Here is a 449,736-nt window from a genome sequence, read left to right on the forward strand (position 1 = left end):
ACGTCGCAATCATGCATCGCCATGTTAGCTTCGTAGGAGCCATGCATGCCGAGCATCTTCAGCCAATTCTTACCCGATGCCGGGTAAGCGCCGAGACCCATCAGCGTCGAGGTGATCGGGAAATCGGTGAGCTCGACCAATTCGCGCAGCAGCTTGGAGGCTTCCGGACCGGAATTGATGACGCCACCACCACTATAGATGATCGGACGGCGCGCCGTCGCCATCAGCTCGATCGCGGCGTGGATCTGGTTCAGGTCGCCTTCGAGCTTCGGCTGATAGCTCTTCTGAATGATATGCGCGGATGGCGGCGTGTAGGTGCCGGTCGCAAACTGGATGTCCTTCGGAATATCGACCAGAACCGGACCCGGGCGGCCGGACTGCGCGATGCGGAAGGCTTCATGAATGATCGCCGCCAGCTGGTTGACGTCCTTGACCAGCCAGTTGTGCTTGGTGCACGGCCGGGTGATGCCGACGGTATCAGCTTCCTGGAAGGCGTCGGAGCCGATCAGCGAGGTCGGAACCTGACCGCTGAGGCAAACGAGCGGAACCGAATCCATCAGCGCGTCCTGCAGCGGCGTAACGGCGTTCGTCGCACCCGGACCCGAAGTGACCAGCATGACGCCGACCTTGCCGGTGGAGCGCGCATAGCCTTCGGCCGCATGGCCGGCGCCCTGCTCGTGGCGCACCAGGATGTGCTTGATCTCGTCCTGCTGGAAGATCTCGTCATAGATCGGAAGCACGGCGCCACCCGGATATCCGAAGATATGCTCGACGCCGTTGTCCTTCAGCGCCCGGAGTACGATCTCCGCTCCCGTCATCCGATTGCTGTCTGCCGTCTGGTTGTCCGTGCCCGTCATTTTTCTGTTCCGTTTTGACTGCTGGGATTGAAGTTTGTGGTCGGCAAGCCTGAATTTCAGGCATAAAAAAAGGCCCCTTAGGGAGCCTGTCATCTAGCGCATGGGTGGCTACCGCCGGATGGTTACACCATCCTGCCCATGCGCTTTCCCACCACAATAAGAATTGCTGCTATTTTCATGGGGGCAATTGATAGACAGAAAATTTCGTAGCGTCAACGCCAGCCGAAATAAAAAACCGTCCTGCTGGAAAGCCTTTCCTACAGGTTCTCACCCTCCAGAATTAAGGGCCGGAACCATTTGTTAAAAGATAAATCATATCTTTGTCCGCTAACGCAGGGAGTAGGCCGTTGCGCAACAACGACTTGCAGACGTCAGGTAAAGCCGGCGAGCATGACCGCCGCGATATGGGGAAACGGGGAAACCGTTTTCTCGGCCGTGTCGTCGCGTGCAGCGGATCCCGCACAACAATCGCCGCCGTCGCCGAAGCCGGCGGCACTGATCTTACCGAACTCTGGTCTGTTGGACGATTGATTTCGATCAGCGTCGGACGCAATCGCGTCGTCGCCCTCGTCTATCAGATGAATACCGGCTCCCACATGTGGGGTGAAGGCGAGGATAACGGCTTCAGCATCGAGGCCGAACTGCTGGGCGAAGTGCGCGTCGAAGAAGACGGACGCGAGGAGTTTTCCACCGGCATCTCGCGCTACCCCTATCTTGGCGCCGTCGCCCACCGCATCCGCTCGGCCGACCTGATGCGGATCTACGATGCAGGCGTAGGTACCACCGCTGTGATCGGCAATCTGACCCAGGACGAAAGCATCGACGCGGCGATCCACGTGCCCTCGATGCTGTCGAAGCATTTCGCCGTCGTCGGCTCGACAGGCGTCGGCAAGTCGACCGCCGTTTCGCTGCTGCTCAACAAGGCGATCGAAGCCGATCCGAAGCTGCGCGTGCTGATCCTCGACCCGCACAACGAGTTCGCAGCCGCCTTCCCCAAACATTCCGTCGTCATCGACACCGATACGCTCGACCTGCCCTTCTGGCTGATGCGGCTGGAGGAATTCGCCGAAGTGGTCTTCCGCGGCCGTCCGCCGGTTCCCGAAGAGCTGGACATGTTGCGCGACATCATGCCGGACGCCAAGCGCGCCTTCCGCGGCAGCGACAGCTCGCTGGTGCGCCGCACGACGGAAAAGAGCTCGATCACCGCCGATACGCCGGTTCCCTATCGCATGGCCGATCTGCTGGCGCTGATCGACGAACGCATCGGCCGCCTGGAAGGCCGCGCCGAAAAGCCGTTCCTGCGATCCCTGAAGATGCGCATCATCGCGGCGATCAACGACCCGCGCTATCACTTCATGTTCTCCAACAACACGATCTCCGACACGATCACCGAGACCGTGGCACAGATCTTTCGCATTCCGGGCGAAGGCCGCCCGATCTGTACCTTCCAGCTTTCCGGCATTCCCTCCGAAGTCGTAAATTCGGTCGCCTCGGTACTCTGCCGCATGGCCTTCGAAGTCGGCCTCTGGAGCGAAGGCGCGATCCACATGCTCGTCGTCTGCGAAGAGGCGCACCGCTACATTCCGGCAGACCCGACGCTAGGCTTCGTTCCGACAAGACAGGCCATTGCCCGTATCGCCAAGGAAGGCCGCAAATACGGCGTGTCGCTCGGCATCATCACCCAGCGCCCCGGCGAACTCGACCAGACGATCCTGTCGCAGTGCTCGACGCTGTTTGCCATGCGTCTTGCCAACGACCGCGACCAGGAAATCATCCGCTCGGCGATCCCGAATTCGTCGATCTCGACGACAAGCTTCATCTCCTCGATCGGCAATGGCGAGGCCATCGCCTTCGGCGAGGCGATCAGCGTTCCGATGCGCATGCGCTTCTCGCGGGTGCCGGAACACCTGCTGCCGAAAGCCAATGGCGCCACGGCCAAACATTCGGACGACGATCCGGATACCGTCGATCTGCGCAAGATCGTCAGCCGCATGCGTGCCGTCAGCGGCGCTGCAGGACCTGACATCTCGTCGTTCCAGAATAGCTTCAGCGCCGCGATGCAGAGCGACATGTTATTCGACGACGAGGAGCCGCCGGAAGGGCAACCCTATCCGCAGCCGGTCACAGCACCTCCGATGTCGCCGTCCGATCCTTACCGGCCGGATATGCTGCCGCGAGCCTACGCATCTCAGGATCAGCAACCGGCAGCCGCCGGATCGATCGACAGCCGCCTTGAAGCGCTGCGGCGCGAGATACGCCGGGAAGAGGCCAGCCAGCCCCGCGTATTCGGCAACCAGGAACCGGCCCCGTCGATCCGCCGGGAGCCAGGAACATCGCCACTGCGCGAAAGCATTCTCAAGAAGCCGCTGAGCAGCCTCTACAAGAAGGACTGATTGCTTAGGTGGTCCGCGAAAGCCGCGTCCAGCTCTCGTCCATCTGATTGCGAAACCAGGTCATCTGGCGCTTCGCATATTGGCGCGTCGCAGCCGAGCCCTTTTCGATCACCTCGGCGCGGGTCATCTGGCCTTCGAACATCGCGGCGATCTGAGAAACGCCGATCGCCTTCGTGACGGGCATGTCGGCCGTAAGCGCTAATGCCAGCAGCGCCCTCACCTCGTCCTCTGCACCCTGCTCCAGCATCTTCTCGAAACGGCCGTTGATGCGCTCATGCAGGACCGCACGATCCGGCAGCACGACGATTTTCTCTGCGGCATCAGGATCGACGATGACTGGTCCGGCCTTTCCCTGGAACTCCGCGATCGACCGTCCCGTCGCCTCGAAGACTTCGAGCGCCCGGACAATCCTCTGGCCATCGACCGGATTGAGGCTCTCGGCCATCGGCGGATCCCTGGATTGCAAGGCCGCGTAGAGTGCTGCTGGCCCCTCCTCGGTCAATTGCTGCCTGAGCCGCGCCCGGATCGCATCCGGAATTTCGGGCATGTCGGACAGACCCCCGGTCAGCGCCTTGAAATACAGCCCCGTGCCTCCGACGAAGACTGGCAATTGCCCCCTGCTCTGCAGCTCCGGAAGCAGCGCCGTGACGTCGCGCAGCCAGGCACCGGTCGAATATGCCGCGCCCGCCGGCACATGCCCGTAGAGATGATGCGGTACGCCCTCCATATCCTCGCCGGACGGACGGGCGGTCAGCACCCTAAGCGTGTCATAGACCTGCATGCTGTCGGCATTGATCACGACGCCGCCATGCTGCTTTGCCAGCTTCACGGCAAGCGCGGACTTGCCGCTGGCGGTCGGCCCGGTTATCAGGATCGCACTCTTTGTGCTCAGAAGGTTTTCCATATGGCTCTCGTTGCCACGCTTGTTGCCAATCCGTCAAACCCCGTTCTGTCACCGGCGCTTGCCGAGAAGGCGCATGACAGCGTCAGTGCCGCCGGTCTCTACTGGCTGGCAGACGGAATTGCCTGCGACATCGCCCTTCGCGACGGCTCGAATGCAGCAGAGGCGGAGGCCGCGATCCGCACCGTCATCGGCAATGAGCCTGTGGATGTCGTGGTGCAGGAGGCCGAGACGCGCCGCAAGAAGCTGCTGATCGCCGATATGGATTCGACGATGATCGGCCAGGAATGCATCGACGAGCTCGCCGCCGAAGTCGGCCTCAAGGACAAGGTGGCGTCCATCACCGCCCGCGCCATGAACGGCGAGATCGCCTTCGAACCGGCACTACGCGAACGCGTGGCGCTGCTGAAGGGCCTGCCGATCTCCGTCGTCGATGATGTCATCGCCAAGCGCATCACGCTGACACCGGGCGGCCCGGAACTGATCGCTACGATGAAGGCCAAGGGCTTCTACACCGCCCTGGTCTCCGGCGGCTTTACCGTCTTCACCAGCCGCATCGCCGCGACCCTCGGCTTCGACGAGAACCGCGCCAACCTGCTGCTCGAAGAGAGCGGCACCCTGTCAGGCTTCGTCGCCGAACCGATTCTCGGCAAGCAGGCCAAGGTCGATGCGCTGAACGACATCGCGCAAAAGCTCGGCATTTCGCCCGAAGAAGCGATGGCGGTCGGTGACGGCGCCAACGATCTCGGCATGATCCATCTCGCAGGCTCCGGCGTTGCGCTCCACGCCAAGCCGGCCGTCGCCGCCGAAGCGAAGATGCGCATCAACCACAGCGATCTCACCGCCCTGCTCTACATCCAGGGCTATCGCAAGACGGATTTCGTCACGCCATGACCGAGACCATCCTCACGACAGAGCGCCTGATCATCCGCAACTGGCGTGAGCAGGATCGCGACCTCTTCCACGAGATCAATTCCGATCCTGATGTCATGGAATTTTTTCCGAAGCGGCGCAACCGCGCGGAATCGGACGAATTTTTCGACTATGCTCAAAGAACGATCGCCGAAACTGGCCTCGGCTTTTACGCTCTGGAACTGACGGCCACAGGCGAAACGCTCGGTTTCTGCGGCATCGTGCGGACCTCGCATGAGCCAGCGATCCCTAACGGTACCGTCGAAATCGGCTGGCGGCTGGCAAAGCGCCATTGGGGTTTCGGCTATGTAAGCGAAGCCGCAACGGCGCTGCTCAAACACGGCTTCGAGGACCACGGCCTCACCGAGATCGTCGCCTTCACCGTCCCGCAAAACCGCCGCTCCCGCGCTGTCATGCAGCGCATCGGCATGACTCACCGCCCCGAGCGCGACTTCGATCACCCGAAGGTGCCGGACACGGCGCCGCAATTCGTGCGCCATGTCCTCTACGCCATCAGCGCGCCCGAGCGCGGCTGAGCCTACTCCATCGGCACAGCGATGAAGCGCAGGTCGCCGTTGGCGGCGGCGATCATCATCTGGGCGTTGCGGCGGCCTTCCTGCTTCAGGGACTGAACCTTGGCGGCCACCGCATCCGGTGACTTCATGAATTCCTGGGCGACCTCGACGATCACGTCGCCGGGCTTCAAGCCCTTTTCTGCAGCAGCCGATCCGGGCGTCACTTCGGTCACAACGACGCCATCGACGCTCTCGGCGATGTTGAAGGTCTTGCGGATATCGGGGTTGAGCTGCGACAGCGACAGGCCGAGCACGTTCTTCGGCAATGCCGCATCCGGCGCCACCTGACCCTGCTGGTCCGCCTGGCCCTGATTTCCCTTGGCATCCGGTGCCTTGTTCTCCGTGCCCTTGTTGTCGGGCGACGGTTGAGCCTGACCGCTATCCGGCTCGTCCATATCGTCGTTTTCGCCAGGATCGGGGTTGATCACACCGCCATCCGAAGAGCCGCCGCTATCGCCGCTCGCCGCGGCAGCCTGATCGCTATCCTCCAGACGCCCGAGCGTCACCTTGACGGTCTGCTCCTTGCCGTCGCGGAGCACGAGGACATCGACCTCCTTGCCGACGGGGCTTTCGGCAACGACACGCGGCAGATCGCGCATCTCGTTGACCGCCTTGCCGTCGAATTTCAGAATTACATCGCCGGCCTTGATCGAGCCGTTATCGACTGGTCCACCCTTGATAACGCCTGCGACAAGCGCGCCCTTGGCGGCATCGAGGCCGAGGCTGTCGGCGACGTCGTCGGTCACAGGCTGTATGCGAACGCCGAGCCAGCCGCGCCGCGTCTCGCCATATTCGCGCAGCTGCGCCACAACACCCGAAGCGAGCTCCGACGGCACCGAGAAGCCGATGCCGATCGAGCCGCCGCTCGGCGAAATGATCGCCGTGTTGATGCCGATGACTTCGCCCTTCATATTGAACAGCGGACCGCCGGAATTGCCCTTGTTGATCGCCGCATCCGTCTGGATGAAGTTGTCATAAGGGCCGGCATTGATGTTGCGGCCGCGGCCGGAAATGATACCGACCGTCACCGAGCCGCCGAAGCCGAACGGATTGCCGATCGCCATCACCCAGTCGCCGATGCGCATGCCGCTGGAATCGCCGAACTTGACGAATTTCAGCGGCGCCTTCGGCTCGACCTTCAAGACGGAAAGGTCGGTCTTGGTATCCGTACCGATGAGCTTGGCCTTCAGCTTCGTGCCGTTGGCGAAGTTGATTTCGATGTCGTCCGCGCCTTCGATGACGTGATTGTTGGTGACGATATAGCCGGCCGGATCGATGACGAAGCCGGAGCCGAGCGAGCTGACATTGTGGTTGCCGCCGCCCTTGCCGCCCTGCTGCTTGTTGAAGAAGTCGTTGAAGAATTCCTGAAACGGCGAGCCATCGGGCGCACGCGGCGCCGGGCCCGCCCCTTCGTCGTCCTTCACGTTCTGCGATGTCGAAATGTTCACGACGGCGTCGAGAAGGCCTTCAGCAAGATCGGCGACGGAAGCCGGGCCATTTACCGGCGGCGTTCCCTGGGCTGTAGCGGAGCCGGCAAGACCGATATTGGCAAGAAGGGCAGCGCCGGCCAGGAGAGCGAGCGATCGTCTGAAGGTCGGGCGTGTCGTGGGGGCCATCAAGCTTCCTCATGTCAGGTCAAAGCGGCAGTCTGACCACCAACATAGGGCGGAATGATGGAGCGTGAAATCACCTTTTCGCGAAATCCCGCGCAATCTCAACTTAGCGTCTCAGAAGCCAGACCAAGGCCACGCCAAGGCCAACAGCGGCCAGTCCGAAGGCACGAATCTGCTGCTCGGGGATCGATGGCAGAAGCTTCGACATGCGCACAAGAAAACGAGGGGCCAGTGCATAGACCAGCCCCTCGATGATGAGAAAGAATGCAAGTCCCGTCAGGAAATCCTGCATTCTTCTATTGTCAGTTTGCCGGTGCGGCAGGTGTTGCCGGAGCCGGAGCAGCCGGCGGTACGGACGGCACGCCGGTCGAGCTGTCGAAGTAACGGAAGAACTCCGAGTTCGGCGACAGAACCAGCGTCGTGTCCTGCGACGACAGCGCCGAGGAATAGGCCGACATCGAGCGGTAGAACTCGAAGAACGACGGATCCTTGCCGAAGGAGTCGGCGAAGATCCGGTTGCGTTCCGCATCGCCCTGACCGCGCAGGATTTCGGAATCACGCTGCGCTTCCGCGGTGATCTCGACAACCTGACGGTCGGCGACGGCACGGCGGCGCTGGCCTTCTTCGTTACCCGATGCGCGGATACGCTCGGCTTCCGCCAGACGCTCGGAGCGCATGGCGTTGTAGGTGTTCGGCGCAACCTCCGGCGAAAGATCGGTACGGCGGATGCGGACGTCGTCGATGTTGAGTCCGAGGTTTTCGGCATCGATCCGGAGATCGTCACGGATCTCCAGCATCATCGCAACGCGCTCTTCGGAAAGAGCGGCATTGTAGTCACGCAGACCGTAGACGCGGCGTAGCGACGAATCGAGCTGGGCGCGAAGGCGTGCTTCGGCAGCTTCGCGGTCACCCGAAACCGTTTCGCGGAAGCGGCGGACATCGGCGATGTTGTAGATGACGAAGGCGTCGACATCGAAGGTCTGGCCGTCCTGCACCTGTACGCGGATGTTATCGAGGTCGAGGCGAAGGGCCTGCTTCTCGACATACTGGACGCGGTCCGCATCCATGAAGGCGAACGGCAGCTTGAAATAGAGGCCCGGCTCGGTCTTGACCGACTGGATCTGACCGAAGCGGACGACGATCGCCTGCTCCCGTGCATTGACCACGAAGACCGACGAATAGACGATGAAGAGGATGACCGCGAGCGCGATCAGCACCGCGGGAAGTTTATTGGATGTCATGGCTCAACCTCCCTGCTGTGCCGGTTTGCCGATTTCGTTGAGCGGCAGGTAGGGTACGACCCCCTGCTTCTCGTCGATGATGACCTTCTTCGAATTCTTCAGCACCTGTTCCATGGTTTCCAGGAACAGACGCTTGCGCGTCACGTCAGGGGCCTTCGCATATTCGTCGTTGATCGAAGTAAAGCGCTGCGCTTCACCTTCGGCTTCCTTGACGACGCGGTCCTTGTAGGCGGCGGCATCTTCGCGGATCTGAGCCGCCTCGCCTCGCGCCTGACCGAGCCGCTGGTTGGTGTAGCGGTTTGCCTCTTCGATCGTGCTGTCGCGGTCGCGGCCTGCACGCTGCACTTCTTCGAAGGCATCGGAGACTTCACGCGGCGGAGCAACGTTCTGGATGGTCACGCCGGTGACGGTGATACCCGCCTTGTAGCGGTCCATCGTTCCCTGCACGATATTGAGAACATCGGTCTCGATCGGCTGACGGTTGCTGCGGAATGCGTCCTGCGCCGGACGGCGTCCGACGATTTCGCGCATCGCACTGTCGGAAACCTGCTGCAGCGTCTCTGCCGGGTTCTCGACGTTGAAGAGATAGGCCTTCGGATCGCTGACCGTGAAGAACACGGCGAACTGCACGTTAATGACACTGCGGTCACCCGAGAGCATCAGGCCGCTCGAGGATGCAGAGGACGTGGCACCGATATTCTGCTGCTGCACGGTGACCTTGACCGTTTCGACCGTTTCAAGCGGCCAGAAATGGAAGTGCAGGCCCGGCATCGAAACTTCCTGCTTCGGCTGGCCGAAACGCAGTTCCACGCCACGCTCGTCCGGCTGGACGATGTAGATGCACTGGAAAATCCAGAACGCCACAAGGATCGCAACAACGATCAGTGCCACGCCGCCGTTAAAGCCGCCAGGTACGATCTTGCCGAGCTGATCCTGCCCGCGGCGAATGATGTCTTCGAGATCGGGCGGACCGCCCTTGCCCCCACCGCCGCCTTTCGGACGGTTCGGGCCCTGCCCCCATGGTCCCTGATTATTGTTGTTACCGCCGCCGCCGCCCCATGGGCCGCCGCCGCCATTCTGATTGCTCCAGGGCATCAAAACCTCTTTGTTCGTTGAACTCCCGATCGCATAATGCCCGCGGGGGCGGCAGACGGTAAGCGATTGTGACCGTTATAGGTATCGCCGCCCCTGCTTTCAACGCGACATGCAGGACTTGGTGTTCTTTCTTGGAAAATAATTCGTTATCAGCCGTTACGGCGCTCATAGACGACGTAACGCGTCGGATAGTTGTCCTTTTCGCCGGCGGGCACGTCGAGTGTCTGGACCGGCTTCCACAATGACGCGTCGATCGCAGGAAAGGACGTGTCGCCCTCGACCTCGGTCTCGACATGCGTGATGCACAGGCGATCGGCAATCGCCATCGACTGCGCATAGATCTCGCCGCCCCCGGCGATGATGATCTCGCTGCCACCAGTGGTATGTGCAAGGTCCTCGGCGACCCGCACTGCCTCAGCAAGTGAGTGTGCCATGGTGACATCAGGGTGGTCGATCTGCGCGCGCCTGGAAATCACCACATGCGGACGACCCGGCAGCGGCTTGCCGCCAATAGACTCATAGGTCTTGCGGCCCATGACCAACGGCTTTCCCGAGGTCAGCGCCTTGAAGCGTTTCAGATCGGTTGACAGCCGCCATGGCATATCGCCGTCCCGGCCGATGATACCGTTTTCGGAGACCGCAACAACGATTGTCTTCACGATGCCAGACATAGCCGCCCCTCTGCACTGATTGCCGAGCGCGACACCTAACCGCTTCTCAAAAGGAAAGCTAGCCGACCGCCCGCCCGGCTATCGCCTGCTGCGGATGCGGATTGCCGAGCCAGATGACGGCGACGCGATCGCCCGTCTGCTTGGCGAGATACATGTAGTTGTCGGCCCGCTTGACGAAGGAAGCCGGCGTATCCGACGGCTCGAGCAGCGCGACGCCGACGGCCGCGCCGACTTCGGTAATGGCGCCGTCGATGGCGATCGGCTTGAAGATACGCTCCGCGGCGTCGTTGACCGTATGGCGCACATCATGAATGAGCACCGGATCGACCTCGATCAGCACCACGAACTCGTCGCCGCCGATTCGGGCGATGAAGTCGTTGGCCCTGAAACTGTCGCGGAAGCGGCTGGCAAGCGTGCGGATCACCTCGTCTCCGGCGCCATGTCCGAGCCGGTCGTTGACCGCCTTGAAACCGTTGAGATCGATGAAGGCGAGCGCCATCGCCTTGTCGGCGGCACGCGCTGCTGCGATCTGCTCGGCAAGCGTCTCGTCGAAACAGGCCCGGTTCGGTAATCCGGAGAGCGCATCGGTGCGCGCCGACGCCCGGAGCGCCAGTTCGATCTCGCGCTGATGGCGCACGCGGGCCGAGACGTCCATGATCACTTCGACATCGAAGGAGACGCCGTCGACGATCGTTCTCTGCGCGGAAATCAACGTCGGGATGATCGTTCCGTCGGCATGGCGGATATCGACTTCCTCGAGGACATAGGCGCCCTCTTCGGCCAGCATACGGTGGCGGCGGTCGCGCGCCGGATTGTCGATGGCAGCGCCATCGGAGGTCAGCTTCTTGCCGCTGATCTCTTCCCACTTCAGCCCGGTCAACTTCAGATAGGCATCATTGACCTTCGCGTAGCTCGACGTCCTCGTGTCGCTGGTGGTGATTGCCATGGCAATCGGCGCAAACTCGAACATGCGCATCAGCATCGACGAAAGAACGTCTGGAGGAAGGAGGTCAGTATCGTCCATAAAAGCCCCGGGAGCTTCACCTAAGCGGGCGAAAATAACCGAGATCTATTAAGATCTTACTGATGGAATGCCGCCGATTTTCAGACATTGCTGCAAAGTGACGTTTTCCGTCGCAGATGCGGCCTGCTCTTGCCTGAAGTTGCGAAGCCTCAAACGGCGATCGGCGCCTTGATGTTGGCATCGGCGTCATAGCCGACGAGTTCAAAGTCCTCGAACCTGAAGTCGAAGATATCCTTCACATCGCGCTTGATCAGCATCCGCGGCAGCGGCTTTGGATCCCGCGTCAGCTGCAGCTTCGCCTGCTCGAAATGGTTGTGATAAATGTGTGTGTCGCCGAGCGTGTGAACGAACTCGCCGTATTTCAGCCCGGTCACCTGCGCCACCATCATCGTCAGCAGCGCGTAGGAGGCGATGTTGAAGGGTTTTCCACGATTCATGATTTTACCCTTAAACGCTATTATCACGTTTTGTTACCTCTCCGAGTACAAGCTTATTTCGACTATGTCCAATCACTACACGGCGAAATAAGCTTGTACGTACTCGGCCTTTCCTCGACGAATGTCGCTTTTCCCCGGCCGTAGGTCCGGGGCTTATGGAGCGTTCTTCAACTTGGAGGCCATGTTGGGTGGCACTTCGGCAACGCCGCTTTTCCCGGCCGTAGGTCCGGGCCTTTACCCCCCGCCGCAGGGTTGACGCCGTCGCTCAATGTTTTCATCCTGCCAATCGTGTCGAAGCGCAAGATGCCTCGTTCGCGTGCAAGGGAGAGAATTGTTGACGACTGCCTTCCAAGATGTCGGAGACAAAGACGATCAGGTCCACCGGATAGATTCCGGAAGATGGCAGGACAGGACGTTCCCCCGCGATGGATGGCGCTTTTCAACCTTCAAGGACCTGGGCAGTGAAGATGCGATTTGCGAGATGTGCCAGCACGCGAGGGTTCGGTATGCTCACGTGCTGGTCCACCAGATTTTTCCTGACGGCATCCTCGTAGGGTTGAAGTGCGCTGAAGCTCTACAGAAAGATGACCATTACGGCCCCGAGAAACGCGAACGGGAATACCGAACCGACCTGCGGATAAGAAATGACTGGCCCAAAAGAGAGTGGAAAACCTCCCGAATTGGCAATCCATTCATCAATTCTCGAGGGTTCAATATCTCGATCTGGAGGAAAGGTTCAGGCTTCGGGGTAACGGTTCGGCTGGAAAACCGGTTTGACGACGAGTTTGTCAGGAACGACCCCAGAATGTACACCACCATTGAGGAAGCTAAACTCGGCGCATTGGAGCGTCTCTTAGAGGCGCGCGCAGAGCTTCGCAAACAAGGTTAGGCCACCCAACAGGCATCAACCCGTCTACGCTACCGGCATCACTCAGTCGCCGGCCCTAGAACGGCCCAACGGACACCGACACCATAGTAGCGTCCCGTCCGAACGTCGCCCGTACCCATGAATTCAATGCCGTTCTCATTGTAGTAGGCGCGCAAACGTTGATGCGCTTCGCCGGAGTATTCGGTTCCTGCTTCAAGCGCAGCCAAATCCTTGAAGGAAATGTCCGACTTGCTGGCAACCTCGGCTCTGCTCGCACCAAGGAGGCTCCTTGCCGCTACGAACGCCGTGCCGTTCGGCTCTGCATGATATTTTGACGCCTCGCTTTGAGAAGGCGGGAAAGTCTCGGGACGTCTCCAACATACACCTGCGGCGTTGATGGTCCCCGTATCGATATCAATTATGCCGACAAACTGCAGCCCCTGTTCCTCGTAGAAGCTGCGCATCTTCGAAACCGTAGGAAATGGGGCCGACGCGTCATTTTCGGCAGCAGAAATGCTCTGCCGGGTAACTTGAATGTTTTTCGATAGCTCCTGCTGCGACAACCGCGACAAGGCGCGGGCCGCCCGTAGTGCATCGGGAGGAGCGTAAGACTTCATGAATTCGAAGAACCGGTGGAAAATGGGAATGTCAAATGGCGTCTTTCATTTGACAATGACGCGCACATTTGGGATTAAATGTAAAAATATCTCCGACATTTGATTCCGAGGGTAGTTCACATGACCGAGTCAGTTCCAGAATGGTTGGGAAGGCCGCATCCTTCGTTGGTTCAGAAGCTGCGTTTGCTCGCCGACGATCTTGCGGATATCGAGAACTGCATCGGAGCGAATTCGCCAAGCGCGGCGTTCAACACCTGGACTTTAGGAAAGAGGGTCGTCCCATGCCTCGTCGGCCGTGCACTGGGGCACCCGGCGATCACTGATGGCAAAGCTGCATTTTCCAGTGAACTATTCTACTTCGACCCGGACCGCGGAATTGCCCGGACAATGAGCCGTTGGTACCGCCTTGGGACGCGCGTCGAACCCGAATACTGGGGCGAGCGCCTCAGAGCAAATTCGATCCTCTTGGAGGATACGCTGTGATGGAGGATTGGCTTCGTCCCGACGACGACAAATTACTTAGCGACCGCGTTGGAAAGCCGCTAGTTCCTTGGAAGGCGAATGAACCTGCTGTCGGCGCGCTCATGACGATCCCAGTGTTTATGGCGTTTTGCGGTCTGGCGGCAGCACTCCGGCCCTGGAACCGGATTGGCTCCAAGTTTATTGTGACCGTCTGTCTGCCAGATGAATTCTCACCGGAATCGTATGTCCGCGCCGCTCGTATCTTTCTCGACCGTGTGGCGAACAAGCTCGGTGCCCGGCTCATCGTGAACGTGTGGGGCAGAACTCAGTCGTACCGTGACCAGCAAGAAGCATTGGACAACGATCGATCTATTTTCATCAAGGAGCCGTTCAAGGACCTTGATGACGATGCCAAGCTGTTTGCGGATGCGGTCGTAGATGTTGCTCCTCGTTGCAGGCGTCATGCGGAAGCCGCTCTCCGCCGAAGCGGACTGCCGATAATCGAAGAACACGTCGAGCTTCTACTATCTGAACCGTGGTCTCGTCTCGACAAGGCTTTCCAAGACCGCCGCTCGCCGTTGGTCTCTTTTCAACGACTGAAGCAATTCCGCCGATCCGACATTCCGCCCACTGGCTCGGAAATTGAAGACGCCGGGCCAACGCTTGCCCAGCTGCATGGTCTCGGTGCGGCGGCCGATTGGGGTCTCGATCTTGCTGTTGATCTTGCCCATTACAAAGCTGGCAAGATCGAATGGGACGAAGTCGACCCTGGCGTTCTGCTGTCGGGCCCGCCTGGCACCGGCAAAACAATGTTTGCCAACGCGCTTGCTCGCACTTGTAACGTCCCTCTTATCTATGGCTCCCCCGCCGCTTGGCAGGAGGCGGGTTCATTGGACTCTCACCTCAAGGCGATGCGCCAATCGTTCAACGAGGCTAAGGCGGTCGCGCCCGCGGTCTTGTTTGTCGATGAAGTTGATACCCTGGGCAACAGAGGGACAAAGGATGGTAATCAGCTCTACGCAAGAGCTGTGATCACAGCATTTCTGGAGCTCCTAGATGGCTTCGACCGCCGATCCGGTGTGGTGGTGGTTGCCGCGTGCAACCATCCCCAACACCTTGATCCAGCTATCAGGCGCGCCGGACGGTTGGATCGCCATTTAGTAATCCCGCCTCTCGACGGCGCATCCAGACTGTCTATTCTGAAGCATTACGGCCAAGTCGATCTCGATCACGCTCATGCAGAAGTGTTCGATCTCGCAAGTTCCGGTCTGTCGGGAGCCGATATCAGACGGATCACGCGTGACGCGAAACGAACTGCTCGTCGTCGCGATGAATCGCTGACGTCAGCCCACATTCTTGAGCACTTGCCGCCAGTAGTCGCTCTCCCGGACGATTACATCCAAGCCATCGCAGTCCACGAGGCGGGTCACGCAGTTGTGGCGGCCACAATGGGTTTTCCCGTAGGCGACATCCGACTGTCCAGTCACAAGATCGAAGGTGAACAAGTTAGCACCTTGGGTGAAGTCTCATATAGACATTCTGCATTCACCCGAAGGACGCGCGCCTTCTACCTTGACCAGATGTGCGTCTGCCTTGGTGGCGTGGCCGCGGAAACCGAGGTGTTCGGGTGCTTCTCGGATTTCTCGGCAGGCTCGGACGCTTCCGACCTGAACATCGTCACCCACCTTGCGACGATCGTCGAAGGGGCCATGGGCATGGGAAAAACCTTGATTGTTGAAGACCCGTCTCCCGGTCGTCTCGAAAGGCTTCGCGACTACAATCCGGCGCTCAGGCAGGATACCGATGCAGCGATCTCCGGCTCGTTCGACAGGGCAAAATCGATTATTTCAGAGAACCGTGCGGCTTTGGACGAGATCGTCGGAAAGCTAGTGGAAAAACGATCGTTACCGGGTCGTAACGTCTCTGAAATCCTTGAATGGCACCGAAGACCGAAAGTCAGTCTCACTAAGCCGCCTCGCCAAATAGCCATTTGAACGATACCGCCGTTGATACCCCTTGGTCACTCGCCGCGGAGAGACCCAGTGACTGACGGCATCAATTCCGGAAACATCGGAAAGTGAAGCGAAACAATGAAATTATGGATTGCCTCCGACCTCCATCTCGAATTCGGCAAACCCTTTGAGCACACCTTTCTACCCGGCGATGCCGATGTGTTCGTCTGCGCGGGCGACGTAATGACAAAGGGTGTGCTGCCGACCATCCAATGGTTTGCTGAAACCATCGCACGCCACATACCCGTCGTCTTCGTTGCCGGAAATCATGAGTTTTACTCAGCTTCCCTCGAAGATGGCATTCACGACGGACGGGAGTTCGCCGCTAAATATCCGAATATCCATTTTCTGGAAAACCAATCGGTTGATATCGGCGACGTGCGTTTTATTGGCTGCACCTTATGGACCGACTTCCGGCTCGGAGGGCGCGATCCGATTTTTGCAATGGAAGACGTCGCGAAGGGAATGAATGATTACAAGCGGATCAAATACCAGAAGCGGCCATTCAAGAAGCTCAAACCGATCCACACGTTGCGCAAACATCAGGAGAGCAAGGCGTTCATCGCTGCCGAACTTGCAGCCTGCACCGATAAGACCTCGGTCGTGTTAACGCATCACGCACCAGCCATTCGTTCCGTTTCCAGCTGGTACCGGAACGACCCTGTGGTTTCGGCATATGCCTCCCACCTTGAGCAACTGATCCTGGACGCGCAGCCGAAAATCTGGGTTCACGGCCATGTTCACCATCACAACGAGTACCGGATCGGTGAGACTCTCGTCCTGTCGAACCCGCGGGGATATCCGGGAGAGAGAACGGGCTTCAACCCTGAGCTCGTCGTAGAGGTCTAGTTCAGCTCGGGCAGCGATGGCGTCGAAAATGCCTACGAATGGAGGGACAGCCATTCGATGTGAGACACCTCAGAGGGAAAGCGTTTCAAATGGTGAGCAAGGGTCCCAACGGGTCAAATGACGACACGGTCGAGAGCAACGCAAGTCTGTCATTCGGCTCCGCGTTCGACGACATAGGCGTTCAGCCAATTAAACGAAGGAGCGTTAGGCGAGCTGGAAATGCCGACAACATCGCCGACGCGCCTCACCCTCAACCGCGCACCGTCAACTACGACAGCCTCGCGGAAACCATTGTCGTCGAATTCGTGAACGACGCTGTGTTCAAGGTGCCCGCGCGGGTCGTGCGAGACTTCATTGACGTCACTGACAGTGAAATCGCCGATGTAGAGTTGCAAGGTGAAAAACACCTACACTTGCGAGGTCGCGGCATAAGCCTTGAAATTGCAGTGCTTATCAGCGGAAGCTTCGTCCACTCACGCTTCATGGGCTCCGCAGAAACCGCCATCGAGCCTGGCGGGGAGCGAGAGCCATCAGTGCCGCTGTGGGTTGCTCCGGTCATTGAATTCCTCTCTGACAACTTGCCGGGCAGCAGCAAGACCCGTTGGTATCATGATTTTCTGACGCCCTATCAAGTCGCTTGCGAGACGCTCGTAGCACTGGGCCATGCCGATGAAACGGTGGACGGAGCGATACCGCGCCTCAATCCATCGCTGCCGGCAATACTGCCGCGGCTGGACGACGTTGCAGTGGCGATCCTATATCTAGCCGGACAATCCGGGTTGATCGTGTTCCTACCACCGACCGAGGACGAGCATCCTCGTCCCCCGGAAGACACTTTTGAGGCTCTACATCATTCTGAAGGCGCAAAACGAGCCGCGCGAGCTCATCCAAAGGTCATGAACATTCTTCGATTGCTCGGGATGCTTCACAACTACAATTGGACCGAGGCTGCGGAGACAGTGCTATGGCGAGAGAATCCTACGGAATGGGGCATTGACTTCACGAATGAGCCCCGCTTCCTGCGCGCGGTTGACGATGCATGCGATCACATGCCGGATGGCATCCGATACGCCATAGACCAGTTCTCCCAGATCACGGAAGCTGACATTGAGGTCTATACGTCAGTGAACGCCACCCAGGATGACCAGACGAAGTCCGTGTTTCGCTTGCCGCCTCAAACGCGTGAACAGGCGATCGATACCATACTCTGGATCAGAAGGTTCGACTTCGATGAATTGTTCTACAAGTTCTGGCGCATCGACGTTGGCTGGTTACCTCCGGAAGAGGCACGACGGGCACTGGAAATTTTCAACGACCCTCTTGCCATGGCAGTCAGGAAGCTTGTTGCCGCCCGGCTCTACCCGCATTTACCGCATCTGGCAAATTGATGAATTCTGGGCACAATCTACCGTCGCCCCCACAAGGTCATCAAACAGAGCGCGTGCTTGGCGGGTTCGATCGAGATGGATGACGCCGGTCGCCTCAACTCACGAAAAACCAGAGCGTCGAGGTTCCCATCAGTATCGTCAATAGCTCAATTGAAATAGGGTCACGCGCGCCCACCGAAACGCGCGCCGGCACTTGCCGTCAACGCGAGCTTGCTTGATCATCATGTAATGCGGCAATTCACAAAAATGGCAGAACACGGATGACCGAGACCAACCATATGGAAAATAGATCAATTTCCGTGAAACAACGGAAGCTGGCTGCCAGCAGGCTGATGAAAATTTTGGATAGCTCCGGCGGTACCTTCACGAGGAGCGCCGAGGAGCTTTGCGAAGAGGCCGTCAACTTGATCATTGAGGGCGGCCTGCTGGACCTGCCACGGACATAGCCCGTCCTAAACTGTAAGCATATCTTCGCTATCGTCGTGTGGCGGCCTCGCCGAGCTCCAAGTCTCTTGAGCTTTAGTGTTCATTTGCTAAAATACCCCAATTCTGCCGCCCTCGCCGCCAACGGCCTGAGGTTTGGCGGTATCGTTCGATAAGGCTGCTTGGCCGCCATTGAAAAATTCGGACATTCGCACTGTGGAGACATGCTACACACCGATCGGTGAACCCCTCCGGTGATATGCCCTGGTCGCTAGCATTTTTGCGATTGCTTGTTCAGCTGGAAGAGGTGGATCGCCTTGCCGTGCCTCCCCCTCAACGATCCCATCAAATACACTGAGATGACCGGTGGCATCACACGCTCCGACAACGAAGTCCGCACACTCGCCGGCTTTCACCCTTATCAGTTCCAACATCCATCTTGCCCGACCGATGCCCGGAACCGGAAGCGGTTCACTTGGAAGCACGCTCACACGCCACCGTGTCGTTGCAGCCGTTGGCTGACCGTAGTCCGTCGCTTCCGTCTGGCGACGCCATCGTCGGACTACCAACCCCATGGTTCCGGTCCTTTCCGCGGCAAGCTGGAGACGGCGCGACGCCGTCATCGGCAAGCGAACCAATTCACCTATCACCGCACCGAGGCCACCGTAGGCAAGGGCTTCTTCCATCGAGGCCAAGACGTCTTCTTCCTTATCGCCTTCCACAAAAATGACGCGGTTCGGGTGAAGACCTACCTGGGCCAAGGCCGGGAAGAAGAGATCAGGTCGCGTGAGGCACCAGACGACCTGGCCCTTTGTCTGGGCGGCAATGCCTGCAACCATCAGCGCCGCGGCCGCGCCGTCGACGGTGCCCGCTCCTCCACCCGCAAACTCGTGCAGAGCGCCATAGGCCAATCCACCAGCCGGCAGGCGGTCGTCGATCTCCGGAATGCCTAACGGCAGGACATGCTTCTTGCGTGGGGAGGTGCCTTCGAGATGCTGGATGCGCTCCCGCAGCTCCGAGATCACAAGATTGGAGGCACCCTGCGCCATCGCGACCTCTGTCTATAACCGGGTTTCCATTTCGCCTCAAAGCGAGTATGTTCCCTTTTTGTTCCTGATCGATATGTGAGTCAATCGTGATGTTCGGGTCGAAATCGGCCATCCAATGACAGTCCTCAGCGGCTCTTCGAGCGATCAGGAAACGAATTCAAAGAGCTAACGAGCGTCCATCCACTGATGAGCACAATCGAAAAAATAAGAAAAAATTCCTCCGACGAGGACATTATTCTCCGACAGGTGCGCGGTCGCGTTCTGCGCGTCGACTGCCGGGCCTGCGACCGCAGTGACGACCTCGATCGGAAAGCTGTCGTGAAACGCCATGGCGCATCCATCTCGATGCAAGAGCTGCGTCGTCGGATCGGCCTCGGATGCGACCGCATGAATGCCGCCGACGGCATCGACAGATGCCAACTCACCATTTCTGCGAAACCCCAGAAGGAGGATTGAGCATGATCGACAACATCGTTTCATTCGAACACCGTCGTCTCGCCAGGTTGGATGGCACGCTATTCAGCCGCAGTGATGAAGAAGTCATGATCGCGAGCACCATCGCAAGCCTGGAGGCGCGGATCAGGGAGCGCGATACGGTCCGCGACTACATCGAACGGATGGAAACAGGAGAGATCATGCTGCATCCCGACGACGGCTGCGCCCCCTCGCCTTTGCCGCTTGCCCAACTTCTCGATCTTCTGTCCGGGTACGACCACATGCTGTCCGCCGAGATCGGCAGGCTTGAAGTCGAGAAGGAAAGCCTTCACGGTCCCTATCAGGATTGAGGAGGCTCCCGCATGTGCAATGCCTACAACGTCACCACCAATCAGCAGGCGATCCGGTCGTTCGTGTCTATCACCCACGACCATATCGGCAACATGGAGGACTCCATCGACGTCTATCCGGACCGCTTCGCGCCGATCGTCCGCAACAACGAAGACCGCCGTGAACTGACGATGGTCCGCTGGGGCATGCCCTCGTCCAACAAGGCACTGCTCGACGCCGCCAGCAAGCGGGCCGACAAGCTTCGCGCCAAAGGCAAGGACTTCGATTTCAACGAACTCCTCAAGATGGAGCCGGATGGCGGCACCACCAACATCCGCAACACATCCAGCACACACTGGAAACGGTGGCTTGGCGTGCAGAACCGTTGTGTGGTCCCCTTCACCCGCTTCGCCGAACCCGATCCGGCTAGCAAGGTTGAAGGCGGTCGCACCCCGAACGCCTGGTTCGCAGGCACCGGCGATGACCCGCTCATGTTCTTTGCCGGACTGTGGGTGAAGGATTGGACCAGCGTGCGCAAGGTCAAGGATGGTCTCGTTACCATTGACCTGTTTGCCTTCCTGACGACCGAGCCGAATGGCGTTGTCGCCCCGATTCATCAGAAAGCGATGCCCGTGATCCTCACGACGCAAGACAAGGTCGAGACCTGGCTCACCGCACCCTGGGAGGAAGCCAAGGCACTGCAGCGCCCGCTGCCGGACGACATGCTGAAAATCGAACCGGTGATGGACACTGTCATCTGAATTGGACCATTGCCGTGTCGCACGCGAACATAACCGAGAAAGAGTTTTTCCAGTTTATCCAAAGCCATGAAGGCAGGTGGGAGCTTGCCGATGGCCGGCCGGTCGAAGTGGCCAGCACAACCCAGCGTCATCGGGACATCACCTCGAACACACTCTCCTTGCTTCACACACTGTTGCGCCGCTCCTCATGCCGTCCAACAGCGATCCAGACTGGGGTGTCGACTAGGCAAGGGACGGTCCGATACCCAGATATCGTGGTTGACTGTGGGGCGCTCGATGACGACGCCTTAGTGGCGACCGAGCCAACTATAATCATTGAGCTCGTCCCACGTGCGGACCTCGAAAAACGGATGTTAGAATATGCGTCGACACCCGGAGCCACATGCGTTCTTCTCATTGACAGCGGATGCAAGCGGGTCGTGCTCTGCGATCGCGACAGCGAGGGCTGGGTCGAGAAGGCGTATCACAATGTCGACGACGTCATCAAACTGCCCATCGTCGACGTTGAACTTGCGCTGAGGGACGTTTATTTCGGAATCCAGTTTTGAGAAGCTGGTTCCGTGATGTCGAACATCCACCGAGCAATGGACGCGAAAACCGCTCTGAAACCTTTATGAGAGTATTTTGCCTCATCAAACTGAGGATCACCTATGGCTGACACATCGATCGAATGGACTGATGCTACCTGGAACCCGGTAGCTGGGTGCTCGATCATGAGCGCGGGCTGCACCAACTGTTATGCAATGCGCATGGCGGCCCGGCTCGACGCCATGGGGCTGGACAAGTACCGCGGACTGACGAGAAAAAGTGGCGGCCGCGCGAAGTGGACGGGAGAAATTCGCGTCGACGAAGCAGCATTAGCCATTCCCGGAACGTGGTCGAAACCCCGGAATGTCTTCGTGAACTCGATGTCCGATCTGTTCCATCCCGACGTCCCTGTCGACTTCATAAGGCGCGTCTGGGACACCATGGCCGGGACCGATCACCACACGTATCAAATCCTCACGAAACGTCCGGATCGAATGCGTGAGGTACTAAAGCGCGGCTTTCGAACATTGCCCAACGTGTGGCTCGGAACAAGTGTCGAAGACAGTCGGGTCATCGACCGCCTGGATGACCTACGAATGATCCCCGCAGCAGTCAGGTTTGTGTCTTTTGAACCGTTGATCGGTTCTGTCTCGGGCGGGTCGCTGGAGGGAATTCACTGGGCGATCGTCGGCGGCGAGTCCGGGCCGAATGCCCGACCATTGTCGCCAGCTTGGGTAGACGAAATCTTCGACATGTGCGCGGAGACTGACACGGCCTTCTTTTTCAAGCAGTGGGGCGGCAAGAACAAGAAGGCCACAGGAAGAACATACCGCCATCAGACATGGGATGAGATGCCGCGTTTGAGTATGTGACCAGCAATTTCGGTCGCCAAACGAACCGCAGCCTTGTTTGGGTTCGAGATCGCGAAGAACAAGGAGGCCATGGGCGCACCTCCTGGATGATAGAGCCTCATTGGCTTGAGAACCCCGCCCTTGAATACACTTCGCAGTCGGTTCCCTACCCAATCCTCGATGCGGTTCACGTCGACCGATCGTCGCTCCTCAACGATGGTACCGCTAAACATATCGAACTGATGAGTAGTTGTCTCGTACCATTCGTCGCGCCAACTCGTTGTCCCGAAAACCCTGTTCAGAATGGCGACTTTGCTCGCGTCCAGCCGATCGGGGTCTTTTGGAGCGTTGCGGTACAATCCGGACAGGGGGAAGAAATACCAGCAATCAAGCGCTTCGGTTCCGGCGATTGCGACGACGGTCTCCCATGTCACTTCCATTCCATAAGGATCGAGAAAAACCACGCCGCGTTTTCGTTCGCGTTGCCAGTCGTACCGCTTGCAGACCCTTTGAACGGCTGCATTGGCATCGTCCTCGCGTACCATCGCCCTGACATTGGGGTACTCCAAGAGCACCTTTCTCAGAGCAGCGGCACGTTCGGCGTCCTTCTCGACCAACATAACATGGTGAAACGAAGGGTCCGTTTCCAAAGCGATCCTGGCACTGCCCTGTGTCGTCACCTCGACGGTTGTCTCGTCGCCCTGCCCCATGAAAGGTAGGACAGCCCTGGTTTCTGTCCGACTACCGGTTCCCGCAAATGCATCGATATACATCCGCGCGAAGCCCTTGTTCTTCAACGCGATAGAGTATGCGTTGAGATACTGCCGGAGACAGTTCAACTTTCTCTCGGTTTCAGAGCTTCCAAAGTAATGCCGCTCGTCCAAGCTTCCCCGCCCACAAAATCGCGCATACCAATAGAAAGCAGTTTCTTTACCAGCGGGAGACAGTCAAGAGGATCGCGAAGCCAATGCCCGGCTACGTGGAAGAAACGAGCGATGCTAACAAAAATAATTCAAGACTTCACAAAACGATGGCACGGCGTCTTGAGGAACGATGACAACCACCGACGCGTTACTGAGTCGGTCGGGTGTAAGCGATATTGGAGCGGTGCTTTCCTCAACCCTCGACAATCCGAGGTCTCGCCAAGCCTCTGAGCTGTGACGCAGGATTAGAATCCCTTCATCGAACGCCAATCCCTCCCCACATTGCCTCGCGATAGACCACCGACGGGCTGTCGCTTATGTAGTTGTCTTACGCGCCGTCCGATGATGCGCTGTCCCATGTCTTGACAGAGCCGTGTCAAATGCCGGCGATATGGACGTCGGAGGCCCCTTCTTCGGTTGCAGTTCGCAGACCGGAACAGATTTTCCGTGCCCTCACTTTCTCGGGCCAGCTCTGAGCGCAAATCACCATCGTCCGATCGAATTGCAGGTCCGACCATAAATCCGGTCTTGGACAACGAGCTGAAGATTTGGACTGGACTGACTCCACCTTCCCGAATTCCGCAAAACTGTTTCCCTTTCCGGCATCTTTTTCCCACAAACTACCACTGCCATAAATATTGCGCGGAAAACGGAGGAGGAAAACCGTGATTAAATCCCTTAAAATGACTCTTGCGACCACCATTTGCCTGTCGGCTCTCGCCGCCAGCAATCCGTCCTATGCAGAGGAAATGAAGCTCGGCCTCTCGATGCCGACGCTTAACACGCCATTCTTTACGGTTCTGGTGAATGCCGCAACGGAACAGGCGAAGTCGGGCGGCGGCTCGGTCGTACAGACGACGAATGCCAATCGTGACGCCAGCCAGCAGGTCACCGACTTCCGCAACCTCATCAACGCCGGAGCGAACACCATCCTCGCAGGCGTCGTAGACCGCGCGGCAATCAAGCCGGCCCTCGACTATGCAAAGAGCAAGAATGTTCCTGTCGTCATCGTCGACGACAAGCCCGCAGCCGGCGACGTATACGCCGTAGTGCGCGCAGACAATCTGGCCATGGGTGCGCGCGCCGCTGAAGCGCTTGCTGCTGCAATGCCTGAGAAGAACGCCACCGTTCTTCACATTACGGGTGGATTGACCACGACCAACGGCCGTGACCGGAAGAACGGCTTCGATGAAGCATTCAAGAAGGCATCGACCGGCAAGGTTATCGAGCAGACCGCCAACTGGGAAGGCCCTCAGGCCGCAAACGTGGCCTCGACGGTCATGAGCGGTAACTCCGACATCGCAGGTATCTACCTGGCTACTGACACCCTATACTACGACCCGGTCTCGGCTGCACTCAAGTCGCGCGGCCGTCTCGTACCAGTTGGCGAGAAAGGTCACATTGCCATCGTCGCGATTGACGGCGGTTCGAGCGCACTCAAGGCCATTCGCGACGGCTTCCTGGATGCAACCGTTTCGCAGCCGGTCACTGATTATGCGAAGTACGGCGTAACCTACCTTCAGGCCGCCCTCGACGGCAAGGAAATGAAGGAAGGCGCAACGGATCACGGCAGCACTGTCGTTAAGGACGGCAAGTACTTCGTCGACAATCTGCAGTCCCCGGTCGTGACGAAAACGAACGTGGACGACACGAGCCTCTGGGGCAACGCGAAGTAACCATGAGTATTCGCCCCGAGATACCGCAGGGCCTAGACAGCCCGTCCGACCAGCTCGTTTCCATCGATAGCGCTGTAAAGCGTTTCGGCGGCACCGTCGCTTTGAACGGGTTGTCGATCACGATCAAGCGAGGCGAGTCTCACGCCTTGATTGGACGCAACGGCGCAGGAAAGTCCACACTCGTTTCGGTCCTCACCGGTTTGAGGACCATCGATTCAGGAACCTTTCTGCTGAACGGCCAGGCCCCTCCAGCCTTGAGCGACCGTGTCGCTTGGGGCAAAGCGGTGGCCTGCGTTTACCAGCACCGAACCCTCGTCCCCGACCTCACGGTCGCGGAGAACCTGTATCTCGGGCGATACCAGGGTAAACAGATGATCTCGTGGCGCGGTCTTAACCGCGAGGCTGCGGCCGCGCTCGAGAGCTGGAACATCCCGATCCTGCCGACGACCCCGGTCAGAGACCTTGGCGTTGGCGAAGCCCAGATGGTCGAGATCGCGCGCGCGCTTAGCCAGGGATCGCGTTTCGTTATTCTGGACGAACCGACGGCTCAGCTTATCGCGAGCGAGATCGATCAGTTGATCTCCCGCGTGAACGAGTTGAGAGAAAAAGGTGTCACCTTCCTTTTCATCTCACACCATCTCGACGAGGTGCCTCGCGTCTGCGACGCAGTGACGGTGCTGCGCAACGGCCGGGACGTGATGCATGGGGACGCCCACAAACTGACAACGTCGCAGATCGTGTCGGCAATGGTCGGCGACGAAGCTACCGGCAAGGCGCTGACCGCGACCGAAAAGGTATCACGGCCTGCCCTCGCCCCCGACACTAAGGTTGTTCTGAAAGCTAATCTCAAACTCGACGCTTGCGAAGACGCCTTTGACCTATCGCTCAAGGAAGGGGAAGTTGTCGGGTTTGCCGGTCACAACGGTTCCGGCACTCGACAAATCGCGCTCGCGCTTGCTGGCCACTATTCGAAGTGGTCGGGCGAATTCGTGCTGAACGGGCAGAAGGTCCAGAAGCCTTGGACGCCGCCCAAGGCGGTAAAGAGTGGTGTCGCCCTTCTGCCGGAGGATCGCATCAAGACAGGATTGGTAGGCGGGATGTCCATTGAGGACAACATGACCATGCCGAGCCTGAAGGCATTCACGAAGGGCCTGCTCATTGACCGAAAGGCGCGCAGGCAGTTCGCCGAGGAAAACAAAAAAGACCTCGGCGTTGTTTGCCATACGGTCAAACAAGCCGTCGGCGAACTCAGCGGTGGCAACCAACAAAAGGTTCTTTTGGGCTCTGCTCTGAGCACGAACCCAAGTGTGTTGATCCTGTTGCATCCGACGGCCGGTGTCGACATCGCATCGAAGGCCACCATTCTCGATATTGTCGAGCAGAGACGCCGCCAGGGATTGGCGGTCATCCTTGTCAGCGACGAACCAGAAGAGCTCGCTTTCTGCGACCGTGTACAGGTTTGGGTTCGCGGCAAGAAAGTAGTCGAACGTGGCGGAATGAACGAGCAAGAGCTCGTGTCGGCCATGGAAGGCTTTGATACATCTGCGGAGGAAAAATGACCCACACCCCAACAACGAGCGCCGCCGGAACGAATGTCCGTTCCCGCCGCCTGCTCAGTGATCTCTTTCAACCTGAATGGGCAATCCTGCCCGTTCTTGTCGTGGTTATGATCGTCGGCACGCTGCTCAACAGTGCGTTCCTATCCTACGACAATTTCTACGGCGTCGTTCAGCAGGCGAGCGAGCTCGGCATCCTGACGATGGGGCTGACCTTGGTTCTAATCGCCGGCAAGTTCGACCTTTCCCTTGAATCCACATTCGGCCTAGCGCCGATGGTTGGCGTATACTGCCTTCTTGACGCTGGCGGTTCCGGCTTGAATATCGCCAACTCCCCCATTCTCGCATTGCTCGTCATTTTCGCCGTAGGCGGAGTGATCGGTGCGTTCAACGGCGTGCTGGTAATTTACCTGAGGTTCAACGCGTTCATCGCGACGCTTGCGACATTGATCCTGCTGCGTGGCATTAGCTTGGGCTTGACGAGGGGCGAGACGCTTTCGGACCTTCCGGTTCTTCTGACCTTCGCAGGTGACTCCACCGTGGCCGGCGTCCCTGTTTCATTCCTGGTCGCCCTCACCTTGCTTGCCATCCTGACCGTCTTCATGTCACGCCACCGCATTGGCCGCATGCTCTATGCCGTTGGCGGCAACCAGCAAGCGGCCCGGGTCGCAGGTATCCCTGTCGAGCGTGTCTTGATGGGCGTGTTCGTTGCTGCGGGTGTGCTTGCGGCCCTCGCAGGCCTGCTGCAGGCTGGTCGCATTGCTTCGATCCCGTCGTCCCTTGGCCAGAACCTCATTTTCAATGCTTTCGCAGCGGCGGTTCTTGGTGGCGTCAGCCTCAATGGCGGTCGTGGTACGATCGCTGGCGCGTGCGGAGGCGTTCTCCTGCTGGTTCTCATCCAGGATGTGCTGGTCCTGTCGCAGGTGCCTGCCTACTGGATCAACGCGACGACAGGCGGCATTATTCTCATTGCGCTGTACATCAGCAAACTGAGCGGAGCCGACAGGGGGAATTGATCTCTCTGCTCGACGAGCCAAGCTCAAAATGGCGGCCCAGACGGCCGCCATTTCCATTTCTGAGCCTACATTGGCCGCGCGACGATCCCGGCGTTATTCCACCGGGGCAACGCTGCCAACAAGGTCAATTCGGTCATATTTGAAATGGCGATGACGGTCGGTCAGATGTTGAAATTATCCTGGCGGGATCAACAACTCGTACCGCGCTTGCGCTCGGAGCCCGCAACCTATTTTACAACGCCAGGAGGATACCGTGAATCAGCAAACGACCGCGTCTGCCGTCGAGATCGATATCTCGCAAATCGAGAAAGACGTCTTCGACGTCAAGCAGACAATGCTCAATTACGTCTGGTCGCTGGATACCAGCGATTGGGAGCGTCTGAGAAAGGTCTTTTCCGATGACATCGTATTCCGGGCAAGCAACATGGGTCACTACGTCGGCGGTGATGCGCTGGTTCGCGAATTTCAAAACCGAACTGTTCGGACGCCGATCCGCAGGCATATGCTGGTATCTCCGTACGTGAAGGTCGACGGCGACACTGCGGTCTACACGTCCTACGTCATCAATGTGCGTGTCCGTCCCCAGGCTCCTGGCGGAGAATATCACTGGGGCAGCGGCTACTACAAGAACTCGTTCCGACGCAGGCAGGACGGCACGTGGGAAATGTATGACTTCAAATGGGAGCAGACCCTGCTGGAGGGAAACTTGATGCTTATCCCTGCCATGGGCCAGATGATTTACCTGCCCGTAATGGACGCCTACTCCCAAGCTCCCTGGGGCGGGCCTACCGCTGACGCAACCGAACGCGACGCTTTGTCGAACAGTCGACAAGTCGCGGACATGATGGTCGGCTTGACACGCGCGGCGGACGCCAGGAATACGCAGAATGTAGGCGCGGCGTTGGTGGACGGCGTCGAACTAGTCATCAATGGCGGAACCTTAAATGGGCGCGCCAAAGCCGCCGCAACTCTGTCCCAGCGCGATGCAAAAAGTTGGCAGAATACGCTCCTCACAAACTCCCGCGTTTCCGTCGTAGGCAACTCGGCACGATATGGAGCCTACTATTACATCAACCCGGCCGCGGACCCGGAGAAGCCAGCAAGACATTTCGGTGGTCTTCTGACGGCGGAACTCAGCCACTCTTCCGGCGGGTGGAAGGTGGCAAAGCTGACGTTCACCCAGATGTGGGACCGTGATGAGAAGGTTCTGGACGATCGCGCTGCTTCCGTCAAAGCGAGCGAGCTGGCACGCTGGGTGTTCGGTCTGGAGGACAGCCGAGAGCAGCAACGGGACGAAGAAGAGGTCATGGCTCTAATGTCCCGTTACACTTGGGCTTACGACACAAACGACATCGAGTTGATGCGAGACATCTTTCACGAGGACGTCGACAGTTCGTTCCATATGGGCGCGAGCAGGTGGAACATCGGCCGCGAGGCTATCCTCGAAATGAACAAGGCTGGGCGGCCGACTGTTCGCCACGCTCAGCACTACGTCTACAATCTCGACGTCAAAATCGGGTTCGACGGCGAGTCGGCATTCCTCCGTTGCTACTCGAATACGCGCCGCACCCACGACGATAGCGGCCTTATAGAAATGGCTGGAGGACACTACGTCATGCATGCCCGGCGGTATGACGGTAAATGGAAGTTCGACATGTTCCGGTACACCCGAGCTCACGACCCGCATCTTTGAAACTAATGAGGGTGCTCCGACTAAGTTGAAGCACCCTCTTTGCAATGCAACCAGCCGCGATGGTGATTCACCCGTCCTTGAGTCCTCCAGCGGAAAGACCGGCCACGATTTGCTTCTGGGCGACAATAGTCAGGATCAGGATCGGTAGCGTCACAAGCAGCGCCGACGCGGCGAGCGGCCCCCAGGACACCTGTTCGAAAGCGATCGAATTGTAGACGGCTGACGGAAGCGTCTTCGCATCCTTTCCGCCCAATACAACCGAGAAGATGAAATTGTTCCAGGAAAAGATCGAGGCCAAAATGCCCGCGATGACAATGCCTGGCCGCGCCAACGGGACGGCAACATAGAGAAAGCTCTGCCATGGCGAGCAACCATCGACCAATGCCGCATCCTCGAGATCACCGGAGAGCCCCTCGAAATAGCCGATCATGATCCAAACGATGATCGGGATCGTGATCACAAGATGAGCAACGATAAGCCCCGCCAAACTGCCTACCAAGCCGATCGACGAGAAAACTATGTAGAGCGGGATCAGATACGACAGCGCCGGCGTCATTCGAGCGACGAGTATGAGGACAGCCAACTTCGCCAACTTGGAGCGGGCAATCCCATAGCCGGCCGGCACACCGACGGCCAAACCGATTAAAACGGCTCCTCCAGTGACTATCAGCGAGTTGAGAAGGGAGCTGCCGAAATTGTTGTTCTCGAAGACGTACTGGAAATTGGCGAGTGTCGGCGGATTCGGGATGAACACAGGCGGGAACGCCATGTTGTTCACTTCGGTTTTGAGGGCCAACGACAACATCCAGAAGAAGAAGAACGCGGCGGGCGAAATGAAAACGGCGACAGCTCCCACGAACAAGGCTTTTCGCCCAACGAATGACATCGTCTTCTTTTTCATTTTGCGTTCCACCTTGTAGTCTTGCGGATGTAGAGAAGGCCAAGGGATATCGCGACAATAATGGCGAAGAAGACCACCACGATGGCCGATGCGTAGCCGATGTTGTAGAAGGCGAATGCCTGCATGTAGAGGAAAAGGTTGATGGTCTCGGAAGCGGTTCCCGGGCCTCCAGAACTGATCACGAAAATCGTATCGAACGCTTTAAGGGCATCGACGATCCTGATAACGGCTGCCACAAGAATGTAGGGCCATAGAAGCGGAAAGGTAATGTGTCGAAACGTATGGAAGGCGTTCGCCCCGTCGATGCGAGCGGCCTCGTAAGGCTCCTGCGGTAGGCTGGCGAGACCGCCCAATACAATGAGCATGACGAGCGGCGTCCATTGCCAAACTTCAACGAGCACCAAGGTCGGGATGACAGTGTTTGGGTTAAATACCCATGCCTGGGCTGGGATACCCATCTGGACAAGGAGATAGTTCAATACGCCGAGCTGGGGATGGAACATCATCGTCCATACCAAGGCGATCGCGACCGGCGTTGCCATCATCGGCATGATGAATATGGTCCGAAAAAGTCCCCTGAGAGGAAACTCCCTTTCGAAAATCAACGCGGCCGCGGTCCCCAGCACAATGGGGATAACTGTGGCAAGCGCTGTGAAGTAGAGGGTGTGCCACAGCGCCTGCTGGAAGCGCGGGTCCTTCGCGAGTAAACGGTAGTTCTCTACACCCGCGAACGCCCAGCTTTCTCCCACCTTCCAAGAGCTGACCGACATAGCCAGCGTGAAAAGCCACGGGAACACAATGATCGCCGAGATCAGGACCACGGCCGGCAGCGCAAAGACCCAATAGCGCTGTCGACGGTCGATCTCCTTGCGTTTTCGGACCGCTGTCGTTGCTGACAGGCCCGGATTTGTCACGGTAGCCATTTACTTCTCGCTCGCTTCGAGGATCGGCTGGAAGGCTTCGGTCGCCGTCTTGAGTTCAGCCTCGACGTCAGCTCCGTTGATCATGTTGCTCAGAGCAATGCCGAAGGTGTCTCGAAACTCCGTGACAGGAATGACGTCGGGAAGGCTGGGACGGCCGATCTCCACGCACTTCGCCATCGTGTCGAAATATTCTCTCGGGAGATCGGACCCCGATATCGTATTGGGGTCCTTGAACGCGGAAATGCGGGCGGCGGAGCCTGAGCCGTTTTGAAGAAGGCGCACCTGGTTTGCCTTGTTCGCGTACCACTGCAGGAAGAGCCAAGCGGCTTCGCGCTTTTTGGATTCGCGTGCGATGCCGATGGCGGCGGAAAACAGGCCGGAAGCCGCACCTTTCGGACCAGGTGGGATTGTCATGTACCCCACTTTCCCCGCGATCTTGGACGTCGTCTTCGATTCCAATGGTCGAGCCCAAGCTGTGGAATCCAGCCACATGGCAGCGAAGCCCTGCGAAAAAGTGGTTTGACACTCGTTGAAATTGAAGCCTGAAACCCCGACCGGACCGTAGTCTTTGAGCAGGGTCTGATAGAGCTTTGCCGCCGCAATAGCCTCGGGCGAAGTGGTGTTGAGCTTGCCGTCTGCGTCGACCGCCTGCTCGCCCCAGCCGAACATGAAGTTGGTCCAAACGGGAACATTTGCGTTCTTGAGACCTCGGGCGACGAACCCAGCCACGCCGTTCGAAGGATCATGCAGCGCCGCCGCTGCAGTGGCGATCTCCTCCATCGACTTGGGCAGTGGGACGTTCTTTTTCTCAAAGAGCTCTTTGTTGTAGTAGAGAAGGAAGTAGTCGAGCGTAAATGGCAGCGAATCCATCTGGCCGTCGCGCTGCGTCGAAGTCTGGATCGCGCCCGGAGCGAAGTCCGCAAAATCAAACTCTGGGGACGTCAACGCCGGATCGTTGATCATGGGCTTGAGGTCGGCAAACCATTTGCCTTTGGCTGCAAGCCGCTTCTGGACCATCAATGTTAGTTCGGAGACGTCGAACGTCGGATTCCCCGATCCGAACTCGATCACGAGCTTCTGACGATGCTGCTGCTCAGGGATAATTTCCGGAGACACTGTTATACCGGTCAGGTCCGTAAACTCGTTGAGGTTCGCGAGCAACAGATCGTTGGCCGGCTTCTTGATGAAAAGGCCGTCGATCTTCGTGCCGGAGTATTTCTTCCAGTCGAACGCTCCTTGCGCGCCCGCTGATCCGGCGTGTCCGATCCCTCCCGCCAACAGCGGAAGGCCAGCGATGCCTTTCAAGACGGTACGGCGACTGGTTGAATGAATGACCATTTCCATCCTCCTCGATGATTTTGATTTTGATCTGCGGATGCGATCCACCCGACAGAAGCTGCAACGCGTCTGCTAGAGCCTGCGCCCGGTGGACGGTTCAAACAGGTAGATTTGCGCCGGGTCGACACGCAGCTGCAAACGGGTGCCCGGCTTGTGAGCCCACTTCTGTCGGAACACGCCGGTGATATCCTGGCCCCCAACTCGAAAAAGCACGTGTGTTTCCGATCCGGTCGGTTCAACGACCACGACATCTGCCGGGAAGCCGTTGTCGGAGACTTCGAGATGTTCGGGGCGAATGCCGACCTTCACGACGCCTGCATCAGTTGCGGCACTTACTGGAAGCGGTAGGACTGCGTTGCCGGCTGCCAGCTGTACGGCCGGCCTGTCTCCCAATATGACCTCGCCATCGAGAACACTCATGGATGGCGATCCGATGAATGTCGCCACAAAGAGGTTCACTGGGTTCTCGTAGAGGTCGATTGGCGATCCAACCTGCTCGACACGACCGTCCCTCATAACCACAATTCGATCGGCCATTGTCATCGCTTCGATCTGATCGTGGGTCACGTAGACGGTGGTGACCCCCAGTTTTTGATGGAGTTCCTTGATCTCCGCACGCATCGCAACACGTAGTTTGGCATCGAGATTGCTCAAGGGCTCGTCGAACAGGAACACCTTGGGGTTACGAACGATCGCGCGGCCCATGGCCACGCGCTGGCGTTGGCCGCCGGACAGTTGACGTGGATAACGGTCGAGCATTTTCTCAAGGCCGAGAATTGCAGCCGCTCGCCGGACCTTTTCCTCCCGAGCCGGCTTGGGAAGGCCGCGGAGTTTGAGCGCGAACGACATGTTGTCGCCGACGGTCATATGCGGGTAGAGCGCGTAGCTCTGGAACACCATGGCGATATCGCGTTCCTTTGGCTCGAGATCGTTGACGACAGTGTTTCCGATGAAGATGTCGCCATCGCTGATGGCCTCCAGGCCGGCAATCATCCTCAAAAGCGTCGACTTGCCACAGCCGGAAGGCCCAACGAGAACGACAAATTCGCCGTCCTTAATGTCCAGTGAGACTTGGTGGAGCACCTTGAGCGCACCATAGCTTTTCTGAACATTCTGCAGCTCCAACTTGGCCATATTTTCCCCTCTCGAAAGCACGCTCTTGTCTCCATTCGACAGATCGTCGCAACACTGAAAGACCGAGCGCTCCCGAAACCAGAGACGATCGGTCTCTCTGTTTCGTTTTCTAATTTACGTTGGAAAAATCCTGCCGACGGCCTCGAACCAAGTCGACCCGAACAATGTCCAAACTGAACAACTGCTATTTTGCCGGTACAAGTGGGCAACGTTAGACAGTTTGGCAGCAATCAAGACTGGGCACGACGAACGCCGCATCCGGAGATAGGACCTTCAATGCTCTACCTTGCGATCTGCAGAGACAGACCCGACGCCCTGCCACTTAGACTGGAGACGCGACCCAAACATCTTGAGTTCCTGGAGAATCTGAAAGCGAAGGGTATCGTGAAGATGGCGGGTCCCTATCTCGACGACGACGGGAAGCCCTGCGGCACAGTCGCCGTCTATGATCTCCGGTCGAAACAGGAGGCCGAGAAGCTTTCTTCTGCCGACCCCTACTCTATCGCGGGCCTTTTCGAGACCGTCGAAATACGGCCGTACAACTGGGTTATCAACAGACCGGACTGACCGTCACGCTCACGGGATGCTCCGTGTCGATCGACAAGACTCGCATGGAGGCATCGATGATCACCGACATTCCCTTTGTTCCGGACATTGGTTTTCAGCCGGAAGTAACCCCATTCTTTGACGCTCATAGCCACACTTTCAGCTACGTCGTGCAAGACCCAGGATCAACGCGCTGCGCCGTCTTCGATTGCGTTCTCGATATCGACTACGCGGCCGGCAGACTTGGCTATGCAGGTGCAGACGCGATCATCCGGCATATCGAGCGTGAGAAATTGACAGTCGATTGGCTGGTCGAAACCCATGTTCACGCGGATCACCTTTCAGCCGCGCCGTACCTAAGAGACCGCGTCGGAGGCATGCTCGGGATCGGGGCCAAGATTCTCGTTGTACAAGATTACTTCGGGAAGGTGTTCAACGAGGGCACGGACTTCCAACGAGACGGTTCCCAGTTCGACAGGCTCTTCGTGGACGGTGATCGGTACGAGATAGGCGGGATGACGGCGCGAGTATTGGAAACACCCGGACATACGCCTGCATGCACGAGCCATGTCGTCGGCGACTCGGTTTTTGTCGGCGATACGCTCTTCATGCCGGACGCCGGTACCGCACGGGCAGATTTTCCAGGAGGCGACGCCAGAACACTCTATCGGTCCATCCGCCGCCTGCTTACTCTCCCCGAAGAAATGCGTATCTTCGTATGTCACGATTATGGGCCAAACGGCCGGGAAGTGACGCACCAGACGACCGTGGGCGCGGAGTTGCGCGACAACATTCATGTGGGTACTGCATCCAGCGAGGACGAATTTGTGGCATGGCGAAACCAACGGGATTCGACGCTGCCGATGCCTCAGCTGATTATTCCATCACTCCAGGTTAACATGAAGGGTGGGAACCTACCCGAGCCACAGGGCAATGGTCGGCGTTTTTTCAAGGTTCCGATCGACGGTCTATAGGTTTGGATGCCAACGGGCTGTGCTGTTTTGGTTCTACAAGCCCTCACTCAAAGGAGATCGCCTGTGTCTCAGCCCATATTGTTTACCCCGTTTCACGTCGGTGGCCTGGAGCTGGAAAACCGGATCGTAATCGCTCCGATGTGCCAGTACTCCGCCGTCGACGGCTGCATGACTGACTGGCATCTGATTCACTTGGGACAACTCGCCCTGTCCGGGGCTGCGCTACTCACGATTGAGGCGACAGCCGTCACACCGGAAGGTCGGATTTCGTACGCGGACGTCGGCCTCTACGACGACGCCACAGAAAAGGCGATGGATTCGACAGTCTCTTCAATTCGGAAATGGTCGAAGATACCGATAGCCATTCAGCTCGCCCATGCAGGACGGAAGGCGTCAACCGAGAAGCCGTGGCTTGGCGAGGCCCAAATTACGCCGGATCGCCCGAACGGTTGGCAGACAGTCGCTCCGTCAGCCCTACCCATGTATTCAAGCTATCTGCCACCGTTGGCTCTCGATCGCCAGGATATGGCGAGCGTACGTGAGGCCTTTGCCTCCGCGGCCCGTCGAGCGGACCGTATCGGCATAGACGCGTTCCAGATTCATGCTGCGCATGGATACCTACTGCACGAATTCCTGTCGCCACATTCGAACCACCGAACAGACGAATACGGCGGCCCGATCGAGAATCGCATGCGTTTTCCACTCGAGGTATTCGAGACTGTTCGCGAAGCTGTTTCGCCTAGCAAACCGGTGACGGTCCGCTTATCGGCATCTGACTGGGTCGCCGGCGGTTGGAACCTCGAGCAAACCATCCAATTCAGCCGACGGCTCGAGGAGATTGGTTGTGCCGCAATTCACGTTTCCAGTGGTGGCCTTCATCCTGATCAAAAAATCCCGGTTGGACCCAACTATCAGGTTCCCCTCGCCCGGGCGATCAAGCAATCGGTCGCAATGCCAGTTGTTGCAGTCGGCATGATCACCGAGCCCACGCAGGCTGAAGCAATCGTCGCAACCGGGGATGCTGACTTTGTCGCGATCGCCAGAGCGGCGTTATACGATCCGCGATGGCCGTGGCACGCCGCGGCAGCGCTCGGCGCACAAGTGACCGCGCCTCCTCAGTACTTCCGTTGCCAGCCTCCACAGCACAAGGCGCTCTTCAAGAGCTAAGCGACCACTTCGCTGGCAGCTCCGGATCGGAGAAACGCCTCGAACTCCTTTGCAGCGGCCGTCAGGTGACGCTCCTTGTGTCGGAGAAGCGTAAATTCACGCGGAGGGAGATCAAAATCCAACCTGCGCAATTGTCCATTCTCGAGGAACGGCGCAACGATCGATTCCGAGAGCGCGGTGATGCAGTTTCCGCCTCGCACCGCCGCGAGCAGCGCCTCGTTAGATGGCAACGTCAATGAGACCTTGAGGCTTTCCGGGTCGATGTCCATATCACGGAGACCTCGTTCAAGCATATCCCGCGTACCTGAGCCACGCTCTCGCATGACCCAGCAAATTTCTCTGAGTTCGGACGCCTTGCACTTTCCGGGACTGCCACCCGCCGCGACAATGACAAGCTTGTCGGTTGCGACGGTAACGGTGAATAAAGCGGGTCGATCAATGGTTCCTTCTATGAAGCCGAGATCAGCATCGCCATCAGTCACGCCGTCGGCAACCGTGGTGGTGTTGCCTATTTGAAGATTCACCTGAATACCCGGGTAGGTCCGAGCAAAGGCCAGCAAACGGGATGGAAGCCAATGGTTTGAAATCGTCTGGCTGGCCTGGATGTCCAAGACTCCGGTGCTGAGATTCCCTAGTTCGTTCAGAACGGCTTCGGTGGCTTTAACCTTCGCTAATGTTTCCTTGGCCTCTCGTAGAAGGACCCTCCCTTCGCGGGTGAGCTTGATGCCACGACCGACGCGATCAAACAGCGTGACGCGGTAGAAATTCTCTAGGGCCTTTATGGATGCACTGACTGCAGAAGGCGTCAGACCGATAGCCGCCGCGCCTTGCGTGAGGTGCTCACGCTCCGCAACGGCGACGAAAATGTACAACTGTTCAAACGTCATAGGGAATGTTCGGTCCAGCCGAATAGAATGTCAACTATTATCCGATGGAGAATAATGAAAGAGAACAATAGCCTGAGATAGTCAAACTATTTGGAGGCTTCATGTTGTCCGGGTGCAAATTCTTAGCATATGTTCCCGGCATCTCTGCATCAGCAGCAGTCACGGTGCTTGCATATGGAGCAGTCTGGCTGGAGACCGTCGTTTTCCATGACGTTCTCCTGGATGGCCTGGTCTTCGCCATTGTTTTTGGCACCCTGTTTCATACGTTTGCGGGCCTCCCAGATACGTTTCGGGCGGGTGTTGCGTTTTCGAGCAAGTATCTCCTGGAGCTTGCCATTGTCCTTTTGGGAGCGTCGGTCAGTGTTCGCACGGTAGCGGAAGCAGGTTTGCCGATGCTGGCCGTCGTCGCCGTAACGGTCCTAGTGTCACTGATCATCAGTTACAGCATCTGTCGGCTGCTCGGTCTTCGCGATCAGTTGGCCACGCTGGTCGCATGTGGAAACTCTATATGTGGAAATTCCGCCATCGTCGCGGCGGCTCCTGTGATCGGAGCGAAGTCCGACGATGTCGCGGCCTCGATCGCCTTCACCGCTGCGCTGGGCATTGTCGTCGTTCTCCTCCTTCCCCCCGTGTTCGCGCTCACGCACCTAAGTGAGTGGCAGTACGGCATACTGGCCGGAATGACCGTCTACGCGGTTCCGCAGGTTCTTGCAGCAACGGCACCTGTCGGCGTGGTGAGCGTGCAGATAGGCACTCTCGTCAAGCTGATCAGGGTGCTTATGCTGGGACCCGTTGTGCTTCTGCTGCGGCTGAAGCAAGGAGCCGGCGAGCACCGTCGCCCCTCGGCGCTGACCCTTATTCCGTGGTTCATCGTTGGCTTCTTCGCAATGATGCTCGTGCGGACGGCAGGACTGCTACCACCCTCCGCTGTCGAAGCAGCGAAAGAAGGATCGACTATCCTCACCATCGTATCGATGGCCGCCTTGGGACTTTCCGTGAACATGCGCACGGTTTTCGCCTCCGGCGGGAGGGTTCTTCTGGCCGGCGTGCTTTCAATCATCGCACTTGCGTGCCTGAGTCTCGTCGGACTCGCGATCCTTCATGTCAGCTAAGGTTTGCCGTCGGGCGGTCATCGATCGATACCCATTGCCCGCGCAGCTATCTCGAAGCTTCGACAACGCGCGTCCACGTCGTAGATACGGGCGTCTATCATAAGCTCATCCGCGCCTGTGATGTCGGCAAACTGGCGCAACCAATTACCCACCTGCTCCTCCGTCCCGGCAACCGAGCAGGCTAGCTCTTGGTCGAGGCCATAACGGCGCTCCTGGGACAGAGTTTCGAGGTATCCTTCGACCGGTCTCGGTAGCAAACCCGGTCGTCCGGCATGTAAGTTCGCAACCCATTGCTGGTGCGAACTGGCAAGATATAAAGCTTCGTCCTCGCTTTCAGCTGCGAAAACGCAGACGCCGGCGATCAGATAGGGTTCAGCCAACCTCTCTGACGGGCTAAAATTCTCACGGTAAAGCTCGATCGCCTTCATCAAATGGCGAGGGGCAAAATGCGACGCGAAGGCGAACGGCAGGCCGAGTTGTCCTGCGAGCTGAGCTCCATAGAAGCTGGAGCCTAGAATCCAGACGGGCACGTCATGCCGCCCGGGCAAGGCGCGCGCCGGCTGTCTCGAATTATCTTCCAGATAGTCGAGGACGGCGATCACGTCATCCGCGAACTCTCTTCCATGAGCGTGACCTCGAAGGGCTTGGATCGTAGCGGCATTCGCACCCGGCGCTCTGCCTACACCGAGATCAATGCGGCCGGGATAGATTTCTTGAAGGGTCCCGAACTGCTCCGCGACGACGAGCGCAGTATGGTTGGGAAGCATCATTCCACCAGAGCCAACCTTGATGGTCGACGTGCCGGCCGCGACATGTGAGATGATTAGGGTCGTCGCTGCGGACCCGATACCTGGCATGTTATGGTGCTCGGCGATCCAGTATCGGCTATATCCGGCACGCTCCGCACACTGAGCGTACTTCACGGTATCATTCAGCGAGTCCGCGAGACTTCGTCCCTCGCCTATCATAATCAAATCCAAAACAGACAGCGCAACCACTCTCGAGCAAGCCTCCAGTTGGTAATTGGCCCGATCCGAACCGGCAACGGCTTCATCGGATCGACATCCAGGACGCGGGCCATTATCTCGCGCCGGCAACCCCAGGCGACACTCGATGTCTAACTAATATCCGGCATGACAGACGAAAAGCCCAAGCAGCGCGTCTGTGTGTAGCGCGCAGGTCTACCTCGCCGCCATCGCGGCAGCCCTATCCAAGCCGTCCAGCTGCGGCGACCTCGATCAGGCGATCAACAACATGCCTAATCTTAGGACTGAGATGCGACGTCTCCGGCCAAAGCGCGTGGACGTCGACGCGACAATTGGACTGCTCCGCGAGGAGCTGCACTAGCTCGCCTCTTTCGATATGGGGTCCGACAATCGAACTTGGGAGTTGGCAAATGCCAAAGCCTGCCACCGCGCTTTGGAGGATGGCGTCTCCGTCCCCAAGTTCATAGGTGGGCGGAGGTTGAAACCGATACTTTTCGCCGTTCACCATCAGCTGCCAGTTAAGAGGGCGTCCGCGGCGATAGCCTACAATGCAGCTGTGGTTCATGAGGTCTTCGGCTGTTTCTGGCTCGCCTCGGACCTTGAGGTAAGACGGTGCCGCGCATGTCATGAGCGTCTGCGTCGAGAGCTTTCGCGCGATCATCCCGTCCGAATTCGTCAAATCGCCAAAGCGGATGACAAGGTCAATCCCTTCAGCAATGGGATCGATGACGTGGTCGGTAAAGGTAAGCTTCAATTGAAGGTGGGGATAAGGACGAGCGATCTCTAGGAGGATCGGCAACATTATCTGGCGACCGAAAGACACCGGCATGTCGATGTGGAGCCGTCCAGTAAGATTGCGGCGGCTTGTGGTCAGGGCGGCTTCCACGCCTAGAATTTCGTCCAGAGCATGCGCACAGGTCGCAAAGTAGCTCTCCCCGTCCGGCGTGAGAGCCATGCGTCGAGTTGTCCGATTGATCAATTGCATGCCAAGACGGTCTTCCAGCCGGGCAATGCTTTTTCCCACCGCCGACTTGCTCACGCCCAGTTTCACCGCAGCCGCGGAAAATGTCCCGGCTTTCGCGGCGGCAACGAAAGCGACGACGGAGCTTAGGTGATCAAATTCAGACATGAGAGACCTTCTGGTAGAGCCAAAGGAAACAATACCGGGGTTCTAGCCCTTATATCCGAACTCTAGCAAGACAAGCGCGGTCTCGCGTCAACAACGCGCGAAGGCGTGAGGCATTTGACCTCACGCCTTCGAACATTGCCTGCGGCAGTGAAATCCGAAATTACAGGACGAGGAATCCGCCGTCGATCACGAGTTCCGTGCCGGTGATGTAGCTTGCCTCGTCGGAGGCGAGGAACACGACGCCGTAAGCGACTTCTTCGACTGTTCCAATGCGGCCCAGCGGAATCTGCTCCATCTTGTCCTTGAAGGCGACTTCCGAAGGAACCACAGGCTTGTTATCCTTCTGAAGCATTCGCGGCATGAACCCAGGATGCACCGAATTCACGCGGATATTGTCCTTGCCGTACATTGCCGCGCACTGCTTCGTGTAATTCCAGACCGCGCCCTTCGACACGCCGTATACCGGATTGTTGACCGCGTCGCCCGACAAGGATGCGATCGACGCGATATTGACGATCGAACCCTTCCCCACCTTCCTCATTTCCTTCACGGCCAGCTTGGTGCCGATGAAGACGCTTGTCATGTTGATTTTCATGACATGGTTCCAGTCGTCGACGCTTTCGAAGTCGTAATCGCGCGCACCGATCCCTGCGTTGTTGACGAGAATGTCCAGCCTCCCGAATTTCTGGGTCGTCTTGGAGATAGCCCGCACCCAATCATCTTCGTTCGAGACGTCGACGCGTTCGAAGATCGCCGTGCCGCCCTCACGCTCAACGCGATCCAGGACCGGCTGGGCCAAGTCCTCTCGTACGTCGAGGACGCACACTTTCGCGCCCTCCTTGGCAAACATGGCCACCTCGGCAGCGCCCATACCGTTGGCTCCGCCCGAAATGATCGCGACCTTGCCGTTCAGCCTTCCAGTCATTCACCGTCTCCAATTCTTCCAGAACCAAGTAGAGGTCGTATCCATCAAGCTGCAAAGTTCGACGAAGCACCAGATTCCAAATGATCATTTTGGCCATGCCGATGTCGGACCCGGAAAAAGGCCATTTTGAACATTTGCAAACTTCAGTCACCGGCCTGATCGACCAAGATGGTGGCAATCGCAACGCGCTTCATCAGGCGCATCGAACACTTGGAATGGTTATGCCGATGTCTCTTCAGGATTTTCCCTCACTCGTTTCGGTGGACTGGCTGTCAGCAAATCTTGGCCGCAGCGATTTGGTTGTGGTCGACGGCTCGTTCAAGCTACCCGGCGCGACGCCGATAGCTGAAGAAGACTTCGAGAGCCGGCATATTCAAGGGGCCGTCTTCTTCGACGTGGACCGTGTCGCAGACCACGACAGTTCCCTTCCTCACATGCTGCCCGACGAAAATCGCTTCGCAGCCTCTATGGAAGACCTGGGAATTTCCAACGAGACTTTCGTGGTCGTCTACGACACCGTCGGGCTTATGTCGGCAGGACGGGTTTGGTGGATGCTTCGCGCCTTCGGCCATCAACGAGTGGCTGTTCTGAACGGCGGGCTGCGGAGTTGGCTTGCGGACGGGCATCCAGTTACCGGCCAATACGAGCAGCCGCACCGGGGCACCTACACCGCCCGCCTGCGAAAGGAACTCGTGGCTAACCGCGGCCAGCTGATGAAAAACCTCACCTCGAGAAAACGGCAGGTGTTCGACGCCCGATCCGCGCCGCGCTTCAACGGACGCGAGCCCGAGCCGAGGCAGGGACTTCGCTCGGGTCATATTCCGGGAAGCTACAACGTGCCCTTCAACGAACTGACCGACTCTGCCACCGGCAAGGTCAAGTCGGTGCAGGCGCTCAGAGATATATTTGACATTCGGCAGATTGACTGGCAGCAGCCGACCGTGGCGACTTGCGGCTCTGGAGTGACCGCCTGCGCGATCGCTTTCGCCCTTCATCTCTGTGGCAAGGACGATGTAGCAGTTTACGATGGTGCTTGGGCCGAGTGGGGTATGCCCGGCTTGACGCCCGTTGAAGCACGCGGGTGACGCGATGTCCGTAAAAACGTTCGTCGAGCGCCTCGCTGCAATCCTACCGAAAGACAGAGTCCTTACTGATCGATTTTCTCGTACCATCTTCGGCGCGGACGCTAGCCCCTATCAGCTTCTGCCTGAGGCAGTCGTAATCGTGGATAACGAGGCTGAGGTTGCCGATCTGTGCAAAGTGGCGAGCAACACCGGGACGGCCATCACATTCCGTGCCGCCGGTACGAGCCTCTCAGGCCAGGCTGTAACGGATTCCGTTCTGGTCAAACTCAGCGCGACCGGCTGGCGCAAGTTCGAACAGCGAGACGGCGGGCATGCCGTATGCGTCGGCCCCGGCCTCGTGGGCGGGCATGTCAACGCTCGCCTGGCCGCTTCGAACCGAAAGATTGGCCCCGACCCGGCGTCTCTCGCCACAGCCATGATGGGCGGGATTGCGGCCAACAATTCGAGCGGCATGTGTTGCGGGACAGCCTTCAACACCTATCAGACGCTTCGTTCCCTCCGGGTGGTGCTCGCCGACGGTAGTACACTCGACACGGGGAGCGATGAGAGCCGAGCGGCGTTCACCCAAAGCCATTCATCGCTCCTGACAGAGCTTTCCAAACTAGCGGCAGAAGTCCGGTCCGATCCGGGCTTGGTCTCGATGATCAAGCATAAGTACGCGATCAAGAACACGATCGGGTACCAGCTCAATGCCTTCGTCGACTTCGATGATCCCTATGACATACTCGCGCATCTGATGGTGGGATCGGAGGGAACTCTCGGCTTCATCAGCGAACTTACGTTGGATACCGTCGAAGACCCTCCGAACAAGTCCGCCGCGCTGGTGTTCTACGCTGACATGGACGCAGCCTGCTCCGCGGCGACGGCCCTCAAAACCAGTCCGGTTTCAGCCGTCGAATTCATGGATTATCCATCCCTGCTCTCGGTAAAGGGCAGACCCGGCGTCCCGGCTGAAATCGACCAGCTCCCGGTCGGCACTTCCGCCCTTCTCGTTGACGTCCGCGGGGCGACCGTCGCGGCGCTTGAAGCTAATGTGAGTTCGGTGATGTCCGTACTCGGTGAGTACCGGCCGACGTACCCGGTCCGGTTCGCCAGTGACCGAACGACATATGAGAAGCACTGGAACGTGCGCAAGGGACTGCTCCCCGCCGTTGGCGGAGAACGACCGGCAGGAACCACCGTGATCGTCGAGGACGTCGCGGTGCCTCTGGACAAGCTTGCGCTTGCGGCGACTGACCTTCGCCGACTCTTCGACAGGCTCGGATACTCGACTGCCGTCATTTTCGGCCATGCCCTTGATGGTAACCTCCATATCGTTTTTCCGCAGGGTTTCGATTCAGAGGCCGAGGTCGCCCGTTATGCGGAACTGGTCGACACCATGGCCGCTTTGGTCATTGAACGCTATCAGGGATCGCTGAAGGCCGAGCATGGCACCGGCCGTGCAATGGCTCCTTTCGTGGAATTGGAATGGGGTGCGACTGCATACGCTCTGATGAAGCGTATCAAATCGACGTTCGATCCCCACGGAGTTTTGAACCCCAACGTCATAATCTCCCAGGATGCCGAGATACACCTCAAGCACATGAAGCAACTGCCGCCGACCGACCCCCTGATCGACAAATGCATCGAATGCGGCTTTTGCGAACCGGTTTGCCCATCGCGGGCGCTTACTACGACGCCGCGGCAGCGGATCGTCGCAACCCGTGCCTTGAGTGCGGAACAGCACACCGACCCAGCTTTTTCTAAAAGCTATCGATATAGCGCGATCGACACCTGCGCGGGCGACGGTCTATGCGCCGGAAGATGTCCAGTTGGCATCGACACCGGAGCAATGATGAGGCAGAAGCGAGAAGAGCGTCACGGTCGCCTTGGACGCCGAAGCGCTGCGGTGATCGAGAACCATATCGGGGCGGCATCGTCCGTCGCGCGATTGGCCCTCGGCACAGCTTGTGGCACCCGCGACATTATTGGCGACACCGCGATGCGCGGCATTTCGGAGGGGCTGAGGTCCGTAACCGGAGGCCGCACTCCTCGTTGGACCAAGTTCATGCCTCGCGCCGGGGCAAAGCCGCACAATTCCCAGGCTGGCGACGAGAGGCCTCGGGTCGTGCTCTTTACAAGCTGCGTTAGTTCCGTGATGGGTCCGGCTCGTGCGGCTCCCGACGAACGACCGCTCTGGAGCTGCATGGAATCCCTGCTCTCCAAGGCTGGCTACGACCCGGTTATTCTAACCGCAGCGGACAGCGCGTGCTGTGGCATGCCTTTCAAGAGCAAGGGCTTTCCTGCTCAGGCCCAATCAAGCATGGAGACGCTTGAGGCCACTCTACTGAAAGCGAGCCGCGGCGGCATCGATCCGGTTATTTGCGATACCAGTCCCTGTACCCAGCAGATGTTGAGCAGCCTCAAAGGTAGCATCACGGTGATCGACGTCGTCGAGGCCCTGGCAACGCTTGTCGTGCCACGGGTCGAGATCGCACGAAAGGCTTCGTCTGTGGCGCTCCACATCACCTGTAGCTCACGAAAGATGGGGCACGCGTCGATGTTGCAGCACCTTGCGGCAGCCTGCGCAGACCGCGTTACGGTGCCCCAGGAAATTGAGTGCTGCGGTTTCGCGGGTGACAAAGGCTTCAATGTACCGGAACTGAACGCGAGCGCGCTCCGAACCCTGCGATCCCAGCTTCCGGCAGATTGTAGCGTTGGGTACTCGTCCAGCCGCACGTGCGAAATCGGTCTGTCGACGCATTCCGACCGCCACTACCAGTCGATCGCCTATCTGCTCGACTGGTGCACTGAGGCAATCGCTCCTCAGGACTACGCCTCCCAAGCACCTGCGATCGCTTCCATAAGCTAGTTCGAGAAACGACCATGATCGAGACGATTTCGGCGGTGCTGTCAGGCACCGCGGTGGGGTTCATTCTTGGAATGTTGGGTGGTGGCGGTTCGATACTTGCCACGCCTCTCCTGCTGTATGTCGTCGGAATGCCTCCGCACACGGCGATTGGCACGGGAGCCTTTGCCGTCTCGGCGAGTGCCTACATAAATCTAGTAAATCACGCGAAGAAAGGGCATGTGATATGGAGGTGTGCGCTACCCTTCTCCGTGGTCGGCGTCCTCGGCGCATTCGTCGGTTCGACAATTGGAAAGAACGTCGACAGCACTGCCCTGCTCTTCTTGTTTGGGCTCATGATGTTTGCCATCGGCCTATTGATGCTTCGGCCCACGAGACTGAGGAAGCCCCCACTCGCCGCGGGCAGTGACAACCTCCCCGCCATCGTCGGCCTCGCCTTCCTAGCGGGCCTCGCGTCGGGTTTCTTCGGGATTGGCGGCGGTTTTCTTGTTGTGCCGGGAATGATTTATGCGACCGGAATGCCGATGATAAACGCCGTGGGATCATCGCTATTGGCTGTTGGCTCGTTCGGCGTCGCGACCGCTATCAACTACTCGCTCTCGGGGCTGGTTGACTGGTCGGTTGGCTTGAAGTTCGTTGCGGGAGGCATTGTCGGTGGCACTCTTGGTATGGCTCTTGGGACTCACCTCGCGTCGAACAAGGACACGCTCAAGCGATGCTTTGCGTATCTGATCTTCGCGGTCGCGCTGTACGTTCTCTATCGCAGCGGACTTGATCTCTTGTGAACACAAGAGAGCATTTGAGCCCGAGATGCCAAGACCTCGGGCTCCTTTGGACTTAGCCCTTATTGTAGAAGCCGTTGGACGTCAGAAGCTGTTCAGCTTCATTCGTCGCGGTTGCCATCGCTTCCTTGGCCTTCATTTCGTCCGTCATGACTTGCGCCAACCGTCGCGTCACGATTTCCGCCACCGGATAGAAATAAGGCATTGCCGGGAAGAATTTGCCGATCGGGGCGGCCTTCGCCGCAGCTTGGAGATAGGGATACTTGTTATTCAATTCCTCATCCTTGAGCAGGTCGGGCCGCGGCGGCACGACGTTCGCGGTGTTCGCCCTCTGGACGTCGAGCTTTGCGGACTCGAGAATTACGCGGAACAGCATATCCGGGTCTTTCTTCGTGAACTTCGAGATCGCGTACCCCGAAATGCTCATACGCTGGCCGCCTTGGGCCGGGGCTGCGAATCCGAATTGACCCACGAACCGGGATTTCTTTGGATCGTCGACTGCGGCAGCTCGGGTCGCCCACATGTTCCCCATAGCCGCAAACCCCTGATAGAGGGCAAGCGAACCTTCGTCCCCGCCGGCGGACAGGAAGCCTCGCTGCGCCAACTTTCCCATCTCGCGCATGAATTCCACCGACTTGACGCCCTTGTCACTGGCAACCGACGGCTTCCAGTCCTTGTCGAACCACCCGTCACCGAGAACGTTCAGATAGTAGTTCATCTCGCTCGCGCACTGATCGCCAACGCGGCACATCATGGTTGTACCCGCGGCCAAACCCGAGGCCTTGAGAGCCTGAGCGTTCTTCATGAACTCCTCAATCGTTTCCGCCGGCTTCAGGCCGGCCTTCTCGTAGAGGTCCTTCCGATAGAACAGGAGATGCGTGTTGAACTCGTTCGGCACCTGATAAAGTTTGCCGTCGACCATGCATCCTTTGAGAAAACTTTGGTCGATACCGTCGAGGGCGTACTCGTCTTTATATTTGGCCCAGAGTTCGTCCATCGGCATCAGCCAGTCGTTCCGGACATAATTGACCAGGTTTGTGTCGTTGCTCGCGATGATGTCGAAGTTCGACGACTTCGAAGAGAAGTTGATGTTGATCAGCTCCTGCAGCTTGTCGGAGGGCATCATCTGCGTGCTGAGTTCGACGCCCGGTACCTTGCTCATCGCGTTCGCGTAGAACTCCGTCGCTGGATAGCGGATCAAAAGAGCCTGAATCGGGTCGGCCGCGTTCACCGTCCGCGACGAAAGCGAGATGAAGGGGGCCGCGAGCATGGTGGTTCCCGTGAAGCGAAGAAGGTCTCGGCGGCTAAGTGTGTTGCTCATCAATGAATCCTCCCTGGATTGGCAACGACTTCTCGGTCGGCCAGCGGCGAAAGGCCCACGCGCTTGCATGTCTTTCCACGGCGAGCTCGACCGATCCCGCCATGCTGACCTGTGTTGGGGAACACCGCGATTACAATGAAGTTCAAAACGAACATGAGCGCGCTTGAGAAATTCCGGCCTTGAAAGACAATTGCGGACGATCGGACGGCAGCCGCTTGAAACGCAATGAAATGTCATATGTTTTCAGTTGCTTGCATTGGTTTCTTCCGCGGCATCCGTCTGATCAGACTGCCGAAAGAAGGATTTTTCCGCGTGGCGGGAAGGTCTTTCCCCGGGTAGGCACTAAACATTTGGAACCCGAAGCGGTTTTGTGGACGCGTATAACTCGACAACACAGGGGTGCTGCCGCCAGCCGCCAAAGGCAAAGACTTCAGAAATTGACAGGTTTCGGGGAGTGAAGCCTGCTTCACGATCATCGGAGGAAAGAATGCAGCTCAAACTAAAAGCTTTGGCGTTTGCGGTCAGCCTTATGACCTTGGGCGGCACGCAGGTGGCGCTTGCCGGCACGCTCGACGATATCAAAGCCCGCGGGTCACTGATTTGCGGAACGGAGGGTACGAACCCTCGGTTCACGCTCCAGAACCCTATGACCCGCAAGATCGAGGGTTACGAACCGGCGCTCTGCGCCAAGGTGGCCGACGCCCTCGGGGTCAAGATCGACTACAAGCTTGTATCGTCCGAGGCGCGTATTCCGGAACTCAAGGATGGCCGTGTAGATATTCTGGCTTCCCTCATCACATACACCGCCCAGCGGGCGGAGCAGATTGCTTACAGCAACACTTACTTCGCACAACCTTTCCAGATCGCAGTGCGCACCGACGCCGGCATCAAGGATTTCTCAGGCTTGGAAACCGCGCGTATCGCGAACGTGAAGGGGTCCCTCCTCGAGCCGATCATGGCGAAGCGTTTCCCCAAAGCTCAGCAGATGTCGTTCGATGACGCCAATCAGCAGTTCCTCGCCCTCCAGCAGGGTAACGTGGTCGCAATGGCGTCCAATGTGTACATCCTCCGGACCTTTCAGATGAAAGTCGGCGAGAGCACAATGACGATCCTGCCGGAGGCCCTGTTTACGGCAAAGGTTGGTTTCGCCGTGAGGAAGAACGATCCCCAATGGGTGGCCTTTCTCAACAAGGTGCTGGGGGACCTTGAGGCGTCAGGTGAAGCTGAGAAGCTCTATGAGCAATACTTCGGCGACATGGGCCTGAAGCGCAGCTTCAAGGTCGGAGACCCGATCACAAACTGACGGAGGCAGAGATGCTCGGAGATTTCGACCTCGGCGCGGTGCTGACCCAACACTATCTCCAGATGTTCTGGACCGGGGTCTACCTGACATTCTCGCTTTTCGTTGTGAGCTGGATATGCTCATTCGCGCTCGGTGCGCTGCTCGCCGTCCTGGCGAGCAGCGACAACAAGGCCATCGAAACAGTGGTCGCAGCCTATGTCGCCTATCATCGAAACGTGCCGATACTCGTCCAGTTGATGCTTTGGTATTTCGGCCTTCAGCAATTGATGCCATTCGCGGCGAAAGACATCGTCAATCGGCTCGGAGCGGAGTTCTGTTTTTCCGTAATCGCCCTGTCCCTGTGCTCTGCAGCCTACATTTCCGAGAACCTTCGCAGCGGACTCCGGGCAATCCCCAAGACGCAATATGAGGCTGCCCGGGCAATGGGCTTCACCAGATTGCAGGCCATGCGCTGGGCGATAGTCCCGCAAGCGTGGCGTCTTGCCCTTCCCTCGTTGATCAACGATACCCTCGGCTTGTTCAAGGGGACCAGTATCGCAGCGGTCATCGGCGTAGGCGAGCTGACATACCAGACCCGCCAGATCGAGAGCGAGACTTTCCGGGTTTTCGAAGTCTTCACGGTCGCGTCTATCGTTTACTTCGCCGTGACAATTCCGCTGATGCTCGCTGGCAACGTCGCGTCCAAACGAACCGCAATCTACGGGAAGTGACGGATGCTGACACTGATCCACGACTATTGGCAGTTCCTCCTTATCGGAGAATATCCGGACGGTCCGCTCGGAGGGCTGGCGCTCACGCTTGCCATTGCATGCGTGAGTCTCGTGATGACCTTTCCGGTCGGACTGGTGCTAGCCCTTGCTCGGACATCCGCGGTCTCCATCTTCCGTAGAATCGCGACGGTTTATGTCTATCTGGTACGCGGCATGCCCCTGCTGACGTTCCTGTTATGGATTTACTTTCTGGTACCCCTGGTACTCTCGCATCCTATCACGCCCTTCTGGACGCTCGTCCTCGCGATCGTCCTGTACCAATCGGCGTATCTCTCGGAAGTAATCCGAGGCGGCATCGAGGGATTGCCACCAGGACAAATGGAGGCGGCGAAGAGCTTGGGATTGTCTTACGGGACGACGATGCGGAAGGTCGTGCTACCTCAGGCGCTATTTAACGTCATACCCGGGATCGTCAACCAATTCACAATTATCATCAAGGAATCCTCCTTGGGCTCGATCATCGCCTTGGCGGAAGTCACCTTCGTCGCCGGCCGCATCAACTCGTTCCTTCTGACAGAAGCTTTAAACGTGTTTTTCCTCCTGGCGGTGATCTATTTCATAATCTGCTTCTCTCTTTCTCTGGCAGTCTCGGCCCTTGAGAAGCGCGTCGCCCAAGGGAGAACCAACGTCGAGCAACCTATTGGCGGGGAGCTCGTTCCCAATGTCTGATCGAAGGATGACCCTCGTGCAGGAATCCCTACCGGCAATCGCATTCGAAAATGTCTGCAAGCAGTTCGGATCGTATGTCGCCATCCCAGAGTTCAGCGCGACGGTGGCCAAGGGCGCGACCATCGTTCTATGCGGCCCATCCGGGTCGGGGAAGTCGACCCTATCGAGAACGGTCAACGGCCTCGAAGTCATAAGCAAGGGCCGCATCCTTGTGGATGGAGCGGACGTGGGAGCGAAGGATACCGATATCGATTTGCTTCGACGCAATGTCGGCTTCGTATTTCAGCAATATAATCTGTTCCCTCATCTGAGCGTGATCGAGAACGTGGCACTAGGTCTCCGCCGTCTCCTGGGATGGCCCAGAGACAAGGCCTATGACAGGTCAATGCAGTTGTTGAAGCGCGTCGGGCTCGACGGCAAAGCCGACAGACGACCGTCCGGGCTTTCAGGCGGCGAACAGCAGCGCGTCGCGATTGCTCGCGCGCTCTCTATGAGCCCTTCGATAATCATTTTCGACGAGCCTACCAGTGCTCTTGATCCGATCATGGCCGCAGAGGTCCAATCGCTGATCGGTAGTCTCGCCACCGAGAATATGACGATTCTTTGTGTGACCCACGATCTCGCGTTCGCCAAGAAGATCGCTGACCAGATTTGGTTCATGGAAAAGGGGCTTCTCGTTGAAGCGAGCGCCCCCTCCGACTTTTTCAATTCATCCAATGCCCGCGTGCGCCAGTTTCTTTCGAACGTGAGGCACTAAGGGTTGACCTAGCCGTTTGGTCGGAGAACCACCTTGGGAGAAGCAATTTCGCCACGTCCCAAGCGATCGAAAACCTCCGGACCGGCGTCGAGGGATTGCACATCCACCCACGAGAGATCGCCGAGCGCGCCAGAATGAAGTGCCTTCGCGCTGGCACGCAGATCGTCAGGGAGGAAACACCATGATCCGAGGAAACTCATTTCGGCGCGCGTGATCCGGGCGGCGTCGAAATTCCCCTCGCCATCCAGTAGGCCGATGTGGACGATCTGGGCACCGGGTCTACCGGCGGCGACCGCAAGGCGACGCGTGGCAGGACCGCCGACGGCGTCGAACACCAGATTGTAGTGGTTTGTCTGGCATTCCGACGGATCGATTGCATCGAACCCGGCCTCTCGGGCGGCGTCCACGCGGCCAGCGCTAGTATCTGCAATCTGGATTTCCTCGACGCCCATCGACTTGAGCCAAAGTGCCGTCAATACGCCGATCGCACCACCGCCGATGACGAGGCTGCGCTTTTCACGGATGGGACGATCGCTATGGCGTTGAGCGAGGGCGACGGCGTGAAGGCAGGTAGCGCAGGGTTCCGTAAGAGCGATATGCACGGGGTTCATGTCACCGCTGACTTCGATTAGCGCGCGGTGAGGCAAGACCATATACTGGGCGAAGCCGCCCGGTATGCTGAAACCGACGTTGATCCTCGTTTCACAATGATTGAAGTTACCGGACAAGCAGTCTTGGCACTCCTCGCAGTGTATCAGAGGATTCACCGCCACACGCTTTCCTGCGAGTGGGCCCTCCACCACCGTCCCGCCGATTTCATGGCCGAGGATCAACCCCGGCTGCCGCTTGGGTCCGCGTCCGTGAAACGCATGCATGTCTGAGCCGCAAATGCCCACGGCGTCGACCTTGATGAGGGATTCTCCTGCTTTGGCCATAGCATCCGGCACATTGGTGAACGAGACACGATGGGGTGCATCGAGTGTAAGAGCCTGCATTGACTTTCCTTTTGGATTTGATGGGCGGACAGAGGCCGCGAACGCATCAAAGACATCACCAAGGAAAGGCGCGAGCTACGTTCAAATTGTTCAATCAGACCATCTTGCGAATTGTAGACTGCGCACCGATCCCCATGATGCGGTTGGCCCACGGAAACGGGGTACGACGATGTAGCAATGATGGAGAAAATACATGACCTATTCCGCCGATGAACGCGTGATGTGGCTTTCGCAGGTAAGAAGCGTTCCCTACAAAAAGCGCATCGAGCTTGCAGCGCGCGCGGGGTGCGGTTGGATCAGCACGTCGCCGATGGACTACGATCAGATCAGGGCAACAGGCCTAAGCGACAAAGACATCCGCCAGATCGCAGCGGACAACGGCGTCAAGCTCAGCTATCTCGACCCGCTCTGCTATTGGGTTCCCGATGGTCTCACGCCCGGCGAAGACCCGGCAATTGTGCCGTACCTCAACCGAAAGCCAGACAACTATTTCAGGATCGCCGAGGCACTCGGTGTCGACCGCATCCATCTAATCGGCGCGTTCCCGGAAGGCCGATACACGATCGAGCAACTGACCGGGTACTACGCCGCGATGTGTGACAGAGCAGCGGAAAACGGTCTCAAATGCTTGATCGAAGCCATGCCTCTCTGGGGCTTGAAGACGGTCGACGAAGTGTGGCAGATCGTGAAGGGCGCGAACCGACCCAACACCGGCATCATCTTCGATACCTGGCACTATGTCCGTGCCGGCCGCAACGACGAACTATTGAAACAAATTCCGGTCGGCACCTTCGACACCGTCCAGATCGCCGACGGGCCGATGCGGCTCCCTGCGGGCAGGACGATGGTCAACGACTGCCTGTTTCACCGCGTTCCGATCGGTCAGGGCGAAATCCCGAACCTCGAAATCCTGACTATCCTCAAAAAGGCCGGGCACATCCAAAGTGTCGGACCCGAAATTTTCTCGGAGAAGCTCGACGCCATGGACGGCGACGACATCGTAAAGACTGTCATGCCCGGCTTCGAAGCGCTGATGGCGGAACTCGAAAAGGTCGTCGCCTAAGACCAAGATCAATCTAGCGAATGGGATGGAGACTGTTATGGACGGAAAGACGGGTGCGACCGGCGTGTACCAAACGCAGCTGGAAGCCGACATTGACGCGATCAAGAACCTCATGAAGCGGTACACCTGGTCACTTGACAGCAAGGACTGGGAAAAGCTGGAAAGCTGCTTCACGGACGATATCGTTTTCGAAGCGAGTGATATGGGACGGCACCCGGGTGCCAGGAACCTGATCGAGAAATTCCAGACCAGGGTCGTTCGTGTGCCTATCAGGCGGCACTCGGTCTACAATCCCTATGTGCGGGTCGATGGCGACACCGCGGAATTTACGGCCTACATTCTGAACAGCCGTATGCGGCCACGTGCGCCAGGCGGCGATTTCTCGCTTGCCGGTGGCTACTACCGGAACTCGTTTCGTCGCGAAAACGGTCAATGGAAGATGTCGGCGTTGAGGTGGCACGGTTTCTTCATCGAAGGGAATCCTCGACTCGATCCCAAGCTCCCGTCGGGCCCCGCGCCGGAGCCTGTAATGACCGGTCCCAAGGACTCGCCTTGGGGCGGCGCGAATGCGAAGGGCGGGGCTCCCGACGTCTCGGCGTCTCTCCAGGTGCGAGACCTTTATACTGGCATGATCAGGGCTCTGGATGCCGGCGTCGCTGGCGATGTCGCCGCTGCCTTCACGACTGATGCAAAGGCAAATCTGCAAGGTGATCGGGAGGTGGCGGGAGCGCAGGCCATCTCGGAAGCGTTCACGGCCGCCGGCGGCGATCGATGGACCATGCATGTGCTATCGAACGAAAAGCTGTCGGTGGTCGGCGAAGAAGCGCGCTTCGGAACATACGTTTATAAAGTTGCACCCGACGGCAACGGGAAATACGCCCACACAGGAGGCATAATGACCGGCGTAGCGCGCCGGACCCAGGCCGGCTGGAAGATCGCCGAATGCAGTATCCACTTCCTCTGGGACAGAGCTGTCCCGCTGTTCGAGGACCCCATCAAGAAGCGGCCCGAAGTAGCTGCACTTGTTTCCTGGCTTTGGGAACACGAAGCCGAGAGGGACAAGGGTACCGTCCAAGATGAGGTGACCGCCCTCTTGTGGAAATACACCTGGTCGTTCGATCTTTATAACCGCGAACAGAACGCCGATTGCTTTGCCGAAGACGTGGACGTCGCCATAACTCTTGATTCAACTGCCCGCCACTATGGCCGGGACGACTGGACCATCGCCAATCTGGCAGGTCGTCAGCGGCAGATGGTAACGCTGCACTATGTGAGCAATGTTGTCGTGACCGAGACCTACAATCCGGATATTGCCGAAATCAAAGCGTACGTGACGACGCGTCGGACGGCACCGGGAGAGCCTGGGCGGGTGATGATTGCAGGTGGGCACTATTTCGGTACTGCCGAGCGCGTGAATGGAAAATGGCAGTTCGCCACCTTCTCGTTCGTTCGCTCGCACGGCGCATTCGAATAATCTGCAAGGGCGGCGGCCAGACCGCCGCCCTGATCAAGCTTAGGCCGCAGCCATGCAGCCGATCTTCGAGAGCACCGTCTCCATGCGTAGCGATGCATCCCGCAGCGCATCGGCATCAGATTTCACTCCCGACAGCGCATTGTGAACCTCTTCGCCGAGAATGGCTTCGATCAGATGAAATTCCGGAATGTTCGGGCGTTGCCAGGTCTGAAGCTGCCCTTTCTGTGCCCATTTGTCGATGAACGTCGAAACCTTGCCTCCAGCACGCATTTCCGGGTCCGCACTGAAGCTGAAGTTGGGAGCCACCGGCAGACCACCGCATGCGACGACCTTATTCTGCTCTCTCGCAACCACCATGTTGATTGCCTTGAGTGCGGCCTCTCGTCGTTCGGGGGGAAGGTTGGACGGCACGCAGAGCAGGAAGCCGCCGAGCGGGACAGCTCCAGGCATCCCTGAGAGCGTGGGATGCGGAAGATATGCCACCCGCTGCTTGACGACAGATTTGATGTCGTATTCGAACCTGGCAGCTCGCATCGACCAGCAATAGGTCATCGCCGCCTTGCCGTTGAGGAATATCGACAAAGCGTCGTCCCAAGCGAGGTCAAGCATGTTCGGCGGCGAAAACTCGAGCAACGAATGCATGAACTCGAGGGTCGCCCTCCCCGCGTCGGAATCGACCAAAGGAATGAGGTTATCCAATCTGCCGGGATCAAGCTGATATCCACGGTTGGTTCGCCGCATAGAAAGGATCGGGCTCCCGCAATCTCCCATGAAGAACATGAAGCTGTGAGCTATTGGCAGACCACGGGCGGCATCCCAAACAATACCGTAACGCCCAAGTGAAGGATCGGAGAGCTGACGCCCAGCGGAAATCAGTTGGTCAAAAGTACGCGGGTGCGCGATCTCGGCGTCGTCAAAGAGGTCCTTTCGAACGGCCAGATGGTTTGCCGTGGCATAGATCGGAACCCCGTAGGTCCTTCCGTTCAGTTGACCGAACTCCCTAACGGCGGGATGGAGCTTCGAAATGTCGAAATCTTGGAGAAGGCCATCGATCGGAAGGATACTGCCGCTTTCCACAAATTCCGCCAACCATGGAAGGTTGACACCCACGACGTCATACCGAGAGGTCTGGAGCGAGCTGTTGTCTACAAGCTCGCGATGTACCTGCGAGCAGGTCATGAGCTTGAAGTCCTTCGTCGAGCCAAGATTGGTTCGATAGTCCGACCACATGTTTCTGACGGCCAAAGCGTAATTGTCGTCGTTCATGAGAAACTGCAGGTCTTCATGATCGCGGTTCCGCGGGACTGCACTCTGTGCAGGTTGGCGAACTTGTCCACCCCCGAAATAGTAGTCTTCTTCGCCTTCATCGCTGGAGCGCACTCCGACGGTCTGTGCGAACAACGACTTCATCTTGCGAGCGTAAGCTTCGAGGCTTTCGATCATCTGATCGCTGGGATGAAGCGTGTAGGACTTGCCTGTTTTGCTTCTCACCTCGCGTCGGATCAGGCCTTCGTCAATGAGCCGATTAATCATCCGGCGAGACGTCGCGTAGGGTACGTCGGTGACGTCACACAGTGTTGAAATGGTGATCGGTTTCCCGGTGATCTCGCCCTTTACAAGAAACGCTGCGATCCTCCAGAATGGCTCGCTATCGGCGGCCGGCATGACTTCGCTGAACCCGCGTCTGACTTTGTCGACGATGTCGATCAGGCGCAGCATCTCAAATTCGTTCATGGCTTCCTCCCTCGCCGCGTGAACGTTTCTGCAGGCAAGAACGCTAAACGCAAACCGCCACGGTTTCAAGATATGATATGGCGTTCCAAATACTGATAAGTTTTGTCCAAATTGGACATCTTCATATTTCTCTGCGCGCGCGCGCCTATTAGGCTCCGAAACAAAGCGGGATTGATCTGAACCGCCTTGTGCATTCATCACTTGGAGCCGACATGATAAACCTGAATTCTGGGCCCATCTCCGACGAGGTCTACTCCGCCACCGCCGGGCGCAAGTCGATCGTCGTTGGAAGCCACCTCGGACCAGCGGTCAACGAGCTGGTGGCAAACCACCCGTCGAAGCCGACCGTTATGCAGTTGCCCACAGATCGGCCGTTCTGGGAGTTGCCCGGCGATATCGACGTTCTCCTGACATCACCGGGCGGCTGGAAGGCCGCGCCCATGGAGAAGCCGGCAAGCTGGCCGTCGGCGCTCAAGTGGATTCAGGTCGAGTCGGTCGGGATCGACGCGTATCCGCGCTGGCTGTTCGACGGGGTCACGTTTACTTGTGCCCGGGGCTTCAACGCGCCCTCGATCGCTGAATACGTTGTCGCGCATATGATGCGGGTCGAGAAGCGCATCGATGATTGCGTCGCCCGTTCTCCTTCGGATTGGAAACACATCGATATGGGCGGGCTTGCGGGGAAAACGCTGGGAATAGTTGGATTTGGCTCTATCGGCAGTACGTTGGCGGCGCTTGCGGAAGCCTTCGATATGAGGGTGCTGGCATTCAAAAGGTCCGCGTGGGAGAAAAAGCCTGAAGGCGTAGAAATCGCCGAGTCGCTAGATGAGATTTTCTCGTCCGCCGACCATTTGGTCATGGCCCTCCCGGCAACTCCGGCCACCCGGAAAATGATCGATGCCAACGTGTTCGCCAAGGCCAAGGACGGAATGCATTTCATCAACATCTCGAGAGGCAGCGTAGTGGACCAAGATGCGCTTCTAGCGGCAATCGACGCCGGGAAACTGGGATGGGCAACACTGGATGTTACCGACCCAGAACCCCTCCCCGGCGGCCACGCTTTCTATTCTCATCCGCGCATTCGTCTCACGCCGCACATATCCTGGGATGGCCCAGGGAATGCGCGCCGCCTGCAAAGGATCATCGCGGAAAACTTCGACGCGTTCGCACGGAATCAGCCCCTTCAGAACCTCGTTGACGTCGTCCAAGGCTACTGAGACCCGGTCGGCGGCGTGAAACATCCAATTGGCCGGATTGAACATTTGCGTCGTTTCCGCCGCTAGCCTCCTTCGGCAAAGTATCCGTTATCCGCTCTGTGGCGGAGCGATCGATGGACATAGGTCCGCGTCGCATAGGATTCGGTCGAGAGGAACCAACTATGATGAATTGGAAGGAATACCGCGCGAACGTCAAAAATCGCGTTGGCGATCTGCGCAAGCTCGCGCCTGAAGTGATGAAAGGCTACGGAGCTCTCGCCATGTCCGGCGAAAAGGCCGTTCACCTCGATGCGAAAACCCGCGAGATGATCGCCTTGGCGGTAGCGGTAACGACTCGTTGCGACGGCTGCATCGCGAGCCACGTCGAGGCGGCCCTTGCAGCCGGCGTGAAGAAGGAAGAGCTCACCGAGGCCCTCGGTGTTGCTATGGCGCTGAACGCAGGCGCTGCACTCGTGTATTCCGCCCGCGTCATCGATTGCTACGAAGAGATGGACGCCTAACCATCATCCATGGTCTCTGGCGGCCTACTCCAGCGCTGGAGACCATGTCATCGGGAGGTGACAATGTCTGAACGTTCGCAAACATCCCGTCTCGGTCTCTTCATCCGAGACCTGTCAAACTTGCTTGATCGCACAGCCGACGAAAGGGTCATTCTTTCCGAAGGCAAAGGTCTCCTCGAAGACTTGATCACGAACGACGACTGGTTGCCGGACGAATTCGCCAAACCGCATCCCAAATTCTACTCCCAGTACCTTCTCTATTGTGACCCGGCCGACCGGTTCTCGATCGTGAGCCTCGTCTGGGGCCCTGGACAACTGACCCCAATACACGACCACACAGTATGGGGCCTCATCGGAATGCTCCGGGGAGCGGAAGTCTCTACGCGTTTTGAGCTAGGTGTTCCCATGAAATCGGTTGGCGTTGATCGACTGGAGCCTGGTGCGGTTGATATGGTTTCGCCATCAGTTGGCGATATTCACCAGGTTGCCAACGCGTTCGACGACAAAGCGTCGATCAGCATCCACGTCTATGGATCAAATATCGGCACGGTCGAGCGCCACGTTTTCGACAAGGCGAGCGGCGAGCAAAAGTCGTTCGTCTCGGGATACTCTAATTCGACGCTTCCCAACCCGTGGAGTGGCGTCAACATCGGTTGAGGTCGTCTCCGCCATAGCGCTCCGCCCGATGCGATCGTCCCGCAACTCCGTGCTTTACACCTGTCCACCACCATCTAAAATTGAAAGCGCTCTTCCTTAATTAAACGATTCCCACATAGGAAAGCGAATTTGATCGGCGTTGTCCGCAGTCCATAATCGTCATGGCCGCGGCGACGCTTTTACACATGGTGACAGGACGTATATGGCTGATCCTCACGATCTGAATTTCATTACCGTCGCCTACGACGAGACGATTCCGCGATCTCTAAAAAACACATTTGTTATCCGAAGTGACAACTGGAACGATTACGGGAGCAATGTTCGGTTCGACGTCTTCTGGTTCGATGAAGAGGGAAATCGGAAACGAATTGGCAAAACAAAAATCCTTCACGGTAGTGAAGGTAAATCCGACTGGACTATCGACAGTCGAACGATCCCGCCCTCGAAATTCAGCGGCGACATCGGGGAGGAATACATCTCTCTGGGCCAGTCCAAAACATACTACTCTTGGATTCATGATAATTTCGGAGAGGATGCTGGTCGAGTCCTTGTCGCGCTACGCGATATCGCGGTAATGCCAGGTCTTGCGGCACGCTTTGAAACGTCCTCGGTATTCCGAAACGGAATGATGAGAGAAAACTCCGCGTGGCGGTCACGCAGGTTCGGGAGTGCTTGGTCGCTGGGGATCGACCCAATTGAAAAACCATATTTTCAATACGCTTGTCAGCTCTCAGATACGGAAGAGCCGTTCAAGATCGATTTCGACTTCCGTCCCGGAGATTCTTTGCCGGGCAGAGTTGTCGGCGTCATTGGACGCAATGCCGTTGGTAAGACGAGGTTCCTAGCCCAATTGAGTGCCGACCTTGCGCAAGCAAGACAGGTATCGGCGGCGACCGTTGAAGAAAGGTCGCGGCGCTTTCTCGGCGACCAACCGCTCTTCACGCGCATCCTGGCTGTCTCATACAGCGCGTTTGACAGATTCCGTCGTCCGGCAGCTCATGCCGAAAGTAGCTACGTTTACTGTGGAATTCGAGACGACCGAGGAAATCTCTCTCAAACTGGCCTCCAGCGCAGCTTTCGTGCCAACAAGGCACGCGTCAGGGACTTAAACCGAGATAGCGATTGGATCGTCTACATCGCTCAGATTCTTGGTGACGACAGCGAGCGTTTCGAGGGCGATTTGCGACGCGAAATCGAAGGTAACCTCGACGAAAGCGAACTTCTGTCGCAGTTGAGTTCGGGGCAGGCAATACTTTGCCACTTCGTCACTGGGTTGCTGGCCTGGCTCCAGCCCGAAAGTCTTGTGTTGTTTGATGAGCCCGAAACGCATCTACACCCTAACGCAGTGGCCAACCTTTTTGTCGTGCTTACGGAAATCCTGAAACACCACCAGTCATACGCGGTGATTGCCACCCATTCTCCAGTGGTAATCCAGGAAATTCCTTCCCACAGGGTCGTTGTTTTCACGCGGTCCGACGGAGTGACACAGGCCGAACCACTTCAGATGGAGAGCTTTGGCGAAAGCATAGCGGAGCTGACCGAACACGTTTTCAAGACTCAAGAAGCTCAAAGTCTTTATCGGAGCGTGCTCGATCGGATCGCAGGTTCAATGAGCTTAGAGGCGGCTCTCGAACTTTTCGCTAACCGCCTGAGCATGAACGCTAAATCATACCTGATGGCGCGCTACGCAAGGAATGCGAAGACGTGAAAAGCCTTAACGCGATCTCGCCGCCGCCCGATTATATCGACATTTTCGAAGACATCCGTGACAAGAAGAAAAAAGCTGCCCGAGCAATGCTCGTCGCTGCGGAGGCTTCTATACGCTCGAGATTTATCCATTTTGAAATTTGCTTTGCGGCAAACACCTTACACGGCCTTCCTCCATCGGTGTTCGCCCATATCAAAAATGAGTTGAGGTCCTGTTACGGAAAAAACGTTGGCATGGTGGCGCTGCAAAAGGCCATCAAACAGGCGCAGCCAAAGGGACGATTGGTATGGTGTCCCTACTGCGGGGCAACAACGCCAGGCAGCCACGACCACTATTTGCCGGCCGAAAAATTTCCCGAGTTTTCAGCGCACGCTTTGAATCTCGTTCCGTCCTGCACTCGTTGTAACTCGATTAAAGACGATGATTGGCTAGATGCCGCAGGAGCTCGACAGTATCTCCACTTTTACAGGGACGCGATACCTGTAGCACCTTTCCTGACAGTCAACGTAAGCTCGAACACGGCCGCGCAGGCCGTGGGAGCAACATTTTCGATCCAGCGGGCGGGAATGCCCGCCTCGTCTTGGGCATTGATCGAGTCCCATTTCCGGAAGCTTCACCTAATCGAGCTATACGACTCATATTCCAATGACCTTATCAATCTGGCACTCCGTAGCGTTCGCTCACACCTGAGTGCTGGCGGAGCAGACGCCGCCGGCTTCCTAGCAGGAGAAGCGCTCGAGGCCGCCGAGCTCTATGGGGAATATGGATGGCGGGCGGTTTTGTTGGGAGAAATGAGCACCCACCCTCATCTCGACCAGTGGGTATCATGGCTTTGAGCCTCGAAGTCTCCCAAGCGTCAGTCTCAACCAATTTTCGGAGATGGTCCGGAATGCTCGGCACCAAGCTTCCTGCTCTCCAGTTAGGCGTCCGAAGCCAGACCGCCTTGCCAATGTCGCCGGACCCAACTTCTTCAACTCATTCTTCAATAAGATTGCAGTCAGAGACGATAAGGCGCTTAACAATGCCGCTCGACGATTCGACCTTCTTGGCCTCAATTTCGAGCTTCTTCCTGGTGTCGAGATTGCTCCCGTGAAGCGACCAACTCAGCAGACCGCGCTTGTCCTCCGGAAAATCAGCACTGCGCTTGAAAGGAATGATCCTGCCGTACTCGTCAATGAACGCACGTCCGTTCGGTGACACAGAATTGAAGCGCGTGATGTTCCCGGTGAAGGTTTGAGGAAAATCGTCGATTGACCTCGTATTGACCCAGAGACTGGTCTCATGGTCGAACTCGACTAACTGTTCGCCTCGAGGTCTCTGAACTGACACCGTCCTAACTCCGCCCTCCGATATTGTACGGTGAGCTCTTTGGAGACTGCCTTCCATGTGTTCGGCGAGATCATCAAAAAAGGGTTTCTCCGGCCCGATGAGACCATTTACGTATGCGGTCCTGGGCGCGGCCGGCGTCCGGCCGACTGCCTGGTTGAAGGCGAACGTAATAAAATCGTAGAAGGTTGGTCCGTTGACTGTTACGCCTTTCGGCTTGCGAGTGATGATGGTGGTGAAGTCTGTAATAAAGCTGCCCTGACGGGCCGGACGCATGAACACTTTCGCGTTTTTAAGCGCAGTGGAGTAGTTTGTGACGTCATGATTTATGTAGGCGTTTGTTGCGATTTGAAGCGCCTGCGCAAAACCGTATAGTGACGAGGTTCCATCATATGCATCAAGCATATGGTTGTCGGCGTCTCCCCCACTAAAGTGCAGACGCAAACCAAAACTTTCTTCGACCATTCTCATCCTCTTGCCTTCAGCAACCAGAAGATTATTAGGCGTTCCTATAGAACTCAACCAAGACGGCTGTCCGGATGCTCGAATTCCTCAGAAAAATCCAAGCTATTGTTTCCGAGATCACGAGACCTCAAGAGAAGTTCGAAAGCGAATGGATCAAGTTCATTTTCGATTGGCAGACGCTGGTCGCGGCTGTTCTGGCTGGAGTCCCTGCGATCATTGGCGCGTATCTCCTCTGGAGGCAGATCGAGATACAGCGGCTTGAGTTGGATCGAGTGCGACGGAAGGAAGAAATGACCGCGCGCATCCAGCTCATTCCGGTATTGGCCTCTTTGACCCAGTATTACAAAGTGTGCATTTCCTCGATCATGGATGGCTCGCACTCAGTTTCGGAAATACCGAGCCACTCACTGGCCGTCCTCATGTCATCAGCGCCGACCTTGGACGAGAATGTCTTTCGGCATATTCAGAGCTTGATCGTCGACTTTCAGGTTTTCACTTCCCGGTATCCGTCGTGCACAGGTGCCCTGACGGGCGGCCTGCAAGAGATAGTCCTAGTTGATCTGGGTCGACTCCATTCCGCTACCAATGTGCTTTACCCCTACGCACGCTTTGAGACCGACACTGTCGAACCGATAGAAAATACAAAAGACGCCAATCGCGACGCGATCAAGAATCTGATCTCGGTGGCAAATCGAATGTTTAGTGAACGCGACCGCATAACAATCGAGAGAGCTCTCAACGTCCGGTTTCCCCGCAAAACATCGGCGACTATACCTGCCGTCGAGCCGTGACCGCGACGCGCACGCAAATTCGTCGAAACGATCGCGAGTATTTGATCGGCAGCGAGCCAAATCCTGAGGAGACTGGTTGAGTCGCCCCTTTACAATAGGCGCGGCCGCACCTCGTTAACCTTCGGAGCAGACTACATCTGGTGGTTAAAGCGCCGTTAAAACAATCTAAAACAACAACAACACCGCCACATCCTCTTGAAAGCAATAAGGAAAAACAAGCTCAACCCTTCGGAGAGAAGGCTGTTAATACTATATTTCGTGTTTGCGACCATCATCGCCACACTCTAAATAGTTAACCGCTCTTCGTTAGGACGGGACTGCAAAATGGAATTCACCTACAGCCGGGTGCAGCAGGTTCTGCAAGATTTCAATTGCACCGCGGCTTTTTATTGCTGCCGGTTCGCTTTGCGCACTTATCATCGAGGGCCCCCAGTTCCTAATGCTCCTTCCATCGATCCTTCGTGCGGCTCTGGTGGGCTATTGATGGCACGCCTTTGGGACAGCGGCAATCTAAGAGGAACGGTCGGCTTGTCGAACAATGACACGGCAGCATCGTCCGCGCGGTCGCTAATCAACAGCTGAAGGAGGGCGACACTGGGACATACTCAACGCCGCACTCATCCAACCTTTCGTATCCGCCAAGATGCCTTAGCACGGCAGCTGGTTGACACCTTCAAACAAGCGTTCAGCAAACAAAAATTTCGGGACGTCACACTAGCGACGTCGGTGCCATGGGCGGTCGCTCAGAGCCTTCCTCCGGTCTCGCCGTCGAAGTAATGCATGACGTCAGAACGCGGGAGCACCTTGATCGTCTCCCCGGGCTTTGCATTGAACCGGTCCCGGAATATGCAGCTGAATTCCTCCGATTTGTCCGTCTCCACGACAACCTGCGTTTCGGACCCGGTCGGCTCGATCATTTTCACGCGGACTGGGATGCCCAGTTCAGTTTGTAGGAAATGCTCAGGTCGAACTCCGTAAGTGACCGCCTTGGAATGAATTGCCGCGGGCGCGCCGACAAGAGGCATTCGGGTACCGGCGCGCGTCACGAAAGCATTGTCGGCTACAGCGCCCTTGAACATGTTCATGGCCGGTGACCCGATAAAGCTGGCCACGAATTCATTCGCAGGGAAATCGTAGAGTTCCAGCGGTGACCCGACCTGCTCGATGTGCCCCTTGTGCATCACGACGATCTTGTCCGCCATCGTCATGGCCTCGATCTGGTCGTGCGTGACGTAGATGGTGGTCGTCTTGAGCCTCTGGTGAAGAGCCTTGATCTCAGAGCGCATGGCTACGCGAAGTTTTGCGTCGAGGTTGCTCAAAGGCTCATCGAATAGAAACACCTGCGGCTGACGTACGATCGCCCGTCCCATGGCCACGCGCTGCCTCTGTCCACCGGAAAGCTCCTTGGGATACCGAGCGAGGAGATCGTTCAAAGCCAGAATGTCAGCGGCAGCTTTGACGTTTCGGGATATCTCCTCCTTGGGAACTCCCTTCATTGTCAGCGCAAAACCCATATTTTCCGCGACGGTCATATGCGGATACAGGGCGTAGTTCTGGAATACCATCGCAATGTCTCGGCTCTTAGGTGCCACGCGATTTACCACGCGGCCGCCGATCTCGATCTCGCCGCCTGAGATGCTCTCCAACCCTGCGACCATCCTCAAAAGCGTGGACTTCCCGCAACCCGATGGACCAACCAGGATGACAAACTCGCCATCTTTGATGTCAACGGAGACGCCATGGATGACCTCGAGCGCGCCATATCTCTTTTTCACGTTTGCTATTTTTACGCTTCCCATTGGGGTCCTCCTTCAGTTCGATCCGTTGGCATTCGACGACGTGGAACGTCTTTCCGCGAGCTCCGTACGGCGAAGGTCTGAATATGCGGCGATCCTTGCCTTGAGCCCCGGACGACTGGCCGATCGAACGAGACTTGCCAAATCCTGGTCAAAATGCGCGTCTGATGTCGCGGCCTTAATTTGGCCTTTGGTCACGGGATCGAGGGTGTCGGCTAATGCCACGCGCGCTGAGATCGCGTCTGCAATGTGGCTCTCATCGAAGACCTCATGTACCAAGCCGAGGGCGACGCCCTCGGACACGTCGATCGTTTTCGATTGGAGCAAAATCTCGCGCGCTCGATCGCGTCCGGTGATCACGGCCAGCCGGCGGCTCCCAAGCACAAGGCCGAACCTCGGCCCCGGGAACGCAAACGAAGCCCCAGACACACCCAGCCTGATATCGCAAACCGCAAACAGGTCAGCGCCTGCTCCGACAGTCCGTCCACTCGCCACCCCGATCGAGGGAATATCCAGCGCTTGAATGGTCTGGAGGAGCGTTTCGATCTGCACAAAGCGAAGCAACAAGTCACCGTCGCTCGACGCCTCGAGATCGGACAAATCGAAGCCGGTGCAAAAATTGCGGCCCGATCCCTGGAAAACCACAAGTCTGACACCTTCCCTATCGGTCAGCGCCGCGAGGACTTCTTGGACCATCGAGCTGTTCAGAGCATTCCCGACCTTCGGACGGTTTAAGGTGATGGTCCGTACGCCCTGCACATCTTCGACAAGGATGCCGGGGCTAACGGTCTGTTCGTTGTTTTCCGACGCCGTCATCCCTTTACCGCCCCCATAGCCAGACCGCGTACAAGATGCCGCTGCAACAGGATGATGAAGATCACGATCGGGAGCGTGATGCCGATTGCCGCGGCCGCGGAGACCGACCAGTAGCTCACATCTTCCGTCCCATATTCTGAGATTGCCACCGGCAGTGTTCGTGTCGCTGGGCCAGAGAGGACGCGGGCAAACAGGAACTCGTTGTAGGCAAGAAGTAGCGAGAAGAGCGCTGTTACCCAGATGCCGGGGCGGACCATTGGCAAGGCGACCTTGTAGAAGGTGTGCCAGGCATTGCATCCATCGATCGCCGCCGCCTCATATATCTCTTTGGGGACTTCCGCGAAGAAGCTTCGCATCAACCAGATTGTGAAGGGCTGATTGATCGCCACAAAAGACAGGATCATCAGTGGGTAGGTGTCGATGAGCGACAGCGTCTGGGCGATGACGAAGAACGGCAGGGCAAGCAGGATGTGTGGAAACATTCTGAGGCCGAGGATGCTGATCAACAATGGCCGTGAAGTTGCCGGAGACATCCGCGTCAGCTGATAGGCTGCCATCGTCCCGAAGCTCAGCGAGATTATTACCGTGGATGCGGAAATGATCACGCTATTGGTGAAGTAGTGAAGGAAATTGCTCTCCGACCAAACCTGTTTGTGGAACTCAAGGGTCGGAGTGAAATCGAGCGATAGCGTAGGAATGAACGCGTCGATGGGCTGCTTGATGGAGATAATGGCTCCCCAGATGATCGGGGAAAGGTTTATCAGCGTGAAGATGGTCAGCGCTGCGATCAAGAGCGGTTGCTTGAGATACTGCTGCATTAGAACGCTCCCTTTTCCTTGCGATAGACGATCCGGATCATGGTCAGGACGCACACGAGTTCGATGAGAAGTGTCATGACGCCGAGCGCAGACGCCTTGCCGATGTCGAGCACTTTGAACCCGAGGGAATAGGTATAAAGTGACAAGGTCTCTGTTGCCGTCCCGGGTCCGCCTGCCGTCAAGACGAAGATTTGATCGAAGAAGCGGAATGAATCCATGAGGCGGATCGCGAGGACGAAGACGATGATCGGACGCATGTTCGGAACCATGATGCGCCAAAGCATCGACCACCCCCCTACACCGTCGATCTGAGCCGCCTCCACCTGGCTCCGATCGACCCCGTTCAGTCCTGCGAAGAGGACTAAGACAAGGAAAGGCGTATACTGCCACATGTCCGCGAGGATGATGGTGATCCGGGCCATGAGAGGATCACTCAGGAAATCGGGACCGGTTAAACCGAGCGTGTTCAACGAAATGTCCAACAGCCCCCACTCTGGCGCGAAAACCCAGCGCAAGAACATGCCGGATACTACGGGGGTGACAATATTCGGTAGCATGATCAGCACGTTGAAGACGCGCGATCCAGCGACAAGATTGTACAGTCCGTAGGCAATCAGGAGTCCCGATAGGAACTCGAGCGTTACCGAACAGATGACGATGAAGAACGTCCGCCCAAGCGAGCTCCAAAACCGTTCATCCCAGAGGAGGAACTGGTAGTTCGAGAGACCGATGAACGTCTTCGATTGCCCCATGAAGTAGTCGAAGCCACTGAGATAGACGGCATAGCCCAACGGAGCGAGCATGACCAATCCGAGGATCAACGCGCTCGGCAGCAGAAACAAATTGGAGTCGTTTTGCAACGACTCTTCCTTTTGGGTGGCATCTACTGCCCCTTTGGCTTCTCGGCTCAAACCCTGCATCTGGAGACTATTCATTCGCTCTCCCTTTCTCCACGCACCTGCTGGTGGCCACGGGGACCTACCGGCCGCGAACATGCGATGGCTTCATTTCCTCAGCTAAATTTGTACCGCTGGGGAGGACGAGATCGGAGACGAGATTTGTCCGAATTGACCAATTTGCGCGTTTCTTCTTCCGTCTGAGATGGTCAATTTGAACATAGCGTCGGCGGCGCGGTGATTTTCCACGTCGCGGATCGTTGCTCAAAATTGGAGGAAGAAATGCCAGCAGAGACGAATGTCCAAAAAGCTCCCATAAGACTTGGGATTATTGGATGCGGTGTGATTTCAGAGATTCATGGCGAGGCGGTCGCAAATAGTCAGGATGGCGTGACTTTCGCGGCATGCGCTGATCGCAACGTAGACGCAGCGAATGCATTCTCCAGCAAATATGGCGGCGCAACGGTCTACACCGACATGATTGAGATGGTGCGCAAGGAAAACCTCGACGGGGTGGTCCTGGCGACATGGCCGGCACATCACTATGATCACATCCGCGCCCTCGTCGATGTCGGCGTTCGACATATCCTCTGCGAAAAGTCGCTGACCGCAAGCGGTGAGCAGGCAAGCAAGCTGCTCGATATGCACCTGGACGAAGGCGTCCAGGTGATGGAAGGCTTCATGCTGCGTTACAGCCCTGTCTACATGCAGCTTGAAGAACTCGTGCGCCGCGGCGAGGTCGGGAAGATCGACACAATACGCTCGGGTTTCCAGGAGTGGGACCAAGAAACTGAGTCTGTGGAGGACCAATCGCGCAAATGGCGGTTGCAGAAGGCCTCGGGCGGAGGCGTCGCCTTGGACGGATCATGCTATCCGCTCCACGTCTGCACCAACCTCGCCCGCAGCCTGCCCCAATCCGTCTCGTTCGACGGAGACCGGACGGTCTACGATACCCTGGCGAGGTTGCACGGCCACATACGCTACGAAAACGGTATCATCGCCTTCATCCAGAGCAGCCTCAGGGCTGTAGTTTGCAAAGAAGCAGAGGTAAGCGGAACCGAGGGCTCACTTTATCTTCCCGTGGCCTTTGGCTACAACGTCCCGGAACACATCGCGATACGGAAGCGCACCGGACATAGCAACCTCACGATGAAGGATGTCCAGCTCGATCGTCCTGACGCGGGCTCTGCCTACGTCCCGCGGATATCGCCGCGACATCAGATCGAGCACTTTGCCGACATCATACGCGGCGGCGTCGCTCAGAGAATTCCGCTGGTCGAATCCGTGGTGAACATGTTCACCCTCGACGCTATGGTCGAAAGCGCCGAAACTAGGCGCGTTGTCGATGTGAAATTGCCTGAAAAGGTACGAGCTGCCTGGTCGGAGGCATTCGGGGGCGCGTCCACCGCCAGTGCCGCCTAGCCAGCCGGAACGGGGTGGCGCGAACTGTGCCGCCCCGAATGCCTGCGGTTGGAAGCGCGCTTTCAAGTCACTCTCCGGAGCCGAACCAAATGTCAAACATCCCGCGTACCTTGCGTTTCCCGTAGAAGAGTTCCCCCAGCCGACGAGCTCTATCCCGATTAGAGAACGGCTCTGAGAACGCGTTCATCGCACCGTGGAGCTTTTCCTGAGTGCTCTCTTGGGACGCAGCGATCATGTCTTTTACCTTCGAATGGCCAAGGGACTCGAAGTCAGTCAATACAGTGTCGATCGATCCTTCCAGCGCAGCGCATAGGAAGTAGCGAACAAGCCTGTCCTTCTCGTCTTTCTTCAGCTGCTCAACCGATCGCACTGTTTGGCTAATGGTCGTGGGAAGGTAGCGCACTGCGGTCGACAAGCTCGTGGGCGTGACGTCGCGCGCGCGTTCGCGAACCTGACGATACATGTCGCCATGAAAGCTCGGGTCGATCGCCTTGAGAAGTAAGTCGAGGTTTTTGCCACCGCCTGGGTTTGACTTGCCGGCGAGGATATCCACAACCATCTGTACTACGACATCACGAAAACTGGCGTCACCGATCTTGAAAGCTGCTCCTTCGATCATTTCCAAAAGAACATCGTTGAGGTGGTCGGCTTGAATAACGTGTTCCGGCCATTCAGCGGTCGGGACGGTCTGCAACTGGTCCCCTACGTATCGGCGCACCTTCGCCCAGCCATCCGTCTCGAAACCGCGAACGTCATGGAGAAGGGCTACGTTGACATCGGAGATGTCGAGCTTCGGCAAGTCGTTCGCATCGATCCGGTCGTCGAAACGAGCCAACACGTCGTTGAGCTGCTCTCCGAGCAGGGGTTTCAAAAAATCGTAACGCTTGTTGAGTGTCGAAAGACTGATGTAAGGAAGTTCGTTTTCTGTCAGTCCAGCTTTGATCACTTCATCGGCTAGCTTGTTGCCCGGTTGTTCCGCGCCTCTGGTCAGGAGCGTTGCGAAAACAGACCCGGCCTTGTGAAGTTCGGCAATGCGCTTGAACTGGTCAGTGTAGACTTCCTCCCCAGCCGTCAAAGCGTTCAAGAATGAAGCGAATGCCTCGGTTGTATCCGCAATAATCCCGTTACGAGTTGCTTTGGTCGGCGTGGCCAGGTTCATTTGACCTGGGGATTGCATTGCAAGGAAAAGGGCTGAGCCAAGAACCGGATCGTCTCGCGACTCCAGGGACTGAACCAGATAGGCGAAAAATGGCGATTCCGTGAAAATCTTTGAGGCGTCGATGTTCGCGCGGTATGCGCGTGGTATTTGGACATATACGTCGGCGGCCAATTCTAGCTGCTGCCGAAATTTCGGCATGTCTCCTATCTCTGGCTGACTCAATTGCTCGAAAAGCGCCGACAAGATCGCGATCTTCTCAACATCGTCGATCAGCTTCAGCGGTTCCATTGCTGCGAGTGCCGCGGCCATGTCTGTCGGACGATCCACCGCATATGTAGAGAAGAGCCCCTCGTTTCCTTCGAAGTCTATTTTTGTTTGCGGTAACCATTCGACGCTGATGCCTTCACTCTTAGCACGCGCTGCAAAGCCGAAAAGAAAATGTGGATTGCTGGTTATTGTTATGTCGGGCAAGACATTTGGAAGAATAGCGTTCGCGCCCTCATCGGTCAGCTTTTGGTAGAGACTTCCGAGGAAAGACGCCCACCGCACACCGTCCTCGACTACGATGTCGCTCTTGCCGCCTTGGCCACGATGGCTTGCCGCCGCCATCGCCTTCACAAGCGCAGGCAGATGTTCAGCTTCTGCGAGCTCCGTCGCTGCAAGCAGGCGCTGATTGCTCTTGGGCTCAAAACTAAAGCGCCGCATCTGCATCACTGCTGCCACCAAGCTCTTGCGGAAGTGCCGATTAGCGTCTCCTTTGTAGACTTTCGAGAGCGCAGCGAAATTGGCGACGGCTACGGGAAGCTCACCACTGTCGTCCCACTCATCGGAATTCTCCTGGACGACTTGGTCTACACGGACATCGAAACCTGCGGAATTTGATATTTCGATGAGCTTTTCCGCTCCCTGTACCGCGGCATCCTTGATGCGTTGGTCGAGCATAAGTTGAAGTGCAAGGTCGGGATCGACGTTGAAGATCATCGCCGAGAGGTTCTGTTCAAGGTCACTATCGGCGGCAATTTGCCGAACTCGACCCTCGATCGATTTGGGATCGTTCAATAAGCCTGGGTTGGCTTCGAGGGCGTCCTGATAGGCAATATAGACGGCCACGGTCGGTAGCTTGAAGCGTCCGCCATGAAGAACGTACATTCCGGCAAGTTCGTTGATGAAGCCGATGATCTGCCGAGGGGTGGCGCTGCCGCTTTGTTTTCGAATGATCCGATCGAAGATGAGATATACGCGAAACAACTCGTCCCGGTCCGATACCTCGGGAAGCGCCTGCCCCATCTTTTCGATAAAGAACTCACGGGAATTCGACATGACGGGAGGCGAAACCTGCAGGATTTCGTCAAACGTTTTGGTGAAAATCTCTCGCGCGTCCAATGGTGAAATTGGTGCGGTGGAATCGTCATCCGAATTGGGGGCCTTTTGCTCCTCCACCAGATGACGGTGATATGGCACGATCGCGGTAACGCATTGCTCAGGCGGAGGCCTCTTCACAGCGGGATTTCCTGAGAAGACTGCGCGGACTTGGGCCCAGTAGTCGTTGATTTCTTTCTTGGGCAGACGATCAATGTTGTCTAGTACGATAACGACCCTGATCTTGTCGGACTGCACGATCGACAGAATTTCCCGGAGCGTCGTTTGGAATTCGAAGTCATTGGGGTCGATTTCCCTTATATACTGGGTGACCTTCTGATCTTCAAATTGCTTGGACCCGATAAGCAGCGTTTGCGAGAGCGCGGTTCGATATTTGTCCCAAGTGCCTTTCCAGAAGCTCTCGCCCGATTTTCGTGCGTCAAAAACCGCTTTCAGAAGAGCCCAAAGAAAAGTTCCTCCGACGAAGAAAACAAGCAGCCCGAATGAATAGGACCAGACGTAGTCGATCTTGTCTTTCACTGCGTCGAATTCTGCCTTCGCCCAGAAATAGTAGAGCGGCAGAAACGGGAGAGCCAGTATGACGAGGACACCCCACAGGTCTAGGATGGACTGGTTGGTCGACTTAACCTGGCGGACTTTGCCTCGGACCTTCTTTTCGACTTCCTGGAGTTGCGCGCGATGCTTGGGGAATGTGGTAACCGTCCAGTCCAGGAGGTGCTCCAACAGAGACCGCCTAAACGACGAACCTTGGGATTGCCAAATGTCGAAAGTGAAGAACTTGTAGTCCCGATTGTCCTTGGTCTTCCTCTCGATCAGGATTTTCCTGGCGATCTCAACTACCGTCGATTTGCCGCTGCCCCATGGACCGTCGAGCCCAATCGCCCTGTCGTTTCCCGAAAAATTTGCGATCGCCTTCGACAGTGCTACCGCCGTCCGCTCGTGACCCTTGCCGTTGAAATGATCTTCATTGGAAGGCTCATCGATAAGTATTGTTCTCTTGAAATTCGCCATTAACCCCGGGAGTCCCCACCCCTAAACAACTGAAGAGTGCAATTCATAAGTTTACTTTAGCATTCGGACAATGCCGATCATTAAGAAACCGTACCAAATCAACAGCCTAGTTGGGGTGCTCTGAGGCAAGATCGCCATAGGTGACACGCAAATACCTTCGCTTTCTGCGCGAAAGTTGCCTGCCGTGCCGAAAATTGACAACTGAATGATGATCACTCGCAGGAGAGCGCTGTCGCCATGGAGGCTAATTCAGCTACCACGACAGTAAGGACGCCCGTAAATCCGTCAGCAATAAGCGGTCATTTCGCAGCTAGCGATTCAGAATGTGGCCTACCATCCCACTACCGCCGCCGATCCGCTCGATAGTTTGTCTGCGGTCCGCCGCAGTTCCCTGACGTAGTCCGAGCAGTTTACGTGAAGTGAGTAAGGACCGGAGGCTAGGCCCGCCGGACCGCCGGCAGATGACGCCTCCACGCACTCCAACGTTCGCTGCGCTGCCGCAGGCAATGGGATGCTACCGGTTACGATTCCTGCGATGAACTTGGATTGCTGTTCCGCGACTGGGATCACCGCGCAAAGGGGTTGGAGGAAGCCGACGAAGAAGAGATTGTCGATCTGCGGATGGGACACTCTCTTCCACAAAGAGAGATGCTTCTCGCCCGCCGGGACGATGCCTTCGTCGAAGAATGGGAAGACGATGTTGTAGCCGGTGGCGTAGATGATCGCGTCCACTTCTTCACGCGATCCATCGTCGAAACGGACATGAGTGCCGTCCAATTTCGAGACGCCAGGTTTTACGGTGATGTCGCCCGAGCCGACGCGGTTGTAGAGTTCTTGGCTCGTGGCAGCCTTGGTGAAATCGAACTCATTTTCTGGCTTGGGCAATCCAAACTGCTCCGGCCTGCCGATCGTGGCCTCGATTTCACGCACTCGCTTTCGGACGGACCACCACTTCGGGATAATCCTTCGCAGAAACGGAACGGCGCGCGATGGATGGACGATGTTGTGATCGGCAGGCTTTCCGTGGCCGAAAAAGCGCGGGACAACCCACGTCCCTCGTCTCACGGATAGAAAGAGCCGCTTGTTTTGCTCTTTTCGGCCAAGCTCGCAGGCAATGTCCAGGGCCGAATTGCCGAAGCCGATTACCAAGATCGATTTGTCGACAAGATCGTAAGGATCGTGGGGATCGATATATTGATGGGCATGAAGCTGAACGCCAGCGAATTCGCCAGGATAGCCTGGCGACGGAATACGCGGATGCCAGTGTCTTCCTGTCGCGACACAGAGGTGAGCATAGGTTCGCGTTTCACCGTCCTCGGCTAGCACCTCCCAAGTCCCTGCTGAGGTCCGTTTCGCGGAGACTACGCCACAGGAAAAGCGGATCGACTGGCGGAAGCCGAAATGGTCGACATAAGCATCGCAATAGTTGGCGATTTGCTCGTGGAAAGGATACTCCGGATAATCGTCAGGCATCGGGAAATCGGAGAACTGCATCTTGGTCTTCGAGGTGTTCATATGCAGCGAGCGATAAATCGAAGATATCCCGTTCTTGTTTTTGAACACCCAGTTGCCGCCGACGCGGTCGGATTTCTCGAAGCAATCGAACGCGAGGCCTGCCTCGTGAAGAGCCTTGCACGCTGCTATGCCGGCCGAGCCAGCACCGATAACGCATACCTTTGACATAATGTCCCTCCCTTGAAGATGAGCGTCTTCAGTTCGTACGCGCCTTTAGGCGCTCAGAGGAACGGTTCATGCGTACGGGTGTAGCGGAACGAGTCGAACTTCCATCGACCGTCATACTTTCGAGCGTGCATAGCGTAGTGGCCGCCGGCCATGGCGACGCGCCCGCTGTCGTCATGAGTACGACGGGTGTTGGCGTAGCACCGGACAAACGCAGAGTCCCCATCGAGGCCAAGCTCGACATCTACGTTATAGACGTAGTGCATCACTTGATTAACGCTTTGTCGGCTGGCTTTCATGTTGGCAAGCATTTGCGCCCGGCCGATGTTCCACTGCGTCCCGTTCATATTGAACGAGCTGTCCGTGTCGGGGTGAAAGACCTCCCCGATCTGGTCGAAATCGGCAAGATCGTAGCACCAAGTGTAACGCGACATCAGGGAAGCGACGTCACTCTCCGCGCGTCCCGAGTTTGGAAGTCCAGCTTTCGCGTAGGCCAACCGGGCACGTTCCAGATTGTCCGCATCCAGCATAGTTCGCTCGACGACGGGCTGCCTGCGATCCCAGAGGGGAACATATTGGTACGTTGCGACTCTCCAACCATCCTCCCCCTTCGTGATCCTGGCAAGGACGATACCGCCACCGTGAAACGCACCGTCCGGCTTGCCCGTCGGACGGTTCACATACGCGTAAGCGCCGAAGTGTGCCGTCTCACCGTCAATCGAGATGTTCACGTTCGTGAGGAAGGTCGTTTGCCAGCTGTCGCGTTGCGAAGCGCACAGGTAGCCTGCCCCGGCCTGCCGGCCCATTCTCGTTGCGGCGATCGAGATGATCGCATCCTCCCTGAACGACGAGGTGACATGATGAATGTCGTCGGCGTCCCCGGCCCGATGCAGTCCAACGATCAGGTCTTCGATCTGGGAGTAATCCGACATGTCCCGACGACTTGCAGCACTTGTCTCAAGGCCACCCCACGGAGCATCACGCAGACCGCTCATGACGCGTAGATAGATCATCGGACCCGAAGTCGGGACCAGCACGCTATTGCCTTCGAGCAGTGTAGCTTCCCACTGGAAATCGTACATTTTCCAGCCGTCCGCCGTCCGACGGAAGGAGTTGCGGTAGTAGCCGGCACCGAAGAAATAGTCGCCACCAGGGGCTTCCGGTCGCACGCGAGTATTGATGTTGTATGAGGTGAAGACTGCGTTATCGCCTTGAACGTCCACGAATGCGGAGGCTAGCATGTGCCGGCGTATCGGAGTTCGGACCGTCCGGTTCTGGAATTCGCGCACCAGATTGTCGGCACCCTCGTAGTGGCCCATGTTGCTTGAACGGAAGACGATGTCGTCCGCAAAGACGCGACGAAGACGCTCCCAGTCCGAGAAGTCCAAGGACCACACGTACTCGATCATCGCTTGTTTCACGTCGAAGACATCACGCGCGAGTGATGTGTTTCCGATCGCGCTAATCGCAGCATGGGTATTCATAATGGCTCCTCGATCGCAGGTTTCGGTCATACGTGCGTGCGCACTGGACCCTCGCGATCGATTGAGCCGAAATCGCCGACGAGCTGCCACTTCGGATTTGATCAATTTGAACTTTTCTACGCGGCCAATCTTTACAGAAGCCATGCAAAGCCTGTCACCGAACAGGAGACAACAATGACAAGATCAAGGTACTTTAGTTTTCCCTCGACGGGGACCTGGGAGTATTCAGTGGAACTAGAAGAGAGCGATGCCCTCAAGATCATAGCGGGCAAGACGGGCCAAAAAATTCAGCTCGCTGACCCAAGTGCCGTGATACACATCAGCACGGACACCATTACGCTCGTCGAAAAGACCCGGGATGGTGCAAGGCACGAGGAATTCCCACGTGAAGGAACGATCAGGCTTCTCCGGAACCTTGTCGTTTCAAATGCATGGGCCGGCGTTTAACGTGGCTCAACCACCGAAGCCCAAGCGCGCCGATATCTGACTTGCTGCAGCGACGACATGAGGAGCGAGCTGCTGCACCTGCTTTTCGCTAAATCGCATCGAGGGACCCGAGATGCCAATAGCCGCAATGATGTTGCCTTCCAGGGCGAAAATCGGAGCGGCTACGCCGCTAACGCCGTCGCGGTATTCCCCGTTATTGACTGCGTAGCCCTGGGAACGAACGCGACCAAGTTCAATGCTCAGGTCATCGACGGACTTCACGGTTTTGTCGGTGAAAGAAATGAGAGCGCTGGAGAGTTTCGGCAACAGGTCCAGCGGCTGGTACGCCAGGAGAACTTTTCCCGTCGCAACAGCGTACGCGGGCGCTCGACCACCGACTGCCGAATACGCGCGTACAGGTTCCGGACCTTCGATCTTATCGACATAGACTACTTCATCGCCCGCGAGGATCGACAGGTGCACAGTCTCCCGTGTCGCCTGCATCAATCGCTCCATCACCTCTGGTGCTTCGCGTTTGAAGTCGAGTCGCGATACCAAGCGTGAGCCAAGCTCCCAGACCTTGAGGGACAATCGATACCTGCCCGTTCCGGGATCGTGCTGCACGTAACCAGCAGACTCCAAGGTCTTGAGCACGCGATGAGCGTTGCTCTTCGTCAGCTCAAGCTCGGCCGCGAGGTCGGAAACGCCCCTTGCCGTGGCCCCTTGGCCTAGAGCCTCAATGACCTTGAGACCCTTGAGAAGCGTCTTGTCCATGAGCGGGCCGCGTTTCTAAATCGATTTGAGCTAGTTACATGAAGTTCCAAAATTGAGCAAGAAACCGAGGCAGTGGTTGGAGATCAGCCGTTAGCCGTGCGACGGCTGGCGAGGATGGCATCCTCGATTTCTTCGGTGTGCTCACCCAGCGCCGGCGGGCGACGACGAACGGGAAGGTTCGCGCCATTCAACAGAATCGGGCTTGCAAATGTTCGGATGGGATTGCCCGACGGTAAATCCATTTCCTGCACCCAACCCATTGCCTCGACTTGGGGGTCTGCTAGGGCGCTTTCGTAGTCGTTTATCGGGGCGCAGGGAACCCCGGCCTCCCTAAAGCGATCCAACCACCCGGCGGCGTTTCTGAGAGCGAATATCCGCTCAAGTTCGTCTTTGAGCTCGACCTGATTTCTCGCGCGCAGTGACGTGGATGCGTAACGTGGATCAGATTTCAGCTCCGGTCGTTCAACCACGTCGCAGACACTGCTCCAAAGCTTGTCGTTGCCCGCAGCCATGACAAAGTAATCGTCCGCGGCTCGGAATGCTTGATAGGGAGCGTTCCGCGGATGCGCCGACCCGAGCTTTTTGGGAGCTCGATTTGTGCCGAAATACTCTGACGTCTGAAGCGCCGCTACCGCCAAAGTCGCCCCCAGTAGAGAAATGTCGATATGTGCGCCCATCCCGCTTCCTTCGGCCTTCCGCAGAGCGGACACGATCGAAAACGCCGCGTACAGGCCGGTGGAAAAGTCGCTGATCGGAACACCGCACTTTACCGGCGCTCCGTCGGGCTCTCCTGTCACGCTCATGACGCCACCGACTGCCTGAATCGTGACGTCGAACCCCCCCTCCTGTGATCGCGGCCCAACCTGACCGAATCCGGAGATGGAGCAATAAACCACTCTGGGATTGATGGCCTTGATATCCTCGTAGCCCAACCCGTTCCTGCCCATCGCTCCGGGACGATTATTCTCGATCACGATATCTGCCTCGGCACAGAGGGCAATCGCCGTCGCTCGGTCTTTGGAAGATTTCAGATCGAGAGCGGCAGACCGCTTGTTCCGGTTGAGCGACGCAAAATTTTCGCTGAAGCCATCGGTGATGGGCGGCCATGCGCGTAAGCTGTCGCCTCCCGAAGGGTGTTCCACCTTCACCACCTCGGCTCCCATATCCGCAAGCAACATTCCGCAAAAAGGTCCCGCGGCGACCTGGCAGAATTCGACCACCCGAACCCCGGCGAGCGGCAGCTGATTTTCCGAAATCGTAGTCATAAAGTTCCCTTTCAGTCGTCTGCCTCGTCATTTCGCCCCGATTCGCACTTGCGCATCCGAACCGACGCGGCCGCGTGAAGGCTCCCGCCCCCTTTGAATGGAACGGTGTATCAGTCAGAGTTCGTGATTCTATCGCGCGAGCTAAGCCGGCGCGTAATCTACTTGGAACCGTGCGGTTCGCAGGTCTTTGAGCTCATCGCGAATTTTCAAATGCGCGGGGTGATCTGCGTAGGCCTTCAGGGAGTCGTGGTCCCGAAATTCAGAATAAAGGACTATGTCACAGGCATACGAGACCCGACTACAGTCTACGCCAATCTCCAGCGATAAAAGGCCAGGAACCGTTCCCACAAGACTTTCGAATTTCAACTTTATCCCCTCTGCGACGATCTGTTTCTCTTCAGGCGTCGCGCCTTTCACGTTCCACATCACAATATGCTTGATCATCGATCCCTCGTAGATGCGATATCTGCTTCGATGACCAAAATCATAAATTGCAGGAGCGAACGCTCAATCCTGAAAATGTTCAAGTTGGCTTTCACTGGATTTGGCACACTAGACTGCAAGTCACGCCCCATTGTCCCTAATGGCGAGAAAATGTTTCTCACGGAGGCTCCTTTTTAGCAGCGGAGAATGATGCGAAAAACGATCGCAATGCATCCAGAAGCGGCGTTCATTTGGTGGCGGAGCGGTACGAAAAGGCGTTGATCTGTTGGACCACCGTTGAAGGTCTGCCTTGGCCGTAAAACTAGAAGGAATGGAAAATGAAGTTCACCCGCGATCAACGAGTGCTTTGGCTGTCACAAGTACGCTCTGTGCCCTACCGCGAACGGGTGGAGCTAGCTGCGAAATACGGCTACGGGACCATAAGCACGTCGCCTGCAGACTACGACCGCACCCGCGAGAGCGGTCTTACCCTCGCTGAAATCAAAAGCATCGCCGCCGACAACGAGGTTAAGCTCAGCTACCTCGATCCAATGGTCTTCTGGGTGCCAGACGGGCTGCCTAGCGAAGGCGACGAAGACTTGATTACCTACCTTAACCGTACGCCCGACGAATTCTTCCGGATCGCTGGCGAGCTCGAAGTCGATCGCATCCACCTCATCGGGTCCTTCCCCGAAGGTCGGTACTCGATCTCGGAACTCACGGACTACTACGGCCAGACATGCCAACGCGCTGCGTCTTACGGCTTGAAGTGCCTGATCGAGGCAATGCCTTTGTGGGGGCTTAGAAAGGTCGAAGAAGTGGTCCAGATCGTCCGCGATGCAAATCAGCCGAACAGCGGCATCATTTTCGACACCTGGCATTACACTCGCGCCGGGCGCAACGACAAGATCATCGCAGATATCCCGGTCGGCATGATCGATACGGTTCAGATCGCCGATGGCTCGAAAGAGGCCCCTGTTGGACGACCCAACGTCGTAGACTGCCTCTACCACCGAGTACCAATTGAAAACGGTCAGATCGCAAACAAAGAAATCCTGGAAGTTCTGCGCGACCACGGTCACATGACCAGCGTCGGCCCGGAGATTTTCTCGTCGGAGCTCGACAAGCTCCCGGGGGACGAGATCATGAAGCAAATCCAGCCAGGCTTCGAAGCGATCCTGGAAGCGCTGTAACTAGAAGGGGCCGGCGTTTCGCCGGCCCTTTGTTATTATTCCCCTGCGAATTCGATAAGAAACTTGGGCTGGCGGCGGCCTGACATCGTCATCTTCCCGAACATCTCGGCTGCCTGTTCAACAGTGCCGACCTGGGCAACTATCTTCGTAGGGTCTACCTTTCCGCTCGCGAAAAGATCAACGGTTGCTCCGTAGTAGTCGATGCCATGCAAGATACCATGGACGGTGATATCCTTGAGAGCTACCTCGGTCTGGCTGAGATCGGTGGAGCTTCCCGACGGCAACCCGATCAAGGCTATCCTGCCACCCAGGTCCGACACTCGAACAGCGAGACTGAGCGCCGACTTGACGCCCGAGGCTTCGATGACCACGTCGTAGCCGTTGGCAACAGCATCATCCGGACGCAATACTCGATCCGCGCCAAGCTCTGAGGCGAATTCGAGCTCGGATTCCGCAACCCCGATCACATCCACCGACTTGGCCGTGAGTTTCGCTATCAGCACGCTGAGGAGACCAAGCGTTCCCGTACCAATCACGGCGACCCGGTCAGTCTTGTTGACCGCCGTTCTTTCGCAAGCGTTGTAGGCGGTCACGGTTGGTTCGGTCAGTGTAGCCGCCTTTAGAGAAAGGCTGTCCGGCACGACGGTTACTGCATATTCCGGAACCGCGACGTATTCAGCTGCCGCTCCCTGAATGTAGCGAAGTCCCACCTCCTTTAGATCACGGCAAAGGTTTCGTCGGCCGCGCTGGCAGTTGTCGCATTTCTGGCATGGCACCATGCAGTGGCCGACCACTCTCGTCCCGACCTGTGTCGTCACACCCTCCCCGACCGACACGACGGTCCCGGTGTATTCGTGACCAAAGACAAATGGGTAGGACAGGAAGCCCTGATCCAAGAAGAAGCTATTGCCGTGATAGAGATGGAGGTCGGTTCCGCAGATGCCGACGAATGCCGTCTTGACCACTACCTCGCCGGCCTTCGGCTCTGGCAGTCTGAGCTTGCTTAGAACCAAGTCGGCCTTTCCCCGCACCTGCAGGGCGTTCATAGTGGTATGTGCGTTCATCCCGGCAATCTCCCTGTTCACGAAACGTGGTCAACTGGACCAGACAACACAGTATCGATTTGGGGACGGGGAAAAAGCGGCGTATCGCAAAACACTTTGCCACCCAATGAGAATATTCTCCTAAGATTTCCTGGAGTGCCCCCCATTTCGCCGGACAGATCAGCTATTGAGACAATGCTTTGATGAACTTCCTTGAAGAGGCCGTTTCAGCGCTGAGCGCGGATGGACTTCATTATAGTCTTCGATCCATCCGTCGATCTTCCGGAGAGCTGTTGCGGCGTCCGGAATGGGTGAGATGCGTATATAGTCCCGCTTCAAGGTTTTGACAAAAGCTTCAGACACGCCGTTCAATTGCCGTCGAAGTCCTGAACTACAAATTCGCATTTGGCATTCATTTTTTTGCACAGGGCGTGGCCAAGGTCGATCTCGAACCCTTTCAGCGTGCCACTTGTATCGACAAAGTTAAATGGCGGATACGCGCCTTCGGTCGCGATCTGGTAGGTATCCTGTGCGAGTGCTTGGCTGCTGGCAGCGCAAGCGAGCAAGCCAACCGCGAGTATTCCTAAGCGATGCATCATGTTCCCTTTCATTTTCGTTATTGGTGCATTTCAGCGGATAAAGGGGCTTGAGCTAGCCAAGCCACAATGGCGTTTGCGCGTACCGATCGCATCGGCTCGCGTGACGTTGCGATCTCTTCCAATGTGTGTCGATTTAGAGCCGACCCGAACCGTTGTCCCTTATCCAAGGAAGGGATGCGAACTGTCGGGTTTTCGGCTGTAGCTCTCGCTCCGAAGAAATCGCAGCGCCCCAAAAACTGACCGGATACACGACTTCAATCCAAATACCGTGCGATGGAGGCGAGGTACACCGCGTCCTCGGAGGCACGCCCGACTCTGCTGCTTCATTCAAGGTCTCGATGGAAGTGATCCGGATGTCTCTCTTTCGCTCCGATACCACGCTGCTACACTTTGGATGTGGGGATGAGCGTATACCGTCCACATCAAATGCACCCGCTCCACTGGACATTAGCTCGCCCATTTAAGAAGCTGAATAGACGAAGAATTTCGAGCTGAAATCAAATGACCATTCCGCCGATCGCCACCAACGTCGCTGGCCAACTTCTCAAGCTAGTCAACTGGAGAAAGGTGGGCCGCTGGGTGGCGGCACGTGATTTGCCTCCCGCATCGGGCGACCAGTACAACGTCCTTGTTTTGGATTTCGAGCACGACGAACACGGGAGACAAACTCGCCACGTAGCCCGCAGCCTCGGCGATGCCGAGGGGGTGAACGTCTACCGGGTCACGACGACACTGCGGTTGAGGGAGAGCGGTTCCGCCAATGAGAACCTGAGCGAAGCCCATGCTAGCGCCTTAGACCTGTGTGATCGCTACAACTGCCAGATGGCTGTATGGGGCGAGGTAATAAAAGACGACAGTGTCCTCAGGATCAACCTGTCGTCACCGATGAAGGTGGGACTCCCGGGCCGAGACTACAGTTTAGACGCCACGCTGCGGCTTCCTGCTGACTTCAATGCGGACATCGGGAGCGTTCTATATTGCGAGTGCGTAAGCCGGCTCTTGTCGAACCTCGATCGTGAAGGCAGACACGTCGTCCCCCAGCTACAGGAAGAACTCAAGCGCGCTCGCAAATTGTTAGACAATCAGTCCGTCCTCAATGCCGACCTCAAGTCAGCAATCGCAAGCGCCTATCTGACTTCCTCTCTGGCTTTGTTCGAGCGGACCAATGAACTCGAATGGTTGTCCGAGGCCATGAACTTCGTCGAAAACGAGACCGCCAGACCGCTCGGATGGGCTCCGAAACCAGGCGACATAGGCTTTCATGCAAAACTTTGGCTGGTTGCTGCCGAGTACATGCCGGACATGCGGATGATCGCCACAGCGGAAATGTGGTTGGCCCGTGCGCGGGAAGCCCGCGGTCTCCCGGCTCACCTCGGGATGTTTTTCCATGCTCAATGTTTTCGACTGGCCAGTCGGCTGGCACGAACCCCAGAGCGCCAGCAAGAACTCGTCACGAGAGAGATCGCCATCTACGACGCTCTCGACCAGATGACAGATCATGACGGCATTAAGAACGACCTTCAACACCTCCGTCTTGGAGCCCGTCGAGAAGTTGCCGTCCGTGAACGCAACGACGATGAACTTCTTCAAATCGTCTCGGAGCACAGGCAACTTCAACCACCTTTGGGTGATTACGCTTGGTCTAATTACCTCGGTAGCTGCGTTGAACTCTTCGTCTTGCAATCCAATGAAGCCGAGCTCAGAGAGTTACTCTCCCGGATCAAGGAACTCTCCTTGAGGCCGTATTTTGCTCAGTCGGTAATGCAGCGCGATCTCATCAAGATCAATGAGTACAGGTGCCGGATAAAGATTTGCGAAATTTCGGAGTTGGCTGACATCGAGAAGTCCCTCGACATCTTCGAAAAATCCGCGATTTTACCGAGTGCATACGCTCAGCTCGCAGTCGCAGAACTTCACATCAAACGGGCGATATCGCTCACCGACGACTTGGCGAAGTTGAAGGAGCTGCTGCGCGGCCAGGTAAGTGCCGAAGCCGGATTGAGAGTGATGGGCTTCTTCGGCTACCACGTCCTCCAAGACCAGGCCCGACGCCTCCAGGAGCTGGCCGAGCGGTACAAGCCGCGAGTTGGATCGCAGGCACAGTAACCAGGAACTACCACGAACGTCCTCGTCATAGCCCCCCGCCAATTGAGATCGAGGGGACGGTCGCAGCAGTGCGACACTGCGACCGTAATGGACTGCACTAAACTCGTTCGAGGGCGACCGCGATCCCCTGCCCGACACCGATACACATCGTTGCCAGAGCATACTTCCCGCCGTTGAGGGACAATTCCAGAGCAGCCGTCCCGGCAATGCGCGCGCCAGACATGCCCAACGGATGTCCAAGGGCGATCGCGCCACCGTTCGGATTGATGTGCTCCGCGTCCTCGGCAAGGCCAAGCTCGCGGAGCACAGCGATGCCTTGGGAGGCGAAGGCTTCGTTGAGCTCGACGATATCGAAATCGGATGGGGACATCCCGATGCGCGCGCAGAGCTTCTGCGTGGCGGGCGCGGGGCCGATGCCCATAACCCGCGGTGGGACGCCAGCGGTTGCCCCGCCGATGATCCGAGCAATCGGCGTAAGTCCGTACTTCTTCGCCGCAGCTTCAGAGGCGATGATAAGCGCGGCCGCGCCGTCATTTACCCCGGAAGCATTTCCTGCCGTGACGGTCGCCCCGTCCATCTTGTTGATGACATTAAGCTTGGCCAGCGTCTCGATGGATGTCGCACGAGGATGCTCGTCCTTGGAGACGACAATTGGATCGGCCTTCCTTTGGGGAATGGTCACCGAGATGATTTCCCTGGCCAGACGGCCGTTTGCCTGCGCCGCCGCTGCCTTAGCCTGCGAGCGCACAGCGAACGCGTCCTGGTCTTCGCGAGAGACCTTGTAGTCGATAGCTACATTGTCGCCGGTCTCCGGCATGGAGTCGACGCCGTACTGCTTCTTCATCAACGGATTGACGAAACGCCAGCCGATGGTGGTGTCATGGATTTCGGCATTGCGCGAGAAAGCCGTCTCCGCTTTGGGCAGCACGAATGGAGCGCGAGACATGCTCTCGACGCCTCCGGCGATCATCAATTCGGCCTCACCTGATTTGATCGCACGAGCTGTCGTAATTACTGCGTCCATTCCTGACCCGCAAAGGCGGTTCATCGTAGTGCCCGGGACAGACACCGGCAGGCCAGCGAGCAGCGAAGACATGCGGGCAACGTTGCGGTTATCCTCGCCGGCCTGATTGGCGCAGCCGAAGATCACATCACCGATCGCTTCCCAATCAACGGAGGCGTTGCGCTCCATGAGGGCCTTGAGTGGGATAGCCCCGAGGTCATCGGCACGAACGGAGGCTAGTGCACCGCCGAAGCGGCCAATCGGCGTGCGGATGTAATCGCAGATGAATGCATCAGTCATGATCAATCCTCAAAGGGTAGGAACGACAAGATCGGCGACCTGCCCGTCGATATGAAGCTTCGCGCCCGTCATGGCCTGGAGCTCGTCGACAGTCATTGTCGGCAACATTTCACGCAGCACGAAGTGCTTGTCCTTGATGTCGATAACAGCGTGGCTCGTGTAGACGCGGGTAATGCACGCGACGCCCGTAAGCGGGAACGTGCATTTTTCGACCAGCTTCGGCTCACCGTTCTTTGTCACGTGTTCAGTGATTACCGACACCTGCTTCGCGCCGTGAACGAGGTCCATTGCGCCGCCAACGGCAGGAACGCCCTTCGAGCCAACGCGCCAGTTTGCAAGGTCACCGCTCTCCGCGACCTGGAGTGCTCCCAGGATTGCCACGTCAAGATGGCCACCCCGGACCATCGCGAAGCTGTCGGCGTGATGGAAGAAGGCAGCACCCGGCTTCAACGTCACGGCCTTCTTGCCCGCATTGATAAGGTCCCAGTCTTCCTCACCCTCAGCCGGCGATTCTCCGAAATTGAGGATGCCGTTCTCCGTGTGGAAGATCGCCTGCCGGCCGGGAGGCTGGTAACGAGCGACCATTTCCGGGAAGCCAATCCCGAGATTGACATAGGCTCCGTCGGCAATGTCCTGGGCAGCGCGCCAGGCGATCTGCGCGTTGGTTAGCTTGATATCTTCGCGGACGTTGATGGTCATGCGTAAACAACTCCGGCTCGGATGAGCTCTTCTTCCTGCTTGGGTTCAGCAACTCGGACGATGCCATCGACGAAGATTCCCGGGGTCACGACGTGTTCGGGATCGATCTCGCCGGCCTGAACAATTGTGGACACCTGCACGATGGTTTTAGTCGCGGCCATGCACATCAACGGGTTGAAGTTTCGAGCAGCCTTGTTGTAGGTCAGGTTCCCGTAGGTGTCGCCGACGTGCGCCTTGATGATCGCGAAGTCTGCCTTGAGCCAACGCTCCTGAACGTAGGGCCGGCCGTCGAACTCGGCGATCACTTTCCCCTCGGCAAGCTCCGTTCCGTATGCTGTCGGAGTGTAGAACGCCGGGATGCCGGCCCCACCCGCCCGGATGCGCTCAGCCAACGTTCCCTGAGGAACGAGTTCCAGCTCGATCTGGCCCGCGAGATAGCGATCCGTAAAGGCGCGCGGGTCGGACGACTTCGGGAATGAGCAGATCATCTTCCGGACCATGCCCGCGTCGATCATAGCCGCGATACCGATCCGGCCGTTACCCGCGTTGTTGTTGATGACGGTTAGGTTCTTGGGTCCCTTGTCAATGAGGGCGTGGATCAACTCGATCGGCGCACCAGAGCCGCCAAAGCCGCCGATCATCACCGTGGCACCGTCGCCGATTTCGGAGACGGCTTCAGCCAGGCTCCCGATAGTCTTGTCCATAGGGGATTTTCTCCTTGTCGGAATAGAGCCTCCTCAGCCCCTCGCCATCAGACATAATTCAGGTCGCCACTGGACCGCAATAAATTTGTGCGTTAATTAATATTTGTTCGTATGGCGCACAGGTGGAGTCTTCGATGCGAGAATCGGATTTTGTGAGTGGGTTTGCCCGAGGCCTAAGGGTGATTGAGGCTTTTAACGATATGCATCGTCGTCTCTCCATCACGGACGCTTCGAAACTTACGGGGATTGATAGGGCTACCGTGCGTCGCTCGCTGTTGACGCTGACGGAGTTGGGCTATGCCAGCTACGACGGAAAATTTTTCACTTTGACACCGAAAGTTCTGCGGCTGGGACATGCCTATCTCGAGGCAACACCGCTACCAGCGCTCCTCCAGCCATATCTGGACGTCCTGTCGGAAAAGGCCGGACAGAGCGCATCTGCCTCCGTGTTGGAGGGGACAGAAATCCTCTATATCGCGCGTGCTTCTCAGCGCAGGGTAATGTCCATCAATCTCACCCCCGGCAGTCGTCTGCCCGCCTACTGCGCATCGATGGGGCGAGTCTTGCTTGCAATGCTGCCGGAGGCGGATGCCCTCGCCGTACTCGACAACACTGAACTGAAGCGGAACACCCCGAAAACCAAGACGGACAAAGACGAATTGATCGCCGAGTTCGCGAAAGTTAAAGCCCAGGGATATGCGCTCATCGATGAAGAACTTGAGCTCGGGCTATGTTCGATCGCGGTCCCGATAGCGAACGATCGAGGTCAGGTCATAGCAGCTATCAATATCGGAGCACCTGCTGCGCACGTTCCTGCCGCAGAGATGGTCGAGCGCTATCTTCCCCTTTTGAGAGAGGCACAGGCAGGCCTCAAGATAGTCCTGCCGTGAATACGACAGCGAGCAGATGCCCGCTGTCGTCGCTACAAGACGACTACTTGAGGAATTGGGCTTTAGTGGCGTCAAACGCCTGCTTCGCCATCTCCTCGACGGGCAGCTTCCGCAAGGTCTCCGAAAGGATTTCAACGCCCCAAGGGCCCTGGTAGCCGATCTTACGGACAGCTTCGATGAAGGCCGGCGGGTTCAGAACGCCCTGACCCGGCAGCTTGCGGTGATAGATCGTGTCTTCCCAGAGGAGCCCGATGATGTCCTCATCGGCATCGTCAAGTTCAATCGAACTGACATGTTTCAACGGAATCTTCGCGACGTCATCGTACGAGATGCCGCCGCGGGCCATGTGCCAGATATCGATCAAGAGGCCGCAGTTCGGCTGATCCGCCTGCTCGACAATTGCCAAAGCTACTTCGAGCGTGCGGACGTTGCTGAACGGCATGATCTCCAGAGCGATGCCGGTTCCGTGCTCAGCAGCTTCGCGACTGACCTGGGCGAAAGCCTCTGCCATGCGCTCCACATCTGGCGTCATCTCTTCCTTTGTCGGATTGTACAGGTCTGCACCCAGTCCCGGTGCAATCTTGATGTCGCGAATCCTCAGTTCTTCCGCCATCTGAAAGAGTTCGCGACGCATCTTGTCCGACGCGACACGTGCTTCTCCGTCTTTGTACCAATCCCCGAGGAACTCGATCTCGAGATGCTTGATGCCGGCTCCCTCAACGATCTTGCGCATTTCGGAGTAGCCGATCTTTTCGGCCGTCGCCTTCACATCGGCATGGATGAGACCAACGCCCTTCCATCCTGCCTTTGCCGCAGCTTCAACGCGGTGACGGAACGGGATCGGGCTGATCTCCGTCGGTCCGAAAGGATAGATGTCACCTGCTAGAGTGAAATACGAAGCCAGCAGGTCCGGCACATCATTGCTCATCTGGATATCTCCAATTCAGTTTTCGTTTGAGCCGCGCTGATTTCGCGGATCGATACGCCCACTGGGCGATGCCCAAGAAAGTAATGTATTCTCATGGGCTATAAAGTGATCGATTTTACTATCTTTGTTTCCTGCAGCTCTACTATCGGCAATGCCGCGCCCCTTTTATGAGACGCGGCACCGACAGCCGATCAGATCGCTCGAATACTACCGCCGTCGACGCCCCAAACGGCGGAGGTAACGAACGAAGCCAAATCGGAAGCTAGGAAAACAATGACGTTGGCGACTTCTTCTGGAGTCCCTAGACGCGCGAGCGGAAGCTGACGAAGCTTCATTTCATGCTCGACGGCAGCCTGCGGTTCCATGTTGTAGTGCTTGCCCATGGTTTCAGCGAAACCACCTGGCTTCGTCCAAAACGGAGTCCAGATCGGACCCGGCGCGACCGCATTGACGCGCACGTTCGCGCCTTCGGCTCGGGCGAGACCCTTGGTCAGCGCCAGAACAGCCGCCTTCGAGGCCGAGTAGTCGATCGGAACAGGCTCAGGCTGGCGAGCGAGGTCCGAACCATTGTTGACGATGCAGCCCTTTCGCTCCCGGAGGATCGGGAGGAGATGGCGTGTGGCGCGGACATAGCTCATGAAGTTGAGCTGGAAGGTCTTGTCCCAGTCGTCATCGGAGAGCTGGTCGAACGTACGGATCGCTCCCGAACCGACGTTGTTGACGAGGACGTCCACCACACCGCCCGTCGAAGCCAGAAGCTTGTCCAACCCCGTTTTTACGCCCTCACCCGTCATCAGGTCCGCCTTGACGGTTACGGCTTTGCCACTCGTCTTCTCGATCTCAGCTGCAACATCCTTCAGCTGTTCCTCGTTGATGTCGAGTAGACCGACTGTCGCCCCTTCTTTCGCGAAGGCGACCGCCGTTGCGCGCCCGATGCCCTCGGCCGCACCGGTGATAAACACGACCTTACCCTTGAGACCGCTTTCCATATTTTCCTCCACCTCTTGTCTGTTGGAATTACACCGATGCGCCTTCTGCGCCGGTGCGATAGTCAAAACTCGTCGTCAAGCCACCATCCGCTACGATCTCGGCACCGCGAAGAGCGGTCGCGCCGCTCGACAGAAGGAACATTGCCGACTGAGCCACTTCCGAGGCTTCGAGGATTCGACCTTCCGGCTGACGCGCCGAGCGTGTCGCAAGGAATTGTTTGCTGTCGTTGGCCGACTCCAGGTGGCGCTTGAAAAGGCCGGCAAACATCGGACCCGGGCTGAGGACGTTGGTACGGACACCGTCGCGAGCATGGTCGACCGCAACAGTGCGCGCGAGCTGGCGTACTGCTGCTTTCGTAGCGTTGTAGATGGCGAGTTGCTGTTCGGCCAAGGTCGCGTTGACGCTGGCAACGGCGACGATCGCGCCATTCTTCTTTTCGACCATCAGCGGCAACAAAGCTTTCATCGCAAGCACAGTTCCGACGATGTTCACGTGCATCGCGCGCGTAAGCACCTCCGTCGTAACTTCCGTGACATCGCACACGTCGAGGATGGCTGCCGAGGTCACCAGACCCAGCGATGCTTTGTTCTCGTCGCGAAGATGGGTGACCACTTTGTTCCAAGTGGCTTGAGCACCGACATCACCGGAAACGTGCGTGTATGCGCCATTGGATGCCAGGTCCTCCTGGGCGGCCGCCACATCCACACCAACGGTTTCGACGCCGTTCTGAAGCAGAAGGCGGCAAAGTTCGTGGCCGAGGCCGGACGATGCTCCGGTCACGACGACGGCTTCGGGAAGGGAGAACTGAACAACGGGAGAATTCACGAGCATAGCTCCTTATTTGGTATCTTTTTTGTTGGCGAGAACGAAGTCCCACTTAACGGACCAATATGGTTGATCGAACCCGAGGGCACGGGCCTGCTCGGGATCGGTCACGCGATCGAACTCCGCGATCAACGAGTCTTTGACGCCGAACACGGCATCCTGATCGAGATACTCACAGTCAGGTGAGAAAATGTGAGTGATCACTGGATCGTATCCAGGCGCACTGACAATGAAGTGCGTGTGAGCCGCGCGGTTCGGATGCCGCCCGATCGAAGCCAGGAGCTTACCGACCGGACCATCGTCCGGGATCGGATAGAACCGGGGCTTCGACGATCGGTACCAGTATTCGCCTGCCTCATTCGTTGTGAAGACGCCGCGCAAATTCCAATCCGGCTGAACGCCCTTCTGCTGGACATCGTAGAAACCGTCGTCGTTGGTTTGCCAGACGTCCACGAGAGCCCCTGCGATCGGGTTGCCGTCCGTGTCGAGTACCGTGCCCCTGACGACTGCAGGCTCCCCTTTGCCATCGAGGCAGATGTTTGTGCCGGGATCGTATCTTGGTGCCTCAGGAACGTAGAAAGGGCCGAGAATTGTGTTCTCGGTCGCGCCGTTCGGACGCCGATGATTGATGGAGTCCACGAGCATCGATACGCCGAGGATGTCTGAAAGCAGAATAAACTCCTGACGCCAATCGGTGCACATGTGCCCGACGTCCGTAAGGAACTTGATCGCGGTCAGCCATTCCTCGTGGGTCGGCTCGATCTCTTTCACAGCGGCATGCAAGTGCTTCACGAGCGTCGCCATCACTTCTTTGAGGCGCGGATCGATATCCTGGCCCATTCGAGCGTTCACCACGTCGACAGACGCTTCTTCGGTGAAGTACGGATATTTGGGTGCCTTGGGTGTGATGTGGCGTTCTTCGGACATTTCTACCTCCTCATTACGTGTTTAGCCGCGTTCCGTGATCGGCGCGTCGCCCGAAAAGGCTCGGCTGATAAGTCCATGCAGGGCTGCTCTCTCCAGCGGCTGCGGATTCCAATAGGGATTGGTAAGCGTTCGCTCAGTGACCGTTTCGATGCCGGCTTCTGTCATGCCCAAGTCGGCAAGTGCGCGCTTTGCCCCAATCCGGCCGGCGAGATCGTAAAGTGCCCGCGCGGGATCATCGGTTTTCAATCGCTCAGCCAGGCTCTTCATCACGTCCGGAATTGCCGGTGCGTTGTAGGCCAGGGCGTGCGGGAGGACGATCGTGTGGGTCTCGGCGTGCGGGAGATCGAACGTTCCGCCGATAGTGTGGCAAAGCTTGTGATGTAGTGCCATACCAACGGAACCCAGGCAGATGCCGCACAACCAAGCGCCATAGAGTGCGTTCGCTCTGGCATCCGTATTGTTGGGATCGTCGGCGATGACAGGTAGCGCTTCGTAGAGCGCGCCGATGGCTTCGAGCGCCATCATCGTGATGATTGGATTCCGCTCACGCGCGTAGAGCGCCTCGACCGCATGCGCGATAGCGTTCATCCCGCTCGTGCCAGACAACCCAACGGGCAGCGTCAGGGTCAAGTCGACGTCGTAGATCACGACTTCGGGCAAAATCTTGGGACTACTCTGGGTGACCTTGTTGCCATCCTTGGTTTCGCCGAGGATCGGCGTCATTTCCGATCCGGCGTAGGTGGTCGGAGCGACAATCTGCGGCAGGTCTGTTCTCAGAGCCAGCGCCTTCGCCAATCCGGTGGTCGAACCGCCACCTACCGCGACCAAGCCATCGACACGGAGTTCCTTCAACTGCTGGAGCGCAGTCTCAGTAACGGACACCGGCGTGTGCATGACCGCGCCAGCGAATACGCCCGCGCAACGGTCTCCAATCATCTCAGCCAACCTTTTGGCGTCAGCTTCCTGAGGGGGTGTCGCGAGTACGAGCACCCGCTCCAATCCAAGCCGCTCGACCTCTGCCGGCAGTTGCGAAAGAGTTCCCGACCCGAAAATCACTCGAGCCGGTTGACCGTTGTACGTGAAAGAGAGCATTTCCGAATTCCGTTTGTTGCTGTTTGCTTGAGCGGAGGTCTGGACCTACGCGCGATTATCCACCCTCATCAGGAACGGGTGAATGCGGACTTCCTCCCAGACATTCGCTTTGTTGAACGGGTCGTTCGCGTTGAAATCGACGACATCCTGCTTCTTCTCGGCTTCGAAAACGAACATCGAACCGATCATCGTCTCTCCGTCGTCAGCCACGAGAGGTCCGGAAATGACGGTGCTGACCGCGCCGGGCGCTCCGAGATAGGCCTTGTGGGCGTCGTAATTCGCCAGTCTCTTGGGAAGGCCGTCTTTGTGGTCGATGCAATGAACTACAAAACGCATGAAACTCTCCTTTGATGCGGGTGGCGGCCAGCTCTTCGCTGACCGCCCTGGAGTAGATTACTTCTTGCCAGCAGCCGCGTAGCAGTCCTTCACATTGGCCTTCGTGACGACCTCGTGCGGAAGGTAGCGCGTCTTTTCGCCGGCCTTCCCATCCAGGACGTCGGCGACAGCCTTGGCTGCGTACTGACCGTCGTCAATCGGCGACTGCAGTACGCTTGCGTACTGGGTACCGGCTTCGATAGCGGTGATGCCTTCGATGCTGCAATTGGAGCCGACGAGGACGAGCTTCGACGGATCGATGTTGGCACGCTGCGCTGCCACGATGACACCCGCGAGCATATTGTCGGCCTGGGCATAGACGCCCTTGATCTTGTCACCGTACTGGGTGAACAGGGAAGAAGCCGCCTCGGTCGCCTTCGTCTGGTCCCAGTTGCCCGGCTGCGATCCGGCAATCTTGATGGCCGACTTGTCCGCCTCAAGCGTCTTCGAGAAACCATCGAGACGCTGAATCTGCGGCGGGGTACCGGGCTGGCCGACGATCACAAAGACGTCGCCGCTATCCATGCCGCGTTCCTTGAAGCCCTGCTCCATGGCCTTCGCGGCACTCTCGCCGTTGCCGGTGTCGTTCGGACCGGTGAAGACGTCCCAGTACTTCTCGTATTTCTGGTCCGGCATCGAATTCGTCAGAACGAGCGGAATGCCCGCGTTCTTGATTTTGCGGAGCGATGGAACGATGGCGCTTGCGTCGGCTGCCCACAGGACGATGGCGTCCGGCTTCTGGCCGATGGCCTGATCAACCTGCGATGCCTGCTCTGCGGGGTCGAAGTTGGTGATTTTGACCTCGACGTTGAGTCCGAGCTTCGCTGCCTCTTCCTTGAACGCCGTCTGGTGGATCGAGCAATAAGAGCATTCTTCCGACACGGTCAGCAGGATAACTTTCGAGCCTTTTGCAGCTGCGAAGCTGTCGACGACCGGAAGCATCGGGCTCGAAACCGTAGCCAAGAACGTCGCCGCGGCGAACATTTTCAAAACCTTGCGCATTTCCATTCCTCCCCTGGGGTTAAAGCGTGCGGCCCTTACCGGTCCGCGTACCGCTGTGGTCTGCCCAGCACAGATCACGAGCCTGAAACTTGAAGTTGGCGAGCTCGCCGTTCCTTTGCCGACACAAGAAGCTGCCTCACTAGATGACCATCCGCGAGAACGACCGCGAGAAGCACGACGCCGTTCGTGAGCAAGATCGCTGCGGCGTTTGCCCCGAGCAGGCTCATTCCATTGTTGAGGGTAGCGAGGATAAAGACTCCGACGAGAACTCCGCCTGCGCTCCCTACGCCACCAGCCAGAGCGACGCCGCCGATGATCGCGGCCGAAGCAGCTTGGATCATTATGTTGGCACCCATTTGGGCAGAGGCAGTTGCCAGGCTGAGAGAAAGGAGCGAGCCAGCCAATGCAGCGCATACGCCGGAAAGGCAGAATACGATCCCGAGCGAAAGACCGACGCGAGCCCCTGCCGCTACGGCAACCCGCCGCTTGCTTCCGGTGACGATGATGTCACGTCCACTGCGCGTATAGCGCATGAGAACGGCCACCATAGCGAATGCGACGAAGGTGATGATGCTGCGCACCGATAGGATTGAGATGATCGGATCGTCGAGGAACTCGCCCGCATCGAAATTGTCCGAGCTCACTACTCGTCCATCGGCGAGCCAGTAGGCAAGCCCCGACAAAGCCATCATCGTGCCCACCGTCACGACCAGAGAAGAGATATTCAGCCTGGAGAAAAGCGTCGCGTTGAAGATGCCGACGGCCGCGCCAAAACCCACGGCGAAAAGCACGCCCATGAGTGCGCTGGACTCACCGGTCTTCAAGGTGATCAGTCCGCCCACAGCTACCATCGCGCCCACGCTCAGGTCGAACTCACCCGAAATCATCGTGAGTGACAGCCCAAGGGTCACCAGACCCAGAAGCGCGAATGTCTGGAAGAGCGCGTACACATTGTTCGAACTGGTGAAATTCGGGACAAAAGCGACGAAGGCTACGAGGAGAAGAACCAGCAGGAGGGCCCTTCCCGCGCCGGACGCGCCGCCAAGAACACGAATGAATTTGTTGGAGCCGCTCATCGTTTTTTGCCTCCGACCAGAGCGCCGAACACGACGGCGAGAATGACAACCAGACCTTTCACAGCAAGCTGGACTTCGATCGGCAAACCTTCGACGAGAAGGATGTTGCCGACCACAGCCAGGAATGCCGCACCGAATGCGGCGTCGAGGATTCGACCGTGGCCGCCGCGGATCGAGACACCGCCGACCAGCACCGCCGCGATGGCGTCGAAATCGATACCTGCTCCAAGCTTCAGATTCCCCTGCGCCGCCTGGGACGCGAAGAGCGCGCCAGAGAGAGCGGCCAGCATACCGGCTACAACGAAGGCGATGACTAGCGAGCGCGCGATCCTCAAGCCTGCAAGCATTGCCGCGTCTCTATTCAGGCCGATGAACCGCAGCTCGCGGCCGAACCGAGACCGCTGGACGATAAAGTCGGCGGCGATCGCGATCAGGAAAAAGAGAACGACCTGGTTAGGAAGAACCGACAAGAACTTGCCCACAGCCAACCAGCTCGCGTCGCCCTGACCGACGATAGTCAGTCCGCCGGAGTACCAAGCCCCGAAGCCCATCACGATCGACGATATGGCGATTGTCGCGATGATCGGGTTTGCCCCCGCAATGCCCACGACGACGCCCTGAACCAGACCGATCGCCGCTCCGAGGAGCATGACGACGATTACGGTTCCGGGAAGCCCGATGTGCAGAATGGATGCGAACAGAACCGTCGAGATCGCGGCAGTCGCGCCCATAGACAGCATGAACAGGTTGCCGCTCAGTGTGACAAACGCCATCCCGACTGCGGCGATACCGACAGCTGCCATCGAGTACATGATCGCGTTGACGTTTGTCGCGGACAGGAAGTTGTCGATCGTCGCCCAGCCCCAGATCAGCAGGCCAACTGTCACAAGCTTGACGGCGGTCGCCTGTACGCGATCGGGTCGGAAGGCGTCTTTCAATTGGTCGATGAGGAATGTGCCTCGCACGGACGCATCCTTCTGAGATGCCGGTGATGTAACCATGGTCAAGCCGCATGCTCCTGTTTGTTGGACTCCGGACCGTGCAGGATGTCGCGCAGCACGTCATCCATCGACGCCTCCGCGGTGGGACGGTCGGAGACTACCGAGCCTCGGAAAATAGTGATGACGCGATCGGCAAGTTCGTGGACTTCCTCGATGTCGGTCGTGAAGAAGATTAAGGACATCCCCTTGCCGGCCAGCTCCCGCAACTGTTTGTAGATTTCGGTTCGAGCGCCGATATCGACGCCCCTCGTCGGTTCGTTGAGGATCAGAACGCTTGGCTCGAGTGCAACCGCTTTTGCCAGTGAAACCTTTTGCTGGTTCCCACCGCTGAGTGTGGAGACGTCGTGTGGAAGACGCCGCGGATCGATCTGGAATTGCGCTGCCAACTTGCGTGCGCGTTGCTGGGCTTCCGAGCGTCTCACCAGCCCGAACCGCGTAACCCGGTCGAGAATGGACGAATAGATGTTCGTCTCGATTGCAGCCTCGAGGAATACCCCTTTGCCTGCTCGGTCTTCGGACACGTACGCAATCGACGCTTTCATAGCGTCGGCGATGGAACGGACCTCCACCCGTTGCCCGTCGAGCTCAATGACACCGGCATAACCCGACCGCAGTCCAGCAATGGCCTCGACCACGGCGTCCGCTCCAGAACCGAGCTGCCCGACGATCGAAAGCACTTCGCCTTCCGCCACATCGAGAGAGAGCTTCTGAAATCGCCCGGCAACCGCGAAGTCTCTGAGCTTTAGTCGCGTCTTACCCGCACTTTGCGATCCTGCATCGGCCAAGGCGTGACGGCTTCCGACTTCGCGTCCGATCATGGCCTGTACCAGCTGTTCGGTCGTGAACTCCGACGTCGGCCGTGTCGTGACGCGCTCGCCGTTCCGGAAAACCGTGATGCGGTCTGTGAGCTCGAAGACTTCAGGCAAGCGGTGGCTGATGAAAACGATCGTGGAGCCCTGCTCCTTGAGCCAGCGCACAGCCTTGAACACCCGTCTGATTTCGCTATCTGACAGGGTCGCAGTCGGCTCGTCCAGCATCAAAATCTTGGCACCACGGACGACACCGCGAGCGATCTCAACGAGCTGCTGCTCTGCCAGGCTGAGCTTTCGGGCAGGCTCATTCAAATCCACGTGGCTGAGCCCGATCTCATCGAGCTGCCGGCGAACTGCCTTAGCATGGCTAGAGCGGCGAAGGAGTTCGCCCGATGCTGGATCACCAATCAAAACATTGTCCAAAACGGACAGGTCCGGAATGATGGACAATTCCTGATGAACGATCGAAATAAGGCCGGGATCGGTACGTTTTCCGGGTTTCAGATGAACGCCGTCGACAGTGATCTCACCTTCAGTCTGAGCTACGAGGCCACCAAGGATTTTGACCAGCGTGCTTTTGCCCGCTCCATTCTCCCCGCAGAGTCCGTGGATTTCCCCAGCCTGGAGTTCGAAGTCGATCCCTTTAATTGCGACAACGCCGCCGTATGTCTTTCGCAATCCCCGAACGTCGAGGATATTGAGACCGTTACTGGTTGATGTACCCGACATACGCTCCTCCCGAAATTTTGTCCTCAAATCGTGTAGTCCACTTGGTAGCGGTCAGTGCGCACGCCTTCGAGCTGCCGGCGGACTTCCAGATGGGCAGGATGCTCCGCGTAGGCCGCCAGAGCCGCCTCGTCCTCAAACTCGGTGTAGAGGACCACATCGCACGCATACGAAACGCGGCTGACGTCGATGCCGACTTCCAGGCTCCGAAGGCCCGGAATTTTGCCGACCAAACCCTCAAACCGGGCTTTGACATCGGTTGCTGATGCGAGCTTCTGCTCGGCGTCTTCGCCTCGCACGTTCCACATCACAATGTGTTTGATCATGGGTGATCCCTTTAGATAGGCCGCTTTGGGGTGATTTCGACGCCGTGGGATGACTGGCCAGATGCCCTTCGTAGCGTTGCAGGCCGCAAAACAGCCACGCCTCGGTAGGGTTTTCATCGTTCTTGCCAGACCTCCCATAACTTCGCGCCTCCACACGAGTTGGACCCAACAATACGTCGAATAGCCTCGGGAAAAAGAGCGATCATTGGGAAGGTCTTTCCCGACGATCGGGATAGTACGCCAGGGACTATGGCAAAATAAAAGGCGACTGTCGCAATGACAGCCGCCCAATGGGAGGATAAGATTTTCTAAGGCTCACATCGATCGGGTGGAGACCAGAATTTTCATCTTGCCACCTGCGGGATCAAGCAGCGGCTTGAATCCCCGTTCGACAACGTCTTCCATCGCAATCTCGTCGTCGACGATCCGCTCCGCAGGAAATAACCCGGAACGCATCATCTCGAAGATGCGGGGCCATATGGTCAATGGATAGTTCAGGGACCCGCGGAGGGTAATGTCGCGCATTGTAAGGTCGAACGGGTCGATCTCAGCTTTCACGCCCATCAAACCGATCTGAACTACGGTGCCCTGAGCACGAACCGCAGAGATGCAGCTCTGAAGAGCCCGCGGATTGCCCGCGCACTCGATCGCGGCGTCGACGCCTACCCGCTCTTCGGTATTCGCCTTGATCTCTTCCATGAAACCGGTCTCTGTCGGATCAAGGAGGATCACATCCGATGAAATTTTCGAAAGGCGCTTGCGGCGATTGGCATTAGGCTCGCTGACGAAAATCCGGCTGGCACCAGCTGCGCGAGCGGCGAGAACCATCAAGGCACCGATCGGGCCGGCACCGGTAATCAAGACACTTCCTCCCGGCTGAATGCCGGATCGGTCGATCGCGTGGACAGCAACTGCGGCCGGCTCGATTAGAGCGCCCTGTTGGTCCGTAACGTGATCCGGCATTCGAACCGTATTGTATTCGTTTACGATCGCGCGCTCCGCCATGCCGCCCCATGGCCAGTTCAGCCCCACTACCGATGCCTTTGGTCCGAGGTACGACAAGTTTCGCCGACCGTAGTAATCGTACCGGGGGCCGATCTGAGGCTGGATGGAAACGCGGTCGCCAGGCTTCACGGACTCGACGCCTTCTCCCACGGCGACGACCTTCGCAGCAAATTCGTGCCCCAGAATCTGCGGCAACACCGCTCCGCTGTAGGCGTTGGGCGTTTTAGGCGTGAAAATCGGGCCACTCTCGTACTCGTGGAGATCGGTACCGCAGATGCCGCAGAAAGTGGGACCGACCAAGACTTGGCCGTGGCCGATCTCGGTCGGCTCCGGGATTTTTTCCACACGAACATCGTGCTTGTCGTAAAGACGGACAGCTTTCATTGATTTCCTCCTATTCTTGTCGACGGCGGCGGGCAACGCATGCGCGAGCCTGCCGGCGGACGGCCGTCCAACAATAGACTTGAGGCGGATGGGAAAAAGACGGATAGTCGAGAAACACTTTCCCACTCGAAGCAAAAGTCAGCACATGGATAAATGGAACGAGATAGAGGTTTTCACCCACGTCGCGGAGCTAGGGAGCGTCAGCCGCGCCGCGGAAGCGCTTGGTATGTCTGTATCGGCAACCAGCCGACATCTCATTGCTCTCGAGGAGCGCCTCAAAGTCCGGCTCATTCAGCGCACTACCCGCCAACTGTATCTGACTGTCGAAGGCGAGAAGTTCTATACCAGAAGCAAGGATTTCATGCAGGGCATGAAGGAGGCCGAACTCAGCATATCCGAGGTGGCCCTGAACCCGACCGGATTGCTTAGGATAAGCGCCTCCCTGTCGTTCTGCCTGCTGCATCTCAATCCGATCATCGCCGAGTTCACCAAACAGTACCCCAAGGTGACGTTCGACGTCGTTTCATCAAACCGATACTACGATATCATCGAGAACGGCGTGGACATCGCGATACGAACCCGGCGCGTCGAGGCCGACTCGTCGATCACCATCCGCCGCCTCGCGGAAACTCGCCGCCTTCTGGCGGCGACTCCCGAATACATCAAGAGGCGCGGCATGCCCCAATCTCCCGAAGAGCTCAAAGGGCACGACCTGATCCTGTACACCTTGGCGGACAACTGGAACGAGCTCACGTTCAAGAAGGACACGGAGACTGTCACTGTTCCGGTCACGGGGATGATCAACTCGAATGATGGCCAGATCATCGTAAAAGCCGGCCTCGATGGCTTGGGCATCATGGCGCAACCTACTTACATCATCCAGGAACACTTGGAGTCCGGTCGTCTTGTACGCGTCCTCGATGACTGGGACTTGCCGCGCCTGACTATGAACATCGCCTTCCCGACGCGTGCGCATCTTCCGGCACGAACCAGATTGTTTATTGACTACCTGGTCAAGACCTTCCGGGACCACGACTACGAGACAGTCTGGACCCAATGACATTCCCGCGTACCGGGAATATGTTTCTCGATATTTGCCCTTTTTGCCATCTGGCAAGTCGGAAATATTCGCAGGTGGAACGGCCCTTACGTGGCCGAGCACAAGAGCACGATGGAGGAGATCATGCGTCTCAAGGATAAGGTCTGCGTTGTTACGGGCGGAGCGCGGGGCATCGGCCGGGCAACAGTGGAGCTGTTTGCGAAAGAAGGTGCTAAGGTCCACGCCTGTGACCTCAGCTTCGACGAAGACTTCCAGGGCAATGGCATCCAGAAGCATAAGCTCGACGTCACCGATTTCGCAAGTTGGGAACAGGTTGTGAAATCGGTGTTGGAGAAAGACGGTCGTATCGACGTTCTGTTCAACAACGCCGGCACGGTCCACTCGTATGACGGCATCGCGGAAATCTCGATCGATGATTGGAACAAGGTAATCGCCGTCAACCAGACCGGCCCGTTCTACGGTATGAAGGCGGTTATCCCCCACATGCGGGCATCCGGCGGCGGTTCGATCATCAACACGTCGTCGATCTGGGGGATCGCGGGTGCCGCGGGCGTGTCCGCCTATACGGCTTCGAAGGCAGCTGTTCGGCATATGAGCAAGAACGCAGCACTCACCTACGTCGGCGACAAGATCAGAGTGAACTCCATACATCCGGGGATCATCAGCACCCCGATGATCGACGCTCAGGATGCGGGCATCACCCAGACGATCGTCGACATCACCCCGATGAAGCGACTGGGTCGACCGGAAGAAATCGCATTCGGAGCGCTCTTCCTGGCGAGCGACGAGTCTAGCTACATGACTGGCGCGGAACTGGTAATCGACGGCGGTTACACCGCTCCATAAATCGATAGGAGGTCCGGACAGTTGGCTACTTCTCCGCATCAACGGGTGATCATCACATGTGCGGTGACGGGTAACTTAACGCGTCCGGACCAAACCCCGTTTTTGCCGATTACTCCAGAGCAGATCGCGAATAGCGCACTTGAGGCGGGAGAAGTCGGGGCTTCAATCGTTCATATTCATGTTCGCGACCCCGTGACGGGCGCTCCGTCGATGGAGATAGACCTTTACCGCGACGTGATGCAGCGGATCAGGAAACATCGACCCGATCTGATCATCAACCTCACGACCGGTCCAGGTGGGCGTTTTGTACCCTCGGACGAAGACCCGCGTGTCGCCGGAGCCGGCACGACGTTGCTCGCGCCCGAGAAACGCGTTGAACACATCGAGAAGCTGCGTCCGGAAATCTGCACCCTCGACCTGAATACGATGGTTTCAGGCGGCGAGGTCGTCATCAACACCCCGAGAAACATCCGTATTATGGCGGATCGGATTCGACGATCGAACGTGTTGCCCGAGATCGAGCTGTTCGACTCCGGGGACTGCCACCTTGCGCAGGACCTTATCAAGGAAGGAACGCTGGCAGGGCCCGGCCTCTATTCTATCGTCCTCGGCATCCGCTACGGTTTTGAAGCCTCGCCCGAAGCGCTGTCTTATTCGCGCAGCCTTCTTCCGGCCGGTGCCACTTGGACGGGGTTCGGTATCGGCCGAAACGAGTTTCCAATGCTGGCCCAGTCTTGGCTGCTCGGCGGCCATGCCCGCGTCGGAATGGAAGACAACATCTACCTTTCCAAGGGTGTTCTCGCAGAGCGGAACGACCAGCTCGTGTCACGCGCCGCGGAACTCATCCGCGTGCTCGGTGCGGAAGTCGCAAGCACTTCCGAAGCCCGGGCAATGCTTTCGCTGTAGGTCCCGACGCTTTTCAATCGGTCACAATTTGGGACCTCACCCTCGCCATTTCCGGATTTTCCCAACCTAAAGAAAGGGTACCTATGTCCGAAAACCAGGAGCTGAACCTCGTGGTCCTCCTTGGGAGTCTCCGCAAGCAGTCGTTCCATGCTGCTGTGGCGAAATCCCTCCAGAGCGTCGCACCCACCAACACCAACATAACTTTACTCGGATCAGTCGGTGACATCCCGCACTACAATGCGGATGTGCAGGCCGATGGGTTTCCAGCTCCCGTTCTTGAGATGGCCGGAGCTATCAAGTCCGCCGACGGCGTGATCGTGGTCACTCCGGAGTACAATTACTCTGTTCCAGGAGTGCTGAAGAACGCGTTGGATTGGCTGTCGCGTCTCCCCGACACTCCATTTGCGGGGAAGCCGGTCTCGTTGATCTCGGGATCGCCCGGACCCATTGCTGGCGCTCGTGCGCAATATCACCTCAGACAGATCATGGTCTTCCTCGACGCACTCGTGTTCACCAAGCCCGAAGTCATGATCGGCGGCATCAATACCAAGGTCGACACGGAGGCTGGGTCGATCACCGACGAACAGACGAAAGTGTTCATCAATGGCCATCTGACCGCGTTTGGTTCTTTTGTGCGCCGCGTTTCGCTGTAGTCTCCGGCAGTTCGTCGCGTTTGCACGCGACGAACTGTGATCCCAAGACGCTCTGTACCTCGGCGGGCCCACATCGCGATTCCCGGGCGCGCGCTGCGTCGTCTACAGTGGTGGCGTGCCGTGATCCGTTCAGTGAGGTGTACTTGGCCCGCGTCTCTATCTAACCGCCGACTAAGTCCGCCAGCCAATTCTCCGACGAGTTACTGATGCGGCTCATGTTTGGGTTCTTGCATTTCCGCCCACGGAGGAGCCGCTCCCGCGGGAACTCTCCATTCGTATCCGGTCTTTTCAGACAATCGAGCAAGGAGCTTTTGAAGTCGTTCATGCATGAGCCGGTCCAAGAAGGTCACCAACTCCTCCCACTCATTCGCTCCGCCGAAGTGAAACCCCATATTGAAGTTCAGGTTGACGTCAAACCTTCCGCCTTCAAAACGGATTTCCAGTCCGCCGGTCAAGGAGCTATGGCCGGCATTGTGCGCAAAGCGTTTGTTGCGCAGTTCGATTAGGTAGTCGTGCACCGGGCGCAAATGTACAGGAAGTTGATCTTTGGCTACGCCGCTTCCGACCCCGCCGTCAACCAATCGTGCGTAGGTCACAGCGAAGGCCGATGTGAGCATATCATGATCGAGGACGGTCTCGGCTGTCGGCTCAAACGGCGTATTCGCCAACCGATGATGTATGTGGCGCAGACTCACCATGGTCGGGAAGGCATTGGCTAGACGGATCAGGTTGCCGATGTCCTTGTCAACGACCTGGAGCACCGCCTGTCCCTCCTGCTTGCGCGCATGGAGGTCGGACTGCATTTCGGGAGGTAGATATTTGAACCACTCCTCCGGGATGTAGACGTATTGCTCGTCCTCCCAGATCGTCGTTGCTGGTTCGTTTACCTTGCCGGTCATGTTGGTCCTCGACCGCTAAAACGGGATGTCTGCATCGAAATTGTTTAGTGTCGGCGAAGGAAGAGCCCCACTCGGCAATGGAAGATTTGTGACAACGTAAAGGTTCAAGATGTCGTCTCGATCCATGAACATAACCTGCGAGCGCTTTGTTGCGTCAAGGCGTCCGCCGAGCCAGTTCCTTGCTGCCTTGGTGATCTCCCCACCTGCGACGATGAAGGCGTGATCCACAAGTACTCGACGGTTGAGCTCAGGATCGAATATCTCGTGGCCCAGCATCATCGTAACCTGGTTCAATATTTCCGCGACGTTCGCGGAGCCCGACTTACCCATGCCGGAAGCATCCAACTTTCCCTTCTTGGCCTGAATGCCAAAGTACAGGACGTGCAGCGTCGGAAGGGTGAACTTCATCCAGAGGTCTTTGCCAACTCCAGCGCCTTGTCCTTGTGGCCTGCGGCCGTGACGCGATGAAAGCCCAACTGCCGGAATAGAGGGATCAATACCTCTTCGATCAACTCGTCTTCCGAGCACCTTTCCAGGTACGAGGTAAGCTGTTCTTTCCGCTGCAGTTCGGCGGGCGTCATTGGACGATGAGGGTTGGCGGTTTCGGCGATCGTGTTCGTGGCGATGTGTCGAACCTGAGCAAGGCCGTGATCATCGTAGAAAGCCTCCCAGCCTTCGGCCGTGAGCACACGGTTGAGCGCAGCCAACGCCTTTGTCCGGTCCTCGTCTCCCTCCGCCGCCTCTGTCTTCGTCAGGAGATTGCGAACTATGTTGATGAATCCCACCGGAGGTACGTTGGGTCCGGGCTGCGGGTGCAGGAGCACCTCGTCCAGACGGTCGGCGACCCATGCCCAACGCGTCGACCCGTCATGAACATATTCAAGATCGCAGTCTTCGAAAAACTCGGTCAGATAGCTGCTGGAGCGGTAGCGGAATAGGTTCTGGTACTCGTCATTTCCGCAGATGATATCGGCTAGTGCCCGGACGTTCCGCTTCTTCCATTTCATCAGTCGAGCCTCAGGAATCGGATAATCCTACCGATCGTACTCGTGCTGTTCGCCTCATCCAAGCAGCGTCGTCACTCGTCGGTGGCAAGGTCAGTTAGAGGAAGGCGCGTGGAAATGAACGCATCGATTTCACAAACGGCAACTTCTCCTTTGCAAATCATCTTTATGCCGTCGCCGATACTCTCAACGGTCCGCAACCCCATCGAATGTTTGATTTTCTCGTCGGTCAACTGAGCCTCCGATCTCATCGCGTGGCGGAATGCTGTCTACGGCCGATCATCGCCTGCTGGGCACGTACCCAGCACCCAAGAAAGCGGGAGCATCAAGTTGGCGGGGCCCAACTGCAACCATCCCGCCATTTCGCGTTCGCACTGCTGGATCGCTGCGGAGGCGATCGCTTCAAGGGTGATCGGAACAGTCAGATTCAGTTTCCTGCTTAGGCGCGTGAACACCGCGTCGACCTTCTTCAAGTTGAACGGTCGCGCGTTGCGATCCAGGTAAACCTGCCGCGGCTCCTCATTAGGCAAGATGTTCTTTCGCTTTAGGAGCGCGGCTCGTCTCCCTCTTACGTAAACGGGCACCAAAAGCTCCAAATCCGGATGGATAAAAACCCTGGACGTTGATTGAATATCTAACCAGTCGCCCAGTCGACCAATCCGGCCGTTCACTGCCCCGACCTCAAGGTTGATGGCGGCCTCTGGCGGTGCGCCGGTAACGAAGACAAAGATCGCCAGATATTTATACTCGTGTGGCAGCCGGTCTATAAAGTCCTCTACTTCGCCCACCGAGACCTCACCGCGTTCGGCATCGTTCCGTTGCGTCCGTCCGTCGTCAATCATGCGCCTCTCCTTTGAGGACCGCGACTTCTCGCTCGGAACGGTCGAAAATATGTCCGCAATCTGGACACTCCCTTCGACGACGAACCTTGTTAGCGCGAGGAAGGCGCACGACGTTCCGGTAAACGTAGAGGCGACTTGAAGGCCCAAACACCTTGTCAACGAGTCCGGCTCGCACCTGACGATCTTGGAGCAACGTATCAAAGTGATCTTCAGCTTCAGAGCGTCTCATCGCCATCAATTCTGAAATTTCACGGACGTACCGCCGTTTGAGCTTCTCCTGTCTGGACATGAGTTCACGATCTTCGGCAATCCATTCGTCGATCGCCTGCAGTAGAGCTGAAATTCGCGCCTGAAAGGTGTCGCAACTATTCTGGTCCATTATACCTCCCCAGTTGTTAATCCCATTAAGTGGGTCGACTACCCGGCGCGTCGGTGTTTGCATGACCGACGTTGCTATCACCGGTTACTCCGCATGGTCTAAATCGTCGCTGTCGTGCCAAGGGAACGGACGCGCCCAGAACGGATCAAAGCTGAACTCAAATCGGGAACGCAGCCATTCGGGCTGCGATACGGCTTTCTCGCCTTCAGAGGGTCTTCTCTCGCAGTATGCTAGCATGACAGCGTGGGGCGGCAATTTCGCTCGGGCAGCCGCGCAACGCGCCTCGGCCCTCAAAATCATCAGAATCTCCGCGCTGCGGTCGTGCAACAGAGATCGATGCGTCGATCCTGCCGCAAGCCCCTTCGCCTTCGCCCTCCCAATGTCGACAACGTCTTTATACAGCCCCTCAGCACGGGATCGACTTACCCCTACCTCCTGCATGATCTCGCGGACGACGCGTTGCCTGACTTGGCCATGCGTCGACATTCGCTTGCGCTCGTCTGTTATCCAGCCGCGGATCGCAATGTTGAGCTTCCGGAGGTCCAACCCGCGCCCTCGCACTCTGTTGAATGAGCCGAAGTCTTCCATTTCTTTCGCTCCCGATTAGAACTTTCGGTGTCTTCCTTTCCAAAGAATGGAAGACCCGGGCAGTTGACGCTCACGAAATAAAAGCCCCCACAGAGCCTCCCTCCGTGGGCATTAAAAGACCCCACTCAAGGAGCCGTCTCAAGGTTTTTGCCAGCCACTCCTCCATCATGGTCGTTCTCCGAGAATTGATTGGCCCCGATGTAGGTCTCGATTTCTGATCGGATTTTGTCGAGCACCGCGAACCCTTCCCTCGTCGGTTTCCGAAGTTTCATCGTCTTCATAAACTCATGAACCGTCTCGAACTTGCGCAATTCCCGCTCCAAGGCAGCAACGTTGCGGCCCTTTTCCGTGAACGCCCTGTCCAGCTCGAGTTTCCTCAACGCGGTAGATTTGACGAGGCGGGCCGACAAGACGTCGTTGATGTAGTGCTTGAGGGATTTCAGAGATTTGTGATCTAGCAGGTCTGCGACCCGAATAAGAATTGTCTCCTTCCACAAAGACTCTGGGCCGAGCTCAACTCCATCCTCAACCAATGAATCCAGGCTTGCGGAGACCTCCTTAAAGGCAAACACCGCGCGGAGGCGGTGGAAACTTGCGCGACGGATGCCGGCCGCACGAAACGCAGCGCGACTTAGATCGCTGAGTGTGCTCAGGGAAAGAGGTTTGCCTGTGTCGGTTATAAATAGCGATGCACTGACCGCCTTTCCGGCTTCCGCGCACCGTGCCGCGATCTTTGCGCGCTGATTATCGACGAAATTGAGTGTCCTTCTCAGCAGGTCGACGGTCGGTATAAGCCTTCCCGTATTGCCGCCCTTCCTGATCACCTTGATCGACCATTCGAGAGTGCCGTCGATTATCCGGTCCAACTGTTCGCGTGTCGGCAACTGCCGCAAAGCTATCTGAAGGATTTCGAACCGGCGACCGCCTGTGTACTCTGCCCATGCGAACATAAGGGAATTTCGTTCGCCGTGCTCATTATCGAGCTGGGTGTCGTGGAGACTTTCAATCTCGGTGGAGGTTGGAGTATGGCGATGCTTGTACTTAGCGGGATGATCTGGCACGATCTGTGTACTAATCCGCGTGATCTCGCCAGACCTCTTTTGCGTCTTTTTTGACGTGATCGCGAACCGATGGTTACGAAGCTCCTTGTCATAAGCCGACCGATCGTAGAGCTGGACATGGTAGTCCAAGCGCAAGGTTTCTTCCGCCCATTGATAAAACTGGAAGATGATATTGACGATGATGTTACGGCGTCTGAGTTGAACGCCCTGACGCTGTTTCAAGTCACGATATTGTCGGATGTGGTCGTCGGTGACTTCATCCCATAGGATGTTTCGCTCCCTGCGAAAGCGGACGAAGCCACGAAGTATCTTCGCGTATTCCAGCAGCGTTGAAAGTGGCCGCCCTTTCAGCGCGAGTGTCCGCATCCAGCCCGAAACTTCACTATCGACGAGACCCGGCCACATGAGGGTAGGAATTTGATATTTGGTCCCCCCGTCTTCGAAGGCGACTTCGACGACGATAATGCGCCCCCGTGTATAGCGCGGTCGCTTCTTCGCGCCCTTGAAAGGATTGGGGAACTTCACCACATTCTGCGCTGCAGACCCTTCCACGCCGGACGCCGACGATGCTCCAATGCTCTGCAGGCGCTTAACTAGCTTACGGAGTACGGTGTTCTGTCGAAGCGCTGCCTTGGAGCACCCTATCCTGATAGCAAGGTACTCTCTGTCCACAGTGCCTTGCTCATCGACAAAACAGCGCAGCGCTTTTTCGTCCGCGACCAGCGCCTCCCCACGCAAACCATAGACGCGACCCTTGTCAGCGCCGGACAACCCCTCGGTCGACCCCCAAATGCCTGTGAGCTCCGCGAACCTCATTTCACGAGCCTCAGCTTTGTCTTGGGGTTACGGCTACCGTAGAGCCTCTCTTGAGCCAGCGCGTCTCGTGAAATCGACAACTGCAGCCTCAGGCCCGCCGTCGCAATCCGCTCTTGGTCGAGTTCATGCTCCGCGCGATGCATTTGCTTCAGGATGTCGTCGATCTGCGCCTCAGCTTCGAGCTCTTTGCTTCGACTTACGGCAAGTTTGTCACCGACCTTGGTCGCTTTTGGTGTGGGTGGCTTTTTCGGATATTTATCGTTGATTTTCCCTAGAGCTTCTTGAATCTGGGCAACCTTTACCCCGTGGTCGACACTTTCTGTGGAGAAATCATTCGGGCTCGCGACCCTATAAAGACGGAGCGACGGATTGTGGAGCCTGGCGTACGCTGTCAAGCTTCTAGGGAACTTGCTCCAGGTATCTGGAGGATCGGCGTCTCCATCCAGTAGCCGCTGGAGGTAGACCAGTTTGTGTTCAATGCGTTCGGCAACGCTAACGGCGGCCAATTCAGCTAGGACCTCGGGAGACGACTTGCGGCTCATCGCGCCGTCTCCTTCGCTGGAACAGGATACGTCGGCTTCTCTGGCCACGCTCCCGTCTCCTTGTGCCGGAATCGCTTATCACGTGCTTCAACGATCACGGCGACCACGGCGATCGCCAAGCGGGGGTCGCCTTGTCCGCACTGCAGTAGGGAATCGAGCACTGTCGTGCGGGCGAAATGCGCTCGCATGCGCATGAAATGGGCGTCGTTTACCTCGTGGAGGGCAAGGAAGCGCCGTTTTCCCATTGATGCTGCCAAAAATGTACGTCCTGCGTCGGCCATTTATCAAACCTTCCCAAGATTTGGGCGTGACTCATCGTCCGCGTGTGCGGCGACTCTGGAAATCAAAGCGTGGCAGTGCTAATCACAGCATCTGACAGTAATTTTAGAAGGCAACCTGGGTAACTGGATGTGAAGATCGTTCGAACCCCACATGGGGGACATTACGCGGACGTTTTCGCGTTGGCAACCCCGAGGTGTCGACATTTTTTGGAGGTCGTTCCAGATCGATGAAAAGCGTTCCTGCAGTTTCTAATCAAGATACGTTTTCCGGCATGCTTGACGAACTCATTCGTCAGCTTGACGAGCTACAGACAGAACGCGCTCGCCTCGACAAGGAAATTGCCGATAGGCTGGAGGCCGTCCGGGCTTTGAACGTTCTGGTAAAGGACAAGAAGGCGAGCGACATGCTGGAGACAGTAACGGAGAAGACGTGGAAAGCGCCGAAGTCGTTCAACTTCGAAGGCGACTCGGTATCCAATGCGGTGAGAAAACTTGCTCGCGAGATGATGAAAGACTTGAATCGACCAGTTACGCGCGCCGAGCTTGTGAAGGCGGTTCAAGACGCTGGTCTGCCACTCGGGGGAGAAAACCCCGACAAGACTATGTCAAAGATTTTGACGAGGGGAAAAGTGCCTCAGTTCCGAAGCGTCGGGCATGGTAAGGGTTATTGGCCAACCAACCTCCCTCTGCCGGAGAAATAATCCAACTAGCGGATGTTCACTCGGCAGGTTCCATTATGGCGAAGAGCTGGGCTTCCTGCAGGTCACCCAAGACGGTTCCTTGCATTGATCCCGCGCAAGCCAACTTCAATTGCTGCCGATCGTTGCTCGCGTAAGCCTTGGTGACTTCATTCTCAATCGCCCAAATGCAGCCTGGACATACTGTCGGGCCGGCCTTGGTGAAATCCGGCCCAAGTTCCCGCGGCGTACCGTCGCCAGGCTGCTTGCGGCACATAGCTCGCTTGGTCGCCCCTTCGGTCTCTGGGCAGCTGCAAATCACCCAAGCTTTTGGAATGAAAACTAGTAGCTTCCGCCTGAACACTTCGAGCATCCCGGACGTCAGGTCGTCGGGGTCAATTATCACCATGTCTCCCAGCTTCTTGCGGAGATTGTCTTTTAGCCGCTTGGCATCGCGTATCAGTCCCCTGCCCGCATGACCTCCGAGGGTTCCGTCGATCGCCTGTCGCGCGATGTTTCGCTTGAAAGCCTCCTCGACTTGCTTCCAACCTTTTCGAGTACTTGAATCCAACTTCGTGTACGCGGCACTTTGTCCGACACTGAAGTGGTGGAGGATGTGCGAGATGACCGCGATACTTCCATTGTATCCCCAAAAGAAGAGGTGGGCCGTGTAGCGTCGAAGTTGTTTGCCAGTCCAAGACCATTTGGACGGAACGTCATTCTCCGCAAGATAGTCCACAGCGCCTACGCTTGTCGCAAACGCGTCCAACTCCGGATATTTCTCGAGTCTGCGCAACTCTCCCGTACCCAAGCACCTCACAGCAAAAAGCGGTCCAGTACTAGGCTCCGAAGGCGATATCGCTATCAAGCGCTGAATGGCTTCGGCGAGGCTTGGAGGTATAGGTATCCAGACCCACTCCTTCCTGTTCTTTAATATGTAAATCTGTGCGTACCAGCCGCTCGTGTCGTCTCCGCGTAGGCAGTCCCTCTGCATCAACCACAATTCTTTGGGTCGTCGGGCGGTCATTAGCCCTGTTTGAATCCATGTCGCGAGGCAAGTGGTCATGGCCGTTGTCGTCCAGCGGGAACCAACGGATCGTTTGATGCCATCTAGGCCGAAGGTGCCGACAAGTTCGCGCCGCCTCTCAAGCAACGCCGGACCTTCGCGAAGGGCAAAGGCATACGCACCAGCGTGAAGACTGAAGCCTAAATCCGGCGGCGGCACCGGCGATTCATCAACGTCACGGCCCTCGACATGCAGGAAGTTGGCAGGGTCGAATGTGAAATTGCCGCAGTTCATTACCCCGCGGTTCTCGAACATGAACGTCCAAATGCTTTGGCGTTTGCCGTTCACGGATTTCGTCAACGGACCAGCGCGGTCCTCAATTTCCTTCGGATGGGCTTGAGCCTGGCCGTCAAAGGCGAGTCCAAGCCTCGCCGTCGCTGCATCAAATATCGCTTTTGTAGTGCGACCGTTACTCGCACTGAAACCGCAGCTACGGAGAATGGCTTTTCGCGCCAATACCCGTCCGTTACGCCTTACGACGGTGAAATGATCAGGAAGCTGAGCCACATCCTCGTATGCGTTCAGGCAAGCTTCAACCTCTGCCTGCGCGCCACTTAGTGCGCCGGCTCCAGTATTCCACAATCGTATGATCGCCTCGAAAGAATGAGGCTCGATATCAGGAAAGCTCTCGAGCCCTCGGCTTACTAGGTGCCCCACGAATGTGAAAACATCCAATGCTAACTGGTGATGACTGGCAGAAGCACCCATCCGCTTGAGCTGGCGGGACCAAAAGATTAATTCCTTCGCCGACTGATAGAGCGACGGGTAATCAAGAAGGGTCCCGACACCCATCGGTACTGCGAAGTCAATCTCGATCGCCTCTTCCCCTGGATATGGGTGATCACTTGATATCGGCCACAGAACCGCCGAATACTGGCAACCCAACCAAGGCGCGACGCGTTCGGAGTCCGGCGGCCAGTCCCATTCGAAATCTTCTGCAGCGTCGTGAGCTAAGACGATTGGCTTTAACATCAGTACGGCCTCGGCATAGCAAAATCCGGTGAAGCCTTGCGCTCAGCCGCCATAGCAACGGCGATCTTCCATTTCTTCTTGAGGGAATTAGACAGCGCCGAACTTCTGAAGCGTTCAGCTAGCTTTCGAGTAATCTCGAGATGAGGCAGCCAGACCGCATTCCACCGCTCCGGACGAACTTGCTCCCATTCCGGCTGTGCAAGATTTAATGCTTCTTCCCATATCAACAGTTGTGACAGGAGAAATGGATCAGCGATCAGGCCGAAATTCGGGCAGCTGTCCCAACACTTCAGTTCGGCGCATCCACCTACACTACAGACGCCTCCGGTCCCAGTGGGCTTCATAGACGGCGTGAGGACGCCTTCTATGATATTCTCGATAAGGCGCGAGACTTCTTTCTGAAAATTAGAGAACCTTCGATCGTAGATGTATCGCGTTACCGAGTTGATCTGATAAACACTGGCTTGGGCCGGGTCGTGATGAGCTCGCGCAATGCCCATCCTTAGATCGCCCTGCGAGGTCAGTGCGTCCATGAGTAATACGCTTGTCCTTATCATCCCGGGTGTAATACCGAGGTCGCGTAGCTCGTCGGTTCCCTCGATCAGCTTTCTGAAGGTTTCACCAAGCAGGTAGGGGCTAGGATGTGTGACCTTACCGCGCACGATAACGTGAAAGAGAAAGTCCCTTTGGGATGGCGAGGCGGCCCCGCTAGAAACGGCGCGATTTTCCTTCAACCACTCAATGGCCTTCAGGGCCTCCGATGTTCGGGGGAGATGTGTGTAGATAGGCCGCCCTTTGGCCCGAGCCTTCTCACCTGTGATTTTTCTGTAGCCCAGGTCGTCTGCATCCTCGATCTCGTTTTCGAAAACAGTTCGACAGACTGCGTTATTGGCACCTGTCTCAACCATCTTCATTATTATCGCCGCATCGACTGCGTCGTTGTGCGGAACGAGGAAAGCTTGGACGTCCGCGTGTGATAGACGAAGATCATCGATTCTGTTTCGAAAAAAAACGTCGCCATCAGGACGAAAAACGGGGACAATCCCAGAACAACGATCCTGGATTAAACGCAAAAAGTTAGCCAAGGCCTGTTCGAGGTTCTGTCGAACGGGAAAAAACTCCAGTAACGCCGAAGAGTATTGGATACCTCGTCGATTGTCGCCGAAGAGAACATCGACCAACTCTGGCGAGAAACGACCCGAAGCGCGGATCAATTGACCGCGTTGATAATGAGCCTGCCACCTTTTGAAAAGGCGTGACGCGGCCGCGTGAATTAAGCCTAGTCGACGGCTCAAGACGTTGATGATCGCGTCGACCGGATCACCTGGAAGCGAATCCCCTTGTGCGACGAATTCTTGCTCAAGGACCTCAAGAAACCTCTCCGGGGGCTCGTCCTGTTTGCCCTCGGTCTCCCGTTGCATGAGCACCCATCGCGCAAATCGGACATATTCGGCCGAAGCTGAACCAAGGCTTCCGTTATCGCGAGATGCTACGGAGGCGGCCGAATAGCCCGACGAATGAGATACCGGAGGTAGGAGTTCTGCTAAAGACTTGCGCCCATGTTTCTTTTCACTGCCGGTCAACGTTATTCTGGACTCTGCGCTAGGAAGTATTCCCTCATCCGCATAGATTTGGATAGCACGGTTAAAGACGCCAGCCTGGTTCTTCTTAGAAACATCTGGAACAGTGTTTTCAAGGAGCGCTTGAACTTCGAGGAGAGCCTGGGTCCACAATGCTGGTGAGAGATCATGTCTCGAAGAAATCGAGAAAAAAACGGCCCGTGCGGCGTCCGTGGTCTTGCCTGAAAAATATTTGAACAAAAAAGCAGAAGCGAGACGGAGAGCGGTCAGTTTGTTTGTCGTCAGTTCCGATGAATTCGCGGCAAACGCGTTACGGATTGCTATCGCAACATCGGACGGCCAGCCGTCGTCGACGAACTCGGAGAAGTCCCACACCCAGTCGTTGATAATCGCCTTCAGAGCATCGGAGGCGACGATCTCACGATGTTTAGCCTCGAACTCGTATATGGCTCGCAACGCACTGGTATCTCTCAAGTCATGGGCCTTCACGACCTTGGCTCTGATCAGGGCTTTGCGATTGACCGTTAGCCCATCTTTGTTAAGCGACGAAACCGGAAGCGCTGCAACAAGACGTTGGACGACATTGAGTTTGGCTTTCGGGAAATACTTCAGCCGGATGATTTCCTCATTCATCCAACTAATGGCTTCGACCATTGCAGCTGTTCTCTTGATTGTCGTGCGAGTGAGGTTAAAGCGGTCCATAATATGCCGCACAGATACCTGACGATCATCGTTAAGCACCAGCGTGCCGCGTCTCAGTTCGTCCGCGAACCAAGCTTTAACCTCGGGGACCAAGGCTGCATATCGGGAAGCAACCCCTCCCGATCTCCGCTCGACGGCTGAGAACAGGTGCCTGCAATTATTTAAGGCGCTGCGACTTACGTTAAAGCGATCAGAGTAGGACTTTCTGAGTATTCGACCATATTTGTTTAGCGGCAGTGCGCCGTTCTCGAAATCTTCCTCCAACGCGCGCGATAGCCGGTCGGTCAAAGGGTCCAAACCGTCTGGCCTTATTATCGTTCTACGCATAAAGGGAGAACGTGTCGGGGGCGGATTGATAATAATCTGATTTTCAAGGGCCGTAACTGCAGCCCCGTCATATCTATAATCGCCTTCGACGACAACATGGTCGAACTTCAAGAACAACTCTGCGGCTGGTGACTTGTCGAAGGCTAGTGGGGGAAAGCCGAACACGCGCTCAACAAATCTCCGGTTGATGCGGCCACCTTCGAGAGCCAAATTCCGGTTCTGGAGAGCTGTCTCGAGGAAATTGCCAATGCGCACTAGGTCGGCTTCCGACACCTCTAACCGTGACCGCGCAATGTCGTCGAACTCGTCGAAGACAGCAACGACATCTTTCGATTTTTGCAGTTTCAGCACTTTCAGGTAGTGCGAACGGTCTATCCGGCCTCTGCAATTGGGATAGAGCGAACCTTCTTGTAAATCACTGGTCAGCTTGAGCCGCAATCGTCGTGCGTCTTCGTTCGAGGGCTTGGTAGCCATCGGCCGCTTCTCCATAGATGGGGTATGGAACGATCTAAACCGCTACGGGTGCTTCGATCCGTTCGTGCGACTTGTAGTCGGAAACAACAAAGTCTTCGATAACATAGTCATCGATGGATGATCTCCGACGGAGCTGCAGCTTCGCAAATTGGAACGGTTCTCTGGAAAGCTGCTCTCTCGCCTGCTCTAGGTGGTTGAGATAGAGGTGGGTGTCGCCCCCAATCCAAACCAGCTCCCCACGATCCATGTCCACCTGCTGTGCGATCATGGCCAACAACGCTGCCTGTTGGCAAATGTTGAACGGTGCGCCCAAGAAGATGTCACAGGACCTTTGATGGACCATCATGGATAGCCGCGGCTTTTCAGCGGGTCCGTTCGGCCAAGCCACGTGAAACTGATAAGTCATATGACACGGATGCAGGGCCATAGATTCCAATTCGCCGACGTTCCAAGCATGAAACAGGATGCGGCGGCTCGTTGGATTGTTCTTTAGCGTCTGGATTACGGTCGCAATCTGATCATGCTCGCGACCTTTAGCATCCTTCCACCGTCGCCACTGCTTCCCATAAACCGGGCCAAGGTCGCCCCATCTTTCCGCGAATGCCACGTCGGACAAGATGCGATTCTCAAAATCGGCCTGAGATATCTGATCGCCTGTTTGATTACGGTACTTTGCCAATGGCCAATCAGTCCAAATTCGTACATTTTCTTTTAGAAGACCGACGATGTTCGTCTCGCCTTTAAGGAACCAAAGCATCTCCTTCACCGACGTCTTCCAAAACACTTTTTTGGTGGTGAAGATCGGAATACTACCATCAGATAAATCGAAGCGCATTTGCCGTCCGAACAGCGACACGGTGCCCTCGCCGGTCCGGTCCATCCGTCGATCGCCGTGATCGAGGAGGTCGGACATGATTCCAAGATACTGTTGTTCTGGGTGCACTCGCATATGGGTCTCCGATCTTCCGCGTAGATTGGGAGCGATCCGCGGCTCGGTGTCAAGGTGGGAAATTTCGACGAGTAAAGTCACTCACTCGTAATAGCGCTATTCCTAGTATGGGGCCTGCGCTTCAGTGATAACAGTGACTTACACTCACTCCAGGGGGCGCTATCGCGGAAAATCTCAGCACCCCGAGGAAGACGTCCGCGGAGCGTTGATAGAGCTGGCAGGAAAGCTTGCCGTCGGCGACGTAAAACTGGAACAGGCAGTGGCACGGCGGCAGCGCCATGTTGTCGACCTCGGCCGGGTTCCAGGCCGAAACGATATGCCGGCGCGAATTCGGGTTCTTGATGATGCCGTTCACCAGATTGACGATCTGATCGATATGACCGCCGTCGGGCGCCGGCCAGGAGCGCCACTGGGCGCCATAGACAGGCCCGAGGTCACCGTTCTCATCGGCCCATTCGTCCCAGATCGAGACGCCGTTTTCCTTGAGGTAGCGGATATTCGTTTCGCCCTTCAGGAACCACAGAAGTTCGTGGATGATCGAGCGCAGATGCAGTTTCTTGGTGGTCAGGACAGGAAAGCCGTCGTCGAGATCGAAGCGCATCTGATATCCGAAGACGGAGCGCGTGCCGGTACCGGTCCGGTCGCCCCTGTCGGTGCCCTTGTCCATCACATGGGTCAAAAGATCGAGATATTGCTTCATGGCCGCCGGCGACTCCGTTTCCGCCAATATTTAAGCTCTTCCGGGCGTGAAACCAACCGCCGCCGCTGAATTATCCAGCCATTTCCGCACCGTCTGCGATGGTTCTGTGACGAAGCCTCTTCCCATGCTGTCAGGAAAACACTATATCAACCCTTGCCGGTCTTCGGACCGGATATGGCGATAAATGAGCGGTGTAATAAACCTATTGGACCCGGGGGCGGTACCCGGCGCCTCCACCAAAAACAGCCGGTTGGCGACTGCTTTTGATGGGGGCGAAATAGGATCGACAAGGGTGTAAAGATCGTCTTTTTGCTCGGCATGATACCGCCGTTATCGGGTCACAAGTGTAGTTGCAAACGACAACAACGCTAAGGAATACGCTCTCGCTGCCTAACGGCGGTGCGGGAATTCCGCTCCAAGTCCTCTAGGTTAGCCCCTTGAGGCGGGGTCCGAAGGCACCTGGCAACAGAAGCCTTCACCTTCTCCCTGCTATTGAAATCATGTATGCTTCTCATCAAGCATGACTCGGAGCGAGACTTTCGCAGGGCGGCCAGACATGGCATATATCCCTGAGAAAAGACTCCCGAACCAACGAAAGACAGGAAAAGCATGGGGCAGGACCACATCCGCTACGACATTCTGGCACAGGACGCGCTTCGTGGCGTCATCCGTAAGGTTCTGTCTGAAGTCGGAACGACGGGCCGCCTCCCCGGCGACCATCACTTTTTCATCACCTTCCTGACCGGCGCTCCCGGCGTTCGCATTTCGCAGCACCTGAAGAGCAAATATCCGGAACAGATGACCATCGTCATCCAGCACCAGTTCTGGGACCTGAAGATCACCGAATCGCTGTTCGAGATCGGCCTGTCTTTCTCCGACGTTCCGGAAAAGCTGGTTATCCCGTTCAATGCCATCCGCGGCTTCTACGATCCTTCGGTGAATTTCGAGCTGGAATTCGACGTGCCGCTGGCCGATGGCGAGGAACTGCCGGAAGCCGAGATCACCGCCTATCCGGTTGCGGCCGAAAAGAGCGAGGAAACCCCGGCTGCAGCCCCTGCCGAAGGCGGCGAGGAAAAGAAGCCCGGTTCCGTCGTATCGCTCGACGCATTCCGCAAGAAGCAGTAATCCGAAGGGAAGCAATCGCTTCCCTTTTTCATTCCGGCCCATTTCCTTGCAGATGGAGGCACGCCGTGAGCGCCGAAATCGTCAATCTCCGCCAGTTCAAGAAGACGCAGGCCCGTTCCGAAAAAGACAGGCAGGCCGAGCAGAACCGCATCAGCTTCGGCCGAACCAAGGCTGAGAAGCAGCTGACGAAGGCGCTGAACGACAAAGCCGAAAAGACGCATAGTGACGGCCGGATCGAAAAGGACGGCGGCGAAGAGCGCTGAAAAGCCGTCTCACGCCAGCCATTTATCCTGGTCTCTTGAATCAATCTCTCAAGCAAGCACCGAAACCGGACGATGATCCGCAAGCATTCCGCAACGCTTCATGGCCACCGCACCAGCTTCTCGCTGGAAGACGAATTCTGGTCTGAATTGAGAATGATCGCCGCGGCCCGCTCAATACCGCTTGCCGCCCTGATCTCCGAAATTGACGACGGCCGCGATTCCGAGAGCAACCTCTCCTCGGCATTGCGCCTGCATGTCCTGGCCTGGCTAAAGGCGCGGTAGATTTGGCGAGGTCGTTGCCGCACCCGTGGGCGCCCGGCAACGACCCCTTGATGGCTAGGTTAGCGGTAACCATCCAAGTCCATCTTATGCAATCTGCAGGCACATAAAACTTGGCCGTTTGTGCGAAGGGCACATCCTTCCAGCCAGCAGCATCGCTGAAAAGGAGAAGCTACTCCCGCCAATGCTTCTTCACCCACGGCGTAGGGCGTATGAAGTGCCGGAGGTGGGAGAATACGCTCTCGCCGCCGCGAGACGTTCTGTTGACGATCCGTGAAAGGTGCTCGCGCGCATTGTCGGCAGCGCCGTCCCGGTACTGCCCGGCTATCGCGTGTTCAGGCCGCAGCCCACGCGGGAAGATCACCACTTTGGCTCCAGATGGCAGCCGGGGGCCGAAGAAATAATTGAGCGGTGTCGGCCACCGGCAGTCCTGCCGGAAATGCAGCACCCAGCTGCGCGGGAAGAACTTCGGGCCTCCCGGCACGTTCTTGGTAACGAACCGCTGCTCGAAACGATATTCGTCGGCGATCTTTTGCGGATTGGCAAAAAACTTGTCCTGCAGAGAAACCAGCTTGCCGACAGGAAACCGGAAAAGCGACGTTTGGCCAAGTCTCTCGAACGGGGTCGTCTGATTTCGGGTCATGACCACGTCATCTGGGCCTCCGACTTCGAAGAAGGCATCGAGCGAGCCGACAATCACCAGATCGAGATCCAGGAAGAGGACGCTGCCTTTCAAGTTCCCGAGCGTCGGTCCCCAGAGGCGCGACTTGTTCCATATCCCGGGCGTATTGACCGGCAGGCTCGGGATGTTGAGCGGCGGCAGATCCTCGCAGAGGATATCGGGATGCAGTCCCTCGCGGCTATCCGTGAAGCAGGTGAAGGTAAAGGGCGGCGTGATGTTGCGCGCAACCATCGCATAGAGACGGTTGATATAGGCCGGGCCGAACATCGTGCCCCAACTGATGCAGATGACCTGCTTCACGCCATTGCTGCCATCCAAGACGCCTGTCATTCCTGCTCCATAAGTCATCGCGCGAGTTTCCCCGGTGCGTATCAACCTATCAGCATCCTGTGAAGACCGGTGAGAGCGAATTTAGGCATCCGCGTGGAACGGTAATCCCGATCCGCTCTGATCATTGCTGCACCGGCACGCCCGGCAGCGTGTCGAAATTCAGCTTGTTGCCGCTGGCGGCCGGTGCTGGATCGACCAGTTGCCCTTCGGCACGGCGCTGCGCTTCCGCGGCAGCGGCCGCCTTGGCGTCTGCAGCGGCTTTCGCATCCGCTTCGGCCTTTGCCTTGGCGTCAGCTTCTGCCTTGGCTCTTGCATCGGCTTCCGCCTTCTGCCGGGCAGCCTCCTCCGCAAGCGCTCTCAGGCGGTCTTCCTCTGCCTTGCGCTCAGCCTCGATCGCCGCTGCCCTGGCACGCTCGGCGTCGTTGAACTTGTAGAGGGCCACTTCGCGGCGCAGCCGCTGCTTTTCAAGTACGTTGGCCTGCAGCCGTTCGACGCGGCGTCGTTCGCGCTCAAAAGCCCGCAGCGACAGGTAACCGGTGATGTCGGTGACATCCATCGTCCGGCCGGGCGATGCCAGAAGGCCGGAGAAATCAAGCCGCAATGCCGGGTCGGCACCGGACAGCGCCTCGTTGCCGGGGTTGAGGCCGATATCGAGCGAGGCGTTCACCCGCTCCTGCGGCAGATCGATCTGCGCATTGCCGGTGACCTTGGCAAGATCATTGGCGACGGTGACGTTCTGCACGCGCAACACGCCGTCGGTAATGTTGAAGGGAATGCCCAGCGGCGGCAGCTTTGCCTCGCCGTTGTTCAGCAGCGTTTCGACGATCGGATGCACCTTGCCGGCGTTCAGCTGGTCCTTCATCGGATCGGTGGCCGACAGCAGCGGCGCAAGGATCGCGAGGTTCAGGCCGCGCACGCTCGTGTCGCCCAGCCGAAGTTCGCCCGAGCCGGTCAGCGAACTCGCAAGCTCCGTCATCGTCTTGCCCGAGGCTTCCGAGCTCATCGACAGGCCGAACTTGCCGCTGGCAACAGGCGTTCCATCGCGAGCCCATATCACTCCGCCGAGATCGGCATCGGCAAGCGCCAGCTTGGTCTGGAAGAACCCGGTTCCGTCGGCATTGGTGAAGAGCATATTGCCGGAAAGCTTGCCGCCGTCCCAGTTGCCCTGCATGCCGTTCAGCTGCAGCTCGTCGCCCTTGTAGGCAATGGTGCTCGAAAAATCGTTGATCGCGCCGGACCAGCCCGGCCAGAACTGTTTCGCCGAGAACTTCAGATTGACGTCGGTGTCCTTGAACACCGGCTGTCCGAGCCCCTGCGTCGTCAGATTGCCGGTCGCAGCATCGGTCATCGGCCCGTAGACGGTCTCGCCAAGCCAGATCGCATCGGCTCGGTCGAGCGCCAGGTCACCCGTCGCCGTGGTCTTGTCAGCCTTGCGGTCAACGGTCAGCCCGCCGGAAAACTTGTTGTCGGCGGCGTGGCCCTTCAGATCGGCAAAGACGATCTTTCCGCCATCGATGGTCGCCGTCGTCTGCAGCCCGAACGGCAGGCCGGTTCCGAGCTGCGGCAACGCAATACCGTTCATAATCAGGTATGGGTCGAGATCGGCGCTCTCAAGCGATATGCCGATCTGGCCGTTCATGAAGTTTTCCGGGCGGACATCGACCTTGCCGCTGGCGGTGAACGACGTCCGGTCGGTCGCAAAGGCCAGCGATGCATCGGCGGGATCCGAGTCGGTAACTTGAACCTTCAGCGACAGCCTGCCATTGGCATCGGCCTCGACAGGCAGCGGGTCGAGCCCGGCCTGGCCGAAGAGCACGGCCGTGGTCGCATTCTCAAGCGTCCCTTCCAGGCTGGTCGTCCCCTTGCCCGTCAGCGCCAGAAGATCGGACATCCGGTAATCAAGATTGACCCGGCTGCCATTCGAAACGCCGGCGAGCGTCAGCGTCAGCCCGTCGCCCTGATCGCCGCCGAGCGTCAGCGCTCCGCGAAGCGCCGTGTTGGTGTACCAGGCGGCATTGCGCACCAGCCGGTCCATCACGGGATGACCAGGCAGATGCTCCTTCAGCATGGTGAAGAACGGGCCGGGGTCAGCCGATTTGAAGGTGATCTCGCCGGAGCCCTTGTAGTCGAGCAGTGAGCCTTCGGCGCGGCCGGTAGCAGTCAATTCCGCACCGGCAAAATTCTTCACCGCCAGCTTTTCGATCGCCAGTGCGCCGTCGGCAATCGTGAAATTGGTCTCGACATTGGCAGCCTCGACGCCAAAAGCGGTAAACTTGTCGGCCTTCAGCTGCGCGGTGATCTTGTGATCGAGCACGTTGTCACCGGCGTCCTGGCCGGTGAACAGCCCGGTCAGCGCCCGCAGCGCATCGAGATCGAGCGCATCGCCGCCGAGCGCCACGTTCAGCGACGGCGTCTGGTCCTTCGGTGCCAGCCGCTCCAGCCTGCCCTTCAGCGTTGCCGGACCAACGGCGATCTCCAGATTGTCAAAAGCCTGCCTATGGTGGGTCAGACTGACATCCGCCGAGAAGCCAGCCTGCCGCAGCTGACGGATCGACGGATCGACGGAACCGGCGAGCCATGATGCAAGCCCGCTCGGCTGGTTGGATGCCACTGTCACATGCCCGTTGAAGGACGGCTGACCGCGCAGTGCGAGGCGCCCCGTGCCTTCCACCTGCGTGCGGCCGGGCAGCGTTCCGACAGCATCGTCGATCGTCCAGCCGTCGCCGGCCGGTTGCAGATCGAGCTGCACGTCGCGGATCGTCGTATCGCCGGCAACGATCGCCGGTAGCCGGACGCTCGCCTTACCGGGCACCTGCGGGATCGGGACCTGGGCAACGATATTGATAAGCGAATTGAGACGCTGGCGGGCTGACAGGCCAGGATCGCGCGCCGTCTTGCCGCCGGCGCCCTGATTGCCGATCCTGTTGACATCGATCTGCTGGCCATTGGCGATCAGCAGGAATTCCGGCGCGCTGCCGGTATCGAGTGTCGCTTCGCCTGTTATCACATAGGGATCGTCGGGCGAGCCGATTTCCAGCCGGTAATCAGGCACGCGGATGCGCTCGTTGGTCAGTTCGAAGCGACCCTTGACGCGAGGGGGCGGTGCAGTCTTGTCGCTCTTCGCCTGCCCGCGGTTCTCGATCGCCGCCGACATCGTGCCTTGATAATTCGGCTTGCGATCGACGAGCTTCAACTCACCATCGAGATCGATGCTGACGGGATGCTGATCCGGAACCAGCCGGGTGCGGACCTTCAGCGCGCCGTTTTCATCCGGCTGACCACTGGCGATCGCGAAACTGCCATGCTCACCATCAAGCGTCGCATCACCGTCGATCCGCCAGGGACCGGCAAGCGATTTCGCCGACATCTCGGCATTGAGGCCGGTAATATGGCGAGAGCGGCCGGACTGATCGTCGATGAACTGCACGTCGCCGCCGCTGACATGCACATTTTCGAGTACGACGGTCTTGGCCGGGATCTCAGACTGGCTGCCGCGCGTCCAGTCCAGCGTCCCGTCTTTCTGTAGCCGCAGGCGAACCTTCGGATTGACCACCCGCATGTCGAAGATCAGCGCTTCGCCCGACAGGAAAGGCGCCAGCTCGGCATCCATCGAAAACTGCTCGACCTGCACGATCGGCTGCCCATCGGGCTCTTGGCCGACGCGCACGTCATGCAGCGTCACTGATGGAAACGGCAGAAGCCGCGCATCGACGGTGCCATGCACGGTGACTTTCTTGCCGATGATGCGGCTTGCCTGATCCTCGAAATTCTTGCGGAAATCGGTCCAGTCGATGAATAGCGGTGCGAATAGCGCCACAACGAGCACTACGACGATCACTCCCCCTAGAAAGACGAGGAACCGGCCTATCAAATCAAGGATTCTCCATTCGGAATTCTGTTGCCGACACTACTGTTATTCATGCCGGTAGCAAGACCGAAGATCATGAGATTGTTCCGTTTTCAGCCGAGATGGAAAATCTTGCCGGGGTTGAAGATATTGTCCGGATCGAGCGAGCGCTTGACCTGCCGCATCAGATCGACGGTGCCGCCGAGTTCCTGTTCCAGAAATGACATCTTCCCCTGCCCGATCCCGTGTTCACCGGTGCATGTTCCATCCATTTCGAGCGCCCGGGCGTTCAATCGCGCCACGAAATTCTCGACGGCCGAAATGCCCTCGCTGGTCTTGTCGTCGAAAAGCACAAGCACATGAAAATTCCCGTCGCCGGCATGCCCGACGATCATCGCCAGCAATCCGTTCGCTTCGATATCTGCCTGCGTCTCGGTGATGCAATCCGCCAGCCGTGAGATAGGAACACAAACATCCGTCGAAAGTGCGGCAAGCTCGGGCGCCAGCGCCCGCGAAGCCCAGTAGGCGTTATGGCGGGCCTTCCAGAGCTTGGCGCGCTCCTCGGCATTAACGGTCCAGAGAAACTCGCCGCCGCCGCATTCGGTAGCGATTTCGGCAAACTGCTGCGATTGCAGCGCGACGGTCTCGTCGGTACCGTGAAATTCGAGAAACAGCGTCGGCGTTTCCTCATAGTCGAGGTTCGAATAGGCGTTGCAGCACTTGATCTGCAGCGCATCGAGAAGCTCGATGCGGGCGACCGGAATGCCCATCTGGATGGTCATGATGACAGCGTCACAGGCCGCCTTGATCGTCGGGAAGGCGCAGACGCCGCCGCCGATCTTCTGCGGAATGCCCTGCAGCCTGAGCGTCACGGATGTCAGGATGCCGAGCGTACCCTCGGAACCGACAAAGAGCCGCGTCATGTCGTATCCCGCCGAAGACTTGCGCGCGCGGCGCGCGGTGCGGACTTCCTCGCCATTCGCGGTGACGGCGGTCACCGACAGCACGTTGTCCTTCATCGTTCCGTAGCGCACGGCGTTGGTGCCTGAGGCGCGCGTCGAGGCCATGCCGCCGATCGAGGCATTGGCACCCGGATCGATCGGAAAGAACAGGCCTGTATCGCGCAGATAGACGTTGAGTTCTTCGCGGGTGATACCAGGCTCGACGGTGCAGTCGAGATCCTCGGCATTGACTTCGAGAACACGGTTCATCCGGCTGAAATCGATCGAGATGCCGCCATTCGGCGCGTTCACCTGCCCCTCCAGCGACGAGCCGGTGCCGAAGCCGATCAGAGGTACTTTGTGCTCCGCGCAAACCCTGACGGCGGCTTTCACATCATCGGCGGTCTCGGCAAAGAGAACGCCATCAGGCAGCTGCGCCGGAATATAGGTGGTCGTGTGGGCGTGCTGGGCGCGAAAGGATTCGCCGGTCTGGAAGCGCTCGCCGAAGCTCTGTTTGAGGATGCCGAGAACGGCGGCGATCCCCGCCTCGTTGCGCAATCCGGATTTCGCGTCCTTGAGAGCCATCCCGTTGATCTCCAATACATTCCACCATCGACAGGCAGGCTGGTATGAGACAACTGGGAAGACATGTCCAGTCAAGATTGACCGTGATCAGGATGATGAAGGGGCGGCCTTTTGCATGAGGCCGCCCCTGCTATCAACGGTCAGACGATCGGCGGATTGAGCCGGGCAAAGCCTTCCTGCCTACGGTAAGGGAAGTAGGGATAAGGCGCCGTCTGCGCGCTGACGCTGTCCAGCCTGCCGATCTGCTCCTTGGTCAATGACCAACCGACGGCTTCGAGGTTCTGGCGAAGCTGGGCTTCGTTGCGGGCGCCGATGATGACGCTTGAGACGGTCGGACGGCTGGTCAGCCAGTTGATGGCGATCTGCGGCACCGTGCGGCCGGTTTCCGCTGCGATCGCTTCGAGCACATCGACAATGTTGTAGAGCTTCTCGTCGTCAACCGGCGGGCCGAATTCCGCCGTCTGATGCAGGCGGCTGCCTTCAGGCAGCGGCTGGCCGCGACGGATCTTGCCGGTCAGACGGCCCCAGGCAAGCGGGCTCCAGACCAGCGCGCCGACGCCCTGGTCGGCACCGAGCGGCATCAGTTCCCATTCATAGTCGCGGCCTGCCAGCGAGTAATAGACCTGGTGCGCGACATAGCGCGGATGGCCGTTGGCGTCAGCGGCGGCGAGCGATTTCATCAGCTCCCAGCCGGCAAAGTTCGAGACACCTGTGTAACGCAGCTTTCCGGCCGCGACGAGACCATCGAGCGCTGCCAGAACTTCCTCTACCGGCGTCGAAGCATCGAAGGCGTGCAGTTGCAGCAGATCGATATAGTCAGTGCCAAGACGGCGGAGCGCGTCGTCGACAGAGCGGATCAGACGCGACCGCGAAGTCCCCCAGTCTGCCGGTCCGTCGCCGGTGGGCAGCCCGGTCTTGGTTGAGATCAGCACCTGATCGCGCTTGCCGCGGATCGCCTGCCCCAGCACCTCTTCCGAAGCGCCAGCCGAATAGACATCGGCGGTGTCGAACAGATTGACGCCGGCCTCGAGGCAGATATCCACCAGCCGCCTTGCCTCGGTGGCATCGGTATTGCCCCAGGCGCCAAACAGCGGCCCGGATCCGCCGAAGGTGCCGGCACCGAAGCTGAGCACCGGAACGCGCAGGCCGGATCTGCCGAGATTTCTGTATTCCATGGTCTTTCTCCTGTTGCTCCAGCAGAGATAGACACTGCGAATACCGCGATATAGATTGCCGCAAAGAAACTCATCTATGACTTAAATTCATCATGAGCAGACAGGACATCAACCGCTCGGGCGAAATGGAAGTCTTCGTCCGGGCCGTCGAACTCGGTGGATTCTCTGCGGCCGCCGCGGCCTGCCGCATGACGCCGTCCGCCGTCAGCAAACTGATGACCCGCCTCGAAGCGCGGCTCGGCACACGCCTCATCAACCGCTCGACCCGCAAGCTGCAACTGACGCCCGAGGGAACCGCCTTCTACCAGCGCAGCGTCACCATCCTCGCCGATATCGCCGAGGCCGAGCGCTATGCCTCGGCTGGCGAGCAGGCGACTGGCCCAATCCGCATCAATACCAGCGGCTCGTTCGGCAATCATATCCTTGCGCCGCTGGTGCCGCAGTTCATGGCGCTGCATCCCGGCATCACCCTCGACATCACCCAGACCGACCGCGTCGTCGATCTGATGGAAGAACGCGCCGACGTCGCGATCCGCGCCGGTCCAATGAAGAGCTCCAGCCTCGTCGCCCGCAAGCTTGGCAGCACGCGCAATTTCATTGTCGCCTCGCCGGACTATCTTGCCCGGCATGGCGAGCCGAAATCCATCGCTGATCTCGAAAAGCACTGCCGCGTCGGCTTTTCCTATTCGCGCGCCATTCAGGGCTGGCCGCTCATCAGCGATGGCCAGACGGTCAACGTGCCGGTAACGCCCGGCGTGCAGGTCAGCGACGGCGAAGCAATGCGCCATATGGCGCTCGCCGGCGCAGGCATGGCCCGGCTCGCGGCCTTCACGCTACGGCAGGACATTGCCGCAGGGAGACTTACCGTCGTCATGGAAGCCTTCAATCCCGGCGATATCGAGGATTTCTATGCCGTCTATATCGGCCAGGGCGGCCCGCTTCCCGCCCGCGTTCGCGCCCTCCTCGATTTTCTGGCTACCCACGCCAAGCTATGAGCCCCCTCACAGCTAGCTCTAAAAGGCGAATTGGCAGAGGCCGCAAAGCATAGTTGTGTTCTTCCCGGCAACGGAGGGACATCGAGATGCAAGCCAAGGCCAACCCGAAAATGAGAGGAATGACCGTTCTGTCGTCGACAGGAGCGGTCCTTGCGATGCTGACATCGCCGGCAAGCGCCGAGACCAAGACGGTGACGACAAAGCCGACGGCGGCGACGATGACGCCGGGAGAGCCGGTGCTGTTCGACGACAAGACCTGCCCCGCCGGGATGATCGCAAAGTTCACCAAAGCGAAAAGAAACAACAACATCAGCAAGAAATGCGTTCATAAGTGAACGGACACGCCGCTCGTCTCACACGTATCGCGTGCCACCGGTGATGGTGGCGCGCAATGCCAGATTTTGCAGTTGACCCTGACGCGCGCTGACAAATATACCGGCACTGCGCCCCGGCATCCCCCGCCGGTCTGAGAAGTCATGCCGATCCCCGCCTTCGATCGCCCTGCGCGGTAAATCAGATCGGCCAACAAGATCGCGTCGATGCCTTTCAAAGCCCTTGCCAGCGTCCTGCCTTCGAGAGCGAGCCTGCCCCGCTGGGCGATCCTGCTGGCGTTTTCGACGCTTCTGGTTCTCGGGCTGGAAATGCTCGGCCTGCCGGCATCGCTGCTGATCGGACCGATGGTCGCCGCGATCGTTCTCGCGTTGACCGCCTCGAAATCGCAGCTCCGCGTGCCGCGCTGGCCGCTGCTCTTCGGCCAGGCACTCGTGGGCTTCCTGATGGCCCGCGCCATCACCGTCGATATCATCCAGACAATGGCCGACGACGCCCTGCTCTTCCTGTCGATGATCTTCTCGATCATCGCTGCCGCGGGTCTGCTCGGCTATGTCCTGACAAAATGGCAGGTCCTGCCAGGAACGACCGCCGTTTGGGGCTCGTCGCCCGGTGCCGCCTCGGCGATGACCATCATGTCCGAAGCCTATGGCGCCGATGCCCGCCTCGTCGCCTTCATGCAATATCTGCGCGTCGTCTTCGTTGCCGTCGCCGCCTCGGTGGTCTCGACACTCTGGGCAAGTGCGGAAGGCACTGAGCCGCCGCCGCTGATTTTCTTCCCGCCGATCGACTGGCCGGCTTTTGCCGCAACAATGGCGCTGACCTGCCTCTGCACCTATGCCGCCGCCCGCTTCCGCATTCAGGGCGGCACGATCATCCTGCCGCTGATCGCGGGGGCGACGCTGCAGGGCCTCGGCCTGCTGATCATCGAGCTGCCGCTCTGGCTGCTCGCCATCAGCTACGCCCTGATCGGCTGGAGCATCGGCCTGCGCTTCACGCCTTCGATCATCGCCCATGCCGCCCGCGCCCTGCCGCGCGTGGCCGCCTCGATCCTGACGCTGATGTCGATCTGCGGATTGATGGCCTTCGCGCTTCACAAGCTCGCCGGCGTCGATCCCCTCACCGCCTATCTGGCGACCAGTCCCGGAGGCGCGGATTCCGTCGCCATCATCGCTGCATCGAGCGATGTCGACGTGCCCTTCGTCATGGCGATGCAGGTCGGGCGTTTCCTGGTGATCCTGTTGACCGGCCCGATGCTCGCCCGCTTCATTGCGCGAAAGAGCGGACTGGCGATGAGCCGCGTCTGAGCGAGGCCCACTGCCCCGGCGTCATCCCATAGGCCTTCTTGAAATGCCGGTTGAGATGGCTCTGGTCGGCAAAGCCGGTCGCAAAGGCGACCTCCGGCAGCTTCTCGCCTGCAATGATCAATGCCTTTGCCTGCTGCAGCCGCCGCATCAGCAGATAGCGGTGCGGACTGGTGGCGAAGGCGGCACGGAAATGCCGGGACAGCGTGAACCGGTCGAGGCCGGTCACCGTCTCCAGTTCGCTGGAATGAACGGCGCGTGTCGCATGCGCCTCGAGATAGTCCCGTGCCCGCCGCGCCTGCCGCCAGGCGATCTTGCCGATCGGGCGGATCGATGCACCAGCGTGCCGCAGCAGGCCTCCCGCAACGTCGGTCAGAAAATCGTCGACGAACAATCCGTCCAGCTCACCATCGAGATCGGCAAGCGCGCCGAGCAGCACGCCAGCCATCGCCGCATCGCCGAAAACAGGCTCATCGACAAATGGCAGGCCCACCTTCTCCATTTCCAGACAGTCGGCGACCAGCGCCGGCTCGATATAGAGCATGCGGTATTGCAGCCCATCCTCGGTTCCCGCACCGCCGTCATGTTCCTCGTCCGGATGCAGCACGATCACCTGCCCCGGCATGCTGAAACGCCTCTCGCCACGATAGCTGAAGGTCTGCACACCCTTCAGCGTCACGCCGATCGCATAGGTATCGTGCCGGTGCGGCTCGAAGGCATTGCCTGAAAACTGCGCCTCGATGCGCTCGATCCCCGGAAATGCCGGCGCTGTCAGGATCCCGTCGCCCGCAAGAGGGGCGCACAAATGTTCAAGACCTGCAAAGACCGTTGAATTTACATCTTCGCTCAAGGCTACCTCGAAACGCATCTGAAAGACTGGAACATGTTTGATACCAAAATTGCGATCGTCCTGCGAAACAATCTTGCATCCTGGCAGACGCTGAATGTCACAGCCTTCCTGATGAGCGGCATCGCCGGCCGGCATCCGGAGATCCTCGGCGAAGCTTACAGGGACCGCGCCGGAAATCTCTACAACCCGCTTTCCATACAGCCGATCATCGTGCTCTCGGCCGACGACGCGACGATATCAGCCGTTCACCGGCGATCTCTTGAGCGCGGCGTTGCGACGTCGATTTTCATCGAGGAAATGTTTGCCACCGGCCACGATGCTGCCAACCGCGCCGTCTTTGCAGAATTCGCGCCCGATGACGCCAAGGTCGTCGGCATCGCGCTGCGCGCCGACAAGAAGATTGTCGACAAGATCACCAAGGGCGCATCCATGCATGCCTGAACGAAAACGGCCGGGCGATGACCCGGCCGTCTGCAATCGAGAAAGACGAAATCAGCCCTGGGTAACCGGAGCGATCTGGATTTCGACGCGGCGGTTCTGCGCACGGCCCGCTTCCGTCGCGTTCGATGCGACAGGCTGAGACGGACCTAAGCCCACGGCCGAAACGCGCCGCTGATCGATGCCCTGGCCGCCGAGATAATCAGCAACCGACAAGGCGCGGCGCTGCGACAGATCCTGGTTATGCTGCAGGCTGCCGGTCGAATCCGTGTGGCCGTTGACGTCGATGAGCGTGCGGTTGAACTTGCGCAGCACGATCGCGACCGAATTCAGCGTCTGATAGAAGCCCGGCTTCACCGCATCCTGATCGACGTCGAAAGTGATGTTCGACGGCATGTTGAGGATGATGCTGTCGCCGTTGCGGGTCACCGAGATTCCCGTGCCTTCAAGCTGCTGGCGAAGCTCGGCTTCCTGCTGGTCCATGTAGTTGCCGATCGCGCCACCGGCAAGCGCACCGACGCCGGCCCCGATCAGTGCCGCGTTGCGCGCACCATGGCCGCGTCCGCCGAGCGCTGCCCCTGCCAGCGCGCCGCCAACGGCGCCCAGCATCGCACCACCAGCGGTGTTCGACATCTTCTGCTCGCCCGTATAGGGGTCGGTCGTGGTGCAGGCGCTCAGATAGCTGGCGGCAAGCGCCAGAAGAAGGAATTTCTTGATCATGGGCAGAAGGCTCTCCGTTCGAAGCTGACCCGAGCAAATATTAAGGAATGCGGCAACAAGATGAATGCGATCATCCGATAGCCCAAAATTCTGGAAATGCACACGCAGGACTGCCAACTGTGCCCGGATATCACCAGTTTTACGAAGTGGCCTAACGCAAATCGCCCGGGATGGCCCGGGCGATTCGATTTCAGCTTATAGAACTCAGATGCCCTGGAAGAGCTGGGTGATCGTGTTGTAGCTCGCATTGGCGATCTGCAAAGCCTGCAGACCGAGCTGCTTCTGCGTCTGCAGGGCGGCCAGCCGGCCGCTCTCCTCTTCCATATTGGCGTCCACGAGGCGTCCGATGCCGGACGTGTAGGAATCGGTCAGCGACTTGGCGAAATCGTTCTGCAGGTCGATGCGCTTTTCGAGCGCCCCGAATGACGAGCCAACGGTCGTCATCTGCTTCAGCGCCGCATCGGTCACGCCGATCATATCCTTGATGTCGTCAGCCGAGCTATTGGCGTCGAGTCCGACCTCGACCTGACCGGCCGTATTTCCCTCTTTGCTGAACATCATCACGTAATTCTTCGCGGCACCAAGCTCGGTCGCAAAATGATCCGTGGTCAGCGCCCCATATTCACCGGTGCCGCCAGCGCGGTCGTCGACCATATAGCGGGCGTCCTGAGAGGTCGTCACACCAGTGGACGGCATATCGATGTGATAGGTGAGCGTCGAGACCTTGACCGAGCCATCATCGCCCCGAATGAACGCCGCCGGGATTTCCTTCGGCTTCGTCGGATCGTCTTCGTCGGTCAGCACCACCCAGTTGTCGCCGTTGAAGCTCGCAGCTTCAGACACCGAGCGCAGCTGCGCCTTCAGCTGGGTAATCTCATCGTTGATCTTGGTCTTGTCGACACCGTTCTCGGTGGCCGCAACCAGCTTCGATTTGATCGTGGAGACGATCTCGATGGCGCTGGAAACCGCGGTATACGCAACACCCATGGTGGCCGCCGCCATGCCCAGCGCGTCCTGGATCGCGCCGTTCGCCTTGTTGTCGGTGCGGACGGTCGTGGCGATCGCCCAATAGGCACCGTTGTCCTTCGCCTTTTCGACGCGAAGGCCCGAGGAAACATGATTTTGTGTCGTGGTCAAATTGCGGTTGGTATCGCGCAGGATATGAAGCGCCGCATCAACCGATGTGCGTTGAAAGATACTCACAGAACTAGAACTCCGAACACAACTATACGCAACTAACTGACATGACCGGGTCCGCGAAACGTCATGTTCGGGCGCTGAAAATCAGCGGAAAATGCACCTCCAAAAACGCTGGAGGCATTGATCGGTCACGAGGCGATCATTGCCGCTTATACTTAAAAAACGGCTAACATTCGCAATTGATTCACGCTGTTTTGCAATTGCTCGTTGACTATAAAAAGGTGCCGCGGACGAGCCGCGGCACCTTCTCGAAATAGAGCCGCAATGCGCTACTCGGCGGCCTGGAGCTGCTGCGGATCCGGCACCGGTTTCGGGCGCGCCGCATCCGACATTTCCTCGTGCAGCCGGGCCTCTTCATGCGCATGCGGCTTGGCGAAACGGGCGATCAGAAGGTAAGCGACGGGGGTGATGAACAGCGTCACCAGCGTTGCGAAACCCAGCCCGCCGACGATCACCCAGCCAAGCGCGACGCGGGCTTCGGCACCGGCACCATGCGCAAAGACCAGCGGAACGCCTCCAAGAATGGTCGCGATCATCGTCATCATCACGGGGCGTAGACGAAGCTCGCAGGCCCGCTCGATCGCCTCGCGCACCGCCACACCATGATCGCGCAGCTGGTTGGCGAACTCGACGATCAGGATACCGTTCTTAGCCATGACGCCGACGAGCAGCACCAGGCCAATCTGGCTGTAGATGTTCAGACTCGACCCGGTGATGATCAGCGCGAAGACGGCGCAGGCAAGACCGAGCGGCACCGTCGACATGATGATCAGCGACGACAGCACGCTTTCGAACTGCGCCGCCAGCACCAGGAAGATGATGACGATCGCGAAGCCGAAGGTCAGCGCCATGCCGCTGGAATTTTCCTCCAGCGTCGCCGCTTCCGCCAGCGGCAGCAGCCGGGCACCCGGCGGCAGCAGCGGCGTTGCAATCTCGGTGACCTGCTTGACGGCATCGCCGAGCGACATGCCATCCTTCAGACCCGCGGTGATCGCCACCGAGGCCAGCTGCGATTCGCGGTTCAGCTGCGGGGCGACCGAGCCTTCCTTCAGCGAGGCGATCACCGACATCGGCACGATCTTGCCGTCCCCGGTTTTCAGAAAGACGTTTTCCAGATCGGTAGGATCATCGATCGGCCGTGTCGTCGAGGTCAGAAGCACCGGATAGGACTCACCATCAACGAACACATCGACCACCGAACGCCCCTCCAGCAGTGACTGGATCGCCGTCGAAAGACCCGTGATATCGATGCCGAGATCGGAGGCCCGCTCGCGGTCGATCGCCACGGAAACCTGCGCCTGTGATGGCTCGTTGGTCAGGCGCGGCGTGTCATACTGGCCGGTGGCATCGAGTGCCTGAACGAGCTTCAGCGCTGAAGCGGTGAGATCGTCGTAATTGTTGCCGATCAGCGCCAGCTGTAACCCGTTGCCGGCCCCGCGGATGCGCAGGCTGTTCGACGAGATCGCGTTGCCGCGCAGCGCCGGAACGCGCGATGCCGCCTGGTTGATATCCTGAACGATCTCCGCCTGTGTCCGCGCGCGCTCGCCCCAGGGAGCCAAGGTCAGCACCATGAAGCCGCTATTGGCCTGGCCGCCCTGACCCGAAATCGAGAAGACGTTGCGGATGTCACCGCTATCGACCAGCGGCTGCAGATATTCCTCGACGCGCTGCATCTTGTCGCGCGTATATTCGAGGCTGGAGCCCTGCGGCGCCGTCAGCCGCATCATCACCATGGCGCGGTCTTCGTTCGGCGTCAGCTCGCTCTTGACCGTCGAAAAGGCGATCAGCGCCGCGCAGCCGAACAGCAGCGAAGCGACGATGACGACGAAAGGCGCATTCAGGCAGCGCTGCAGACCCCACTTATAGGTGTCGGCAAACAGCGTTCCGAAGCGGCCGAGCAGGCCATGATCTTCTTTCATCGGCTTGGTCAGCATCCGCGACGCCAGCATCGGGCACAGCGTCAGCGCCACCAGCGATGAAAGGCCGACCGAGAAGGCGAGCACGAAGCCGAACTCCCGGAACAGACCGCCCACCTGCCCCGGCAGGAACGACAGCGGAATGAAGACGGCCGCCAGCGTTGCGGTTGTCGCGATAACTGCGAAGAACACTTCGCGGGTGCCGAGAACGGCCGCAGCACGCGGCCCCATGCCCTCGGAGCGCCGCCGAACGATGTTTTCGAGTACGACGATCGCATCGTCCACGACGAGGCCGGTCGCCAGCACGATCGCCAGCAGCGTCAAGATGTTGATCGAGAAGCCGACCATATAGATTGCCGCCAGCGTGCCGATCAGCGCCACCGGCATGCTGACCGCCGGGATCAGCGTTGCCCGCCAGTCGCGCAGGAAGAGATAGATGACGGCGGTGACGATGACGGCAGCCAGAATCAGCGCCAGCTCGACCTCATGGATCGCGCCGTCGATGAACACGGCATCGTCGCTGGTGATCGCGATCTTGGTCCCCTCCGGCAGCGTCTTCGACAGCTGCTCGACGGCGGCATGGATGCCGGTCGAGATATTCAGCGTATTCGACTGCGCCTGGCGGATGATGCCGAGGCCGATGCCCGGATTGCCATTGGAGCGCAGCGCCGTTTCGCCGTCGCGCGGCCCGAGCGTGACGGTGGCGACATCGCCGAGGCGGACGCGATCCTGCAGGATGACGTTCTGGAAATCCTCCGGCGTCTGCAGATTGGCCGTGGCTCGCACGACGATATCCTGGGTTGTGCTTTTCAGCGAGCCGGCGGGCACGTCGAGAGCCGAGTTGGCGAGCGCCTGCGTGAGATCGCCGACCGTCAGGCCGCGGCTTGCCAGCGCACTCTGATCGACATCGACACGGAACACCTTTTCCTGGTCGCCATATTCCTCGACATCGGCAACGCCGTCGACGGAGGCGAGCCGGTCGACGATCTCGTTTTCGACGAGCAGCGTCAGGTCGTCCATGTTGAGCGTGCTGGATGTCACCGCGAGGCGCATGATCGCCTGCGAATCCGAATCCGCCTTGACGATCTGCGGCGCATCCGCGTCATCGGGCAGGTTCTGGGTGATGCGGCCGATCGCGTCACGCACGTCATTGGCGGCAACTGCCAGATCGATGGAATCGGAGAATTCCAGCGTCACCCGGCTCTGGCCGAACTGCGACTGCGAGGAGATCGACTTGAGGCCGCTGACGCGGGCGACCGCGCCCTCGATCACCTTCGTCAGCTCCTGATCGATGGTCTGCGGCGAGGCGCCGTCGAATGTCGTGCGCACGGTGACGACTGGACGATCGACGTCAGGCAGTTCGCGCACCTCGACGCCGACATAGGCGGCAAGGCCTGCGACGACCATCAGCGTATTGAAGACCAGCGCCAGGATCGGCCGGCGCACGAAGAGCGCAGTGAAACTCTGCTTGCCGGAGGCGCGCTCGGGAATCTCGGTTACGCTCATTGGGTTGCCACTCCGTTGCTGGAGGCAACCTCATTGCTGACGCGCACCGCCCCGCCCTCACGCACACGCTGCAGGCCCTGGGTGACGATCGCGTCGCCATCCTTGATATCGGCCTTGACAAGAACGAAGTCCGGATTGCGCTGGACGATGCTGACGCGCACCTTGTGCGACTTGCCATCGGCAACCTGCCAGACGAAGGAGCCTTGCGAATCCCACTGGACCGACAGCGGATCGACCGCCGGATATTTGTCGCCCGCAAACTTCATGCCGACATTGAAGGACATGCCGGCGCGAAGCTCGTCTGACGTGTTGTCGATACGCGCCCGGATCCGCAGTGTGCGGCTGGCGGCATCGATACGGTTGTCGACCGCTTCGACTGCGCCCGAGAAAACTTGCCCCGGACGCGCAACCGACGTCGCATCGACCGGCTGGCCGACGGACACCGTGTTGGCGAACCGCTCCGGCACCCAGAAATCGACGAGAATCTCGCTGCGGTCGTCGAGCGTCACGATCGGCGTGCTTGTCGTGACGTTGTCGCCGATATTGACCGGCACAATACCGACGATGCCGTCGATCGGTGCGACGATATTGCGGCGTGTCAGGTTGAGATCGGCGGCCTGCAGCTGTAGACGCGCGCCCTGCTCGGCGATCTCCGCATCGAACACATCCATGCGCGAAACGCTGGATTTGATATTGTGGTAGAGATTGGACTTCTCAAGCGCTGCCTTCAGCGCCACTTCGGCCTGGCCCTTGGCGATCACCTGCTCTTCGCTGTCGAGCGTCGCCAGAACCTGACCGGCCTTCACCTTGTCGCCGGACTTGATGTGGATTTCGCGTAACGTGCCCGTCGCCTGCGGTGTCACCGCAACGGAGCGGATCGCATCGCCGGTGCCGATGGCGCTCAGCCGGTCGTTGACGACACCCTGCACCACGGCCTGGGTCACCACCAGCACTGCGCCGTTTCGTCCGCCGCCATTGCGCCGGTTGCCGCCCTCACCGCGGCTTTGGCCCTCGCCGGCCGCTGGCGCTGCTGCCTCGGCGGTTTTCTCCGAAGAGGAAATCTTTGAAACCAGACTTTCGGGAACCCCAGCATTTCTCAAACTGTCAGCCGAACCCGGCACAAGAAATATCCATCCGGCAAAACCGGCCGCAATCACGATAATAGAAAGAATAAACTGCTTCCAGAAAGCCATTCACGTCTCCAGAGGGACTCGAGGTTGGACCAGGGTCGGTCGAAAGAGGCGTATGGGGCAAGATTCCCGCCTGTCTGCGGCAATATCACCCCTTTACAAACCGGCTTCAAGCGTATCCGTCCGTCATTACAGAATTGTAATCTGGACGAGGTCCGGAAAGAGGCGGCGCAAGTCACTTTTGCTTGAGAATGAGCGATTATTGAGGGAATTTTACCGTTCACTTCTTTAGCGGCACCAGAAAAGCGCAATAAAACCGGCGACACTCCTTCACAGAATAAGGCAGAACCATGCGCCGCGCCCTTCCCTTCCTGCTGAGTTTCACCGGCGGCTATGTCGATACCGCCGGCTTCCTGGCGCTCGGCGGATTGTTCACCGCCCACGTCACCGGCAACTTCGTGACACTTGGCGCGGCCCTCACCTTTGGCACTTCAGGCATCATCGCCAAGCTTCTGGCGCTGCCGGTCTTCTGCCTGACGATCTTTCTACTGCGCTATGTGACGCGTCTGACAGCCACGATGGACGACCGCAGCCTGCGGCTGATGCTGATCCTGAAGCTCCTGTTCCTGACCGCCGCCGCTGTTATGGCGATCCGTCTTGGTCCATTCGCCAATCCGGACGGCCTGCCGCTGGTGGCAACAGGCATGCTGCTGGTGGTCGCCATGGCCATTCAGAATGCCGTGCACCGCATCCATCTTGCCAGCGCGCCGCCGACAACCCTGATGACCGGCACGACGACGCAGATGATGATCGATCTCGCCGATCTGGCGCAGGGAACGCCCGTTGACGCTGCTGCACCGGTAAAAGCCCGGCTCTCGAAGATGGCGCTAGCCGTCGCCTCCTTCGCGCTCGGCTGTGGACTGGCAGCACTGGCTTATGTCCTCGTGGGCATCTGGTGTTTCGCCCTTCCGCCGCTCCTGGCGCTGGTTTCAGTGACGCTGGCCTTCCAGCCACAGCAAACCCCATAAAAGCCTGGGGGTACGGAAGCAGAACATCTTTTCTGGTCTTTCGATACCGAATCACTACATTACGCGGCATGAGCAATAGTTTCGACGATATTCCCTTCTTCGACGAAGAGCCGCAGGCACCGCGCAAGCCGGTCCCCGCCGCGCAAGGCGGCGGCCTCGCGGCTCGCGCCATGGCGGCGCGAAATGGCGCAAACCAGAAGCCGGACTATCTCTCGGGCCTCAACCCGGAACAGACAGAAGCCGTCGAAACGCTTCAAGGACCCGTCCTGGTGCTCGCTGGCGCCGGCACCGGCAAAACGCGGGTGCTGACCACCCGCATCGCTCACATCTTGAACACCAACAGCGCCTTCCCCTCGCAGATCCTCGCCGTCACCTTCACCAACAAGGCAGCCCGCGAGATGAAGGAGCGTATCGCTCATCTGGTCGGCGGCGCCGTCGAGGGCATGCCCTGGCTCGGCACCTTCCACTCGATCGGCGTCAAGCTGCTCCGCCGCCACGCCGAGCTGGTCGGCCTGCGCTCCGATTTCACCATTCTCGACACAGACGACGTCGTGCGCCTCATCAAGCAGCTGATCCAGGCCGAAGGCTTGGACGACAAGCGCTGGCCGGCCAAGCAGTTCGCCGGGATGATCGACACCTGGAAGAACAAGGGCCTCAGCCCCGCCGATATTCCGGAAGGTGATGCCCGCGCCTTTGCCAATGGCCGTGGCCGTGAACTCTATTTCGCCTACCAGAACCGCCTTTCGACGCTGAACGCCTGCGATTTCGGCGACCTGCTGATGCATCCGATCCATATCTTCCGCAAGAACCCGGATCTGCTTAAGGAATATCACGGCCGCTTCCGCTACATCCTCGTCGACGAGTATCAGGACACCAACACCGCCCAATATATGTGGCTGCGCCTGCTCGCCCAGCGCCCCAAGGGCGAGCCGCAGAATGTCTGCTGCGTCGGCGACGACGACCAGTCGATCTATGGCTGGCGCGGCGCCGAGGTGGACAATATCCTGCGTTTCGAGAAGGATTTCCCGGGCGCCAAGGTCATCAAGCTGGAGCGCAACTACCGCTCGACCGCCCATATTCTGGGCGCCGCCGCCCACCTGATCACCCATAACGAGGGCCGCCTCGGCAAGACGCTGTTCACCGATCGCTCCGACCCTGACGACGTCAAGGTGCAGGTGCACGCCTCCTGGGACTCGGAAGAAGAAGCCCGCGCCATTGGCGAGGAGATCGAGCAACTCCAGCGCGACAAGCACAATCTGAACGACATGGCGATCCTGGTGCGCGCCTCGTTCCAGATGCGCGAGTTCGAAGATCGCTTCGTGACGCTCGGTCTCAACTACCGCGTCATCGGCGGCCCGCGCTTCTACGAGCGTCTCGAAATCCGCGATGCGATGGCCTATTTCCGCCTCGTCGCGCAGCCTTCCGACGATCTGGCTTTCGAGCGGATCATCAACACGCCGAAGCGCGGCCTCGGCGACACCACGGTGCGCGCCCTTCACGACTATGCCCGCGCCCGCGATATCCCGATGCTGGCGGCAGCCGCCGATATCATCGAGACCGATGAGCTGAAACCCAAGGCCCGCAAGGCGCTGTTCGACGTGATTCAATCGTTCCGCCGATGGCAGGAAATGCTTGAAAGAACTCCGCATACCGATCTCGCCGAGCAGATCCTCGAGGAGTCGGGCTACACGGATATGTGGAAGAACGACAAGAGCGCCGAAGCGCCCGGACGCCTCGACAACCTGAAGGAACTGATCCGCTCGATGGACAGTTTCGAATCGATGCGCGGCTTCCTCGAGCACGTCTCGCTGGTCATGGATGTCGAGCAGAACGAGAACCTCGACGCCGTCTCAATCATGACGCTGCACTCCGCCAAGGGTCTGGAATTCGAGACCGTCTTCCTGCCCGGCTGGGAGGAAGGCCTCTTCCCGCATCAGCGCTCGCTCGACGAAAGCGGCCGCGCCGGCCTCGAGGAAGAACGCCGCCTCGCCTATGTCGGCATCACCCGCGCCAAGCGCCGTTGCCACATCTGGTTCGTCTCCAACCGCCGCATCCACGGCCTCTGGCAATCGACGATCCCGTCGCGTTTCCTCGACGAATTGCCGGAAAGCCATGTCGAAGTCGCCGAAGTCGAACAGAGCTACGGCGGTTACGGCCGCGGCGGCTATGGCCAGTCGCGCTTCGACAAGTCGGACCCCTTCTCCAATTCTTATTCGACACCCGGCTGGAAGCGCGCCCAGCAGAACAAGACCGAAGCCACCCGCGACAACTGGGGCAGCCGCTCCGGCCACGCCGTCGAGCGCATCGGCTACGGCGAAAGCGGCCCCAAGGGCCGCACCATCGAAGGCGAACTCGTCGCCAAATCGACCTCCGCCGAGCCCTCGAAATTCCAGACCGGCGACCGCGTCTTCCACATCAAGTTCGGCAACGGCAACATTACCGGCATCGAGGGCAACAAGCTGACGATCGATTTCGACCGGGCGGGGCAGAAGCGCGTGCTGGATGGGTTTGTGGAGCGGGTTTAGCTGGCGCCATTCTTTAGATAAGACTCGATCACCGAAACAATCTGGTTCTTCGCTTTGAAGATGTCCGTGACTTGCACGACGTCAAACCGGCTTCCTGCCTTGTCGGCATCGAAGATGGTAAGAAACTTCGTCTTGCCATTCAAATGCAGCCGAACGATCGGCTTCCGATTGTTGTCGTCGAAATTGATGCCGCAATATGACTTCTGATCACGCATGACGATCCTGTCGATATCGGCAACTTCAGCACCGATAGCACGCACGATGTTGAAGCCGTCAATTTCTTCCTGGGTTGTTTCGATGCCGTCGGCATCCTCAGTCAGTTGGGTGACGGAATCGATGTCCTTGATCGTTGGAATGTTGACGTTCTCATTAAAGGCGGCGGTCAGGCGTTTTTGGATTTTCTGCCGGACAAGGTCCTCGAACGCGCGCTTGATGATAGGCTTGAATTCAAGCACAACCGACGCTGTCAGCTTTCCATCATAGAAACCTCGCGAGATCATTCGAACGAATTCATCATCCGGTTCGTTGAACTGAGCCTCGATTGAGCTGATCGCAGCCTTCATTCGCTTCAACGTGCTGGCGGAACTCTTGATGTCCTCAATCGAGAATCTGTCGTGGTGAAATTTCTCAAGCTCTTTCAGGTCATTGTCATTGTAATCGAACAGATCGAATTTGAAGAACGGATTGGTGTCGAGCTTGTTTGCTGCGTCGAGATCGGTAAAAAACCAGATCTGAATTCCGTTCGTTAGGATGGCAATCGAGCAATCGGTGGTCGAGAAATACCGATAGAGCTGGCTGTATTGAGCCTCTGAGAGGTTGGCGCTGACGGCTTTTGCTTCCAGGATATATTCAATCTTCCCTTTAATCTTGACTGCGTAATCGACCTTTTCGCCCTTCTTCAATCCAACATCCGCGACAAACTCCGGAACAATCTGTGTTGGATCGAACACGTCGAATCCAAGAGTTCTTAGAAACGGCATAACCAAGGCATTTTTGGTTGCCTCTTCAGTCAGTGCTATGTTTTGGGCGGAAATAGCTCTCTTCGACAGTTCTGCGACATGCTCTTTAAACGACATGAAAGACCCCTCCGGCTTTGCACGGAGAAGTATTAATTCAGCCCATCAAAAGAGCAATCCAAGCGAGCGCGAATTTTTTCAACACCACCCACGTATAAGGTGCATCGAACTCCGCGCGCTCACCCCAACATCTGCATCGACCCCAGCCCCAGAATATCATTCAGCAGCGCAATCCCCATGCCCAGCGCCACGATCACCAGGCCGATCAGAAACAGCCGGCGTGAGCGGTCGTATTTGGCGGCGATCAGCGAGTCGCGGGCGAGAAGGTCGGCGAAGACCTTGACCTGGATGGCGATGCCGATGGTCAGGAAGACCATTGGCACGATGTCGATGCGGCTCCAGTCGTTGGGGTTCGAGACCCAGCGGCCGATGAAATTCAGTGAGAAGCCGAGGATGATCCCGGCCGCGGTCAGCGAACCGTTGCGGAACGTCGAATCGATCTTCTCCTCAGGGTCCGGCTCGGCCATCGCTCTCCCTCCCGATGACGGTCATCGAAAGAAAGGCAGAAATGGGCGGGATCGGCAAGAGCCCGTCTGCAGGTGCCGCGCGCGACGAAGCTTCGGTGGCCCGGGCATCGGCGATGTCACCCATTCGTGACTTCGTCCACGGCACCTCTTCCCTCATACTGCCCGCGGGCTGGCAAAGGAGGATGCAGATGAAACGCTACTCGCTGCCGATGATCGCCCTCGCGCTCCTGGCCGCCGTGCTCGGCAATCCGGGCATCGCCATGGCTTGCAACAAGATCATCGGAACTTGAGCCCTCGATGAGAACGAAGCGGAGGCGCGGGCCGGGGTTCGCGCCTTCATTGTTTTCGGCGAACGGAAACGAGCGCGCTGATTCTTCCTCCGCGCGGGAAGCGCAAAATCGCCCGACAATTTGCCGCAGCAGCACAAGCAGCGTCAAACAGCGCATTGCACCCGCTGGCTGCCGAGACGGCTGGCCATGCGCAACCGGCGGACGCCAACAGCACATGGATTCCGCCGCAGCAGACAAAAATTCAATAACAATTTCAATGAAATACATACGGTAAACGAAAGATTAAACTGCGTCGCCGCCATCCGTCAATCGCAGTTATCCCCTGTCAAAACGTCGCTTTGACCACCTCCGCAAATCGGCTTAGCCCGGCTCCTGTCCGGCCATGAAGACCGGGCTTCACGAAGAACTCGCAAAGGAGGTTCCAGTGACCAGCGTTTCATCCTTGGGCAGCGCCCTCACCCAGTATCAGTCCCCGATTTCGAGCCTCGACAAGAACGGCGACGGCATTATCTCCGCCGACGAGCTTGCAGCGGCAAACATTTCCACCGGTGCTTCGACGACCGCCAGCAGTACTGCGAAGGCGTCCTCCACCAGCAGTGACGACGACAGCGGTTCCACCACCGACGTCGTGCAGCGCATCACCGCCGATATCCTCAACATGATGCTGCAGATGCAGCAGCAGTCCGATAGCGGCGCCAGCGATGACGGCAGTGACACCGGCAGCGATGCAAGCGGCCCGCAGGGCATTCTCGCCTCGCTCGACGCCAATGGCGACGGCAAGCTGACGACAGACGAAATCCTCTCCGGCGATACGCAGGCCCTTTCAGGCGATGCCTCCGGCGGCGAAGACGATCAGTTCCTGACCAATATGCTGACCGACATCCAGTCGCAGCAGGCCTACCAGAGTACCTACGGTTCTTCGCCGGCCGCCGCTGATGCGGCAGACCATCAGGGCGAAATCCAGGCTATCTGACCCGTGCCGGGCTCCGCCGGGGGAGCCTTGCCGGGGAAGACCATTGTTTGAAGAAAGCCGCAGCATTTCGCGGCGCCGTCAGATTGGCGGAACTGCTTAAAGTACCGCACCATCAATCGAAATACCCGAAAAATAGGGCTTGCATGCTGAGCGCCAGCCCCCCACTAATCGGTATATACTCACGATCCCGATTGCGGACGGCACGCTTTGACGGAGTCCTTGCATGAGAGCTCTTCTGCTCGTCGATATCCAGAATGGCTTTTGTCCCGGCGGCAATCTTCCTGTTCCCGAAGGCGACAAGGTGGTGGCGGTCGCGAACCGCCTGATCGACAGCGGAAAATACCAGCTCATCGTTGCCTCGCAGGACTGGCATCCGCCAGGTCACGGCAGCTTCGCCTCCTCGCATCCGGGAAAGCAGCCCTTCGAAATGGGCGAGCTTGCAGGCAAGCCGCAGATGATGTGGCCCGATCACTGTGTCCAGTACACCGTCGATTCCGAGCTGCATCCGGAACTGAAGGCCGAAGAGATCGACCTCATCCAGCAGAAGGGCGAAGATCCGCGCGTCGACAGCTACTCCGCCTTCCGCGACAACGATCACGACGCCTCGACAGGCCTTTCCGATTTCCTTGAGGACCAGGGCGTCACCGATCTCGACGTCTGCGGCCTGGCGACCGACTACTGCGTCAAGTTCTCGGCCATCGATGCGCTGGACATGATCCCCGGCGTCCGGGTGCGCTTCATCGAGGATGCCAGCCGTGGCATCACGCCCGAGGGCGTCGCGACCGCAATCGCCGAGATGAAATTCCGCGGCATTGCCATCATCGACAGCCGCGACGTGCTCGAAGGCTGAGCCTCAGTCCGTCGCCGCCCGCTCCAGCCCGTAAATATCGTCGGCCAGATCCTCGGCGCGCTTGGCAAAGGCCGCATGCGCGTCCTGCAGCCCCTTCTTGTAATAGGCTGCCCCGACCTCCTTGGCGAAGAAATCCATCACCAGCTCCGCCTTGATGATACCGATGGATTGATCGAGTTCGGCATCGAAGAAATGCTGGATACTCGCCATCAGCTGCGCCTTCTCATCCTTTGAAAACTCGATCGCGACCATCTGCTGTCTCCGTGGTTTGCAGCCCACCGTTCAGCGAAATCGATCGTTCAATCAAGGAAATTCGATTGCGGCAGCGGCCTTTGCCTCCTAGAGGAAGCCTATTCGAGAAAAAGGAAGCATGCATGCCGATGAGTCGATCGGAATTCGTTGATGGCTTGCGGGGCGGCTCTGCCGTGGCCCTCGCCTCCGCCCCCTTCGGCGCACTGTTCGGGGCGCTTGCCGCCGATCACGGCATGTCGCTGGCCGAGCTCACCTTCATGAGCGCCACGGTCTACGCCGGCGCCAGTCAGATGGTCGGCATAGAGCTTTTCGGCGGCAACGTCCCTGCCTGGGTGATCATCGCCTCGATCCTCGCCGTCAACTTCCGCCACGTTCTCTATTCGGCGGCGATCGCCAAGCACATCCGCCATTTCACAGCGCTGCAGAAGTTCTTCACCTTCTTCCTGCTGGTCGATCCGCAGTTTGCCGAAACGGTCAAGCGCAGCGAATCCGGCAGGCAGGTCACCTTCGCCTGGTACTTCGGCTTCGGCATCATCATCTACGTTCCCTGGGTGCTGATCAGCCTGCTCGGCGGCGTTCTCGGCAGCTTCATCGGCGATCCCAAGACCCTTGGCCTCGATATCCTGCTGCCCGCCTATTTCCTCGGCATCGTTCTCGGCTTCCGCAGCCGCGATAACTTCCTGCCGGTCGCAGCGGTCAGTGCCGTCGCCTCTGTTATCGCCTATCATCTCGTCGGCTCGCCCTGGCATGTCAGCCTCGGTGCAGCAGCAGGCATCGTGCTCGCCGCCGTCCTGCCGCTTCCCGCCGTCCACCAGCCAGAACCGGCCAACGAACCGCACGAGGTCTGATCATGGAATTCGATCTTCACATGGTCCTGGTCATCATCGCGGCCGCCATCGCCACCTATGCGACACGTATCGGCGGCTACGTGCTCATCACCACGATGAAGCGCATCCCGCCGCGCATGGAAGCGGCGCTGAATGCCGTCCCGGCAGCGGTCCTGACCACGCTCGTCGCCCCCGCCTTCTTCGACGGCGGCTGGGATTCGAAGCTGGCGCTCGCCGCAGCGCTGGTCATCGGCCTGCGCTATTCGCATATGTGGATGCTGGGCGTTGCCTGGGTCATCGTCATGGCCTGGCGCCACACGATCGGCATGTAATGAAAAAGGGCGGCCACACCGCCCTTTCCTTTATCCGCTCGTTGAACCGCTCAATATTCCAGCGGCAGCGTCGCATTCTCCAGCCACGCCTGGATATCCTTGTCATGGATCAACGGCATCAGCGCCTCGCGAGTGCGGGCGTGATAGTCGTTGAACCAGTGCAGCTCGTCATGGGTCAGCAGCTCAGGAATGACGATCGAGCGGTCGATCGGGCAGAAGGTCAGCGTCTCGAAGCTGCGCATCGGCGTATCGCCGCCCTCGACCTCTTCGGCCTCGCGCACATAGATCAGGTTCTCGATGCGGATGCCGAAGCTTCCCGGCCGGTAGTAGCCGGGTTCGTTGGAGAGGATCATGCCGGGCAGCAGTTCCTGCGTCGAAAGCTTGGAGATGCGCTGCGGCCCCTCATGCACCGAAAGATAGGAACCGACGCCATGGCCGGTGCCATGGCCGAAATCGGCCCCTGCCCGCCAGAGCGCGATACGTGCCAGCGGATCGAGGTCGCAGCCGCGCGTCCCCTTCGGGAAGCGCGCCGTGCTGATCTGGATCATCCCCTTCAGCACCAGCGTGAAGAAGCGCTTGTGCTCCTCGGTGACGGCACCGATCCCGACAGTGCGGGTGATATCAGTCGTGCCGTTGATATATTGCGCCCCTGAATCGATCAGGAACAGCTCGCCCGCCTGGATCGGCCGGTCGGTATCGACGGTAACGCGGTAATGCATGATCGCCGCGTGCTCACCGGCGCCGGAGATCGTATCGAAGGACACATCCTTCAGAGGGTTCTGCATGCTCTGGCCAACGCTGGCGCGCACCGCCTCGAGCTTTTCGGCCGCCTGGATCTCGGTAATACCGCCGGGCTTCTGCGTCGAAAGCCAGTAGAGGAACTCGACCATGGCAGCGCCATCCTGCAGATGGGCGGCAGCCGAGCCATTGATCTCGACATCGTTCTTGATGGCGCGCGGCAGCTTTGCCGGATCGGCGCCCTCGACCACTTCGCCGCCCGCCTTACGGATGATTTCGGCCAGCGCATAGGAGGCGATCTCCGGATCGATCATCACCCGTCCGCCGTCCCTGGACACAGCGGCCAGCCGCTCGTCGAGCGAAGACGGCGGCAGCTGGGTGGAAATCTGCGCCAGATAGGCTTCCTGCTCGATACCGGTCTTGCGCTTGTCGAGGAAAAGCTCGGCTTTGCCGTCGGCATGGATGATGGCGCGCGCCAGCGGATGCGGCGTATGCGGCACGTCGGCGCCGCGGATATTGAAGATCCAGGCGATCGACGACGGATCGGCGATCAGCACCGCCGCCACCTTCTTCTTCGCAAGGTCGGCGGCAACAGTGGCGATCTTGTCGCGCGCCAACACGCCGGCCTGCGCAATGTTCTGGATCGCCACGGCGCCGAGCGGTTCGGCGGGGCGGTCGCTCCACAGCTTGTCGAGCGGATTGTGCGGCAGGAACACCAGGCTTCCACCGATCTCGGCGAGCGCCTGCTGCAGCTTGCGGACGTCCGAACCGGAATGCAGCCACGGATCGATGCCGAGGCGCATGCCTTCCTTACCTTTCCTCGGCAACCAAAGATGCGGCGGCTCGTTGACCAGATCGCCGCCGGTGAAGACCGAACCGTCCACCTGCTCGGCAAGCTGCGTCACGTAACGGCCATCGACAAAGACCACGGCCTGAGTGCGGGCGATCAGCGCGATACCGGCCGAACCGGTGAAGCCGGTCAGCCATGCCAGCCGCTCGGCGCATTTCGGCACATATTCGCCGTTGAACTCGTCGCCGCGTGGCACGAGGAAGCCATCGATCCCGAGCGCATCGAAACTTTCACGCAAGGCGCTGACGCGATCGCGGCCGAATTGCGGCGTGGAGGTCACTTCGAAAGACTGAAACATGCTGAAAACCCAATGCTGAAGGCCGAATCCGCTCAGAGCGGTTGGCGCTATGTTACCGGAATTCCTAGGGAAGTGGAGAAAAACAAGATCACCTCCCCTTAAGGCAAGCCGCCCATTATTTTGGCAGAAATGTGACACGAAAAACGAAACTGGCACGCTTTATGCATTCCATGCATGGCTCCCATGACGCAAACCCTCTGCCAGAGTTTTTTCGGATGGTTATATAGGGCGCATCAAACGGGTTCGAGATGAACCTCAAACGAAAAAGGAATTATGAAATGACTGCCTCTCTGTCGCGCTTCGCTTACAGCAGCCCGGTGCAGGCTGGCGAGCGCCAGACTGTCCGTCACGTCATCGGCGCGCGCCGCCCGCTCAACGAGGATAGCCTCAAGATGCTCGGCACCAGCCACAAGTCTACGCGCCACAAGGGCGCACCCAGCTACGCGTTCTGAGCTATTTGCCGCTTCGTCTCTCCTCCTCCCTCGACGGACCGGCAATCAGAACTGTAGAGCCCACTCGAGCGCTCCTCCTCCTTTAGCTCGTGGGCACGACCGTTTGACGGTCAAAAGGCGGTGCCACTGGCACCGCCTTTTCTTTTTCCCGGTATTGCTCTTCCCTGACCTTACGGACGATCGAGATGGATCGTCACCCAGCCGTTGCGCCAGATGGTGCGCACATGGCGAAGCTTCTGGCCGTTATAGGCCGACAGCACCTTCCAGCGCTGCGATGCCAGAATGCCAGACAGGATCACCGTACCACCGGCCGCCAGATTGTCGGTCAGTTTCGGCGCCATGCGGATCAGCGGCCGTGCCAGAATATTGGCGATGATCAGGTCGAAAGGCCCGTGTTCGGAAAAGGCCGTCGAATGAAAACCCGGCGCCGTCTTGGTGACGATGCCGTTGGCTATGCCGTTGGTGCGCACGTTCTCCGCGGCAACGCGCGTGGCGATCGGATCGATATCGGTCGCAAGAACCGGAATGTTCTTCAGCTTGCGCACGGCAATCGCCAGCACGCCGCTGCCGGTGCCGAGATCGAGCGCGTTTCGGATGGTGCGCGAACGCATCACGCTGTCGATGACTTCGAGGCAGCCCGCCGTCGTTCCGTGATGGCCGGTGCCGAAGGCCTGGCCGGCATCGATCTCGATGCCGATATCGCTGGAGCGTACCTTGTCGCGGTCATGCGAGCCGTGTACCAGGAAACGCCCTGCCCGGACAGGCTTCAGACCTTCCAGCGACTTCGCCACCCAATCGACATCCGGGATCACTTCGCGCTGGATGGAAAGTTCGGGATAGGCGGCCGCCAGCGCCTCGCTGACGCGCTGGCGCACCTCGTCCTCGTCTTCGCGCATCATGTAGACGGAAGCTTCCCAGATGTCCCTCTTCTCGTCGATCTCGGTCGTCGCAATGGCGAAATCCTCTTCGCCGAAAACTTCGCTCAGGAGGTCGAGAACCTGCTCGGCCTGCTTCTCGGTGGTCGAGACGTAGAGGCGGATTTCACTCACGAATTCGTCTTTCTTTATTTGGCGCCGTCGATCCAGGGCGGAGGCGGCGTATCGTAACCTGCAATGCCGCGCAGAAGGCGGTCTGCAACGAATGGGATGCGGACGGCGATCGGCATCAGCGCGTTTCGCAGTCCTGTCACCACCGGATTACGCATCGTCACCAGCGACGTCAAACCATAGGTTTGCTTCAGCACCGTTTTCACCGCGGGAAGACGCAGCCCGGAATACTCCTGTTCGCGCCCTTCGGAGATCAGATAGGCAAGCCAGCAGGCATCCTCGATGCCGAGATTCATGCCGCGCGCACCGGCCGGCGAATGAATATGCGCCGCATCACCCGCGAGAAAGATGTTGCCCGATGACATGCGCTCGACATGGCGGAAATGGATGCGGAAATTCGAAACCCAGACGGCCTGGCCTCCCGCAACGGGATGCCGGATCCGTTTTTCGAAATCCGAAAGCGTCGAGAGATAGCGCACTGTATCCGAAGACACCGGCAAACGGCCGATCATGCCCGGATTGAACAGATCGATCTCGACATAATGCGGGTCGATCGGCTCCGGATAGCGGAAGTCGGCAATGTAGAAGCTCTCTTCCAGCGCCTGCCCGGGAAAGCCGAGCCCAGCGCCCTTGCGCACAGCCGAATGCGCTCCGTCTGCACCGATCAATATATCGGGCGCCAGCTCTTCCGACGAACCATCAGGACGCCGAAGCACGACATGCGGCTTGCCGCCCGTATTTTCAACGCGCTCCAGCACCGTCTGCCATTCCGGCACCACTTCATAGTCGGAGAGCTTGCTGAGCAGCAGCCGCTCGGTCTGCCCCTGCGCCAGCATTTGGATGGCAGGGAATCGTCCGGTGACCCGGCCGGGATCGAGTTCGAAAAGCAGCTTTCCGCCGGAGCGGGCCCGAAACCGGTCGATGCGGTACGCATCCTGCAGTACGACATCGCTCACCCGGGAGGGCGAAAGCAGCGTCAGCGTCCGGGCATTGATACCGAGCGCCCGGCTTTCCACCATCGGCACCGGCCCCTCATCGCTGTCGATGATGCGCGGCCGGTGACCCCGCCGCACAAGTTCCAATGCTGCCGTGAGCCCGGTGGCGCCGGCCCCGGCAATCAGAATGTCACGGTGTCCCCCCGGCATGTGTCACCCCTTGGTAACCAGGTTCTCCAGCTTCTTTACAGCCGTATCGGGATTTTCGCCATAGGCGATGGTTCCGGCAAAGCGGCCCTGCCCGTCGAGCAGGAAGACTGACGCGGTATGGTCCATCGTGTAGTCACCATTCGGATTGTTCTCATCGACTGGGACCTTCTTGGCGTAAACGCGAAAACCCTTGACGACGTCGGCGATCTTGTCCGGCGGGCCGGAGATGCCGGTGATGCGCTTCGAGACGTTCGAGACATACTGGTTCATGATCTCCGGCGTATCACGCTCCGGATCGACGGTGACGAAATAGGCGTTCAGCTTGTTGCCCGCCGGATCAACCTTCTCCATCCAGCCATTGAGCTCGAACAGCGTCGTCGGGCAGACCTCCGGGCAATGGGTAAAGCCGAAGAACAATGCGCTCGGCCTGCCGCGCAGCGCCTGCTCGGTGATTGGCTTGCCGTCCTGGGCGACAAGCGTGAACGGAACGCCGTAGGGACCCTCGGCCGCCAGCGGCAGGTCCTTGGTCTTGGTAATATTGAGCGTCAACCAGCCCAGCACACCGGCAACGAGCAGCACGGCAATCCAGACGGCAATACGAAAATTCTTCATCATCCAACCCCTAGCGGCGCCAAAGCGCCCATCGACAGCGGGATATAACCTCCCGCCCGTCCACGCAATTCAACAACCCGTTTTCTTACCCGTGATTAATTGCCTCACCTTGCAAGATCCGAAATGTTGAAAACCGGCAAGGCAAGTTTCCGAAATTGCATATCCCGCAAGCATTTAGATGGTATTTCTGTATCACTTCCAAGAAATACATCGTTATCGAACGCTTAATTTCTGGAAGCTATATTTGGCACTGCGTCCGGCGCTATTGGTGCCGTACTGACATGATGTCTGCGCGGGCGGAAAGCTCCAGCGATCGCATAGTGAAAACCGTATTTTATCCGGCGTTTTCAGGCGGGGGACATCATTTCATGAGCAGCAATACCATACGTAAGACTTTTTCCGTCAGCCAAAGGCTGTGGACACTTGCCGGCGCGGCACTCATCGGCTTCGGATCGATGGTCGCCGTTGGCTGGTATGAAAATATCCGGATCGACCGCGCCCTCAATCGTGCGAACGACATTCAGCTGAGCGTCGATCGCATCAACGAGATGCGCATGGCCAACCTGACATTGGTCCTTGCCGCCATGGACACGATTGTTGATCGCGGCGACAAGAAGGTCGATCCGGCCCGCCTCACTTCAATGTCGAAATCGATCGAACAGCTGAAGAACGGATCGAAGGAAATGGCGCTCCTCGCCGACGAGCTCAAAGCCGGCAGCCTGGTCGCCAGCTATGACGCTGACGTCGCAGCACTGCAGAAGGCGATCCTCGTCGATCTGAAGGCCGCCGTTGAAGCGGGTGCAGCAGACGATGCCTTCGACAAGCTGGACGATGCGATTGATGGCGGCGGCGAGAAGCTGACGGCGACGCTCGACAAGCTTGCGCAGGATGGCAGCGCCGTCGCACAGCAGCGGATCGACCAGGCCAACGAGATATCGGCCGGCGCGCTCTGGATCCAGATCGGCCTCGGCGCCTTCGCCATTCTGTCCATGTCCCTTCTCCAATACGTTCACGGCGGTTCCATCCGCAACGGCATCGAAGCCGTTCGCTCAAGCATGGCGCGCATCATGCAGGGCGATCTCTCCAGCGAAGTTCCGGCGACGGAGCGCGGCGACGAGATCGGCGAAATGGCCCGTGCGGCCGAGAGCTTCCGTCAGTCGGCGATCGACAAGCGCAATCTCGAAAGCCAGACGGAGACCGAGCGCCGCAAGAGCGATACGGAACGCCGCGAACGCGAAGCCCTGAAGCTTGCCGACACCGAGGCGCTGAACAGCGCGGTCAACGCTCTCGGCCAGGGCCTGAACCGCCTTGCCGGCGGCGACGTCACGACGACGATCGATCAGCCGTTCAAGGCCGAGCTCGAACGCCTGCGCAGCGACTTCAACCAGACGACCATCAACCTGCGCCGGGCGATGTCAGACATCACCTCCAACAGCAGCTCCATCCAGGCAAACAGCCGCCAGATGAGCTCTGCCGCCGACGACCTTGCAAAGCGCACCGAGCAGCAGGCAGCCTCGCTGGAGCAGACATCCGCCGCACTCGACGAAATCACGGCAACCGTGCGCAGCGCCACCAGCCGCGCCGAAGAGGTCGGCCACATGGTCGCGCATACGCGCCAGAACACCGAAAAGTCGGATCTGGTCGTCACCCAGGCCATGGCCGCCATGGAACGCATCGAAGGCGCCTCGCGCGAAATCGGCCAGATCATCAACGTCATCGACGAGATCGCCTTCCAGACCAACCTTCTGGCGCTGAATGCCGGTGTCGAAGCGGCTCGTGCCGGTGAAGCCGGCAAGGGCTTTGCGGTCGTAGCCCAGGAAGTCCGCGAACTCGCCGGACGCGCGGCAGGTGCCGCCAAGGACATCAAGGCGCTGATCACCAAGTCAGGCGCCGAAGTGAAGACCGGCGGCGAGCTGGTGACGGCCGCAGGCGAGGCTTTGCGGCAGATCGGCGAAGATGTTTTGCGGATCGATGAACATGTTAAATCAATCGTAACCTCTGCACGCGAACAATCCACCGGACTGCACGAGATCAATACAGCCATCAGCCAGATGGACCAGATGACGCAGAAGAATGCGGCAATGGTCGAGGAAACGAACGCTGCGAGCCACACGCTCGCCTCGGACGCCGACAATCTGATCAGGCTGGTTGGACAGTTCCAGATCGGCGAAGGCATGAATGCCCGTTCCACGCCGCGAGAAGCATCCGCCGCCTCGCATCCTAAACCTTCACCCGCACGGAGCTTGATCGGCAAGGTCGCGGGCGCATTCAGTGGCGGCGCCGCCGCCAGAGCCATGGCCGCTCCGGCCGGAGACAATTGGGAAGAATTTTGATGACCAACGCCATTATCACACAGGCCGGTTCCCACCTGGAAATCGTCTCGTTCCATCTCGGTGAGCAGGAATTCTGCATCGACATCATGGCGATTCGCGAAATCCGCGGCTGGGCGCCAGTAACCCCGATGCCGCATACCCCGCCCTACGTTCTCGGCCTCATCAACCTTCGCGGTGCGGTGATCCCGGTCATCGACATGGCCTGCCGCCTCGGCATGAAGATGACCGAGCCGTCCGAGCGCTCCGCCATCATCGTCACCGACATCGCCGGCAAGCTGGTCGGCCTTCTGGTCGAGCAGGTTTCCGACATGATGACCATCAAGAGCGAAGACCTGCAGCCGGCGCCGGAGATCATCCCGGAACAGCAGCGCGCCTTCTGCCGCGGCATCGTCGCGCTGGAAAAGACCATGGTCTGCTTCCTCAACCTCGACACCGTCATCGCCGACGAACTGGCGCGCGAAGCAGCCTGATCGGCAACGTATCGCAGATACAGAAAGGCCCGGTCATCGCCGGGCCTTTCTGCTTATTGCGGCTTGCCGTTCTTCCAGACCGGGTTCTGCCCATAGAGCGGCACGGTCGAGATCGACATCTTCGCCGAGCCATCCGTCAGCTCGCGCGAATGAGCGAGATAGATCAGCGTGTCGTTGGTCTTGTCGTAGATCCGGTTGACGACCAGCTTCTTCCAGATCAGCGACATGCCCGCCTTGAACACCTCGTCGCCATCCTTCGACAGGTTGATGTCGCCGATCTCGATCGGCCCCGTCTGGCGGCAGGAAATCGAGTTGTTGGACGGATCCTCGAACCAGTTGCCGTTCTTCACCCGGTCGATCAGGCTGCGGTCGAAATAGGTGACATGGCAGGTGACGCCCTTCACCTCGGGATCGGGAATGGCATCGACGATGATATCGTTGCCGATCCAGTCGACCCCGACCTTGCCGACCACTTCGGCAGAAGCCGCACCCGCACAAAGCGTGGCAGCTGAGGCAGCGGCAAGAACGATCTTACGAAACATGGATGGAAGCTCCCTGGTTGACCCGCTTTGTAGATAAGCAGCACGAGGGACAATGCAAGAAACCGCTGATAAATCAGGCGCGCTTGCAGGTGCAGGGTTCGTAGCCGGTGGCGAGCAGCCGCCCGGGCTTCATGCCGATCGCAGCCGGGATCGCATGCACCGCCGCCGCCTTCACCGCCTTGGCCATCTCGATCGCCGCCTGGGCGCAGACCACCGCATCCTCGGCCGCATTGTGATGCACGAACCGCAGGCCGAGATGCTCGGCGATGATGTTCAGCCGGTGCGACAGGAACTGCGGCCAGATGCGCTGCGCCATCTTCAGGCTGCAGAGATAGGTGAGTTCCGGATAGGCCTGCCGGTAGAGATCGAGCGAGGCCCGCCAGACGCTGAAATCGAAAGCCGCATTATGAGCGATCATCGTCGCGCCCCTGAAGTCATCATGAAACTCGTCCATGACCTCAGGAAACTCCGGCGCATCCTCGACATGCTCAGGGCGAATACCGTGGATCGCGATGTTCATGCCCGAAAAGCGCATATCCTTCGGACGGATCAACCGCTCCTCGACGCGCGTCACCCTGCCGTCCTCGATCCAGGCAAGCCCGACCGAGCAGGCGCTGCCGCGCTGTTCGTTGGCCGTTTCGAAATCGATGGCAATGGTCTTCAAGGTCGGTCCGTGATTCGCTGATGATGACTCAGGCTTAGCGGCGCGCGCAGGCTCAGGCAAACGCGGCAGTTGACTTCGCACCTGTGATCAACGACTTTTCCCGTCATGATCGTATCGAACGCGCATCTTGCCACCATGCATCTCACCACGGCCCCTGCAGGGCTCGGGGAGACATTGGCGCGCTAAGCGTGCGATCTGTCCCGAAGACCCTGCCGAGGTGAGCAGGGTTTTCGAAGCCGGCTCTCCTCCGTCATTTCAAAGGAGAGCATTTTGAAAATCCCGGAAGACAATCCACCCAAGCGACCGGCCGCCGCAGGTCTCACCATCCGCGCCATGCGCGTCAGCGATGCCGAGGCCGTCACTACCCTCGTCAATCTCCCCGCCTTTCTCTACGGCACGCTTCGCATTCCCTTCCAGACGCTGGAGGAAACGCGAAAACGCATCGAGACCATGCCGCAGGGCAATATCAGCATCGTCGCCGAACTCGACGGCACGCTGGTCGGCGACGCCCACCTGATGCGCAATCAGGGCCGCCGCGCCCACGCCGCCAGCATCGGCATGGGTGTTCACGACGACTATGCCGGCAGAGGCATCGGCAGCGCGCTGATGGCGGCCCTTGTCGATACCGCCGACAACTGGCTCGATATCAAGCGGCTGGAATTAACCGTCTATACCGACAACCCGGCAGCCCTCGCCCTCTACCGGAAATTCGGCTTCGAACAGGAAGGCCTGCTGAAAGCCTTCGCCTATCGCGCCGGCGACTATGTCGATGCCTATACGATGGCGCGGGTCAGGGTTTAGGCGACCTCGAGCTTATACGGCTTGATAAGACATTCCGCAGGCAGGCCCCAGACCTCGCCAAGCTTGAAGATCATATCCACCGTAAGCCCGCGCTTGCGGTGGAGAATTTCAGAGGCACGCGACCGCGATGACAGGAGATCGCCGAGATCCGTCTGGGTGCGGCCCGTCATATCCATGAAAGCCTGGAGAAACTCGACGGGATCGAGTTCACCAGCCGGAAAGTGTCTGGCTTCATACGCCTCAATAAGGTCTGAAAGGACATCGAAGCGATCGGCTTCGGCCGTGCCCTTTTCTGGCGGGCTTTCGAAATACGGGGCCACTTCACCAATCGCCCAGGCGAGATCGCTGTCGTTCCTGATCGGTTTGATATCCATCACACGGTCTCCGGGTCGATCCGGTCATAATCCGAATGCGTGCCGACGAATTTGATCAGCACGCGGCGATATGCATAGGCAACATGGACGATCAGCCGATACTTGTTACCGCCGATGTCGAAAATAATACGGTTGTCTCCGACAAAATCGACATTCGCACCGAACATGCGTTTAACGTCCGAAGGACCCGCCCAATCAGCTTTGCTGACAGCGGCATACCAGACGTTCAGCGGCACCCTCGCCTGCGGATGCAACTCCCAAAACGCGCGCAACGTCGATCTGGCGATCACCTGCATTGATCAATTATATTCCCAATACGGGAACAACGCAAGATCACCCACCGATCAACGCCAGCCACTCGTCTTCATCCATCGTCTGGACGCCGAGTTCTTTGGCCTTGTCAAGCTTGGAGCCGGCGCCCGGGCCGGCGACGAGGATGTCGGTCTTTTTGGAGACCGATCCGGCAACCTTGGCGCCGAGGCTTTCGGCGCGGGCCTTGGCTTCGTCGCGGGTGAATTTTTCCAGCGAGCCGGTGAAGACCACGGTCTTCCCGGCGACCGGGCTTCCCGATGTTACCGGCTGCTCGGCCTTCTCAGGCACAACCTCTTCCAGCAGACGGCTGATGACCTCGACATTGCGCGGCTCCTTGTAGAACTCGACGATGGCGCGGGCGACGATCTCGCCGATGCCGTCGATGGCGTTCAACTCGTTCCAGCCATCACCGGACAAGGGCGCCGCATCCTGCATGGCGACCCCGAAGGCCTCATAGGTGCCGTAGGAGCGGGCAAGCAGCTTCGCGGTGGTCTCACCGACATGACGGATGCCGAGCGCATAGATGAAGCGGTGCAGTGCGATGCTGCGGCGTTCATTGATCGCAGCGTAGAGCTTGCCGACGCTGACCTTGCCGAAGCCGTCGATATTCTCGAGCTTCGTCAGCGTCGAGGCCTGCTGGCGCTTCTCCAGCGTGAAGATGTCGGGCGCCGTCCGGATCTGCAGCGAGGCGTCGTCGCTCTCAAAGAAGAAATCCACCTGCTTGGTCCCGAAGCCTTCGATATCGAAGGCATTGCGCGAGACGAAATGCTTCAGATGCTCGGTCGCCTGCGCGCGGCAGATGAAGCCGCCGGTGCAGCGCGTCACGGCATCGACCTTGCCGGTCTTCTCGTTGACTTCGCGAACGGCATGCGAACCGCAAACCGGACATGTCTTCGGGAATGTATAGGTCGCAGTCCCCTCCGGCCGCTTCTCCATCACCACATCAAGCACCTGTGGGATGACGTCGCCTGCCCGCTGGACGATCACGGTGTCGCCGATGCGAATATCGTGTTCTTCCTCGCGGATGCGCTCGCCGGAATTGCCGATGCCCTTGATATAGTCCTCGTTATGCAGCGTCGCATTGGTGACGACGACGCCGCCGACGGTGACGGGGGTCAGACGCGCCACCGGCGTCAGCGCGCCGGTGCGGCCGACCTGGATGTCGATATTCTCGACGACGGTAAACGCCTGCTCGGCCGGGAACTTGTGCGCCGTCGCCCAGCGCGGGCTGCGCGAGCGGAAGCCGAGGCGCTGCTGCAGTTCGAGGCTATCGACCTTGTAGACGACACCGTCGATGTCGTAGTCGAGATCAGGGCGCTTCAGGCCGATATCGTCGTAATGCGCCAAGATATCGGCCACCGAGTTCAGCCTCTTCATCAGCGGATTGACCGGGAAGCCCCAGGTCTTGAAGGTCTGCACCATGTCGAACTGCGTCTTCGGCAGATCGTTGGGCTCGGAGATCTCGCCCCAGGCGTAGGCGAAGAATTTCAGCTTGCGGCTCTCCGTCACCTTGGCATCGAGCTGGCGCAGCGATCCCGCCGCCGTGTTGCGCGGGTTGACGTAGCTCTGCTTGCCCTCGGCCTCCATCTGCTTGTTCAGCGCCAGGAAGTCGCTCTTGGCCATATAGACCTCGCCGCGCACCTCGACGACATCTGGAACGCCCTTCGGCAGGGTCTGCGGGATTTCCTTGATGGTGCGGATATTGGCCGTAACATTCTCGCCGGTCGTGCCGTCGCCGCGCGTTGCGGCGCTGACGAGCTTGCCGTTCTGGTAGCGGATCGACATCGACAGGCCGTCGATCTTCGGCTCGGCGGTAAACGCGATCGACTGATCCGGCAGGCGCCCCAGGAAGCGGTAGACGCTGCCGACGAAATCCTGCACGTCGTCCTGCGAGAAGGTGTTGTCAAGCGACAGCATCGGCCTTGCATGAGTGACCTGCGCAAAGGTGACGGACGGCTCCGCACCCACCCGCCGCGATGGGCTGTCTTCGCGAACGAGCTCGGGAAACCGCGCCTCGATCGCATCGTTCCGGCGCTTCAGCGCGTCGTAGTCGCCGTCCGAAATTTCCGGCTGGTCCTTGCCGTGGTAGAGCGCGTCGTGATGGGCGATCTCTTTCGCCAGACGCTCCAGCTCGGCTGCGGCCTCTTCGATCGTCAGGGTTTCAACTTCGCTCGACATGCATGATCACTCCGGAGAATCTGTGATCGTTTTTAGCGCAAATTGTCCGGATGGGAAGTGGCGGGGTGGTGGCCACCCTCGTCCTTCGAGGCTCCCTGCGGTCACACCTCAGGATGAGGGTGGAGGGAGCGTGCTCGGAGTGGTCGGCCGTGATGACTGCCAATCGCAGCCGTCTGTAGAGCCCTCATCCTGAGGTGCGAAGCCGAAGGCGCAGCCTCGAAGGACGAGGGCGGCGGCACCGCAGCGGAGCCGCAATATACCGGCAAGTGAAAATGCAATGGACCAAGTCTCATCACCGACGTCACGCTCTCCTCAGGAACCCCTATGGTTCGAAGCCGAACAAGGTGGCCACCCTCGTCCTTCGAGGCTCCCTGCGGTCGCGCCTCAGGATGAGGGTGGAGGGAGCCGTGCTCGGATTGGTCAGCCTTCAGGGTTGCTAATCGCAGCCATCCCCAGAGCCCTCATCCTGAGGTGCGAAGCCGAAGGCGTAGCCTCGAAGGACGAGGGCGGCGCCCTCAACAGTCTCCCTACCCGTTCCCCGACAGCAGCTTGGCAGCCGCAGCCCGCGCCTCGTCGGTGACCGAAGCACCGGCGAGCATGCGGGCGATCTCCTCAGTGCGGTCCTTCGGCTCCATGGTTGCCACCCGGGTGGCGATCTTTTCGGATCCGGCATCCACCGGTCCCTTGGATATCAGCAGATGCGTTGCCGCCCTCGCCGCCACTTGCGGCGCGTGGGTGACGGAGAGCACCTGCACCTTGTCCGACAGCCGCTTCAGCCGCTGGCCGATGGCATCAGCCACCGCCCCGCCGACACCGGTATCGATCTCGTCGAAGACAAGCGTCGGCGCCGAGCCGCGATCGGCAAGCGCCACTTTCAGCGCCAGAAGGAAGCGCGAGAGTTCGCCGCCCGAGGCAACCTTCATGATCGAGCCCGGACGCGTGCCCGGATTGGTCTGCACATGGAATTCGATTACGTCGATGCCTTCGGCGGCTGCCTGCTCCGCATCCGTGGTGATTTCCACCATGAAACGGGCGCGCTCCAGCTTCAGCGCCGGAAGCTCGGCCATGACCGCCTCCGCCAGCGCATTACCGGCATGATGACGCTTTTCGGACAGCGAACGGGCGGCTTCCCCATAGGCCGCCTTGGCGCGGCCAACCTCGGCGTCGAGCTTGACGAGTTTCTCCTCGCCGGCATCGAGATCGGCGAGATCGGCGATCATCCTGACGGCAAGGGCCGGAAGCTCGACGACGGGCACCGAATATTTGCGGGATGCGGCGCGCAACGCAAACAGCCGCTCCTCGACGCGCTCCAGCTCTTTCGGATCGTATTCGGTCTTGCGCAGCGCCGCCTCGACTTCCATCTGCGCGTTAGAAAGCTGGTCTAGTGCTGCGTCCAGAAGCGCCACAGTGTCTTCGAGCAATCCCGGCGCCTCATGGCTCTTGCGCTCCAGCCGGCGCACCAGCGAGGCGATATGGGGCACAGGAGAGGCATTGCCGTTCAAAAACTCGGACGCCTCGGCGATATCGCCGGCGATCCGCTCCGCCTTCATCATCTTCTGGCGGCGGTCGGCAAGCTCTTCCTCCTCGCCGTCACGCGGAGAAAGCTTTTCGAGTTCCTCGACGGAGGCGCGCAGATAATCGGCCTCGCGGGCGGCGTTCTCCACCTTCTCGCGGTGCTTCTTCAGCGTCCGCTCGGCATCGCGCCAGATTTTGTAGAGCTCGGACACGCCTGAGACATCCTCGGTGATACCGGCAAAGGCATCGAGCAGGATGCGATGGGCATTGGTATCGACAAGCGCACGGTCGTCGTGCTGGCCGTGGATTTCCACCAGCATCTGACCTGCCTGGCGCATCAACTGCACACTGACGGGCTGGTCGTTGACATAGGCCTTGGTGCGGCCGTCGGCGGATTGCTGACGGCGGAAAATCAGGTCGCCATCGTCGTCGATGCCGTTTTCACGCAGCAGTTTGCGGGCGCCGTGATCCATCGGCACGTCGAAGGCCGCAGTCACCTGCCCCTTGTCTTCGCCGTGGCGCACGAGCCCGCCATCGCCGCGCCCGCCGAGCGCCAGCGACAGACTGTCGAGAAGGATGGATTTGCCTGCACCCGTTTCCCCGGTCAGAACCGAGAGTCCGGCCTCGAACGAGAGATCCAGCCGCTCGATCAGAACGATATCGCGGATCGAAAGCTGGATCAGCATTGCGTTACTGGCCTCACGAGCCGAGGAGCAGCTTCTTGCCCGCTTCGGAGAGCCAGGAACCCTTGTTCTCCCGAGGCTCTGCGCCGCCGCTCTTCAGCAGCTTGTAGGAATCGGCGTACCACTGGCTATCCGGATAGTTGTGGCCGAGAACGGCAGCGGCGGTCTGTGCCTCTTCGACGATACCCATCGCGTAATAGGCTTCGACCAGACGCGAGAGCGCTTCCTCGACCTGATTCGTATTCGGGTACTTTTCAACCACGATACGGAAACGGGAGATAGCCGCAAGATACTCCTTGCGCTCCAGATAGTAGCGGCCGATCTGCATTTCCTTGCCGGCGAGCTGGTCGCGGGCGAAGCGGATCTTGGCCTGCGCGTCGTCGACATATTCAGAGTCCGGATACTTGTCGATGACGGCCTGCATTGCATCGATGGTCTTCGATGAGGCGCGCTGGTCCTGCGTCACGTCTGAAATCTGCTTCGAATAGCTGAGGCCGACCAGATACTGGACATAGGCCGCGTCCTTGGACTGCGGATACTGCGCCATGTAGCGGTTGCCCGATGCCAGCGCTTCGTCGATCTTGCCTTGGCGGTACTTGACGAAGGTGCTCATGACGAGCGCCTTGCGGGCCCATTCCGAGAACGGGTTCTCACGGTCGATGGCGTCGAACTTGCGCGCCGCCTCGGCCATGTTGCCTGCCTTCATGTTGGCAAGCGCCTGATTGTAGAGAACATCCGGCGGGTCATTGTCGAGGCCGAGTTTGGTGATGTCGATGTCCGGATCCGACTGGCAACCGGAAATCAAGGCGCCTGCGCTCAGCACCACGAGCGATGCGAGCAAAGCGCGCGCTGTCTTCATCATACCTTCAGACCTTGCATAACCCATAGATTAATCCCGACTCCCGCTACCCACTCTTAACGGCAGCCACACCTCGCTGGCGTTTCTAGCCACAAATGCGAGGCGAGAGCAACGCAATGATGACGCATTAACGCATTTTTGTGGCATAGGCCCAGAGAATATCCGGGTTTTCATCTTTGATTTCCCGTGTTGCAGCTAAGCATCTGCGCCGAAAACACTATCGGCCGGAAAATCCGCATAAAAAAACCGCCTCCCGAAAGAGGCGGTCCTGGTCTAGGAAATCGTTCTGGAGGTCACGCCGACCAGGGGGCGAATCCGGGAGCATTCACGGCAATGAAATCACGCGCAGCAACGCGCGGACGGGCGGCAGAGGTCTCGACGACCTCATAGGCGCTGGGATCGCTGAGCAGTGCCTTGAGCGCATTGGCATTCATCTTGTGACCGCCGCGATACGAACGGTAGCACCCGATGAACGGTGCGCCCGCCAGCGATAGGTCGCCGACGGCATCGAGCGTCTTGTGACGCACGAACTCGTCCTTGGCGTAACGCAGGCCTTCGACATTGATCACGGTGTTGTCGTCGGAGATGACGACAGAGTTCTCGAGCGAGGAACCGAGAGCGTGGCCGGACGCCCAGAGACGCTCGACGTCGCGCATGAAGCCGAAGGTGCGGGCCCGCGACAGTTCGGTCTTGAAGGTCTGTGCTGTCAGGTCGCCTTCCCACTTCTGGCGGCCGATCAGCGGGCAGTCGAAATCGATCTCGACTTCAAAGCGCGTGCCGTCATAGGGGCGGAATTCGCTCCACGAACCGCCATGCTCGATACGAACAGGCTTGGTGATGCGGATGTAGCGGCGCTTGACGCCAAGAGAAACCAGACCGACCTGCTCGATCGCATCGATGAACGGAGCAGAGCTGCCATCCATGATCGGCATTTCGGCGCCGTGAACTTCGATCAGCACGTTGTCGAGGCCAAGCGCGTAAACGGCGGCCATCACATGCTCGATCGTCGCGACCGAATGTGCAGGGGAGAAACCGAGAACGGTGCAGAGATCCGTATTGCCAACCTGCGAGGAAACCGCGCGCAGCTCGGTGACGGAACCGTTGTCATGCATGCGATGGAAAACAACGCCCGTATCGGTCTCGGCCGGATTGAAGGTGATCGAGACTTCCGCGCCAGAATGTACGCCGGTACCCGAAAGCGTTACCGGGCGAGAAACCGTCGTCTGGAAGCCAAGCATGCCAATAACCATAAAATCTGCCTTCATTGCCCTTCAAGGTTCGTAGCGCTCAAGGCACCGGAATCAAACCACGAAGTTCTTTTGTCCACACCGCTGAATTGTCGCCAAAATGCGTCAAAGTGCGGTCATTTGACCTCATACATACGTGTGCCCGCGCTGCATTCCAAATCACTGTTCGTTTCGGATTGTTACGAAACCATGCAATTGAAATGACTTGTTAATTTAGCCTTCATGCAAGGCTTTGAAACAGAAGCGCCCGGGACTGTGATCCCGGGCGCTGAGCGTGGCGATTCTGTGTCGCGTCAGTTCGACTGGCGGCGCAGGAATGCGGGGATTTCGAGCTGGTCGTCTTCCTGCATCATGCGAGCCTGCGGAACGGCGCGGCCCTGGTCGTCGAGGTTGCCGCGGCGCGGAGCGTAGAGGCTGGCTTCCGGCGAAAGCGGACGGCGCTGCTGCGAAGCGGCTGCCGGAGCAGACGTCATCTCAGGAGCAACTTCCTCTTCGCGGCGGTTCAGCGAGTTCGTGATCCGCTTGAGCAGGCCCATCGGGCCGCGCTCTTCGTGAGCCTGTGCTGCGACGGGCTGCGAGCGGTGATCGATCTCGGCCTGAACGACCGGCGGAAAGTCCTCGACCTTCGGCATGCGCGTCGGCTGCTGCATGGCAGGTTCCTGGCGGACCGGCTGTGGCGCCACCGGTGCAGGCTGCTGCATCATGACAGGCTGCGGAGCCGGCTGGCTCATGACCGGAGCCGGAGCGGGCTGCATCTGCATCGGTGCCGGACGGGCAACCGGAGCTTCCGGTGCAGCTGCGAAGATGCGGCTCTGCGGACGGAAGGTTTCCTGAGCGACAGGCTGCTGGACCGGAGCCGGAGCGCGCGGGGCAACGATGTCAAGTTCACGTTCCATCTGGGCTTCTGCCATGCGGATCGTCTGCGCAACGGTATCAACCGGCTTCGGTGCCTGCATGACCGGAGCAGGCTGAACTGCGGCCGGAGCCGGAGCAACGGCCGCCGAAGGACGGATGATCGGCTTTGCGGCCGGCTGGAAGGTCTTGGTGGAGGCTTCGGCGGCAGCGCGATCGATACCGGTCGCAACGACAGATACGCGGATGATGCCTTCGAGCGATTCGTCGAACGTGGCGCCGAGGATGATGTTGGCGTCCGGATCGACTTCTTCGCGGATGCGGGTTGCGGCTTCGTCGACTTCGAAGAGCGTCAGGTCACGGCCACCGGTGATCGAGATCAGCAGGCCCTGCGCACCGCGCATCGAGGTTTCGTCGAGCAGCGGGTTGGCGATTGCGGCTTCAGCAGCCTGCATTGCACGGCCCTGGCCCGAAGCTTCGCCGGTACCCATCATCGCGCGGCCCATTTCGCGCATGACCGAACGGACGTCGGCGAAGTCGAGGTTGATGAGACCTTCCTTCACCATCAGGTCGGTGATGCAGGCAACGCCCGAGTAGAGAACCTGGTCAGCCATCGCGAATGCGTCGGCAAAGGTCGTCTTGTCGTTGGCGATCCGGAAGAGGTTCTGGTTCGGAATGACGATCAGCGTATCGACCGACTTCTGCAGCTCTTCGATACCGGCTTCGGCCAGACGCATGCGGCGGCCGCCTTCGAACTGGAACGGCTTGGTGACGACGCCGACGGTCAGGATGCCCTTGTTGCGGGCGGCCTGCGCGACGACAGGAGCAGCACCGGTACCGGTACCGCCGCCCATGCCGGCGGTGACGAAGCACATATGCGTGCCGTTCAGGTGATCGATGATCTCATCGATGCACTCTTCGGCAGCCGCACGGCCGACTTCCGGCTGCGAACCTGCACCGAGGCCTTCGGTGACGTTGGCGCCGAGCTGGATGATCCGCTCTGCCTTGGTCATCGTCAGAGCCTGCGCATCCGTGTTGGCAACGACGAAGTCGACGCCCTGGAGGCCGGCGGAGATCATGTTGTTGACAGCATTGCCGCCGCCGCCGCCGACACCGAATACGGTGATACGCGGCTTCAGCTCTGTGATGTCAGGCTTTTGCAGCTTGATAGTCATGGTACCCGTTCCTTCTCTTTATGGCCGCATCGCCACGCCGGCCAATTCACTCAATGTTCAGAAGCTTTCCTTCAGCCACTGGCCCATCCGGGCTATGCGGCTGTTATTTCCCCCAAGCGACAAGAGCAGCCCGCTCTGTGACGCATGTGTTTCCATGTCTGCGACCTGCGGATAGATCATCAGGCCGACTGCCGTCGAAAAGGCCGGGCCTTTGGCTGCCGTCGGCAGACCCGAGACGCCCATCGGGCGGCCGATACGAACGTTGCGGGCCAGGATCTTGCGGGCAACGTCTGCAAGGCCAGTGAGCTGGCTTGCGCCGCCCGTCAGCACGACGCGCTTGCCGACGATCGGGCTGAAGCCCGAGCGCTGGATCCGGTCGCGGATCAGTTCCATCGTTTCCTCGATACGGGCGCCGACGATGCGCGACACCAGAGCGCGCGGCACCTGCGTCGGCAGATCGCGCTCGTCCTCGCCGATCGGCGGGATCGAGATCAGTTCGCGTTCGTCGGACGAGTTCGCCATCGCCGAAGCGTGAACCACCTTCAGACGCTCGGCATCCTCGATGCGGGTCGAAAGACCGCGGGCCAGATCGGTGGTCACGTGATGACCGCCAAGACCGACGGCGTCTGTATGGACAAGCTTGCCTTCGGCAAAGACCGAGATCGTCGTGGTGCCGCCGCCCATGTCGATCGCTGCGCAGCCAAGCTCGACTTCGTCATCGACGAGAGCCGCAAGGCCGGAAGCGTAAGGCGTCGCGACGATGCCTTCGACGGAGAGATGCGCACGGTTGACGCTGAGCTCGAGGTTCTTGAGCGCGGCGCGCTCGGCGGTGACGACATGCATGTCGACGCCGAGCATGTCACCGTACATGGACAAGGGATCGCGAATACCGCGTTCGCCATCCAGCGAGAAGCCGGTTGCCAGCGAATGGAGCACGGCGCGATCCTGCCGCAGCGACTGCTGGCAGGCTGCGGAAAGAACCTTCTTCAGGTCGTTGAGTTCGACTTCCTGGCCGCCGAGATCGATCGTAGCCGTATAGACGTCGCTACCAAGACGGCCGGCCGTCAGGTTGACGATCAGGCTTTCGACGGTGAGGCCAGCCATACGCTCGGCGGCATCGACCGCGAGACGAATGACGCTTTCCAGCGCATCGAGATCGGCGATGACGCCGGTCTTGATGCCGCGGGAACGCTGATGGCCGATGCCGATGATCTCGATGTCATGCGTGCGGCCCGGGAGAATTTCGCTCTCCTCGCGCGGCGTCAGCCGGCCGATCATGCAGACGACCTTGGTCGATCCGATGTCGAGCACCGAAACGATATGCGACCGCTTCGACGAAAGCGGCTTCAGGCGCGGCAATCCGAAATGGGATGAACCGAACAAGCTCATATATTTTGCCCCGCCTTTTTCAAATCCTTGGTCCGCTGGTCGAGCACCACTTGTCGCCGGGCCATCGCCTCTGGGGTGAGCTGGATTGCGGTCCGGTCTGCCAATCTGAGATCGACGGCTGCGATGTCGCGCGCCAGAAGATCCTGTTCCTTGTTGAGCTTCGACAGCGTCGCCAGCGCCTGATCGACATCGTCGGCCGGCAGCTTCACGACGACGCCGTTGTCGAGATGCAGGTCCCAACGGCGGCTCGAAACCCAGACATAGGCCTTCACCCGCGCCTTGATGTCGGGCCAGTTGGCGAATTCGCCTTCAAGCGCAACAGCAGCCGTCTCGGCATCACGGCCGACGACGAGCGGGAGGTTGGAAAACTTGTTGTCGCGCAGCGGCGCGATGACGCTGCCATTGCGCTCGATCAGCGAAAGCTCCTGGCCGTGCTGCCAGATCGCATAAGCCTGGCGCTCCTTGAGCTTCACTTCGATCGTCTTCGGATAGATCTTGCGAACTTCGGCGCTTTCGACCCAGGGAAGTTTGGCGATCTTCTGGCGCGCCGTATCGACATCCAGAGCGACCAGCGAGGTCGTGCCGTCGAGACCGAGGAGATCGAGGATCTCGATTTCCGAGGTCGCCAGATTGCCAGATACTTTCACGTCTTCGATGGCAAAGCCTGCAGCCGTGGTCGTCGCCTGAGCGACCGCTTCCGTGTGACCGCCGAGCGACATGCCGTAGAGGCCGGTCGCAGCCAGAAACGCCAGAGCCGAAACGGTACCGGTATGCGCAGGAATATAGATGCGGCCAGTGCCGAGGCTGACGAGAAAGCGAACGGCGCGGCGCAGCGGACGCGGCAGCACCATGCGGCTATCACCCTCCGGGAAGGCAATATCGTCGCGATGGCTCGGGCGCCCCATCCTTTTGACCGTCAACGAGAACAAGAAGCGTCCTCCACCATCCAGCGCAGAAACTCACCAAAGGAATAACCGGCATAACCGGCCATTTCGGGCACCAGAGAGGTTGGAGTCATTCCCGGCTGAGTGTTGACCTCGAGCCAGATGATTTCGCCATCTTCGGAGAAGCGATCGTCGTAGCGAAAGTCAGACCGGCTGACGCCACGGCAACCAATTGCTTGATGCGCCCTTAGTGCCAATGATTGTATTTTTTGGTAAATTTTCGGTGAAATTTTCGCCGGAATGACGTGTTTTGAACCGCCAGCCGCATACTTGGCGTCATAGTCATAAAAGTTGTGGCCCTGCGGCACCACTTCCGTGACACCCAGCGCCGTATCGCCCATCACGCCGCATGTCAGCTCTCGGCCATGGATATAGCGCTCGACGAGAACCTCTTCCCCATAGCGCCACTCCGAAGAACTGATGACCTGCGGCGGATGCGACTGATCCTCTTGCACGATCAACACACCGAAGCTCGACCCCTCGCGAACCGGCTTCACCACGTAAGGCGGCTTCATCGGATGCTCGGCAGGAAAGGCGAAGCGGTTGATGACTTCGGATTGCGCCACCGGAATACCGGCAGCAGCAGCAACGCCCTTGGCCTTGCTCTTGTCCATAGCGAGAGCCGAGGCAAGAACGCCGGAATGCGTGTAGGGAATTTCGAGATATTCGAGAATGCCCTGGATCGTACCATCCTCACCGAACGGGCCGTGCAGAGCATTGAACGCGACATCCGGGCGGGCAGCAACGAGCTTGGCGGAAACATCGCGATCGACATCGATACGGGTCACCTGAAAGCCTTCGGCTTCCAGCGCGTCGGCACATGCCTTCCCCGAAGACAGGCTGACAGGCCTCTCCGAGGAAAATCCGCCCATCAGGACAGCGACATGCTTGCGACTCATACGTACCCCCAAAATAACTTACGGCATGAATTCCGACGCTTGCGCGAGGCTTTCGCCCACCGAATCTTGCCCACTCAGGCTTGATGGCAGTTTGACAACAATATGGTTAACGAAGCGTTTACTTTTGTTAACCTGCCGCCTCCAGGCCGCCCAACAGCGCGGCAAACCTGTGCCGTTTCGACTCGAAATCAGTGGCTTGCACCGGCATCCGGAAGTTCGTTCGGAGGATGAAAAAACCCGCACAGACGAGCTGTGCGGGTTGGCATGCGCAGCGTGATTACGACGGCGCTTAGTCGTCTTTCTCAAGCAGTTTCCAGACCGTCCCGCCGAGCGCGCCGCCCACGATCGGCGCCAGCCAGAAGAGCCAAAGCTGCTGCAGAGCCCAGCCGCCGGCAAAGAGCGCCTGCCCTGTCGAACGTGCCGGATTGACCGATGTGTTGGTAACCGGGATCGAGATCAGATGTATGAGTGTCAGTGCCAGGCCGATCGCCAGCGGCGCGAACCCGGCAGGCACGCGCCCATGCGTGGAGCCCAGGATGACGATCAGGAAGAACATCGTCAGCAGGACCTCGATGATCAGCGCCGATGTCAGCGAATAACCACCGGGCGAATGCTCGCCATAGCCGTTCGAGGCAAAGCCGCCGAGTTCGAAGCCGGCTTTTCCGCTGGCAACCAGATAGAGAAGTGCCGCCGCCGCAACGGCACCGATGACCTGCACGATGATGTAGGGAATGACGCGGCCCACCGGAAACCGTCCGGCAACCGCGAGACCGACGGACACCGCCGGATTGAAATGCCCGCCGGAAATGCCGCCGACCGCATAGGCCATCGTCAGCACCGTCAGTCCGAATGCCAGGGCGACACCGGCAAAGCCAATTCCGAGCGCCGGAAATGCTGCCGCCAGCACAGCACTGCCGCAACCGCCGAAAACGAGCCAGAACGTACCCAAAAACTCTGCAATAAGATTTCTTTGCATGGATTTCCCCTCCGAGGCTCTCAACCAGAGCGAGAACAGCAAGCCGCCTCAAATCGAGTCCCGTCAATCTGGTAATTCTGCTAGAAACGCGGATTGGCCCGTCTGGAAACGCCCCCAACACCGGCCAGGGATTTCATCAGTTTATTGCTCATTTAGCGTTTGCTGAGACCGAAAATTGCGCTATGAGCCGGTTGCCTCCCAAGGCAAACAGCAATCCTGATTGGAATGACAATGTCTGACGCGATATCTCCGGTATCGCCGACGCCCTCCTCATCGAACAATGCGCAAGTCAATTCGCCGGCGCGTGTTCTGATCGCGAGCCTCGTCGGCACGACCATCGAATTCTTCGACTTCTACGTCTACGCGACGGCCGCCGTGCTGGTCTTCCCGCACCTCTTCTTCCCGACGAGCGATCCGGCGTCTGCACAGCTGCAGTCCTTCGCCACGTTCTCGATCGCCTTCTTCGCCCGCCCGCTTGGCGGCATCCTTTTCGGCCACTTCGGTGACCGTATCGGCCGCAAGGCGACACTCGTCGCAGCGCTGATGACCATGGGCCTGTCGACCGTGGCGATCGGCATGCTCCCGGGCTATGATTCGATCGGCATCGTCGCGCCTCTGCTTCTCGCACTGTGCCGTTTCGGCCAAGGCCTCGGCCTTGGCGGCGAATGGGGCGGCGCCGTGCTGCTCGCAACCGAAAACGCCCCTCCTGGCAAGCGCAGCTGGTACGCCATGTTCCCGCAGCTCGGCGCGCCGATCGGCTTCATCCTCTCGTCCGGCTTCTTCCTGATCCTGACCGAGACGATGACCAACGAGGACTTCCTGGCTTTCGGCTGGCGGATTCCCTTCGTTGCCAGCCTGGCACTCGTCGCCGTCGGCCTCTATGTCCGCCTTAAGATCGCCGAAACGCCGGAGTTCCAGAAGGCCGTCGAGAAGCACGAGCGTGTCGCCGTTCCGGTTGCCGTCGTCTTCCGCAAGCATTTCCGCAGCCTGGTTCTCGGCACCTTCATCGCCGTCGCCACCTTCGTGCTATTCTACCTGATGACGGTGTTCACGCTGTCTTGGGGCACCTCGAAGCTCGGCTATTCGCGTGAGCAGTTCCTGGTCATTCAGCTCGTCGGCGTCGTGTTCTTCGGCCTGACGATCCCGATTTCCGGCCTGCTTTCCGATCGCTACTCGCGCCGCCTGATTCTGATCCTGGTGACAATCGGCATCGCGATCTTTGGCTTCTTCTACGCCTCGCTGCTGACCGCAGGCCTGATGGGCGCCTTCCTGTGCTCGATCATCGGCCTGGCGCTGATGGGCTTCACCTACGGTCCGATCGGCGCAGCACTTGCCGCCCCCTTCCCGACCACGGTGCGCTATACCGGCGCCTCGATGACCTTCAACCTCGGCGGCATCTTCGGCGCCTCGCTGGCGCCCAATATCGCCAGCTGGCTGGCAACGACCTACGACCTCTCCTATGTCGGCTACTATCTTTCCGGCGCAGCAGTGATCTCGCTGGTCTGCATCCTGCTGTCGGGCCGCGAAGAAGTCTGAGGACACCAAACCCAATACATCGGGGCCGCGGCGGAAACGCCGCGGCCTTTTTGATTCTTGTCTGTTAACAGCTTGCTCCTACTCTTCCATTTCAGAAAGACGGGAGACCACGATGCTGACCAGACGATCGCTGCTGACACAGGGCCTCGGCGCCGGAATGGCCCTTTCACTGCCGTCGCTGTCGCGCGCCGCCGTGCCCGATGTCAACGTCACCTTCCTCGTCATCAACGACGTCCACGCCTGCCGCATCGGCGATGGGCTCAGCCCCAATTGCCAGCAGGAAGGCAAGACCGACGCCAATCTGCTGCGCCATATCCTGGCGCTCAACAACATCCACCACCAGACATGGCCCGAACAGATTGCTGGCAAGCCGAGCGGCCTCAGCGTTGCCGGCCAGACGATTGCCCGGCCTCAAGGCATCATCGTCTGCGGCGACGTCACCGACGATGGCGGTGGCCAGATGGCGGAGTTTGCCGAGGGATCACAGCTCCTGCAGTTCTCGCACCGCTACCAGGAGGGCCGCGGCCCTGACCATGTGCATTTCCCTGTCTATGTCGGCCTCGGCAATCACGATCTCGATCAGGACGGCCGTCCGCCGCAGGTCGACTGGTATCGCGACGAGCTGCGCGACTACGTGCAGATGAGCCACAAGCCAAGCGTCTTCTTCAAACCGGCCGTCCCCGTCGACAATTACGACGAGGCTTCCGACAATTATTCCTGGAACTGGGGCGGGTTGCATCTGATCCAGGCACAGCGCTATGGCGGCGATAACAGCAAGGGAACCGCCAGCAGCCTCGACTGGATGAAACAGGACCTGAAGACCTATGCGTCCGACGGGCGCCCCGTGGTGATCTTCCAGCACTATGGCTGGGACCATTTCTCCACCGAACGCTGGGATCCGGCCAAGAGCACCTTCGACGACACGGGCACCGGAACGCCGCATTGGTGGGATGAATCAGAACGTCAGGATCTGCTTGCAACCCTCAGCGGCTACAACGTAATCGGCATTTTCCACGGCCACGAACACGACACGGCGATGGCCTACAAGGTCAACGGTATCGACGTCTTCAAGGCCAAGGCCGCCTTCATGGGCGGCTTCACGCTGGTGCGCGTTGCCAACGGCCGCATGGACGTGGCGATCGGCGAGGCCGCAGACGACAAAGGCGGCGTCATCTTCGACACCGCCTTCAGCAAAGCTCTCAAATTGTAGGTTTAAACGTCAGTCGCTGGTCACGCCCTGGAACGGGCGGACTTCGCGGCCCGGCATGAACACGCCGAGACGCTTGATCTCCCATTCCAGCTTGACGCCGGAATTTTCGAACACTTCGCGGCGAACCTGTTCACCGAGATATTCCAGATCGTAGCCGGTCGCCTGCCCCATATTGATCATGAAGTTGCAATGCAGCGACGACATCTGCGCCCCGCCGATGACCAGACCGCGGCAGCCCGCTTCGTCGATCAGCTTCCAGGCTGAATGTCCCTCGGGATTCTTGAAGGTCGAGCCGCCGGTCTTCTCGCGGATCGGCTGCACCGTCTCGCGATGGTTGCGCACAGCATCCATATCGGCGCGGATCTTGGCGCGGTCTTCCGCATAGCCTTCGAACAGCACCGAGGTGAAGATCAGGTCCGATGCGGCCGAGGAATGACGGTAGGAATAACCCATCTCGGCATTCGAGAGCACGACCTTGTTGCCCTTGCGGTCGATCGCCGTCAGTTCAACGAGACGCTCGCGGGTCTCGCCGCCATTGGCACCGGCATTCATGCGTGCCGCACCACCGATGCTGCCGGGAATGCCGTAGTAGAAATGGAAGCCACCGATACCATTGTCCATCGCCATGGCCGCAACATGCTTGTCCGGGCAGATCGCACCGGCGCGGATGCGGTTTTCACCGGCAATCTCCAGCCCGCCAAAACCCTTGGCCGACAGGCGCAGAACCACGCCCGGAATGCCGCCGTCGCGCACTAGGAGGTTGGAACCGACGCCAACGACGGTGACAGGCACGTCCTCGGGCAGAAGCTTCATGAAAGCGATGAGATCGTCTTCGTCATGCGGCTGGAACATCAGCTCGGCGAGGCCGCCGGCACGGAACCAGGTCACGCGGTCCATGGGGGCATCCGGCGTGATACGGCCGCGGATGTCCTTGACGCCTTCTCCGAGAGTTTCGAGAAGCTTTTCCCCATTTACCTGTTTCATGCCGACTTTCCCGAAAGGCCTTCCAGTTGTTTTGGCAGGGCCGCTGCCCAGTAGGTGATACTTCCAGCCCCCAAGAGAACCACAAAGTCGCCCGGCTTTGCAATCTCTCCAACCATCTCCGGTAGTACGTCTTGCGACGGAAGATAGCGTGCGTCGCGATGGCCGCCAGCCTTGATACGCGAGACCAGAGTCTCGGAATCGGCACCCTCGATCGGGTCTTCACCAGCGGCATAGACAGGCGCCAGGAAGATGCTGTCGGCATCGTTGAAGCAGTTGGCGAATTCCTCGAAGAGGCTCGAAAGGCGCGAATAGCGGTGCGGCTGGTGAACCGCGATGACGCGGCCCTTGCAGGCCTCGCGCGCAGCCCTGAGCACGGCCTTGATCTCGACTGGATGGTGACCGTAGTCGTCGAACACCTGCACGCCGTTCCATTCGCCGGTCAGCGTGAAGCGCCGCTTGACGCCACCGAAGGAGGCCAGCCCCTTGGCGATGTCCTCGTTGGAAATGCCGAGACGATTGGCAACGGCGATCGCCGCGGTCGCATTGGAAATGTTGTGACGGCCAGGCATCGGCATGACGAGATTGTCGAGCTTGAAGACCTTGCCGGTGCGGCGGCGGCGGATCTCGACGTCGAAGATCGAGCGCGGCCCGTCGATGCGCACATTGGTGAAGCGCACGTCGGCCTGCGGATTTTCTCCGTAAGTGACGACCTTGCGGTCCTCGATACGGCCGACTAGCGCCTGCACTTCGGGATGATCGAGGCACATGACGCCGAAGCCGTAGAACGGCACGTTCTCGACGAACTGCCGGAACGCAGCGCGCACGGCATCGAAATTGCCATAATGGTCGAGATGTTCGGGGTCGATATTGGTGACGACGGCAACGTCGGCAGGCAGCTTCAGGAAGGTACCGTCGGACTCGTCGGCCTCGACCACCATCCACTCGCCCTCGCCCATGCGGGCGTTGGTGCCGTAGGCATTGATGATACCGCCATTGATGACGGTCGGATCGAGCCCGCCGGCCTCGAGCAGCGTCGCCACCAGCGAGGTGGTGGTCGTCTTGCCGTGCGTGCCGCCGATGGCGATCGCATTGCGGAAGCGCATCAGCTCGGCCAGCATCTCGGCGCGGCGAACGACGGGCAGCAGCTTCTCGCGCGCCGCGATCAGTTCCGGATTGCTCTTCTTGATCGCCGTCGAAACGACGACGACTTCGGCATCGCCGAGGTTCTCGGCCTTGTGACCGACGAAGACCTCAATGCCCTTTTCGCGCAGACGCTGAACGTTCGCACTGTCGGACTGATCGGATCCCTGGACCTTATGGCCGAGATTGTGCAGCACTTCGGCAATGCCGCTCATGCCGATGCCGCCGATGCCGATGAAATGGACGAGGCCTATAGCCTTCGGCAGTTTCATGACTGTGCCCCCTTGAACTCTGCAATTGTACGTCCGGCGGCAATAGCCTCTACCATGCCGGCAAGCAAGTTCGCAGCATCCGGTTTCCCGGTCTGCTTTGCCGCCGCCGCCATGCGCGCCAGCTTTTCCGGGTCGTTCATCGCATGCGTCAGGATCGCGGCGATCTTCTCGGAGGAAAGCTCCGCCTGGACGATGACCTTCGCGCCACCGGTCGCGGCAAGTGCTGCGGCATTCGCCGCCTGGTCATGATCCAGCGCGTGCGGATAGGGAACGAGAACGGCAGGACGGCCGATCACCGCGATTTCAGAAACCGTCGAGGCGCCCGAACGGCAGATGACCAGATGCGCTTTTGCGAGACGTTCGGCCATGTCGGTGAAGAACGGCGCGATATCCGCCCCCATCTTCAGCTGCGCCACGCAGCCGCCGACCATTTCCATATCCTCGGGCCGCACCTGCTGGGTGATCCGCAGCCGCGCCCGGAGATCGTCGTCAAGCAGGCTGATCGCCGTCGGCATGGCCTTGGAGAAATACTGCGCGCCCTGGCTGCCGCCGAAGACCACGAGATTGAAGGGCTCGCCGGGATGCGACGGCGCATAGGGAACCTTGGCGGCCTCGATGATCGCCGGGCGCACCGGATTGCCGGTTGTGACAGTCTTTTCGGGATAGACGCCGCCATTCTCCGGTAGGAATCCGCCGGCGATCGCCTGGACGCGGGCCGCCAGCGCCTTGTTGGCGCGGCCCATTACCGCGTTCTGCTCATGGATCATGGCGGGCACGCCGAGGCGCGTTGCGGCCAGCAGCGGCGGCACGGTCGGATAGCCGCCGAAACCGACAACGACCGCGGGCTTCAGCTTCTGGATCAGCTTCTTCGCCGCCCGCATGCCGCTCCACAGCGTCCACAGCGAACGGGCGACCGCGATCGGGTTCTTCGAACCGATCGTCGCAGACGGCACGACATGAATCTGCTCGGCGGGGAACTTGCCGGCATAGCGCTCGGCGCGGCTGTCGGTGACCAGATGAACGGAATAACCGCGGGCCTTCAGCTCATAGGCCAAGGCTTCCGCGGGAAAGACGTGGCCGCCGGTTCCCCCGGCGGCAAGAAGGACGATGCCTTGACTCATAGTTCTGTTACTCCGCCGGCATTCCGTGCGGCACGCGGAAGAGGCTCCGATCCTGTGCACGTTTTTCCGGGCGATGGCGCGTCAGCGCGAGAATGAAACCGGCGGTGACGCAGATCGCCACCATCGACGAACCGCCGTAGGAGATCAGCGGCAGCGTCATGCCCTTTGCCGGCAGCAGTTCGAGATTGACGCCGATATTGATGATCGACTGGATGCCCATCTGCAGCACGAGGCCGGCGACGGCAAACCGGTTGAAATCGTTCTTCTCCTTATATGCGTGCGACAGCCCCCTCAAGACAAGGGCCGTGAACAGCGCAACAAGGGCGATGCAGAAGATGATGCCGAACTCTTCGGCCGCGACCGAGAAGATGAAGTCGGTATGGGCGTCGGGAATGATCCGCTTGACGATGCCCTCGCCCGGCCCCTGACCGAACCAGTCTCCGCGGATGATCGCCTCGCGGGCGGTATCGATCTGGAACGTGTCGCCCTCGCCGGTCATGAACTTGTCTATTCGTCCCGCCACGTGCGGGAAGACATAGTAGGCCGAGACGAGGCCGCCTGCCCCGCCGACGCCGAGCACGATGATCCACAGCCACGGCATGCCGGCCATGAAGAACATGCCGCCCCAGACAGCAGTGGTCAGGATCGTCTGGCCAAGGTCGGGCTGGGCCACGAGCAGCGAGGCGACCATGCCGAACAGGATGATGGCGAAAAGATTGCCCGGGATTTCAGGTTGGCGCGCATGCTCGGCAAACAGCCAGGCGCAGACGACGACGAAAGCAGGCTTCATGAATTCCGACGGCTGGATCGAGATGCCAGCCAGCGTCACCCAGCGCCGGGAGCCCTTGACCTCGACGCCGAAGAACAGTGCCAGCAGCATCATCGCGATCGCGACGATCAAAAGCAGGATCGCCGTGCGCCTCACCTGGCGCGGCGTCAGGAACGAAAGCCCGATCATGACCATCAGCGACGGGATCATGAAGGCCGCGTGGCGCTTGACGAAATGGAAGGGCTCAAGCCCGATGCGCTCCGCCACCGCGGGCGATGCGGCAAAGGAGAGCATGAAGCCGATGCCCATCAGGAAGACGAACATCGCCAGGAAAAAGCGGTCGATGGTCCAAAACCAATCGGCCAGAGGCCCACGTTCCGCACGGCTTACCATGTCACTTATCTCCTGTTGCCGAACCGATCAGCATGGTGATTCCGTCGAGCGCTGCCACATGGCTGACAAATGCATCGCCCCTGACTTCGAAGTTCTTATATTGGTCGAAGCTTGCGCAAGCCGGGGATAACATCACCGCGACAGGCCCAGTTTCATCTTTTTCTGCATCGGCAGCTGCGTGCGCGACGGCGCGCTCCAGCGTGCCCGAGATCTCGTAGGGCACGGCCTCGCCAAGCGTTGCCGCAAACTCCGCTGCCGCCTCGCCGATCAGATAGGCCTTGGCAATGCGCGGGAAGAACGGCGCCAGCGTCGTGATGCCGCCGGATTTCGGCAGGCCGCCGGCGATCCAGTAGATGCGGTCGTAGCTTGACAGTGCCGGTGCCGCCGCATCGGCATTGGTCGCCTTCGAATCGTTGACGAAGACGGCATTGCCGCGCTTGCCGACCGGCTGCATGCGGTGCTTGAGGCCGGGGAACGAGGCAAGCCCGGCGCGGATCTCATCGGCAGAGACGCCGACTGCAAGGCAGGCCGCGACGGCAGCTGCTGCGTTCTGCGCGTTGTGGCTGCCGCGCAGCGTCTGGATGCCGTCTAGATCGGCCAGCGGAAGCGCCGCGCCATTGGTTGCGTGAATGAGTTTCGTGCCCTCGGCATAGATGCCATCGGCCAGCGGATGGCGGCGCGAAATGCGCACCACCTTGGTGCCGGCCCGCTCGACGCGGTCCGCAATCATTTCGCAATGGCTGTCATCGACACCGACGATCGCCGTATCGCTGCCCGCCACCAGCCGCTCCTTGACGTCGGCATAGTGCTGCATCGTTCCATGGCGATCGAGATGGTCGGGCGTCAGGTTCAGCAGGATACCGGCTGACGGGTTCAGCGTCGGTGCCAGATCGATCTGGTAGGACGAGCATTCGACGACGTAGAAACGCTGCGCCTTCGGCGGATCGAGGGTCAGCACCGCGGTACCGATATTGCCGCCGAGCTGCGTGTCGCGGCCTGATGACTTCAGGATATGGGCGATCAGCGCCGTGGTGGTCGATTTGCCGTTGGTGCCGGTGATCGCGATGAACGGGCAATCCGGCGCATGCGCCCGGCGCTCGCGGACGAAGAGCTCGACGTCACCGACGATATCGACACCGGCGCCACGCGCCAGATCGACGGTCCAATGCGGCTTCGGATGGGTCAGCGGCACGCCGGGAGAGAGCACGAAAAGCGATTGCGACGCCCAGTCGATGGTGCGCAGGTCCGCCGTAGCGATCCCCTCGGCGCCGGCTTTCGCAACGCTGTCAGGATTGTCGTCCCAGGCAATGACATCAGCCCCGCCCGCGACCAGCGCCCTCGCCGTCGCAAGGCCGGAGCCACCGAGCCCGAAGAGCGCGACCTTTTTGCCAGCAAGTGTGGTGACCAGGATCATCGTCCGCTTACCGCAGCTTGAGGGTCGAGAGGCCGAGCATCGCAAGGCCGACCGCGACGATCCAGAAACGGATGACCACCTGGCTTTCCGTCCAGCCCTTCTTTTCGAAATGGTGATGGATCGGCGCCATCAGGAAGACGCGCCGTCCGGTCATCTTGAAGAAGCCGACCTGGATGATGACAGACAGCGTTTCCATGACGAACAGACCGCCGATGATCGCCATGACGATCTCGTGCTTGGTGGCAACGGCAACGGTGCCGATCGTGCCGCCGAGCGCCAGCGAACCGGTGTCGCCCATGAAGATTGCGGCGGGCGGTGCGTTGAACCACAGGAAGCCGAGACCGGCGCCGATGACGGCACCGAGAACCACCGCAAGCTCACCCGTGCCAGGCACGAAATTGATCTGCAGATAGCCCGCGAAGACCGCGTTACCGGCAAGATAGGAGATGATGCCGAAGGAGGCGGCTGCAATCATCACCGGCACGATCGCGAGACCGTCGAGACCATCGGTCAGGTTCACGGCGTTGCCGGCGGCAACGATGACGAAACCGCCGAACACCACGAACATGATGCCGAGATTGATCAGGAAATCCTTGAAGAAGGGGAATGCAACCGACGAACCGAAGGTCGAGCCTGCAGGGCCTGACGCCAGCGACGTGCGCATCATGAAATAGACGGCAATGCCTGCAATGATGAATTCGATGCCGAGGCGGGCCTTGCCGGAAAAGCCCTTGTCGCTCTGCTTCGTCACCTTGAGATAGTCGTCATAGAAGCCGATCGCGCCGAAGCCGAGCGTCACCAGCAATGTCGCGACAACATAGACATTCGATAGGTCGGCCCAGAGCAGCGAGGCCCCGACGATGCCCGCCAGGATCATCAGGCCGCCCATGGTCGGCGTTCCGGCCTTCTTGAAATGCGTCTGCGGCCCGTCTGCACGGATCGGCTGACCCTTGCCCTGGCGGATGCGGAGCGAACGGATGATCACCGGCCCGAACAGGAAGACGATCAGCGCGGAGGTAAAGAGGGAGGCCCCTGTGCGGAAGGTAATGTATCTGAACAGGTTCAGAAATTTAAAATGTTCCGACAGTTCGACTAGCCAAATCAGCATTCAGGGCCCCTTGTTTACCCGGTCAAATCTCGCGCTGCGTGTCCGCAAATGGCGCAAACTTGTCAAGGAGCGCGGCAACGATCTTGCCGAAACCTATCCCCAATGACGATTTGACCATCAAGACATCACCCGGCTCGACCGAATTCAGTACATAATCTTTGAGTTCTGCCGTCGTCTCGCGATACTCGACGGCAACGCTGTCAGGAAGCGATTCCCTCAGCGCCTGCATATCCTTGCCTGCCAGCCAAACATGTTCGATACCGGCCGCCAGAAGCGGACCGGCCAGATCGGCATGCACCCGTTCGGCAAATTCACCCATCTCCAGCATGTCGCCGAGAACGGCGATCCGGCGTCCGTAGCCTGAGGGTACGGCAGCCGCGAGCAGCGCGATCGCCGCGCGCATCGAGGCCGGATTGGCATTGTAGCTTTCGTCGATCAGCGTCAGGCTGCCTGCGCCGAGCCGCAGCTTGTGGCGCTGCCCCCTGCCCTTTTCGGGCTGCAGGGTCGCCAGCGCATCGATCGCCTTGTCCAGATCGGCACCGACGAGCGTCACGACGCCGAGGGCGGCAAGCGCGTTTTCGGCAATGTGGCGGCCAGGCGCGCCGATCGCCACTTCCAGCGTATCGCCGTCGATCGTCAGCCACAGCGCCGAGCTCTCGTCCGAGCCGTTGAATTCGGCGAGACGGTACTCGGCCTTGGCGTGCTGGCCGAAGGAATGGATGTTGCTGATGCCGAGCGCCTGCGCCGTACGCTCGAGGAAATTATACTGATCGTTGTCGCGGTTGAGAACGACATGGCCGCCCGGCACCAGACCTTCGAAGATCTCCGCCTTGGCGGTGGCGATTTCCTTGATGCTCTTGAAGTTGCCGAGATGCGCCGGTGCGATCGTGGTGATGACGGCGACATGCGGGCGGATCATCTGCACCAGCGGACGGATTTCGCCCGGGTGGTTCATGCCGACTTCGAACACGCCGAAATGCGTGTCGAGCGGCATGCGCGCCAAAGTCAGCGGCACGCCCCAGTGATTGTTGAAGGATGCTACGGACGCATGCACCTTGCCGGATGGCGACAGCACATGACGCAGCATTTCCTTGGTCGTCGTCTTGCCGACCGAGCCGGTGACGGCGATGATCTGCGCCCGCGACCGCTGGCGCGATGCAATGGCGAGACGCTCGAGCGCCGCCAGCACATCCTCGACGACGATCATCGGCACCGTTAGACGGCCGAGACCCGCAAGCCGCGCCTCACTGACGACAAGCAGCGACGCACCATTGGCCATTGCCATGGAGGCATAGTCGTGACCGTCGACCCGATCGCCCTTGATGGCGAAGAAGGCTTCGCCTGAAGCAATCGAGCGGCTGTCGATGGAAATGCCTGTTATGCCCTGCGGAAGCGTCCCGAAGGGGCGCCCCGCCATGGCGGCAATCATGTCTTCCGTGGTCCAAAGCCAGTTCAAGGTTTCGCCTCCTCCAAGGCTTCACGCACTTCGGCGTGGTCGGAGAAAGGCAGCGTCACACTCCCGATGGTCTGCCCCTCTTCATGCCCCTTGCCCGCGACAATCAGCGTGTCGCCAGCCTTCAGCATCGCCACCGCCTTGCTGATCGCCAGCGAGCGGTCGGCGATTTCAGTGGCACAGGTCGCAGCCGCCATGATCTCGGCGCGGATCGTCGCCGGGTCTTCCGAGCGCGGATTGTCGTCGGTGACGATCACCACATCGGCCAGACGGCAGGCGATCTCGCCCATGATCGGCCGTTTGCCCTTGTCGCGGTCGCCGCCGCAGCCGAACACCACGACGACACGACCGGTGGTAAACGGACGGACGGAATTCAGAACGTTTTCAAGCGCATCCGGCTTGTGGGCATAGTCGACATAAGCAAGCGCGCCATCGTGGGTATGGCCGACAAGCTCCAGACGCCCGGAAGCGCCCTGCAGCTTTTCGAGAGCCGCCATCGCCACCTTGGCCGGCACGCCCGTCGACATCGCAAGACCCGCTGCAACCAGCGCATTGGCGATCTGGAAGTCGCCGGCCAGCGGAATATCGACCTCGAAGATCTCACCGCCGGAATGCACTTCGGCCACCTGCTTGTGACGGAAATGTTCGACGCGCTTCAGGGTAAGGTAGTTGCCCTTTCGGCCGACAGTGCGGACGTCGTGACCGGCATCGGTGGCCGCCTTGATCGCCTGCGCCGACCAGGCATTGTCAGCGAAGATGATCGCCGGTGCGCCCTTCGGCAACAGCGTATCGAACAGCCGCATCTTGGCGGCCATGTAGTCCTCGATCGTCGGATGGTAGTCCATGTGATCGCGGCCGAGATTGGTAAAGGCGGCGGCGGCAAGCTTCACGCCGTCGAGACGGCTCTGGTCGAGACCGTGACTCGAGGCTTCCATCGAGGCATGGGTGACGCCTTCATCGGCGAGTTCCGCCAGCAGCTTGTGCAGCGAAACCGGATCCGGCGTGGTCAGCGAGCCGTAATCGTTGCGCGTGGGCGAGACGACGCCCGTCGTGCCGATCATCGCCGCCGGGTGACCGGCATGCGCCCAGATCTGGCGCGTGAAGGAGGCGACCGAAGTCTTTCCCGCAGTGCCCGTGACGGCAACCATGGTGGCAGGCTGCTTGCCATAGAAATTGGCGGCAGCCAGCGACAGGAAGCGGCGCGGTTCCTTGACGGCGAGAACGGGAATGGAGGCTTCGACCGGCTGCGAGGTGATGGCGACGGCGGCACCGTTCTTCGCCGCATCGGCGATGAAGCTCGCACCGTCGGCCTTGGTGCCAGCGACGGCGACGAAGGCCGCGCCGTGTCCGGCCTTGCGGCTGTCAGCCGTGAGGCCCGATATCTCCAGCGCGCCCACCGGTCCGTCGAGTTGATCCTTGATTTCCGGAAATGCGCTTCCGGCAATGTCCCGCAGTTTCATCGAACGTCTTTTCTCTCTGGCGCCGTTCACCCCACGCGAATCGGCGCCGTATTCATTCAGACTCAATAAGACACCAACAAGGCCGATCCGTCTTCGCCGAATTGCGGCTCGACGCCGAGAATGGGGGCAGCGCGGCGGATAATGTTCTTGACCATCGGCGCGGCGGTGTAGGCCGCGATGTTCTGGCCCTTCTCGCCGTTATGCGGCTCGTCGCAGAAGGTCAGCACCACATAACGTGGATTGTCGATCGGGAAGGCCGCCAGGAAGGCGTTGAAATTGAGGTTATGGGCGTAGCGGCCATTGACGACCTTGTCGGCCGTCCCCGTCTTGCCGCCGACATTGAAGCCCGCCACATCGGCGTTACGGCCCGAGCCCTTCAGGCCATTCAGCTTGAAGAGATAGCGGATCGCGTCGCTGGTGCTTTTCTTGACGACGACTTCGGCGGTCTCGTCAGCCTGCTCACGGGTACGCGGCAGGAAGGTCGGCTCGATCAACTTGCCGCCGTTGACGAGAGCCGCACCGGCAACCGCCGTCTGCATCGGCGTCGTCGAGACGCCGTGGCCGAAGGAGATCGTGATCGAGTTGATCTTCTTCCAGACCTTCGGCTGGCTCGGCATCTTGACTTCCGGAAGCTCGGTTTTCATCCGCGTCAGCAGGCCGAAGCGCGTCAGATAGTCTTTCTGCATCTCCATGCCGACGATATCGATCATCTTCGCCGTACCGATGTTCGACGAATATTCGAAGATTTCAGGCACGGTCAGCCAGCGGCGCTGGCCGTGGAAGTCGTTGATGGTGAACCCGCCGATGCGGATCGGACGGCTTGCATCGAAGCTGTCGTTGATGCTGACCTTGCCGCTGTCGAGCGCCATGGCCGTCGAGAAGGTCTTGAAGGTCGAGCCCATTTCGAACGTACCGTTCGACATGCGGTTCAGCCAACCTTCCTTGGCGCCCTCTTCCGGATTGTTCGGATCGAAATCGGGCGCGGAGGCCATGCCGAGCACTTCGCCGGTATGGATGTCGAGGACGACGGCACCGGCACCCTTGGCTTCATAATTGGTGACGGCGCTGGTGACGACGTCGCGAACAATGTTCTGGACACGGATATCGATCGACAGCTTCACCGGCTCGAGCGGCTGGTCGCTGGTCATGCCGACGGAGGCGAGATCGGCAAGCCCTTGGTCGTCGATATATTTCTCCATGCCGGAGACACCGCGGTTGTCGATATTGACGTAACCGAGAATGTGCGAAGCCGTCGGGCCACCCGGATAGAAGCGGCGCTTCTCCGGACGGAAGCCGATGCCGGGAATGCCGAGCGCCAGGATCTGGCTCTGCTGCTTCGGAGTCAGCTGACGGCGCAGCCAGGCGAAGTGCGAGGTCTTTACCGACAGTTTCTTGTAGGTGCCCTTGGCGTCGAGATCGGGCAGCACGGTCGCCAGCTTCTCGATTGCCTCGTCAACGTCGACGATCTTGTTCGGCTCGGCAAACAGCGAGACCGTGCGGATGTCGGTGGCCAGTACCTCGCCGTTGCGGTCGAGAATATCGGGACGCGATGCCATCAGACGATCGGGCGGCAGGATCGAGGAGACGATCTCCTGATCCTTCATCGCGTACTCGACCAGACGGCCACCGATGACGCCGTAAAGTGCTGTGAAGCCAAGGATAAGCAAGCCGACGCGGCTTTTCGCCTGCCCAGCCTTCTTCTTGCGCGAGCCCTCGAGCGGAATGCTGCCCGACGGGCCGCCGAAGCGGTTATAGACGCCGGACGAGAAATGCGCCTGGCTCTTCAACACCATGATGCGGGAGAGAAACGACATGGCCTACTCCACCGATCCGGTTGCGATCTGATCCGTATCGTCCTCAGGCTCTTCGACCCGCGGCACCGGCTTCGGCGTTACCTTTGCGGCAACCTTGGCACCGGCGGCAGGCTTTGCGGCGGACGCCACAGCACCCGTCGCATGCTTCTGGTCCGCCTTGGCCTCCGTCACATCCGGAACAGGAACCTCCGCCTTCAGCATCGGCAATTCGCGGGCATGAACGAGAGCGGTGGAATCGGTCGGCTGCAGCTTGAGTTCGTCATTATAGGTGTTGACGAGACGCTCCAGCCGGTTCGGCTGCGATTGCAGCGCCCAGTCGGCCTTCAGCAGCTCGATCGTATCCTTCTCGAGCTTGATCTCGGATTCGAGGCGGTGAACCTCCTCGAGCTTCAGCTCGGCGCGATGCTTGATCGTATAGGTCACGGCCGCCGCGGCCGTCATCACACCGATCAAGACGAAGTCGAACGTTCTCAGCACATCAACCCCCAAGTTTTCCGAGACTGGCCAGGCTAGGCAGACCGAAGATGGACATGTCCGCCGCTTCGGCCGGAGCCGATGTGCGCTCCCCAGCGCGCAGCTTGGCGGAACGTGCCCGTGGATTCACTTCGGCTTCCGCCTGGCTGGCAGCAACCATAGACTTCCCGACTGCAGTAAAGGTCGCGGCGCGCTCATGCGCCACCGGCAGGTGGCGCGAGCCCGAGGCCTTGCCTGCACGGTCGGAGAAGAATTTCTTGACGATCCGGTCTTCCAGCGAGTGGAAGGTGACGACGACGAGCCGCCCGCCGGGCTTCAGCGCCCGCTCGGCGGCAAACAGCGCCTGCGCCAGTTCGCCGAGTTCGTCATTGACGAAGATGCGCAGCGCCTGGAACACCTGCGTTGCCGGATGGATCTTGTCTTTCATCTTGCGCGGCGTCACCAGTTCGATGAGACCGGCGAGATCGCGGGTCGTTTCGAACAGCTTCTCAGCACGGCGCTTCTCGATCGCGTGCGCGATGCGCGGCGCCTGATCTTCTTCGCCGAGGAAATGGAAGATGCGGATGAGTTCGGCGACCTTGGCGCGATTGACGACATCGGCAGCGGAAACCCCGGCAGCCGACATGCGCATGTCGAGCGGACCGTTCTTCGAGAACGAAAAGCCGCGCTCGGCCTCGTCGATCTGCATCGAGGAGACGCCGATATCGAGCACGACACCGTCGAGGCCCGCACCGGGCGCATGATCGGCAAGATGGGAAAATTGCGAATGAACGAGCCGCAGATGACCGGCATGTTCCGCGACCAACGCCTGACCGGCAGCGATTGCCGTCGGGTCGCGATCGAGCGCGATCACATCGGCGCCAGCCGCAAGGATCGCCGACGTATAGCCGCCAGCCCCGAACGTGCCATCGAGAACAATCTTGCCGGATGAAGGTGCAAGCGCATCAAGGACTTCGCGCAGAAGAACCGGAATGTGACGAACCGGTCCGCCACTGGCATCAGAAGAATCTCCGCCAGGATTCGTCACCATTCCGCGCCCTCGCTTGTTCAGGAGCGCTTGCCCGCCAGCGCGCGCTCCCCTCGTGCCTGAAGCTGCGCCGCCTGAAATGCCTGCGGCTGCCACAGCTGAAAATGATCTGCCCGACCAACGAAAGTCACTTCGTCCGAGATCCCCGTGAAATCCCGCATGAAATCCGTGACCATCAAACGCCCCTCGGCGTCGAGCTTCATGAAGACCCCGCCCCCATGAATGAGAAGCGACATCTCGTTCGCAACCGGCGAAAACGGATCCTCCGCAGCAATCTGCCGTTCGAACCTTTCGAGAAGATCCGGACCGCCGACGCTGATCGCCGGAAACACAAAATCCTGGAAGCAATACAGCTCCTGGATATTGCGCTGCGCCAGCACGGAACGAAACACCGCCGGCACGGAAACCCTGCCCTTGGAATCGATCCTGTTGGTCGCATTTGAGAGGAAGCGGCTCATGACACGAAACATCCGTTCCCGAAAGAGCCCGGACAGAAACAACGCGCCCAAAACTCCCAAAATCAGACACAGCTTCGCTAGCCGGATGAATGGAATTCCATCCGGCACTTCCGGAACGGAAGGCGCCTTGGCTTTGCGATTGATGGGCAGATGATTGCCCTTGTGCAGTGCTCTTATGGGATACCATGGGACCATATGGGCGTCAATGGGAAACGCCCCTCTCGCGATGAGCGCAGTATCGAAAATTTATAAGCTGTTAAGTTTAACAAAGGGTTAGGATCGGCATTTTCCGGCACCCGGAAAAGCATCCGTAAGAAAATGGAAATATAGATTGGAGGCCCGATTTCGCGCCGCGAAAATCACGCGATAACAACACCTTCGGCTTTTACGCCGAATGTGCTGAGAGACAGAAAGTGTAATCGCCAGTTGGCCTGTAAGCCGGGTTCTGTATGGCTCCGGTTTGACCCGGAACGTGGCAGCCATTCCTCTGGGACGGCGTTTGCACGCCGCCTCTCGCAACCCACCCGGATGACTGACCTGGAAACCGGCCGGAAGGCTTGCGCCAACCACGTCATCCCTATTCGGTCTTGCTCCCGGTGGGGTTTACCTTGCCATCGCCGTTGCCGGAGACGCGGTGGGCTCTTACCCCACCCTTTCACCCTTACCTGCGCAAGCGCAGGCGGTTTGCTTTCTGTGGCACTTTCCCTGAGGTCGCCCTCGCCGGACGTTATCCGGCACCGTATTTCCGTGGAGCCCGGACTTTCCTCACCTTACCACCTTTCGGCATTGTAAAGCGCGGCTGCCCGGCCAACTGGCAGCGCTCCCTTAGCGGAGCCGCCAGCGAATTGCCACAGCAAATATCACCACCGGCTACCGGAAAGCCGGTTTGAAATCCGTCCGATAGCCCTGGGGAGCAATCTGGCCGGTCAGCAACAGCTCCGCCCCGAGCCGACCGATCTCGTCCGAACTCTTTGCCGAGGTCCCGGCGCAACCGGTCAGGACGGCGATATTGGGCGACGAGGTGAAGCCGATCATCGGGTGCTTGCTGGATGTTTTCGACACCACGCAGGAGGCCGTGGAGACCGAAAGCGGCTTCAGTTCGGGAATCAGACGTCTGGTAATCAGCATCAGGTGATCGCGTGCCCGCGGCCTGCCATCGGTGCGGAACCACGCCCGCAGTTCTGCATCGGTCTTCAGCTGGTAATCATCAGGGTCGCCACCGATCTTCAGGTAGAGCTTGCCATCAGGGTAGCGGATCGGAGGCAGCAAGTAGATGTCGATACCAGGCCCATCCAGAATGAGCGACGGCATGCCGGCAAAAGCTGCTGCCTGCTCCTCGCCGACTTCGAACAGCGTCACCGTCCGCCCGTAAACCGACATGTCAACGGTTTCGGCCAAGAGATTCTCGCTGATAGAAAAACCGCCTGCGGCGAGCAGGACTTTTTCGGCCGTGATGGTCTCGCCTGATGCGGTGATTACGGCGACCGTATCGCCCCGCTCCCGGATCGCCGTGACATAGTCACGGATCACGGTGGCACCACGTTTTTCAGCGATGATCGACTGCGCCTTCACCAGCCGCCGCGGGCTGATATAGCCAGCGTCCTTCGCCTGAAAGACACCGTCGCAGCCCTGCGGCAGCGAGAAATACGGAAAGGTCTGCGCGAGTGCTGCAGCATCCAGCGTCTGGACATCGACTTTGAGCGAATCCGCCGCCGCCCTGGTATCGCTGACATAGTCACCACCGGCCGGCGCGACCACAACACAGCCTGCTTCGGTATAGAAATCCACACCGCTTTCGGACGAAATCTCTGCGTAACGGGCGATCGAGCGGTTGGCGAGAAGCGCCCAGTCGCGGTCCGGATCGACCGTGCGGGTGATGCGGCCCTCGTCGTAATGGCTGGCAAAGACGCCTTGATGCGCCTTGCGATTCTCCGGTTCGTCGGGGCCGATGACAGCCACACCATCCGCCTGCATCGCAAGATGCTTGGCCGCAGCCGCACCCATCATGCCCCGGCCGACGACGATATATTTGAAATCTGCTGCCATCGCTGCCTTCCCTGCCTGCCGGAATAGGATTCCAGAAAATTCGGGGATAGGGATAGCCGCCTGCGAGGTGAGCGGCAAGGCGGCCGAACCGTCTTCAACCCGGCCATGCCTCACCTCGCTTCGCGACGTCAGACACTCAGGCCAGCCAGTTGAATCATTTTCTGAAGTGCAGGCGAAAAGGGATTCCGCATCAACAGGTTACGGGCGCCCTTAGAGAAGCGCCAGAACCTTGCCGCAATAGGCCTTGGAGACCGGGTTCATGCGCTTGGCGGCATGACCGGCATTGTATTTCAGGATCGTGCCGCAGGTTTCGCCGCCGCCGAGTTCATGCGCCATGGAGAGATACTTCATGCCGTATTTGATGTTGGTCTCGGGATCGAAGAGACCCTTCTTCGTACCGGCATAGCCCATCATACGTGCGGTTGCCGGCTTGATCTGCATCAGGCCGACTTCGCCTGCGCTGCCGCGGGCATTCGGATTGAAGTTGCTTTCGACCCGCACCACGGCGGATGCCAGCGCAACGGGAACATCGTACTGCTTTGCGTATTTTGCGATCAGCACCGAATATTTGTTGGTCGCAAAGTCTGGCATGGCGTAGCCGCTGCCACGATCGACGGTCTTGAATTTAACGGTCTCAGTCTTATCAGTTTTATTATCTGCTTCGCCTGCGAAGGCAAAGTTATACCCTGCCAGCAGCACGCCCACGCATGCCGCAGCACCAATAATCGCATTTCTCATGTAGTCTTGACACTCCGACCCAAAGAATTGCCGGACTGCGCGCCTCGCCGTCTCACGGTAACACGCAGCCAAGGAATGACTGCATGCCGCAGCAATTCTTATCGTTTCAGTTGGCGCCCTTCCGCTACACTATACCCAAGGCGGCGGACGCTGTTCAGCGGCAGGGGTTAGACCATCGCAATGAGGAGATAATAGGGAAATGATGTGGCACTGCACAATTCAAGTGTGAATCGGCAAATTCGCCGGTGAAGGCACCGTCACGCCGCTTAGGAATAGCGGGGCAGCGCGGCAAGCAGGCGATGCAGCGTATCGATCGTCGAGAAATCGGCTATCCCATCCACCCGCTCAGGGCGGAAATGGCGCTGAAAAGCCTCCAACTCACCGGCCATCTTGTCGGAGAATTCACCCGTGATTTCCGTGCCGTAACCATAAAGCGACAGCATCGATTGCAGCGCCTCGATCGGCTGCCCCCGGTCGCCTCGCTGAAAGAACCGCCCGCCGGTGATCGGCGCCGGTTCGACCCAGTGCCCGACCCCTGCTTTGTGCAGCTCTCCCCAGGGAAATCTCTCGCCCGGATCGACCTTGCGAACCGGTGCCACATCGGAATGTCCAAGCACCCTTTCGGGCACGATGGACCAACGTTCGCCACAATCCCGACACAGTTCGATCACTGCCGCAATCTGCTCTTTCGGGAATTCGGGCAGGCCGCCGGGATGGCCGGCATTGGCGATCTCGATGCCGATCGACGCCGAATTGACGTCGTCCTGGCCGTGCCAGCTGCTCTTGCCCGCATGCCAGGCGCGACGGATCTCCGGCACCATCTGCACGACGTCGCCATTCTCATGCACGAAGTAATGCGATGAGACCTGACTTTCCTCGCGACAGAGCCAGTCGAGCGCCGAGTCTGGCGTCGACATGCCCGTATAATGGAGAAGAATGATATCCGGCTTGCGTCCATCCGCGCGTTCGCCATGGTTCGGCGACGGCTTGACGGTGGCCTTGCGGTAATCGGCCTCGAAGGAGGTCATGCTGCCCGGCGTTCCTTTTCGATCGCCGCATAGGCGTCGTTGAGGGCTGCCATCCGCTCATTGGCGATAGCATGAAACTCTTCCGGCACACCGCGCGAGACCAGCCGGTCAGGATGATTTTCGCTGACCAGCGCCAGGTAGCGGCGGCGGATCGTCGGGAAATCGTCAGCCGAGGAAACGCCGAGAACCTTGTAGGGGTCACGGCCGATCGACACATGGCGGGCGGCGATCTGCTCGAAGCGCTGCTCGCTCATCTGAAAGATTTCGGCAATGTGGCGAAGGAAGTTCATTTCCTTCTCATGGATGAGCCCGTCAGCCTTGGCGATGTGGAAGAGACCATCGAGCACATCTTCCAGCACCGGGCAGTTGGCCGCGCAGGTGACGCAGAGCGACGACAGCTTCTCGGCATAGGCCTCGTAACCGGCCACGTCCTGGCGCGCCAGATTATAGAGACGGGCGACATTCTTCGCCTGATCCTGCGGAAATTCAAAGATGTCGCGGAAAGCCTGAACTTCCTTCTCGCTGACGATGCCGTCGGCTTTCGCCATCTTGGCGGAAAGCGCGATCACCGCCACAGAGAAAGCCACCTTCCGGCGCGTCTCCGGATCGCCTTCGAAAACCGTCCGCACGGCCTCGACAACCGCGGAGAGCACGTTGCCCGCGGTATTGCCAATGGCGTTCAGCAGTTTTTCCCAGAAGGACATCGAAGTTTCTCGCATCGCAATATCTGACAACACCATGACCAAATAATCGTTGCTAATGCAAGGCAGCGATTAGTCGTAGGGTTGAAAACACTTTTCACAATTCGGTAATTGTGCGCCGATCTGATGCCGCAATTTGCGTCTCGTCTGAGACAGTTTCCACAGATCTCGGCGATACAGTTTCGCCGCCTGAACCGATTATATCGCCGCTTCCGCCGAGCCTTCGCCTGGAGCGCTGATTTTTCGTCAATTCTTTACTTTACAGGCCTCTTTCCCTGCCGCATGCATGCATTAGCTAAGCGCGTGCAATCGCGCATCGAAGCCGTCTAGGAGGGATTATGGCCAAACAGAAAGTCGCAATGCTGACCGCAGGAGGCCTCGCCCCCTGTCTGTCATCAGCCGTCGGCGGCCTCATCGAACGCTATAGCGATGTCGCTCCCGATATCGAGCTGATCGCCTACAAATCCGGCTATCAGGGCGTACTCCTCGGCGACAGCATCAAGATCACCAAGGACATGCGCGAGAAGGCACCGCTGCTCCACCGCTACGGCGGCTCGCCGATCGGCAACAGCCGCGTCAAGCTCACCAACGCTGCCGACTGCGTCAAGCGCGGCCTGGTCAAGGAAGGCGAAAATCCGCTGCGCGTCGCGGCCGAACGGCTCGCCGCTGACGGCATCACCATCCTTCACACGATCGGCGGCGACGACACCAATACGACGGCAGCCGATCTCGCTGCCTATCTCGCCGCCAACAACTATAACCTGACCGTCGTCGGCCTGCCGAAAACCGTCGATAACGACGTCGTGCCGATCCGCCAGTCGCTTGGCGCCTGGACGGCTGCCGAAGTCGGCGCGTATTTCTTCGACAATGTCAGCAACGAGCAGAGTGCTGCCCCGCGCACCCTCGTCATCCACGAGGTCATGGGCCGCCACTGCGGCTGGCTGACGGCCGCGACCGCCGATGCCTATCTGCGCCGCACGAAGCACAATGAATATGTCGACGGCATGCTGATGAATGCCGGCATGAAGAGCATCGACGCCGTCTACCTGCCCGAGATGGCCTTCGACCTGCAGGCCGAAGCCGCCCGTCTTAAGGAAGTGATGGACCGCACCGGCCACGCCACCGTCTTCGTCTCGGAAGGCGCCTGCCTCGATGCCATCGTCGCCGAGCGCGAAGCCGCCGGCGAGACCATCAAGCGTGACGCTTTCGGCCATGTGAAGATCGACACGATCAATGTCGGCGGCTGGTTCCAGAAGCAGTTTGCGAGCCTTTTGAATGCCGAACGCTCGCTCGTTCAGAAGTCCGGCTATTTCGCCCGCTCGGCCACTGCCAACGTCGACGATCTGCGCCTGATTCAGAGCATGACCGATCTTGCGGTCGAAAGCGCACTCAACAGGGTCTCCGGCGTCACCGGCCACGACGAAGACCAGAACGGCAAGCTGCGCACCATCGAATTCCCCCGCATCAAGGGCGGCAAGGCCTTCGACACCTCGACCAAGTGGTTCGCCGAACTGATGAATAAGATCGGCCAAAAATACCGCGCCGCATGATTGACGCAGGGTTGATATGGTGTCTTTGCTTGTTTCTTGGGGAATAGGAGGAGATTCCATGTCGCTCGAAGCCTGGCTCGCTTTTGCCGCTGCTTCCGCCATTATGCTGGCCATTCCGGGGCCGACGATCCTGCTCGTCGTATCCTATGCGCTCGGCCATGGCCGCAAGACGGCACTGGCGACCGTATCGGGCGTGGCGCTCGGCGATTTCACCGCCATGACCGCCTCTCTCTTCGGTCTCGGCGCCCTGCTCGCGGCGTCCGCGACTCTCTTTACCGTTTTGAAATGGGTGGGCGGCGCCTATCTGATCTGGCTCGGCATCAAGCTCTGGCGCGCCCCGATCATCCCCGGCCCTGTCGCCGACAACGACAATCTGCCGGAAGAAAAGTCGCTGAAGATCTTTCTTCACGCCTATGTGGTGACTGCTCTCAATCCGAAGAGCATCGTCTTCTTCGTCGCCTTCGTCCCGCAGTTCCTGAACCCCGCCGCTCCCTTCTTCGAACAGATGCTGATCATGGAACTCACCTTCCTGGTGCTGGCCACGATCAACGCTTCCAGCTATGCCCTGCTTGCCCATGCCGCCCGCGGCCTGATCCGCAAGGCAAGCGTCCAGCGCGCCGTCAACCGCACAGGCGGAACGTTGCTGATTGCCGCCGGCGCCGTCACCGCCGGCTACCGCCGCATCGCGGCCTGAACGCAATCGCAATTTTCAGCGGGTTGCGACGCCCAGTCGAATAGGTTAATGGGAAAAATCAGTGCTTAGCTTCTCAGTAACTTTTTAAACGCTGCCTGGGCGGCGCGATTCCCGAAAGTGACAGAATGGTAGCGAACGGATTTTCCGGCCTGAAACGCAGTCTGGTCGTTTCGACGATGCTCTGCGGGATCATGACCGGATGCTCGACCGTCGAGTACACCTCACAGGCTGAGTTGAGCGCGGTGCAGACCGTCGTTCCGACGCCGAAGCCGGGTGAAGACGCGATGATGATGGCCGCCGTTCCGGCTGCCGACGGCTCCGCTCCGCAGACCCCGATGGCATTCGCCTCCGCCAATCCACAGGCAACGCCTGCCCTTTCGGCGCAGGCAGCCGTCCTGCCGATGGCCGTTTCCCCTGCCGATGCAGCGTTCCAGCCCGTGGCCGGCGCCAGCGTTGCGACCGAAATTCCGCTGACGCCAGAGATGACCGCGATGCAGTCGGTGATCCCGACGCCGCGTCCGGCAACCCCGGCCTCGCCGTCGACGCAGCTTGCCTTCGCGGCAACGACGCCGCAGAACGGCGCGCTTGCAGCGCTCGCCGTTCAGGCCAGCGCGCCGCGCTCGATGTCGGACTTCTCCTTCGACGAATCGGCCCCGATGGATCCGCCGACGGCACCGCCAATGTTCAGCGACAACGATGCCGACGATGCGCCGACCGCAGAAAAGGGCTTCGTCAGCAAGCTGATCGCCAAATACGCCAAGCTCTACGAGATGCCGGAATCGCTGCTGCATCGCGTCGTTCACCGCGAAAGCCGCTATAATCCGCGCGCCTATAACAAGCGCGGCTATTTCGGCCTGATGCAGATCAAGTACAACACCGCGAAGTCTATGGGCTACGACGGCCAGCCGTCCGGTCTGCTCGATGCCGAGACCAACATCAAATATGCCGCGAAATATCTGCGCGGCGCCTGGCTCGTGTCCGACAACAAGGAAGACGATGCCGTTCGCCTCTATGCCCGCGGCTATTATTACGATGCCAAGCGCAAGGGCATGGACGACGTTGCCCAGGGCAACTACTGAGCCTCACCATCCGTGAACCGAATGGTCAGGGCGCCGACAGCGCCCCGACGATCTGCTTGACCAGCACCTGCGGCCTGTAACCGAGCCGGCTCGGCGTCAGCCCCATGCGGACAACGATGAGACCGGCGGATGGCACGATCGCCACGCTCTGCCCGTCATGCCCCTCCAGCCAGAACGTATCGCCCGGAAGCCCCGCAGCCGCGCTCAGATCGCCGCCTGGGGCCGCAAGCCAGGCCTGCGCCTGCGTATATTTCCCGCCCGACGACTGCGTCGGCGTCCGCATTGTCGCCACGAACCCTTCCGGCAACAGCCGCTGGCCGTTCCAGACGCCATCCTGGATCAAGAACTGCCCGAAGCGCGCCCAGTCGCGCGCCGTCGCGTAGAGATAGGAGCTTCCGGCGAAGGTGCCGCGCGCATCGACCTCCAGCACGGCGCTGGACATGCCGAGCGGCCCGAACAGCGCATCGCGCGGATAATCGAAAGCACTCTGCGGATCACCGAGCCTGTCCATCCAGATGCGGGACAGAAGCACCGCCGTGCCGCTCGAATAACGGAAGCGCTGGCCGGGCTTGTCTTGCAGCGCCGCATTTACCGGCAGGGTCACCATATCGGGGTCGAGATAGAGCATGCGCGTCACATCGGCGACGGCGCCGTAATCCTCGTTGAACGCCAGGCCGCTTTCCATGCCGAGCAGATCGGCAAGGGTAATCGCCGCCCGCCCATCGCCATGCCAGGCGGCAAACAGCTTGGCGTCGTCGAAATTGAGCTTGCCCGACAGCATCACCCGGCCGACTAGCGCCGCATTGACGGTCTTGGTCATCGACCAGCCGAGCAGCGGTGTGCGCGCATCAAATCCGTCGCCATAGCGCTCGGCGACGATCCGGCCATTGTGGACGACGACGATCGCTCGCATCTCCGGACCGGCCAGCGCCTCGTCGGCAAGCAGCGGCGCAAGCTTGCCGTTATTGGCGGCAGCGACCCGCTCGCCCTCGGGCCACAGATCGTCGCTCGGTGGCGGCGCAGCGAGATCCTCTTCGGGCGCGGCATTCATCGCAGCGCCGAAGTCGCCATCGGGAACGCTGGTGCAGCCAAAGGCGCCGCGATAGAGCGCATGGCCCGGCGCAAACAGGCCGAGGATGCGGGCCGATACTTTCCCCTCCTCGCGGTTGACGGAAACGCGGATCAACCGCAGCAGCGGATTTCCGGGCGCCTGAACGTCCTCGGCAAGAACGGTATCCGGATCACGCCCGGCCATGAACACATTCGAGCAGACGATCTTTGCCGCATAGCCGTCACCGACGCGTAGCAGTTCCGGCGGACGAACATAGAGCCACAGCGCCCCGCCGATGACCGCGACGATCACCAGCGCCAGAAGCACCTTCAGGATACGCAGAACTACTCGCATCTTTCTTCCTCCGCCGGTGGAGAGAAGCAGGAAACGCAATCACAAAAAAGGACTCAAATACAAAAGCCGACGCTTTATTTCGGTAGCAGCTGCTTCTTCTCGATTCTCTTCAGGACGGAGAGACAATTTGGATCGCGACGACATCCCTCGATGAGTGCCCTTTGCTCCGCGGTCAGTGTCACGTTGTTCTTGAATTTGATGGTGATCTTGTTCTGGCGTTCACCGTCGGCTGTCGCCGTATAACTGGGTTTGATGACCAGGCTCTTTGCGAATCCCGGCGGAGTCACGTTGACTTCGCTTTCCTGTTTCAGGACGGTCTGACGGGATCCTTTCACGTAGAACTCGACGGTGACGTCATCCACATACATCCCCAGCGTTCTGTCCTTCGCAATGAGGTCGGCTTTCATCGCGGCCAAGCTGCCGGTTGTGTCGAGTAAGGCATCCCGCAAGGTTATCTCGGTCTCAGGTGGAGGTGGCGTGAAGCTACCGCAGGATGTCAAAAACACACCGATTGTTCCAACGCATGCTATTTTTTTGCTCATCCAAGCCCCCTTCGACCGATCCCCCAACCACCTGAGAAGAGCAGAACACACGCTGAAAGCGAGTCCTTTTGTGCAATTCCCCCAAGATTAGCCAACACTCGGCCACGCGAGGCCGTTGTACCAAACGCAGCCGTCGAGCGGACGGCTGCCCACAGCCCGCGTCATCAAACTGTAGCAGCGCCGCGTTAAACGCCCTGAACGCTAAAAACGGTGATGGAATCAGATGACCGAATTTGCACCGGATGCCGGCTTCCGCAAGAACCGGAAACTCAAGGACGCACTCCTCCGCCACAAGGCATTCTCCAAGGAGGGCCTTTCCGAGCGGCTTTTTGGCTTGCTTTTCTCCGGCCTCGTCTATCCGCAGATCTGGGAAGATCCCGATCTCGACATGCAGGCTATGGAGCTGCAGCCGCACCACCGTATCGTCACCATCGGCTCAGGCGGCTGCAACATGCTCGCCTACCTTTCCAAGGCACCGGCCTCGATCGACGTCGTCGATCTGAACCCGCATCACATCGCGCTGAACCGCCTGAAGCTTGCCGCCTTCAAGCATCTGCCTGGTCATGCCGATCTCGTTCGCTTCCTCGCCATGCCGAACGAAGCATCGAACAGCCGCGCCTTCGACCACTACCTCTCTCCAGTTCTCGATGATGCGACGCGCAGCTACTGGAATGGCCGCAAGTTCGGCCGCCGCCGCGTCACCGTCTTCGATCGCAACATCTATGAGACGGGCCTGCTCGGCCGCTTCATCGGCGCCGCCCATCTGCTAGCCCGCCTGCACGGCGTCGATCTGAAGCAGATGACGAAAACGCAGTCGCTGGAAGAGCAGCGCGCCTTCTTCGATCAGCAGGTCGCTCCTCTCTTCGAAAAGCCCGTCGTGCGCTGGATCACCGGCCGCAAGAGCTCGCTGTTCGGCCTCGGCATCCCGCCGCAGCAATATGACGAGCTTGCAAGCCTCGCCGCCGATCATTCGATCGCGCCGGTTCTGCGCCACCGTCTCGAGAAGCTCGCCTGTCATTTCCCGATGCGCGACAACTATTTCGCCTGGCAGGCCTTCGCGCGCCGCTACGCCGCTGGCGACGAAGGTCCGCTACCGACCTATCTCAAGCCGGAGCATCATGAGGTGATCCGCGCCAATGTCGATCGGGTCACGGTTCATCATGCCAACTTCACCGAGCTGCTGGCTGGCGAGCCCGCCGCATCGCGCGACCGCTATATCCTGCTCGATGCGCAGGATTGGATGACCGACGAGCAGCTGAACGGCCTCTGGGCCGAGATCAGCCGCACCGCCCGCCCCGGCGCCCGCGTCATCTTCCGCACGGCTGCGGAGAAGAGCATCATCGAGGGACGCCTGTCGCCGGCGATCCGCGATCAGTGGGACTACTTCGAAGACAAGTCGCGCGATATGACGGCACTCGATCGCTCCGCGATCTACGGCGGCTTCCACATCTACGGGAAGAAGGCGTGACAGAGATCCGCACGCTTCCGGACGATCGCTCCGAGGCACATGCCGGCCTGATGGACGGCATGTACCGCTACCAGCGCCATATCTACGATCTGACGCGGAAATACTATCTGCTCGGCCGCGACAAGACGATCCGCGGCCTCGATGTACCCAAGGGTGGCACGCTGCTCGAAGTCGGCTGCGGCACAGGCCGCAACCTGGCGCTCGCCCACAAGCGCTTTCCGGATGCCCGGCTCTATGGCCTCGACATCTCGCAGGAGATGCTGATCTCCGCACGCAAGACTTTCGCGACGAAAGCCACGCTGCCCGACTTCCGCGTTGCCGACGCCACCGCCTTCACCCCGCGCGAGTTCGGCGCCGCCGGTTTCGATCGCATCTTGATCTCCTACGCCCTGTCGATGATCCCCGATTGGGAACGCGCCATCGACGCTGCGATCGCCGCACTCAACCCCGGCGGCCAGCTGCACATTGTCGATTTCGGCCAGCAGGAGGGTCTTCCCGGCTGGTTCAGAGCCCTGCTCCAGGGATGGCTGACAAAATTCCACGTCACGCCGCGCGCCAATCTGCGCGAGGTTCTGGAAGCCCAAGCCCATGAAAACGGTGCAGGATTGGCCTTTGAGACGATCGGCGGCGGCTATGCCTGGCAGGCTGTCATATCCGCCAGGCGCGCATAATTCGCTTGAAACTAACCGATTTTTTACGTTGATATGGTGAAAAGAGGATTATTCCTCGGCTGCATTCGTCTTCGAAGGTCATGCTGTGGGGCAAGTAGATCATTCGTTACATGACGGGATACCCATGCGCAGGCTGTTGTTTTGCGTTTTGCCGCTGGCACTTATGCTCGCCGGTTGCAGCTCCACGGGCTATGACTATCTCGAAACCGCTTCGATAAAGAAGAGCCGTTTCCAGGACACCGATCCGCAGGATTTCGGCGCCAAGACCCCGCATCAGAACGATATCCACGGCATCGATATCTCCAAGTGGCAGGGCGATATCGACTGGCAGACGGTGAAATCCTCCGGCGTGTCCTTCGCCTTCATCAAGGCGACCGAGGGCAAGGACCGCGTCGATCCGCGCTTCAGCGAATACTGGCAGCGCGCCCGCGCCGTCGGCATTCCGCATGCGCCCTATCACTTCTACTATTTCTGTTCCTCCGCAGACGAACAGGCCGACTGGTTCATCCAGAATGTGCCGAAGGAGGCGATGCGCCTGCCGCCGGTTCTCGATGTCGAATGGAACGGCGAATCCAAGACCTGCCGCCTTCGCCCGGATCCGGCAACAGTGCGCTCCGAGATGAAGCGGTTCATGGACCGGCTGGAAGCCTATTACGGCAAGCGGCCGATCATCTACACCTCCGTCGATTTCCATCGCGAGAATCTGCAGGGCTATTTCCAGGACTACCATTTCTGGGTCCGTTCCACCGCAAAACACCCCGAAGTCACCTATGCCGACCGCCGCTGGGCCTTCTGGCAATACACCTCGACGGGCGTCATTCCGGGCATCCAGGGGCCGACCGACATCAATGTGTTCGCAGGCAATCAGAAGAACTGGAACAATTGGGTCGCTGCGGTTTCCAAGGATAGAAATTCTTAGTAACGTCCACCGAACTTTCTTGCTTCCGTCACATTCATCTGTGAAAGCGGCGGACATATTTCGGATATAAGGACGAACCCATGCACCGCTCGCTCGCAAGCCGCTCTGCACTTGCTCTTCTGTTTGCCGTCACCTCAGCAACCACGGTATTTGCACAGCAGGCGGCAGCCCCTGCCCCGGCGGCTCCGGCCGCGCCGCAGGCGCCGGCTGTTGCCTGCGACGGCGATCTCGCGCAGTTCCTGGCAGGTGTCAAAGCCGATGCGATTGCCGCCGGTGCCACCGCCGAGGCTGCCGATCAGGCGCTTGCAGGCGCCGAGATCGACCCCAAGGTTCTGAGCCGCGACCGCGCACAGGGCGTCTTCAAGCAGACCTTCCTCGAATTCTCGCAGCGCACCGTCAGCCAGGCGCGCCTCGACATCGGCCGCCAGAAGATGAAGCAGTATGCCGACGTGTTCGCCAAGGCCGAGCAGGATTACGGCGTACCGGCCGGCGTCATCACCGCCTTCTGGGCGATGGAAACCGACTTCGGCGCCGTACAGGGCGATTTCAACACCCGCAACGCGCTGGTGACGCTCGCCCATGATTGCCGCCGCCCCGAACTTTTCCGTCCGCAGCTGATCGCGCTGATCGAGATGGTCCAGCACGGCGACCTCGACCCGGCCACCAACACCGGCGCATGGGCCGGCGAAATCGGCCAGGTTCAGATGCTGCCACGCGACATCATCGCCTATGGCATGGACGGCGATGGCGACGGCCACGTCCGCCTGAAGCAGAGCGGCCCCGACGCCATCCTGACCGCCGCCAAGTTCATCCAGCATCTCGGCTTCGAGCGCGGCCAGCCCTGGCTGCAGGAAGTCACCCTTCCCGATAACCTTCCGTGGGAAAAGTCGGGCCTCGGCGGCACGATGAAGGCGGGCGACTGGTTTGCTCTCGGCGTCAAGCCGCGTGACGGCAACACGAACTTCGGCGAGCTCGAAGGCGATCTCGTTTTGCCGCAGGGCCGCCTCGGACCGGCATTCATCGCCTATCCGAACTTCAAGATCTATCTCGAATGGAACAAGTCCTTCATCTACACGACGTCAGCAGCCTATTTCGGTACCCGCCTCTCCGGCGCCCAGCCCTACCAGAAGGGCACGCCGGAACAGGGCCTTGCCAACGACGAGATGAAGCAGTTGCAGACCAAGCTGCAGTCGCTCGGCCACAATGTCGGCGAGATCGACGGCATCCTCGGATCCGGCACCCGCGTTGCCATCCAGAAGGAACAGCAGCGCCTCGGCATGCCGGCCGACGGCTGGGCAACCCCGGGGCTTCTCGGCGCGCTCTGAGTCGCCAGGACCGGCCGTTCACAAGCAATCACATCGCGTCCGTCCTTCTGGCCGGGCGCGATTTTCGTTTTAGCTCAGGATTTCAGCAGCTTCCGGCGAAGCCTTGATATCGGCGCAGGCCTTAACGTCCAATCGCCGACTTTAACGCGCCGTTAAAATGTGTGAATAAAATTTCACCGCGCTTTTTCGAATGATTTCAATGCCGTGGTTACGTTGTATAGCAGTTATCTACTGGCTGTTGCTGCAATGCAACATTGATTTCGCTTTTCAGCCGACACATTTCGGACATAGTATCGGCTCGTTAACGCAAGGAGGCAGACATGGGTATCACACGATCCTTGAATGTCCTGTTGGTCAGTGCAGCGTTCGCGTTCGTCTTGTCTATGCTCTTCATCTGAGCAGCAAACGGACCCTATGACTGGAATACCGGACTCCTGAGTAACTAACAGTTCAGCCAATTGAAAAAGCGCATGTCCCGCCTGACATGCGCTTTTTTATTGCGTTCGAAGAGCTGCCTGATCAGGCGGCAGCGCCGGCTGCTGCTGCCTTCGTCTCACCTCGGCGCAGGCCGAGATTGGTGAGCACAGCCGAGACCAGCGGCGAACGGTTCATCGTATAGAGATGGAATTCGTGGAGCCCACGGGCCACCAGATCCTCGATCTGTTCGGCTGCGACATCCGCCGCCACCTTGGCGCGCTCTTCCGGCTTGTCGTCGAGACCGGCAAAGCGCTCGTCGAGGAACGACGGGATGACTGTGCCGCAAGCACCGGCAAAGCGCTTCAGCTGCGTCAGATTAAGGATCGGCATGATGCCCGGAACGATGGGCATAGAAACGCCCGCAGCCCGCACCTTCTCAAGGTAGCGTTCGAAATTGTCATTGTCGAAGAAGAACTGCGTCAGCGCACGGTTGGCGCCGTTATCGGCCTTGCGCTTCAGCATGTCGATATCGGCGGTGACATCCTTGCTCTCCGGGTGCTTCTCCGGATAGGCCGAGACGGAAATCTCGAAATCGCCGATTTCGCGCAAGCCGGCCACCAGCTCGGATGCATTGGCATAGCCGCCCGGATGCGGCTGGTACGGCGCACCGGCACCGCCGGGCGCGTCACCGCGCAGCGCCACGAAATGCTTCACGCCCGCCTTGCGGAAATTGTCGATCACCTGATGCGTTTCTTCCTTCGTCGCTCCGACGCAGGTGAGATGCGAAGCGGTCGCAAGCGGCGTCTCGTTCAGAAACCGCGTGACGGCCGTCAGCGTCGGTGCCTTGGTCGTGCCGCCCGCACCATAGGTGACGGAAACGAAATCCGGATTCCAGTCCTGCAGCTCGCTGACGGCCTTCCAAAGCTGACCTTCCATCTCTTCCGACTTGGGTGGGAAGAATTCGAAGGAAATGCCGATATCGCGGCGGCCACTAGTGTTCAAAGTCATAAATCAAACCTCCGCTGCCAATATTGTTCCGGCGCCTTCGGATGCCATCAGGCGCCGCGGGTCGCGGGCGAGCCAGATGGTGACCGTGAGGCCCTGCTCGCCGGCCTGACCCGGATGAAGATCGACGGCCTGCTCGACATCGAGCCCCGCCTTGCGCAGCCAGTCGGACATCGACTGGTGCGAGAAACCGAGACGAACATGGGCATGCTCGTCCCTGAGATATTCGAGCCCGTGCGGGGCCAGATCGATGACCAGCAGCCGCCCGCCGGGCGCCAGCATGCGCGCCGCCTCATTGATAGCGATCTCGGGCTGATCGAAGAAATGCAGCACCTGATGGATGGTCACCAGGTCGAAATCCTGCCCGTCGAACGGCAGGTTCAGGATATCGGCATGGCGCACCGACGCCTTGTTGATCCCTGACTTGTCGAGATTGGAGCGCGCCACGCTCAGCATGTCGCGGCTGGCATCGACGCCGATTGCCCGGCGGTAGAGCCCTGATAACAGCTGCAGGATGCGGCCGGTCCCGGTGCCGAGATCAAGAAGCGAATAGACCGGCTGGCTGCCGAGAAGCTTGATGACGGCCGCATCGACCTCTTCGTCGGCGGCATGCAGGCGGCGCAGCTCGTCCCACTCAGCCGCATTGCGGCTGAAATAGGCCTGTGCCCGCTCGGCGCGCTGGCGCTTGACCGAAGACAGGCGCTCGCCGTCGCGCTGGACGACCGGGTCGTTCTCCGAGGAATGCTGCAGGAGCACGCGCACCAGCGCCGCCGCCTTGCCCTCCTGCTTCAGCCGGAAATAGGCCCAGGCGCCTTCCTGGTAGCGATCGATGAGATCGGCCTCACCAAGCAGCTTCAGGTGACGGGAAATGCGGGGTTGGGACTGGCCGAGAATTTCGGTAAGATCGGTAACGGTCAGATCGCCTGCCGCCAGGAGCGCCAGCAATCGCAGACGGGTCGGCTCGCCGGCCGCCTTCAAGACGTCCACGATCGCATCCAATCCAAGCTTTACCGGTTCAGCCATATTCTGCCCAATCAAGATATAAAGATATCTTTATGTGATTTGCGTAGCGGTAGCAAGCTTCAATTCAGATAATCGCGAAATTCATTGGCCAGATCACGACGCCGCAGACATGCAAAAGCCCCGGCCATGACCGGGGCTTTCCAAAGGCATAAAAGCAGATATCAGCGCGTCAGGCGCTTGTAGGCCTGGCTGCCCGGGTTGAGGGCGTCGGGGCCGAGGCGGCGGACCTTGTCCTGCTCGTAGTCTTCGAAGTTGCCTTCGAACCATTCGACATGGCCGTCACCTTCGAAGGCAAGGATATGCGTCGCCAGACGGTCGAGGAACATGCGATCGTGGCTGATGATGATGGCGCAGCCGGCGAAGTTTTCGAGCGCCGTTTCCAGCGCACCCAGCGTTTCCGTATCAAGGTCGTTGGTCGGTTCGTCGAGCAGCAACACGTTGCCGCCGGCCTTCAGCATCTTGGCAAGGTGAACGCGGTTGCGCTGACCACCCGAGAGATTGCCGACCTTCTGCTGCTGATCTCCGCCCTTGAAGTTGAAGGCGCCGCAATAGGCTCTGGAGTTCATGTCGAACTTGCCGAGCTTGATGACTTCGGCACCGCCGGAGATTTCTTCCCAGACCGTCTTGTTGCCATCCAGCGCATCGCGGCTCTGGTCGACATAGCCGAGATGCACGGTGTCGCCGATGCGCACCGAACCGGCATCCGGCTTTTCCTGGCCGGTGATCATCTTGAACAGCGTCGTCTTGCCGGCGCCGTTCGGACCGATGATGCCGACGATGCCGCCCGGCGGCAGCTTGATCGACAGGTCGTTGATCAGCGTGCGGCCTTCGAAGCCCTTGGTGATGCCTTCCATCTCGATAACGACATTGCCGAGACGCTCGGAGACCGGGATAATGATCTGCGCATCGCCGGGACGGATGCCTTCTGCGGCATCGACCAGCTGTTCGTAGGCCTTGATACGGGCCTTCGACTTCGCCTGGCGGGCCTTCGGGCTGGAAGCGATCCATTCCTGTTCGCGCGACAGCGCCTTCTGGCGGCCGGCTTCTTCGCGGTTTTCCTGCAGCATGCGCTTGGCCTTGGCCGTCAGGTAGGCAGAGTAGTTGCCTTCGTACGGAATACCGCGGCCGCGGTCGAGCTCGAGGATCCAGCCCGTGACGTTGTCGAGGAAGTAGCGGTCGTGGGTGATCATCATCACGGCGCCCGGATAATCGCGCAGGTGCTTTTCGAGCCACGCGATGGTTTCGGCGTCGAGATGGTTGGTCGGTTCGTCGAGCAGCAGCAGGTCCGGCTGCGACAGGAGCAGGCGGCAGAGTGCGATACGGCGGCGTTCACCGCCCGAGAGAATGGTGACGTCGGAATCCTTCGGCGGGCAGCGCAGCGCTTCCATCGCCATCTCGACCTGCTGTTCCAGATCCCAGAGGTTCTGGCTGTCGATGATGTCCTGGAGCTTGGCGCCCTCGTCCGCCGTCTCGTCGGAATAGTTCATCATCAGCTCGTTGTAGCGGTCGATGATCGCCGTCTTGTCGGCAACGCCCATCATGACGTTCTCGAAGGCGGTCTTTGTCGGATCGAGATGCGGCTCCTGCTCAAGGTAGCCAACGGTCGCACCGTCGGCGAGCCAGGCTTCGCCTGTGTATTCCTTGTCCTGACCGGCGATGATGCGCAGCACCGTCGACTTACCGGCGCCGTTCGGGCCAAGAATACCGATCTTGGCATCCGGGTAGAACGACAGGTTGACGTTCTCGAGAATTTTCTTGGCGCCGTAAGACTTGTTGAGTCCCGACATGTGATAAATGAACTGACGTGCCATCTTTAAACTGCTCCGCGCGCAAACGTGTAAATCCGTGGCCGCTATGTAGGCGAAACCCGGCTCCCGGGCAACGCCGAAACCGGCCTCTCTTGCGCTTTGCAGCAGTCTTTGCCTCAGAAACCGGCCGCGTCGACCACACCTTGGTCGCATCCGAAGGAGGTTCGTCCCGCCCCCTGGATCAGCGTGCCGAGATTATCGGCAGAGCCTGGCGCCACCGCATCCTCGGAAAGCCCGATCGTCAGCTCGCTGATAACCCGAACACCGCCGGCCCGGCGGCAGCTCATCTTCACCCGGTCGGCAGCGCCAGCGCCAAAACTCTTGTCGAAGGCCGCCTTGATCTGATCGGCGCTGACAGACTTGCCGACATTTGCGGCAAACAGCTCGCGCACCGCCGATGCATTGAGATCGCCGATCAGCCGCACGGCCGTGCCGAAATAGGCGTCGGCCGAAAGCTTGGTGCAGGTGCCGTGCTTGGTCCATTCGTGACGCTCGAGCGCCGATTGCGTGCCCGGCATCGCTTTTGCCAGCGCCGCCGCATTCTCCGCCGTCAGCTTGACCTCAGGCAGCGACCGCCAGTCGCCATCCTTGTCGGCCGCCTGCTCCTCCTTCGAGACGCCACAGTAATTCTGCCGCATCGGCCAGAGGCCATGGAGGGTAAAATTGGTCGCGTCGAAACGATCCCGCGTCTGGCTGGCGCATTCCGGCTTCTTCTGGTTGGTCTGGCAAAAGGCCGGCTGCCAGCTTGCAGCGAGGATGAAGCGCGTGCGCCCCTGCCCTTCCTGTGCGAAAGCCGAAGCCGCCAACAGGCCTGACAAAGCCACGATTGCCGCATGCAGAAAGAACCTGCTCATCTCCATCCCCTAGATAGAACAATACAAGAACAAGTAAGCACGAAGCGCAACGTTCCGCAACCCTGAATCGCAGCATTTTCCCCTGCAAATCGCCGCAGGCCCGCTTGCATTTGACGGCCGATCTGATCTTCTGCGCGCCGGGAGGATCGGATGTTTTCGCAAACACAATGGCTTAACGTGGCAGGCGCCTCGCTCGCCTTTCACAGCGAGATGGCCGCGGGCGCGCCACGCGGTATCCTCGTCGTCTGCCACGGCCTTGCCGAGCATTCGAAACGCTATCAGCGCTTCGCAGAGGCCATTGCCGCGCGCGGCTATCATGTCTTCGCCCACGATCACCGCGGCCACGGCGAGACCAAGGCGCCGGATGCGCCGACCGGCCAGTTCGCGAGGCGCGACGGTGTATCCCGCGTCATCGATGACGTCGCCGCCATGCGCGATCATGCAGCGAGGCTACACCCGGGGCTCCCCGTCATCCTCTTCGGCCATTCGATGGGCGGGCTGATCGCGCTCAACGCCGCGCAGACCTATCCGGAGAAATTCGATGCGGTTGCCGTCTGGAATTCGAATTTCGCCGTTGGCCTCTCCGGCCGCGCCGCACAGGTGATCCTGCGCGCCGAAAAGGCGCTGAAGGGCTCGGATGTACCAAGCGGCATGCTGCCGCGATTGACCTTCGCCGCCTGGGGTAAGTCCATTCCCGGCCACACAACGGAATTCGACTGGCTGTCGCGCGATCCGGCCGAGGTCGCGAAATATATCACCGACCCGCTCTGCGGCTTCGATGCCTCTGTATCGATGTGGCTCGACGTTTTCGAACTGACGTTCCGGGCGACGAAAAAGGAGCAACTCGACCGTCTTCCGAAGGATCGCCCGATCCATCTCGTTGGCGGCGGGCAGGATCCGGCAACGGAGCGCGGAAAAGCCGTTTTCTGGCTCTCAAGCCATTTGAAACGCCAGGGCTTCTCCCGTATCACCACTGAAATATATCAGGACTTCAGGCACGAGACCTTGAACGAGACCGGCGCAGCAGACGCCATCTCGGCCTTCGCCGATTGGTGCGACGGCGCGGTCATGCGGTCCTGAGCAGAGTATCCGAGATGGCAGGCGCTGCAATGAAGACGAACTCCTCTTCCGAAGTCACCATGGGCCTGGCGCTCATGCTTCTGTCGGTGCTGTTTTCACCGCTGATCGACATCTTCGCCAAGCTGGCGATCGCCACCGTCCCGTCAGCGGAGATCACCGCCGCGCGTTTCGCCGTCCAGGCGATCTGCATGCTGCCCGTCGTCATCTGGCGCAAGAACCTCGCCGACCTGTCGTGGAAGCAGACCTTCTATCACGCGATCCGCGGGATCATCATGACCATTTCGATGATCTCCTTCGTCGCGACGCTGAAATACATGTCGGTCGCCGATGCCATCGCCATCTTCTTTGTCGAGCCGATCATCCTGACGATCCTCAGCAGCATCTTCCTCGGCGAAGCCATCGGCTGGCGGCGCTACACAGCCTGCGGCGTCGGCTTCTTCGGCGCCATCCTCATCATCCAGCCGAGCTTCCAGGAAGTCGGCTTCGTGGCGCTGCTTCCCGTCGTCAGCGCCGTCTGCATCGCCATTTCGGCGATGATGAACCGGGCCCTGGCGCAGCGCGAAGACCCCTGGGTCATGCAGTTCCAGATGGGCCTCTGGGGCCTGCTGTTCTGCGCGATCATTCTCTATGTCGGCGAAGGCAGCGGCTCCGATGTCTTCGATCCGGTCATGCCCTCCACTATCGCCTTCGGCTACCTCGCAGGCGTCGGCGTCATGGCGGCGATCGCCGGCATTCTCGGCGTCTATGCCTATCGCGCCGCTCCGGCATCGACGCTGGCGCCGCTGCAATATTTCGAGATCGTCTCGGCGACGATCTTCGCCTGGCTGGTCTTTGGCGACTTCCCGGATGCCATCAAATGGCTCGGTATCCTGATCATCATCGCTTCGGGCCTCTACATCATCTGGCGCGAGCGGCGCTTTGCATCCAAGCCCGTATCCGATACATCTGAGGCAACACGGGCGCCGTAATCCGCCCGCGGGAGGAACATGACGGTCAGCAGCAAAAAGCCGCCGCTTGCGGGCATCAGGGTCATCGAACTGGCCCGCGTGCTTGCCGGTCCCTGGGCCGGGCAGATGTTGGCCGATCTCGGAGCCGACGTCATCAAGGTCGAAAATCCCGATGGCGGCGACGATACGAGGCAATGGGGGCCGCCCTTCGTCGAGGGCGCCGACGGCGAAAATCTTTCCGCCGCCTATTACCATTCCACCAACCGCAACAAGCGCTCGATCACCGCCGACCTCAAGACAGAGGAAGGCCAGGCGCTGGTCCGCCGCCTGGCTGCAACAGCCGATGTGCTGATCGAGAATTTCAAGCTCGGCGGTCTCGTCAAATACGGTCTCGATTACGAGAGCCTGCGCCAGATCAATCCCAAACTCGTCTATTGCTCGATCACCGGTTTCGGCCAGACCGGCCCCTATGCCAATCTCGCCGGCTACGATTACATCGTCCAGGGCATGTCGGGCTTCATGTCCGTCACCGGCGAGCCAGACGGGCAGCCGATGAAGGCCGGCGTCGCCATCGCCGATATCTTCACCGGCATCTATGCCGTCTCGGCCATCGAGGCGGCACTGATCCACGCGCTGAAGACCGGCGAAGGCCAGCTGGTCGATATGGCGCTGCTCGATGTGCAGTCCGCCATTCTCGCCAACCAGAACATGAATTACCTCGTGTCCGGCAAGGCGCCGGTGCGGCTCGGCAATGCGCATCCGAACATCTCGCCCTACGAAGTCATTCCGGCCGCCGATGGCTATCTCATTCTCGCCGTCGGCAATGACGGCCAGTTCCGCCGCCTCTGCACCATCCTCGGCCTCGACGGCATCGGCGAGGACGAGCGTTTCGCCACCAACAAGGCGCGCGTCACCAACCGCGACGAGGTCCGCCGCCTGGTCTCCGGCAAGACATTGAACTGGCAGAAGGCCGATCTCCTGAGGGCCTGTGAGGATAATGCCGTACCGGCCGGCGCCATCAATACGATCGAGGAGATGTTTGCCGATCCGCAGGTCATTGCCCGCGGCCTGCGGCTCGATCTCGCCGATGCCGCAGGAACGCTGATCCCGACGGTTCGAACCCCTGTGGTTCTCTCGGAAACACCGCTACGCTACGAAAGACCGAGCCCGCGCCTCGGCGAGCACCAGGAGGAGGTGCTCGCCGAACTCGAAGCGCTGGAACTGAAGGCACAAGGGAGGGAACAGGCATCATGAGAAAGACCGGCGGAGAATTGATCGTCGAAGCGTTAAAGGCAAATGGCGTCACCCGCCTTTCCTGCGTTCCCGGCGAAAGCTTCCTCGCGGTCCTCGATGCCCTTCACGACAGCGATATCGAAGTCATCGTCTGCCGCCAGGAAGGTGGTGCTGCGATGATGGCCGATTGCTGGGGCCGGCTGACGGGCGAACCCGGCATCTGCATGGTCACCCGCGGCCCCGGCGCCACAAACGCCTCGGCCGGTCTCCACATCGCCCGCCAGGATTCGATCCCGATGATCCTGTTCATCGGCCAGGTCCAGCGCGATGCCCGCGAGCGCGAAGCCTTCCAGGAGGTCGAGTTCCGCAGGGCGCTGACGGAATATGCCAAATGGGTCGGCGAGATCGACGATGCCGCACGCATCCCGGAATTCGTCACCCGCGCCTTTTCCATCGCCACATCCGGCCGTCCCGGCCCCGTCGTCTTGTCACTGCCCGAAGACATGTTGCGCGACGAGGTCGAGGCACCCCGCGCCAAGCCCTATGTCCGCGTTGCCGCCTATCCCGGCCGCCGCCAGATCGATGATTTCTACATGCGCCTGCTGAAGGCCGAGCGTCCGCTGGTGATCCTCGGCGGCACCCGCTGGGATGCCGATGCGGTCGCCGATGTCCGCGCCTTCGCCGAGCGCTTCAAGCTGCCGGTCGGCTGCTCCTTCCGCCGCCAGATGCTGTTCGATCATCTGCATCCGAGCTATGCAGGCGATGTCGGCATCGGCATCAATCCGGCACTCGCCAAGGAGATCAAGGAAAGCGATCTGCTGATCCTGCTCGGCAGCCGCATGTCGGAGATGCCGTCGTCAGGCTATACGCTGATCGATATCCCCTATCCCCAGCAGCAGCTCGTCCATATCTATCCCGATGCATCCGAGCTCGGCCGCATCTATCGCCCGGATCTCGCCATCTGCGCGTCGCCGCAGGATTTCGTCGATGCACTGGCCGATCTCGAAGCGCCGGGCGAACCGCGCTGGGCAGAGCGTACCGAGCGCATGCACCAGGCCTATCTCACATGGTCGAAGCCGCCGCAAACCGGCCCCGGCCCGGTGCAGATGGGGCCGATCATGGACTGGATCGAAGGCAATACGAGAGCCGATGCGATCTTCACCAATGGCGCCGGAAACTACGCCACCTGGCTGCACCGTTTCCACCGCTTCCGGCAGTTCAACACTCAGGCGGCCCCGACCTCAGGCTCAATGGGCTACGGCCTGCCCGCCGCCGTTGCCGCCAAACAGCTCTTTCCGGAGCGCGAAGTGATCTGCTTTGCCGGAGACGGCTGCTTCATGATGCACGGCCAGGAATTCGCCACCGCCGTCCGCTACAACCTGCCGATAATCGTGCTTGTCATCAACAACGGCATCTACGGCACGATCCGCATGCATCAGGAGCGGGAATATCCGGGACGCGTCAGCGGCACCGATCTCACCAACCCTGACTTCGCCGCCCTTGCCCGCGCCTATGGCGGCCACGGCGAAACCGTCGAAACGACGGCGGAATTCGTGCCCGCCTTCGAGCGCGCCCGTGCCAGCCGCAAGCCGGCGATCATCGAGATCAAGCTCGATCCTGAGGCCATTACCCCGGCACGCACGCTGACGCAGATCAGGACGAAGAGCTGAGGGCTCCAAACAAAAAGCCGGTGAGCGAACCCACCGGCTTCCCGTTTCGGTAATTCCGGAAAATCAGTCGATCGCAGCCGTGACGATGAACTCGACCTTGTATTTCGGTGCAGCAAGCTTGGCTTCGCTGGTGGCGCGGGCCGGTGTGTTGGCCGGATCGACCCAGGCTTCCCAGGCAGCGTTCATTTCGGCGAAGTCCGCAATGTCGGAGAGGTAGATCAGCGTCTGCAGGATCTTCGACTTGCTGGAGCCGGCAGCCGCCAGCAGGCGGTCGACTTCGGCAAGAGCAGCCTTGCACTGATCCGTAACGCTCTCGCCTTCGGCAACCTGGCCGGCGAGGTAAACGGTGTTGCCGTGGACGACGGCGCCGCTCATGCGGGGACCGGGGCCGATGCGCTTGATGCTCATGGTTTTCTCCTGAGTTTCTTATGGAATGAAGGGCGCGGACAAAACCGCGCCGCAGGGTCAGCCGCGAATATGATGGGTCTTCTGATAGATCGCGGTGGAACGGGCGCCAGAGCGGCAGTAGCCGAGCATCGGGCGCGGGAATTCGTCAAGCGCGTCGACCATGCCGGTCACGGCTTCCTCGGTAACGCCCATGGTGCCGACAGGCACATGCGCGATCTCCAAGCCAAGTTCCTTGGCGCGCGCCGCGATCACGGAAAACGGCGTCTGGTCGGGGCTTTCCTGGTCCGGGCGATGGCAGACGATCGACTTGAAACCCAGAGCCTTGATCTGGTCGAGATCCTCGACCGCAATCTGGCCGGATACCGAATAGTCGTCGTCGATCTGGCGGATGTCCATCACGCGTACCTCCTGAAAATGAACGGCAGAAGCTCTACGATGCGCGACCGCGAGCGTCAACAATTGTTAGCTCATACAAAGGCGAAGGTCAGCGCATAGCTGCGGCTTTCGCCGGGCTTCAGCATGTTGAATTCGCCCGCCGCCTCCAGCTCGCTGCGCAGCACCCAGCGATGCGAGACCGGCTCGATGCCGAGAATATGCGCCGGTGCATTCTGGTTGCGCCAGACCTGCAGGTGCGGCAGCGTATCGGAGCGCGTGCGCACCCTCAGCGTCTTGCCATGCACGGCCTTCATCGGCCCGAGGCGCACTTCGGCAAAGCCACCTTCGGTCGCCGGTGCCTCGACGCAGAACAACCCGCCGAGTTCGTCGCCGAAGGTCCAAGGGAAACCGCCGTCTTCCAGCATCTTGCCTTCGAGCCGGGTGCCCTCGTCGAACCATTTGCCGCCGACATTCATGTGGTACATCAGGAAGGTCGGGACGGTCTGGTCGCTGGTATTGATGACCTTGTCCTCGAGCGAGACTTCGCCCGTCGCGCCATCGATCGTCCAGAGGCGCTCGATGCGCTGCGGCAGTCCCTCGACGGTGACAAGATCGATATCGGCGCGGCATTCGGCATTGCCGTTTTCGAACTTGGTCCACAGCACCTTCGCCTTGTGGCCGGAAACCGAGCCATGCAGCGGATAGATCGCGCCGTCGGTGCGGCCCGGGATCGGCTCGCGGTGACGGATATGGTCGGGGCCGCAGGTGAACAGGAAGCCTTCGAGCGAATGGTCGATACGCGGGTCGCCGTCATCCGGAATGGCGCGCTTGGGCGAAATATCGACGCCATCGACGACGCAGGCGCCGATATCCATCACCGACGTCTCGTCAAGCATCAGGCGCGGCCCCTTGGCGGCTGCAAACTCGATCATTTCAATCCCTCCCCTGTCTCAAAACTGCCGTAGCGTTAGGGGCAGCGCAAGGTTTCGTCAATCACGTCGCGCATGATTGCCCGCAACCGGCGATCCGCTGAGGAACCGCCTTGGCAAACCAAACGTTTAGCTTCACGCAAGTGATCACGGATATTTTCATAATTTGTTCAGTACGAATTCATAAATTCCACACTAGCGTCAAAATTCGCGGGTGTGTGTCGGCCCAGTCCCTGCTTGAGGTGCAAGACGTGAATCGCATTCTGAAATACGGCCTTTCGCTCGCCGCTGTCGTTCTGGCCGTCACATCCGTCGCGCCGGTCGCGGACGCGCAGCAATATGGCCGCCGCCAGCGCGACGTCGTCATGGTCACGCCGGATGGCCAGATCGTCGACTATATCCCGCCGGGCGCCGACGTCTATTATTCGCGCGACCGTAACGGCAATCGCGTTCTCGTCGACAGCTACGGCAATGTCGTCGCCACCGAAATGCGCTCCAAGGGCTATTATCCCGCGGCTCCCTCGCGCGATCCCTATAACAACGACCCCTATAATGCCGAGAGCGGCGATCAGACGCGCTATGGCAGCACCCGCTACATGGAGCGCGGCGCAGTCACCGGCGCGATCCCGCGTGACGGAAGCATCGAGCGTCAACCGCTCGATCAGCCCTATCCTGATAACGGCGACTATGCCGCGATCGATCCCGATCAGCAGGCACCTCAGGCACAGCAGCCAAGAGCACCCGAAGAGCCGGCGATCACCCTGAAGGGCAAGTCGAAGCCGGAGATCGTCGCGCTGCAGGTGTTCCTCGACCGCTCCGGCATCTCGCCAGGTGTCATCGACGGACACATGGGCTCGAACGTCACCAAGGCGATCTATGCCTACAACCAGATGACCGGCGAAAATCTCGATCCGAATAATACCGACGCGATCCTTGAACAGCTGCGCCTGTCGGGCGGCCTGCCTGTTATCAGCTATACGATCACCCCTGCAGACGCGGCTGGCCCCTATGTCGCCGAGATTCCGGAAGACTACGCACACAAGGCGCTTCTGCCGTCGCTCGCCTATACGTCCACGACCGAGATGCTGGCCGAGCGTTTCCACATGGACGAAGCCTTCCTGAAGGAAATGAACCCCGGCGCCGACTTCACCGTCCCCGGCACCATCATCAAGGTTGTCAATCCGGGCGACCCGAAGACCGGCACGGTCGCCAAGATTCTGGCGGACAAGGCCAAGAAGCAGGTCTTCGCCTACGACGACGCGGGCAACCTGATCGCCGCTTACCCGGCCTCGATCGGCTCCAACGACACGCCCTCGCCGTCTGGCACGGTGCAAGTCGATCGTGTCGCGCTGAACCCGGGCTACACCTACAATCCGAAGATCAACTTCCAACAGGGCGCCAACGACAAGGTCCTGAACATTCCGCCAGGCCCGAACGGCCCGGTCGGCACAGTCTGGATCGCACTCTCCAAGCCGACCTACGGCATTCACGGTACCCCAGAGCCCTCGAAGATCGGCCGCACCCAGAGCCACGGCTGTATCCGCCTGACCAACTGGGACGCGACGGAACTGGCCAAGATGGTCAAGCCCGGCGTCACGGTCGAATTCGTCGATTGATCGCCATGCATTGAAACAAAAAAAGCCGCCGGTCTCCCGGCGGCTTTTTTGTTTCGGCTTGTGAAATCAGGCCGCGTCACGCATCAGCAGGCCGGAAAGACGTGCCGCAACCGGAAGCTTGACCGGCAGCTTGCGCATCATTTCCTCTGCGAAACAGAGAGCATTTTCGCGGGCCTTTTCGAGGTTCGAGACCCGGGTCGCATCCATGGTGGCGAGCGTGCCGCCGCAATCGAAGATGTCGCGGAAAGCCGAGCGTTCGATGATCGCCGTGTCGAGAACCGGCACGTGACGCTCATTGAGCAGCGCCTTGACCAGCTGCAGCGCGCGGGTCGTGACCATCGAGTTGACGCGGGTCAGGACGACGGAATGACCGATCTTGATGCCTGCCTTCTCATCCAGATACTGGAGCAGTTCCAGAACCTGCGCGCCGCCGCGGGCATCCATGGCACAGCCCTGGATCGGGATCAGCACGTGGTCGGAAAGACCGACGGCAGTGGCAAGCAGCGGATTGCGCGCGCCCGGCAGATCGATGATGAAATAGTCGGTATTGGCCTTGTTCTCGCTGATATGCAGCGGCAGCGATGCCGAGGTGACGAAGTCGATGACAGAGACGTTCTTCACGTTGCCGGAAATCTCATGCCAGCGGGAAATCCAATGCTGGGGATCGGCGTCCAGAATGGTGACGCGATACCCCTTGCGCGCAAGCTCGGTCGCCAGCAGCAGCACGGCCGTAGTCTTGCCGGCGCCGCCCTTGGTATTTGCAAAAGTAATGACTGGCATATCAGGTCCTCGAAGGGAAAAGTGGCGAGCCGGTTATCGCTCTCATACGCACTTTTCGATTCATCGTGCGGTTAATGCATCCTTTCCAATCGTGGTTAACAAAATCTAAACGGACGAGCCGAAATTGCAGCCCGGATTTCTTACATCCCTAGAATTTGGGATGTTTGCAGACAAAAAAAGCCCGGAAAGCCTGCGCTTTCCGGGCCAGCTGGTTGGTCCGCCTTGGTTAACTCAGAAGCAATCCTTGAACAAAGCCTTGGTGTTTTCGAGCGTCATCGTGACAGGATTGCCACCGGCGCTCGGGTCTTCGATCGCCATCGCTGACAATTCGTCGATCCTGTCAGGCGCGATTCCCATCGCCGAGAGGCTTTCGGGAACGCCGAGTTCGGAGCGCAGCTTCAGCACGTAATCATAGAAGCCGTCGAAACCTCCGGCGATGCCGAGATAAGCCGCCGCACGGGCGATCTTCTCTTCGATCACAGCGCGATTGAAACGCAGCACGGCCGGCATCACGACGGCATTGGTCATGCCGTGATGGGTGTTGTAAACGGCGCCGATCGGGTGCGACAGCGCGTGGATGGCGCCAAGGCCCTTCTGGAACGCGACGGCGCCCATGGCGGCGGCTGCCATCATGTTGGCGCGGGCTTCCAGATCCGTGCCCTCCTTGTAGGCGCGCGGCAGGAATTCCTTGACGAGGCGCATCCCTTCAAGCGCGATACCAGCCGACATCGGATGGTAGAACGGCGAGGAATAGGCTTCCAGGCAATGCGCGAAAGCATCCATGCCGGTGCCGGCGGTGATGATCTTCGGCATCCCGACGGTCAGTTCCGGATCGGAGATCACGACGCCGGGCAGGAACTTCGGATGGAAGATGATCTTCTTCACATGCGTCGCCGAATTGGTGATGACGCTGGCGCGGCCGACTTCCGAGCCGGTCCCCGCCGTCGTCGGCACGGCAACGATCGGTGCGATGCCTTCGATGCTGGCACGGGTCCACCAGTCGCCGATATCCTCGAAATCCCAGACCGGACGGCTCTGGCCTGCCATGAAGGCGACGCACTTGCCGAGATCGAGACCGGAGCCGCCGCCGAAGGCGACGACGCCGTCATGACCGCCATCCTTGAAGGCCTTCACACCGGCTTCGAGGTTCTTCTCGTTCGGGTTCGGATCGACATCGGCAAAGATGGCGCGGCCGAGACCGGCGTCTTCGAGAATGTCGAGCGCGTTCTTGGTGATCGCCATGGAAGCAAGGCCGCGATCGGTGACCAGCAGCGGCTTCTTCATGCCGAGACTCTTGCAGGCGTCGGCGAGCTCCTTGATGCGGCCGCGGCCGAGCTTGACCGCTGTCGGATAGCTCCAGTTGGCTGTGATATTGCTGCTCATGCTGTTACTTTCTTCAGATGGTAGGATTTCGGACGCGTCAGGTTCTGGAAGCCGATGATCGACAGCGAGCCGCCGCGGCCGGTTTCCTTGACGCCGGTCCAGCAAAGCGCCGGATCCAGATAATCGGCGCGATTCATGAACACCGTACCGGTTTCGATTTCGCGGCCAAGCCGCCCTGCCCGTTCCGCGTCCTTGGTCCACAGCGAAGCGGTCAGGCCGTACTGACTGTCGTTCATCAGCGCCAGCGCTTCCTCGTCGCTCTTGACCTTCATGATGCCGACAGCCGGACCGAAGGTTTCTTCGCGCATGAAGGCCATCGAATGGTCGATATTGACGAGAACCTGCGGTGCGAGATAGGCGCCGCCATCGTCCTGCGGAAAGAGTTTCGGATCGACCAGCGCCTTGGCGCCCTTGGAAACCGCATCGGCGATCTGATCGCGGACCACCTTGGCAAAGCGCCTGTGCGCCATCGGGCCGAGCGAGGTTTCAGGATCGAGCGGATTGCCGAGCTTGTAGTTCGACACCCAGGCGACCGACTTCTCGACGAAGCTGTCGTAGAGCGACTCGTGCACATAGATGCGCTCGATCCCGCAGCAGCACTGGCCGGAATTGTAGGTCGCGCCATCCATCAGCGTATCGACGGCAGCGTCGAGATCGGCGTCTTCCATGACATAGCCCGGATCCTTGCCACCGAGCTCGAGGCCGAGACCGGTGAAGGTACCAGCCGCCGCCCGCTCCATGGAGCGACCACCTTCGACCGAGCCGGTGAAGTTGACGAAGTTGAAGCTGCCGGCCGCGATCAGAGCCGAGGTCGTCTGGTGATCGAGGAAGACATTCTGGAAGACATCTTCAGGGACACCGGCCTCCACGAAAGCCTGTACGAGGCGCTCGCCAACCAGTAGCGTCTGCGACGCATGCTTCAGCACAACGGTATTACCCGCCATCAGCGCCGGAGCGATCGTGTTGATCGCCGTCATATAGGGATAATTCCAGGGGGCGACGACGAAGACGACACCATGGGCTTCGCGCTCGATGCGGCGCTCGAACTTGTCGCTCTCTTCGACGACGAGCGGCGCCAGCGCTTCGGCAGCGATCGAGGCCACGTAATTGGAGCGCTCGTTGAAGCCCTTGTACTCGCCGCCATAACGGATCGGACGGCCCATCTGCCAGGCGATCTCGGGCACGACGACGTCCGACATCTCATTGAGACGCGCGACACCCTTCAGCACCAGCTGAACGCGATCTTCGAGCGGACGCTTCGCCCAGGCCTTCTGCGCCTTGCGCGCACGGGCCACGGCTTCCTTCGCCGCTTCCAGCGGCAGCGCCGGACGCTCGGCGTAAACCGATCCGTCCACGGGTGATATGCATTGGATCATTGCCATGATCTTCATCCTATGTTTTTAGCGACCTATGGCGGACGCAGCCACCACCATCTCCGGATATATGGAGATCATGAGGCGCTTATTGCATCCGCCTTCGATACGCCTCTTATGCTCTCTCGAAACCGCGCGCCACTTCCCAGTCGGTGATGCGACGATCGTATTCTTCCTGCTCCCATTCGGCAGCGCGCGTGTAGTGGTCGATGACATCATCGCCGAAGGCACTACGCAGCATCTTCGACTTGGTCATGGCAACCGTCGCAGCGCGCAACGTCCGCGGGATTTCGCGCACCTTGCGGGCACCATAGGCATCTCCCACGAAGGGCGCTTCGAGTTCAAGCTTGTTCTCGATGCCGTCGATGCCTGCGGCAATCAGCGCCGCGAAGGCCAGATAGGGATTGAGGTCGGAGCCGCCGACACGGCATTCGATGCGGATCGCCTTGCTGCCATCGCCGCAGAGGCGGTAGCCGGCGGTGCGGTTGTCCTTGCTCCAGATCGCCTTGGTCGGCGCGAAGGTGCCGGCCATGAAGCGCTTGTAAGAATTGATATAGGGCGCCAGGAAATAGGTGATCTCGCTCGCATGCGCGAGAAGACCGGCGACATAGTTTTCCATCAGCGGCGACATGCCGTATCTGCCCTTCTCGTCGAAGAACAGCGCCTTCTTGCCATCGAGGCTCCAGAGCGACTGGTGGATATGCGACGAGCTGCCCGCAGCGTTGTAATGCCACTTGGCAAGGAAGGTGATGGCCTTGCCCTTCGACCAGGCGATTTCCTTGCAGCCGTTCTTGATGATCGTATGGCGGTCGGCCATCGTCAAAGCTTCGGCATAGCGAACGTTAATCTCTTCCTGTCCGGCGGAAGCCTCGCCCTTCGAGTTTTCGACGGGGATTTCGGCGCCCTGCAGACCGGTGCGGATCGCCCGCATTACCTCTTCTTCCTTGGTGGTCTGGAAGATGTGGTAGTCCTCGTTATAGGCGCTGGCGAGCTTCAGGTTGCGATAGCCCGCGGCGTGAGCCGACTCGTAGGTCTGGTCGAAAAGGAAGAATTCGAGCTCGGATGCCATGAACGGCTTCATGCCCATCGCTTCCAGACGCTTCACCTGCTTCTTCAGGATGGCGCGCGGCGAATGTGCAACTTCCTCATGCGTATGATGATCGAGCAGATCGCAGAGCACCAGGGCCGTGCCTTCGAGCCACGGAATGCGCCGCAGCGTCGAGAGGTCCGGCTTCATCGTATAGTCGCCGTAGCCCTTCTCCCAGCTGGTCGCCTTGTAGCCGGAGACGGTTTCCATCTCCATGTCGGTGGCGACGAGATAGTTGCAGCTGTGAGTTTCCTTCCAGGCGCTGTCGAGAAAATACTCAGCCTGGAAGCGCTTGCCCATCAAGCGGCCCTGCATGTCGATCTGGCACGCCAGAACGGTATCGATGCGGCCCTCGGCCACGTCCTTCTTGAGATCGTCGAGAGTGTAGCTGGTGGTCATGATTTACCCGCCTGAATTTTTGATTTTGCGATTTCGGAACAACGAAAGGGCATGCAGCGGCGAGACGAAGCCCGCCTGATGCTTTTTCATTGAACCGGGGATGGGGCCGCGTGCGCCGCGGCCCCGCCATTCGAGAGGGAAGCCTCTAGGCTCTAGTGTTCGCCCACGGCCTTTTCGGCAGCAGCGATTTCCGCCTGACGGCGTGCCACTTCGTCGCCGATCGGCGGGCCCTTGAAGCGGCGCTTCTCGAAGCCGAACCAGACGATGCCGGCCAGGACAAGGAAGCCGACCGTGACGTAGAGAGCCGGACCGTTCGGCGGCTGAACACCGAGAACGAAGATCAGGATCATCGCCAGGACCGTCAGCACCGCGAACAGCTTGAAGGCGCCCTCGCCGATGTTCCACGGGCCCATCTTGTCCCACTTCGACGTACCCCAGGCGAAGAGGCCGAGCGTGATCGGGATCGCGAAGGAGAAGAACAGGAAGATGACCGTGCACGAGACGACGATCGTATAGACCGGCGTATCGCCGATCGAGACGAGCGAAGAGCCCCAGACGAACAGGACCGAGAGGATCGAACCCGTCCAGATCGCAGCAACCGGCGTACGGTATTTCGGGCTGACCTTGGCAAGTGCCTTGGAAGCCGGAAGACCGCCGTCACGCGAGAAGGCGAAGATCATGCGCGACACCGAGGTGACGGTCGCAAGGCCGCACAGCCACTGGCTGACCAGAATTGCGAAGTAGAGGATATCCTTGACGACAGGATTAACCTGCGCGTCCATCGCCCAGAAGAACACGTTCCAGCCCTGCTTTGCGGCATCGTCCATGTTCGGCAGCATGAGGACGAACGAGCATAGCATGATGTAGCCGAAGAGGGCCGACCACAGCACCGATGAAACCATGCCGCGCGGCACGGAATGCGCTGCCTTGACGGTTTCTTCGGACGTATGCGCCGAAGCGTCATAGCCGGTGATCGTGTAGATCGGCAGCAGCAGACCGAGCAGGAACACCCAGGTGCCCGATGTCGCCGGCCAGACATTGCCGCCAGCTTCGCCGGAATAGTTGGCGAAGGTGAAGAGCCGGCCGATTTCATAGGACGGAGCCGCAAAAAGGCAGACGGCCGAAAGCACGATGGCCGTTGCGAAGATCAGATAGCCCGAGAAGTCCGTGAGCTTGGCGGTGAGGCCGATACCCATGTGGTTCACGAGAGCCTGTGCGCCGGTGATGATGATCAGGAAGACGATACGCACGACAGTCGTATCGGTCAGGCCGAAATAGCTGGTGCCGAAGGAACCCATGAAGAAGTAATAGGTACCGACATTGATGGCGCCGAGAACGGTGACCAGACCGAGCAGGTTGAACCAGGCGGTCAGCCAGCCGGTGAAGCGGTTGCCGAGGATCGACCCCCAGTGATAGAGGCCGCCGGCCGTCGGATAGGCAGAGCTGATCTGCGCCATCGCCACGGCGAAGACGAGCGAGACGAAGCAACCGATCGGCCAGCCGATGCCGATTGCCGCGCCACCGGCACCTGCCGTTGCCTGAGCCAGCGAATTGATGCCGCCGGAGAGAATGCAAATGATCGAAAACGAGACTGCGAAGTTCGAGAACGAGCTCATGCGCCGTTCAAGTTCTTGGGCATAGCCCATGGAATGCAGGACACTCATGTCCTGCTTCTTATCCAGATCGGTATAGTCAGACATGACTTCCCCCTGTTCCCGATCGGCCGCGGGATTGCGGTCGATCTTGTGCCAAATTGCCCGTGGCATTTGCCATCGGGCGGTCCGCAGCAAAGCTGCTCCCTGGGGCCTTTTTCTTTTTAGGGTGAGCCTTCCAGACATTGCTGGAGAAGCCCTGAGAGATAGTCGGCCATGACCCCTTGGCCGGCATCGTCCTTGATGAGGTCGTTTCGGACCTCGATCATTACATTGCGGAACCCGTTGGAAACCCCGTGCAGGATCAGCGTATGCGTCACGCCGTCTTGAGGGCCGTAGGGCTCGTTGCGTTCTGTCTTGTAGAGCGGCGCATCGGCCGCAGCCGTCAGCATCTTGTCCGCGAGGCGGCTGTCGGCATCGTGCAGGATACCGAGCTCGACTGCACGCGGCTTGCCGTTGAAAACAGGCGTAAAGCTGTGGATTGTGACGACGACGGTCTCCTGCCCCCTCGCCTTTCGCTCCGCGATCAGCCTGCGCACGGCATCGTGAAAAGGAATGTACAGCGCTTCGGTGCGAGCCTTGCGCTCTTCCGCGCCGAGATTCTGGTTGCCCGGAATGGGATAGATCTCGCTCTTCTCCGGCATCGCGCCCGGCGCTTCCGGCGGGCGGTTGCAATCGTAGATCAGGCGGGAAAAACGCTGCGAGACGAGCGTGGCGTCAAGTGCGGCGGAAATACCGCTCGCAACCGCCAAAGCCCCCGGATCCCAGGCGATGTGGCTCTCCCGCGCATCCTTCGAAAGGCCGAGATCGCCATAGCGTTCAGGCAGCGTTCGCGACGCATGCTCGCAGATGATCAGCAGCGCGCTCTTGCCGTCGCGCCGCTCGATGCTGACGCAACTTCCTTCTGCTTCGCTTAGCACCTTCAGTTCAGTGAGCACGGGGGCAACGCCTCGCCAGATGGCTTTATAAAAAATTAATAAGAAAAGAATTCTTCAGGTTCTCCACACTGTCAAGCGCATCCTGAAAATTTCTTTTCATGACAGTAGTTGACATGGATTGTGACAGCGTTGTTAACTTTGAGTGGGAAAGTGGCACCTGACGCAAAGGGAAAGCGTCGGGATCAAAACAAGCCATTCCCGGGGAGCATGATCGAGTGAACGCCGCGTCGAAGACGGTCTCGGACGTCATCCACTCGCATTTCGACGCGCTGACGCGCGCCGAGAAGCAATTGGCTGAAAGTCTGCTGGACAACTACCCAGTCTCCGGGCTGGGCAGCATCACCACCATTGCGGAAAATGCCGGCGTCTCGACGCCGACGGTGGTGCGCATGGTGCAGAAGCTCGGCTTCAAAGGCTATCCGGATTTCCAGGCGCATTTGCATCAGGAGGTCGAAGCGACGATCTCCAACCCGATCGCCAAGCACGACCGCTGGGCCTCGAATGCCCCGGGCACGCATATTCTCAACCGCTTCGCCGATGCCATAATCGGCAACCTGCGCCAAACGCTGACTGATCTCGACACGGCAACCTTCGAGAACGTCGCGTCGCTGCTGTCTGACCGCAAGCGCGGCCTCTATTTCGTCGGCGGCCGCATCACCGGCGCGCTGGCCGAGTACTTTTTCACTCACATGCAGGTCATCCGGCCGAACACCGCCCTGCTCTCCTCGAATTCGTCGAGCTGGCCGCAATACGTGCTCAACATGAATGCCGGCGACCTGCTGATCATCTTCGATATCCGCCGCTACGAGCAGGAGATGGTGAGCCTGGCGCAGGCCGCCCGCAAGCGCGGCGCCGACATCATCGTCTTCACCGACCAATGGGGTTCGCCCGCCGCCAAGCTCGCAAGGCACGCGTTCCGCGTCCAGATCGAGGCACCGTCGGCCTGGGATTCCTCGGTCGTCACGCTTTTCATCGTCGAGGCCCTGATCGAAGCCGTCCAGAGCTCGACATGGGACGAAACGAAGGAGCGCATGAAAACGCTGGAGGGCCTGTTTGAACAGACCAGGCTCTTCCGCAAGCTGGGTTGAGAGGGAAAGGGGCAAGACTAAACGAAATCAATGAGGGCGTAGATAAAATAGAATAGCGCGTCGCAAACAAGACAGCGGCCGCAAGCACCTGCAATCATAAGAAAAATTAACGTCACGCGGCTGTCATACAAGCTTCATGCAACGTCAGTAACAGCTTCGCCAGACCACTGAAAACCGAAGGAGAACAACAGTGATCTCTAACATTTCTCGACTGCTTTCGCTTTCTACTGCGATCGTCGTAGCTTCGACTGCGATTGCCGCGGCTGAACCGAGCGCCGACCTCATCGCTGCCGCCAAGAAGGAAGGCACGCTGACGACCATCGCTCTCCCGCACAACTGGTGCGGCTACGGCGACGTCATCGCAGGCTTCAAGGCCAAGTATGGCATCGAAGTCAACGAACTGAACCCGGACGCTGGTTCGGGCGACGAAATCGAAGCCATCAAGGCCAACAAGGGCAACACTGGCCCGCAGGCTCCTGACGTCATCGACGTCGGTCTCTCCTTCGGCCCGTCTGCCAAGGCCGATGGCCTGATCCAGCCCTACAAGGTCTCCACCTGGGATTCCATTCCGGACTCCGCAAAGGACGCTGACGGCTACTGGTACGGCGATTACTACGGCGTTCTCTCGTTCGTCGTGAACACCGACATCGTCAAGAACGTCCCGAAGGATTGGGCCGACCTGAAGAAGCCGGAATACGCCAACTCGGTTTCGCTCGCTGGTGACCCGCGCGCTTCGAACCAGGCTGTTCAGGCCGTCTACGCTGCTGGCCTCGCTGCCGGCGAAAAGGACGCAACGAAGGCTGGTGAAGCAGGTCTCTCCTACTTCGCAGAACTCAACAAGGCCGGCAACCTAGTTCCGGTTATCGGCAAGTCCGCTTCGCTCGCTCAGGGCTCGACCCCGATCGTCGTCGCATGGGACTACAACGGTCTCTCCTGGCGCGACAGCCTGAACGGCAACCCGCCGGTTGAAGTCGTCGTTCCGACCTCCGGCGTTGTCGCCGGCGTTTACGTTCAGGCGATCTCGGCTTTCGCTCCGCACCCGAACGCTGCCAAGCTCTGGATGGAATACCTCTATTCGGACGAAGGTCAGCTCGGCTGGCTGAAGGGCTATTGCCACCCGATCCGCTTCAACGACCTCGCCGAAAAGGGCAAGGTTCCGAAGGAACTGCTCGACAAGCTGCCGCCGGCTGAAGGCTATGCGAAGGCCGTCTTCCCGACGCTCGACGAGCAGGACAAGGGCAAGGCTGCTATCACCACGAAGTGGGATAGCATCGTCGGCGCCAACGTTCAGTAATATCTGCCACGCCTCCCCGCCCATCCGGCGGGGAGGCTCTTTTTCACCTCGACGCCCCCGGATAGCTTCCATGAGCACTGTGACTGCGCCTGTGGCAAGCACTGCCCCATTCTTCAACCGCGATCGCGTGGTGGATTGGCTCGGCATTGCGCCCTTCATCATCTTCGCGCTGCTGTTTTTGATCATCCCGACGCTCTATCTGGTCATCGGCGCCTTTTTCACTCCGAATGGCCAGTTCACGCTGAAGAACATCTCGGATCTCTTCACGCCCTCGATCATGAACGCCTACTGGATCAGTATCCGGGTTTCCGTCGCATCGGCTCTCGGCGGCGCGCTCATCGGTTTCTTCCTTGCCTGGGCCGTGGTGCTCGGCGGCCTGCCCTCCTGGGTGCGCGGCACGCTGCTGACCTTCTCGGGCGTTGCCTCCAATTTCGCCGGTATCCCGCTCGCCTTCTCGTTCCTGGCGACGCTCGGCCGCACCGGCCTTGTCACCATCTTCCTGCGTGACTGGTTCGGCTTCAATCTCTACGGCACGGGCTTCAACCTTCTGTCCTTTTTCGGCCTGACCATCACCTATATGTATTTCCAGATCCCGCTGATGGTGCTGATCCTGACGCCAGCCCTCGACGGCATGAAGAAGGAATGGCGCGAGGCCTCCGAAATTCTCGGCGCCACCAATCGCCAGTACTGGACGATGGTCGCCCTGCCGATCCTGTGGCCGAGCCTGCTCGGCACCACGCTGCTCTTGTTCGCCAACGCCTTCGGCGCCATCGCCACAGCCTACGCGCTGACCGGCTCCTCGCTCAACATCGTGCCGATCCTGCTCTACGCGCAGATCCGCGGCGACGTGCTGCACAACGCCAACCTCGGCTACGCGATCGCGCTCGGCATGATCGTCATCACCGGTGTGTCGAACGTTCTTTATCTCATGCTGCGCATGCGCGCTGAACGGTGGCAGAAATGAAGGGTTCTCGTATCGGCGCCTGGTTCGCCATCATCATTGGTGCGACCTACTTCATCGTTCCGCTTCTCGGCACGCTCGAGTTCTCGCTGCGCATGCGCCGCGACGGCTACAGCTTCGATGCCTACAAGTCGGTCTTCTCCGATGCCCAGTTCCAGCAGACCTTCGGCTATTCGATGCTGATGGCGCTGATGACCATCATCTTCGGCATGCTGCTCGTCGTGCCGACGGCCTATTGGGTTCGCCTGCGCGTACCGCAGATGCGCCAGATCATCGAGTTCATCACGCTGCTGCCGCTGGTCATCCCGGCGATCGTCATCGTCTTCGGCTATCTGCGCCTGTATAACTCCTCGTCGATCCTGCCGCTGACCGGCTCGACCATGGGGACCAACGTGCTGCTGGTCTTCGCCTACATCACGCTGTCGCTGCCTTACATGTACCGCTCGGTCGATACGGCGATGCGCGCCATCGATGTGCGGACGCTGACGGAAGCCGCCGAAAGCCTCGGCGCCAAGTGGCCGACGATCATGTTCAAGTGCATCTTCCCGAACGTCATGAGCGGTGTGCTCTCGGGCGCCTTCATCACGCTGGCGATCGTCATGGGCGAATTCACCTTTGCCGCCCTGCTGAACCGTCCGGCCTTCGGTCCCTACCTGCAGCTCGTCGGTGCCAACAAGGCGTATGAGCCGTCGGCGCTCGCTGTGATCGCCTTCTCCATCACCTGGCTCAGCATGGGCTTGCTCAATCTCGTCTCCCGCTTCGGCAAAGCCCGTCCGGCCAAGGCTTAAGGTATCCGTCTCATGTCATTTCTCACGCTGACCAACATTCAGAAGTCCTTCGGCCAGGTTCAGGTCGTCAAGAACTTCAACATGAATATCGAGAAGGGAGAGTTCGTCTCCTTCCTCGGCCCATCGGGCTGTGGCAAGACCACCATCCTGCGTATGATCGCCGGTTTCGAAACGCCGACCGGCGGCTCGCTGACGATCAACGGCAAGGACCAGAGCCCGCTGAAGCCGAACCAGCGCAATATCGGCATGGTGTTCCAGGCCTACGCGCTGTTCCCGAACATGACGGTGCACGACAACGTCGCCTTCGGCATGAAGGTTGCAGGCAAGCCGAAGGCCGAGATCGACGCGCGCGTCAAGGAAATGCTCGGCCTGATCCGCCTCGACCACCTGGCGGAGCGCTACCCCTACCAGATGTCGGGCGGCCAGCAGCAGCGCGTGGCTCTCGCCCGCGCGCTCGCCGTCAAGCCGCAGGTCCTGCTTCTCGACGAACCGCTCTCGGCTCTCGACGCCAAGATCCGCGTATCGCTGCGCGAAGAAATCCGCGCCATCCAGCGCCAGCTCGGCATCACCACCGTCTTCGTCACCCATGACCAGGAAGAGGCGCTGTCGATCTCCGACCGCATCGTCGTCATGAACGCCGGCAAGGCTGACCAGATCGGCACGCCTTTCGAGATCTACAACACGCCGTCGACCCGCTTCGTCGCCTCGTTCGTCGGCACGCTGAACCTGATCGAAGCGAAGGTCGTCGACCCCGCTGCCAACCGCATCCAGATCGGCGATCAGGGCGTGACGCTGAAGCAGTCGGTGCAGACCTACAAGGCTGGCGATACCGTACAGCTGGCGCTGCGCCCGGAAGCCGGATCGCTGGCCGAAGGCGTCAAGAGCGACACGGCGCTGACCGGCGAAGTCGTCTCCGCCCACTTCCTGGGCTCGGTCATCCGCACCCGCATGAATGTCGGCGGCAACATCATTTCCTTCGACATGTTCAACAACCCGGGCGTCACCCCGCCCCAGTCGGGCGAAAGCGTCACGCTGCGCTTCATGGCGGCGGATCTTCTCGTCATCCGCGACTGACCGGACAGCATACCCTCCTGCCAGGCGCCGCTCACCGCGGCGCCTTTTTTCTTTGTGCAGTTTCCGCGATGCACGGCGGGCATTCCATCGGCCGGCGCAAAAAGGGCGGCATTGCCAAGCAACACCGCCCTTTGTTTTTAAATTCGTCGGCCCGGAGAAGGGCGGCTGCCTCCCTCACCCCGTCAAACCCTACCGGATCGCCTGATCGTTCCCATCAAACCGGTGCATATGCCCCCGGTCCGGCGTCGCGTAGACGATCTCATCAGGAGCATACTGATGCTCGCCGAAAAGCCGCGCCGTCAGCAGCCCGCATTGATCGGACTCCAGATAGACGATCGTGTCAGCACCGAGATGCTCGACATGGACGATCTTCGCGTTCCAGGTGCCGCTGTCGCGCGACAGCGTCAGATGCTCGGGACGCACGCCGATGGTCTTGGCTTCCGTGTCACCGAGCTTGTCCGCGGCAATGAAGTTCATCATCGGCGAGCCGATGAAGCCGGCGACGAAGACATTAGCCGGGCGGTTATAGAGCTCCATCGGCGAACCGACCTGCTCGATCGCGCCGGCATTCAGGACGACGATCTTGTCGGCCAGCGTCATCGCTTCGACCTGGTCGTGGGTGACGTAGATCATCGTCGCCTTCAGCTGACGATGCAGCTTGGCGATCTCCAGACGCGTCTGGACACGCAAGGCGGCATCGAGGTTCGACAGCGGTTCGTCGAAGAGGAAGAGTTCAGGCTCGCGCACGATGGCTCGGCCGATGGCCACACGCTGGCGCTGGCCGCCGGAGAGCTCGGCCGGGCGGCGGGCGAGATAGGGCGCCAGCGACAGCATGCCGGAGGCCTCCGTCACCCGCTTCTCGATCTCGTCCTTCGGCTTGCCCGCCTGCTTCAGGCCGAGGCCCATGTTATCCTTGACGGTCAGGTGCGGATAGAGCGCGTAGGACTGGAACACCATGGCGATACCGCGCTTGGCAGGCGGCGTCAGCGTCTCGTCGCGGCCGTTGATCAGCACCGAGCCAGATGTGACGTCCTCCAGACCGGCGATGCTGCGCAGCAGGGTCGATTTCCCGCAGCCCGACGGGCCGACGAAAATGACGAACTCGCCGTCCTGCACCTCAAGGTCGATGCCCTTCAGCACCTCGTGCGTGCCGTAGGTCTTGCGGATGGATTTCAGTTGAAGCGATCCCAAGGGTCGAATTCCTTACAGTTTGACCGGCTGGCCGGTGCGTACGCTCTCGTCGGCGGCAAGGCAGATGCGCAGCGAAGCCACCGCATCGCCCATATGCCTGTTAAGGTCGATATCCTCGCGGATGGCCTTCAGCATGAAGGCCTGCTCGAAATCGCAGAGTTCCTGATGGCCGGGCTCGCCCGCCATCGTCATGTCCTGATCCGGCGTGATGAACTTGCCGTCAGGCCCGGTCTCGGCGTTGTGAAGGCGGATGACGGATGTCTTCGTGTGCGTGTCGATATCGTCGGACTTGGCGTTCGGATCCATGACGATCGAGACCGCGCCGTTCGGCGACATCACGTCCTTCACGAAGAAGGCTGTCTCCGAAATCATCGGCCCCCAGCCGGCTTCGTACCAGCCGACCGAACCGTCTTCGAACAGCACCTGCAGCTGGCCGTAGTTATACATGTCAGGCGCGATCTCGTTGGAGAGGCGTAGGCCCATGCCGCGCACTTCGACCGGCTTGGCGTCGGTGATCTGGCACATGACGTCGACATAATGCACGCCGCAATCGACGATCGGCGATGTCGTCTGCATCAGCGACTTATGGGTTTCCCAGGTCGGGCCGCTGGACTGCTGATTGAGGTTCATGCGGAACACATAGGGGCCGCCGAGCCTGCGCGCTTCCTCGATCAGCTTGATCCAGGACGGGTGATGGCGAAGGATGTAGCCGATGACAAGCTTGCGCCCGGCCTTCTTCGCAGCCGCCACGACGCGCTCGGCGTCGGCAACGGTGGTCGCCAGCGGCTTTTCGACGAAGACGTCGCAGCCCGCCTCGAATGCCGCAACGGCGTAGTCGGCATGGCTGTCGGAATAGGTGCAGACGGCGCAGAGATCAGGCTTCAGCTCGGCAAGGGCCGCATAAAAATCCGGATGGATCTTGTAGCCTGAAAGAGCCGGATCGAGCTTCGGCGCCGAGCGGTTGACGAGGCCGACGATCTCATAGCCGGGGTTGTTGTGATAGGCGAGCGCGTGGCTGCGGCCCATATTGCCGAGACCGGCAACGAGGACGCGGACGGGCTTTTGTGAACTGATCATTTCACTGCTCCGGAAGTGATGCCGCGGATCAGCTGCCGCGAGAAGATGACGTAGAGAACGAGGATCGGCAGGATCGCCAGCGACAGTGCCGCCAGAACCGCATTCCAGTTGGTGACGAACTGGCCGATGAAGATCTGCGAACCCAGCGTCACGGTCTTGGTGGCTTCGGCCGGCGCCAGGATCAGCGGGAACCAGAGATCGTTCCAGATCGGGATCATGGTGAAGACGGCAACCGTCGCCATGGCTGGGCGCACCAGCGGCAGCACCAGGCGGAAGAAGATCGCATATTCCGAGAGACCGTCGATACGCCCGGCATTCTTCAGATCGTCGGAGACTGTGCGCATGAACTCAGAGAGAATGAAGATCGCGAGCGGAATGCCTTGCGCCGTATAGACGAGAACAAGCGCCGTCAGCGTGTTGACGAGACCGGCAGCGACCATGCCTTGCAGGATGGCGACCGTGCCGAGGCGGATCGGGATCATGATGCCGATCGCCATGTAGAGGCCAACGAGCGTATTGCCCCTGAAGCGGTATTCCGACAGTGCGAAAGCGGCCATTGCGCCGAACAGCAGCACCAGGAAGATCGCCACCACCGTGACGATAAAGCTGTTCTGGAAGTAGAGCGCGAAATCGCCCTGCCCCAGCACCGTCTGATAGCCGACAAGGCTGAAGGTCGATGGCGTCGGGATCTGCAGCGGCGAGCGGAAGATCGCGTTGCGATCCTTGAACGAGTTGATGATCGTCAGGAACACCGGGAAGATGGCAATCAGCGTGTAGCCGAGGAGCGCCAGGTGAACGAGCCCGGTGCGCAGAGGAGACGTGCGTGCTTTGTTGGACATGTCGCGCCCCTCAGAACTGATACCGGCGCATGCGCCGCTGGATGGCAAAGAGATAGAAGGAGACGCCGGCAAGAATGATGACGAACATCACGGTAGCGATCGTCGCCCCCATCGAGCGGTCGCCGAGTTGCAGCTGGAAACCGAAGAAGGTGCGGTAGAGCAGCGTGCCCAGGATATCGGTCGACATGTCAGGCCCCGCGAGAGCGCCCTGCACGGTATAGACAAGGTCAAAGGCGTTGAAATTGCCGACGAAAGTCAGGATCGAAATGATGCCGATGGCAGGCAGGATGAGCGGCAGCTTGATCTTCCAGAACTGCGCCCAGCCGGTAATGCCGTCGCATTCGGCAGCCTCGATCACCTCTTCGGGGATCGACAGCAGCGCCGCGTAGATCAACATCATCGGTATGCCGATATACTGCCAGTTGGAAATCAGCGACACGGCGATCAGCGCCGGACCGGACTGGCCGAGCCAGGGCGCGAAGAGGCCCTTCAGCCCGACGAGGCCCATCAGCCAGGGCGCAACGCCCCAGATCGGCGACAGGATCAGCTTCCAGATGAAGCCGACGATGACGAAGGACAGCAGCGTCGGCAGGAACATGGCGGTGCGGTAGAAGGCCACGAACCGCAGCCGCGGCGTCGACAGCAGGGCCGCCAGCGCAATGCCGATCGGGTTCTGCACGCACATATGGATGACGAAGAAGATCAGGTTGTTGACCAGCGCGTTCCAGAAGTCGTGCGCCCAGCGCGCGTCACCGAACAGCACCTTGTAGTTCGCCAGCCCAACGAAGGCCGGCTGACCGTCAACGAGATTGTAGAACGAAAGCCTGAGCGTTTCGATCAGCGGCAGGATCATGATCGCCGAATAGACGACGAATGCCGGAAAGAGAAAGACGCCGATATGCCAGCGTATGGGGCGCTTGATCGGGGTGATGTCTGCCGATGTCTGGTCGGTCACGGTTTGCTCCGAGGTCAACGTCTCCCTCATTCCTGTGCTTGTCACAGGAATCCAGTGGCGCCGCGTCTGCGGCGCCGGAGACTCTTTTCACGCGAAAGACTTCGCGTGGCTGGATTCCTGTGACAAGCACAGGAATGAGGGTGGCAAAAGGGTTGCCACCCCCAATATCTGTCAGGCGTTACTTGCCAGGCTTGTACCAGCTGTCGAGGCCCTTCTGGAGCTTCTCGCCGGCGACGGCAGGCGTGTCGGTGCCGTTGATGACGTTGGCCGATTCAACCCAGGTCTCGTTTTCGAGGTTCGGGGTGCCGCGCGACAGGATCTGGTAGGTCGAGCGGACGGTCGACTTGTACGGGCCGCGCCAGGAAACGAATTCCTGAGCCAGCGGATCGCTCATCTTCACAGGGTTGGAGTTCAGGCTGAAGAAGCCCGGCAGCGAGTTCGCGTAGATGTCGGCGAATTCGCTCGAAGCAACCCACGACAGGAATTTCTTGGCTTCTTCGGCATGGGCGCTCTTGGCGTTCAGGGCAACGCCGATATCCGGATGGTCGGAGATGTAGCCCTGATCGCCAGCCTTCGGAACCGGCGGCGGGAATGCGCCCATCTTGAACTGTGCCTGCGTGTTGAACAGCGCGATTTCCCACGAACCGGCAGGATAGATCGCTGCGCGGCCGAGCGTGAAGAGGTTCTGGCTGTCCGAGTAGGTCTGCGCTTCGAAGCCGTCGCCGAGGTAAGGCTTCCACTTGGCAAGCTCTTCGTAAGGCTTGACCCAGTCGGCATCCGTCAGCTTCTGCTTGCCGGAGATCAGAGCGGCGCGGCCGTCTTCACCCTTCCAGTAGTTCGGACCGATGTTCTGGTAGCCCATGGTCGCGGCTTCCCAGAGATCCTTCGTGCCCATGGCGAGCGGGATATAGGTGCCGTCAGCCTTGATCTTGTCGAGGGCTGCGAAGAACTCGTCTTCCGTCTTCGGGATCGAGATGCCGAGCTTGTCGAAGGCATCCTTGTTGTAGATGAAGCCGTGGATAACGGATGCCATCGGCACGCAGAAGCTCGACTTGCCGTCGTCGGTGGACCAGGCAGCCTTGGCGACCGGCGTGAAGTTCTCCATGCCCGGCAGGCTCGTCAGGTCGGCAAGCTGCTTCTTGTTGAAGAGCTCGAGCGAAGCATCGAACGGACGGCAGGTGATGATGTCGCCAGCGGAACCGGCATCGAGCTTGGCGTTCAGCGAAGCATTGTATTCAGTCGGGGCGGTCGGCGAGAAGACGATCTTGATGCCCGGGTTCTTGGCTTCGAAAGCCGGGATGATCTTTTCCTGCCAGATCTGCAGGTCGTCGTTACGCCAGCTTTCAACCGTCAGCGTCACGTCGGCGCCATAGGCAAAACCGGCCGACGTCAGCAGGCTCGACGCCAGCAGGAAGCTTTTCAGAGCAGTGTTTTTCATTTCCCTCTCCTGTTTTTAAGCGCCATCAGGCGCGTCTTTGGTTCTGAAACAAGCAATCGGAGTGTCTGAGGAAACACCCAACGCCCCTTTGGAGGATCGCCAGGGCTGGCGGTCCCTTAAGCTCGAACCGGCATGAAGGCTTGAAGCCTCCGGGCCGGACTGCACCTCCCATACACAAGCGGGGCGCGGTGTTTTCATAAGGAAAAAGCTGATGATGACGGGCCGGCGGATTGCCTGAACGGGCAGTTACGCGTCAAACCCAATCACCTTCAGGAGCGTCCCGGCATTTGATTTTGGCGCCGGTGTAAATTTGCCCCTGTTTGCTGTTCCCTTTTTCAGAATTAAGGCCAAAAAAATACCAATTGTCCAGCCGAATTTAACTTTTGGCGGTCCGAATTTTCATAAAAAATTTTTATCATTGAATATCAACATGATAGAAATATGAAATTTCAAAGCCAATTTTGCTTGGTAAATGGTATTTTTTTGGTATGGTAATAAAAAAACGACGGGAACAGCGTTATCCGGGGGTCCGATGACGGAACTGGCAATCGGCATTGATGGCGGCGGGTCAAGCTGCCGCGCCGCGGTCGCAGACCGGAGCGGCAAGATTCTGGGCCGCGGCACCGCAGGCCCCGCCAATATCCTGTCCAATCTCCAGGGTTCCCTGGAAAACATCATTCTCGCCGCGAAAGAAGCATTGCGCGATGCCGCATTGCCGCCTGAAACCGTTTCCAGCGTCTCCGCCGTCGTCGGCGTGGCAGGCGCCAATGTCGGCAACTACAGCAGCCGTATCGAAAAGGCCCTTCCCTTTGCCGATGGCAAGGTTGTGACCGATGCCTTGATCGCGCTGCAGGGCGCACTCGGTGATTCCGACGGTGTCATCGGCGCCTTCGGCACCGGCTCCGTCTACAATGCGCGGCGCCACGGCACGATCAGCGGCATCGGCGGCTGGGGCTTCATCGTCGGCGACCAGGCAAGCGGCGCCCGCCTCGGCCGCGACCTGCTGGAACGCTCGCTTCTCGCTTATGACAAGGTACGGCGCGGCTCTGCCTTGACCGAAAAGATCATGGCCGAGTTCGAAAACGATCCGGAAAAGCTCGTCGAATTCGCCCATGTCTCCAAGCCCAAGGATTTCGCGCGCTACGCGCCGGTGATCTTCGATCATGCGAACAACAATGACGAAGTCGCAGTTGGCATCGTCAGCGAAGCCGCAGCCGCGATCGGCGAAAATCTCGATGCGCTGATCTGGCCGGAATGCCCGGCGATCTGCCTGCTGGGTGGCCTGGCAAAAGCCTATCGCCCCTGGCTCGCGGAGCGCCATGTGGCGCTGCTCGCCGAACCGAAAGGCGACGTGCTGCAGGGGGCTGTCGAACTGGCCGTCAAACGCCTTCACATCGAGACGCGGGGGGCGGCATGACCGAAGATCTCTCCGCCATCCTCTCCCCCGAACGCGTCCAGGCCGGCGGCACCGGGCCGCTCTACGTCAAGCTTCGCCGCACGCTGGAAGAGGCCGTTCGCACCGGCACGCTGGGTCACGGCGATGCCCTGCCCCCGGAACGTGACATTGCCGAATTCGCCGCCGTCAGCCGCGTCACCGTCCGCAAGGCGATCGACGATCTCGTCGCCGATGGCCTGCTGGTGCGCCGTCACGGCTCGGGAACCTTCGTCACCAAGCCGGTTTCCAAGGTCGAACAGCGCCTGTCGCAGCTGACCTCGTTTACCGAAGACATGGCGCGGCGCGGCATGACCTCGCGGTCCGAATGGCTGCACAAGGGCATCCACACGCCCTCGCCCGACGAAATGATGATCCTCGGCCTCGGCACCGACATCAAGGTCTCGCGCCTGTCACGCCTGCGCATCGCCGACGACCAGCCGCTGGCGATCGAAAACGCCAGTGTCTCAGGCGAGTTCCTGCCTGATCCCTCTGTCGTCACCGCCTCGCTCTACGCCGAACTCGAACGCCGCCAGGTCCGCCCGACCCGCGCCGTCCAGCGCATCTCGGCCACCAATATGAAGGAAGCCGACGCCCACCTCCTCGGCGTCGCGGTCGGCGCCGCGGGCCTGTCGATCGAGCGTATCTCCTACCTCGCCTCCGGCCGCGCCGTGGAATTCACCCGCTCGCTCTACCGTGGCGACGCCTATGATTTCGTCGCGGAGCTGACGATCGCCTCCTAGTCATAGCGGATCGCATTGAAGAGCCGCTCGCCTGGCGCTATTCCTTGAGATCATGATCACAGGACCCAGAATATCCGTTCTCGACGCGGTTTCCGACCCGGGCAATCCGGCAAAGGCAAACGAAGACCGCTTCGGTCACAACGAAGCCTGCGCCTTCGTCATCGACGGCGCAACGGGTCTCGGCGATCGCCAATATATCGATGCTGATGGCAGTGATGCCGCCTGGATCGCCGCACGCTTCGCGGACGGTTTTCAGCGCGGCATTACGCGCAAGACGGCAATATCGGATATCGCCCGCGCTGTATCCGAGGGCGCCCGCAAGGATTTCACCGACAGACACCCCGGCGCCCCCCGCTATGCCTGGCCGCTCTCCGCCTTCGCCATGATTCATGCGACGGATGAGGCCTTCGACTTCTATGGTCTCGGCGACTCCTGCGTATTCCTGCTTCAAGACGACGGCTCGGCAAGCCTCCACACGGCGATACCGGGTGCCTATGCGCGCGAGCAGGAGCACGCGCGCAGCCACATCGCCCGCACCGGCGGCATCAACAAGGGCGGCGGCGCGCTCGGTGACACCGAGACGCTCGCCGCACTTCGGCGGCATCGCGAAAGCCAGAACACCCCGGGCGGCATCTGGACGCTCGGCCTCGTTTCCGAGGCAGCCGACCATCTTGTCCATGAGCGGCTAACGGTCAAAACCCGGGCGCACGCCGTCATCTGCAGCGACGGCCTGGCCGACCTCGTCGTCCTTTATGCGCGCTACGACGCGGCAAGCCTTGTGCGGACGGCACTCGACAAGGGATTGCGCCCGATGATCGAAGAACTCCGCCAATTAGAACGGGAGATCGACCCCGAAGGACTGCGCTATCCCCGCTTCAAGCAGAGCGACGATACAACGGCGATATTGGCGGAGCTCAGCGCCTAGACCAAAAACAGCATCATTTCAAAACGATAAGGGCGGAAAGTGAATCACTTTCCGCCCTTCTTGATTCAATTTCTGAACTCGCGGCCCTGAGATCAGGCCGCGTCTTCGATCGCGTCGCTGACCTTGGCAGGCACATAGTTCAGCACCGGGCCGAGCCAGCGTTCGACCTCGGTGACCTCCATGCCCTTGCGGGCGGCGTAGTCTTCCACCTGGTCCCGCTCCACCTTGGCGACGCCGAAATAGTAGGAATCGGGGTGGCCGATATAGATGCCTGATACCGAAGAGCCCGGCCACATCGCGTAGCTTTCCGTCAGCGTCACGCCCGCGGTCTTCTCGGCGTCGAGCAGTTCGAACAGCGTCTTCTTCTCGGTATGATCGGGCTGCGCCGGATAGCCGGGCGCCGGGCGGATACCGGCGTACTGCTCCGTGATCAGCTCGTCGTTGGAGAGCGTCTCGTCCTTGGCATAGCCCCAGTACTCGCGGCGAACCTGCTCGTGCATGCGCTCGGCGAAGGCTTCCGCGAAGCGGTCTGCCAGCGCCTTGACGAGGATCGACGAATAGTCGTCGTTCGCCCGCTCGAAGCGTTCGGCAATCGCCACTTCCTCGATACCGGCGGTCACGACGAAACCGCCGACATATTCCTCGATACCGGTTGCTTCGGGCGCGACGAAATCCGACAGCGCTACATTCGGACGGCCGTCCCGCTTCGACAGCTGCTGACGCAGCGTGTAGAAGGTCGCGAGCTCGTGCTTGCGGTCCTCGCCGGTGAAGAGACGGATATCGTCGCCGACGGCATTTGCCGGCCAGAAGCCGATCACCGCCCGCGGCCGGAACCATTTCTCGTCGATGATCTTCTTCAGCATCGCCTGCGCATCGTTCCAGAGAGCCCGTGCCGCCTCGCCCTGCTTCTCGTCCTCGAGAATCGCAGGATAACGGCCGCGCAGTTCCCAGGTCTGGAAGAACGGCGTCCAGTCGATATAGCGGGCGATATCGGCGAGATCGTAGTCTTCGAAAACCTTGGTTCCCAGGAAGCTCGGCTTGGTTGGCTTGTAACCGGTCCAGTCGACCTTGTGAGCATTTTCACGGGCACGCGACAGCGGCAGGCGCACCTTCTCGGCTTCGCTGCGCGCATGCGCGGCCGCGACCTTGGCATATTCGGTGCGGATATCGGCCACGTAGCCGTCCCGGTTGTCAGGTGACAACAGCGACGACACCACGCCGACTGCGCGGCTGGCGTCGGTCACGTAAATCGCCTGACCCTTGTTGTAGCCCGGATGGATCTTCACCGCGGTATGCACACGGCTCGTCGTCGCGCCGCCGATCAGCAGCGGGATCTCGAAACCCTGGCGCTCCATTTCGGCCGCGACATGCACCATCTCGTCGAGTGACGGTGTGATCAGGCCGGAGAGGCCGATGACATCGACCTTCTCGGCCACCGCCGTCTCCAGGATCTTCGTTGCCGGCACCATGACGCCGAGATCGATGATCTCGTAATTGTTGCAGGCGAGCACGACGCCGACGATGTTCTTGCCGATATCGTGCACGTCGCCCTTGACTGTTGCCATCAGGATCTTGCCGGCTGACTTCTGCTCGCTGCCGCCATTCAACCGCTTCTCTTCTTCCATGAAGGGAAGCAGAACGGCGACGGCCTGCTTCATGACGCGGGCGGATTTCACCACCTGCGGCAGGAACATCTTGCCCGATCCGAAGAGATCGCCGACGACATTCATCCCGGCCATCAGCGGGCCCTCGATGACATGCAGCGGACGCGCAGCCTTTAGGCGCGCCTCTTCCGTATCGGCCTCGATATATTCGGCAATGCCGTTGACCAGCGAATGCTCGAGACGCTTCTCGACCGGCCATTCACGCCAGGAAAGATCCTGCACGCGGCCTTCGCGCGCCGCCCCGCCCCGGAATTTCTCGGCCACCTCAAGCAGGCGCTCGGTGCTGTCAGACCGGCGGTTCAGCACCACGTCTTCGCAGGCTTCGCGCAGCTCGGCATCGATGTTGTCATAGACGGCCAGCTGACCGGCATTGACGATGCCCATGTCCATGCCCGCCTGGATGGCGTGGTAGAGGAACACGGCATGCATCGCCTCGCGCACCGGCTCGTTGCCGCGGAACGAGAAGGACAGGTTCGAGACGCCGCCCGAAATATGCACCAGCGGCATTTCCTTGCGGATCGTCCGTGTCGCCTCGATGAAATCGACGCCGTAATTGTTGTGCTCTTCGATACCGGTCGCGACAGCGAAGATATTCGGATCGAAGATGATGTCCTCGGGCGAGAGGCCAGCTTCCTCCGTCAGCAGCTTGTAGGCGCGGCGGCAGATTTCGACCTTGCGATCGTAGCTGTCCGCCTGCCCCGTTTCGTCGAAAGCCATGACGACGACGGCAGCACCGTAGCGATGCAGCAGCTTTGCCTGCGCCAGGAAATTCTCCTCGCCTTCCTTCAGCGAGATCGAATTGACGATCGGCTTGCCCTGAACGCATTTCAGGCCCGACTCGATGATCTGGAACTTCGAGGAGTCGATCATCACAGGCACGCGGGCGATATCCGGCTCGGCGGCGATCAGGTTCAGGAACTCGACCATCGCCTTCTCGGAATCGATCAGGCCTTCGTCCATGTTGATGTCGATGACCTGCGCGCCATTCTCCACCTGGTCGCGCGCCACGTCGAGCGCTGCGGTGTAATCGGCATTGGTGATCAGCTTGCGGAACTTGGCAGAACCCGTGACGTTGGTGCGCTCGCCGACATTGACGAACGGAATGTCCTTGGTGAGCTCGAAGGGCTCGAGGCCCGACAGCGACATGAAGGGGCGATGTTCCGGGATCGGCCGCGGCTTGTACTTGGCAACGGTCTCGGCAATGACGCGGATATGCTCCGGCGTCGAGCCGCAGCAGCCGCCGACGATGTTGACCAGGCCTTCGCGGGCAAAGCCCTCGATCTGCGCCGCCATCAGCTCTGGCGTTTCGTCATACTGGCCGAATTCGTTCGGCAGGCCGGCATTCGGATAGGCGCAGATGAAGGTGTCGGCAACGCCCGACAGCTCCTGCAGATGCGGACGCATGGCGTTGGCGCCGAGCGCGCAGTTGAGACCGATGGTGAACGGATTGGCGTGGCGCACCGAATTCCAGAAAGCCGATGGCGTCTGGCCCGACAGCGTGCGGCCGGAAAGGTCGGTGATCGTGCCGGAGATCATCACCGGCAGACGGATGCCCTTGGCCTCGAAGCGCTCTTCGCAGGCAAAGATCGCGGCCTTGGCATTCAGCGTATCGAAGATCGTTTCGATCAGGATGATGTCGGCGCCGCCGTCGATCAATCCGTCGATCTGTTCGCCATAGGCGATGCGCAGATCGTCGAAGGAAACCGCGCGATAGCCCGGATTGTTGACGTCGGGCGAAATAGAGGCCGTGCGGTTGGTCGGGCCGATGGCACCGGCCACGAAACGGCGGCGTCCGTCTTCGCGCTCGGCGCGGATGGCCGCGCGGCGGACGATCTCGGCACCTTCCTTGTTCAGCGCGTAGACCTCGCCTTCCATCTCGTAATCGGCCTGCGCGATGCGGGTCGAGGAGAAGGTGTTGGTTTCGAGAATGTCGGCGCCGGCCTTGGCATATTTATAATGGATCTCTTCGATCGCATCCGGCTGGCTGAGGATCAGAAGGTCGTTATTGCCCTTCTGATGACACGCGCAGCCGATGAACCGGTCACCGCGGAACTGGTCCTCATCATAGCCGAGCCCCTGGATCTGAGTGCCCATGGCGCCGTCGAGAACGAGGATGCGTTCGCTGGCAGCTTTCTTCAGCGCTGCGAACACTTCACTGCCGTCGCGTTTTACCCCATCGGGGCCAAAAAGATTGTCGAACACGGGCGGACTCCTTGACGTCGCTAATAACAGGGCGATCAAATCACATAAAGATATCTTTATGTCAATATATGCGGCGCGATTCCGCCATTTGCAAGCCCCGGCGGATGACAGACTCGGCGGACCCCTATATAGGCGTTCCGCAAAGCTTTGTGCACGAATTCGGAGGAGTAGCATGGCACTCGCAACTGGCGGCACCGCCCTCGGCAATTGGACGAACCGCGCCTATCACCGGAACTGGCTTCTCGCCCAGGCAAACGGCCTCTTCGACTTCTTCCAGCACAATTCCATCAATCCGAAGGGCGGCTTCTACGATCTCGATGATCAGGGCAAGCCGCTGGATGCCGAAGGACAGGTGCGCAGCATCCACATCGCCGCCCGCTCCGTGCATTGCTTTACCCTCGGCGCGCTGTTAGGCCGCCCCGGCGCATCCGATGCCGTCGACCACGGCATGGATTATCTCTGGAACCACCACCGCGACCGCAAGAACGGCGGCTATTTCTGGTCTTTGGACAACAACGGCCCTGTCGATTCCAACAAGCAGGGCTATGGCCACGCCTTCGTGCTGCTCGCCGCCTCCTCTGCCAAGACCATCGGCCATCCGCTCGCCGACGGCATGATCGCCGATATCACCGAAGTGCTGAACACCCGCTTCTGGGAAACCAAGCACGGCGCCATCGCCGAAGAGTTCACCGCCGACTGGCAGCCGCTCGATGGCGGCAACTACCGCGGCCAGAATTCCAACATGCATCTGACCGAAGCGCTGATGGCCGCCTTCGAGGCAACCAGCGACCGCGAATACCTGACCAAGGCCGAAAGCATCGCCGATCTCGTCATCCGCCGTGCCGCCGGTTCCGTCGGCTGGCGCGTTGCCGAGCATTTCGGCGCCGATTGGCAGCTCGACAAGAATTACTACCACCCGAACGAGATGTTCCGCCCTGCCGGCACCACGCCCGGCCATTCGCTGGAATGGTGCCGCCTCATCCTGCAGCTCTGGGTGCTCGGCGGCAAGAAGCAGGACTGGATGCCGGAAGCCGCACGCGGCCTGTTCTCACAGTCGATCGCACTCGGCTGGGACAACGACAAAGGCGGCTTCTTCTATACGCTCGACTGGGACGACAAGCCCGCCAAGCGCAACAAGCTCTGGTGGCCGGTCTGCGAAGCGGCCGCTGCGGCGCACTTCCTCAACGAGCATCAGCCGAGCGATTTCCACGAGGAAAGCTACCGCAAAGTCTGGAACCTCATCGAGCGCCGCTTCATCGACCACAAGAACGGCGGCTGGCACGAAGAACTGACGGAAGACCTCGTGCCCTCGCACAGCCTCTTCCCCGGCAAGGGCGATATCTATCACGCCCTGCAGGCCTGCCTGATCCCGCTCTTCCCGGCCACCGGCAGCATCACCAAGGGCATCATCGAAGCCGGCGGCAAGATCTGAAAGGCATCTGCCATTCCCGCTCCGGCGGGAATGGCTTTCCGGCATTAGCCAAGCCGGAGCGAATCCAGATCCTTGGCCAGTATCAGCGCCAGCGCCTCGACCGCGAGATTGTGGTCGTCGCGCTGCGGCAGGCCCGAAACGGTCACCGCGCCGATGCAGCCCGTGCCCTTCACATTGATCGGAAAGCTGCCGCCATGGGCGGCGTAATCGGCGCTCGAAAGCCCGTTGGTCTCGATCGTCTTGCCGTCCGATTTCAGCTTCAGGCCAGAGGCATAACTGCTCTTCGAATAGCGGAAGACCATATTGCGCTTGCGCCTCACCCACTGGACGTTGTCAGGGGTGACGCCCGGCAGCGCCGCATAGAACACCGGCATGGAATGCAGCGACACATCGATCGCCACGCCGAGGCCACGCTCTGTCGCCAACTCCTGCAGGAGCTTGCCGAGCTGCCAGGCAGTCGTCAGGTCGAAACTGTCGAAGGCCAGCACCTTTTCCTGCTCGGCAATGCGAACCAGATCGTCCTCGATGGTCATGACAAGCAATCCTCTTCCGATACAAACAATCGGAAGAGAACATCCGCAGGCTGCGGAAAAAAGTAAAGCGAAATCGTAGTGATAGCTGTTGGTGCGGCATCGGCGATAGTGGCTGGCGCGGCATCACGCCGGTGCCGCGTACGAGCTCCTCGTCAATGCGGCATCGTTGCAAGCGACCCGATGATCTCTTCCGGCCGCATCGGCTCGCTGGCGCGCAGCTTAACCTTGCCGTCGCGGTCGATCAGGATCAGCCCGAACTCGCCCGGCTGCGGACCATCGAGATCCTCGCGCAGTTCGTCGGCATCGAGATCGTGCGGATCGTCGAACAGCGGAAACACCCCGCCGCCGGCGACATTGAAAACCTCGATGTCTTCCTCGATGAAGCGCATATGCGCCTTGCGCAGCAGATCGTCCTGCCTGCTGGCGCGGTCGTCCTCGGCATCGGCAAATACCAGGAGAACGCGTTTCTTGCCGGCGAACTGCCTGAGGCATCGCGGCGCCGGCAGTTTATGCGGCGCCGTTCCCATGATTTCCCGTACGAATGATTTCAGCATGATGCCCGTCCTTCCTATCACCATCAACGGCTGGAAGCGTGAGCGGTTCCCGTTGCAGGGATGGGATCGCCGCGTGGCAGCGATCCCGAGCCTTCTGAGGCTATTCGCAGGATTCGCGCGCTGCGCGTCCCTCGATGGCGACGACATCGGTCACGCCATTGGCGAGAAGCCGTTTACGGACGAGAACGCGCATGACGCGCGCCGCCGTCGAAAACGTCATCTGATCGAGCGGCCCCTCGCCTTCCCAAGGCTTGGTGAGCCGTTCGGTGACGGCGCCGACGATATTCCGCGGCACGATGTCATCGCATTCGCGCATGGCTTCGAACACCATGCTGATCGGCAGGACCTTCCCTTCGAAGGTCACGATCGGTTCCGTGAGTTCCGTATCCCATTCTTCGAAGGCATAGAGCGCCTCGCGAAAGAGTTCCTGAAGGGTGAACGGGGCGTGTCCGTTGTGAAGTGGCGGCAAGGCATTCGTCATGTCTGTCTCCTCTTGGCAGGGATGAAGCCATTTCCTCCTCATCGGCCGGGTACAATGCGGAAAACAGAACTCGGGTTCCCTCGCGCGGCCGAATAACACGATCGATTTTATAGTGTAACAGTCGCGTGATAAAGCGATTTATGCCCGGGGCTCTCTGCAAGCGCCTGCCGGAAACAGACAAGCCGTTGATATCGCTCAGGATACCAACGGCCATTTTTTGACACCGGAAAGCGATGTTAGCGCTTACTGCTCAAGCGCGAAGGTGACGTTGACGGTTACATTATAGGTATTTTCGCCGCCCTGAACCGGCACGGAGGAATCGGCGGCCTCCTTCATCATCGCGGCGCGATAGACCGGCTGCGGCATCGGCCGGCCGCTGTTTTCGGTGATTTCGATGATCCGGCCGAGCTTGACGCCGGCCGCCTGCGTCAGCGTCTTCGCCTTCTTCAGCGCCGAGGCGACAGCATCCTTGCGGGCTTCATCGATCACGCCCTCGGGCTTGTCATTGGTGAAGGAAATATCGCCGCCCTGATTGATACCGAGCGTCACCGACTGGTCGATGATGGCGCCGAGCTTGGAGAGATCGCGCACCCGGACCGTGATGCCGTTCGACACCTGGTAGCCGATCAGCTCCGGCTGCTTCGGCTGGCCGTCGCTGCTCTGTGGATAGTTATATTGCGGCTGCACCGAAAAGCCCGATGTCTGCAGGTCCTTCTCGGCGATCCCGCCCTTCTTCAAGGCGGCCAGCACGTCGGCCATCGCCTTGTTGTTCTCGTCGAGCGCCTCGCGCGCCGTCTTCGCCTGCTTGACGACCGAGAGATTGATGACCGCCATATCTGGCGCCACCGAAGACTGCCCGTCCCCCGAAACGGTGATGACCGCCTCGCGCGGTTTCGAATCATCGGCCAAAGCCGCCGCCGTCACCGGCAAAACGGCCGACGCGGTCATCAAAAGGCCGAGCACAAGCTTTGTAGAATTCCGCAGCGCCATGATTCACTCCTTGGTTGTCGCTACCCCTTTCCCTTCTTTGGCGTTTGATTGTGAAGCTATTGCGGCAACGTCTTGTCGCTGCATCCGAATTACGCTAGAGCGAAACCGCTGCGGGGAACCATTGCCCCGAAGCCAGCGCAGGCATCTGCGCAAGGGCCTGTAGCTCAATGGTTAGAGCCGGCGGCTCATAACCGCTTGGTTGGGGGTTCGAGTCCCTCCGGGCCCACCATGTTCTCTCTTTTCCGTTGTCCCGAGAAGACGCTCGATAGCAAGGCCGTCACCACGGCGACGGACGGCCAGGGAAGCCTTCGACGAATTTCTGGCGACGATTGCCCGGGATGGCATCGCCTCGTTCGTCGAGGATAACGACATCTCGGTGCATTGAAGCCCGCCGCACTTTTCTTCGGCAGGCGCCCACTCCCACCTTGCGCCGCAGGAAGGATGCTATAAATCCTGCCTGAGAACGCGACTGCCATTAACTTTAGAATGGGGTCGGGCGGCCGATTGACGTCACGCTGCTGCCACGAGATCACGTGGCCGTTCTTCGGCCCCTCAATAGCCCGCCAGCAAATTCTGCCCGAAATCCGGCTCGACGCCGAGCAACGGTGCCGTCCGCGCGATGATGTCGTGCACCATCGGGGCGGCCGTTTCAGCGGCGAGGTTCAGGTTGTGCACCCCTGTCAGCGGCTGGTCGATGAAGGACAGCACGACATATTTCGGATTGCTCATCGGGAAGGCGGCGAGGAACGAGTTGAAGCTCAGCTTGTGCGAATAGACGCCGTTGATGACCTTGTTGGCCGTCCCCGTCTTGCCGCCCACATGAAAACCCGGAACATCGGCGGCGCGGCCGGTGCCCTGCTCGCCGTTCAGGCGAAACAGGTAGCGGATCGTGTCGCTGGTGCTCTTCTTGACCACCTGCGTTTCGGTCTTTTCCGCCTCTTCCTGCGTGCGCGGGAAGAAGGTCGGCTCGATCAGCTTGCCGTCGTCGATCAGCGCTGCACCCGCGACCGCCGTCTGCATCGGCGTCGTCGCAACGCCGTGGCCGAAGGCGATGGTGATCGAATTGATCTTCTTCCAGACCTTCGGCTGGCTCGGCGCCTTCACTTCAGGCAGTTCCGTCTGCATCCGTGACAAGAGGCCGAAGCGCGTCAGGTAGTCTTTCTGGATATCCATGCCGACCTTGTCCATCATCCGGGCGGTGCCGATGTTGGACGAGTAGCGGAAGATTTCCGGGATCGACAGCACGCGGCGCGGCACGTCGCGGTCGTCATGGATGGTGAAGCCGCCATAATGCAGCGGCGCGCTGGCATCGAAACTGTCGCTGAGCTTCACCGTTCCGGTGTCGATCGCCATTGCGATCGAGAAGGTCTTGAACACCGAGCCCATCTCGTCGGTGCCGTTGCTCATGCGGTTCAGCCAGCCCTCGCCGCCGGTCGCCTTCGGATCGTTCGGATCGAAATCCGGCGCCGAGGCCATGGCGATCACCTCGCCCGTGTGGATATCGAGGATGACGGCGCCGGCCGCCTTGCTCTGATAGGTGGTCAGCGCGTCGGAAACGACGTCGTGAACGATGTTCTGGGCGCGGATATCGATCGACAGCTTCACCGGCTCCAGGCTGTTATCACTGGCAAGCCCGGTCGAGGCAAGGTCCGACATTCCCTGGTTATCGAGATACTTCTCCATGCCGGCAACGCCGTGGTTGTCGATATCGACATAGCCCAGAATATGCGCGGCCGTGCGCCCCGCCGGGTAGAAGCGCTTCACTTCCGGCCGGAAGCCGATCGCAGGCAGACCGAGCGCCAGAACCTCGCTCTGCTGCTTCGGCGTCAGTTGGCGACGCAGCCAGGTGAAGTGCGATTTGCGGTCGGAGAGCTTCTGGTAGAGCGATTTGCGGTCGAGATCAGGGAAGACCTGCGTCAGCTTTTCCACCGCCTCGTCGGCATCGACGACATGAATCGGCTCGGCAAACATCGAGACGGTGCGCACATCCGTCGCCAGCACCTGTCCGTTGCGATCGACGATATCGGGGCGCGAAGCAACGATGGCGTTCGGCGGAATGCTCGACGTCTCATCGTCGGTCAGCATCGCGTAATAGACGAGCTTTCCCGACATTGTCGAAAAGACGAGCAGCAGCGCACCCGCGAGCGTGAAGATACGCGATCGCGTCTGCTTGTCCCGGCGATGGCTGGCCCCGCGGCTGTTGGCGCGGGATCCGGAGCCGAACGTCAGTCTGACGACCCGGCCACTTCTGGAGGTAACGGCATGAATAATAGACATGGGCTATGCACATTGCGGAGGATGAAGCCGGCGCGCCTCTTTCCGCACATGAGACCAGCTAGCGCCGGTAAGGCTAACAGACCCTTAATCCGGATTATGGATTGTCATATTTCAACCGCCTGCTACCGCCAGAGGCCGCAGACGCGCGGCACGATCACGAGAACGTGATCGCCCTGACGGCTCAGAACAGCTTGCCGCGCGGGCTTGCATGATGCTCGGCGATGACGGCATCGCTGCCGTCGATCTCCTGCAGCAGCACGTCGTAGCCCCAGAGATCGGCGAGGTGCTGGAGGACGAGCTTGGTGTCGTTTTCCTGCAGCATCCAGTCGTTGGTGACCTTGTGCTGGACCAGCAGGCGCCGGTCGCCGGCCAGATCGACGTCGACGATCTCGATGCCCGGATCCGTCCAGCCGATATCATATTCGCGGGAGAGCTGGCGGCGGATGCGGCGGTAACCGCGTTCATCGTGGATCGCCGAGACCAGGATTCCCTCCTCCTGCTCCGGATCGTCATAGAGGTGGAAGAGCCTGAGCTGGCGGATGAGATTGGGGCTGAGGAACTGGCTGACGAAGCTCTCGTCGCGGTAATCGGCCCAGATGCCGCGCAGCACGCCCATGACATCACCGCGCCCGGCAATATCGGGGAACCAGGCGCGATCCTCCTCTGTCGGGTTGGTGACGATCCGCTCGATGTCCTGCATCATCGCAAAGCCGAGCGCATAGGGGTTGAAGCCCGAGAAGCGGCGGTCGTCATAGGTCGGCTGGAACACCACGTTGGCGTGGGATTTCAGGAATTCGAGATAGTTTCCGTCCGACAGATGCCCCTTCTCGTGCAGCCGGTTCATGATCCGGTAGTGCACATAGGTGGCGGTTCCCTCGTTCATCACCTTGGTCTGGCGCTGCGGATGGAAATATTGCGCCACGTGGCGGACGATGCGCAGGATCTCGCGCTGCCAGGGTTTTAGTCGCGGTGCGGATTTTTCGAGGAAATAGAGGAGATTGTCCTGCGGCAGGCCAAGGGCTGCCCGCCGGCGCTCCAAATCGACATTGGCGGCCGTTGCCGTCTTGCCTGCCGGCACCGTGCGCCAGAGATCATTGAAGATCTGCTCTTCGTGGCGTCGGCGCTCTTCCTCGCGCTTCTGCTCCTCGCGCAGATTGAGCTTCACCTTGCCAGCGTGCCGGTGGACACCGTGAGACATCAGCGCATGCGCCGCATCGAGCGTCCGCTCGACGGCGATCTCGCCATAGCGCTCCTCGCAGCGGGCGATATAGCCCTTGGCAAAATCGAGATAATCGAGAATGCCCTCGGCATCGGTCCAGAGCTTGAAGAGATAGTTGTTCTTGAAGAAGTGGTTATGGCCGAAGGCGGCATGGGCGATGACCAGCGTCTGCATCGTCGCCGTGTTCTCCTCCATCAGGTAGGAGATGCAGGGCGACGAGTTGATGACGATCTCATAGGCGAGATCGCGCATGCCGCGCCGGTAGAAAGCCTCGTGATGGGCAAAATGCTTGCCGAACGACCAGTGGCGATAGAAGAGCGGCATGCCGGTCGAGGAATAGGCGTCCAGCATCTGCTCCGAGGTGATCACCTCGATCTGGTTGGGATAGACGTCGAGGCCGAGCTCCTTGAGCGCGATCTCCTCGCAGGCATCGTGAATGCGTTGCAGCGTCGGGAAGTCCCAGTCCGATCCGTCGAAAAGCAGCCTTTCCTTCACCGCAGCCGTCATGGCGCCACCCTTTCGCCCTCGCGTTTCTGGAAGAGATCGTGGAAGACGGGGAAGATCTCGTTCTTCCGGCAGACCTTGCGCATCGATAGTGGCAGCGCCTCGGCTCGGATGCTGTCGTAAAGCTGCCAGAGGGGCGAGCGCGACACCGAGGAGTCGCCGCTTTCCTCGTCAACCTCGATATAGGCGAAGTACTGGCAGAGCGGCAGGATCTCATGGCGCAGCAGCTGCCCGGTCGTCGAACCGTCCGAATAGGAATTGTCGCCGTCGGACGCCTGGGCGGCATAGATGTTCCACTCGGCCGGATCGAAGCGGGCGGCAATGATCTGGCGCATGCAGGCGAGCGCGCTGGAGACCAGCGTACCGCCAGTCGCGGGACCATAGAAGAAGGTCTGTTCGTCGACCTCCTCAGCCCGGTCCGTATGACGGATGAAGACGATCTCCACCTTCTTGTAGCGCTGCGACAAGAACAGATAGAGCAGCAGATAGAAGCGCTTGGCGAGATCCTTCATATGCTCCGACATCGAGCCTGACACATCCATCAGGCAGAACATCACGGCTTTCGCCACCGGCTTCGGTTCATCCTCGAAGCGGCGGTAGCGCACGTCGAGCGGGTCGATATAGGGAATGCGCTTGCTCTTTTCGGTGAGCGACTTCAGCTCGGCCGTCAGCGCGATCTTCTTCTCCTCGTCGTCGGTCTCCTCGATCTCCCGCTTCAGCGCCTCGATCTCGTCGGTGCGCGGACGCTTCAGCGCGATGCGGCGCATCATGGCAAGCCGCGTGGTGCGCCCGACAGCGATGTTGGATGGAGAGCCCGAGACGGAGAACCCCGTCCGCGCCGGGCTGAATTCCTCAGTCTCGCTGAGGCGGCGCTTGGCGAGATCGGGAAGCTCGAGATCATCGAGGAAGACGTCGAGGAACTCCTCGCGGGTCAACACGAAACGGAAACTGTCTTCCGCTTCGCCCTCGCCCGCTTCCTTCGGCTTTCCGCCGCCGCGGCCGGGCGGCCGCGGAATGATGTCGCCTTCGACGAAGGCTCTGTTGCCGGGCAGCACCTGATCGCTGATGCCGCCCTCGCCGCGCCGGAAGCTCGGCTCGGTCATCCCGTCGATGGGCAGGCTGATCTCGCCGCCATCGAGCACATCACGGATGCTCCGGTTCTGCAGCGAGCGTTTTACCGCTTGCTGCACGGCGCTCTTGGCACGCCGCAGGAACCGTTGACGATTTTCCAGACTTTTACCGCGCGGATTCAGCCGGCGGTCGACGATGTGCATGTTGGCTCCAGTTTTACATTAACCCGCCTGTTTGACGCGCATGTACCACTCCACCAGGCGGCGCACCTGCCGCTCGGTATATCCGCGCTCCGTCATCCGGGACACGAATTCGCTGTGCTTCTTCTCGCTCTCGCCATCCTTCTTCGAGCCGAAGGAGATGACCGGCAGCAGATCCTCGACTTGCGAGAACATGCGCTTCTCGATCACTTCCCGGATCTTCTCATAGCTCGTCCAGGAGGGGTTCTTGCCGGTGTTATTCGCCCGCGACCGCAAGCAGAACTTGACGATCTCGTTGCGGAAGTCCTTCGGATTGGCGATGCCGGCAGGCTTCTCGATCTTCGTCAGCTCCTGGTTCAGGAGCTCGCGGTCGAGAAGCTGGCCGGTGTCGGGATCCTTGAAATCGACGTCCTCGATCCAGGCATCGGCATAATCGACGTATCGGTCGAAAAGGTTCTGGCCGTAGTCGGAATAGGATTCCAGATAGGCTTTCTGGATCTCGTTGCCGATGAACTCCGCATAGCGCGGCGCAAGATCGGCCTTGATGAACTCCATGTAGCGTTTCTCGGTATCGTCAGCGAACTGCTCCCTGCGGATCGCCTGTTCCAGCACATACATCAGATGCACCGGATCGGCGCCGACCTCGCTCGTATGGTGGTTGAAGGTCGAGGCGAGGATCTTGAAGGCGAAGCGAGTCGAGACCCCATCCATGCCCTCATCGACACCGGCCGCATCCTTGTATTCCTGGACGCTTCTGGCGCGCGGATCTGTTTCCTTCAGGCTCTCGCCGTCATAGGCCCGCATCTTCGAGAAGTAGGTCGAGTTTTCATGCTTGCGCAGCCGCGACAGAACCGAGAAGCGGGCCAGCATTTCGAGCGTGCCGGGTGCGCATGGCGCATCGGCCAGTTCGGATCCCTCGATGAGCTTGTCGTAGATCTTCTCTTCCTCGGTCACCCGTAAACAATAGGGAACCTTGATGACGCAAATGCGGTCGATGAAGGCCTCATTGTTCTTGTTCGCCTTGAAGGTCTGCCATTCCGCTTCGTTCGAGTGGGCGAGAATGACGCCGGAGAACGGAACCGCGCCGATATTCTCGGTGCCGATATAGTTGCCCTCCTGCGTCGCCGTCAGCAACGGATGCAGCATCTTGATCGGCGCCTTGAACATCTCGACGAATTCGAGAATGCCCTGGTTGGCCCGGTTGAGGCCGCCGGAATAGGCGTAAGCATCGGGGTCGTTCTGCGAATAGTGCTCGAGCTTGCGGATATCGACCTTGCCGACCAGCGAGGAAATGTCCTGGTTGTTCTCGTCGCCCGGCTCCGTCTTGGCGATGCCGATCTGGCGAAGCCGCGACGGCTGCATCCGGACCACCCGGAACTTGGAGATATCGCCGCCGAATTCATCGAGGCGCTTCAGGCACCACGGGCTCATCAGCCCGGTCAGCCGCCGCGTCGGGATGTTGTACTGCTCCAGCAGCATCGGGCCCATGATCGCGGGATCGAAGAGGTTGAGCGGGCTTTCGAAGACCGGGCTGACATCGTCGCCGGCTTTCAGCACATAGATCGGATGCACTTCCATCAGCTGCTTCAGCCGCTCTGCGAGCGACGACTTGCCGCCGCCGACCGGGCCGAGCAGATAGAGGATCTGCTTGCGTTCTTCGAGACCTTGGGCGGCATGTCGGAAGAAGGACACGATCCGCTCGATCGTCTCTTCCATGCCGTAGAAACCAGTGAAGGCAGGATAGGTTCGGATGGTGCGGTTCATGAAGATCCGCCCGAGGCGGGCATCCTTCGAACTGTCGACCATCTCAGGTTCGCCGATCGCCGCGAGCAGCCGCTCGGTGGCGTTGGCATAGGCCATCGGATCTTTCTTGCAGAGGGTCAGATAGTCGGCGATCGACATATCCGTTTCGCGTCGCGCTTCGTAACTCCTCGCAAACGCATCGAACAACGATTCATTCAGCATGGGGCCTCCATTGCGGGTTGTGCCACAGCCTCCGGAGTGCCCGATCACGTCACACGTGATCTTGCATCCCATTGGGAATCAATATGTTTCGTGAATTGATAGGACACCTGACGGTCAACCATTTCAATGCACGTTTACGTGCATTCACCGAAGTCGAGGGTCGTACCAAACTATCTGCTATATTAGCGAATTACGCCGTCGAGCGGTATCGGAAAATTTGGGGACATGACATATCCGTCAAAAAGGTGTGTTATTTCGCCACTGATTCTTTTGGCGTATTACCGACTCTGCCGCGCAGGTTTTTCGCAATGCACTCGGTTATTTTTGCGCCGCACAATCACCAGAAGGCTTAGGCCGCTACGTTTATGTGGATATGTGCCTCGTTTGCCGCATCGATGAATGCGCGCCGCGCGGTGGCGGGCTGCTTCTTTCCACGAATCGACAGCAGGCACATTCTGATTGCCCGGTCATAGGCCTCGCCGTGATCGACCGGCCACTCCTCCATCAGATAGGCCGCCGCGTCATAGGTATTCTCGACCGTGCGAAGGCCGAGATGCGGAAGGCGAAGAGCGACCGGATTTTCCCAATAGTTCTTGTCCATCGTGAACACCTCCTGCATGGTTAACGGCGCAGGCGCGCATTTGGTTTTCATCGGTTGGCATGTGTGGTTTACGCTTCGTTTGCCGATCGCCTCTATGGTGTCGCGCCATGGCACACCGGAAAATCGCCGGAGGTTCGCGCTGAGCGGGAACTTTACGCTTCCGCATGTGTTTTTGCTTGAACGGGGAATAGTCAGATGTTGCTAAAGTCGCCGGTGTTCCGCATATCCGTTTTGGCCATCATCATGGCGGGGCTGGTCGTACTCAACCCCTTCGGGCGCAACCTCGGCGACCCGGTGACCACGGGAAGCATTCCCGCGGCGTCCCCGGTGCATTGAACCTCAGAGCGTTCTGACAAGGTTGCAGACATGCGCGCCGACGATCGATCGGGCGATTTCGCCGGCTTTTTCGATCACCGACGTGCTTGGTGCCGTCCCTTCGAGAAAGATCGTGCCGGCCTCTTCGACGACTTCGATATGGGCATCTTCCATACCAACGCCGTAGGCGATTGCAGAAGAGACACTCTCGGCCGCTCCGGCGAGCGTGGCGCCGACAAGCCGGCTTGATTGAATGAATGAGCTGAACATCGTCGTGTTCCTCCTGTGATGGTGAAACGCACAACGGCGCATTCCGTTCATCTAGCATTCATCTTTGTGCAGAAGATGGCAGCCGGGAACAAAGCCGAACCCGCACCGTTAGCCGGAAAGGAACGCCCGGATGCCACGCATGGCGCGCGGGACCGGGTAACCGGAGGAAAACGGCAATGGCAAATCTCTACAATGACAATGCCCCGGCTGGCACGCTGGGTTCCGCCTACAACACGCTGACGGCCTTTTTCGACAGCCGCGCCGATGCAGACCGCGCCGTCGCGCGGCTGAAGGATGCAGGCGTCGCCGATGAAAGCATCCGCTTTATGCCTGGCTACGAAGCGGACCCGGAAGCCGCCGCCAGAGCCGGCGAACGCTCGGGCTTCTGGGCAGCGCTCGAAGACTGGTTCTTCCCGGATGACGATCGCGAAACCTATGCCGAGGGCCTGCGCCGCGGCGGCTTCCTGATTTCGGTCAGTGTCGGCGATGCGCTCTATGACACCGCCCACGACATTCTCGATGACGAAGGCAGCATCGACATGGACGAACGTGCCGACATGTGGCGCAGCGACGGCTGGGAGGCCCGCAACAGCAGCTTTGCCGGCAGCGCCAATAGCGGCCGCGCTGCCGACGATCTTTCGACGTCAGAGCAGGCCATGCCGGAGGAAAGCCCGGTCGGCAGCCGCGATCCCGATCACAGCTCGCCGCGGGTGCGCGCCTATCATTTCGACCAGATGGCGCAAGGCTATCGCCGCGACCACTGACGTGAAGGGGGGGAGGCCGCCGAATGCCGGCCTCCCCTGCTTGGCAGTCAGACGAGACGCGCTATCTCACCCGCATTGGAAACCGGGAGTTCGGCATGAGCGACAAGAAGAAATCCGACGAGGAACAGAAGACCGACAAGGAGCAGGACGACTATCTGGAAGAAGCCCTGGAAGAAACCTTCCCGGCCAGCGATCCGATAGCACCCGGCCATACCGGCAAGAAGCCGTCGGACAAGAAATAGCCTGCCGGCGATAGAAAGAGAAAAACTATTGAGCGCTGACGCGATCAGCGGTGGCGTCAGCGTCTTCGGCCGGAACATGGCCGTTATTGGTGACCTCGTCGGCAACCGCCGACAGATCGATGTTACCCCAGATCGACTTTTCCTTGCTGCGATCGACGCGGCGGGACGATTTGACTTCTACGATGAACGGCTTCGATTGAGCGCGCATAAATGTCCTGTCGAAATATGTTGATGCGAATCTTTCAACGCACTCAGCCTACGAAGCGTTCCATCACCGTGCAAGACGGCCCTCACCGCTTATCCAGCCCCGCGCACGCCTCATCCTCAGGAACCGGCAGCACCGCCAAGCGTTGATCCCTGTGCATGGCAGCTGCCCCGAAAAATCAATATTAAACGCTTGAAGGAAAAACCGATGTCGATTACCTACCACGTCGGCGAACATGACGAGGCCTGGGCTTACCGCTTGGGCGATGTCTGGTCAGAAGCCTTTCCAACTCACGAACTCGCATTGGCCGCGGCAAAGCAAGCCGCAGAGCGGCAACAGCTTGGCGGTCAGGATGCGGAGATTACCTTTCAGCGTGCGGATGGCACGTGGGCAACAGAGCGTGTGAGCGGTGGTGACCGCCCGCAGGCTGATGTCGTCGATGATGCGCCGGACACATAATGCAGATCAATAAAAGGCTTCGGCCGAAAAAGACGACGGAATGACCCTGAAAGAACGTTTCTTGAAATCGCAGCACGCGTGGATGATCGGCGCCTGCTACTCCTCGAAGCACCCGGACTTCTCGCGTTATGGCGGCATCGACGTGGCTGTCGCGCCGCGCTGGCGTGAATCCCCGGATGCCTTCATCAACGACATGATGGACAGCCTCCCCCGGCGCCTGGCCGAGCGCCAGTTGGCGCTACGCAACCCGCGCCGCCCCTTCGAGCCGGGCAATGTGGAATGGGTGTTTACAAGCAAGCATCGCGGCCTTCGTGCGCCTGACGGCGCCAGACCGGGTACCGGCTCCTCTCTCAGCCGCCAGCGGCGGATGTGACAATCAGAAGCTCGCGGCGATGAAAATTTCCGCGAGCTTTTCGATTCCGGCCTGATCTTCGGAATCGAAGCGCGACGGCACCGGGCTGTCGAGATCGATGACGCCAAGCACGCGTCCCTCATGGATCACAGGCACGACCAGCTCCGAGCGCGACGCGGCATCGCAGGCGATATGCCCCGGAAACGCATGCACGTCCTCGACGACCACTGAAGCCTTGCGCTCGACGGCTGCGCCGCAGACACCCTTGCCGACCGGGATGCGCACGCAGGCAGGCTTGCCCTGGAAGGGACCAAGCACCAGTTCGTTTTCCTGCTTCAGAAGATAGAAGCCTGCCCAGTTCAGCTCCGGCATCATCTGGTACATCAGCGCCGACGTATTGGCGGCATTGGCGATCATGTCGCTCTCTCCCGACAGCAGCGCCTCGAGCTGCTGTGCAAGCTCGCGGTAGAATTCCGCCTTGCTGGTGGTGTCGATCGTCGCTGACTGGAACATGGGAAACCCGCCTTTTCGTTGCCGCAGATATAGTCCCGGCCACCGCCCGGCTTCAAGGGCAAGGAAGCAAAGGTTCGGCATCGCGGAGATATTCCAACAGATATAACGCTATGCCATAGTGCGGCTCCGATCCAACGAGCCAGCTCTTCCCATGAAGCTTTTTACCGCCCTTCTCGTCGCTGCCTTCAGTCTTCTCGCCGCAGGCGCCGACGCCCGCGTCATCACCGATGCGGCGGGCCGCAAGGTCGAGATCCCGGACAAGGTGAGCCGCGCGCTGGCCGCTGGCCCTCCGGCATCGGTTCTGATTTACGTCCTGGCGCCGGATAAGCTGACGGGCTGGGTGCGCCAGCCGGGTGATGCCGAAAAGGCCTTCCTGCTGCCATCGGTCCGCGATCTGCCCGTTTTCGGTCAGCTGACCGGTAAGGGCGGAACCGCCAATATGGAAGCGGTGCTCGCCGCCAAGCCCGATATCATCATCGATGTCGGCACCGTCAATCCGACCTATGCGTCGCTCGCCGACAAGGTGCAGGCCCAGACCGGCATCCCCTATGTGCTCGTCGATGGCAGTTTTGCCCGAAGCGCCGAAACGCTGCGCCAGACCGGCGAGATCCTCGGCGTCACCGAACGCGCCGCCAAGCTTGCCAACTACGCATCGACGGCAATCGGCGGGCTGAACGCCAGGCTGGCCGCCATTCCACAGAGCGACCGGCCGCGCGTCTATTACGGCCGTGGCCCCGAAGGTCTGGAAACCGGCCTGGCGGGCTCGATCAATCTGGAGATTCTCGAAGCCGCCGGCGCGGCCAATGTCGCGGCGGCTGCCGGCAAGGGCGGACTGACGCAGGTTTCGCTCGAACAGATCCTCTCCTGGAAGCCGGACACCATGCTCGCCGCCTCCGGAAAATTCGCGGCCAGCGTCAAGACCGATCCGCTCTGGGCCGGCCTCGATGCCGTCAAGAACGGCCGCGTCTTCGTCACGCCCAGCCTGCCCTTCGGCTGGTTCGATTCCCCGCCGGGCATCAACCGGCTGATCGGCATCGCCTGGCTGGAGCGCCTCTTCTACCTGACAGTCTTCACCGGCGATCTCAAAGCCGAGGTCCGTGATTTCTTCAAGCTCTTCTATCAGGTCGACCTGACCGAGGATCAGCTCGCAACGCTGCTGAAGGGCTCCGGCGTTTCGCCGCAATGATGGCCGCGCGGGATCAGAGCGAGGGAGCCGCGCCACCCGGCAATCGATGGCTCTGGCCCGGACTTGCCGGTCTGCTGCTGCTCGCCTTGCTGTCGATGATGACCGGCAAATATGGCGGCGGGCCACGGCCGCTGATCGAGGCGTTTACGGAGTTGGCCGGTGGAAAGGCCGGTGATCCCCTGCTTGCAACCGTCCTCTGGAACGTCCGCCTGCCCCGCGTTGCGGCCGCAATCGTCATCGGCGCAGCCCTTGCTGGGGCTGGCGCCACCTATCAGGGCATCTTCCGCAATCCGCTTGTCTCACCCGATATTTTGGGTGTCTCCGTCGGCGCCAGTCTTGGCGCGGTGCTCGGCATCTTTCTGTCGCTGCCGGTGCTCGCCATCCAGGCGCTCGCCTTTGCGGGCGGCCTGCTCGCCGTCGCCGCGGTCTATGCGGTCGGCGCTGCCGTGCGCCAGCGCGATCCAACGCTGACGCTGGTTCTGGCAGGCATCGCCATCCAGGCGCTGGTGGGTGCCGGCATCTCGCTGATCAAGATCCTCGCCGATCCCTATGACCAGCTCCCCGCCATCACCTATTGGCTGCTCGGCAGCATGACCGCCGTCACCCGCTTCGACGTGCTCTCCATCCTGCCTGCTGTACTGATCGGCCTCGTCCCACTCATCCTCCTGCGCTGGCGGATGAACGTCATGACGCTCGGAGACGAGGAAGCGCAGACGCTCGGCATCGATACCAAGAAAACCCGGCTGGCGCTGGTCTGCGGCGCCACGCTGATCACTGCGGCGACCGTCTCGGTCACCGGTATCGTCGGCTGGATCGGCCTCATCATCCCGCATATCGCCCGCATGCTTGCCGGGCCCGACTTCCGCAGGCTCCTCCCCGCATCGATGATCCTCGGCGCCGCCTATCTGCTGATCGTTGACATGCTGGCCCGCAGCATCGCCACCATCGAGGTGCCGCTCGGCATCCTGACGGCCGTGGTCGGCGCCCCCTTCTTCCTCTGGCTGCTGACATCGGGAAAGCGGGGCTGGCAATGAGTTTCGAGCTGAAATCGCTGACCTTCGGCTACTGCAACAGGGTGATCGGCAGCAACATCGACCTCGCGCTGAGATCGGGCGAGGTGCTCGCCCTGCTCGGCTCGAACGGCGCCGGAAAGACAACGCTCTTCAAGACCATGCTTGGATTGCTCCCGGTCAAGGCGGGCGAAATCCTGCTGGATGGCCGCCCGCTCTCGGGCTGGCCGCGACGGGAACGCGCTGCCCGCATCGCTTATGTGCCGCAAGCCCATGCCGCGCTCTTTCCCTTTACTGTGCGGGATGTCGTGCTGATGGGCCGTGCCGCCCGCATCGCTCCCTTCGCCATGCCTTCGCGGCAGGATCGCGTCATCGCCCAGGATGCGCTGGAGAGCGTCGGCATGGCGCCGCTTGCTACCAAGCCCTATACAGAAATCAGCGGCGGCGAGCGGCAGCTGGTGCTGATCGCCCGCGCCCTGGCGCAACAGCCGCAGATCCTGATCATGGACGAGCCCTCCGCCAGCCTGGACTACGGCAACCAGATGCGCCTTCTCGCCCATATCCGCCGGCTTGCTCGCCAGAACCTTTCGATCGTCCTGTCGACCCACAATCCGGATCACGCCTTCCTCACCGCCGATCGCGTCGCGCTTTTGAACGGCGGTTCGCTGACGGCACTCGGAACACCGGCTGACGTGCTGACGCCCGAGACGCTGAAAGAGCTCTACAATATCGACGTCGTCGTCGGCGCCCTCGACGGCAGCGCCCGCATCTGCGCTCCGCGCCTCGATCAATTTCCCGCCTAGAAAGGAAGAACCATGGTCCGCGAAAACGAATTACGGGAAAACGAGGTGGCGATCGAACCGCCGGAGGCAAGCGATGCCGGGCTGGTCTTCATCGGCCGCGTCCACACGCCCTGGACCTCGCGCATGGAAACGCCGCGCCAGGGCAGGCACGACGGACCGCTCTGCCGCATCGAGATTTTCGAGCCGTGGATTGCTGCGCTGAAGGGTGTCGATGCCTTCGAGCGGCTTGAGATCCTGTACTGGCTCGACCGCTCACGCCGGGATCTGGTGCTGCAGAGCCCGGCCAGCAACGGCAAGGTCCACGGCACGTTTTCACTGCGCTCCCCCGTCCGCCCCAATCCGATCGGCACCTCGATCGTCAAGCTGGAGCGGGTCGAAGACGGCATGCTCTTCGTGCGCGGCATGGATTGCCTCGACGGCACGCCGCTGCTCGACCTCAAGCCCGACCGGACGCTGTTCAAGCCGATCGCCCCTCCGCAGAAGGGCGACTACGAGACCGGCGATACCGGCACCGCAACCCACTGCCAGAAGGCGTGACCGGACGAATGTCAGTCGACGGCGACCATGACGTCCGAAGCCTTGACCACGGCATACGCCTCGGCGCCGGGTTTCAACCCGAGCTCATCGACGGCCTCGTTGGTGATCGACGCGGTGACGATGGCACCATTGCCGATATCGATACGGACATGCGCCGTCGTCGCGCCCTTGGTGACTTCGACAACCTTGCCCTTCAGACGGTTGCGCGCGCTGATTTTCATCCGATGTCCTCCCTGATTTGGCGAGACCTTAGACGGCCCGCACCATTCATGTCAAAAGCCGTGCGGATAGCCAGTGGATCGCTCGTGGCATCATGGAGGGGAAGGTAGTCGTGAAGGTGATACGGATCGCAGCGGCGCTGATTGCCGGCGAGAATGGCGACGTGCTGCTGGTGCGCAAACGGGGCAGCGCGGCTTTCATGCAGCCGGGCGGCAAGATCGATGGCGGGGAAACTGCGATTTCCGCGCTGGTGCGTGAGCTTGATGAAGAGATCGGCCTGCAAACGCATGAAGACCGACTTGAACCGCTCGGCACGTTCGAAGCGCTTGCGGCGAACGAACCGGATCACCGCGTTATCGCCGATCTCTTCCTGCTGGCCAGGCCTGCCGGGCCGATCGCGCCACGCGCCGAGATCGAAGAGATCCGTTGGATCGATCCGCACAACCCGGGAGACCTTCCGATGGCGGCACTCACAGCGGACCATATCCTGCCTTTCTGGCGCCAGCGGCTGGCAGGCACCTGAAGAGCGCGCAAAGAAAAGCCCGGCGCTGAGGCCGGGCCTTTGACTATTCGCTGATATTTACTGCGCCGAAGGTGCGGCCGGAGCCGGTGCTGCGGGTGCCGGAGTTGCTGGCGCTGGTGCGGCAGGAGCCGGAGCAGCGGCCGGTGGCGTTGCCGGAGCAGCCGGTTCGCTCGTTGCTGCCGGCGGAGTGGCCGGAGCAGCAGGAGCCGCCGGTGTCGTCGTGGTGCTGGTTTCGCCTGCAGGCGCCGTTGCCGGAGCCGGGCCGGAACGCGGCCAGTAGGATGCGGCCAATGCAATAATTACAATGACGGCCGCAATACCGATCCACATCGTCCAGGGCGAACGGCGATCGGCCACGGGCGGCGTGGTACGCAAATCAGGGTTTGGTCTGTTGAAATCATTTGTCATGGGTGTCCTCCTGTACGCGCTAAACGGAGAGCTGCGGCAAAAGGTTCCACTTTACCGCTAGGAGACGGCAGCAATGCCCTGCCTGCCGCGCCCCGCCCGCTCGCGTCCGCCTGCGGCACGCGCAGCGCAGAGCGCCCCTGCCCGGCTTGCATCACCGGCATCGATCGCCTCGGTGATCGCCCGCAGTTCGGCAAGCCGCTCGCCGCGCTTTCCGCCAGTCTTGCTGGAAAGCCGTCTCAGCATGATGACGCGTCCATTCAGCTGCCGGAAGAAGCCGGCTGCGACCTTGTTTCCGCATCCAGCCGCCAACAGCGAAAAGAACTCACTCTCCTTCATCAGCGCATCGCGCTCGTCCGCGGCAGCTTCCAGAGCGGCGAGAATGGCGTGAAGTTCGAGGACCTGCGCCTTCGTGGCATTGCGGGTAAAGCCCTCGCCGATCAGCCGTTCGAGTGCCTCGCGGGTTTCCTCTATTTCCCGCGCCTGCTGCATCTCGATCGCAATCACCGAGCGCCCGCGCCGCGCATTGATCAGCAACCCCTCGGCATCGAGATGCTGCAGCGCCTCGCGCAACACGGTGCGGCTGATGCCCATCTCTTCGCAGATCTGCCGCTCGATCAGTTTCTGACCGGGCTTCAGCGTGCCGAAAAGGATCGAGTTGCGCAGCGCATCCGTCACCTGCTCGCGAAGCGAGATGCTTCGCGGCAGGCTGAGCCCGAGATTGCTCATGCCGGCACTCTCCGGCTTTGCGGCCCGGTTGCGGCAAGGTCGCCGAGGGCGGCGATGAAGCTCGCAAGGCTGGCCGAGCGCAGCGGCATGAACGGCTTGCCGCTGTCCCGGCAGTGCCGCTTGACGATCCCGGCGGCGCTATGGCTGACACAATCGACCGGAAACAGCGTCACCGACGTCTGCGCGATCAGCCCGGGAAGCAGCGATGTGCTTTCTTCGACGCCGCCGTCGTGAAACAGCAGCCCGATGCCCGCCTGCTCGGCAAGCAGCCGCAACCGCTCGAAAAGGTTCCGCCGCCCGCCGACATAGAGAAGCGTGATGCCGGATTGCGCAGCAGCAGACGGCGCGTCTGCATCCCCGTCATCGAGCAGCGCTCGCTCAAGACCGGCATTTTCACGCAGCAGCGCCAGATTTTCCCGGGCCAGCGCCGCCGCGCGTTTGCCGGCCGCCAGTGCCTGCGCTTCGCTCTCGTCAAGCCGCCGCTCCAATGCCTCGGCCCGCTCACGCGCCGCCTGCAGCTTCTCGATCAGCGCGGCATTGACACCATCACCATGCTCCGCCGCCACATTCACGGCCTTGGCGCGAAGCACGACCTCCTCAAGCGCGTCGACCCGGCGCTGCAAGGCACTCCGTTCCTCAGAAGACCGGCGTAGCTGCGCTTCCTGCCGGGCAATCTTCTCGTCCTTCAGGGCAAGCTCGGTCTGCAGCGCGCGTAGCCGGGCGATATCCAGGCGGCTGGAACTGCCAACGAGATGCGACAGCATATGCACCTCGCCGAAGACATCCTGCAGCAAGCCGTGATCGGCAGCTGGATGGCTGATCACCGCCCAATAGGCGCCGGAAATTTCTCCCTCCTCCATGCAGGTATTCCAGAGCGTGCGAAGCTCCGCTGCGGTGCCGAGCCGCGCGAAGCGCTTCAGAACAGCCTCATGGCGCCGGTCGAGCGCCTTGTTCAAAAGCTTGCCGGCCAGATCGCGCTGGCCGGCAGCGCGGACGCCGCGGCTGTGCAGCGCATGATCGCTCGCCGTCTTCGCATCGATATCGCCGAGCTTGGCGATGACCTGCCGCAATTCGCCGGCCGTCAGGCATGTGCCGATGATCGAGCAATGGAAGGTTGGCGAAATCTCCCAGGTCTTCCGCCTCTGCATCTTTACGGAAACACCCACCAAGCGATCGCCTCCCGAAAGGAGAGTCAGTTCGCTGGAGAAGCTCTTCTGCGGTCGGTTGTAATGGGCCAGAGGCGGCATCGTGAACTCGAAGCGTTATATTCAGAGAAATATGACGCTATCACCAAGGGCATGGAACGGACAAGCGCTTCGGGCAGCTCCTTCACATCGCGAAGGCCGAAATTGTTCGTCCTCTCCACCATAAATTTCCGTAACAGCCTGTCCCGCAAGGTGACGGTGCCGCGCAGATGCGGCCGGAACCTCTGGCTGCACCCGCCGTTCCCTCTGCATCGCTAAACGGAGGTATTCGATAATGCGAAAGATGATTTGTGCTACGATGGCTGCAGTGGCAGCATTGAGTTTCAGCGTTCCTGCCATGGCCGAGACGGTCGTGGTCAAGAAGCGCGTCTATACCGAAGACCGCGGCGAAGTCCGCCCGGATATCAGGATCAGCGACCGCGGTGTCGCGATTGGCGCCTACCGCGAGCGGGATCGCGATCGCTGCGTGACCAAGAGCATCACCCGCGATGACGGCGAGCGCACCGTCACCAAGACGATCAGGCACTGCCGCTAAAAATCACCAAGGAGACCCGGCCGAAGCGGAGCCCGGGTCTCCCGACAATCAGAACATCTCCGCATCGCCCCACGGGAGGGAACCATGTCTGACCAGCTGCCGATGTTCATCCTGCAATCGATCGCAGTCTTCGGGCTCGTGGGAGCCCTGTTCATCCGGGCGTGAAGCCCTGAATTCCGGCGGCTATCAGCATTCTTGATACCAGCATCAGAATCAATGAAGCAAAAGCGTACCGGAATAGACAAAAGTGTCCTTTGCAACCGTACCGCGGAGTACTAGATAACTCCCCGTCGCCTCTTCTTTTCCCCGAGGCGGCCTAGAACTCAGCCTCGCTCGTGCGAGGCTTTTTTCGTTTTGGGCAATAAAAAACCGCCCTTGCCGCGATCCGGGGAGACTTTGGCAAAGGGCGGTTCTGTGGCGCCGCATCGGGGAGACCGGCGCCTGCTACTGTTAGCGACGGATCAGCGGGCAACCGCGAACGTTCGCAAAGGTCATTCTATCAAGGCCACGGCGGTCACGGCCGGTAACGACGACGCGGCGCGGCGTAACGGCAGTGATACGCACATCGCGCAGGCCGCTCCAGCGCGCCTTGCGCACAGCTTCCATCGGCGAGCAACCGCGCATCGGCGGACGATACTGCACATCGACGACAGCGGCGCGGTCAGCACCGGCTGCGGAAGCCGCCGTGGTGCCGAACGGAATAGAAGCGATGGCAAGCAATGCTGCAAAGGAAGCCTTGGCAATAAAGGTGGTCATGGGGTTTTCCTCGTTTCATGTGGCGGTCGAAGCTCCCTTGCGGGGATGATTCGACAATAGAGAGCTAATTCTGAATGGTGTTCGAATTGCGCATTCAGTTTCGGTTCAGCCACTGAAATGAAACAGGATTTCGCGATGATGGGGCCGGTCGCGGTGTTCGAAAAGATAGATCCCCTGCCATGTCCCGAGCCCCAGCCGGCCATTGATCACGGGGATGCCGATCGACACCTGCGTCAGTGCCGACTTGATATGGGCGGGCATATCGTCGGGCCCTTCCATCGTGTGAACGACCCAGCGCATCGACGGATCGGATGTCGGCGGCACGAGGCGGGCGAAGAAGGCCTTCAGGTCGGTGCGCACATCGGGATCGGCATTTTCCTGGATCAGCAGCGAGCAGGACGTGTGCCGAACGAAGACGGTCAGCAGCCCCTCTTCCGCATCCTGCGCCCGCACGAAGGCCTCGGCCTCGCCGGTAAATTCATAGAGGCCCTGGCCGCGGGTTGCGACGGTGATCGACGTGACTGGCATGCGAAAGGCTCCGGTTATCAGCTCCGGGTCACCTGTCGCTCCGCATGCCCGATGTCAATGGCGTCTAGAGGCGCAGCAGCTCCTTGAAACCGCCATAGATCATCCGCTTGCCGTCGAATGGCATCTGCCACTTGTCGCCTTCCAGCCGGGGATCGGCCATCACCTTCTTGTTGATCTCGTCGCGCACCTCGCGGGACGGATAGAGGATCCAGGAAAACACGGCGATCTCGTCTTCCTTGAGATGCACCGCCCGCGGAAAAGACGTCACCTCGCCATAGGGTACGTCGTCGCCGACGCATTCGACATATTCGAGGGCGCCGAATTCCTTCCAGATCGCTCCGGCATAGGCGGAGAACTCCTTGTAGGCCTCGAGCTTGTCCTTCGGCACGGGAACGATGAAACCATCCACATAAGCCATGTCTCTTCCTCCTTTTCGTCTGTCGATGGACATAGGACGAATGACGCCCCGTCAAACCGACAGACCGGAAAAAGAAAAACGCGGACCGGCTATCCCTGCAGCGTCTTCACCTTGGCAAGGTCAGGGAAGAGCCGCGTCCAGAGCAGCACGACCACGATCGTGCCGACGCCGCCGATGATCCCTGCGGCGACCGGTCCCATGAAGCCCGCCAGCATGCCGGATTCGAATTCGCCGAGCTGGTTCGAGGTGCCGATGAACAGCGAGTTGACGGCGTTGACGCGGCCGCGCATCTCGTCAGGCGTCAGCAGCTGCACCAGCGAACTGCGCACCACGACGCTGACCGTATCGGACGCGCCGACGACCAGCAGTGCCATCACCGACAGCGCGATATTGGTCGAGACGGCAAACACGATCGTCGCCAAGCCGAACACGGCGACGGCAGCGAACATCTTCTTGCCGACATTGCTGCTCAGCGGACGCCGCGCCAGCACGATCGACATGGCAAGCGCGCCGATGGCAGGTGCTGCACGCAAGAGGCCAAGCCCCCAGGGACCGGCATGCAGGATATCGCGGGCAAACATCGGCAGCAGCGCCGTGGCGCCGCCGAGCAGAACCGCGAACAGATCGAGCGAGATCGTCCCCAGCATCACCGGCCGGCTCTTGATGAAGGACACCCCGGCAAACACCGAGGTCAGCGTCACCGGCTCGCGCTTCGATGGCGTCCAGCTCATGCGGATCGAGATGACGTTGATGCTGGCGGCCGTGAACATCACCGCCGAGACGGCAAACGGCGCCACCGGATGCGCGCCATAGAGCAGACCGCCGAGCGACGGGCCGATGATCAGCGCCGTCTGCATCATCGAAGTCGACGTGGCGACCGCCCGCTGCAGCATCGAGGATGGCACGATATTCGGCAGCAGCGCCGCCATCGTCGGCCGCTCGAAGGCGACAGTCGCGCCCATGATCGTCACCGCGACGAGAATCCCCGCCGGCGTCAGCCAGTCCTGCCATGTGGCGATCGCCAGCACCGCGGCGGTGACCGCCTCGATCAGCTGGCAGATCAGCCCGATCCGCCGCCGGTCGAACCGGTCTGCGACATGGCCGACGACGAAGGTCAGCACCACCATCGGCAGGAACTGGCAAAGCCCGACAAGCGCCAGCGCAAAGGCGCTATGCGTCTTGTCGTAAATCATCCAGCCCATCGCGATTGCGGCACACTGGAACGAAAGCGACGAGAAGACGCGCGAGGCGGCGAAATTGAGATAGCCGGGGTGCTTGAGAACGCTGTCCCGGGGAGCGTGAACTGTGTCCATTTGGAAACTTCCGGCCGGCGGAACCCACGGGCCATTGATAGGAATTTTATAAGCCCCTGTTCTGCCTCTATGAACCCGATGTCAACTGCGGCGAAAGTGCACTACCGATTTGGGGATTCGGGACGATTGTCCCGATCGCGACAAAGCATTTAAGCAATCGTTGAAAGAAAGCGCCATTGCGCCATATTCTGACGCAATCGGAATGGCGCTTGCACGCCCTGTGCAGGCTCAATGTGCTTGCTGGCAGACGCGGTGCTGCCAGCGCCCGGGTTCACGTTGCACCGCGACCAGAGGGAACAAAAAAATGAAAGCACTTTTGGCTTCTACCGTCCTTGCTGCCGGCCTGTTGGCTATGGGCGGCGCAGCATCCGCTGCTGAATGCGGCAATGTCACGATCGCAAGCATGAACTGGCAGTCTGCCGAAGTTGCTGCAAATCTCGACAAGGTCATTCTCGAAACAGGTTACGGCTGCACCGCCGAAATCGTCACCGGCGACACGGTGCCGACGCTGACCTCGATGGCTGAAAAGGGCGAGCCCGATATCGCGCCGGAAGCCTGGGTCAGCCTGCAGCCGGAACTCGTCAAGCGCGGCCTCGAAGGCGGCAAGGTCGTCGCCGCTGCCAAGATCCTTTCCGACGGCGCCATCCAGGGCTGGTGGATTCCGAAATACGTCGCCGACGCGCACCCTGATATCAAGACCATTCCCGATCTCTTCAAGCATCCGGAACTGTTCCCGGCCCCTGAAGACAAGAGCAAGGGCGCCGTCTTCAACGGCCCGCAGGGCTGGGGCGGGACTGTTGTCACCACGCAGCTATTCAAGGCGAATGGCGGCGACAAGGCAAACTTCACGCTCGTCGACACCGGCTCGGCCGCCGGCCTCGACGGCTCGATCGCCAAGGCCTATGAAGGCAAGCAGCCGTGGGTTGGCTATTACTGGGCGCCGACTTCGCTGCTCGGCAAGTATGAGATGGTGAAGCTCGGCTTCGGCGTCGATTATGACGCGGCCGAATGGAAGCGCTGCACCTCGATCGCTGACTGCGCCGATCCGAAGCCGAACGCTTGGCCGTCGGATGACGTTCAGACCCTCGTTAGCAAGAGCTTCGCCGACCGCGCCGGTCCTGCCATGGACTACCTGAACAAGCGCGCCTGGACCAACGACACGGTCAACAAGCTGATCGCCTGGATGAGCGACAACCAGGCAACCGGTGAAGACGGTGCGAAGCACTTCCTCAAGGAAAACGGCGATCTCTGGACCAAGTGGGTCTCCCCCGAAGTCGCAGAGAAGATCAAGGCTTCTCTCTGATCCCCGATATTTCGCAAGCGGGCGGCGTCTTGACACCAGGACGCCGCCCGCCCGATGTTTTCAAGCGACGCCCGTAAGAAGAATGGGCCGCCGCTGCTTTTGCCATGGGGACCGACATGGATTGGCTTTGGAAATTTCCAACGATGAACGACGATATGCTGCGCGACCTGAAAAGGGCCGTGGATGAAGGCTTTCGCGGCTTCACCCGCGCCTATGGCGACAGCATCGAAGGGCTCTTCAGCCCGCTGCAAAGTTTCCTGATCTGGGCCGAAAGGCTTCTCACCGGCGCGCCGTGGCCGGTGGTCATCCTTGCCGTTGCCGCCATTGCCTGGGTGGCGAGCCGCAGCTGGAAGATCGTCGCCGGCTGTGTGGTGACCCTGCTTCTGATCGGCTGGTTCGACATGTGGCAGGATACGATGAAGACGGTATCGATGATCTTCGTCTGTACGGTTCTGTCGATCGTCATCGGCATTCCGATCGGCATCGGCATGTCGCGCTCGAACCGCATGCAGAACATCGTCAATCCGGTGCTCGACGTCATGCAGACCATGCCGAGCTTCGTCTACCTGATCCCCGTCGTCATGCTGCTCGGCATCGGCCGTGTGCCCGGCGTCATCGCGGTCGTCATCTACGCCCTCCCCCCGATGATCCGCCTGACCAATCTCGGCATCCGCATGGTCGACAAGGATGTTCTGGAAGCCGCCGACGCCTTCGGCTCCTCCAGCTGGCAGAAGCTGCGCAATGTCCAGCTGCCGCTGGCGCTGCCGACCATCATGGCCGGTATCAACCAGACCATCATGATGGCGCTCGCCATGGTCGTCATCGCCTCGATGATCGGCGTCCAGGGCCTCGGCCAGCCGGTGCTGAAGGCGATCGCCAACCAGTATTTCACCCTCGGCGTCTTCAACGGTCTCGCCATCGTCGGCATCGCCATCATCTTCGACCGCATCAGCCAGGCCTATGGTCTGCGCCTGCAGAAGCACCGGGAAATCGTGCATGGCTAGTCAATCGATCGAAATCCGCAATCTCTACAAGATCTTCGGTCCCCGCGGCCGCGACTTCGTGGAAGCCGTCACCAAGGGGATGTCGAAAACCGAGCTCAACAAGGAGCACGGTCACGTTCTCGGTCTGAAGGACATCAATATCCATATCCCCGGCGGCAGCATCACCGTCATCATGGGGCTTTCAGGCTCCGGCAAATCGACGCTGATCCGCCACATCAACCGGCTGATCGACCCGACTTCGGGCGAAGTGCTCTATGGCGGCACCGACGTCTGCCAGATGAACGAGGAAGAACTTCGCGAATTCCGCCGCCACAAGACGGCGATGGTGTTCCAGAAGTTCGGCCTCCTGCCGCACCGCACGGTGCTGCAGAACACCGTCTACGGCCTGGAAATCCAGGGTGTGCCGAAATCCGAGCGCGAGGCGCGCGCCGATATCTGGATCAAGCGTGTGGGTTTGGAAGGCTTCTCCAACCACTATCCGAACCAGCTCTCGGGCGGCATGCAGCAGCGCGTCGGCCTTGCCCGAGCATTGACCAACGACGCAGACATCCTCCTCATGGATGAAGCCTACTCGGCCCTCGATCCGCTGATCCGCGTCGACATGCAGACCGTGCTTCTCGAGCTGCAGCGGGAACTGAAGAAGACCGTCGTCTTCATCACCCACGATCTCGACGAGGCGCTACGCCTCGGCGACAAGATCGCCATCCTGCGCGACGGCGAGGTCATCCAGCAGGGCACCGCGGCCGATATCGTGCTGAGCCCCGCCGACGACTACATCAAGGCCTTCGTCAAGGAAGTGAACCGCGGCCGCGTCATCCGCGTCGACGCGCTGATGGAGCCGCTCAGCAACCCCGCAGGCGACTCCTCGGTCCGGATTCCGGGCAGCTACAATGTCGAGGAAGCCATGCGGATGATGACAGAGAACAACGCCACGCAGGCGACCGTCATCGGCGAAAGCGGCACGCCCGCCGGCCGCGTCTCGCTGGAAGGCCTGGTGCGCTGTCTCGTCCGGACAAACTGAACGCGATGCGCGGCGCCAAGCCGCGCATCGTCACCCCGCGTTAGAACTGCCCGGCTTCGGGCACCTGCAGCTCCTCGATGGAATCGACGCGATCCGGATAGAAGGCCATATGGTCCTTGATCTCGCTGACCGCAGGGTTCGGCGTCTCATAGGTCCATATCGCATTCTTCGATCGATCGCCGCCAGGCACGATGCTGTAATAGGAAGCATCGCCCTTATACGGGCAATGGGTCGAATGATCGGTACGCGCCAGCAGCGACATGTCGATATCCTTGCGGGGAATATACTGCACCGGCGGATAGGACGCCTCGCGCAGCGTCAGCGCATCATGCGTATCGGCAATCACCTTGCCGCCCAGTTTCACGACGATACGGGCCGGATTGTGCTCGACGCTGATCGGATGATCGGGTCCGGGAATCTTGACGGGCCTGCCTGACATGGGTGCCTCCAATGGATTGATGCATGGAGAGATAGGGAGGATAGGCGAAGAGCCCAAGAGGCGGGAGGCGATTAGCCAGCAACTGGTTCTGCCGTCATCGGTTGCCTCTATTCGAAAATTGACACGCCGCACCCGGAGCCCTCTCACCCTACCCTCTCCCCAAGGGTAGACGGGAAGCGAATGCTGCGGCTCCGGCATCCCTTCTCCCCAGCGGGGAGAAGGTGGCCCAAGGGGGGCCGGATGAGGGGGCCGCACGCACTACATCTCGGTCATTCCTGCTTGCGTCACGCAAATGAGGGGGCGCCTGAGAGGCGCCCCTGCATTAAGCTCGGTGGCCTCTCAGTGGCTCAAGCCCAGCGATCCAGCCCAAGCAACTTCCGCCCCAGCGGCGTCAGTTCCGCCGTCGTCGCATTGTTCTTTTCCCACTCGCGCGGGTCGCCCGGGAAGGCGTCGCGCTTCGGGCTGTCGAGCTCCCGCCATAGGCGGATGCGCTCGTCGCGCTCTTCGGCATTGTCGTATTCCGCCGGATGCATGGAGATATACTGCGCCATGCGCACGCGGTTGTCGGAATGGTTCGGGCGCACACCATGGGCCAGCAGCGAATTGAAGATCATCAGGTCGCCGGGCTCCATCGAGATATTCTCGGTCGACAGACCGGTCATGTCAGGATGCATCGGATCGCGGTCCGCAGGCTGTGTCTTCACCCATTCCTCGTAATGCTCGAAGAGATAGGGAACGCACTGGAAGCCGCCGACATCGCCGTCCTGCTTCTTCAGGCTGAGAACCGCCTGGACGCCGATCGGCAGCGGGTCGATCGAGGTGTCGACGTCCCAGTGGATGAAGCCGTTCGGATTGCCCTTGACCTTCTTCGGCGGATTGAGGTTGGCGCGGTCGATCGTCACCCACAGGTCCTCGCGGTCCCAGATGTCGACGAACACGTCATAGACGCGCTTCTCCATCCGGTTGTCCCACAGCGCCTGGTGATTGTAGATCTCCAGCATGCCGGTGTTGTTGAGTTCCTTCATCTTGTGCTCGCGGCGCTGCGGCGCGTACCAGGTCGAAGGATCGTTCGGGTCCTTCTCGTCAAAACGCCAGAGCACCTCCACAAGCCGCTCGACATTCTCCGCAGGCACCGCCTGACGGACAATGACGTAACCCTTCTTCGTCCAGTGCTGCCAGTCGGCCTCCGAGAGCACGCGAAGCGGAAGCTTCTTCTTGATATCCTTGAGCTGCGTGGTGACCGAACCTGCGGTCGGATGCGCGTCGCGCTTCATGGCTGTCTGCTGCATGTCTCTCTCCCATTGCGGTAATCCCTGTCGGTTCAGGCGATGAGGAGAGTGTAACTGTAGCGTGGCGGCAATGTTGCCCGCCTATGGCCTATTCTGATACTATTTTGGCGTCGTCAACGTGATCAGCGCCCGATGAGACCCTATCTCGAAGTTCTCCCCCGCCAATCCGATGTCAGCTGGCCGATGCTGAACCGGCGGCTCGACGATGCCATTCCCTTCGTCTGGCACCACCATCCGGAATTTGAGCTGACGCTCACCCTCAATTCCGTCGGCCAGCGCTTCATAGGCGATCACACCGGCGAATATGAGGATGGCGACCTCGTGCTCGTCGGCCCCAACCTGCCCCACACCTGGGCGTCACGCGAAAAGCTTGACCCCGCCGTGCCGCACCGCGCTCTGGTTCTCTGGTTTCACCCGGACTGGATGCGGCAGATGACGGCGGGCGCGGTCGAGCTTCGGCCGATCGAGCAACTGATGGTCCGCGGCCAGAATGGCCTGCAGTTTTCCAAGGAGACCGGAATTGCTGTCCGCCCCCAATTCGAAACCATCTTCGACCGGCCACCGGCCGAGCGCCTGCTCTCGCTGCTGTCGATCCTCACCCAGGTCGCCGCCGACCGCCAGGCAGCGCCGCTTGCCAGCACGCCCGGCCAGCAGCCGGCGCTGCAGGAGAGCCGCGAGCGCATCGACCGGGTACTCACCCATCTTCATCTGAACTATGCGCGGCCGCTCGGGCTCGACGAGCTTGCCGATATTGCCGCCCTCAGCGTCTCGGGCCTGCACCGCATGTTCCGCCGCCATACCGGCACGACGGTCAGCGACTATCTGATCCGCATGCGGATCGGCGATGCCTGCGCCCGCCTCTCCTCGACCAGCCAGCCGGTTGCCCATATTGCCGATGCCGTCGGCTATGCCTCGCTCGCCAATTTCAATCGCCAGTTCCGCGCCGAAAAGGGCATGACGCCGCGCGATTACCGCGCCCATTTCCGCCGCGATGAAGGCTAGGCCGCCCCGCGTCTGCGGCCAGCGAGGGCAAGCCCTGCGACCGCCGCCAGCACGGCACCGATGCCGACGACCTGGTTGAGACTGACGGGTTCGCTGAGCAACACAAAGGCGAAAATGACGGCAGAGACCGGGGCAACGGCCGTGAACAGCGAGGCTTCCGAGCCGCTGACCCGTTCGGCCCCGGCATACCACAGCATGAACCCCGCCACCGTCGGTACCAGCGCGTAGTAGAGCACGGAAAGCAGCGCCGTTCCTGACGCCGCCGATATCGCGTGGCTTTCGAACAACGCCGGGATGGCAGCAGCAACCAAGCCGATCGCCGCCATCAGCGCCGATTGCGCCAGAGGCGGAATGGCAGTCCTCAGCCGCTTGTTGAGCAGAATGAACAGCCCCTCGCAGAGAACCGCGCCGGCGATCATGACGTCACCGACAAGAGACCCGTGACCGGCGCCGGGCGCAAAGACGATCGACAGCACACCGGCCGCCGCAAGGCCGATCGCCAGCAGCAGAAAGCGATCCGGCCGCTCGCCGAGCAGCAGGATGGAGATAGCAGCGGAGACGACCGGCAGCGTTCCGATGATCACCCCGGCATTGGCGGCCGAAGTGATAGACAGCCCTGAGATCAGCAGCGTCGTATAGCCGACGCTGCCCGCTGCCGCCTGGATGACGAGGATACCCCAGTCGTGGCGCGGCAGCCGCGGAAAGCGTGTCCCGGTTGCCCGCATCAGAAGCAGGAAGAACGGCAGTGCCGCAGCAAAGCGCAGCGCCGTCGCCGTGAACGGCGGCAAGCCGGCTGCAATCAGTTTGCTGGCGATCACGGTGCTGCCGACCGTCGTCATCGCCAATGTCAGATAGAGATAGCCCTGCTGCTGCCGTGTCATGTCCTGCACCCTGGATCGAAGCCAGATGAGCGGGAAAGCAGGCCGGGGTCTTGAAGGAAATTGCAGGCGATCAGGAAGCGCCGCGGGCATAGATGCCGGGGGAAAGCCCGTAGCGCGCCGTAAAGGCCCGGGTCATATGGCTCTGATCGGCAAAGCCGCTCGCAGCCGCCACTTCGGCAAGCGGCATCTTCCGACAGATCAAGCGCCTCGCCAGATGAACACGGCTCTGGATCAGATAGGCATGCGGCGTGAGACCGGTGGCGCGGCTGAAGGCCCGCACCAGCTGAAAACGGCTGAGCCCGCTTTCCCGCGCCAATGCGGCAAGCGATACCGGTGCTGCCGGATCGTCATCGATCAGCGACCGGGCTCGGCCGACCGAGGTTGGAACCGGCGCGGCATCCGTGATCTCGCGCCCCTCGCGCAGAATATCGGCCGTCAGCGTCACCAGAAGTTCGTCTAGGCGCAGCGGCTCCCCGCTGCCGGTGACGGCCGAAAACAGCGCCAGGAAGCGCTGGGCCATCCGGTTGTCGCGAAGCACGGGATGCGGAATTTCGCAGCGCCGCGATCCACCGTCGGCCGCTTCCATGGCGAGATCGCCGAAAACGCCGGGATCGAAATAGAGAATACGCCACGCCCTGCCCTCGCCGAGCGGCATGCCGTCGTGAACCTCATTGGGATTGACGGTGATGATATCGCCCGCTTCGGCCTCGACCATGCCGCGGCCGCTCAGCGATTTCTGGGCGCCGCGATAGATCAACCCGATCCCGAACTGCTCATGCGTATGGCGCGCGAAACTCTGCCGGCTTACCGCCTCGACAGCGTCGATACCTGATACCGCCGAGCGGTACATTCTGAACCCGCCATCCATGCTGCACTCTCCGCAATAGCCAAGAGTGCCAGCCGCCGGATGGCGGCACAAGGCGTCAAGCGATCAATGGACCGTCTGCGGGCCAAATTCCTGGGAAAGGATATGCAGCGCATCTTCAAGGGCTGCGACAAGGATATCGGTCAGTTCGTCCGACTTGTTTTCGATAAAAGCCAGAGCCACGGCTTCATCTTGGGATTCGAGGAAGTGCTCGACATCGTTCGACATATCATCGTCCTTTCATTCACCGGAACATCGGCGATGACGGGAGAATACGGGGGCTGTCTTGCGCAAAGCTGGCGCTACTCGGGAAAGCCGCGGCTGCGCCAGTTGCTGCGTGGCACCGCGTTGCCGACATCGAGCGCAAAGGACACGACCTCAGTCGCGTTGTCATTGACCTCGCAGCGGAAATGCACGTCATACCAAGTTTCAGCCGTGCGGAAGGCGCCACGCTTCACCTCAAGAACCGTGCCCTTCGACAGCCTGTACATCGGCACGATCACTGGGCGATAGGCTGGCGATCCGTGAACCAGCTGCTCGCGCAGTTCGGTGCTGCAGAGCTGCGCAGCGCGGCGGCCGCGCGGAATACCGTTCATTGCTGTACTCGCCACCTGATCGCCGTCGTCATCCTGCGAAAACAGCGTCTTTGCCTCGGCAAGGCCGTCCTTCGGCGCGTCCGGCTTCGCGGCGTCAACAGGCTTTTCGACAGGCTTTGCCTGCTCGATGCTGGTCATCGCCGTGCCCGAAGCATCGATCTCAGGCGCGTTGTTCTCCGAATGCGCGTCGGCAATATCCACCTGCGGAAGATTGATGTCGTCGGGCACCGGCTTGGCAGGTGGCTCCTTGGCGCCATCGGGCTTGTCGCCGGCATCGGCCTTGGGCTTCGGCTCGCCCGCGGCATCCTCATGGGTTGGCGCGCTGGTGGCAGGCTTGGCTTCGCCCTCGGCGCTGTTGCCGGTATCGGACTTCTTCGGGCCGCTATCCTTGTCGCCGAACTGGAAGACCGGCCGAAGCACAGGCATGGGTGAACCCTGCCCCTGCTTGCCTTCAGCCTGCTTGTTTGCGGCGTCCTGCTCGGCCTTCGGCGGTTCGGCTTTCGGCTCTTCGGCCTTCTTTTCTTCCGGCGGAGGCGGCGGTGGTGGTGGCGGAGGGGGCTCCTGCTTTGCCTGCTCTTCCGGTTTCTTCTCTTCCGGAGGCGGCGGTGGGGGCTCTTCCTTCTTGACCTGCTCCTCGGCCTTCTTTTCCTCAGGCGGAGGGGGCGGCGGCGGTGGTTCCTGCTTCGCCTCCTCCTGCGGCTTCTTCTCTTCCGGTGGCGGCGGTGGCGGAGGCGGCTCTTCCTTTTTCGCCTGCTCTTCCGGCTTCTTCTCCTCGGGCTTCGGCGCCTCGGGTTTCGGTTCTTCCTTCTTTTCCTCCGGCGGCGGCACCATTTCGACCTGCACGGCCTCTTCCTGCTGCGGCTCAGGCTGCGGCGTCGGAAGCTTCACCAGAAGCACGGCAGCGACCAGCACATGCAGCGCAACCGATGCCGCCACACCCCAACTGATCCCTGCCAAATGCTTCTTCGATAGCTTCTGCATTGCACCTAAAACCGCTTGATGCCGATGTGGCGTCAAAAGCAGGCAGCATCAAGCCGCAAAACGGAAAGATGCATGATTTCCAGCGAATATGGCGGGGTTAGTCGGCCGGGCCGTCGTCGGCCACGAGATTGTGATCCTGCCAGAGGTTGCGCGGAATGGGATCGCCGGCGGCAAAGGCAAACGAGCGCACCACGCCGGAAGCAATATCGACCTCGCAGTGGAAGCGAATCGCGTACCACATCCTCCCGCTGCGAAAGGCGCCACCTTCGACATCGATGCTGCCGCCCCTGACCTTCTCCGGTGCCATGGCATAGGGCGCGATTGCATCGGGGCTGATACCCGGCCGCGACCGGCGCAGCTGTTCCATCGCCTCGAGCCCCGCAAAGCTGTAGATTGCGTTCGTCACCGGAAAGCTGGCGCAGCGCCGCCTTGGCCTTTCTGCTGCGGGGATCGCTGAGCGTACGGCCGGAGAACAGCTGGGGCGCTTGCACCAGCGCATCGGCAGGCGGATCGATCTTGATCACGGGCGGCCGTAGCGGCTTGAAGACTGGGACGGCGGGTGAAGGCTCTGCGGGAACTGTACCCGCTTCGGCTTGCTGCGGAACAGGATTAGCGCGGCGTTCGGAAGGCACATCCGCGGGCGGCGCCGGGACGATATCGACACTGACGCTATCCTCGCCGGATGCATTGAAAATTGCAGGCTTCGGCAGATAGATGAGCAGCAAGGCGATGAACAGCGCGTGCACCAGCAGGGAAGCCGGAGCGCCCCAGTTGAAACCCGCCTCTGGCTGTCTCCCGGCCCACGCCACCGGTCATCCCGCCATTGTCTTTGGATGCGACGTGATCGTCATGCACTGCGGCCCGTTGTTTGCTGGAACTCCGGCCATCCTCTGCCGAATTGTGGCATGACGGCGGCAGGCAAACGCCTTAGTTGCACTCCGCCCCAAAGAAAAGCCCGGCACATGGCCGGGCTTCGTATGTCGTGATGTCGTCCGCTCAGCTGTCGAGGAACGAGCGCAGCTTGCGTGAGCGGCTCGGGTGCTTGAGCTTGCGCAGCGCCTTCGCTTCGATCTGGCGGATACGTTCGCGGGTAACCGAGAACTGCTGGCCGACTTCTTCGAGCGTGTGGTCGGTGTTCATGCCGATACCGAAGCGCATGCGAAGAACACGTTCCTCGCGCGGCGTCAGCGAGGCCAGAACCCTGGTCGTCGTCTCGCGCAGGTTCGCCTGGATGGCGGCGTCGATCGGCAGCAGCGCGTTCTTGTCCTCGATGAAATCGCCGAGGTGCGAATCCTCTTCGTCACCCACCGGGGTTTCGAGCGAGATCGGTTCCTTGGCGATCTTCAGGACCTTGCGGACCTTTTCGAGCGGCATGGCAAGCTTTTCGGCCAGTTCTTCCGGCGTCGGCTCACGGCCGATTTCGTGCAGCATCTGGCGCGAGGTACGAACGATCTTGTTGATCGTTTCGATCATGTGCACCGGAATACGGATCGTGCGGGCCTGGTCGGCGATCGAGCGGGTGATCGCCTGACGGATCCACCACGTCGCATAGGTCGAGAACTTGTAACCGCGGCGGTATTCGAACTTGTCGACCGCCTTCATCAGGCCGATATTGCCTTCCTGAATGAGGTCGAGGAACTGCAGGCCGCGGTTCGTGTACTTCTTCGCGATGGAGATGACGAGGCGAAGGTTCGCTTCGACCATTTCCTTCTTGGCGATACGCGCTTCACGCTCGCCCTTCTGCACCATATGCACGATACGGCGGAATTCCGAGATCGAGATGCCGGTTTCGGTCGCCAGATTCTGGATTTCCTGGCGGATGTCGCGGATCGTCGTGTTTTCGCCCTTGGCGAATTCCTTCCAGCCGCGGGCGGCCAGATTGGCGATCGACTTCATCCAGTTCGGGTCGAGCTCGGCACCCTGGTACTGTTCCAGGAAGCTGTCGCGCTTGACGCCGTAGGATTCGGCCAGACGCAGCAGGCGGCCTTCGTTCTGAACGAGACGCTTGTTGATGTCGTAGAGCTGCTCGACCAGAGCCTCGATGCGGTTCTGGTTCAAGGACAGCGACTTGACGGCCTTGATCAGCTCGTCCTTGAGCTCCTTGTAGCGGCGCTCCTGGGCCGACGACAGCGTACCCGTCGCGGCAAGGCGCTGCTCGACCTGCTGGTCCTGCAACTTGCGCAGCTTCTTATAGGTCTCGGCGATCAGATCGAGAGTTTCCATGACCTGCGGGCGCAGCTCGGCTTCCATCGCGGCCAGCGAAAGGTTGGACTCGTCTTCGTCCTCTTCCTCTTCCTCGATCGGCATGCCTTCGCCGCCGACATCGGTGATGTCGTCGTCGCCGGTACGGGCGCGGCGGGTCTTTTCCTTCTCTTCGGCAGCCTTGCGGTCCGCCTCGATCTTTTCAGGGCTCTGGAACTGCGGCGCGGCCTTGGCTTCCGGACCCGAATAGGTCGTTTCGAGATCGATGATCTCACGCAGCAGCGTCGTGCCTTCGTTCAGTTCGTCGCGCCAGATGATGATGGCCTGGAAGGTCAGCGGGCTCTCGCAGAGACCGGCGATCATCGTTTCGCGGCCGGCCTCGATGCGCTTGGCGATGGCGATTTCGCCTTCGCGCGACAGCAGCTCGACGGAACCCATTTCGCGCAGATACATGCGCACCGGATCGTCGGTACGATCGGTCGGTTCCTTCTTCTTCGCCGTCGCAAGCGCGGTGCCGCTCGAAGGCGCGAGTTCGCCACCTTCGTTGTCGTCATCGCTGCCGCTGTCGTCGTCGTCGCTGTTGCCGCCGCCCTGGGCTTCTTCAGCTTCTTCGTCTTCGATCACGTTGATGCCCATGTCGGAGAGCATCGACATCGTGTCTTCGATCTGTTCGGACGTCACTTCTTCGGACGGAAGAACGGCATTAAGCTCGTCCATCGTCACATAGCCGCGCTTTTTCGCGGCCTTGATCATCTTCTTGACCGCGTCATCGGAAAGATCGAGAAGAGGGCCGTCGGTTGCGCCGTCGCGTTCGACTTCCGCTTCTTCGTTCTCTTTGACCTTCGTTGCCATTTATGTCGTCGCCTTCCTGACGCTATTCAAACTCGCTGGTGATGGCCGCTACGAGACTGCGTGCAACCGCCGGTCTCGAATCACCAATTACCCACCTAACGGGATGACCTTTAAAGCCTGATTAACCACGATTGCCGGCGCCGGATGACAGAGCTTCAATGCTTCTAAATTTCCGGCCATGGTTTGTGCGATCCGCCTTGACCCAAGTTCACCGCTTTAAGTCGAACGGTGATTCCCACAATTTTTCATCTCGTCAAGCTTTTCCACAAAAAAAGCTGCCGAAAACACGGAAAATGCCTTATCCACAGGCTGACGAACCGCTTAAGCGATTGCCAGCCTTAGATAGGATGTCACCAGTGAAAGACAAGGGCGTAAAGCTCTCGTCCCCTCTTATCCGAGTCAATGGCGGTTTTATAGTGGCATTTGCGGCCCCATGTCTTGGCGCCGCAGTATAGGCCGCTACCGCGACGCGCCATCAAAGGGATTGATCTTCAATGCCCCGATATCGACCGCCGGAATGCAGCGCAGGTTGATCGCCGCCATTGCCGTTCCATCCGGTGCCGTCGCCTCGCTATACGGCGCAATACCGCAATCGGCACAGAAATTGTGCCGGATTGCGTGGCTCTTGAACGTATAGGTCGACACCTTCTCGCGCGGCGTCTTCAGCTCGAACTGGGTCATCGGCACGAAACCGAGCAAGCCGCCGCGCTTGCGGCAGAAGCTGCAATTGCAATCCAGTGCCTCGGCGAAATCGCCCTCGACCTCGAAGGCGACGTTGCCGCAGTGACAGCTTCCCTCGTATTTCATGCCGGTTTCCTCCTCGTTTACAGCCAGTCCATGACCACCTTGCCGGAATTGCCCGAGCGCATCGCCTCGAAGCCATCGCGGAATTCACCGATCTTGATCCGGTGAGTAATGACAGGCGCAAGATCCAAGCCGCCCTGGACGAAGGCGATCATCTTGTACCAGGTCTCGAACATCTCGCGGCCATAGATGCCCTTGAGGTTTAGCATCTTGAAGATCACCTTGTTCCAGTCGATCTCGAAGCCGGCCGGCGCGATGCCGAGGATGGCGATCTTGCCGCCATTGTTCATCTTGTCGATCATGTCGCGGAACGCGGGTGCCGCACCCGACATTTCAAGCCCGACATCGAAGCCCTCGGTCATACCGATCGACTTCATCACGTCGGCCAGGTTCTCCTTGGATGCATCGACCACGTAGTCGATCCCGAGCTTGCGGGCGAGATCCAGACGGTTCGGGTTGATATCGGTGATCACGACCTTGCGGGCGCCGGAGCGCTTGGCAACCAGCGCGCCCATGATGCCGATCGGCCCGGCACCAGTGACCAGCACGTCTTCGCCGACGAGATCGAAGGACAGAGCGGTGTGAACGGCATTGCCGAACGGATCGAAGATCGCCGCGATCTCATCGGGAATATCATCCGGGATCGGCACGACATTGGCTTCGGGAATGCAGACGAACTCACCGAAGGAGCCCGGGCGATTGACGCCGACGCCGAGCGTGTTGCGGCAGAGATGCCCGCGGCCGGCACGGCAGTTGCGGCACTTGCCGCAGACGATATGTCCCTCGCCGGAGACACGCTCGCCGACATGGTATTTGGTGACTGCGGAACCGATCTCGGCGATCTCGCCGCAGAATTCGTGACCGACGACCATCGGCACCGGAATGGTCTTCTGCGCCCACTGGTCCCAGTTCCAGATATGCACGTCGGTGCCGCAGATCGCGGACTTCTTGACGCGGATCAGCACGTCGTTCGGGCCGACCTCGGGAACCGGGACGTTCTCCATCCAGAGCCCGACCTCTGCCTTCGACTTCACCAGCGCCTTCATCATGTTCGACATAATTTTCTTCCTTCGATTGGCGCCCGGCCTCACTGTCCCTTCTCCCCAGCGGGGAGAAGGTGCCCGAAGGGCGGATGAGGGGGCTGCCCCCGTAAACATCAACTGCTCTTCGCTTGCGCTCCGAGCCTCGCTTCGCTCGCCCCCTCGTCTGTCCTGACGGACATCTTCTCCCCGCTGGGGAGAAGGGGGAAACCGCATCTAGATAACCCCAAGCTCCCTGCCCGCTTCGGCAAAGACGGCAATCGCCCGCTCGACATCACCCGTCGAATGCGCCGCCGACATCTGCGTGCGGATACGGGCCTGGCCCTTCGGCACGACCGGGAAGGAAAAGCCGACCACATAGACGCCCTTCGTCAGCATCAGTGCCGCCATGTCCTGCGCCAGCTTCGCGTCGCCGAGCATCACAGGAATGATCGCATGTCCCTCGCCTGCCAGCGTGAAGCCGAGCTTGGTCATTTCGGTGCGGAACAGCGTCGCGTTGGCCGTAAGCTTTTCGCGCAAACCATCGCCGTTTTCGATCAGGTCGAAGACCTTCAGCGACGCCGCCGCAATGACCGGGGCCAGCGTGTTCGAGAACAGATAGGGGCGCGAGCGCTGGCGCAGCCAGTCGATGACCTCGGCCTTGCCGGACGTGTAACCGCCAGACGCGCCACCCAGCGCCTTGCCGAGCGTCCCGGTGATGATATCGATCCTGCCCTCGACGCCGCAATATTCGGGCGAGCCTCGGCCGTTCTTGCCGACGAAGCCGACGGCATGGCTGTCATCGACCATGACCATCGCACCGTATTTATCGGCGAGATCGCACACGCCCTGCAGATTGGCGATGATGCCGTCCATCGAGAAGACGCCATCGGTTGCGATCATCTTGAAGCGGCTGCCCTCGGCCTTCTTCAGCTCTTCTTCGAGAGCTGCCATGTCATTATTGGCATAGCGGAAGCGCTTGGCCTTGGAGAGGCGCACGCCGTCGATGATCGAGGCATGGTTCAGCGCATCCGAAATGATTGCATCCTCTTCGCCGAGCAGGGTCTCGAACAGGCCGCCATTGGCATCGAAGCAGGACGAATAGAGGATCGTGTCTTCCATGCCGAGGAAGGAGGAGATGCGCGCCTCGAGCTGCTTGTGCTCTTCCTGCGTCCCGCAGATGAAGCGCACCGAGGCCATGCCGTAGCCATACCGGTCGAGCGCCTGCTTGCCGGCTTCGGCAAGCTCCTCGTTGTCGGCAAGGCCAAGGTAATTGTTGGCACAGAAGTTCAGGACGCGGTCGCCGGAAGCAACGGCGATCTCCCCCGCCTGCTTCGAGGTGATGACACGCTCGGACTTGTAAAGCCCTGCGTCCTTGAGGGACGCGAGCTCGGTGGTGAGGTGTGAAAGAAATGCTTTTGTCATTGTAAACGCCATAATCCCCAAAAATTCCTCCGATGGGCGCTGCAATTAGCACAAAGCAAGTGCAGATGTCGCCGATCCGGTACGAAATATTTTCAAGGACAGGCACTTTTCGCGCGCCATGCCTGGGCGCCGCCCCTTAGTCGTCGTGGCTAAGGATCACGTCCAGGAAGGCGTCGCCGTAGCGCTCGAGCTTCGATTGGCCGACGCCGGAGATATCCAGCAGTTCCTTGCGGCTGCGCGGCCGCTCGGTGGCAAAGGCGATCAGGGTCGTGTCGGGGAAGACGACATAGGGCGGGACCCCGAGCGATTTGGCGATCGAGGTGCGCTCGGCCCGGAGCGCCTCGAACAGCAGCCCGTCGGCACCCGACAATCCGGCATGGCGGTTGGTCCGCTCGGCTTTCCGGCTGCTGCGCCCCGCAACCACGCGATCCTTGCGGAAGAACACCTGCCGCTCATGCTTGAAGACGGCACGTGCCTCCGCTTCCAGCTTCATCGCCCCATAGGCGTCGTGATCGATGCGGATCAGGCCCATGGCGAGCAGCTGGCGGAAGATCGATTGCCAGGTCTTCGCGGCGATATCTTTCCCGGCACCGAAGACCGGCATCGTCGTGTGGCCGAAGCGTTCGGTCTTCTCGTTGGCATTGCCAAGCAGCACGTCGATGACATGGCCGGTGCCGAAGCGTTCGCCGGTCCGGTAGACGGCTGCCAGCGCCTTGATCGCCGCCTCTGTTCCGTCCCAGGTCTCGACCGGCTTGGTGCAGGTATCGCAGCCGCCGCAGCCGCCTACATGCGCCTCGCCGAAATGCGCCAGAATAGCCTGGCGGCGGCAGGAGGCGGTCTCGCAGATGGCGAGCAATGCATTCAGCTTGCCGCGCTCAATGCGCTTGATTTCATCGGCCGCATTGCCCTCGTCGATCATCCGCCGCCGCTGGATGACGTCGGCCATGCCATAGGCCATCCAGACTTCTGAGGGCAGTCCGTCGCGCCCGGCGCGTCCGGTCTCCTGATAATAGGCCTCGACCGAGCCCGGCAGATCGAGGTGCGCGACATAGCGCACATTCGGCTTGTCGATCCCCATGCCGAAGGCGACGGTGGCGACGAGGCAGAGTTCGTCTTCCTTGAGGAAGGCATCCTGGTTGGCGTCGCGCATCGCCCGGTCCATGCCGGCGTGATAGGCGAGCGCCCGGATGCCCTGCGTGTTCAGCCACTCCGCCGTGTCCTCGACCTTGGCGCGCGACAGGCAATAGACGATGCCGCTATTGCCCTTGTGTCCGGACAGGAACCGCAGCAGCTGCTGGCGCGGCTGGTCGCGCTCGACGATTTCATAGGCGATGTTCGGCCGGTCGAAACTGGTGGTAAAGACTTCTGCGCCCTCGAGCCTCAGCCGCTCGATGATGTCCTCGCGCGTATGCGGATCGGCGGTGGCCGTCAGCGCGATGCGCGGCACGCCGGGATAGTGCTCGGAAAGCCTGCCGAGCTCGCGATATTCGGGCCGGAAATCATGTCCCCACTGGGAGACACAATGGGCCTCATCAATCGCAAACAGCGCGATCCTGGCATCGCCGATGATCTCGCGGAAACCATCCATCAGGATCCGCTCGGGCGTCACATAGAGCAGATCCAGCGTGCCCGATGAAATGCCCCGGCGGATCTCGACATATTCGTCGCGCGTGATCGAGGAGTTGAGTGCTGCAGCACGGATGCCGAGCTGCTTCATCGCCTCCACCTGATCGCGCATCAGCGCAATCAGCGGCGAAACGACGATGCCGATGCCATCGCGGCAGAGCGCCGGAATCTGGAAACAAAGTGATTTGCCGGCACCCGTCGGAAACAGCACCACGGCATCGCCGCCAGAGGCGACATGCTCGACCACTGCCTGCTGCTTGCCGCGAAAGGCCGGAAAGCCATAGACGCGCTTCAAGATGTCGAGCGGCGCCTTGCCATTGCCGAACAACGCGCCACCCGCCGAAAATGCCTTGTCACCGCCGTCCATCAATGGCTCGCCGCGCCCTTGACCCGGCCGGAAAGCACGCCGAAGCCGTCGATGATCGCTTCCTGGTTTTCAAGCCGCAGACCTTCGAAATGCACTTCCTGCAAGGCCCGCATCAGCTGGTCGATGATCTCGGCATTGCCCTCTTCCGTCGCCTCGGCGATTTCCCGCTCGAGCTCGATTTTTTGCCAGCGTAGCGCCTTGGCGCGCTTGTGGAAGGCAAGCGCCTGACGGTAGCCCTCGCGCGCATCCTCCATCGCCGCCTCTTCGGTGGCGGTCCAGAGCCGCGCGTTGCGCACCTGCTGATCGAGCCCCTTGAGTAGACCGCCAAAGTCCTGCCGCTCCAGCTCTTCGAACAGATACTCGCGCGTCAGATGCGGACTGGCGACCATAGCCGCCGCCCCCAGCATCGCCGACCACAGGCGCTGCAGATCGCGGTTGTCATATTCGATGGCGGCGATTTCGTCGTAGTCATCCTGCATCAGCACCGGATGATTGATGACGGTCAGCGCCAGCACGCTTTCGCGCAGCGCCGGAATTTCCTGGTGGCCGCGCACCAGACCTGATCGCGTCAACCGCTCGGAGACCAGATTGACAGTCCGCGCACCACCCGCCGGCGGGCGGCCCTGGCCGTCCTTGCCGCGGAAATTTCCACCACCGCCACCGCGTTCGAAATTGCGGCGGTCGCCGCCCCTGTTCTGGAACTGCGGCTGGAAGAACCTGTTCAGGCGGTCGCGGATATCCTGCTGGTAGTGGCGGCGCACGTTCTCGTCGCCGATGACAGCCACCATCTGCTTCAGCCGCGCTTCGAGTTCGGCGCGCGCCTCGGGCGTATCGAAATTGCCGCCGCCGGCCTCCCGGCCCCACAGCATTTCCGCCAAAGGCTTCGCCTGGCTCATCACCTTGTCGAAGGGCGCGCGACCTTCGTTGCGCACGAGATCGTCAGGATCCTTGCCATCGGGCAGCAGCGCGAAGCGCACGGTGCGTCCCGGCTTCAGATGCGGCAGGGCCAGATCGGCCGCGCGGTTGGCAGCACGGATACCGGCGCCGTCGCCATCGAAGCAGAGCACCGGCTGCGACGTCATCTTCCAGAGCAGGTCGAGCTGGTTTTCGGTGAGCGCGGTGCCAAGCGGCGCCACGGCATTTTCGATCCCCGCCTGGTGCAGCGCAATCACGTCCATATAGCCTTCGACGGCGATCACCGTCGGCTCGCCATCGGCGCCCTGCAGCGAACGGCGGGCGCGCGCGAAATTGTAGAGCACCTGCCCCTTGTGGAAGAGCTCGGTCTCGTTCGAGTTCAGATATTTCGCCGGCGCATCGGGCGACATGGCGCGGCCGCCGAAGGCGATCACCTTTTCCCGCGACGAAAGGATCGGAAACATGATTCGATCGCGGAACCGGTCGTAGCTGACGGGAATGTCGGACCCGTGCACCACGAGACCGCAGGCCTCGATCTGCTCCTTGCCGACGCCCTTGCCCGACAGAAATTCCTTAAGCGCATTGCGGCTGTCTGGCGCGAAGCCGAGCCGGAAGGTATCGATCGTCCGCCCCGTCAGGCCGCGGTCGCGCAGATAGGCGCGCGCCCTCGCCCCGTTTGCGGTCTGCAGCTGATCCTGGAAAAATTGTGTCGCCAGCTCCATGACGTCGAGCAGCGACGTCCGCTCCTTCTCGCGCTTCTCCATCGCCGGATCGGCAACCGGCATCGGCACGCCCGCCATATCGGCGATCTGCTGCACCGCTTCGGGGAAGCTCAAGCCTTCCAGCTCGGTCAGGAACCGGAAATGATCGCCCGTCACCCCGCAGCCGAAGCAGTGGTAACGGCCCTTGCGATCCTCGCAGTGGAAGCTCGGAGATTTCTCGCCATGGAACGGGCAGCAGGCCCAGTAGTCCCCGCGCGGCACATTGGTCTTGCGCTTGTCCCAGCTGACACGGCGGCCGATCACGTCCGAAATCTGGACGCGGTCGCGTATGTCATCGAGAAAGGAATTGGAAAAGCGCATCAGGACCTCGTGGCTGAGCGATCATATAAGCAGGTTTCCCCCCCGCCGCCACGAACTTCGAGGGAATTACGCGCTATTCACAGGCTTGACGCCGAGATGATTGTATATACAATTGCATATACAGCGGCGCATGCGTGCCTGGAAGCAATGGAACTTCGGGTGCAGCGTGGAACCTATAGCCAAGCACTTCTCGTCGTTCGAATGGGATGAGAATAAGCGGCAGGTAAATATCCTGAAACATGGAATCGATTTTCCGGCAGCGGCGGCCGCATTGAACAAACCGCATCTGGAAAAGACGTCCGACCGGCATGGAGAAGTTCGCACACTGGCAGTTTGCCCCGATTCGCAGCGACTGATCGCGATCGTTTATACGATGCGCGGTGAATACTGCCGGATCATTTCTGCCCGTGCGGCACGCAACAATGAGCAAAGAGCGTATCGTCAGATATTCGGCTGAAGCCATCGAGAAAATGATCGCCGAGGGCAAGGATCGAACTGATCACGCCCGGGTCGGGGCCATGAGCGATGCGGAAATTGAGCGCGCCATGCGCGACGACCCCGATTGGGCCAATACTCTCGATATCGATTGGTCGACCACAGAGATCGTTCAGCCGCCGGCCAAAAAGCCTCTCTCGATCCGGCTGGATCAGGATGTCGTCGATTTCTTTCAATCGAGCGGCAAGGGATATCAGACGCGTATTAATACTGTGCTGCGCCATTACGTCGATCAGCAGAAGATGAAGCAAGAAAAGCGTCAGAAATGACGATCAATAAAGCGTGACGCCCTGCGGCAGGAGGGTGCGACAATTGTGCACGCAGGGCCGCTGTCACGCCAGTTTTCAAGCATTTCCAAAAACATATGAAAATATTGATGTTTTCGTTATTTCAATGACTTGTTTCTATCTGCGGCGGTGAAAACGCCTGATGGGAAGCGTGCTAATGAAAAGCCTTGGCGGGCATTCAGACTATCCACAACCCAATTATTATATTTTTGTAATTTGAATACTCCGCTGCGGCGCAATACCGTCTTCTCATCAAAGCGATCCCCGAGCGAGGCACCATCCCTACCCCCGGCGCCGCCTCGCAAGGGTGCCTTTGCAAATACACCGCCAGTGTGGGCCTAGCCCAGCGTCGCTGTCGGCAGCAAAGAGCAAGAAGGCAGGAGCGCCCCCAGCTCCTGCCTTCTTTAATTTCCGGCACAGCTGTCCCGGATTTTTGCAATTTAATCTTGCTGGTTAACTGACCTAACCATTTTTGGGACACTCGGTACAAAACGGACATTGACTCGGGACGCTGAGAAGGCAAATGGAATAGCCGTCGCCTTGCCGAGTTCCCAGATGTCCTTGACCGCCGAAACACTTGCTATAGACGATCGCTTTTTTGGAGCAGTGTTGATCTGCGCCAACGAGATGCTGACGATCTATAAGGAAAGCCCGAGAATCGCGTCCATTTTTGCTGCGCAGCAACGATGGCTGATGGCGCATTCAGGCTTTGCATTGCATTACGGATTGCCGGGCGAGGAGAAAAAAGGCCTGTATTCCGGGCGTTTCGTGGATTTCGTCGTCAGCAACAAGATCGCCAGCCGCAACACCGCCGCCGCCTTCCTCCAGGAAATGCTCGTCTATCGTTTCCTGCGCCCCTCAAGCGGCCAGGCCGACCGGCGCACGCGCCTCGTCGAGCCGACGGAGACTGCCGAGCAGCACTTCTTCAAGTGGCTGCAGACACATCTTTTCATTCTCGACAACCTGGACGGTGGCACGCGCGCCGAAAAGCTCAGCACCGAGCCGGCACTCATTGCCAAAATTCAACCCCTGATTGCTCAGGCTATCATCGCCACAAAGGCGGTGCGCGATCCCGGCGCCACCTACAATCTCTTCAACTGGGCAAATTCCGGCGGTCTTGTCATGGACTATCTGATGTCCCGCCTGCCGGCATTCGATGGCACGGCCGAACGGATATCCATTGGCCCGGTATCGCTCAGCGACCTGCGCACCCAGTTCATGATTTCCAACACCCATCTGAAGCGCCTTCTCAGCCAGGCGGCGGAGATGGGAAGCGTCGGCTGGGACGAGCCGCCGCGCAAGGGCGACCTGTGGCTTTCGCGCGGCTTCATTCTTGAATACCGCGATTACCAGGCGGCAAAATTCGCGGTCGTCGATGCGGCGGCCGAGACTGTGCTCGGCCGCGCCATCTGATTTACATCACTGATTTACTTCAAGAGTTCCTTTACGGCGCCTGAAGCCTTGGCGAAATCCATCTGGCCGGCATAGCGCTCCTTGAGAGCCGCCATCACCTTGCCCATGTCCTTCGGTCCCTCGGCGCCGGTCTCCGCGATGATCGCCGAGATATTGGCGCGCACTTCGGCATCCGAAAGCTGCTTCGGCATGAAATCCTGGATTACGGTGATTTCGGCGCGCTCCTTCGCGGCCAGCTCGGGCCGTGAATTCTCTTCGTAGATCTTCGCCGATTCGTCGCGCTGCTTCACCATCTTGGCAAGGATCTGCAGAATCTCGTCGTCGCTGGCTTCTTCCTTGCCAGCGCCGCGGTTGGCGATATCACGATCCTTGGTGGCGGCCTGAATGAGACGGATCGTCGAAAGGCGCTCGGCATTCTTGGCTTTCATCGCCTCTTTGAGGGCGGTGGCGAGTTGATCGCGCAGCATTATTTCACTCCTGTTGAATGGCGCTACATAAACCACGCAAATGGGGAGGATCAAATAAATTGCGATATCAGCGCCAGAAACCGCAGGAAAAGCGTGTCCCGATACGTTAGAAAAGATTGACGGCAGGCGAGAGCGTGGCTATCTACCGCCACCTGCACCAAAATTCGTGATCAGGCCTGAGACGCGCGGCGGCGAGCTGCGCCCATACGCTTGCGAACACAAATGGCAGCCTGACGGCCCAAGACGTCGAGAGCAGCCGGAAACGGGATGATGATGACCGCGACAGCCCCCTGGACCATTGAAAAGCCGACCGCCCTGCTTGTTCTCGCAGATGGCACCGTGATCGAAGGAAAGGGCATCGGCGCGACCGGCAAGGTCCAGGCCGAGGTGGTCTTCAACACCGCATTGACTGGCTACGAGGAAATCCTCACCGACCCCTCCTATCTCGGCCAGATCGTCACCTTCACCTTCCCGCATATCGGCAATATCGGCACCAACGAAGAAGACATCGAAGACCTGACGCCGGCAGCACGCCACGGCGCGGTCGGCGTCATCTTCAAGGCCGATATCACCGAACCGTCCAACTACCGCGCCGCCAAGCATCTCGACGCCTGGCTGAAGACCCGCGGCATCATCGGCCTCTGCGGCATCGACACGCGCGCCCTCACCGCCTGGATCCGCGAAAACGGCTCGCCGAACGCCGTCATCGCCCATGATCCGAACGGCGTCTTCGATGTCGATACGCTGAAGGCCGAAGCCAAGGCGTGGAGCGGTCTCGAAGGTCTCGACCTCGCCAAGATCGCATCGTCGGGTCAGTCCTCGCAGTGGACGCAGACGCCCTGGATCTGGAACGAAGGCTATGGCGAACTCGGCGCTGCCGATGCCAAGTACCACGTCGTCTGCCTCGACTACGGCGTGAAGCGCAACATTCTGCGCCTGTTCGCCGGCCTCGACTGCAAGGTCACCGTCATGCCGGCAACGGCGAGCGCCGAAGACGTGCTTGCCGTCAAGCCCGACGGAATCTTCCTGTCGAACGGCCCGGGCGACCCGGCCGCCACCGGCACATATGCCGTTCCGGTCATCCAGACGCTGATCAAGACCGATATCCCAGTCTTCGGCATCTGCCTCGGCCACCAGATGCTGGGCCTCGCGCTCGGCGCCAAGACCGAAAAGATGCACCAGGGCCATCACGGCGCCAACCATCCGGTCAAGGACCACACGACGGGCAAAGTCGAGATCGTCTCGATGAATCACGGCTTCGCTGTTGACACGAAGTCGCTGCCCGAAGGCGTTGAGGAGACTCACGTTTCGCTCTTCGACGGCACCAATTGCGGCCTGCGCGTCTCCGGCAAGCAGATCTTCTCGGTGCAGCATCACCCGGAAGCCTCTCCCGGCCCGCAGGACAGCCACTACCTCTTCCGCCGCTTCATCAACATGGTGCGCGCCAAGAAGGGTGAAGAGGCGCTTGCTGAACGGTAAGAGCAGCCGCTATTTCTTAACAGCACCTTAAGTGCGGCGGTGTTACTCATCAGTCAGTTTATGCGTTGACTGGACAATGAATGAGAGAGCGCCGCCACATTGCAAGCCTTGACGGATTGCGCGGCATCACCGCGCTCGCCGTCGTCATGGCGCATGTCTATCTGGTCTTTCCAGCGCTCGGTCCGCTGCCTCTGCCCGATATCGGCAGCGGCGCCGTGGCGATATTCTTTGCCATCAGCGGCTTCCTGATGGCCTACCTCTATGGCGACAGGCCATTCTCCAGAAAGAATGCCGCCGATTTCCTCGTCAACCGCTTTGCCCGCATCTATCCGGTCTATCTCGCCGCCGTGCTGCTGGTCGTTGTCCTCTCGGCCGTTCCCGGCCTCGGTTATATCGATCCGATAATGGGACCCTTCCAGATCGCCCGCCATATCGTCATGCTCGGCTCGACCGGCGTTCTCTGGACGATCCCGCCCGAGATCCAGTTCTATCTGGTCTTCCCGTTCATCTGGATGTTCCTCGCCAATCCGGTCCGCTACCAGTGGATCGCTGTGCTGATCGGCTGCCTGCTGGCGATCGACGGTCTCCTCGGCTTTCCGGGAAGCGGCATCCTCTTGATATCGAAGCTGCCCTATTTTCTGCTCGGCGTGCTGGCCGGCCACCTGCACCCGCGCCTGCAAAGTGCGGCCCGCGGCTTGACAGTCGGCGTCATGGCAATCCTCTTGCCGGCCTTTCTGCTCAGCCATCGCGCCCTCTCGATCGAGGTCTCCGACACTCTCTGGGGCATGTCGACGGCGCTTGCTGCGGCCCTCTCAGTCCTGCTCGTTGCGCGCGAGCATCCGATTTCCGCCGCGCTGTTCGCCTCCCGCCCCTTCTGTTTTCTAGGAACGATCAGCTTTTCGCTCTATCTCCTGCATGTGCCGTGCCTGTTCCTGACGGCCAAGCTGCTCGCAGGCATGCCGCTCTGGCTCGTCATCCCCATCGGATGTGCCGTCGCGCTCGCAGTCGCCACCGCGAGCTACCACGTCATCGAGGCGCCATGCCGCATCTTCCTCGTCAATCGCTGGAAGCGCCGCAATCCGCACAAGGCGGAGCTCTTGACCTCAAGTTGACTTGACGAATGACAGCCGTGCAGGCGCACGCCTCGGCATTCGCGCCGGCATTGCCAGTCACGGACCGGTAGCAACTGATGGTGACGAATGGCCGGGTTCAGGCGCCGGCCATTCTCCCCTCGCGGCGCACGAGAATATAGAAGCGGGCGCAGAGCATGGTCGCCGCTGCCGCAAGCCCGACCAGGAAGCCGAACCAGATGCCGACGCCGCCGAAGCCGAGCGGGAAGGCCAGCAGCCATGCCAGGAAGAAGCCGATCGGCCAATAGGCGATCAGCGCCAGGATCATCGGCACCCGCGCGTCCTTCAGCCCGCGCAGCAGACCGCTGGCGATCGCCTGGATGCCATCCACCAGCTGGAACAGCCCCGCAACGACGATCAGCGGACCCGCATAGGCGAGCACCGCGGCAGCTTCCGGGTGGCTGGTATCCAGGAACCAGCGCGCGAAAAACTCCGGCATGACGGCAAACAGGATACCGCCGAGCGCCGAAACCACACAGGCGATGATCATCACGGTGATCGAGGCACGCACGACGGCCAGATGATCGCCCTGCCCGTGGGCAACACCGATGCGAACCGTTGCCGCCTGGCTGAGGCCGAGTGGGATCATGAAGGCGATCGACGCCCATTGCAGTGCGATGCCGTGGGCGGCCAGCTCGATCGTGCCGATGCGGCCCATCAACAGCGACGCTGCGGTAAACAGGCTGACTTCGGCCAGGATCGTGATGCTGATCGGCAGACCGAGACGCACGACGTCCCAAAGCGCGTGCCAGTCCGGCCGCCAGAAGCGCACCAGGATCTCGTAGCGGCGCGTCTCTTCCTTCATCTGCACATAGGCGAGGATGAACAGGAAGCCCGCCGTCTGCACGGCAACGGAAACGATCGCCGCGCCTTCCAGACCCATCGCCGGAAAGCCGAAATGGCCGAGCACCAGGATGTAGGCAAAGATCGCGTTCAAGACCAGCATGGCAATCGTGACGTTGAGCACCACGGCCGCCTTGCCGATGGCGCTCACCAGCGCCCGTATGACATTGTAGAGCAGGCCCGGCAGTACGGCGAAATGGCCGATCAGGATATAGCCATGCGCGAGCTTGGCTACCTCAGGCTTCTGCCCGGCGGCCAGCAGGATTTCCTCGGCATAGAAGAAGGCTGGCTGCATCACCAGCCAATAGGCGGTAACGACCCAGAGACCCATGCGCATCGAGCGGCGCACCGTGACGATATCGCCACGCCCATAGGCCTGCGCCACCATCGGAATGACGGCGATCGCAAAGCCCGAGCCGAAGATCAGAATGGTGAACAGGAACTGCGCTGACAGCACCATGGCCGCCAGGTTTTCGGCGCCGAGCTGGCCGACGATCATCACATCGGTCGTGTTGATGCCGAGCTGGGCGAGCTGCGCGCCGATGAAGGGTATGCCGAGCGCCAGCGTCGCACCGAAATGCGATCCCCAATGGTTGTCGGTGTGCGGCGCGAGCTTGTTCACGTCAACAGGCGTGTCCATGGCAAAAGTCCAATTGTTTTGAATCGTTTTCGGCCGCGGAATGGCGGCAAGTTATTACCGGGCCTTAGATCAAAGCCCGGCAAAGAGCTACCCTAAAACAGGCAAATGCTGAAATATTCATCACAGCATCACTGAATCTGATGGCTATTCTGCCAGAGCTTCGATCGTCTTTGGCCGCGACGGTCGCACCTTGATGAAGAACACCACCGCCGCCACGAGAATGAAGAAAGCCGCCATCAGATAAGGGGCACCTGCAAAGGTAACCGGCGCATCCGGCTTGGTGAAATAGCCGAACAGCTGCGTGAAGATCACCGGGCCGATGATCGTGGTGATGCTGCTCAGACTCGTCAGCGCGCCCTGCAACTCACCCTGCGCCGACGGCGGCACCTTGCCGGCCGCAATGCTGCGCAGCGGCGGATCAGCGACGTTCTCCATGACCGTCATGACGATGATCACATAGACCATCCAGCCCTCCCAGGCGAAGGCATAGCCCGTCAAGCCGACGACCGAAAAGCAGAGACCGATGACCGCCGTCTTCCACTCGCCGAGAACAGGAACGACCTTCGACAGCACTAGCCCCATGACGATCGCCGCGCCGATGCCGTAGATGCCGAGCGACAGGCCGATCTGACCCTCGCTCCATCCATAGCGGTAGGTGCCGACGAAGGACCAGACGGCTGGATAAACCGAATGCGCGAGCCAGAACAGGAACATTACGGCGGCAACCCAGCCGATGCCGGGATAGTGGCGCATTTGCTTCAAGGCGCCGAGCGGGTTGGCGCGCTTCCATTCGAAGGGGCGGCGATGCTTGGCATCCAAGGTCTCGGGCAGCAGGAAATAGGCAGCGGCGAAATTCAGGAACGACACCAGCGCCGCTCCGAAAAACGGCACGCGCGGACCGAATTCGCCGAGAAACCCGCCAATAACAGGGCCGATGGTAAAGCCGACGCCGAAGGCAATGCCGATCAGGCCGAAATTCTTCGCCCGATTTTCTTCGGTGCTGATATCGGCGATATAGGCCGAGCAGGTGGCGAAACTGCCGCCACTGAAGCCCGCCAGCGCCCGGCCGACAAACAGCATCCAGAAGCTGGTGGCGACCGCGCAAATGAAATTGTCGATGGCGAAGGTGAGCACCGAAATCAGCAGGATCGGCCTGCGTCCGAACCGGTCACTGAGATTGCCGAGCAGCGGCGCGAACAGAAACTGCATGATCGCATAGACGACGAGCAGCCAGCCGCCATCCAGCGCCGCGTCGCTAACGCTGCCGCCCGTCAACTCTTCCAGATAGGCGGGAAGAACCGGCATGATGATCGCGATGCCGATGACATCGAGAAATAGGATCATGAAAACCAGGAACAGGCCGCGGCGTACGAATTTGGGATCAAGCATGAGGCATCTCTCAACAGCTGCTGTTTTCTGGAAAGACGATCTCATCGCCGGGAATGTTACATAGCCGAAGCAGAAAAATGAAACAATACGTGAACATTTCAAAGTTTTTGATGGCGAAGACAACGAAATTGATCGCGGCCGCGAACAAAACGGGATTATGAGCCCCTCCGCGCCTCGGCCTTGACGAAATCGACGAATGCGCGAAGCGCGGGCGGCATGTGCTTGCGGCTGGCATAATAGAGGAACGGCCCGGAGAATTCCGTGACCCATTCCTCGAGGATCGGCACCAGTTCGCCCCGTTCAAATCCGGGAAGCAGCACTTCCTCGAAAGTCCTGATGATGCCCAGTCCGGCGATCGCGGCCCCCACTTCCATTTCGATCGAGTTTGCGACCAGCGGTCCGGACACCGAGAGTGTCAGCGTCTCCTCGCCGCGGTCGAACTCCCAGGCGAAATGCGCCCGGCTGCGAAAGCGATGGCGGATGCAGTCATGCTCCAGGAGGTCGCGCGGATGAGCGGGTGTGCCGCGCCGTTGCAGATAGGCAGGCGATGCAGCCGTGACATAGCGCTGGCGGCGCGGACCGATCGGCACGGCGATCATGTCGCGCTCCAGCCGTTCGTCGTAACGGATACCGGCATCGAAGCCCGCCTCGACGACATCGACAAAGTCGTCCTCGGCAAGGATCTCCAGCTTGATCTCCGGGTAAAGTGCCAGGAACCGGCTGGCGATCTCAGGCAGGAAGAGCCGCGACACGATGGTCGGCACGTTCAGCCGCAAAGTGCCGGCCGGGCTGTCGCGGAAACTGTCTAGCTGCCCGAGCGCCGAGGCAACCTCCCCCAGCGCCGGCGCCAGCCGTTCCAGGAGACGTTCGCCTGCCTCGGTCGGCGTGACGCTGCGGGTCGTGCGGTTGAGCAGCCGCACGCCGAGCCGCTCCTCCAGCCGCCTCAGAGAATCGCTGAGCGACGACGGCGAAACGCCGCGCTTGCGGGCCGCGGCACGGAAGCTTCGCTCCCTTGCAATCGCCGTGAAGGCATCCAGATCACTGAGGGGCAGATCATCCATTGTGCATTTTCCCGTACGGCTCATTCGCCACTATCCGGATTATCGCACACATCCGCAGCCGATAGAAAGAGTGCCGAACGCATCACAAGGAGAAGACAATGCAAACCTATCGCCTGGGAAAGACCGGCCCCGAAGTCTCCGCCATCGGCCTCGGCTGCATGGGTATGTCCGGCATGTATGGACCCGCCGACCGGGCCGAAAGCATTGCGACGATCCACGCCGCGTTGGATGCCGGGATCAACCTGCTCGATACCGGCGATTTCTATGGCATGGGCCACAACGAAATGCTGATCGGCGAAGCGCTGAAGAACCGCAAGCGCAAGGACCTCATCATCAGCGTCAAGACCGGCGCTCTGCGCGATCCGCTCGGCGCCTGGAACGGCTATGATTCCCGCCCGGCAGCGCTGAAGAATTTCATCGCCTATTCGCTGCAGCGGCTCGGCACCGACTATATCGACATCTACCGCCCTGCCCGTCTCGATCCGAACGTGCCGATCGAGGAAACCGTCGGTGCCATCGCCGACATGATCAAGGCCGGCTACGTCCGCCATATCGGCCTGTCCGAAGTCGGCGCGGATACCATCCGCCGCGCTGCAGCCGTTCACCCGATCGCCGACTTGCAGATCGAATACTCGCTGATCTCCCGCGGCATCGAGGATCAGATCCTGCCCACCTGCCGCGAACTCGGCATCTCGATCACCGCCTATGGCGTGCTGTCGCGCGGCCTGATCAGCGGCCACTGGCAGAAGGGCCAGGATGGCGGCAAAGGCGATTTCCGCGCCGTCAGCCCGCGCTTCCAGGCTGCCAATATCGATCAGAACCTCGCTCTCGTCGAGGAACTGCGCAAGATCGCTGCGGAAAAGCAGATCAGCGTCGCCCAGATCGCCATCGCCTGGGTCGCGGCACAAGGCAAGGATATCGTCCCGCTGATCGGCGCCCGCCGCCGCGACCGGCTGACCGAAGCACTCGGCTCAAGCGCTGTTGAGCTCAGCGCGGACGACATCGCGGCAATCGAGCGCGCCGTGCCAAAGGACGCCGCTGCGGGCGCCCGTTATCCGGACGTGCAGCTGAAGCATATGGATAGTGAACGCTAATCGGATGGCTCCGCCGGAGAGGCGGAGCCTCCCGGCTCAGACCGGACCGCTAAAGGTGTCGCAAGCCGAAACCTTGCCGCTGTCGAAGCCCTGCTTGAACCATTTGACGCGCTGCGCTGAGGTTCCGTGGTTGAAGCTGTCGGGCACCACATAGCCCTGGCTGCGCTTCTGCAGCGTATCGTCGCCGATCTGCTGGGCGGCGTTCAGCGCGTCCTGGATATCATCTGGATTGATATAGCCCTTGCGCTGCTCAAACTTGGCGAAGACCCCGGCGAAGCAATCGGCCTGCAGCTCGACGCGCACCGACATCTTGTTGGCATCGACCTCGCTCATCCGCTGGCGGGCCTCGTTGAACTTCGGCAGCACACCGAGAATGTTCTGAACATGATGGCCGACTTCGTGGGCGATGACATAGGCCTCGGCAAATTCGCCCTTGGCGCCGAACTGCTGGCTGAGCTGGCGGAAGAAATCCGTATCGAGGTAGACCTTGCGGTCGACGGGGCAGTAGAATGGGCCGGATGCGGCTGATGCAGCGCCGCAGCCGGAGCGCGTCGAGCCCGAGAACAGCACCAGAGCCGGCTTCTCATACGTCTGTCCGGATGCCTGGAAGATGCCGGTCCAGGTATCTTCGGTATCGGCAAGCACGGTGCGCACGAAGGCCGTCATGTCGTCATTGGCAGGCGTTCCATTGCCCTGCGACTGGCTCTGTTCGTAGCCGGAGCCGCCATTCATCGTGCCGTCCATCACCTGCATCAGGTCGATGCCCATCGCCTTGAAGATGAAATAGATGACGACGAGGAAGATGATTGTGCCGATCGACAGCCCGCCCCCGCCGCGGCGCATGCCGCCCGAGGGAAAGCTGAACCCGCCTCCGCGGCCAAAACCACCGCTGGAAGGGTCTCCGCGGCGATCCTCGATATTGTCCGATTGACGGCGGCCCTTCCATTCCATCTCAACTCTCCCCGGCAGTGCCAAATGCACCTCTGCAGCCAACAGTTATATATCCGCCGCGACTGTGAATTCCAGCGGCTTCATGCCGCCGGCCGCATTCGCGAAGAGAGCACGATGGCTGCGGCGGCAGAGGTCACCACAAGCCCCGCGGCAAGCGCGACCATGTCGTGCCCGGAAAACACCACTGAGTTCATGATCCGCCCCGGCAGCAAGGTAAACAGCCCGGCAATGACGATGCCGCCGAAATAGATCGAGCGGACGATATGGCGATGCCTGACGACATCGTGGCGCCGGGCTGCAGCAATCGCCTGCCAGGCACCGAACAGCGTGGCGATCGACAGCAGGTGAATGGGGCTGAAACCGTAAAACAGATTAAGCTCGTGAATGAAGAAGGTGGAAAGCGCGGTAATCACCATCAGCCCCATCCAGATCTTGCCGAGCAACCGGTGCCGCGGCGTGCCCTTGGGCCGCGACAGCAGATAGGCGCCGAGCAAGGCGGCCGGCACGACCGTTGCAACATGGATCTGGATTGCAGGCTGCGCATCGAGCAAGGGTTCTAGGGTCATCTACTATCTCCTCGGCAACGCCAAGATCTTTCCGCCGGATGAAGCGCCGCGCAAGAGGCGAGTGCCAACTCTTTCGGCTCTCCTCCGTGGGCCTTGCCGTCAAGCCTTGACGCATCAGCCCATTTTGGCGCCTGATGGCGTCGGAGCGAGGAGAAAATCATGAAGGCCCTGCGTCTGGAAGCAACCGGCAGACTTGCCGTGGTGGAAGCCGAAAAGCCGGTTCCCGGCCCGAACGATATCCTGGTCAAGGTGGATGCCTGCGGCATCTGCGGCACCGACCGCCATCTTTTCCACGGCGAATTTCCCTCGACGCCGCCCGTCATCCTCGGACACGAATTCACCGGCATCGTCGAGGCGGTCGGTTCCGGCGTGAAGAATTTCCGGGCCGGGATGCGCGTTACAGGCGATCCGAACATTTCCTGCGGCCTTTGCCCGGAATGCCAGCGCGGCCGGGTCAACCTCTGCCGCAACCTGCGCGCCATCGGCATCCACCGCGACGGGGGCTTCGCCGATTATGTCTGCATGCCGGAAACGCAGGCCTACGCGCTGCCAGCCGGTCTCGATCCGCTGCACGGTGCCTTCTGCGAACCGCTGGCGTGCTGCATCCATGGCGTCGACACGGCCGGTATCACGACCGGCCAATCGGTCGTCGTGCTCGGCGGCGGCGTCATCGGCCTGCTGGTCGTGCAGCTCGCCCGCCTTGCCGGCGCAACGCGCGTCGTTCTCGCTACACGCAACGCCGAAAAGCGTCGGCTCGCCGAAGAACTCGGCGCAACATCGACCGTCGATCCGTCGGCCGGCGATATCGTCGAGCTGATCTGCGGCAGGAATGGCATTCTGCCTGGCGGCGCCGATGTCGTCATCGAATGCGCCGGCGTTCCGGAGACCATCGAGCAGGCGCCCCGCCTCGCCCGAAAAGGCGGCACCGCCGTCATCCTCGGCGTCATGCCGCAAGGCGCAACGGTTTCGATCGAACCCTTCGACCTGCTGTTCCGGGAAATCCGCCTGCTCGGATCCTTCGTCAACCCCTTCACCCACGCCCGCGCCGCCGATCTGATCGCCTCAGGTGCCATCAAGGTCGAGCCGCTGATTTCCCGCAGGATCGGCCTGGAAGAAGCCCTGGAGGCAATCACCAATCCAGCGCCGGGAGGCGAGATCCGGGCGCTGGTGATACCGGCGGCCAGCTCAGGCTCAGGTCGCTTGTGAAAGGCGGGCCGCCCAGACCGGCGACGGTCCGCACACCACATTCACGACCGCGATACACAGGCATGCCAGCGCAATGCCCGCGGGGATATCAACCAGATAATGGCTGCCATGGCTTAGCGCCGCAGTTGCCATGCCGGCATTCAGGACGAGAGAAAGATATCGCAGATATTTAAGCCTCCAGGCCGCCCAGCCACAGAGGACTGCGATACCAGCATGCACCGAGGGAAACGTCAAAATACCTTTCACCTTTCCCATCGTGAAAACGAAATCCGCATCCCCACGGACAGCATTGAACTCATCGAGAAAAAAGTAGCCGTGATACACATTGATGTTCGACAGTGAACCGATCGGTATCTGGTAGTAGGGGTATGCACCAATGGCTGGAGCCCATGCGGCGATAAAACTGGCTCCGAAACAGATCAGTGCGTAGGCGCAGACCATCCGGTAAGACCGGTCCACCCCTCCCATAAACGACAGCAGGACAGGCATCACGATGAGCTGTGGAGTGAATGAATCATAGCTGAATTCCAGCAATCGGGCGACGATCAGATGCTGGTCGACGAGGTCGATAAATGATCGCCAGTTAAAACCGAGCGCCCGGTCAGTTGCGGAAAGCCATTGGTCGGCAAGTGGAATCCCGGCGTGGGCTGCGAGGTAGGTTGATAGCAGTGTCGGTACAGCCAACAAAACGCCAAGCAACAGAGGCTCAGTCATCTCACGCAGAAACGGCTTCTGTCTTAACGAGCAATATCTGGCATTTACTATCGCCAAGATTGCAATACACGCCGCGGGCAACACGAAAGCTTCATAATCAACATCCAGGCCAAATAAGGCCGCCAGAATGAGAAGTGCTGGATAAGAGACCAAAGTCAGGCAAATCAGAAACAAGCGTGATCGCGGCATCAAACTGCACGTACCTTCATCACAATACATTAAATCAACCTATAAGAGAATTTCAGATGCATGGCCATACGCAGCAGGCATGTCGCCTCTTAATTCCTGTCGATTCCTTGAATTATGGGGTTCCGTTTCGGTTTCGCTTTGCCTATAAGCCGCTTCTAGCCTGAAAAGACCCTCAATGCGCGACCCGACCCGGTGCCTCCCACCCTGGCCGGGTTTCTGCGCAGCTAGAAACGGATATTGCCATGCCGAAGCGCCAAGACATCAAATCGATCCTCATCATCGGCGCAGGACCGATCGTCATCGGCCAGGCTTGCGAATTCGACTACTCGGGAACCCAGGCCTGCAAGGCTCTGAAGGAGGAAGGCTACCGCGTCATCCTCGTCAACTCCAACCCGGCAACGATCATGACCGATCCGGGCCTGGCCGACGCCACTTACGTCGAGCCGATCACCCCCGAAGTCGTCGCAAAGATCATCGCCAAGGAGCGCCCGGACGCGCTGCTGCCGACCATGGGCGGCCAGACGGCACTCAACACCGCACTTTCCCTCAAGCGCATGGGCGTTCTCGACCGCTACAATGTCGAGATGATCGGCGCCAAGCCCGCGGCCATCGACATGGCCGAAGACCGCGCCCTCTTCCGCGAAGCCATGGACCGTATCGGCCTGGAAACTCCGCGCTCGATGCTGGCCAACGCCACCGACATCAAGGATCTCGACCGCAAGACGCATGAGGCCGAGCGCAACAAGCTCAAGGAAAGCCTGTCCGGCGCCGATCTCGACAAGGCGCTCGACGCACTCGAAAACCAGTGGAACCTCGGCGAGACAGACCGCAAGCAGCGCTATATCAGCCATGCCATGGCGATCGCCGCACAGGCGATCGACGTCGTCGGCCTGCCCGCCATCATCCGCCCGTCCTTCACCATGGGCGGCACCGGCGGCGGCATTGCCTATAACCGCTCGGAATTCTTCGAAATCATCGGCGGCGGCCTCGATGCCTCGCCGACCACCGAAGTGCTGATCGAGGAATCGGTACTCGGCTGGAAGGAATATGAAATGGAAGTGGTCCGCGACAAGGCGGACAACTGCATCATCATCTGCTCGATCGAGAACATCGATCCGATGGGCGTCCACACCGGCGATTCGATCACCGTTGCCCCGGCCCTGACGCTGACCGACAAAGAATACCAGATGATGCGCAACGCCTCGATCGCGGTTCTGCGCGAGATCGGCGTCGAGACCGGCGGCTCCAACGTCCAGTTCGCCGTCAACCCGAAGGACGGCCGCCTCGTCGTCATCGAAATGAACCCGCGCGTCTCGCGCTCTTCGGCGCTGGCTTCGAAGGCCACCGGCTTCCCGATCGCCAAGGTCGCCGCCAAGCTCGCCGTCGGCTACACGCTCGACGAGCTCGACAACGACATCACCGGTGGCGCAACGCCGGCCTCCTTCGAGCCGTCAATCGACTACGTCGTCACCAAGATCCCGCGCTTTGCCTTCGAGAAGTTCCCGGGCGCCTCACCTGTCCTGACCACCGCCATGAAGTCGGTCGGCGAAGTCATGGCGATCGGCCGTACCTTTGCTGAATCGCTGCAGAAGGCGCTGCGCGGCCTCGAAACCGGCCTCACCGGCCTCGACGAGATCGAGATCCCTGGCGTCGAAGAGGGTGAATCCAGCCAGAACGCCATCCGCGCCGCCATCGGCACGCCGACGCCGGATCGTCTTCGCATGGTCGCCCAGGCGCTGCGCCAGGGCATGAGCCCGGAAGAAGTGCACGAAGGCTGCAAGATCGATCCGTGGTTCATCGCCCAGTTCAAGGCGATCGTCGATACCGAAGCCCGCATCCGCGAGCACGGCCTGCCGCAGGATGCCGCCAATCTCCGCAGCCTCAAGGCCATGGGCTTCTCCGACGCTCGTCTGGCGACCCTCTCCGGCAAGCGTCCGAAGGAAGTGGCCGAGCTGCGCAACAGCCTGAACGTCCGCCCGGTCTTCAAGCGCATCGACACCTGCGCCGCCGAATTCGCTTCGCCGACCGCCTACATGTATTCGAGCTACGAAACGCCCTTCGTCGGCGCTGCACGCTCGGAAGCCGAAGTTTCCGACCGCAAGAAGGTCGTCATCCTCGGCGGTGGTCCCAACCGTATCGGCCAGGGCATCGAGTTCGACTATTGCTGCTGCCATGCCGCTTTCGCACTCCGCGACGCTGGCTACGAAGCCATCATGATCAACTGCAATCCGGAAACCGTCTCGACCGACTACGACACCTCCGACCGCCTCTATTTCGAGCCGCTGACGGCCGAAGACGTGATCGAGATCCTGCGCGCCGAGCAGGAAAAGGGCGAAGTCGTCGGCGTCATCGTCCAGTTCGGCGGCCAGACCCCGCTGAAGCTTGCCGAGGCGCTGGAGAAAAACGGCATCCCGATCTTGGGCACCGCGCCTGACATGATCGACCTTGCCGAAGACCGCGACCGCTTCCAGAAGCTGCTGGTCAAGCTCGACCTGACGCAGCCGAACAACGGCATCGCCTACTCGGTCGAGCAGGCCCGCCTCGTCGCCACCGAAATCGGCTTCCCGCTGGTCGTGCGCCCGTCCTACGTTCTCGGCGGCCGCGCCATGCAGATCATCCATTCGGAATCGATGCTGCAGACCTACCTGCTGGATACCGTGCCGGAACTGGTGCCTGAAGACATCAAGCAGCGCTATCCGAACGACAAGACCGGCCAGATCAACACCCTGCTCGGCAAGAACCCGCTGCTCTTCGACAGCTATCTGTCGAACGCCATCGAAGTCGACGTCGACTGCCTCTCCGACGGTACCGACGCCTATGTCGCCGGCATCATGGAGCATATCGAGGAAGCCGGCATTCACTCCGGCGACTCGGCCTGCTCGCTGCCGCCGCGCACGCTGTCGACGGAAATGCTCGACGAGCTGGAGCGTCAGGCGAAGGCCATGGCCAAGGCGCTCAACGTCGTCGGCCTGATGAACGTCCAGTTCGCGATCAAGGACGGCACCGTCTACGTGCTCGAAGTCAACCCGCGCGCCTCGCGCACGGTTCCCTTCGTCGCCAAGACCATCGGCGCGCCGATCGCCAAGATCGCCGCGCGCGCCATGGCCGGTGAGAAGCTCGATGCGACCTTTGCCGCTTACGGCGAAAAGCCCGATCCCCGCAACCTGAAGCACATCGCCGTCAAGGAAGCCGTCTTCCCCTTCGCCCGCTTCCCGGGCGTCGATACGCTGCTTGGCCCGGAAATGCGCTCGACCGGCGAAGTCATTGGCCTTGACACCGATTTCGCGCTGGCCTTCGCCAAGTCGCAGCTCGGCGCCAGCGTCGAACTGCCGCGTGACGGCACGGTCTTCGTTTCTGTGCGTGATGCCGACAAGCCGCGCGTCCTGCCGGCGATCCGCATCCTAGTCGGCGAAGGCTTCAAGGTTCTGGCAACCGGCGGCACCGCCCGCTTCCTCGGCGAAAATGGCATCGAGGCGACGAAGATCAACAAGGTTCTGGAGGGACGCCCGCATATCGAGGACGCCATCCGCAATCGCCAGGTTCAGCTCGTCATCAACACGACCGACGGCAACAAGGCGATCTCGGACTCGAAGTCGCTCCGCCGTGCCACGCTGATGCAGAAGGTGCCCTACTACACGACGATGGCCGGCGCCGAAGCCGCAGCCATGGCGATCAAGGCGCTGCGCGCCGGCAATCTCGAAGTCCGCCCGCTGCAGAGCTATTTTGCCTAATCGCGAAATTAACCGGCTTTCTGCTATTCCTCGCCGCATGTAACAGTGCGGCGGGGGAGCACGCATGAAAAGCATCGGCATCCGCATCGCCAAAATTCTTGCCGGTATAGCAGGAGCTGTCATCGGCATCGCGCTTCTCGTATTCGCTGGTTTCTACGCCGCATCGCTCTGGCGTGAAAGCCTGCCGCCGGGCCGCAATGGCGAGCCCGGCCAATATCTCCAGGCCGATGGCCTCGACCTCCACTACAAGCAATGGGGACCACAGAGCGGTCCCGCAATCCTGCTCATCCCCGGCGCCATGGCATGGTCGGAAACCTGGGCGCCGATCGCCGAACGGCTGGGGAATGACGGCTTCCGCGTCATCGCCCCCGACCTGCCTCCCTTCGGCTATTCCGAACGCCCCTCTTCCGGCGATTACTCCCGTCAGGCACAGGCGCGGCGCATCCTGGCCTTTGCCGATGCCGCGGGGCTAAAGCAATTCGTGCTGCTCGGCCATTCCTTCGGCGGCGGCGCAACCGTCGAGGCCGCGCTGACCCAGCCGGACCGCATCTCCGGCCTCGTCTTGCTCGACGTCGCACTCGGCCTCGGACGCCCGCCCGCCGAACCGCCGCTGGCACTGCTTTTCTCGGCACCCGGCCTGCGCGAAGCCATCATCGCCGCCACCTTCACCAACCCCTTGATGATCGGCAAGGGCCTGCGCGATTTCGTCGCCGATGACGACGCTGTCGCGACGCCTGAGCGGATCGCGGTCTATAGTCGCCCACTTGACGTCAAGGGCACCAGCCACGCGATCGCCGACTGGTTCGTCACCGGCCTGTTCGGCAACGAGGAAAATTCGCGCGCTTTCAAAGCGGAAAATTACCGCGGCTTCGAAAAGCCGGCGCTCCTCATCTGGGGCAAGGAAGACAGCGTCACGCCGCTGGCGCAGGGCGAAGAGATCGCCAGCCTGCTGCCGAAGGCACAGCTTTCCGTGCTCGACGGCGTCAATCACATCCCGCAGATCGAAGCGCCTGAGAAGACCGCCAGCCTGATCGCCGCGTTCATGACGTCGCTGCCGGTGACGGATACGAATGGCGCCGCTTCGAACCCATAACGGCGGCGCTCAGATGCCATCGTTGATCTCGCCTTAGCCGAGTTCCTCGGCAAGCCCGATCAGCAACCCTTCGGGCCCACGGATGTAGCAAAGCAGATAGGCATCCTCGTACCTGACGACGTCTCCCACCAGCTGCGCACCACATGCACGAAGCCGCTCGAGCGTTTCGGTGAGATCATCGACGGTGAACATGGCGCGGAGATAGCCGAAGGCGTTGACAGGCGCATTCCTATGATCAGCCACGACCTCGGGCCGGATGAAGCGGGAGAGTTCCAGCCGGCTGTGGCCATCCGGCGTACGCATCATGGCAATCTCGACATGCTGATCGCCGAGCCCCGTGACGCGCCCCGCCCACGCGCCTTCGATCGTGGCGCGCCCTTCGAGTTCCAGACCAAGTTCGCCAAAGAACGCGATCGCTCCCGTGAGATCGTCGACGACGATGCCGATGTTGTCCATCCGCTTCAGTGCCATGACTGCAGTCTCCCTTATCGTTACCTCAGGCAAAGGACGCTTGAGGCGGCCCGCAACCGACAGCTCTTGGGGCCTTTTTGAATCAGATTATCAGGCAGCGGAATCAGTTTTCGAAAGCGTCGCCATAAGCCTCTGTATTTCCACCATATCCCGCTGGAACAGCGCCGTCTGCTCCGCCCTGTCGCGCTCATCGGGGAGCCGCAGCAGATAGGATGGATGGACGGTGGTGAACAGCAGCCGCCCGTTCGCCATCCGCATCGCCTGCCCCCTGATATCGGTCAGCTTGTGCTTCGTTTCCGTCAGCGAAGCGAGCGCCGTCGCGCCCATTGCCACGACGATTTTCGGCTTGATCAGATCGAGCTCCAGCTTCAGCCACCAGCGGCAATGCTGCACCTCGCCCATATTGGGGCGCTGGTGGATGCGCCGCTTGCCACGCGGCTCGTATTTGAAATGCTTGACCGCATTGGTGACATAAAGGGCCGAGCGGTCGATACCGGCTGCCTCGATCGCCTGATCGAACACCTTGCCGGCCGGCCCGACGAACGGGCGCCCCGCCAGATCCTCCTGATCGCCCGGCTGCTCGCCGACGAAAACAACATCGGCATTCCCGGGGCCCTCGCCGAACACCGTCTGCGTCGCCTTGGCATGCAACGGACAGCGCGTGCAGACGGCGGCCTGCTCCCGCAGCGCCTCGAGCGTCCCGGCAGGCGACGGCTCCGGCTGCGGCTGGTTGCGCGCCGCTTCCTGCAGGCGATCGTGAAAGGGCTGCGGCGTGCTCGCCTGGCGTTTGGCCATCTCGATCACCCGGCTCTCCGCATTGGCAATCAGCCCGGGAATGAGATCGGCCTCCGGCAGGTTTTTCCAGTATTTCTTCGGCATTTCCGCCTGCATCGCCTTCACCTTCAGCCGCGCCGGGTTGAAGATATTGGCATAGTAGGTGCGCCACAATTCGTCGGCATCGTCGGTGAGATCAGGCTTCTCGCAGGGCTCGTGGCTGGTCGTCAGTTTCACGCCGTCCCACCCGGCCGAACCCTTCGGCGTCAGAATGATCCAGTCCATGTCGTTGAACCGCCGCTGGAAGAACGACGCCTTGCGCACGACGATATGATGATCCGGCTCGAACCAGGCGAGAAACTTCCGCCGCCCGTTCATCGAGATACCGCTGCCGACCTCCTTGAACCGCACGAAGGCGGTCATCTTGTGCGCGTCGCGGCGCACGCTCTTTTCCAGAAGGCGGGCTCGCGACACATCCTCGTCGGAAACGATATTGAGCAGCTTTTTGTCGGATTGCAGCCGCCAGAGCAGCCGGTAGAGCAGCGAGAAGCGCACCGGATCGCAATGGCAGATGACCGCGGATGCCAGATCGATGAAGGCCTGCGGCACCGTCATCGGCTTGCCGCCGGCAGGCTGCGGCGGCAGCACGTCTTCCTCCCAGAACAGCTGCTTGTCGCCGCCCCTCTCCCGCCACTCGATATCCTCGGGTGGAATGCCTGCCAGTGCCAGCGACCGGGCGGCATCGCGCCACTCCAAAAAATCACCCTTGCCCTGCAACGCCACCTTCAGCATCAGAGCAACTGCAGCTGTTCGGGTTTCGGTTCGAACATGGCGCGCAGATCCGGCCGCTCGATCAGCCGCTTCGGCGTCCACCCTTCGGCCGTCACGAAGGCCTGTACCTTCTTGATCGACACGCCGAGCCGCGCCAGATCCTCGATGCGAAGCCTGCGGAAACGGCGGCCGGAGAGAATGCCCTTCACCGCCTTGGTGCCGAGCCCCGGCACGCGCAGCAGCATTTCCTTGGCGGCCCGGTTGATATCGACAGGAAACTGCTCGCGGTGGCCAAGCGCCCAGGCAAGCTTCGGATCGAGATCGAGATCCAGCATGCCGCCCTCCTGCGTCGCGGTGATCTCGTCGATCCCGAAACCGTAGAAGCGATAAAGCCAATCGGCCTGGTAGAGCCGGTGCTCGCGCATCAGCGGCGGCTTGATCAGCGGCAGGTTTTTCGACGAATCCGGGATCGGGCTGAAGGCGGAATAGTAGACGCGGCGAAGCCCGTAGCTGCCGTAGAGTCGGGCACTGGTGCCGAGAATGGTGGCATCGCTGGCGCCATCGGCGCCGACGATCATCTGCGTGCTCTGGCCGGCCGGCACGAAGCGCTTGCGCCGCTTCGTCTGCAGCGTCGGCTCGCCGGCTTCCTCGATCTTCAGCCGGAGATCGCCCATCGACCGGCGGATGCCGGACGGCTTCTTTTCCGGGGCAAGACGGGTGATGCCGCTATCGGTCGGCAGCTCGATATTGAGCGACAGGCGGTCGGCGTAGAGCCCCGCCTCCTCGATCAGCTTCGCAGACGCCTCGGGAATGGATTTCAGATGGATGTAGCCGCGGAAATTATGGGTGACGCGCAGCTCCCGCACTACCCGCACCATCTCCTCCATCGTGTGATCGGATGAGCGGATGATCCCCGACGACAGGAACAGCCCCTCGATGTAGTTCCGCCGGTAGAATTCCAGCGTCAGCCAGACCACCTCCTCAGGCGTGAAGCGCGCCCGCTCGACATTGCTGGACGAGCGGTTGATGCAGAAGGCGCAGTCATAGATGCAGAAATTGGTGAGCAGGATCTTCAAGAGCGAGATGCAGCGCCCGTCAGGCGCATAGGCGTGGCAGATACCGGAACCTTCCGTCGAACCCAGGCCGCCGCTCGCCCCCGAATCGCGCTTCGTGGTGCCACTGGAAGCGCAGGAGGCATCGTATTTCGCGGCATCCGAAAGGATCGCCAGTCTTTCTTTCAGCGTCTTCTTCATCATTTTGTTCACTATATGTTCCATTGCTAAAAGTCAAGCGAACCACGGGCTTTTGCCGGAAACGGCTGCGAATACAGCGCTAGGTTGGAGATCCCGATACGAATTTTATGGCAATCGCCATTTGCGATCTGCTATAAGCAAAGCAACTAGGATGGTTTGCACGGTTCCGAAGTTCTCTTCGGGACCTGTTTTCTTTTGTGTCTGTGCCTACCGGAAGACACGAAGATCAAAGGACGGGAAAATGGTAGATAAGGTACCGATGACGCAGGGTGGTTTCGTCAAGCTGCAGGAAGAACTGCGCTGGCGCCAGCAGGAAGAGCGTCCCCGCATCATCGAAGCGATCGCCGAAGCGCGTGCTCATGGCGACCTGTCGGAAAATGCCGAATATCACGCCGCCAAGGAAGCACAGAGCCATAACGAAGGCCGTATCGGCGAGCTCGAGGACCTGACGGCACGCGCCGAAGTCATCGATCTCTCCAAAATGTCAGGCGACAAGATCAAATTCGGCGCCAAGGTGAAGCTCATCGACGAGGACACCGAGGAAGAAAAGACCTACCAGATCGTCGGCGATCAGGAAGCCGACGTGAAGGCCGGCCGCATCTCCATCTCCTCGCCCATCGCTCGCGCGCTGATCGGCAAGGAAGTCGGCGATTCCATCGAGGTCAACGCGCCCGGCGGCTCGAAGGCCTATGAAATCCTCCAGGTTTCCTGGGGCTGATCTTCCGTGGCCGCAGATCGCGACCCCGCCATCATCGATATCCGTGACGTCGAGATCATCGCGCCGAACTTCAAGCGGCGCCTGTCCGGCGTCACGTCGACGATCATTCAGTTGATTCCCGTGCAGCGGGCGCTCGGCCAGAAGATCGCCGCGCTCGGCCCTGGCCTGCCCGCAAGCCTGCCGCATATCCGCTTCCGCGACCTCATCCATCTCTGGACGCCGCCAACAGGCAGGAAGCATCGCGTCTGGCACGCGCGGCGCAATGTCGAGATGCTGCCGGCGATCATCTTGCGCGATCTCTTGCGCATGAAGCTGAAGATCGTTTTCACCTCGGCCTCCCAGCGCAAGCATACCGGCTGGACCAAATGGCTGATCTCGAAAATGGACGCCGTCATCGCCACCAGCGGCAAGACCTCGGCCTATCTCGAAGTCGCGAACACCGTCATCCTTCACGGCATCGACACTGCCCGCTTCTCTCCGCCTGCTGACAAGGCGGCGGCAAAGGCAGCCGTCGGCCTCGACTCCACGAAGAAAATCGCCGGCTGCTTCGGCCGTGTGCGGCATCAGAAGGGCACCGACCTCTTCGTCGACACCATGATCCGCCTCCTCCCGGATCGCCCGGACTGGATCGCCATCATCGCCGGCCGCGCCACCGCCAAGCATATTGATTTCGAAAACAGCCTGAAAACCCGCGTCATCGCAGCTGGCCTTACAGACCGCATCCTTTTCGTCGGCGAGCACACCGATATCAACGAGTGGTACCGCGCCCTCGACCTCTTCATCGCCCCCCAACGCTGGGAAGGCTTTGGTCTGACGCCGCTGGAAGCAATGGCATCGGGCGTGCCTGTCATCGCCACGGATGTCGGGGCGTTTCCGGAGTTGCTGGTGAATAGCGGCGATGGCCCGGAGGCCATGATTGCACGCGACAGCCTCGAGGCTATGGCAAGCGCGGCGGCGCTCTACATGGATGATGTGCCGCTGCGCGAAACGCTGGCCCAAAAAGGGCTTTCCCACGTTCTTGAAGATTTCCAGATCGACATGGAAGCCAAGCGCATCGCCGCCGTCTACCGCTCCGCCTGACGCAAACTACGGCCCGCGCTTGAAAAGCTCGATATAGGCGCGGCAGATCGCCCCGGAGCACAGCTTAGCGTCTGAATTCGCGAACGATATGCATCATTCACTATGTTCGACGGCCAAATCATCCTTCTGCGCGGAAGCCCAAGCATAGCGTGAATCATACGGCAGGCCGCATTCAGACAGTGCGGAAATCGGCGAGAAATTCAGCACTTCAGTTCCCTGAGCGATGCAGGCGCCTATGCCAAGCGAGATGTGGGAGAGAATGCGCCGCTTCGCATTCGCTATTCCTGACTTCGCGATGCTACCAATTCTCTCGTAGAAGCGCGGCCCGTTCGCATTGGAAATATCGACGCCAAAGAAACCGATGGTCGCCGGTTTGCAGTAAGCAGCAAACTGAAATGCGCTAACTGCCACCGAACCACCTTGAAAGACCCCTTTGGATGGATCGGATGAAAATCCGGCCTCGTCGGCATGGACCCGTACGAAGTTCAGGTCAGCCAACTGAGGATATTCCCGCCGCTTGCCGCCGTAAGGTTTGCGAATGTTGTCGATCAGGATCACGGTCTTGTCAGCAAGCCAGTCGTCATTGATTTCGCATATGGCGCGGATAACCGCCGTCGAAAACAGGCAGGTACTTCCCGCCCGAATCTTTTCGGCCATAAGCTGGAAATGCCGCCAGACAAAGCGCTCATCCTCTATGGCGATAGCGAGGGGCGCATCGATCCCTTCCGTCAACAGGCTGATCGCCCCGTTCAGCAGGATAGCCGTGCGCGGACCAATAAGGGACAAATCGTTCGACCGCAGAGAAGGGCCCGAGCCGATGATGAAAATTTCCTGACTTGCAGAGTTCTTCAAGACAGCGGGGTGCAACAAGGGCGAAATGCTATTCCCGCGATAGACGATGGTTCCGGTCTCAAATGGCTGCTGTGGAATGGTCAAAGAGAGACCGGGCAGCCAGTCCTGAGTATGCGCTCCGCTTCTACCCCAAAGAACGTACATAAGAATTCTAAAGATGGACCGGCGCCACGGCCGTTCGGATCCCAGCACAATAAGGCCTTCCTTGCCCACCATTTACTTTGCCATTCAAACAGGAAATCGCAAACGCACCGGCAGGCGTCAAGCATGCAAAAGTTGATAGGTATTCTGCGAGAGGGTAAACGCTTTAAAAGCATCGATAGTTCAATGGATGGCGACCTGGGAAGGCACCGTATTGTCAATAAATGCAGTCATTTTGAACGATACGCGCGGCGACAATCATTTCGGGTGTTTCCGTGTGATGCGCACGATAGAAGACAATCTCATCAGTCGCGGAATCAACATCGCTGCACATAGCATTGTCCGCAACGACTGGGAACACGACAGACCGCTCTTGCGTGCCATAGCTCAATGCGACCTCATCATCATCAATGGCGAGGGCACGCTGCATCATGGAGCTCGTGCCGGTGAACGCTTGCTGCGGATAGCCACTCATCCGGCGCGCGGCCAAAAGCCGGTCGCCCTGATCAATGCGCTCTACCAGGAAAACCCACCGGAATGGGCCCAATATCTTGAGCGCATAGATTTGATATCGACCCGTGATTCCTGGAGCGCCGAGGCCGCATCCGCTGCCGCTGGCCGAAAAATCGACTTCCTGCCGGACCTCTCGCTTTGCAGCGGCCCCATCAGCCCCAATGCCACAGTTGCGCGCGATATGCTTCTTGTTGGAGACTCAGTGTCTCGAGAGGTATCGAAAGCCCTGCTTGATCTGGCTGCATCCCGCCCTGACGCGCGTTTGCTGCCAATCCTCAAGACCATCAAGGCCAGCAAACCACATTTCCCAGCACCGCTGAAAATGTTACGCGAGGCCTACATTCGCCTCCATGCGGAAGCTTTCAGACTAAAGATGCGCAATGTCTGGTTCAACAAGGACGAGGCCGGTTTCATCAACGCGCTTCAGCATGGCTACCTGCATGTGACAGGCCGCTTTCATGCCGTATGCCTCTGCATTCTGTCAGGCACGCCCTTCCTGGCTCTGGAATCCAATTCCTGGAAGACAAAAGCCCTGCTCAAAGATCTTGGCCTAGATGAAAGCCGCCTGACCGAAATCGGCCAGCTTCAGGAGCGTTTGAGAAGACCGGAAGAGTTTGCCTACACATTGGAAGAAGAAAAAACGATAACCAGTGCGCTCCACAGGGCCAGCATCGATGCTTCCAGACTTTTCGACCGCATTCGGGCCCTGGCCGACGATCGCCGCTGACGAAATTACGTCGCCTGCGCCTCAATCTTCAAGCATTAATATTCCGCGAGAATCGGTGATCGGAAGCCAAGAGCTTCCGGACATAGCTTTCCTCTGTGCCGTAGTCGTGCGGTGTCTCGCGGCTGTTATGCTCGTTGGACAATGACAGGCTCCGGTTGAAGTCAAAGCCATACAGCGACACCGCCAAGCAGGGCGAACGTTCGAGCAGATCGATCAGCATCAGCCCTGTCGTCGGCCTATTGCCAACTTTAGCGCAGAGTGCCTTGTGGCTCGCAGACGGGTAAAGGAAAAAATTCGGCCACTTCAATATCCAGCCCGGTAGCGCGTTGCGTGGCGGCGACATCCACAACAGGTGGCTGGCTCCCTTTTGCGCCATGATCTGGCGATCGAGTTCTATGCTGGTCGCAATCCAGTCTGTTCTTGCCCCGTGAGAACGCTTGTCAGGCATAGGCGCCTGATTGCAGCGAATGACGAGGTCGTGGTTATCGATCGACGCGCCGAAATCACTCTCAGACAGGCTACGCGCATTGCCAACCAAGGCGACGGACTTGAACCGGAGGGCTTCGAACATATCGGCCTCGCTCAACGGCGACACATAGGTCAGGCCAAACAGCCGGCGAAACTTTCCGACCACGCGGCCTCGCCTCTTCTCCAGTTTAGCGCTGAAGCGATTGGTCAGCCGCTGCAAGGTTCCTCTGCTCACAGACGCGCCCCGATCATCTAAGCGCTGATGCATCGGTCACCAGCGCATAGACGAGCCGGGCCAGATACATGTTCTTCGGCCGCAGAAACTTTCTAAAATAAGGGATGTCAGACAGATCCCGCTCATCCATCGCACGCTTTTGACGCTGCGAAAGCTCATGAAACTCGTAGGTCCCCCGGTAAAACGGCAGAAGCGAACGCTTCTTCTTGCCGCCGCGATATGAGACCGGAAACGGTACATGCATCATGATCGGGGTGAAGGGAAACAACCGGACGCATCCCAAACGGCTCAATATTTTCTTGTTGTCGGCTTCGCTGTCGCGAAATTCCCACTTGAGCGAATTTAACACAGATAGCCGGATGATGCCTACGTCAGCATAGGAACGGCGCGGGTCGCCTGCTGGAAACGCGTAAGCGCGCTGCGGCTCCAATATTTCATACTCGTATCCCTTCCGCAGGAACCGGGGATCGACCTGCAGAACCATTTTATCGCTGTTAAACAGATCGTAATATTGCTGGCAAATAGCCTCATCCATCGGCCGCACGAACTGCATGTCGTCCTGAATCAGGAAGATATACTCGTAGCCCTGAGCGCCTGCCAGCTCGCACATTCTTTGAATGTTGTTGTATAAGTGGCCGTGGCGGCGCCCTTCTTTGGCACCTTCCGATGTCAGGCAATACCGGAACGAACCGCGATACCTGTCGATGACCGCCCTCGTCTGTTCGTCCTCGCTCTGATCATCGATGATCGCCAGATCAAAGCCCGGGCACATCTTGAGCGTCGACAAGATACACCGCTCCAAGGTCTGCCCCATATTATAGGAGAAGATGCAAAGCAGCGTATTTTCGGCAGTGAGCATAGCCTGCCCCTTAAACCTCAACCAGTCCCAACCGCTTGACCTGCCGGATCGTCAGCATCGTGCGCACGGTATCGACATGCTCGTTCGCCGTCAGCACCTCGATCACGAAGTCCTGGAAGCGGGTCAAATTCTCCGCCACGCAATGCAGCAGGAAGTCGCTGTCGCCGGAGACCATCCAGGCCTGGCGGACCAGCGGCCAGTTGGAGGTGGCGGCGGCGAAGGCTTTCAGGTTGGCTTCGGACTGGTGCTTCAGACCGACCATGCAGAAGGCGACGAGATCGAAGCCGAGCTTCGGGCTGTTCAGCATCGCGTGATAGCCCTCGATGATGCCGGCTTCCTCAAGCTTGCGCACGCGGCGAAGGCATGGCGGCGCCGAGATGCCAACGCGGTCGGCGAGCTCGACATTGGTCATGCGGCCGTCCGCCTGCAGCTCTCTCAGAATCTTTATGTCGATGACATCGAGTTCGGCACGCACAGAGCCTCAGCCTTTCTTTAATTCGGTCGCGCCAGCTTCTATATAAAGTGCCGTAATAGGCAAGAATGTTTCGCCGTTGCGGTGGATTCTTGCACAGCAGATCGCAATGCCTTGTTAGTAATGCAAGGCTGCCCTTGAATAAAAGCACTGGACGTTCATAAATGAGCGAGGAACGCGAAACGGCCTCATTCGCTCTCTAGCCGCAGCGTCCCCGCCAGTCGAAAGGAATTCAGACATGTCCGCCCGCCACACGAAGGTGCTCATCATCGGCTCCGGCCCTGCCGGCTATACGGCTGCCGTCTATGCGGCGCGCGCGATGCTGAAGCCGGTGCTGATTGCAGGCATGGAGCAAGGCGGCCAGCTGATGATCACGACCGACGTTGAGAATTATCCGGGCTTTGCCGATCCGATCCAGGGCCCGTGGCTGATGGAGCAGATGCTGCAGCAGGCCAAGCATGTCGGCGCCGAAATCGTCAACGACCTCGTCACCGAAGTCGAGATGAACCAGCGCCCCTTCGTCGCCCGCACCGATAGCGGCCAGGTCTGGACCGCCGATACGCTGATCATCGCCACCGGTGCCAAGGCCAAGTGGCTCGGGATCGAAAGCGAGCAGCATTTCCAGGGCTTCGGCGTGTCGGCCTGCGCCACCTGTGATGGTTTCTTCTACCGCAACAAGGACGTCATCGTCGTTGGCGGCGGCAACAGCGCCGTCGAGGAAGCGCTTTATCTCTCGAACATCGCCAAGTCGGTTACGGTCGTGCACCGCCGCGACAGCTTCCGCTCGGAAAAGATCCTGCAGGAGCGCCTGTTCGCCAAGGAAAACGTCAAGATCCTCTGGAATACCGAGATCGCCGAAATCACCGGCACCCCGGCCAAGCCGCCGATGCCGCCGTCGGTTTCGGGCGTCAGGCTGCGCGATACGCGCACCGGCGCAATCTCCGATACCGTCATCGACGGCGTCTTCGTGGCGATCGGCCACGCGCCGGCGACAGAACTCTTCAAGGGCAAGCTGAAGCTCAAGGACAACGGCTATCTCTGGACTGCCCCCGATTCCACCGCAACCAGCATAGAGGGTGTCTATGCTGCCGGCGACGTCACGGATGATACCTTCCGGCAGGCGATCACCGCCGCCGGTCTCGGCTGCATGGCCGCGCTCGAGGCCGAGCGATATCTGACGGGCCACATGCCCGTTGCCGTGGCCGCGGAGTAAGCATGGCTATGAGGGGTGGGGGAATGCCATTGGATTGGGACAAGCTGCGTATTTTTCACGCAGCTGCCGAAGCGGGTTCGTTCACGCATGCGGCCGATAAACTGCATCTGTCTCAATCGGCCATCAGCCGCCAGGTCAGCGCGCTGGAGCAGGATGTCGGCACCAAGCTGTTTCACCGCCACGCGCGCGGCCTGATCCTGACGGAACAGGGCGAGCTTCTGTATCGCACCGCTCACGACGTGCTGCTGAAGCTCGAAACCGTGAAGATGCAGCTTACCGAAACGACGGAAACGCCGTCCGGCAAGCTGCGCGTCACCACGACTGTCGGTCTCGGCCAGGGCTGGCTGACGGACAAGATCCAGGAGTTCATGCAGCTCTATCCGGATGTTCAGATCCAGCTGATCCTCGACAACGAGGAAGTCGACGTGAACATGCGCCACGCCGATTGCGCCATTCGCCTGCGCCAGCCGCAGCAATCCGATCTGATCCAGCGCAAGCTGTTCACCGTGCATATGCACGTCTATGCGGCCCCCTCCTACATCAACCGTTACGGCGAGCCGCAGACGGTGGAGGATCTCGACAACCACCGCATCATCACCTTCGGCGAACCGGCGCCGAACTACCTGCTCGACGTCAACTGGCTGGAGATCGCCGGCCGCTCGTCGGACAACAAGCGCATTCCGCATTTGCAGATCAACAGCCAGACTTCGATCAAGCGCGCCTGCCTGCTTGGCATGGGCGTCGCCTGCATGCCGGATTATATCGTCGGCCGCGACCCCGGCCTGATCCAGCTGGCGATCAATGCGGACGTGCCGTCTTTCGATACCTATTTCTGCTATCCCGATGAAATCAAGAACGCCGCGAAGCTCAAGGCCTTCCGCGATTTCATCGTCACCAAGGCCAGAAACTGGAACTTCTAGGCGGCGTTTCCTGGAATAAATTGCAGACTATGCAACTCACGCATGACTGACATGCACAAAAGGGGGTTGCCGTTTGCCCATTTAAACACCATATCGCACATAGCTGATGCACATGGCGGCTTTTCCTCCCAGTTCCGCCGCATTAGCTGTTCCCCTCTGGAGGTTTTTGACCTTCACACCTTAAAAGGGCCCCGAGCTTTCGGTGGCCCTCTTTTTTTGCCCAAAATTCGCTGCATCGCAGCATAATTTGTGCAGCGCATAGCAGGCATGCACAAAAGTGCATTGCAACCTGCCCAATAAACCACCATATCGCACATAGCTGATGCATTTCGTGGTTCTCTCCCAGTGCCACCGCATTAGCTGTTCCCCTCTGGAGGTTTATTGACCTTCACACCTTTAAAGGGCCCCGGCTTTCCGGTGGCCCTCTTTTTTTGCTTAAAATTTAATCAGAAAAATATCTCGCAAGAGCTCACACCGTCGTGACTTGCATATCGTAGGCCGTCGATCCATATATCGAGAAATTTCGATTTACGGATCGGCACGGAACGATGGATAAGGACGAAATCCTCAAGGCGCTTTCTCATCCGACACGGATGGAAATCCTCAACTGGCTGAAGAATCCCGAGGCACATTTCAAGTCTCAGGAGCATCCGCTGGAAATGGGTGTCTGCGCCAGCCAGTTCGAACGTTGCGGTCTGTCGCAATCCACCGTCTCCTCGCATCTCGGCACCCTGCACCGCGCCGGCCTAGTGACCACCCGCAGGGTTGGCCAGTGGATCTTCTACAAGCGAAACGAAGAAACGATCGCCGACTTCCTTAAGCAGCTCTCCCGGGATCTTTGATCATGCCCCTCGCCCTCCTCGTCCTTGCCCTGAGCTCTTTTGCGATCGGCACCACGGAATTCGTTATCATGGGCCTGTTGCCGGAGGTCGCTGCCGATCTCTCCGTCAACATTCCCCAGGCAGGCTGGCTCGTCACCGGCTATGCGCTGGCTGTTGCCGTCGGCGCGCCGCTGATGGCCGTCTCGACCGCCAAGCTGAAGCGGCGCACGGCGCTGATCGCGCTGATGGCAATCTTCATCGCCGGCAATCTGCTCTGCGCCATCGCCCCGAACTATTGGGTGCTGATGTTCGCGCGCGTCGTCACCGCGCTCTGCCATGGCGCCTTCTTCGGTATCGGCTCTGTCGCCGCCGCCGGCCTCGTCAGCGAAGACCGCAAGGCGCGCGCCGTCGCCCTGATGTTTACCGGCCTGACGCTGGCAAACGTGCTTGGCGTGCCGATCGGCACCGCCATCGGCCAGGCCTATGGCTGGCGCTCCACCTTTGCCGTGGTCACCGTCGTCGGCATCGTCACCATCCTCGGCCTGATCGCCATCCTGCCGAAGGACAAGAACGAAACGCAGGGCAGCCTGCTCGCCGAAATCTCGGCGCTGCGCAACGGCCGCCTGTGGCTGGCGCTGTCGACCACCGTGTTCTTCTCGGCCTCGATGTTCGCGCTCTTCACCTATATCGCGCCGCTTCTGCGCGACGTTACCGGCCTGTCGCCGAAGGGCGTCACCTGGACGCTGTTCCTGATCGGTCTCGGTCTCACCGTCGGCAATCTGCTGGGCGGCAAGCTCGCCGACTGGAAGCTCGGCGTAACGCTTGCCGGCGTCTTCGCCGCAATCGCCGTCACCTCGATCGTCTTCAGCTATACCAGCCGCTTCTTCATCCCGGCCGAAATCACCCTGCTCGTCTGGGCGATCGCCACCTTTGCCGCCGTTCCCGCCCTGCAGGTCGGCGTCGTGAGCTTCGGAAAGGATGCCCCGAACCTCGTCTCGACCATCAATATCGGCGCCTTCAACACCGGCAATGCGCTCGGTGCCTGGGCCGGCGGCATGGTGATCGAGAGCGGCTTCGAACTGACTCGCGTTCCCCTGGCCGCAGCGCTCATGGCCTTTATCGGCCTCGGCGCCACGGCACTCACCTATCTCTCCGCCAAGGGCAAGACAGCCCCCGCCCCGGCCGAGTGATCTCCCGCCAGAAAAGGAAATACCTTTATGACCAAGCTTTTTGAACCGACACAGGTTGGCGATATCGCCGTCAAGAACCGCATCGTCATGGCGCCGCTGACGCGCAACCGCTCGCCGGGTGCCGTTCCGAACGACCTGAATGTCGAATATTACCGCCAGCGCGCCACCGCCGGCCTGATCATCACTGAGGCAACCCCGATCACCCATCAGGGCCAGGGATATGCCGACGTGCCCGGCCTCTACACCAAGGAAGCGCTCGACGGCTGGAAGCGTGTCACCGATGCCGTTCACGCTGAAGGCGGCAAGATCGTCGTGCAGATGTGGCATGTCGGCCGTATCTCGCACAACACGCTGCAGCCAAATGGCGGCAAGCCTGTTTCCTCGACCAATCGCGCCGCCAAGGGCAAGACCTATCTCGTCAATGCCGACGGCACCGGTTCCTTCGCCGAGACCTCCGAGCCCCGCGCGCTCGAAACCTCTGAAATCCCCGGCATCATCGAGGATTACCGCAAGGCCGCACGCGCAGCTATCGATGCCGGTTTCGACGGCGTCGAAATCCATGGCGCCAATGGCTACCTGCTCGACCAGTTCATGCGCGACGGCATCAACGACCGCACCGACCAGTATGGCGGCTCGATCGAGAACCGGACCAAGCTGACCTTCGAAGTGGTCGACGCCGTGACCAAGGAAATCGGTGCCGGCCGCACGGCGATCCGCCTGTCGCCGGTCACACCGTCCAACGACAGCTACGATTCCAACCCGCAGGCGCTGTTCACCCATGTGGTCGAAGGCCTGGCGAAGTACGACCTTGCCTATATCCACATCGTCGAGGGCCAGACCGGCGGCGAGCGCGACTACAAGCAGGGCGACAACCCGTCCTTCGACTACAAGGCGCTGTGCCAGGCCTATGAAAAGGCCGGCGGCAAGGCCGACTGGATGGTCAACAACGGCTACGACCGCGCAACGGCCATCGACGCCGTCGACAGCGGCCGCGCCGACCTCGTCGCCTTCGGCAAGCCTTTCATCGCCAACCCCGATCTGGTGAAGCGCCTGGAAAAGAACCTGCCGCTGAACGCCCCGGATCAGGCCACCTTCTATGGCGGCGGCCAGAAGGGCTATATCGACTATCCGCTGGCCGACAAGGTCGCGTAAGCCGGCAAAATGGCAGTTGGAGATCCCGCCCTCGTGGCGGGATTTCTTTTTTGGACCCGCCTCCACGCTTTCCCTCATTCCTGTGGTCGTCACAGAAATCCAGCGCCGCGCGTCTGCGCGGCAGAAGACTCCTTAAGGCTGTCATTCACGGCGCAGACGCGCCGTGGCTGGATTTCTGCGACAAGCACAGAAATGAGGGAGTGCGGGAGCCGGAACTCTTCAAACGCACGTCCCGGCCCACTACCTTCACCCTCATGTTCGAACCCTACCTCTCCCGCTGGGCGCTCACCCCGGACGGCCCACCGATCATCACCCATTGCAGCAATCTCCTGCCGGTGCTCTGGCGCGGCAAACCGGCGATGCTGAAAATGTCCGACGACGAGGCCGAACGTGCCGGAGGTGCGGTGCTCGACTGGTGGGATGGCGACGGCGCGGCCAAAGTCTATGCACATGACGCATATGCCGTTCTCATGGAGCGCTCGCTCAGCAGCCGCTCGCTGCTGGCCATGGCTCACGAAGAATTGGATGACGAGGCAACGCGGATCATCTGCCGCACCGCCAACAGGCTGCATGCGTCACGGACAAAGCCCCTGCCCGCATTGATCCCGCTGGATCGATGGTTTCACGACCTTGCACCGGCTGCCGCCCACCATGGCGGCATACTCGCCGATTGCCACCGGATCGCCCGAGAGCTTCTGGTGACCCCTCAAGATATCACCGTGCTTCACGGCGATATCCATCACAGCAACATTCTGGATTTCGGCGAAGATGGCTGGCTTGCGATCGACCCCAAAGGGCTCCATGGCGAGCGCGGCTTCGATTTCGCCAACACCTTCGCCAACGAGGATCTGGAGATCATTGCCACACCCGGCCGGCTGCAGCGCCAGTTGCCCATCGTCGCCGAAGAGACAGGCATCGATCCACGCCGCCTGCTGCAATGGATCGCCGCCTATTCCGGTCTTTCCGCTGCCTGGTTCCTGGCCGACGGCTCGACGGAGAGTGCCGAACTGCAGCTCACCATTGCCCGCATTGCCATCGCCGAACTCGGCTAGCGCAGCACCGCCGCACGGCTATCGCTCAGCAATCCCGCCGGCTTCGGCAGGCAGCCGAGCGCCATCAATGAGGCCCGCACAGCGTCGTCAACAGGCGTCTGCGGCTCACGCCCAAGCTCTGCGACAAGCTTCTCGTTCGACATCCGGATCGGCTCTTTCCAGAGATAGCGCATCTCCTTCACCTCCCGCATCACGGTGACGAAGGGCGCAGCAAGCGGCACGATCCACCACGGAAAGGCGCCGATCTTCGCCCGCCCGCCGGAGACGCGGCGGATCGCCTCGGCCATCTGCCTGCCGTCGCGGTCCCAGAAGCCCTCCATGTGATAGACGGCGAATGCAGGCAGCAAGGATGCCCGTTCGATAAGTTCGGCCATCGTTTCCGCGACATCCGGAAGATAGGCCCATTGGTGGCCGATGCCTTTGGGCGACGGGTTCTTCAGAGTCTTTACCGGCTTTCCGGGCGCGACGATCTGCGAAAACCAGCTGTTGCCGGTCGCACCCGGCCCGAAGAAATCGCCGGCACGGACGATGATGACGCCGGTCCCCGCATCCGCCGCACGCTTCAGCCGCCGCTCCATCTCGGCACGGATCGCGCCCTTGCGGGTGACGGGGTTTTGCGGGCTGTCTTCCCGCAGGATGGGAAAGGCATCAGGGCCGAAATTATACACCGTTCCCGGCAGCACGATCCGCGCGCCAACAGCCCGCGCCGCAGCGATCGTATTGCCGAGCATCGGCAGCACCAGCTTTTCCCAATCGCGATAGCCGGGCGGATTGACGCCGTGGACGATGACACTGGCGCCATCGGCTGCCGCGGCAACATCAGCAGCATTCATCGCATCGCCCTGTACCCACTCGAGTACCGGCTGGCTTCTGGAAGCCTTCGCGGCATCACGATTAAGCGCACGAATATGCCATCCGCGTCCAGCGAGGTTCCGCGCCACCGAGCCGCCGATGCCGCCTGTCGCACCAAGCACGAGCGCAATCTTCCGATCTTCAGTCATATCGATCTCCTTTGATGGAGATGATTGTGTCGCAGATCACACATAAACGAAATTGACGAAATAACTGAATCATCTATACATAAATTTATGATCGAAGAGCCAAGCTGGGATTTCTACCGCACCTTTCTGACCGTGCTCCGCCATGGGTCGCTCTCGGCTGCCGCCCGCGAACTCGGCCTGACACAGCCGACCGTCGGCCGCCATATCGACGCGCTGGAGCAGGCTGTCGGCACGCAGCTGTTTACCCGCTCGCAGAGCGGATTGCTGCCGACCGAGGCCGCCCGCGCCTTGGCGCCCTTCGCCGAAACCATGGCGTCAAGTTCGTCTGCGCTGTTGCGGGCTGCATCCGGTCACCGTAACAGGATCGAGGGAACGGTGCGCATCAGCGCCAGCGAGGTGATTGCCGTCGAAGTGCTCCCGCCGATCCTTGCATCCCTGCAGGAACGCCACCCGGCGCTCGAGATCGAGCTGTCCGCATCGGATGATGTCGAGGACCTGCTGAACCGCGAGGCCGATATCGCCGTGAGGATGATGGAGCCGCAGCAGGATGCCCTTGTCGTCAGGCGCATCGGCGACATTCCGATTGCCTGCTACGCGCACCGCGCCTATCTGGCGCGCCACGGAACACCCGAAACGCTTGAGGATATCAGGGATCACCGGCTGATCGGTTTCGACCGGCAAACAGCCTATGTGCGGACGATGGTGCAGCGCTTTCCGGCCGCCGGCGGCATCGCCTTTGCGTTCCGCACCGATAGCTACCTGGCGCAACTCGCCGCCATCAGAAGCGGCTGCGGCATCGGCATGTGCCAGACCGGTCTCGGCGACGCCGACCCGAACCTCGTGCGCGTCCTTCCTGGCATCATGGACATGCATATCGGCACCTGGGTGGCGATGCACGAAAACCTGAAGACCTCGCCGCGCTGCCGCGCCGCCTTCGATGCCCTGGTCGAAGGGTTGAAGATCTATCTGGACAATTGCGTGAGCACGCGCGCCTGACGGCGCACGATCGAAGGACGGATTTCCGGTCTCTCAGACGCCGGGAGAGGCTTCCGCCCCGCGGCGGCCGGCGAGCAGGCCATCCACCACTTCGGTTTCAGGACGGTCACCGCCCTCGGCATATTCCTCGTGCCACTTGCCCTTGTCGTCCTGCCAGCTGATCTCGGCGGAATCGCCGCCGACCTGCTGTTCGGCAGCAACGATACGGGCCGCCTCGAGCGCCTCGGCATGCGACGGGAAGGCTTCGGAATAGACGCCGCCGAACCTGTAGGCCCAGCCTCCGTCATGCGGGACAACCTCATAAACCACCTTGACCATGCACCTCTCCTTTTTCTCGTGGGCGCGGCAAAGAACTTCCGGGAATGATCCGGCCGGTCGCGGCGGCAAAAGAAGACGAGGGCACGCCGCGATTGTGTCCGGCAAACCGATGAGGCAGTATTCCATTAAATCCGCATTAGCGCAAATTGCACCGTTGAAGCACCATCTTGATTAAAGAAATCATCGGCTTAGATTGATCGCATGAATCAAATCCGGAGCCAGGCGTGACACTGATTTCACGATTGCGGGACGAGAAATTTCTGATTGTCGCGTTCCTTGCCGCCATCGCCGGCTACGCGCTCGAACATAGCGTCATGGCGATGGGCCGCGGTGCCGCGCTGATCGCCGCAGCAGCCCTTGTCGGCACCATCGTTCTCGCCTCGATCCGGGTGGCGCACCATGCCGAAATCCTCGCCGTCAAGGTTGGCGATCCCTACGGCACGATGATCCTGACGCTGTCGGCGGTGCTGGTCGAAGTCATCATCCTCGCCATCATGATGTCAGGCGAAAGCTCGCCGACGCTGGTGCGCGACACGATCTATTCGGCGCTGATGCTGGATATCAACGGCATCCTCGGCCTTGCCGCCCTGCTCGGCGGCTTGAAGCATGGCGAACAGCCCTATAACGACAACTCGGGCAAGACCTATGGCGTAATGATCCTAACGGCCATCGGCATCTCGATGATCGTCCCGGAATTCGTTCCGGAAGCCAAATGGCACTATTACTCGGCCTTCACCATCGTCGCGATGATCGCGCTCTATGGGCTCTTCCTGCGCATGCAGGTCGGCCAGCACAGCTATTTCTTCAGCTACAGCTATCCCCGCGTCGAGCGGAAGGCAGGATCAGCAGACAAGGAACATGCGGACGAACCGGCCTCCGCCTCGATCATCACCATCCTGGTCGGCGTCGTCATCATCGGCGGTCTTGCCGAATTCATGTCCGCCTTCATGACCGAAGGCCTGCGCGACACCGGCGCGCCGGTCGCTCTGACCGCCATCGTCGTCGCCGCCATCTCCGCCGCGCCTGAAATCCTCACTGCCCTTCGGGCGGCGCTGAAAAACCGCATGCAGGCAACCGTCAACATCGCCATGGGCGCCTCGCTCTCGACGGTGATCCTGACCGTTCCCGTGATGGAAGCCATCGCGCTCTACACCGGCCAACCCTTCGTCATGGCGATGACGCCCGTCCAGACCGTAATGGTCGCCATCACCCTGATCGCCGCCGCCATCAACCTCAACGACGGCGAAACCAACGCCATCGAGGGCATGACCCATTTCATCCTGTTCGCAACATTTCTGATGCTGACGGCGCTGGGGCTGTGATCGTCAGAGGCGCGCGGCGAGAGGATGATCCGCAAGCGCGCGGTCGATAGTCACGAGCTGGAGATTTTCGACCTGGCATTGGGCAAGCAGCAACCGGTCGAAGGGATCGCGGGTGTCAGGCTCCGGCTCGGCGGCCGTGATGGCATGGGCGATCTCAATCGGCAGAAATCTCAGGCCAGCAGCCGTCAGATAATTCGGAATGACATCAAGCGAAAGCTGCGGAACGAGCTTTCCCAATCGGGCTTTAATGGCGATTTCCCATAGGCTGGCGACACTGACAAAAGCGTCCGTATCATCTTCGGCAAGGCTCTTCGCGACGGCCGGAAATCGCTCCGCAAGCTCGTTATCAACAATCGCGAGAACGATATGAGTATCCAGAAGCAAGCGAAGCGTCACGGCAGCGGCCTGAGCAGAAAGTCTTCGGGCAACGGTTCATCGAAGTCATCGGCAATGAACCCGGCTGCCCGCGTGATCCCGTGCGCTTTCAGATAGGCCTGCCCCGCCGCAAGATCCAAACCGCCGCGCGGCTTGTGCGGCACGAGATCAAAAACCGGTCGGCCATTGCGAGTCACGACAATCGTCTCGCCCTCCTCGACCTCACGGGCAAGTTCAGTCAACCGGTTCTTGGCATCTCGGATCGATACGGTCTTCATCGGGCTAATGTAGCTACTTGTAGCCACACCGTCAAATCACGCTATTCAGTCTTCGGCTCGCGCGAGTATCTCAGCGCTGCCTCGCGTAACGGCCCGAGGTTGTTGGCAACGACGGTCCAGACAATGTCATCGGCGATGCGATGATATTCATGCCTGAGAACATTTCCGATACCCCGAATCTGCTTCCAGGGGATATAGGGCTCCGAGGCGACGAGGTCGTCGGGCAAATGGCGGCTCGCTTCCGAGATGATTTCCAACGCCCGCTGGATCGCGAGCCGTAGAAGCCAGTCGCCCTTGAAATCGTCGAGAGATTTGCCTGACGTCGCTGCCAGCACACCGTCGATGGTCTCGATAATCTCAGTGATGACAGGCTTGAGCTTTCTCGGCATCAAAAGACCCGGATAGCGCTTTGCTCGATGTCCGCCTTGAGCATTGGATGCAGGCTGTCGCGTGTCGTCACGTCTACTTCGACATTCAGCTCGTCTTCGAGAAACTGCTTGATGGCGACCAGATCGATCAGGGAAAAATGCGAACCGCTATCGTAGTCGATGAAGATATCGAGGTCGCTATCGCTGCCAAGCTCATCGCGTGCCGCAGAGCCGAAAAGATAAAGCCCCGTCGCGCCCATGCCGCGTACGGCATCGGAATATTCCCGCAGACTTTCGAGCACGTCTTTTCGATCCATGACCGAAAACTATCACATCACCGGATCGATCTCCACAGTTGCATGCCCAAACAAAAAGCCCGCCGTCTCCGGCGGGCTCAAGTGATCAAACGATGCCGCGACTGCTTACCGGCAAGCAGCGCAGAAGCGCTGGATGCGGCGGCATGCTTCTTCCAGCAGGTCTTCCGAGGTCGCGTAGGAGATACGGAAGTTCGGGCCGAGGCCGAAGGCCGAGCCGTGGACGACGGCGACGCCTTCGGATTCCAGCAGTTCGGTGACGAAGTCTTCGTCGTTCTGGATGACCTTGCCCGAGGGCGCAGTCTTGCCGATCAGACCCTTGCAGGACGGGTAGACGTAGAAGGCGCCTTCCGGAACCGGGCAGGAAATGCCCTTGGCCTGGTTCAGCATCGAGACGACCAGGTCGCGGCGTCCTTCGAAGATCTTTTTATTGGTCCCGATGAAATCCTGCGGACCGTTCAGCGCCTCGACGGCAGCCCACTGGGCGATCGAGGTCGTGCCCGAGGTCTGCTGGCCCTGGATCATGTCCATCGCCTTGATCAGCTGCAGCGGGCCGGCTGCGTAGCCGATGCGCCAGCCGGTCATGGCATAGGCCTTGGAGACGCCGTTCATCGTCAGCGTCCGGTCATAGAGCTTCGGCTCGACTTCGACAGGCGTCGCGAACTTGAAGTCGCCATAGGTCAGGTGCTCGTACATGTCGTCGGTCAGCACCCAGACATGCGGATGCTTGACGAGAACGTCGGTCAGCGCCTTCAGCTCGTCATGCGTATAGGCGGCGCCCGACGGGTTGGACGGCGAGTTGAACATGAACCACTTGGTCTTCGGCGTGATCGCCTTTTCGAGGTCGGCTGCCTGGAGCTTGAAGTTGTTCTCCTGGGTCGTCGCGACGAAGACAGGCGTGCCGCCGCAAAGTGCGACGATCTCCGGGTAGGAAACCCAGTAAGGCGTCGGGATGACGACTTCGTCGCCGGCGTTCAGCGTCGCCATGAAGGCGTTGAAGAGAATGTGCTTGCCGCCGGTGCCGACGATCGTCTGCTCCCAGGTGTAGTCGAGATTGTTCTCGCGCTTGAACTTGGCGGCGATCGCCTTGCGCAGTTCCGGGATACCGGAGATCGGCGTGTACTTCGTCTCGCCGCGCTTGATCGCGTCGATCGCCGCGTCCTTGATATTATCCGGCGTATCGAAATCCGGTTCACCGGCGCCAAGCCCGATCACGTCGCGTCCTTTGGCTTTCAGCTCGCGCGCTTTCTGAGCGACGGCGATGGTGGCTGAAGGCTTCACACGGGAAAGAGCATCGGCAAGAAAGGCCATGATATCGGTCCTATACGGTTGAAACGGGCAGAAGACCGGGACCGGAGTTCTGCGCTAAGGTCTATGTCCAATGTGCGCAGGCATTTCAAGCGCAAAGGCGCGATGACGCCGATGATTCTTATTGATCGATTGCCGCACGCTGAGAGATCGTTTGTGACGCCCGGTTGAATCAGTTTGCGAAGCTCTTGAATCAATCTCTGAGCTGGTCCGGATTTACCCCTTAAAATCAGAAACTTCCCCGTTTTGGGCCTTTGCCACGAATAAGCCGCAACAAATGCCGCGGCATGCCGCAATTCCGTCGTGAGCCCGCCGGGATCGGAGCCTCAATCTTGCACATCCGAAGTTGGTTATTGAGGGTATGCCAATGTTTCTGGAAGACGAGTTTGCGACAGAGCGGCTCCGCGTCCGCCGCGTGGCCATTTCATTCCTGATTGCGTTCACCGCATTTTTTGCATCGATCATGATGACGGCAGGGCTGGTGTCCGTTGCCCGCGCCGAAGAGGCCGCTGCACCGAAGGCCACGCAGCTGGCCGGTCTCGTTCGCCCGAACGATGTCAACAGTGGCTCGCTGCTCTTCCCGTCGAAGGATCCGGGCTTTTTCATCGAGGCGCCGCGGCTGAAGACCGATGTCGAGATGGACGTCTCCGGCCCGGTCGCCCGCGTCAAGGTCACCCAACGGTTCCAGAATCCCAGCAAGGGATGGGTCGAAGGCACCTATGTCTTCCCGCTGCCGGAAAATTCCGCCGTCGATGAGTTGAAGATGCAGATCGGCGACCGCTTCATCGAGGGCCAGATCAAGCCGCGCCAGGAAGCCCGCGAGATCTACGAGCAGGCGAAAGCCGAGGGCAAGAAGGCAGCGCTTCTGGAGCAGCAGCGCCCGAACATCTTCACCAACCAGGTCGCCAACATCGGCCCCGGCGAAACCATCGTCGTGCAGATCGAGTATCAGCAGGCCGTCCACCAGTCCGGCGGCGAATTCTCGCTCCGCTTCCCGATGGTCGTTGCCCCCCGCTACAATCCGGCTCCCGTCGTCCAGACCGTCGAGTTCAACAATGGTGCTGGCTTCGCCGTGCCGAATGACCCGGTTCCGAACCGCGACAAGATCGAGGCGCCGGTCCTCGACCCGCGCGAGAACGCCAAGATCAACCCTGTCGCGCTGACCGTGAACCTGAAAGCCGGCTTCCCGCTCGGCGACGTCAAGTCCGCCTTCCACGATGTCGATATCAAACAGGACGGCGACCAGAACCGCGTCATCAGCCTGAAGGGCGAGTCCGTTCCGGCCGACAAGGATTTCGAGCTCACCTGGAAGGCAGCACCAGGCAAGACGCCGAGCGCCGGCCTGTTCCGCGAAGTGCTGGATGGCAAGACCTATCTGCTTGCCTTCGTCACCCCGCCCGCAACGCCGGATGCATCGGCGGCACCTTTGAAGCGCGAGGTCATCTTCGTCATCGACAATTCCGGCTCGATGTCCGGAGAATCGATCGCCCAGGCGAAGGAAAGCCTGGCTCTGGCGATCTCCAAACTCGGTGCGGACGATCGCTTCAACGTCATCCGCTTCGACGACACCATGACCGATTATTTCGGCGGCCTCGTCGGCGCCACGCCCGACAATCGCGAAAAGGCGATCGCCTATGTCCGCGGCCTGACGGCCGACGGCGGCACCGAGATGCTGCCAGCGCTCGAGGACGCGTTGCGCAATCAGGGATCGGTCGCCAATGGCGCGCTCCGCCAGGTCGTCTTCCTGACGGATGGCGCAATCGGCAACGAGCAGCAACTGTTCATGGAGATCACCAACAACCGTAGCGATGCCCGCGTCTTCACCGTCGGCATCGGCTCGGCCCCGAACTCCTATTTCATGACCAAGGCCGCCGAGCTTGGCCGCGGCACTTTCACCCATATCGGCTCCACCGATCAGGTCGCGACGCGCATGGGCGAGCTCTTCGCCAAGCTGCAGAACCCGGCGATGACGGATATCGCCGCCACCTTCGAAGGCACGCAGGCAAGCGACATCACTCCAAACCCGATGCCCGATCTCTATACCGGCGAGCCGGTTGTCCTGACGGCGGAACTGCCAACAGATAAACCCGCAGGCAAACTGCAGATCACCGGCAAGACCGGCGCCCAGCCCTGGCGCGTCGAGATGGACATCGCCAATGCGGCCGATGGCAAGGGCCTCTCCAAACTCTGGGCCCGCCGCAAGATTGATGATCTCGAAGCCCGCGCCTATGAGCGCCAAGATCCGGCCGCGCTCGACAAGGATGTCGAGACGATCGCCATGGCACATCATCTCGTTTCCCGCGTCACCAGCCTCGTTGCCATCGACGTCACGCCATCGCGCCCAGATGGCCAGCCGGTTACCTCGACCAAGCTGCGGCTGAACCTGCCCGAAGGCTGGGACTTCGAGAAGGTGATGGGCGAACCCGCAGCCCCTGCCCCATCAGGCAGCGCACCGGATCACGCGATGGCCAAGCCGCAGATGGAGTTCGCGGCCCTCGCCAACCAGATGGCCGCCGCTCCGACCCCGGCGGCCGCCAATCTCATCGCTCAGCGCTCCGCGTCGGTAAAGCTGCCGCAGACCGCAACGCTCGCCGACCAGCAGATCATGCAGGGCCTGACCATGCTGTTGGCAGCGCTCGCCGCAGCCGGTGGCTTTGCCATCTGGCGCCGCCGCCTGCGCGGCCTCGTCATCCCGGGAGGCCGCTGATGGCCGGCACGCAGAGAGGCAGCTGGAACGAGGAAACGGGCGAATTCGCGCCCCTTCCGAGCTATCTGGAAATGATGATGGCGAATGCCGCCGCCACCGCATTTGACGTGGAGCAGCCGCGCAGGAGCTTTTTCTCCCGGCTCTCGCCGATGGAAAAGATCGTCGCCTTCGGCATTCTCGGTCTTGGCCTTTATGGTGTCGCACTGGTCAGCAGCGGCTTCTATCTGAAGGGCAAGGCAGAGCTTTCGCAGGTTCTCCTGAAGCGCGCCTTCGCCGCGGAGCTGCGGGGCGAAGATGCCAAGCCGTGGCCCTGGGCCGATTTCACCACCGAAGCCGAAGTCAGCGCCCCGCGTCTCGGCAAGACGGCGATCGTGCTGTCGGGCGCATCCGGCGAAGCGCTGGCCTTCGGCCCGGCCTGGCTCAGCAACACGCCGCAGCCGGGCGACGAAGGCACATCGGTGATCGCCGCCCACAGGGACACCCACTTCCGCTGGCTGAAAGACGTCAAACCCGGCGACGACATCGAAATCAAGCGCCGTGACGGCACCGTGCTGACCTTCAAGACCACCGACGCCCGCGTCGCGCGGTGGGACGAAAGCGGCATCGATGCGGCGGCAAACGGCCGCCATCTGGTGCTGACCACCTGTTGGCCCTTCGACGCCACCGAACGCGGCCCGATGCGCTACATCGTTGAGGCCGAGCTGGTCGATACGATCCAGACCGGCACCGTTCAACCCGGCAACACAAAGCCGTTATCCGGCACCTAGCGAGGTTGAAGCGATCGCCCCCGCGCGCCACCTAACCAGCTGGATGGTAAAACGGGGAGATTATCAACATGCTCAAGGGATTGCGCGTCGCTTTGACGGCAGGTGCCGCATTTGCAATGGCTGGCGCTGCATATGCAGCCGACAGGGTGCAGACCAAGGACGTCGCGGTCAGCGTCGATACGCTGGCAACCGGGCTTGATCATCCCTGGGCTGTCGAGGTCATGCCCGATGGCGCTTATCTCGTGACCGAACGTCCCGGCAATATCCGGATCATTCGCGATGGCAAGGTCTCCGAACCGCTTGCCGGCGTGCCCGAGGTCAGCGCCCGCGGCCAGGGCGGCCTGATGGATGTGGCGCTCTCCCCCGATTTCGCCCAAAGCCGCATTTTCTACTTCACCGCCGCAATCGCCAATGCCAGGGGATCAGGCACCGAGGCTTTCGCCGCCAGGCTTTCAGCCGACGAAACCGGGATCCAAGACGTCAAGCCGATCTTCACCATGGCGAAATTCACCGGCGGCAACATCCAGTATGGCTCGCGCATCGCCATCGCCGGGGACGGCAGCCTGTTCATCAGCGTCGGCGACCGCGGCAGCCGCGACCGTTCCCAGGACTTCAAGGATGACGCCGGCTCGATCATCCATGTGAACGCCGATGGCAGCATCCCCGCGGATAATCCCTTCCGCGACGGCGCCAAGGCACGGCCTGAAATCTGGTCGAAGGGTCATCGTAACCCGCAGGGCATCACTTTCGATGCCGCCGACGGCAACCTCTACACCGTCGAGCACGGCGCCCGCGGCGGCGACGAGATCAATCTCATCGCGCCGGCCAAGAATTACGGCTGGCCCGTCATCACCTATGGCGTCGATTATTCGGGCGCCAAGATCGGCGAAGGCACGAACAAGGAAGGACTGGAACAGCCCCTCCACTATTGGGATCCATCCATTGCCCCCGGCGCCATCGCCGTCTATCGCGGCAAGATGTTTCCCGAATGGGATGGCGACATGCTGGTCGCCGCACTGAAATTCCAGCTGCTGTCGCGCATGCAGCGCGATGGCAGCGGCAAGTTCGTTGGCGAGGAGCGCATGTTCGAAGGCAAATACGGCCGCATCCGCGATATCACCGTCGCACCGGATGGAGCATTGCTGATGGTGACGGACGAGAGCGACGGCGCCTTGCTGCGCGTCTCGCGCGCTGCAAACCAGGACGGCTAAGCGCCCCTGAGCTCCCTGCGGACGACGAATTTCAAGCCCGACCATATCTCGTCGATGGCACAGACTTTCACATCGACGAGACCGGTCGGCAGCAGCACCTCGCGCAGCACGTCTTCAGCGATATCGGTCGGCAGCTTCGATGCCTTCTTCGGCCATGATATCCAGATCACCCCGTCAGGCTGCACCAGCTGCCGCAATCGCGGCGCCAATGCTTCCAGCGCTGCACGCCGGGTCTCGAAGATATGGATGTAGTCGAAGCGCGCCTCCTTCTCAGGCGCTACCAGTTCGACCCGGCTGAAATGCGCGAAATCGGCAAGCGCTGGGACGCTTTGAGGCACGCCGATCAGCAGCGCTGCCTGCCCTGCCTTCAGCCCTAGCTTCTTTTCGAGCGGCGTTCCCGAATAGCCGGCGCTCATCGGCTTAGCCGTGCCGGCTGATGGCAAAACGTTCTGCCGTTATGCTCTGTCATGCGGTCACCCTTGAGACCAACCTCTCCGTTTATTCCGGCTTGCTGAAACAAAAGGCAACTGCTAACCACAACTTCATCACTCTCCCCGCATCGAGGAATGCCATGACTCGCGTCCAAGCGAACCTGTTGCTGTTGCTTGCGGCCGCCATCTGGGGCGGCGGGTTTGTCGCGCAATCGACGGCGATGGAAGCCATCGGCCCGTTCTGGTTCATCGGCCTGCGTTTCGCTGTCGCCACCGCCGCCGTCCTGCCTTTCGTCTTTCTCGAAAGCCGCAAGGCGAAGGTAAAAACCAGTAAGCGGCAGCTCGGCATCTATCTTGCGATCGGACTGGCCCTCTTCGGCGGCGCCTCGACCCAGCAGATCGGCTTGCAGACCACATCGGTCACCAATTCGAGCTTTATCACCGGCCTCTACGTCGTCTTCGTCCCGGTCATCGCGGTACTTTTCCTGCGCCGCCCGCCGCACTGGATCATCTGGCCGGCAGCAGCCATGGCGATCGCCGGCATCTTTCTTCTATCGGGCGGCCATCTCTCGGCACTCACGGTCGGAGACGGATTGACGGTCATCTGCGCCGGCTTCTGGGCCATCCAGATCACCCTTGCCGGCATCACCGTCAAGGAGACCGGCCGGCCGCTGGCGCTCTCGGCATCGCAGTTTGCCGTCACCGCGGTCTGCGCCCTCATCGTCGCTGCCATCATCGAGCCGATCAGCCTCGACGCCATCCGCGGCGCAGCACCCGAGATCCTCTATGTCGGTATCTTCTCGTCCGGCGTCGCCTTCGTGCTGCAGGTCATCGGCCAGCGCTACACGACGCCGTCGCAAGCGGCGATCTTCCTGTCTTCGGAAGCGCTGTTCGGCTCGTCGCTGGCCGCCCTCATCCTCGGCGAAACCATTCCGCCTGTCGGCTATATCGGATGCGCGCTGATGTTTACCGCTATGCTTGTGGTGGAAATCGTCCCGGAATTGACCCGCCGCCGCACCCAGCCTGCCTGAAACCGCATCCAGTACGCGCACCCGGCTTGATTCGAAATTTTTTTTCGAATGCTCCGATAACCCGCTAGCGTTGTGTTTTTGGGAAAATCTCCTCACAAAATATATTGCAGACGATACAAAACGTTAATCATGCGCGCGCGGGGAGCGATTTTTTGCGTTTTGGCGCAAATAGGATACCCGGCGGGACTGTGCTTCCGACAACACGTTAAAAAACTTTTGCTTGCCAATTCTCAATAATCGCAGCAATCTCGGGGCGTTCGGGCATTTTGCGAGCATGGGAAGTCCTTAAGAAAGTGCGCGCCGGAAACGCTAATATTCCGGTCAGCCAGTCTCAATAAGATGGGGAATAATCCCACCACGAGACAGGCCGAGGTAGAGGGGACCTTTTTCTCGAAATTCAAGAACTGCCTGCCAACGCTCCGGAAGGGGCTTAATTGATGCTGCCCGTGTGGATGGCGGGCAGAGAGAAAAGGACCTGACGCATGGCCGAGACTGGGACTGTGAAATTCTTCAATACTGACAAGGGCTTCGGCTTCATCAAGCCGGACAGGGGTGGCGCGGACATCTTCGTTCACATCTCTGCCGTTCAGGCTTCCGGCCTGGCCGGTCTGACGGAAAATCAGAAGGTAAGCTTCGACACGGAGCCGGACCGCCGCGGCAAGGGACCGAAGGCCGTCAATCTTCAGATTTCCGGCTAATCCCGAAACAACGCGATCTATTCGAGTGGAAGCCCGGCAGAGATGCCGGGTTTTGTTATTCAGCATCCGTTCAGATAGCCGCCACTATCGTCTCATCCTAACGGCGCAGGAACCCGCTGCCGCTTTGAAGAGTTTATAGACAGCACTTCTCGCTGTCTTGGAAAGTAGGACAAGGTCATGAACAAGATCGCAAAGACACTTATTCTGACGGCTGCCGCCGCCGCTCTCAGCCTTTCCGCTGTCAGCGAAGCCTCCGCCGACAGCTGGCGCCGTCACCACAACAACGACGCCCTCGTTGGCGGTGCTGTGGGCCTCGCAACCGGCCTGATCGTTGGCTCGGCAATCGCCAACTCGAACCAGCCGCGCTATTATTACGACGAGCCGCGCTATGCCGAACCGGTCTACGAGCCGGAATATGACGCGCCGGTCTATCGTGCGCCGCCGCCGCGCTATTACCAGCCGGTCCGCGCTGGCCTTGAGCCCTGGACGCCGCAGTGGCAGCGTTATTGCTCGTACCGTTACCGCAGCTTCGACCCGGGCACCGGCACCTTCATCGGCAACGATGGCCGCGAACATTTCTGCACCGCCGGCTGAGTTCGCAAGCTGTAGCGAATAACGAAGCGCCGCTCATCGAGCGGCGCTTTTGTTTTGTCAGATGCCCTGCAGAAATGGATTGCTGCGCCGCTCGTCGCCGATACGGCTCCCCGGCCCATGACCGCAGATGAAGCCGACGTCATCACCCAGTGGCAGCACCTTCTCGCGAATGGACTGAAGCAGCTGCTCGTGATCGCCGCCCGGAAGATCAGTGCGGCCGATCGAGCCGTTGAACAGCACGTCGCCGAGATGGGCGAAGTTTTGCGCGCGGTTGAAATAGATGACATGCCCGGGCGCATGGCCCGGCGTGTGATAGACCTCAAATTCGTGGCTGCCGAAAGACACCTTGCCGCCATCTTCGAGCCAGCGATCAGGCTCGACATTCTTCAGCCCCGTTATGCCGTATTTCTGCTGCTGCGTTTCGATCCGCTGCAGCAGTGGCAGGTCATCCTTGTGCGGACCGACGATATTGATACCGAGCGCCGCCTTCAGATCCTTCGCTCCTCCGGCATGGTCGAGATGGCCATGCGTCAACCAGATTTCCTTGATCTTGAAGCCGTTCTCCTTGATCACCTCCAGGATCGCCGGAACGTCGCCGCCCGGATCGACGATCACGCCCTCCTTGGTATCGGGGTCGAAAAGAACCGTGCAGTTCTGCTGGAAGGGTGTCACCGGAATGATGCCGGCCTGGAGCATGCCCATGTGTGCCTCTCTTGTTTCAGGCCCTAGCTATAGCCGGAAAGCCGTCCGTTGAAAGCAGCTTTTGCCCAGGCCTCACGCGGCCGCGACAGGCCGTAACAACAGTTTACAGCGCAAGAGCAGGTTAAAAATTCATCGATAATTACATAACATCAATGGCTTAAGGAAATATCGCTCGAAGGTGGAATTAATAGACTGGCCGGTTTTGGAACCGGAAAGTGAACGGTGCGTTTCCAGCCCAGCAAAAAGGAGAAATGGAAATGACCATGACGAGAAACCTTTTCCTGGCAGGCGCCGTGCTTGCCGCAAGCGCTGGCTTTGCCAATGCGGAAATGGCCGCCACGGCCATCAACGATCTCAACGTCCGCGCCGGCCCCGGCCCTCAATACCCATCTGTCGGCATCGCAACCCGCGGTTCTTCTGCCTATCTCGATGGCTGCATCGAAGGTAGCCGCTGGTGCCGCGTCGATGTGAACGGTGTTCGCGGCTGGGTCTATGCCGATTATCTGCAGGTCGAGCGCGAAGGCACGCCTGTCGTCGTACAGCAGAACCAGACAACGCTTGGCGTGCCCGTCGTTACCTATGAAAGCACATCGAGCGTGGTTGCCACAGATCCGCAGCCTGTCGATCCGCAGCCCGGTGACGAACTGATTGGTCCGGTCGGATCGGTCGAGGAAGTCACGCCGCCGGAGATGGTCCGCACCTATATCGACACCAATCCCGGTCAGACTGTAGAGCTTGGCGGTCAGGTGGTCGTCGGTGCCGAGGTGCCCAATGACGTGACCTTCCAGGAGATTCCGGACTATCAGTACCGCTATACGCGGATCAACGACCGGCCCGTCCTGGTTGATCCAGGTACGCGCCGCATCGTCTACGTCTACCAGTAAGACCGGTCAGACGTTCCGCAATGAAACAGAAAAGGCGGCCGCCTGGCCGCCTTTTTGCATTTCTGTGGACAAGTTACTCCGTAAAGGTTGCCGCAGGCGTGAACAGGAGAGTGCAGCCGCAGTTTATCCTCCGGCGCGCGCATGCCATCCCTTGTTGATTGTTGTCCCATTTGCGTTTTATCGACTGACGCCGCCGGCAAAATATGCCTTGTATTGGGAAGCGGAGATCGGCCGGCTTTGAAAGAGGCGGGTCGAGGCCGATACTCTGCAAAGTCCGGGGGAACTGTCGGCAGCATGGATTTGCATCGGATAATGCTGAGTCGTTGTCTGCGCGTATTTCCCGGAACGCATTGGATGAGAAAGGAAATGACGTGCCGGCAAGACAGACAGGCCCGAAAGCAGGCAAGCCTGAACCGTTGGCCACGCCGATGGAAAATACCGGCATCATCGACTTCGAGATCATCGAGCTGTTCTTCTTCGCCTACCGCGATTTCGTCTCCGATCCGGACGCGATCCTCGAAACCAGCGGCTTCGGCCGGGCGCATCACCGGGTGGTACACTTTGTTAACCGTGAACCCGGCATGACCGTTGCCGATCTTCTGGATACATTGAAGATTACCAAGCAGAGCCTCGCTCGAGTGCTCAAACAGCTGATCGATTCTGGATACATCAGGCAAGTCGCAGGCCCGGAAGACCGGCGCCAGCGCAAACTCTATCCGACAAAGACGGGGCGCGAACTGGCGCTTGCTCTGGCGGAGCCGCAATCGCGCCGCATTGAGAGGGCATTCGACAATGCTTCTCTTGAGACGCGCGAGAGCGTGAAGGCATTTCTGAGGGGCATGCGGGACAGGCAAACATCGAAAGCGGACTGAATGACGGGAAAGACAATCATTTCAGATGATGCGGCGCATTTGCTTGTCGTCGACGACGACACACGCATCCGGGCGCTGTTGAACCGTTACCTGACCGAGAACGGCTTCAGGGTAACCGTGGCGGCAGATGGCGCCGAGGCGCAGCGCAAGCTTGCCGGCCTCGACTTCGACCTGATCATCATGGACGTGATGATGCCGGGAGAGTCGGGCATCGACGTCACTCGCGGATTGCGGGCGATCAAAAACGTTCCGATCATCATGCTGACAGCGCTGGCAGAGTCGGACAATCGCATCGCCGGGCTTGAAGCCGGCGCCGACGATTATTTGTCGAAACCTTTCGATCCGCGCGAGCTGGTGCTGCGCGTCAATAACATCCTTCGCCGCAACGCATCGGATGCCCCGAAGATCGAGCAGATCATGTTCGGCCCCTACACCTTCTCGCTGACTCGCAAGGAGCTGAAGAAGGCGGCCGAAGTCATCCGCCTGACCGATCGCGAGCAGGAAATCATGCTGCTCTTCGCCAAGCGCGCCGGCGACACCATTCCGCGCCATGAGCTGATCGGCGACGATGTCGAGGTTGGAGAACGTACCATCGACGTGCAGATCAACCGTCTGCGCCGCAAGATCGAGGACGATCCGGCGAACCCTGTCTGGCTGCAGACGGTTCGTGGTATAGGATACAGGCTGAGTATCGATTGAAGCTCCGGACGTCAGGATCGCAACTGAGATGGTGACTTTCGAAAGCCTGCGGCGCGAAGAGCGCTTGCCCGCCACCGGCTGGAAGTGGTTCGCGCGCTTTCTGCGCCGCCGCCTCCCCACGGGCATCTACGTCCGCTCGTTGCTGATCATCATCATGCCGATGCTGCTCTTGCAGTCGGTGGTCGCCGCCGTATTCATGGAACGCCACTGGCAGATGGTGACACAGCGCCTGTCGATGGCCGTCACCCAGGATATCGCCGCGATCATCCAGATCATCGATACCTATCCGCAGGACGCCGACTATACCGCGATCACGCGGATCGCCCGCGAGCAGATGAAGCTGCAGATTTCGGTCGAGCCTGATGGCGATCTGCCCCCGCCGCGCGAAAAACCGTTCTTCTCGATCCTTGACGGCATCCTGTCCGATGAGCTCACCGACCAGATCAAACGGCCCTTTTGGCTCGATACGCTCGGCGATTCCAATCTCGTCGAAATCCGCATCAAGCTGGACGGCAAGATCCTGCGGGTTCTGACCAAGCGCAATCAGACCTACGCCTCGAACACTCACATCTTCATCGTCTGGATGGTCGGCGCCTCCCTGGTGCTGATCGGCGTCTCCATCCTCTTCCTACGCGGCCAGATCCGGCCGATCCAGGCGTTAGCCGCCGCCGCGGAAAGCTTCGGCAAGGGCCAGAAGGCCGAGAACTTCTATCCGCGCGGCGCCGACGAGGTCCGCCGCGCCGGCCTTGCCTTCATCCTGATGCGCGAGCGCATAGAGCGGCAGATGGAGCAGCGCACCGCCATGCTGACGGGCGTCAGCCACGACCTGCGCACCATCCTCACCCGCTTCAAGCTGCAGCTGGCGCTCGCTGGCAACAATCCCGACCTGCAGGGCATGGCCGACGACGTCAACGACATGCAGTCGATGCTCGAGGCCTATATGGCTTTCGCCCGCACGGAGGTGGAGGAAGATGTCGGCGAGCTGAAGCTCAGCGAGATCATGGAACGGATCGAGGCCGACTTCTCGCTCCACGAAAAGGCCCTCACCTATTCCATCGAAGGCGACGACGAGATTTCCGTCCGCCCCAACGCCTTCACCCGGTTGGTCATGAACCTCGCCTCGAATGCACGCCGCTACGCCAGCTCCTTGAATATCGAGGCCAAGCACAGCGCCAAGTGGCTGACGCTGACCTTCGACGACGACGGCCCCGGCATTCCCGAGAAGAACCGCGAAGACGTCTTCAAGCCGTTCTTCCGCCTCGACGAAGCCCGCAACCTCGACGATTCAGGCACCGGCCTCGGCCTCGCCATCGCCCGCGACATCGCCCGCAGTCACGGCGGCAACGTGACGCTCGGTGACAGCCCGTTGGGTGGCCTGCGCGCCATCATCCGCGTTCCCGCGTGAGTGCCCCACAATGACCGCTTTCAACCAGATGACCTGGCTCAACCCACCTGTTTCAGCGGATGTCCGCGACGACGCGCTGCAGGTGCGCTCCGGCGAGAAGACAGATTTCTGGCAAGGCACCTATTACGGGTTCCGCCGGGACGACGGGCATTTCCTGCATCAGCAGCGCAAGGGCGATTTCACCGCCGAGGTGAGCTTCTCCGGCCGCTACGAGGCGCTTTATGACCAGGCGGGACTGATGATCCGCGCCGATGAGAAGCGCTGGATGAAATGCGGGATCGAATATACCGACGGCGCCATGCATTTCAGCACCGTCGTCACCAATACTCATTCCGACTGGTCCGCCTTCCGCATCGACCATGCCTTCGACGTGATGTCTGTCCGCGTCACCCGCAACGGCGACGCGCTGTTCATTCAGTATCGCACGGATGTCATGACCGAATGGCGCATGGCGCGCCTTGCCTGGTTCGACCCATCGATAGAAGAACTGCAGGTCGGCCCCGCCTTCTGCTCACCGCAACGCGGCGGCTTCGAAGCAACATTCCATTCCTTCACGCTGACCGACCCGGTCTCGCGCGATATCCATTGATTACATCAGCTTCTTACCGTTCGGCACCGGCTTGTCCGTTGCCGCGAGCACGATCGCGCCCGCTTCGTCTTCAAAGCCGAGCGTCAGCACTTCCGAGCGGAACGGGCCGATCTGGCGTGGCGGGAAGTTGACGACGCCGAGGACCTGGCGGCCGACGAGGTTGTCGAGATTGTAGTGCACGGTGATCTGTGCCGAAGACTTCTTGACGCCGATCTCGGGGCCGAAATCGATCAGCAGCTTGATCGCCGGCTTGCGCGCCTCGGGAAATGGCGAGGCTTCGATGACGGTGCCGACACGGATATCGACGCGTTCGAAATCGGCATAGGTGATCTCGTCAGCCATTTCGGTCAGCCTGCCAGTTCCTGCGCACGCGTGCGCGCCGCCTCGAGAGCTTCGTCGAACAGCGGCTGCATCCCCTTCTCCGCCATCAGCACGGCAAGAGCCGCGGCAGTGGTGCCGCCTGGAGACGTAACATTCTGGCGAAGTTTGGAAGCGTCGTCGGGGGACTGGTGGAGAAGTTCACCAGCCCCCGCGACCGTTTCCCGTGCAAGACGCATGGCCAGGTCCGCCTGCAGGCCAAGTTTACGGCCTGCCTCAGCCATGCACTCGACGAGATAAAACACGTAAGCAGGGCCGCTGCCCGACAAGGCCGTAACGGAATCGATGTCGGACTCGGCCGGAACCCACTCAACTGGACCGGATACGCGAAGAAGAGAATGAACACGGTCGCGCTGATCGGCGCCGACCTTGGAATTGGCGAAGGCGCCGGTGACGCCGCGGCCGACCATGGCGGGCGTATTCGGCATGGCGCGAACCATGGCCGCTTCGCCGAGATGCTTTTCCAGGAAGCCGAGCGTCTTGCCAGCAGCGACCGAAACCACGACCGTGTTCGGCCCGACCGTCTTCTTCACTGGCGGCAGAACCGCTTCCATCACCTGCGGCTTGACCGCGATGAACAGGACGCCGGCCTTCAGACCATCCGGAGCCGCCGTCACATGCCTGGCGCCCGCATCTTCGATCGTCTTCATCATCGCCGGCGACGGGCCGGGATCGACGACGACCACGGACGAACCGGGCACGCCGTTCTTCAGCCAGCCGGAGAGCATCGCGCCCCCCATATTGCCGGCGCCGATGAGAACGATGGGATCAGAAGACAGGCTGGACATGAGGAATTACGCTTCACCGACGGTTTCGAAAAGAACGGCTTCCATCGCCTTGGCGGCATCGAGGCCGGACCAGATGACGAACTGGAATGCCTGATAATAGACTTCGCAGGTATCAAGCGCGCTGGAAAGCAGCACTTCGACCTGACGGTTCGTCGGCTCCGCGCCACCGGCCAGCAGCAGCGACTGACGGAAGATGATGACATCTTCCTGGCGCCACAGGTCGAAATGGCCCATCAGCACCTGGCCATTGATGGCAGCCAGCAGCTTGGTGACTTCGTTGACCCGATTTTCCGGCACCTTGATATCGAAGGCGCAACCGAGATGAAGGGCTTCGAACTCCTCCATCCAGGAAAAGGAGATGTGGTAATCGGCCCACTTCCCCTCGACCGTCATCGCGATCTCGTCCTCGCCTGACCGTTCAAATGCCCAGTCATTATTGGCGGCGACGTACTCGATCATATCGACCGGGTTCGACTGACGCTCGAATTCCATTTCCATCAGGCTCATGCAGCACCTTCTTGACCGGGAATGAATGCGACTGACTTGGGTCTACAAAACACAAGCAAAGCACACGCAAATACCGGAACACCATTTCGATGACCCTTGAACCGCAACCCAGACTTAACGCAGGAAACCTGCCTGGAGCTTACCGCCGTCCGGTTCGAATCATCATTTAAAATCAGTGTATAATCAGACCGGCGACAAGCCAGCCCCCGACCGGGCTATTTCCCGAAAGGTACTGTGGACAGCTTCTCGAAATCAGATTCAGGAGGGGGAGATAAGCGACTCTGCCCATTGGCTTTTTTGGCAGTGTCCACAGGTGGATAAACCCACCCGATTTTCTGTCTGAGATGCGGCGTGTCGCAAAAGCGCCACACCACATCTTGTAGCAAAACGGGAATTATTTCTTCTTTGCGGCGAGTTGCGCCTCAAGCGCTGCGACTCGTGCCAGCAGCGCATCGTTTTCGTCGCGCGCCTTAATGGCCATCTCGCGCACGGCTTCGAATTCCTCGCGCTTGACGACGTCCATGCTGTTCAGCCAGCGCTCGGCCTGAGCGCTGAAGGCCGTCTCGACCTCCTTGCGCACGCCCTGGGCGGCGCCGGCTGCGTCGGTCATCAACTTTGCGAATTCGTCCATGATGCGGTTTGTTCCAGTCGTCATGGCAGTCTTCTCCTTCGCACGACAAGTTTCCTCAGGCCTGTAGCCTCTGAAAATGGAGGTAGGGCTTCGCCGTTAAGGATGCAAGCGCTTTGCTCTGGATAAGAGCCCGCCTCGCCCTGCGCTGCCTCACAATCGACTTGACCGCCTCGTATCGCAACGCCATGTTCCGCGCACATCAACGGGTGGGAAAGCTTTGCCGACTGCAGCCAATCTTATGGCAATCATGCCGTTTCCGGATATCGATCCGATCGCCTTCTCGATCGGCCCGCTCGCCATCCACTGGTATGGCCTGGCCTATGTCGTCGGCATCATGCTCGGCTGGTCTTACGCGCGGCGCATCGCCGGCAATGACAGCCTGTGGCCGGGCAATGCTTCGCCGGTCACCAAGGCGCAGCTCGACGATTTCGTCGTCTGGGCCGCCCTCGGCATCGTTCTCGGCGGACGCATCGGCTACATCCTCTTTTATGACATGCCTGCGGTGATCGAGAGCCCGATCCGCGCCATCCAGATCTGGAACGGCGGCATGTCCTTCCATGGCGGCATCATCGGCACGACGATCGCCATGATCCTGTTTGCCCGCAAGAACAGCATCCCGATCTGGAACCTGTTCGACATCGTCGCCGGTGTCGTCCCGATCGGCCTGTTCTTCGGTCGCATCGCCAATTTCATCAACGGCGAGCTCTGGGGCCGCCTTGCAGATGTTCCCTGGGCCGTCGTCTTCCCCAGCGGTGGTCCCTTTGCCCGCCATCCGAGCCAGCTCTATGAAGCGGGCCTTGAGGGCATCGTTCTTCTCTCCGTTCTGGCGCTTCTGATCTACGGCTTCCGCGCCCTTAAATCGCCGGGCCTCATTTCCGGCGTCTTCGTCTGCGGCTATGCGCTGTCGCGTATCTTCGTGGAATTCTTCCGCGAGCCGGATGCGCAGCTTGGCTACCTGCTCGGCACCGGCTGGCTGACCATGGGGATGGTGCTGTCCTTCCCGATGATCCTGCTTGGCCTCTGGGCGATCATGCGCGCCCGCCGCCAGGTCGCGCTGCAGAACTGAACGCAGACCGGACGTGACCACCATGACCACCGCACTCGGTGAAAAGATCAAGGCGATCATCCAGGCGAACGGCCCGATCAGCGTGACCGATTACTTCTCGCTGTGCCTCGCTGACCCCGAACACGGCTACTACCGTGTCCGCGAACCCTTCGGCCGTTCCGGCGATTTTGTCACCGCCCCGGAGGTCAGCCAGCTCTTCGGCGAGATGATCGGCGTGTTCATCGTTCACGCCTGGCAGCAGCACGGCACGCCGGCAGGTGTCCGCCTCGTCGAGATCGGCCCCGGCCGCGGCACCATGATGGCCGACATGCTGCGCGTCATCGCCCGTCTCGCCCCACCGCTCTTCGAAAACATGACCGTGCATCTGGTCGAGACCAGCGAGCGGCTGCGCGACGTCCAGAGCCAGACGCTCGAGGCTCATGATGGCAAGATCACCTGGCACAATGATTTCGACGAAGTCCCTGACGGATTCACGCTGATTGCTGCCAACGAACTCTTCGACGCCATCCCGATCCGCCAGTTCGTCAAGACACCGACCGGTTTCCGTGAACGCATGGTCGGCCTCGACGCAGAGGGTGAGCTGACATTTGCCGCCGGTGTTGCCGGTATCGATCCGGCGCTGCTGCCGGAGGGCGCGCAGACCATGCCTGCAGGCACGCTGTTCGAATTCTCGCCGGCCCGTCAATCGGTGATGATCGCCATCTGCGAGCGCCTCAAGGCTTTCGGCGGTACCGCGCTCGCCATCGACTACGGCCACCTCGTCAGCGGCTTCGGCGATACGCTGCAGGCAGTGCGGATGCACGAATTCGACCCGCCGCTCGCCAATCCCGGCGAAGCCGATCTGACCAGCCATGTGGATTTCGAACATCTGGCCAGAACCGCCGTTGCGGCGGGACTGCATCTGAACGGTGCGCTGCATCAGGGCGACCTCCTCGTCGGCCTCGGCATTCTCGATCGTGCCAGCGCTCTTGGGCGCGACCGCGAGCCGCGGACCCAGCAGATCATCCAGAGCGCCGTCGACCGACTGGCAGGTTCGGGTGAGGGCCGCATGGGCGAGCTTTTCAAGGCGATGGCGGTCTCCTATCCGGCCGTCGATCTCATGCCTTTCCGCCCGGTGAATTGACAGAGCGCGCCGCCCTGCGCCAACATCCGGCGCAATCGACAATGCTTCACCGGACGATCCGGTGAACAATGACCCCGTTCTAAACATCCCGGAATCGCTGATGCAAAACGCGGCTTCACCCGCACCGATCGAAAGCGCGCTGCTGAAACAGGCGGCGAACGACGCGATCATTCATGGCTACTTCACCCGCCAAGGCGGCGTCTCCGAAGGTCTTTACCGCGGCCTCAATGTCGGCCTCGGATCGAACGACGACCGCGACCATGTCAACGAGAACCGCCGCCGCGTCGCCGCCTGGTTCGGCCAGCCGCTGGAGAAGCTGGCCACAGTCCACCAGGTCCATTCGCCCGACGCCGTGACCGTCGATGGAAATTACGATGGCGACCGCCCGCAGGCCGACGCGCTGGTGACGGCCACGCCCGGCATCGTCCTCGGCGTGCTGGCCGCCGATTGCGGCCCCATCCTGCTTGCCGATCCCGAAAACCGCGTTATCGGCGCAGCCCATGCCGGCTGGAAGGGTGCGCTGACCGGCGTGCTCGAAAACACGATCATTGCCATGGAGAAACTCGGCGCCCGGCGCGAGGCGATCGTCGCCTGCCTCGGACCATCGATCAGTCAGGCAAGCTATGAAGTCGGTCCGGAATTCGTCGATCGCTTTGTCACGCAGGACCCTGCTTACGCGCAATATTTCATTCCGTCGGCAAAACCCGGTCATTCGATGTTTGACCTGCCGGCCTTGACGGTCGGCCGGTTGACGAAGGCCGGTGTGCGCGCCGAAAGCATCGGGCTCTGCACCTATCCGGACAGCGAGCGCTTCTTCTCGTACCGCCGCACCACCCATAACAACGAGCCGGATTACGGCCGCCAGATTTCAGCGATCAGCATCAGGGAGATTTGAGACAATGGCACTGCACTTCGAACGGAGCGAATTCGCCAGCCGCCTTGCCCGCGTCACCGAGCAGATGCGCGAGGAAAAGCTCGACGCTCTGCTGATCTTCGCCCAGGAAAGCATGTACTGGCTGACCGGCTATGACACCTTCGGCTACTGCTTCTTCCAGACATTGGTGGTCAAGGCGGATGGCACGATGGCGCTGATCACCCGCTCGGCAGACCTTCGCCAGGCCAAGCACACCTCCATCCTTGAGGACGTCCATGTCTGGGTCGATCGCGTCAACGCCGATCCGACCGTCGATCTCAAGAACCTGCTCGTCGAAATGGATCTGCTCGGCGCCCGCATCGGCATCGAATACGATACCCATGGGATGACCGGCCGGGTCGCCCGCCTGCTCGATGCCCAGCTTTCGAGCTTCGGCCAGATCAGCGATGCCTCCTATCTCGTCAGCCGCCTGCGCCTGATCAAGAGCGCCGCAGAAGTCGCCTATGTCGAGCGCGCCGCAGCCCTCGCCGACGATGCGCTGGATCAGGCGATCCGGCTCACCAAGGCCGGCGCCGACGAAGCCGACATTCTCGCCGCCATGCAGGGCGCCGTCTTCAGCGGCGGCGGCGACTATCCGGCCAACGAATATATCATCGGCTCCGGCGCCGACGCCCTGCTCTGCCGCTACAAGGCCGGCCGCCGCAAGCTCGATGCCAATGACCAGCTGACGATCGAATGGGCCGGCACCTACGCGCATTACCATGTGGCGATGATGCGCACGATCGTCGTCGGCGAACCGACGCACCGTCACCGCGAGCTGTTCAGCGCCTGCCTCGAAAACCTGCAGGCGATCGAAACCGTGCTGACGCCCGGCCATACCTTCGGCGACGTGTTCGACATGCATGCCAAGATCATGGACGAGCGCGGCCTTGCCCGCCACCGCCTGAACGCCTGCGGCTATTCGCTCGGCGCCCGCTTCTCGCCGTCCTGGATGGAGCACCAGATGTTCCATGTCGGCAATCCGCAGCCGATCGAGCCCAACATGTCGCTCTTCGTCCACATGATCATCGCCGATTCCGACAGCGGAACTGCCATGACGCTCGGCCAGACCTATCTGACGACATCGGGTGCACCGCGGGCGCTTTCGCGCCACGGACTGGATTTCCTCGGCGCCTGAGAGACTTCACCGGCAAGAATCCGGAATTGACACAAGACCATCCCCGCCCGCATAAACTGGGCGGGGCTGATGCGAATGACGGAAGGAAAGCTGGAAGGATGACGCGATCGCTGACTGCGCCAGCACTTCTTGCATGCCTCGCCAGCCTGCTCGCCGCCTGCAATACGACCGACGCGATGACGCCGCTCGTCGATATCGGCGATTCCTCCACGGCGCCGCGCTCCTCGCCGGTGACCCAGCGCGAAGTCGAGCGTATGGCCGGGTCGCAATCCCGCCAGGCCTTCGCCGCCGAGCCACAGGAAGGCTATCACCCCGCCTATAATCAAGCCTACCGCCCCGGCCCCGGCGCACCGCCGACATCCATGCAGGCACAGGCCGACGCCCTTTCGGCGCAGGCGCCGCAAAGCTATCGCGCGCCCGAGGCCGTCGAGAGCGAGCCGCTATCCAACGCCGAAGCCGAAGAGCAGGATATGGGCGACCAGGCGCCGCCGCCGCGCCGGCAGCGTCAGGAGACGCAACAGGTGGCCGCCATCGATCCGGTGGAGTCGGGCTCGACCAGGGGCAACACCGTGCGCTTCTTGCCGATCATCGGCGCGCCCGTTCAGGCCGTCACGCCCCTCTCGCGCCAGCTCGGCTCGGAAGCCCGCTCGCACGGCCTAGCGATCAAGAGTTCCACCGATAACAGCAGCGACTACATCCTGAAGGGCTATCTCTCGGCCTTCACCGATGAAGGCAATGTCACCGTCACCTATGTCTGGGACGTTCTCGACAGCAGCGGCGGCCGCCTGCACCGCATTCAAGGCGAAGAGAAGGTCCCCTCCGCCGCTCAGGACCCTTGGGCCGGCGTCCCCGCCTCGGTCATGCAGCAGATCGGCACCAAAACCATCGCCGAATTCAACGTCTGGCGCCAATCTCAGGGCGGTTAGCAACAGGGTTTTGATAAATATCAAGCCCTGTGTCGCCTTTGCGCTTGCATTCAGAAGCAAGCTGGCTAAAAAGCGCGGCTATCAGCAGACAATAGGCGGGCCAAAATGAAGGTTTTCGCAGGCAATTCGAACCGGCATCTCGCCGAAGCGATCTGCACCTATCTCAATGTGTCCTTGGGCAAGGCCAGCGTCAGAAGATTTGCCGACCAGGAAATCTTCGTCGAAGTTCAGGAAAATGTGCGCGGCGAGGACGTGTTCCTCGTTCAGTCGACATCGTTCCCGACCAACGACCATCTGATGGAATTGCTGATCATGATCGATGCGATGCGCCGCTCGTCGGCCCGCCGCATCACGGCAGTTCTTCCCTATTTCGGCTATGCCCGCCAGGATCGCCGCGCCTCGGGGCGCACGCCGATCTCGGCCAAGCTGGTCGCCAACCTGATCACCGAAGCCGGTGCCGACCGCGTTCTGACGCTCGACCTGCATGCCGGCCAGATCCAGGGCTTCTTCGATATCCCGACCGACAACCTCTATGCGGTGCCGGTTCTGACGCGCGACATAAAGGCTCATTACGACACCAGCAACATCACCGTTGTTTCGCCTGACGTTGGCGGCGTGGTGCGCGCCCGCGCGCTTGCCAAACGCCTCGACTGTCTGCTGGCGATCGTGGACAAGCGCCGCGACCGCCCGGGTGAATCCGAAGTCATGAACATCATCGGCGAAGTCGAAGGCAAGGACTGCATCCTGATCGACGACATCGTCGATTCCGGCGGCACGCTCTGCAATGCTGCCGATGCGCTGCTCGCCCAGGGCGCAGCCAGCGTCACGGCCTATATCACCCACGGCGTTCTCTCCGGCGGCGCGGTCACCCGCATCACCTCGTCGAAGCTGCGCGAACTTGTGATCACCGACACCATCCAGCCAACCACGGCTGTGCAGTCGGCCCACAATATCCGCGTCATCACGACCGCCAATCTGATCGGCGAAGCCATCAACCGCACCAGCCAGGAAGAGTCCGTCTCCAGTCTCTTCGATTGACGGTTCCATCCCTGCCCCGTTCGGAGCGGCGAAGTTGCATTTGCCGCTTCATCACGTTGACCGTTTCAACTAGGCTTCCCCTGTGATTTGTTTGCACGGGGGAGCAATTGTGACGAACATCCGAAACCAACTGAAAACCGGCAGGCGGCTGGCGCTGATAGCGCTTATTCCGCTGCTGTCGGCCTGCACCGTCGACGTCGATCCCGGCTACTCGCGGCCACCGCCGCGTCCCCGGCCGCCGCAGCCGCAGATGTGCACGATGGAATATGCCCCGGTCTGCGGCGAGCGCGGCGGGCGCACGCAAACATTCAGCAATTCCTGCCAGGCGCGCAGCAGCGGCTTCATGATCGTTGGACGCGGCGAATGCCGCGGCGGGCCGCCACCCTTCCCGCGTCCGGAACCAGACCGTCCCGGCCGCCCGGACTGGCCGGATGGCCCAGGCAGGCCCGACCGGCCTGAAAGACCGGATAGACCCGACCGCCCGGGCCGCCCCGATGGCATCTGCACCCGCGAATACCGCCCGGTCTGCGGCGAACGCGGCCGCCAGACGCAAACCTTCCCAAACGCCTGCGAAGCCGGCAATGCGGGCTTCCGCATCATCAGCGGTGGAGAGTGCCGCCAGTAGGCCGCGCGTCTCTACTATCCAGCCGAACGAAAAAGGCCCGCTTCGCAGCGGGCCTTTTTTAAATCAGGGCTTGGTCTCTTCGGACGGCGTAGCATCATCCGAGGGCGCCGCATCGTCAGACGGAGCGGTCTCATCCGGAGTAGCCTCGTCTGAAGGAGCGGCCTCATCCGAAGGATCCGCCTCGTCGGAGGGAGCAGCTTCTTCAGTGGCCGGTGCATCCGGACCCTTGATCTGCTGGCCATTGACGCTGACCGAGCCGTCGCTTGCTACAGCCACATCCCAGCGCTGCGCGCCATCAGGATCAGCCTTGGCAAAGCCCTTGATCATCATCAGGCCGAAGGATGCCTGGGTCAGGTCTGGATTGGTCTTTGCCAGTTCCTGGATGGCGGCGATCGTCTTGTCGTAGTCGCGCGCCACGATCGAAGCATTCAGCTTGTAATCTTTCTGCGTATCGACCCGGCCTTCCAGCTCGCCGGAAACCTCGACGTCATAGACGCTGGACTTGGCGCTGACCTTCGGAAAATCGACCTTCAGAATACCGCCTGGGAAAAGCTTCTCGGCAGCCTGCTGCCCGGCCTTCTCGCTGTCGTCGGTGGACTTGGTGAAGTCCATCTTCATGAACTCGTCCGCGAAGGCCGCGAAATCCATGCCGGGAACGCCGAACTGGATATCGAGCGCCTGCGGCAGGAAAGCGGTGTAACCGGCAGGAACGAAGGCGCTGTCGAGTGTCACGTCGGCAGCATCCATCGCGACGCCGATACGCGTCGCATTGCTCGGACCATCGACGGTGAAGTGATAGCCGAAGGACTTGGCGCCGCCGCTGCCAACCGCACTGGTGACGGCGAGGTTGTTGAGCTTGATGGTTTCCTCAAGCGAGCTGAGCAGCGGGAAAGCATTGCCGAGCATGCCCTTCAGCTTCGCCTCGCTCTCTTTGGTCAGCTGCTTCTCATCGGCATGATCGAGCACGAAAAGGACCATCTCCTTGATGTCCTTGGCGGCGATGCCGTTGACCTTGGCATCGAAATCCAGGCTATCGGCAGAGATCTGGATCGGCGGCATTTCCTTGCCGCTGACCTGCTCGGCAAAGGCGCTGAACTTGCCGTTGGCTGCAAAATCCAGACGTCCGGCCGTGGCGCTGTCTGCCGAGCTCAGCTTGTAGACCATGTCCCCGAAGCTGGCATTGACGGATTCCGTATCGGTCGTGGAGCTGATCTTCAGGTCCTTGGCGCTGAAATCACCCGAGCGCAGATAGCTGATCGCGGGGTCGAAGACCGAGGTAAAATCCATCTGAGCGATCGAGTAAGTGAAGTCCGTGCGCGCCTTGTCCGGTCCGCCGAAATGGCCGGTCACGTTCAGGTTGTTGTTGCCTTCGAGGTTCCACAGCCCGCTATCCTGCGGTGACGCGAACATCTTGAACGGCACGAGACCCTTGATCTCGAAATCCTGCTTCTTGACCTTCTCCAGGAGCTTGGCGAAATCATAGGTGATCTCGTAGCGCGAGCCTGCCGGCTTCACGGTGACCGGCTGGCTCTTGGCGATGTCCTTCGGCAGCAGGTGATTGAGATTGTCACGGATGGCGTTCGCACCGTCCTGACTGATGTCAGCGGCGGACGCTCCCGTGGCCAAAGCCAGAACAATGGCGCTCGTCGCCGTGATAAGCCTGTGACGCATCTCGATAATTCTCCCTTGGGGCATGAAGGCGCGCATGTGAGATTGCCAGAGGCCGGATGTCAAGCCAGCCTCATCCGCGGGTTGATATTTTCTTCTCAGGCGGCTGCCGCGGCCTTGATCTCATCCACAGCCATCACTTCAGGTTGAGGCTTGGCGGGCGCGTCGGTGCCGACGATCGCCTCGATGCCCGAACGCGGCACCGGCTTGCCGAACAGGAAGCCCTGCACCTGCAGGCACCCTTCCCGGCGCAGGAAGTCGATGTGATCTTCATTCTCGACGCCTTCGGCCAGAACCGGGATGTCGAGACTTGCAGCAAGGATCAGCGTCGAGCGAACGATTGCCGCCGACTGCTTGTTGGTGACGACGCCGTCGACGAAAGCGCGATCGATCTTGATCTTGTCGAAGGGGAAGCTCTGCAGTGTCGAAAGCGACGAGTAGCCGGTCCCATAGTCGTCCATCGCCACTTTGATCCCCAGCGCCTTCAGCCGGCGGATCGCATGCAGCGCGTGCTGGTGGTCGGCGATGATGCCGGATTCGGTGATCTCGATTTCGAGACGCGAAGCCGGGAGGCCGGTCTGCAGCAGGATTTCGTGGACGATCTGCGGCAGGCGGGGATCGCTCAGCTGCTGCGGCGCGACGTTGACGGCGATGCGCAGCGGGTTCTTCCAGGTCGCAGCCTCCGCGCAGGCGGCTCGCATCACCCATTCGCCGAGTTCCAGAATGAAGCCGTTACGCTCGGCGATCGGAATGAATTCCATCGGCGCGATATAGCCGCGCACCGGATGCTTCCAGCGCAGCAACACCTCGAAGCCAACGACCTCGCGGGTCACCGTATCGTTCTGCTGCTGGTAGAACAGTTCGAACTCCCGGCGCCGCAATCCTTCACGCATCTCGATTGCGAGCGCGTTCCGCTCGCGGGAGATCTGGTCCATCGAGGCATCGTAGAAGCAGATGCTGTTGCTAGCGGTCGATTTCGCCCGGTACATGGCAATGTCGGCCTGCGACAGCAGATCATCGATCGTGGTTGCCTGTCCCGGGAAGGTCGAGATACCGACGCTGGTGCCGACGCAGAGCGTCTGCTCTTCCCAGGAAACCGGTCTGGCGATCTCGTCGATGATCCGTTGCGCCAGGCCGGTGGCATCGGCGCGGATGAAATATTTGTGCATCACGGCCACGAACTCGTCGCCGCCGACACGGGCCATGAACTGGCTGTCGTTGCTGAGCAGCATCAGCCGCTCGGCAACCGTCCGCAGCACGGCGTCGCCGGCCGCATGGCCGTGAACGTCGTTGATTTCCTTGAAGCGGTCGAGATCGAAGGAGAGCACAGCGATATTCGCCGTCATGTCCTTCGGCCGTTTCGTCAGCGCCGCGAGATGCTCGTTGAAGGCGGCGCGGTTGGGCAGATTGGTCAGCGGATCGTGCAGCGACAGATGGCGATAGCGCTCGACGGCCGCCTGGCTGGACTGAATGTCGATGACATAGGTCGATGCACCAAGCGCGAGGATAACCACCATGACTGCGACGACAAGGCCGGTCATGATGTTGACCGAGATCAGCTCTCCCGCAACCGGAATGGCGCTGTCGGGAACGATCGTCAATCCAGCCATGCCGGTAAAATGCGTCAGCACGATCGCCAGGATCAGCGCCAGGCCGGAGCCGTGCTTGCAGAACCGGGTGACCGGACGCGCAACGCGATTGGTGGCAACGGCGCCGAAGGCCGCGGCCAGCACCAGCGAGGTCAGGACGTAGGGCTGGCTCCAGACCATGTGGCCTGCAACCTTGTATCCGGCGATCCCGACATAATGCATGCAGGCAATACCAAGGCCGACGATCGCCCCACCCGCTTCGACCAGCATGGTCTTCGGCGTGCTGGCGGCAACGGTGAAACCAATGATGCTGGCAGCGATGCCGATGAACAGCGACATCAGGGTGAGTTCGGGCTCGTAGCCGTTCATCGCCGGCGACTGGTAGCCGAGCATGGCGATGAAATGCGTCGTCCAGATCGTCGATCCGCCGACGAAGCCGGAGAGAAACAGCCAGTTGAACTTCTGCAGGCCCTCTGTGCGCCGTACCCGCGTGAAAAGCCGCATCGTCAGCAGTGAGCCCAGAACGCAGATCACGGTCGCGAAAAGGAGATGCGACAGGCTGTGTTCGACTGTGATGCAGGAGATGATACGCAACATGATTGAGACCGCGATTGAAACCGTGATCACCTATATGTATTCGCATAGTAGGATTCATTAATTGGCGTTTTAATTGCGATTCATTGGTTAAATAACCGTCAGATTTTACAACCGCGCAAAAGAAAGCCACAACCGCAGGAGCAAAGGACGCGACCGGCCCTGCCGAGCTTGCGTTTCAGCCGGACTTATACTATAGCGCACGCGTCCGCACAGACACCCTTGGAGGCAATGCGGATGAAGCTTCCCAAAAAAGGTGCTTCCAGTCAAAGGACGGCATATGCCGGACTTCGACTCTCCATATAACCTCGAAAGGAATAGCCATGAGCCACGAAACTTACGAGCTCAAGGCCGAGGCGCGCGAACGGGTTGGTAAGGGGTCCGCCCGTGAACTTCGCCGCAACGGTTTGATTCCCGCTGTCATCTATGGTGACAAGCAGGCCCCGATTTCCATTACGCTCAACACCAACGAGGTGACGAAGCGTATCCATGCCGGCGGTTTCATGACCACCGTTGCCACGATCGACCTCGGCGGCAAGAAGTATCAGGTTCTCCCGAAGGACTACCAGCTCGACCCGGTTCGTGACTTCACGATGCACGTGGATTTCCTCCGCGTTTCCGGCAACACGCAGGTTACCGTTGAGATCCCGGTTCACTTCATCAATGAAGAGAAGTCGCAGGGTCTCAAGATCGGTGGCGTTCTCAACATCGTTCGTCACGAAGTTGAAGTTCACTGCCCGGCCAATGCCATCCCGGAATTCTTCAATGTCGACCTGAGCGGCAAGAAGATCGGCGACAGCATCCACATCTCGGAAGTTACCCTTCCGAAGGGTGTCACCACGGTTATCGACCGTGACTTCACGATCGCCACCATCGTTGCTCCGGCAGCTGGCGTCGAAGAAGACACGTCTGAAGCCGAAGGCGGCGCTGAAGCCTGATAAGCTTCCTATCAATTTGTAAAGCATAAGGCCCGCTTCCTTCCCGGAAAGCGGGCCTTTTCATTTGCTGGCTACAACCGTTTCAGCAAGCTTTAACACATTCATGGAAGCATTCTCCCCAAAGTTATTGCCATATCGCCGTATATTAGAAGGCGGCCGAAGAAGAAGCGGCCGGGGAGAAAACGGAACAATGAATAATTCCGTTGAAAATAGATTTTTTGCGATTGTCTGCGGTGCGCTACTTGTTTTTGTCGCGCCGCTTTTTGTGCTTTTTCTCTTCCTCTCTTCAGAACGCGCCGACAAGGAAATCCGCGACCACATCTCCGTGCTTCTGGTTGCCAATTCCCAGGCGCTCGCCAAGCCGCTCTGGGATCTCGACGAAGACAGCGTCACGCAGATTTCCGCGACGATCGTTTCCCAGGGCGCCATCGTCAAGGTTGAGGTCCGCGACCAGTCCGGCCAGCTTGATATCACCCAGAGCACCATTCCGAAGTCGTTCAGTGGCGAGCTGGAGCAGGTCTCGCGTGCCATCATCTACAACAATGTCGATGGTCCGAAGAACCTCGGCAGCATCTCCGTCTACTATCCGAAGCTCGGCCTCTTCTCCGGCCTGAAGCATGAGGAAGTTGTCTTCATCTCGATCTTCATCTTCGCCGTTCTCGCCGTTTTCGGCAGCGCGCTGATCGGCAACCGCATCTTCGTCATCCACCCGTTGATGCGCCTGATCGCCGCGATCGAGGCCACCAGCCAGCTCGGCTCGCGCCATCACGTCGACTGGCAGTCCGGTGACGAGATGGGCCGCCTTGCCAGCAGCTTTAACGACATGCAGACCAAGCTGGAGCGCGAGGAAAAGGAGCTGAAGCTCGCCCATCGCCGCGCCACCGACATCTACGACCTGACGCCCGCCATGCTCTTCTCGCTCGACGAGGAAGACCGCATCACAGCCGTCAGCGATTACTGGCTGGTCGCCACCGGCTACAGCCGCACTGACGCCGTCGGCCGCAAGTTCGCCGATCTCGTCATGCCTGATACCCGCGACATCTTCCTGTCGCGCAGGAACACTGCCGAGGAAGGCGCGCTCGACGTCACGGTCAAGTTCAGATGCGCCGATGGCCGCGTGATCGACGTGCTGATCCTGGAATCCAACGCCGCGACCGGCGGCACCGACAAGCTGTCGCTGTCGGTCATGACCGACGTGACCGAGCTCAAGGCCTCCGAAGACCGCAACCACCGCCAGGCCATCACCGACCACCTGACGGGCCTCTTGAACCGCCAGGGCTTCGAAGCCGTGCTCGACCGCAAGATCGCCGAGGCGGATGCCGCGGGCCAGGAGCTTGCCTGCCTGTTCGTCGACCTCGACCGCTTCAAGTGGATCAACGACAATATGGGTCATGCCGAAGGCGACCGGGCGCTGCGCGAGCTCGTTGCCCGCTTCAAGACCCATCTCGCCCCATCTGACGAAGCCGCCCGCCTTGGCGGCGACGAATTCGCCATCCTGCTGCCGGCCGCCGATGCCGAGAAGCGGGCACGGGCCATGTGCGATCAGATCGCCACGATCTTCGACACGCCTTTCGGCCCCGAACTGCATCTGAGCGCCTCCGTCGGCGTCGCCATCTATCCGCGCCATGCGGCCAATGCAGCAGAACTGCTGCAGAAATCCGACATGGCGATGTATGCCAAGAAGCGCGACGGCAAGAACGGCGCCCGCCTGTTCGACAACGCGATGCTCGATACCGCACGCAGCCGCGCCGAGATCGAAAGCTGCATCGAGGCAGGCCTCGCCGAGGACTGGTTCGAAGCCTACCTGCAGCCAATCGTCGGCCTGACCCACGGCAACATCGCAGGCTTCGAAGCGCTGATGCGCCTCAACCACCCGCAAAAGGGCCTGATGCCACCGGCCGAGATCATCAACGTCGCTGAAGAGACCGCCAAGATCGTCCGCATCGGCAACGTCATCATGGAGAAGGCGATCTCCAACCTCTCCCGCATCTCCCGGATCACCGGCATGCAGGACACCTATCTGGCGATCAATTTCTCGCCGCTGCAGTTCGAGCCCGCCCTGCCCTCGCGTCTGGCCGGTCTGCTCGGCCGCCATGGCATACGTCCCGAACGCATCGTCGTCGAGATCACCGAGGCCGTGCTGATGCACGACAACCCGCAGATCCGCATGATCGTCACCGAGCTGCGCCGCTTCGGCTGCCGCATCGCGCTGGATGATTTCGGCACCGGCTACTCGTCTCTGAGCTATCTCAACCGTTTCCCGGTTGATATCATCAAGATCGATCAGTCCTTTACCCGCGCCATCAACGAAGGCAACGACGATGTCGGCATGAAGAGCCGGATGCTGATCGAGGCGATCACCACGCTGTCGCACAAGATGAACTGCACAGTCATTGCCGAGGGCATCGAGACCGAAGAGGAATGCCGGACGCTGCAGCAGATGGGGCTGGATTATGGACAGGGCTATCTCTTCCACCGGCCGCAGACCGCAGCGCAGCTGATCGAGAAGCTGAGCGGCGTCATCCCCTTCGTGGCGCGTGCGTCATAGACCAACGAACATCAGGAGTTATGCGATGAAAAAGCTGCTGCTTCTCGCCTTCCTCATCCTGCCTGCCGCAGCCTCCGCGCAAACGGTGTCCTTCACGACTGAAGACTACGCACCCTTCAACTACCGCGACGGCAAGGTCATCAAGGGCGCCACCGTCGAGCAGGTCGAGAAGGTGATGGCCGATATCGGCGTCGATTATACGATCGAGATGATGCCTTGGGCCCGCGCCTATACGTTGGCGCAAAGCACGCCGATGACCTGCGTCTTCGCCACAGCCCATAACGGTCTTCGCGATCCCCTGTTCAAATGGGTGGAGCCGCTGCTCATCGACCGCAACATCCTGATCAAGGCCAAGGACTCCGCTGTCACCGCCGACAATCTGGAAGAAGCCAAGAAGTACCTGGTCGGCACCTGGCGCGAGGACTACACCGAGACGACGCTGAAGGAAAAAGGCTTCCCCAAGCTCGATGTCGCCAGCGATTTCAACGCCACGATGCGCAAGCTGCTGGGCGGCCGCATCGATATGATGCCGATTTCGGAACTCTATTTCGACAAGCTGAAACAGGACCAGCCGCTGGAGATGGTGACGGTGCTCTCCAGCCAGCCGATGGGCATTGCCTGCCAGAAGGACTTTCCGGACGATCTCCTGCGCAAGATGCAGGCCTCGCTCGACAAGCTGATTGCCGACGGCACGCAGAAGCAGATCTTCCTGAAATACGGCCTCAACCTGCTGCAATGACAGGCTGCTCCAGCCTTAGCGCTTGACTTCATGCCCGTTTCGCGGTGGTGAAACGGGCATCGGATTTTCAAGGAATGGATTGGCCCATGCTGATCATCGCGGGTCTCGGCAATCCCGGCAGCAAATATGCCGGCAACCGCCACAATATCGGTTTCATGGCGGTTGATGCGATCCACCGCCGCCACAGCTTTTCGCCCTGGTCGAAGAAGTTCAAGGCCGAGATCGCCGAGGGCGAACTCGACGGCGAAAAGGTGCTGCTGATCAAGCCGCAGACCTACATGAACCTGTCGGGCGAATCCGTCGGCGAAGCCATGCGTTTCTACAAGCTGCAGCCGTCCGATCTCGTCGCAATCTATGACGAGCTGGATCTGGCGCCCGGCAAGGCGCGGCTGAAGACCGGCGGCGGCCATGGCGGGCACAACGGCATCAAGTCGCTCGACGCCCATTGCGGCCGCGAATACCGCCGCCTGCGCCTCGGCATCGGCCACCCCGGCGTCAAGGAAATGGTTCAGCATCACGTCCTCGGCGATTTCGCCAAGGTAGACCAGAGCTGGCTGGAGCCGCTGCTGGACGCGCTGGCCGACAATGCCGGCATGCTGGTTCGCAACGAGGATTCGCAGCTGATGAACAAGCTGGCGCTTGCCACCGGCGGTAAGGCCGACGAAGAAAAGTCGAAGGCGGAGAAGAAGCCGGTGGCCAAATCCCACATCCATCAGGCCCGCAACCACAACCAGCCGAAGATCCTGCCAGCCAGCGGCCCGATGGCCGAGATGCTGAAGAAGCTGCTCGGCAACAAGGGCGACTGACCGGATGAGCACGCCGCTCGCGATCCGCGTAGCCGAGGTCAACGATCTCCCTGCTCTGCTTGGCCTCTATGCTGAGCTGAACCCGTCAGATCCGCCGATCGATACAGCCGTTGCCGGAGAGCGCATGACCGCGATCCTGGCACAGCCGGGCATGCGCATCTTCATCGGCTTTGCCGGAAAGGTGGCCGCCGCCACCGTGACGCTGGTCGTCATCCCCAATCTCACCCGCAACGGCTCATCCTATGCGCTGATCGAGAACGTCGTCACCGGTGCAAGCCATCGCAAGCATGGCTTTGGCGCGGCACTGATCGCCCACGCGATCGACGCAGCCTGGGACGCCGGATGCTACAAGGTGATGCTTTTGACAGGCTCGAAGGATCCGGCAACGCTGCGCTTCTACGAGCGCTGCGGCTTCGCGCAGGACAAGATCGGCTATCAGATCCGGCGCCCTGCAGAACGCTGACCTCAGAACAACCCGGTCTCGTGCAGCCGGTAGAGAAAGAGGTTCCACAAGGCCGAAAGCCCGCTGTCGATCATCCAGGCGACAGCGCCCGAGGCACCCGGCGAAAACAGCATGACCAGCAATCCGCCAGCTGTGCTGAGCATCACCGAGATGCGGAAGTTCTTGAGACTGTCCAGCCGGTAATAGCCGTTGTCGTCATATTCGGTGCCGAACAGCAGGTCGGGAAGATCGTAGCCGCTGGAGAGCGGCAGATCGAGCAGCGGCCGGTCAGTGATACGGTCGGGCAAAACGTTGAACACCGCCCTGCAGACATGGCCGATGGCGCCGAGCAGCGCAAAGATCGCCGCCGCTACGAAATAATGCCAGGTCGCCGCTTCCGCAGGCATCTCAAGCCTCCGCCGTTTCCGCCACTTTGGCTGAAAACAACGGATATCCGATTAAGGAGGCTGGTTAAGAGATTGAGACGCTATTCTTCGGGCTCGGCGGTCAGCATCAGCGGGAATCCCGCTTCCTTGGCATAGTCCATCGCCTCCTTGACCTTGGTCTCGGCAATGTCCTTGGTACAGACGACCACGACGCTCGACCCGAGCTTGTGCGCCGTCAGCATGACGCGATAGCCGGCCTCCTCGCTCATCCGGAACACGGCCTTCAGCACCATGGTCACGAATTCGCGCGGCGTATAATCGTCGTTGAACAGAATGACCTTGTAGAGCTTCGGCTTGTCGAGCTTCAGCTTCGTCTTGGTTTTTGGTGTCAGGACAACATCATTGTCACTCATCGGGAGTCTGCCGTTATCATATGGGAAAGATGCGCCTGATCGCGATCAGCTATGCGCAATCATTTATGTGGCCGTAGAAGTCTGCAGTTCAAGCCCGAAGCAGTGAGAAGTGCTACAGCCTTCTTGTCGAAGCTGACAAAGGTCTCGCCACCGAGACGCCTGCCGTCGAGAGCGATGAGACCATCGGCAAAATCGCCGCCCCGCTCCATCATGTTTATTCCCGCCTCGACGGCAACCCGGTCCATAAGAAGCTTATCCGTTTCGAGAAGACGCCTCACAAACGCCTGCAACGGCTCTCTTCCGACCTTATAGCGGCTTCGCAGAACCCATATTGCTTCGCAGATTGCGACAACAGGTACAACAACCCGGCTGGCGCTGGCCAAGGCATCCTGCGCTTGCTCCGTCTCTCCGGTGTCATCTTCGATCACCAAGCGCAACAGCACGTTCGTGTCGATGACAATCGTCATCGCCTGTTGGCCCACCCGTCCGAAATAGCTTCGTTGATTTCGTCAATGGTAAGATGCACGCCTGCCTCGTTCTTGATCATCCCAAATAGGGATTCGATCGGCAGCTTGCCTGAAATCGCATGGAGTGTTGCCTGGCGTTGCGGTTGAAGATTGACGTCGATCTCATCGCCCGGGCTGATGCCCAGGTGATCGAGCACCTCCTTCTTCAGCGTGATCTGTCCCTTGGCCGTCACTTTCAACCGCACCATCGGCTTTCTCCTTCTCGTTCAAAGTAAGGCAAATCTGCCTTACCGGCAAGGTTGATGCCTCGCGGATCATCGCAAGTCTTGACCGCGGGGCGCCATTCCCCCATAGGCAAGGCAACGATTTCAGCGAATACGGACATTCAGCCATGGGCTTCAAATGCGGTATCGTCGGTCTGCCGAATGTCGGCAAGTCGACCCTTTTCAACGCGCTCACCAAGACGGCAGCAGCGCAGGCGGCAAACTATCCGTTCTGCACGATCGAGCCGAACACCGGCGAAGTCGCCGTTCCCGACGCGCGCATGCAGAAGCTGGCAGCGATTGCCGGCTCCAAGGAAATCATTCCGACGCGCATCTCCTTCGTCGATATCGCCGGCCTGGTGCGCGGCGCGTCCAAGGGTGAAGGCCTCGGCAACAAGTTCCTGGCCAACATCCGCGAAGTCGATGCCGTGGTCCACGTGCTGCGCTGCTTCGAAGATGACGACATCACCCATGTCGAGGGCCGCATCAATCCGGTCGGCGATGCCGACACGATCGAGACCGAGCTGATGCTCGCCGACCTCGAGAGCCTGGAGCGCCGCGTCGAACAGACCCGCAAGCGCGCTGCCAGCAAGGACAAGGATTCGCTGGCCCAGCTGCCGGTTATGGAAGCCGTTATCAAGCTGCTGAACGAAGGCAAGCCGGCCCGCCTTCTCCTGAAGACGCTGGCACCTGAGGAAATCGAGATCCTCAAGGGCCTCAATCTCCTGACCTCGCATCCGGTCCTTTACGTCTGCAACGTCGCCGAGGCAGACGCCTCCACCGGCAACGAGCACACCAAGGCCGTTGCCGAGATGGCAAAGCAGCAGGGTGCGGAATGCGTCGTCATCTCTGCCGCGATCGAATCCGAAGTCGCACAACTGCCGGACGAAGAATCGAAGGAATTCCTCTCCGCGCTCGGCCTGGAAGAGGCCGGTCTCGACCGCCTCATCCGCGCCGGCTACCACCTGCTCGACCTGATCACCTATTTCACGGTCGGTCCGAAGGAAACGCGCGCCTGGACGATCGTCCGCGGCACCAAGGCGCCTGCCGCCGCCGGCGTGATCCACACCGATTTCGAACGCGGCTTCATCCGCGCCTTCACCATCGGCTATGACGACTACATCAACTTCAAGGGTGAAGTCGGCGCCAAGGAAGCCGGCAAGGGCCGCGACGAAGGCAAGGAATACGTTGTCGCCGATGGCGACGTGATCCACTTCCGCTTCAACACCTGATCAAAAAGCGCACTGCCGCCTTGGCGGGCAGCTCGTGCCGGCGTTATCGCAACGCCGGCAATTTTGCCTGCAGGCCGAGCGGCAGCCTACCGACGATGGCGCGGCGCAACGGCAGCCAGCTCATACCGATCAGCAGCACGAAAATTCCGATAGTGACGAGCTCTGCGGACAGCAAGCCGTCCATCCGCATATTGCTGTGCTGCAGGATTGCGCTGAGCGCGACACCCAATGAAAGCAGGCCGGACGTGACGAACGCGCGACGGTCGATGATCAGCCCAATGGCCATCATGCCAAGGACGATAGCAACCACGACAGCCGGTCCGGTGTAGTTATCGACGTCATTCGCGGTCACGCCAAGCAGCAGGAAGCCCAACAACATCGTTCCATAGAGAAGCGCCGGCGCCGTCACGAGATGCATCCAGAAAGCAACGTCAGAACTGCGCGTCACCCGCTCGCGATCCCTGAGATCGAACGACATGGCAACCGCGAACATGAAAATCACGCAGACGAAGAAGATGCTGACGGTCTGATATCGTATGGAGCCTGTTGCATCGTGCCACCCGGCCGCAGGCGCCATGAAAGCCAAAACGCCTGCGAGGAACACGAGGAAGAGCGAGATCAAAAGCGCCGCGAGGGCTATTGGTACACGATAGCGCCAATGAAACAGCGCCAGTAGCGGCGGAAAAGGCACGAGCAACAGGAACGCGCCCAAAGACGGATACGGGTGGATGTATCTCTGCTCCAGTCCGAGAGAGGGTTCCGTGGTCAATAGCATGACTGAAGCTCCTATCCAGAGCACCGTCGCGACGGTAAGCGCGACGGCTGGAAGCGCTAGCCTCTGGCGGCGAACAAATATTTCGGCAAAAATGATGATCGCAGGCAGGGTTGCATAGACGGAACCCACCCCGCCGAAGCCGAGAAGCGCAACGATGATGCCGATCGTGATGAGAATGTCATGAAAACCGCGAACGAACCTGGGCGCCTCGCTATCTTCCAGCGGGTTGGCGGCATCTCGTCGGCGTTTCGCCAGCAGTTGCTCTCCCCCCGCGGTCGGCTCGGCCGCTGCAAGTCTTTGGCCGAGATAGGAAAACAACGTCTGCGCCTGGGTTTCGGTGATGATGCCGTCTTCGGTTGCGCCCTGCAGCGCCGTCTCCAGATTGCTCATGAACATCCCGCATCGTTGAATACAGCCCATGAAGATCACAGGATCATTTCGCAATCAATAGGCGAAAAGCCCGGTGATCCTGTGCCTGATGTTCCCGTCTCCAAGTCTGAAAAGACTTGCACTCCCGACACCTCACATGCCATCTGCGAAGGCAGGGACTGACGAGGCCTGCAATGAACAACCAGAAACTGAGCTATGAAGATTTCGCGCCGGGCCGCAGCTTCCCGCTCGGCCCGATCCCTGTAACATCAGAAGAGATCATCGAATTCGCCACCGAATTCGATCCGCAGCCGATGCATATGTCCGAAGCTGGTGGCAAGGCGAGCATCCTCGGCGGCCTCGCAGCATCCGGCTGGCACACGTCGGCCCTGTTCATGCGGATGATGGCTGAAGGTTATCTGCTGAACTCCTATTCGCAGGGGGCCCCCGGCATCGACATCATGGAATGGAAGAAGCCGGTGCTATCTGGCGATACGCTCTCAGGACGCTCGATCGTGCTCGAATCCCGCCTTATGCGCTCGCGGCCCGGCATCGGTATTGCGCGTTTCAAGCACGAGATCGAAAACCAGCGCGGTGAGCTCGTCTGCTATTCGGAGAACTGGATCATGTTCAGCACCCGCGAAGCGGCGGAGGCACGCCCATGAGGATGACCGAGCTCTATGCCATTGGCCAGAAGGTCGAGATCGGCAGCTACACCTTCACCGAGGAGCGCATCGTCCACTTCGCCACCCGTTTCGATCCGCAGCGATTTCATGTCGACCGCGAGGCCGCCAAGGACACGCTGTTCGGCGATCTCTGCGCCTCCGGCTGGCACAATTGCGCCGCCTGGATGCGCACCTTCCTGGATTACTGGATGGCGCAAAGCGTCCGCCTGGCCAAGGAGGGGCTCGCCGCCCCGAAGCTAGGCCCCTCGCCCGGCTTCGAAAAGCTGCAATGGCTGAAGCCCGTCTTCGTCGACGAGACGGTCGCCTATTCGGTGACCTTCCTGTCCAGCCGCCCGCTGGCATCACGCCCGGGCTGGCACCTGAACAAGATCCTCAACGAAGGCATCAATCAGGACGGCATCCCGGTGATCCGCTTCGAAAGCAGCGTCCTCGAATTCGAATAGGACAAGCCGGGCGTCAGTGCCCGGCAAACTCCACCAGCGTGTGAACGTCGACCCCGAGCTCTTCGAGCTTCTTGCGGCCGCCAAGATCCGGCAGGTCGATCACGAAGCAGGCGCCGACGACTTCAGCGCCGATCTGACGCAGCAGCTTCGTCGCGCCGACAGCTGTGCCCCCGGTCGCGATCAGATCGTCGACAAGAATCACCTTCTCGCCCGGCTGCACCGCATCGCGATGCATCTCCATTTCATCGACGCCATATTCCAGGCTGTAGGCGATCCGCACCGTCTCATGCGGCAGCTTGCCCTTCTTGCGGATCGGCACGAAGCCTGCGGACAGCTGGTGGGCCACGGCGCCGCCGAGAATGAAGCCGCGAGCCTCCATGCCGGCGATCTTGTCGACCTTCAGACCGGCATAGGGCTGCACCAGCTCATCAACGGCGCGGCGGAAGGCGCGCGGATTGCCGAGCAGCGTGGTGATGTCGCGAAAGATGATGCCGGGCTTCGGATAATCGGCGATGGAGCGAATGCTGGCGGCAAGCTCCGAGGCAACGTTGTTCATGGAAAGTCCGTCTGTCTGCGAGGGCACAAAGAGGCTGCACCCTATCAATTGCCATTCCCGGAACCAACAAAAAAGGCGGCCCGGAGGCCGCCTTTTGCTTATTCGAACGAGAACCGCTTAGTGGTCCTTGCTGGCATAGACCGAGCGCTTCGTCAGATAGATGAGACCCGAGAAGATCAGCAGGAAGATCATCACCATGAAACCAGTGCGCTTGCGCTCTTCGAGATGCGGCTCGGCAGCCCACATCAGGAAGGCCGAAACGTCGCGCGAATACTGATCCACGGTCTGCGGCGAACCATCGTCATAGGTGACCTGGTCGTCGGAGAGCGGCTTCGGCATGGCGAAAGCGGCAGCGGCGTGGAAGTAGGGGTTATAGTGGGCACCAGCCGGAACCTGGAAGCCAGCCGGCGGATCCTGGTAGCCCGTCAGCAGCGAGTGGATGTAATCTGGGCCGCTTTCCTGGTACTGCGTGAAGATGTCGAAGACGAACTGCGGGAAACCACGCTCGACTTCGCGTGCCTTGGCGAGCAGCGACATATCCGGCGGGGCAGCACCGTTGTTGGAGGCCGCAGCCGCTTCCGGGTTCGGATATGGCGACGGGAAATGGTCGGACGGAACAGCCTTGCGGGTGAACATCTCACCGCTGGCGTCAGGGCCGTCCTGCACTTCGTAATTGGCCGCGAATGCCTTCACCTGCGCATCCGAGTAACCGAGATTGCTCAGCATGCGGAACGGGACGAGGTTCATCGAGTGGCAGGCGGAACAGACTTCGGTATAAACCTTCAGACCGCGCTGCAGCTGACCCTTGTCATAGTGACCGAAGGGGCCGGCAAAGCTCCACTTTTCCTCGGTCGGCTCCTTCAGGGGATAATGAGGCGTCGCCTCCTCGTGATGAGCAGGCGCTGCGCCAGCCGCGGGCGCCGCGTCTTCGGCAAGAGCAGCACCGGCGAAGGTGGCTGCAATTGCGAGCGACAGAATGCTTGTAACAAGCTTTTTCATGTTTTTAATTCCTTCCGCCGCTCGGTTATGCCTTGGCCGCAGACTTGTTCTTCTTCTCAAGCACCGCTTCGGTGATCGAGTTCGGAACGCGCAGCGGTGTCTCGACAAGACCCAGCACCGGCATCGCCACCAGGAAGAAGGCGAAGTAGAGGAGCGTGCAAATCTGCGAGATGGTGGTGAAGAGACCTTCCGCCGGCTGGGAACCAAGCCAGCCGAGGATGATCGCGTTGATCACGAACAGCCAGTAGAACAGCTTGTACCACGGACGGTAGACGGCCGAACGGACCTTCGAGGTATCGAGCCAGGGCAGGAAGAACAGCACGATGATCGCGCCGAACATCACCAGAACGCCGCCGAGCTTCGAGTCGATCGGGCCGACATTGAAGGTAATCGAGCGCAGCATCGCGTAGAACGGCAGGAAGTACCATTCCGGAACGATGTGAGCAGGCGTCTTCAACGGGTCAGCCGGGATGTAGTTGTCGGCGTGGCCGAGGAAGTTCGGCAGGTAGAAGACGAAATAGGCGTAAACCAGCAGGAAGATCGAAACGCCGAGCGCATCCTTGAGGGTCGCGTAAGGCGTGAAACGGACGGTATCCGTCTTCGTCTTGACTTCGACGCCTGTCGGGTTCGTCTGGCCGGTCACGTGCAGTGCCCAGATGTGCAGGATAACAACGCCTGCGATCATGAAGGGCAGCAGGTAGTGCAGCGAGAAGAAGCGGTTCAGCGTCGGCTGATCAACGGCAAAGCCGCCGAGCAGGAACTGCTGGATCCATTCGCCGACCAGCGGGAAGGCCGAGAAGAAACCGGTGATAACGGTCGCGCCCCAGAAGGACATCTGACCCCAGGGCAGAACGTAGCCCATGAAGCCGGTTGCCATCATCAGGAGGTAGATGACGACGCCGAGGATCCAGAGGATTTCGCGCGGTGCCTTGTACGAACCGTAGTAAAGGCCGCGGGCGATGTGCAGGTAAACCGCAACGAAGAAGAACGATGCGCCGTTGGCGTGCATGTAGCGCAGCAGCCAGCCGTGATTGACGTCACGCATGATCTTTTCAACCGAGTTGAAGGCGATCGACGTGTCGGCGGCGTAGTGCATGGCAAGCACGATGCCGGTCAGGATCTGAACGATCAGCATGACCGAAAGCATGGCACCGAAGGTATAGGCATAGTTCAGGTTACGCGGAACCGGGTATGCAACGAAGCTGTCATAGATCATACGCGGCAGCGGAAGGCGCGCATCGATCCATTTTTCCAAGCCGGTTGATGGCTCGTAGCTGGAATGGCCACTCATGTATCAGTCTCCCCTCAACCGATCTTGATCTTAGTGTCGGACACGAACGAAAAGGTCGGAATAGCCAGATTCTGCGGCGCAGGGCCTTTACGGATACGGCCGGCCGTATCGTAGACAGAACCATGGCAGGGACAGAACCAACCGTTGTATTCGCCGGCCTGGCCGAGCGGAACGCAACCGAGGTGCGTACAGGTACCGATCATGACGATCCAGTTTTCCTTGTCCTTGCCGCCGGAGCGATCGACGCCGGTTGCCTGCGCGTCTGGCGGCAGGTTTGCGTTGCGCGCGACCGGGTCCTTGAGGTCGGCCAGCGGCGTATCCGCAGCCGCCTTCACTTCTTCCGGGGTACGATTGCGGATGAAGATCGGCTTGCCGCGCCACTTGACCGTCAGCGACATGCCGGGCGTCAGGCTCGTCACGTCGACTTCGATCGAAGCCAGTGCCAGTGTCGAGGCGTCCGGCCGCATCTGGTCGATGAACGGCCATGCGACGGAAACGGCGCCGACAGCACCCGCCATACCAGTGGTGAGATATAGGAAATCACGGCGAGTGGGCTCTGATGAAGCCCCGCTTGTCGTATCGTGTTCGCTCACGGCTAAACCATCCTCTGCGCAATTTTCGCGGAATTCCGCCCTGCCCCTCTCAGCGACGAATCTGTTGAAGACACAATTCGGCCACAGACTCCCCACCAATCCGGCGCGTTCTATGCTTGATCGCAAATTATGTCTACCCTTGACAAGGGGCTGACGGCACAATGTCGCGGGAAATTTCAGATGAAATTTTCAAGTCAATCCGTAGGCTTCGCGGGATTGGGGGACGCTGGAGCCTCTGCTCTAGACCACCTTGGCCTCACGTCCGCCCGTACCCTCGCCAGCGCCGTCATCGGAGGCGAGGAACCCGCCGGACTGCCGGGCCCAGAGTTCGGCATAAAGCCCGCCCTTGGCAATCAGCGCCTCATGCGTGCCTTCCTCGATGATTCGCCCCTGATCGACGACAATCAGGCGGTCGAGCGCGGCGATGGTCGAGAGCCGGTGAGCGATCGCCAGCACCGTCTTGCCGTCCATGATGCGGTTGAGGTTCGACTGGATCGCCTCCTCGACTTCGGAATCGAGCGCCGAAGTGGCTTCGTCGAGCACCAGGATCGGTGCGTCCTTCAGCATCACGCGGGCAATCGCGATGCGCTGACGCTGGCCGCCGGAAAGCTTGACGCCACGCTCGCCGACATGGGCGTCGAAGCCCTTGCGGCCGTTCTGGTCCTGCAGCCTGCCGATGAAACCCATGGCTTCGGCGCGCTTCGCCGCCTCGATCAGCTTGCCCTCGCCGGCATCAGGACGGCCGAACAGAATGTTGTCGCGCACCGAGCGGTGCAGCAGCGACGTATCCTGGCTGACGACACCGACCTGCATGCGCAGCGTCTCCTGGCGCACGGCGGCGATGTCTTGTCCATCGACGAGAATGCGGCCGCCCTCGACGTCGTACATCCTGAGCAGCAGGTTCACGAGCGTCGATTTTCCGGCACCTGAACGCCCGACGATACCGACCTTTTCGCCGGGTGCGACTGTCAGCGAGAAGTTATCGATCACACCCTTGCTCTTGCCGTAGTGAAACGAAACGTTCTCGAAGCGGATGCTCGGCTCGCGGATGACCAGTTCCCTCGCATCCGGCTGATCGACGAGACCGAGGGGCTGAGAAATCAGCTCCGCGGAGTTCTGGATCGTGCCGAGATTGCGCATGATGCCGTTGAACTGCGTCATCAACCGGCCCAGCAGGAAATTCAGGCGCAGCACCAGCGCCAGCGAAAAGGCGACGGCGCCGGAGCTTATGAGTCCGCGCAGCCACAGATCTACGCTGAGACCTGCCATGGTGACGATCATCAGGCCCGACAGCAACGCCATCGAGGCGCGGACGCCGGTGATGAAGCGCGTGAAGCGCAGCACCGTTTCCTGATAGATGTCGAAGCCCTGCCGCATATAGCGGTCGCTTTCCTCGTCGCGGGCAAACAGCTTCAGCGTCTGGATATTGCTGTAGGAGTCGACCATGCGGCCGTTCAGCATCGACGCCGCCTCGGCGGTTTCGCGGGAGTGGAAGCGGATGCGCGGAACGAAATAGCGCGCCAGCACGCCAAAGGCGACGATCCAGAAAAACACCACGGCCGCGAGCGAGAAATCGAGCCTCGCAACCAGCACCAGCGTCGCAGCCGCATAGATGCCGACGAACCAGACGCTCTCCATCAGCGACGTCACGAGATCGCCGACCGCCTGCCCCGCCGACCAGACCTTGGAAACGATACGGCCGGAAAAATCGCTCTGGAAGAACTGCAGCGACTGACGCGACACATGCAGATAAGACTGCCAGCGGGCCAGATTGTAGAAGCCCGGCGTGATCACCTGCTGATCGACCAGCGCGATCAGGAAGGCGACGACGAAGCGCACGATGCCGATCAGCGCCAGCATGCCGAAGAGCTCAGCGCCGTGATCGCCAAGCAGTTTGCTCCAGCCGTCTCCGGGCTTGATGGTGCTCAGGATATCGACGAGACGGCCGACGAACCAGAAGAGCGCCGCCTCGATCGCCGCCGACATTCCGCCGAGCACGAGCATCGCAATGAAGGGCCATCGTGCCTGGCCGATGTAGAACCAGATGAAACCCAGCGTCGAACGCAGCGGCTGGATATCATCCCGCTGACGGAAGGGGTCGATCCAGGTTTCGAACAGGTTGAGAATGGGGCGCAGCAACATGATTGCCGATATAGGCAAAAACCCCGGACCGGCAAAGAGTAACGGCGGCTGACACAACCTTATATTTTGGTAATATTCGATAATATCGGCGTGAGGCGTGTTGAATGCCGCTGACCTAGCCACAATCTCGGAGTACAATCGACGCTCAACGGAGACATCCAGGCATGGAAACGAAAATGCTGAGAGTGCATATTCCGCTTCCAATTGCGGAAAGGCTGATGGCCGCCGCCGAACATCTCGGGATCGAGCACGACGCGATCGTCAGCGAGGCCGTCGCCGTATGGCTGGAGCGAGAAGAGGAACGCCGCCTGCTCGACCTGCGCACGCTTGCCAGCGCCAACACCATGTTCATCGTCGAGACCCACCGCATCCGCGACTGGGCGGATAGCCTTTAGGCGTCGCACTTGAAAATTCAGTTTTGTGATTTATAAATCACAAACCGATGATCAGACTTTCGCAAACCGATATCTATCGAAAATGGGAGCAAAAGCTGAGGGACAAGCGCGCTCGTGCGGCTATCGCTGCCAGATTGACGCGGTTGAGCTATGGCCTCACGGGCGATGTAGAGCCGGTTGGCGACGGCGTCAGCGAGTTGCGCATTCATTACGGGCCGGGCTACCGGCTCTATATCACCTGGCGCGGCAAAGAGCTGATCATTCTTCTCTGTGGAGGAGACAAGAGTTCGCAGAGCCGCGACATAGCGCTTGCCAAGAGGCTTGCGCGCGAACTGGACGAGAACGATGGCTGAGAAATTACACGATTACGATCCGGCGGATGCGCTGACCTCGGACGAGGCGATCGACGAATTCATGAAGGACGCGTTTGAAAGCAGAGACGCGGGCTATATCGCCCATGCGCTCGGCATCGTCGCAAGGTCGCGCGGGATGAGCGAAATCGCCAAGGAGACGGGTTTGGCACGCGAAGCACTCTACCGTTCCTTCGCCGAAGATGGGAACCCGACGCTGAAGACGGTCCTGGCGGTGATGCAATCGCTGGGCTTGGAACTCACCGCAAAACGCCATACCGCCTAAGCAAAAGCCCTCCCGGCTTCCGCCGGAAGGGCTTTCTCATTTTCACTCCGCCGCGGCGTCGGCTTCTTCCTCGTGATCCGCCAGGAAGCCGCCGGACTGGCGGGTCCAGAGGTCGGCATAAATGCCGCCCTCTCCGACCAGTTCGCTGTGCGAGCCGGACTCGATGATCTTGCCCTTGTCGAGCACGATCAGCCGGTCCATCTCGGTCAGCGTCGACAGGCGGTGGGCGATGGCGATGACCGTCTTGCCCTGCATCAGCGCGAAGAGGTTTTCCTGGATCGCCGCTTCCACTTCGGAATCGAGAGCCGAGGTTGCCTCGTCGAGCACCAGGATCGGCGCGTCCTTCAGGAAGACGCGGGCGATCGCGATACGCTGGCGCTGGCCGCCCGACAGTTTCACGCCGCGCTCGCCGACCTGAGCATCCAGCCCCTTGCGGCCGTGCATGTCGGAAAGCCCTTCGATGAACTCCCAGGCATTCGCCCGCTTCGCCGCCTCGATCACCTCCGCGTCCGTCGCATCCGGACGGCCGTAGGCGATGTTGTCGCGGATCGAGCGGTGCAGCAGCGACGTATCCTGCGTCACGACACCGATCAGCGCCCGCAGGCTTTCCTGCGACACGGCAGTGATATCCTGGCCGTCGATGGTGATACGCCCTGCTTCCAGGTCGTAGAACCGCAGCAGCAGGTTCATCAGCGTCGTCTTGCCGGCGCCCGAGCGGCCCACCAGACCGACCTTCTCGCCGGCCTTGATGTCGAGCGACAGGTTCTCGATGACGCCCTTGCCCTTGCCGTAGTGGAAGCCGATCCGCTCGTAGTGGATCGCCCCACGCTTGGCCTGCAGCACCGGCGCACCCGGCAGATCGGTGATGTCGTGGTTCTTCGTCATCATATCCATGCCGTCATAGACGGTACCGATATTCTCGAAGAGCGCCGACACTTCCCACATGATCCACTGCGACATGCCGTTGACACGCATCGCCAGGCCAATGGCGATGGCAATGGCGCCGACCGAGATCTCGCCGTTCAGCCAGAACCAGATCGACAGGCCCGAAATCACGAACAGCGCGATGCAGTTGTTCATGTAGACCGACATGTGGAACAGCGTCACGCGGCGCATCTGCGCATGCACCGTCTGCAGGAATTCGTCCATGCCTTCCTTGGCGTAGCTCTCCTCCCGCCCGGCATGCGAAAACAGCTTAACAGTCGCGATGTTCGTATAGCTGTCAACCACACGCCCCGTCATCATCGAGCGCGCATCGGCCTGCTGCTTGGCGATCCGGCGCAGCCGCGGCACGAAATAGGAGACGATGCCGACATAGACGCCGAGCCAGACGAGGATCGGGATCATCAGCCGCCAGTCTGCCGCAGCGATCACCACGATCATCGAGATGAAATAGGTGACGACATAGACGAAGACGTCGAGGATCTTCATCACCGTTTCGCGCACGGCCAGCGACGTCTGCATCACCTTGGTGGCAACGCGTCCGGCGAACTCGTTGGCGAAGAAGGTCATGCTGTGACGCAGCAGGAAGCGGTGCATCTGCCAGCGGGCGATCATTGGATAGTTGCCGAGCAGCACCTGATGCATGATCAACGAGTCGATGCCCGCCGCCAGCGGCAGGCCGATCAGGATCAGCGCGCCCATCCAGGCGAGCCTTTGCCACTCGTTTTGCATGAAGGTCGCCTTGTCGGCGTTGCCGAGCCAGTCGACGATATCGCCGAGGAACTGGAAAAGCGCCACTTCGCCGACAGCGATCAGCGCGGTGAGGACCGCCATGATCGCCAGCCAGGGTGCCGCGGGCTTCGTATAGTGCCAGCAAAAGGCGAAAAGTCCCGTGGGAGGCGCCACAGGCTCCTCGCTGGGGAAGGGATTCAACCGCTGTTCGAACCAGCCAAACATGAAAATGCTCCGAAACCGTACCGTTCCGTCTCCCGGCCCGCGCAAATCCGCGCTTGAGCACATATGGGAACCGGACGTTCAAGGGGCGAGGCCACAACGGCCGCGCAATGGATCAATGGGGGGTTTTGAGAACGCTTTTGCGCGTCAGGAACGCGCCATCACCAGCGGTCGGATGACGGCCGGAAGGCGCGTGAGCAGCAAAATATTCATGTCGGCCTCCCTGCTGGCGTTTGAAGATGTGCACCGATAACGCGAAAATCGCCAAGTTTCCAGCTGAAAATCGGCGGAAATTGAACATTTCAGGGTCAAAATGCGTCCTGTTGCGTTCAAAACACACATGTTCTAGGGCTGGCACGCCCTTCCCGGAGATAGCGATGACCGACCTCAGACTGGCGCTCTACCAGCCAGACATTCCCGGCAACACCGGCACGATCCTGAGACTGGCCGCCTGTCTGGGTTTTGCCGTCGATATCATCGAGCCAGCCGGCTTCGACATATCGGACCGCAATCTGAAGCGCTCCGGCATGGATTACATCTCATCGGCCGCCCTCACCCGCCATGTCAATTTCAACCGCTTCGAGGAATGGCGCGCAACCACAGGGCGCCGCCTGATCCTGGCATCGACCAAGGCTTCCAGCCCCTACACCAGCTTCACCTTCCGGCCCGATGACATCCTGCTCTTCGGCCGCGAAAGTGCCGGCGTACCCGATCACGTCCATGACAAGGCCGACGGGCGGCTCCTCATCCCGATGGTCGAGGGACAGCGCTCGATCAACGTCGCCGTCTCCGCCGCGATGATAACGGGAGAAGCGATGCGGCAGACGGTTTGGAGCTGAAGCTCCGGCCCCGCTTCGGCGAAATCTTGGGGCGATATTGCCATCGCCGAGTAATGGCCAAGGAACCAGTTTCCCGAAAGCCGTAACGTGAGCCACCCCTGCTGGAGAATTTTCTGTTGTAGCAAATAGAAAACCTGATTTACTGCGGTTTCGCTGCTTGGCTTTGAGGGGGATCTTGCCGATGGAGTGGACCCGCAGGACTATTTTGCATGGGGGCATGGCATTACTTGCAGCGGGCGCGGTTCAGCGCCCGGCATTTGCCGCCGCCGCCTCGTATTTTGCCGGAACCGCCGTCGATAACGGCATAACCTATCAAAGCACCAACTTCTCCAAGATCGACAGGCGCTGGCAGCGCCAGGTCGTCAAGTATTTCAGCACCGAGCCGATCGGCACCGTTGTTGTCGATACCCGGCACCACTTCCTCTACCTGATCATGGAAAACAAGACGGCGATCCGCTACGGCGTCGGCGTCGGCCGCGAGGGTTTCAAGTGGTTCGGACGCGCCACGATCGACCGCAAGGCGCTCTGGCCACGCTGGACGCCGCCGCCTGAAATGCGCAAGCGCCATCCGGAACTGCCGGAATTCGTGGCTGGCGGCTCGCCGAAAAACCCGCTCGGGCCACGCGCCATGTATCTGCTGCGCGATGGCGTCGATACCGGTTACCGCTTCCATGGCACGCTAGAGCCCTGGAGCATCGGCAAGGACGCCTCGAGCGGCTGCATCCGCATGTTTAACGAGGATGCGATCGACCTCTATCAGCGCTGCCCGATCGGCACCGCCGTCCAGGTCCTGCCGCATATTGCCGATCAGGCAGAGCCTGCAGCCCAGGTCAGCCAGACAACCCCGGTCGAATGAGGAAATCACCAGATGCCTTTCAAGACCGGATTTACCGGCCGCCTCGCCGCCACAGCCATGCTGATGGCCCTCGCCTCCTGCACCACGAGCAACATCGCCTCGGTGGAGGAACCTGCACCAACGCCGATGACCGGCAAGACCAATGACCCCGCCCCCGGCTTCGAGACGGTCGCGGCGGGCAGCGAGGAGGATTTCATCCTCAATGTCGGCCGCCGCATCTATTTCACCCAGGATTCCGCCACGCTCGATTCCGTTGCCATGGCAACGCTGGACAGCCAGGCCGCCTGGCTGAGCCGCAATCCGGCATGGCTGATCAAGCTGCAGGGTTTTGCCGATGATTCCGGCTCCGAATCCAAGATGCAGACGCTGTCGCAGAAGCGTGCCGACGCCGCCATGGCCTACCTCGTCTCGAAGGGCGTCGATGCCAAGCGGATGTGGGCCAAGGGCTACGGCAAGGACCGCGAGGTTCGCGACTGCACGGATCGCTCCTGCAAGGTGCAGAACCGCCGCGTCGTGACCAATCTGCGCAAGGAACCGGACGCCGTCTGACCGGATTGGTGGCGCGCTTTCTCCAGGCGCCGTCGCCTCTCCTGATGTCGAGGAAAATTGCGTGGGCTGGTCCAAACCCCTAAGGCTGCATCTCGGCGTCCTCGTCGTCGCATCGCTGCTCTGTACCTCGACGCCAATCATCTGGCTGGCCTTCAGCCATGGCCGCGAGGCGGCTGTCAGCGCCGGCGTGCAGCAGATGCGCGAAATGAGCCTGCGGCTGATCGAGGGCTACCGCAACACGCTGCAAGGTGGCACCGAGGCGGTCGCCCTCGCCTCGACCTTGCCGCAGCTCGCCTCCCCGCCGCCGCAGGATCTGCAGGCAAAGCAGGAATTCCTGCTCGAAGCCCTGCGCAACATTCCGAATGCCACCAGCATCTACACCGGCTACCCCGACGGTTCCTATGTGCAGGTCATCAACACCAGCAGGCGCGATGTGCGCCAAACACTTGCGGCGCCCGATGGCACCGCCTTCGCGATCAGAACCATCGCCGAGCGGCAAAGCGCCGACGTCATTTCGACGCTCCGTTTTCTCGACAGTCAGGCAAGACCGCTCGGCGAGAAGAACATCGACTACGCCTCCTTCGATCCGCGCCAGCGCCCATGGTATCAATCCGCCGTTCGCGATGGCCAGGCGATCTCGATCGGCCCCTATGTCGCCGGAACGCTTCAGGTCCCGACGCTGACCGTCGCCGCACCGATGCGCGACAACGCCAAGGTCGTCGTCGGCATCAATATCCACCTGCAAACCGTCGGCCGCCTGCTCGATGCGCAGGGTATCGCGCCGCGCGCACGCGCCTATATCATCGACGATGCGGACGATCTCGTCGCCCATTCCGACCCTGCCATCATGCAGAGGCTGCTCGACATCTGGTCGAAAAGCACGGGCCCGGCCGATACGACCGCCAACAGCTTCGACAGCAGCCTCGAAACCGTGGCACGGCTGCGCCACGACCCGGCCTTTGCCAATGGCGGCCTGGCGCGCATCGAGCTCGACGGCGAAAGACACCTGCTGCAGATCGCCCCGGTCAGCGTCTCCGGCCTGTTCAAGGGGGATGTCGTCGCCATCGTCGTGCCGCTGGAGGATCTGGTAGCGCAGGCCAACCGGCTGCTCATCCACAATCTCCTGATCGCCGCGGGGTTCCTGATCGCCGGTGTCGCGGCATCGGTGATCCTGTCGCGCATCGTCAGCCGCTCGCTGAACAGGCTTGCCGACGAGGCCCGGCGGATCGGCGATCTCGATGTCGGCGAGAAGGCGGCCTCGCATTCCTGGATCTCGGAGATCAACACGTTGGCGACGGCGCTGGCCGCAAGCCGCCACGCCATCCGCCAGTTTGCGCTCTATGTGCCGCGCGAAGTGGTCCGGCGGATCGTCGGTTCCGAAGACCGCACGATGGTCAAGGCGAGACGGCAGGAGGTCACCGTCCTCTTCACCGATATCCGTGACTTCACCACCATATCCGAGCAGCACTCGCCCGAGGACGTCGTCGATATACTCTCGGCCTATTTCGAGCTCTTGAACACCATCGCCGAGCGCCAATGGCGGCACCGTCGTCCAGTATCTCGGCGACTCCATCTTCGTCATGTGGAATGCCCCAGTCGAAGATTTGAGACATGCGGAGAACGGCTGCCGCTGCGCGCTCGCGATGAAGGCGGCGATCGATGCGATGAACGAAACCAATGCCGGAAACGGCCTGCCGGAACTCTTCACCCGCTTCGGCCTGCATACCGGCCCCGCCGTTGTCGGCAGCTTCGGCGCCATCTCGCGGCAGCAATACACGGCGATGGGCGACACGATCAACGTCGCCTCGCGGCTGGAAGGGCTAAATAAGCAGTTCAACACCTCGATCCTGCTGAGCGCGGCAACACGCGATGCCGTTGCCGGGCAGTTCGAAATGCACCCGCTCGGTCTGGTGCAGGTCAAGGGGCGCGCCGAGAAGGTGGATATATGGGAGCTTGCGGGGGTAAGCAGCGAGGAGAACATCGACGAACGGAAAGTCGCCGGATGATATAGCAGCCGCTTCGCGCCAGAGCGGCGGCGTATTGCTTTGCGGACGAATTGCGATAATACGAATTCACTCACCACGGACCCGGTGAAACTCCGGGTGGCTCTTCTGGCCGCCGATCCGCCAGACCACGCAAAACCTGCATGCCAATCAACCGGCCGCTCGAAAGAGCGCGTTCGTCATGCTTTGCGAGAACTCATCACATGCAATTTTCTTCCGTCCGCAGGGATTGGTCCGCCAACCCCAGGCGCGAAATGCTCGCTGGAGCCGTCGCGACATTCGCTTTGATCCCGGAGGTCATCGCTTTCTCCTTCGTCGCCGGTGTCGATCCTCAGGTCGGCCTGTTCGCGTCATTTGTCATCGGCATCGTCATTGCCTTCACGGGCGGCCGTCCGGCGATGATATCGGCTGCGGCAGGGTCGGTCGCCCTCGTCGCAGCACCGCTGGTTCATGCCCATGGAATTCAGTACCTCTTCGCCGCGGGATTACTCGCGGGGCTGTTTCAGATCGCCTTCGGCATTCTGCGCCTCGGCGTCCTGATGCGCTATGTCTCGAAATCCGTACGAACGGGCTTCGTCAATGCGCTCGCAATCTTGATCTTCGCCGCTCAGCTGCCGCATATCATCGACGGAGACTGGCTTGCCTATGGCATGCTGGCCGCAGGTCTGGTGATCATCTACCTTGCGCCGCGAATGACCACGGTCATCCCCTCTCCGCTGATTTGCATTCTCATCCTGACGGCCGCTGCGATCTCATTCAACCTTCCCGTCATGAGGATTGCCGACCTCGGCAAACTTCCCGATTCCCTCCCGGTCTTCGGCTGGCCCGCCGTCCCGATCACGCTCGAAACGCTGACGATCATCGCCGGACCGGCGCTGGCCATTGCCATGGTCGGACTGCTGGAATCGATGATGACGGCGAGCGTCGTTGACGATCTGACCGGAACGCCGAGCTCGAAGAACAGGGAATGCACCGGCCTCGGCATCGCCAATATGGCCTCCAGCTTGTTCGGTGGAATCGCCGGATGCGGCATGATCGGCCAGACGGTGAGCAACGTGAAATACGGCGGCCGCGGCCGGCTTTCCACTCTCTTCGCCGGCGCGTTGCTGCTCGTGCTGATGGTGCTGCTGAAGCCTTGGGTCTCTCAGGTTCCGGTCGCCGCACTCGTTGCCATCATGGTCATGGTGTCTATCGACACCTTCGACTGGTCGTCGTTGAAGACGATGGTCGTTCACCCGAAAATGTCGAGCGCCGTCATGCTCGTGACCGTTCTCGCCACGGTGTTCAGCGCCAACCTCGCTCTGGGCGTCACCGTCGGCGTCCTGCTGAGCGGCGTGTTCTTCATGTTCAAGGTGGCCCGTCTCCTGCAGGTGAAAACGGAGATCGACGCCGATGCCGGTCAGGTCAGATATCTGGTGTCGGGGCAGGTATTCTTTGCCTCGGCCGACGTCTTCATCGACGCATTCGACATCGAGCAGTCCAAGGGCATGGACGTGACGATCGACGTTTCACAGGCTCACTTCTGGGACATCACGGCAGTCGCCGCGCTCGATCGGGTTGTAGACCGTTTCAATACCCATGGTATCGCATCCCGTGTCTTGGGATTAAACGATGCCAGTGCCACTCTTATCAAAAGCCTGGATGGCTCAACGAAGCTTGAAGAAATCTGACCGCACCTCGGCAACGGGATCGATGACGGCAGATCGTCGTCATCGATCGTTTGCTCAAGGGATGCCCTACCCCAACGCGCTCTGCGCCGCGCAGATCCGGTCGATCAGCGCATCGAACTCGCCCTTCGGCGGGCGGTTCTTCGCCAGACGCTGCTTCAGATGCAGGATCGGTTCCGCCAGGATGTCGTCGAGGTTCTCGGCACAGCTGAAATCACCCGCGACGCGCTTGACCTTCGAATTGTCGAAGATGGCGGTCCAGGCCTTGTCACCGACCAGCGGACCGACCCAGTCCGGATTGTACTTGATCAGCGTATCGGTCGGAACATGGACAATCTTGGCCTCGACGCCGAGCAGCCGCGCGATCGCTTTCTGAATGTCGTTCCAGATATGGGCGCGGTCGGAAGTGATGTGGAAGATCTCACCAAGCGCCGCCTGCTTGCCGAACAGTCCGGCAAAGGGAACGGCAAAATCGACGGAACGCGTCAGCGTCCAGGGCGTGTGGCCATCGCCGGCGACGATCGTCGGCTCGCCATCCAGCATGCGCCGCGCCATGATATCGCTCTCGCCCATCATGATCGGCAGGCCGGTGCGGACGGTATGGCTGGGGCGGACGATCGTCCAGGCGAGATTGCTGGATTTCTTCAGCAGTTCCTCGCAGGCGATCTTCGCCTGGCTGTAGGGCCAGTAGGGATTGATGGCAGGCGTGTTTTCGGTGATCACATAATGACGCGCCGGCTTTTCATAGACCGAGGCCGACGAGATGAAGATGTACTGGCCGCAATGGCCGGAAAATATCTCGATATCGCGGGCGATCTGATCCGGCGTGAAGGCGATGAACTGGCAGACGACGTCGTAATTGGCCTTGGCGAGATCGGCGTAGGCTGCCGATCCGAGTTCGCCGGTGATCGAGGTCACGCCGGCAGGCAGCGGATCGCCTCTCAGCCCGCGGTTGAAGACGCTGACATGGTTTCCCTGAGCAACCGCGCGCTCGACGCAGGGATAGGAGATCTGGCCGGTACCGCCGATGAAAAGCACGTTCAAAGTCATGGAAGAGACCTCGGTATGTGATGGGCAGGATCTGTGGTTGCTTTTCATAGCGCGAATGGGCCTGATCGTCTCCCGCAAATCCTAGGGGCGCGCCGCGGCCGGAAAGCGGTGCCAAGATACAAGCCGATGTCGGAACCCTGGCTGTCCGGACGTCTTCAAGACAGACATGTTCTGGAGGAAACGATGACGATCACCATCACAGCCTTTGAATGCTCGCCCGATCGCGGCCGCGGAATGGCCCGCGACATGCGCGTCCGCTGGGCACTCGAAGAGGTCGAGCAATCCTATGAGGTCCGTCTCGTGTCCTTCGAGGCGATGAAGCAGCCCGCCCATCTGGCGCTCCAGCCTTTCGGGCAAATCCCGACCTACGAAGACGGCGACCTGGCGATCTTCGAGTCCGGCGCCATCATCCTCCATATCGCGCAACAATTCCCCGGTCTGCTGCCCGCGGATCAGAACGGCCGGGCACGCGCCATCGCCTGGCTGTTTGCCGCCGTCAGCACCATCGAGCCGCCGATTGTCGAACGGGAGGCGACAGGCTTTCTGGAGCGCAACGAGAGCTGGTACGAACAACGCCTGCCCCTCCTCACCGGCCGTATCCGCAAGCGGCTGGCCGAGCTGTCACGACGGCTCGGCACCGCCGATTGGCTGGACGGCGATTTCAGCGCCGGCGACCTGCAGATGATCTCGGTGCTTCAGCGGCTCAAAAGCTCCAATCTGCTCGATGAATTCCCGAACCTAGCGGCCTATGTCGCACGCGGCGAGGCACGGCCCGCCTACAAGCGCGCGTTCGATGCACAGTTGGCGGTTTTTCTGGCCTCCTCGCAGAGCTGACCAAGGCCCTTCGAACCCGAAATCATCTGCGGCATCCGGTAGCATTCGCCGCCGGATGCCATTGATTTCCAGCGGCTCTGCCGTAGATGACGGCACATCCCTGCAATATGTCGCAAACGGCGTTGTGTTGCTGCCAAATCGGCCTATTATTGTTAGCCGGGCAAACAAAAATCCGTCACTGCGCAGCAATTTCAACGAATTGGCAATGACGTGATTCTAATATGCACAGCATTGCAAACGCCAACCAAGAAGAAGACTGCTGATAATGGAATCCACGATCGTCATGATAAACCTGTTCGGTGCCGTAGCCTTGCTGCTATTCGGCCTGGCGCAGGTCAAAGATGGCGTGTCGCGGGCCTTCGGCGCCAAGCTCCGGACAGGGCTTGCGACCGGCACGCGCAGCGGTCTGCGCTCCTTCTTCTCCGGTTTCGTCGCTACAGTCGCGTTGCAGAGCTCAACGGCCACCGCGCTGATGGTCGCATCCTTCGTCGAGCGTGAACTGGTCAAGCCGCGCATGGCGCAGATCGTGCTGCTCGGCGCCAACGTCGGCACCGCCGTCACCGCCTGGATCGTCGCGACCGGCATCGAGTGGCTGTCGCCGCTGGTCATCCTCGCCGGCATCGTGCTCTATCGCAGCGGCTCCACCTCCCGCCAGGGCGGCGGCACGGCGCTGATCGGGATCGGCCTGATGCTCCTGTCGCTGCATCTGCTCAGCAGCGCCACAGAACCGATGCGCCAGTCGCCGGCACTCGCGGCCTTCGTCGGCCTGCTCGATAATGCCTGGCCGGTAGCGCTCGCCTTCTCTGCAGGCATTGCATTCATCTCCTCGTCCAGTCTGGCCGCCGTCGTGCTGATCCTGTCGCTGGCATCGACAGGCATTCTCTCTGCGGATCTGGTGATCATCCTGGTGCTCGGCGCCAATCTCGGCGGCGCCATTCCGCCGGTTGTCGCCTCGCTCTCCGGCCCGGCTTCGGCCAAGCGTGTCACGCTCGGCAATCTGATCGTGCGCGCTATCGGCTGTCTCATCGCTTTGCCGCTCGCCGGTTACGGGGCGGAACTGCTGGAGCTTCTCCCGCTGGCGCCTGCAAAACTGCCCGTCGACGCCCATCTCGGCTTTAACCTGATGCTCGCAGCCGTCGCCTGGCCCTTCTCGCGCCTGCTGTCGAAGCTGATGCTGCGGCTCGTTCCGGAAGAGGCGCAGCCTGACAACGCCCCGAAATATCTGGATCAGGGCGAACTCTCGACCCCGGTCGTGGCTCTTGCCAGCGCCACCCGCGAAACGCTGGGTGTCGGCGATCTCATCGAGCGCATGCTGATGCGCGCCTCCGATGCTTTCGAGAAGGACGACCTCGCCAAGCTCAAGGAAATTCCCTCGCTCGAAAAGCGGGTCGATAGCCTGCAGCAGGAGGTGAAGATCTATCTCTCCAAGCTCGGCCGCGAAGGGCTCAGCGAAGAGAACGGCCGCCGCTCGATCGTCATCATCGACTATGCGATCAACCTCGAACATATCGGCGACATCATCGAGAAGGGCCTGCTGCCGCAGGTCACCAAGAAGGCTTCGCTCGGCCTGAAATTCTCTGAGGACGGCTATGAGGAGCTGAAGAAGCTCTTCCACCTGACGATCGACAATCTTCGCATCGCCCAGACGATCTTCGTCACCCGCGATTTCAAACTCGCCAAGCAGATGATGGAAGTGAAGGTCGAGGTCCGCAGGATGGAGAAGCAGTCCTCCGAGCGCCACCTGGAACGCCTGCGCGACGGCCGCGCCGACAGCCTGCAGACCAGCTCGCTGCATCTCGATATGCTGCGCGACCTGAAGCGCATCAACGCCCATATCGTCTCGGTCGCCCATCCGATCATGGACGAACACGGCCTCCTCATCGAAAGCCGCCTCAAGGACGCTGCGGAATAGAGATGATCAGTCGGCCGATGGCAGGCGGCGCATCGTGAACTCGATCTGATCATTATCGAGCTGCCGCCAGCTTTCGACTTCGGTCCAGTAGGCTGCCTTCGGATATTCGGCAAACCATTCTCGGGCCTTGGCCCGCGCATCGAGCAGCGCAAGCCGGTATGTTTCGCGCACGAAGCGGTCCGCGCCCGTGCGGGGCGTCCCCTCGGCACGATGCCGCTCGATCCTTCGTTTCAAGCCGTCGAATGACGGAGGTCCCGGAATTTTATTCATGAAACCTACCTCTGCCGGAAAAAGGTAGTATCGAAGCCGCTAATTTGCGAGTCGAATCTTGGCTGCGGCCTTCCGCCCGCTGGCGACTGGCGTTCCTAGCTGATAGGAGGCGTCGCAATCAGGAATGACGGGTCGCGGCTCCGGCTGCGGCCTATGGGGGTTAGTATGGAAAGACCAGTATTGCCGGCAGGCCTTCCCGCCGACATCGAAGACAAGAAGCTTGCGGCCCAGACGTGGTTCCGGCAGCTGCGCGACACGATCTGTTCCACCTTCGAGGCACTGGAAGACGAACTCGCCGGACCGATGTCCGATCGCGAGCCGGGCCGCTTTATCGGCAAGGACTGGTCGCGCGACAATGGTGCAGGTGGCGGTGGCCGCATGTCGATGATGCATGGCCGCGTCTTCGAAAAGGTCGGTGTCCACACCTCGACCGTCTATGGCGAATTCGCCCCCGATTTCCGCGCCCAGATCCCCGGCGCCAACGAGGACCCGCGCTTCTGGGCCTCGGGCATTTCGCTGATCGCCCATCCCGTCAATCCGAATGTGCCCACCGTCCACATGAACACCCGCATGGTCGTCACCTCCACGCGCTGGTTCGGCGGCGGTGCGGACCTGACGCCGGTTCTCGACCGGCGCCGCAGCCAGGAGGACGAGGATACGCAGCTCTTTCACAAGGCGCTGGAGCTCGCCTGTCGCCAGCACGCGGTTGCCGATTACAATGCCTACAAGACATGGTGCGACGAATATTTCTTCCTGAAGCACCGCAACGAGCCGCGCGGCACCGGCGGCATCTTCTACGACTGGCTGCATTCGAGCCCTGAGGCCGGCGGCTGGGACGCCGATTTCGCCTTCACGCAGGACGTCGGCCGGGCCTTTGCCGCAGTTTATCCACAGATTGTTCGCGCCAATTTCAACAAACAGTGGACGGAACAGGATCGTGAGGAACAATTGATTCGTCGCGGCCGCTATGTGGAGTTTAATCTCCTCTACGATCGCGGTACCATCTTCGGGTTGAAGACGGGTGGCAATATCGAGTCGATTCTCTCGTCCATGCCGCCAACGGTGAAATGGCCGTAGGCGCTGCAGATCAGACTGTACGATAACGTACGGGTAAAAACATGTTGAATGCCCTTCAAGAAGGGTGAACGCGTTCTAAATCAATTTGTATGTGCATAACAATCGGAGGAGGATTGTCCATGACGATACAAAGCGGTTCATCCGCGGATGCGCAGCAATCATCCCGCGTAATCGATGCCCCGGAATTTCTGAGCCGTCTCGCAGAAGACATGCGGGCGAAAAGCGGCTCGGATTTGCCCCTTTCCTGCTTCATCGAGCAGGTCAAGCTTCAGCTCGCCGGCGGAAAATCGCCCGAAGAGCTGCAGGGACAGGGCCGCGAAAGCGCCAATTCCAACACGCCCTATCAGTCATCCGACTGCTACCGTTTCTGGGCGATGCCGGAATAAGCCTATCAATCCGGCCGATCGCCGCGATCGGCCGGAACCTTCTCCCCTCTTTGCACATTCAAGCTACGCGTGAATTTGCGCGATCCTGTCACGTTCCGGATCAAGGAGGATACAATGCGACTTTTCGAATGTGGTACGCTCGTTCCAGGCTGCGACTGGCATACCCGTGCCAATGACGACGCCGAAGTCGTCCGCCGCGCGGTTGAGCATATGAAGACCGCCCACGGCGAGACCACCATCCGCGAAAACATGGTCGACAATATCAAGGCCCGCATCCGCAACGAAGCGAACGCGGCCTGATCATTTCGTGATATCGTTGAGCCGGGCGAGCAGCGCCGCCCGGTCGGCAACGAAATTCTCATCGACCCATTGCTCTTCGAGCGTCTGTAACAGCTGGCCGACGCGCGGACCCGACGGTATGCCGGACGCAATCACGTCGCCGCCGCTCAGTGGAAATTTCGGCTTCTGCCACCGCTCCGCCTGATCGAGCAGCTTGCCGAGACGCGCCGCCCGGCTCATTTCCTTCATGTCGCCTTCCGCCTTGCTCCGCGCCACTGCGAGCGCCAGCTTCAGCCGTGCGATGATGCCTTCGGGCGCGTTGCGGTAAAGCAGCCGGTCGAAGGCGGCAGACGAAATCTCGTCGTTGACGGGGACGGCAAGCGCCCAGGTTTTCAGCCAGGCAGCTTCGGCATTGGCAAGCTTCAGCCGCGCCGACATCGCCACCAGGCGGGGAACATCGGGCGGGACGATCGAGGCCAGTCTCAGCAGCGGATCCGGCGCCCAGCCGAGCGCCTGCTCAGTCGCCACCAGCCCCGGAATGGCGTCGATACCCCACTTTTCCGTCTCCGGCAGGATCTCGTTCAGCGTCGCGACGGTCCGCATCCAGAGCAGCGCGCGGCCGGGATCCTTGGCCGACAGCAGCTTGCGAAGCTCGGACCAGACACGCTCGGCCGAAAGCGTTGCGAGCTTCGAGCGCGCCGCGGCGGAAGCCTTCAGCCCGGCCGCATCCGGCCTGCCGGAGCCGTAATAGGCGAAGAAGCGGAAGAAACGCAGGACCCGCAGGTAATCCTCGGAGATCCGCGTCGCCGCATCGCCGATGAAGCGGATGTTGCGCGTCTCGATATCCGCAAGCCCCCCGACGAGATCGATCACCTCGCCTGCCGCATTGGCATAGAGCGCATTGATCGTCAGGTCGCGCCGCTCCGCGTCAACCTGCCAATCGGTGCTGAAGGCGACCTTGGCGTGCCGTCCATCGGTCTCGACGTCGGTGCGCAGCGTCGTCACCTCGAAGGGCTTGCCGTCGAGAACCAGCGTCACCGTGCCATGCGCGATCCCTGTCGGCACCGCCTTGATACCCGCGGCCTTCGCCCGCTCGATCACCGCTTCCGGCGTCAGCGTCGTGGCCATATCGATGTCGCTGACATCGAGCCCCATCAGGCTGTTGCGCACCGCGCCGCCGACGACCCGGGCCTCGCCGCCATCGGCATTCAGCAGCGAAAAGACGCGCGAAAGGCGCGGATCCTGAAACCAGGCTTCGTGAGCCACACTGGTCATGCATACATTCTTTCGTAAATCGTGCGGATGATGCCGGCGGTAATGCCCCAGATCATCCATTCCTCATAGGGCATGCGGTAAAACTGGCGCTGCACTCCGTTCCAGAGGCGGCTGTCGAGCGCGTGATTATCAGGGTTCATCAGGAATGACAGCGGCACCTCGAACACGCTTTCCACCTCATCCGGGCTCGGCGTCAGCGTGAAGCCGGGCTTGATGACGGCAAGAACCGGGGTGATGCGGAAGCCGGTCGCCGCCAGATAATCCGGCAGGCGGCTGACCGGCTCGATGAACATGTCGGCGAGGCCGATCTCCTCGCCAGCCTCGCGGATCGCCGCCATCTCGAGCGAGTCGTCGGTCGGATCCATCGAACCGCCCGGAAAGGCGATTTGGCCGGAATGCTTGCGCAGCATCTCGGTACGCTTGGTCAGAATCACCCGCGCGTCGTCACCGTCATCGATGACAGGCACCAGCACCGCCGCATCGCGCAGCTTTATGGTCTCGACATAGGGCAGAAGATCCTGGTTGATCAGGTGATCGCCGTGGTCGCGCCAGGCGAGATCGATCGGCCCGCCCTTCTGGTTGAGCGCCCGGCGACGGAATTCATCGGCCGAATACAGCGGATAACGGGATGCAATCGGTTCACTCATCGGGAAAGCGCGTCCAGTTCATCCGCAGCCATGACGGGAAAGATGCGCCCGCCGGATCGCAGGCAGAACATCTGACGTCCCTCGACCTTGATCACTTCGCCAAGCTCGACCAGCTCGTACATCACAGGACGCGCAACCAGCGCCTCCAGCCTGCCGCGCACATGCAGATAGGGTTTCAGCTCGCTGTTCTCGCCATGGATGACGAAACGCAGCGCATGCTCGTCTCCGGCCTCGACGACATCGCCAGTATTGGTGCGAAACGTCAGCACCTGCGCGTCCCCACGTCCCGTCACACTCATCTCGACGGCGAGAAAGGGCGCATCGGCGACTCGGATGCCGACCTTTTCCACAGGAGTCACAAGATAGGTCTTGCCGTCCTCATCCTTGCGCAGAACCGTCGAAAAAAGCCGGACGAGCGGCGCCCGGCCGATCGGCGTGCCCATGTAGAACCATGTGCCGTCGGCGCGGATTTCCATGTCGATATCACCGCAAAAGGGCGGATTCCACTTGTCCACGGGCGGCAGACGGCGCGTTTTGCCACCGGTTTCGCCGGCGGCACGCGAAATCAGCGCGGCCAGCCCCGCGGCATCTTCGCTCGCCCTGATCTCTTCGCCTGCCATTCTTCTGTCCCGGTTTGCACTTAACGAGGGGAAGTCACGAGATAGTCATTCGAAACGAACTTGTCAGCCCGCAACATCTTCATAACTCTATCGGGTATGAGGCAGAGGTGTAAGTCCGCCGATTCGCGACGAATGATTTAGCCGTTGGAGATGCCTGATGGGTATGATGAAGACCGAAGACAGCCTCGATGAAAAGGCGATCATTGCCGCCGCCGAAAAGGCGCTTGCCGATATTGCCCTTGTCCGCGAAGAAGTTTCGAAGGTGATCTTCGGTCAGGAAAGCGTCGTCGAGAACACGCTTCTCGCCGTGCTTTCGGGCGGCCATGCGCTGCTGGTCGGTGTTCCCGGCCTTGCCAAGACCAAGCTCGTCACTACGCTCGGCGAAGTGCTCGGCCTCGGCGCCAACCGCATCCAGTTCACGCCCGACCTGATGCCCTCGGATATTCTCGGCTCCGAAGTCATGGACCAGGACGAGAGCGGACGCCGCTCTTTCCGCTTCGTCAAGGGGCCGGTCTTTGCCCAATTGCTGATGGCCGACGAAATCAACCGCGCCTCGCCGCGCACCCAGTCGGCGCTGCTGCAGGCCATGCAGGAATATCACATCACCGTCGCCGGCCAACGCTACGACCTGCCGGCGCCGTTTCACGTTCTCGCCACCCAGAACCCGCTGGAGCAGGAAGGCACCTATCCGCTGCCCGAAGCACAGCTCGACCGCTTCCTGATGCAGGTCGACGTCAACTATCCGGAGCTCGCTGCCGAGCGGCAGATCCTGCTCGAAACCACCGGCCTCAGCGAAACCAAGCCGCAGGCGGTGCTCGATGCCGGCAGGCTGACGCAGATTCAGAGCCTGATCCGCCAGATGCCCGTCAGCGACAAGGTGGTCGATGCCATCCTCGGCCTCGTGCGCTCGGCCCGTCCCGGCCAGGGCAATGCCGCGACCGACAAGCATGTCGCCTGGGGCCCCGGCCCGCGCGCCGGCCAGGCGATGATGCTCTGCGCCCGCGCACGCGCACTCTACGAAGGCCGCCTCGCGCCTTCGCTCGATGACGTCTATGCTCTGGCCGAACCCGTGCTCGAACATCGCATGGCGCTGACCTTCGCCGCCCGCGCCGAAGGCATGTCGGTCCGCGATGTGATTGCCGGCCTCGTCAAGCAGGCCCGGGGATAAGAACAAGGATAGAGAACGCGTGGCGTCTATCGGACAGATCGTCAATCCGACACCGGGCAGCGATGCGCTTGCACGAGCAAGGCAGCGCGCCTCGCTGGTGCCCGATTGTCTGGTCGAAGCCAAACGCATCGCCAACACGGTAATCGCCGGCTGGCACGGCCGCCGCAAGCGCGGCATCGGCGAGAATTTCTGGCAGTTCCGCCCCTATACCGAAGGCGAGAGCCTGTCGCGCATCGACTGGCGCCGCTCGGCCCGCGACGACCACACCTATATCCGCGAACGCGAATGGGAAGCCGCCCACACGATCTGGCTCTTTGCCGACATGTCGCCGTCGATGATGTACAAGTCGACGCTCGGCAGCGTGTCCAAGGAGAGCCGCGCGCTTGTCATCATGCTGGCGCTTGCCGAAATTCTGGCGCGCTCAGGCGAACGCATCGGCTGCCCCGGCGTCATGGAGCCGGTTTCGGCACGCAATGCCGCCGAGCGTCTGGCAACCGCACTGATGCATTCGCAGCTCACCGGCGGGCTGCCCGAAGTGGCGATGATCCGCGGCTGGAGCGATCTGGTGCTGATCGGCGATTTCCTTGACGATGCCGATGCCGTTATGGCGCGGCTGACGCCGCTTGCCCGCCGCGGCCTGCGCGGCCATGTCGTCGAAGTGGCCGATCCGGCCGAGGAAATCTTCCCCTATAGCGGCCGCACCGAATTCACCGATCCGGAAACCGGCTCCAAGCTCGTCTCCGGCCGCGCCGAGAATATCCGCGATGCCTATACCCGCGCCTATCTCGCCCGGCGCGACAGTCTCGGCCAGTCGCTGCGTCATCTCGGCTGGACCTTCGTCACCCACCGGACCGACCATCTGGCATCCGAAGCGCTGGTGGCGATCCACATGTATCTCTCCGGCATGCCGGCCAAGGCAACGCATGGAGGGCAGCTGTGAACGCCCTTCCCTTCGCTTTCGCCTATCCCGCCATCCTCGGCGCTCTCATCGCCCTCCCCGTCATTTGGTGGCTGCTGCGGTTGACGCCGCCGCGCCCGAAGACCGAAGTCTTTCCACCACTGAAAATCCTCGCGACCGTTCTAAAGCGCGAGGAAACACCGGCGCAGAGCCCCTGGTGGCTGACGCTGCTGCGCATGCTGCTCGCCGCCGCCGTGATCCTGGCGATCGCCGATCCGGTATTCAATCCGCGCACCAATTCGCTGGCCTCCGGCGGCCCGCTCGTGCTCTTCGTCGATAACGGCTGGGCAACCGCACCGGATTGGGAGCGCCGCGTGCAGACGGCCGAAGCGCTGATCGACGACGCGGAATCCGCAGGCAGCCCCGTCGCCATCGCCTTCACCGCCGACCCGACCAACGATGCGGTTCCCGGCACCGCGGCCGTCGCCCGCGACAAGCTGCGCGCCGCCGAACCCAAGCCCCTCGTTCCCGACCGCCAGCGCGCCTTCGAGGCGCTGCGTGCGGCCTTGAACGGCACCAAGCCCGGCACGCTCGCCTTCCTGTCCGACGGCGCCGCCTCCAGGGACAACGAAACAGTCGTCCGCGACCTCGCCAACCTGCAGCCAGCCGAACTGCGCCTCGTCGAAGGCGACAGGGCGCAGACGATCGCCATCACCGGTGCGGCAAATGCCGCCGATGCGATGACCGTCACCGCCACCCGCCTCGACACGTCGGCCGCCTCGCAATTGCCGCTGACGGCGCAGGACGCCCAGGGCCGCGCGATTGCCGCCGGTTCCGTCACCTTCCAGCCAGGCCAGTCGGTGGCGACGGGGTCGATCGCCGCCCCCTTCGAGATGCGCAACGATTTCGCCCGCGTCAGCATCGACGCCCATGCGACGGCTGGTTCCGTCCACCTGCTCGACGACGGCTTCAAGCGCCGCCGCGTCGTGCTGCTGTCGGGCGAAGCCGGTGACGAATTCCAGCCGCTGCTTTCGCCGCTCTATTACATCCAGCGCGCCCTGCAGCCCTACGCGGATTTGATCGAACCGAACTCGCCCGATCTCGCCACCTCGATCCCGGATCTTCTTGCGCAGAACCCGTCCGTGATCATCATGGCCGATATCGGCCGTCTGCCGCAGGAAACCTACGAGCCGCTGCAGCGCTGGATCGCCAATGGCGGCACGCTGATCCGCTTCGCCGGTCCGCGCCTTGCCGCAGCCCCCGCCGATGATCCGCTGGTGCCGGTGACGCTGCGCCAGGGCGAGCGTGCGCTCGGCGGCGCTCTCTCCTGGGCCGAACCGCAGCCGCTGGCCGACTTCCCGAATTTCGGACCCTTCGCCGGCATGGCGAGGCCAACCGACGTGACGATCAAGCGGCAAGTGCTCGCCGAGCCGACACCCGACCTTGCCGAACGCACCTGGGCCAGCCTTGCCGACGGCACGCCGCTCGTCACCACCAAGCCGATCAGTGCCGGCCGCATCGTGCTGTTCCATGTCAGCGCCGAGGCCACATGGTCGAACCTGCCGATCTCCGGCAACTTCGTGGAAATGCTCCGCCGTATCGTCCAGCTCTCCCGCTCCGGCGGCGTGACCTCCGAGGCCGGTGCGGCATCGACCGCCGAAGCACTGCCGCCCTTCCGGCTGCTGGACGCCAAGGGCGTGCTGACCACCGAAACCGGAACCGCCCGCCCGCTGATCCTGAACGCCAAGGCCGCACCGGTCTCGAACTTCGACAACCCGCCCGGACTCTATGGTTCAGAAGATGGCTTTACCGCGTTGAATGTATTGCCTGATAATGCCGAACTGAAGCCGCTGGACACCGCAGGCGTCACCGTCATCCGCGCCGGATTGATCGGCGGCGAAACGTGGTCGGCCAAGCCTGCCCTCTTCCTGATCGCCTTCCTGCTGCTGCTCGCCGACAGCCTGATCGTGATGTTCATGAGCGGCGCCTTCTCGCGCCTTCGCCCGGCCGCCCGCAGCGCCGCGCTGATCGCCGTGGCGATTGCCGCCGGCCTCTTCCTGCAGCCGCATGATCTGCGCGCCGACGATTCCAAGCCCGGTGACGACCTGATCCTGCAGCGGCTCGACAACACCCATCTCGCCTATGTCGTGACCGGCGAACAGGACGTCGACAATATTTCCGAGCGCGGCCTCGAAGGGCTGACGGAATTCCTGACCTACCGCACGACCTTGGAACCGGCACCGCCCGTTGGCCTCGACCTGACCAAGGACGAGCTCTCCTTCTACCCGATCATCTACTGGCCGGTTTCCGCCTCCGCCCCGATGCCATCGACCGCAGCGATCAACCGCATCGATGCCTATATGCGCGCTGGCGGCACCGTGCTCTTCGATACCCGCGACCAGTTCAGTGCCCTCGACAATTCGGCCGGCGCGCAGAGCGCCAATGGCGAACGGCTGCAGCAGATCCTTGCCAATCTCGACATTCCGCCGCTGGAACCGGTGCCCTCCGACCACGTGTTGACCAAGTCCTTCTATCTGCTGTCGAGCTTCCCCGGCCGCTATGCCGGCAGCCCGCTGTGGATCGAGGCCCGCCAGGACAATCGCGCCAGCGATCCGAAATCCGCCGCCTCCGCCGACGGCGTCTCGCCGATCCTGATCACGGGCAACGACTTTGCCGGTGCCTGGGCGGTCGATGAAAACGGAACGCCGCTGCTGCCGACCGTGCCGCCGGACGAGGCGCAGCGCGAATATGCCTATCGCGCCGGCGTCAACATCATGATGTATATGCTGACCGGCAACTACAAGACCGATCAGGTCCACGTCCCCGCCCTCCTCGAACGTCTGGGGCAGTGACATGACGCTCAATTTCGCCCCCTTCATTCCCTGGCCGATCCTGGCCGTCCTCGCCGTGATCGTCGCTGCCGTTGCCGCGTTTGCCATCCTGCGTGGCGTCCGCGGCGCCTGGATCCGCACGGTCGCGGCCATCGCCCTGCTTGCCGCCCTCGCCAACCCCCTGCTGATGCAGGAGGACCGCGAGCCGCTTTCGACGGTGGTCCCTGTGATCGTCGATCGCAGCCAGAGCCAGCAGACGCCCGAGCGCATCAAGATGACCGACGATGCGCTGGCGCAGCTGAAAGACCGGCTGTCACGCTTCCCCGATATCGAGCCCCGCTATGTCGAGGCGACCGAACCCGAGGATTCCGACGCGCCCTCCACGCGCCTCTTCAATGCGCTCTCGGCCGCCGTCGCCGACGTTCCGCCCGCCCGCATCGGCGGCGCGATCATGCTGACGGACGGCGAGGTTCACGATGTTCCCGGTGTCAACCAGGCACTCGGTTTCGACGCCCCGATCCACGGGCTGATCACCGGCAAGCCCGACGAATTCGACCGCCGCATCGAGGTCATCAAGGCGCCGCGCTTCGGCATCGTCAACGAAGAACAGCAACTTGTCCTGCGCGTCTTCGACGATGGCCCGAGCCCGGGCGGCACCGCGACCGTCACCGTCAAACTGAACGGCGACGAGATCGCCACGCTGCAGGCCACACCCGGTCAGGATACGCCCTTCTCCTTCCGCGTGCCGCGCGGCGGCAGCAACGTGCTGGAATTTGCCGTCGCCGCCCTGCCGGGCGAAGTGACGGAAGCCAACAATCGCGCCGTCCATGTCATCGACGGTATCCGCGAAAACCTGCGCGTGCTCCTCGTGTCGGGCGAGCCGCATGCCGGCGAACGCGCCTGGCGCAATCTGCTGAAGTCGGACGCCTCAGTCGATCTGGTGCATTTCACCATCCTGCGTCCGCCGGAAAAGCAGGACGGCACGCCGATCAACGAGCTGTCGCTGATCGCCTTCCCGACCCGCGAGCTGTTCGTCGACAAGATCAAGGATTTCGATCTCATCATCTTCGACCGCTATCAGCATCGCGGCGTGCTGCCGATCCTCTATTACGATTACATCGCCCAGTACGTCGAAAACGGCGGTGCGCTGCTGATCGCCGCCGGCCCCGAACATGCCGGCCAGGATTCGATCGCGCTGACGCCGCTGCAATCGGTTCTGCCTGCGGCACCGACGGGCCAGATGATCGAGAAAGCCTTCTATCCCCGCCTCTCGGACGAGGGTCGCAAGCACCCGGTCACCCGCGGCCTCGACGGTTCCGCCGACGAGCCGCCGCATTGGGGCCGCTGGTTCCGTTCCGTCGGCGTCGAGCAGCCGCAGGGCCAGACCGTCATGGTCGGAGCCGACAACAATCCTCTGCTGGTCCTGAACCGCGCCGGCCAGGGCCGTGTCGCCATGCTGCTCTCCGATCAGGGCTGGCTCTGGGCCCGCGGCTTCGAGGGCGGCGGTCCGCACGTCTCGCTCTACCGACGCATCGCCCATTGGCTGATGAAGGAACCGGCTCTTGAGGAAGAGGCGCTGACCGCCCGCGCCCAGGGCCGTACGCTCGAGATCACTCGCCAGACGATCGGCGGCGATCCCGGCGAGGCAACCGTCCGCTATCCATCCGGCAAGACCGAAAACCTGCCGCTCGCCCAGTCCGAGCCCGGCCTCTACAAGGCCGAGAAGAAGATGGACGAGATCGGCCTCTTCGAGATCCGCAACGGCGACCTGACGACCCTCGTCCATGTCGGCGCCGTCGATGCGCCCGAGTTCAAGGCGATGGTTTCGACGACTGAAGCCCTGAAGCCGATCACCGACAAGACCCGCGGCCTCGTCGCCCGCGTTTCGGATGCTAGCGGCGCCATCGAAGTGCCGCCGGTTCTGCCGGTGCGCGGCCAGATCCGTGTCGCCGACAGCGAGCGCATGCAGATCAAGCTCACCAACGAAACGGTGCTGAAGGGCATCAACACGCTGCCGCTATTTGCCGGTTTTGCCGGCGTCGGCGTCCTGCTGCTGGCCTTCGGCGCCATGTGGTGGCGTGAGGGGCGCTGAGCGGCTTTGTGCGAAGGCGAGACTCTGATATCGGCAGGCGATAGCAATCGCCGCCGAAGAGTGCAGCCATGGCCCCGCAGAAGCTGAAGGTCACCAAGGTTCTTTCCAAGAAGGACCGCAAGAAGATCGCCGACCCGCTGATCGCCTACAATCTCGCCCGCTTCGGCGAGAGCGGCCGCGAAAAGCTGGCGATCCGCCTGCGCGGCGATGACGGCGAGATATGCGGCGGGCTCGTCGGCTACACCGCCCGCGACTGGCTCTATATCGAGATGCTCTTCGTTCCCGAGGACCTGCGCGGCAAAGGCATGGCGGGAACGCTACTGCATATGGCGGAAGACGAAGCGAAGCGCCGCGGCTGCATCGGCGCATTTATCGATACGATGAGCCCGGATGCCCTCAAGGTCTACCAGCGCTACGGCTACGAGACGATCGGCGCGCTCGGCGAATTCGCCGGCGGCCATACCTTCACCTGGCTGAAGAAGCGTTTCGAGGCTTAAGTAAGTGAAGTCTGGCGCGTTTCCGCGTCGATCGCCAGCGCCGCCAGAGCGGCAATCACCAGCAATCCGGCAAACAGCCCGATCGCCACGCCAAGCCCCATCGTCACCACGAAGGTCATTACCGAAGGAGCCACGAGACCGCCGAGGCGGGCCATGGCGCCCGCAGCGCCCATGCCGGTGGCGCGCGATGCGGTCGGATAGAGTTCGGGCGTATAGGCATAAAGCGCGCCCCAGGTGCCGAGCAGCGCAAAGCTCATGATCAGCAGCGAGGCACCGATCAGGAGATCATCGGGCGACAGGACGAACAGCAGGCACCCGGCAGCCGACAGCAGGCAGAAACTGATCAGCGTCGGCCGCCGTCCCCACGCTTCCACGCCATAGGCCGCAAGCGCATAGCCCGGGATCTGCGCTAGCGCGACGAAGACCAGGAAGCCGTAGCCGCGCACGAAACCGAAGCCCTCGCCCGCCAGCTTCGCGGGCATCCAGGTGAAGACGCCGTAATAAGAAACGGAAACCAGGAACCAGATCGCCAGGATCATCAGGCTGCGGCGGCGAAGATCGGGCGAAAACAGCCCTTCCGAGGCGGCATGCGGCGCGGCGACAATCTCGTCGCCGGTGGCAAGCGGTGGCTTCCCATGGGCCTCGAGCATCCGGTTGACGATCGCTTTGGCATCGGCAGCCCGGCCCGACCGCAGCAGGTAATGCGGCGATTCCGGCACGAAGAAGCGGAGCGCGACGCCAAGGATCGCCGGTACCGCCGTGACGGCAAAGATATAGCGCCAGGCATCGGCGACGCCCGCCACACTTGCCGCCCAGGCCGCGAGCGCCACGATCAGCGTCCCGATGGCCCAGAAGCCTTCGAGCATCACCAGCCAGCGGCCACGGTTCTTCGACGGCAGGAATTCAGCCATCATCGCGTAGTCGACCGGCAGCGTGCCACCGACCGCCATGCCGGTCAGCAGGCGCAGAACCAGCAAGCTGGTAAAATCGGGCGCGAAGATCGACAGCAGGCCAAAGATGGCATCGCAGGCGACGGTGAGGATCAGCACGTAGCGCCGCCCCAAACGATCAGCCAGCCGCCCGAAGACCACGGCACCGATCAGCATGCCCAGGAAGAACACAGTTCCGGTCTGCAACGCCTGCGCCACGGTGATCTCGAAGGTCGCGGCGATCGAGGCGGCGGTAAAGCCGACGGCCAGCACCTGCATCGCATCCGCTGTCCAGACGAGCCCGAAGATCCCCATCAGCCGCCGCTGGAAAGCGCCGGTTCCGGCACGCTCCAGCGCTTCGTCCATCGATAGTCCGCTCATGCCGCCCCCAGCTGAAAAGCGCCTGGTGAGTCCCAAGCAAAATCAGGGGCTTGATAAAGCATAAGCTCTATTTACGCCAGCTAATTGAGCCCTTCAGCCGCTGATGGGCGTCATCGCTGACCGGCACGACGAGAACGCGCGCCGGATCGACCGGCCCCGGGAAGCTGAGCGCGTTATGCGCCACCCTTTCGAAGCCGAGCTGGCAATAATAGGGCGGATCGCCAACAAGGATGATCGCCTCCGAACCCTTGCGTTTCGCAGCTTCCACCGCGATCCGCACCAGCTCGCGCCCGATGCCCCGGCTCTTGTGCGACGGGCGCACCGCGAGCGGCCCGAGCAGATGCCCCTTCACGCCACCGGCCGTCACCGGCGTCATCCGCACGGAAGCGATGGTCTCGCCGTCGTCGGCGCAGATGAAGGAGAGCGACAGATCATGCGGCCCCTGCTCGCGGATGCGCGCTGCCGCACGGGTGTGCCGGCCGGGACCAAATGCTTCTTCGTTGATGAGTTCGATTGCGCCGTCGTGAGACGCATCCTCAGTGAGGTAGACCAGATCGTGCTTGTGCATGATGAGACAGAAACCGGATAGACAGAAAGCTGGGGTTCTCGAACACGCCCTCAGGCGTTCGGGAGCTTCAGCGTCGTCGCAGGCTTCTGATTGCGTGCATCAAATCGGGTTCCGCAGGAAAATCGTGAAAAGGCCGATAGCAGGAAAAAAATCCGCCGTCCAACGCAAAATGCAGGCAGCGCAAAATGGCCTGTGACGCACTGTTCAATCTTTGCCCGCTGCAAAGACCGGCCGTCTGCGATATCTTTGCCTCAACGAGACCAATTCGAAGGAAACACGCAATGGGCATGCTGGTGGAAGGCGTCTGGCATGACGTCTGGTACGATACGAAGGAAACCAAGGGCCATTTCAAACGGGCCGCATCGCAGTTCCGCAACTGGGTGACTTCCGATGGCGCGGCCGGCCCCTCCGGCACCGGCGGCTTCAAGGCCGAGCGCGACCGCTACCATCTATATGTCTCGCTCGCCTGTCCCTGGGCACACCGCACGCTGATCTTCCGCAAGCTGAAGAAGCTGGAAGACATCATCTCCGTCTCCGTCGTCGATCCGCTGATGGTGGAAAACGGCTGGGAATTCCAGATCAGCGAAGGCGCCACCGGCGACCACCTGTTCGGCGCAAAGGCGCTCTGGGAAATCTACGTGAAGGCCGATCCTAAATATTCGGGCCGTGTCACCGTTCCGGTTCTCTGGGACAAGAAGACCGGCACGATCGTTAACAACGAGTCGTCCGAAATCATCCGCATGTTCAACAGCGCCTTCGACGGCATCACCGGCTCGACGCTCGACCTCTATCCGGCCACTCTCGCCGCCGAAATCAACGAGTTGAACGCGCTGGTCTACAACACCGTCAACAACGGCGTCTACAAGGCCGGTTTTGCGACCACGCAGGAAGCCTATGGCCAAAGCGTCGTCAAGCTGTTCGAAACGCTGGATGTGCTGGAAGCCCGCCTCGGCAAGGGCCGCTACCTGTTCGGCGATACCCTGACGGAGGCAGACTGGCGGCTGTTCACCACGCTGGTGCGCTTCGACCCCGTCTATGTCGGCCATTTCAAATGCAATATCCGCCGCATCGACGACTACCCGAACCTGTCGGGCTACCTGCGTGACCTCTACCAGACGCCTGGCGTCAAGGAGACGGTGAACATGCGCCACATCAAGGAACATTATTACCGCAGCCACAAGACGATCAACCCGACCGGCATCGTCCCTGTCGGCCCGGAGCTCGATCTCGACCGGCCGCATGGCCGCACCAAGCTTGCGGCCGCCTGACCCCTACCAATATTGAGCGGCCGGCTCTGCGCCGCTCAATTCCCTGAGGCGGCGCTTCGTCGCATCGGTGGTCCCCTCCGGCAGCGCATCGAGCGCGAAGAAACCGCTCTCTACGATTTCCATATCGGGCTGGCGTGGCGCCGTCTGCTCGACATCGGCACGGTAGAAGACCACATGGTCGCGCCGGCTGGCCGACCTGTTCAGATAGACCTGAAAGAGCTTCGGCTCGCCGACGATCCGAAGGTTCCCCTCTTCCCGCAATTCCTTGACCAGCGCCTCATGCGACGTTTCCCGCCGCTCGATGCCGCCGCCCGGCATATGCCAGCCCGGCACATAGCTATGTCGGACGAGGAACACCTTGCCCGACGGATCGAAACAGGCCGCGCGCACGCCCATCGTCATCCCGCGCGTCATGGCGAAGTAAACGTGGACGACCCGCATCAGGATTTTCGACTGCCAAGACCTGATCTCGTTGCTCGCCATCGTTCCGTTTTCACTATTTCGTTCAAGCAGATGTGTTTGAATTGTAAATATCCTGGTCTATGTGTCGTAGCATGTTCAAGCTCGCGCATATCTCAGACATTCACCTCGGCCCACTTCCCCGTCTTTCATTCCGCGAGCTCTTCTCGAAGCGCATCACCGGCTTTGTGAACTGGCACCGTAACCGGCGCAAGCATCTTTTCGGCGGAACGCTGGATCTGCTTCTGGAAGACATCCGCGCTCATAAGGCAGACCATCTGGCGGTCACCGGCGATCTCGTCAATCTGGCGAGCGGGCTGGAAATCCGCTCCGCCGCCGGCTGGCTGCGCGATCTCGGCGATCCCGAGGAGACGTCGATCGTCCCCGGCAATCACGACGCCTATGTGCCGGGTGCCTACGAGAAGTCGATGCGTGCTTGGTACGATTATGTGCGCGGCGACCTGGCGCCTGCCGAATGGCAGGAAGACAAGCATATCTTCCCCTATCTGAGGGTCCGCGGCAAAGTCGCGATCATCGGCTGCTCGACCGCCGTCGCAACGCCCCCCTTTGCCGCCAGCGGTTTCTTCGGCCAGCGCCAGGCTCGCGAGGCGGTCAACATGCTGCGCGCCGCAGGTGAAGCCGGGCTCTTCCGCGTGGTGATGATCCACCATCCGCCGATCCGTGGCGCCACCTCGTTTCACAAGCGGATGATTGGCATCCGCCGCTTCGCCGCCGTCGTCACATCAGGCGGCGCCGAGCTCGTGCTGCACGGCCACACCCATCTCAATACGCTATACTGGCTGAAGGGACAGACAGGCCCGGTCCCCGTCGTCGGCATCGCATCCGCCTCTCAGGGCCCCGGCGGCATGAAGCCGCGCGCCGCCTATAATCTCTTCTCGATCGATGGCTCGCCCGGCGCCTGGGAACTGAAGGGCGAACGCTTCAGCCTCAACGATCAGGGCGATGGCGTTTCGCCCGAAAGCGTCGATATTTTCAAGCTTTAGCAGCAAAAGCGGAATCAGTTTCGCCGCAGCTTGAATCGCTTTGCGAGGATTTTTCCCGCGCGGTAATCCTGCCCTTGGTATTTCCAGATCGAGGCGTACAATCGCGCCATCGACGCCGATCAGGGAGCCTCTCATGCGCATCGCCGCCAACCGTATCTGCCGCCTCACCCTCGCCTTTGGCCTTGCCGCCGGGCTTGCCGCACCGGCCTTCGCAGTCGGTGACGAGAACGACGAGACCAGCCCGCCGCCAAAGACCGAGACGACGACCAAATGCGCCGATGGCAAGGTCTGGGACAAGGACAAGAAGGAATGCGTCGACGCCAAGAAGCAGAGCTTCAACGACGACGATCTCTAAAAGTTCGCCCGCGAATTCGCCTATGCCGGCCAGTATGAGAATGCCATCAACATTCTGAACCTCGCCAAGAACCAGAGCGATCCGCGCATCCTCAACTATCTCGGCTATGCCAACCGCAAGGCCGGCCGCTTCGAACTCGGCATGTCCTACTACCGCAAGGCACTGCAGGCCGATGAGAATTATATCCTCGCCCGGTCATACATGGGCCAGGCATTGGTGGAACAAGGAGACGTTCAGGGCGCCAAGGTTCAGCTCGTCGAAATCCGCGATCGCGGCGGCGAAAACACCTGGGCCTACCGCGCGCTGCTGCAGAGCTTGAACGGTTACAGGACCTATTGAAACACGAGCGTGTGATGAGCGGCGGAAAACCTTTGGGAAATCGCCGCTTAGCCTCTCTTCTGGTTGCGAAGCACGTCAAACTTGTTTCATAAAGGTCACATTCGCGATATAAAATCGTTTACCCGCACCGGCGCTTCGCGCCGGACATGTTCATGAAATGAGACTATGCGTCAGCCCGTAACGACCATCGACATCCGACGCGACCTAGTCGGCTTGCTGCCGCGGTTGCGCCGTTTTGCGATGACGCTGACGGGTGATGTCGCGGCAGCCGATGAACTGGTGCAGAGCGTCTGTCAGCGCGCCGTCGCCAAGAGCCAGCAGTGGAACGGCGAAGGACGGCTGGAAAGCTGGGTCTATACGCTCGCGCGGCATCTCTGGAATGACGAAGGCCGCAAGCGCCGCCCCCGCCCTGCCGCGCCGAAAGGCAACGTCACCGACATCCGCGAGGCCGCCCGCGAGCGCACCACCGTTACCGATACCGATCTCGTCCACCGGATGCTTGCCGAAATGCCCGAGAACCTCGCCAGCATCTTCCTGCTGACTGTGGTCGAAGGTCACAGTTACGAGCAGACGGCCGAGATCATGGGCATTCCGGCAATCGGCGTTTCGGCGCAGCTTGCCGCCGCGAGACTGCATTTCGCCAGCCTCGCCGACGACTTTCACCACAGGTACTGACCTTTGCCGGATTTCAAGAAACTGCCGCTCGATGCACAGCTGACCGCCCTTCTCGACGGCGAAACGACGCCGGAGCAGAAGCATGAGTTGGAAGAGCGCATCGCCAGCGACGAAGGCGCCCGCAGGCTCTACGACAAGCTGAGGCACGGCGCCGATTTTGGCCGCCGCAGGCTTGAGGATGTGCTGAAGGAGCCCGTTCCTCTGGCGCTGGTGCGTTCGATCAAGAGCGTGCAGCCGCCAAAGGCGCCTGTCGCGCCGCGGGCCACGCGCCCGTCGCTGAAGCTGTCGCCTTCCGGGCCGAAGGCGCTTGCCGCCGCACTCATTCTCTTCGCTGCCGGCTGCGGCATCGGCTATCTCGTCGGCATCGGCCCGGGCGATCCGACGCCGGGCGACGATCAGCACGTCACCGACGACAGCCCGCGCACTAAGGATTGGCTGAACGATGTGGCTGGCTATCAGCGGATGATCATCCGTCAGCCCCGTCATCTTGTGGAAGTGCCCGCCTCTCAGGCGGAAGAAATCTCAAGCTGGCTGACCTCGACCGTCGGCGTCGCCTTCCGCGTGCCTGACCTGACCGGCGAAGGCTGGACGTTCCAGGGTGCCCGTGTCGTGCTTGGCGATGGCCGCCCGGCCGGGCAGCTGGTCTATTCAAGCGCCGACGGCGACCTGATCTCGATCTATTTCCGCAAGGATAGCCAGCCTGCCGATACCGAGGACTTCAAGGAAACCATCAAGGACGAAGTCGGTCTGGTGACCTGGCACAATGCCGGTACGTCCTACGCCCTCGTCGGCCCCTCCGCCGAAGCATCGCTCAGCCAGATCGCCATGGAAGTCGCGGCAGAGATCTAAGCTCCCCAGCAAAACGGAATCAAAAAGGTGCAGCGGATCGCTCCGCTGCACCTTTTCATTGTCGATATCTCAGTTCTTGCCGGCCTTGACGTCGAGCACGCGGTTGGCGGCCGAGACGATCGCTTCCAGCGAGGCGCCGACGATATTGGTGCTGATGCCGGCGCCGAACAGCTTTCCACCCGGATAGGCGGTCTCGACATAGGAGATCGCCGAGGCGTTCGAGCCGTGCTGCAGCGAGTGCTCGGAATAATCCTGCACCGACATCTCGACGCCGAGATAGTCCGAGAGCGCGTTGATGAAGCCGTCGATCGGGCCGTTGCCGCGGCCTTCGATCTTCTTGGTCACACCGTTGTCGGTGATCTCGGCAGCAACCACTCGCACGCCCTTGCGTTCGGGGTCGGCGAATGTGTGGTGATCGACGAACTTGATGCGGCCCTTCGGCTGCGTCACGTAGCGGTCGATGAAGTGCTCGTAGATCCGCTTCGATGGCACTTCTTTGCCTTCTTCATCGGTGATCCGCTGGATTTCCTCGCGGTATTCGACCTGCAGGTTGCGCGGCAGGTTGAGCCCGTAATCCTGCTGCAGGATATAGGCGATGCCGCCCTTGCCCGACTGCGAGTTGATGCGGATGATCGCCTCGTAGGAACGGCCGACATCCTGCGGGTCGATCGGCAGATACGGCACTTCCCAGACCGGATGGTTGGCGACCTTGATCGCCTTCATGCCCTTGTTGATCGCATCCTGATGCGAGCCGGAGAAGGCGGTATAGACCAGTTCGCCGACATAGGGGTGGCGCTCCGGAATGACCATCTCGTTGGAATATTCGTAGACGGCCTTGATCCGCTCGATATCGGAGCAATCCAGTTCCGGATCGATACCCTGCGTGTACATGTTCAGCGCCAGCGTCACCACGTCGACATTACCGGTGCGCTCGCCATTGCCGAACAGCGTGCCTTCGACACGATCGGCACCCGCCATCAGGCCGAGTTCGGTCGCGGCGATGCCGGTGCCGCGGTCGTTATGCGGATGCAAGGAGATGATGATGTTTTCGCGGTTGTCGATCTGCCGGCACATCCACTCGATCTGGTCGGCATAGATGTTCGGCGTCGCCATCTCGACGGTCGATGGCAGGTTGATGATCAGCTTGTCGTCTGCGGTCGGCTTCACTTCGGCGATAACCGCGTTGCAGATTTCCAGCGCCACTTCCAGCTCGGTGCCGGTAAAGCTCTCCGGCGAATACTGGAAGCGGTAACCGCCACCGGCCCTTTCCGCCATGTCGGTGATCATCTTCGCCGCATCGACGGCGATCTGCTTGATGCCGTTGACATCCTTGGCGAACACCACGCGGCGCTGCAGCTCGGAGGTCGAATTGTAGAAATGGATGATCGGCTTGTGGGCACCCTGCAGCGATTCGAAGGTGCGGGTAATCAGTTCCGGGCGGCACTGCACCAGCACCTGCAGGGAAACGTCGTCAGGCACACCACCCTCTTCCACACACCAGCGGGCGAAGTCGAAATCGGTCTGCGAAGCCGAGGGGAAACCGATCTCGATTTCCTTGAACCCCATGTCGAGCAGCAGCTGGAACATCCGGGCCTTGCGGTCGTGGCCCATCGGGTTGACCAGCGACTGGTTGCCGTCGCGCAGATCCACGGAGCACCAGATCGGCGCCTTGGTGATTGTCTTCGACGGCCAGGTGCGGTCAGGAATGTTGATCGTCGGATAGGCGCGGTATTTCAGCCCTGCTTCGGGCATGCCGGCCTTCGGGGAGGTGCTGGTTTGGGAGGAATTGCTGTTGGCGTCCATTGTCGTCGTCTCTTCTCGCTTCACGCATAAGCCGGCGCCCGTTCGGGGATGAGCCGTCTTCGATGCGGACCTGTAGGGGTCTTGTGTGGCCTGGTCTTGAACGTTCGTGAGAGGAGCTCTTATGCCGGCAGGCTTTTCGGCCGCCGGGCGCTCCTCAACGGACCCGGCAACCGCGCGTAAGGCCGAGGAGAAGAAGCGAGGTCAGGGCATGCGCGTTGTCGCGCAGGGCGATACGCCCGCGTGCAATCGTGCCAGAAATCTTTGCGCCTGTGGTCTTCATGCTCGGGCTTATAGCCGTGCGCTAAAAAACTGGCAACCCCCCACCTATGCTTTTGCCTTTTTCACCAGATGCTGCAGCGTCAGCATCAATCCGCCCGCCAGCAATCCCCAGAAAGCACCGGAGATGCCCGCAAAGGAAACGCCTGACGCGGTAACCAGGAACGTGATCGCCGCCGCCTCGCGCGATTCGGGCGCCTGGAACGCCGCCATGGCGGAGCTCGAGAAGGCGCCGACCAGCGCAAGACCGGCGACCGCCTGGATCAGCACCGGCGGCGCCAGCGCCACCGCAGTCGTCACGGCACCGGCAAGCGGCCCGAGGATCAGGTAGCAGATGCCACAGACCAGCACTGCCCAGTAGCGGCGGGCCGGATCCGGATGCGCATCGGGACCGGCGCACATCGCCGCGGTGATCGCCGCCAGATTGACCGCATGGCCACCGAAGGGCGCAGCCAGCAGTGAAAAGACGCCGGAGATCGCAAACAGCGGCCCGGGCTTCGGCTCGTAGCCGTTGACCTTCATGACCGCGATGCCGGGAATATTCTGCGAGGCCATGGTGACGATGAACAGCGGCAGCGCGATCGAGATGAAGGCCGGCAGATTGAAGACCGGGGCGACAAACTCGACGGTCGGCAGCAGCGCCCGTCCAACGGCCGCCCCTGCTCCATCCGGAATATCGACACCGAACGCCACTACCAGCCCGAAGGCGGCAAGTGCCGCCGGTACGGCGAGCAGCCGCTTGAAGGCGCCGACCACCATCCAGGTCAGCACGATCGGCAGACCAAGCCACGGATTGAAACCGACAGCCTTAACAGGCGCAAAACAGAGCCCGATCAGCACGCCCGCCAGCATCGCATTGGCGAGCGGCGCGGGAATGGCCGCCACCGCCCGGCCCAGCGGCTTGAAAAGACCGGCAACCACGATCAGCAGCGCACAGATGATGAAGGCGCCGACGGCCGCATTGAACCCGCCCTCGACGATCCCGGTGCTGGCAAGCAGCGCCGCCCCCGGCGTCGACCAAGCCATGCTGACCGGCAGCCGCGTCGTGAAGCTCAGCACGATGGCGCAAATCCCGAGCCCCAGCGACAGTGCCATCAGGCCCGATGCCGCCTGCGCCTCGGTGGCGCCAACCGTCTGCAGCCCGTGCAGCACCACGGCAAACGAACTGGCAAAGCCGGCGAAAGCCGCGAGAACGCCCATGAACAGGCTTTGAACGGAAAAGTCTTTGAGCATTGCGGGACTCGCGTGATGGGGGGCGAATACCGCATGGAGCATGGAGCTTGGGCCGCATGCAAGTGCAAGCGGCCCTGCAAGCGTTCGTCTGCCGCTATCTGGTCGCGAATGGCGGGATCGGCTTGTCCAAGTTCTCCTTGAACCGCGCCATTAGGGCAGCCTGGGCTTCGGGATCGATGGGCTGCTCGAGCTGCTGCGAAGAGCCGTCGGCGAAGTTGACCGTCACCCTGTGATAAATTGACAGAGTGATACTGTCGTTCGGATGACCTTCGAACGATATGATCGTTTTGCCGTCCTTGTGTTCGATGCGCATCTTGTCAGCGGTCAAGCCCTCTCCAAGCTCTAGGCGGCCGCTCCCGCCCGGGCTCAGGATCGTGTCGTGGCCGTCTCCTGCCCCAAATCGTGCTGTGGCATTGGGGCCGAGATCGATCACGTCATCGCCCGTGCCGCCGGCGGCCACGCTTCCGGAATGAATGGAGATCACGTCATTGCCCGCGCCGCCATGAACATAGCTGTCAGACCAGGCGTCGATCACATCATCGCCCGCACCGCCGTCGACATGACTTTCGGACCAAGCGCTGATGCGATCGTTGCCGCTTCCGCCGCTGACGACCATGTCACTCCACGCCTTGATGTCATCATTGCCGTCGCCACCATCGACATAGCTCCCACCACCTCCTGCGTCGATCGTGTCATCACCCGCACCACAGGACACGCGGCTGTCGCTCCATGCCTTGATCGTGTCGTTGCCTGCGCCGCCGTCGATCTCGCTGCCGCTCCAGGCATCGATCTCGTCATTACCTTCGCCGCCGTAGATGACGCTGTCGGACCAGGCGCCGATCGTATCGTCACCGCCGCCGCCATCGACGAAGCTCTTTGCTCCAACACTCACCGTGTCGTCCCCCGCCCCGGCATCGACAACGCTGTTGGCCGCTGCAGAGAGCGAGTCATCCGTTGCGCCGCCGATCAGGACGCGGATCGCGGTCGCCTGCCAGCGATCCGCCGCATTGCGAAGTTCTGCCGACGTTATCTGCGTCTCGTCCGCCGATTTACCACTCGGCGCGCCTGTCGCGGCAGAGTGCACCTTGTCGAACTCCGGCGGCTGCGGAACCCTGTCCAGCGTCCGCCATAGAAACGAGAAACCTGTCGTCACCCCACTCGTATTTGTCATGGAATCTTCCCCCGAAAATTCATTTGCCGGCAACCGGCCCAAAACCTCACGTTGAAATGCGTACACGGACAATACGGCAATCTTGCCGCGCCAAGCATGCCTCAAACTTGCGCTTAGGTTGAACAATCACAGATAGAACCTGCTGCGGCAGTGAGGCGGATCATTGCTGGCAGCCCGGGGATTCCTGCCGCCAGGCACGTCCGGTCGAACCCGAAACTGGCAAATGCTTGCTATGCGAGCAAAAAAGCCTAATTTAGTTGCGGTGGAGAACCAAAAATCCAGGTGAATGAATGTCGGACGATCCCGATGACCTCAGCAGAGCAGCGGTTGGCCTTTCTTCGGCGGCAATTCTCGCATCGCTCATCAAAACATTGAACGAAAAGAATCTTCTGTCGGACGACGAGGAAAACGCCGTCTATGACGCGGCGATCGCGCTGCTTGGCGACAATGCGGGCGAAGATGAAGATGGCGTCTTCGAACTGGCGCAGGAGATCATCGAAGAGCGCTGGAAGCCGGCGCCGGGCTGACCGGCAGGCGGAAAGAAAAAACGGGGCGCGAACGCCCCGGATTGTATCAGATCTCGCTCTGCGAGGTGATGACGCGCGACACCAGGCCGTAATCCTTGGCCTCTTCGGCCGAGAGCCAGTAGTCGCGATCCGTGTCCCTGGCGATCTTGTCGACCGGCTGGCCGGTTGCCACCGAGAAGATCTTGTTCAGGCGCTCGTTCATCTTGATGATTTCGCGGGCCTGGATCTCGATGTCGGACGCCATGCCGCGCGTGCCGCCGGAGGGCTGGTGCAGCAGGAAGCGGGTGTTCGGCAGGCAGAGACGCTGTTCCTTGGGAACGGCGACATAGATCAGCGCGCCGGCAGATGCGACCCAGCCGGTACCGATCATCCAGACCTTCGGCTTGATGAACTTGATCATGTCATGGATCGAATCGCCCGACTCGACGTGGCCGCCAGGCGAGCTCACGTAGATGCGGATGTCTTCGTCGCTGGCTGCGGCAAGCGCCACGAGCTGCGAGCAAACCTTCTGGCCGAGCTCCATGGTGATCGGGCCGTAGATGAAGATCGAACGCGATTTGAAGAGGTTAGCCTCTGCGTCCTTCCCCAAAGACAGTTCCTTGGTCTTGTCCTCTTGTTCTTCGTCGTTCATTCGAACCTCTCTCGGCTTCATTCGGGTTTCCCGGACATAGTGTGACTCAATGCGTAAAACAATGCGGGAAAAAGACAAGCCACGGAACGGGTGAAGATATTCTTATGACAAACCCGAGAACTGCCAGCATTATGCTGCTATCCCCAGGCGGGAGGAAAAGATGACATCGCTTTTGCTTCATCGGGCCGTCAGAAACAACGCGCTTTGGTGCGACGCCGTCTGCGCCGCTCATGGCCAGCGCGGCGAGTTTGCCCGAACACTCTGGCTGCACCGTCAGGGCACTCCGCCCTTCTATCCCGATGCCATCACGCTCGCCGGCGCGGAAAGTGCCGCCGAACAGGAGGAGACAATCGCCGTCCTCACCCGCTCGCGGCCGGGCGGCTGGGGCATCAAGGACAGCTACTGCGCCCTCGATCTCGCGCCGCAGGGTTTTACCGTGCTGTTCGAGGCCGAATGGATCGGTCTGGACGCCGATGACGATCTCGATGACGACGGCTCTGGCCTGACATGGGAGCGCGTCGAAACCGCCGGGAAACTCGCCGCCTGGGAGAAAGCCTGGACGGGCGGAGAACCGCAGGCCACGCCCATTTTCGCCGAGCCGCTGCTGCACAGACCCGAGATCGCCTTCCTCGCCGCCTATTCCGGCGAGGAGCTGCAGGGCGGCGCCATTCTCAATCACCAGGCCGAGGTGATCGGCCATTCGAATGTCTTTGCCATCGGCGGCAAGGAGCAGCCGATCCGCACCGGGCTCGTCAGAGAAGCGCGGCGGCTTTTTCCCGGCGAACCGATCGTCGGCTATGAGAGCGGCGACGACCTGGAAAATGCCTTGGCCCTCGGCTTTACCGCGCTCGGCCGGCTGCGGATCTGGGCGCGCGACTGAGCTTACCGAAATGTAAGTTGCCAAGGCTTTGAAAAGCCGGAATCCGTTCCTACGTCATTCGTAGGCGGGCTTATCCCGCACGTAACACAGGAGAGAGCCATGTCACCGGAAGAACGCCAATTGCTGACCGGCCTTTTCGACAGGGTACGCACCGCATCCGCAACACCGCGCGATCGCGACGCCGAGGCGCTGATCGATCAGGGCGTGCGCGAACAGCCCTACACGACGTATTATCTGGCACAGGCCGTCATCGTGCAGGAAAAGGGGCTGGAAGCAGCCGCCAACCACATCAAGGAGCTCGAAGAGCGCGTCCGCCAGCTGGAAGCCGGCGAGAGCGAACACCGCCAGGCCGAGCAAGGCGGCGGCTTCCTGAGCTCGATCTTCGGCAGCGGCCAGACACAACAGGCGGCCCAGCCTTCCGGCCCCTGGGGCAATGCCCCGCGCCAGAGCTATCAGGACCGCGGCTACGACGACAATGTACGCCCGATGCAGCCGCGGCAGCAGCAGCCGTCCGGCCCCTGGAACCCGCAGCCGGACGCTCCTTCGGCAGGCGGCAGCTTCCTGCGCGGGGCGCTCGGCACGGCGGCCGGTGTTGCCGGCGGCATGCTGCTCGCCAATTCGCTGAGTGGCGTCTTCGGCAATCACATGTCGTCGCTCGGCTGGGGTTCGCCTTTCGGCTCAAGCCCGTTCGGCAACACGCCGGCACCGACGGAAGAGACCGTCATCAACAACTACTACGGCGGTGACGACAGCAAGCAGGCAGCCGACAATTCGGCCGGCAACGACGACAATAGCAATATCCAGCAGGCCGACTACGATCCGTCCGACGATGACGACAGCTTCGACGATTCACAGGATAGCGGCGACACCTCAGACGTCTGATATGGGTGGCATATGGCGCAGGGCGCCGTATGCCAGCTCGATGGTCAGCCGTGCGGCATCATCCGCCTGAGAACGCCGTCGCGCAGCAGATAGTGGTGGCCGAGTGCTGCGAGCGCGTGGCTGGCGGCCAGCACGATGATGATCCAGGCCGCATCGTTGTGCAGCATCTCGTAGGTATGGGCGAGCGGCTTGTCCTGCGCAAACAGGCTCGGCACCGAGAACAGCCCGAAAAACTCGAAAGGCTCGCCCTGCGCCCAGCGCAGCAGGAAGCCGAGGAGCATCTGCGCGATCAGCAGACAGTAGAGAAGCCAGTGCATGCCCCTGGACAACAGCGCGTTGACGCCGGCCTCGGCGGCCGCAAGCCGCTTGCCGCCAGAGCTGCGCCAGACGAGGCGGACGATGAACACGACGGTGAACAGCAGTCCGAGCGAAATATGAATGGCCTGCAGTTCCTTGCGAAGCGGCGTACCCTTCGGAAGCGAGTTCCAGACATAGGCGGCAGCAAAGAGCGCAATCACGAGGATTGCGGTCAGCCAGTGCAGGGCAATCGTCATTTTGTCGTAGCGGGACGTATCGGCGGCCGCACGCGGGGCAGCGGCGGCTTGATCAATGGCCATAATTTTATCTCTTGAATGAAGTGTGTGACAGGATGCCCTCCGCACATAGCGGGGAGGAAACTCTGCTGCAATCCAAGCCACTTAACGCGAAAAGGCGGCCGCGAAATCCGCTGCCGCCAAAAGATGATTATAAATATCGACTTAACGCCGATGCGGAACGCCGCGGCAGGCTTTGCCCAGCGATCACATTTTCGTGCACGCGCAGGTCAGCCTCTGCCGCGATAGGTCGCGACACCCTGATCAGGCAGCCAGACATGCTCGGGCGGCTTGCCCGTCTGCCAGAAGACATCGATCGGGATGCCGCCGCGCGGATACCAGTAGGCGCCGATGCGCAGCCATTTCGGATCGAGCAGCTCAACGATCCGCTTGGCGATGTAGACCGAGCAATCCTCGTGAAACGCACCGTGATTGCGGAAGGAATGCAGGAAAAGCTTGAGCGACTTCGATTCCACCAGCCAATCGTTCGGGATGTAATCGATGACGATATGGGCGAAATCCGGCTGGCCCGTCATCGGGCAAAGCGAGGTGAACTCAGGCGCCGTGAAGCGCACGACATAGTCGGCGCCCTGGCTGCCGTTCGGCACCTTTTCGAGGACGGCCGCTTCCGGGCTCGTTGGTGATTCAACCTGCGAACCGAGCTGCGAAAGCCCGCTGACATCCGTCGTCGCCATTTCCCTATTCCTTCCAAATCGATCGTCCGTCCACGGGCGCCGATCGTCGCGCACCACATGGATTGCTCATGTGGGACCGCAAATAGTCCTTTTGCGCCGATCTTCCAAGCGGACAAAAAGCGGCGGCGGCGTGTATCGGCCGGCTTGGCCTACCACTTGACGCGAACGCCGAGCGAGCCGCCCAGGGAGAAATTGTCACCGGCGCCGGACAGCGAGGATTTCGCGGCCATCTCGCCGTAGACCGAATAGCGTTCGTCGCCCCAGCTATAGGAACCGCCAAGACCAAGCCCCGCCGAAAGGTCATCGCCACGGCTGACGAAATGGCTGCCGGCCACGTTCACCGAGACACCGTCCAGAAACTCGTAATAGAGATTGGCCGCGCCATAGAGCTTGAGCCGTGTCGCGGTCCCGTCGTCGGCTTGCCAGCTCGCTTCCCGATCAACCGCCATCCCCAACCGGGCGTTCAGGCTGGCGCCGCGATCAAGCGACACCTCGGCGCCGAACTTGTCGTAGAAGCTGCCGAAATCCACGGATGAATAGGTCAGCTGCGCCTGCGGCGTAACCGACCAGGAGCCTGCGATATCAAGACGCTGGCCGGTCTCGATGCTGAGAATGTAGCCGACGGCGCCACTGCCGCTCTTCAGCGGCGAAGCGACGAGATCGGAGCTCAGGTTGCTGTCGTAGAAATTGAACTGGCTCTGGGCATCGGCATAGAAGCCCTGATCGCCGTACCACGTCAGGGTGCTGCCAAGTCCGAAGCCCGACGTATCGATATGGCCATTGCTGATGCTGGAGCCCAGGTCGCTCGACATCGTGCCGAACTGCGCCGTCAGCCCGCCGATCAGCCTGCCATTGCTGCCGTCATAAAGCGCGCCGTCCAACCCGCCCTGCACTCGCCAGATGTCGTAATCATGGCTCGTATCGACGGTGCCATCATTGGCCGTGAGGCGGCCATGCAGACCCTCGGTGCGCATCCAAACGCCTTCGATCTCATCCGCGGCTCCGCCTGCAGATCCATCGGAAACCGTCTGGAAATCGCTCGACAGCATCCGGTCGCCGATCCGCTGCTGAAGCGTGGCGGCCTGATTGAGCCCGAGCAGCATCAGCAGTGGATAGGCCTGATAGACCGGAATACCGGGTTGCAAACCGGCCGAGCGCAGATACCAGTCGCCATCGCCCGGCGTAGTGATGCCGTTCTGATAGAGCCGGTAGGCATAGGCGCCGCCGACGACGGCCTGCTGTCCGTCCAGCACATAGTCGCCGATGAGCGAGAACGTCCCCGCCGAGATGCCGCCGGCATCGACGATCTTGATGCCCTCGACCGTCTGCCCGCCTGCGCCGCCGAGATTGACGACACGGACATTGGTATTGCCCGAGGTATTGCCGGTTACCACGAGACGGTCGGTGGATGAGGTATCGTCACCGAGTACACTCTCGATTTCGAGCACGCCGCCGCTGCCGGCATAGTCGCCTGAAATCGTCAGCGTGCCTATCGAATTACCGGGCGCGACGGTGCCGGCATTGACCGTATTGCCGACCTGTCCGATGCCGTGCAGCCGCCCGCCGGAGAATATGTCGAGCGTGCCACCGAGAATGCCGTTGACCGACAATGTTCCGGCCTCGACCGAGGTGGTGCCGGCAAACGCGCCATTGTTGCCCGTCAGGAAAGTCGTGCCGCTGCCGATCTGGCGGATCGTACCGCTGCCGGTGACGAGATTGGCGAAGGTGAAACTGTCCGAACGGTCAAAGGCGAGTGTGCCGTTGTTGGTGATATCACCGGTGACACTGCCGCTGGTGCCGCCATTGCCGATCGCCAATGTGCCCGCCTGGATATCCCAGTCGGTCACCGCGCTCCCCGTGCCGGTCAGGAACCAGGTGCCGGTGCCGGTCTTCTGAAAGATATCGAAATTCTGGTACTGCGGGCCAATCGCCGAAACATCGAAACTGTCGCTGCCCGTACCGCCGAGGCGTAGCGTATCGGTGGCAACCCCAGCCCCTGCCACGACATTACCCTCGATCACCGATCCTGCCTGCAATTCAAGCGTCATGGTACCCGTGGTCGCCGCAACGGTGCGCGTGATCGCGTCGCTCTGTCCTGCACCGGCCCGGATGGTTCCGCTATTGGTGATGTCGATATCGCTAGCCCCGGTGTTCGACAGGATAGCCACTCCCCCGGCGCCACCTTCGATCGTTCCGCTGTTTGTGACCGCGCCGCTGCCAGCGCGGACAATCACACCGACACCGCCCAGGCCACCGGTAAGGCCGCCGTTGCCGCCCCGGATCGTCCCATTGTTGACAAGCGTGCCAGCGGCGCCGATGCCGCCGAAATCGACGGCCGCTCCACCCGCACCGGAGGCGCTGGAACCACCGGCAATCGTGCCGTTATTGACCAAGCTCGAACTGGCAAAAATGCGAGTTCCCACACCGCCGGAACCACCGGCGCCGCCGCCTGCGCCACCGGTGATCGTCCCATTGTTGGTAAATGCGGTACGTGTCGTCCACACCGCCACCTGCCCCGCAGTCGTATCCGCCGCACCGGCATTGCCACCGGTCAGCGTTCCCGAGAACGTGACGCCGATACCACCAGATCCGCTTTCCTGAATCGTCAGATTGGCGCGTGTACCGACGGTCGAGGCATCATAGAGCCCGGTCAGCGTGAAGCCCTGTGTATCGATCGAAATCGGACTGGTCGGCTCCGGCAGGATGCCGGCCGATATCGAGAAGCTGTTGGCCATGACGATCGTCGAACTGGGATCGCCGCTGGCATTTGCCGACGTGATCGCGTTGCGAAGCTCCGTCTCGTTGGTCACCAAATAGTCGGCCGCGCACGCAGGAGTGGACAATATGCAGGACAGAACGATGGCTGAAAAGCTGACACTTGAAAGCAAGATTGCGGATATCGGTTGGCGCGCAGGGTCAACGCCGCGTGAAATGGCACGCTTGTAAGGTCCGGTCATGGAAATCCTAGATATTGCTAAAACAGAATAATAAGTTTGCAATTCAAAATGCCGCGCCAAGACTTTGACTTCGGCGATCTAGGGATCGATTAGATTGGAATTATTAAGCCGATATTGCAGCGCAACAGAGATTATTACTGGACAAAATTGTAGTACTGCGCGGCGCAGCGAAGCAACTTTATGATGCATAGCAAATTGAATTTATATGCAATCCCCGGAAATACAGAGCAGGCACTGGCTCTATTGCAACCCGAAGATGCCGTCACCATCAGCAACGTTGCACCGCGCCAATGCTGCCGCGCACATGCAGATTTTCACATTACCCGCATGCACAGGAGCGCTCTGAGAGTGTCTCCGCCCGGAGACCTTAACCGGCAGACGGCCATATCGGCGCGCCGTCAGGCTTCCTTTATGACTTTGACGCGCAACCCATGGGCTTTTTCGCCTTCCGGCTCGACGTGAATGGCAATGCTGGCGCCCGGATGCACCGCGCGGATGGCATCTTCAAGGCGGTCGCAGATATCATGCGCCTGGCGCACCGACATGGCAGCCGGAACGACCATATGAAAGTCCACGAAGGTCACAGCCCCTGCCCGGCGCGTCTTCAGATCATGGACGCCGAGAGACCCCACCGCATGCGTGGCGATCGCCTGCTTGATAGCCTCCTCTTCTTCCGGTTCCGCCGCGTGGTCCATCAGGCCGCCGATCGAGTGGGAGATGACCTTGTAGCCCTGATAGAGAATGTTGACGGCGACTAGGATGGCGAGCACCGGGTCGAAGATCGGATAGCCGGTGGCGAGCGCCAGAAGCAGGCCGACGAGCACGCCGACCGAAGTCACCACATCCGACATGATATGCTGGCCATCCGCCGTCAGCGCCGCCGAGCGATGCTGCGTTCCAACCCGGATCAGCAGCCTTGCCCAGACGAAATTGATGACACCGGCCGCGAAGTTGATCGCAAGACCGAGCACCGGCGCTTCCAGCATCTTGGGATCGCTGAGAAACCCGACGGCTTCCTTGACGATCAGGATGGCGGCGACGACGATCAGCACGCCCTCGGTGACCGCTGAGAGATATTCGGCCTTGTGGTGGCCGAACGGATGGTCGTGGTCGGCCGGCTTCTGCGCATAGCGGATCACGAAGAAGGCGATGAAGGCCGCCACGACATTGACGAAGGATTCCAGGCCGTCGGAGAGCAGCGCCACCGACCCCGTCACCCACCAGGCGGCGAGCTTCAGCCCCATCACGCCGAGCGACATCGGGATGCCCCAGAATGCCAGCCGCCGGACTGTCATATTGCCTTGTTCCGTCATCTCGTATCCCTCTGCGGATGCGAATGAATTGCAGCATTTGGCCCATTCAAACGCAAAACCGCCCACGCGAAAATCGCGCAGGCGGCTAATGCGGCTCATATGGTCGAAGACGGACGATTTGTCAAAGGGCAAGCTCATAAATCCACGTTGACGGATATTACATAACGCGTTATATAACTCGGCATGCATAATGGAGCACAGCATGGTCGAAGACATCGTGCGGACATCGGGCCTGTTGACTCTCGGAAGCAGAATGCGCCGCATCGGCGAGCGCCTGCAGGCCGACACGCAACAGTTCATCGACGAGGCGGGCCTCGGCATCCAGGCTGGACAATATCCGTTCCTGGCGGCGATCGACGGCGCTGGACCGCTGACGATCGGCGAGCTTGCCCAGTCGGTCGGCATTACCCAGCCCGGCGCCACGCGCACCGTCGGCCAGCTATTGGACCTCGGACTGGTCGATATGCAGCCGGCGCCGGACGATCAGCGCCGCAGGCTTGTGTCGCTGACGGAAAAAGGCAAGCAGCTCGTCGATGTCTCGCGCGCCGAAGTCTGGCCGCGTATCGCCGCCGCCGTCGCCGACCTCTGCGGCAGCCTCGACGGCCCGCTTCTCGATCAGCTTGCAACAATCGAAGACGGCCTGGCCGCAGCATCGCTCATCCGCCGCGCGCCGCCGAAGGAGAAGAAACCATGACACATATCCTCGACCGCCCGATCTGGAACGCGTTGCAGACCGCGCATGCAGGCATCGCCGAAGGCGGCCCGCTCGCCCGACGCTACCCGCCCGGCATCGTGCCCTTCGCGGCGGCCGCCGACCACACGCCGGAGAGCCTGGAAGCGTTGGCTGCGCTCCCCCGGCCCGGTGAGACGATGGCGCTTGTGGAGCCCGGATCGGCAACCGTTCCGGATGGTTTCGACATCGTCGGCGCAGCAACGCTGATCCAGATGATCGCCACGACGCCGCATGATCCGCTTTCCGACCCCCGGATTGCGCCGCTGACTGCGGCCGACGCCGAAGAGATGTTGGCGCTGGCACAGCTGACCAAACCCGGCCCCTTCACCCTAGGAGCCCAGAAACTCGGCACTTTCTGGGGTGTCAAGAGCGGCGGCAAGCTGATCGCCATGGGCGGTCAGCGGCTGAAGCAGACCGGCTTTACGGAACTGAGCGGCCTCTGCACCCACCCGGACTTCCAGGGCAAGGGTCTCGGCAAGCTGCTCTTCCGTTATGTCGCAGGCCAAATCGCAGCATCCGGCGCAACCGCGTACCTGCATGTCAATGCGCTCAACACCGGGGCGATCGGGCTTTACAAGACACTCGGCTTCGAGCAGCGCTGGGAACTCGACCTCAAGATCGTCAGGCGCCGGGACTGACCGGCGCCTGAATACTCCCCTCAGCCTGCCGGGCAGGCTGCACCGGTATCGACCCAGGCCTTGATCAGGTCGCCGAACTCCGCCTGCGTGCCGGGCGCCGGCTCGCGCCCGTCGCCCGGGTTCCAGCCCCAGCCGACCAGGCTGTCATGCGCCATATGCTCGACGATCTTCGACAGATCGCGCCCGCCATTGCGCTTCGGATCCTTCAGCTGCTGGCAGATCTCGCCGAGCGACTTGCCGACCCAGGCCATTTCGATCGGCGCCAGATGCCAGGCCGGATTGCCGGGAATGCTCTTCAGCGTCGGCGACTGGCCGACGATCGTTGCGTTCTCGGGGCCGTGGCAGGTGTTGCACATCATGCCCGGCACGCCCATGCCGCCATCGCCGCGCGTCACCGGCGGCTGGTGCGGATGCATGGCCATCGTCTGCAGCGGCCTGTCGCCCGCCGGATGGCAGTTCAGACATCGCGGATGCTCGATCACCTTGCCCGCCTCTTCGAAGAGCGCCACCGACCGCGCCTTCTGATCGGCGATCGATGCGAAGGAGGCGACCGGCTTTAGGGTCGTCTTGTCTGATGCAGGCGCCGTCTCGGCAAATGCCATGAACGATACGGGCAAGGCCGCAAGGAGCGAGAGACCGCCTGCCATGCAGGCGAGTACCAATTTACTTGTTATCTCCGCCCCCCTCAGCTCGTCGCCACGGCAACGATCGGCAGGCTGCGCACCGGCGCATCAGTGAGCCGCCGCCAGGCATTGGCCGTCGCGGGTCCGACCGGCGGCACGCCCGGCTCTCCCACCCCGGTGGGCGGCTCGCCGGATTTGATGACGGCGACCTCCACATCCGGCATCTCGTTGATGCGGATCGAGCGGTAATCGTGGAAGTTCGACTGCATGATCGCCCCGCCCTCGCCGAGCGTCACCGCATCGAACAGCACCGCACCAAGCCCGTAGCCGATGCCGCCCTCCATCTGGGCCTTGACGACATTCGGATTGATCGCGACACCGCAATCGACGGCGCACCAGACCTTGTGGACCCTGGGCGCCCCGTCGGCACCGGCAGAGACCTCCACCACCTGGCCGACATAGGTGTTGAAGCTCTTGACCACGGCAACGCCACGCTGCCGTCCCTCGGGGATCTTGCCGCCCCAATCGGCCATCTCCGCCGCCTTCTTGAGAACCCCGGCATAGCGTGGGTCCTCCGTCAGCTGCTCGAGTCTTCCCTGCACCGGATCCTTGCCTGCCATCTGGAACAGCTCGTCGAGGAAGGTCTCGACCGCGAAACCGGTATGCGTATGGCCGACCGAACGCCACCAGAGCGGCGGGATCGCCAGCTTCACATTATGTGAGATGACCCTGAGGTTCGGCACATCGTAAGGCAGGTCGGAGGCGCCCTCGACCGAGGTGCTGTCGAGATCGGCCTTGCCCATGATCGACTGCCCGACGATCGCCTGGTCCCAGGCGACGATCCGGCCATCGGCATTGATCGCGCCACGCATCTTGTGGAGATACATCGGCCGGTAATAGCCGCCGCGAATATCGTCCTCGCGCGTCCACATATGCTTGACCGGCCGCGACTGGTCGGTCGCGGCGAAGACCGACGCCGCCTCTTGCATATAGGGCGAACCGAACTGCGCCTTGCGCCCGAAACTTCCGCCGGTGATCTGCGTGTTCAGCCGCACCTTAGCCGGATCGATGCCGGTGATCTTGGCCGCCGTCGCCTTGTCCATGCCGGGGAACTGCGCCCCGTTATAAACATCGAGGCTGCCGTCCGCCGCCTTGATGAACACCGCGTCGAGCGGCTCCATCGGCGCATGCGCCAGGAACGGGAAGATGATCTGCGCCTCCAGCGTCTTCAGCGAGGTATCGGTGAAGGCCTTCTCGACATCGCCCTTTTCGGATGCGGTGATGCCCTTCTCCGTCAACGCCTTCGCATAGTCGGCCGAAAGCTGCCCGCTCGAACGCGTCTCCGCTTGCGAAAGGTCCCAGTCCACATTCAGCACCGACCGGCCCTTCAACGCCGCAAACGTGTTGTCGGCATAGACGGCAACGCCCTGCGGCAGCTGCTTGACATCGACGACGCCCTTGACCTTGCGCGTCTCGCTATCGTCGAAGGATTTCACCGCCGCGCCGAAATGGTTCGGATGCGCGACGACGGCGACCAGCAGATCGTCAGGAATGATGTCCAGGGTATAGATCGCCTGGCCATTGGTCTTCGATACCGTATCGAGCTTCGGCAATTCCTGGCCGATCAGCGTGAATTTGGAGGGATCCTTGAGCTTCACGTCGGCCGGCGGCTTGATACCGGCGGCCTTGGTGGCCAGCGCACCGAAACCACTGTCTTTGCCGGAAGCCGCATGCTTGACCCTGCCCTTCTCGACGGTGATCTCACCGGCCGGCACCTTCCACTCGTCGGCCGCCGCGGCAACCAGCATGGCCCGCGCCGTTGCCCCAGCCTGGCGGAACTGTTCGTAGGAATTGGCGATCGAGGACGATCCGCCGGTGCCCTGCAGGCCGAAGGCAAGGTTCGCATAGACCTTGTCATCGGCAGGCGAATGCACCGCGCGCATCTGCCCCCAATCCGCATCGAGCTCTTCGGCGACCAGCGTCGCAAGGCCGGTGAACGGCCCCTGCCCGAATTCGATATGCTTGGAAAGGATCGTCACCGTATCGTCGGTGCCGATCCTGACGAATGTGTTCAGCGTCACCAGCGCGTCCGCGCCGCCCGCCTGCACACCCTTTTCGGCGGCAAAGGCCGAGGTCTTCGGCAGCAGCGCAAAGCCGATCACCAAGCCGCCTGTTGCGGCCAGGAAGCCGCGGCGTGTCGTTGCAATCTCCTGAATGGTCATCGCTCAGCCCTCCATCGACGCGGCGGCATTGTGAATGGCCGCGCGGATCCGGTGGTAGGTGGCGCATCGACAGATATTCCCGGCCATCGCCCCGTCGATATCTTCGTCGGACGGCTTGGGAATGTTCTGCAGCAATACGACGGCTGACATGATCTGGCCGGATTGACAGTACCCGCATTGCGGCACGTCGATCTTGACCCAGGCAGCCTTCACCGCATCGGCTTCCTTGCCTTCGACACCTTCGATCGTGAAAATCTCGGAGCCGTCGACCGTCGAGATCGGGGTGATGCAGGAGCGGCGGGTGAAGCCGTCCATATGCACGGTGCAGGCGCCGCATTGGGCGACACCGCAGCCATATTTGGTGCCGGTCAGCTTCTCGAAATCGCGGATGACCCACAGAAGCGGCGTATCCGGATCGCCGTCGAACGTCTTCGTCTGTCCATTGAGCGTGAAAGTAACCATGGTCGAGCCTCGGGGAATTTGGCTGGACCCATTGCGGCCCCAGCGAGCATCGCAGCTTTGTTCACGACGAATAAGCTAGGGCGACGATCAACCTCGGCCATGGCAAGAACTGATAAAAGCGCGGCGTTCCAAACGCCTGAGATCAGGCGCCCTCTACGGACGCCTCACCATCATCGGCACCAAAGGCGACAGTCTGCGGCCAGCGCAGCAGCGCCTCGGCACCCGAGGGCGTCAGGGCATAGACGCCCTTCCCCTGCTTTTCGAACCAGCCATAGACATTGCCGAGCAGGATCTTTCCGGCATCCGGCGCTTGCGCCTTCATGTCCCGCGGCCTGACCAGCCCCTGCTGCAGGGCAGCGGCGCAGATCAGCGCCTGTTGTCGGTAGGCGGTCATCTGCGGCACGCGCGTGCTGCCGCCGAGAACGGGATCGCCGCGGCGGCGCTGATGCTCCCTGACCAGCCGCGACCGGCGCTTCGGATTGGTCCGCGGCATCGGCGAGATGGACGAGACGATGACGCTGACCTCTCCGATATCGGAAACGCCGAGCATGCCGATCCCCAGTCTGCGGCAGAGATCGCGATAGCGCTTGTCCGCCTCGCGCCCGCGCCCCTTGGCCGAAACCCGCGCCGCGATCCAGACTTCGTCGCTCATCGCCGCCCGATCGACCGCCTGCAGGATAAGTTCGAGGTTGAAGCTGAGCTTCAGCTCGCAGATCACGACCACGCTTGGATCGCCTTCGCTGAGGCCCACGAGATCGCATCCGCCGATCTCGCCTTTGACGGCATAACCCGCCGCCTCCAGAAAGGCTTTGACCGGCAGATAGAGCGAAGTTTCCATCGGGAAGCGTTATGCCGGATTGAGATCGGCGATCTCGCCATGGCGAATGAGCAGCCGCGGCGACGACATATCGCCGGTCTCGTCATCGACCATCACCGCATAGGCGGCTACGCCGATAAACCGCGCGGCCATCGAGGTCGCAATCTTTTCTGCACTCATGGCATTCGATGCTTGCCGCATCTCGCCCGGCACCAGGTTGCCCCGGTTCTTGCGGTACGGGAGGACGATAAACTTCTCAGCATTGGCCACGACGATATCCTTATTTATCGTTCCTGAAATGTTCTGATTTGGAATGGGAAGTCAACCAGTTACTTCCTCTCCTGGGCGAAAGGCCCCGGGAGGGTTGTGAAGCCAGAGCGAAATACGCAGCAGCCACGGCAGTGGCGTCCACAGACCGGTCGCAATCCCGGCTTCGCGCAAGCCGGCAGCGGTCCACGTATTGCAGCCGACAAGCGCGTTGAAACGGCCCTGCGCCTCGAAGAAGGCGTCGCCCTGACCGTAGGAGAAACCAAGCGGCACAGGCTTTTCATCGCCATCGGTGAAACTCGACGCGATGTAGTCCGACAGCCGCGCGAAACCTGCAGCGGACACGTCGATCGGCGTCACATCGGGATGATCAAGCGGAATATCTCCCGCCAGTTGCACATGCATGACGGCGCTATCCAGCGTCAGGCTCTTGAACACCGGCATCGGCTTCAGGTCGGCCCAGGTCGGCGTTTCGGTATAGAAAGCGCGCCCTCCCCAGCCGAAGATGATGTAGCGCACATCGGGACTTCCGAGATCGAGACCGGCATCGGCGAGAAAGCTGAAGCGCTTGAGAATATCGCGCGTGGCAGGGATCGCGAAATCTGTGTGAATGGGATTGCTGAGAACGAGAATGCGGTCGGTCGCACCCGTCGTTTCGGCTGGCGGCGCACGCCAGGGCCTTGGAATCACCGTTCCGGCAACGACGGCCATGGCGGCCAGCACGATAATGATCGCCAGTCCCTTGAGCAGCTTCAGGAGCATGCGATCATCCGCAGGAGAAATGGAGAATGATCGGCCACCGGATGGCGGCGGCCGATCGGTATCCTTGGCTCAGGCAGCCTTGGTCTTCGCCTTCCGCGCCAGATGCGCCACGACATTCTCGATCATCCGCATCCCGGCATCGCCGCCGAGCGTCATGATCGATTCCGGGTGGAACTGCACCGCAGCGATCGGCTCCTTCGTATGCTCGATGCCCATGATCGTGCCGTCCTCGCTTTCCGCCGTGATCATGAACTCACGCGGCAGGGTCGAGGGATCGGCGAAGATCGAGTGGTAGCGGCCGACGGTGACTTCCTTGCCGAGGCCGGAGAAGACCAGGCCGGGCTCCAGCACGCGGATGCGCGACGGCTTGCCGTGCATCGGCAGCGCCAGATGGCGAAGCTCGCCGCCATAGGCCTCGGCCAGCGCCTGCAGACCCAGGCAGACGCCGAAGATGGGCAGGTTGCGGGCGCGCGCCTTCTTGATCGTCGCCTTGCAATCGAAATCCTTCGGATTGCCCGGTCCCGGCGACAGCACGACCAGGTCCGGATCCAGCCGGTCGAAGATTTCGTCCGGCACCGGCGTGCGCACTGTCGAGACCGTGGCGCCTGTCTGGCGGAAATAGTTCGCCAGCGTGTGAACGAAGCTGTCTTCGTGGTCGATCAACAGGATATTGACGCCCTTGCCGACGGCAGCGACGTCGCGGCTGACCTTGCCGGAATTGCCGGCCTTGGCATCGCGGATAGCGGAAAGCATGGCGGAGGCCTTCAGTTCGGTTTCGGCTTCTTCTTCCTCGGGGATGGAATCGTTGAGCAAGGTCGCCCCTGCCCTGACTTCGGCGATCCCGTCCTTGATGCGCACGGTGCGCAGCGTCAGCCCCGTGTTCATGTCGCCATTGAAGCCGACCATGCCGATCGCACCGCCGTACCAGGCGCGCGGGCTCTTCTCGTGGCTTTCGATGAAGCGCATCGCCCAGAGCTTCGGCGCCCCTGTCACCGTGACCGCCCAGGCGTGGCTGAGGAAGCCGTCGAAGGCATCCATGTCATCCCGCAGGCGGCCCTCGATGTGATCGACCGTGTGGATCAGGCGCGAATACATCTCGATCTGGCGGCGGCCGATGACCTTGACCGAGCCCGGCTCGCAGACGCGGCTCTTGTCGTTGCGGTCGACATCCGAGCACATCGTCAGTTCGGATTCGTCCTTCTTGGAGTTCAGCAGCTTCAGGATCTGCTCGCTGTCGGCGATCGGGTCCTCGCCGCGCTTGATGGTACCCGAGATCGGGCAGGTCTCGATGCGGCGGCCGGAAACGCGCACGAACATCTCGGGCGACGCGCCGACCAGATATTCCTGGTTTCCGAGATTGATGAAGAAGGAATAGGGCGAAGGATTGATCGCCTTCAACCGCTTGGAAATATCGGATGGCTTGCTCTCGCAGCGCTCCATGAATTTCTGGCCGGGAACGACCTCGAACAGATCGCCGCGGCGGAAGCTTTCCTTCGCCTTGGTGACCAGCTCGGCATATTCGCCGGGGCGATGATCGCTCTTTGGCGGAATGGCATCGGTGCGCACGAAAGGCTCCGGCGCGATATCGCCCGCCTTGCCCTCGGTCGTCAGGCTGCCCTTGGCGAAATCGTAGCGATCGACCCAGGCCTTGGCCGAGTAGTTGTCGACGACGAGGATCTCGTCCGGCAGATAGAGAACCATGTCGCGCTGGTCGTCGGCACGCTTCAGCTTCAGGTCGATCGCATCGAACTGGAAGGCCAGATCGTAGCCAAAGGCGCCGTAAAGCCCGAGGCTGGCATCGGCCTGCGAATAGAAGAGATCGGTGACGGCGCGCAGCACCGTAAACACCGTCGGCATCTTCGAGCGCTCTTCCTCGGTAAACACCCGGTCGGGCAGCTTCACCTTGAGATCGAGCCGGCGGGCGGTGGCAGCACCAAGCTCCAGCTCGCGCACGGCCTTCAGGCGCTCGGTCACGAAGCCGAGCAGCACTTCGCCGCGCTCGTTATAGGCTTCGATCCAGACATCGCGACCGAAGGAGGAAATGCCGAGCGGCGGATCGACGACGGCCGTATCCCAGCGCGTGTAGCGGCCCGGATATTCGTAGTTCGACGAGAACACCGCGCCGCGGCGCTCATCGAGCTTGTCGACATAGGACACCACGGCATCCGCATAGGGAATGGGCCGCCGCTGCCGGGTGACGGTGATGCCGCCCTTGGTCTCGTAGATTTCCGCACCATCATCCCGAAGGATCGTAACCATAGTTCCACTCCGTTATCGGTGCCCGGACGCAAGGCGGCCAGAAAACAAAAAAGCCGCCTCGAAAGTTTCGGGCGGCTCACTCGTCGTCTGAAGACACGATTGGTCGAGGCCGCCTCAGCGAGCCCACCACCAAACTGCAATGTTCTTAGACGTGTTCATGGGCGAAATTGTTAGCGTGAGATGAGGGAGAGCGCAAGAGGCGAATGCGCAATGAAGAAGGGCGGCTCGAGGCCGCCCTTTTCACGAAATACCGATCAGAATTTTGCTTTTGCCGTCAGCATGAAGGTGCGTCCGCGACCGGTTTCGACGGCGCTTCCCGCGATCGTGCTGGAGGCCGGCGTGTAGGCCTTGTCGAACACGTTGGTGACGCTGGCAGTAACCTCGAAGCCCTGCTCGAACTTGTAGTTGGCGAACAGATCGACGAGGCCGTAGCCTGGCTTGTAGGCGCTATCGCCCGGTGCAACGTTTATCTCACCGACATTCGAGCGGCTTGCGAGGTAAAGCCTCGTGCCGACCGTCAGGCGCTGATCTTCGAGGAAGCGTGCACCAAGCGTCGCGGTGAAGATGTCGTCAGGCAGATAGGACTGAACGCCAAAACCGTTGATCTGCGATGGCAGGTCGGTGTCCGTGTGGGTGTAGGACAGATCGCCGAAGACGAAACCGGCATCGTAGCCAGCTTGGATTTCGATCCCCTGAACCGTCGACGTGCCGGGGTTATTGGCGAAATAGACCCCGCCCATCGGGCTGAACGCTGCGGTGATGTAGTTGTCGACGCGGTCGTAGAAATAGTTGGCCTTGAAGCGGAAGCTGTCGCCGGAGTCGAACAGGCCGTCGACCTTGATGTTCGCGCCGATTTCCCAGCCCTTGGACACTTCAGGCTCCAGGAACGGGTTCGGGAAGAAGGACATGAAACCACCGGGATGGTTGCCGCCGACAAAGGTTTCGCTGATCGTCGGAGACCGCATCGTTTCGGCATAGGTCACATACGGCTGCAGCCAATCGGTCGCATTGACGGCCAGCGTCACGCTGGGATTGAGCCGCCCGTCGGAGCTGTCGACGGAGTAAGGACCGGCAGGCAGACCGACCGGATTGCCGGCAGTCACCGCGCCGGATCCGCTGAGGTCGAAATGGTCGTAGCGCAGGCCGAGCGTCAAATCGGCGATTCCATAGGTGAAGGTGGTGCTGTTGAAGACACCGAGCGTGCCATTCTTGCCGTCGCCGTTCACTCCACCCTGCGGCTGCGCCGTGCTGTTCATGACGTCATAGTCGTCGTGGAAATATTCGACACCATAGTTCGATGAGACCGAGACATCGCCGAGATCGAATTTCGAGGTGTTCGAGACGTCGAAACCGATACCGGTATCGGTGATCTCGCGTCCGGCCGCGGTTCCTCCGCCAGTCGCGTTTGTATCATACGTCATCTTCAAACGGTTGTAATAGAAACCGGTCTTGAAATCGATGAGATCGTTGTCGCCGGGCTTGTATTCGTAGGTCGCGCTGAAGGTCTTGTTCTTCAGATTCTGGTAGTAGGAGTTGGCAAAGAAGTCGTTGTCATAGGTCAATCCGCCGATGCGGATGGTGTTTTCGGCGTTCGGCGTGATTTCCGCCTTGAGCAGGCCCGAGATCAGGTCCTCTTCGGTAAACGGCACCTCGACGCCATCGCCGTTGTCGAAATTCTTGGGATCGCTTTTGCTGATGCCGCCGACAACGGCAAACACATCATTGAACCGGTAGGCACCGACTGCGGATTCCGACCAGCCCATGCCGTTATCGCCGGTGGTCGCCGAAACGATGCCGCCATAGCTCTTGTCGCCCTGGATAAGATCGTCGACATTGTAGGTCTGGAAATTGACGGAACCGGCAAGCGCACCGCCGCCAACACCGTTGACTGCCCCGCGCGTGATATCGATGCCTGCAAGGAATGCCGGGTCGACATAGGTGAGGCCCTGCGCCTCATGGCCGGTGAAGCGGAAGTTCTGCCGAACGCCGTCGATCATCATGTTGACACGGCCAGAACCTTCAAAGCCGCGGATGTTGACGGCAACGCCAGGATTCTGCGGATTGTTGGCAGTCGACGTGCCTGGAACGCCACGCAACAGATCGTCCGTTTCCTGCCCCGATTGCAGGTCGATCTGGTCCGCTGTGACCGTGCTGGAAGGACCGGCCTTGTCGTAGGGGTCATTCGCTGCCTTGCGATCGCCCTTGACGATGATGGGAGAAAGGAACGTTTCTCCGTCCTTCGTCTGCTTATCATCCGACTGCTGCCCGGCCGGGGTCGCGCTCTGCGCAAGGCTGATCGACGAATGAGAAATTAGAGCAAGCGCCGTGCAAGCAAGCAGCAGCGAACGCGAATTGCGGACAACCATAAAACCAACCCTCTATATGATGAAGTACCGGGCTGGCTGGTCGGTTCGCGGGCGCGATCGAGGGGCTGGCTAGGCGTTTTCAGATTGAGGCGGCCCCAAAAACCGCCTTCTTTTTGCCGCAATAAAAAACATGACTATTTGTGTCAATATATCATCGGCGATTATCTTGATAATAACCATCATGTTTTGACGATCCACGCAAACGTTGCGAAATTGCAACGAAAACAGCCCGTTTGCGTTGTCCCTCCTGCCGCTAACAGCAACGTGGGATGGACATGTGAAAATCGCTTCCGCAATTGCCGCCATGAGCCTCACCGTCTTCATGCTCTCGGGCGCCACCCTGCCCCGTAACGGGCCGGTACCTGAACAGAAGCCTGAAGCAGCCGAACCGGCAGCGCCGCAAGACCAGGCTCCGCCGGTGCAGACAGCACCCGTTCCCCAGCCCAAACCCGAAGAGGCAAAGCCCGAACAGCCGAAATTCGATGACGGCAAGCAGGCGCCTGCCGCATCAGGCAAACCGGAAGAGCCCCCCCCGGAAACGGCCAAACCCGATGCGTCGCAACCTGCCGATCAGAAACCGGAGGATGCCAGGCCCGAAACACCGAAAGCCGAGACGCTGGAAGATCAGCACCTGACGATCGAGCCGGAGAGCGATGGCGACCATGCCGATTGCGTCAAGGAGCTGCAGAGCCTCGGCGTCGTCTTCAAGGAGATCCCCCGGATCGATGACGGCAACGGCTGCGGCATCGACAAGCCGATCGTCCTGTCGGAAGCGCTCCCCGGCATCAAGGTGAAACCCGAAGCGACGCTGCGCTGCCCGACGGCGCGGGCGCTCGCTCACTGGATGAAGGAAAGCGTCATCCCGGCCGCCGCCGTCGCCGCCAAGGATCAGGGCAAGATCACCACCATCAACCAGGCTTCCGCCTATATCTGCCGACTGCGCAACAGCGCCGAAACCGGCAAGATCTCCGAACACGCCCGCGGCAACGCCATCGATGTCGCAAGCTTCAGCTTCGAGAAGGGCGAGGACATCGCGGTCAAGCCGCGCCGCGAGGATTCAACACTGACCGGCGCCTTCCAGCGCACCGTCAGCGCCTCCGGCTGCCTCTATTTCTCAACCGTGCTCGATCCGGAAAGCGACGCGGCGCACGAGACGCATTTCCATCTCGATGTTCTCGAGCGCAAGGGCGGATACCGGTATTGTCACTAGCGAAACCCCAGTAGATCAATGACTTGCGATTCCAGCTTGAATCGAAATATCGGCGCATTAAACTTCCATCATAGGAATGCACAAAAGAGCTCCGATGACGCTACTCAGCTTTCAAGTCGATCAATCCACGATATCCCGCCTCGACCGCCTCGCCGAGCGCCGAAAACTGTCGCCGGAAGAAGTCGCTACTCTCGCTATCGAAGAATTCGTCGAGCGCGAGGAATGGCAGATCTCCGAGATAGAAGCAGCCGTCAGAGAAGCAGACAAAGGTGACTTCGCAAGCGCCGACGAGGTCGACGCCGTCCTTTCCAAATATACGGCGCCGCCCACCGGACGATGAAGCGCGATCTGCTATGGACTCGCCGGGCGCTCGCCCGCCTCGACCAGATTGGCACCTACATCGCGAAGCATGATCCGGTCGCCGCGGGCCGGGTCGTCCGCCGGCTGTCCTCAATAGCTGAAACACTTCAAACCCGCCCTCTCCTCGGTCGCGAAGGGCGCGTTTCTGGAACCAGAGAGATGGCGCTGAGCGACATTCCCTACATCATCGCGTACCGGGTGACGGAAACGAACTTGGAAATCCTGACCATCCTGCACACTTCCCAGCGCTGGCCCGACAAGCTCTAGCCTCAGAACACCCCCTCGATATACCCCTGCTCGTTCAGGAATATCCGCTCCGCCGATGGCGACCTCGGCAGACCCGGCATGGTCATGATCTCACCGGTGATGACGACGACGAAGCCGGCGCCGGCGGAGAGCCGGACTTCACGAACCGGCACGATATGCCCTTCCGGCGCGCCGCGCAGGTTTGGATCGGTGGAGAAGGAATATTGCGTCTTCGCCATGCAGACCGGAAGCTTGCCGTAGCCCTGCTCTTCCCAGGCGATGAGCTGATCACGCACCGCCTTGTCGGCGGTCACTTCGCCGGCGTGGTAGATCTTCGAGGCGACGATCTCGATCTTTTCCAGCAGTGGCAGGTCGTCGCCATAGAGCGGCTGGAACTTTGCCTGACCGGAATCGGCAAGTTCGACGACTGTGTGGGCAAGCTCCTCGATCCCGGCGGAACCCTCGGCCCAGTGGCGGCAGAGGATGGCTTCGCCGCCGAGACGCGCAACATATTCCTTCACAGCCGCGATCTCAGCATCGGTATCCGAAACGAAATGGTTGATGGCGACGACGACAGGCACGCCGAACTTGCGGACGTTCGAGACATGCCGTCCGAGATTGGCGCAGCCCTTGACGAGGGCGGCGACATTCTCTGCGCCGAGGTCTTCCTTCTTCACGCCGCCATTCATCTTCAGTGCCCGGACGGTAGCGACGATAACCGCAGCATCAGGCTTCAGCCCGGCCTTGCGGCATTTGATATCAAAGAACTTCTCAGCACCAAGATCGGCGCCGAAGCCTGCTTCAGTGACGACATAGTCGCCAAGCTTCAGCGCCGTTTTCGTCGCCGTCACCGAGTTGCAGCCGTGGGCGATGTTGGCGAAGGGGCCGCCATGAACGAAGGCCGGATTGTTTTCCAGCGTCTGCACCAGGTTCGGCTGCATTGCGTCCTTCAACAGGACGGCCATCGCGCCATCCGCCTTCAGGTCGCGGGCATAGACGGGCGTTTTGTCGCGCCGGTAGGCGACGATGATGTTGCCAAGGCGCTTTTCCAGGTCCTTCAGATCGGAAGCCAGGCAGAGGATCGCCATGACTTCGGAGGCAACGGTGATGTCGAAGCCGCCCTCGCGCGGAAAGCCGTTGGCAACACCGCCGAGCGAACTCACCATTGAGCGCAGCGCCCGGTCGTTCATATCCATCACCCGCCGCCAGGTGATGCGACGAATGTCGATATCGAGCTCGTTGCCCCAGTAGATATGATTGTCGATCATCGCCGCCAGCAGATTATGCGCCGAGGTGATCGCGTGGAAATCGCCGGTGAAGTGCAGATTGATGTCTTCCATCGGCACGACTTGCGCATAACCGCCACCGGCCGCCCCGCCCTTGACGCCGAAGCAGGGACCGAGCGAGGCCTCGCGGATGCAGACAATTGCCTTCTTGCCGATGCGGTTCAGCCCGTCGCCGAGGCCGACCGTCGTCGTCGTCTTCCCCTCGCCCGCCGGGGTCGGGTTGATCGCTGTGACGAGGATCAGTTTGCCGTCCTTCTTTTCCGCCTGCGCAGCAATGAAACTGGCGCTGATCTTCGCCTTGTCGTGGCCATAGGGCACCAGATCCTGCTCCGGAATGCCAAGCTTGGCGCCGATCTCGAAGATCGGCTTCTTCTTGGCCGCGCGGGCGATTTCGATGTCGGATTTGATGGCCACGGCGTAGTCCTCGGAGTTTGTGTTATTGTCCGACCATGCTGCCATCGCCGCGTCGGAAACAAGACCCCGCATGCCGCTTTTCACGCCGTTCCACGACAAACCGCGCCATCGGCCGGGATGAAATCCACCGTCAAGGCTTGCTGCAACTTGCATGGATGGGCTATGCCCCCTCTATCGTTTCAGCGTGCGGGGGCACCTAAAGATGAAATCACTTGAGCTGCTCGTCGAGCGCATCATCCTGTCGAGCCGCTGGCTGCTCGTCGTGTTCTATCTCGGTCTCGTGGCGGCCCTTGCCGTCTATGCGATCTCCTTCGGCTACAAATTCCTGAAGGTCGCAAGCGCCGTCTTCACACTTGGCGAAGACGAGATGATCCTCGCCATGCTCGGTCTCATCGATGCAGCCCTGGTCGCCAGCCTGATCGTCATGGTGATGATCTCGGGCTACGAGAATTTCGTCAGCCGCTTCGACGAGGCGGACGGCGAAAAGGAGCACGAAGTGTCCTTCCTCGGCAAGCTCGATTCCGGCAGCCTGAAGATCAAGGTCGCTTCGTCGGTCGTGGCAATCTCGTCGATCCACCTGTTGCAGGTATTTCTCAATGTCGATCAGTATGAAGACGGCAAGATCATGTGGCTGACGCTGATCCACATCGCATTCGTCGTCTCCGCGCTCATGCTCGGCTTCCTGGAAAAGCTGATGAGCTCGACCAAGAAGAACGATCTCAAGGACAAGGACTAACCGCCGGGAGCAGCCGGTGCCGGTTGTGATTCCGCGGGCGTTCCAGTCGCCGGCTGCGGTTCCCCGTGGCGGTGGCAGCGGGCGCCGGCCGGATCGTCCGCCTGGCAGAGCCGGATGCCCGGGCTCTCGTTCGAGGCAAGCATGTCGGTGATCAGCCCCAGCTTCAAAGCCTCCGATGTCGGCAGAAGCCGCAGCGTCTGCGGCGTCGCACTCATCATCAGTGCGATGATATCCTGGCTGACGCCCATTTCTTTCAGATAGGTGGAAAGTGCAGCTGCGGCCTTCTTCCCGAGCTTGGTCGATTTCGTCTCGCCCTCGCTCCTGCGGCCAATCTCGGTGCGGGAAACCTCGTGTTTCCGCCCGTTCAGCATCCGGTATTCGATGCGGTAGGACACCCGGATTTTATCATAGATCGTGGTGATCTGATGGACGCCGATATAGGCCCATTGCGACGCAACCCGCGACGTCCCACCGGCAAGTGCGATCGGACAGGCAGAAAGACAGTAGGCGCCGCCTGAATAAGTGAGGCCGGCAGCCGTGCCGTCCTTGGCGATCGCCGCCTTGCATCGCATGTCGGCGATCGGACAATCCTTGAGCCGCGTGCCGCCGACTGCCGTTTCCAGACCATTCTTGCGGATCATCCGGCCCATCGCATAGGCGGCATCCACCTCCCCGCCTTCCGACCGGAAGACGACTGGCAGCTTGCGCCCGTTCAGCTGCTTCAGAATTTTCTTCAGCCGCAGCGGTGTGTCGCGCGTGATCCGGCCTTCTGCCGATACCCACTCGGCGCAATCCGCCAGGCAATCGGCGCTGCGGACGAGGATGAAACTCATGGAAGGCGGCTGGTTCCGCTTGGGTTTGGCAGCCCACGCATCGGAACCGGAGACAGGAGGCAATTGGAGGCAGAAAATCAGCGAAAGAATGACGAAATATTTGACGGCAAGAATGGTGGCGCAGCGCACGAGCGGTCGTCCCGTTTGGATCGCCTGACGCTAGCAATAGCGACCCGAAGCAGCAAGCGCCACAGCCGCACGCTATGCTAAAGTGAAACCGTATTCATCGCTTCAGAGGCAGCCTTTTAGGAATTTAAGTCTACCGTCGACCAACTTCTGAGGTGATTCTTCTCCTCTCGGCGCGGGAGAAATCCACAGCTTCGTAGTAATGGAAGAAGTAAAATAGCCGCGATCACTACCTGCATAATACATTATGCAACCAATGGGTGCGTATGTGTGATTAATTTTTAACACTATAAATTAATCAGCATGGCCGATGCGAATTGTGGCTAGCATCCCGTGGAGTTTTACGTATGTGTTAGCGGTAACATTCGAGTGATCGGGGCGCATAATGTCATACATGACTACCTCTGAACGGCAATCGCTGCTGACAGGAGAGCTGGCTGCTGCCCGCACGCGTGTATTGTTCGTTCACGCACTGCACAGGGTTGCCGGCGCGTTCGGCCTGTCGCAGACGACGCTCCTGCACACACCGTCCGCCGAAGACCTGCTGTTGAAGTCGCTGATCATCGAAAGCTCGCTGCCCGCCTCCTATATCCGCGAATTCGACCGGGCGCATATGCTGCGCAGCTGTCCCTTCACGGCAAAGCTTCGTGAATCAGCCGTTCCGCAGCACTGGAATCTGGCGGAAACTCTGCAAGGGCTCAACTTCCCGGCCGAGCTACGTAATTTGATGATGCATTACGCCATGCCGACGGGCATCACCTTCCCGATAAACGCACTCGATGGAAACCGGCTGGTCTTCTGGTTCGGCGGCGAGCGTGCTCCCTTCGCCCAGAACGAGGTCAACGAGCTGGCGATGATCATGCTGCATGCGCTCGACGCCTATAATACCGTGCGCCGCAACGAGGACAGCGCCTACAATGCGCTGTCGGCCCGCGAGCTTGAGGTCGTGCGCTGGACGGCGCAGGGCAAGACCTCGGTCGAGATCGGCCAGATCCTGGCGCTCTCCGACCATACCGTGAACGCCTACATGACCAATGCGATCAAAAAACTCGATTGCGTGAACAGAACGCAGTTGGTAGCTAAGGCCATACGCTTGAAGCTGATCAGCTGAGAAATCAGAAGAGAATCAGTGCGCAAACCTCATGGGAGGGAACGTGCCTCTTCGATTTGAACAGCCCGCCAACGGCAAAGAAAAGCAGACGCGCGACCATATCGGCATCTCTGATCTCGAGATCGTCCAGATGGTTGCAGCCTACCGAAATTTCGGATTCTGGCGCATCGAAGTGGAATCGGGACATTTCTTCGCCAGTGAAGATGTCTTCGCGATTTTCCGCATGACCTTCACCTCTGGCCCCGCCAATCTGGTCGAGCTCCTCTCGCGCATTCATCCCGAAGACCGGGTTCTGATCACCGAAACCTTCGAGCAGGCGAGCCTGCACAAGACGGGCTTCCACTTTTCCTATCGCGTCGATAACGGGCTTGGCGGCTACAAGACGGTCCGTTCCGTCGGGAAATTCCGCAACAACGAGATCGTCGGCATCACTTACGAATTCGTCGAGCAGCTCCGCGTCGTCGGATTCGAGGATAACGGCGCCTGAGCCGGCCGCATCAGCGGCCGAGCACCGCGCGCATCTCGACGATATTCGAGCGCACCCTCAGCATATAGAAGCCCATCGTCGCAAGGTGGCTCGGCATGATCCAGCCGTCTTCGCGTCCATTGGAAATGATCGCCGGCTGGATACGCAGCGCCGCTTGGAACTGCTTGGTGGTGCCGCTGAACAGCGCCCCGAGATTGCGCTCGGCCACCACCTGCGAAAAGTCGGATCGGGCTGCCGTCAGGATCGCGTAATAGCCATACAGCTGGCCATAAGCGAACCAGAAGCGGTCGTCAGCCCGGGTGTCGAACCAGCCGAAATTGTGGTTCTCCGAGCGCTCCGCCAGAATGTCGGACGTGCCGCCGAGATCGTTGGCGATGCGATCGATGAACTGCAGCAGGTTGTCGGCGCGGCCGTCGAACACGGCATTGCAATTCGCAAGATCGGTGTTGAACTTCCGCAGGCTCTCGATCGCCGAGCGGTAGTAGCTCGGCGTCGGCGTCTTCGGGCCGAACGGGTTCATGCCGAAATACCAGCTGTACTCGTCATATTGAAGATTGCCGCGGGCGCTCTGCAGGTCGCCGTTGATCCCTGAAGTACCGCGAACGCGCCCCAGCGTATCGACAAGTTCGGCGGACGTGCGGCGAACCGCCTGGTTGATGCCGCGCTGGAAGGACGCCTTGTTGTCGAGGAACGGCGTGTGATCCCAGTCGACGCCGAAGAAGCCCATGCGATAGAGCAGCATGGAGGAGATCCAGGCATTCTGGTTGACGTTGGAATCGATCAGATCGGCGGTGACATCGACGATCGCAGAACGCTGGCAGGTCTTGGCAGGCGCCGGCGACGACGCCGAAGCCGTGCCGGTATCAGCAACCGGAATTTCCTGGCCGGCGGCGACCTTGCGCTCCGAGAAGCGGTACTGATCGACGAAGTTCGGATTGAAGCCCGACCAGACCTGCGTTTGCCAGAAGAAATAGCCGTAGAGCACCGCAAACAGCGCGACGACGGCGATGACAGGTAAACGGATCATCCAGCTGCGCCGCTGATACCAGCCATGTGCGGCCATGAAGGGCCAGAGGATGCCGGCAGCCAGAACGCCGAACCAGCGGCCGATGGCGCTTCCGATAGACCTGAAGAAACCGGTAATCCGGTCGAGCATTGCCATCTCCCCTTGCGCAGAATTTCCTCATCCACATAAGTGCTTGCCGAAGCGAGCACAACAAGAGCACGAGATTTTTGCCGCGCGCACCAAAGCGCCACCCTGTGGGCGGCGGCTCCGGCGGCTCGGATTTCTATGAGCAAATCCTCATGGTACAATGCCGCGCTTGGCGTCGTCCGCCGTGGGCCCGCCTGCCGGGAGGTTGTGTGATGAGCGAAGTCGACGTGCTGTTCGCCACCCTGAGGCATGCGGCCGGCCAGCAGACGGCCGGCTGCATCGAGAATGCGGTCAGGAACGGCTCGGATCGCGATCTCAACCGCATCAACGCGCTCGCCTTCGCCAAGGCGCATGATCTCGACGAAGAGAAGACGATCGCGGGCTTTCTGCATGCGGCCCGGATCGGCGCCTTCGAAATGACCTGGAATGTGCTCTGCCCCGGCTGCGGCGGCGTCCTCGACAGCGGCACCACGCTGAAGGCTGTTGATCGCGAGAGCTATCATTGCGCGCTCTGCGCCGCCGGTTACGAGCCGACCCTCGACGAGATGGTCGAGGTCACCTTCACCGTCAGTCCACGCGTGCGCAGAATCGCCGCCCACGAGCCCGACCGGCTGCCGGCACTCGAATATTACCGCCAGGTGTTCTTCAGCACCGGCGTCGACCTTCCCGATGATCTCGAAGAGCGGTTCGGCCGCATCCTCCTGGAAATGATTGAGCTGGACCCCGGTGAAAAGGCCTTTGTCTCGGTGCAGCTGCCACCGCAATTCATCATCATCTTCGATGCCGTGACGCATTCGGCGCAGTTCATCGACGTCCAGGGCGAGCCGACAGGCGAGCGCCAGAACCTGTCGATGGTCATCAGCCGCAGCCATACGCCGAACGAGACCGAGACCCTGCGCCCCGGTCTGCTGCGGCTGACGCTCGAAAACCACACCGACCGCCGCGTGCTACCGAATGTCTGCATCGCCGGCGACGACCTGCACGAGATCCTCGGCCGCAGGCGGCCATTCCTGACCGCCAAGCGTCTGCTGACCAACCAGAGTTTCAGGGATATCTACCGGACCGATACGCTCGACGTCGACCAGCGCCTGAGGATCACCAGCCTGACATTCCTGTTCACCGACCTCAGAGGCTCGACGGCACTTTACGAGCGTGTCGGCGATCTCGCCGCCTTCGATCTGGTGCGCGCTCATTTCCGGGTGCTGCACGAAATCGTTGCCACCGAGGCAGGCGCGGTCGTCAAGACCATCGGCGATGCAGTCATGGCGACCTTCCCGAGCCCTGACCGCGCCGTCACGGCAGCCCTGCGAATGCGCGAAGCGATGCTCCGCCTGAATACCGAACGCGGTAGCGAAGATCTGCTGCTCAAGATCGGCATCCACGAAGGCCCCTGCCTCGCCGTCAGCCTCAACGACCGGCAGGATTACTTCGGCCAGACCGTCAACATCGCCTCTCGCGTCCAGAACCTTGCCGATCCTCACGTGATCCTGACGACTGAAGCGATTGTCGGAAACGAACGGGTCTGCGAAATCCTGCGCGACAGCGGCATCACCTCAGTCTCCCGCATGGAGGAGCTGCACGGCATTTCCAGAGAGGTGAAGATTTTCGCGCTGCCGTGACCGCTATTCCAGGATCGGAACATGCGGCGCGGCGGTCCGCGGCAAGATGCCGGTCACCCGCGGATCGTCGGCGACCTCGATCAATAGGGCATAGGGCGAAAAGCCCGAGCGCCGGTAAAACGAGAGCGCATTCGGATGGTCGAAATGGCAGGTATGGAGCCACAGCCTTTCGATCGGATGCGCCCAGGCGATGGAAAGCGCATGGTTCATCAGATAGCGCCCGGCGCCGGTGCCGATCGTCTCCTTGGTGACGCCGAAAAACACCAGTTCGCAGGCGCCCGGCTCCCGGAAATCGAGTTCGATCATCCCGGCCGGCTTGCCGCCCGATGACAGCACGTGGATCTCCACCCTGGGATCGCGGAGGATATCCGCCAGTTCGCCGTCGCTGATCACCAGCCGTGAAACCCACATCCATTCCTCGCCGATCGCCCGGAAAAGCTGCCGGTAGGTATCGAGATCGGGGACGGTCATGCGCGCGAGGGAAAGGTCTGAGCGTTCGGCGGCGGCGACAGATTCCGGCTTCTTCCGCATTTCAAGGCAGGTGACGGCGTTGGCAAGCTTGCCCTTTGGGACAAGAGAATAGCCTTCCGGCAGGACCGGATTGGAGTTGCCTATCGTTTCAATCGTTTCCATCGTTTGGCCCTACCATGCGTGTCGCGGAATTCCCCGGTCGAGGCATAGCGGCTTGGCCGGTTCTTGCAAAGACCGGAGGTCCGGCGCTGATGCCAGCTAGGAGCGCCCGAACCTCAATCTCAGACGCGGCAGCCGCTTGGTCAGGTCGATCAGCGGCCTGTCGTGCTCCATGCTGATAACAGGCACAAACGCGGAAAACTTCTTCTCGAAGGCGATGCTTGCGGCGCTCTTGCGCTGCTCGATATCCTGCGGCACCAGCATGCCCCGCTCGAAAAGCGAGATCGGTGCGGCGATGTTCGGAAAGATCGTCTGGCTGATCTTCGCCTTGGCACCCGGCCGGTCGGTATCGACCTGGGCACGGTAGAGCACCAGCCGCTCTTCGGTATCGACCATCAGCTTCCGGGTCAGCACGTTGCAGAGCGCGATCTGGCTATTCAGCGCATCGACGAAACTCTGGAACATGGTGATGAAGCGCTCGCGCCGCTGGCTCTCGTCGCGCATCACCTGCTCTTCGCTGGAAATCCGGTCAGCCTCGCCTTTCAGAGCACGGCGCTCTTCCTCGAGCCGCTCCCACTCCGTTCTGCCGCCATAGACGCCGATGCGCCCCTGCGTCGTCAGCGCCTTGGCGTTCAGCTCCTTCATCCGCATCCGCGCGATATCGATCGCATCGACGAGGCGGCGGCGGTGCTCGATAATATCGACGACACCGCCTTCGGCCGTCTTGTGGCATTCGCCGGCAAAGCCGCGGTGCTGGGTTACAAGGCCTGCAAGCGCATCACTCTTGGCGAAAAGATCAAGCAGCCGCTCGACAACAGGTGCCTCGCTGACGCGCTGGCTGTGCAATCTCCACATCCGCTGGCGCGAGAACCACCCGGTGATCCGTTCGCGGCGCGTCAGTCCGCGAAAACTGTCGAGATCGGCAGAGACGTCTTCAGACAACCGGTCGAGTTCACCGGCGAGCTCGCCGAGCGCGGCATCAAGCGCCTCGCGCTTCTGGCCTGCGGCCTGGAAACGCTGGTTCTCGTCCAGAAACGTCTCGTCGCTGGACTGCGCCTCGTTGCGCGCGAAGCTGCCGATGAAGGCGGCGCAATCGCCAGCTTCGGCGCGCAGCTCTTCCGCCAGCGCGCTTGCCGTTTCCATGAGAATTTCGAATGATGGAGCCTTGCGCACCCGCTTCTCCTGGGAATCGTTGGCCTCAAGCTAACCGGTCGGAGACGGGATGAAAATCCACCTTTTCAGACGGCCTCGGCCACGAAGGGGCCGTTCATTTCGTCGTCCCAGTGCCTGCGGCAGAGCGAAACATATTTCTCGTTGCCGCCGACATCGATCTGCGCGCCCTCGTGCAGCACCTTCCCCTCGCCGTCGAGCCGCACCACCATTGTCGCCTTGCGGCCGCAGTGGCAGATGGTGCGCACTTCGCGCATCTCGTCAGAAATGGCGAGCAGCTCCTCGGAGGCCGGAAACAGCTTGCCCTGGAAGTCGGTGCGCAGACCATAGACCATGATCGGGATACCGAGGCGGTCGACGATGCGGGCGAGCTGCCAGACATGCTCGCGCGTCATGAAATGCGCCTCGTCGACGAAGACGCAGGCGATCGGCTCTCCCTCACCGGCAAGCCGTGCCACCAGTGCTAGCAGATCGGTCTCCGCCTCGAAGGGAATGGCCTTGGCTTCCAGGCCGATCCGCGAGCCGATGATGCCCTTGCCGGTGCGCTCGTCGAAGGCGGCGATCAGCATCACCGTGCGCATGCCGCGCTCCTGGTAATTGTAGGAGGCCTGCAGCAGCATCGTCGTCTTGCCGGCGTTCATCGTCGAGTAATTGAAGTAGAGTTTCGCCATGTTTTTCTCCGTTCCTCGCTTTTGACGGCTCGAATCGCCGATGAGAAGAGCGCAGAGCTGATAACCACAGGAAATCCACGCGCGAATCCCGCCGGAATCCTTGCTTTTCAGGCCATCACGGAAAATTGCGCGACGTCGCAATCGAGTATGCCAAACCGCCGCAAACGCACTGTGGTCGCTTGTAAATGTCAGCTATTGATGGTTGGCTTGGGGACGATAAGACTGGGAGTCTATAAATGAGAACGACAAGCGCATCCAAACTGCTTACCGCAACTGCCGTTGCAGCTCTTTCCATTGCCACGGCCGCATTCGCAGCAGATCCTGAAAGCTGCACCGCCGTGCGTTTTTCCGACGTCGGCTGGACTGACATCACCGCAACCACCGCAACCGCAACCGTCGTGCTGAAGGGCCTCGGCTATGAGCCGAAAACCACGGTTCTGTCGGTGCCGGTCACCTATCAGTCGCTGAAGAACAAGGACATCGACATCTTCCTCGGCAACTGGATGCCGACCCAGGAGAAGGACGTCCGTCCGTTCCTCGACGACAAGTCGGTTGAATCCTACGGTCCGAACCTCGTCGGCGCGAAATACACGCTCGCGACCAACGCCAAAGGCGCCGAACGCGGCATCAAGGACTTCAAGGACATCGCTGCCCACAAGGATGACCTGGACGGAAAGATCTATGGCATCGAGCCCGGTAACGACGGCAATCGCCTGGTCATCGACATGATCGACAAGAACACCTTCGGCATGAAGGGCCTTGAGGTCGTCGAATCCTCCGAACAGGGCATGCTGGCGCAGGTCGCCCGCGCCGAGAAGGCCGGCAAGCCGGTCGTCTTCCTCGGCTGGGAACCGCACCCGATGAACACCAACTTCAAGCTGACTTACCTGACCGGCGGCGACGACGTCTTCGGTCCTGATTTCGGCGGCGCCAAGGTGTTCACCAACGTTCGTGCCGGCTATTTCGGCGAATGCCCGAACACCGGTACCCTGATCAAGAACATGACCTTCTCGCTCGAGATGGAAAACCAGATCATGGGCAAGATCATGAATGACGGCGAAGAGCCGGAAAAGGCTGCTGCGGAATGGCTGAAGGCCAACCCGTCGGCGCTCGATCCCTGGCTCGCAGGCGTCAAGACGCGTGATGGCAGTGCCGATGGCCTGCCCGCCGTCAAGAAGAGCCTTGGCCTCTGACGATGACGTGCGCGGGGCGGCTTTGCCGTCCCGCCTCCATTTCATCCCGAATTCTTGATCTTTTTTGGATAGGCACGCCCCTTGGACTGGATCACTGACGCTAAAATTCCGATCGGCTCTTGGGCCAAGTTGTTCGTTGACTGGCTGACGACCAATGCCGACTGGTTCTTCAACCAGCTGGCCTTCATCCTGTCGCATGTCATCGACGGCATGCTCTTCGTGCTGCAGGCGCCGCATCCATTGATCGTCATCGCCGCCATCACCGGCATTGCCTACTGGATACGCCGGTCGGTCGTCGTCGCGGTCTTTACCTGTCTTGGGCTGCTACTGATCACCAACCAGGGTTACTGGAAAGAGACGACAGAAACGCTGGCGCTCGTGCTCGCCTCCACTTTCGTCTCCATGCTGGTCGGCATTCCGCTCGGCATCGCCGCAGCGCGGCGCGCCTGGGTCTATTCGGTCCTGCGCCCGATCCTCGATCTGATGCAGACGATCCCGACCTTCGTCTATCTGATTCCTGCCCTCATCCTCTTCGGCCTCGGCATGGTGCCGGGCCTGATCGCTACGGTGATCTTCGCCATTCCCGCCCCGATCCGCCTGACGCGCCTCGGCATCATCTCCACCCCGCCGTCCCTCGTCGAAGCCGCCGAGTCCTTTGGCGCGACACCGATGCAGGTGCTGCGCAAGGTCGAACTCCCCTTCGCCACGCCACAGATCATGGCCGGTCTGACCCAGACCATCATGCTCTCGCTGTCGATGGTGGTCATCGCCGCCCTCGTCGGGGCCGACGGTCTCGGCGTCCCCGTCGTTCGCGCGCTGAACACCGTCAACGTCGCCAAGGGCTTTGAAGCCGGTCTCTGTATCGTCATCCTGGCGATCATCCTCGACCGCATGTTCCGCACTGCAGGTGAAGGAGACGGCGTATGACCTCCGTTCGTTTCGACAATGTCAGCATCATCTTCGGCGACAAGCCGGAAGCCGCCCTCTCGATGGTCGATCAGGGCAAGACCCGCGACGAGATCGGCGCGTCGACCGGCCTCGTGCTCGGTGTCGCAGATGCCTCTATCACCGTCGAGGAAGGCGAAATCCTCGTCCTCATGGGCCTCTCCGGCTCCGGCAAGTCCACCCTGCTGCGCGCCGTCAATGGGCTGGCGCCCGTCGTTCGCGGCTCGGTGACGGTCTCTACAGCCACCGGCCCCGTCGATCCCTATAAATGCAGCGCCAAGGCGCTGCGTGATCTGCGCATGCACACCGTGTCGATGGTGTTCCAGCAGTTCGCGCTGCTGCCCTGGCGCACGGTCGCCGACAATGTCGGCTTCGGTCTGGAACTCGCCGGCATGGCCGACGCCGAGCGCAAGAAGCGCGTTGATGAGCAGCTCGAACTTGTCAACCTGACAAAGTGGGCAAACCGCAAGGTCAACGAACTCTCGGGCGGCATGCAGCAGCGCGTCGGCCTCGCCCGCGCCTTCGCAACCGGTGCGCCGATCCTCCTGATGGACGAGCCGTTCTCCGCCCTCGATCCGCTGATCCGCACCCGCCTGCAGGACGAACTCCTGGAGTTCCAGCGCCGCCTGAAGAAGACCATCCTCTTCGTCAGCCACGATCTCGACGAAGCCTTCCGCATCGGCAATCGTATTGCCATCATGGAAGGCGGGCGCATCATCCAGTGCGGGACCCCGCAGGAAATCGTCAAGAACCCGGCCGACCAGTATGTTGCGGACTTCGTGCAGAACATGAACCCGATCAACATGCTGACGGCACAGGACGTCATGCAGCCGGGTCTCGGCCAGTCTGCCGTGGGCGCCACCGTCACCGCGACGGCCAAGCCCGCAACGCCTCTCGTCGATATCCTCGATGCCCTGTCCCGCCAGCCGGGCAGCATCGGCGTCGTCGACAACGGCACGATCGTCGGCACGATTTCGGCGCAGGACATCGTCAGCGGCCTCACCCGCCACCGGCGCAAAGAACAGGCTTGATCCTTTAGTCCACTTCCGCCAGAAAAGTGGACATGAAAGATCAAGCTTCCGTATTGCGGGAGACGGACGGGCAGGCCCGGACGCTCGCCCGCACCCTGCTCCGTTCGGCCCGCTATGCCGGCCTCGCCGTACTCGATCCGGCGACCGGCTTTCCCTTTGCCAGCCGCGTGCTGCTCGGCACCGATATAGACGGCACGCCCGTCGTCCTCGTCTCGGCGCTCTCCACCCATACCAAGGCACTGGAAGCCGATCCCCGCGCCTCGCTGCTAACAGGCGAGCCCGGCAAGGGCGATCCGCTCGCCTACCCGCGCCTGACGACGCAATGCATCGCCGAACCGGTGGAGCGCGGCAGCCCGCTTCACGAGCGCATCCGCGGCCGTTTCCTGAACCGGCATACCAAGGCCAAGCTCTATATAGACTTCCCGGACTTCCGGTTTTTCCGCTTGCTGCCGCAGTCCGCCAGCCTCAACGGAGGCTTCGGCCGGGCCTATCTCCTGGAGGGTTCGGACCTTGCGATTCTCTCCCCCGCCAACGATGCGGTGGCGGCGGAAGCCGATGCCATAGTGCGAGATTTAGTAGACAACCACCCAGAGGTGCTTAGGGCGCTTGAAACCCGTTTCAAGGGGACAATTGACGGGACTTTGAGGGTTTGTGGCCTGGATAGTGCTGGTTTTGACGTGATTTCGGGCGATAACTTGTCACGTTGTGAATTCGAAGAGCCTGTCACAAAACCCGGGGAAATTATTCCACACATATCTAAAATAGCATACTCGATACCCGAAATTTAGGTATATACAATCTTCATGCCCAATTGCTACTTTTCGGGCGTCCGCCAAACCCCGTCTAACGCCCTGTGCCTATACGGAAAAAATTCGCATTAGGAAGATTGGAATAATGGAAAATACTGACTTGTCAGATCACGCTAATGTGGCGGCCGCGCTTCTGTCAGCAATGGCAAACCCCAAGCGCCTGCTCATCCTCGTGAGCCTCGTGAAGGGTGAAGTTCCCGTCGGCGTCCTCGCGACGCAGGTTGGCCTTAGCCAGTCTGCCCTGTCGCAGCATCTCTCCAAGCTTCGCGCCCAGAAGCTGGTCCGGACCCGCCGGGATGCGCAGACCATTTATTACTCGAGCAATTCCGAGCCTGTGATGAAAATCCTGGCAACGCTCGAAGACATTTACGCTGTTCAGAACCGGAGCCGTTCCGCGGCCTAAAGTCAACGCTGACATCACGTCAGCCAAGAACCGGTCCGCCAATGGAATCATTCCGGAATGGACCGGACGCAGTATTTCAGCACGTCAACCCTACTTCTTGACCGGCAGATCGCTCGATTTGCCGGTCTTTTTCGTTTCGGCCGGATACCGTTCCGGCGGTATTTCCATGCGGCGGCAAAGCGCATAGCAATGAGCGGTAAACTCTGGTTTCGTGCGCTTTCGGTCTCTTGACGCCCGATTCCGCGCTGATAGTTTGACCGGACGGTAAAAATACGGGCTCAAGCCCGGGGAACGGGCCTCGCGGCCAGGAGAACAGCATGTCCAATCGCCTCAATACCCCGAACGACCTTCGCGCCTTCTGGATGCCGTTTACGGCAAACCGCCAGTTCAAGAAGGAGCCGCGCATGTTCGTCGGCGCCAAGGACATGTATTACACCACCCATGACGGCCGTCAGGTGCTTGATGGCACCGCCGGTCTCTGGTGCGTCAATGCCGGCCACTGCCGCCCGAAGATCACCGAGGCGATCCGCGAACAGGCGGGCGAACTCGACTACGCCCCGGCCTTCCAGCTCGGCCACCCCAAGGCCTTCGAACTGGCGAACCGCCTGGTCGATATCGCTCCGGAGGGTATGAACCACGTTCTCTACACCAACTCCGGCTCTGAATCGGTCGAGACCGCGCTCAAGGTGGCGCTGGCCTATCACCGGGTAAAAGGCAACGGCTCGCGCTTCCGCCTCATCGGCCGCGAGCGCGGTTATCACGGCGTCAATTTCGGCGGCATCTCGGTTGGCGGCATCGTCTCCAACCGCAAGATGTTCGGCACGCTTCTGACCGGCGTCGATCACATGCCGCACACCCACCAGCCCGGCAAGAACAACTTTACACGCGGCGAGCCTGAGCATGGCGGCGATATCGCCACCGAACTTGAGCGCATCGTCACCCTGCACGACGCCTCGACCATCGCCGCCGTCATCGTCGAGCCGGTCGCAGGTTCCACCGGCGTGCTGATCCCGCCGAAGGGCTATCTGCAGAAGCTGCGCGAGATCTGCACCAAGCACGGCATCCTGCTGATCTTCGACGAAGTCATCACCGGTTTCGGCCGCCTCGGCGCGCCGTTCGCCGCCCAATATTACGACGTCATGCCCGACATGATCACCACCGCCAAGGGCCTGACCAACGGCGTCATCCCGATGGGTGCCGTCTTCGTGACCTCGGAGATCCACGACGCCTTCATGAGCGGCCCCGAGCACATGATCGAGTTCTTCCACGGCTACACCTATTCGGGCAACCCGATCGCTTCGGCCGCTGCACTCGCCACGCTCGACACCTACAAGGAAGAAGGCCTGCTGACCCGCGCCGCGGAGCTTTCCGACTACTGGGCCGACGCGCTGCACTCGCTGAAGGATTGCCCGAATGTCATCGACATCAGGAACACCGGCCTGATCGGCGCCATCGAGCTCGACCCGATCGCCGGCGAACCGACCAAGCGCGCCTTCACGGCCTTCCTCAAGGCCTATGAGAAGGGTCTGCTGATTCGCACGACCGGCGATATCATCGCGCTGTCTCCGCCGCTGATCATCGAGAAGCACCATATCGACGAGCTGTTCGGCAAACTGCGCGAAATCCTGCAGAACAACATCTGATTGTCAGCAACTGGAAACACAGAAAGGCCCGCCGGAGCGCATCTCCGGCGGGCTTTCTCATGTCTTGATCTTAAGCTTTGATCTCAGGCCTTGTGCGCCGAAGCGACCGATAGGCAGAGCGCAAAGCGCTTCAGCAGCTTGATGTCGAAATGCCCTTCGCGGCTCAGCATCCATTTCAGGGCGTCGGCCGGCGTCCAGGGCTGCTTGTAGGGGCGGATCGAGGTGATGGCGTCATAGACGTCGCAGATCGCCGCGAGCTTTGCATAGATGCTCAGCTTCGAGCCGGGAACCATGTTCGGATATCCCCGCCCGTCGATCCGCTCATGGTGGTTGAGGCAGACGTCGAGAACGATGTCAGGCATGCCCGCCTGCCGCTTCAGGATCGCATGGCCAAGTTCCGGATGGCTGCGGATCAGCTGCATTTCCTCGTCGTCGAGCTTGCCTTCCTTGGCGAGAATCTCGTGCGGGATTTCCACCTTGCCGACATCGTGCAGCAGACCGGCAATGCCGAGGACTCGAACCGTCTCCTCGTCGAAATCCAGATAGCGGGAGAAATGGATCATCAGCGCGCTGACCGACAGCGAATGTACGAAGGTCGTCTCGTCCTTCGACTTCAATCGCGTGACGCTGAGGAAGATCGCCGGGTTTTCATCGAGCGACGTGGACAGTCCCGAAATGACGGGCGCGATATCATCGATCGCGACACCCGCCCCGCCTTGAATCTTGCTGAAGACATCTTCGAGCTGCTCGGCGGATTTCTGGATGGTTTCGCGGGCGGCCTTGGTCTGCGCCTCGACGGCACGGGGATCCTCGGACGCATAGGCAGGCACATTGGAGCGCAGGCCGTTGGTATCGACGCCCTTGGCTGTGTTGATGACCACCCCGGCGACACCGCTGCCACGCAACCGCTGGGCATCGGATTCCCGCCTGACGAGAAACCGGTGACGCCCGAGCAATGGGTCGTTCCAGGCCCCTTCGACGGCCTCGATAAACATCCCAGCCCTCACCTGGCTGGCTTCAATGCGCTTTAGCATTCAGTCGCTTAGTCCCAACGCACGATTAGACTTGCTGGGCCGAGTTTATTCTTGAGACACACTCCAGATCGGCCACCCCTCTACAACCTTCATAGCATGCAAATGTTAATCGGTTCTATTTTACGAATATTCTCACGCACAAAGATTCACAGACTATTCTTGGTATATTTTCGGCGTTATTTGCAACTCGTGGATTAAATCGTTTTGAGCACTTAGCCCAAGGTAGATGCCGGCTAACGACCTCTGAAAAACTCCCGAATTTTACGAAAATGACGCGAGGCACCGCTCGTTTCGCTCAATCCAGAACAATTTTGGTAGTGATTTTGTTATTTCCTTGCGAAATCAAATCAGAATTCCTAGAAAATCGCCATGCGCCCGCCGAAGTCAAAGATGGCCGGAAGGGCGCATTGACCGCACCGAAGCCGCCGTCTTGGCGCAACTCAAAAGAGTTGTTGTACGCACCGGTTTCGATGTCGCGGCAGTCACGCGGGCCGAAAGCCCAACCCAAGGAGAACGAAAAATGAGTCTGAAGACTTTGACTGGCGCGACGATGCTCGCATCGCTGGCTTTTGCACCGCTTGCCCATGCCGATATCACCATCGGCCTCATCGCCCCCCTCACCGGCCCGGTTGCCGCTTACGGCGATCAGGTGAAGAACGGCGCGCAGACCGCTGTCGACGAGATCAACAAGAATGGCGGCATCCTCGGCCAGAAGGTCATCCTCAAGACCGCTGACGACGCCGGCGAGCCGAAGCAGGGCGTTTCCGCCGCCAACCAGCTGGTCGGCGAAGGCATCAAGTTCGTCGTTGGCCCGGTCACCTCGGGCGTTGCCATCCCGGCATCCGACGTGCTGGCTGAAAACGGCGTGCTGATGGTTACCCCGACGGCAACCTCTCCTGATCTGACGAACCGCGGCCTGACCAACGTCCTGCGCACCTGCGGCCGTGACGACCAGCAGGCTGGCGTTGCTGCCGAATATGCCCTGAAGCATTTCAAGGACAAGCGTATCGCCATCATCAACGACAAGGGCGCTTACGGTAAGGGTCTCGCCGACAACTTCAAGGCAACCCTGAACGCCGGTGGCGTCAAGGAAGTCATCGACGACGCCGTCACGCCTGGCGACAAGGACTTCTCCGCGCTCACCACCCGCCTGAAGGCTGAAAAGGTCGACGTCGTCTATTTCGGCGGCTACCACCCGGAAGGCGGCCTGCTCGCCCGTCAGCTCGCCGACCTCTCGGTCAAGGCGACGATCATCGGCGGTGACGGCCTGTCGAACAACGAATTCTGGAACATCGGTACCGAAGCCGCTGCCGGCACGATCTTCACCAACGCTTCCGACGCCACCAAGAGCCCGGACTCCAAGGCCGCTGCTGCAGCGCTCGCCGCCAAGAAAATCCCGGCCGAAGCCTTCACGCTGAACGCCTATGCTGCCGTCGAAGTCATCAAGGCCGGCATCGAGAAGGCCAAGAGCGCCGAAGACGCGGAAGCCGTCGCAACCGCCCTCAAGGGCGGTGAGGCCATCCCGACCGCAATCGGCAAGCTCACCTACGGCGAAACCGGCGACCTCTCCTCGAAGAGCTTCGAGCTCTACAAGTGGGAAGCTGGCAAGGCCGTTCCGGTCGAATAAGCCGCTCTATAGCAAGAACCATGGATCGGGCGCCGCGAGGCGCCCTTTTCTTTTGCGCTGCGGATCATTCGACATGCACGGCAAGCGTCCGCTTCAGCGTCTTCAGCACGACGCTGGTGGTGAACTTTCGGATGTTCCGATTGAGCTCCATCATCCGGTCGGCCAGCACGTCGAAATGCTCCACCGACTGCGCCAGAATGACCAGCGTATAGTCGCCGCGGCCGGAGGTGCACCATGCCTCCTGCACTTCGGGCGTCTCGGCAATCCAGCGCATGAACGGCTGCAGAAGCTCGGGCCTGTCGCGCTCCAGCTCCACCTCGACAAGCATCGAAACCGCCGTGCCGATCTTTTTCGGATCAACGATGGAGGATCACCTTCTCGTCTCGCAGCTTCTGCAGCCGCCGCTGCGTCGACGATTGCGACAGCCCGACGCGCTCGGAAAGTGCGGCCAGCGTAATCGTCGCATCCTCCTGCATCAGCTTGATGATCTCGCGGTCGGCCTTCGTCAGCGTCATGAGAAAAATTCCCGAATAGTTGCGTTTCTTGCGGAGTAATTCCTGTCTTATCCAGAGATAACGGGAAAATCCGCGGCTTTTCATTGTCATCCTCACCGCATGAAAAACATCGAGCAACACCCTACCGCCGACGGCATCCGCGCAGCATCGAAAGCGATCGATCCCGTCTTCCTCAACAGCCCGCTGATCGAACAGCAAAGCGCCAATCTGGCGCTCGGCCTCCGGCTCCTTGCCAAGGTCGAGACGCTCAACCCGATCCGCTCGTTCAAGGGCCGCGGCACCGATTGGTGGCTGCGCAACGAACCGCCGAGTGATGCGCCGATTGTCTCGGCTTCGGCCGGAAACTTCGGTCAGGGCCTCGCCTATGCCGGCCGTTCCCAGGGCCGCCGCGTCATCATCTTTGCCGCCACCACCGCCAATCCCGGCAAGGTCGAAGCCATGAGGCGGCTCGGCGCCGAAGTCCGCCTGGAGGGAGATGATTTCGATGCCGCCAAGGCAGCGGCTCGTTTTCATGCCGAGACAAACGGCTGCCCTTTCGTGGAGGACGGCGCCCTGCGCGCAATTGCCGAGGGTGCAGGCACGATCGCCCTGGAACTCACGGAAGAACTTGGCGATGCGGCAACCGCGCTCGATGCGATCGCCGTCCCACTCGGTAATGGCGCGCTGCTGACCGGCGTCGGAACCTGGATCAGGGCGCACGCACCGAACTGCCGGGTGATCGGCGTCGTTGCCGCAAACGCCCCGGCGATGAAACGCTCCTGGGAAACCGGCCGGCTGGTTTCGACGGAGACGGCATCGACCGCAGCCGATGGCATTGCCGTTCGCGAATGCGTGCCTTATGCGCTGGACTGCATGAAAGCGACTGTCGATGATGTCTGGGAAGTCACCGAGGCCGATATCACCAACGCCCGCGACTTCTGCCGCCAGCACTATGGCCTCATTGTCGAGGAAGCCGGCGCCGCAGGCATCGCCGGCCTGATCAGCCACGGCGCCAGCCTGAAGGGCCAGACGGTGGCAACCATCCTCTGCGGCGCGAATGTACGGACCGATATCGCCTGATCGGCACCGCGCCGTCGATCGCCTCTCCCCGTGGCGCCTGAGAACGTCTAGGCTAGGCAACCGATTCAGCCTGAGGAAGCCACCATGACCAACCGCCTCGAAACGATGATCGACCAGGGAACCGGCCGCGAACCGGCCGATATCGTCCTCAAGGGTGGACGGTTCTTCGATCTGGTAACCGGCGAAATCGTGGCCTCAGACATCGCCATCTCCGGCGACCGGATCGTCGGCACCTGCGCCGATTATCAGGGTGCCACCGAGATCGATATATCAGGGAAGATCGTCGTCCCCGGCTTCATCGACACGCATCTGCATATCGAATCCTCGCTTGTCACCCCGCATGAATTCGACCGTTGCGTCCTGCCTTACGGCGTCACCACGGTGATCTGCGATCCGCACGAGATTGCCAATGTCATCGGCGAAGACGGCATCCGCTTCTTTCTGGAGTCGGCGAACGAAACCATCATGGACATCCGTGTCCAGCTTTCCTCCTGCGTTCCGGCAACGCATCTGGAGACGGCAGGCGCCGATCTGCCGATCGAAAAGCTCCTGCCCTTCCGCGATCACCCGAAGGTCATCGGCCTCGCCGAATTCATGAATTTCCCCGGTGTCATCAACAAGGATCCGGTCTGCATCGCCAAGCTCGAGGCTTTCCAGGGCGGCCATATCGACGGCCACGCGCCGCTGCTGCGCGGCACCGCCCTCAACGGCTATCTCGCCGCCGGCATCCGCACCGAGCATGAATGCACGACCGCCGAAGAGGCGCTCGAAAAGATCCGCAAGGGCATGCATATCCTGGTGCGCGAGGGTTCTGTCTCGAAAGACCTGCACGCTCTGATGCCCATCATCACCGAGCGCCTGTCGCCCTATCTGGCGCTCTGCACCGATGACCGCAATCCGCTCGATATCGCCGAACAGGGCCATCTCGACTACATGATCCGCACCGCGATCAAGCACGGCGTCGAGCCGCTCGCCGTCTATCGCGCCGCCTCGATTTCCGCCGCCCGCGCCTTCGGGCTCAGCGACCGCGGCCTTGTGGCGCCCGGCTGGCGCGCCGATCTCGTGGTCATCGACAGCCTCGAAAACTGCAAGGCGGAGATGGTCTTCGCCGCCGGACGCCGCTTCACCGACGCGCTCTTCGCCACCCGCAAGCCGGTCGCCCCCGTCGGCCTCGACAGCGTCAAGGCCCGTCCGGTTCAGGCCATGCATTTCGGGGTGCCGGTTGCCGAGGGTGAAACGCCTGTCATCGGCGTCATGCCCGGCAAAATCATCACCGAGCACCGCCGCTACCGCCTGCCGGTCAAGGGCAACCAGACCGATCTCGATCTCGGAAACGACATCATCAAGGTCGCCGTCATCGAGCGCCACGGCAAGAACGGCAACCATGCCAACGGCTTCGTTCAGGGCTTTGGGCTGAAGAAGGGCGCGATCGCCTCGACCGTCGGCCATGACAGCCACAATATCTGCGTCGTCGGCGTCAACGAGGACGACATGGCGCTCGCCGCCAACCGCCTCGGAGAAATCAAGGGCGGCTTCGTCGTCGTCGAGGACGGCAAGGTCACCGGCGAAATCCCGCTCCCCGTCGCCGGCCTGATGAGCCTTGAGCCCTACGAGACCGTCCGCGACACGCTGCATCACTTGAGAAAGGCCGCCTATGCCCTTGGAACGACTCTGGAAGAGCCCTTCCTCCAGGTCGCCTTCCTGCCGCTCCCGGTGATCCCGCACCTGAAGATTTCGGATATGGGGATGGTGGATGTCGACCGGTTCATGCTGATCGGGTGAGCGATCTTGGCAATGCGCTGCAGCTTCACTATCTTTCGATCAGACCGGAGAGTGCCATGAGCAAACTTGAGCAGATCGAAAAATCAGTGACTGAACTGACCCAGCAGGAGTTCAGCGCTTTTGCAGAATGGTTCGAGACGCTGCAGATGGAGCGTTGGGATCGGCAATTGGAAGCCGATGCAGCGAGCGGCAAGCTCGACCAATTCGCCGATGAAGCGCTTGCTGAATTCCGCGCCAGGAAGACGAGACCGCTTTGAGGCATCACGCCACCGACTCCTTCTGGCGAGCCTATAATAAGCTCCCCGAACACGTAAGGCAGCACGCCGACGAAAGCTTCGAGCTTCTAAAATCCGATCCCAAACACCCCTCTTTGCACTTCAAGAATATCGGCCGTTTCTGGTCCGCGCGAGTCGGTGCGTCATGGCGAACCCTCGCCGTCAGAGACGGCGACGACTTCATCTGGTGGTGGATTGGCTCGCACGCGGAATACGACAAGCTGCTCAAGCCTTAGTCAACGGCGTATCACGTCAAGCGGCCGCAATACCCGCTCAGCGGCGCAAGCTTCAGCGAAGTTCCGGAAACCGCTCCCTTGAGCCCCGGCACCGCAACAGCGCCAGCCACCTTCACACCCGCAGGCAGTTCAAACGCCGCCGCCTCGCGCGTCAGGTTGAAAACAAAAAGCAGCTTCTCACCAGCCTTCGTCCGCGTAAATGCCAGCAGGTCCTGGTTGGTGCCGAGGAAGTCCATGTCGCCGTCAATGAGCGCCGGATGCTGTTTGCGGAATGCCAGCGTTTCCCGGTAATGCAAAAGCACAGAAGCGGCGTCCGCTTCCTGGGTGTCGACGGATAGCGCTGCCTGCTCGTAGGGCACCGGCAGCCAGCTCTTCTCCGCGCCGGTGAAACCGGCATGCGCCTTGGCCGCTTCCCAGGGCATCGGCGTGCGGCATCCGTCGCGGCCCTTGAAGGCCGGCCAGAAGCGGATGCCGTAGGGATCGCGCAGGTCCTCGAAGGCGAGCTCGGCTTCGGGCAGGCCGAGTTCCTCACCCTGATAGAGGCAAATCGAACCGCGCAGCGCCGCCAGTACCGAAATCGCCAGCTTGGCGATCACCGGCCGCTCTGCCTCGGTCTTCGCGAAGCGGCTGACATGGCGGTTGACGTCGTGGTTGGAAAAGGCCCAGCAGACCCACCCGTTTGCCACCATGCGCTGGAACGTATCGACGCATTTGCGGATATGGGCAGCGGTGAAATCGGGGCCGAGCAGGTCGAACGTGTAGCACATATGCAGCTTGTCGCCGCCGTCGACATAGGCCGCCACCGTCTTCAGCGAGCGCGCGCCATCACCGACCTCGCCGACCGTCGTCCTGTCTTCATACTGGTCGAGCAGCGCCCGGAAGCGCTTGAGGAAATCGACATTCTCCGGCTGCGTCTTGTCGTAGAGATGGTTCTGCATGCCGTAGGGATTGCTGTCGGGCGCATCGAGCCCTGCATCGCTCTCGTCGGGCTCGTGCGGAGGGTTGTCGCGCAGCAGCTTGTCGCAGAAGTAATAGTTGACCGTATCGAGCCGGAAGCCATCGACACCGCGGTCGAGCCAGAATTTCACGGTCTTCAGCACCGCGTCCTGAACCTCCTTGTTGTGAAAATTCAGATCCGGCTGCGAGGTCAGGAAGTTGTGCTGGTAATATTGGCGGCGCACGCCGTCCCATTCCCAGCCCGGCCCGCCGAAGATCGACAGCCAGTTGTTCGGCGCCGTGCCGTCGCGCTTCGGATCGGCCCAGACATACCATTCGGCCTTCGGATTATCGCGGCTCGCCCGGCTCTCGATGAACCACGGATGCTGGTCGGAGGTGTGGGAGATCACCTGGTCGATGATCACCTTGATGCCATGCGCATGCGCGGCCTTCATCATCTCGTCGAAATCGTCGAGCGTGCCGAAGATCGGATCGACGTCGCAATAATCGGAAACGTCGTAGCCCATATCGGCCATCGGCGACTTGAAGAAGGGCGACAGCCAGATCGCATCCACGCCGAGGCTGGCAATATACGGCAACCGGCGCGTGATTCCCTTCAGGTCGCCCAGACCATCGCCGTTCGTATCCTGAAAAGAGCGTGGATAGACCTGATAGATCACCGCGCCCCGCCACCAGTCCGCCGTCTTGCCTGCCATGAATGCACTCTCCGAATAGTCCGAATGCAGACAGACTAAAGCCGTGAAAACAAAAAACAACTGCGTTAACAGCCTATTCTGGGGTAGACGCGGAAAGGCAAATTCGTGCCGCATATAGGCTTGTCCACACCCATGACGACCCCTTCGCAAGGGGGGTTGCAACGCCAAACCTTTGCGATAAGGTGCGCGTTGACCTGCACGTAACAGGTCAAAACCGGGAACAAATGACTAAAAACAGGCGACAAAGCCTGGAAAGGTGGCCCAACCATGAACCATATAACGAAAAAAATTCTAGCTTCCGCAATGTTTGGCACATTGCTGGCTTTCTCGGCCCACGCGGCCACGATCAACATCCACAATGGCGGCGACCCGACATCGCTCGATCCGCAGAAACTGTCAGGCGACTGGGAAAACCGCATCGCCGGCGACATTTTCGAAGGTCTCGTCACGGAAGATGCCAAGGACAATCCGATTCCCGGCCAGGCCGAGAGCTGGAAAGTGTCCGATGACGGCAAGGTCTACACCTTCAAGCTTCGCGACGGCATCAAGTGGTCCGATGGCCAGCCGGTAACGGCCGGAGACTTCGTCTTCGCCTTCCAGCGCCTCGTCGATCCGAAGAACGCCGCCGATTATGCCTACCTGCAGTTCACCATCAAGAACGCGGAAAAAATCAACAAGGGCGAGATCGCCGATCTCAACCAGCTCGGCGTCAAGGCTGTCGATGACAAGACGCTCGAGATCACGCTCGAAAATCCGACCCCCTATTTCATCAACGCGCTGATGCACTACACCGCCTATCCGCTGCCGAAGCATGTGGTGGAAGCCAAGGGCGCCGATTGGGTGAAGATCGGCAACATCGTCACCAACGGTCCCTATAAGCCGACTGAATGGATTCCGGGTTCGCATGTCACCACCGTCAAGAACGACCAGTATTACGGCGCCAAGGACGTGAAGATCGACGGCGCCAAGTTCTTCGTCCTCGAAGACCAGGAAGCGGCGCTGAAGCGCTACCGCGCCGGCGAATTCGACATCCTCACCGACTTCCCGACCGACCAGTACGAGTGGATGAAGAAGAACCTGCCGGGCCAGGCGCATGTCGCGCCGTTCTCCGGTCTCTACTACTACGTCATCAATTCACAGAAACCGCCCTTCAGCGACAAGCGCGTCCGCCAGGCCCTGTCCATGGCGATCAACCGCGAAGTCATCGGCCCGCAGATCCTCGGCACCGGCGAACTGCCGGCCTATTCCTGGGTCCCGCCGGGCACGGCGAATTACGGCGATCCGGCTTACGTCTCCTGGAAGGACCTGCCCTACAAGGACAAGGTCGAGGAAGCCAAGAAGCTGCTCAAGGAAGCAGGCTTCGGTCCTGATCACCCGCTGACGGCCGAGCTCAAGTACAACACCAACGACAACCACAAGCGCATCGCCGTGGCGATCGCCTCGATGTGGAAGCCGTTGGGTGTCAATGTCGAGCTCGTCAATGCCGAAACCAAGGTGCATTACGACCAGCTGCAGCGCGGCGAAGTGCAGATCGGCCGTGCCGGCTGGCTCGCCGACTACAACGACCCCGACAACTTCCTGAACCTGCTCGTGACAGGCGTCCAGATGAACTACGGCCGCTGGTCGAACCCGGAATATGACAAGCTGATCAAGGACGGCAACGCCCAGACCGATCTGACCAAGCGTGCCGAAATGTTCAAGAAGGCCGAGCAGATCGCGCTGGATGATTCCGCCGCGCTGCCGATCTACTACTACGTCTCCAAGAACGTCGTTTCGCCCAAGATCGAGGGCTTCGTCGACAACGTCCAGGACATCCACCGCACCCGCTGGCTGTCGATGAAAGAGTAAAGGAAAACGGCCCTTTCCGCGCCTTGCGGAAAGGGCCGGTCCACGATCATGATCAAATATGCACTCCGTCGATTGCTGTCGACGATCCCGGTTCTGTGGATCGCCGTCACAGCCTGCTTTTTCGTTTTGCGCCTTGCCCCCGGCGGCCCCTTCGATGGCGAAAGGCCATTGCCGCCGGTGATCCTGAAGAACCTGGCTGTCCACTACAATCTGGATAAGCCGCTCATCCAGCAGTACCTCATCTATGTGGGTGATCTGCTGAGAGGCGATCTCGGCCCGTCATTTGCCAGCGAAGACTTCACCGTCGCGCAGCAGATCATGATCGGCCTGCCCTATACCTTCACGATCGGCACGGCCGCTTTCCTGCTCGCCATCATCGTCGGCGTCTTCGTCGGCTGTCTTGGGGCGCTCTATCAGAACAAGACGCCGGATTACATTCTGGGCGCTCTGATCCTGGTAGGCGTCGTGCTGCCGAACTTCCTGATCGCGCCGATCCTGCAGCTGGTCTTCGGCATCCATCTCGCCTGGCTTCCGGTCGGCGGCTGGGGTGACGGCTCGCTGAAATACCTGGTGCTGCCCGTCGTGGTGCTGGCGCTGCCGCATGCCGGCCGCATCTCGCGCATCACTCGCGGCTCGATGATCGAGGTGATGGGCCAGAACTATATCCGCACCGCCAAGGCCAAGGGCATCGGTCCGCGCCTGACGGTCATGCGTCATGCGCTGAAGCCCGCCATGATGCCCGTCGTCTCCTATCTCGGCCCGGCGGCCAGTTATCTTCTCACCGGCTCGCTGGTCGTCGAAAGCGTCTTCGGACTGCCCGGCATCGGCCGCTATTTCATCAATGCAGCGCTGAACCGCGACTACGGCATGGTTCTCGGAACGGTCATCTTCTACATGGTGCTGATCGTCTTTTTGAACCTTCTCGTCGATATCGCCTACGCGTGGCTCGATCCGAAAGTGAGAAACCGATGATCCTCAATCCTGCCAAACGCGAGTTGCTGGCAGCCGAACTGCTGGAGGCCGAAGGCCTGGCGCCGGAAGGCCGCTCGCTCACCAAGGACGCGCTCCGTCGCCTGTCGCGCAACAAGGCCGCGGTAGTCTCGATCGTCGTCCTCGTGCTCCTGGTTCTCGTCGCCTTCATCGGCCCGTGGTTCATCCCCTATAATTACGAGGATCCGGACTGGGCCGCCTTCCGCATCCCGCCCTCCTTCGAAACCGGCCACTATTTCGGCACCGACCCGAACGGCCGCGATCTGCTGGCCCGCGTGCTTTACGGCACCCGCATCTCGCTGGCCGTCGCCTTCACCGCAACGCTGGTCTCTGTCGTCATCGGCGTGCTCTACGGCGCCATCTCAGGCTATATCGGCGGACGGCTGGATTCGATCATGATGCGCTTCGTCGACATCATGTACGCCTTCCCCTACATCCTCTTCGTCATCCTCTTGATGGTGATCTTCGGCCGCAACGTCTACCTGCTCTTTGCAGCGATCGGCGCGCTCGAATGGCTGACCATGGCCCGTATCGTTCGCGGCCAGACGCTGTCGATCAAGCACCGCGAGTTCATCGAAGCCGCACGCGCTTCGGGCCAGCGGCCCCTCAAGATCATCATCAAACACATCATCCCGAACCTGATCGGCCCTGTCGTGATCTTCGCGGCACTGACCGTGCCCGAGATCATCGCCACGGAGAGTTTCCTCTCCTATCTCGGCTTCGGCGTGCAGGAACCGCTCACCTCGCTCGGCACACTGATCGCCGAGGGCACCGATGCCATGGAAAGCATGCCTTGGCTGCTGATCTTCCCGGCCGGTTTCCTTGTCGCCCTGCTGCTCAGCCTGCTGTTCATCGGCGACGGCCTGCGCGACGCGTTCGACCCGAAGGATCGCTGACATGACCGAAAACCTTCTGGAACTCAAAGACTACTCGATCACCTTCGAGACCCCGGACGGCCAGGTAAAGGCCGTCTCCAACATGAACCTGTCGATCAAGCGCGGCGAGCGTGTCGCCATCGTCGGTGAATCCGGCTCCGGCAAGAGCCAGACGTTTCTCGGCGTCATGGGCTTGCTTGCCAAGAACGGCAGAACATCGGGCCAGGCGCTGCTTGAGGGACGCGACGTGCTGTCGCTGAAGCCGAAAGAGCTCGACCAAGTCCGCGGCAAGGACATGGCCATGGTCTTCCAGGACCCGATGACCGCCTTGAATCCGTCTCTCAGGATTTCCCGGCAACTGACGGAACAGCTTGAGGTTCACCGCGGTTTCACGGCGCGCGCCGCCTCAGCCGAAGCCCTCGACATGCTGAAGAGGGTCGGCATTCCTGACCCGACAAGGCGCTTCAATCTCTACCCGCACGAGCTCTCCGGCGGCATGCGCCAGCGCATCGTCATCGCCATGGCGCTCCTGACCAAGCCGAAGCTCCTGATCGCCGACGAGCCGACGACGGCGCTCGACGTCACCATCCAGGCGCAGATACTCGATCTGTTCAACGACCTGACCTCGGAGATG

Annotated in this window: 431 protein-coding genes, 1 tRNA gene, 2 other RNA genes, 6 pseudogenes and 1 other annotated feature (2 of these 441 cut by a window edge); of the genes and pseudogenes, 200 read left to right on the forward strand and 240 right to left on the reverse strand. The window is 60.3% G+C overall.

Annotated features, from left to right (window positions below):
• Window positions 1–857, reverse strand: partial view of an acetolactate synthase 3 large subunit gene (locus AC1DIJ_RS05295; protein ID WP_112387038.1) — the 5' portion only. 940 nt of this gene lie to the left of the window's left edge; the window shows 857 of its 1,797 coding nt (coding positions 1–857); its start codon is at window positions 855–857; its stop codon lies off the left edge, out of view.
• A 347-nt stretch (window positions 858–1,204) separates the two neighbouring features.
• Between AC1DIJ_RS05295 and AC1DIJ_RS05300 the strand changes: the two genes are divergently transcribed.
• Window positions 1,205–3,250 carry a helicase HerA domain-containing protein gene (locus AC1DIJ_RS05300; protein WP_112387037.1) on the forward strand — a complete coding sequence of 682 codons (2,046 nt, stop codon included), beginning with the start codon at window positions 1,205–1,207 and terminating at the stop codon, window positions 3,248–3,250.
• Between the two features lie 4 nt (window positions 3,251–3,254).
• On the opposite strand, the gene miaA is transcribed toward AC1DIJ_RS05300, so the two are convergent.
• Complete coding sequence (gene miaA, locus AC1DIJ_RS05305) at window positions 3,255–4,154, reverse strand: tRNA (adenosine(37)-N6)-dimethylallyltransferase MiaA (protein ID WP_112387036.1); 900 nt, start codon at window positions 4,152–4,154, stop codon at window positions 3,255–3,257.
• On the opposite strand from miaA, the gene serB reads away from it, so the two are divergent.
• Window positions 4,155–5,045: a phosphoserine phosphatase SerB gene (gene serB / locus AC1DIJ_RS05310; RefSeq protein ID WP_112387035.1), complete on the forward strand. Its 891-nt coding sequence runs from the start codon at window positions 4,155–4,157 to the stop codon at window positions 5,043–5,045. It abuts the gene before it with no gap.
• Window positions 5,042–5,599 carry a GNAT family N-acetyltransferase gene (locus tag AC1DIJ_RS05315; RefSeq protein WP_112387034.1) on the forward strand — a complete coding sequence of 186 codons (558 nt, stop codon included), beginning with the start codon at window positions 5,042–5,044 and terminating at the stop codon, window positions 5,597–5,599. The genes serB and AC1DIJ_RS05315 overlap by 4 nt, the downstream gene beginning before the upstream one ends.
• A 2-nt stretch (window positions 5,600–5,601) precedes the next feature.
• Here AC1DIJ_RS05315 and AC1DIJ_RS05320 read toward each other — a convergent pair whose 3' ends face one another.
• The 7 genes and pseudogenes from AC1DIJ_RS05320 to thyA (AC1DIJ_RS05350) form a co-directional block, all read right to left on the reverse strand.
• Window positions 5,602–7,254, reverse strand: coding sequence for a DegQ family serine endoprotease (locus AC1DIJ_RS05320; RefSeq protein ID WP_112387033.1), 1,653 nt, complete (start codon window positions 7,252–7,254; stop codon window positions 5,602–5,604).
• A 103-nt stretch (window positions 7,255–7,357) separates the two neighbouring features.
• The gene (locus AC1DIJ_RS05325; RefSeq protein ID WP_112387032.1) at window positions 7,358–7,543 is read right to left on the reverse strand and encodes a DUF2065 domain-containing protein; all 186 of its coding nucleotides are present in this window, start codon (window positions 7,541–7,543) and stop codon (window positions 7,358–7,360) included.
• A gap of 10 nt (window positions 7,544–7,553) precedes the next feature.
• Window positions 7,554–8,492 (reverse strand): protease modulator HflC, encoded by a 939-nt coding sequence (gene hflC / locus AC1DIJ_RS05330; protein ID WP_112387031.1) that lies wholly within the window; start codon window positions 8,490–8,492, stop codon window positions 7,554–7,556.
• 3 nt (window positions 8,493–8,495) lie between these two features.
• Window positions 8,496–9,587: an FtsH protease activity modulator HflK gene (gene hflK / locus AC1DIJ_RS05335; protein ID WP_112387030.1), complete on the reverse strand. Its 1,092-nt coding sequence runs from the start codon at window positions 9,585–9,587 to the stop codon at window positions 8,496–8,498.
• A gap of 149 nt (window positions 9,588–9,736) precedes the next feature.
• Window positions 9,737–10,258 carry a dihydrofolate reductase gene (locus AC1DIJ_RS05340; RefSeq protein WP_112387029.1) on the reverse strand — a complete coding sequence of 174 codons (522 nt, stop codon included), beginning with the start codon at window positions 10,256–10,258 and terminating at the stop codon, window positions 9,737–9,739.
• Window positions 10,259–10,316: 58 nt separating this feature from the next.
• Window positions 10,317–11,282 carry a GGDEF domain-containing protein gene (locus AC1DIJ_RS05345; protein WP_477831257.1) on the reverse strand — a complete coding sequence of 322 codons (966 nt, stop codon included), beginning with the start codon at window positions 11,280–11,282 and terminating at the stop codon, window positions 10,317–10,319.
• A gap of 149 nt (window positions 11,283–11,431) precedes the next feature.
• Window positions 11,432–11,710 (reverse strand): annotated as a pseudogene (gene thyA / locus AC1DIJ_RS05350) (thymidylate synthase); the annotation flags it as partial.
• A gap of 343 nt (window positions 11,711–12,053) precedes the next feature.
• Here thyA (AC1DIJ_RS05350) and AC1DIJ_RS05355 point away from each other — a divergent pair.
• Window positions 12,054–12,608, forward strand: a complete 555-nt coding sequence (locus AC1DIJ_RS05355) for a hypothetical protein (RefSeq protein ID WP_477831258.1) — start codon at window positions 12,054–12,056, stop codon at window positions 12,606–12,608.
• A 38-nt stretch (window positions 12,609–12,646) separates the two neighbouring features.
• Here AC1DIJ_RS05355 and AC1DIJ_RS05360 read toward each other — a convergent pair whose 3' ends face one another.
• Window positions 12,647–13,204 carry a helix-turn-helix transcriptional regulator gene (locus AC1DIJ_RS05360; RefSeq protein ID WP_477831259.1) on the reverse strand — a complete coding sequence of 186 codons (558 nt, stop codon included), beginning with the start codon at window positions 13,202–13,204 and terminating at the stop codon, window positions 12,647–12,649.
• A 120-nt stretch (window positions 13,205–13,324) separates the two neighbouring features.
• Between AC1DIJ_RS05360 and AC1DIJ_RS05365 the strand changes: the two genes are divergently transcribed.
• The 5 genes from AC1DIJ_RS05365 (at window position 13,325) to AC1DIJ_RS05385 (ending at window position 18,361) form a co-directional block, all read left to right on the forward strand.
• Window positions 13,325–13,687 (forward strand): hypothetical protein, encoded by a 363-nt coding sequence (locus AC1DIJ_RS05365; RefSeq protein ID WP_113236506.1) that lies wholly within the window; start codon window positions 13,325–13,327, stop codon window positions 13,685–13,687.
• Complete coding sequence (locus tag AC1DIJ_RS05370; protein WP_477831260.1) at window positions 13,687–15,660, forward strand: AAA family ATPase; 1,974 nt, start codon at window positions 13,687–13,689, stop codon at window positions 15,658–15,660. Before AC1DIJ_RS05365 ends, AC1DIJ_RS05370 begins: the two co-directional genes overlap by 1 nt.
• 96 nt (window positions 15,661–15,756) lie before the next feature.
• On the forward strand, window positions 15,757–16,527 hold the full coding sequence (locus AC1DIJ_RS05375; protein WP_477831261.1) for a metallophosphoesterase: 771 nt from the start codon (window positions 15,757–15,759) through the stop codon (window positions 16,525–16,527).
• A gap of 89 nt (window positions 16,528–16,616) precedes the next feature.
• Window positions 16,617–17,915, forward strand: coding sequence for a hypothetical protein (locus tag AC1DIJ_RS05380; protein ID WP_477831262.1), 1,299 nt, complete (start codon window positions 16,617–16,619; stop codon window positions 17,913–17,915).
• A 260-nt stretch (window positions 17,916–18,175) separates the two neighbouring features.
• Window positions 18,176–18,361 carry a hypothetical protein gene (locus AC1DIJ_RS05385; RefSeq protein WP_477831263.1) on the forward strand — a complete coding sequence of 62 codons (186 nt, stop codon included), beginning with the start codon at window positions 18,176–18,178 and terminating at the stop codon, window positions 18,359–18,361.
• A gap of 204 nt (window positions 18,362–18,565) precedes the next feature.
• Here the strand turns inward: AC1DIJ_RS05385 and AC1DIJ_RS05390 are convergent, their stop codons facing one another.
• Both AC1DIJ_RS05390 and AC1DIJ_RS05395 read right to left on the reverse strand, forming a co-directional pair.
• Entirely contained in the window at window positions 18,566–19,387 is an 822-nt protein-coding gene (locus tag AC1DIJ_RS05390; protein WP_477831264.1) for an ImuA family protein, read from the reverse strand.
• A gap of 165 nt (window positions 19,388–19,552) precedes the next feature.
• Window positions 19,553–19,807, reverse strand: coding sequence for a hypothetical protein (locus AC1DIJ_RS05395; RefSeq protein WP_477831265.1), 255 nt, complete (start codon window positions 19,805–19,807; stop codon window positions 19,553–19,555).
• A gap of 38 nt (window positions 19,808–19,845) precedes the next feature.
• On the opposite strand from AC1DIJ_RS05395, the gene AC1DIJ_RS05400 reads away from it, so the two are divergent.
• The 4 genes from AC1DIJ_RS05400 (at window position 19,846) to AC1DIJ_RS05415 (ending at window position 22,313) form a co-directional block, all read left to right on the forward strand.
• Window positions 19,846–20,172, forward strand: a complete 327-nt coding sequence (locus tag AC1DIJ_RS05400) for a hypothetical protein (protein ID WP_477831266.1) — start codon at window positions 19,846–19,848, stop codon at window positions 20,170–20,172.
• Window positions 20,173–20,184: 12 nt separating this feature from the next.
• Window positions 20,185–20,913 (forward strand): SOS response-associated peptidase, encoded by a 729-nt coding sequence (locus tag AC1DIJ_RS05405; protein ID WP_477831267.1) that lies wholly within the window; start codon window positions 20,185–20,187, stop codon window positions 20,911–20,913.
• Window positions 20,914–20,927: 14 nt separating this feature from the next.
• Window positions 20,928–21,461 (forward strand): Uma2 family endonuclease, encoded by a 534-nt coding sequence (locus AC1DIJ_RS05410; RefSeq protein WP_477831268.1) that lies wholly within the window; start codon window positions 20,928–20,930, stop codon window positions 21,459–21,461.
• 102 nt (window positions 21,462–21,563) lie between these two features.
• The gene (locus AC1DIJ_RS05415) at window positions 21,564–22,313 is read left to right on the forward strand and encodes a DUF5131 family protein (RefSeq protein WP_477831269.1); all 750 of its coding nucleotides are present in this window, start codon (window positions 21,564–21,566) and stop codon (window positions 22,311–22,313) included.
• On the opposite strand, the gene AC1DIJ_RS05420 is transcribed toward AC1DIJ_RS05415, so the two are convergent.
• Window positions 22,277–23,176, reverse strand: coding sequence for a three-Cys-motif partner protein TcmP (locus AC1DIJ_RS05420; RefSeq protein ID WP_477831270.1), 900 nt, complete (start codon window positions 23,174–23,176; stop codon window positions 22,277–22,279). The genes AC1DIJ_RS05415 and AC1DIJ_RS05420 overlap by 37 nt on opposite strands.
• Before the next feature lie 704 nt (window positions 23,177–23,880).
• On the opposite strand from AC1DIJ_RS05420, the gene AC1DIJ_RS05425 reads away from it, so the two are divergent.
• From AC1DIJ_RS05425 to AC1DIJ_RS05440, 4 genes are all read left to right on the forward strand, one after another.
• On the forward strand, window positions 23,881–24,891 hold the full coding sequence (locus AC1DIJ_RS05425; protein WP_477831271.1) for a sugar ABC transporter substrate-binding protein: 1,011 nt from the start codon (window positions 23,881–23,883) through the stop codon (window positions 24,889–24,891).
• A 2-nt stretch (window positions 24,892–24,893) separates the two neighbouring features.
• A complete protein-coding gene (locus tag AC1DIJ_RS05430; RefSeq protein ID WP_113236496.1) occupies window positions 24,894–26,450 on the forward strand; it encodes a sugar ABC transporter ATP-binding protein in 1,557 nt (518 codons plus the stop codon).
• The gene (locus AC1DIJ_RS05435; RefSeq protein WP_477831272.1) at window positions 26,447–27,463 is read left to right on the forward strand and encodes an ABC transporter permease; all 1,017 of its coding nucleotides are present in this window, start codon (window positions 26,447–26,449) and stop codon (window positions 27,461–27,463) included. Before AC1DIJ_RS05430 ends, AC1DIJ_RS05435 begins: the two co-directional genes overlap by 4 nt.
• A gap of 253 nt (window positions 27,464–27,716) precedes the next feature.
• Complete coding sequence (locus AC1DIJ_RS05440; RefSeq protein ID WP_477831273.1) at window positions 27,717–29,156, forward strand: nuclear transport factor 2 family protein; 1,440 nt, start codon at window positions 27,717–27,719, stop codon at window positions 29,154–29,156.
• 67 nt (window positions 29,157–29,223) lie between these two features.
• Here the strand turns inward: AC1DIJ_RS05440 and AC1DIJ_RS05445 are convergent, their stop codons facing one another.
• From AC1DIJ_RS05445 to AC1DIJ_RS05460, 4 genes are all read right to left on the reverse strand, one after another.
• Window positions 29,224–30,057, reverse strand: coding sequence for a carbohydrate ABC transporter permease (locus AC1DIJ_RS05445; RefSeq protein WP_477831274.1), 834 nt, complete (start codon window positions 30,055–30,057; stop codon window positions 29,224–29,226).
• Complete coding sequence (locus tag AC1DIJ_RS05450) at window positions 30,054–30,980, reverse strand: carbohydrate ABC transporter permease (RefSeq protein ID WP_477831275.1); 927 nt, start codon at window positions 30,978–30,980, stop codon at window positions 30,054–30,056. Before AC1DIJ_RS05450 ends, AC1DIJ_RS05445 begins: the two co-directional genes overlap by 4 nt.
• Entirely contained in the window at window positions 30,981–32,318 is a 1,338-nt protein-coding gene (locus tag AC1DIJ_RS05455) for an ABC transporter substrate-binding protein (protein WP_477831276.1), read from the reverse strand.
• 72 nt (window positions 32,319–32,390) lie between these two features.
• Window positions 32,391–33,452, reverse strand: coding sequence for an ABC transporter ATP-binding protein (locus AC1DIJ_RS05460; RefSeq protein ID WP_477831277.1), 1,062 nt, complete (start codon window positions 33,450–33,452; stop codon window positions 32,391–32,393).
• A 276-nt stretch (window positions 33,453–33,728) separates the two neighbouring features.
• On the opposite strand from AC1DIJ_RS05460, the gene AC1DIJ_RS05465 reads away from it, so the two are divergent.
• The 3 genes from AC1DIJ_RS05465 (at window position 33,729) to AC1DIJ_RS05475 (ending at window position 36,139) form a co-directional block, all read left to right on the forward strand.
• The gene (locus AC1DIJ_RS05465) at window positions 33,729–34,019 is read left to right on the forward strand and encodes a YciI family protein (protein ID WP_477831278.1); all 291 of its coding nucleotides are present in this window, start codon (window positions 33,729–33,731) and stop codon (window positions 34,017–34,019) included.
• Window positions 34,020–34,075: 56 nt separating this feature from the next.
• Window positions 34,076–34,972, forward strand: a complete 897-nt coding sequence (locus tag AC1DIJ_RS05470; RefSeq protein ID WP_477831279.1) for an MBL fold metallo-hydrolase — start codon at window positions 34,076–34,078, stop codon at window positions 34,970–34,972.
• Between the two features lie 63 nt (window positions 34,973–35,035).
• The gene (locus tag AC1DIJ_RS05475; protein ID WP_477831280.1) at window positions 35,036–36,139 is read left to right on the forward strand and encodes an NADH:flavin oxidoreductase/NADH oxidase; all 1,104 of its coding nucleotides are present in this window, start codon (window positions 35,036–35,038) and stop codon (window positions 36,137–36,139) included.
• On the opposite strand, the gene AC1DIJ_RS05480 is transcribed toward AC1DIJ_RS05475, so the two are convergent.
• Entirely contained in the window at window positions 36,136–37,026 is an 891-nt protein-coding gene (locus AC1DIJ_RS05480; RefSeq protein WP_113236487.1) for a LysR family transcriptional regulator, read from the reverse strand. The two genes, AC1DIJ_RS05475 and AC1DIJ_RS05480, sit on opposite strands and share 4 nt — an antisense overlap.
• Window positions 37,027–37,127: 101 nt before the next feature.
• On the opposite strand from AC1DIJ_RS05480, the gene AC1DIJ_RS05485 reads away from it, so the two are divergent.
• Entirely contained in the window at window positions 37,128–38,138 is a 1,011-nt protein-coding gene (locus AC1DIJ_RS05485; RefSeq protein ID WP_477831281.1) for a YeiH family protein, read from the forward strand.
• Between the two features lie 17 nt (window positions 38,139–38,155).
• Here the strand turns inward: AC1DIJ_RS05485 and AC1DIJ_RS05490 are convergent, their stop codons facing one another.
• The 3 genes from AC1DIJ_RS05490 to AC1DIJ_RS05500 form a co-directional block, all read right to left on the reverse strand.
• A complete protein-coding gene (locus AC1DIJ_RS05490; protein ID WP_477831282.1) occupies window positions 38,156–39,136 on the reverse strand; it encodes an LLM class flavin-dependent oxidoreductase in 981 nt (326 codons plus the stop codon).
• Between the two features lie 208 nt (window positions 39,137–39,344).
• Window positions 39,345–40,253 carry a LysR family transcriptional regulator gene (locus AC1DIJ_RS05495; protein ID WP_477831283.1) on the reverse strand — a complete coding sequence of 303 codons (909 nt, stop codon included), beginning with the start codon at window positions 40,251–40,253 and terminating at the stop codon, window positions 39,345–39,347.
• Between the two features lie 160 nt (window positions 40,254–40,413).
• Complete coding sequence (locus AC1DIJ_RS05500; RefSeq protein WP_477831284.1) at window positions 40,414–41,178, reverse strand: SDR family NAD(P)-dependent oxidoreductase; 765 nt, start codon at window positions 41,176–41,178, stop codon at window positions 40,414–40,416.
• Window positions 41,179–41,258: 80 nt separating this feature from the next.
• Between AC1DIJ_RS05500 and sseA the strand changes: the two genes are divergently transcribed.
• From sseA to AC1DIJ_RS05515, 3 genes are read left to right on the forward strand one after another with little or no spacing between them, the layout of a single operon-like run.
• Complete coding sequence (gene sseA / locus AC1DIJ_RS05505; protein ID WP_477831285.1) at window positions 41,259–42,263, forward strand: 3-mercaptopyruvate sulfurtransferase; 1,005 nt, start codon at window positions 41,259–41,261, stop codon at window positions 42,261–42,263.
• A 4-nt stretch (window positions 42,264–42,267) separates the two neighbouring features.
• Entirely contained in the window at window positions 42,268–45,114 is a 2,847-nt protein-coding gene (locus tag AC1DIJ_RS05510; protein ID WP_477831286.1) for an FAD-binding and (Fe-S)-binding domain-containing protein, read from the forward strand.
• A 14-nt stretch (window positions 45,115–45,128) separates the two neighbouring features.
• The gene (locus AC1DIJ_RS05515) at window positions 45,129–45,896 is read left to right on the forward strand and encodes a sulfite exporter TauE/SafE family protein (RefSeq protein WP_477831287.1); all 768 of its coding nucleotides are present in this window, start codon (window positions 45,129–45,131) and stop codon (window positions 45,894–45,896) included.
• 52 nt (window positions 45,897–45,948) lie between these two features.
• On the opposite strand, the gene AC1DIJ_RS05520 is transcribed toward AC1DIJ_RS05515, so the two are convergent.
• Entirely contained in the window at window positions 45,949–47,214 is a 1,266-nt protein-coding gene (locus AC1DIJ_RS05520; RefSeq protein ID WP_477831288.1) for an extracellular solute-binding protein, read from the reverse strand.
• 487 nt (window positions 47,215–47,701) lie between these two features.
• Between AC1DIJ_RS05520 and AC1DIJ_RS05525 the strand changes: the two genes are divergently transcribed.
• The 4 genes from AC1DIJ_RS05525 to AC1DIJ_RS05540 are packed head-to-tail and all read left to right on the forward strand — an operon-like array spanning window position 47,702 to window position 50,713.
• Window positions 47,702–48,517 (forward strand): transporter substrate-binding domain-containing protein, encoded by an 816-nt coding sequence (locus tag AC1DIJ_RS05525; RefSeq protein ID WP_477831289.1) that lies wholly within the window; start codon window positions 47,702–47,704, stop codon window positions 48,515–48,517.
• An 11-nt stretch (window positions 48,518–48,528) separates the two neighbouring features.
• Complete coding sequence (locus tag AC1DIJ_RS05530) at window positions 48,529–49,227, forward strand: amino acid ABC transporter permease (RefSeq protein ID WP_477831290.1); 699 nt, start codon at window positions 48,529–48,531, stop codon at window positions 49,225–49,227.
• A gap of 3 nt (window positions 49,228–49,230) precedes the next feature.
• Complete coding sequence (locus AC1DIJ_RS05535; protein ID WP_477831291.1) at window positions 49,231–49,956, forward strand: amino acid ABC transporter permease; 726 nt, start codon at window positions 49,231–49,233, stop codon at window positions 49,954–49,956.
• A gap of 7 nt (window positions 49,957–49,963) precedes the next feature.
• Window positions 49,964–50,713 carry an amino acid ABC transporter ATP-binding protein gene (locus AC1DIJ_RS05540; RefSeq protein ID WP_477831292.1) on the forward strand — a complete coding sequence of 250 codons (750 nt, stop codon included), beginning with the start codon at window positions 49,964–49,966 and terminating at the stop codon, window positions 50,711–50,713.
• Window positions 50,714–50,721: 8 nt separating this feature from the next.
• On the opposite strand, the gene AC1DIJ_RS05545 is transcribed toward AC1DIJ_RS05540, so the two are convergent.
• Window positions 50,722–51,708 (reverse strand): alcohol dehydrogenase catalytic domain-containing protein, encoded by a 987-nt coding sequence (locus AC1DIJ_RS05545; protein WP_477831293.1) that lies wholly within the window; start codon window positions 51,706–51,708, stop codon window positions 50,722–50,724.
• A gap of 193 nt (window positions 51,709–51,901) precedes the next feature.
• Here AC1DIJ_RS05545 and AC1DIJ_RS05550 point away from each other — a divergent pair, with 193 nt between their 5' ends.
• Together AC1DIJ_RS05550 and AC1DIJ_RS05555 are read left to right on the forward strand one after the other, a co-directional pair.
• On the forward strand, window positions 51,902–52,771 hold the full coding sequence (locus AC1DIJ_RS05550) for a sugar phosphate isomerase/epimerase family protein (RefSeq protein ID WP_477831294.1): 870 nt from the start codon (window positions 51,902–51,904) through the stop codon (window positions 52,769–52,771).
• 37 nt (window positions 52,772–52,808) lie between these two features.
• Window positions 52,809–54,245, forward strand: a complete 1,437-nt coding sequence (locus AC1DIJ_RS05555) for a nuclear transport factor 2 family protein (protein ID WP_477831295.1) — start codon at window positions 52,809–52,811, stop codon at window positions 54,243–54,245.
• 39 nt (window positions 54,246–54,284) lie between these two features.
• Here AC1DIJ_RS05555 and AC1DIJ_RS05560 read toward each other — a convergent pair whose 3' ends face one another.
• Window positions 54,285–55,979 carry an extracellular solute-binding protein gene (locus AC1DIJ_RS05560; RefSeq protein ID WP_477831296.1) on the reverse strand — a complete coding sequence of 565 codons (1,695 nt, stop codon included), beginning with the start codon at window positions 55,977–55,979 and terminating at the stop codon, window positions 54,285–54,287.
• A 212-nt stretch (window positions 55,980–56,191) separates the two neighbouring features.
• Here AC1DIJ_RS05560 and AC1DIJ_RS05565 point away from each other — a divergent pair, with 212 nt between their 5' ends.
• The 5 genes from AC1DIJ_RS05565 to AC1DIJ_RS05585 all read left to right on the forward strand — a co-directional run bounded on the left by AC1DIJ_RS05565 (window position 56,192) and on the right by AC1DIJ_RS05585 (window position 60,897).
• Window positions 56,192–57,196 (forward strand): NAD(P)-dependent oxidoreductase, encoded by a 1,005-nt coding sequence (locus AC1DIJ_RS05565; protein WP_477831297.1) that lies wholly within the window; start codon window positions 56,192–56,194, stop codon window positions 57,194–57,196.
• A gap of 161 nt (window positions 57,197–57,357) precedes the next feature.
• Window positions 57,358–57,696, forward strand: coding sequence for a carboxymuconolactone decarboxylase family protein (locus AC1DIJ_RS05570; RefSeq protein WP_477831298.1), 339 nt, complete (start codon window positions 57,358–57,360; stop codon window positions 57,694–57,696).
• A 63-nt stretch (window positions 57,697–57,759) separates the two neighbouring features.
• Complete coding sequence (locus AC1DIJ_RS05575) at window positions 57,760–58,353, forward strand: cysteine dioxygenase family protein (protein WP_477831299.1); 594 nt, start codon at window positions 57,760–57,762, stop codon at window positions 58,351–58,353.
• A 202-nt stretch (window positions 58,354–58,555) separates the two neighbouring features.
• Window positions 58,556–60,061 (forward strand): AAA family ATPase, encoded by a 1,506-nt coding sequence (locus tag AC1DIJ_RS05580; RefSeq protein WP_477831300.1) that lies wholly within the window; start codon window positions 58,556–58,558, stop codon window positions 60,059–60,061.
• Window positions 60,058–60,897: an HNH endonuclease gene (locus tag AC1DIJ_RS05585; RefSeq protein ID WP_477831301.1), complete on the forward strand. Its 840-nt coding sequence runs from the start codon at window positions 60,058–60,060 to the stop codon at window positions 60,895–60,897. The genes AC1DIJ_RS05580 and AC1DIJ_RS05585 overlap by 4 nt, the downstream gene beginning before the upstream one ends.
• 139 nt (window positions 60,898–61,036) lie before the next feature.
• Here AC1DIJ_RS05585 and AC1DIJ_RS05590 read toward each other — a convergent pair whose 3' ends face one another.
• On the reverse strand, window positions 61,037–61,852 hold the full coding sequence (locus tag AC1DIJ_RS05590; RefSeq protein WP_477831302.1) for a DUF7946 domain-containing protein: 816 nt from the start codon (window positions 61,850–61,852) through the stop codon (window positions 61,037–61,039).
• Between the two features lie 74 nt (window positions 61,853–61,926).
• On the opposite strand from AC1DIJ_RS05590, the gene AC1DIJ_RS05595 reads away from it, so the two are divergent.
• The gene (locus AC1DIJ_RS05595; RefSeq protein WP_477831303.1) at window positions 61,927–62,643 is read left to right on the forward strand and encodes a hypothetical protein; all 717 of its coding nucleotides are present in this window, start codon (window positions 61,927–61,929) and stop codon (window positions 62,641–62,643) included.
• Window positions 62,644–63,386: 743 nt separating this feature from the next.
• Here AC1DIJ_RS05595 and AC1DIJ_RS05600 read toward each other — a convergent pair.
• The 4 genes from AC1DIJ_RS05600 to AC1DIJ_RS05615 are packed head-to-tail and all read right to left on the reverse strand — an operon-like array spanning window position 63,387 to window position 67,008.
• Complete coding sequence (locus tag AC1DIJ_RS05600) at window positions 63,387–64,442, reverse strand: ABC transporter ATP-binding protein (protein ID WP_477831304.1); 1,056 nt, start codon at window positions 64,440–64,442, stop codon at window positions 63,387–63,389.
• Window positions 64,443–64,454: 12 nt separating this feature from the next.
• Window positions 64,455–65,255, reverse strand: coding sequence for an enoyl-CoA hydratase/isomerase family protein (locus AC1DIJ_RS05605; RefSeq protein ID WP_477831305.1), 801 nt, complete (start codon window positions 65,253–65,255; stop codon window positions 64,455–64,457).
• Window positions 65,252–66,073: a carbohydrate ABC transporter permease gene (locus AC1DIJ_RS05610; protein WP_477831306.1), complete on the reverse strand. Its 822-nt coding sequence runs from the start codon at window positions 66,071–66,073 to the stop codon at window positions 65,252–65,254. The genes AC1DIJ_RS05605 and AC1DIJ_RS05610 overlap by 4 nt, the downstream gene beginning before the upstream one ends.
• Entirely contained in the window at window positions 66,073–67,008 is a 936-nt protein-coding gene (locus AC1DIJ_RS05615; protein ID WP_477831307.1) for a carbohydrate ABC transporter permease, read from the reverse strand. The genes AC1DIJ_RS05610 and AC1DIJ_RS05615 overlap by 1 nt, the downstream gene beginning before the upstream one ends.
• A gap of 243 nt (window positions 67,009–67,251) precedes the next feature.
• On the opposite strand from AC1DIJ_RS05615, the gene AC1DIJ_RS05620 reads away from it, so the two are divergent.
• Entirely contained in the window at window positions 67,252–68,391 is a 1,140-nt protein-coding gene (locus AC1DIJ_RS05620) for a Gfo/Idh/MocA family protein (protein WP_477831308.1), read from the forward strand.
• Between the two features lie 67 nt (window positions 68,392–68,458).
• Here the strand turns inward: AC1DIJ_RS05620 and AC1DIJ_RS05625 are convergent, their stop codons facing one another.
• The 3 genes from AC1DIJ_RS05625 to AC1DIJ_RS05635 all read right to left on the reverse strand — a co-directional run bounded on the left by AC1DIJ_RS05625 (window position 68,459) and on the right by AC1DIJ_RS05635 (window position 75,105).
• On the reverse strand, window positions 68,459–71,941 hold the full coding sequence (locus tag AC1DIJ_RS05625; RefSeq protein WP_477831309.1) for a P-loop NTPase fold protein: 3,483 nt from the start codon (window positions 71,939–71,941) through the stop codon (window positions 68,459–68,461).
• Between the two features lie 330 nt (window positions 71,942–72,271).
• On the reverse strand, window positions 72,272–73,624 hold the full coding sequence (locus AC1DIJ_RS05630; protein WP_477831310.1) for a flavin-containing monooxygenase: 1,353 nt from the start codon (window positions 73,622–73,624) through the stop codon (window positions 72,272–72,274).
• A gap of 53 nt (window positions 73,625–73,677) precedes the next feature.
• A complete protein-coding gene (locus AC1DIJ_RS05635; RefSeq protein ID WP_477831311.1) occupies window positions 73,678–75,105 on the reverse strand; it encodes a nuclear transport factor 2 family protein in 1,428 nt (475 codons plus the stop codon).
• Window positions 75,106–75,279: 174 nt separating this feature from the next.
• Here AC1DIJ_RS05635 and AC1DIJ_RS05640 point away from each other — a divergent pair, with 174 nt between their 5' ends.
• Window positions 75,280–75,552 (forward strand): hypothetical protein, encoded by a 273-nt coding sequence (locus AC1DIJ_RS05640; protein ID WP_477831312.1) that lies wholly within the window; start codon window positions 75,280–75,282, stop codon window positions 75,550–75,552.
• A gap of 6 nt (window positions 75,553–75,558) precedes the next feature.
• Here AC1DIJ_RS05640 and AC1DIJ_RS05645 read toward each other — a convergent pair whose 3' ends face one another.
• From AC1DIJ_RS05645 to AC1DIJ_RS05655, 3 genes are all read right to left on the reverse strand, one after another.
• Entirely contained in the window at window positions 75,559–76,305 is a 747-nt protein-coding gene (locus AC1DIJ_RS05645; RefSeq protein ID WP_477831313.1) for an IclR family transcriptional regulator, read from the reverse strand.
• A gap of 83 nt (window positions 76,306–76,388) precedes the next feature.
• Window positions 76,389–77,570 (reverse strand): CaiB/BaiF CoA transferase family protein, encoded by a 1,182-nt coding sequence (locus tag AC1DIJ_RS05650; RefSeq protein WP_477831314.1) that lies wholly within the window; start codon window positions 77,568–77,570, stop codon window positions 76,389–76,391.
• A 141-nt stretch (window positions 77,571–77,711) separates the two neighbouring features.
• A complete protein-coding gene (locus tag AC1DIJ_RS05655) occupies window positions 77,712–78,014 on the reverse strand; it encodes a Dabb family protein (RefSeq protein WP_477831315.1) in 303 nt (100 codons plus the stop codon).
• 317 nt (window positions 78,015–78,331) lie between these two features.
• Here AC1DIJ_RS05655 and AC1DIJ_RS05660 point away from each other — a divergent pair, with 317 nt between their 5' ends.
• Window positions 78,332–79,186 (forward strand): sugar phosphate isomerase/epimerase family protein, encoded by an 855-nt coding sequence (locus tag AC1DIJ_RS05660; protein ID WP_477831316.1) that lies wholly within the window; start codon window positions 78,332–78,334, stop codon window positions 79,184–79,186.
• A gap of 35 nt (window positions 79,187–79,221) precedes the next feature.
• Here AC1DIJ_RS05660 and AC1DIJ_RS05665 read toward each other — a convergent pair whose 3' ends face one another.
• The 3 genes and pseudogenes from AC1DIJ_RS05665 to AC1DIJ_RS05675 all read right to left on the reverse strand — a co-directional run bounded on the left by AC1DIJ_RS05665 (window position 79,222) and on the right by AC1DIJ_RS05675 (window position 80,840).
• Window positions 79,222–80,250, reverse strand: coding sequence for a zinc-dependent alcohol dehydrogenase (locus AC1DIJ_RS05665; protein WP_477831317.1), 1,029 nt, complete (start codon window positions 80,248–80,250; stop codon window positions 79,222–79,224).
• A 163-nt stretch (window positions 80,251–80,413) separates the two neighbouring features.
• Window positions 80,414–80,604: pseudogene (locus tag AC1DIJ_RS05670) on the reverse strand (integrase core domain-containing protein); the annotation flags it as partial.
• Window positions 80,598–80,840 carry a transporter substrate-binding domain-containing protein gene (locus AC1DIJ_RS05675; protein ID WP_477831318.1) on the reverse strand — a complete coding sequence of 81 codons (243 nt, stop codon included), beginning with the start codon at window positions 80,838–80,840 and terminating at the stop codon, window positions 80,598–80,600. The pseudogene AC1DIJ_RS05670 and the gene AC1DIJ_RS05675, both read right to left, overlap by 7 nt.
• Window positions 80,841–81,329: 489 nt before the next feature.
• Here AC1DIJ_RS05675 and AC1DIJ_RS05680 point away from each other — a divergent pair, with 489 nt between their 5' ends.
• On the forward strand, window positions 81,330–82,934 hold the full coding sequence (locus AC1DIJ_RS05680; RefSeq protein ID WP_477831319.1) for a hypothetical protein: 1,605 nt from the start codon (window positions 81,330–81,332) through the stop codon (window positions 82,932–82,934).
• A 97-nt stretch (window positions 82,935–83,031) separates the two neighbouring features.
• Here the strand turns inward: AC1DIJ_RS05680 and pcaF are convergent, their stop codons facing one another.
• From pcaF to AC1DIJ_RS05695, 3 genes are read right to left on the reverse strand one after another with little or no spacing between them, the layout of a single operon-like run.
• The gene (pcaF, locus tag AC1DIJ_RS05685; RefSeq protein ID WP_477831320.1) at window positions 83,032–84,237 is read right to left on the reverse strand and encodes a 3-oxoadipyl-CoA thiolase; all 1,206 of its coding nucleotides are present in this window, start codon (window positions 84,235–84,237) and stop codon (window positions 83,032–83,034) included.
• A 9-nt stretch (window positions 84,238–84,246) separates the two neighbouring features.
• Entirely contained in the window at window positions 84,247–84,936 is a 690-nt protein-coding gene (locus AC1DIJ_RS05690) for a CoA transferase subunit B (protein WP_113236886.1), read from the reverse strand.
• Window positions 84,933–85,640, reverse strand: coding sequence for a 3-oxoacid CoA-transferase subunit A (locus AC1DIJ_RS05695; protein ID WP_477831321.1), 708 nt, complete (start codon window positions 85,638–85,640; stop codon window positions 84,933–84,935). The genes AC1DIJ_RS05690 and AC1DIJ_RS05695 overlap by 4 nt, the downstream gene beginning before the upstream one ends.
• Before the next feature lie 134 nt (window positions 85,641–85,774).
• Between AC1DIJ_RS05695 and AC1DIJ_RS05700 the strand changes: the two genes are divergently transcribed.
• Window positions 85,775–86,530 (forward strand): IclR family transcriptional regulator, encoded by a 756-nt coding sequence (locus AC1DIJ_RS05700; RefSeq protein ID WP_113236888.1) that lies wholly within the window; start codon window positions 85,775–85,777, stop codon window positions 86,528–86,530.
• A 43-nt stretch (window positions 86,531–86,573) separates the two neighbouring features.
• Here the strand turns inward: AC1DIJ_RS05700 and AC1DIJ_RS05705 are convergent, their stop codons facing one another.
• The 12 genes from AC1DIJ_RS05705 to AC1DIJ_RS05760 all read right to left on the reverse strand — a co-directional run bounded on the left by AC1DIJ_RS05705 (window position 86,574) and on the right by AC1DIJ_RS05760 (window position 97,999).
• Window positions 86,574–87,446, reverse strand: a complete 873-nt coding sequence (locus AC1DIJ_RS05705) for a sugar phosphate isomerase/epimerase family protein (protein WP_477831322.1) — start codon at window positions 87,444–87,446, stop codon at window positions 86,574–86,576.
• Between the two features lie 203 nt (window positions 87,447–87,649).
• Window positions 87,650–88,447, reverse strand: a complete 798-nt coding sequence (locus AC1DIJ_RS05710) for an SDR family NAD(P)-dependent oxidoreductase (protein ID WP_477831323.1) — start codon at window positions 88,445–88,447, stop codon at window positions 87,650–87,652.
• A 28-nt stretch (window positions 88,448–88,475) separates the two neighbouring features.
• Window positions 88,476–89,273, reverse strand: a complete 798-nt coding sequence (locus AC1DIJ_RS05715) for an SDR family NAD(P)-dependent oxidoreductase (RefSeq protein WP_477831324.1) — start codon at window positions 89,271–89,273, stop codon at window positions 88,476–88,478.
• A 12-nt stretch (window positions 89,274–89,285) separates the two neighbouring features.
• Window positions 89,286–90,200, reverse strand: a complete 915-nt coding sequence (locus AC1DIJ_RS05720; protein WP_477831325.1) for an intradiol ring-cleavage dioxygenase — start codon at window positions 90,198–90,200, stop codon at window positions 89,286–89,288.
• 21 nt (window positions 90,201–90,221) lie between these two features.
• The gene (locus AC1DIJ_RS05725; protein ID WP_477831326.1) at window positions 90,222–91,292 is read right to left on the reverse strand and encodes a maleylacetate reductase; all 1,071 of its coding nucleotides are present in this window, start codon (window positions 91,290–91,292) and stop codon (window positions 90,222–90,224) included.
• A gap of 45 nt (window positions 91,293–91,337) precedes the next feature.
• Window positions 91,338–91,628 carry a YciI family protein gene (locus AC1DIJ_RS05730; RefSeq protein ID WP_477831327.1) on the reverse strand — a complete coding sequence of 97 codons (291 nt, stop codon included), beginning with the start codon at window positions 91,626–91,628 and terminating at the stop codon, window positions 91,338–91,340.
• Window positions 91,629–91,685: 57 nt separating this feature from the next.
• Complete coding sequence (locus tag AC1DIJ_RS05735) at window positions 91,686–92,669, reverse strand: sugar ABC transporter substrate-binding protein (protein ID WP_477831328.1); 984 nt, start codon at window positions 92,667–92,669, stop codon at window positions 91,686–91,688.
• Between the two features lie 74 nt (window positions 92,670–92,743).
• Complete coding sequence (locus AC1DIJ_RS05740; protein ID WP_477831329.1) at window positions 92,744–93,745, reverse strand: ABC transporter permease; 1,002 nt, start codon at window positions 93,743–93,745, stop codon at window positions 92,744–92,746.
• On the reverse strand, window positions 93,742–94,710 hold the full coding sequence (locus tag AC1DIJ_RS05745) for an ABC transporter permease (protein WP_477831330.1): 969 nt from the start codon (window positions 94,708–94,710) through the stop codon (window positions 93,742–93,744). The genes AC1DIJ_RS05740 and AC1DIJ_RS05745 overlap by 4 nt, the downstream gene beginning before the upstream one ends.
• Before the next feature lie 38 nt (window positions 94,711–94,748).
• Window positions 94,749–96,287 carry a sugar ABC transporter ATP-binding protein gene (locus tag AC1DIJ_RS05750; protein WP_477831331.1) on the reverse strand — a complete coding sequence of 513 codons (1,539 nt, stop codon included), beginning with the start codon at window positions 96,285–96,287 and terminating at the stop codon, window positions 94,749–94,751.
• A 23-nt stretch (window positions 96,288–96,310) separates the two neighbouring features.
• Window positions 96,311–96,610, reverse strand: coding sequence for a Dabb family protein (locus tag AC1DIJ_RS05755; protein ID WP_477831332.1), 300 nt, complete (start codon window positions 96,608–96,610; stop codon window positions 96,311–96,313).
• 315 nt (window positions 96,611–96,925) lie between these two features.
• Entirely contained in the window at window positions 96,926–97,999 is a 1,074-nt protein-coding gene (locus AC1DIJ_RS05760) for a 2,3-butanediol dehydrogenase (RefSeq protein ID WP_477831333.1), read from the reverse strand.
• A gap of 145 nt (window positions 98,000–98,144) precedes the next feature.
• Between AC1DIJ_RS05760 and AC1DIJ_RS05765 the strand changes: the two genes are divergently transcribed.
• The 4 genes from AC1DIJ_RS05765 to AC1DIJ_RS05780 all read left to right on the forward strand — a co-directional run bounded on the left by AC1DIJ_RS05765 (window position 98,145) and on the right by AC1DIJ_RS05780 (window position 101,464).
• Window positions 98,145–99,059 (forward strand): LysR family transcriptional regulator, encoded by a 915-nt coding sequence (locus AC1DIJ_RS05765; protein WP_477831334.1) that lies wholly within the window; start codon window positions 98,145–98,147, stop codon window positions 99,057–99,059.
• A 123-nt stretch (window positions 99,060–99,182) separates the two neighbouring features.
• A complete protein-coding gene (locus AC1DIJ_RS05770) occupies window positions 99,183–99,905 on the forward strand; it encodes an SDR family NAD(P)-dependent oxidoreductase (protein WP_477831335.1) in 723 nt (240 codons plus the stop codon).
• Window positions 99,906–99,926: 21 nt separating this feature from the next.
• Complete coding sequence (locus tag AC1DIJ_RS05775) at window positions 99,927–100,811, forward strand: beta-keto acid cleavage family enzyme (protein WP_477831336.1); 885 nt, start codon at window positions 99,927–99,929, stop codon at window positions 100,809–100,811.
• A gap of 83 nt (window positions 100,812–100,894) precedes the next feature.
• Entirely contained in the window at window positions 100,895–101,464 is a 570-nt protein-coding gene (locus tag AC1DIJ_RS05780; RefSeq protein ID WP_477831337.1) for an NADPH-dependent FMN reductase, read from the forward strand.
• Between the two features lie 200 nt (window positions 101,465–101,664).
• On the opposite strand, the gene AC1DIJ_RS05785 is transcribed toward AC1DIJ_RS05780, so the two are convergent.
• From AC1DIJ_RS05785 to AC1DIJ_RS05825, 9 genes are all read right to left on the reverse strand, one after another.
• A complete protein-coding gene (locus AC1DIJ_RS05785) occupies window positions 101,665–102,363 on the reverse strand; it encodes a hypothetical protein (protein ID WP_477831338.1) in 699 nt (232 codons plus the stop codon).
• Window positions 102,364–102,378: 15 nt separating this feature from the next.
• Window positions 102,379–102,771, reverse strand: a complete 393-nt coding sequence (locus AC1DIJ_RS05790; RefSeq protein ID WP_477831339.1) for a hypothetical protein — start codon at window positions 102,769–102,771, stop codon at window positions 102,379–102,381.
• Entirely contained in the window at window positions 102,768–103,370 is a 603-nt protein-coding gene (locus AC1DIJ_RS05795) for a hypothetical protein (protein ID WP_477831340.1), read from the reverse strand. The genes AC1DIJ_RS05790 and AC1DIJ_RS05795 overlap by 4 nt, the downstream gene beginning before the upstream one ends.
• 71 nt (window positions 103,371–103,441) lie before the next feature.
• Window positions 103,442–103,600, reverse strand: a complete 159-nt coding sequence (locus AC1DIJ_RS05800) for a hypothetical protein (RefSeq protein ID WP_162737438.1) — start codon at window positions 103,598–103,600, stop codon at window positions 103,442–103,444.
• Between the two features lie 36 nt (window positions 103,601–103,636).
• Entirely contained in the window at window positions 103,637–104,209 is a 573-nt protein-coding gene (locus AC1DIJ_RS05805) for a hypothetical protein (protein ID WP_477831341.1), read from the reverse strand.
• The gene (locus tag AC1DIJ_RS05810; RefSeq protein ID WP_477831342.1) at window positions 104,202–104,588 is read right to left on the reverse strand and encodes a hypothetical protein; all 387 of its coding nucleotides are present in this window, start codon (window positions 104,586–104,588) and stop codon (window positions 104,202–104,204) included. The genes AC1DIJ_RS05805 and AC1DIJ_RS05810 overlap by 8 nt, the downstream gene beginning before the upstream one ends.
• A gap of 84 nt (window positions 104,589–104,672) precedes the next feature.
• Window positions 104,673–105,176 (reverse strand): hypothetical protein, encoded by a 504-nt coding sequence (locus tag AC1DIJ_RS05815; protein ID WP_477831343.1) that lies wholly within the window; start codon window positions 105,174–105,176, stop codon window positions 104,673–104,675.
• Between the two features lie 125 nt (window positions 105,177–105,301).
• Window positions 105,302–107,053: a tyrosine-type recombinase/integrase gene (locus AC1DIJ_RS05820; protein ID WP_477831344.1), complete on the reverse strand. Its 1,752-nt coding sequence runs from the start codon at window positions 107,051–107,053 to the stop codon at window positions 105,302–105,304.
• On the reverse strand, window positions 107,050–107,643 hold the full coding sequence (locus AC1DIJ_RS05825) for a hypothetical protein (RefSeq protein ID WP_477831345.1): 594 nt from the start codon (window positions 107,641–107,643) through the stop codon (window positions 107,050–107,052). The genes AC1DIJ_RS05820 and AC1DIJ_RS05825 overlap by 4 nt, the downstream gene beginning before the upstream one ends.
• Window positions 107,644–108,148: 505 nt before the next feature.
• Here AC1DIJ_RS05825 and AC1DIJ_RS05830 point away from each other — a divergent pair.
• Entirely contained in the window at window positions 108,149–108,577 is a 429-nt protein-coding gene (locus AC1DIJ_RS05830; RefSeq protein ID WP_113236912.1) for a hypothetical protein, read from the forward strand.
• 16 nt (window positions 108,578–108,593) lie between these two features.
• Here AC1DIJ_RS05830 and AC1DIJ_RS05835 read toward each other — a convergent pair whose 3' ends face one another.
• The 4 genes and pseudogenes from AC1DIJ_RS05835 to AC1DIJ_RS05850 form a co-directional block, all read right to left on the reverse strand.
• Window positions 108,594–110,591 carry a hypothetical protein gene (locus AC1DIJ_RS05835; protein ID WP_477831346.1) on the reverse strand — a complete coding sequence of 666 codons (1,998 nt, stop codon included), beginning with the start codon at window positions 110,589–110,591 and terminating at the stop codon, window positions 108,594–108,596.
• A complete protein-coding gene (locus tag AC1DIJ_RS05840) occupies window positions 110,591–113,674 on the reverse strand; it encodes a hypothetical protein (protein WP_477831347.1) in 3,084 nt (1,027 codons plus the stop codon). The genes AC1DIJ_RS05835 and AC1DIJ_RS05840 overlap by 1 nt, the downstream gene beginning before the upstream one ends.
• Window positions 113,675–113,708: 34 nt before the next feature.
• The gene (gene thyA / locus AC1DIJ_RS05845; RefSeq protein WP_113236915.1) at window positions 113,709–114,623 is read right to left on the reverse strand and encodes a thymidylate synthase; all 915 of its coding nucleotides are present in this window, start codon (window positions 114,621–114,623) and stop codon (window positions 113,709–113,711) included.
• A 178-nt stretch (window positions 114,624–114,801) separates the two neighbouring features.
• Window positions 114,802–115,323: pseudogene (locus AC1DIJ_RS05850) on the reverse strand (thymidylate synthase); the annotation flags it as partial.
• Between the two features lie 115 nt (window positions 115,324–115,438).
• Between AC1DIJ_RS05850 and ssrA the strand changes: the two are divergent.
• The 4 genes from ssrA to AC1DIJ_RS05870 all read left to right on the forward strand — a co-directional run bounded on the left by ssrA (window position 115,439) and on the right by AC1DIJ_RS05870 (window position 116,993).
• Window positions 115,439–115,803: a transfer-messenger RNA gene (ssrA, locus tag AC1DIJ_RS05855) on the forward strand.
• Between the two features lie 129 nt (window positions 115,804–115,932).
• The gene (locus tag AC1DIJ_RS05860; protein ID WP_112387028.1) at window positions 115,933–116,448 is read left to right on the forward strand and encodes an SspB family protein; all 516 of its coding nucleotides are present in this window, start codon (window positions 115,933–115,935) and stop codon (window positions 116,446–116,448) included.
• A gap of 65 nt (window positions 116,449–116,513) precedes the next feature.
• Entirely contained in the window at window positions 116,514–116,711 is a 198-nt protein-coding gene (locus AC1DIJ_RS05865; protein WP_112387027.1) for a DUF4169 family protein, read from the forward strand.
• 72 nt (window positions 116,712–116,783) lie between these two features.
• Window positions 116,784–116,993 (forward strand): ribbon-helix-helix domain-containing protein, encoded by a 210-nt coding sequence (locus AC1DIJ_RS05870; RefSeq protein ID WP_112387026.1) that lies wholly within the window; start codon window positions 116,784–116,786, stop codon window positions 116,991–116,993.
• Between the two features lie 169 nt (window positions 116,994–117,162).
• On the opposite strand, the gene AC1DIJ_RS05875 is transcribed toward AC1DIJ_RS05870, so the two are convergent.
• From AC1DIJ_RS05875 to AC1DIJ_RS05890, 4 genes are all read right to left on the reverse strand, one after another.
• On the reverse strand, window positions 117,163–118,002 hold the full coding sequence (locus tag AC1DIJ_RS05875; protein ID WP_112387025.1) for a glycosyl transferase: 840 nt from the start codon (window positions 118,000–118,002) through the stop codon (window positions 117,163–117,165).
• Window positions 118,003–118,123: 121 nt separating this feature from the next.
• Window positions 118,124–121,873: an AsmA family protein gene (locus AC1DIJ_RS05880; protein WP_112387024.1), complete on the reverse strand. Its 3,750-nt coding sequence runs from the start codon at window positions 121,871–121,873 to the stop codon at window positions 118,124–118,126.
• An 89-nt stretch (window positions 121,874–121,962) separates the two neighbouring features.
• Window positions 121,963–123,375, reverse strand: coding sequence for an FAD-linked oxidase C-terminal domain-containing protein (locus AC1DIJ_RS05885; RefSeq protein ID WP_112387023.1), 1,413 nt, complete (start codon window positions 123,373–123,375; stop codon window positions 121,963–121,965).
• A 140-nt stretch (window positions 123,376–123,515) separates the two neighbouring features.
• Window positions 123,516–124,550 carry an aldo/keto reductase gene (locus tag AC1DIJ_RS05890; protein WP_112387022.1) on the reverse strand — a complete coding sequence of 345 codons (1,035 nt, stop codon included), beginning with the start codon at window positions 124,548–124,550 and terminating at the stop codon, window positions 123,516–123,518.
• Between the two features lie 92 nt (window positions 124,551–124,642).
• On the opposite strand from AC1DIJ_RS05890, the gene AC1DIJ_RS05895 reads away from it, so the two are divergent.
• From AC1DIJ_RS05895 to AC1DIJ_RS05905, 3 genes are all read left to right on the forward strand, one after another.
• Window positions 124,643–125,545, forward strand: a complete 903-nt coding sequence (locus AC1DIJ_RS05895) for a LysR family transcriptional regulator (protein WP_112387021.1) — start codon at window positions 124,643–124,645, stop codon at window positions 125,543–125,545.
• A gap of 86 nt (window positions 125,546–125,631) precedes the next feature.
• Window positions 125,632–125,880, forward strand: a complete 249-nt coding sequence (locus AC1DIJ_RS05900; protein ID WP_477831348.1) for a DUF6719 family protein — start codon at window positions 125,632–125,634, stop codon at window positions 125,878–125,880.
• A 204-nt stretch (window positions 125,881–126,084) separates the two neighbouring features.
• On the forward strand, window positions 126,085–127,182 hold the full coding sequence (locus AC1DIJ_RS05905; protein WP_112387020.1) for an AbrB family transcriptional regulator: 1,098 nt from the start codon (window positions 126,085–126,087) through the stop codon (window positions 127,180–127,182).
• Here the strand turns inward: AC1DIJ_RS05905 and AC1DIJ_RS05910 are convergent.
• A complete protein-coding gene (locus tag AC1DIJ_RS05910) occupies window positions 127,142–128,047 on the reverse strand; it encodes an AraC family transcriptional regulator (protein WP_477831349.1) in 906 nt (301 codons plus the stop codon). The two genes, AC1DIJ_RS05905 and AC1DIJ_RS05910, sit on opposite strands and share 41 nt — an antisense overlap.
• A 15-nt stretch (window positions 128,048–128,062) precedes the next feature.
• On the opposite strand from AC1DIJ_RS05910, the gene AC1DIJ_RS05915 reads away from it, so the two are divergent.
• Window positions 128,063–128,470: a DUF2000 family protein gene (locus AC1DIJ_RS05915; protein WP_112387019.1), complete on the forward strand. Its 408-nt coding sequence runs from the start codon at window positions 128,063–128,065 to the stop codon at window positions 128,468–128,470.
• A gap of 51 nt (window positions 128,471–128,521) precedes the next feature.
• On the opposite strand, the gene AC1DIJ_RS05920 is transcribed toward AC1DIJ_RS05915, so the two are convergent.
• The 4 genes from AC1DIJ_RS05920 to AC1DIJ_RS05935 form a co-directional block, all read right to left on the reverse strand.
• Window positions 128,522–129,187, reverse strand: a complete 666-nt coding sequence (locus AC1DIJ_RS05920; RefSeq protein ID WP_112387018.1) for a YiaD family glycine zipper/OmpA-like lipoprotein — start codon at window positions 129,185–129,187, stop codon at window positions 128,522–128,524.
• A gap of 204 nt (window positions 129,188–129,391) precedes the next feature.
• Window positions 129,392–130,390: a flagellin N-terminal helical domain-containing protein gene (locus AC1DIJ_RS05925; protein ID WP_112387017.1), complete on the reverse strand. Its 999-nt coding sequence runs from the start codon at window positions 130,388–130,390 to the stop codon at window positions 129,392–129,394.
• 266 nt (window positions 130,391–130,656) lie between these two features.
• Window positions 130,657–133,809, reverse strand: a complete 3,153-nt coding sequence (locus tag AC1DIJ_RS05930; protein ID WP_112387016.1) for an efflux RND transporter permease subunit — start codon at window positions 133,807–133,809, stop codon at window positions 130,657–130,659.
• Window positions 133,806–135,002: an efflux RND transporter periplasmic adaptor subunit gene (locus AC1DIJ_RS05935; RefSeq protein ID WP_112387015.1), complete on the reverse strand. Its 1,197-nt coding sequence runs from the start codon at window positions 135,000–135,002 to the stop codon at window positions 133,806–133,808. Before AC1DIJ_RS05935 ends, AC1DIJ_RS05930 begins: the two co-directional genes overlap by 4 nt.
• Window positions 135,003–135,289: 287 nt before the next feature.
• On the opposite strand from AC1DIJ_RS05935, the gene AC1DIJ_RS05940 reads away from it, so the two are divergent.
• Together AC1DIJ_RS05940 and AC1DIJ_RS05945 are read left to right on the forward strand one after the other, a co-directional pair.
• The gene (locus AC1DIJ_RS05940) at window positions 135,290–135,967 is read left to right on the forward strand and encodes a DUF1275 family protein (RefSeq protein WP_112387014.1); all 678 of its coding nucleotides are present in this window, start codon (window positions 135,290–135,292) and stop codon (window positions 135,965–135,967) included.
• Window positions 135,968–136,035: 68 nt separating this feature from the next.
• On the forward strand, window positions 136,036–138,492 hold the full coding sequence (locus AC1DIJ_RS05945) for a UvrD-helicase domain-containing protein (RefSeq protein ID WP_112387013.1): 2,457 nt from the start codon (window positions 136,036–136,038) through the stop codon (window positions 138,490–138,492).
• On the opposite strand, the gene AC1DIJ_RS05950 is transcribed toward AC1DIJ_RS05945, so the two are convergent.
• Entirely contained in the window at window positions 138,489–139,568 is a 1,080-nt protein-coding gene (locus AC1DIJ_RS05950) for a type I restriction endonuclease (RefSeq protein ID WP_112387012.1), read from the reverse strand. The two genes, AC1DIJ_RS05945 and AC1DIJ_RS05950, sit on opposite strands and share 4 nt — an antisense overlap.
• A 119-nt stretch (window positions 139,569–139,687) precedes the next feature.
• Window positions 139,688–140,035: a hypothetical protein gene (locus AC1DIJ_RS05955; protein ID WP_112387011.1), complete on the reverse strand. Its 348-nt coding sequence runs from the start codon at window positions 140,033–140,035 to the stop codon at window positions 139,688–139,690.
• Between the two features lie 14 nt (window positions 140,036–140,049).
• Between AC1DIJ_RS05955 and AC1DIJ_RS05960 the strand changes: the two genes are divergently transcribed.
• From AC1DIJ_RS05960 to pncA, 3 genes are all read left to right on the forward strand, one after another.
• Window positions 140,050–140,325: a hypothetical protein gene (locus AC1DIJ_RS05960; RefSeq protein ID WP_148194311.1), complete on the forward strand. Its 276-nt coding sequence runs from the start codon at window positions 140,050–140,052 to the stop codon at window positions 140,323–140,325.
• Window positions 140,326–140,749: 424 nt separating this feature from the next.
• Window positions 140,750–141,298, forward strand: a complete 549-nt coding sequence (locus AC1DIJ_RS05965; protein WP_112387452.1) for a hypothetical protein — start codon at window positions 140,750–140,752, stop codon at window positions 141,296–141,298.
• 223 nt (window positions 141,299–141,521) lie between these two features.
• A complete protein-coding gene (pncA, locus tag AC1DIJ_RS05970; RefSeq protein WP_112387010.1) occupies window positions 141,522–142,148 on the forward strand; it encodes a bifunctional nicotinamidase/pyrazinamidase in 627 nt (208 codons plus the stop codon).
• 3 nt (window positions 142,149–142,151) lie between these two features.
• Here the strand turns inward: pncA and AC1DIJ_RS05975 are convergent, their stop codons facing one another.
• Window positions 142,152–142,400, reverse strand: a complete 249-nt coding sequence (locus AC1DIJ_RS05975; protein WP_112387009.1) for a DUF2164 domain-containing protein — start codon at window positions 142,398–142,400, stop codon at window positions 142,152–142,154.
• 128 nt (window positions 142,401–142,528) lie between these two features.
• Here AC1DIJ_RS05975 and AC1DIJ_RS05980 point away from each other — a divergent pair, with 128 nt between their 5' ends.
• A complete protein-coding gene (locus AC1DIJ_RS05980) occupies window positions 142,529–143,248 on the forward strand; it encodes an AzlC family ABC transporter permease (RefSeq protein WP_112387451.1) in 720 nt (239 codons plus the stop codon).
• Window positions 143,249–143,250: 2 nt separating this feature from the next.
• Window positions 143,251–143,559: an AzlD family protein gene (locus tag AC1DIJ_RS05985; RefSeq protein WP_112387008.1), complete on the forward strand. Its 309-nt coding sequence runs from the start codon at window positions 143,251–143,253 to the stop codon at window positions 143,557–143,559.
• Window positions 143,560–143,609: 50 nt separating this feature from the next.
• On the opposite strand, the gene AC1DIJ_RS05990 is transcribed toward AC1DIJ_RS05985, so the two are convergent.
• The gene (locus AC1DIJ_RS05990) at window positions 143,610–145,445 is read right to left on the reverse strand and encodes an aminopeptidase P family protein (RefSeq protein ID WP_112387007.1); all 1,836 of its coding nucleotides are present in this window, start codon (window positions 145,443–145,445) and stop codon (window positions 143,610–143,612) included.
• Window positions 145,446–145,723: 278 nt separating this feature from the next.
• On the opposite strand from AC1DIJ_RS05990, the gene AC1DIJ_RS05995 reads away from it, so the two are divergent.
• Entirely contained in the window at window positions 145,724–145,897 is a 174-nt protein-coding gene (locus tag AC1DIJ_RS05995; RefSeq protein WP_310294647.1) for a hypothetical protein, read from the forward strand.
• Between the two features lie 170 nt (window positions 145,898–146,067).
• On the opposite strand, the gene AC1DIJ_RS06000 is transcribed toward AC1DIJ_RS05995, so the two are convergent.
• The 3 genes from AC1DIJ_RS06000 to AC1DIJ_RS06010 are packed head-to-tail and all read right to left on the reverse strand — an operon-like array spanning window position 146,068 to window position 148,700.
• Entirely contained in the window at window positions 146,068–146,946 is an 879-nt protein-coding gene (locus AC1DIJ_RS06000) for a 50S ribosomal protein L11 methyltransferase (RefSeq protein WP_112387006.1), read from the reverse strand.
• A gap of 14 nt (window positions 146,947–146,960) precedes the next feature.
• Window positions 146,961–148,088, reverse strand: a complete 1,128-nt coding sequence (locus AC1DIJ_RS06005; protein ID WP_112387005.1) for an FAD-dependent oxidoreductase — start codon at window positions 148,086–148,088, stop codon at window positions 146,961–146,963.
• 3 nt (window positions 148,089–148,091) lie between these two features.
• Window positions 148,092–148,700, reverse strand: a complete 609-nt coding sequence (locus tag AC1DIJ_RS06010; protein WP_112387450.1) for an SCO family protein — start codon at window positions 148,698–148,700, stop codon at window positions 148,092–148,094.
• Between the two features lie 368 nt (window positions 148,701–149,068).
• Here AC1DIJ_RS06010 and AC1DIJ_RS06015 point away from each other — a divergent pair, with 368 nt between their 5' ends.
• Together AC1DIJ_RS06015 and AC1DIJ_RS06020 are read left to right on the forward strand one after the other, a co-directional pair.
• The gene (locus AC1DIJ_RS06015) at window positions 149,069–151,033 is read left to right on the forward strand and encodes a methyl-accepting chemotaxis protein (protein ID WP_112387004.1); all 1,965 of its coding nucleotides are present in this window, start codon (window positions 149,069–149,071) and stop codon (window positions 151,031–151,033) included.
• Window positions 151,033–151,503, forward strand: a complete 471-nt coding sequence (locus AC1DIJ_RS06020; RefSeq protein ID WP_112387003.1) for a chemotaxis protein CheW — start codon at window positions 151,033–151,035, stop codon at window positions 151,501–151,503. Before AC1DIJ_RS06015 ends, AC1DIJ_RS06020 begins: the two co-directional genes overlap by 1 nt.
• 53 nt (window positions 151,504–151,556) lie before the next feature.
• Here the strand turns inward: AC1DIJ_RS06020 and AC1DIJ_RS06025 are convergent, their stop codons facing one another.
• Together AC1DIJ_RS06025 and AC1DIJ_RS06030 are read right to left on the reverse strand one after the other, a co-directional pair.
• On the reverse strand, window positions 151,557–152,045 hold the full coding sequence (locus tag AC1DIJ_RS06025; protein WP_112387002.1) for a CreA family protein: 489 nt from the start codon (window positions 152,043–152,045) through the stop codon (window positions 151,557–151,559).
• Window positions 152,046–152,118: 73 nt separating this feature from the next.
• Complete coding sequence (locus tag AC1DIJ_RS06030) at window positions 152,119–152,709, reverse strand: 3'-5' exonuclease (protein WP_112387001.1); 591 nt, start codon at window positions 152,707–152,709, stop codon at window positions 152,119–152,121.
• A 270-nt stretch (window positions 152,710–152,979) separates the two neighbouring features.
• Between AC1DIJ_RS06030 and AC1DIJ_RS06035 the strand changes: the two genes are divergently transcribed.
• Window positions 152,980–153,510 (forward strand): GNAT family N-acetyltransferase, encoded by a 531-nt coding sequence (locus AC1DIJ_RS06035; RefSeq protein WP_477831350.1) that lies wholly within the window; start codon window positions 152,980–152,982, stop codon window positions 153,508–153,510.
• Here the strand turns inward: AC1DIJ_RS06035 and AC1DIJ_RS06040 are convergent.
• The 11 genes from AC1DIJ_RS06040 to aqpZ form a co-directional block, all read right to left on the reverse strand.
• On the reverse strand, window positions 153,507–153,884 hold the full coding sequence (locus AC1DIJ_RS06040; protein WP_112387000.1) for a helix-turn-helix domain-containing protein: 378 nt from the start codon (window positions 153,882–153,884) through the stop codon (window positions 153,507–153,509). The genes AC1DIJ_RS06035 and AC1DIJ_RS06040 overlap by 4 nt on opposite strands.
• Window positions 153,884–154,180, reverse strand: coding sequence for a type II toxin-antitoxin system HigB family toxin (locus tag AC1DIJ_RS06045; protein ID WP_112386999.1), 297 nt, complete (start codon window positions 154,178–154,180; stop codon window positions 153,884–153,886). Before AC1DIJ_RS06045 ends, AC1DIJ_RS06040 begins: the two co-directional genes overlap by 1 nt.
• A gap of 37 nt (window positions 154,181–154,217) precedes the next feature.
• Window positions 154,218–156,374 (reverse strand): NAD-dependent DNA ligase LigA, encoded by a 2,157-nt coding sequence (ligA, locus tag AC1DIJ_RS06050; protein WP_112386998.1) that lies wholly within the window; start codon window positions 156,372–156,374, stop codon window positions 154,218–154,220.
• A 527-nt stretch (window positions 156,375–156,901) separates the two neighbouring features.
• Window positions 156,902–158,575, reverse strand: coding sequence for a DNA repair protein RecN (gene recN / locus AC1DIJ_RS06055; RefSeq protein ID WP_112386997.1), 1,674 nt, complete (start codon window positions 158,573–158,575; stop codon window positions 156,902–156,904).
• A gap of 13 nt (window positions 158,576–158,588) precedes the next feature.
• The gene (locus tag AC1DIJ_RS06060) at window positions 158,589–159,458 is read right to left on the reverse strand and encodes an outer membrane protein assembly factor BamD (RefSeq protein WP_310294625.1); all 870 of its coding nucleotides are present in this window, start codon (window positions 159,456–159,458) and stop codon (window positions 158,589–158,591) included.
• A 266-nt stretch (window positions 159,459–159,724) separates the two neighbouring features.
• Entirely contained in the window at window positions 159,725–160,681 is a 957-nt protein-coding gene (gene lpxC, locus AC1DIJ_RS06065; protein ID WP_112387448.1) for a UDP-3-O-acyl-N-acetylglucosamine deacetylase, read from the reverse strand.
• Window positions 160,682–160,971: 290 nt separating this feature from the next.
• Window positions 160,972–162,705, reverse strand: a complete 1,734-nt coding sequence (ftsZ, locus tag AC1DIJ_RS06070; protein ID WP_112386995.1) for a cell division protein FtsZ — start codon at window positions 162,703–162,705, stop codon at window positions 160,972–160,974.
• A gap of 57 nt (window positions 162,706–162,762) precedes the next feature.
• Window positions 162,763–164,094, reverse strand: coding sequence for a cell division protein FtsA (gene ftsA / locus AC1DIJ_RS06075; RefSeq protein WP_112386994.1), 1,332 nt, complete (start codon window positions 164,092–164,094; stop codon window positions 162,763–162,765).
• Complete coding sequence (locus tag AC1DIJ_RS06080) at window positions 164,091–165,023, reverse strand: cell division protein FtsQ/DivIB (protein WP_112386993.1); 933 nt, start codon at window positions 165,021–165,023, stop codon at window positions 164,091–164,093. The genes ftsA and AC1DIJ_RS06080 overlap by 4 nt, the downstream gene beginning before the upstream one ends.
• Window positions 165,011–165,937, reverse strand: coding sequence for a D-alanine--D-alanine ligase (locus AC1DIJ_RS06085; RefSeq protein ID WP_112386992.1), 927 nt, complete (start codon window positions 165,935–165,937; stop codon window positions 165,011–165,013). The genes AC1DIJ_RS06080 and AC1DIJ_RS06085 overlap by 13 nt, the downstream gene beginning before the upstream one ends.
• Window positions 165,938–166,226: 289 nt before the next feature.
• A complete protein-coding gene (gene aqpZ, locus AC1DIJ_RS06090; protein WP_112386991.1) occupies window positions 166,227–166,913 on the reverse strand; it encodes an aquaporin Z in 687 nt (228 codons plus the stop codon).
• Window positions 166,914–167,138: 225 nt separating this feature from the next.
• On the opposite strand from aqpZ, the gene AC1DIJ_RS06095 reads away from it, so the two are divergent.
• Together AC1DIJ_RS06095 and AC1DIJ_RS06100 are read left to right on the forward strand one after the other, a co-directional pair.
• On the forward strand, window positions 167,139–168,449 hold the full coding sequence (locus tag AC1DIJ_RS06095; RefSeq protein ID WP_405049589.1) for an MFS transporter: 1,311 nt from the start codon (window positions 167,139–167,141) through the stop codon (window positions 168,447–168,449).
• Between the two features lie 112 nt (window positions 168,450–168,561).
• Window positions 168,562–169,659, forward strand: coding sequence for a metallophosphoesterase (locus AC1DIJ_RS06100; protein ID WP_112386989.1), 1,098 nt, complete (start codon window positions 168,562–168,564; stop codon window positions 169,657–169,659).
• Between the two features lie 9 nt (window positions 169,660–169,668).
• Here AC1DIJ_RS06100 and murB read toward each other — a convergent pair whose 3' ends face one another.
• From murB to AC1DIJ_RS06185, 17 genes are all read right to left on the reverse strand, one after another.
• A complete protein-coding gene (gene murB / locus AC1DIJ_RS06105) occupies window positions 169,669–170,643 on the reverse strand; it encodes a UDP-N-acetylmuramate dehydrogenase (protein ID WP_112386988.1) in 975 nt (324 codons plus the stop codon).
• Window positions 170,640–172,055, reverse strand: a complete 1,416-nt coding sequence (gene murC, locus AC1DIJ_RS06110) for a UDP-N-acetylmuramate--L-alanine ligase (protein ID WP_112386987.1) — start codon at window positions 172,053–172,055, stop codon at window positions 170,640–170,642. Before murC ends, murB begins: the two co-directional genes overlap by 4 nt.
• Complete coding sequence (gene murG, locus AC1DIJ_RS06115; protein ID WP_112386986.1) at window positions 172,052–173,176, reverse strand: undecaprenyldiphospho-muramoylpentapeptide beta-N-acetylglucosaminyltransferase; 1,125 nt, start codon at window positions 173,174–173,176, stop codon at window positions 172,052–172,054. The genes murC and murG overlap by 4 nt, the downstream gene beginning before the upstream one ends.
• A gap of 7 nt (window positions 173,177–173,183) precedes the next feature.
• A complete protein-coding gene (gene ftsW / locus AC1DIJ_RS06120) occupies window positions 173,184–174,338 on the reverse strand; it encodes a putative lipid II flippase FtsW (RefSeq protein ID WP_112386985.1) in 1,155 nt (384 codons plus the stop codon).
• A 1-nt stretch (window position 174,339) separates the two neighbouring features.
• Window positions 174,340–175,752, reverse strand: a complete 1,413-nt coding sequence (gene murD / locus AC1DIJ_RS06125; RefSeq protein ID WP_112386984.1) for a UDP-N-acetylmuramoyl-L-alanine--D-glutamate ligase — start codon at window positions 175,750–175,752, stop codon at window positions 174,340–174,342.
• A gap of 7 nt (window positions 175,753–175,759) precedes the next feature.
• A complete protein-coding gene (gene mraY, locus AC1DIJ_RS06130) occupies window positions 175,760–176,860 on the reverse strand; it encodes a phospho-N-acetylmuramoyl-pentapeptide-transferase (RefSeq protein ID WP_112386983.1) in 1,101 nt (366 codons plus the stop codon).
• Between the two features lie 22 nt (window positions 176,861–176,882).
• Window positions 176,883–178,316 (reverse strand): UDP-N-acetylmuramoylalanyl-D-glutamyl-2,6-diaminopimelate--D-alanyl-D-alanine ligase, encoded by a 1,434-nt coding sequence (locus tag AC1DIJ_RS06135; protein WP_112386982.1) that lies wholly within the window; start codon window positions 178,314–178,316, stop codon window positions 176,883–176,885.
• Window positions 178,313–179,773 carry a UDP-N-acetylmuramoyl-L-alanyl-D-glutamate--2,6-diaminopimelate ligase gene (locus tag AC1DIJ_RS06140; RefSeq protein ID WP_112386981.1) on the reverse strand — a complete coding sequence of 487 codons (1,461 nt, stop codon included), beginning with the start codon at window positions 179,771–179,773 and terminating at the stop codon, window positions 178,313–178,315. Before AC1DIJ_RS06140 ends, AC1DIJ_RS06135 begins: the two co-directional genes overlap by 4 nt.
• A 62-nt stretch (window positions 179,774–179,835) precedes the next feature.
• Entirely contained in the window at window positions 179,836–181,587 is a 1,752-nt protein-coding gene (locus tag AC1DIJ_RS06145) for a peptidoglycan D,D-transpeptidase FtsI family protein (protein WP_112386980.1), read from the reverse strand.
• A gap of 3 nt (window positions 181,588–181,590) precedes the next feature.
• Complete coding sequence (gene ftsL, locus AC1DIJ_RS06150; protein WP_112443980.1) at window positions 181,591–182,064, reverse strand: cell division protein FtsL; 474 nt, start codon at window positions 182,062–182,064, stop codon at window positions 181,591–181,593.
• 1 nt (window position 182,065) lies between these two features.
• On the reverse strand, window positions 182,066–183,091 hold the full coding sequence (rsmH, locus tag AC1DIJ_RS06155) for a 16S rRNA (cytosine(1402)-N(4))-methyltransferase RsmH (protein ID WP_112386978.1): 1,026 nt from the start codon (window positions 183,089–183,091) through the stop codon (window positions 182,066–182,068).
• 17 nt (window positions 183,092–183,108) lie between these two features.
• Entirely contained in the window at window positions 183,109–183,546 is a 438-nt protein-coding gene (gene mraZ, locus AC1DIJ_RS06160; protein WP_112386977.1) for a division/cell wall cluster transcriptional repressor MraZ, read from the reverse strand.
• A 418-nt stretch (window positions 183,547–183,964) separates the two neighbouring features.
• An RNA gene (gene rnpB / locus AC1DIJ_RS06165) (RNase P RNA component class A) lies at window positions 183,965–184,361 on the reverse strand.
• Window positions 184,362–184,416: 55 nt separating this feature from the next.
• Window positions 184,417–185,592, reverse strand: a complete 1,176-nt coding sequence (locus tag AC1DIJ_RS06170) for an FAD-dependent oxidoreductase (protein ID WP_112386976.1) — start codon at window positions 185,590–185,592, stop codon at window positions 184,417–184,419.
• Between the two features lie 210 nt (window positions 185,593–185,802).
• Window positions 185,803–186,330 carry a lytic transglycosylase domain-containing protein gene (locus AC1DIJ_RS06175; protein WP_112386975.1) on the reverse strand — a complete coding sequence of 176 codons (528 nt, stop codon included), beginning with the start codon at window positions 186,328–186,330 and terminating at the stop codon, window positions 185,803–185,805.
• Between the two features lie 266 nt (window positions 186,331–186,596).
• The gene (locus tag AC1DIJ_RS06180) at window positions 186,597–187,358 is read right to left on the reverse strand and encodes an N-acetylmuramoyl-L-alanine amidase (protein WP_112386974.1); all 762 of its coding nucleotides are present in this window, start codon (window positions 187,356–187,358) and stop codon (window positions 186,597–186,599) included.
• Entirely contained in the window at window positions 187,355–188,062 is a 708-nt protein-coding gene (locus AC1DIJ_RS06185) for a J domain-containing protein (protein ID WP_112386973.1), read from the reverse strand. Before AC1DIJ_RS06185 ends, AC1DIJ_RS06180 begins: the two co-directional genes overlap by 4 nt.
• Before the next feature lie 335 nt (window positions 188,063–188,397).
• Here AC1DIJ_RS06185 and AC1DIJ_RS06190 point away from each other — a divergent pair, with 335 nt between their 5' ends.
• The 3 genes from AC1DIJ_RS06190 to AC1DIJ_RS06200 all read left to right on the forward strand — a co-directional run bounded on the left by AC1DIJ_RS06190 (window position 188,398) and on the right by AC1DIJ_RS06200 (window position 191,382).
• Complete coding sequence (locus AC1DIJ_RS06190; RefSeq protein WP_112386972.1) at window positions 188,398–189,609, forward strand: pyrophosphate--fructose-6-phosphate 1-phosphotransferase; 1,212 nt, start codon at window positions 188,398–188,400, stop codon at window positions 189,607–189,609.
• Window positions 189,610–189,667: 58 nt separating this feature from the next.
• Window positions 189,668–190,303, forward strand: coding sequence for a LysE family translocator (locus AC1DIJ_RS06195; protein ID WP_112386971.1), 636 nt, complete (start codon window positions 189,668–189,670; stop codon window positions 190,301–190,303).
• A gap of 125 nt (window positions 190,304–190,428) precedes the next feature.
• Complete coding sequence (locus AC1DIJ_RS06200) at window positions 190,429–191,382, forward strand: transglycosylase SLT domain-containing protein (protein ID WP_112386970.1); 954 nt, start codon at window positions 190,429–190,431, stop codon at window positions 191,380–191,382.
• Window positions 191,383–191,407: 25 nt separating this feature from the next.
• Here the strand turns inward: AC1DIJ_RS06200 and AC1DIJ_RS06205 are convergent, their stop codons facing one another.
• Together AC1DIJ_RS06205 and AC1DIJ_RS06210 are read right to left on the reverse strand one after the other, a co-directional pair.
• Window positions 191,408–192,787: a serine hydrolase domain-containing protein gene (locus AC1DIJ_RS06205; RefSeq protein WP_112386969.1), complete on the reverse strand. Its 1,380-nt coding sequence runs from the start codon at window positions 192,785–192,787 to the stop codon at window positions 191,408–191,410.
• A 74-nt stretch (window positions 192,788–192,861) separates the two neighbouring features.
• Window positions 192,862–193,329 carry a hypothetical protein gene (locus AC1DIJ_RS06210; RefSeq protein ID WP_148194312.1) on the reverse strand — a complete coding sequence of 156 codons (468 nt, stop codon included), beginning with the start codon at window positions 193,327–193,329 and terminating at the stop codon, window positions 192,862–192,864.
• A gap of 223 nt (window positions 193,330–193,552) precedes the next feature.
• Between AC1DIJ_RS06210 and AC1DIJ_RS06215 the strand changes: the two genes are divergently transcribed.
• The 4 genes from AC1DIJ_RS06215 (at window position 193,553) to AC1DIJ_RS06230 (ending at window position 197,712) form a co-directional block, all read left to right on the forward strand.
• A complete protein-coding gene (locus tag AC1DIJ_RS06215) occupies window positions 193,553–194,797 on the forward strand; it encodes a BtaA family protein (protein ID WP_112386967.1) in 1,245 nt (414 codons plus the stop codon).
• Between the two features lie 50 nt (window positions 194,798–194,847).
• Complete coding sequence (locus AC1DIJ_RS06220) at window positions 194,848–195,468, forward strand: class I SAM-dependent methyltransferase (RefSeq protein WP_112387447.1); 621 nt, start codon at window positions 194,848–194,850, stop codon at window positions 195,466–195,468.
• Between the two features lie 124 nt (window positions 195,469–195,592).
• A complete protein-coding gene (locus tag AC1DIJ_RS06225; protein ID WP_112386966.1) occupies window positions 195,593–196,387 on the forward strand; it encodes a glycoside hydrolase family 25 protein in 795 nt (264 codons plus the stop codon).
• A gap of 80 nt (window positions 196,388–196,467) precedes the next feature.
• The gene (locus AC1DIJ_RS06230; RefSeq protein WP_112386965.1) at window positions 196,468–197,712 is read left to right on the forward strand and encodes a lytic murein transglycosylase; all 1,245 of its coding nucleotides are present in this window, start codon (window positions 196,468–196,470) and stop codon (window positions 197,710–197,712) included.
• Window positions 197,713–198,231: 519 nt separating this feature from the next.
• Here AC1DIJ_RS06230 and metF read toward each other — a convergent pair.
• From metF to AC1DIJ_RS06250, 4 genes are all read right to left on the reverse strand, one after another.
• Entirely contained in the window at window positions 198,232–199,137 is a 906-nt protein-coding gene (gene metF, locus AC1DIJ_RS06235) for a methylenetetrahydrofolate reductase [NAD(P)H] (RefSeq protein WP_112386964.1), read from the reverse strand.
• Window positions 199,138–199,140: 3 nt separating this feature from the next.
• Entirely contained in the window at window positions 199,141–200,157 is a 1,017-nt protein-coding gene (locus AC1DIJ_RS06240) for an ArsR/SmtB family transcription factor (protein ID WP_112386963.1), read from the reverse strand.
• A gap of 161 nt (window positions 200,158–200,318) precedes the next feature.
• A complete protein-coding gene (gene ettA / locus AC1DIJ_RS06245; RefSeq protein WP_112386962.1) occupies window positions 200,319–201,968 on the reverse strand; it encodes an energy-dependent translational throttle protein EttA in 1,650 nt (549 codons plus the stop codon).
• Window positions 201,969–202,081: 113 nt separating this feature from the next.
• Window positions 202,082–202,819, reverse strand: coding sequence for a ribonuclease T2 family protein (locus AC1DIJ_RS06250; protein ID WP_112386961.1), 738 nt, complete (start codon window positions 202,817–202,819; stop codon window positions 202,082–202,084).
• Window positions 202,820–202,969: 150 nt separating this feature from the next.
• Between AC1DIJ_RS06250 and AC1DIJ_RS06255 the strand changes: the two genes are divergently transcribed.
• Genes AC1DIJ_RS06255 through AC1DIJ_RS06270 form a run of 4 tightly spaced genes read left to right on the forward strand, consistent with a single transcriptional unit; the run spans window position 202,970 to window position 207,749 of the window.
• Complete coding sequence (locus AC1DIJ_RS06255; RefSeq protein ID WP_112386960.1) at window positions 202,970–203,899, forward strand: alpha/beta hydrolase; 930 nt, start codon at window positions 202,970–202,972, stop codon at window positions 203,897–203,899.
• A 14-nt stretch (window positions 203,900–203,913) separates the two neighbouring features.
• On the forward strand, window positions 203,914–204,867 hold the full coding sequence (locus AC1DIJ_RS06260) for a DMT family transporter (RefSeq protein ID WP_112386959.1): 954 nt from the start codon (window positions 203,914–203,916) through the stop codon (window positions 204,865–204,867).
• Window positions 204,868–204,885: 18 nt separating this feature from the next.
• The gene (caiB, locus tag AC1DIJ_RS06265) at window positions 204,886–206,100 is read left to right on the forward strand and encodes a succinate--glutarate CoA-transferase (RefSeq protein ID WP_112386958.1); all 1,215 of its coding nucleotides are present in this window, start codon (window positions 204,886–204,888) and stop codon (window positions 206,098–206,100) included.
• Entirely contained in the window at window positions 206,097–207,749 is a 1,653-nt protein-coding gene (locus AC1DIJ_RS06270; protein ID WP_112386957.1) for a thiamine pyrophosphate-binding protein, read from the forward strand. Before caiB ends, AC1DIJ_RS06270 begins: the two co-directional genes overlap by 4 nt.
• A 63-nt stretch (window positions 207,750–207,812) precedes the next feature.
• On the opposite strand, the gene AC1DIJ_RS06275 is transcribed toward AC1DIJ_RS06270, so the two are convergent.
• The 3 genes from AC1DIJ_RS06275 to AC1DIJ_RS06285 form a co-directional block, all read right to left on the reverse strand.
• The gene (locus AC1DIJ_RS06275) at window positions 207,813–208,157 is read right to left on the reverse strand and encodes a RidA family protein (protein ID WP_112386956.1); all 345 of its coding nucleotides are present in this window, start codon (window positions 208,155–208,157) and stop codon (window positions 207,813–207,815) included.
• Between the two features lie 57 nt (window positions 208,158–208,214).
• Window positions 208,215–208,553: a protein tyrosine phosphatase family protein gene (locus AC1DIJ_RS06280; protein WP_112386955.1), complete on the reverse strand. Its 339-nt coding sequence runs from the start codon at window positions 208,551–208,553 to the stop codon at window positions 208,215–208,217.
• Window positions 208,554–208,624: 71 nt separating this feature from the next.
• Window positions 208,625–209,464, reverse strand: coding sequence for a DUF4432 family protein (locus AC1DIJ_RS06285; RefSeq protein WP_112386954.1), 840 nt, complete (start codon window positions 209,462–209,464; stop codon window positions 208,625–208,627).
• A 248-nt stretch (window positions 209,465–209,712) separates the two neighbouring features.
• Between AC1DIJ_RS06285 and AC1DIJ_RS06290 the strand changes: the two genes are divergently transcribed.
• The gene (locus AC1DIJ_RS06290; protein WP_112387446.1) at window positions 209,713–211,077 is read left to right on the forward strand and encodes a L,D-transpeptidase; all 1,365 of its coding nucleotides are present in this window, start codon (window positions 209,713–209,715) and stop codon (window positions 211,075–211,077) included.
• A 66-nt stretch (window positions 211,078–211,143) separates the two neighbouring features.
• Here the strand turns inward: AC1DIJ_RS06290 and AC1DIJ_RS06295 are convergent, their stop codons facing one another.
• The 6 genes from AC1DIJ_RS06295 to AC1DIJ_RS06320 form a co-directional block, all read right to left on the reverse strand.
• The gene (locus tag AC1DIJ_RS06295; RefSeq protein WP_112386953.1) at window positions 211,144–211,857 is read right to left on the reverse strand and encodes a ParA family protein; all 714 of its coding nucleotides are present in this window, start codon (window positions 211,855–211,857) and stop codon (window positions 211,144–211,146) included.
• Between the two features lie 231 nt (window positions 211,858–212,088).
• On the reverse strand, window positions 212,089–213,240 hold the full coding sequence (locus tag AC1DIJ_RS06300) for an iron-containing alcohol dehydrogenase (protein ID WP_112386952.1): 1,152 nt from the start codon (window positions 213,238–213,240) through the stop codon (window positions 212,089–212,091).
• Window positions 213,237–214,622: an aldehyde dehydrogenase family protein gene (locus tag AC1DIJ_RS06305; RefSeq protein WP_112387445.1), complete on the reverse strand. Its 1,386-nt coding sequence runs from the start codon at window positions 214,620–214,622 to the stop codon at window positions 213,237–213,239. Before AC1DIJ_RS06305 ends, AC1DIJ_RS06300 begins: the two co-directional genes overlap by 4 nt.
• Before the next feature lie 106 nt (window positions 214,623–214,728).
• The gene (locus tag AC1DIJ_RS06310; RefSeq protein ID WP_112386951.1) at window positions 214,729–216,099 is read right to left on the reverse strand and encodes a glutamine synthetase family protein; all 1,371 of its coding nucleotides are present in this window, start codon (window positions 216,097–216,099) and stop codon (window positions 214,729–214,731) included.
• A 152-nt stretch (window positions 216,100–216,251) separates the two neighbouring features.
• Window positions 216,252–217,799 carry an amino acid permease gene (locus AC1DIJ_RS06315; protein ID WP_112387444.1) on the reverse strand — a complete coding sequence of 516 codons (1,548 nt, stop codon included), beginning with the start codon at window positions 217,797–217,799 and terminating at the stop codon, window positions 216,252–216,254.
• A 116-nt stretch (window positions 217,800–217,915) separates the two neighbouring features.
• A complete protein-coding gene (locus tag AC1DIJ_RS06320) occupies window positions 217,916–218,689 on the reverse strand; it encodes an N-formylglutamate amidohydrolase (protein WP_112386950.1) in 774 nt (257 codons plus the stop codon).
• Between the two features lie 215 nt (window positions 218,690–218,904).
• On the opposite strand from AC1DIJ_RS06320, the gene AC1DIJ_RS06325 reads away from it, so the two are divergent.
• From AC1DIJ_RS06325 to AC1DIJ_RS06345, 5 genes are all read left to right on the forward strand, one after another.
• Complete coding sequence (locus AC1DIJ_RS06325; RefSeq protein ID WP_112386949.1) at window positions 218,905–219,777, forward strand: MurR/RpiR family transcriptional regulator; 873 nt, start codon at window positions 218,905–218,907, stop codon at window positions 219,775–219,777.
• 190 nt (window positions 219,778–219,967) lie between these two features.
• A complete protein-coding gene (locus AC1DIJ_RS06330; protein WP_112386948.1) occupies window positions 219,968–221,071 on the forward strand; it encodes an ABC transporter substrate-binding protein in 1,104 nt (367 codons plus the stop codon).
• A 70-nt stretch (window positions 221,072–221,141) separates the two neighbouring features.
• Window positions 221,142–222,035: an ABC transporter permease gene (locus tag AC1DIJ_RS06335; protein ID WP_112386947.1), complete on the forward strand. Its 894-nt coding sequence runs from the start codon at window positions 221,142–221,144 to the stop codon at window positions 222,033–222,035.
• Window positions 222,032–222,820 (forward strand): ABC transporter permease, encoded by a 789-nt coding sequence (locus AC1DIJ_RS06340; RefSeq protein WP_112386946.1) that lies wholly within the window; start codon window positions 222,032–222,034, stop codon window positions 222,818–222,820. The genes AC1DIJ_RS06335 and AC1DIJ_RS06340 overlap by 4 nt, the downstream gene beginning before the upstream one ends.
• A 12-nt stretch (window positions 222,821–222,832) precedes the next feature.
• Window positions 222,833–223,894, forward strand: a complete 1,062-nt coding sequence (locus AC1DIJ_RS06345) for an ABC transporter ATP-binding protein (RefSeq protein ID WP_112386945.1) — start codon at window positions 222,833–222,835, stop codon at window positions 223,892–223,894.
• Window positions 223,895–224,083: 189 nt separating this feature from the next.
• On the opposite strand, the gene AC1DIJ_RS06350 is transcribed toward AC1DIJ_RS06345, so the two are convergent.
• The 5 genes from AC1DIJ_RS06350 to AC1DIJ_RS06370 all read right to left on the reverse strand — a co-directional run bounded on the left by AC1DIJ_RS06350 (window position 224,084) and on the right by AC1DIJ_RS06370 (window position 229,394).
• The gene (locus AC1DIJ_RS06350) at window positions 224,084–225,085 is read right to left on the reverse strand and encodes an ATP-binding cassette domain-containing protein (RefSeq protein WP_112386944.1); all 1,002 of its coding nucleotides are present in this window, start codon (window positions 225,083–225,085) and stop codon (window positions 224,084–224,086) included.
• A 12-nt stretch (window positions 225,086–225,097) separates the two neighbouring features.
• Entirely contained in the window at window positions 225,098–226,162 is a 1,065-nt protein-coding gene (locus AC1DIJ_RS06355; protein ID WP_112386943.1) for a Gfo/Idh/MocA family protein, read from the reverse strand.
• A complete protein-coding gene (locus AC1DIJ_RS06360; protein ID WP_112386942.1) occupies window positions 226,159–227,001 on the reverse strand; it encodes a carbohydrate ABC transporter permease in 843 nt (280 codons plus the stop codon). Before AC1DIJ_RS06360 ends, AC1DIJ_RS06355 begins: the two co-directional genes overlap by 4 nt.
• Window positions 227,002–227,011: 10 nt before the next feature.
• Window positions 227,012–227,956, reverse strand: coding sequence for a carbohydrate ABC transporter permease (locus AC1DIJ_RS06365; protein ID WP_112443991.1), 945 nt, complete (start codon window positions 227,954–227,956; stop codon window positions 227,012–227,014).
• 178 nt (window positions 227,957–228,134) lie between these two features.
• Window positions 228,135–229,394 (reverse strand): ABC transporter substrate-binding protein, encoded by a 1,260-nt coding sequence (locus AC1DIJ_RS06370; protein ID WP_112386940.1) that lies wholly within the window; start codon window positions 229,392–229,394, stop codon window positions 228,135–228,137.
• A 532-nt stretch (window positions 229,395–229,926) separates the two neighbouring features.
• Between AC1DIJ_RS06370 and AC1DIJ_RS06375 the strand changes: the two genes are divergently transcribed.
• Genes AC1DIJ_RS06375 through AC1DIJ_RS06385 form a run of 3 tightly spaced genes read left to right on the forward strand, consistent with a single transcriptional unit; the run spans window position 229,927 to window position 232,494 of the window.
• Window positions 229,927–230,811: a BadF/BadG/BcrA/BcrD ATPase family protein gene (locus AC1DIJ_RS06375; RefSeq protein ID WP_112386939.1), complete on the forward strand. Its 885-nt coding sequence runs from the start codon at window positions 229,927–229,929 to the stop codon at window positions 230,809–230,811.
• Window positions 230,808–231,569: a GntR family transcriptional regulator gene (locus AC1DIJ_RS06380; protein WP_112386938.1), complete on the forward strand. Its 762-nt coding sequence runs from the start codon at window positions 230,808–230,810 to the stop codon at window positions 231,567–231,569. Before AC1DIJ_RS06375 ends, AC1DIJ_RS06380 begins: the two co-directional genes overlap by 4 nt.
• Before the next feature lie 52 nt (window positions 231,570–231,621).
• Entirely contained in the window at window positions 231,622–232,494 is an 873-nt protein-coding gene (locus tag AC1DIJ_RS06385; RefSeq protein WP_112386937.1) for a protein phosphatase 2C domain-containing protein, read from the forward strand.
• 92 nt (window positions 232,495–232,586) lie between these two features.
• On the opposite strand, the gene metH is transcribed toward AC1DIJ_RS06385, so the two are convergent.
• A complete protein-coding gene (gene metH / locus AC1DIJ_RS06390) occupies window positions 232,587–236,360 on the reverse strand; it encodes a methionine synthase (protein WP_112386936.1) in 3,774 nt (1,257 codons plus the stop codon).
• 172 nt (window positions 236,361–236,532) lie between these two features.
• Here metH and AC1DIJ_RS06395 point away from each other — a divergent pair, with 172 nt between their 5' ends.
• Window positions 236,533–237,792 (forward strand): AGE family epimerase/isomerase, encoded by a 1,260-nt coding sequence (locus AC1DIJ_RS06395; RefSeq protein WP_112386935.1) that lies wholly within the window; start codon window positions 236,533–236,535, stop codon window positions 237,790–237,792.
• A 44-nt stretch (window positions 237,793–237,836) separates the two neighbouring features.
• Here the strand turns inward: AC1DIJ_RS06395 and AC1DIJ_RS06400 are convergent, their stop codons facing one another.
• The 4 genes from AC1DIJ_RS06400 to AC1DIJ_RS06415 all read right to left on the reverse strand — a co-directional run bounded on the left by AC1DIJ_RS06400 (window position 237,837) and on the right by AC1DIJ_RS06415 (window position 240,350).
• Window positions 237,837–238,325, reverse strand: a complete 489-nt coding sequence (locus tag AC1DIJ_RS06400; RefSeq protein ID WP_112386934.1) for a heme-degrading domain-containing protein — start codon at window positions 238,323–238,325, stop codon at window positions 237,837–237,839.
• A gap of 152 nt (window positions 238,326–238,477) precedes the next feature.
• Window positions 238,478–238,879 (reverse strand): DUF4174 domain-containing protein, encoded by a 402-nt coding sequence (locus tag AC1DIJ_RS06405; protein WP_112386933.1) that lies wholly within the window; start codon window positions 238,877–238,879, stop codon window positions 238,478–238,480.
• A gap of 100 nt (window positions 238,880–238,979) precedes the next feature.
• Window positions 238,980–239,360 (reverse strand): BRA0787 family protein, encoded by a 381-nt coding sequence (locus AC1DIJ_RS06410; RefSeq protein ID WP_112386932.1) that lies wholly within the window; start codon window positions 239,358–239,360, stop codon window positions 238,980–238,982.
• 243 nt (window positions 239,361–239,603) lie between these two features.
• Window positions 239,604–240,350 carry an SIMPL domain-containing protein gene (locus AC1DIJ_RS06415; protein ID WP_112386931.1) on the reverse strand — a complete coding sequence of 249 codons (747 nt, stop codon included), beginning with the start codon at window positions 240,348–240,350 and terminating at the stop codon, window positions 239,604–239,606.
• Window positions 240,351–240,503: 153 nt separating this feature from the next.
• Between AC1DIJ_RS06415 and AC1DIJ_RS06420 the strand changes: the two genes are divergently transcribed.
• A tRNA-Ile gene (locus AC1DIJ_RS06420) sits at window positions 240,504–240,579 on the forward strand.
• A 323-nt stretch (window positions 240,580–240,902) separates the two neighbouring features.
• Here the strand turns inward: AC1DIJ_RS06420 and AC1DIJ_RS06425 are convergent.
• From AC1DIJ_RS06425 to AC1DIJ_RS06445, 5 genes are all read right to left on the reverse strand, one after another.
• Window positions 240,903–242,627, reverse strand: a complete 1,725-nt coding sequence (locus AC1DIJ_RS06425) for a peptidoglycan D,D-transpeptidase FtsI family protein (protein WP_112386929.1) — start codon at window positions 242,625–242,627, stop codon at window positions 240,903–240,905.
• Between the two features lie 181 nt (window positions 242,628–242,808).
• Window positions 242,809–244,353, reverse strand: coding sequence for a SpoVR family protein (locus AC1DIJ_RS06430; protein WP_112386928.1), 1,545 nt, complete (start codon window positions 244,351–244,353; stop codon window positions 242,809–242,811).
• On the reverse strand, window positions 244,350–245,624 hold the full coding sequence (locus AC1DIJ_RS06435) for a YeaH/YhbH family protein (RefSeq protein ID WP_112386927.1): 1,275 nt from the start codon (window positions 245,622–245,624) through the stop codon (window positions 244,350–244,352). The genes AC1DIJ_RS06430 and AC1DIJ_RS06435 overlap by 4 nt, the downstream gene beginning before the upstream one ends.
• Before the next feature lie 18 nt (window positions 245,625–245,642).
• The gene (locus AC1DIJ_RS06440) at window positions 245,643–247,586 is read right to left on the reverse strand and encodes a PrkA family serine protein kinase (protein WP_112386926.1); all 1,944 of its coding nucleotides are present in this window, start codon (window positions 247,584–247,586) and stop codon (window positions 245,643–245,645) included.
• Window positions 247,587–247,935: 349 nt separating this feature from the next.
• Window positions 247,936–248,187 (reverse strand): DUF982 domain-containing protein, encoded by a 252-nt coding sequence (locus tag AC1DIJ_RS06445; protein WP_162702681.1) that lies wholly within the window; start codon window positions 248,185–248,187, stop codon window positions 247,936–247,938.
• A gap of 195 nt (window positions 248,188–248,382) precedes the next feature.
• On the opposite strand from AC1DIJ_RS06445, the gene AC1DIJ_RS06450 reads away from it, so the two are divergent.
• A complete protein-coding gene (locus AC1DIJ_RS06450) occupies window positions 248,383–248,523 on the forward strand; it encodes a hypothetical protein (RefSeq protein ID WP_162698677.1) in 141 nt (46 codons plus the stop codon).
• A gap of 3 nt (window positions 248,524–248,526) precedes the next feature.
• Here the strand turns inward: AC1DIJ_RS06450 and AC1DIJ_RS06455 are convergent, their stop codons facing one another.
• Window positions 248,527–248,772, reverse strand: coding sequence for a BON domain-containing protein (locus AC1DIJ_RS06455; RefSeq protein WP_162702682.1), 246 nt, complete (start codon window positions 248,770–248,772; stop codon window positions 248,527–248,529).
• Window positions 248,773–248,948: 176 nt separating this feature from the next.
• Between AC1DIJ_RS06455 and AC1DIJ_RS06460 the strand changes: the two genes are divergently transcribed.
• Window positions 248,949–249,536: a hypothetical protein gene (locus AC1DIJ_RS06460; protein WP_112386923.1), complete on the forward strand. Its 588-nt coding sequence runs from the start codon at window positions 248,949–248,951 to the stop codon at window positions 249,534–249,536.
• A gap of 23 nt (window positions 249,537–249,559) precedes the next feature.
• Window positions 249,560–249,778, forward strand: a complete 219-nt coding sequence (locus AC1DIJ_RS06465; protein WP_112386922.1) for a hypothetical protein — start codon at window positions 249,560–249,562, stop codon at window positions 249,776–249,778.
• Window positions 249,779–249,803: 25 nt separating this feature from the next.
• On the opposite strand, the gene AC1DIJ_RS06470 is transcribed toward AC1DIJ_RS06465, so the two are convergent.
• Window positions 249,804–249,986 carry a hypothetical protein gene (locus tag AC1DIJ_RS06470; protein ID WP_112386921.1) on the reverse strand — a complete coding sequence of 61 codons (183 nt, stop codon included), beginning with the start codon at window positions 249,984–249,986 and terminating at the stop codon, window positions 249,804–249,806.
• Between the two features lie 204 nt (window positions 249,987–250,190).
• Between AC1DIJ_RS06470 and AC1DIJ_RS06475 the strand changes: the two genes are divergently transcribed.
• Complete coding sequence (locus AC1DIJ_RS06475) at window positions 250,191–250,442, forward strand: DUF2188 domain-containing protein (protein ID WP_112386920.1); 252 nt, start codon at window positions 250,191–250,193, stop codon at window positions 250,440–250,442.
• Window positions 250,443–250,482: 40 nt separating this feature from the next.
• Window positions 250,483–250,815, forward strand: a complete 333-nt coding sequence (locus AC1DIJ_RS06480) for a hypothetical protein (RefSeq protein ID WP_112386919.1) — start codon at window positions 250,483–250,485, stop codon at window positions 250,813–250,815.
• 3 nt (window positions 250,816–250,818) lie between these two features.
• Here the strand turns inward: AC1DIJ_RS06480 and AC1DIJ_RS06485 are convergent, their stop codons facing one another.
• Entirely contained in the window at window positions 250,819–251,307 is a 489-nt protein-coding gene (locus AC1DIJ_RS06485) for a GAF domain-containing protein (protein ID WP_112386918.1), read from the reverse strand.
• 151 nt (window positions 251,308–251,458) lie between these two features.
• Between AC1DIJ_RS06485 and AC1DIJ_RS06490 the strand changes: the two genes are divergently transcribed.
• The 4 genes from AC1DIJ_RS06490 to tsaA are packed head-to-tail and all read left to right on the forward strand — an operon-like array spanning window position 251,459 to window position 254,843.
• A complete protein-coding gene (locus tag AC1DIJ_RS06490; RefSeq protein WP_112386917.1) occupies window positions 251,459–252,493 on the forward strand; it encodes an iron ABC transporter substrate-binding protein in 1,035 nt (344 codons plus the stop codon).
• Window positions 252,490–253,527 (forward strand): FecCD family ABC transporter permease, encoded by a 1,038-nt coding sequence (locus tag AC1DIJ_RS06495; RefSeq protein WP_477831351.1) that lies wholly within the window; start codon window positions 252,490–252,492, stop codon window positions 253,525–253,527. Before AC1DIJ_RS06490 ends, AC1DIJ_RS06495 begins: the two co-directional genes overlap by 4 nt.
• Window positions 253,524–254,306: an ABC transporter ATP-binding protein gene (locus AC1DIJ_RS06500; protein WP_112386916.1), complete on the forward strand. Its 783-nt coding sequence runs from the start codon at window positions 253,524–253,526 to the stop codon at window positions 254,304–254,306. The genes AC1DIJ_RS06495 and AC1DIJ_RS06500 overlap by 4 nt, the downstream gene beginning before the upstream one ends.
• 12 nt (window positions 254,307–254,318) lie before the next feature.
• Entirely contained in the window at window positions 254,319–254,843 is a 525-nt protein-coding gene (gene tsaA, locus AC1DIJ_RS06505; RefSeq protein ID WP_112386915.1) for a tRNA (N6-threonylcarbamoyladenosine(37)-N6)-methyltransferase TrmO, read from the forward strand.
• An 11-nt stretch (window positions 254,844–254,854) separates the two neighbouring features.
• Here the strand turns inward: tsaA and AC1DIJ_RS06510 are convergent, their stop codons facing one another.
• A complete protein-coding gene (locus tag AC1DIJ_RS06510) occupies window positions 254,855–255,064 on the reverse strand; it encodes a TOBE domain-containing protein (RefSeq protein WP_112386914.1) in 210 nt (69 codons plus the stop codon).
• Window positions 255,065–255,174: 110 nt separating this feature from the next.
• Here AC1DIJ_RS06510 and AC1DIJ_RS06515 point away from each other — a divergent pair, with 110 nt between their 5' ends.
• Window positions 255,175–255,585: an NUDIX hydrolase gene (locus AC1DIJ_RS06515; RefSeq protein WP_477831352.1), complete on the forward strand. Its 411-nt coding sequence runs from the start codon at window positions 255,175–255,177 to the stop codon at window positions 255,583–255,585.
• 57 nt (window positions 255,586–255,642) lie between these two features.
• Here the strand turns inward: AC1DIJ_RS06515 and AC1DIJ_RS06520 are convergent, their stop codons facing one another.
• The 3 genes from AC1DIJ_RS06520 to AC1DIJ_RS06530 are packed head-to-tail and all read right to left on the reverse strand — an operon-like array spanning window position 255,643 to window position 257,885.
• Window positions 255,643–255,993 carry a hypothetical protein gene (locus AC1DIJ_RS06520; RefSeq protein ID WP_112386912.1) on the reverse strand — a complete coding sequence of 117 codons (351 nt, stop codon included), beginning with the start codon at window positions 255,991–255,993 and terminating at the stop codon, window positions 255,643–255,645.
• 57 nt (window positions 255,994–256,050) lie between these two features.
• Window positions 256,051–256,719, reverse strand: a complete 669-nt coding sequence (locus tag AC1DIJ_RS06525) for a GntR family transcriptional regulator (protein WP_112386911.1) — start codon at window positions 256,717–256,719, stop codon at window positions 256,051–256,053.
• Window positions 256,716–257,885, reverse strand: coding sequence for a DUF2325 domain-containing protein (locus AC1DIJ_RS06530; RefSeq protein WP_162705947.1), 1,170 nt, complete (start codon window positions 257,883–257,885; stop codon window positions 256,716–256,718). The genes AC1DIJ_RS06525 and AC1DIJ_RS06530 overlap by 4 nt, the downstream gene beginning before the upstream one ends.
• A 313-nt stretch (window positions 257,886–258,198) precedes the next feature.
• On the opposite strand from AC1DIJ_RS06530, the gene AC1DIJ_RS06535 reads away from it, so the two are divergent.
• Window positions 258,199–258,459: a hypothetical protein gene (locus AC1DIJ_RS06535; RefSeq protein WP_112386909.1), complete on the forward strand. Its 261-nt coding sequence runs from the start codon at window positions 258,199–258,201 to the stop codon at window positions 258,457–258,459.
• A 450-nt stretch (window positions 258,460–258,909) separates the two neighbouring features.
• On the opposite strand, the gene AC1DIJ_RS06540 is transcribed toward AC1DIJ_RS06535, so the two are convergent.
• The 4 genes from AC1DIJ_RS06540 to AC1DIJ_RS06555 form a co-directional block, all read right to left on the reverse strand.
• Entirely contained in the window at window positions 258,910–259,215 is a 306-nt protein-coding gene (locus AC1DIJ_RS06540) for a hypothetical protein (protein WP_112386907.1), read from the reverse strand.
• Window positions 259,216–259,320: 105 nt separating this feature from the next.
• Complete coding sequence (locus tag AC1DIJ_RS06545) at window positions 259,321–259,743, reverse strand: secondary thiamine-phosphate synthase enzyme YjbQ (RefSeq protein ID WP_112386906.1); 423 nt, start codon at window positions 259,741–259,743, stop codon at window positions 259,321–259,323.
• 64 nt (window positions 259,744–259,807) lie between these two features.
• Entirely contained in the window at window positions 259,808–260,161 is a 354-nt protein-coding gene (locus AC1DIJ_RS06550) for a DUF1428 domain-containing protein (RefSeq protein WP_112386905.1), read from the reverse strand.
• Between the two features lie 89 nt (window positions 260,162–260,250).
• Complete coding sequence (locus AC1DIJ_RS06555; protein WP_112386904.1) at window positions 260,251–261,474, reverse strand: MFS transporter; 1,224 nt, start codon at window positions 261,472–261,474, stop codon at window positions 260,251–260,253.
• A 304-nt stretch (window positions 261,475–261,778) separates the two neighbouring features.
• Here AC1DIJ_RS06555 and AC1DIJ_RS06560 point away from each other — a divergent pair, with 304 nt between their 5' ends.
• The 3 genes from AC1DIJ_RS06560 (at window position 261,779) to AC1DIJ_RS06570 (ending at window position 264,802) form a co-directional block, all read left to right on the forward strand.
• Window positions 261,779–262,777, forward strand: coding sequence for an ABC transporter substrate-binding protein (locus AC1DIJ_RS06560; protein WP_112386903.1), 999 nt, complete (start codon window positions 261,779–261,781; stop codon window positions 262,775–262,777).
• 116 nt (window positions 262,778–262,893) lie between these two features.
• The gene (locus tag AC1DIJ_RS06565; RefSeq protein WP_112387442.1) at window positions 262,894–263,781 is read left to right on the forward strand and encodes an ABC transporter permease; all 888 of its coding nucleotides are present in this window, start codon (window positions 262,894–262,896) and stop codon (window positions 263,779–263,781) included.
• The gene (locus AC1DIJ_RS06570; RefSeq protein WP_112386902.1) at window positions 263,774–264,802 is read left to right on the forward strand and encodes a quaternary amine ABC transporter ATP-binding protein; all 1,029 of its coding nucleotides are present in this window, start codon (window positions 263,774–263,776) and stop codon (window positions 264,800–264,802) included. Before AC1DIJ_RS06565 ends, AC1DIJ_RS06570 begins: the two co-directional genes overlap by 8 nt.
• Window positions 264,803–264,842: 40 nt before the next feature.
• Here AC1DIJ_RS06570 and AC1DIJ_RS06575 read toward each other — a convergent pair whose 3' ends face one another.
• Together AC1DIJ_RS06575 and AC1DIJ_RS06580 are read right to left on the reverse strand one after the other, a co-directional pair.
• Entirely contained in the window at window positions 264,843–265,241 is a 399-nt protein-coding gene (locus tag AC1DIJ_RS06575) for a DUF427 domain-containing protein (protein WP_112386901.1), read from the reverse strand.
• A 347-nt stretch (window positions 265,242–265,588) separates the two neighbouring features.
• Window positions 265,589–266,530: a phytanoyl-CoA dioxygenase family protein gene (locus tag AC1DIJ_RS06580; RefSeq protein ID WP_112386900.1), complete on the reverse strand. Its 942-nt coding sequence runs from the start codon at window positions 266,528–266,530 to the stop codon at window positions 265,589–265,591.
• Window positions 266,531–266,662: 132 nt separating this feature from the next.
• On the opposite strand from AC1DIJ_RS06580, the gene AC1DIJ_RS06585 reads away from it, so the two are divergent.
• Complete coding sequence (locus AC1DIJ_RS06585) at window positions 266,663–267,532, forward strand: AraC family transcriptional regulator (protein ID WP_112386899.1); 870 nt, start codon at window positions 266,663–266,665, stop codon at window positions 267,530–267,532.
• Here AC1DIJ_RS06585 and AC1DIJ_RS06590 read toward each other — a convergent pair.
• The 11 genes from AC1DIJ_RS06590 to dnaG form a co-directional block, all read right to left on the reverse strand.
• Window positions 267,529–268,413: a DMT family transporter gene (locus AC1DIJ_RS06590; RefSeq protein ID WP_112386898.1), complete on the reverse strand. Its 885-nt coding sequence runs from the start codon at window positions 268,411–268,413 to the stop codon at window positions 267,529–267,531. The two genes, AC1DIJ_RS06585 and AC1DIJ_RS06590, sit on opposite strands and share 4 nt — an antisense overlap.
• 70 nt (window positions 268,414–268,483) lie before the next feature.
• Window positions 268,484–269,281 (reverse strand): AraC family transcriptional regulator, encoded by a 798-nt coding sequence (locus AC1DIJ_RS06595; protein WP_112386897.1) that lies wholly within the window; start codon window positions 269,279–269,281, stop codon window positions 268,484–268,486.
• Between the two features lie 63 nt (window positions 269,282–269,344).
• The gene (locus tag AC1DIJ_RS06600) at window positions 269,345–269,506 is read right to left on the reverse strand and encodes a hypothetical protein (RefSeq protein ID WP_310294486.1); all 162 of its coding nucleotides are present in this window, start codon (window positions 269,504–269,506) and stop codon (window positions 269,345–269,347) included.
• Window positions 269,507–269,580: 74 nt separating this feature from the next.
• Window positions 269,581–270,855 (reverse strand): DUF930 domain-containing protein, encoded by a 1,275-nt coding sequence (locus tag AC1DIJ_RS06605; RefSeq protein WP_148194314.1) that lies wholly within the window; start codon window positions 270,853–270,855, stop codon window positions 269,581–269,583.
• A 97-nt stretch (window positions 270,856–270,952) separates the two neighbouring features.
• Window positions 270,953–271,261, reverse strand: a complete 309-nt coding sequence (locus tag AC1DIJ_RS06610) for a DUF930 domain-containing protein (RefSeq protein ID WP_477831353.1) — start codon at window positions 271,259–271,261, stop codon at window positions 270,953–270,955.
• A 590-nt stretch (window positions 271,262–271,851) separates the two neighbouring features.
• Window positions 271,852–273,909, reverse strand: coding sequence for an RNA polymerase sigma factor RpoD (rpoD, locus tag AC1DIJ_RS06615; protein ID WP_112386334.1), 2,058 nt, complete (start codon window positions 273,907–273,909; stop codon window positions 271,852–271,854).
• A 459-nt stretch (window positions 273,910–274,368) separates the two neighbouring features.
• The gene (locus AC1DIJ_RS06620; RefSeq protein WP_112386333.1) at window positions 274,369–274,716 is read right to left on the reverse strand and encodes a GFA family protein; all 348 of its coding nucleotides are present in this window, start codon (window positions 274,714–274,716) and stop codon (window positions 274,369–274,371) included.
• A gap of 17 nt (window positions 274,717–274,733) precedes the next feature.
• Entirely contained in the window at window positions 274,734–275,771 is a 1,038-nt protein-coding gene (gene tdh / locus AC1DIJ_RS06625; protein ID WP_112386332.1) for an L-threonine 3-dehydrogenase, read from the reverse strand.
• A 198-nt stretch (window positions 275,772–275,969) separates the two neighbouring features.
• On the reverse strand, window positions 275,970–277,157 hold the full coding sequence (locus AC1DIJ_RS06630; RefSeq protein WP_112386331.1) for a glycine C-acetyltransferase: 1,188 nt from the start codon (window positions 277,155–277,157) through the stop codon (window positions 275,970–275,972).
• Window positions 277,158–277,293: 136 nt separating this feature from the next.
• Window positions 277,294–279,150, reverse strand: coding sequence for a DNA helicase RecQ (gene recQ / locus AC1DIJ_RS06635; RefSeq protein WP_112386330.1), 1,857 nt, complete (start codon window positions 279,148–279,150; stop codon window positions 277,294–277,296).
• On the reverse strand, window positions 279,150–281,147 hold the full coding sequence (gene dnaG, locus AC1DIJ_RS06640) for a DNA primase (protein ID WP_112386329.1): 1,998 nt from the start codon (window positions 281,145–281,147) through the stop codon (window positions 279,150–279,152). The genes recQ and dnaG overlap by 1 nt, the downstream gene beginning before the upstream one ends.
• A 130-nt stretch (window positions 281,148–281,277) precedes the next feature.
• On the opposite strand from dnaG, the gene AC1DIJ_RS06645 reads away from it, so the two are divergent.
• From AC1DIJ_RS06645 to AC1DIJ_RS06655, 3 genes are all read left to right on the forward strand, one after another.
• Window positions 281,278–281,604, forward strand: coding sequence for a BrnT family toxin (locus AC1DIJ_RS06645; protein WP_112386328.1), 327 nt, complete (start codon window positions 281,278–281,280; stop codon window positions 281,602–281,604).
• Between the two features lie 13 nt (window positions 281,605–281,617).
• Window positions 281,618–281,911, forward strand: a complete 294-nt coding sequence (locus AC1DIJ_RS06650; RefSeq protein ID WP_477831354.1) for a BrnA antitoxin family protein — start codon at window positions 281,618–281,620, stop codon at window positions 281,909–281,911.
• A 573-nt stretch (window positions 281,912–282,484) separates the two neighbouring features.
• Window positions 282,485–283,342, forward strand: coding sequence for a hypothetical protein (locus tag AC1DIJ_RS06655; protein ID WP_112386326.1), 858 nt, complete (start codon window positions 282,485–282,487; stop codon window positions 283,340–283,342).
• A gap of 14 nt (window positions 283,343–283,356) precedes the next feature.
• Here AC1DIJ_RS06655 and AC1DIJ_RS06660 read toward each other — a convergent pair whose 3' ends face one another.
• Window positions 283,357–283,809 (reverse strand): GatB/YqeY domain-containing protein, encoded by a 453-nt coding sequence (locus tag AC1DIJ_RS06660; protein ID WP_112386325.1) that lies wholly within the window; start codon window positions 283,807–283,809, stop codon window positions 283,357–283,359.
• A gap of 273 nt (window positions 283,810–284,082) precedes the next feature.
• Between AC1DIJ_RS06660 and carA the strand changes: the two genes are divergently transcribed.
• Both carA and AC1DIJ_RS06670 read left to right on the forward strand, forming a co-directional pair.
• A complete protein-coding gene (carA, locus tag AC1DIJ_RS06665; protein ID WP_112386346.1) occupies window positions 284,083–285,288 on the forward strand; it encodes a glutamine-hydrolyzing carbamoyl-phosphate synthase small subunit in 1,206 nt (401 codons plus the stop codon).
• 80 nt (window positions 285,289–285,368) lie between these two features.
• Window positions 285,369–286,400, forward strand: a complete 1,032-nt coding sequence (locus AC1DIJ_RS06670; RefSeq protein ID WP_112386324.1) for an acyltransferase family protein — start codon at window positions 285,369–285,371, stop codon at window positions 286,398–286,400.
• A gap of 97 nt (window positions 286,401–286,497) precedes the next feature.
• Here the strand turns inward: AC1DIJ_RS06670 and AC1DIJ_RS06675 are convergent, their stop codons facing one another.
• From AC1DIJ_RS06675 to AC1DIJ_RS06685, 3 genes are all read right to left on the reverse strand, one after another.
• Entirely contained in the window at window positions 286,498–287,901 is a 1,404-nt protein-coding gene (locus tag AC1DIJ_RS06675; RefSeq protein ID WP_112386323.1) for an MATE family efflux transporter, read from the reverse strand.
• Window positions 287,902–288,045: 144 nt separating this feature from the next.
• Window positions 288,046–289,290 (reverse strand): TCR/Tet family MFS transporter, encoded by a 1,245-nt coding sequence (locus tag AC1DIJ_RS06680; protein WP_112386322.1) that lies wholly within the window; start codon window positions 289,288–289,290, stop codon window positions 288,046–288,048.
• A gap of 155 nt (window positions 289,291–289,445) precedes the next feature.
• Window positions 289,446–290,351: a LysR family transcriptional regulator gene (locus AC1DIJ_RS06685; RefSeq protein WP_112386321.1), complete on the reverse strand. Its 906-nt coding sequence runs from the start codon at window positions 290,349–290,351 to the stop codon at window positions 289,446–289,448.
• A gap of 98 nt (window positions 290,352–290,449) precedes the next feature.
• Here AC1DIJ_RS06685 and AC1DIJ_RS06690 point away from each other — a divergent pair, with 98 nt between their 5' ends.
• Window positions 290,450–291,445: an aldo/keto reductase gene (locus AC1DIJ_RS06690; protein WP_112386320.1), complete on the forward strand. Its 996-nt coding sequence runs from the start codon at window positions 290,450–290,452 to the stop codon at window positions 291,443–291,445.
• A 36-nt stretch (window positions 291,446–291,481) separates the two neighbouring features.
• On the opposite strand, the gene ypfJ is transcribed toward AC1DIJ_RS06690, so the two are convergent.
• The gene (ypfJ, locus tag AC1DIJ_RS06695) at window positions 291,482–292,396 is read right to left on the reverse strand and encodes a KPN_02809 family neutral zinc metallopeptidase (RefSeq protein WP_112386319.1); all 915 of its coding nucleotides are present in this window, start codon (window positions 292,394–292,396) and stop codon (window positions 291,482–291,484) included.
• A gap of 80 nt (window positions 292,397–292,476) precedes the next feature.
• Complete coding sequence (locus tag AC1DIJ_RS06700; RefSeq protein ID WP_112386318.1) at window positions 292,477–292,962, reverse strand: DUF2306 domain-containing protein; 486 nt, start codon at window positions 292,960–292,962, stop codon at window positions 292,477–292,479.
• A 159-nt stretch (window positions 292,963–293,121) separates the two neighbouring features.
• Here AC1DIJ_RS06700 and AC1DIJ_RS06705 point away from each other — a divergent pair, with 159 nt between their 5' ends.
• The gene (locus AC1DIJ_RS06705) at window positions 293,122–294,168 is read left to right on the forward strand and encodes a zinc-dependent alcohol dehydrogenase family protein (RefSeq protein WP_112386317.1); all 1,047 of its coding nucleotides are present in this window, start codon (window positions 293,122–293,124) and stop codon (window positions 294,166–294,168) included.
• Here the strand turns inward: AC1DIJ_RS06705 and AC1DIJ_RS06710 are convergent.
• A complete protein-coding gene (locus AC1DIJ_RS06710; RefSeq protein WP_112386316.1) occupies window positions 294,154–295,101 on the reverse strand; it encodes a phosphatase PAP2 family protein in 948 nt (315 codons plus the stop codon). The genes AC1DIJ_RS06705 and AC1DIJ_RS06710 overlap by 15 nt on opposite strands.
• 212 nt (window positions 295,102–295,313) lie before the next feature.
• On the opposite strand from AC1DIJ_RS06710, the gene carB reads away from it, so the two are divergent.
• Both carB and AC1DIJ_RS06720 read left to right on the forward strand, forming a co-directional pair.
• A complete protein-coding gene (carB, locus tag AC1DIJ_RS06715; RefSeq protein ID WP_112386315.1) occupies window positions 295,314–298,802 on the forward strand; it encodes a carbamoyl-phosphate synthase large subunit in 3,489 nt (1,162 codons plus the stop codon).
• 64 nt (window positions 298,803–298,866) lie between these two features.
• Window positions 298,867–299,895 carry an alpha/beta fold hydrolase gene (locus tag AC1DIJ_RS06720; protein ID WP_112386314.1) on the forward strand — a complete coding sequence of 343 codons (1,029 nt, stop codon included), beginning with the start codon at window positions 298,867–298,869 and terminating at the stop codon, window positions 299,893–299,895.
• A 33-nt stretch (window positions 299,896–299,928) separates the two neighbouring features.
• Here the strand turns inward: AC1DIJ_RS06720 and AC1DIJ_RS06725 are convergent, their stop codons facing one another.
• The 3 genes from AC1DIJ_RS06725 to AC1DIJ_RS06735 all read right to left on the reverse strand — a co-directional run bounded on the left by AC1DIJ_RS06725 (window position 299,929) and on the right by AC1DIJ_RS06735 (window position 303,164).
• A complete protein-coding gene (locus AC1DIJ_RS06725; protein ID WP_112386313.1) occupies window positions 299,929–300,366 on the reverse strand; it encodes a VOC family protein in 438 nt (145 codons plus the stop codon).
• Window positions 300,367–300,456: 90 nt separating this feature from the next.
• Window positions 300,457–301,932 (reverse strand): UdgX family uracil-DNA binding protein, encoded by a 1,476-nt coding sequence (locus AC1DIJ_RS06730; protein ID WP_112386312.1) that lies wholly within the window; start codon window positions 301,930–301,932, stop codon window positions 300,457–300,459.
• Window positions 301,932–303,164, reverse strand: a complete 1,233-nt coding sequence (locus tag AC1DIJ_RS06735) for a putative DNA modification/repair radical SAM protein (protein ID WP_112386345.1) — start codon at window positions 303,162–303,164, stop codon at window positions 301,932–301,934. Before AC1DIJ_RS06735 ends, AC1DIJ_RS06730 begins: the two co-directional genes overlap by 1 nt.
• 241 nt (window positions 303,165–303,405) lie before the next feature.
• Here AC1DIJ_RS06735 and greA point away from each other — a divergent pair, with 241 nt between their 5' ends.
• Together greA and AC1DIJ_RS06745 are read left to right on the forward strand one after the other, a co-directional pair.
• On the forward strand, window positions 303,406–303,882 hold the full coding sequence (gene greA / locus AC1DIJ_RS06740; RefSeq protein WP_112386311.1) for a transcription elongation factor GreA: 477 nt from the start codon (window positions 303,406–303,408) through the stop codon (window positions 303,880–303,882).
• 30 nt (window positions 303,883–303,912) lie between these two features.
• Window positions 303,913–304,962 carry a glycosyltransferase family 4 protein gene (locus AC1DIJ_RS06745; RefSeq protein WP_112386344.1) on the forward strand — a complete coding sequence of 350 codons (1,050 nt, stop codon included), beginning with the start codon at window positions 303,913–303,915 and terminating at the stop codon, window positions 304,960–304,962.
• A 93-nt stretch (window positions 304,963–305,055) separates the two neighbouring features.
• Here the strand turns inward: AC1DIJ_RS06745 and AC1DIJ_RS06750 are convergent, their stop codons facing one another.
• Window positions 305,056–306,030 (reverse strand): glycosyl transferase, encoded by a 975-nt coding sequence (locus AC1DIJ_RS06750; protein ID WP_112386310.1) that lies wholly within the window; start codon window positions 306,028–306,030, stop codon window positions 305,056–305,058.
• Window positions 306,031–306,145: 115 nt separating this feature from the next.
• Here AC1DIJ_RS06750 and AC1DIJ_RS06755 point away from each other — a divergent pair, with 115 nt between their 5' ends.
• Window positions 306,146–307,195, forward strand: a complete 1,050-nt coding sequence (locus AC1DIJ_RS06755) for a polysaccharide pyruvyl transferase family protein (RefSeq protein ID WP_112386309.1) — start codon at window positions 306,146–306,148, stop codon at window positions 307,193–307,195.
• Between the two features lie 28 nt (window positions 307,196–307,223).
• Here the strand turns inward: AC1DIJ_RS06755 and AC1DIJ_RS06760 are convergent, their stop codons facing one another.
• The 3 genes from AC1DIJ_RS06760 to AC1DIJ_RS06770 are packed head-to-tail and all read right to left on the reverse strand — an operon-like array spanning window position 307,224 to window position 309,232.
• Window positions 307,224–307,883 carry a glycosyltransferase family 29 protein gene (locus tag AC1DIJ_RS06760; protein ID WP_162705926.1) on the reverse strand — a complete coding sequence of 220 codons (660 nt, stop codon included), beginning with the start codon at window positions 307,881–307,883 and terminating at the stop codon, window positions 307,224–307,226.
• A 28-nt stretch (window positions 307,884–307,911) separates the two neighbouring features.
• Window positions 307,912–308,757, reverse strand: a complete 846-nt coding sequence (locus AC1DIJ_RS06765; RefSeq protein WP_112386307.1) for a glycosyltransferase — start codon at window positions 308,755–308,757, stop codon at window positions 307,912–307,914.
• 10 nt (window positions 308,758–308,767) lie between these two features.
• A complete protein-coding gene (locus AC1DIJ_RS06770; protein ID WP_112386306.1) occupies window positions 308,768–309,232 on the reverse strand; it encodes an Lrp/AsnC family transcriptional regulator in 465 nt (154 codons plus the stop codon).
• 235 nt (window positions 309,233–309,467) lie between these two features.
• Here AC1DIJ_RS06770 and trxB point away from each other — a divergent pair, with 235 nt between their 5' ends.
• The 6 genes from trxB to AC1DIJ_RS06800 all read left to right on the forward strand — a co-directional run bounded on the left by trxB (window position 309,468) and on the right by AC1DIJ_RS06800 (window position 315,577).
• The gene (gene trxB / locus AC1DIJ_RS06775) at window positions 309,468–310,442 is read left to right on the forward strand and encodes a thioredoxin-disulfide reductase (RefSeq protein WP_112386305.1); all 975 of its coding nucleotides are present in this window, start codon (window positions 309,468–309,470) and stop codon (window positions 310,440–310,442) included.
• A gap of 23 nt (window positions 310,443–310,465) precedes the next feature.
• Entirely contained in the window at window positions 310,466–311,362 is an 897-nt protein-coding gene (locus AC1DIJ_RS06780; protein ID WP_112386304.1) for a LysR family transcriptional regulator VtlR, read from the forward strand.
• A 548-nt stretch (window positions 311,363–311,910) separates the two neighbouring features.
• Window positions 311,911–312,204 carry an ArsR/SmtB family transcription factor gene (locus AC1DIJ_RS06785; RefSeq protein ID WP_112386303.1) on the forward strand — a complete coding sequence of 98 codons (294 nt, stop codon included), beginning with the start codon at window positions 311,911–311,913 and terminating at the stop codon, window positions 312,202–312,204.
• Between the two features lie 2 nt (window positions 312,205–312,206).
• Window positions 312,207–313,373, forward strand: coding sequence for an MFS transporter (locus tag AC1DIJ_RS06790; RefSeq protein ID WP_112386302.1), 1,167 nt, complete (start codon window positions 312,207–312,209; stop codon window positions 313,371–313,373).
• Window positions 313,374–313,400: 27 nt separating this feature from the next.
• Window positions 313,401–314,525, forward strand: a complete 1,125-nt coding sequence (locus tag AC1DIJ_RS06795; protein ID WP_112386301.1) for an alkene reductase — start codon at window positions 313,401–313,403, stop codon at window positions 314,523–314,525.
• Between the two features lie 254 nt (window positions 314,526–314,779).
• The gene (locus AC1DIJ_RS06800; protein ID WP_112386300.1) at window positions 314,780–315,577 is read left to right on the forward strand and encodes an aminoglycoside phosphotransferase family protein; all 798 of its coding nucleotides are present in this window, start codon (window positions 314,780–314,782) and stop codon (window positions 315,575–315,577) included.
• Here AC1DIJ_RS06800 and AC1DIJ_RS06805 read toward each other — a convergent pair.
• Window positions 315,574–316,578 carry an NAD(P)H-binding protein gene (locus AC1DIJ_RS06805; protein ID WP_112386299.1) on the reverse strand — a complete coding sequence of 335 codons (1,005 nt, stop codon included), beginning with the start codon at window positions 316,576–316,578 and terminating at the stop codon, window positions 315,574–315,576. The two genes, AC1DIJ_RS06800 and AC1DIJ_RS06805, sit on opposite strands and share 4 nt — an antisense overlap.
• 87 nt (window positions 316,579–316,665) lie before the next feature.
• On the opposite strand from AC1DIJ_RS06805, the gene AC1DIJ_RS06810 reads away from it, so the two are divergent.
• A complete protein-coding gene (locus tag AC1DIJ_RS06810) occupies window positions 316,666–317,574 on the forward strand; it encodes a LysR family transcriptional regulator (protein WP_112386298.1) in 909 nt (302 codons plus the stop codon).
• Window positions 317,575–317,607: 33 nt separating this feature from the next.
• Here the strand turns inward: AC1DIJ_RS06810 and AC1DIJ_RS06815 are convergent, their stop codons facing one another.
• A complete protein-coding gene (locus AC1DIJ_RS06815) occupies window positions 317,608–317,892 on the reverse strand; it encodes a DUF2188 domain-containing protein (protein WP_112386297.1) in 285 nt (94 codons plus the stop codon).
• Between the two features lie 224 nt (window positions 317,893–318,116).
• Between AC1DIJ_RS06815 and AC1DIJ_RS06820 the strand changes: the two genes are divergently transcribed.
• On the forward strand, window positions 318,117–319,214 hold the full coding sequence (locus tag AC1DIJ_RS06820; RefSeq protein ID WP_112386296.1) for a calcium:cation antiporter: 1,098 nt from the start codon (window positions 318,117–318,119) through the stop codon (window positions 319,212–319,214).
• Between the two features lie 3 nt (window positions 319,215–319,217).
• Here the strand turns inward: AC1DIJ_RS06820 and AC1DIJ_RS06825 are convergent, their stop codons facing one another.
• From AC1DIJ_RS06825 to AC1DIJ_RS06845, 5 genes are all read right to left on the reverse strand, one after another.
• Complete coding sequence (locus tag AC1DIJ_RS06825) at window positions 319,218–319,610, reverse strand: type II toxin-antitoxin system VapC family toxin (protein ID WP_112386295.1); 393 nt, start codon at window positions 319,608–319,610, stop codon at window positions 319,218–319,220.
• On the reverse strand, window positions 319,607–319,867 hold the full coding sequence (locus AC1DIJ_RS06830; RefSeq protein WP_112386294.1) for a type II toxin-antitoxin system Phd/YefM family antitoxin: 261 nt from the start codon (window positions 319,865–319,867) through the stop codon (window positions 319,607–319,609). Before AC1DIJ_RS06830 ends, AC1DIJ_RS06825 begins: the two co-directional genes overlap by 4 nt.
• A 41-nt stretch (window positions 319,868–319,908) precedes the next feature.
• Window positions 319,909–320,256 carry a HepT-like ribonuclease domain-containing protein gene (locus AC1DIJ_RS06835; RefSeq protein WP_477831355.1) on the reverse strand — a complete coding sequence of 116 codons (348 nt, stop codon included), beginning with the start codon at window positions 320,254–320,256 and terminating at the stop codon, window positions 319,909–319,911.
• On the reverse strand, window positions 320,256–320,552 hold the full coding sequence (locus tag AC1DIJ_RS06840) for a nucleotidyltransferase domain-containing protein (protein ID WP_112386292.1): 297 nt from the start codon (window positions 320,550–320,552) through the stop codon (window positions 320,256–320,258). Before AC1DIJ_RS06840 ends, AC1DIJ_RS06835 begins: the two co-directional genes overlap by 1 nt.
• 105 nt (window positions 320,553–320,657) lie before the next feature.
• Entirely contained in the window at window positions 320,658–321,860 is a 1,203-nt protein-coding gene (locus AC1DIJ_RS06845) for a pyridoxal phosphate-dependent aminotransferase (RefSeq protein WP_112386291.1), read from the reverse strand.
• A 364-nt stretch (window positions 321,861–322,224) separates the two neighbouring features.
• On the opposite strand from AC1DIJ_RS06845, the gene AC1DIJ_RS06850 reads away from it, so the two are divergent.
• The 3 genes from AC1DIJ_RS06850 to AC1DIJ_RS06860 all read left to right on the forward strand — a co-directional run bounded on the left by AC1DIJ_RS06850 (window position 322,225) and on the right by AC1DIJ_RS06860 (window position 326,542).
• Window positions 322,225–324,564: a marine proteobacterial sortase target protein gene (locus tag AC1DIJ_RS06850; RefSeq protein WP_112386290.1), complete on the forward strand. Its 2,340-nt coding sequence runs from the start codon at window positions 322,225–322,227 to the stop codon at window positions 324,562–324,564.
• Window positions 324,564–325,331, forward strand: a complete 768-nt coding sequence (locus AC1DIJ_RS06855; RefSeq protein ID WP_112386289.1) for a class GN sortase — start codon at window positions 324,564–324,566, stop codon at window positions 325,329–325,331. The genes AC1DIJ_RS06850 and AC1DIJ_RS06855 overlap by 1 nt, the downstream gene beginning before the upstream one ends.
• A 68-nt stretch (window positions 325,332–325,399) precedes the next feature.
• On the forward strand, window positions 325,400–326,542 hold the full coding sequence (locus AC1DIJ_RS06860) for a PQQ-dependent sugar dehydrogenase (protein ID WP_112386288.1): 1,143 nt from the start codon (window positions 325,400–325,402) through the stop codon (window positions 326,540–326,542).
• Here AC1DIJ_RS06860 and AC1DIJ_RS06865 read toward each other — a convergent pair.
• The gene (locus AC1DIJ_RS06865) at window positions 326,539–326,958 is read right to left on the reverse strand and encodes a DUF3052 domain-containing protein (RefSeq protein ID WP_112386287.1); all 420 of its coding nucleotides are present in this window, start codon (window positions 326,956–326,958) and stop codon (window positions 326,539–326,541) included. The two genes, AC1DIJ_RS06860 and AC1DIJ_RS06865, sit on opposite strands and share 4 nt — an antisense overlap.
• Before the next feature lie 155 nt (window positions 326,959–327,113).
• Here AC1DIJ_RS06865 and AC1DIJ_RS06870 point away from each other — a divergent pair, with 155 nt between their 5' ends.
• The 3 genes from AC1DIJ_RS06870 to AC1DIJ_RS06880 all read left to right on the forward strand — a co-directional run bounded on the left by AC1DIJ_RS06870 (window position 327,114) and on the right by AC1DIJ_RS06880 (window position 329,296).
• On the forward strand, window positions 327,114–328,004 hold the full coding sequence (locus AC1DIJ_RS06870) for a DMT family transporter (RefSeq protein WP_112386343.1): 891 nt from the start codon (window positions 327,114–327,116) through the stop codon (window positions 328,002–328,004).
• A 482-nt stretch (window positions 328,005–328,486) separates the two neighbouring features.
• Window positions 328,487–328,702 (forward strand): cold-shock protein, encoded by a 216-nt coding sequence (locus AC1DIJ_RS06875; RefSeq protein ID WP_003581120.1) that lies wholly within the window; start codon window positions 328,487–328,489, stop codon window positions 328,700–328,702.
• A 177-nt stretch (window positions 328,703–328,879) separates the two neighbouring features.
• On the forward strand, window positions 328,880–329,296 hold the full coding sequence (locus AC1DIJ_RS06880) for a BA14K family protein (protein ID WP_112386286.1): 417 nt from the start codon (window positions 328,880–328,882) through the stop codon (window positions 329,294–329,296).
• 57 nt (window positions 329,297–329,353) lie between these two features.
• On the opposite strand, the gene AC1DIJ_RS06885 is transcribed toward AC1DIJ_RS06880, so the two are convergent.
• Entirely contained in the window at window positions 329,354–329,998 is a 645-nt protein-coding gene (locus AC1DIJ_RS06885; protein ID WP_112386285.1) for an MBL fold metallo-hydrolase, read from the reverse strand.
• 257 nt (window positions 329,999–330,255) lie between these two features.
• Between AC1DIJ_RS06885 and AC1DIJ_RS06890 the strand changes: the two genes are divergently transcribed.
• From AC1DIJ_RS06890 to AC1DIJ_RS06910, 5 genes are all read left to right on the forward strand, one after another.
• Complete coding sequence (locus AC1DIJ_RS06890) at window positions 330,256–330,882, forward strand: DUF1236 domain-containing protein (RefSeq protein WP_112386342.1); 627 nt, start codon at window positions 330,256–330,258, stop codon at window positions 330,880–330,882.
• A 428-nt stretch (window positions 330,883–331,310) separates the two neighbouring features.
• Entirely contained in the window at window positions 331,311–331,754 is a 444-nt protein-coding gene (locus tag AC1DIJ_RS06895) for a MarR family winged helix-turn-helix transcriptional regulator (RefSeq protein WP_112386341.1), read from the forward strand.
• The gene (locus AC1DIJ_RS06900; protein WP_112386284.1) at window positions 331,755–332,453 is read left to right on the forward strand and encodes a response regulator; all 699 of its coding nucleotides are present in this window, start codon (window positions 331,755–331,757) and stop codon (window positions 332,451–332,453) included.
• Window positions 332,454–332,481: 28 nt separating this feature from the next.
• Window positions 332,482–333,858 (forward strand): ATP-binding protein, encoded by a 1,377-nt coding sequence (locus AC1DIJ_RS06905; RefSeq protein WP_112386283.1) that lies wholly within the window; start codon window positions 332,482–332,484, stop codon window positions 333,856–333,858.
• A gap of 10 nt (window positions 333,859–333,868) precedes the next feature.
• Window positions 333,869–334,447, forward strand: coding sequence for a DUF1349 domain-containing protein (locus AC1DIJ_RS06910; RefSeq protein ID WP_112386282.1), 579 nt, complete (start codon window positions 333,869–333,871; stop codon window positions 334,445–334,447).
• Here AC1DIJ_RS06910 and AC1DIJ_RS06915 read toward each other — a convergent pair whose 3' ends face one another.
• From AC1DIJ_RS06915 to AC1DIJ_RS06930, 4 genes are all read right to left on the reverse strand, one after another.
• Window positions 334,448–334,789, reverse strand: coding sequence for a tRNA-binding protein (locus tag AC1DIJ_RS06915; RefSeq protein ID WP_112386281.1), 342 nt, complete (start codon window positions 334,787–334,789; stop codon window positions 334,448–334,450). It abuts the gene before it with no gap.
• Window positions 334,790–334,794: 5 nt separating this feature from the next.
• Window positions 334,795–335,613: a pyrroline-5-carboxylate reductase gene (proC, locus tag AC1DIJ_RS06920; RefSeq protein ID WP_112386280.1), complete on the reverse strand. Its 819-nt coding sequence runs from the start codon at window positions 335,611–335,613 to the stop codon at window positions 334,795–334,797.
• Between the two features lie 6 nt (window positions 335,614–335,619).
• The gene (locus AC1DIJ_RS06925; RefSeq protein ID WP_112386279.1) at window positions 335,620–336,120 is read right to left on the reverse strand and encodes a type III secretion system chaperone family protein; all 501 of its coding nucleotides are present in this window, start codon (window positions 336,118–336,120) and stop codon (window positions 335,620–335,622) included.
• A 394-nt stretch (window positions 336,121–336,514) separates the two neighbouring features.
• Window positions 336,515–336,775: an accessory factor UbiK family protein gene (locus tag AC1DIJ_RS06930; protein WP_112386278.1), complete on the reverse strand. Its 261-nt coding sequence runs from the start codon at window positions 336,773–336,775 to the stop codon at window positions 336,515–336,517.
• Between the two features lie 193 nt (window positions 336,776–336,968).
• Here AC1DIJ_RS06930 and lgt point away from each other — a divergent pair, with 193 nt between their 5' ends.
• The 7 genes from lgt to AC1DIJ_RS06965 all read left to right on the forward strand — a co-directional run bounded on the left by lgt (window position 336,969) and on the right by AC1DIJ_RS06965 (window position 343,580).
• On the forward strand, window positions 336,969–337,817 hold the full coding sequence (gene lgt, locus AC1DIJ_RS06935; protein ID WP_477831356.1) for a prolipoprotein diacylglyceryl transferase: 849 nt from the start codon (window positions 336,969–336,971) through the stop codon (window positions 337,815–337,817).
• Window positions 337,818–337,839: 22 nt separating this feature from the next.
• On the forward strand, window positions 337,840–338,940 hold the full coding sequence (locus AC1DIJ_RS06940; protein ID WP_112386276.1) for a class I SAM-dependent methyltransferase: 1,101 nt from the start codon (window positions 337,840–337,842) through the stop codon (window positions 338,938–338,940).
• A gap of 100 nt (window positions 338,941–339,040) precedes the next feature.
• Window positions 339,041–339,835 (forward strand): peptidoglycan editing factor PgeF, encoded by a 795-nt coding sequence (gene pgeF, locus AC1DIJ_RS06945; protein ID WP_112386275.1) that lies wholly within the window; start codon window positions 339,041–339,043, stop codon window positions 339,833–339,835.
• A 4-nt stretch (window positions 339,836–339,839) separates the two neighbouring features.
• Window positions 339,840–340,991: a M24 family metallopeptidase gene (locus AC1DIJ_RS06950; protein ID WP_112386274.1), complete on the forward strand. Its 1,152-nt coding sequence runs from the start codon at window positions 339,840–339,842 to the stop codon at window positions 340,989–340,991.
• Between the two features lie 98 nt (window positions 340,992–341,089).
• Window positions 341,090–341,917: a hypothetical protein gene (locus AC1DIJ_RS06955; RefSeq protein ID WP_112386273.1), complete on the forward strand. Its 828-nt coding sequence runs from the start codon at window positions 341,090–341,092 to the stop codon at window positions 341,915–341,917.
• 105 nt (window positions 341,918–342,022) lie between these two features.
• Window positions 342,023–342,955, forward strand: coding sequence for a ribose-phosphate pyrophosphokinase (locus AC1DIJ_RS06960; RefSeq protein WP_112386272.1), 933 nt, complete (start codon window positions 342,023–342,025; stop codon window positions 342,953–342,955).
• 118 nt (window positions 342,956–343,073) lie between these two features.
• The gene (locus AC1DIJ_RS06965) at window positions 343,074–343,580 is read left to right on the forward strand and encodes a Kazal-type serine protease inhibitor family protein (RefSeq protein WP_477831365.1); all 507 of its coding nucleotides are present in this window, start codon (window positions 343,074–343,076) and stop codon (window positions 343,578–343,580) included.
• Window positions 343,581–343,643: 63 nt separating this feature from the next.
• Here the strand turns inward: AC1DIJ_RS06965 and AC1DIJ_RS06970 are convergent, their stop codons facing one another.
• Window positions 343,644–345,251, reverse strand: coding sequence for a hypothetical protein (locus AC1DIJ_RS06970; RefSeq protein ID WP_477831357.1), 1,608 nt, complete (start codon window positions 345,249–345,251; stop codon window positions 343,644–343,646).
• A 95-nt stretch (window positions 345,252–345,346) separates the two neighbouring features.
• Window positions 345,347–347,434, reverse strand: coding sequence for a bifunctional diguanylate cyclase/phosphodiesterase (locus tag AC1DIJ_RS06975; RefSeq protein WP_477831358.1), 2,088 nt, complete (start codon window positions 347,432–347,434; stop codon window positions 345,347–345,349).
• A 320-nt stretch (window positions 347,435–347,754) separates the two neighbouring features.
• On the opposite strand from AC1DIJ_RS06975, the gene AC1DIJ_RS06980 reads away from it, so the two are divergent.
• The 5 genes from AC1DIJ_RS06980 to AC1DIJ_RS07000 all read left to right on the forward strand — a co-directional run bounded on the left by AC1DIJ_RS06980 (window position 347,755) and on the right by AC1DIJ_RS07000 (window position 352,925).
• Window positions 347,755–348,369, forward strand: coding sequence for a 50S ribosomal protein L25/general stress protein Ctc (locus tag AC1DIJ_RS06980; protein ID WP_112386270.1), 615 nt, complete (start codon window positions 347,755–347,757; stop codon window positions 348,367–348,369).
• 190 nt (window positions 348,370–348,559) lie between these two features.
• Entirely contained in the window at window positions 348,560–350,917 is a 2,358-nt protein-coding gene (locus tag AC1DIJ_RS06985) for an EAL domain-containing protein (protein WP_112386269.1), read from the forward strand.
• A gap of 25 nt (window positions 350,918–350,942) precedes the next feature.
• Window positions 350,943–351,656 carry a substrate-binding periplasmic protein gene (locus tag AC1DIJ_RS06990; RefSeq protein WP_112386268.1) on the forward strand — a complete coding sequence of 238 codons (714 nt, stop codon included), beginning with the start codon at window positions 350,943–350,945 and terminating at the stop codon, window positions 351,654–351,656.
• 86 nt (window positions 351,657–351,742) lie between these two features.
• Entirely contained in the window at window positions 351,743–352,462 is a 720-nt protein-coding gene (gene pth / locus AC1DIJ_RS06995) for an aminoacyl-tRNA hydrolase (RefSeq protein ID WP_112386339.1), read from the forward strand.
• A 4-nt stretch (window positions 352,463–352,466) separates the two neighbouring features.
• The gene (locus AC1DIJ_RS07000) at window positions 352,467–352,925 is read left to right on the forward strand and encodes a GNAT family N-acetyltransferase (protein WP_112386267.1); all 459 of its coding nucleotides are present in this window, start codon (window positions 352,467–352,469) and stop codon (window positions 352,923–352,925) included.
• A gap of 2 nt (window positions 352,926–352,927) precedes the next feature.
• On the opposite strand, the gene AC1DIJ_RS07005 is transcribed toward AC1DIJ_RS07000, so the two are convergent.
• From AC1DIJ_RS07005 to AC1DIJ_RS07020, 4 genes are all read right to left on the reverse strand, one after another.
• Window positions 352,928–353,311 (reverse strand): hypothetical protein, encoded by a 384-nt coding sequence (locus AC1DIJ_RS07005; protein WP_112386266.1) that lies wholly within the window; start codon window positions 353,309–353,311, stop codon window positions 352,928–352,930.
• An 80-nt stretch (window positions 353,312–353,391) separates the two neighbouring features.
• The gene (clpS, locus tag AC1DIJ_RS07010; protein WP_112386265.1) at window positions 353,392–353,703 is read right to left on the reverse strand and encodes an ATP-dependent Clp protease adapter ClpS; all 312 of its coding nucleotides are present in this window, start codon (window positions 353,701–353,703) and stop codon (window positions 353,392–353,394) included.
• A gap of 59 nt (window positions 353,704–353,762) precedes the next feature.
• Window positions 353,763–354,170 (reverse strand): type II toxin-antitoxin system VapC family toxin, encoded by a 408-nt coding sequence (locus tag AC1DIJ_RS07015; RefSeq protein ID WP_112386264.1) that lies wholly within the window; start codon window positions 354,168–354,170, stop codon window positions 353,763–353,765.
• Complete coding sequence (locus tag AC1DIJ_RS07020) at window positions 354,167–354,418, reverse strand: AbrB/MazE/SpoVT family DNA-binding domain-containing protein (RefSeq protein ID WP_112386263.1); 252 nt, start codon at window positions 354,416–354,418, stop codon at window positions 354,167–354,169. Before AC1DIJ_RS07020 ends, AC1DIJ_RS07015 begins: the two co-directional genes overlap by 4 nt.
• A 143-nt stretch (window positions 354,419–354,561) precedes the next feature.
• On the opposite strand from AC1DIJ_RS07020, the gene ychF reads away from it, so the two are divergent.
• On the forward strand, window positions 354,562–355,665 hold the full coding sequence (gene ychF, locus AC1DIJ_RS07025; protein ID WP_112386262.1) for a redox-regulated ATPase YchF: 1,104 nt from the start codon (window positions 354,562–354,564) through the stop codon (window positions 355,663–355,665).
• 43 nt (window positions 355,666–355,708) lie between these two features.
• On the opposite strand, the gene AC1DIJ_RS07030 is transcribed toward ychF, so the two are convergent.
• Complete coding sequence (locus AC1DIJ_RS07030) at window positions 355,709–356,830, reverse strand: hypothetical protein (protein ID WP_477831359.1); 1,122 nt, start codon at window positions 356,828–356,830, stop codon at window positions 355,709–355,711.
• Window positions 356,831–357,003: 173 nt separating this feature from the next.
• Here AC1DIJ_RS07030 and AC1DIJ_RS07035 point away from each other — a divergent pair, with 173 nt between their 5' ends.
• The gene (locus AC1DIJ_RS07035; RefSeq protein ID WP_112386260.1) at window positions 357,004–357,474 is read left to right on the forward strand and encodes a MaoC family dehydratase; all 471 of its coding nucleotides are present in this window, start codon (window positions 357,004–357,006) and stop codon (window positions 357,472–357,474) included.
• Window positions 357,471–357,938 (forward strand): MaoC family dehydratase, encoded by a 468-nt coding sequence (locus AC1DIJ_RS07040; protein ID WP_112386259.1) that lies wholly within the window; start codon window positions 357,471–357,473, stop codon window positions 357,936–357,938. The genes AC1DIJ_RS07035 and AC1DIJ_RS07040 overlap by 4 nt, the downstream gene beginning before the upstream one ends.
• 13 nt (window positions 357,939–357,951) lie before the next feature.
• Here AC1DIJ_RS07040 and AC1DIJ_RS07045 read toward each other — a convergent pair whose 3' ends face one another.
• The 5 genes from AC1DIJ_RS07045 to AC1DIJ_RS07065 all read right to left on the reverse strand — a co-directional run bounded on the left by AC1DIJ_RS07045 (window position 357,952) and on the right by AC1DIJ_RS07065 (window position 363,519).
• Window positions 357,952–358,494 carry an adenine phosphoribosyltransferase gene (locus AC1DIJ_RS07045; protein WP_112386258.1) on the reverse strand — a complete coding sequence of 181 codons (543 nt, stop codon included), beginning with the start codon at window positions 358,492–358,494 and terminating at the stop codon, window positions 357,952–357,954.
• Between the two features lie 117 nt (window positions 358,495–358,611).
• The gene (locus AC1DIJ_RS07050; protein ID WP_112386257.1) at window positions 358,612–359,493 is read right to left on the reverse strand and encodes a cytochrome c1; all 882 of its coding nucleotides are present in this window, start codon (window positions 359,491–359,493) and stop codon (window positions 358,612–358,614) included.
• 25 nt (window positions 359,494–359,518) lie between these two features.
• A complete protein-coding gene (locus tag AC1DIJ_RS07055; RefSeq protein ID WP_112386256.1) occupies window positions 359,519–360,784 on the reverse strand; it encodes a cytochrome b in 1,266 nt (421 codons plus the stop codon).
• A 14-nt stretch (window positions 360,785–360,798) separates the two neighbouring features.
• A complete protein-coding gene (gene petA / locus AC1DIJ_RS07060) occupies window positions 360,799–361,377 on the reverse strand; it encodes a ubiquinol-cytochrome c reductase iron-sulfur subunit (protein WP_112386255.1) in 579 nt (192 codons plus the stop codon).
• 240 nt (window positions 361,378–361,617) lie between these two features.
• Window positions 361,618–363,519, reverse strand: a complete 1,902-nt coding sequence (locus tag AC1DIJ_RS07065; protein WP_112386254.1) for an ABC transporter ATP-binding protein — start codon at window positions 363,517–363,519, stop codon at window positions 361,618–361,620.
• A gap of 164 nt (window positions 363,520–363,683) precedes the next feature.
• On the opposite strand from AC1DIJ_RS07065, the gene AC1DIJ_RS07070 reads away from it, so the two are divergent.
• The 3 genes from AC1DIJ_RS07070 to AC1DIJ_RS07080 are packed head-to-tail and all read left to right on the forward strand — an operon-like array spanning window position 363,684 to window position 364,550.
• Window positions 363,684–363,914 (forward strand): CopG family transcriptional regulator, encoded by a 231-nt coding sequence (locus AC1DIJ_RS07070; RefSeq protein ID WP_112386253.1) that lies wholly within the window; start codon window positions 363,684–363,686, stop codon window positions 363,912–363,914.
• 47 nt (window positions 363,915–363,961) lie between these two features.
• The gene (locus AC1DIJ_RS07075) at window positions 363,962–364,267 is read left to right on the forward strand and encodes a type II toxin-antitoxin system RelE/ParE family toxin (protein WP_112386252.1); all 306 of its coding nucleotides are present in this window, start codon (window positions 363,962–363,964) and stop codon (window positions 364,265–364,267) included.
• Window positions 364,260–364,550, forward strand: coding sequence for an addiction module antidote protein (locus AC1DIJ_RS07080; RefSeq protein WP_112386251.1), 291 nt, complete (start codon window positions 364,260–364,262; stop codon window positions 364,548–364,550). Before AC1DIJ_RS07075 ends, AC1DIJ_RS07080 begins: the two co-directional genes overlap by 8 nt.
• A 42-nt stretch (window positions 364,551–364,592) precedes the next feature.
• Here AC1DIJ_RS07080 and AC1DIJ_RS07085 read toward each other — a convergent pair whose 3' ends face one another.
• Window positions 364,593–366,449, reverse strand: a complete 1,857-nt coding sequence (locus AC1DIJ_RS07085) for an ABC transporter ATP-binding protein (RefSeq protein ID WP_112386250.1) — start codon at window positions 366,447–366,449, stop codon at window positions 364,593–364,595.
• A 374-nt stretch (window positions 366,450–366,823) separates the two neighbouring features.
• On the opposite strand from AC1DIJ_RS07085, the gene AC1DIJ_RS07090 reads away from it, so the two are divergent.
• From AC1DIJ_RS07090 to AC1DIJ_RS07110, 5 genes and pseudogenes are all read left to right on the forward strand, one after another.
• Window positions 366,824–367,285, forward strand: coding sequence for a tRNA (cytidine(34)-2'-O)-methyltransferase (locus tag AC1DIJ_RS07090; RefSeq protein ID WP_112386249.1), 462 nt, complete (start codon window positions 366,824–366,826; stop codon window positions 367,283–367,285).
• A gap of 181 nt (window positions 367,286–367,466) precedes the next feature.
• Complete coding sequence (locus AC1DIJ_RS07095; protein ID WP_112386248.1) at window positions 367,467–368,141, forward strand: L,D-transpeptidase; 675 nt, start codon at window positions 367,467–367,469, stop codon at window positions 368,139–368,141.
• Window positions 368,142–368,153: 12 nt separating this feature from the next.
• Window positions 368,154–368,690, forward strand: a complete 537-nt coding sequence (locus AC1DIJ_RS07100) for an OmpA family protein (RefSeq protein ID WP_112386247.1) — start codon at window positions 368,154–368,156, stop codon at window positions 368,688–368,690.
• 61 nt (window positions 368,691–368,751) lie between these two features.
• Window positions 368,752–370,696, forward strand: a pseudogene (locus AC1DIJ_RS07105) (adenylate/guanylate cyclase domain-containing protein).
• 74 nt (window positions 370,697–370,770) lie between these two features.
• Window positions 370,771–370,826: a sequence feature (sul1 is cis-regulatory element that is thought to sense ions involved in sulfur or methionine metabolism; They are found in Alphaproteobacteria), on the forward strand.
• 70 nt (window positions 370,827–370,896) lie between these two features.
• Window positions 370,897–372,363, forward strand: coding sequence for a SulP family inorganic anion transporter (locus AC1DIJ_RS07110; RefSeq protein WP_112386246.1), 1,467 nt, complete (start codon window positions 370,897–370,899; stop codon window positions 372,361–372,363).
• Window positions 372,364–372,429: 66 nt separating this feature from the next.
• Here the strand turns inward: AC1DIJ_RS07110 and AC1DIJ_RS07115 are convergent, their stop codons facing one another.
• Window positions 372,430–373,410 carry an SDR family oxidoreductase gene (locus tag AC1DIJ_RS07115; protein ID WP_112386245.1) on the reverse strand — a complete coding sequence of 327 codons (981 nt, stop codon included), beginning with the start codon at window positions 373,408–373,410 and terminating at the stop codon, window positions 372,430–372,432.
• Between the two features lie 183 nt (window positions 373,411–373,593).
• Here AC1DIJ_RS07115 and AC1DIJ_RS07120 point away from each other — a divergent pair, with 183 nt between their 5' ends.
• Together AC1DIJ_RS07120 and AC1DIJ_RS07125 are read left to right on the forward strand one after the other, a co-directional pair.
• Window positions 373,594–374,244, forward strand: coding sequence for a glutathione S-transferase family protein (locus AC1DIJ_RS07120; protein WP_112386244.1), 651 nt, complete (start codon window positions 373,594–373,596; stop codon window positions 374,242–374,244).
• Window positions 374,245–374,509: 265 nt separating this feature from the next.
• A complete protein-coding gene (locus tag AC1DIJ_RS07125; protein ID WP_112386243.1) occupies window positions 374,510–376,156 on the forward strand; it encodes a Na/Pi cotransporter family protein in 1,647 nt (548 codons plus the stop codon).
• 6 nt (window positions 376,157–376,162) lie between these two features.
• On the opposite strand, the gene AC1DIJ_RS07130 is transcribed toward AC1DIJ_RS07125, so the two are convergent.
• The gene (locus AC1DIJ_RS07130; RefSeq protein WP_112386242.1) at window positions 376,163–376,426 is read right to left on the reverse strand and encodes a hypothetical protein; all 264 of its coding nucleotides are present in this window, start codon (window positions 376,424–376,426) and stop codon (window positions 376,163–376,165) included.
• Window positions 376,427–376,591: 165 nt separating this feature from the next.
• Here AC1DIJ_RS07130 and hemF point away from each other — a divergent pair, with 165 nt between their 5' ends.
• The 3 genes from hemF to AC1DIJ_RS07145 all read left to right on the forward strand — a co-directional run bounded on the left by hemF (window position 376,592) and on the right by AC1DIJ_RS07145 (window position 378,189).
• Window positions 376,592–377,503 carry an oxygen-dependent coproporphyrinogen oxidase gene (hemF, locus tag AC1DIJ_RS07135; protein ID WP_112386241.1) on the forward strand — a complete coding sequence of 304 codons (912 nt, stop codon included), beginning with the start codon at window positions 376,592–376,594 and terminating at the stop codon, window positions 377,501–377,503.
• A 119-nt stretch (window positions 377,504–377,622) separates the two neighbouring features.
• Window positions 377,623–377,889 carry a hypothetical protein gene (locus AC1DIJ_RS07140; RefSeq protein ID WP_112386240.1) on the forward strand — a complete coding sequence of 89 codons (267 nt, stop codon included), beginning with the start codon at window positions 377,623–377,625 and terminating at the stop codon, window positions 377,887–377,889.
• A gap of 114 nt (window positions 377,890–378,003) precedes the next feature.
• Entirely contained in the window at window positions 378,004–378,189 is a 186-nt protein-coding gene (locus AC1DIJ_RS07145; protein ID WP_112386239.1) for a DUF1059 domain-containing protein, read from the forward strand.
• Here AC1DIJ_RS07145 and AC1DIJ_RS07150 read toward each other — a convergent pair whose 3' ends face one another.
• The 3 genes from AC1DIJ_RS07150 to AC1DIJ_RS07160 are packed head-to-tail and all read right to left on the reverse strand — an operon-like array spanning window position 378,190 to window position 380,710.
• Window positions 378,190–379,443: a CCA tRNA nucleotidyltransferase gene (locus AC1DIJ_RS07150; protein ID WP_112386238.1), complete on the reverse strand. Its 1,254-nt coding sequence runs from the start codon at window positions 379,441–379,443 to the stop codon at window positions 378,190–378,192.
• Window positions 379,440–380,090 (reverse strand): CoA pyrophosphatase, encoded by a 651-nt coding sequence (locus tag AC1DIJ_RS07155; RefSeq protein ID WP_112386237.1) that lies wholly within the window; start codon window positions 380,088–380,090, stop codon window positions 379,440–379,442. The genes AC1DIJ_RS07150 and AC1DIJ_RS07155 overlap by 4 nt, the downstream gene beginning before the upstream one ends.
• Window positions 380,087–380,710 carry a DUF1285 domain-containing protein gene (locus tag AC1DIJ_RS07160; RefSeq protein WP_112386236.1) on the reverse strand — a complete coding sequence of 208 codons (624 nt, stop codon included), beginning with the start codon at window positions 380,708–380,710 and terminating at the stop codon, window positions 380,087–380,089. The genes AC1DIJ_RS07155 and AC1DIJ_RS07160 overlap by 4 nt, the downstream gene beginning before the upstream one ends.
• 157 nt (window positions 380,711–380,867) lie before the next feature.
• Here AC1DIJ_RS07160 and AC1DIJ_RS07165 point away from each other — a divergent pair, with 157 nt between their 5' ends.
• From AC1DIJ_RS07165 to AC1DIJ_RS07185, 5 genes are all read left to right on the forward strand, one after another.
• Window positions 380,868–381,878: an AAA family ATPase gene (locus AC1DIJ_RS07165; protein WP_112386235.1), complete on the forward strand. Its 1,011-nt coding sequence runs from the start codon at window positions 380,868–380,870 to the stop codon at window positions 381,876–381,878.
• Between the two features lie 19 nt (window positions 381,879–381,897).
• The gene (locus AC1DIJ_RS07170; protein ID WP_112386234.1) at window positions 381,898–382,818 is read left to right on the forward strand and encodes a DUF58 domain-containing protein; all 921 of its coding nucleotides are present in this window, start codon (window positions 381,898–381,900) and stop codon (window positions 382,816–382,818) included.
• A complete protein-coding gene (locus AC1DIJ_RS07175) occupies window positions 382,815–385,628 on the forward strand; it encodes a DUF4159 domain-containing protein (protein WP_112386233.1) in 2,814 nt (937 codons plus the stop codon). Before AC1DIJ_RS07170 ends, AC1DIJ_RS07175 begins: the two co-directional genes overlap by 4 nt.
• Before the next feature lies 1 nt (window position 385,629).
• Window positions 385,630–387,699, forward strand: a complete 2,070-nt coding sequence (locus AC1DIJ_RS07180) for a hypothetical protein (RefSeq protein ID WP_112386232.1) — start codon at window positions 385,630–385,632, stop codon at window positions 387,697–387,699.
• Between the two features lie 68 nt (window positions 387,700–387,767).
• Entirely contained in the window at window positions 387,768–388,196 is a 429-nt protein-coding gene (locus tag AC1DIJ_RS07185) for a GNAT family N-acetyltransferase (protein WP_112386231.1), read from the forward strand.
• On the opposite strand, the gene AC1DIJ_RS07190 is transcribed toward AC1DIJ_RS07185, so the two are convergent.
• Both AC1DIJ_RS07190 and AC1DIJ_RS07195 read right to left on the reverse strand, forming a co-directional pair.
• Entirely contained in the window at window positions 388,193–389,506 is a 1,314-nt protein-coding gene (locus AC1DIJ_RS07190) for an MFS transporter (protein WP_112386230.1), read from the reverse strand. The genes AC1DIJ_RS07185 and AC1DIJ_RS07190 overlap by 4 nt on opposite strands.
• 67 nt (window positions 389,507–389,573) lie before the next feature.
• On the reverse strand, window positions 389,574–390,074 hold the full coding sequence (locus tag AC1DIJ_RS07195) for a GNAT family N-acetyltransferase (RefSeq protein WP_112386229.1): 501 nt from the start codon (window positions 390,072–390,074) through the stop codon (window positions 389,574–389,576).
• A gap of 281 nt (window positions 390,075–390,355) precedes the next feature.
• On the opposite strand from AC1DIJ_RS07195, the gene AC1DIJ_RS07200 reads away from it, so the two are divergent.
• Entirely contained in the window at window positions 390,356–391,342 is a 987-nt protein-coding gene (locus AC1DIJ_RS07200; RefSeq protein ID WP_112386228.1) for a glutathione S-transferase family protein, read from the forward strand.
• Window positions 391,343–391,345: 3 nt separating this feature from the next.
• On the opposite strand, the gene AC1DIJ_RS07205 is transcribed toward AC1DIJ_RS07200, so the two are convergent.
• Window positions 391,346–391,825: an NUDIX domain-containing protein gene (locus AC1DIJ_RS07205; RefSeq protein WP_112386227.1), complete on the reverse strand. Its 480-nt coding sequence runs from the start codon at window positions 391,823–391,825 to the stop codon at window positions 391,346–391,348.
• Between the two features lie 71 nt (window positions 391,826–391,896).
• Between AC1DIJ_RS07205 and AC1DIJ_RS07210 the strand changes: the two genes are divergently transcribed.
• The 4 genes and pseudogenes from AC1DIJ_RS07210 to AC1DIJ_RS07225 all read left to right on the forward strand — a co-directional run bounded on the left by AC1DIJ_RS07210 (window position 391,897) and on the right by AC1DIJ_RS07225 (window position 395,023).
• A complete protein-coding gene (locus tag AC1DIJ_RS07210) occupies window positions 391,897–392,805 on the forward strand; it encodes a metallophosphoesterase family protein (protein WP_112386226.1) in 909 nt (302 codons plus the stop codon).
• A 133-nt stretch (window positions 392,806–392,938) separates the two neighbouring features.
• A pseudogene (locus AC1DIJ_RS07215) lies at window positions 392,939–393,499 on the forward strand (tetratricopeptide repeat protein).
• A gap of 165 nt (window positions 393,500–393,664) precedes the next feature.
• Window positions 393,665–394,174 (forward strand): RNA polymerase sigma factor, encoded by a 510-nt coding sequence (locus tag AC1DIJ_RS07220; protein WP_112386225.1) that lies wholly within the window; start codon window positions 393,665–393,667, stop codon window positions 394,172–394,174.
• Window positions 394,175–394,177: 3 nt separating this feature from the next.
• Window positions 394,178–395,023, forward strand: coding sequence for an anti-sigma factor family protein (locus AC1DIJ_RS07225; protein ID WP_112386224.1), 846 nt, complete (start codon window positions 394,178–394,180; stop codon window positions 395,021–395,023).
• Between the two features lie 69 nt (window positions 395,024–395,092).
• Here AC1DIJ_RS07225 and leuA read toward each other — a convergent pair whose 3' ends face one another.
• The 3 genes from leuA to AC1DIJ_RS07240 all read right to left on the reverse strand — a co-directional run bounded on the left by leuA (window position 395,093) and on the right by AC1DIJ_RS07240 (window position 399,506).
• Window positions 395,093–396,826 (reverse strand): 2-isopropylmalate synthase, encoded by a 1,734-nt coding sequence (gene leuA / locus AC1DIJ_RS07230; protein ID WP_112386223.1) that lies wholly within the window; start codon window positions 396,824–396,826, stop codon window positions 395,093–395,095.
• A gap of 324 nt (window positions 396,827–397,150) precedes the next feature.
• A complete protein-coding gene (locus AC1DIJ_RS07235) occupies window positions 397,151–398,335 on the reverse strand; it encodes a benzoate/H(+) symporter BenE family transporter (protein WP_112386222.1) in 1,185 nt (394 codons plus the stop codon).
• A gap of 94 nt (window positions 398,336–398,429) precedes the next feature.
• Entirely contained in the window at window positions 398,430–399,506 is a 1,077-nt protein-coding gene (locus tag AC1DIJ_RS07240) for a calcium-binding protein (RefSeq protein ID WP_112386221.1), read from the reverse strand.
• Window positions 399,507–399,796: 290 nt separating this feature from the next.
• Here AC1DIJ_RS07240 and AC1DIJ_RS07245 point away from each other — a divergent pair, with 290 nt between their 5' ends.
• Window positions 399,797–400,033, forward strand: a complete 237-nt coding sequence (locus AC1DIJ_RS07245; protein WP_112386220.1) for a hypothetical protein — start codon at window positions 399,797–399,799, stop codon at window positions 400,031–400,033.
• A 46-nt stretch (window positions 400,034–400,079) separates the two neighbouring features.
• Here the strand turns inward: AC1DIJ_RS07245 and AC1DIJ_RS07250 are convergent, their stop codons facing one another.
• Window positions 400,080–400,664, reverse strand: coding sequence for an ATP-dependent Clp protease proteolytic subunit (locus AC1DIJ_RS07250; protein ID WP_112386219.1), 585 nt, complete (start codon window positions 400,662–400,664; stop codon window positions 400,080–400,082).
• Window positions 400,665–400,824: 160 nt separating this feature from the next.
• On the opposite strand from AC1DIJ_RS07250, the gene AC1DIJ_RS07255 reads away from it, so the two are divergent.
• On the forward strand, window positions 400,825–401,544 hold the full coding sequence (locus AC1DIJ_RS07255; RefSeq protein ID WP_112386218.1) for a hypothetical protein: 720 nt from the start codon (window positions 400,825–400,827) through the stop codon (window positions 401,542–401,544).
• Between the two features lie 99 nt (window positions 401,545–401,643).
• Window positions 401,644–402,426 (forward strand): DUF2076 domain-containing protein, encoded by a 783-nt coding sequence (locus AC1DIJ_RS07260; RefSeq protein WP_112386217.1) that lies wholly within the window; start codon window positions 401,644–401,646, stop codon window positions 402,424–402,426.
• A 44-nt stretch (window positions 402,427–402,470) separates the two neighbouring features.
• Here AC1DIJ_RS07260 and AC1DIJ_RS07265 read toward each other — a convergent pair whose 3' ends face one another.
• From AC1DIJ_RS07265 to emfA, 4 genes are all read right to left on the reverse strand, one after another.
• On the reverse strand, window positions 402,471–403,043 hold the full coding sequence (locus AC1DIJ_RS07265) for a cytochrome b (protein ID WP_112386216.1): 573 nt from the start codon (window positions 403,041–403,043) through the stop codon (window positions 402,471–402,473).
• A 206-nt stretch (window positions 403,044–403,249) separates the two neighbouring features.
• Window positions 403,250–403,714: a preQ(1) synthase gene (queF, locus tag AC1DIJ_RS07270; RefSeq protein ID WP_112386215.1), complete on the reverse strand. Its 465-nt coding sequence runs from the start codon at window positions 403,712–403,714 to the stop codon at window positions 403,250–403,252.
• Between the two features lie 149 nt (window positions 403,715–403,863).
• On the reverse strand, window positions 403,864–406,524 hold the full coding sequence (locus AC1DIJ_RS07275; RefSeq protein ID WP_162705925.1) for an autotransporter outer membrane beta-barrel domain-containing protein: 2,661 nt from the start codon (window positions 406,522–406,524) through the stop codon (window positions 403,864–403,866).
• 545 nt (window positions 406,525–407,069) lie between these two features.
• On the reverse strand, window positions 407,070–407,984 hold the full coding sequence (gene emfA / locus AC1DIJ_RS07280) for a CDF family cation efflux transporter EmfA (RefSeq protein ID WP_112386338.1): 915 nt from the start codon (window positions 407,982–407,984) through the stop codon (window positions 407,070–407,072).
• 202 nt (window positions 407,985–408,186) lie between these two features.
• Between emfA and AC1DIJ_RS07285 the strand changes: the two genes are divergently transcribed.
• Together AC1DIJ_RS07285 and AC1DIJ_RS07290 are read left to right on the forward strand one after the other, a co-directional pair.
• Complete coding sequence (locus tag AC1DIJ_RS07285) at window positions 408,187–408,678, forward strand: MarR family transcriptional regulator (RefSeq protein WP_112386213.1); 492 nt, start codon at window positions 408,187–408,189, stop codon at window positions 408,676–408,678.
• Window positions 408,675–409,355: a GNAT family N-acetyltransferase gene (locus AC1DIJ_RS07290; protein WP_112386212.1), complete on the forward strand. Its 681-nt coding sequence runs from the start codon at window positions 408,675–408,677 to the stop codon at window positions 409,353–409,355. The genes AC1DIJ_RS07285 and AC1DIJ_RS07290 overlap by 4 nt, the downstream gene beginning before the upstream one ends.
• A gap of 20 nt (window positions 409,356–409,375) precedes the next feature.
• Here the strand turns inward: AC1DIJ_RS07290 and AC1DIJ_RS07295 are convergent, their stop codons facing one another.
• The 8 genes from AC1DIJ_RS07295 to AC1DIJ_RS07330 form a co-directional block, all read right to left on the reverse strand.
• On the reverse strand, window positions 409,376–410,029 hold the full coding sequence (locus AC1DIJ_RS07295) for an Isoquinoline 1-oxidoreductase subunit (RefSeq protein WP_112386211.1): 654 nt from the start codon (window positions 410,027–410,029) through the stop codon (window positions 409,376–409,378).
• 11 nt (window positions 410,030–410,040) lie between these two features.
• Complete coding sequence (locus AC1DIJ_RS07300; protein ID WP_112386210.1) at window positions 410,041–412,200, reverse strand: xanthine dehydrogenase family protein molybdopterin-binding subunit; 2,160 nt, start codon at window positions 412,198–412,200, stop codon at window positions 410,041–410,043.
• Between the two features lie 3 nt (window positions 412,201–412,203).
• On the reverse strand, window positions 412,204–412,662 hold the full coding sequence (locus AC1DIJ_RS07305) for a (2Fe-2S)-binding protein (RefSeq protein ID WP_112386209.1): 459 nt from the start codon (window positions 412,660–412,662) through the stop codon (window positions 412,204–412,206).
• A gap of 142 nt (window positions 412,663–412,804) precedes the next feature.
• Window positions 412,805–413,500, reverse strand: coding sequence for a DUF2161 family putative PD-(D/E)XK-type phosphodiesterase (locus tag AC1DIJ_RS07310; RefSeq protein ID WP_112386208.1), 696 nt, complete (start codon window positions 413,498–413,500; stop codon window positions 412,805–412,807).
• A gap of 9 nt (window positions 413,501–413,509) precedes the next feature.
• Window positions 413,510–413,749, reverse strand: coding sequence for a hypothetical protein (locus tag AC1DIJ_RS07315; protein WP_112386207.1), 240 nt, complete (start codon window positions 413,747–413,749; stop codon window positions 413,510–413,512).
• Window positions 413,750–413,800: 51 nt separating this feature from the next.
• Window positions 413,801–414,508, reverse strand: a complete 708-nt coding sequence (locus AC1DIJ_RS07320; protein ID WP_112386206.1) for a TIGR02117 family protein — start codon at window positions 414,506–414,508, stop codon at window positions 413,801–413,803.
• Between the two features lie 69 nt (window positions 414,509–414,577).
• Window positions 414,578–416,767 (reverse strand): anthranilate synthase, encoded by a 2,190-nt coding sequence (locus AC1DIJ_RS07325; protein WP_112386205.1) that lies wholly within the window; start codon window positions 416,765–416,767, stop codon window positions 414,578–414,580.
• 254 nt (window positions 416,768–417,021) lie between these two features.
• The gene (locus tag AC1DIJ_RS07330) at window positions 417,022–419,133 is read right to left on the reverse strand and encodes a TonB-dependent receptor domain-containing protein (RefSeq protein WP_112386204.1); all 2,112 of its coding nucleotides are present in this window, start codon (window positions 419,131–419,133) and stop codon (window positions 417,022–417,024) included.
• Between the two features lie 277 nt (window positions 419,134–419,410).
• Between AC1DIJ_RS07330 and AC1DIJ_RS07335 the strand changes: the two genes are divergently transcribed.
• The 3 genes from AC1DIJ_RS07335 (at window position 419,411) to AC1DIJ_RS07345 (ending at window position 420,970) form a co-directional block, all read left to right on the forward strand.
• A complete protein-coding gene (locus tag AC1DIJ_RS07335; protein ID WP_477831360.1) occupies window positions 419,411–420,343 on the forward strand; it encodes an extensin-like domain-containing protein in 933 nt (310 codons plus the stop codon).
• Between the two features lie 94 nt (window positions 420,344–420,437).
• The gene (locus AC1DIJ_RS07340; protein ID WP_112386201.1) at window positions 420,438–420,683 is read left to right on the forward strand and encodes a ribbon-helix-helix protein, CopG family; all 246 of its coding nucleotides are present in this window, start codon (window positions 420,438–420,440) and stop codon (window positions 420,681–420,683) included.
• Window positions 420,680–420,970: a type II toxin-antitoxin system RelE/ParE family toxin gene (locus AC1DIJ_RS07345; protein WP_112386200.1), complete on the forward strand. Its 291-nt coding sequence runs from the start codon at window positions 420,680–420,682 to the stop codon at window positions 420,968–420,970. Before AC1DIJ_RS07340 ends, AC1DIJ_RS07345 begins: the two co-directional genes overlap by 4 nt.
• 2 nt (window positions 420,971–420,972) lie before the next feature.
• On the opposite strand, the gene AC1DIJ_RS07350 is transcribed toward AC1DIJ_RS07345, so the two are convergent.
• Window positions 420,973–422,694: a formate--tetrahydrofolate ligase gene (locus AC1DIJ_RS07350; RefSeq protein WP_112386337.1), complete on the reverse strand. Its 1,722-nt coding sequence runs from the start codon at window positions 422,692–422,694 to the stop codon at window positions 420,973–420,975.
• Window positions 422,695–422,851: 157 nt separating this feature from the next.
• Between AC1DIJ_RS07350 and AC1DIJ_RS07355 the strand changes: the two genes are divergently transcribed.
• Window positions 422,852–423,385, forward strand: a complete 534-nt coding sequence (locus AC1DIJ_RS07355; protein WP_112386199.1) for a TIGR00645 family protein — start codon at window positions 422,852–422,854, stop codon at window positions 423,383–423,385.
• An 8-nt stretch (window positions 423,386–423,393) separates the two neighbouring features.
• On the opposite strand, the pseudogene AC1DIJ_RS07360 reads toward AC1DIJ_RS07355, so the two are convergent.
• Window positions 423,394–424,347, reverse strand: a pseudogene (locus AC1DIJ_RS07360) (COG3904 family protein); the annotation flags it as partial.
• Between the two features lie 382 nt (window positions 424,348–424,729).
• On the opposite strand from AC1DIJ_RS07360, the gene AC1DIJ_RS07365 reads away from it, so the two are divergent.
• Both AC1DIJ_RS07365 and AC1DIJ_RS07370 read left to right on the forward strand, forming a co-directional pair.
• On the forward strand, window positions 424,730–425,455 hold the full coding sequence (locus AC1DIJ_RS07365; RefSeq protein ID WP_112386198.1) for a helix-turn-helix transcriptional regulator: 726 nt from the start codon (window positions 424,730–424,732) through the stop codon (window positions 425,453–425,455).
• A gap of 43 nt (window positions 425,456–425,498) precedes the next feature.
• Window positions 425,499–425,942, forward strand: a complete 444-nt coding sequence (locus AC1DIJ_RS07370) for a PAS domain-containing protein (RefSeq protein ID WP_112386336.1) — start codon at window positions 425,499–425,501, stop codon at window positions 425,940–425,942.
• Window positions 425,943–425,952: 10 nt separating this feature from the next.
• Here AC1DIJ_RS07370 and AC1DIJ_RS07375 read toward each other — a convergent pair whose 3' ends face one another.
• Window positions 425,953–427,098 (reverse strand): DUF2333 family protein, encoded by a 1,146-nt coding sequence (locus tag AC1DIJ_RS07375; RefSeq protein WP_112386197.1) that lies wholly within the window; start codon window positions 427,096–427,098, stop codon window positions 425,953–425,955.
• A gap of 209 nt (window positions 427,099–427,307) precedes the next feature.
• On the opposite strand from AC1DIJ_RS07375, the gene AC1DIJ_RS07380 reads away from it, so the two are divergent.
• Window positions 427,308–428,714: an adenylate/guanylate cyclase domain-containing protein gene (locus AC1DIJ_RS07380; RefSeq protein WP_112386196.1), complete on the forward strand. Its 1,407-nt coding sequence runs from the start codon at window positions 427,308–427,310 to the stop codon at window positions 428,712–428,714.
• Between the two features lie 3 nt (window positions 428,715–428,717).
• Here AC1DIJ_RS07380 and AC1DIJ_RS07385 read toward each other — a convergent pair whose 3' ends face one another.
• The 3 genes from AC1DIJ_RS07385 to AC1DIJ_RS07395 form a co-directional block, all read right to left on the reverse strand.
• A complete protein-coding gene (locus tag AC1DIJ_RS07385; RefSeq protein WP_112386195.1) occupies window positions 428,718–429,347 on the reverse strand; it encodes a GNAT family N-acetyltransferase in 630 nt (209 codons plus the stop codon).
• Between the two features lie 96 nt (window positions 429,348–429,443).
• On the reverse strand, window positions 429,444–430,517 hold the full coding sequence (locus AC1DIJ_RS07390) for a hypothetical protein (RefSeq protein ID WP_112386194.1): 1,074 nt from the start codon (window positions 430,515–430,517) through the stop codon (window positions 429,444–429,446).
• 65 nt (window positions 430,518–430,582) lie between these two features.
• On the reverse strand, window positions 430,583–431,185 hold the full coding sequence (locus AC1DIJ_RS07395) for a thymidine kinase (RefSeq protein WP_112386193.1): 603 nt from the start codon (window positions 431,183–431,185) through the stop codon (window positions 430,583–430,585).
• 236 nt (window positions 431,186–431,421) lie between these two features.
• Between AC1DIJ_RS07395 and AC1DIJ_RS07400 the strand changes: the two genes are divergently transcribed.
• The 6 genes from AC1DIJ_RS07400 (at window position 431,422) to aptA (ending at window position 437,209) form a co-directional block, all read left to right on the forward strand.
• On the forward strand, window positions 431,422–432,378 hold the full coding sequence (locus AC1DIJ_RS07400; RefSeq protein WP_112386192.1) for a choline ABC transporter substrate-binding protein: 957 nt from the start codon (window positions 431,422–431,424) through the stop codon (window positions 432,376–432,378).
• An 81-nt stretch (window positions 432,379–432,459) separates the two neighbouring features.
• Entirely contained in the window at window positions 432,460–433,305 is an 846-nt protein-coding gene (gene choW, locus AC1DIJ_RS07405) for a choline ABC transporter permease subunit (protein ID WP_112386191.1), read from the forward strand.
• A complete protein-coding gene (gene choV, locus AC1DIJ_RS07410) occupies window positions 433,302–434,354 on the forward strand; it encodes a choline ABC transporter ATP-binding protein (RefSeq protein WP_112386190.1) in 1,053 nt (350 codons plus the stop codon). Before choW ends, choV begins: the two co-directional genes overlap by 4 nt.
• Window positions 434,355–434,386: 32 nt before the next feature.
• Window positions 434,387–435,142 (forward strand): HugZ family pyridoxamine 5'-phosphate oxidase, encoded by a 756-nt coding sequence (locus AC1DIJ_RS07415; RefSeq protein ID WP_112386189.1) that lies wholly within the window; start codon window positions 434,387–434,389, stop codon window positions 435,140–435,142.
• Window positions 435,143–435,248: 106 nt separating this feature from the next.
• Window positions 435,249–435,566 (forward strand): ArsR/SmtB family transcription factor, encoded by a 318-nt coding sequence (locus AC1DIJ_RS07420; RefSeq protein WP_112386188.1) that lies wholly within the window; start codon window positions 435,249–435,251, stop codon window positions 435,564–435,566.
• A 317-nt stretch (window positions 435,567–435,883) separates the two neighbouring features.
• Window positions 435,884–437,209: an omega-aminotransferase AptA gene (aptA, locus tag AC1DIJ_RS07425; protein WP_112386187.1), complete on the forward strand. Its 1,326-nt coding sequence runs from the start codon at window positions 435,884–435,886 to the stop codon at window positions 437,207–437,209.
• Window positions 437,210–437,292: 83 nt separating this feature from the next.
• Here the strand turns inward: aptA and AC1DIJ_RS07430 are convergent, their stop codons facing one another.
• Window positions 437,293–438,243 (reverse strand): cyclic di-GMP phosphodiesterase, encoded by a 951-nt coding sequence (locus AC1DIJ_RS07430; protein ID WP_112386186.1) that lies wholly within the window; start codon window positions 438,241–438,243, stop codon window positions 437,293–437,295.
• A gap of 520 nt (window positions 438,244–438,763) precedes the next feature.
• On the opposite strand from AC1DIJ_RS07430, the gene AC1DIJ_RS07435 reads away from it, so the two are divergent.
• Window positions 438,764–439,870 carry a branched-chain amino acid ABC transporter substrate-binding protein gene (locus AC1DIJ_RS07435; RefSeq protein ID WP_112386185.1) on the forward strand — a complete coding sequence of 369 codons (1,107 nt, stop codon included), beginning with the start codon at window positions 438,764–438,766 and terminating at the stop codon, window positions 439,868–439,870.
• A 64-nt stretch (window positions 439,871–439,934) separates the two neighbouring features.
• Here AC1DIJ_RS07435 and AC1DIJ_RS07440 read toward each other — a convergent pair whose 3' ends face one another.
• Together AC1DIJ_RS07440 and AC1DIJ_RS07445 are read right to left on the reverse strand one after the other, a co-directional pair.
• Window positions 439,935–440,198, reverse strand: coding sequence for an Lrp/AsnC ligand binding domain-containing protein (locus AC1DIJ_RS07440; protein WP_112386184.1), 264 nt, complete (start codon window positions 440,196–440,198; stop codon window positions 439,935–439,937).
• Window positions 440,199–440,226: 28 nt separating this feature from the next.
• Window positions 440,227–440,385 (reverse strand): AsnC family transcriptional regulator, encoded by a 159-nt coding sequence (locus AC1DIJ_RS07445; protein WP_162705924.1) that lies wholly within the window; start codon window positions 440,383–440,385, stop codon window positions 440,227–440,229.
• A 99-nt stretch (window positions 440,386–440,484) separates the two neighbouring features.
• Between AC1DIJ_RS07445 and AC1DIJ_RS07450 the strand changes: the two genes are divergently transcribed.
• From AC1DIJ_RS07450 to AC1DIJ_RS07465, 4 genes are all read left to right on the forward strand, one after another.
• Window positions 440,485–441,444 carry a pyridoxal-phosphate dependent enzyme gene (locus AC1DIJ_RS07450; RefSeq protein WP_112386182.1) on the forward strand — a complete coding sequence of 320 codons (960 nt, stop codon included), beginning with the start codon at window positions 440,485–440,487 and terminating at the stop codon, window positions 441,442–441,444.
• An 84-nt stretch (window positions 441,445–441,528) separates the two neighbouring features.
• On the forward strand, window positions 441,529–443,226 hold the full coding sequence (gene ade, locus AC1DIJ_RS07455) for an adenine deaminase (protein WP_112386181.1): 1,698 nt from the start codon (window positions 441,529–441,531) through the stop codon (window positions 443,224–443,226).
• Window positions 443,223–443,483: a hypothetical protein gene (locus AC1DIJ_RS07460; protein WP_477831361.1), complete on the forward strand. Its 261-nt coding sequence runs from the start codon at window positions 443,223–443,225 to the stop codon at window positions 443,481–443,483. Before ade ends, AC1DIJ_RS07460 begins: the two co-directional genes overlap by 4 nt.
• Complete coding sequence (locus AC1DIJ_RS07465; RefSeq protein WP_112386180.1) at window positions 443,480–443,737, forward strand: ParE family toxin-like protein; 258 nt, start codon at window positions 443,480–443,482, stop codon at window positions 443,735–443,737. Before AC1DIJ_RS07460 ends, AC1DIJ_RS07465 begins: the two co-directional genes overlap by 4 nt.
• 11 nt (window positions 443,738–443,748) lie before the next feature.
• On the opposite strand, the gene bglA is transcribed toward AC1DIJ_RS07465, so the two are convergent.
• Complete coding sequence (gene bglA, locus AC1DIJ_RS07470) at window positions 443,749–445,389, reverse strand: beta-galactosidase BglA (protein WP_112386179.1); 1,641 nt, start codon at window positions 445,387–445,389, stop codon at window positions 443,749–443,751.
• Between the two features lie 267 nt (window positions 445,390–445,656).
• Between bglA and AC1DIJ_RS07475 the strand changes: the two genes are divergently transcribed.
• The 4 genes in view from AC1DIJ_RS07475 to AC1DIJ_RS07490 are tightly spaced (at most 48 nt apart) and all read left to right on the forward strand, a layout consistent with a single transcriptional unit that may run on beyond the window.
• Entirely contained in the window at window positions 445,657–447,237 is a 1,581-nt protein-coding gene (locus AC1DIJ_RS07475; protein ID WP_112386178.1) for a peptide ABC transporter substrate-binding protein, read from the forward strand.
• Window positions 447,238–447,285: 48 nt separating this feature from the next.
• On the forward strand, window positions 447,286–448,209 hold the full coding sequence (locus tag AC1DIJ_RS07480; protein ID WP_112386177.1) for an ABC transporter permease subunit: 924 nt from the start codon (window positions 447,286–447,288) through the stop codon (window positions 448,207–448,209).
• The gene (locus AC1DIJ_RS07485) at window positions 448,206–449,123 is read left to right on the forward strand and encodes an ABC transporter permease subunit (protein WP_112386176.1); all 918 of its coding nucleotides are present in this window, start codon (window positions 448,206–448,208) and stop codon (window positions 449,121–449,123) included. The genes AC1DIJ_RS07480 and AC1DIJ_RS07485 overlap by 4 nt, the downstream gene beginning before the upstream one ends.
• Before the next feature lies 1 nt (window position 449,124).
• Window positions 449,125–449,736, forward strand: partial view of an ABC transporter ATP-binding protein gene (locus tag AC1DIJ_RS07490; RefSeq protein WP_112386175.1) — the 5' portion only. 381 nt of this gene lie beyond the right edge of the window; 612 of the gene's 993 nt are visible here — the first part of the coding sequence; its start codon is at window positions 449,125–449,127; its stop codon lies beyond the right edge, outside the window.

This window comes from Rhizobium sp. 10N427 (assembly GCF_056394605.1).

Excerpts from the sequence above, each read along its gene's own strand:
- pth (WP_112386339.1), top strand. The coding sequence starts at position 351,743 with ATGCTGATCATCGCGGGTCTCGGCAATCCCGGCAGCAAATATGCCGGC.
- AC1DIJ_RS05790 (WP_477831339.1), bottom strand. The coding sequence starts at position 102,771 with ATGAAGTTCACCCTTCCGACGCTGCACGTCCTGTACTTTGGCATTCAG.
- AC1DIJ_RS06195 (WP_112386971.1), top strand. The coding sequence starts at position 189,668 with ATGTCGCTCGAAGCCTGGCTCGCTTTTGCCGCTGCTTCCGCCATTATG.
- AC1DIJ_RS06475 (WP_112386920.1), top strand. The coding sequence starts at position 250,191 with ATGTCGATTACCTACCACGTCGGCGAACATGACGAGGCCTGGGCTTAC.
- AC1DIJ_RS06300 (WP_112386952.1), bottom strand. The coding sequence starts at position 213,240 with ATGAGCAGCAATATCACAGCCAACTGGAGCTATCCGACAGCGGTCAAG.
- recN (WP_112386997.1), bottom strand. The coding sequence starts at position 158,575 with ATGCTGATCCAGCTTTCGATCCGCGATATCGTTCTGATCGAGCGGCTG.
- AC1DIJ_RS06925 (WP_112386279.1), bottom strand. The coding sequence starts at position 336,120 with ATGAGCCTGATGGAAATGGAATTCGAGCGTCAGTCGAACCCGGTCGAT.
- thyA (WP_113236915.1), bottom strand. The coding sequence starts at position 114,623 with ATGCGAGTGCACCCAGAACAACAGTATCTTGGAATCATGTCCGACCTC.
- AC1DIJ_RS05875 (WP_112387025.1), bottom strand. The coding sequence starts at position 118,002 with ATGACAGGCGTCTTGGATGGCAGCAATGGCGTGAAGCAGGTCATCTGC.
- AC1DIJ_RS05625 (WP_477831309.1), bottom strand. The coding sequence starts at position 71,941 with ATGGCGAATTTCAAGAGAACAATACTTATCGATGAGCCTTCCAATGAA.
- AC1DIJ_RS07440 (WP_112386184.1), bottom strand. The coding sequence starts at position 440,198 with ATGCTTGTCGAGGTGGAGCTGGAGCGCGACAGGCCCGAGCTTCTGCAG.
- AC1DIJ_RS06335 (WP_112386947.1), top strand. The coding sequence starts at position 221,142 with ATGAGCACTGTGACTGCGCCTGTGGCAAGCACTGCCCCATTCTTCAAC.
- AC1DIJ_RS06660 (WP_112386325.1), bottom strand. The coding sequence starts at position 283,809 with ATGCTGCGCGATCAACTCGCCACCGCCCTCAAAGAGGCGATGAAAGCC.
- AC1DIJ_RS06220 (WP_112387447.1), top strand. The coding sequence starts at position 194,848 with ATGGACGGCATGTACCGCTACCAGCGCCATATCTACGATCTGACGCGG.
- AC1DIJ_RS06960 (WP_112386272.1), top strand. The coding sequence starts at position 342,023 with ATGAAGGTTTTCGCAGGCAATTCGAACCGGCATCTCGCCGAAGCGATC.
- rsmH (WP_112386978.1), bottom strand. The coding sequence starts at position 183,091 with ATGGTGACGAATCCTGGCGGAGATTCTTCTGATGCCAGTGGCGGACCG.
- AC1DIJ_RS06555 (WP_112386904.1), bottom strand. The coding sequence starts at position 261,474 with ATGGACACAGTTCACGCTCCCCGGGACAGCGTTCTCAAGCACCCCGGC.
- AC1DIJ_RS06510 (WP_112386914.1), bottom strand. The coding sequence starts at position 255,064 with ATGAAAATCAGCGCGCGCAACCGTCTGAAGGGCAAGGTTGTCGAAGTC.
- AC1DIJ_RS05940 (WP_112387014.1), top strand. The coding sequence starts at position 135,290 with ATGCGCCGCGCCCTTCCCTTCCTGCTGAGTTTCACCGGCGGCTATGTC.
- AC1DIJ_RS06175 (WP_112386975.1), bottom strand. The coding sequence starts at position 186,330 with ATGAGAAATGCGATTATTGGTGCTGCGGCATGCGTGGGCGTGCTGCTG.
- AC1DIJ_RS05835 (WP_477831346.1), bottom strand. The coding sequence starts at position 110,591 with ATGTTAAAGCCAATCGTCTTAGCTCACGACGCTGCAGAAGATTTCGAA.
- AC1DIJ_RS07075 (WP_112386252.1), top strand. The coding sequence starts at position 363,962 with ATGATCAGACTTTCGCAAACCGATATCTATCGAAAATGGGAGCAAAAG.
- AC1DIJ_RS05385 (WP_477831263.1), top strand. The coding sequence starts at position 18,176 with ATGACCGAGACCAACCATATGGAAAATAGATCAATTTCCGTGAAACAA.
- greA (WP_112386311.1), top strand. The coding sequence starts at position 303,406 with ATGGTAGATAAGGTACCGATGACGCAGGGTGGTTTCGTCAAGCTGCAG.
- AC1DIJ_RS05455 (WP_477831276.1), bottom strand. The coding sequence starts at position 32,318 with ATGGTCATTCATTCAACCAGTCGCCGTACCGTCTTGAAAGGCATCGCT.
- AC1DIJ_RS05810 (WP_477831342.1), bottom strand. The coding sequence starts at position 104,588 with ATGGACCAGAATAGTTGCGACACCTTTCAGGCGCGAATTTCAGCTCTA.
- AC1DIJ_RS05445 (WP_477831274.1), bottom strand. The coding sequence starts at position 30,057 with ATGAAAAAGAAGACGATGTCATTCGTTGGGCGAAAAGCCTTGTTCGTG.
- AC1DIJ_RS06565 (WP_112387442.1), top strand. The coding sequence starts at position 262,894 with ATGGATTGGCTTTGGAAATTTCCAACGATGAACGACGATATGCTGCGC.
- AC1DIJ_RS05465 (WP_477831278.1), top strand. The coding sequence starts at position 33,729 with ATGCTCTACCTTGCGATCTGCAGAGACAGACCCGACGCCCTGCCACTT.
- AC1DIJ_RS06285 (WP_112386954.1), bottom strand. The coding sequence starts at position 209,464 with ATGATCGAGTTTGCAGCCGCCAAGGGGCCGCGCCTGATGCTTGACGAG.
- AC1DIJ_RS06580 (WP_112386900.1), bottom strand. The coding sequence starts at position 266,530 with ATGCAGCAGACAGCCATGAAGCGCGACGCGCATCCGACCGCAGGTTCG.
- AC1DIJ_RS06630 (WP_112386331.1), bottom strand. The coding sequence starts at position 277,157 with ATGACAAAAGCATTTCTTTCACACCTCACCACCGAGCTCGCGTCCCTC.
- AC1DIJ_RS07435 (WP_112386185.1), top strand. The coding sequence starts at position 438,764 with ATGAGTCTGAAGACTTTGACTGGCGCGACGATGCTCGCATCGCTGGCT.
- AC1DIJ_RS06185 (WP_112386973.1), bottom strand. The coding sequence starts at position 188,062 with ATGTCCTTCTGGGAAAAACTGCTGAACGCCATTGGCAATACCGCGGGC.
- AC1DIJ_RS05530 (WP_477831290.1), top strand. The coding sequence starts at position 48,529 with ATGCTCGGAGATTTCGACCTCGGCGCGGTGCTGACCCAACACTATCTC.
- AC1DIJ_RS07310 (WP_112386208.1), bottom strand. The coding sequence starts at position 413,500 with ATGGAAACTTCGCTCTATCTGCCGGTCAAAGCCTTTCTGGAGGCGGCG.
- AC1DIJ_RS06645 (WP_112386328.1), top strand. The coding sequence starts at position 281,278 with ATGCGTGCCTGGAAGCAATGGAACTTCGGGTGCAGCGTGGAACCTATA.
- AC1DIJ_RS07240 (WP_112386221.1), bottom strand. The coding sequence starts at position 399,506 with ATGACAAATACGAGTGGGGTGACGACAGGTTTCTCGTTTCTATGGCGG.
- AC1DIJ_RS07325 (WP_112386205.1), bottom strand. The coding sequence starts at position 416,767 with ATGGTTACGATCCTTCGGGATGATGGTGCGGAAATCTACGAGACCAAG.
- AC1DIJ_RS05995 (WP_310294647.1), top strand. The coding sequence starts at position 145,724 with ATGACTGCCTCTCTGTCGCGCTTCGCTTACAGCAGCCCGGTGCAGGCT.
- AC1DIJ_RS05735 (WP_477831328.1), bottom strand. The coding sequence starts at position 92,669 with ATGCGCAAGGTTTTGAAAATGTTCGCCGCGGCGACGTTCTTGGCTACG.
- AC1DIJ_RS07485 (WP_112386176.1), top strand. The coding sequence starts at position 448,206 with ATGATCCTCAATCCTGCCAAACGCGAGTTGCTGGCAGCCGAACTGCTG.
- AC1DIJ_RS06840 (WP_112386292.1), bottom strand. The coding sequence starts at position 320,552 with ATGGATCGAAAAGACGTGCTCGAAAGTCTGCGGGAATATTCCGATGCC.
- AC1DIJ_RS05720 (WP_477831325.1), bottom strand. The coding sequence starts at position 90,200 with ATGTCCGAAGAACGCCACATCACACCCAAGGCACCCAAATATCCGTAC.
- AC1DIJ_RS07340 (WP_112386201.1), top strand. The coding sequence starts at position 420,438 with ATGACGCTACTCAGCTTTCAAGTCGATCAATCCACGATATCCCGCCTC.
- AC1DIJ_RS06485 (WP_112386918.1), bottom strand. The coding sequence starts at position 251,307 with ATGTTCCAGTCAGCGACGATCGACACCACCAGCAAGGCGGAATTCTAC.
- AC1DIJ_RS06355 (WP_112386943.1), bottom strand. The coding sequence starts at position 226,162 with ATGATCAGTTCACAAAAGCCCGTCCGCGTCCTCGTTGCCGGTCTCGGC.
- tsaA (WP_112386915.1), top strand. The coding sequence starts at position 254,319 with ATGGTCCGCGAAAACGAATTACGGGAAAACGAGGTGGCGATCGAACCG.
- AC1DIJ_RS06360 (WP_112386942.1), bottom strand. The coding sequence starts at position 227,001 with ATGTCCAACAAAGCACGCACGTCTCCTCTGCGCACCGGGCTCGTTCAC.
- AC1DIJ_RS06905 (WP_112386283.1), top strand. The coding sequence starts at position 332,482 with ATGGTGACTTTCGAAAGCCTGCGGCGCGAAGAGCGCTTGCCCGCCACC.
- AC1DIJ_RS06490 (WP_112386917.1), top strand. The coding sequence starts at position 251,459 with ATGAAGCTTTTTACCGCCCTTCTCGTCGCTGCCTTCAGTCTTCTCGCC.
- AC1DIJ_RS06930 (WP_112386278.1), bottom strand. The coding sequence starts at position 336,775 with ATGACGACTGGAACAAACCGCATCATGGACGAATTCGCAAAGTTGATG.
- AC1DIJ_RS06170 (WP_112386976.1), bottom strand. The coding sequence starts at position 185,592 with ATGGCAGCAGATTTCAAATATATCGTCGTCGGCCGGGGCATGATGGGT.
- AC1DIJ_RS06250 (WP_112386961.1), bottom strand. The coding sequence starts at position 202,819 with ATGAGCAGGTTCTTTCTGCATGCGGCAATCGTGGCTTTGTCAGGCCTG.
- AC1DIJ_RS06205 (WP_112386969.1), bottom strand. The coding sequence starts at position 192,787 with ATGCGAGTAGTTCTGCGTATCCTGAAGGTGCTTCTGGCGCTGGTGATC.
- hflC (WP_112387031.1), bottom strand. The coding sequence starts at position 8,492 with ATGACATCCAATAAACTTCCCGCGGTGCTGATCGCGCTCGCGGTCATC.
- ade (WP_112386181.1), top strand. The coding sequence starts at position 441,529 with ATGACCAACCGCCTCGAAACGATGATCGACCAGGGAACCGGCCGCGAA.
- AC1DIJ_RS05590 (WP_477831302.1), bottom strand. The coding sequence starts at position 61,852 with ATGGTCGAAGAAAGTTTTGGTTTGCGTCTGCACTTTAGTGGGGGAGAC.
- leuA (WP_112386223.1), bottom strand. The coding sequence starts at position 396,826 with ATGGACGCCAACAGCAATTCCTCCCAAACCAGCACCTCCCCGAAGGCC.
- AC1DIJ_RS06465 (WP_112386922.1), top strand. The coding sequence starts at position 249,560 with ATGCCGGCCTCCCCTGCTTGGCAGTCAGACGAGACGCGCTATCTCACC.
- AC1DIJ_RS06405 (WP_112386933.1), bottom strand. The coding sequence starts at position 238,879 with ATGCTGAAATCATTCGTACGGGAAATCATGGGAACGGCGCCGCATAAA.
- AC1DIJ_RS06735 (WP_112386345.1), bottom strand. The coding sequence starts at position 303,164 with ATGAAGAAGACGCTGAAAGAAAGACTGGCGATCCTTTCGGATGCCGCG.
- AC1DIJ_RS05935 (WP_112387015.1), bottom strand. The coding sequence starts at position 135,002 with ATGGCTTTCTGGAAGCAGTTTATTCTTTCTATTATCGTGATTGCGGCC.
- AC1DIJ_RS07165 (WP_112386235.1), top strand. The coding sequence starts at position 380,868 with ATGGGTATGATGAAGACCGAAGACAGCCTCGATGAAAAGGCGATCATT.
- AC1DIJ_RS07150 (WP_112386238.1), bottom strand. The coding sequence starts at position 379,443 with ATGACCAGTGTGGCTCACGAAGCCTGGTTTCAGGATCCGCGCCTTTCG.
- AC1DIJ_RS06015 (WP_112387004.1), top strand. The coding sequence starts at position 149,069 with ATGAGCAGCAATACCATACGTAAGACTTTTTCCGTCAGCCAAAGGCTG.
- AC1DIJ_RS06340 (WP_112386946.1), top strand. The coding sequence starts at position 222,032 with ATGAAGGGTTCTCGTATCGGCGCCTGGTTCGCCATCATCATTGGTGCG.
- ypfJ (WP_112386319.1), bottom strand. The coding sequence starts at position 292,396 with ATGGAATGGAAGGGCCGCCGTCAATCGGACAATATCGAGGATCGCCGC.
- AC1DIJ_RS06190 (WP_112386972.1), top strand. The coding sequence starts at position 188,398 with ATGGCCAAACAGAAAGTCGCAATGCTGACCGCAGGAGGCCTCGCCCCC.
- AC1DIJ_RS06765 (WP_112386307.1), bottom strand. The coding sequence starts at position 308,757 with ATGCTCACTGCCGAAAATACGCTGCTTTGCATCTTCTCCTATAATATG.
- AC1DIJ_RS06710 (WP_112386316.1), bottom strand. The coding sequence starts at position 295,101 with ATGTATTGTGATGAAGGTACGTGCAGTTTGATGCCGCGATCACGCTTG.
- dnaG (WP_112386329.1), bottom strand. The coding sequence starts at position 281,147 with ATGCGCTTTTCCAATTCCTTTCTCGATGACATACGCGACCGCGTCCAG.
- carA (WP_112386346.1), top strand. The coding sequence starts at position 284,083 with ATGACCGCGACAGCCCCCTGGACCATTGAAAAGCCGACCGCCCTGCTT.
- AC1DIJ_RS06040 (WP_112387000.1), bottom strand. The coding sequence starts at position 153,884 with ATGGATATCAAACCGATCAGGAACGACAGCGATCTCGCCTGGGCGATT.
- AC1DIJ_RS05630 (WP_477831310.1), bottom strand. The coding sequence starts at position 73,624 with ATGTCAAAGGTATGCGTTATCGGTGCTGGCTCGGCCGGCATAGCAGCG.
- AC1DIJ_RS06025 (WP_112387002.1), bottom strand. The coding sequence starts at position 152,045 with ATGTTTCGTAAGATCGTTCTTGCCGCTGCCTCAGCTGCCACGCTTTGT.
- AC1DIJ_RS07395 (WP_112386193.1), bottom strand. The coding sequence starts at position 431,185 with ATGGCGAAACTCTACTTCAATTACTCGACGATGAACGCCGGCAAGACG.
- mraY (WP_112386983.1), bottom strand. The coding sequence starts at position 176,860 with ATGCTGATTTGGCTAGTCGAACTGTCGGAACATTTTAAATTTCTGAAC.
- murC (WP_112386987.1), bottom strand. The coding sequence starts at position 172,055 with ATGAAACTGCCGAAGGCTATAGGCCTCGTCCATTTCATCGGCATCGGC.
- AC1DIJ_RS06375 (WP_112386939.1), top strand. The coding sequence starts at position 229,927 with ATGACGGAACTGGCAATCGGCATTGATGGCGGCGGGTCAAGCTGCCGC.
- AC1DIJ_RS05390 (WP_477831264.1), bottom strand. The coding sequence starts at position 19,387 with ATGGCGCAGGGTGCCTCCAATCTTGTGATCTCGGAGCTGCGGGAGCGC.
- AC1DIJ_RS07365 (WP_112386198.1), top strand. The coding sequence starts at position 424,730 with ATGTCATACATGACTACCTCTGAACGGCAATCGCTGCTGACAGGAGAG.
- AC1DIJ_RS06280 (WP_112386955.1), bottom strand. The coding sequence starts at position 208,553 with ATGGACATCCGCCAGATCGACGACGACTATTCGGTATCCGGCCAGATT.
- AC1DIJ_RS06675 (WP_112386323.1), bottom strand. The coding sequence starts at position 287,901 with ATGGACACGCCTGTTGACGTGAACAAGCTCGCGCCGCACACCGACAAC.
- AC1DIJ_RS06315 (WP_112387444.1), bottom strand. The coding sequence starts at position 217,799 with ATGTCTGACTATACCGATCTGGATAAGAAGCAGGACATGAGTGTCCTG.
- AC1DIJ_RS07140 (WP_112386240.1), top strand. The coding sequence starts at position 377,623 with ATGACGATACAAAGCGGTTCATCCGCGGATGCGCAGCAATCATCCCGC.
- AC1DIJ_RS06370 (WP_112386940.1), bottom strand. The coding sequence starts at position 229,394 with ATGAAAAACACTGCTCTGAAAAGCTTCCTGCTGGCGTCGAGCCTGCTG.
- AC1DIJ_RS07160 (WP_112386236.1), bottom strand. The coding sequence starts at position 380,710 with ATGGCAGGCGAAGAGATCAGGGCGAGCGAAGATGCCGCGGGGCTGGCC.
- AC1DIJ_RS05830 (WP_113236912.1), top strand. The coding sequence starts at position 108,149 with ATGCTTGACGAACTCATTCGTCAGCTTGACGAGCTACAGACAGAACGC.
- AC1DIJ_RS06795 (WP_112386301.1), top strand. The coding sequence starts at position 313,401 with ATGACCAAGCTTTTTGAACCGACACAGGTTGGCGATATCGCCGTCAAG.
- AC1DIJ_RS06345 (WP_112386945.1), top strand. The coding sequence starts at position 222,833 with ATGTCATTTCTCACGCTGACCAACATTCAGAAGTCCTTCGGCCAGGTT.
- AC1DIJ_RS07285 (WP_112386213.1), top strand. The coding sequence starts at position 408,187 with ATGGTCGAAGACATCGTGCGGACATCGGGCCTGTTGACTCTCGGAAGC.
- AC1DIJ_RS06570 (WP_112386902.1), top strand. The coding sequence starts at position 263,774 with ATGGCTAGTCAATCGATCGAAATCCGCAATCTCTACAAGATCTTCGGT.
- AC1DIJ_RS06585 (WP_112386899.1), top strand. The coding sequence starts at position 266,663 with ATGAGACCCTATCTCGAAGTTCTCCCCCGCCAATCCGATGTCAGCTGG.
- AC1DIJ_RS07475 (WP_112386178.1), top strand. The coding sequence starts at position 445,657 with ATGAACCATATAACGAAAAAAATTCTAGCTTCCGCAATGTTTGGCACA.
- AC1DIJ_RS05545 (WP_477831293.1), bottom strand. The coding sequence starts at position 51,708 with ATGCAGGCTCTTACACTCGATGCACCCCATCGTGTCTCGTTCACCAAT.
- AC1DIJ_RS05610 (WP_477831306.1), bottom strand. The coding sequence starts at position 66,073 with ATGCAGCAGTATCTCAAGCAACCGCTCTTGATCGCAGCGCTGACCATC.
- AC1DIJ_RS05960 (WP_148194311.1), top strand. The coding sequence starts at position 140,050 with ATGACGGTCATCGAAAGAAAGGCAGAAATGGGCGGGATCGGCAAGAGC.
- AC1DIJ_RS07430 (WP_112386186.1), bottom strand. The coding sequence starts at position 438,243 with ATGCTAAAGCGCATTGAAGCCAGCCAGGTGAGGGCTGGGATGTTTATC.
- AC1DIJ_RS06495 (WP_477831351.1), top strand. The coding sequence starts at position 252,490 with ATGATGGCCGCGCGGGATCAGAGCGAGGGAGCCGCGCCACCCGGCAAT.
- AC1DIJ_RS06895 (WP_112386341.1), top strand. The coding sequence starts at position 331,311 with ATGGAAAATACCGGCATCATCGACTTCGAGATCATCGAGCTGTTCTTC.
- AC1DIJ_RS06870 (WP_112386343.1), top strand. The coding sequence starts at position 327,114 with ATGACTCGCGTCCAAGCGAACCTGTTGCTGTTGCTTGCGGCCGCCATC.
- AC1DIJ_RS06750 (WP_112386310.1), bottom strand. The coding sequence starts at position 306,030 with ATGGTGGGCAAGGAAGGCCTTATTGTGCTGGGATCCGAACGGCCGTGG.
- AC1DIJ_RS07195 (WP_112386229.1), bottom strand. The coding sequence starts at position 390,074 with ATGCACAAGCACGATCTGGTCTACCTCACTGAGGATGCGTCTCACGAC.
- AC1DIJ_RS06990 (WP_112386268.1), top strand. The coding sequence starts at position 350,943 with ATGAAAAAGCTGCTGCTTCTCGCCTTCCTCATCCTGCCTGCCGCAGCC.
- AC1DIJ_RS07125 (WP_112386243.1), top strand. The coding sequence starts at position 374,510 with ATGGAATCCACGATCGTCATGATAAACCTGTTCGGTGCCGTAGCCTTG.
- AC1DIJ_RS05340 (WP_112387029.1), bottom strand. The coding sequence starts at position 10,258 with ATGTCTGGCATCGTGAAGACAATCGTTGTTGCGGTCTCCGAAAACGGT.
- AC1DIJ_RS05765 (WP_477831334.1), top strand. The coding sequence starts at position 98,145 with ATGGATAAATGGAACGAGATAGAGGTTTTCACCCACGTCGCGGAGCTA.
- aptA (WP_112386187.1), top strand. The coding sequence starts at position 435,884 with ATGTCCAATCGCCTCAATACCCCGAACGACCTTCGCGCCTTCTGGATG.
- AC1DIJ_RS05320 (WP_112387033.1), bottom strand. The coding sequence starts at position 7,254 with ATGGCCCCCACGACACGCCCGACCTTCAGACGATCGCTCGCTCTCCTG.
- AC1DIJ_RS07385 (WP_112386195.1), bottom strand. The coding sequence starts at position 429,347 with ATGGAAACGATTGAAACGATAGGCAACTCCAATCCGGTCCTGCCGGAA.
- AC1DIJ_RS05780 (WP_477831337.1), top strand. The coding sequence starts at position 100,895 with ATGTCCGAAAACCAGGAGCTGAACCTCGTGGTCCTCCTTGGGAGTCTC.
- AC1DIJ_RS05575 (WP_477831299.1), top strand. The coding sequence starts at position 57,760 with ATGTCTGAACGTTCGCAAACATCCCGTCTCGGTCTCTTCATCCGAGAC.
- AC1DIJ_RS06445 (WP_162702681.1), bottom strand. The coding sequence starts at position 248,187 with ATGGACAAGAACTATTGGGAAAATCCGGTCGCTCTTCGCCTTCCGCAT.
- AC1DIJ_RS06480 (WP_112386919.1), top strand. The coding sequence starts at position 250,483 with ATGACCCTGAAAGAACGTTTCTTGAAATCGCAGCACGCGTGGATGATC.
- AC1DIJ_RS06225 (WP_112386966.1), top strand. The coding sequence starts at position 195,593 with ATGCGCAGGCTGTTGTTTTGCGTTTTGCCGCTGGCACTTATGCTCGCC.
- AC1DIJ_RS07350 (WP_112386337.1), bottom strand. The coding sequence starts at position 422,694 with ATGGCAGCATGGTCGGACAATAACACAAACTCCGAGGACTACGCCGTG.
- AC1DIJ_RS07375 (WP_112386197.1), bottom strand. The coding sequence starts at position 427,098 with ATGCTCGACCGGATTACCGGTTTCTTCAGGTCTATCGGAAGCGCCATC.
- choV (WP_112386190.1), top strand. The coding sequence starts at position 433,302 with ATGACCTCCGTTCGTTTCGACAATGTCAGCATCATCTTCGGCGACAAG.
- AC1DIJ_RS05755 (WP_477831332.1), bottom strand. The coding sequence starts at position 96,610 with ATGATCAAACACATTGTGATGTGGAACGTGCGAGGCGAAGACGCCGAG.
- AC1DIJ_RS06865 (WP_112386287.1), bottom strand. The coding sequence starts at position 326,958 with ATGAGCGCCGGCTATTCGGGAACGCCGCTCGAAAAGAAGCTAGGGCTG.
- AC1DIJ_RS07190 (WP_112386230.1), bottom strand. The coding sequence starts at position 389,506 with ATGAGCGGACTATCGATGGACGAAGCGCTGGAGCGTGCCGGAACCGGC.
- AC1DIJ_RS07420 (WP_112386188.1), top strand. The coding sequence starts at position 435,249 with ATGGAAAATACTGACTTGTCAGATCACGCTAATGTGGCGGCCGCGCTT.
- AC1DIJ_RS05345 (WP_477831257.1), bottom strand. The coding sequence starts at position 11,282 with ATGGACGATACTGACCTCCTTCCTCCAGACGTTCTTTCGTCGATGCTG.
- AC1DIJ_RS06780 (WP_112386304.1), top strand. The coding sequence starts at position 310,466 with ATGCCATTGGATTGGGACAAGCTGCGTATTTTTCACGCAGCTGCCGAA.
- AC1DIJ_RS07205 (WP_112386227.1), bottom strand. The coding sequence starts at position 391,825 with ATGGCGAGCAACGAGATCAGGTCTTGGCAGTCGAAAATCCTGATGCGG.
- AC1DIJ_RS06590 (WP_112386898.1), bottom strand. The coding sequence starts at position 268,413 with ATGACACGGCAGCAGCAGGGCTATCTCTATCTGACATTGGCGATGACG.
- AC1DIJ_RS07020 (WP_112386263.1), bottom strand. The coding sequence starts at position 354,418 with ATGGTGCGGTTGAAAGTGACGGCCAAGGGACAGATCACGCTGAAGAAG.
- AC1DIJ_RS06545 (WP_112386906.1), bottom strand. The coding sequence starts at position 259,743 with ATGCCAGTCACGTCGATCACCGTCGCAACCCGCGGCCAGGGCCTCTAT.
- AC1DIJ_RS05910 (WP_477831349.1), bottom strand. The coding sequence starts at position 128,047 with ATGCGTTTCGAGGTAGCCTTGAGCGAAGATGTAAATTCAACGGTCTTT.
- pgeF (WP_112386275.1), top strand. The coding sequence starts at position 339,041 with ATGCAAAACGCGGCTTCACCCGCACCGATCGAAAGCGCGCTGCTGAAA.
- murG (WP_112386986.1), bottom strand. The coding sequence starts at position 173,176 with ATGAGTCAAGGCATCGTCCTTCTTGCCGCCGGGGGAACCGGCGGCCAC.
- AC1DIJ_RS06620 (WP_112386333.1), bottom strand. The coding sequence starts at position 274,716 with ATGAAATACGAGGGAAGCTGTCACTGCGGCAACGTCGCCTTCGAGGTC.
- AC1DIJ_RS07035 (WP_112386260.1), top strand. The coding sequence starts at position 357,004 with ATGAACAACCAGAAACTGAGCTATGAAGATTTCGCGCCGGGCCGCAGC.
- AC1DIJ_RS06385 (WP_112386937.1), top strand. The coding sequence starts at position 231,622 with ATGATCACAGGACCCAGAATATCCGTTCTCGACGCGGTTTCCGACCCG.
- AC1DIJ_RS06790 (WP_112386302.1), top strand. The coding sequence starts at position 312,207 with ATGCCCCTCGCCCTCCTCGTCCTTGCCCTGAGCTCTTTTGCGATCGGC.
- AC1DIJ_RS05785 (WP_477831338.1), bottom strand. The coding sequence starts at position 102,363 with ATGACCGGCAAGGTAAACGAACCAGCAACGACGATCTGGGAGGACGAG.
- AC1DIJ_RS06915 (WP_112386281.1), bottom strand. The coding sequence starts at position 334,789 with ATGGCTGACGAGATCACCTATGCCGATTTCGAACGCGTCGATATCCGT.
- AC1DIJ_RS07110 (WP_112386246.1), top strand. The coding sequence starts at position 370,897 with ATGCAATTTTCTTCCGTCCGCAGGGATTGGTCCGCCAACCCCAGGCGC.
- AC1DIJ_RS06400 (WP_112386934.1), bottom strand. The coding sequence starts at position 238,325 with ATGACCATCGAGGACGATCTGGTTCGCATTGCCGAGCAGGAAAAGGTG.
- AC1DIJ_RS06415 (WP_112386931.1), bottom strand. The coding sequence starts at position 240,350 with ATGGCGCTGCGGAATTCTACAAAGCTTGTGCTCGGCCTTTTGATGACC.
- AC1DIJ_RS06435 (WP_112386927.1), bottom strand. The coding sequence starts at position 245,624 with ATGCACATCGTCGACCGCCGGCTGAATCCGCGCGGTAAAAGTCTGGAA.
- AC1DIJ_RS07050 (WP_112386257.1), bottom strand. The coding sequence starts at position 359,493 with ATGAAAAAGCTTGTTACAAGCATTCTGTCGCTCGCAATTGCAGCCACC.
- AC1DIJ_RS05900 (WP_477831348.1), top strand. The coding sequence starts at position 125,632 with ATGCAAGCCAAGGCCAACCCGAAAATGAGAGGAATGACCGTTCTGTCG.
- AC1DIJ_RS06095 (WP_405049589.1), top strand. The coding sequence starts at position 167,139 with ATGACAATGTCTGACGCGATATCTCCGGTATCGCCGACGCCCTCCTCA.
- AC1DIJ_RS06100 (WP_112386989.1), top strand. The coding sequence starts at position 168,562 with ATGCTGACCAGACGATCGCTGCTGACACAGGGCCTCGGCGCCGGAATG.
- AC1DIJ_RS06800 (WP_112386300.1), top strand. The coding sequence starts at position 314,780 with ATGTTCGAACCCTACCTCTCCCGCTGGGCGCTCACCCCGGACGGCCCA.
- AC1DIJ_RS07320 (WP_112386206.1), bottom strand. The coding sequence starts at position 414,508 with ATGCTCCTGAAGCTGCTCAAGGGACTGGCGATCATTATCGTGCTGGCC.
- AC1DIJ_RS07250 (WP_112386219.1), bottom strand. The coding sequence starts at position 400,664 with ATGAACGACGAAGAACAAGAGGACAAGACCAAGGAACTGTCTTTGGGG.
- AC1DIJ_RS05480 (WP_113236487.1), bottom strand. The coding sequence starts at position 37,026 with ATGACGTTTGAACAGTTGTACATTTTCGTCGCCGTTGCGGAGCGTGAG.
- AC1DIJ_RS06455 (WP_162702682.1), bottom strand. The coding sequence starts at position 248,772 with ATGTTCAGCTCATTCATTCAATCAAGCCGGCTTGTCGGCGCCACGCTC.
- mraZ (WP_112386977.1), bottom strand. The coding sequence starts at position 183,546 with ATGAGCCGCTTCCTCTCAAATGCGACCAACAGGATCGATTCCAAGGGC.
- AC1DIJ_RS07185 (WP_112386231.1), top strand. The coding sequence starts at position 387,768 with ATGGCCCCGCAGAAGCTGAAGGTCACCAAGGTTCTTTCCAAGAAGGAC.
- AC1DIJ_RS05535 (WP_477831291.1), top strand. The coding sequence starts at position 49,231 with ATGCTGACACTGATCCACGACTATTGGCAGTTCCTCCTTATCGGAGAA.
- AC1DIJ_RS05680 (WP_477831319.1), top strand. The coding sequence starts at position 81,330 with ATGACCATTCCGCCGATCGCCACCAACGTCGCTGGCCAACTTCTCAAG.
- AC1DIJ_RS06560 (WP_112386903.1), top strand. The coding sequence starts at position 261,779 with ATGAAAGCACTTTTGGCTTCTACCGTCCTTGCTGCCGGCCTGTTGGCT.
- AC1DIJ_RS06200 (WP_112386970.1), top strand. The coding sequence starts at position 190,429 with ATGGTAGCGAACGGATTTTCCGGCCTGAAACGCAGTCTGGTCGTTTCG.
- AC1DIJ_RS06755 (WP_112386309.1), top strand. The coding sequence starts at position 306,146 with ATGGCGACCTGGGAAGGCACCGTATTGTCAATAAATGCAGTCATTTTG.
- AC1DIJ_RS06275 (WP_112386956.1), bottom strand. The coding sequence starts at position 208,157 with ATGAGCATCAAGCGCATCGGCCCCGGTCCCCGCATGAGCGGCGCCGTC.
- AC1DIJ_RS06985 (WP_112386269.1), top strand. The coding sequence starts at position 348,560 with ATGAATAATTCCGTTGAAAATAGATTTTTTGCGATTGTCTGCGGTGCG.
- AC1DIJ_RS05725 (WP_477831326.1), bottom strand. The coding sequence starts at position 91,292 with ATGCTCTCTTTCACGTACAACGGTCAACCGGCTCGAGTGATTTTCGGG.
- AC1DIJ_RS07235 (WP_112386222.1), bottom strand. The coding sequence starts at position 398,335 with ATGCTCAAAGACTTTTCCGTTCAAAGCCTGTTCATGGGCGTTCTCGCG.
- AC1DIJ_RS06970 (WP_477831357.1), bottom strand. The coding sequence starts at position 345,251 with ATGCGTCACAGGCTTATCACGGCGACGAGCGCCATTGTTCTGGCTTTG.
- AC1DIJ_RS05920 (WP_112387018.1), bottom strand. The coding sequence starts at position 129,187 with ATGATCAAGAAATTCCTTCTTCTGGCGCTTGCCGCCAGCTATCTGAGC.
- AC1DIJ_RS06380 (WP_112386938.1), top strand. The coding sequence starts at position 230,808 with ATGACCGAAGATCTCTCCGCCATCCTCTCCCCCGAACGCGTCCAGGCC.
- AC1DIJ_RS05675 (WP_477831318.1), bottom strand. The coding sequence starts at position 80,840 with ATGAAAGGGAACATGATGCATCGCTTAGGAATACTCGCGGTTGGCTTG.
- AC1DIJ_RS05990 (WP_112387007.1), bottom strand. The coding sequence starts at position 145,445 with ATGTTTCAGTCTTTCGAAGTGACCTCCACGCCGCAATTCGGCCGCGAT.
- AC1DIJ_RS06980 (WP_112386270.1), top strand. The coding sequence starts at position 347,755 with ATGAGCCACGAAACTTACGAGCTCAAGGCCGAGGCGCGCGAACGGGTT.
- AC1DIJ_RS07345 (WP_112386200.1), top strand. The coding sequence starts at position 420,680 with ATGAAGCGCGATCTGCTATGGACTCGCCGGGCGCTCGCCCGCCTCGAC.
- AC1DIJ_RS06725 (WP_112386313.1), bottom strand. The coding sequence starts at position 300,366 with ATGGCACTGAAGCGGATGGACAACATCGGCATCGTCGTCGACGATCTC.
- ettA (WP_112386962.1), bottom strand. The coding sequence starts at position 201,968 with ATGGCACGTCAGTTCATTTATCACATGTCGGGACTCAACAAGTCTTAC.
- AC1DIJ_RS05815 (WP_477831343.1), bottom strand. The coding sequence starts at position 105,176 with ATGGAAGACTTCGGCTCATTCAACAGAGTGCGAGGGCGCGGGTTGGAC.
- AC1DIJ_RS05655 (WP_477831315.1), bottom strand. The coding sequence starts at position 78,014 with ATGATCAAGCATATTGTGATGTGGAACGTGAAAGGCGCGACGCCTGAA.
- AC1DIJ_RS05400 (WP_477831266.1), top strand. The coding sequence starts at position 19,846 with ATGATCGACAACATCGTTTCATTCGAACACCGTCGTCTCGCCAGGTTG.
- AC1DIJ_RS06180 (WP_112386974.1), bottom strand. The coding sequence starts at position 187,358 with ATGACCTCCTTCGAGGCCGATTACCGCAAGGCCACCGTCAAGCCGTCG.
- AC1DIJ_RS05665 (WP_477831317.1), bottom strand. The coding sequence starts at position 80,250 with ATGAACGCACATACCACTATGAACGCCCTGCAGGTGCGGGGAAAGGCC.
- AC1DIJ_RS07085 (WP_112386250.1), bottom strand. The coding sequence starts at position 366,449 with ATGTTTGGCTGGTTCGAACAGCGGTTGAATCCCTTCCCCAGCGAGGAG.
- AC1DIJ_RS05945 (WP_112387013.1), top strand. The coding sequence starts at position 136,036 with ATGAGCAATAGTTTCGACGATATTCCCTTCTTCGACGAAGAGCCGCAG.
- AC1DIJ_RS06215 (WP_112386967.1), top strand. The coding sequence starts at position 193,553 with ATGACCGAATTTGCACCGGATGCCGGCTTCCGCAAGAACCGGAAACTC.
- AC1DIJ_RS07040 (WP_112386259.1), top strand. The coding sequence starts at position 357,471 with ATGAGGATGACCGAGCTCTATGCCATTGGCCAGAAGGTCGAGATCGGC.
- AC1DIJ_RS06575 (WP_112386901.1), bottom strand. The coding sequence starts at position 265,241 with ATGTCAGGCAGGCCCGTCAAGATTCCCGGACCCGATCATCCGATCAGC.
- AC1DIJ_RS07245 (WP_112386220.1), top strand. The coding sequence starts at position 399,797 with ATGTCGGACGATCCCGATGACCTCAGCAGAGCAGCGGTTGGCCTTTCT.
- AC1DIJ_RS05870 (WP_112387026.1), top strand. The coding sequence starts at position 116,784 with ATGATCCGCAAGCATTCCGCAACGCTTCATGGCCACCGCACCAGCTTC.
- AC1DIJ_RS06060 (WP_310294625.1), bottom strand. The coding sequence starts at position 159,458 with ATGGGTTATGCAAGGTCTGAAGGTATGATGAAGACAGCGCGCGCTTTG.
- AC1DIJ_RS07005 (WP_112386266.1), bottom strand. The coding sequence starts at position 353,311 with ATGCCTGCGGAAGCGGCGACCTGGCATTATTTCGTAGCGGCGGCGATC.
- AC1DIJ_RS07095 (WP_112386248.1), top strand. The coding sequence starts at position 367,467 with ATGGAGTGGACCCGCAGGACTATTTTGCATGGGGGCATGGCATTACTT.
- AC1DIJ_RS06020 (WP_112387003.1), top strand. The coding sequence starts at position 151,033 with ATGACCAACGCCATTATCACACAGGCCGGTTCCCACCTGGAAATCGTC.
- AC1DIJ_RS05375 (WP_477831261.1), top strand. The coding sequence starts at position 15,757 with ATGAAATTATGGATTGCCTCCGACCTCCATCTCGAATTCGGCAAACCC.
- AC1DIJ_RS06440 (WP_112386926.1), bottom strand. The coding sequence starts at position 247,586 with ATGCTGAATGAATCGTTGTTCGATGCGTTTGCGAGGAGTTACGAAGCG.
- AC1DIJ_RS05905 (WP_112387020.1), top strand. The coding sequence starts at position 126,085 with ATGCCTTTCAAAGCCCTTGCCAGCGTCCTGCCTTCGAGAGCGAGCCTG.
- AC1DIJ_RS06975 (WP_477831358.1), bottom strand. The coding sequence starts at position 347,434 with ATGTTGCGTATCATCTCCTGCATCACAGTCGAACACAGCCTGTCGCAT.
- rpoD (WP_112386334.1), bottom strand. The coding sequence starts at position 273,909 with ATGGCAACGAAGGTCAAAGAGAACGAAGAAGCGGAAGTCGAACGCGAC.
- AC1DIJ_RS05380 (WP_477831262.1), top strand. The coding sequence starts at position 16,617 with ATGGTGAGCAAGGGTCCCAACGGGTCAAATGACGACACGGTCGAGAGC.
- AC1DIJ_RS05460 (WP_477831277.1), bottom strand. The coding sequence starts at position 33,452 with ATGGCCAAGTTGGAGCTGCAGAATGTTCAGAAAAGCTATGGTGCGCTC.
- AC1DIJ_RS07400 (WP_112386192.1), top strand. The coding sequence starts at position 431,422 with ATGAGAACGACAAGCGCATCCAAACTGCTTACCGCAACTGCCGTTGCA.
- AC1DIJ_RS06690 (WP_112386320.1), top strand. The coding sequence starts at position 290,450 with ATGCAAACCTATCGCCTGGGAAAGACCGGCCCCGAAGTCTCCGCCATC.
- AC1DIJ_RS06430 (WP_112386928.1), bottom strand. The coding sequence starts at position 244,353 with ATGACGGCTGCGGTGAAGGAAAGGCTGCTTTTCGACGGATCGGACTGG.
- AC1DIJ_RS05695 (WP_477831321.1), bottom strand. The coding sequence starts at position 85,640 with ATGGACAAGACTATCGGGAGCCTGGCTGAAGCCGTCTCCGAAATCGGC.
- AC1DIJ_RS06810 (WP_112386298.1), top strand. The coding sequence starts at position 316,666 with ATGATCGAAGAGCCAAGCTGGGATTTCTACCGCACCTTTCTGACCGTG.
- AC1DIJ_RS06395 (WP_112386935.1), top strand. The coding sequence starts at position 236,533 with ATGGCACTCGCAACTGGCGGCACCGCCCTCGGCAATTGGACGAACCGC.
- AC1DIJ_RS07080 (WP_112386251.1), top strand. The coding sequence starts at position 364,260 with ATGGCTGAGAAATTACACGATTACGATCCGGCGGATGCGCTGACCTCG.
- AC1DIJ_RS05640 (WP_477831312.1), top strand. The coding sequence starts at position 75,280 with ATGACAAGATCAAGGTACTTTAGTTTTCCCTCGACGGGGACCTGGGAG.
- AC1DIJ_RS06700 (WP_112386318.1), bottom strand. The coding sequence starts at position 292,962 with ATGACCCTAGAACCCTTGCTCGATGCGCAGCCTGCAATCCAGATCCAT.
- AC1DIJ_RS07015 (WP_112386264.1), bottom strand. The coding sequence starts at position 354,170 with ATGACGATTGTCATCGACACGAACGTGCTGTTGCGCTTGGTGATCGAA.
- AC1DIJ_RS05955 (WP_112387011.1), bottom strand. The coding sequence starts at position 140,035 with ATGGCCGAGCCGGACCCTGAGGAGAAGATCGATTCGACGTTCCGCAAC.
- AC1DIJ_RS06460 (WP_112386923.1), top strand. The coding sequence starts at position 248,949 with ATGGCAAATCTCTACAATGACAATGCCCCGGCTGGCACGCTGGGTTCC.
- AC1DIJ_RS06680 (WP_112386322.1), bottom strand. The coding sequence starts at position 289,290 with ATGCTTGATCCCAAATTCGTACGCCGCGGCCTGTTCCTGGTTTTCATG.
- AC1DIJ_RS07445 (WP_162705924.1), bottom strand. The coding sequence starts at position 440,385 with ATGACGCTGACGAAGGCCGACCGCGAGATCATCAAGCTGATGCAGGAG.
- AC1DIJ_RS05885 (WP_112387023.1), bottom strand. The coding sequence starts at position 123,375 with ATGGCTCTCAAGGACGCGAAATCCGGATTGCGCAACGAGGCGGGGATC.
- AC1DIJ_RS05915 (WP_112387019.1), top strand. The coding sequence starts at position 128,063 with ATGTTTGATACCAAAATTGCGATCGTCCTGCGAAACAATCTTGCATCC.
- AC1DIJ_RS07145 (WP_112386239.1), top strand. The coding sequence starts at position 378,004 with ATGCGACTTTTCGAATGTGGTACGCTCGTTCCAGGCTGCGACTGGCAT.
- AC1DIJ_RS06650 (WP_477831354.1), top strand. The coding sequence starts at position 281,618 with ATGATCGCCGAGGGCAAGGATCGAACTGATCACGCCCGGGTCGGGGCC.
- AC1DIJ_RS06875 (WP_003581120.1), top strand. The coding sequence starts at position 328,487 with ATGGCCGAGACTGGGACTGTGAAATTCTTCAATACTGACAAGGGCTTC.
- AC1DIJ_RS05760 (WP_477831333.1), bottom strand. The coding sequence starts at position 97,999 with ATGAAAGCTGTCCGTCTTTACGACAAGCACGATGTTCGTGTGGAAAAA.
- AC1DIJ_RS05740 (WP_477831329.1), bottom strand. The coding sequence starts at position 93,745 with ATGAGCGGCTCCAACAAATTCATTCGTGTTCTTGGCGGCGCGTCCGGC.
- AC1DIJ_RS05895 (WP_112387021.1), top strand. The coding sequence starts at position 124,643 with ATGAGCAGACAGGACATCAACCGCTCGGGCGAAATGGAAGTCTTCGTC.
- murD (WP_112386984.1), bottom strand. The coding sequence starts at position 175,752 with ATGATCCTGGTCACCACACTTGCTGGCAAAAAGGTCGCGCTCTTCGGG.
- AC1DIJ_RS05600 (WP_477831304.1), bottom strand. The coding sequence starts at position 64,442 with ATGGGAAGCGTAAAAATAGCAAACGTGAAAAAGAGATATGGCGCGCTC.
- AC1DIJ_RS06940 (WP_112386276.1), top strand. The coding sequence starts at position 337,840 with ATGACCACCGCACTCGGTGAAAAGATCAAGGCGATCATCCAGGCGAAC.
- AC1DIJ_RS07130 (WP_112386242.1), bottom strand. The coding sequence starts at position 376,426 with ATGAATAAAATTCCGGGACCTCCGTCATTCGACGGCTTGAAACGAAGG.
- AC1DIJ_RS06845 (WP_112386291.1), bottom strand. The coding sequence starts at position 321,860 with ATGGCCTTTCTTGCCGATGCTCTTTCCCGTGTGAAGCCTTCAGCCACC.
- AC1DIJ_RS05730 (WP_477831327.1), bottom strand. The coding sequence starts at position 91,628 with ATGCGTTTTGTAGTTCATTGCATCGACCACAAAGACGGCCTTCCCAAG.
- AC1DIJ_RS06785 (WP_112386303.1), top strand. The coding sequence starts at position 311,911 with ATGGATAAGGACGAAATCCTCAAGGCGCTTTCTCATCCGACACGGATG.
- AC1DIJ_RS05710 (WP_477831323.1), bottom strand. The coding sequence starts at position 88,447 with ATGGAAAGCGGTCTCAAGGGTAAGGTCGTGTTTATCACCGGTGCGGCC.
- AC1DIJ_RS07380 (WP_112386196.1), top strand. The coding sequence starts at position 427,308 with ATGAGCGAAGTCGACGTGCTGTTCGCCACCCTGAGGCATGCGGCCGGC.
- AC1DIJ_RS06240 (WP_112386963.1), bottom strand. The coding sequence starts at position 200,157 with ATGGCTGAACCGGTAAAGCTTGGATTGGATGCGATCGTGGACGTCTTG.
- AC1DIJ_RS05525 (WP_477831289.1), top strand. The coding sequence starts at position 47,702 with ATGCAGCTCAAACTAAAAGCTTTGGCGTTTGCGGTCAGCCTTATGACC.
- AC1DIJ_RS06270 (WP_112386957.1), top strand. The coding sequence starts at position 206,097 with ATGAGAAAGACCGGCGGAGAATTGATCGTCGAAGCGTTAAAGGCAAAT.
- AC1DIJ_RS06655 (WP_112386326.1), top strand. The coding sequence starts at position 282,485 with ATGTCCTTGACCGCCGAAACACTTGCTATAGACGATCGCTTTTTTGGA.
- trxB (WP_112386305.1), top strand. The coding sequence starts at position 309,468 with ATGTCCGCCCGCCACACGAAGGTGCTCATCATCGGCTCCGGCCCTGCC.
- lpxC (WP_112387448.1), bottom strand. The coding sequence starts at position 160,681 with ATGGTTATTGGCATGCTTGGCTTCCAGACGACGGTTTCTCGCCCGGTA.
- AC1DIJ_RS05315 (WP_112387034.1), top strand. The coding sequence starts at position 5,042 with ATGACCGAGACCATCCTCACGACAGAGCGCCTGATCATCCGCAACTGG.
- AC1DIJ_RS06720 (WP_112386314.1), top strand. The coding sequence starts at position 298,867 with ATGAAAAGCATCGGCATCCGCATCGCCAAAATTCTTGCCGGTATAGCA.
- carB (WP_112386315.1), top strand. The coding sequence starts at position 295,314 with ATGCCGAAGCGCCAAGACATCAAATCGATCCTCATCATCGGCGCAGGA.
- bglA (WP_112386179.1), bottom strand. The coding sequence starts at position 445,389 with ATGGCAGGCAAGACGGCGGACTGGTGGCGGGGCGCGGTGATCTATCAG.
- ftsA (WP_112386994.1), bottom strand. The coding sequence starts at position 164,094 with ATGAGCTTGTTCGGTTCATCCCATTTCGGATTGCCGCGCCTGAAGCCG.
- AC1DIJ_RS06230 (WP_112386965.1), top strand. The coding sequence starts at position 196,468 with ATGCACCGCTCGCTCGCAAGCCGCTCTGCACTTGCTCTTCTGTTTGCC.
- AC1DIJ_RS05430 (WP_113236496.1), top strand. The coding sequence starts at position 24,894 with ATGAGTATTCGCCCCGAGATACCGCAGGGCCTAGACAGCCCGTCCGAC.
- AC1DIJ_RS07305 (WP_112386209.1), bottom strand. The coding sequence starts at position 412,662 with ATGGTTACTTTCACGCTCAATGGACAGACGAAGACGTTCGACGGCGAT.
- aqpZ (WP_112386991.1), bottom strand. The coding sequence starts at position 166,913 with ATGCAAAGAAATCTTATTGCAGAGTTTTTGGGTACGTTCTGGCTCGTT.
- AC1DIJ_RS06910 (WP_112386282.1), top strand. The coding sequence starts at position 333,869 with ATGACCGCTTTCAACCAGATGACCTGGCTCAACCCACCTGTTTCAGCG.
- AC1DIJ_RS05985 (WP_112387008.1), top strand. The coding sequence starts at position 143,251 with ATGGAATTCGATCTTCACATGGTCCTGGTCATCATCGCGGCCGCCATC.
- AC1DIJ_RS06950 (WP_112386274.1), top strand. The coding sequence starts at position 339,840 with ATGGCACTGCACTTCGAACGGAGCGAATTCGCCAGCCGCCTTGCCCGC.
- tdh (WP_112386332.1), bottom strand. The coding sequence starts at position 275,771 with ATGTCGAACATGATGAAGGCGCTGGTGAAGTCGAAGGCAGAGGTCGGG.
- AC1DIJ_RS07090 (WP_112386249.1), top strand. The coding sequence starts at position 366,824 with ATGACCGACCTCAGACTGGCGCTCTACCAGCCAGACATTCCCGGCAAC.
- AC1DIJ_RS06535 (WP_112386909.1), top strand. The coding sequence starts at position 258,199 with ATGCGAAAGATGATTTGTGCTACGATGGCTGCAGTGGCAGCATTGAGT.
- AC1DIJ_RS07450 (WP_112386182.1), top strand. The coding sequence starts at position 440,485 with ATGAAAAACATCGAGCAACACCCTACCGCCGACGGCATCCGCGCAGCA.
- AC1DIJ_RS07290 (WP_112386212.1), top strand. The coding sequence starts at position 408,675 with ATGACACATATCCTCGACCGCCCGATCTGGAACGCGTTGCAGACCGCG.
- AC1DIJ_RS05820 (WP_477831344.1), bottom strand. The coding sequence starts at position 107,053 with ATGAGGTTCGCGGAGCTCACAGGCATTTGGGGGTCGACCGAGGGGTTG.
- AC1DIJ_RS07180 (WP_112386232.1), top strand. The coding sequence starts at position 385,630 with ATGACGCTCAATTTCGCCCCCTTCATTCCCTGGCCGATCCTGGCCGTC.
- AC1DIJ_RS07065 (WP_112386254.1), bottom strand. The coding sequence starts at position 363,519 with ATGTTGCTGCGCCCCATTCTCAACCTGTTCGAAACCTGGATCGACCCC.
- caiB (WP_112386958.1), top strand. The coding sequence starts at position 204,886 with ATGACGGTCAGCAGCAAAAAGCCGCCGCTTGCGGGCATCAGGGTCATC.
- miaA (WP_112387036.1), bottom strand. The coding sequence starts at position 4,154 with ATGGAAAACCTTCTGAGCACAAAGAGTGCGATCCTGATAACCGGGCCG.
- AC1DIJ_RS06730 (WP_112386312.1), bottom strand. The coding sequence starts at position 301,932 with ATGCTGAAGGTGGCGTTGCAGGGCAAGGGTGATTTTTTGGAGTGGCGC.
- ligA (WP_112386998.1), bottom strand. The coding sequence starts at position 156,374 with ATGTCGAGCGAAGTTGAAACCCTGACGATCGAAGAGGCCGCAGCCGAG.
- AC1DIJ_RS06890 (WP_112386342.1), top strand. The coding sequence starts at position 330,256 with ATGACCATGACGAGAAACCTTTTCCTGGCAGGCGCCGTGCTTGCCGCA.
- AC1DIJ_RS07155 (WP_112386237.1), bottom strand. The coding sequence starts at position 380,090 with ATGAGTGAACCGATTGCATCCCGTTATCCGCTGTATTCGGCCGATGAA.
- recQ (WP_112386330.1), bottom strand. The coding sequence starts at position 279,150 with ATGGACGGCGGTGACAAGGCATTTTCGGCGGGTGGCGCGTTGTTCGGC.
- AC1DIJ_RS06705 (WP_112386317.1), top strand. The coding sequence starts at position 293,122 with ATGAAGGCCCTGCGTCTGGAAGCAACCGGCAGACTTGCCGTGGTGGAA.
- AC1DIJ_RS06045 (WP_112386999.1), bottom strand. The coding sequence starts at position 154,180 with ATGCAGGTGATCGCCAGATCGACGTTGCGCGCGTTTTGGGAGTTGCAT.
- ychF (WP_112386262.1), top strand. The coding sequence starts at position 354,562 with ATGGGCTTCAAATGCGGTATCGTCGGTCTGCCGAATGTCGGCAAGTCG.
- AC1DIJ_RS05950 (WP_112387012.1), bottom strand. The coding sequence starts at position 139,568 with ATGTCGTTTAAAGAGCATGTCGCAGAACTGTCGAAGAGAGCTATTTCC.
- AC1DIJ_RS05510 (WP_477831286.1), top strand. The coding sequence starts at position 42,268 with ATGTCCGTAAAAACGTTCGTCGAGCGCCTCGCTGCAATCCTACCGAAA.
- AC1DIJ_RS05635 (WP_477831311.1), bottom strand. The coding sequence starts at position 75,105 with ATGAATACCCATGCTGCGATTAGCGCGATCGGAAACACATCACTCGCG.
- AC1DIJ_RS06835 (WP_477831355.1), bottom strand. The coding sequence starts at position 320,256 with ATGCCGAGAAAGCTCAAGCCTGTCATCACTGAGATTATCGAGACCATC.
- AC1DIJ_RS07000 (WP_112386267.1), top strand. The coding sequence starts at position 352,467 with ATGAGCACGCCGCTCGCGATCCGCGTAGCCGAGGTCAACGATCTCCCT.
- AC1DIJ_RS05805 (WP_477831341.1), bottom strand. The coding sequence starts at position 104,209 with ATGATTGACGACGGACGGACGCAACGGAACGATGCCGAACGCGGTGAG.
- AC1DIJ_RS05860 (WP_112387028.1), top strand. The coding sequence starts at position 115,933 with ATGGGGCAGGACCACATCCGCTACGACATTCTGGCACAGGACGCGCTT.
- AC1DIJ_RS07120 (WP_112386244.1), top strand. The coding sequence starts at position 373,594 with ATGACGATCACCATCACAGCCTTTGAATGCTCGCCCGATCGCGGCCGC.
- AC1DIJ_RS05520 (WP_477831288.1), bottom strand. The coding sequence starts at position 47,214 with ATGAGCAACACACTTAGCCGCCGAGACCTTCTTCGCTTCACGGGAACC.
- AC1DIJ_RS06410 (WP_112386932.1), bottom strand. The coding sequence starts at position 239,360 with ATGACGAATGCCTTGCCGCCACTTCACAACGGACACGCCCCGTTCACC.
- AC1DIJ_RS05370 (WP_477831260.1), top strand. The coding sequence starts at position 13,687 with ATGGAGGATTGGCTTCGTCCCGACGACGACAAATTACTTAGCGACCGC.
- AC1DIJ_RS05570 (WP_477831298.1), top strand. The coding sequence starts at position 57,358 with ATGATGAATTGGAAGGAATACCGCGCGAACGTCAAAAATCGCGTTGGC.
- AC1DIJ_RS05555 (WP_477831295.1), top strand. The coding sequence starts at position 52,809 with ATGGACGGAAAGACGGGTGCGACCGGCGTGTACCAAACGCAGCTGGAA.
- AC1DIJ_RS07220 (WP_112386225.1), top strand. The coding sequence starts at position 393,665 with ATGCGTCAGCCCGTAACGACCATCGACATCCGACGCGACCTAGTCGGC.
- AC1DIJ_RS06425 (WP_112386929.1), bottom strand. The coding sequence starts at position 242,627 with ATGTCTATTATTCATGCCGTTACCTCCAGAAGTGGCCGGGTCGTCAGA.
- AC1DIJ_RS06450 (WP_162698677.1), top strand. The coding sequence starts at position 248,383 with ATGTTGCTAAAGTCGCCGGTGTTCCGCATATCCGTTTTGGCCATCATC.
- AC1DIJ_RS07330 (WP_112386204.1), bottom strand. The coding sequence starts at position 419,133 with ATGGTTGTCCGCAATTCGCGTTCGCTGCTGCTTGCTTGCACGGCGCTT.
- AC1DIJ_RS06955 (WP_112386273.1), top strand. The coding sequence starts at position 341,090 with ATGACGCGATCGCTGACTGCGCCAGCACTTCTTGCATGCCTCGCCAGC.
- AC1DIJ_RS06260 (WP_112386959.1), top strand. The coding sequence starts at position 203,914 with ATGGCAGGCGCTGCAATGAAGACGAACTCCTCTTCCGAAGTCACCATG.
- AC1DIJ_RS06860 (WP_112386288.1), top strand. The coding sequence starts at position 325,400 with ATGCTCAAGGGATTGCGCGTCGCTTTGACGGCAGGTGCCGCATTTGCA.
- AC1DIJ_RS05360 (WP_477831259.1), bottom strand. The coding sequence starts at position 13,204 with ATGAAGTCTTACGCTCCTCCCGATGCACTACGGGCGGCCCGCGCCTTG.
- hemF (WP_112386241.1), top strand. The coding sequence starts at position 376,592 with ATGGAAAGACCAGTATTGCCGGCAGGCCTTCCCGCCGACATCGAAGAC.
- AC1DIJ_RS05495 (WP_477831283.1), bottom strand. The coding sequence starts at position 40,253 with ATGTCTGAATTTGATCACCTAAGCTCCGTCGTCGCTTTCGTTGCCGCC.
- AC1DIJ_RS07255 (WP_112386218.1), top strand. The coding sequence starts at position 400,825 with ATGACATCGCTTTTGCTTCATCGGGCCGTCAGAAACAACGCGCTTTGG.
- AC1DIJ_RS05325 (WP_112387032.1), bottom strand. The coding sequence starts at position 7,543 with ATGCAGGATTTCCTGACGGGACTTGCATTCTTTCTCATCATCGAGGGG.
- queF (WP_112386215.1), bottom strand. The coding sequence starts at position 403,714 with ATGGCGACGACGGATGTCAGCGGGCTTTCGCAGCTCGGTTCGCAGGTT.
- AC1DIJ_RS07260 (WP_112386217.1), top strand. The coding sequence starts at position 401,644 with ATGTCACCGGAAGAACGCCAATTGCTGACCGGCCTTTTCGACAGGGTA.
- AC1DIJ_RS05565 (WP_477831297.1), top strand. The coding sequence starts at position 56,192 with ATGATAAACCTGAATTCTGGGCCCATCTCCGACGAGGTCTACTCCGCC.
- AC1DIJ_RS07055 (WP_112386256.1), bottom strand. The coding sequence starts at position 360,784 with ATGAGTGGCCATTCCAGCTACGAGCCATCAACCGGCTTGGAAAAATGG.
- AC1DIJ_RS05645 (WP_477831313.1), bottom strand. The coding sequence starts at position 76,305 with ATGGACAAGACGCTTCTCAAGGGTCTCAAGGTCATTGAGGCTCTAGGC.
- AC1DIJ_RS05435 (WP_477831272.1), top strand. The coding sequence starts at position 26,447 with ATGACCCACACCCCAACAACGAGCGCCGCCGGAACGAATGTCCGTTCC.
- AC1DIJ_RS05580 (WP_477831300.1), top strand. The coding sequence starts at position 58,556 with ATGGCTGATCCTCACGATCTGAATTTCATTACCGTCGCCTACGACGAG.
- AC1DIJ_RS05470 (WP_477831279.1), top strand. The coding sequence starts at position 34,076 with ATGATCACCGACATTCCCTTTGTTCCGGACATTGGTTTTCAGCCGGAA.
- AC1DIJ_RS05405 (WP_477831267.1), top strand. The coding sequence starts at position 20,185 with ATGTGCAATGCCTACAACGTCACCACCAATCAGCAGGCGATCCGGTCG.
- AC1DIJ_RS06670 (WP_112386324.1), top strand. The coding sequence starts at position 285,369 with ATGAGAGAGCGCCGCCACATTGCAAGCCTTGACGGATTGCGCGGCATC.
- AC1DIJ_RS07480 (WP_112386177.1), top strand. The coding sequence starts at position 447,286 with ATGATCAAATATGCACTCCGTCGATTGCTGTCGACGATCCCGGTTCTG.
- AC1DIJ_RS06880 (WP_112386286.1), top strand. The coding sequence starts at position 328,880 with ATGAACAAGATCGCAAAGACACTTATTCTGACGGCTGCCGCCGCCGCT.
- AC1DIJ_RS06855 (WP_112386289.1), top strand. The coding sequence starts at position 324,564 with ATGGCCGGCACGCAGAGAGGCAGCTGGAACGAGGAAACGGGCGAATTC.
- AC1DIJ_RS05540 (WP_477831292.1), top strand. The coding sequence starts at position 49,964 with ATGACCCTCGTGCAGGAATCCCTACCGGCAATCGCATTCGAAAATGTC.
- AC1DIJ_RS06005 (WP_112387005.1), bottom strand. The coding sequence starts at position 148,088 with ATGCCGGGGGGACACCGTGACATTCTGATTGCCGGGGCCGGCGCCACC.
- AC1DIJ_RS05980 (WP_112387451.1), top strand. The coding sequence starts at position 142,529 with ATGAGTCGATCGGAATTCGTTGATGGCTTGCGGGGCGGCTCTGCCGTG.
- emfA (WP_112386338.1), bottom strand. The coding sequence starts at position 407,984 with ATGACGGAACAAGGCAATATGACAGTCCGGCGGCTGGCATTCTGGGGC.
- AC1DIJ_RS06010 (WP_112387450.1), bottom strand. The coding sequence starts at position 148,700 with ATGAAGAATTTTCGTATTGCCGTCTGGATTGCCGTGCTGCTCGTTGCC.
- AC1DIJ_RS07300 (WP_112386210.1), bottom strand. The coding sequence starts at position 412,200 with ATGACCATTCAGGAGATTGCAACGACACGCCGCGGCTTCCTGGCCGCA.
- AC1DIJ_RS06605 (WP_148194314.1), bottom strand. The coding sequence starts at position 270,855 with ATGCAGAAGCTATCGAAGAAGCATTTGGCAGGGATCAGTTGGGGTGTG.
- AC1DIJ_RS06600 (WP_310294486.1), bottom strand. The coding sequence starts at position 269,506 with ATGTCGAACGATGTCGAGCACTTCCTCGAATCCCAAGATGAAGCCGTG.
- AC1DIJ_RS07415 (WP_112386189.1), top strand. The coding sequence starts at position 434,387 with ATGAAAGATCAAGCTTCCGTATTGCGGGAGACGGACGGGCAGGCCCGG.
- AC1DIJ_RS06145 (WP_112386980.1), bottom strand. The coding sequence starts at position 181,587 with ATGTCGTTTCTCTCCCGCATCATGGTGTTGAAGAGCCAGGCGCATTTC.
- AC1DIJ_RS06830 (WP_112386294.1), bottom strand. The coding sequence starts at position 319,867 with ATGAAGACCGTATCGATCCGAGATGCCAAGAACCGGTTGACTGAACTT.
- AC1DIJ_RS06805 (WP_112386299.1), bottom strand. The coding sequence starts at position 316,578 with ATGACTGAAGATCGGAAGATTGCGCTCGTGCTTGGTGCGACAGGCGGC.
- AC1DIJ_RS06305 (WP_112387445.1), bottom strand. The coding sequence starts at position 214,622 with ATGGCAATGATCCAATGCATATCACCCGTGGACGGATCGGTTTACGCC.
- sseA (WP_477831285.1), top strand. The coding sequence starts at position 41,259 with ATGATCATTTTGGCCATGCCGATGTCGGACCCGGAAAAAGGCCATTTT.
- AC1DIJ_RS05515 (WP_477831287.1), top strand. The coding sequence starts at position 45,129 with ATGATCGAGACGATTTCGGCGGTGCTGTCAGGCACCGCGGTGGGGTTC.
- AC1DIJ_RS07070 (WP_112386253.1), top strand. The coding sequence starts at position 363,684 with ATGGAAACGAAAATGCTGAGAGTGCATATTCCGCTTCCAATTGCGGAA.
- AC1DIJ_RS05615 (WP_477831307.1), bottom strand. The coding sequence starts at position 67,008 with ATGAATAGTCTCCAGATGCAGGGTTTGAGCCGAGAAGCCAAAGGGGCA.
- AC1DIJ_RS05770 (WP_477831335.1), top strand. The coding sequence starts at position 99,183 with ATGCGTCTCAAGGATAAGGTCTGCGTTGTTACGGGCGGAGCGCGGGGC.
- AC1DIJ_RS06295 (WP_112386953.1), bottom strand. The coding sequence starts at position 211,857 with ATGCCAGTCATTACTTTTGCAAATACCAAGGGCGGCGCCGGCAAGACT.
- AC1DIJ_RS07265 (WP_112386216.1), bottom strand. The coding sequence starts at position 403,043 with ATGGCCATTGATCAAGCCGCCGCTGCCCCGCGTGCGGCCGCCGATACG.
- AC1DIJ_RS06500 (WP_112386916.1), top strand. The coding sequence starts at position 253,524 with ATGAGTTTCGAGCTGAAATCGCTGACCTTCGGCTACTGCAACAGGGTG.
- AC1DIJ_RS06210 (WP_148194312.1), bottom strand. The coding sequence starts at position 193,329 with ATGAGCAAAAAAATAGCATGCGTTGGAACAATCGGTGTGTTTTTGACA.
- AC1DIJ_RS05620 (WP_477831308.1), top strand. The coding sequence starts at position 67,252 with ATGCCAGCAGAGACGAATGTCCAAAAAGCTCCCATAAGACTTGGGATT.
- AC1DIJ_RS05650 (WP_477831314.1), bottom strand. The coding sequence starts at position 77,570 with ATGACTACGATTTCGGAAAATCAGCTGCCGCTCGCCGGGGTTCGGGTG.
- metF (WP_112386964.1), bottom strand. The coding sequence starts at position 199,137 with ATGACTTTGAACACTAGTGGCCGCCGCGATATCGGCATTTCCTTCGAA.
- pcaF (WP_477831320.1), bottom strand. The coding sequence starts at position 84,237 with ATGACTGATGCATTCATCTGCGATTACATCCGCACGCCGATTGGCCGC.
- AC1DIJ_RS05700 (WP_113236888.1), top strand. The coding sequence starts at position 85,775 with ATGCGAGAATCGGATTTTGTGAGTGGGTTTGCCCGAGGCCTAAGGGTG.
- AC1DIJ_RS06470 (WP_112386921.1), bottom strand. The coding sequence starts at position 249,986 with ATGCGCGCTCAATCGAAGCCGTTCATCGTAGAAGTCAAATCGTCCCGC.
- AC1DIJ_RS05930 (WP_112387016.1), bottom strand. The coding sequence starts at position 133,809 with ATGAGCGTAACCGAGATTCCCGAGCGCGCCTCCGGCAAGCAGAGTTTC.
- AC1DIJ_RS05840 (WP_477831347.1), bottom strand. The coding sequence starts at position 113,674 with ATGGCTACCAAGCCCTCGAACGAAGACGCACGACGATTGCGGCTCAAG.
- AC1DIJ_RS05365 (WP_113236506.1), top strand. The coding sequence starts at position 13,325 with ATGACCGAGTCAGTTCCAGAATGGTTGGGAAGGCCGCATCCTTCGTTG.
- AC1DIJ_RS07200 (WP_112386228.1), top strand. The coding sequence starts at position 390,356 with ATGGGCATGCTGGTGGAAGGCGTCTGGCATGACGTCTGGTACGATACG.
- AC1DIJ_RS05795 (WP_477831340.1), bottom strand. The coding sequence starts at position 103,370 with ATGAAATGGAAGAAGCGGAACGTCCGGGCACTAGCCGATATCATCTGC.
- AC1DIJ_RS06140 (WP_112386981.1), bottom strand. The coding sequence starts at position 179,773 with ATGAAACTGCGGGACATTGCCGGAAGCGCATTTCCGGAAATCAAGGAT.
- AC1DIJ_RS05595 (WP_477831303.1), top strand. The coding sequence starts at position 61,927 with ATGCTCGAATTCCTCAGAAAAATCCAAGCTATTGTTTCCGAGATCACG.
- AC1DIJ_RS06520 (WP_112386912.1), bottom strand. The coding sequence starts at position 255,993 with ATGACAAATGATTTCAACAGACCAAACCCTGATTTGCGTACCACGCCG.
- AC1DIJ_RS05560 (WP_477831296.1), bottom strand. The coding sequence starts at position 55,979 with ATGAACGAATTTGAGATGCTGCGCCTGATCGACATCGTCGACAAAGTC.
- AC1DIJ_RS06310 (WP_112386951.1), bottom strand. The coding sequence starts at position 216,099 with ATGACCACCAGCTACACTCTCGACGATCTCAAGAAGGACGTGGCCGAG.
- pncA (WP_112387010.1), top strand. The coding sequence starts at position 141,522 with ATGAGAGCTCTTCTGCTCGTCGATATCCAGAATGGCTTTTGTCCCGGC.
- AC1DIJ_RS07100 (WP_112386247.1), top strand. The coding sequence starts at position 368,154 with ATGCCTTTCAAGACCGGATTTACCGGCCGCCTCGCCGCCACAGCCATG.
- clpS (WP_112386265.1), bottom strand. The coding sequence starts at position 353,703 with ATGAGTGACAATGATGTTGTCCTGACACCAAAAACCAAGACGAAGCTG.
- AC1DIJ_RS06595 (WP_112386897.1), bottom strand. The coding sequence starts at position 269,281 with ATGGATGGCGGGTTCAGAATGTACCGCTCGGCGGTATCAGGTATCGAC.
- AC1DIJ_RS05660 (WP_477831316.1), top strand. The coding sequence starts at position 78,332 with ATGAAGTTCACCCGCGATCAACGAGTGCTTTGGCTGTCACAAGTACGC.
- AC1DIJ_RS05890 (WP_112387022.1), bottom strand. The coding sequence starts at position 124,550 with ATGGAATACAGAAATCTCGGCAGATCCGGCCTGCGCGTTCCGGTGCTC.
- AC1DIJ_RS07355 (WP_112386199.1), top strand. The coding sequence starts at position 422,852 with ATGAAATCACTTGAGCTGCTCGTCGAGCGCATCATCCTGTCGAGCCGC.
- AC1DIJ_RS05415 (WP_477831269.1), top strand. The coding sequence starts at position 21,564 with ATGGCTGACACATCGATCGAATGGACTGATGCTACCTGGAACCCGGTA.
- AC1DIJ_RS05690 (WP_113236886.1), bottom strand. The coding sequence starts at position 84,936 with ATGACCATCAACGTCCGCGAAGATATCAAGCTAACCAACGCGCAGATC.
- AC1DIJ_RS07045 (WP_112386258.1), bottom strand. The coding sequence starts at position 358,494 with ATGAACAACGTTGCCTCGGAGCTTGCCGCCAGCATTCGCTCCATCGCC.
- AC1DIJ_RS06885 (WP_112386285.1), bottom strand. The coding sequence starts at position 329,998 with ATGGGCATGCTCCAGGCCGGCATCATTCCGGTGACACCCTTCCAGCAG.
- AC1DIJ_RS05975 (WP_112387009.1), bottom strand. The coding sequence starts at position 142,400 with ATGGTCGCGATCGAGTTTTCAAAGGATGAGAAGGCGCAGCTGATGGCG.
- AC1DIJ_RS06685 (WP_112386321.1), bottom strand. The coding sequence starts at position 290,351 with ATGGATGATCTGCCCCTCAGTGATCTGGATGCCTTCACGGCGATTGCA.
- AC1DIJ_RS06525 (WP_112386911.1), bottom strand. The coding sequence starts at position 256,719 with ATGAGCAATCTCGGGCTCAGCCTGCCGCGAAGCATCTCGCTTCGCGAG.
- AC1DIJ_RS05500 (WP_477831284.1), bottom strand. The coding sequence starts at position 41,178 with ATGACTGGAAGGCTGAACGGCAAGGTCGCGATCATTTCGGGCGGAGCC.
- hflK (WP_112387030.1), bottom strand. The coding sequence starts at position 9,587 with ATGCCCTGGAGCAATCAGAATGGCGGCGGCGGCCCATGGGGCGGCGGC.
- serB (WP_112387035.1), top strand. The coding sequence starts at position 4,155 with ATGGCTCTCGTTGCCACGCTTGTTGCCAATCCGTCAAACCCCGTTCTG.
- AC1DIJ_RS06900 (WP_112386284.1), top strand. The coding sequence starts at position 331,755 with ATGACGGGAAAGACAATCATTTCAGATGATGCGGCGCATTTGCTTGTC.
- AC1DIJ_RS06550 (WP_112386905.1), bottom strand. The coding sequence starts at position 260,161 with ATGGCTTATGTGGATGGTTTCATCGTTCCCGTGCCGAAGGACAAGCTC.
- AC1DIJ_RS05450 (WP_477831275.1), bottom strand. The coding sequence starts at position 30,980 with ATGGCTACCGTGACAAATCCGGGCCTGTCAGCAACGACAGCGGTCCGA.
- AC1DIJ_RS07115 (WP_112386245.1), bottom strand. The coding sequence starts at position 373,410 with ATGACTTTGAACGTGCTTTTCATCGGCGGTACCGGCCAGATCTCCTAT.
- ftsW (WP_112386985.1), bottom strand. The coding sequence starts at position 174,338 with ATGGTAAGCCGTGCGGAACGTGGGCCTCTGGCCGATTGGTTTTGGACC.
- murB (WP_112386988.1), bottom strand. The coding sequence starts at position 170,643 with ATGAAACAGGTAAATGGGGAAAAGCTTCTCGAAACTCTCGGAGAAGGC.
- AC1DIJ_RS05550 (WP_477831294.1), top strand. The coding sequence starts at position 51,902 with ATGACCTATTCCGCCGATGAACGCGTGATGTGGCTTTCGCAGGTAAGA.
- proC (WP_112386280.1), bottom strand. The coding sequence starts at position 335,613 with ATGTCCAGCCTGTCTTCTGATCCCATCGTTCTCATCGGCGCCGGCAAT.
- AC1DIJ_RS06850 (WP_112386290.1), top strand. The coding sequence starts at position 322,225 with ATGTTTCTGGAAGACGAGTTTGCGACAGAGCGGCTCCGCGTCCGCCGC.
- AC1DIJ_RS05605 (WP_477831305.1), bottom strand. The coding sequence starts at position 65,255 with ATGACGGCGTCGGAAAACAACGAACAGACCGTTAGCCCCGGCATCCTT.
- ftsZ (WP_112386995.1), bottom strand. The coding sequence starts at position 162,705 with ATGACTATCAAGCTGCAAAAGCCTGACATCACAGAGCTGAAGCCGCGT.
- AC1DIJ_RS07210 (WP_112386226.1), top strand. The coding sequence starts at position 391,897 with ATGTTCAAGCTCGCGCATATCTCAGACATTCACCTCGGCCCACTTCCC.
- AC1DIJ_RS06815 (WP_112386297.1), bottom strand. The coding sequence starts at position 317,892 with ATGGTCAAGGTGGTTTATGAGGTTGTCCCGCATGACGGAGGCTGGGCC.
- AC1DIJ_RS06255 (WP_112386960.1), top strand. The coding sequence starts at position 202,970 with ATGTTTTCGCAAACACAATGGCTTAACGTGGCAGGCGCCTCGCTCGCC.
- AC1DIJ_RS05750 (WP_477831331.1), bottom strand. The coding sequence starts at position 96,287 with ATGTCGGGTACATCAACCAGTAACGGTCTCAATATCCTCGACGTTCGG.
- AC1DIJ_RS07030 (WP_477831359.1), bottom strand. The coding sequence starts at position 356,830 with ATGAGCAATCTGGAGACGGCGCTGCAGGGCGCAACCGAAGACGGCATC.
- AC1DIJ_RS06540 (WP_112386907.1), bottom strand. The coding sequence starts at position 259,215 with ATGACCACCTTTATTGCCAAGGCTTCCTTTGCAGCATTGCTTGCCATC.
- AC1DIJ_RS06085 (WP_112386992.1), bottom strand. The coding sequence starts at position 165,937 with ATGAGTCGCAAGCATGTCGCTGTCCTGATGGGCGGATTTTCCTCGGAG.
- AC1DIJ_RS05485 (WP_477831281.1), top strand. The coding sequence starts at position 37,128 with ATGTTGTCCGGGTGCAAATTCTTAGCATATGTTCCCGGCATCTCTGCA.